This is a genomic window from Microbacterium sp. zg-Y625 (genome assembly GCF_030246925.1).
Taxonomy (GTDB): Bacteria; Actinomycetota; Actinomycetes; order Actinomycetales; family Microbacteriaceae; genus Microbacterium; species Microbacterium jiangjiandongii.
This window is the reverse complement of sequence record NZ_CP126740.1, coordinates 1,493,165-1,948,204: the sequence shown is the minus strand read 5'-3', so window position 1 is coordinate 1,948,204 and position 455,040 is coordinate 1,493,165. Positions and strand designations below refer to the sequence as shown.

Genomic DNA, 455,040 nt, shown 5'->3' with positions numbered 1-455,040 from the left:
GCGACTGGCCATCACCATGAAGAGGAGGGCGCCGTTGGCGATCGCCACCAACGCGATGAGTCCGAACAGCCACGCGGGGATGCCGACACCGCTGGCGGCGACGACGTCGAGGAGGGGGCCGGTGGACGTGGCCAGCTCCTCGGGCGGCAGCACGATCACCGCGCCGATCGCGATGAGCAGGTAGACCACGGCGGCGGTGATGATGGCGCCGAACAGTGCCCGCGGGTAGGCCCTCGACGGATTCTTGACCTCTTCGGCCATGTTCGCCGCAGCCTCGAAGCCGAGGAACGAGAAGAAAGCGATGATGGATGCCGCGAACGCACCCTGCACCGGGGGGACGTCGGGGGCGAACTCGAAGATGCGTGCCGGGTCCCCGTCGCCGTTACCGAAGACGATGGCGCAGACGACGATCACGATGACCAGGCCGCTCACCTCGATCACCGAGGCGACCAGGTTCGCACCGAGGGACTCCCGCACCCCCCTGAGGTTGATGAGGGTGAGCACCGCGATGAACACGATCGCCGCGGGGACCTGCGGCACGTCGATGAGAGCACTGAGGTAGTCGCCGGCGAAGGCGTTCGCCAGGGCGGCCGCGGTCGTGATTCCCGATGCCATCATCAGGAACCCGACGAGGAACGACACATAGGGTTTGCCGAACGCGCGGTCGATGTACCGGGCTGCGCCGCCCGCATGCGGGTACTTCGTGATCAGCTCCGCATACGTGCCCGCGGTGAGCAGGGCGACGACGAGCGCGAGCAGCAGCGGCAGCCAGATGACGCCACCCACGTCCGCGGCCATCGAGCCGACGAGCGTGTAGATGCCGGCACCGAGCGTGTCGCCGACGATGAACGCGAAGAGCAGGGGCGTGCCCACCGCTCGTTTCAACCCGATCGGCGCCGTGGGCGTGATCGCTGCGATTTCTCTGCTCATCGCACCACTTCACTGCCGGAACGCAAACTGCGCAAATCCCTATTGCAGACGCCGCATGTGTCTTATCCTGTCGGCCGCCTGGGTCGAGTTGCGCTGCCCGGCGGCGAGGGCGGGCTTCATGGGAGGCTGGGACGATGAGCGGACCCCGCGACCCCCGCACCTACGACCTCGATGCGCTGCGCGAAGACCTGCTGCAGCACGACGACGGCCAGGTGAACGACAGCATCCCCGAGCTCGCCGAGGCGGATCCGGACCTCTGCGCCATCGCGCTCGCGCTCGCCGACGGCACGGTCCGTGCGAGCACGCAGGCCGACGTGCCCTTCAGTGTGCAGTCCGCCGTCAAACCGTTCCTCTTCGCGCTCGCCCTCTGCGACACCGGCGGCGACGCGCTCGACCGCATCGGCATCGAGCCGACGGGAGAGGCCTTCGACGCGATCAAGCTCGAAAGCGGAACCGGCCGCCCGCCGAACCCGATGGTCAACGCGGGCGCCCTGCTGACGGCGTCGCTGGTCGACGGCGACACCGCTGCCGACCGCGACGAGCGCATTCTCCGCGGGCTGTCGGCGTTCGCGGGCAAGCCGCTCGAGGTCGACGAGGACGTCGCCCACAACGAGCACCTGCTCGGTGATCGCAACCACGCGCTGGCGCACCTCATGCGCGCCGAGGGCACGCTGCAGGCCAGCGCCGACGACGCCGTGGCGGTGTACGCCCGCGCCTGCGCCGTGCTGGTGGATGCCCGCACCCTCGCGGTGATGGGCGCAACCCTCGCCTGCGGGGGAGTGAACCCCCTCACCGGCGAACGTGTGGTCCCGCGCGAGGTCGCGCGCGACGTCGTGTCGGTGATGGCGACATGCGGCGTCTACGACGGCTCGGGGCGCTGGATGCGTCGGGTCGGCGTTCCGGCCAAGTCCAGCGTGTCCGGGGCCATCGTGCTGTCGGCACCGGGGGTGCTCGGCGCCGCAGTGATCAGCCCACCCCTGGACGAGCAGGGCACCAGCGTGCGCGGCGCCCTGGCTGCCGAACGCATGAGTGCCGACCTCGACCTGCACGTGTTCGGGCGTGCCTCGCATCACTGAGCGCCGAGCTGCTTCGCCGCCTCAGCCGGCAAGGCCTCCGAGCAGCAGCGAGACGACCATTGCCACGATGACGGAGTTGAACGTGAAGGCGAACAGCACGTTCGTGCGCACCACCGCCCAGGCTTCCCGCGTGCGGATCGCCGCGGACACCGTCGCCGCCATGGTCGACAGCAGGATGGTCAGGTTGAGATAGTCGCCGAACCGTGGTGGGCCGGGCACCTCGAATCCGATGTGCTCGCCGTCGTCGGCGCCGGCCTGCAGGCGAAGGTACTGCAGCGCGAACGAGTACACCATCAGGGCCCAGGAGCATGCCACGCACAGCAGGCCCAGGGTGACGTAGAGCACCTCGCCGCGGTAGGCCGGCGTCTGGGCGACGAGCACCGTCACCACCACGGCGCCCAGCGCGGCGGTGAGCGTCCAGCTGGACGCGCCCCCGTAGCCGATCAGCGACCACCACCAGCGTCGCTGCAGCTCGCGCTCGCGGCGTGCGCGCGCGGCGACGCCGTCACCGCTGTAGGCGGCGTGCGTCCAGACGAGGTAGATCGCCCCGAAGGACGGCCATGCGAACAGGTAGATCTCGACCCCGACGGTCAGCGGATCGATGCGGCCCAGGTCGCCCTTGACCGCTGCCACCCCGAGGGCGAGGGCGACGCCCACGATCGCGGAGAGCAGTGAGCTCCAGTTCGCTCTGGCGGTGTCACTGACGTATCGGGCTGCCTGCACGCGACGAGTCTAGAAGCCGTCCGGTCACTCCCGTGTCACCTCACCGTCGGCCTCTTCCACCGGTGCGTCGGGCGCATCGCGCGCGGGTCCCACGCCGACCGGCACGCCGGCCTCGGGGTGGTTGACGTCGAACGCCGGGCGCTCGCTGCGGATGCGCGGGATCGAGGTGAAGTTGTGCCGCGGCGGCGGGCAGCTGGTGGCCCACTCCAGCGAACCCCCGTAACCCCACGGGTCGTTGACCGTCACCTTCGGCGCCTTGCGCGCGGTGATCCACACGTTGAACAGGAACGGGATCATCGAAGCGCCGAGGAGCATGGCACCCACCGTGGAGATCTGGTTCTCCCAGGTCCATTCATCGGAGGCGGAGTACTCCGCGTACCGTCGCGGCATGCCGTCGACGCCGAGCCAGTGCTGCACGAGGAAGGTGAGGTGGAAGCCGATGAAGAGCATCCAGAAGTGCACGTAGCCGAGGCGCTCGTTGAGCATGCGGCCGGTCCACTTCGGCCACCAGAAGTAGAACCCGGCGAACATCGCGAACACGACCGTGCCGAACACCACGTAGTGGAAGTGCGCGACCACGAAGTACGAGTCAGAGAGGTGGAAGTCCAGCGGCGGCGACGCCAGGATCACACCGGTCAGACCACCGAAGACGAACGACACCAGGAACCCCAGAGCGAACACCATCGGCGTCTCGAACGTCAATGACCCTCGCCACATGGTGCCGATCCAGTTGAAGATCTTCACCCCTGTCGGCACCGCGATCAGCATCGTCATCAACGCGAAGAACGGCAGCAGCACCGCACCGGTGACGTACATGTGGTGCGCCCACACCGCCACCGACAGCGCGGCGATCGCGATCGTGGCGTACACCAGGGTCTTGTACCCGAAGATCGGCTTGCGGCTGAACACCGGGAAGATCTCCGACACGATGCCGAAGAACGGCAACGCGATGATGTACACCTCGGGGTGACCGAAGAACCAGAACAAGTGCTGCCACAGCAGCACCCCACCGTTCTGCGGATCGAAGATGTGCGACCCGAGCACACGGTCCGACGCCGCCGCGAACAGGGCTGCCGCCAGCACCGGGAACGCGAGAAGGATCAGGATGCTCGTGATGAGCGTGTTCCAGGTGAAGATCGGCATGCGCCACATCGTCATACCCGGGGCGCGCATCGTGATCACGGTCGTCACGAAGTTCACCGCTCCCAGGATGGTGCCGAAGCCGCTCATGCCCAGGCCCAGCATCCACAGGTTGCCGCCCACGCCGGGCGTGAAGGTGTCGCTCGCCAGGGGCTGATACGCCGTCCAGCCGAACGATGCCGCACCCTGCGGGGTGAGAAAGCCCGACAGTGCGATCAGCGAGCCGAAGAGGAAGAGCCAGAACGAGAAGGCGTTCAGCCGGGGAAAGGCGACGTCGGGAGCGCCGATCTGCAACGGCATGATCGCGTTGGCGAAGCCGGCGAACAGGGGCGTCGCGAACATCAGCAGCATGATGGTGCCGTGCATCGTGAACAGCTGGTTGTACTGTTCCCGGGTCGGCACGATCTGCATGCCGGGCTCGAACAGCTCCGCGCGGATGATCAGTGCCATCACCCCGCCCAGCAGGAAGAACAGCACCGACGCGATCAGGTACATGTACCCGATGGTCTTGTGGTCGGTGGAGGTGATCCACCGCACCAGCAGGTTTCCCTTCTGCTCGACGCGGGTGCGCACGAGCAGGGCGGCCTGCCGGGGTGGGAGCGTGTCCTGGCGGCGGACGGTCTGGGACACGACGTCTCCTTCCCGCGCTGGCAGGCGGGCCAGTGCTGCGGGAACCGTAAGACCGAGCCCAGCGACGCCGTAACGGGATTGCGCGCATCCGGACCGTGACGTATAACCCATCCACATCCGGACAGCGAAAGGGCGGGGCCCGCAACGCGACCCCCGCCCTCTCACCTGTCGGCTCAGCTGCCGGAGACGTTCTCCCGGCTGTGCTGCGCCTGGTCCTTGACGTCCGATGCCGCTGACTGCGTCTCGGCCTTGACGGTCTCGACCGACTCGCTCGCGGCATCCTTCACCGCGGTGGCCGCCTCCTGAGCGGGCTCCTTGAGGTGCTCGCCCATCTCCTTCGCGACGTTGCCCGCCTCGTCCATGAGCGGCTGGGCGGCATCCTTCACATCGGAGGCCATCTGCTTCTCGCGAGATGACGCCGGGACGAGCGACGCAGCGAGCAGGCCGGCCCCGAACGCGATGAGGCCGACGGCGAGGGGGTTGCCCTCCGCCTTGGCCACGAAGCGGTCCTTGGCGTCGCCGACCTGGCCGAGTGCCGACGAGCCGGCGCCCGACACCGCGGAGCCCGCATCGTCGGCTGCTCCCATGATGCGCTCGCGCACCGATCCGACGGCGCTGCGCACCTTGTCCTTCTGGCGGTCGACGATCTTCGACGGCGTCACCTTGTCGGCCAGCGCGTCGACGTCGCCGCCGAGCTCCTCACGGGTCCGCTCGATGTCGGCGCGGATCTGATCCGGGGAATCACTCATCGGTTCTCCTCATTCCTCTTCAGCGTTTCGGGGATCTCCTTGAGGGTCTCCACGGTCTGGGGAGCGCCCTCGACTTCCTTCATCTTGTTGCGGCCGACCACGAAGAGGATCGCCGCGATGACGCCCCACAGCACGGCCACGACGACGCCGGACCAGCCGCCGCCCACCAGCGTTCCCAACGCCCACCAGAGAGCGAACGAGAGGAAGAACACCGCCATCAGTGCCGCGTAGCCGGCGCCGCCCAGCAGGCCCGCTCCCTTGGCGGAGCGGGTGGCGGACTCCTTGAGCTCCGCCTTGGCCAGGGCGACCTCCTGACGCATCAGCGTCGAGATGTCGCGGGTGACCTCCCCGAGCAGGTCGCCGAGGGACGTGGTCGCCGCTTTCTGCTCAGATGGTGTCGCGTCGGACATCCTGCCCACCTTCCCCGGCCAGCCCGGGCGCGTGCGTCGCCGTGGACTGCTCGTACAGCGGCGTGTCCACCGGTGCGGCGACGGGGGCCGGAGGCACGGGCGTGGTTGTGTTCACGACCACGGGCGCGGGCGTTGCGGGGACCGCGGGCATCGAAGCCTGCGCGGCCTTGTCGTCCGAGGCGTTCGCGGCGAGGGCGCGCGTGAGGCGGCCGACCACCACTCCGGCGATCGCTGCGCCGGCGATGAACATGCCGGGCTTGCGTCGCGCGTAGCTCTTCACCTCGTTGAGGACCGAGCCCGGGTCGCGGTCACCGAGCCACGATGCGGCGCCCGAGATGCGGGTGGCTGCCTGGCGCACCAGGTCGGCTGCGACGCCCTGCTGGTCTCCGTTGGCCGACATCGACTCAAGTTCAGAGCCGACGGACCGCAGCCCCGACGCGAGGCGCTGCTGCTGAGCGCTCGCCTGCTCCTTCAGTTCGCGCTGGGTCTGCGCGTACAGCTGCTTGGCCTGCGTTCCGGCCTCACCCAGGACGCTGGATGCTTCACCCTTGACCGTGCTCGCGACGTCCGTCGCCTTCGAGACAGTCGTGTCCTTCAGGTCGCTCGCCTCCGCCTTCGCGGTGTCGACCTTGCCTGATGCGCCGCTGTCGGCGGCACTCGTCGTGGCCGGGATACCCGACCCATAACTCTGTGACATGGTTGCCCCTTTCAGGCCGGGAGTTCTCCGGCACCCCCCTTTCCTACGCGGCCTCGCCGACCCGGCTAAGGGCCTTGCGGGATCCGGCGATTAGTGCAATCGCACGGGCGGGCGCGCCTGTCAACCTCGGGGTCCACGGACGAGACGCTCAGCGGCGATGGGCAAAAATGGAGTCATGTCGTCCAACCCCTTCGAATCCCGCCCCTGGCTCGCCGCCTACGCTCCGGGCGTCCCCGCTGACATCGATGAACCGACGCAGACGCTCACGCGCATGATCGAGGCCAGCGTGAAGACCCACGCGCGGCGCCCGGCCCTGGAGTTCTTCGGTGCGGTGACGACGTACGGGCAGTTGGGGGAGCAGATCCAGCGGGCCGCCGAGGGGCTGCGGCGGCTGGGTGTGAAGAAGGGCGACAGGGTGGCGCTGGTGCTGCCCAACTGCCCGCAGCACGTCGTGGCGTTCTACGCCGCGCTGCGCCTGGGGGCGATCGTGGTCGAGCACAATCCGCTCTACACCGCTCGCGAGCTGCGGCATCAGTTCGAGGACCACGGCGCCTCCGTCGCCATCGTCTGGGACAAGGTCGTCGACACCGTCGCGGAGTTCCCGAGCGATGTGCGCCCGGGACGCATCGTGAGCGTCGACATGACCACCGCGCTGCCCCTGGCCAAGCGGCTGGCGCTGGCGCTGCCGATCCCCAAGGCGCGCGCGTCGCGCGCCCAGATGACGACCACGCCGAAGCTGCGCAACCCCTACCGCTGGGATCAGCTGCTGGACCACCGACGCGTCTCGTCGCGCGTCCCGGGCCCGGAGATCGATGACATCGCGGTGCTGCAATACACCAGCGGCACCACGGGCACCCCGAAGGGCGCGATTCTCACCCACGCCAACCTGCGCGCGAACGCCATGCAGGGGCGCGCCTGGGTACCGGGCCTCGTGGACGGCGAGGAGACGTTCTACGGGGTGCTGCCGCTGTTCCACGCATACGGCATGACCCTGTGCCTCACCTTCGCCATGAGCATCGGGGCGAAGGTGGTGCTCTTCCCGAAGGTCGACGTCGGGCTCATGACGGATGCCGCGCGCAAGAGCCCGCCGACCTTCCTTCCGGCTGTGCCGCCGATCTACGACCAGCTGTCGCGCGCCGCAGAGCGCGGCAAGATCGACCTGTCCACGGTGCGCTTCTCGATCTCGGGGGCGATGAGCCTGCCGGTGACGACGGTCAGCCGCTGGGAAGAGGTCACCGGCGGCCTTCTCGTCGAGGGGTACGGAATGACGGAATCGTCTCCCGTCGCCCTGGGCAACCCCATGGGCCACAGCAGGCGACCGGGCACCGTGGGGGTGCCGTTCCCCAGCACCGAGATGCGGGTCGTCGACCCGGACGACCCATCAACGGACCGGCCGCTGGGGGAGTCCGGTGAGCTGCTCGTGCGCGGTCCTCAGGTGTTCCAGGGGTACTGGGCACGTCCGGACGAGACTGCCGCTGCCTTGATCGATGGCGGCTGGCTGCGCACCGGCGACATCGCGTCGGTATCGGCCGACGGCTTCGTGACGATCGTGGACCGGCTCAAAGAGCTCATCATCACCGGCGGCTTCAACGTGTCGCCCACCGAAGTCGAGGACACACTGCAGTCGCATCCGGACGTCGAGAGTGCTGCCGTGGTCGCCATGCCGCGCCCCCGCGGCGGCGAAGACGTCGCCGCGGCCGTGGTGCTGCGCGCCGATGCGAGCCTCGATGTGGAGGGCCTGCGCGACTACTGCCGCACCCGGTTGGCCGCGTACAAGGTGCCCAAGCGCATCGTGCAGATGGACGACCTGCCGCGGTCGCTCATCGGCAAGGTGCTGCGTCGCGAAGTCCGGGAGCAGATGCTCGCCGGGTGAGGCGCCTGGTCGCGGCCGTCTGTGCAGCGGGGAAGGTTTATGGCCCCGGCGGGATGCCCTCCCGCCGGGGCCTGCAGTTGAGGCCGGGAGGCGCTGATGACCCGAACATCAACGCCTCAACCGGGGTCTCTCAAACTGACAAGATCGACGCTACGCGGGCATGTCGTGCTCCGCCCTGCCTTGACGCGTGCTCCGGTGTCTGGTAGCCCACGGGCAGGGTCTGCGCCGGCATCCGGCGGTATACTGAAGATACCCCGCGGGGGTATAACGCGATGCGACGAGGAGCGATCATGACGACGAGCGAGTACCAGGTGGCCGGGATGACGTGCGGCCACTGCGAGGCAGCGGTGCGCGGCGAGGTCGCGAAGATCGCCGGCGTCGACGACGTGCAGGTCAGCGCACAGACGGGCCGGCTCGTGATCTCCGCAGCAGTACCCGTCGCCGACGCCGACGTGCTCGCCGCCGTCGACGAGGCCGGGTACGCCGCTTCCCGCGCGTGAGGGGGAGGGCGACACGCGATGACAACCCTGGGCGCTGACCAGACCCGCTTCGAGCTCGAGATCGGGGGCATGACCTGCGCGTCGTGCGCGGCCCGCATCGAGAAGAAGCTCAACCGTCTGGAAGGCGTCTCGGCCACCGTCAACTACGCCACCGAGAAGGCGCAGGTCACGGGGCCTGCAGGCCTTGCGGCGGCCACGGTGATCGCCGAAGTGGAGCGCACCGGCTACACCGCGGCGCTGCCGGCACCGCCACGGGAGGCCGAGCGCGAAGCGCGAGACGTCGATCCGGAGCTCGAGAGCGTGCGGCACCGTCTGCTGGTGTCGACAGCCCTCGCGCTGCCGGTGATCCTCATGTCGATGATCCCGGCGCTGCAGTTCCCCAACTGGCAGTGGCTGTCGCTGGTGCTCGCCGCCCCCGTGGTGGTGTGGGGGGCATGGCCCTTCCACCGCGCCGCATGGATCAACCTGCGTCACGGCGCAGCGACCATGGACACGCTGATCAGCCTGGGCACCTCTGCCGCGCTGGCGTGGTCGCTGTACGCGCTGTTCTTCGGAACAGCGGGCATGCCCGGCATGACGCATCCGTTCTCGTTCACGATCGGCTCCGCGGACGCCTCGGGCGACATCTACCTCGAGGTGGCAGCGGGGGTGACCATGTTCGTGCTCGCCGGTCGCTACGTCGAGAAGCGGGCCAAGCGCCAGGCCGGGGCGGCGCTGCGCGCCCTGCTGGAGCTCGGGGCGAAGGACGTCACCGTGCTGCGCGACGGCGTCGAGGGGCGCATCCCCATCGGCGAGCTGCGGGCCGGTGACGAGTTCGTCGTGCGCCCGGGGGAGAAGATCGCCACCGACGGCGTCGTCACGGCCGGATCGTCGGCCGTGGACGAGTCGATGCTCACGGGCGAGTCGCTGCCGGTGGAAGTCGGCGCGGGCGATGCCGTCACCGGGGCGACCGTCAACGCCGGCGGCCGCCTGATCGTCCGCGCCACGCGCGTGGGCGCGGACACCCGGTTGGCGCAGATGGGGCGTCTGGTCGAGCAGGCCCAGTCCGGCAAGGCCGACGTGCAGCGTCTGGCCGACCGCATCTCGGGCGTCTTCGTTCCCATCGTCATCGTCATCGCGCTCGCCGCGCTGGCGGGGTGGCTCATCGCCGGGTTCCCCGCGAGCTCCGCCTTCACCGCCGCCGTGGCGGTGCTGATCATCGCCTGCCCCTGCGCCCTGGGACTTGCGACCCCCACGGCGCTGCTGGTGGGCACCGGCCGGGGTGCGCAGCTCGGCATCCTCATCAAGGGTCCCGAGGTGCTCGAGTCCACGCGCCGCGTCGACACGATCGTGCTGGACAAGACCGGCACCGTCACGACCGGGCGGATGAGCGTCGTCGACGTCGTGGCGGCCGAGGGTGAGGATGCCGACGAGGTACTGCGTCTGGCCGGCGCCGTGGAGCACGCCAGCGAGCACCCGATCGCCCAGGCGATCGCAGCCGCCGCGGCGCGGGTGGGCGGTCTCGGTGCCGTCGAGGACTTCCGCAGCTCCGCCGGGGCGGGCGTGGCGGGCGTCGTCGACGGGCATGCCGTGGTCGTGGGCCGCAGCGGGCTGCTCGACGAGTGGGCGCTGCGCCCGGGCGATGACCTCCAGGCCGCTGCGGCAGCGGCCTTCTCGCGGGGCCAGACCGCGGTGTTCGTCGCGTGGGATGGGCGCGTGCGGGGGGTCGTGGTGATCGCCGACCGTCCCAAGCCCACGAGCGCCGCCGCCGTCGCACAGCTGCGCCGGCTGGGGCTGACCCCCGTGCTGCTCACCGGAGACAACACCGCCGTCGCGCGGCATATCGCCACCGACGTCGGGATCGACGAGGTCATCGGCGACGTGCTGCCGGCGGACAAGGTGGCCACGGTCGCGCGGCTGCAGGCCGAGGGCAAGGTCGTCGCGATGGTGGGCGACGGGGTCAACGACGCCGCCGCGCTGGCGCAGGCCGACCTCGGCATGGCCATGGGGACGGGCACGGATGCCGCGATGGAGGCGGCCGACATCACGCTCGTCCGTGGTGACCTCGTCGCGGCGGCCGACGCCGTGCGCCTGTCGCGCCGCACGCTGGCCGTCATCAAGTCGAACCTGTTCTGGGCCTTCGCCTACAACGTCGCCGCCATCCCGCTGGCCGCGTTCGGACTGCTCAATCCCATGCTCGCGGGCGCCGCGATGGCGCTGTCGAGCGTTTTCGTGGTGGGGAACAGCCTGCGCCTGCGCCGCTTCCGCCCGCTCTCGCCCGTACCCGCCGATCCGAAGTGAGGAACCCGTCATGACCGCCATCGGACACGACACCCACGTGCACGGATACATCACCGACAAGGAGAGGTACCTCAAGCGGCTGAAGCGCATCGAGGGACAGGCCCGCGGGGTGCACAAGATGATCGATGACGAGAAGTACTGCATCGACATCCTGACGCAGATCAGCGCGCTGACCAGTGCCCTCAACTCCGTCGCCGTCGGACTGCTCGATGACCACCTGAAGCACTGCGTCGTCGACGCGGCGCGACTGGGTGGAGACGAAGCCGATGCCAAGGTCGCGGAGGCGACGGCCGCCATCGCCCGTCTCGTGCGCTCCTGACCCGGCTGCCTCAGCGCTGCGGCAGCACGCCCACCCCGTCGCGCCGGTCGAACACCAGGTGCGTCTCGGTGGAGCGGACGCTCGGGTGCACCGTGATGTGCTCGAGGACGAGGTCCCGCAGCGCGTGAGCGTCGGCGGCGGCCACGTGCAGCACGAAGTCGTCCTCGCCCGCGACGTGGAACACCTCGATGACGCCCGGGATGTCCGTGAGGGCCTGAAAGAGCTCGGTGACGCCGGTCTTGGTGTGGCTGCCCAAGCGCACGTTGACGATGGCCCGCAGCGGAAAGCCCAGCGCGGCGGTGTCGACCCTGGCGCGGGTGTCCACGATGAGCCCGCGCTGCCGCAGCGTGCGCACGCGGTGGGCGCACGTCGACTCCGCCAGGTGCAGCCGGTGGGCGAGTGCCTTGTTCGTGACATCCGCCCGCGTGCTCAGTTCGGCGAGGATCGCCCGGTCGAGCTCGTCGATCTCGTCGTCGGGTTGTGATCTGACCAACGGTGCCTCCTGTCTGCCCTGTGATGCTGCACGGAACGCGGTAATCCCGTCACTGTGCCGCGCAATCTGCGGCGCAGCCACGCGTGGGCGGTGATTCCCGCATCATATGGGCATGGACTTCTCGCACCGGCATCCCGACACCGCCGCCGTCCACGCCGGACGCGCCGACCTGGGCGCGCTGGGGGTGCACGCCCTGCCGCTGGACCTGTCGACAACGAATCCGCTGCCCGACGTCGAGCGGGGCGGCGACTCCTACGAGACCCTCGCCACCGGGGGCCGGCCCACCGCGGAGGACAGCTTCGTCTACGCCCGGCTGTGGAATCCCACCGTCGCGCGCTTCGAGGACGCGCTCGCCGAGCTCGAGGGCGCCGAGGCGGCGGTCGCCTTCTCGACCGGCATGGCCGCCGTGACGGCCGCGATCCTCGCGCACACCCAGGCGGCGGGTCGCCCGCATGTGGTCGCGGTGCGGCCGCTTTACGGGGGCACCGATCACCTGCTGGCGAGCGGTCTGCTGGGCGCCGAGGTCACCTTCTGCGACGAGGCGGACGTGGCCGGGGCCCTGCGCCCCGACACCGGGCTCGTCATCGTGGAGACCCCCGCCAACCCCACGCTCGACCTCGTCGACATCGCCGCCGTGGTCGCGGCCGCCGCGGGCGTGCCGGTGCTGGTCGACAACACCTTCGCCACTCCGGTGCTGCAGCAGCCGCTCGCGCTGGGCGCCGCGATGAGCCTGCACAGCGGCACGAAGTACCTGGGTGGGCACGGCGACACCATGGCGGGGGTCATCGCCTGCTCCGAGCAATCCGCGCAGGCGCTGCGCCGGGTGCGGGCGATCACTGGCGCGCTCCTGCACCCCTTGGGCGCGTACCTGCTGCACCGAGGGCTCGCGACGCTGCCGCTGCGCGTGCGCGCCCAGCAGGAGAGCGCCGCGCGCATCGCGGCGTGGCTCGAGGCGCACCCCGCCGTCGCGCGGGTGCACTACCCCGGGCTGGACGGCGACCCGCGCGGCCTGATGGCACGTCAGCTGCGGGGCGGCGGCGCGATGGTGGCCTTCGAGATGCGCGGCGGGTACCCCGCTGCCGCCGCGGCCGCCGGCGCCGTGGAGCTGTTCACCCACGCCGTGTCGCTCGGCGGCGTGGACTCCCTCATCCAGCATCCGGCGGCCCTCACGCACCGACCCGTGGCAGCCGAGGCCCGCCCCTCCGCTGCGGTGCTGCGGCTGTCGATCGGGCTCGAGCACGTCGACGACCTCGTGGCCGACCTCGACCGTGCGCTGCGCGTCGCCGACGGTGCCGGTACGCCGACGGAGGCTACGGTCGCGCTGCAGGTCTGAGACGCACCCGGACGCAGAATGCCCCGGACCGGGTCCGGGGCATTCTGCTGCGGGTGGGTCTGGCGACTCAGTCCTGCGAGTACCGCATCACGATGCGGCCTTCGATCTTGCCCTCTTCCATGCGGTGGAAGATGTCGTTGATGTCGTCGAGCTTCTCGACGGTCACGGTGGGGTGGATCTCTCCGCGGGCGAAGAAGTCCAGCGCCTCGACCATGTCCTGGCGGGTGCCGACGATCGAGCCGCGGATCGTGATGGCCCGCAGCACGGTGTCGAAGATGTCGGCCGGGAACTGCCCCGGGGGGAGGCCGACGAACACCACGGTGCCGCCGCGGCGCGCCATGCCGGTGCCCTGGGCGAAGGCCTGCGGGTGCACGGCGGTGACGAGCACGCCGTGCGCGCCGCCGGTGCGCTCCTGGATCTCGGCGATCGGGTCCGTCTTGGCGGCGTTGACCGTGACCTCCGCTCCGTGGCGGCGGGCCAGGAACAGCTTGTCGTCGTCGATGTCGACGGCGGCGACGCGCATGCCCATCGCGCGGGCGTACTGCACGGCGATGTGGCCGAGGCCGCCGATGCCGGAGATGACGACCCACTCGCCTGGCTTGACCTCGGTCATCTTCAGGCCCTTGTAGACCGTGACGCCGGCGCACAGGATCGGGGCGACCTCATCGGTGTCGACGCCTTCCGGGATGCGGGCGGCGAAGCGCTCGTCCACCAGCATGTACTCGCCGAAGCTGCCGTCGACGGAGTAGCCACCGTTCTGCTGCGCGGGGCAGAGGGTCTCCCAGCCGGTGCGGCAGAACTCGCACACGCCGCAGGCGCTCCACAGCCACGCGTTGCCCACCTTGTCGCCGACGGCGAGCGTGGTGACGCCCTCGCCGAGCGCGACGACCTCGCCGTAGCCCTCGTGACCGGGGATGAGGTCGGACTTCGGCGGAACCGGCCAGTCACCGCGCGCGGCGTGCAGATCGGTGTGGCAGACGCCGCTGGTGATGACGCGCACCAGGGCCTGACCCGGACCGGGGGTGGGGATCGGCACTTCGGTGACGCTCAGCGGCTGGTCGGGTGCGGTGACGACGGCGGCGCGCATGAGGCCGTCCGGAACAATGCCGCGGTCGACGTTCTCGGCCGCGTTCGTCATCGTGGTCATGACAATCACTTCCTTCGGACGGACGGGCGCCGTCCCTTCGGTGCTCGATTGTAGCGCTGTGGTCAGACCACAGCAAGATGCGGAGACACGAGAAGGCGGTGACCCCCGCAGAGGTCACCGCCTTCTCGTGCGGGCGCGGCTCAGACCGTCTGGCCGGAGTGCGCTCCCTCGGCGATCTCCTCGACCACCTTGGCGTTGAAGGCGGGCAGGTCGTCGGGGGTGCGGCTGGAGACCAGACCGGCATCCACCACGACCTCCTCGTCGACCCACGACGCGCCGGCGTTGCGCAGGTCTGTCTTCAGGCTGGGATAGCTGGTGATCGTGCGTCCGCCGAGCACATCCGCGTCGGCGAGGATCCACGCGCCGTGGCAGATCACGCCGACCGGCTTGTGCTGGGCGAAGAAGTCGCGCGCGAAGGCGACCGCCGCCTCGTCCATGCGGAGGTTGTCCGCGTTGACGACCCCGCCGGGAAGGACGAGGGCGTCGAAGTCCGCGGCCTGCGCCTCTGACACCGACAGGTCGACTGCCTGCTCGTGCCCGTTCTTGCCCGACACGGCGCCGTCTGCGGGCGAGACGAGCACCGGCGAGGCGCCGGCATCGGTGACCGCCTGCCAGGGCGAGGTGAGCTCGCTGTCTTCGAAACCGTCGGTCAGCAGGAACGCCACGCGCTTGCCGGTGATGTCCTCGGTCATGTCGTCGTCCTTTCGTCTGAGCGCCGGGACCGTCCCGGCATGCGCTCCACGCTAGGGACCGCACGCGGCGGACGACGCGGGCTTGCGCATGCGGCGCAGGTGACCTACGGCGGGGCTAGTGTGGAGCACATGGCCACCCCCACGAACGCACCCCTGACCCAGCCCCTCGCGCCCGTCGCCGAGGAGAAGAACCTGCTGCCCCTCGCCGAGGAGGGCTCCTCGTGCTGCGGCGGCAGCTCCTGCTGCGGCAGCTGACTGCCGCCCTTCAGCGGGTCTCGCCCCAGTCCTCGGTTCCGGGGGCATCGGTCGGCTTCGGTTCCAGCTCGCCCTCGTGACCCTTCGTGGGTGATGGGCTGATCAGCTCCTCTTCCGGGATCTTCTTCAGGGCATCGATCTCTTCGCGCAGCTCATCCAGTTGCGCCCGGTCGGCGTCGTCGGGAGTGGGATTCATGCCGACACCCTACCCGCGGCCGGTCGTAGGCTGAACGGGTGAGTATGGGCATGGGCGGCGGCGGACCCCGCGGCGGATTCCGCGGCGTCGACGAGTCCGCGCAGCGCCGTATCAACGCTCAGGCGCCTCGCATCCCCGGCCTCGGCCGACGGGTCATGGCGTTGTTCCGTCCCTACCGTGCCCGGATCGCGGTCACCGGGCTGCTCGTGATCGTCGGCTCGGGACTCGCGGTCGTGCCGCCGCTGCTCGTGCAGCGGGTCTTCGACGACGCCCTTTTCCCCACCGACGGCACGGGACCCGACCTCTCGCTGCTGCTGCGGCTGGTCGCCATCATGATCGGGCTGTTCCTGGCGTCCGCCGGGGTGAACGTGCTGCAGACGTGGCTCACCGCGACGGTCGGCAACCGGGTGACCGGCGACCTGCGGGTACGGCTGTTCGACCATCTGCAGGCGATGGAGCTCGCCTTCTTCACCCGCACCAAGACGGGTGTCATCCAGTCGCGCCTGCAGAACGACGTCGGCGGTGTCTCGGGGGTGCTCACCAACACCGTCACCAGCATTCTCGGCAACGCGGTGACGGTCGTGGCCTCCCTCGTGGCGATGATCATCATCGACTGGCGCCTGACGATCATCGCCGTCGTGCTCATGCCCGCGCTCGTGCTCGTGCAGCGCAAGGTCGGTCAGGTGCGGGCGCGCATCGCGGGGGAGACGCAGGAGTCGCTGTCGGAGCTGACGGCGATCACGCAGGAGACCCTGAGCGTCTCCGGCATCCTGTTGTCGAAGTCGTTCAACCGGCAGCGCACCGAGTCCGCCCGGTACCGCGCCGAGAACCGCAACCAGGTCGTGCTGCAGGTGCGCCGGGCCATGAGCGGCCAGGGGTTCTTCGCCGTCGTGCAGGTGCTCATGGCGAGCGTTCCCGCCGTGATCTACCTCGTCGCGGGCTACCTCATCGTCGGCGGAAGCGCCGACATCACCGCCGGCACCGTCGTCGCCTTCACCACGGTGCAGGCGCGGCTGCTGCAGCCGCTCACGGGGCTCATGCGGGTGGCCCTGGATCTGCAGACCTCCGCTGCGCTGTTCGCCCGCATCTTCGAGTACCTCGACCTCACGCCCGCGATCAGCGACGCCCCCGACGCCATCGACGTCGCCGACGGGCCGGGCCCGCTCGGGCGGGTGGAGTTCCGCGACGTGGTCTTCCGCTATCCGGATGCCACGGGCGAAAGCCGTCCGACGCTCGACGGCGTCTCGTTCGTCGCGGAACCCGGGCAGCACGTCGCGTTCGTCGGCCCCTCGGGGGCGGGCAAGACCACGGTGCTGTATCTGGCGCCGCGGCTGTACGAGGCCTCGGGCGGCGGCGTGCTGTTCGCCGGGACGGACGTGCGAAGGCTCCGCCACGAGTCGCTGATCGACCAGGTCGGCATCGTGTCGCAGGAGACCTACCTCTTCCACGCGACCATCCGCGAGAACCTGCGCTACGCCAAGCCCGACGCCACCGACGAGGAACTGGCCGCCGCCTGCGCCGCAGCGAACATCGACCACATCATCGCGGGCTTCCCCGGCGGCTACGACACGGTCGTGGGCGAGCGCGGCTACCGGCTCTCGGGCGGTGAGAAGCAGCGCATCGCCATCGCCCGCGTGCTGCTCAAGGATCCGCCCGTGCTGCTGCTGGATGAGGCGACCTCGGCGCTGGACACGGTGTCGGAGCGGGTGGTGCAGGACGCCCTGGATGCCGCCGCCCGCGGCCGCACGACGCTGTCGGTCGCCCACCGGCTCTCGACGGTGATCGGTGCGGACGTCATCCACGTCGTCGAGGCCGGGCGCATCGTCGAATCGGGGACGCACGCCGAGCTGCTGGCAGCCGGCGGGCTGTACGCCCAGCTCGCCGCCGAGCAGGTGGCCGCCTCGCGGGTGCTCGAGACCGAAGAGGCCATCGCCCGCCGCGCGGAGTAGAGGCGCGTCGCGCCCCCGGGCGTCGGATCAGAACAGCAGCGCCGCGGCCACCAGTCGCGCCGTGCGCTCGTCCAAGGGCGCGTGCGCGCCGCCGCGCGCCCGGACGTCGCGGACGAACGCGCCCAGCGCGCGCCGGTAGGCGTCGTCGGGGTGGATGCGGGCGATCTCCACGAGCGGGGGCAGATCCATCGACAGGATGAGCTGCACGCGGGAGCGCACCGCGGCGTCGTGTCCGCTCGCCGCCAGCACCTCGAGCCCCTCGGTCATGGCGGACAGGTAGTCCCGCAGCACCGGCAGCGCGCTCTTGCCCTGGGTGATGGACGATCCGTCCGCGCGCTCGCGCCAGTGCACGACCACGTCGGGCACGGTGTCGAACCGGCGCGCGCGGCTGTACATCTGCTGCGCGACGATCTGGTCCTCGTAGAGGCGCCCGTCGGGGAAGCGCAGTCCCGCGCGTCGCCAGAAGTCGGTGCGGCTGACTTTGGACCAGGCCACGATGTTGCCCGATGCGTCGGGATGCGCCTCGATCGTCGTGCCGCGCCGGCCCGGGTCGGTGGCGGCCGCGACCCAGGGCTGCACGACCCCGGCGGCGTACTCGCCGGTGGCATCCGGACGCAGGCGCACGTACGCGCCGACGGCGAAATCGCTCCCGGTCTCATCGAGCACTCCGACCAGGCGCTCGAGCGCCGTCGGAGTGAGCACGTCGTCGGCGTCGAGGAACCCGAGGTAGGGGGTCTCGACCAGCGCGACGCCGGTGTTGCGGGCCGCGCTGAGGCCCTGGCGCTGGTCGTGGCGCACGAGCCGGAAGCGGGGATCCTCGGCCGCGGCGGCGGCGAAGATGTCGCGGGTGGCGTCGGTGGAGGCGTCGTCGACGAGGATCGCCACCCAGTTCGTCAGGGTCTGTCCGCGCAGGGACTGCAGCGCCTCGGCGGCGTAATCGGCGACGTCGAACCCGGGCACGATGACGGTGATCGCGGCTGTCACGTGCCCGATCGTACCGCCGCGACCGATGAGGCGACGGTCGCAGCGAGCGCCGCAGAGTCGGGGGCGGGGCCGTGCCCGAACGTGAAGCGCACCGCGGTCTGCGCGACGTCGGGGGCGATGCCGAGGGCGAGGAGGACATGCGACGGCTCGTCGCTGCCGGCGGCGCAGGCCGACCCGCTGGAGGTCACGATGCCGCGGCGCTCCAGCTGCAGCAGCACCGCCTCACCGCTCGCGCCGGCGAAGGTGAAGCTCGCGCTGCCCGGCAGGCGGTGGCGCGGGTGGCCGGTGAGCCGGGCGTCGGGCACCGTCGCGAGCACCGCGGCGATGAAGCCGTCCCGCACTGCGGCGACGCGCGCGGCGGCATCCACTCGTTCGGCCTCGGCGATCTCCAGCGCGACGGCGAGACCCACGGCGCCGGCGACGTTCTCGGTGCCGCTGCGGCGGCCCCGCTCCTGCCCGCCGCCGTGAACGAGCGGCTCGAGGGGGATGCGGCCGCGCACGGCGAGCACACCCGTGCCCTGGGGCGCGCCGACCTTGTGCCCTGCGATCGACAGGGCGTCGGCGCCGGTGCCGGCGAGGGGCAGCCAGCCGGCGGGCTGCACGGCGTCCAGGTGCAGCGGCACGCGGTGCGCGGCGCAGACGGCCGCGAGCGCGGCGGCATCCTGCACGGTGCCGACCTCGTTGTTCGCGTAGCCGATCGACACCACGGCGGTGCCGGGACCGATGGCCCGGGCGAGCCGATCGGGGTCGACACGGCCGGTGCCGTCGACGGGGAGCAGGGTGACCTCGGCGCCGTGCAGGCGTCGCAGGTAGTCGCAGGATTCCAGGATCGACTCGTGCTCGATGACGGTGGTGATCACCTGGCGCCGGCGGGGATCGACGCCGCGGGCGCCCAGGGCGATGCCCTTGACGGCAAGGTTGTTGGCTTCGGTGCCGCCGGCGGTGAAGACGATGTCTCCGGAGCGCATGCCGAGCACACGGGCGACGCGGGTGCGCGCGTCGGCGAGAGCGCCGGCGGCCGCCTCGCCGACGGTGTGGTGGCTCGACGGGTTGCCGTACCGACGGGTGAGAAAGGGTTCCATCGCCTCGAGCACCGCGGGGCGAACCGGCGTCGTCGCGGCGTGGTCGAGGTAGAGGAGCGACATGTCAGGCCTCGAGGGCGATGTCGAGTCCGAGGTCCAGGGCCCGAGCGGAGTGGGTGAGGGCTCCCACCGAGATGACGTCCACGCCGGTCTCGGCGATGGCGCGCACCGAGTCGAGGCTGACCCCGCCGGAGGCTTCGACCGTCGCCCGGCCGGCGTTGATCTCGACTCCGGCGCGCAGCATGTCGAGGGTGAAGTTGTCGAGCATGATCGTGTCGACGTCGGCGGCGAGCACCGCCTCGATCTGGTCGATGCTGTCGACCTCGACCTCGACGTGCGTCGTGTGCGGCAGCTGCGCGATCGCGCCCTGCAGGGCGGCGGTGACGGACACGCCCTTCTGCCGCAGCACGGCGAGGTGGTTGTCCTTGACCATGACGGCATCAGACAGCGAGAAGCGGTGGTTGTGGCCGCCGCCGTTGCGCACGGCGTGGCGCTCGAAGGCGCGCAGGCCCGGAGTCGTCTTGCGGGTGTCGGCGATGCGGGCGCCGGTGTGGGCCACTTCGGCGACGTAGAGCGCCGTGAGGGTGGCGATGCCGCTCATGCGCTGGACGAAGTTCAGCCCCACGCGCTCGGCGGTGAGGACGGCTCGGGCGGGACCGGTGACGACGGCCAGCGTGTCGCCGGGGGCGAACAGCTCGCCGTCCTCGACCAGCAAGGTCACGTCGCAGCGCGGGTCGGTGAGGCGGAAGGCCGCCTCGAAGACGTCGCCACCCGAGAAGAGGCCGTTCTCGCGGGCGACGAGCGCGGCGCGGGCGGTCGCGCTGTCGACGATGAGGCTCTCGCTCGTGAGGTCGCCCCAGGGCGCGTCTTCGTCGAGGGCGGCGCGGACGGTGCGGTCGATGACGGTGCGCGTGAGCATCACACGACTCCTTCGGTTGCGAGGGCGGGCAGGGCGGGCACGGCGTCCCGCCGGTGGTGGGCTCCGACCGATGCGGTGCGGGCTCGGGCGGCGGCGACGAGGTGGCTGGCGACGAGCAGCAGGTTCGCGTCCTCGTGGGAGGCGACGCTGTCGGGCGCGGCGGCGCCGGCGCGCCAGCCGGCGAGGACGCATGCCGCATGGGCGAGCCCGCGTTCGTCGCGCTCGAGGCCCGCCGCTTCCCACATCAGACGCTGCAGCGCCGCGCGCGTGAACGGTTCGCGCGCGGTGGGGGAAGGTGCGTCCACGACGGCGGGCGCCGGTGCGGAGGCGGGTGCCGACGCGGGCCAGGGGAGGCGGGCGTCGCCGGCGATCACGTCGCCCGCGCGGGCGCCGAAGACGGCCCCCTCCAGCAGCGAGTTCGATGCCAGCCGGTTGGCGCCGTGCACGCCGGTGCGGGCCACCTCACCCACCGCGTAGAGTCCGGGCACGCTGGTGCGGCCGTACAGGTCGGTGTCGACGCCGCCCATGAGGTAGTGCGCCGCCGGGGTCACCGGGATCGGCTCGCGCGCCCAGTCCCAGCCGCGGGCGCGGACGGCGGCGTCGATCGTGGGGAAGCGCCGGGCGAGGAACGTGGCCGTCTCCTCGGCGGTGGGGCGGATGCCGGTGGCATCCAGGTGCACCGGGCGCCCGTCCTGGTGGGTCACCTGACGCGCGATGACCCGGGCCACGACGTCCCGCGGGGCGAGCTCGCCGTCGGGGTGCGCGTCGAAGGCGAACCGGCGGCCGTCGTCGTCGATCAGCACCGCCCCTTCGCCTCGCACGGCCTCCGAGACGAGGAAGGGCTCACTGCCGGGGAGCACGGTGGGGTGGAACTGGACGAATTCGAGATCGCTGACCGCCGCGCCGATGCGCAGCGCCGCGGCGATGCCGTCGCCGGTGGCCACGGGCGGGTTCGTCGTGTGCGCGTACAGCCGGCCCGCCCCGCCCGTGGCGAGCACGACGGCGTCGGCGTGGATGCGCACGGGCTCGTGGACGGTGCGGTCCGCCCCGGGCACGGATCCCGGCTCCGGCCGCCGCGACCCCCGCAGGATGTCGATTCCGGTGACCCGCCGGGCGGTCCCCACGAGATCGACGAGGAATGCGTGCTCGACCACCCGCACGTCGGCGGCGCGGACCGCCCGGACGAGCGCGTGCTCGATCGCGCGTCCGGTCGCGTCGCCGCCGGCGTGCACGATGCGCGGGTACGAGTGTGCGGCTTCGCGACCCTTGCGGAAGGCGCCGTCGGCGTCGCGGTCGAAGGCGACCCCGAGCTGCACGAGCTCGCCGATGCGCTCGCCGCCCTCCGCCGCCAGCACCCGCACCGCGGCGGGGTCGCACAGGCCCGCCCCGGCCGCGATCGTGTCGCGCACGTGCGAGTCGACGCTGTCGTCGGGGAACAGCACGCCCGCGATGCCGCCCTGCGCGAACCGGGTGTTGGTGTGCCCCAGCTCGTCCTTCGTCACGAGCGTCACCGTGCAGCCTGCGGCCCGGGCGTGCAGCGCCGCGGCGAGCCCGGCGATGCCGGAGCCGACCACGACGACGGCGGTCATGGCCGTGCCTGTGCGGCCGCAGGTGGTTTGGCGGCGAGCATGCGCTCCAGCGCCACCCGGGCGGGGTCCGCGACATCCTGCGGCACGGCGATGCGGTTGACGACGGTGCCGGCGACGAGGGACTCCAGCACCCAGGCGAGGTAGCCCGGGTGGATGCGGTACATGGTCGAGCAGGGGCACACCACGGGGTCGAGGCAGAAGATCTCGTGCTGCGGGTGCTCGGCAGCCAGGCGCCGCACGAGGTTGATCTCGGTGCCGATGGCGAAGGTGGTGGGGCCGGATGCCGCCTGGATGGCCTTGCGGATGTAGTCGGTGGAGCCCGACTCGTCGGCGGCATCCACGACCGGCATGGGGCACTCGGGGTGCACGATCACGCGCACCCCGGGGTGCTCGGCGCGGGCCTTGTCGATCTGCTCGACGGTGAACCGCCGGTGCACCGAGCAGAAGCCGTGCCAGAGGATCACCCGGCTGTCCTGCAGCGTCGCGGCATCCGTCCCGCCCCAGGGCTTCGTCGGATTCCACATCGGCATGCGCTCGAGCGGCACGCCCATGGCCTTGGCGGTGTTGCGGCCGAGATGCTGATCGGGGAAGAACAGCACGCGCCGCCCCCGCTCGAACGCCCACTCCAGCACGGTACGGGCGTTGGACGACGTGCACACGATGCCGCCGTGGCGGCCCACGAACCCCTTGATCGCGGCGGAGGAGTTCATGTAGGTCACCGGGATCACCGGGACGCGTCCGTCGGCGTCGGGTGCCGTCATGTCGCCGAAGACGTCCTCGAGCTGCTCCCAGCACTCCTCGACCTGGTCGATGTCGGCCATGTCGGCCATCGAGCACCCGGCTGCGAGGTTCGGCAGGATGACGGCCTGGTCGGGCTGCGAGAGCAGGTCGGCGGTCTCGGCCATGAAGTGCACGCCGCAGAAGACGATCGCCTCGGCCTCGGGGTGCGCCTTGGCGGCGCCCGCGAGCTGGAACGAGTCGCCCACGTAGTCGGCGTGGCGCACGACCTCGTCGCGCTGGTAGAAGTGCCCGAGCACCACGACGCGCTCGCCGAGGGCGAGCTTGGCGGCGCGGATGCGCAGGTCCAGCTGCTCGTCGGTGGCGTCCCGGTACTCGGCGGGGAGCTCGCCCTGCCGCGGTGCGCCGGTGGGGATGACATCGCCCATCGACGCGCCGGGTCCGTAGCCGGGCCGGGTGTCGAACTCCCAGGGGCCGGCGGCGAGGTCGGTGTTGCACGTGGCGCCGGTGCCGACGCCCGAGACGATGGCCTGGATCTCGAGGTCGACGCTCGGGGAGGCGATGGGTCGGCCGGCCGCGGGACGCGGCTGCAGCGTCAGTGGGGTGGGGGTCATGACGGTGTCCTTCAGCGGGGGAGGGGGCCGCGATCGGCCAGTTCGACATCGTGGTTGTAGCGGTACAGCCGCGCCGGGCGGTGGCTGCCGGTGCGGAAGTCGTCGGTGGGGATGAGCGTGCCCGACGTGTCGACCTGACGTCGGAAGTTGGCCGGGTCGAGCCGGCGGCCGAGGATCGCCTCGTACACCTCGCGCAGCTCGGCGAGGGTGAACTCCGCCGGCAGCAGGCCGTGCGCGATGCGGCTGTAACCGACCTTGTTGCGCAGGCGCCACAGGGCGTAGTCGACGATCTCGGCGTGGTCGAAGGCGAGGGGAGGAAGGGATGCCGCGTCGAACCACGCCACGTTGTGCTGCGCCTCGGCGGACTCCGCCTCGTCGGGCCGCACCAGCGCCCAGTAGACGATGGAGACGACGCGGCTGGGTGAGCGTTCCACCGCGCCGAACGCGTAGAGCTGCTCGAGGTAGCTCGGGGCGAGCCCCGTCGTCTCGGCGAGGGTGCGCGCCGCTGCGGCGTCGAGGTTCTCGGCCACGTCGAGCCAGCCTCCGGGCAGCGCCCAGCGGCCCTCGTAGGGGTCACGCGTGCGCTTGACCAGCGGCAGCACGACGGCGGCCCGCTCGTCGCCGGGAGTGCGGCGCAGGCTGAAGATCACCGTCGAGACGGCGACGCGGATGCCGGGTGTTCGTGTCATTATGACCCTAACTGATCGGGTCGATCTTAGTGTCACGATGACCTGAACCGCAATGCCCGGCGGACGGGCGTCATCACAGCGGGCTCCCCTACGCTGGCGGTTTGAGGAAGGGGCAGGCATGATCGTCGACATCGTGGTGATCGCGGTGCTCGTGGTCGCGCTCGTCATGGGGCTGCGCAGTGGTCTGCTCGCCGGTATCGGCGCCTTCGTCGGCCTGGTCGTCGGGGCGCTCGTGGCCTACTGGGTGGTGCCGATGGCGCTTCCCGCGCTCAGCGACGTCCTCCCCTCGCCCGGATGGCGCAGCGTCGTCGTCGTGGTCGGGACACTCTTCATCGTGGGGCTCGCTGCGGGACTGGGCTCGGCGGTCGGCTCCGTCGCACGCCGGGGAGTCGACCGAATACGGCTCGGATGGCTCGAGCGCCTGCTCGGCGGCGCCCTGAGCGTGGTGGTCGGGGCGCTCGCGGTCTCGCTCGTCGCCCAGACCGTGGTGGTTGCGGGCAATCCACTGCTCTCGACGGCGGTGTCGTCGTCGCGACTCGTGCGCACGATCGACACGCTGACCCCGCCGACGGTGGATGCCGCACTCGCCCAGGTGCGCGGCGCGTTCCTGGAGGAGGGGCTGCCTCGCCTCGGCGACCTGTTCGGCCCGGGGGTCGTGCTCGATCCCGGCGCGCCCGCGCCCGAGGTCGCGCTGGACGATCCGCAGCTGCAGGCCGCGGCGCAGGCGGTCGCCCGCATTTCGGGGGTGGCGTACGCGTGCGGCACCAGCTCGACGGGCACGGGCTTCGTCGCCGCGGACGACCGCATCGTGACGAACGCGCACGTCGTCGCAGGCGTCACCGACCCCGTGGTGGAGCTGCCGGACGGCACCGCCCGGCAGGGGCGCGTGGTGTACTTCGACGCGGTGGACGACCTCGCCGTCATCGCCGTCCCCGACATCGAGGTGGCGCCGCTCGCGATCGCCCCCGCACTCGCCACCGGCGCCGAGGCGATCGTGCAGGGGTATCCCTTCGGCGGACCGTTCTCGATGGGCGGTGCGCGGGTGCTGTCGGTCGGTGCGGTGGAGGTCCCCGACATCTACGAGACCTCGTCGTCGCCGCGGGAGATCTACGCCCTGTCCGCCTCGGTGCGCCCCGGCAATTCCGGTGGTCCGCTGCTGACGGCCGGGGGAGAGGTGGTGGGCGTGGTGTTCGCCCGCGCCGAATCGGGGGAGGACATCGGCTACGCCATGACGCCGACGGAGTTCGCCCCGGTCGTCGCCCAGGCGCCGTCACTCACGCAGCCGGTGTCGACGGGTTCCTGCGCGCAGTGACGCCCGACACCGCCACGGAGGCGAGCCTCAGCCCTTGACGGCACCGGCCATGACACCGGCTACGAGCTGCCTGCCGAGGAAGACGAACGCGACGAGCAGCGGCAGCGCGATGAGGAAGACGCCCGACATGATGAGGGCGTGATCGGCCGTGAACGCCCCGCTCAGCTGCGGGATCACGAGCGGGAGCGTCTTCTGGCTGCGCAGGACCACCGACGGCCAGAAGAAGTCGTTCCATGAGCCGACGAAGGTGAACAGCGCCAGTGTGGCTGCCGCCGGCCGTGCTGCCGGGAGGGCGATCGACCAGAACGTGCGGAAGACGGTCGCGCCGTCGACGCGCGCCGCCTCGATGAGCTCGTAGGGCAGCGCCTCCTTGAGGTACTGCGTCATCCAGAACACCCCGAACGCCGTCACGAGACTCGGCACGATCAGGGCGGTGAGCGAGTCGATCCACCCGAACTCGTTCATCATGATGAACATCGGGACGGTGCCCAGCTGCATCGGGATCGCCAGCGTGGCGATCACGAAGACATAGAGGGCGTTGCGGGCGCGGAACCCCAGCTTGGCGAAGGCGAACCCGGCGAGGGTCGAGAAGAAGACGGTCGCGGCCGACACGAGCACGGCGACGATGAGCGAGTTGGCGAACGACGTCCAGAAGTCGATCTGGTGATTCGAGATGATCGCGCCGATGTTGGCCAGGAGGTTCGGGCCGGGCACGAGACGCGGCAGCGCCGACTGCGCGATCTCCAGCCGCGTCGACGAGCCCAGGATCGCCGCGTAGTAGAGCGGGAAGATCGACGCGACGACGACCACCGACAGGAGCCCGTACGTGACCCAACCGGGCCGGCGGCCGCCGGAGTCGTCGCTCGGCCCGCTGAGCTTGACGGGCTTTCCCTTCGCCGCGCGCCGCTCTGCATACTTCTTGGCCCCCGGGCCGGAGATGTTCTCGATCAGCGCGGTGCTCATCGCTGGGATCCTTCCGTGAGGGTGGAGCGTTCGGCGCGGGCGGCGCGGGCGGCGGGGGCGTCGGCCCCGGCACGCACCTGCGCGGCGAGCTGCTTCGCAGCGGCGCGGGAGGCCCGCGTGGGCTTGGATCCGCTGTCGGCGATCGCGCGGGTGAGGAAGAAGTTCAGCAGGGTGAAGACGATGATCACGAGCGCGAAGAGCCACGCGACGGCGGCGGCTTGGCCCATGCGGTCCTGCCAGTCGCCGAAGCCGAGGTTGAACAGGTACAGCACGGTGGTCAGCCACTGGTCGTCGGAGCCGCCCTGGCCCGTGCCGCCGCTCCCGCTGCCGTCGAAGACGCGCGCCTCGTCGAAGACCTGCAGGCCGCCGATGGTCATCGTCAGGATGACGAAGATCATCGTGGGGCGGATGCTCGGGATCGTCACCGAGAAGAACTGTCGCGCCCGGCCCGCGCCGTCGATCGTGGCCGCCTCGTACAGATCGCGCGGCACGGCCTGCATCGCGGCGAGGAAGATCAGCGCGTTGTACCCGGTCCAGCGGAAGACGATCATCGTCGCGATCGCGACGTGGGAGAGGAAGCGGTTGTGGAAGAAGGGGGAATCCACGTCGGTGAACCACCCGAGGTCGTGCAGCAGCGGCGTGACGAGCCCGAACTGCCCGAAGACCTGCGAGAAGATCATCGCGGAGGCCACGGGCATCACCACGAACGGGATGAGGATGCTCATGCGCCAGAAGGTCTTGGTGCGCAGGTTCTGATCGAGGATCGCCGCGATCAGCAGCGACAGGATCAGCTGCGGCACGAGCGCCAGCACGAAGATCGAGAACGTGTTCTGCAGCGAGGTCCAGAACGCCGGCTGGTTGAGGACCCAGGCGAAGTTGTCGAGCCCGACGAACTCGCCCTGGCCGAGGCGCCGGTCCCACTCGTGCAGGGCGACCCAGATGTTGAAGATGATGGGGAAGAAGCCGAAGACCGCGAAGCTGAGGAAGAACGGCGAGATGTAGAGGTAGGGCGAGACCTTGATGTCCCACCTCGACAGCTTGCGGGAGAATCCGACGCGGCGCGGCGCCGGGGTGAGGGGTGTCATGTCTCGGCCTCTTTCATTCATCGTCGAATTCCGAAGTGCCGCCCTGGCCCGGTGTGAGGATGCCGGGCCAGGGCAGCGGTGAGGGGTGGTCAGTCGGTCAGGCCGAGGGCGTCGAACTCCGACACCGTCGACTTCCACGCCGCCGAGGTGTCCTCGTTGCCGGTCTCGATGCGACGGATGCCGTCCATCACCAGCGTCTGGATGCCGGCGAAGTTCACGCCGCGGTATCCGCCGGCCGCCTTGTCTCCTGCCGACTCGGCCAGGGCAGCGTAGATGCCGCCGGTGGCCTGGCCTCCGAAGAACTCGTTCGGCGTCTCGGAGACGGTCGGGTCCGCCATGGCGTCCAGCTGCGAGGGGAACTGGCCGTTCAGCAGGAACATCTCCACGGCCGCCTCGGGCGAGGTCAGGAAGTCGGCGAGCTCCGTGGCCGCCTCGGTGTTGTCACCGGCGGCCGGCACCGCGAAGAACGAGCCGCCCCAGTTGCCGCCGCCGTCGGGGAAGATCTCCGCGATCTGCCAGCCCTCCAGGCCCGCTGCGTTCTCCGCGATGATGCCCGTCGCCCACGCAGGGGTGATGACCGTGGCCCACCGGCGTGCCTGGAACCCGGCGTCCCAGTCGGCATGCCCGATGCCGACCCCGGCCGAGACGCCGTCTTCGGCGGCCTGGCCGAACAGGGTGAACAGGTCCTCGATGTCGGTGTTGTCGGCCAGCGGCATCGCGTCGCCGCTGTCGGGGTCCTCGAAGGCGCTCGGCAGCTGGTTGACCGCGGCCTGGAAGGCGGTGCTGGTCGAGTCGATCCAGGCCGCGTCAGAGGCCTCGGTGAACTGCCGGCCGGCGTCGAGGAACGATTCCCACGTGGCATCCTCGCCGCCGATGAACTCCGTGAACCCGGCAGGGTCTGCGGGCAGGCCCGCAGCCTGCATCAGGGTGGAGTCGTAGGCGATCGCCAGCGGACCGATGTCCATGCCGTAGCCCTTGATCTCGTCGCCCACCGAGCCCTGGGAGACCTTCCAGTCGACCCACCGGTCCTCGACGGCCGGCAGCGTCACCCAGTCCTCGGGAACGGCCATCATCTCGGTCCACCAGTCGAGCTCCACCAGGTGCACGTCGGACAGTCCCGCACCGCTGGATCCGAGTCCATTGCGCAGCACGGTCTGGGCGGAGGCGCCGTCGGCGAAGGAGTTGATCTCGACGGCGATGCCGGTCTCCTCGGTGAACTGCTCGAGAAGGGTCTCCGGGATGTCGACCCAGGTCGCGATCGTCAGGGCGTCGGGCGAGTCGCCGCCGTCCTCGCCACCGCCCGCGCTGCATCCGGAGGTCACGAGCGCAGTGGTGGCGATGAGCGCGACGAACGCTCCGGTCTTGCGGGTGAATCTCATCATCGAGTCCTTTCGTGTGGATGGTCAGGGCAGGTCGGGGGCAGGGGCGAGGGAGGCCACGGCCCACGGGGGCAGCTCGAGGTCGATCCGGAGAGTGCCGTCTTCGGAGGCGGTGAGGATGCTGCGCCGCAGCCGGTCGGCGACGTCGCGGAGCTCCTCGGTCTGGGCGGGGCTGAGGTTCAGCGGCGCCCCCATGGCGTACCAGGCCTCGGCGACGTTGCCCGACTCCCAGTCGACGATCTCGAGCGTGAACCGCGCCCCCGCAGGCAGGCCCTCGAGCGTGTGCCGGATGCGGCGGGCCGGGCCCATGCGGGCGAGCTCGCGCGTGTCGGCGTACGTGCGACGCGCCTCCAGGCCGGTCGTCCCCATGTCGTCGGGGTAGTTGTAGAAGACCGCCGACACCGCGCCGGTCAGCGAGGACCGGGTGATGATGCCGTGGGGCGTCTCGGCGACCACGCGGTCGCCCAGGCGGTTGAGCATCGCCATCGCGTGGAACGTCGGCTTGTGCAGCCCCTGCTCGTTGATCAGTCCGAACCCGCCGTGGAAGGGGCCGATGCCGCCGCCGCCCTCCTCGAAGACGTCCGTGAACGTCCAGTACGAGATCGACTCCGCCATCGAGGCGCCCTTGAGGAATGCCCGCACGATGTAGGCGGCCGCGAAGAGCGTGTCGTGCATCGCGTCGCGACTGGAGGGGGACGTCGACCACTCCGTGATGTGCAGCTCGGCATCGGGGTAAGGACTGTCTGCCATGAGCCGGCGCATCAGCTGCAGGTCCACGTGGGTGGCGTCCCTCTGGCGCGTGATCGCCTTGCCGCGACCGGTGGAATCCGCGGCATAGTCGGTGGGATACAGGTGAGTGGAGAGGAAGTCGAGGGGGACGTCGCGCTCGGCGCAGTACGCCAGGAACTCGTGGATCCACACCGGCTGCCAATCGAGGGAGTCGGGGCTGTCCGCCTCGGCTGTTGCGACCTCGAGCGAGGGGTCGTGGTACTCGCCGGCGTAGCGGGCATCGGGCACGAAGACGCTCGTCGAGGGGCCGCCCACCCGCAGCTGGGGGTCGATCTCCTTGATGGCCTTCGCCGTGGCCTCGTACAGCTCGAAGTACTCCGTGCGGGTGCCGGTCCAGAAGTGGGGGACGAGGTTGGGCTCGTTCCACACCTCGAACGGCCAGCGGCGCACCTCGTGGATGCCGTAACGGTCGATCCAATGGCGCACGGTCGTCGTGACCAGCTCCACCCAGCGCCCCATGTCGTTCGGCGGGCTGCAGTGCGCCTTCCACCAGAACAGCGTCTCGGTCTGCGTGGCGAGCGCCCGCGGCATGAACCCCAGCTCGACGAAGGGGCGTGCACCGGTGGCGAGGATCGCGTCGAAGACCTTGTCGACGTAGGAGAACGTGTAGACGGGTTCCGGCAGCGGCTGGGGCGGGCCGAAGCCCCCGCCGTCCTCGGTGCGATACACGAACATGTCGTCGTGGAACAGTCCATGGAAGCGCACGTGCCGAACCCCGAGGAGGTCGACGGCTTCACGGAAGTGCGCCTGCCAGTCGGCTCGCAGCGCTTCGCTCGCCCGGCCGGCGCCGACGCATTCGTTCCAGACGTGACGCAGCGTCAGGTCGGTCGCCGCCCGGCCATCGGCCAGTACGGTGGACACCGGCGCGTCGAGAACCATGCAGAACTCCTTTGGTCTTCTGGGTATCGAAAGTCTTTCGTCACCTTTCGGTGCGCGAGATCACGGTACCGCCCGGGCAATGACGTGTCGACGGCGTGTTTATCACGGTTTGGTAACGGCGAACGCGGGCCGTGTAGATTGAAAATGTTTCGACCGGGGAGATGGGTGATGACGGATTCCGCACGGCCGCGCAGGGCGACCCTTTCGGACGTCGCGGCGGCGGCCGGGGTGTCCCAGGCCACGGTCTCCAAGGCTCTCAACGGGCGCGACGACGTCGCCGCGGAGACGCGGGAGATCGTGCTGGCGGCCGTGGCCGAACTGGGCTATCGGCCGACGACCGCCCCCGCGGCCTCGTCGCGGCGGACGATCGCGGTGACCTTCGACATCCCCGCCTCCCCGTACATCCTCAACGTGCTGCAGGGCGTGCTGGTCGCGGCGACCGAGAACCGCCTCGACCTGCTCACCCGCCTGCCTCCCGATCGTGCCGCGCGCGGTCAGCGCGCCGTCGGTCGCGACTGGATCGCCGAGCAGCGCGCCAGCGGCGCGATCGGCGTGGTCGGGCTGACGCTGTCCCACCCGGACGCGCTGCTGGATGCCGCAAGCGAGGCGAGCCTCCCGTTCGTCATGGTCGACCCCGTCGATGCCACCCACAAGCGGCTCGTGAGTGTCGCCTCGAGCAACTGGGCCGGCGCCCGCACCGCGGCGGACTACCTCATCGGCCTCGGTCACCGCCGGATCGCGTGGATCGGCGGCCCGGAGGCGTCGGACGCAGCGCGCGACCGCCTGTACGGCTATCGGGCCGCGCTGGACGCGGCGGGGCTGGAGATCGACCCGGCGCACGTCGTCGCGGACCAGTTCGATGCGGCAGCAGGAGCGCGGCATGCCCGCGCGATGCTCGGGATGGACCTCCCGCCCACGGCGATCATGGCGGCAGACGACGAGATCGCGGTCGGTGTGCTGGCGGCGGCGCGAGAACTCGGCGTGAGCGTCCCCCGCGATCTGAGCGTCATCGGCTTCGACGACACCCCGCAGGCACCCTGGACGACGCCCCCGCTCACGACGGTGCATCAGCATCTGGACGAGATGGGGCGGATGGCCGTCCACACGGTCGTCGCGATCGCCGACGGCCGGCGCCCCGTCTCGCGGCACGTCGAGCTGGCCACATCGTTGACGATCCGCGAGACGACGGCACCGCCGCCCGCCTGAGCGGAGTGGGGGATGTTCTTCTCGACGTCGGCCGCGCGCTATGCTGGCCGCGCGTCGCGCCTGCGGGCCGTCGCCGGCTGCGGCCGACAATCGAACATCGGCCATCACCCTCGCGGGAGAGCCCCGGTCACCGGGCACCGAAGGAGCAAGCCTCCCCGCCAATCTCTCAGGTACGCGTACCGCGCGGGTTCGGCCACTCTGAAAAGCGATGCGCGCCGCGCGCGTATCCGCCGACGGTGAAAGCGCCCCTCCCGCCCGCGGGCCGGCGTGAAGCTCTCAGGCCCATGACAGAGGGGGAGTTCACAGCCGTCGGTCCCCGGCGTCTGCCCGTACGAGATCGGGAGAACTCATGACCGGACCCCGCTATACCCCGCTTCGCGACCGCCACGAGGCACTCGGCGCCGCCTTCACCGACTTCGGCGGGTGGATGATGCCGGTGCGGTACTCGTCGGACCTCGCGGAGCACCATGCGGTGCGCCGGGCCGCGGGCCTGTTCGACATCTCGCACATGGCGGAGTTCGCCGTCGAAGGCGCCGATGCCGACGTCTTTCTCGATTACGCCCTCGCCGGCCGTGTCTCCGCCATGGCGGTGGGCAAGGCGAAGTACTCGCTCGTGCTCGCCGAATCCGGCGGCATCGTCGACGACGTGATCGTCTACCGACTGGGCGAGCACCGCTACCTCGTCATCGCCAACGCGGGCAATCGCGAGGCGGTGGCCGGGGCGCTCACCGAGCGCGTGGCGGATTTCCGCGGCGCGGATGCCGTCCGCGATGTGAGCGTCGCGGACGTCTCGGATGCCTTCGCCCTCATCGCCGTGCAGGGCCCGGCGGCCCGCGGCATCCTCGAAGCACTCGACGACATCGCCGACCTCGACCGGCCGCTGACGGATCTGCCTTACTACGCCGCGGCGCAGGGGCGGTTCGGGCAGTGGCCGCTGCTGGTCGCGCGCACCGGGTACACCGGCGAGGACGGCTTCGAGCTGCTCGTGCCGGCAGAGGCCGCCGGCGACCTGTGGGACGGCCTGCTCGCGGCGGGGTCGCCGCACGGTCTGGTGCCGGCGGGCCTCGCCGCGCGCGACACGCTGCGGCTCGAGGCGGGCATGCCGCTGTACGGCCACGAGCTCTCCCTCGACGTCGTGCCCGCCCAGGCCGGCCTCGGCCGCGTCGTCGCCGCCGACAAGCAGGACTTCGTCGGCCGATCCGGGCTCGGCGCGGTCGTCGCGGGCGACGCCCCGGTGCTGGTGGGCCTCATCGGCGAGGGTCGACGCGCGGGACGCGCCGGATACGAGGTCTTCGACGGTGACCGGCGCGTCGGCGAGATCACCAGCGGCGCGCTCAGCCCGACCCTCGGCCATCCGATAGCGATGGCCTACGTCGCCCCGCCCGCAGCCGAGCCGGGCACCACCCTGACCATCGACGTGCGCGGCACCCGCCTGCCCGTGACCGTCACCGCGCTGCCGTTCTACCGGCGCGCACACTGACCACCGAAACCCGGGAGCACATCATGGCCGACCTCACCACCCTCCACTACACCGCCGAGCACGAGTGGATCGCCGTCGACGGCGACGTCGCGACGATCGGCATCACCGACTACGCCGCGCAGCAGCTGGGCGACGTCGTCTTCGTCGAGCTGCCGAGCCCCGGCTCCACGGTCACCGCCGGGCAGGTGTGCGGCGAGATCGAATCCACGAAATCCGTCGGCGAGCTGTACGCCCCGGCTTCGGGCGAGGTGCTGGAGGTCAACGACGACGTCGTGGCCGACCCCTCGGTCGTCAACGCGGACGCGTTCGGCGCCGGGTGGCTGATCAAGCTGCGCATCGACGGGGCGTCGCTGGGCGACACGCTCGACCGCGCCGGCTATGTCGCTCTCACCGGCGGCGACGTATGACCGGCGCCTTCGCCGCCCGCCACATCGGGACCGATGCCGCCGCCGCGCGCCGGATGCTCGACGTGCTCGGCTACGACAGCGTCGACGCCCTGCTCGAGCGCGCCGTACCGGCGTCGATCCAGGTGCAGCCGCGTGCGACGAGCGACATCCCGCCGGCGGCCACCGAGCACGACGCGCTCTCGGAGCTGCGCGAGCTCGCGGCATCCAACCGCCCGGCGAAGGCCATGATCGGCCTGGGCTACTACGACACGCACACCCCCGCGGTCATCCAGCGGAACGTCTTCGAGAACCCCTCGTGGTACACCGCGTACACGCCGTACCAGCCGGAGATCTCGCAGGGCCGGCTGGAAGCGCTCATCAACTTCCAGACGATGGTGACCGACCTCACCGGGCTCGCGACGGCCAACGCGTCGATGCTCGACGAGGCCACCGCGGTCGTCGAGGGCATGCTGGTGGCGCGGCGGGCGTCGAAGGGTGCGTCGAACGTGTTCCTCGTCGACGCCGACGCGTTCCCGCAGACCAAGGCGCTGCTGCGCCACCGGGCCGAGGCCCTGGGCATCGAGGTCGTCGAGACCGACTACGCCGGGGGCGTGCCGGGTGCGGCTTTCGGCGCGTTCATCCAGTACCCCGGCGCGACGGGGCGGGTGTGGGATCCCAGCGAGGCGATCGCCGCCGTGCAGGCCGAGGGCGGGCTCGTCGTCATGGCAGCCGACCTGCTGGCACTGACGCTGCTGCGCTCGCCGGGCTCGCTCGGGGCCGACATCGCCGTGGGCACGACGCAGCGCTTCGGCGTGCCGATGGGCTTCGGTGGGCCGCACGCCGGCTACATGGCGGTGCGCTCGGGTCTCGAGCGTCAGCTGCCGGGGCGTCTGGTCGGCGTCTCGCAGGATGCCGCGGGGCACCCGGCCTATCGGCTCGCCCTGCAGACGCGCGAACAGCACATCCGCCGCGAGAAGGCGACCTCGAACATCTGCACCGCGCAGGTGCTGCTGGCGGTCATGGCATCCATGTACGCCGTGTATCACGGCCCCGAGGGCCTTCGCCGCATCGCGACCACCGTGGCGCAGAAGGCCGAGGCGCTCGCGCAGGAGCTGCGCGGCTACGGGCTGACGCTGGCATCCGACGCGGTGTTCGACACGCTGCGGGTGTTCGTGCCGGGAGATGCCGCACGGGTGATCGAGCGTGCGCGCAGCCGCGGCTACCAGCTCTTCTGGGCCGATGACGCATCGGTCGGGGTATCGGTGGACGAGACGACCACGGCGGCCGACCTCGCCGCGGTCGCGTGGGCGTTCGGCGCCGTCGGGGAGCCCGGGGCGGAGCTGTCGTTCGCCGACGCCCAGCCGCTGGCGGCCGTCGCGGACGTGCTGCGGCGTGAGGACGAGTACCTCACCCACCCCGTCTTCACGAGTCACCACTCGGAGACGGCGATGATGCGCTACCTCAAGCAGCTCGCCGACCGGGATTACGCGCTCGACCGCGGCATGATTCCGCTCGGCTCCTGCACGATGAAGCTCAATGCCGCGACCGAGATGGCGGCGGTGTCGTGGCCGGAGTTCGCGAAGGTGCACCCGTTCGCGCCCGCCGACGATGTCGCCGGATACCTCGCCATGATCGAGCAGCTGGAGTCGTGGCTGGCAGAGGTCACCGGGTACGACGCGGTGTCCCTGCAGCCCAACGCCGGCTCGCAGGGAGAGCTCGCGGGCCTTCTCGCGATCCGCGGGTACCACCGTGCGAACGGCGAGACCGATCGCACCGTGTGCCTCATCCCGTCGTCGGCGCACGGCACCAACGCGGCGTCGGCGGTGCTCGCGGGCATGTCCGTCGTCGTGGTCGCGTGCGACGAGGCCGGCAACGTCGACCTCGACGACCTGCGCGCGAAGATCGCCGCGCACGCCGACCGGCTCGCGGCGCTCATGATCACCTACCCTTCGACGCACGGGGTCTACGAGCACGACGTGCGGGAGATCACCCAGGCCGTGCATGACGCGGGCGGCCAGGTGTACGTCGACGGTGCGAACCTCAACGCGCTGCTCGGCTTCGCCCGCTTCGGCGACCTCGGCGGCGACGTGTCGCACCTGAACCTGCACAAGACCTTCGCCATCCCGCACGGCGGCGGCGGGCCGGGGGTGGGCCCCGTGGCCGCCAAGGCGCACCTCGCGCCGTACCTGCCGTCGCACCCGCTGTCGCAGCGCGCCGACCACGCCGGCGGCTTCGTCTTCGACGGCGGGCCGGTCTCTGCGGCGCCGTACGGGTCGGCCTCGATCCTGCCGATCTCGTGGGCGTATGTGCGGATGATGGGCGCCGAAGGTCTGCGGGAGGCCACCGGCGCCGCGGTGCTGGCGGCGAACTACATCGCGGCGCGGCTGCGCGAGCACTACCCGGTGCTCTACGCGGGCGAGGGCGGGCTCGTCGCCCACGAGTGCATCCTCGACCTGCGTCCGCTGCGGGAGGCCACCGGCATCACCGTCGACGATGTCGCCAAGCGGCTGATCGACTACGGCTTCCACGCTCCGACGATGTCGTTCCCGGTCGCGGGGACGCTGATGGTGGAGCCGACCGAGTCCGAGGACCTCGCCGAGATCGAGCGGTTCATCGAGGCGATGGTCGCGATCCACGCGGAGGCGCACGCGGTCGCGGCGGGGGAGTGGCCGGCATCCGACAATCCGCTCGTGAACGCGCCGCACACCGCGCAGTCGGTCGTCGCGGGGGACTGGGTGCACCCGTACTCGCGTGAGACCGCGGTGTATCCCGTGCCGTCGCAGGTGCGCACGAAGTACTGGCCGCCGGTGCGGCGCATCGACAACGCGTACGGCGACCGCAACCTCGTGTGCGCCTGCCCACCCCCCGAGGCCTTCGCGTAGGGTGTCGCCGGCCGGGGCTGGGTGGTGCCCCTGCCCCGGTCGCGGTCGCCGTCGCGGTCGTGCGTCGCTGACGCGCCCGTCGCTGAGACGAATACTGACGGCCGAGACAGTGGGTATCACCCGCGGTCTCGGCCGCCGGCATTCGTCTCACCGGTGGGTGGGGGCGTCGGTAGTCGTCTCACCGGTCGGCGGGGGCACCGGGGCGAGGGCCCGGCGTAGTGAGAACAGCGCGGAGGCGTCCTCGCGCGCGACGGGGTGAAGGCCAGCGCCGGTGAGGATGCCGCGCAGCGACGTTGCGAGCACCGCGTCCCGCCAGCCCCAGTGGACGACCGCCCGCACATGGCGACGCAGCCGCGCATCCCGCTCGCGCTGCCGGGCCTGGACGACCTCGGCCTGGCCGAAGCGTCCGTCATATTTCAGCCCGCCGTCGCATTCGCCGGCAACCGAGGCCTGCTCCCAGACCAGATCGCTGCGATCGTGACCGCCGTCGGTCGTGGGGAAGCGCACCTGCAGCACGGGCTCGGGAAACCCGAGCCATTCCGTAACGGCGCGGCTGACGCTTTCGAGTGCCGACTCCGCCAGCCGGTTCGCGCGCGCCAGTGGCCAGCGCGCAATGGCGCGACCGCGCTTGCTGAGGCGCCGCTCATTGCACGCCTGCAGCGCGGCAGCGTCGAGCGACGGGTCGGCGCGCAATGCGGCATCCGCTATCGAGAGACCGACCGCCCGATGCCGCGACCGCGCCATATCCACAGCCGTGTCCCGGATGCCGGTGGCGAGCAGCCCGCCGATCTCGAGGATCTCGCGGTCGCCGCTGTGGGTGTGGACCCGGATGCCGCCGACCAGTCGCGAGCGACCGAGCGGGTCCTCCAGAACGTGGACGACCACCGGGTCGCCGAACACGGGCAGCCCCAGCAGCGCTGCGGCGGAGTCGTGACTGAAAACCGCGTTCGGATACATGAGCGCGACGGCGTGGACGCGGGCGAGGTACCTGTCCCACGGAGCAAGCGACCGCCACAGTTCGGTCGGCGCATACACACCCTGTCGGACGCGCACGAGCTCGCCGCGGGCGAGCGCACGTTCGGGATGGGGGACGTCGGCGGTCCGCGATAGTGGCACCGGAGTCGGCGGAAGGCCGGCGAGAGCGAGCGGCATCCGCCCACCCTGCCCGCATCCCGCTCCCCGGCGGGTCCCGAACCCCTCGATCGGTGCACGGTCGCCGCGGTTCGCCGCCTGTGCAGTCGTCGCCGGAACCCGCTCCCGGCTCCGTCGCACGACCCTCCCGAGCGGTGAGACGAATGTGGATGGCCGAGACCCTGGGTGGCACCCGCCGTCTCGTCCGTCGGTATTCGTCTCAGCGGGGCGCAGCGCAGCGGGGCGGGGCGGGGCGGGGAACGGCGGCGGCGACCTCAGGATGCCGGCGGGGCGAAGACCGCGGGCCAGAGCGCGGCGGCCAGGGGGTATCCGACGAACGACACCACATCGAGGATCGTGTGGGCCACGACCAGCGGCATCACCCGGCCCCACCGGCGGTAGCACCAGCCGAAGACGATGCCCATCACGAAGTTGCCGACCATCCCGCCGACGCCCTGGTAGGCGTGGTAGGCCCCGCGCAGAACGGCCGACGACACGATGATCGGCCACCAACCCCAGCCGAGGCGGCGCAGCCGGTCGTACAGCCACCCCAGCATGATGACTTCCTCGAGCAGCGCCGCGCGCACAGCCGCGAACAGCAGGATCGGCACCGTCCACCACGCGGCATCCAGGGGCGATGCCACGACGGCCACCGAGAACCCGAGCACGCGGCCGACGGCGTAGAGCGCGAGCCCCGGGATGCCGATCACCGCCGTGACCAGCACCCCGCGTGCCAGGTCGCCGCCGAACCGGGTGACGTCGAGTCCGATGCGGCGGAGGGCGTTCGTCCCCGGTTCCCAGAGCAGGTAGACCACCAGTGCCACGAGGGCCAGGTCGAAGAAGATGTCGAGCAGCTGGTAGAGCGCATCCCACGCCGCCGCCGCATCGCGCGACGGATTCAGCTGCGTCTGCTGCTGCCCCAGGGGTGTGGGCGAGAGCAGGCGCCGCACCAGGGTCAGCACGGAGTAGAGGGCCGATTGCCCGAGCGTGATCGACAGCACGATCGCGACCTCCCACCACAGTCGCGCGTGCGATGTGGGGGACGCGCCGGGTGCCGACGGGCTGGGAGCGGTCACCTTGTCAGATTGCCACACCGACCGGCGGTTGAGTAAAGAGCATGTAACGCTTTCCGTCGACGTTTTGATCAGGGATGCAGGGGTGCCTATCGTTACCTCATCCGTGTGCCAGCCCACGCACCGCGTGCCGGTGGCAGACAAAAATCCCGCACAGGAGGAAACGTGAAGCGCAACAAGACTGCCTTCGCCGGCCTGGCACTGCTGACGGTGGGCTCCCTTGCCCTCGCCGGTTGCGCCAGTGGCGGCGGGGACGCGCCCGAGGAGACCGGCGACGGCACCGCCACGGCCGCGATCATCACCACGAACGGCACCGAGCCCGAGAACCCGCTCATCCCCACGATGACCAACGAGGTGGGCGGCGGCAAGATCCTCGACGCCATCTTCGCCGGTCTCGTGTCGTACGAGGCCGACGGCACCGCCGTCAACGACATGGCCGAAGAGATCACGGTCGACGACCCGCAGAACCTGACGGTCAAGATCAAGGAAGGCCAGTTCTTCACCGACGGCGAAGAAGTCACGGCCGACAACTTCATCGACGCGTGGAACTACGGCGCCCTGGCCTCCAACGGCCACTACAACAGCTACTTCTTCGAGGACATCGAGGGCTTCAGCTACGACGAGGACTCCGAGCTGACCGGTCTCGAGATGGTGGACGACTACACGTTCACCATCGCGCTCAACAAGCCGGCATCCGACTTCGCGCTTCGCCTGGGCTACTCCGCCTACTACCCGCTTCCCGAGGTCGCCTTCGACGACATGGAAGCGTTCGGTGAGAACCCGATCGGCAACGGCCCGTACATGCTCGACGGCGAGGACGCGTGGCAGCACGACGTCAAGATCGACCTCGTCAAGAACGAGGAGTACGAGGGCGTGCGTCAGGCCCAGAACGGCGGCCTCTCGATCACGTTCTACTCCTCGCAGGATGCCGCGTACGCCGACCTGCTCGGTGGCGAGGTCGACGTGATCGACGCGATCCCGCCGACGTCGCTGGCCAGCTTCGAGTCGGACCTCGGCGAGGGCGCGGTCAACCAGCCCGCCGCCGTCTTCCAGTCCTTCACGATCCCCGAGCGTCTCGCGCACTTCAGCGGCGAGGAGGGCCAGCTGCGTCGCCAGGCGCTGTCGATGGCCATCAACCGCGAGGAGATCACCGAGACGATCTTCCAGGGCACCCGCACCCCCGCCAGCGACTACACCTCGCCCGTCATCGACGGCTGGTCGGACTCGCTCGAGGGCGCTGAGGTGCTGGAGTACAACCCCGAGCGCGCAGCCGAGCTGTGGGCCGAGGCCGACGCCATCTCGCCGTGGGAGGGCACCTTCCAGATCGCGTACAACGCCGACGGCGGACACGACCAGTGGGTCGACGCGGTGTCGAACTCGATCAAGAACACGCTCGGCATCGACGCGTCGGGCGCTCCGTACCCCACGTTCGCGGAGCTGCGCGAGCTGGTGAACAACGACACGATCACCACCGCCTTCCGCACCGGCTGGCAGGCCGACTACCCGGGTCTGTACAACTTCCTGGGACCGCTGTACGCCACGAACGCCGGCTCGAACGACGGTGACTACTCCAGCGCCGAGTTCGACTCGCTGCTGGCCGAGGGCATCTCGGCGACGGACACGGAGGAGGCCAACGCGCTCTTCTCCGAGGCTCAGAGCGTCCTGCTGCAGGACCTTCCGGCCGTCCCGCTGTGGTACGCCAACGTGACCGGCGGCTTCGCCCCCACGGTGGAGAACGTCGAGTTCGGCTGGAACTCGGTTCCGCTGCACCACCTGATCACCAAGGCCGAGTAGCCTTAAGTGATCTCACCCGCGAGGCGGTGACGAACTCGTCACCGCCTCGTGGGCTGTTTCCCCGGCCGTCGCCGCGCTACCCGAGATGACGGCGGCCTCGCCGCGTGGGAGCCCCCGCCGAGTCGTTCGGCGCCGAGGTTCCCCGACCCAAGAGGGAGAGCGTACGTGCTCGGTTACATCCTCAGACGTGTGCTGCAGGTGATCCCCGTCTTCTTCGGGGCCACCCTGCTCATCTATTTCATGGTGTTCGCCATGCCGGGCGACCCGATCCTGGCCCTGTTCGGCGACCGCACGCCGAACCCGGCGCTGCTGGCGCAGATCCGCGAGGATTACCACCTCGACGACCCGTTCATCGTGCAGTACTTCTACTACATCGTCGGCGTCTTCCAGGGCGACTTCGGCGTCAGCTTCTCGGGCCAGCCGGTGAGCGAAGTGCTTGCGCGCACCTTCCCGGTGACGATCCGCCTCGCGCTGATGGCCATCGGAATCGAGCTCGTCCTCGCCATCGTGATCGGCACCATCTCGGGCCTGCGCAAGGGCAAGTTCTTCGACAACGCCTCGCTCGTCGTCGCACTCGTCTTCGTGGCCGTGCCGGTGTTCGTCCTCGCGTTCCTCGCGCAGTACTTCCTGGCCATCCAGCTCGGCTGGTTCCGACCGACCGTCGGGGTGCAGAACGACTGGATGGATCTCTGGCTGCCCGCCCTCGTGCTGGGGCTCAGCCTCTACGCCACCAGCATGCGCCTGACCCGCGCCTCGGTCATCGACACGCTCAACCAGGACTGGGTGCGGACGGCCTACAGCAAGGGGCTGCCGCGTCGTCGCGTCATCCCCGTGCATGTGCTGCGCAACTCGCTCATCCCCGTCATCACCAACACCGCCACCAACTTCGGCGTGCTGCTCGTCGGCGCGACCGTCACCGAGGGCATCTTCAACGTGCCGGGCGTCGGCAACGTGCTCTTCGAGGCGGTCCGCCGTCAGGAGGGTCCGACCGTGGTGTCGTTCGTGACCGTGTTCGTCATCGTCTACGTGCTGGTCAACCTGGTCATCGACCTGTTGTACGGCCTGCTCGACCCGAGGATCCGCTATGCCAAGTGACCGGTTTCCCACGGCGCACTACGTCGCCCCCGTCAAGACCACCACGATCAGCGTCGACGCCGTGCGCGTCGACGCGAAGCCGAGCAATCTCTGGCGCGACGCCTGGCGTGACATCCGCCACCGTCCCACCTTCTGGGTGACGGCGCTGCTGGTGGTCGTCGTCGCCGTGATGGCCGTCTGGCCGACGGTGTTCACCCCGGTGCCGCCGAACGCGCAGTGCTTCCTGGCGAACAGCAACGCCGGGCCGACCTCGGGTCACCCGCTCGGCTTCACGTTCCAGGGCTGCGACATCTGGGCGCGCATCGTGTGGGGCGCGCGGACCTCGCTCCTCGTTGGCCTGCTCGCCACGCTCATCAGCACCCTGCTCGGTGTCATCATGGGCGCGCTGGCCGGCTTCTACGGCGGCTGGCTCGACTCGGTGCTCTCGCGCGTGGGCGACATCTTCTTCGCGATCCCGTACATCCTGGCGGCCATCGTCGTCATGAGCGTCTTCTCGCAGAACCGCACACCGCTCGTGCTGGCCTTCGCCATCGGCGGGTTCGCGTGGGCGTCCACGGCCCGCGTGATCCGCTCCGAGGTGCTGCGGGTGCGACAGGCCGACTTCGTCACCGCGTCCCGTGCGATCGGCCTCTCCCGGTTCCGCACGCTGCTGGTGCACGTGCTGCCCAACGCCTTCGCCCCCGTCATCGTCGTGGCGACCATCACCCTGGGAGCTGCCATCTCGGCCGAGGCGACGCTGTCCTTCCTGGGCGTGGGCCTCGGCAGCGACACGATGTCGTGGGGTCTGGACATCAGCCAGGCGCAGTCATCGCTGCGCGTCGCGCCGATGGCGCTCATCTACCCGTCGATCGCGCTGACCATCACGGTCCTCGCGTTCATCATCCTCGGCGAACTCCTGCGAGACGCTCTGGACCCGAAAGCGAGGGCACGTCGATGACCCCCGAGAACCGCACGCCGCTGCTGTCGATCCGTGGTCTCACGGTCGCCTTCAGCGCCGGAAAGACCTCACGTCAGGTACTGCACGGCATCGACCTCGACATCCACCCCGGCGAGACCGTGGCGATCGTGGGGGAGTCGGGCTCGGGCAAATCCACCACGGCATCCGCCATCGTGAACCTGCTTCCCGGCACCGGCCAGGTCACCGGCGGCTCCATCCTGCTGGAAGGCACGGACCTCACGAATCTCACCTCTTCGCAGATGGAGCGCATCCGCGGGCGGGAGATCGGATACGTGCCGCAGGACCCGATGTCGAACCTCAACCCGGTGTGGAGCATCGGCTTCCAGGTGAAGGAGGCGATCCGCGCCAACGGCATCGCCACCGGCCGCAAGGAGGTCGAGCGACGCGCCATCGAGGTGCTGCGCCAGGCGGGACTGGCGGATGCCGAACGCCGACTTCACCAGTTCCCCCACCAGTTCTCGGGGGGCATGCGCCAGCGCGCCCTGATCGGCATCGGCCTCGCGGCCGACCCCAAGCTGCTCATCGCGGATGAGCCGACCTCGGCGCTGGACGTCACCGTGCAGCGGGTCATCCTCGACCACATGGCGTTGCTCGCGGCGGAGAAGGGCACCTCGGTGCTGCTCATCACCCACGACCTCGGGCTCGCCGCAGAGCGCGCCGACACGATCGTCGTGATGAACCAGGGGGAGATCGTCGAGTCCGGTCCGAGCCGGGTGATCCTCGAGAACCCGCAGCACCCGTACACCCAGCGCCTGGTGGCCGCCGCCCCTAGCCTCGCCTCGCAGCGCATTCAGGCGCGCGCCGAGGATCGCGGCATCCAGCATGAGGCGGACCTCGCGACCGCGGCGCCCGCCGTCGTCGTGCAGGACCTCGTGAAGGAGTACAAGATCCGGCGGGGCTCGTTCCGCAGCGAGCGGTTCCGCGCCGTCGACGGGGTCTCGTTCGAGATCCCGCGCGGGCGCACCCTCGCTCTCGTGGGGGAGTCGGGCTCAGGCAAGTCGACGATCGCGAAGATGGTGCTGGACCTCGAGAAGCCGACGTCGGGCTCCATCCTCATCGACGGCGAGAGCATCGAGCGTCTGTCCGGGCGCCAGTCGTTCGCACTGCGGCGGCGCATGCAGCCGGTCTTCCAGGACCCCTACGGGTCGCTCGATCCGCTGCGCAGCATCGGCGGCACGATCGCCGAGCCGCTCGACGTTCACCGCGTCGGCGACGCGAAGTCGCGCCGAGCGCGGGTGGCCGAGCTGCTGGACCAGGTCGCGCTGCCGCAGGAGCTGGCTTCCCGCTACCCCAACGAGCTCTCCGGCGGTCAGCGTCAGCGCGTGGCCATCGCCCGCGCCCTTGCGCTCAAGCCCGACATCGTCGTGCTCGACGAGGCCGTCTCGGCGCTGGACGTGCTGGTGCAGGACCAGATCCTGCAGCTGCTGGCCGACCTGCAGGCGGAGCTCGGGCTGACCTACCTGTTCATCACGCACGACCTCGCCGTCGTGCGGGTCGTGGCGGACTTCGTCTGCGTCATGGAGCGCGGCAAGATCGTCGAGCAGGGAACCGTCGACGAGATCTTCGCGAACCCCGCAGAGGAGTACACCCGGCGCCTCCTCGACGCCATCCCCGGCGCCTCGATGACGCTCGGCTCCGGTGGTGACACGGGGGCATGACCCAGCCGGGAGGCGTGGATCGCCGGGTCTACCGGTCGGGCTCGGGGACGGTCGCCCTGATCGTCGCCGCGGCGATGACGGTGTTCCTGCTGGGGGATGCCGTCGTGCGCGCCGGGTTCGCGCAGATGCTGGTGCTGGCGCCCTCGGTTCTGCTGGTCGACTGGATCATCTTCGCCGCGCTCTTCTCACCGGTGGTCAAGACCGATGCCCAGGGCATCACGGTGGTCAACCCGATCCGCCGCGCCGAGGTGCCCTGGGGGAGGGTGCGCGACATCACGACCCGCTGGCAGCTGACCTTGCATCTCGACGACGGGTCGACGGTCGCGGCCTTCGGCGGGCCGAACGTCCGCCCGCCCCGGCCGCGGCGCGGAGGGGCTCTGGATGCCGAGTCAGACGTGCCCGCGTACTCGGACATCGAACTCATCCGCCGCGAGTGGGAGGACGCTGCCGGCCGGGGGTCGGCCGCCGGGCCGGTGCAGCGAGGGTGGAACCTGCCCGTCGTCCTGTCGCTGGCGGGCCTGATCCTCTGGGGGCTGCTCGCCCTCATGGTCGGCGGGATCAGCGCCTGAGTCGCCGCTGGGTTAACGGTTTGTAACTATTTGCGGGATGCTCCGATTGGCCCGCTCGCGTTCACCTATAGTTTCGGTATTCGCAGCCCGAGCGATGTAGGTCAGTCGAAGCAGGCCGCGAGTGCCAATGCCCGCACCAATGTAGGAGACCAAATGCGTTCACGTCGAACCCTTATCGCCGGGGCCGCCATCGGCGTCACCGCCCTGGCGCTCACCGCCTGTGCACCGCCTGCCGAAGATGGGAGCGGTGACACCAACGAGGCCACGGGCTCCGCGTCGATCGCCGTCTCCGTGGGGCCGAACGACTTCATCAGCTACAACGGCTTCACCCCCGAGACGTACAGCACGTACAACTCGGCCATCGCCGACCAGCTGAAGACGGGCTTCACGTACTTCGCTCCGGACGGCTCGATCCAGGACAACACCGACCTGGGCTCCTACGAGCTGGTGTCGGAGGACCCGCTGACGGTCGAGTACACCATCTCGGAGGACGCCACCTGGTCTGACGGCACCCCGATCACCGTCGCCGACGCCGTGCTGGCGTGGGGCGTGCAGAACGCGAACCTCACCGCTGCCGAGACCCCGCTGTTCAACTCGGTCTCGCAGGACCTGGGCGACGAGGTCCCCGCGGGTCCGCAGGGCGAGCTCGACGGCAAGGAGTTCACGGTCGAATTCGCCGTGAAGAACCCGGACTGGAAGATCCAGACCTGGATGCTCGACCCCGCGCACATCGTCGCGGAGCAGGCCGGCATGGAGACGGAAGAGCTCGCCCAGGCGATCCTCGACGGCGACGCCGCCGCGCTCGAGCCCGCAGCAGAGTTCTGGAACACCGGCTGGTTCACCAACCCCGGCGAGCTGCCCGACGAGGCGCTCGTGCCTTCCTCGGGTCCGTACAAGCTCGGCTCGTGGGATGCCGGTCAGTCCGTCACCCTCGTGGCGAACGAGGAGTACTACGGTGACAAGCTCGCGCCGCAGAACGCCGAGCTCATCTTCCGCTTCGTCGGCCAGGACGCGATGGTCCAGGCCCTCGACAACGGTGACCTCGACGTCATCGCACCGCAGCCGACCGTCGACACGCTTGCGCAGCTCGAGGAGCTGGGCGACGCGGTCAACATCCTCGCCGGCCCGTCCCTGACGTGGGAGCACCTCGACTTCAACTTCATCGAGGGCTCGCTGTTCGCCGACAACCTGGAGCTTCGCCAGGCCTTCGCCATGTGCGTGCCGCGCCAGCAGATCGTCGACAACCTGATCAAGCCGATCGACGCCGACGCCGTCGTGCTGAACGCCCGCGAGGTGTTCCCCTTCCAGGACAGCTACGAAGAGGTCGTCGACGCGTCCTACAACGGCGAGTACGACGAGCCGAACATCGAAGAGGCAGCGCGCATCGTCGCGGAGCAGGGTGCCGAGGGTGCTGAGGTCCGCATCGGATACTCCGCCCCCAACCCGCGCCGCGCGGACCAGGTCGCCCTCATCAAGTCGTCGTGCGACCAGGCCGGCTTCAACATCGTCGACGCGGGCAGCGAGGACTTCTTCGCCCCGGGCGGCACGCAGGAGCGCGGTGACTACGAGGTGGCACTGTTCGCTTGGGCCGGCTCCGGCCAGATCGCCTCGGGCGAGAACATCTACGCCACCGGCAAGCCGCAGAACTACGGTGGCTACTCCAACCCCGAGGTCGACGCCGCTTGGGCGACGCTGAAGGACAGCCTCGACCCCGAGGTGCACCTGGCGCAGACCAAGGTGATCGAGGAGCTGCTGTGGGCCGACCTGTTCGGCCTCCCGATCTTCGCCCACCCGGGTGTGGACGCGGCGAGCTCGAGCATCGACGGTGTCGAGCGGACCACCACCCAGAGTGGTATCTCCTGGAACGCGTACGCGTGGAGCAGCGCTGAGTAATCGGCGATGAGCAGATGTGCGGGTCGGCCTGCGGCCGGCCCGCACATCTGTGATCGCGACCGTTCCCGATAAACCCGAAGGGAAGCACGCTCGTGCTGAAGTTCATCCTGCGACGCCTCGTCCAGGCGTTCGGCGTCATGCTGGGCGCCTCGGTGCTGGTGTACGTGCTGGTCATCAACTCCGGGGATCCGCTCGCAGATCTGCGCGAGAGCAACGCGCGCAACCGTGACTACCTGATCCAGCAGCGCATCGAGTTCATGGAGCTCGACCTGCCGTGGTGGCAGCGCTACCTGGACTGGCTGGGGGGCGTGAGTCGCTGCGTCATCGGCCAGTGCGACTTCGGCACCAACCGCCAGGGTGTCGACGTCGGCACGTTGCTCGGCCAGGCCGCGGCCTCGACATTGCGTCTGGTCCTCCTCGCCACCGTGCTCGCCCTCATCATCGGCGTCGCGGTCGGCATCCTGACAGCCGTCCGTCAGTACTCGGGCCTCGACTACGCGGTGACCTTCGGCACCTTCCTCTTCTTCTCGCTCCCCGTGTTCTGGGCCGCGGTGCTCCTGAAGGAGTACCTGGCCATCGGCTTCAACAACTGGCTCCAGGATCCCGGTTTCACCCCATTGCAGATCATCCTCATCGCGGTGGTCATCGGATTCGTGATGCAGGTGCTCCTCGCCGGATCCGTCAAGCGACGGGTCGCGACCTTCGCTGTGACGGCAGTGTTCTTCGCCGTCGTCCTCCCCACGTTCACCGCGCTCGACCTGTTCCGCAACCCGCAGCTCGGCATGATCGGCGTCGCAGTGCTCACGTTCGCCGTTGCGCTGAGCGTCACGGCCATGACCGTGGGGCTGCGCAACCGCGAGGTGCTGGTTCCGGCGCTCATCACGGCGGCGGGCGTCAGCATCATGCAGCTGGTGCTCTACAACGTCTTCGTCTACTACATGAACTGGGGCGTGCTCATCCTCGGCGTCGTCCTCGCGGTCGCCCTGCCGTGGGTGCTCGCACGGTTCATGAGCCACCGCTACCGCAGCCAGGCCATCATCGCCGCCACGGTGACGGGCGTCATCGGCGCGGGCCTCACCATGCTCGACCATCTCTTCCGGGTCTGGCCGAACTTCCTCGGCCTCAAGCCCCGGCCGATCTCCACCATCGGCTCACAGACGCCGAACTTCCGCGGTGGCTTCTGGGAGACGTTCCTCGACTACGGCACGCAGATGCTGCTGCCGACGCTGCTGCTGACGCTCATCTCGCTCGCCAGCTACAGCAGATACACCCGCACCTCGATGCTCGAGGTCAACCGTCAGGACTACATCCGCACCGCTCGCGCGAAGGGCGCACCCGAGCGCACGGTCATCTTCCGCCACGCGCTGCGCAACGCCCTCATCCCCATCGCGACGATCGCCGCCTTCGACTTCGCCGCCCTCATCGGTGGCGCGGTCATCACGGAGCGCGTCTTCGGGTGGAAGGGCATGGGTGATCTCTTCGCCAGCGGCCTCGACCAGGTCGACCCGGCACCGGTCATGGCGTTCTTCCTGATCACCGGCGGCGTCGCGGTTCTGTTCAACCTGCTCGCCGATATTTCCTACGCCTACCTCGACCCCAGGATCCGAGTATGAGCAACGACACCACACCCCCCACCGACGCGATCTACGATCTCGCCGAAGCCGAGGACGCAGCCCTCGCCTCCAAGCACACGAAGCCCATCTCGCAGGGGCGGCTCGTGCTGCGGCGGTTCCTCCGCCACCGCGGCGCGCTCGTCTCGGTGGTCGTGCTCTTCACGATCGTCGTCGTCGCCTTCACCTCGATCGGGTTCGCAGGAATCCCCGGCTGGTGGGACAAGAGCTACCTCGCCGCCGGCAATGTGATCGACGGCGGCCGTCCCACGCTGAGTCTCATTCCGACCTGGCTCGGGGGCGACGGCATCCGCTGGGGGGAGCACCCCTTCGGCCAGGACAACACCGGCAAGGACTACTTCTCCCTGGTGATGGTCGGCACCCAGCGGTCACTGATCATCGCGTTCGTCGTCGGCCTCGTCGCCACGACGATCGGCGCTGTCATGGGCGCCGTCGCGGGCTACTACCGCGGCTGGGTCGACAACGTGCTGATGCGCATCACCGACATCTTCATCGTCATTCCGCTCCTCGTCCTCGCCGCGGTGCTCGGCAAGATCGCCGGCAGCGCGGGCGGAGGGATCTTCGCGCTCGCCCTCATGATCGGCCTGGTGTCGTGGACCGGCCTGGCCCGACTGGTGCGAGGAGAAGTCCTTTCCCTCAGGGAGCGCGATTACGTCGCCGCCGCCCGCTCGACGGGAGCCAGCTCCTTCCGCATCATCTTCAAGCACCTGCTGCCCAACACGATCGGCATCATCGTCGTGAACGCCACGTTCGCGATCGGCGGGGCGATCCTGCTCGAGAGCTCGCTGAGCTTCCTCGGGTGGGGTGTGCAGCCGCCCGACACGTCGCTCGGCCTGCTGATCAGCACGTACCAGGGTGCCTTCACCAACCGACCGTGGCTGTTCTGGTGGCCGGGCATGATCATCCTGGTCATCGTGCTCGCAGTGAACTTCCTCGGCGACGGCCTGCGCGACGCCTTCGACCCGCGGCAGACCCGCAAGTGGAGTCCACGCAGACTGGAACGCCTGCGCGCTGAGAAAGGACTGTCGTGACGTACACGGACACGCACCCCGCGGGTGCGGATGCCGCCCTGCGGCTCACCGACCTGCGGGTCGACTTCGTCGTCGAGTCGGGACTGGTCCGCGCCGTCAAGGGCGTGAGCCTTGAGCTGCGCCCTGGCGAGGTCGTCGCCATCGTGGGTGAGTCGGGATCAGGCAAGTCGGTGAGCTCGGCAGCGGCAATGGGACTGCTTCCCGAGAACGCCCTCGTCTCAGGCTCCGCGGAGGTCGGCGGTACCGATGTCGTCGGACTCGCGCCGGAGAAGATCCGCCGGCTGCGTGCCACCCAGGTGGCGATGATCTTCCAGGAGCCGATGTCGGCGCTCAACCCCGTGCTGACGGTGGAGCGGCAGATGACGGAGGTCTTCGAGCTGCACGACGTCGCCTACGGTGCGGACGCGCGCGCACGTTCGATCGAGCTCCTGAAGCGGGTCGGCATCCCCGATCCGGAGGTGCGCATCGGGCAGTACCCGCATCAGTTCTCCGGTGGTCAGCGCCAGCGCATCGTCATCGCGATGGCGATCGCGCTGAACCCGCGCGTGATCATCGCCGACGAGCCCACTACCGCCCTCGACGTCACCGTGCAGGCCGAGATCCTCGATCTGCTCCGGTCGCTGAAGGACGACCTCGACGCCGGCATCCTGCTGATCACGCACAACATGGGCGTCGTCGCGGATCTCGCCGACCGCGTCGTCGTCATGTACAAGGGTGAGCTCGTCGAGCAGGGTCTCGTCGAGGACGTGCTCAAGAACCCCCAGCATCCCTACACCCGCAAGCTCCTCAATGCCGTGCCCCGCCTGTCGGGTTCGGCGCTGAGCGTGGGGGGCGCGCTCGCGCAGACCCGTGAGCGCACCGCTCCGACTCCGACCGAGCGGGATCTGGTGCTCGTCGCTGAGGATCTGGCTCTCGACTACGTGTCGCGCGGCAAGGCGTTCCGCGCGGTCGAGGGGGTTTACTTCGACCTCGCCAAACGCGAGGTGCTGGGAGTCGTCGGTGAGTCCGGTTCGGGCAAATCGACGATCGCGAAGGCCGTGCTGGGTCTGCTGCCGGTGGCATCCGGTTCGCTCAAGGTGCGCGGCGCGGACTTCGCGAAGCTGCGCGGGCGCAAGGCGAAGGACGCGCGCCGCTACATCGGCGCGGTCTTCCAGGACCCGGCGGCTTCGCTGAACCCGCGTTTCCCGATCGGTGACACGATCATCGAGCCGATGGTCGTGCACAAGGTGGGGGACAAGCGCTCACGCCTGGCGCGCGCCCGTGAGCTGCTGGATGCCGTGCACCTGCCGACCGACGTCGTCAACCGCTACCCGCATGAACTCTCCGGCGGCCAGCGGCAGCGCGTGTCGATCGCGCGGGCGCTGGCGCTCAAGCCCGAGCTGCTGATCGCGGACGAGCCGACGTCGGCCCTCGACGTCTCGGTTCAGGCCGCGGTGCTCGAGATGCTGCGCGAGCTGCAGCGCGAGTTCGACTTCGCCTGCATGCTCGTCAGCCACGACCTGGCGGTCGTGGACATGCTCGCCGACCACGTGCTGGTGATGAAGGACGGCCACGCGGTCGAGCAGGGCGAGACGAGCACGGTGCTGCACGACCCGCAGGACGACTACACCAAGCGTCTTCTCGCCGCATCGCCGGTGCCGGACCCGGTCGAGCAGCGCCAGCGCCGGCTGGCGCGCCGGGCCCTGCTGGACTCGCTCGGAGACACCCCGGACGCGCAGGTTTAGTCCCGGCCACAGCCGGTGAACGCACCCGAAGCGGGGCGGGGTCGCCGCGACCCCCCCCCGCTTCCGGTATCCTGGAGTGTCGGCCCTTCGGTTTTCGCCTGGGGACGGCGCTGATTCATTCCCCTCTCCCCGCAAGGAAACTCGATGGCGCACGCCCTCCGTCCGGACCTCCGTAACGTCGCGATCGTCGCGCACGTCGACCATGGCAAGACCACGCTCGTCGACGCGATGCTCCGCCAGACCGGGTCCTTCGGCTCTCACGAGCACATGGAGGAGCGCGCGATGGACTCGAACGACCTCGAGCGCGAGAAGGGCATCACGATCCTCGCCAAGAACACGGCGATCACGTACAACGGCATCCACACCGACGTGCCGGTGACGATCAACGTCATCGACACCCCCGGTCACGCCGACTTCGGCGGCGAGGTCGAGCGCGGGCTGTCGATGGTCGACGGCGTGGTGCTGCTGGTGGATGCCAGTGAGGGCCCGCTGCCGCAGACCCGCTTCGTGCTGCGCAAGGCGCTGGAGGCGAAGCTGCCGGTCATCCTGCTGGTGAACAAGACCGACCGCCCCGACGCGCGCATCGCCGAGGTCGAGGAAGAAGCCCACGACCTGCTGCTGGGTCTCGCGTCCGACCTGCAGGACGACGTTCCCGACCTCGACGTCGACGCGCTGCTGGACGTCCCCGTCGTCTACGCCTCCGGCCGCGCGGGAGCCGCCTCGACCAACCGTCCCGAGAACGGCAGCCTTCCGGACAACGACGACCTCGAGCCGCTCTTCGAGGCGATCCTGCAGCACGTGCCGGCGCCGTCGTACGACGACGAGGCACCGCTGCAGGCGTGGGTGACGAACCTCGACTCCTCGCCCTTCCTCGGGCGCCTCGCGCTCCTGCGCGTCTTCAACGGCACGCTGAAGAAGGGCCAGACGGTCGCCTGGGTGCGCGCCGACGGAACCACCAGCAACGCCCGCATCACCGAGCTGCTCAAGACCCGTGCCCTCGACCGCTACCCGGCCGAGTCCGCCGGCCCCGGCGACATCGTCGCCATCGCGGGCTTCCCCGACATCACCATCGGCGAGACGATCGCCGATCCCGAGGACGTGCGCCCGCTGCCGCAGATCCACGTCGACGAGCCCGCCATCTCGATGACGATCGGCACCAACACGTCGCCGCTCGTCGGCAAGGTGAAGGGCCACAAGCTCACCGCTCGCATGGTCAAGGACCGCCTCGACCGCGAGCTCATCGGAAACGTCTCGCTCAAGGTCGTCGACATCGGGCGCCCCGACGCGTGGGAGGTGCAGGGCCGCGGTGAGCTGGCGCTGGCCATCCTCGTCGAGAACATGCGCCGCGAGGGCTTCGAGCTGACCGTCGGCAAGCCCCAGGTGGTCACCAAGAAGATCGACGGCAAGACCTACGAGCCGTTCGAGCACCTCACGATCGACGCACCCGAGGAGTACCTCGGCGCGATCACGCAGCTGCTGGCCGCCCGCAAGGGCCGCATGGACAACATGACCAACCACGGCACCGGCTGGGTGCGGATGGAGTTCATCGTCCCCTCGCGCGGACTCATCGGGTTCCGCACCGAGTTCCTGACCACGACCCGAGGCACCGGCATCGCCAACGCGATCTCGCACGGCTACGAGCCGTGGGCAGGGCACATCCAGACGCGTCAGAACGGCTCGGTCGTGGCTGACCGCTCCGGTGTGGTCACCCCCTTCGCGATGATCGCGCTGCAGGAGCGCATGTCGTTCTTCGTGCAGCCCACGCAGGAGGTCTACGAGGGCATGGTCATCGGCGAGAACTCCCGCGCCGACGACATGGACGTGAACATCACCAAGGAGAAGAAGCTCACCAACATGCGGGCGGCGAGCTCCGACACCTTCGAGTCGATGACGCCGCCGCGGCTGCTGACGCTCGAGGAGAGCCTCGAGTTCGCCCGCGACGACGAATGCGTCGAGGTCACTCCCGAGATCGTGCGCATCCGCAAGGTGAACCTCGACGCCAACGAGCGCGCCCGCGCGACGGCACGTCTGAAGCGCCAGGACGCCAACGCCTGACCTCGCCGTTAGCATCTTCGGGTGACCGAGGAAACGCCTCCTGACGGAGCGGACGCCGCCCGTCAGGTGCGCCGGGCGACGCGTGAGGGGCTGGGGGTGGCTCTGGCCACCAGCGCCTACGGCGTGTCGTTCGGCGCGCTCGCGGTCGCATCCGGCCTCGACGTCTGGCAGGCGTGCGCGCTGAGTCTCGTGATGTTCACCGGCGGCTCGCAGTTCGCGTTCGTCGGCGTCATCGGCGCCGGCGGCCTCGCCGCGGTGCCGGCGGCGATCGCCTCGGCGTCGCTGCTGGGGGTGCGCAACGTCGCCTACGCCATGCGCATGGCGCCCGTCATCGGCGGACCCTTCTGGCGGCGCGCGGCGGCGGCGCAGTTCACGATCGACGAGTCGACGGCCGTCGCCCTCGCCCAGACGGAGCCCCGGGCACGGCGGGTGGGCTTCTGGGTCACCGGCGTCGGCATCTACGTCGGGTGGAACCTCTCGACGCTGCTCGGCGCGCTCCTCGGCGATCTGCTGGGGGACCCCCGCGCGTACGGGCTGGATGCCGCGGCGGCGGCGGCCTTCCTCGCTCTGCTCTGGCCGCGCGTGCGGCAGCGCCAGGCGATCGTGGTGGGTGTCGCGGCCGCCGTGGTCGCGACGGCGCTCACGCCCGTGCTCATGCCGGGTCTGCCCGTGCTCATCGCCGCCGTGGTGGCGGTCGTCGTGGGTCTGTTCAACTGGTTCGCCGCACCGGGCGCCGCGCCCGGCTTCGCCGAGCCCGACGACGTGCCCGAGCGGGAAGGGCTGCCGTGACCCTCTGGAACGCCGTGCTGGTGGCGGCCATCGTCTGCGTCGCGCTGAAGGCGGTCGGATACCTCATCCCGCCGAAGGTGCTCGAGGCGCCCCGCCCTGCGCGCGTGGCGGACCTGCTCACCGTGGCGCTGCTGGCGGCCCTGGTGGCGGTGCAGACACTCGGCATCGGCCAGGGTGTCGTCGTCGACGCGCGGGTGCCCGCCCTCGTCGTGGCGGCGGGGCTGCTGCTCGTGCGCGCCCCGTTCCTCGTGGTCGTGGTGGCTGCCGCCGGCACGGCTGCGCTGCTGCGACTGTGGGGCTGGGCGGCGTGACCGGCCGCCTAGACTGCTGAGGTGGGATCGATCAGGGCGCGCGTGCTGACGTGGATCATCGCCGTCGTCGTGGGCTTCGTCTACGGGGTCGCCGGAACCGTGGCCCATTCCTATGCCCTCGGGTGGTTCCCGCTCGGCCTCGTGCTGTCGATCGTCGGTGTGTCGGCGCTGCTGCTGGCCGTGCGGCTGCTGACCGCGGACCGGTGGGTGGCCCTGGCCGCCGGGATCGGCGCGATGGTGGCGACCCTGCTGTTCTCGGGCGCGGGCCCCGGCGGCTCGGTCATAGTGCCCGCACCCACGGACGGAATGCTCTCGGCCGGTGTCGTCTGGACGATCGCGGTGCCCCTCGTCGTCGCTGTCGTCGTCGCCTGGCCCGACCTGTCACGCCTGCCGGATCGGGAGAGGTCGCCTAGACTGGGGGAGTGACGTATGTGATCGCTCTCCCGTGCGTCGATGTCAAGGATCGCGCCTGCATCGACGAGTGCCCTGTCGACTGCATCTACGAGGGTGAGAGGTCGCTGTACATCCACCCCGATGAGTGCGTGGACTGCGGCGCCTGCGAGCCGGTCTGCCCCGTCGAGGCGATCTACTACGAAGACGACCTCCCCGCCGAGTGGGCGGACTACTACACCGCGAACGTCGAGTTCTTCCAGGACATCGGCTCGCCCGGCGGAGCCGCGAAGACGGGGGTCATCAAGCACGACCACCCCGTCATCGCCGCCCTTCCGCCGCAGGCCTGACGTGGGGGTCAGCGACCTCGCCGATTACCCCTGGGATGCCGTTGCGCCCTATGCCGCGACGGCTCGATCCCATCCGGGCGGCATCGTCGATCTCTCGATCGGCTCTCCGGTGGACCCCACGCCCGAGGTCGTCGCGGCGGCCCTGACCGCCGCCACCGACGCCCATGCTTACCCGCAGACAGCCGGCGCGCCGTTCCTCCGCGAAGCCATCGCGGACTGGTTCCGGCGCCGGCGCGGCGTGCCCGGGCTGACGCCCGATCACGTGCTGCCCACCGTCGGCTCGAAGGAGCTGGTGGCGCTGCTGCCGCTGCTGCTCGACATCGGACCCGGCGACGTCGTCGTGCATCCGCGCGCGGCCTACCCGACCTACGAGGTGGGAGCCCGGCTGGTGGGCGCGACCCCGCTCGCGGCCGACGACCCCGCCGAATGGCCGGTGGGCACGCGCCTGGTGTGGCTGAACTCTCCCGGCAACCCCGACGGTCGCGTGCTCGACCACGAAGAGCTCGGCCGCGCCGTCGCGCGGGCACGCGAGCTCAGCGCCGTCATCGCCGGTGACGAGTGCTACGCCGAGCTCGGCTGGGAAGGGCGGTGGGCCGAAGAGCCGGTCCCCAGCCTCCTCGATCCGCGCGTCACCGGGGGAGATCCGACGGGCGTGCTGTCGGTGTACTCCCTCAGCAAGCAGTCGAACCTCGCGGGGTACCGGGCGGCCTTCCTCGCCGGCGACCCCGCCCTTGTGGCGCGCCTGCTGACCGCCCGCAAGCACCTCGGCCTCATGCTCCCCGCCCCCGTGCAGGCCGCCGCCGCGGCGGCCCTCGCCGATGACGCGCACGTCGCTGCACAGAAGGCGCGCTACCGCCGCCGGCGAGAGATGCTCAAGCCCGCGGTCGAGGCCGCCGGGTTCCGCATCGACCGCAGCGAGGGGGGACTGTACCTCTGGGCCACGGAGGGTCGCGATGCATGGGAGAGTCTCGGCCGGCTCGCCGAGCGTGGCATCCTGGCAGGCCCGGGCCACTTCTACGGCCCGCACTTCCCGCAGCATGTGCGCTTCTCCCTCACCGCGACCGACGAGCGCATCGCCGAGGCCGCGCGGCGGCTGACGCCCCCGTAGCATTCCTCCACCCGTTCCCGCCATCCTTTGGCGGGGAGCGGAGTAGGCCCCACGGCCCGTTAGGCTGTATTCACCGACGACCCCGACCGCAAGGAGGCTTCGTGAGCGACGCGAGCACCCAGCAGCCAGAAGCCCCCCAGCCCGTAGCCACGGTCACGATCGGGGAGCGCACCGCCGAACTGCCCATCCTGCGCGGCACGGACGGGACCTCGAGCGTCGACCTGTCGACCTTCACCAAGCAGACCGGGCACACGACCCTCGACTACGGGTTCGTGAACACCGCCGCCACCAAGTCGGCGATCACCTACATCGACGGTGACGAGGGGATCCTCCGCTATCGCGGATACCCGATCGAGCAGCTGGCGCAGAACAGCACCTACCTCGAGGTCGCCTGGCTGCTGCTGTACGGCGAGCTGCCCACCGCCGACGAGCTCGGCGCCTTCGATGAGCGCATCCGCCGCCACACCCTGCTGCACGAGGACCTGAAGCGCTTCTTCTCGTCGCTGCCGCACACCGCGCACCCGATGTCGGTGCTCTCGTCGGCGACGGCCGCGCTGTCGACCTACTACGAGAACCAGTCCGACCCGAACAACCCAGAGCACGTGGAGCTGAACACCATCCGCCTGCTCGCGAAGCTGCCCGTCATCGCGGCGTACGCGCACAAGAAGAGCGTGGGTCAGGCGTTCCTCTACCCCGACAACTCGCTCAGCTTCGTGGATAACTTCCTGCGCCTGAACTTCGGCGTCATGAGCGAGCAGTACGAGATCAACCCGGTCATGTCGCGCGCGCTCGAGCGGCTGCTGATCCTGCACGAGGACCACGAGCAGAACGCCTCGACCTCGACGGTGCGGCTGGTCGGCTCCACCGGCGCGAACCAGTTCTCATCGATCTCCGCCGGCATCAACGCCCTCTACGGGCCGCTGCACGGCGGCGCGAACGAGGCCGTCCTCGACATGCTGGCCCGCATCCGCGACTCCGGCGAGAGCGTGCAGCGTTTCGTCGAGCGGGTCAAGAACAAGGAAGACGGCGTGAAGCTCATGGGCTTCGGGCACCGGGTGTACAAGAACTACGACCCGCGGGCGAAGCTCGTGAAGGAGTCCGCCGACGAGGTGCTCACGGAGCTCGGGGTGCACGACCCGCTGCTCGACCTCGCCAAGGAGCTCGAGGAGATCGCGCTCAACGACGAGTACTTCCAGCAGCGCCGGCTCTACCCGAACGTCGACTTCTACACCGGCGTCATCTACAAGGCCATGGGCTTTCCGACCCGCATGTTCACGGTGCTGTTCGCGATCGGCCGCCTTCCGGGGTGGCTCGCCCACTGGCGCGAGATGCAGAACGACCCGCAGACGAAGATCGGCCGCCCGCAGCAGCTGTACACCGGCGCTCCGCGCCGCGACTACCCCGGCGTGTGAGCCGGCCGACGCCGTCGTAGCGGCAGGGGGGTGACCACGAGGGCGCCCGGCGGGTAGCGTGACCCCCGCACGACCTGCCGTACGAGCGGAGGCGCCATGTGGGAACAGACGACGGACCCTTTCGGGAGCATCGGGCTCTCCGCCCTCGTGGCGGCCATTCCCATCGTGGTGTTCCTGGTGTGCCTGGTCGCGATCAAACTGAGCGGCATCCTCTCGGCCGTCATCGCACTGGCCGTGCAGATCGTCGTCGCCATGTGGCCGTTCGGAATGCCGCTGGACGCGGTGGCAGGCTCCGCGCTGAACGGGGTGCTCACCGCGATCTGGCCGATCGCGTACATCATCGTGATGGCCGTGTGGCTGTACCGGCTCGCGGTGGCCAGCGGCAGGTTCGACGTCATCCGCGCCTCGATCGGGGGGATCTCGGGCGACCAGCGCATCCAGGTGCTGCTGATCAGCTTCGCCTTCGGGGCCTTCCTCGAGGGCGCCGCCGGATTCGGTGTTCCCATCGCCATCTGCGCGGCACTGCTCGTGCAACTCGGGTTCCGCCCGGTGCGCGCCGCCATGATCTCCCTCGTCGCGAACGCCGGCGCCGGAGCCTACGGCGCCATCGGCATTCCGGTGATCGTCGGCGCACAGGTCACCGGTATCGACGTGATGGTGCTGTCGCGGTCGATGGTCGTCATCCTGCAGCCGCTGACGCTGCTGATCCCTTTCCTGCTGGTGATGATCCTCGACGGGTGGCGCGGCCTGCGCGAGACACTGCCGGCGACCCTGCTCGTCACCGTGGTGTTCAGCGGCATCCAGGGCGGTGTGCTGTGGTTCCTCGGTCCCGAGCTCGCCGACCTCGGCGCGGGACTCGGCGCCATGGTGGCCCTCTTCGTGCTCGGGAGGGTCTGGCAGCCGCGGCGGCAGTTCCGTGAAGACGGATCGCAGGCCCCGGAGGCCGAGCGCCACAGCCTCGGCCAGATCGCGTCCGCCTGGAGCCCGTTCTACATCCTGACCGGCTTCATCCTGCTGTGGAGCCTGCCGCTGTTCAAGAACCTCTTCGCGGAGGGTGGCGCGCTGGCCGGCACCGTCTTCGCCGTTCCCATCCCGGGGCTGACGGGCGAAGTGACCACGGCAGCCGGCTCCGTCGTCACCGCGACCTGGGGCTTCACGCCGCTGAACGCAACCGGCACGGCCATCCTCCTTGCGGTGATCGTGTCGTACCTGACCACCCCGAAATCGCGCCGCCCGTCGCTGGGCGGAGAGTTCGTCGGCACCGTGCGGTCGCTCTGGCAGGCGCTGGTGCTCATCGCGCTGATCCTCGCACTGGCGAACATCGCCAACTATGCGGGCGCCTCGACGTCGATGGGCAACGCCCTCGCCGCGATCGGCCCGCTGGTTCCCCTCCTCGCCCCCATCATCGGCTGGATCGGCGTGTTCCTCACCGGGTCGGTGGTCAACAACAACACCCTCTTCGCGCCGCTGCAGGTCGCCACCGCGCAGGGCATCGGTGCCGATCCGGCCCTGCTGGTGGCGGGCAACACCGCCGGCGGCAACACCGGCAAGGTGATCTCGCCGCAGTCGATCGCGATCGCAGCGGGGGCCGTGGGGCTCTCGGGGCGCGAAAGCGAGATCCTGCGGGCGTCGATCCTCTACAGCCTCGGGATGCTGGCGTTCATCTGCCTCTGGTGCTTCACGCTGTACATCGCGTTCTGACGTTCAGGCGTGCAGTGCCTCGTTCAGGGTGACGCCGACGCCGGCGCGCTCGACCGCCTCGACCGCGCCGGTGAGGGAGTTGCGGCGGAAGAGCAGCCCCGATCGCCCGGAGAGTTCGGCGGCCTTCACGACCTGGGGCGTGCCGTCGTGGCGGGGAGCCGCCGCGGGCAGGGTGACCTTCGTGCCTGCGGTCACATACAGGCCGGCCTCGACGACGCAATCGTCTCCGAGCGAGATGCCGATGCCGGCGTTCGCGCCGAGGAGCGTGCGCGCCCCGATCGATACGCGGTGGCTGCCGCCACCCGAGAGCGTGCCCATGATCGAGGCGCCGCCGCCGATGTCGCTGCCGTCGCCGACCACGACCCCCTGGGAGATGCGGCCCTCCACCATCGAGGCGCCCAGGGTCCCGGCGTTGAAGTTGACGAACCCCTCGTGCATGACGGTGGTGCCGGGGGAGAGGTAGGCGCCTAGACGCACCCGGGCGGTGTCGGCGATGCGCACACCCGCGGGCGTGACGTAGTCGGTCAGGCGCGGGAACTTGTCGAGACTGTGCACTTGGATCCCGTGGCGCTGCAGCGACGGGCGCATGGAGGCGGCATCCTCAGGCAGCATCGGGCCGGCGTTCGTCCACGCGACGATCGGCAGGTGCCCGAAGATGCCGTCGAGGTTGAGGTCGTTGGGCTCGACGAGACGGTGGGACAGGGCGTGCAGCCGCAGGTAGGCGTCGGGCGTCGAGGCCGGCGCGGCATCCAGGTCGATCTGGAGCGACACCGGCGCCACCGTCACCTTGCGTCGCTCGTCGCGTCCGTCGAGGCCCTCCACCTCCGCGGCGGCGTCGATGTCGACCGGGCGGCGCCCCGCCTGCGGGTGGGGGAACCAGGCGTCGAGCACCGTGCCGTCAGCGGCGGTGGTCGTCAGTCCGGTGGCCCAGATCCATCGTGCGTCGCTCATCCCTCCAGAATATCGGGCGTCGCGCGCTGGCTAGACTCGGGGGATGCCACGGCTCGACCTCAGCGCGTCCTCTCTCGACCTCACGCGGGCGATCTGCGACATCCCCAGCGTCTCGGATGAAGAGACGACCCTCGCCGACGCCATCCACGAAGCCGTCGCCGCGTTGCCGCACCTGCAGGTGCATCGCGACGGCGACACGATCGTGGCGCGCACCGACCTCGGCCGCGCGCAGCGCGTCGCCATCGCCGGGCACATCGACACCGTCCCGGTGAACGCGAACCTGCCCACGCGCGACATCGAGATCGACGGCGAGCCCTACCTGTGGGGACGCGGCACCGTGGACATGAAGGCAGGCGTCGCGGTGCAGCTGAAGCTCGCCGCCGAACTCGTCGCCCCCCGCGTGGACATCACCTGGCTCTGGTACGACCACGAAGAGGTCGAGGCCTCGCGCAGCGGCCTGACGCGGCTCGCCCGCACCCGACCCGACCTCTTCGCGGCGGACTTCGCGATCCTGGGCGAGCCCTCGGACGGCGAGGTCGAGGGGGGATGCAACGGCACGCTGCGTGCGGTGATCCGCACGCACGGCTCGCGCGCCCACAGCGCCCGGGCGTGGATGGGCGAGAACGCCATCCACGCCGCGGCCCCCGTGCTCGCGCGACTGACGGACTACGAGCCGCAGCAGATCGAGGTCGAGGGCCTGGTGTATCGCGAGGGTCTCAACGCGGTGCGCATCACCGGCGGGGTCGCAGGCAACGTCATCCCCGACCTCTGCGAGATCGAGGTGAACTACCGGTTCGCGCCCAGTCGCGACGCCGCCGAAGCAGAAGCCCACGTGCGTGAGATCTTCGCGGGGTACGAGGTGGAGATCACGGACGTCGCCGAGGGTGCCCGCCCCGGCTTGGACGCTGCGCTCGCCCAGGAGTTCGTCGCCGCGGTCGGCGCGGTGCCCCGCCCCAAGTACGGCTGGACCGACGTCGCCCGGTTCTCGGCGCTCGGCGTGCCGGCGGTGAACTACGGTCCCGGAAACCCGCACCTGGCCCACCACGACGAGGAGCGGGTGGCGGTCTCGCAGATCGAGGCCGTGGAGCGCGGTCTTCGCGCATGGCTGCGCGGCGCCTGACAGACCGCATCGCGCGACGCTGGGCGTCGCTGCCGGCGGCGCTGCGCATCGCGGTGCTCTACGTCGGCGCCCGTCTCGTCACGACCTGCTTCCTGCTGCTGGCTGCCCGCGCTTCGGCGCCGGGATCTCGGTTCGGCCCGGACGCCACCCTGGCGGATCTCCTGGCCGGGTGGGACGGCCAGTGGTACTGGCTGGTGGCGGTCTCGGGCTACCCCAGCGACCCGCCCGTCACCGACGGCGGGCTGGTCGGGGAGAACGCGTGGGCCTTCCTCCCGGTGTACCCGATCGTCGCGGCCGTCGTCGGCGCACCGTTCGGAACGTGGGTGGCAGGGGCGGCCATCGTGTCGCTGGTCGCCGGATACGGCGCCACCTATGTGCTGTATCGCCTCCTCAGCGAACGGATCGGCGCCCGCGCGGGGCTCTGGGCCGCTCTGTTGTTCGCCTCATCGCCGCTGGCGGCCCTCTTCCACGTCGCGTATGCCGAGTCGTTGTTCCTCCTGCTGCTCTTCCTCGCGCTCTGGCAGGTACAGCGCCGGCGATACGCATGGCTGTATCTCCTCGTCCCGCTCATGGGGTTCACCCGGCCCGGGGTGCTGGCGTTCTCGCTGTTCCTCGCACTTCACGGCATCCACCGCTGGCTGATCCGCCGACAGGACCCGCTCGCGAGCCGTGACGTCGTGCACATCGTCGCGACGGGCCTGCTGGCCGCCGCGGTCGGGTTCTCGTGGCTGGGGATCGCTGCGCTCGTGACGGGGCGGCCCGATGCCTATCTGGCCACCGAGCTGGCGTGGCGGCGCGTGTGGGTTCCGGATGCCGAAGCCGGATTCGCGCCCTTCGAGGGCTTCGTGCAGGCCAGCGTCTTCTGGGCGGGGCAGCTGGGTCTGCCGCCGGCCGCGGGAGTGGTGACGCTGGTGGCCGCCGTGGCGGGAGTGGCGCTGTGGCTGTGGCGCGGCCGCACGGCACGCCGCCTCGGGGTCGACCTGCGCCTGTGGTCGGCGAGCTATCTGCTCCACCTGCTGGCGGTGTTCTTCCCGCAGTCGAGCACGTTCCGCCTGCTCGTGCCGCTGTCGCCGCTGTGGGGAGCGGTCGCGCTGCCCCGATCGAGGGTCTGGCGCACGGCGGCGCTGGGGGTGTGCCTCGCCGCGCAGTGGTGGTGGATCCACGAGATGTACGCGCTCGGCGACACCTTCTGGCGGGTGCCCTGATCGAGCCGTCAGCGCGCCTGGGTCATCGCACGCCGATTTCACACGATAAACTCAGGCACCATACCTACGAGGAAAAGGAGCCCGTAAATGGCAGCCATGAAGCCGCGAACCGGGGATGGACCGATGGAGGCCGTGAAGGAGGGACGCCTGATCATCGTGCGCGTCCCCCTCGAAGGTGGGGGTCGCCTGGTCGTTTCCGTCAACGACGACGAGGCGAAAGAGCTGTACAGCGTCCTCGGCGGCGTTGTGAACCCTGCGTGACACGCTCCCTGTGCGAAGCGGCCGGTCAGTTCTGACCGGCCGCTTCGTCGTTCCCGTCAGGGGGCGGTGGTGGTCAGCTGCAGCAGTCCCTCGCCGACGATCGACAGGGCGCCGATGACGGCGGGCGAGGACTGCGTCTCCTGGATCAGGGACCGGTAGGCGCTCGTCACCGCATCGCGGCGCACCGGGTCGGCGACCGCACCGCCGTGCAGCACGCGCGGCACGAGCACAGTGCCGCCGGCGCGGACCAGTCGCAGACCGTGCTCGACGTACTCGATGACGCCCTCCGGATCGGCGTCGATGAGGACGATGTCGTAGGACGCCTCGTTCATGCGCGGCAGCACGCTGGATCCGCGTCCGGTGATGAAACGTGCGCGGGCGGGCGCGACGCCGGCCGCCGCGAACGACTGACGCGCGGCGCCCAGGTGCTCGGGCTCGATGTCGATGGTCGTCAGCGTGGCGCGCGGCGAACCGTGCAGCAGCCAGAGGCCCGAGACGCCGGCCCCGGTGCCCACCTCTACGATGTTCAGCGCCTTGGAAGCCGCGGCGATGACCGCGCACTGGGCGCCGATCGGCGCGCTGATGGGGTCGGCGCCGAGCTCGAGCGCGTGCGCGCGCGCCCGACCGATCGCGTCGGGTTCGATCGTGACTTCGGCTGCGAATCTGCGGTTCGCGTCGTGCTCGCCCATGGGACCTCCAGCTGTCAGCGTACGCGGCAGGAGCGCCGCGACCCGTGAGGCGCACGGGTAACCTGGAGGCATGGTTTTCGGTCTCACGTGGGAGAAGCTGCTGCTGATCGCCGTGATCGCCGGCATGCTCATCGGGCCCGAGCGGCTGCCCGGCTACGCCGAGGCGCTGGCTCGGTTCACCGTGCGCGTGCGCGAGTGGGTTTCGGGCGCGAAGACCCGCGTCAAGGAGGAGATGGGCGAGGACCTCGACGACGTCGACTGGCGCAAGCTCGACCCTCGCCAGTACGACCCCCGCCGCATCATCCGTGAGGCGCTGCTCGACGACGCGCCGACACCCACGGTGCGTGCGGCCGCCGCGGGCGCCGCAGTGACCGCCGCCGCGGCATCACCGCCCCCGCCCGTGATGAAGCGGCCGGAGGGCCCGCCGCCCTTCGACACCGAGGCGACCTGAGGCGACCTCAGCGGCCGCCGTCTAGGCGGGGGAGAAGGGCAGGGAGCGGCCGGCAAGACCGCGACCCTGCGAGAGGATGCCGTCGGCGAGTGCGGTGATCGCCGCCGCTGCCGGATCGCCGGGCGCACCGAGCACCACGGGGACGCCCGCATCGCCGCCGACGCGGAGCGCGGGGCTGAGGGGAACGGTGCCCAGCAGCGGGACGGTGTGTCCGTCGGCCGACAGCGCCTGCGCGACCGCGCGGCCGCCGCCGGAGCCGAAGAGATCGAGCACGGTGCCGTCGGGGAGGGTCATGGCGGCCATGTTCTCCACGACGCCGATCACGCGCTGACCGGTCTGGCGCGCCACGAGACCGCTGCGCACGGCCACGTCGGATGCCGCCGTCTGCGGCGTGGTGACCACGAGCACCTCAGCGTGGGGGAGGAACTGTCCCACCGAGATGGCGACGTCTCCCGTGCCGGGGGGCATGTCCAGCAGCAGCACGTCGAGGTCGCCGAAGTACACGTCGGTGAGGAACTGCTGCACGGTGCGGTGGAGCATCGGTCCGCGCCAGGCGACGGCACCGGGCGCCGCGGCATCGCGCGGGAGGAACATGCCGATCGAGATCGTCTTCACCCCGTAGGCCACCGGTGGCAGCATGAGCTCGTCGATGCGCGTGGGCTGCGGCGGCAGTCCGTCGGGGCCCACGAGTCCCAGCAGCGCCGGGATCGAGAACCCGTGCACGTCGGCGTCGATGAGTCCGACGGCGGCTCCCCGCGCGGCGAGGGCGACCGCGAGGTTCGCGGTGAGCGTCGACTTGCCGACGCCGCCCTTGCCGCTGGTGACGGCGATGACGCGCGTGAGGGAGTCGGGCCCGAAGGGCATCTGGCGCGCCGGGCGGCCGCCGCGCAGGCGCTCCGTCAGCGCGGCGCGCTGGGCCGGCGTCATCACGCCCACGAGCACATCGACGGCGGTGATGCCGGGGACGGATGCCGCCGCGGTGCGGACATCGGATTCGATGCGGTCGGCGGCGGGGCAGCCGACGATGGTGAGGTCGATTGCAACCCGGGCGACGCCGTCGTGCACGGCGACGTCGCGCACCATGTCGAGCTCTGCCAGGGGGCGCCGCAGCTCGGGGTCGACCACCGCCCCGACCGCGGCGCGCACCGCGTCGTCGAACGGGGTCACGGCCGGTCCGTTCCGTCCTGATGCTCCTCGCGCGGCCGGTGGTCGTCTTCGCGGTCGGTGCGCGCGGCGGCGGTGTCGTGCGCGCTGCGCTCGCGCGCGGCATCCCGGTCGTCGAGCTGCTCGAGGACACGGGCCAGCTCCTGGCGGAGCACGTCCTTCGTGACCACCTCGCTCGTCACGTCGGTGAGCGCCATGCGCAGCGCCACGATCTCGCGGGCGAGGTACTCGGTGTCGGCGAGGTTGCGTTCGGCGCGCTGGCGGTCCTGCTCGATCTGCACGCGTTCGCGGTCGTCCTGGCGGTTCTGGGCCAGCAGGATGAGGGGCGCGGCGTACGACGCCTGCAGCGAGAGCATGAGCGTCAGCGCGGTGAAGCCGTTGGCGGCGGAGTCGAACCGCAGGCTCATCGGCGCCAACGTGTTCCAGCTGATCCACGCGATGCAGGCCAGGCTCAGCATCAGCAGGAACAGCGGCGTGCCCATCGCGCGGGCGATCCACTCGGTGAAGCGGCCGAACCGGTCGCTCGACGGCTGCGGCTGGCGGGGGAGCACGCCGGGCCGGCCGCGGGGCGCCTCGAGCGAGGCCTTCTTCGCGCGGACCATCAGCGCTTCCCCGTCGGCGTCTCGGGGCGCAGCGCAGCCGCGGGGTGCGCGGCGGAGACGGGCGAGCGCCAATCCTCGGGCAGCAGGTAGTCCAGCACGTCGTCGACGCTGACCGCTCCGACGAGGCGGTGCGCCTGATCGACCACGGGAAGCGACACGAGGTTGTAGGTGGCGAGCAGCCGTGCGACCTCGGAGGCGGGAGCCGTCGCCGGGACCGCTTCGATCGAGTCGTCGATGATGGCGCCCAGGCGCTCGTGCGGCGGATAGCGCAGCATGCGCTGGAAGTGCACGACCCCCAGCAGGCGCCCGGTGGGCGTCTCGAACGGCGGGAGGGTGATGAACACCGAGGCGGCGAGGGCGGGGTGCAGCTCGTGGCGGCGGATGAGCGCGAGCGCCTCAGCGACCGTGTTCTCGGCCGACAGCACGATCGGCTCGTTGGTCATGAGACCGCCGGCGGTGTCCGGCCCGTACTCCAAGAGCGCGCGGACGTCTTCGGCCTCGTCGGGCTCCATCAGCTCGAGCAGCTGGGCGATGCGGCCCTCGGGGAACTGACCCAGCAGGTCTGCGGCGTCGTCTGGCTCCATGTGATCGAGGATGTCGGCGGCGCGCTCGTCGCCGAGGCGCTCGAGGATGTGCATCTGATCCTCTTCGGGCATCTCCTCGAGGGCGTCGGCGAGCCGGTCGTCGGGGAGTTCCTCGGCCACTTCGAGCAGTCGCTCGGCCGGGAGGTCCAGCAGGGTGTTCGCAAGGTCCGCCGCGTGCAGCTCGGAGTATGTCGCCACCAGCTGCTCGGCCGACTGGGCCTCTCCGGGGGCCTGGTCCTCGCGCACCTCATTCCACGCGGCGAAGGTCGTCGGCCCCTTCGCGAAGGGCGAGGCGCTGGTCTTGGGGCGTCGCAGGAAGAGCTGCGACACGTCCCAGTCGCCGATGCGGTTGCGGTCGATGGCGACGTCCTCGATGACGGCGGTCCCGCTGCCGTCCCGCAGGTAGACCCGGCGTCCCAGCAGCTCGGCCATGACGCGCACCTCGCCGCCGCGCTGCTGGAACCGCCGCACGTTGATGAGGCCGGTCGAGATGACCTGGCCGGTCGCTATCGACGTGACGCGGCCGATGGAGAGGAAGACGTGGCGGCGGCCGGGGATCTCGACCACCAGGCCGATCACCCGCGGCGGATCGTCCTTGCGGAAGATGACGACGACGTCGCGGACCTTGCCGAGACGGTCGCCGGCAGGATCGAAGACCGTGCAGCCGACCAGCCGCGCGACGAAGACCCTCTGCGTGCTCACCCGACCAGCGTAGTCGGCGGGGCGGTCCGGCCGCCCCGGACCCGCGGCGGTACCGCGTGCGAAGATGGGGGAATGAGCATGATGGGGCCGTTCGGTTCGGGGCGCAATGCGGTCGGCGACACGGTCGCGAGCTTCACCACCTACGAGGCGGCTCAGAAGGCGGTCTCGGCGATGATCTCGGCCGAGGTGCCGGCGCGCGACATCGCGATCGTCGGGCAGGAGCTGCGGTCCATCGAGAAGGTGACGGGGCGGCTCGGCTACGCCACCGCCGCGCGGCAGGGCGCGATCAACGGCCTGCTGCTGGGACTGCTCTTCGCGGCGATCTTCGTCCTGGGTACCCCCGAGGTGCCGATCCAGCTGTTCGTCGGGGTGCTGTTCGTCGGCATCGCCGTGGGCATGCTGATGAGCATCATCACGTACTCGCTGATCCGCCGACGCCGCGACTACGCGTCGATCACCCAGGTCGTCGCCGAGCGCTACGACGTCACGGTGCTGCCCGCGAGCGTGCACAAAGCACGTCAGGCGCTCGGGCGCAGCGACGCCCCGGCGCCGGCGCCGCACGTCGCGCCGGGCCCGCAGTCGCAGGCGCAGCCGCAGCCGCGTCCGGCCGCAGCCCCAACCGACCCCACCGAGCCGCCCCGCTACGGTGAGCGCATCCTTCCGCCGCGCCCCGAAGGCGACTCGGAGGCCCAGCCGACGACCGGCGACGACGCGGCGCCCGGCGAGGGCGGGTCCGCGCGCGCGTGACCGAGCAGCTGATGGTCGACCTTCCCTCCGGGGAGGTGGCGGTCACCGCGGTGCTCGAGGGTCCCGCAGAGCCGTGGGCCGCGATCGCGGTCGCCCACGGCGCGGGCGCCGGGTGCGGGCACCCATTCCTCGTCGGCTTCACCCGCGGGCTCAATGCCGCGGGCGTGGCGACTCTGCGTTTCAACTTCCCCTACGTCGAGGCCGGACGGCGCATGCCCGGGCCCGCGTCGCAGGCTCTCGCCACCTGGCAGGCCGCCGAGGCGGCGCTGCGGCGTCGCGTCCCCGGCGCGCCGGTGTGGGCGGCGGGCAAGTCGTACGGCGGCCGCATGGCATCCATGGCTGCGGCGGAGGGCCTCATCTCGCCCGCGGGACTGGTGTACCTCGGCTACCCCCTGCATCCGCCGGGCCGCCCCGACAAGCCGCGTGTCGCGCACCTGCCCGATGTCGGGCCGCCGCAGCTCTTCGTCGAGGGGACGAACGACCCGTTCGTCGACCCGCACGAGCAGCTCGCCGATGCCGTCGCGTCGTGCCGGGATGCCGCGGTGCACTGGATCGACGGTGGCAACCACTCGTTCGAGGTGAAGGGGCGCAAGCGCCCCGCGGACGACGTGGGCGAGAGCCTGGCGCCGATCGTCGTTGCGTGGATGCGCGCGCACTCCTGACGGTGCCGGCGGCGACGGAGCGGTTCGCGGATCAGGTGGGCTACGCACCAGCTTGATCAACACGGCCTAAAACGGTGGCGGAGCCCCGCTGGCGGCCGACGCGGTGAACTCGAGGGTCCGGGGCGGCACGTCGGGGTAGACCCGGCCGGTGGGACTGGTCCACATGAGCACTCCACCGTCGTGCTGCACCACGGTCCACGCGGTGTTGTGCTTGAGGGTGTGGTGCCGCTTGCAGAGGTGTGCCAGGTTGCAGACGCGGGTGGGGCCGCCGTGGGCGTGGTCGATGGTGTGGTCGATGTCGCAGTGCCAGACGCTGGTGCGGCAGCCGGGGAACCGGCAGTGCTCGTCGCGGGCGCGGAGGAGGCGGCGTTGGGCCTGGGTGGGCCGGTAGTTGTCGGTGTGTTCCACGGCCCCGGTGGCGGGGTTCAGGTGCAGCCGGTCCCAGGTGAGGGCGAGGGAAGCGAGGTGGCGGGCGGTGTCGGGGTCGACCGGCCCGTGTCCGCGGAACGCGGCGGGGATGTTCTGGCCGGTGAGGGTGGCGGCGGGGATGGTGACCTCGATGCGGGCGATGAGCGCGTCGCTCTCGCAGAGGGTCGCGTCGGAGGCGTCGGCGGTGGCGTGTCCGGTGAGCAGCAGGTCGGAGAACACGTCCGCGCGCCGCTGATCCATCGTCCGGCAGTCCGCGGCAGTGGGTGGTTCTGACGTGTCGTCCACGGCGCCCGATTCGCCCGGAGCGGGGTCGCGGAGGATGCGGGCGTATTGGGTGAGACGGTCGCGGACGCCGTACGCGAGGGGTGCCGGCAGCAGGGCGACCAGTTCGGCCATCCCGTCATCCAGGTCCCGCACCCACACCCGCCGAGTCTCCGCCGCGGTGGCGTGTCGTTCCGTGAGCGGGATGGGATCGATGCGGTGGGCGAAGGTGGTGATGATCGGCTTCGCCCGCCCCGCCGTCTCCCGCTCCGCCACGGCCAGCGCGGCCTGCTCGAACACCGCCCGCACATCAGGGTCGGCGATCCGCGCCCCGGCGTCGTCGATGACCCGGACGTGGGCGATGTCGATCCGCCCCTCCGCCAACGCCGTCACGGTGGCGGGGAACCGTTCGCGCAGCAGGGTGGCGTGGTGGATGCGGTTCTGCATGCCCCGGTCGGACCGGCGCAGCGCCGCGCCCAGTTCTGCCGCGATCGACCGCAACGGCATCTCCCGCTCCCGTTGCGCGGCGATCGGGATCTGCGCGGTCTGCGCCGCCGCGATCGCCCCCGCCCGCGCCAGCAGTCCCAACTGCCAGGCTTGGATCGCGGCGAGCTGACGGTCGGCATCCACCATCTCCGCCACCACATCCGTCAACGACATCACGTCATCCGTCAACGACGACACGTCGTCGCGAGTGGTGGTCGGGGAGCTGTCCATGCCCCTTATTCTGCCGAGGGCCACCGACATTGACGGAGCGCAAATCCCAGGTCATCCGCTGATTGTGGATAACCCGCACGACGCGCGTCCTGGGGAGGGAACGACGGCTGGCGCCGCCCTCCGCGACTCACCGCCCCGCCGCGTACCCCTGCATCCCACGCGGATTCGCCGCTGCCCAGAGCACGCCGCGACTGCGGTCGATGCCGACGGCGCTCAGGCGGCCGAGGGTCCAGGGGCCACTCACGGTGACATCGTGTCCGCGCGCGGTCAGCTCGTCGATGACGTCGGCTCCGAGGCGGTCCTCGGCGACCACACCGGCCGGCGTCCATGTGCGCGGCCAGAACGAATCCACCACCGCGGTCGTGTGCAGGGTCGCCGCATCGATCGCCTGTTGCGGCGTGTATCCGCCCACCATGATCCGCAGCAGCATCGGCAGCTGCCACTGCTCCTGCTGGTCTCCGCCCGGCGTGCCGAGCGCCATCACCGGTGCGCCGTCGCGTGACACGAGCGTGGGGCTGAGCGTGGTGCGCGGCCGCATGCCCGGCCGCAGCGCGGCGGGGGATGCCTCGTCGAGCCAGGTCATCTGCAAGCGGGTGCCGAGGCAGAATCCGAGTTCGGGGACCGTCGGCGACGACTGCAGCCATCCGCCCGAGGGCGTGACCGCGACGATGTTGCCCCAGCGGTCGACGACGTCGATGTGGCAGGTGTCGCCTCGGGTCGCGCCGGATTTCGCGACGGTCGGCTCGCCGACACCGGCCGGTGCGCCGCCACCGGACGGCTCCTGACGCATCGGCGGATGGAACGGCGCGATGCCCGGCAGCGCGCCCGGTCGCCATTCCCGCGACGCCCGCTCGCCGATCTCCGCACGACGCGACGCCACGTACTCCTCCGACAGCAGGCTGGTGACGAGGGCCGGGTCCGCTGCGTCGCCGAAGTACGCGTCGCGGTCGGCCAGCGCCAGCTTCAGCGCCTCGATGATCGTGTGGGCGCCCCGAGCGGTCGCGGGGTCCAGCGCCTCGTCCTCGAAGCCGTCGAGGATCCGCAGCGCCTCCAGCAGCGCGGGTCCCTGCGTCCACGCCCCCGCCTTGGCCACCACGTAGCCTCGGAAATCGGCGGTGACGGCGGGCTCGTATCCGGCGTCGAAGGCCGCGAAGTCCGCCGGGGTGATGACGCCGGCGTGGTCCGTGCCCGAGGAGTGTCGGTGGGGCTGCGCGAGAAAGGCGGATGCCGCCTGCGCGACGAGCCCCGTCTTCCACTCCCGCCGCGCGGCGTCGATGCGCTCCCGCCGGTCGACAGCGCCGTCGCCGGCGGCGGTGAGCCGCTCGAGCACGGCCGCGTACGCCGGGTTGCGCACGAGCGACCCGGCGGCCGGAATCTCGCCACCCGGCATCCACTGCGCCGCCGACGTCGGCCAGGACTCGCGGAAGAGATCCGCCACCCGCCCGATGGTCGTCGCCGCGGCGGGCAGGAGCGGATGCCCGTCGCGGGCGTAGCCGATCGCGAAGGACAGCACGTCACCGAGCTCCCACGTGCCGTGGTCGCGCAGCAGCACGAGCCAGGCGTCCACGGCCCCGGGAACCGCGGCGGCGAGCCCGCCCGCACCGGGCACGAGATCGAGCCCTTCAGCGGTGAAGTGGGCGATGGTCGCTCCGGCCGGGGCCGGTCCCTGCCCCATGAGGACGGTCGGCTCGGTGGCATCCGCCGACTGGAAGATGCCGACGAGGTCGCCGCCCGGGCCATTGAGGTGGGGCTCGACGATGTGCAGCACGAACCCGCCCGCCACCGCGGCGTCGAACGCATTCCCGCCGCGCTCGAGCACCGCCTGGGCCACAGCGGTCGCCGTGGCGTGCGTCGAGGCGGCCATGCCGAACGTCCCCTCGAGCGTGGGGCGCGTCGTGAAGCCGGACGGCGGGGTGAATGTCACGCGCGGTCCGCGGCGCGCGCGATCCAGGCCTCGACCTCGTCGGCGGTACGCGGGATGCCGGCGGAGAGGTTCACCGGGCCGTCCTCGGTCATGAGGATGTCGTCCTCGATGCGCACGCCGATGCCGCGGTACTCCTCGGGTACGGTGACGTCGTCGATCTGGAAGTAGAGACCCGGCTCGATCGTGAAGACCATGCCCGGCTGCAGGATGCCGTCGTAGTACATCTCCCGGCGCGCCTGCGCGCAGTCGTGCACGTCGATGCCGAGGTGGTGGCTGGTGCCGTGCACCATGTAGCGGCGGTGGTGGCCGCCGCGGTCGGCATCCAGCGCCTCTTCGGCGGTGACCGGGAGCAGCCCCCACTCCGACGTGCGCCGGGCCAGCACGGCAAGTGCGGTCTCGTGCAGGGTGCGGAAGGTGACCCCGGGCCGTGCCGCGGCGAAGGCGGCGTCGGCGGCTTCGCGGACGGTCTCGTAGATGCGGCGCTGGATGTCGGTGAAGCGCCCGGAGACCGGCAGCGTGCGGGTGATGTCCGCGGTGTACAGGCTGTCCACCTCCGCTCCGGCATCCACGAGGATCAGGTCGCCGGGGAGCACCGCCCCGTCGTTGCGGGTCCAGTGCAGGTAGCAGGCGTGCGGGCCGGATGCCGCGATCGTGTCGTAACCCACGGCGTTGCCATCGCTGCGCGCCCGCTGGTGGAAGACGCCTTCGACCACGCGCTCACCGCGCGGGTGCTCGATGATGCGGGGGAGGTTCGCGACGATGTCGTCGAAGCCTGCGGCGGTCACGTCGACGGCCAGGCGCATCTGCGCGATCTCGTAGTCGTCCTTGACGAGCCGCAGCTCGGAGACGAACCGGGTGAGGTCCGGGTCCTCGCCGACCACGAGGTCCTCGTCGGATGCCGCGAACGCATCGAGGTGGTCGGTCGCGAGGGCGAGGTCGGCCGCGACGCCCTCGAGGGCGGGGCGGGGGCCGATCCAGAACTCGCCGATCGAGGCGTCGGAGTAGAACTCCGCCGTCGTGCGGTCCGCGCGTTCGCGGAAGTACAGGGTGGCGGTGTGGCCTTCAGCGGTCGGCTCGAAGACGAGCACCGAGTCGGGCTCGCTGTCGGAGCCCCAGCCGGTGAGGTGCGAGAACGCCGAATGCGCGCGGAAGGGGTAGTCGGTGTCGTTGGAGCGCTGCTTGAGCGACCCTGCGGGGATGACGAGGCGCTTGCCCGGGAAGGCCGCCGATACGGCCTGGCGGCGCGCGGCGGCGTAGGCGGCCTGCTCGCGCGGCTCCGGAAGAGTGGCGGGACGCTCCGCCCACCCCGTGGAGATCGTGTCGAGGAACCCCTGGCCGTAGTTCTGACGGCGGTTGGTGGTGGTGTCGCTCTGCTGCGGCTCGGTCGCGGTCGCCTCGTTGTCGCCTGACGTGTTCATACCACCAGTGTGGCACCGCTCAGCTGAGCGGTCCCAGTCAGCCCGCGGGTTCGAGCTGGACCACCAGGGGGCGGTGGTCGCTGCCGGCGCCGTCCATCGACGTCAGCACCACCGATCCGGAGACGTCCCAGTTGTCCGTGGCCATGACGTGGTCGATGGGGGAGCCCACGAGGGTCGGCACCTGCGCCGGCCACGTGCCGGCCGCTCCGCTGCCGCTGGCCGCCGCGGCGTCGTGGCAGCGACCCAGGTGCCCGCCGTCGACCCCCAGGCGCCGCATGTGGTCGAGGGTGGCGTTGAAGTCGCCCGCCATGATGACGTCTTCGGCGGCGCACTGGTCGGCGAGCCACTGCAGGTCGTCGCGCCATTCCTGCATCGCGGATTGGCGCGGGGCGACGGCGTGCGCGGCCACGATGATGGGCCCGGTTCCATCGACCGGCATGGCGACGGCGCTGGGCACCACCGACGTGTTGCTCGTGCCGTCTCGGGAGGACTCGATGACGGCATAGTCGCCGAGCGCCGGCGAGATGAGCAGCGTCGTGGAGTCGGCATCCCACAGCCCTTGCCGGGTGTGGTGCGCCCACATCGGGTGGCCCATGTCGCGCATGGCCAGCGCGACGGCTTCGCCCGTCTCGATCGTCGTCTCGGGGAGGGCCACCACGTCGGCGGCCATCGCGACGGCCGTCTTGGCGATGGTGTCGGGGGAGGTGGCGTCGCCTCCCGCGGTGTTCCAGGTCATGACCCGCACGCTCGCCTCGCCCTTGGTGGGGAGGGCCTCGGAGCCGGCCCCGCGCTGCACGACGGTCACACCGGTCGCGACGGCGGCGATCGCGCACACCGCGGCGACCGACAGCGCCATCGCCCGCAGCGGCCGGGCGACGGCCAGCAGCAGGGCCACGATGACGCCGGCGGCGAAGGCGAGCGCGACCAGCGGACGGAACGAGACGATCTGGGCGATGGGGTACGTGCGCTCGAGCCGGAAGAACGCCGGCCAGGTGAGGATCGCGGCAGCGATGGCGAACAGAACCGTCGCGAGGATCCCGGTCAGTCGCAGCACGTCGCGACTCTATGACAGGTGTCTGGGAGATCGGCGGATGCCGCACCCGGTCTGTCCCGGCCCGCGCCGCTACGCTCGTGGGGTGAGTTCAGCACGGCAGAGGTTCGAGGGGCCCAGCGACCTCCACCTGCACTCGGTCTTCTCCGACGGCACGGAGTCGCCCGCCGAGGCGATGCTGGCGGTGCACCGCGCGGGGGTGCGCACCGCCGCCCTCACCGACCACGACACGACGGCCGGCTGGGCCGAGGGCGCCGAGGCGGCGACGTCGCTCGGCATGACCTTCCTTCCGGGTATGGAGCTCAGCGCCACCGACCGCTGGCGGAGCGTGCACGTGCTGGCCTACCTGTTCGACCCCGACGACCGTGCCCTCCGCGCCGAGACCGAACGCATCCGCAGCGCCCGACTCGGCCGTGCAGAGCGCATCGTGGCGGCGATCGGTCGCGACTACGACCTCTCCTGGGACGACGTCGTGGCAGAGACCGGCGACGGGGCGACGGTGGGCCGCCCTCACATCGCCGACGCCCTCGTCACACGGGGCCTCGCACGCGACCGGGGCGAGGCGTTCTCCGGCATCCTCGCGCCGACGAGCGGATACTACGTGCCCCACTACGCGCCCGACGTGCGCGACGCGGTGCGGCTGATCGTCGCCGCCGGCGGGGTGCCCGTCATCGCCCATCCGACCCCTGCCGGTCGCGACCGCATGATGCCGATGCCGCTCCTGAGGGAGCTCATCGCACTGGGCCTCGGCGGGTTCGAGCTCGGCCACCGCGAGAACACTCCGGAGGGCATCGCCACCCTGCGGGCGGTGGCCGCCGAGCACGACCTCATCGTGACCGGGTCCAGCGACTACCACGGCAGGGGAAAGCCCAACATGCCGGGGGAGCACACCACGAGCGACGAGATGGTGGCCCGCATCATCGCGCGCGGCACCGGCAGCGCGCCGGTGTACCCCTGACGCGGCAAGAGGAGCACGCATGCACACCGGATCCGGGCCCGCCGTCGTGGTGGTGGGCGAGGCGCTCGTCGACATCGTCCACACGCCAACGGGCACGAGGTCCAGCCCCGGCGGCAGCCCTGCCAACGTCGCCCTCGCCCTGGCGCGGCGCGGCCTTCCCGCGCGCCTGGTCACACAGCTCGCCGACGACGAGCACGGCCGCGCGGTGACAGCGTGGCTCGACGCATCGGGGGTGAGCGTGCAGGTGCCGGGGTCGCCGGCGCGCACGTCCACTGCCGTCGCGCACCTCGACGGCGAGGGCGCGGCCACCTACGACTTCGACATCACCTGGGCGCCGGCGCCGTGGCATCCCGCGGCATCGCCCGTCGTGCACACCGGGTCGATCGCCGCGGTGCTGAAGCCGGGCGCCGACACCGTCGAGCACGCGCTGCGCGTCGCCCGTCCGGGCTCGGCGATCACGTTCGACCCGAACATCCGCCCCTCCCTCATCACCGACCCCGACGACGTGCGGGCGCGTGTGGCGCGGCTGGTGGCCCTGTCGGACGTGGTGAAGGTCAGCGGCGAAGACCTCGACTGGCTGCACCCGGGCCGGGACCACCGCGTCGTCGCGGGGGAGTGGCTCGGCCGGGGGCCTTCCGTCGTGGTCGTCACCGAGGGCGCGGCGGGCTCGTTCGCCGTCCATGCAGCCGGCATCGCCGAGGCGCCGGCGGCAGCCGTGGACGTGGTCGACACCGTCGGCGCCGGCGACACCGTCATGGCGGCCCTCATCGCCGAGATCCACGCACCGACGGCCGAGGCCGTGCGGGCGCGGATCGCGGGGTGGGATGCCACCGAGCTCGCGGCCGTGCTCCGTCGCGGCGCGGAAGCCGCGGCCGTCACCGTGTCGCGTCCGGGAGCCGACCCGCCGTGGCAGCACGAGCTGCCGGCCCGCTGAGCGGCGGCCCGGTCGGCTCACGACAGTGAGAGGCCCTTGGCCTTCAGCGCCTCGTTCTCCTGGCGGCGGTGCGCCTCTGCGCGGTGGGACTCAGCTCGCGGCGGGAGCGCCCGTGCCCGAACCGCGACGACGCCGGCGCCGACGCGGGGCCGTCTTGCCGTCGTGGTGCTCCTTGCCGCCGCCGTCGTGCGTGCCGGCACCCTCGGCCGTCCGGGTCGGAGCGCCCTCGCCGTCGGAGGCCTGAGGGGCGGCGCCCTCGTCGCTGCGGCGACGGCGGCGCCGACGCTCGGAGTCGCCCTCGGGGGCGGCGGCGGCCTGCGTCTTCACAGCCTGGGTGCGCGGTGCGGTGACGATGCGGCCCTTGGTGCCGGCGGGGATGTCCAGGTCGCTGAACAGGTGCGGGCTGGACGAGTACGTCTCGACCGGCTCCGGCTGGCCGAACTCGAGTGCCCGGTTGATGAGGGCCCACTTGTGCAGGTCGTCCCAGTCCACGAAGGTCACGGCGATGCCGGTCTTGCCTGCGCGGCCGGTGCGGCCGGCGCGATGCAGGTAGGTCTTCTCATCGTCGGGGATCGTGTGGTTGATCACGTGCGTGACGTCGTCGACGTCGATGCCGCGGGCGGCGACGTCGGTGGCGATGAGGACGTCCTTCTTGCCCGCTTTGAAGGCGGCCATCGAGCGCTCGCGCGCCTCCTGGCTCATGTCGCCGTGCACCGAGGCCGTGTTGAAGCCGCGGTCGCTCAGCTCATCGGCGAGCTTCTGCGCGGCACGCTTGGTGCGGGTGAAGACCACCGTCTTGCCCCGGCCCTCGGACTGCAGGATGCGGGCGATGATCTCGTCCTTGTCCAGCGAGTGGGCCCGGTAGACGAGGTGCTTGATGTTGGCCTGCGTCAGACCCTCGTCCGGGTCGGTGGCGCGGATGTGGATGGGGTTCGACATGAACCGGCGCGCCATCGCGACGATCGGGCCGGGCATGGTGGCCGAGAACAGCTGCGTGTGACGCACCGGCGGCACCTTGGAGAAGATCTTCTCGATGTCGGGGAGGAAGCCGAGGTCGAGCATCTTGTCGGCCTCGTCCAGCACCACCTCGGTGGCGTGCGAGAGGTCGAGCAGACGCTGGCCCGCCAGGTCGATGAGGCGCCCGGGGGTGCCCACGACGATCTGTGCGCCGGCCTTGAGCTGGTCGATCTGCCCCTCGTACGCCTTGCCGCCGTAGATCGCCACGACGCTCGTGGAGCGGCCCGAGGTGAGCATGTCCATGTCCTCGTAGACCTGCACGCACAGCTCGCGGGTGGGAACGACGATGAGCGCCTTGACGCCGGGCTCCGGGTTGAGGCCCAGGCGCTGCACGACCGGGATGCCGAAGCCGAAGGTCTTGCCGGTGCCGGTCTTGGCCTGGCCGATGATGTCCTGGCCGGGAAGGCCGAGGGGGATCGTCTGCTCCTGGATCGGGAAGGCGTCCACGATGCCGCGGGCGGCGAGGGTGTCGACGATGTCCTGATCGACGCCGAGCTCGGCGAAAGTCGTCACGATATTGAGCCTGTCTGGCGGTGAGAGTCCGCCGGGGTGAGAGCTTCCACGCCCTTCACTCAGCCGCAGGCGCGGGGCCCCGATCCGTCGCCGGGGCGCTTCCAGCCTACCGGAGATGCGGGAATGCCCCGTCAGGTGCGTATCGTGGTGTCTCGTGGCCCGGTGGTTCTTCAAGCGCGCGCGGCCGGCCGCGCGCACGCTTTCTCTTCGTTCGCGCGGCGACGCCGGCAACGCCCAGCGCGTGGCGTTCGAGGCTCTCGCGCCCGACATCGACACGTTCCTGGGGCAGGCCGCGTACCTGCAGCTGGGCTACTTCGAGACGCTGAGCGAGCTCATCGCCCCCACCCCGGAGCTGTCGCAGAAGGAGTCGCTGTCGCTTGCCGCCGGCGCTGCGCTGCTCAAGCATCGGGGCCTGGTCGGGCTCATCCGCGGACGCGGCGACGACGCGCTGGACATCATGCTGCCCTTCCGGGAGCCGCTGGACGCCTTCCGCCGCGCGACGCACGGCGCACGGCCGCTCGAGACCATGCTGTCGGTGCACATCACCGCGGGCATGCTCGACGACTTCTACGTCGCGCTGTCCTCGAGCTACGGCGAGACGGGACGTGAAGCCGCCGCCATCCTCGGCGCCGACCACGATCGGCAGGCGCTCGTGGACATGATCGTCGCGGCGATCGACTCCGATGACGAGTGGCGCGCGCTGCTGGCGATGTGGGGCAGGCGCCTCGTCGGCGACACCCTGCTCATCGCACGCGCCGCGCTGCGCCCGACGACGCTGGATGCCGCGGATGAGCAGAAGGTCGAGCCGGTGTTCAGCGACCTGCTCGCGGCTCACTCCCGCCGCATGGGCGCGATGGGCCTGGACGCCTGAGGCGAGCCGCGTCAGGCGAGCTTCAGCCGTGCCCGCTCGCGGGCGTCGTGGCGCAGCCGCACCCGGGTGAGCGCGACCAGAGCGGGGAAGACGACGAGGGGGGCGGCGAAGGATGCCACCCAGATCCAGGGGCTCTCGATGCCGACTCCCGCCCACGTCAGCGCCATCCAGACGAGTCCGCCCACGACGGCACCCAGCAGGGGCCCGACCGCGGCTCCGCGCGTGTCGCGGCCGCCGACGGTGAAGTGCGCGGTCAGTCCCAGCGCGACCCCCGCGATCAGGGCCAGGAGGATCTGCACGGTGTCAGCCGACGAAGCCGATGCGACGGGACTCTTCGGTGCCGACCTCGATGTACGCCAGTGCGGCCGTCGGGACGATGTAGGAGCTGCCCCTCGAGTCGACGAACGAAAGGTGGGTGGCGCCGGAATCGAGCGCCTGCGCGACGGAGGTCTTGACGACCTCGGCGGACTCGTTCGTCTCGAAGCCGAGCTCGCGGCCGGTGTTGACGATGCCGATGCGGATCTCCACGGGTGACTGCCTTTCCGGCCCCGGCCATCGCCGCGGGCGCAGTCCGACTCTACGACACGGGCGGGCGCAGTCGGCGGCCGTACGGGGTGCGCTCGCTGTCGGCGAACGTCGGCGGGGGCGGCTACCGTGGCTTCGATGCGACAGAGTGAGCCCAGGGCACCCGAGCCCGGATCCGATGCCGCCTTCGCTCCCGACGCCGCTCAGCGGCAGGTGCTCGCCCTCGCGCCGGAGACGTCGGCGGTGGTGGTCGGCGCGCCCGGGACCGGAAAGACCGCCACCCTCGTGGCGCGCGTGCGGGCGCTCGTCGACGCCGGGGTCGACCCCGACACGATCGTGGTGCTCACCTCGAGCCGCACGGCGGCGACGGCGCTGCGTGACCGGCTGGCGCTGGCCGTGGGCCGCGCGACGGCGGGCCCGCTGGCGCGCTCGGTCGCCTCGCTGGCCTTCCAGCTCGTCCGCGCCGCGGCGGTGCACGGCGGCGGGGAGCCCCCGCAGCTGCTGACCGGCGCCGACGAGGACCAGCTGCTGCAGGATCTTCTGGCCGGCGACGCCGAGGACGAAGCCGGGGGAGCATCCCGCTGGCCGGAGTGGCTGCCGGCGCCCATCCGCGGCACGGCGGGGTTCCGCGCCGAGGTGCGCACGTTCCTCGCGGAGTGCACCACCCTCGGGGTGACGCCGGCCCGCCTCGGCGCCCTGGCTCGGCGACTGGAGCTGCCGGCCTGGGAGTCGCTGGCATCGTTCGCGACCGAGTACGAGCGCGTGCGCGCCGACATGCGCGGCGCGCACCGCGATGCCGCGGGGCTCGTGCGCGAAGCCGTCGGCATCCTGCGCACCAGCACCCCGGGAGCGGCGGTGCTCGGGCCCTTCGCCGCGGTGCGCGTGCTGCTGGTCGACGACGCGCAGGAGCTCACCCTCGGCGGTGTCGAGCTGCTCGAGGCCTGCCGCGCACACGGCATCGCCGTCATGGCGTTCGGTGACCCCGACGTCGGCTCGGGGACGTTCCGCGGCGCGTCGCCGCGGAACTTCGCCCGGCTGGCGGCGGCGGCCCCGCCCATCGTCCTCACCGGGGTGCACCGGGGAACGCCGGCGCAGCGGTCTCTGCTGGCGTCGGTCACCGAGCGCATCGGCGCCGTGGGCATCGTCAGCCACCGCGTGCGTCCGGCCGAGCCTGACGACCGGGTGGCGCAGCACGCGTCCGTGCGCGCCTTCACCCTGCGCTCGCCCTCGGAGGAGTTCGACGCCATCGCCCGCCTGCTGCGGGAGCGGCACCTGCGCGATGGGGTGCCATGGGACCGGTGCGCCGTCATCGCCCACGACACCCGCCAGGTCTCGGCCCTCGAGGCGGAGCTGGCGGCGCGCGAGGTGCCCGCCCGCGCGAGCGGCCCCGGCCAGGCGCTGGGCGTGCTGCGCCCGGTGCGCGACCTGCTGCGGGTGGTGGAGCTGTCGGCCCGCCCGACCCAGGAGTGGACCGTCGACGACGTCACCGATGTGCTGCTGGGCGTGACCGCCGGCATGGACCCGGTGGAACTGCGGCGGCTGCGCACGACCCTGCGAGAGACCGAGCTCGCGGCCGGGGGCGAGCGCAGCGGGCACGACCTGCTCGTGTCCGGCATGGCGCGCCCGCTGGAGCTGGAGCTCATCGACACCCGTGAGGCCCGCCGGGCAGCGCGGGTCGCGGGCACCCTCGCGCAGCTGGCCGCGCAGCACGCCGGCGGTGCGACCGTGCACGAGATGCTCTGGACCGCCTGGGAACGTGCGGGGCTGCAGACGCCGTGGGCCGAGGCCGCGCATGGCCACGGGCCGCTGGCCGAGCAGGCGAACCGGGACCTCGACGCGGTGGTCGCGCTCTTCCAGGCCGCGAAGCGGGCGGTGGAGCGCGAGGACGGCGCCCCGCCGCTGGCGTTCGTGCGCGGCATCCTCGACAGCGATGTGGCCGAAGACCGCCTCACGGCGCCTCCGCCCGAGGCCAGCGTGCGGGTGCTGACGCCGGCCGGCTCGCTCGGGCTCGAATTCGACACGGTCGTGGTGGCCGGCGTGCAGGACGGGGTGTGGCCGAACACGCGCCTGCGCGGCAGCCTGCTGGAGACGTGGCGCCTGGCGGGAGCAGTCGAGGGCGACGATGCCGTCGACGTGCTGGACCGGCGACGCCAGGCGATGCACGATGAGCTGCGCCTGTTCGCCCGCGCCGTCTCGCGCGCGACGTCGCAGCTCATCGTCACCGCCGTCGACGACGACGACACCGGACCCAGCGTGCTGTTCGAGCTGCTGCCCGATCCGCAACCCGCGCCGCGGGAGGCAGAGCACCCCCTGACCCTCCGCGGACTCGTCGCCCTGCACCGCCGCGCGTTGACCGACCCCCGTGCCCCCGCAGCGGCGCGCGCCGCCGCCGCCGGCCAGCTGGCCCTGCTCGCCGACGCCGGTGTCGCAGGGGCCGACCCCGCCCAGTGGTACGGGGTCGCCGGCCCGACCACCACCGCGCCGCTGCGGGATCTGGACCGCGAGGACGTGCGGGTGTCGCCCTCGCGCCTGCAGGCGCTGGAGCAGTGCCAGCTGGATTGGGTCATCGCCGAGCTCGGCGGCGACGCGGGCGGCGCGGTGGCGGGCCTCGGCACCCTGATCCACGCGGCCCTCGAGCACGGCGCGGGGCTCGATGAGGAAGGGCTCTGGGACATCGTGCAGCAGCGCTGGAAGGAACTGGACTTCGACGCGGCGTGGCGCGACCGGGCCGAGCGCACCCGAGCGCGGGACCTCGTGCGGCGCCTGCACCGGTACCTGCGCGACGCGGAGCGCGAGGGTGTGACCCTCGTGAGCGCCGAGCCGCACTTCGAGGTGCCGATCCCGCTTCCCGACGCCGGAGAGCACACGGCGGTGCTCAGCGGCTACATCGATCGCGTGGAGATCGGACCCGACGGCTCGGTCGTGATCGTCGACCTCAAGACGGGCAAGACCGAACCCCAGACCGACAAGGCCGTCGCCGACAATCCGCAGCTGGCGGCCTATCAGCTCGCCTTCGAGTCCGGCGCCGTGGCCGCACCCGACGGCGCGCGCCCGGGCGGGGCGAAGCTGCTGGTGCTGCGGCCGACCGCGGCATCCAAGGACTATGTCACCCCGCGCCAGCTGCCCTTCGACGACGACAGTCGTGCCGCCTTCGTGGCGCGCGTCGTCGCCGCCGTCGATGTCATGCGGGGCACCTCCTTCGTCGCGCCCTACGAGGAGCACTGCCGCGATGAGCATTCGTACGGCCTCTGCCGGATCCATACGATCGGTGCGGTGAGCTCATGAACGGCGTCATCTCGGCCCAGGCCATCGCCGCGGCGCTCGGGCAGTTCCCGCCCACGCCCGAGCAGGCCGCCGTCATCGAGTCGCCCCTGCAGCCGGGCCTCGTCGTCGCCGGCGCCGGCAGCGGCAAGACCGAGACGATGGCGGGCCGGGTGGTGTGGCTCGTCGCCAACGGCCTGGTGCGACGCGATCAGGTGCTGGGGCTGACCTTCACCCGCAAGGCTGCCGGCGAGCTGGCCGAGCGCATCCACAAGCGGCTGCAGCGCCTGGCGGAGTTCGAGCGGCGCGGGCTGCTGGCGCACCTCCCCGCGCTGCACGCCCAGGGGCGTCTCGACGCCTTCGCCGACGCGCAGAACGACGCCGCGCGGCGGGCGCTCCTCGCGGACCTCGTCTCCGCCACCGGCGCCGTGCCAGACGACGCCGACGACGAGTCGCTGCTGCACCGGCCCACGGTGTCGACGTACAACAGCTTCGCCGATGCGATCGTGCGCGAACACGCCGTGCGCATCGGCCGCGACGGCCAGGCGGCGGTGCTCAGCGACTCCGCGGCCTGGCTCCTCATGCGCCGCGTCGTGCTCGCCTCGGAGGATCCGCGGCTGGAGGAGCGCGGCGAGTCGGTGCGCAGCATCATCGACGCGGCGCTGCGCATCGCCCGCGACAGCGTCGACAACCTCGTTCCCCTGGCGGAGCTCGCCGCCTTCCCGGAGCGGTTCGCGGATGTCGTCGAGCGTCCCTCCGAGAACAAGCGCACCGTCGTGTACGCCGAGATCGCGCGCGCCGCCGAGAAGGTCGGCGCCCTCTCCCTGCTGGCGGAGCTGGCCGCCGAGTACGACCGGCAGAAGGCACGGCTCGGGGTCATCGACTTCTCGGACCAGGTCGCGGGCGCCCTCGAAGTCGTGCGCAGCCACGAGTCGGTGGCCGCAGAGCTGCGCGATCGCTACCGCGTCGTGCTGCTGGACGAATACCAGGACACGTCGGTCGTGCAGACGGACCTGCTGGCCACCCTCTTCCGGGGCACCGGGGTCATGGCGGTCGGTGACCCGCACCAGTCGATCTACGGGTGGCGGGGGGCGAGCGCCGGCAACCTCGGCGACTTCGCGCGGGCGTTCGCCGGTGACGGCGAGAGTGGCCGTTTCGCCCTGCGCACGAGCTGGCGCAACAGCCGGCGGGTGCTGACGGCCGCGAACGCCGTGCTGGCCCCCCTCGCGGCGACCGCGCCGGTGCCGGTGGACGAGCTGCTGGCGCGCCCCGGCGCCCCCGCGGGCGACGTGCAGATCGCGTTCGACGACGACCTGGATGCCGAGACGGAGCGCGTCGCCCAGTGGTTCGCCGACGTGCGTGACCGCCGCGCCGCCGCCGGGCAGGCCACCACGGGCGCGATCCTCTTCCGCAGCAAGAAGCACATGGTGCGTTTCGGCGATGCGCTCGCGCGTCGCGGCATCCCGCACCGCATCCTGGGGCTCGGCGGCCTGCTGTCCACCCCCGAGGTCGTCGACGTGGTCTCCGCGCTGCGGGTGATCGCCGACCCGACGGCGGGCTCCGCCCTCATCCGGCTGCTGTCCGGGCCCCGCTGGGCGATCGGGCTGGCGGACCTGCGTGCGCTGGCGGAGCTCGCTCGCCGCATCGTGCGCCACGACCACGCCCTCCGGCCCCTCGCGCCCGAGGTGGCCGAGCGGCTGCGCGGTTCGGCCGGGCAGGATCAGGGGTCGCTCATCGATGCGCTCGACTTCGTGCTGCGGCATCCCGCGGACCACGGGTGGCTCGCCGGGTTCACGCCGGCGGCGCGCGAGCGACTGCGCGAGGCCGGGGCGGTCTTCGCGGGCCTGCGGCGTGCGGCGCGGCTTCCCATCCCCGAGCTGGTGCGGCTCATCGAGCTCGAGCTGCGGCTCGACGTCGAACTCGCCGCGAACGAGGCGCGCGGTCCCGCCCGCATCGCCTCGGAGCAGCTGCGCGCCTTCGTCGACGAGCTGCACGGCTTTCTCGCCGCGGACGAGACAGGGTCGCTCTCGAGTCTGCTGGCCTGGCTCGACCACGCCGAGAAGCTCGACGAATTCGCCCCCCGCACCGAGCCGCCCGAGGACGACGTCGTGCAGCTGCTGACGATCCACGGCTCCAAGGGGCTCGAGTGGGACGCCGTGGCGGTGGTGCGCCTGGTGAAGGACGAGCTGCCCACCGCGGCGAAGGACACCAAGGGCTGGTTGTCGTTCGGCGTGCTGCCGTACGAGTTCCGCGGCGACGCCCCGTGGCTGCCGCGGTTCCGCTGGCACCGCGACGACGCGCCGACGCAGCAGGCCTTGAAGACGGCCCTCGAGGACTTCGTCGCCGCCCAGCGCGCGCGTCAGCTCGAGGAGGACCGCAGGCTGGCCTATGTGGCGGTCACCCGCGCGCGCGATCACCTGCTCATGAGCGGCTCGAGCTGGTCGGGCACGCGCAGCGCCCGGGATCCGGGCGTCTTCCTGGTCGAGATGGCGCAGGCGCTCGGCATCGAGCCGCCCGATCCGCAGCCCGATGAGAACCCGTACCTGGGGGAGCGTCGCCTGCTCACCTGGCCGATCGACCCGCTGGGCGGGCGCGCGCACGCCGTGCACGCCGCGGCCGAGGCGGTGCGCGCGGCGCAGGCGACGCCGCGGCCGCAGCCGCATCCCGAGCTCGAGCTGCTGCTGGCGGAGCGCGCGGCCCGCGCCGCCGACAGGGTGCGCTCGGCACCCACCCGCATTCCGGCCTCGCGCTACAAGGACTACGTCAGCGACTTCGCCGGCACCGTCGCCGCCGTCGCGCGGCCGCTGCCGGAGCGGCCGTACCGTCAGACGCGTCTGGGGACGCTCTTCCACGCGTGGGTGGAGCACCGCTCGGGCCTGGTCGGCGCCGGGTCATCGACCGACGACGCGCTGTGGGAGCTCGACGACGACACCGGTGACGGCGCGGCTCCGCTGTCGGCCGATGACGTCGAGGCGATGGCCCAGCTGAAGGAGGCGTTCGCCGCCACCGAGTGGGCGCCGCTGCGCCCGATCGAGGTCGAGACCGAGATCGACTTCACGATGACCGGGCCCGACGGCCGGGAGCACGTCATCATCTGCAAGCTCGACGCCGTCTACCGCCGGGGAGAGCGCTACGAGATCGTCGACTGGAAGACCGGTCGCCCGCCGGCGACGGCGGCCGAGCGCGAGCAGCGCATGGTGCAGCTGGAGCTGTACCGCACGGCGTACCACGCCAAGCACGGCGTGCCGGTGGAGCTCATCGACGTCGCCCTCGTCTACGTCGGCGCGGGAGTCGTGCTGCGGGGCTGAGCCCAGCGACGTGGCACCGCCGCGTTCCCCGGCGTGCCGGCGCCGTTGCTACTCCGCGGTGCGCCAGCGACGCAGGGCGTTGCGGGCTGCGTCGTCGCGCTCCTGCTCGTGGGCGGGACCGGCGGCGCTGTCGCCGCGGTCGGCTTCGTCTGCGGCCTCGGCCGAGGTGCGGGCGGGGGCAGTGCCGGACGCCCCGTCGTCCGAGGAGAACAGCGAGAGCTCGAGGGGCTGGGTCGGCTGGGCGGTGGGGTCGGTGTCGCTGTCGGCGGTGTCCTGGGCGAACATCGAGAGCATCGAGGGGTCGTATGTGTCGGTCTGCATCGACGTGTCGACGATCTCGCCGGTGGCATCCGACATGCGGCCCACGCGGGCCAGGGCGTCGTCGACGTCGACCGCGTCGGCCGAGACCAGCGGCGTCTCGCCGACTCCTTCGGCGAGCGATTCCAGCAGGGCGACGGCGTCGCTCACGACGCTCTCGCTGCCGGCGGCCTGCCCGTGCACGAGCCACTTCGCGAACTCCAGTTCGGCGTAGAGGCGCGCGCGGTCGCGCAGCCGAGCGTCGGGTGCACGGTGGGCCCGGCCCAGGTACCCGGCGTACACGTCTTCGGCGGCCCCGGGCGCGGATGCCAGCCATCGCAGGTCCGCCGCGGGGTCGCCGACGCTCAGGCCATGCCAGTCCAGCAGCCCGGTGACGGTGGGAACGTCGTTCACATCTTCGAGCAGGAAGGCGGTGGGCTCGACCCCGCCGAGCGTCACAGCGGCATCGAAACGCCAGAGCTCGTCCGCGGCGAGAGCCGTGCTCCAACGCCGCAGCAGGGCGAAGGGGAGGAGCCCGGTGGCTTCGGCCCGATCCAGCATCCGCTCCGCCTCGTCACGCACCTGCGCGGGCGTGCGGGCGGGCAGACCCGCGTCGCGCACGACCGAGACGGGGAGGCCATGGACGTCGGCGATCGCGGCGCCCAGCGAGGTCGCGACACCGCGCCCGGGCGGCACGTGCGCCGCCTCGACACGGTAGCCCGGCAGCAGGTCGGACACGACCACCCGTGAGCCGCCGAGCCCTGCTTCGCCCAGCACCTCGGGAGCACGGAAGGGCAGCACGCCCCGCACGCCGGCCGACAGGGCCCGCAGCACGCGCACCTGCGCCACCAGCTCGTCGTCGGCCTCGGGGGAGTTCGCCACCCGCACGACCACGCGGCGGCCGTCGTCGAGGTCGGCCACCGCCGCATCGAAGCGGCCGGCGGCGCTTTCGGTCAGCTCTCCGACCCCGACGACGGCGACCCGGGGAAGGGCCGACGTGACCGACGCGGCTAGAGTGAAGGGAGAGCGTGCCATGCCCACAAGGGTAGGTCGCGCGCGCTCCGTTCACCCCCGCGCCACGCCCGCAAGAGAGGTCCCGGATGACGGTGCCCGAGAGCCCGCAGCCCGCGTCGCCCGTGCAGATCGGGCTGGACCGGGCTGCCCACGAGCGCGCCGCGGAGGGCCTGCTCGACGAGGCACGCGCACGTCCCGACGCCCGCGTGCTCGTGGTGCACGGCGATCGCGCGCCGCTGACGGCCGACGGCGCCCTGCGCTGGCTGCGCCCGCGCGAGGTCGCGGGCGACGTGACGTGGGCCTTTCTCGGACGCGATGCCGACGGCGTGCCGCTGCTGCTTGCGGCCGCCACGGCCGACGCCGAGGTTCCCGCGGTCGCCGAGACCTGGGGAGCGCTCCGCGCGGTCGGCGGCGAGCTCGCCCCCGCCGACGCCGACGCGTTCGTCGCCGCGCTGAGCCTCGGACGGTGGCTGCTGGAGGCCCCCTTCTGCCCCGCGTGCGGCTCGGCGACCCGCGTGCACGCGGCCGGCTGGGCCCGCACGTGCCAGGGCTGCGGCAGAGAGCATTTCCCCCGCACCGATCCCGCCGTCATCGTGGCCGTCACCAGTCCCGATCGGCAGCGTCTGCTTCTCGGGTCCAATGCGATGTGGGCCCAGCACAATCGGTACTCCACCTTCGCCGGGTTCGTCGAAGCGGGGGAGTCGCTCGAGACCGCCGTCGAGCGTGAGGTGCACGAAGAGGCGGGAGTGCGGCTGAGCGCATTGCGATACGGCGGCTCGCAGGCATGGCCCTATCCGCGCTCGCTCATGCTCGGCTTTCACGCCGTGGCCGACGATGAGCAGGCGGCGCGCGCCGACGGCGAAGAGATCGTCGCCGTGCGCTGGTTCACCCGGCACGAGATCGCCGAGGCCCTCGCCGGCGGTGGCGACGTGCTGCTGCCGGGCACCGCCTCGATCGCCCACCGCCTCATCACCGACTGGCTCGAGGGACGCGCGTGAGCACCGTTCCCCTCGCTGGGCTCGACGACGCGCAGCTGCAGGCGGCCACCGCGCTGCGGGGACCGGTGTGCGTGCTCGCCGGTGCCGGCACCGGCAAGACCCGGGTCATCACGCACCGCATCGCACACGGCGTCGACACGGGCGCGTACTCGCCCTCGCGCGTCATGGCGGTGACCTTCACGACGAAGGCCGCCGGCGAGCTGCGCGGCAGGCTGCGCGCGCTGGGCGTGCCGGGGGTCGCCGCCCGCACCTTCCACGCGGCGGCGCTCGCCCAGCTGAACTTCTTCTGGCCGCAGCTGGCCGGCGGCAGCGCGCCGTCGATCGTCAACGGCAAGGTGCGCATGCTGGCCCACGCCGCCGACACCCTCGGGTTCGATCCCGGCCCCATGGCGCTGCGCGACGTCGCCGCCGAGATCGAATGGCGCAAGGTCACGATGCGCAGCATCGAGGAGTACGCCGTCGCGCGCCCGCGCGGGGTCGCCGGCCTCGACCTGTCGCAGGTGGTCGACCTGCAGCGTGCCTACGAGAAGCTCAAGGACGAGCGACACCAGCTGGATTTCGAGGATGTTCTGCTGGCGTGCGCCGGCATGATCGAAACCGAGCCGCACGTGGCCGCCGCGGTCAGGGAGCAGTACCGCCACTTCACGGTCGATGAGTTCCAGGACGTGTCGCCGGTGCAGTACCGGCTGCTCGAACTGTGGCTGGGGGAGCGGCGGGACCTCTGCGTCGTGGGTGACGCCAGCCAGACGGTGTACTCGTTCGCCGGTGCCGACCCGCAGTTCCTGGTGGGGTTCGCCGAGCGGCATCCCGACGCCCGCGTGGTGCGGCTGGAACGCAACTACCGGTCGGATGCCGCCATCCTGGCGGTGGCCAACGAGCTCATGCGCGACCGACCGGGCGCCCTCGCGCTGGTGTCGGCCGCCGGCGATGAGCCCGGTCCCACCCCTACGGTCGCCACGTACTCCGACGACGCCGCCGAGGCGGCGGGCGTCGCCCGGGCGATCGCCGCTCAGCTCGCGGCGGGCGTCGACCCGGAGAGCATCGCGGTGCTCTACCGCGCCAACTCGCAGTCCGCGCCGATTCTCGCCGCCCTCGCGGATCGGCAGATCCCGGCCACGGTGCTCGGCGGCAAGCGATTCTTCGACCTGCCCGAGGTGCGCCAGGCGATCCTCGAGCTGCGCGCGGCGACGGTGGCGCCTCTGGACACGGCGTTCCTGCCGACGGTGCGCGACATCCTTCGACGCGCCGGGCTGACCGACGAGGCGCCGCCGGCGGGCGGCGCGGTGCGGGATGCCTGGGAGGCGCGGGCGGCGATCCTGCGTCTCGCCGAAGAATCGCCGGAGGGAACGACCCTGCGCGCCTTCACCGACGACCTCATCGCCCGCGCGAAGGACCAGCACGAACCCGCGCTGCGCACCGTCACGCTGGCGACCCTCCACGCCGCCAAGGGCCTGGAGTGGGACCACGTGCACCTCATCGGCATGGCCGAGGGGCTGCTGCCCATCTCGTACGCGAACACCCTCGAGACCATCGACGAGGAGCGCAGACTCGCGTACGTGGGCATCACGCGCGCCGCGCGGACGCTGTCGCTGTCGTGGGCACGGGGAACGGGACAACGGGAGCGAGCGGTGTCGCGCTTCGTGCGGGAGATCGGCACAGGCAGTCTTCGTGCGGCGGATTCGCGTGCCACGTCACCCGCCCGCGGCGGCCGAGGATCGTCGCCGACCGGCCCGCGCGGTCCGGGCGGGCGCTGAGCAGCCGCACGCTGAGGGCGGCGGCGTCGTACAGGATGCCGCGGGGCGTGTCCGGTGCCGGGAGGGTCAGCAGCTGGGCGGCGATCACCGGCCAGGCCGCGTCGGCGTCGCGGCGGTGGGCATGCGTGCACGCGGTGCACGCGGTCCTCCCCGGCACCACCGAGGGCCCGACGCAGACGCGGTCGTGCGCGAGCACGAACGGCAGGTGGGTGATGTCCTCGCGCATGAAGCGCGCGGCGCGCCGCGGATCGAGCACGTGCGCCGCGACCGCCACCACCGGCGCCCCGGCGCCCACGGGAAGCGCGGGAACGTCCCACCACGGTGCGACCTCCGGCGCGGCGCCGGCCTCGGTGAAGGCGTCGGTGAGCACCTCGGCCATGCGCGTCGGCAGATCGTGCGGCAGCTCCAGGCGCAGCGGCAGCGCGGGCGCGTCCTCGCCCTCGCGCAGCACCGGCGCCAGGAGCTGCCGCAGGTCCGCGGCCGCCGCAGCATCGGCCCCGAACGCCCGCGCACAGGCGTCGTAGGCGCTCGCGGGGATGCCGTCGACCAGCGCCGCGACCATCCGCTCCTGCCACGGCGACAGGTGGTCGATCACGGCGAGGGCCTCGGCCCCGAACTGCAGACTCGTGGCGCTGCGCCACAGCGGCGGCTGGCGGGGGTCGACACGGAGCATGACCCGATTGTGCGCCGGGGCGGCGCCCACCGTCCGCGCTGTCCACAGGACGTCGCCCTCCGCCGTGCCCGTGCGGGCTGGGGAGGAGACGAGGGGCTCCGCTCAGACGGGGCGGGGTCCTTCCGGCTCGTCGCCGGCCCCGCCATCCGTCGCAGGCTCGTCGCCGGCCGCGGCATCCGTCGCCTCGTCGCCGGGGGCGCCAGGGGTCTCGTCCCGGTCCGCGGCGGCCTCCTCCGAGGCCGCCTGGTTCAGCAGGGCCTCGAGGGCGTCGTCCATCGCATCGCGCTGGGGCTCGTCGCCGCGTGCCCGCGCCTGCAGGCGGGCCACGAGGGCGGCCGGGTCGTCGATGTCCTCGGCGGTGGGCATGAGGTCGGGGTAGTCCCAGAGGCCGTCGCGGTCGGCTGCACCCACCGCGTCGGTGACGGCGCGCCACATCGCTGCGGCCTCGCGCAGACGCCGGGGGCGCAGCTCGAGCCCGACGAGCGACCCGAGGGCCTGCTCTGCGGGGCCCCCCACCGCGCGGCGGCGGCGCACCACCTCGGCGATGCGGTCGGCTTCGGGAAGACGGGCGGTGGCGGCGTCCGTGACGACGTCGACCCAGCCCTCGATGAGGGCGAGCAGGTTCTCGAGCCGCGCGAGCGCCGCCGTCTGCGCCTCGGAGCGCTGGGGGAGCAGGGCGCCGCTCTCGAGCGCCTGGCGCAGCTCCTCGGGCTGTGACGGGTCGAACCGCGAGGCGAGATCCTCCAGCGCACTGGTGTCGACGTGGATGCCGCGGGCGAACTCGGTCACCTGGGAGATGACGTGCAGCCGCAGCCACCGGGCGTGGCGGAACAAGCGCGCGTGGGCGAGTTCGCGCGTGGCCAGGTACAGCGCGAGCTGGTCGTCGGCGATGCCGAGGTCGCGGCCGAAGTCGGCGAAGTTCTGGGGCAGGATCGCCGCCTCGCCGGCGGGCATGACCGGAAGGCCCACGTCGCCGCCGCTGACGACCTCGGTCGACAGCCGTCCGACGACGGCGCCCAGCTGGGCGGCGAACAGCGACCCGCCGACGGTGCGCATGAGCCGGCCGGCGCCCTGCACGACGGCCCGCATCTCCTCGGGCACCTGTTCGTTAAGGGCCGCGGTGAGTGCGTCGGCGATGCTGAGGGCGACCGGCTCGGCGAGCTCCTGCCAGACGGGCAGGGTGGCTTCGACCCATCCGCCCCGGGTGAGGGTGCGCGGCGCCTGGGTCAGCTCCGAGATGGTCGTGGCCTCGCTCAGCCACAGGTTCGCCAGCGCGAACGCCTCACCGAGGTCGGTGCGCTCCCCGCTGCTGATGCCGAGGCCCTCCTGGTTGGCGATGTGCAGCGCCTGACGCTTGGCGATGTCCCACGAGATGCCCTCCGCCGGGGCCTGCGAGAACGCGCTCTGCATCTGCTGCATCATCGCGGACATCATCGCCGGGTCGATGCCCATGCCCGACAGGCGGGAGAGCTGCTCCGGGTCGATCGCGCCGGGCTGACCCCCCAAGAGCCGGCGCAGCAGTTCCTGGAACTCATCCTCGGGGGAGCGGTCTTCGCCGTCGGCCATGTCAGGCGCCTTTCAGCAGGTGGGGGGTGTCCCGTTCTACGCTAGTGGCACCCTTCCCTCGCACCACCCGGCTGGTTTTCGCCGGTCGCGAACGACCTGGCACAGAAAGGCCCGCCGTTGGCCCTCTTCGATGAGAACGTCACCCTCGTCCCGGCACCGCGCCGCCGGCTGCCCCGGGGTGCGGTGGCGGGCATCTGGTCCCTCGTCGTTGCGCTCGTGGTGCTGCTCGCGCTGACCTTCCTCCCCACCGCCTACGTCATCCAGCAGCCGGGGCCGGTGTACGACACCCTCGGCACGGCGCGCACGGGCGACGGCGAGGAGGTGCCGCTCATCTCTATCGAAGGTGCCGAGACGTACCCCACCGCCGGCACCCTGGACCTGCTGACTGTGCAGGTGGTCGGCAACCGCGACCGCACTCCGTCGTGGTTCGAGCTGGCGCTGGCGTGGTTCGACCGCACGCGCGCCGTCGTCCCCATCGACGAGGTGTTCCCCGCGGGTCAGACGACCGAGCAGCGCAACGAGGAGAGCTCGGCCATGATGGTCGACTCCCAGCAGGAGGCCACCGCGGCTGCCCTGAGTGAACTCGGCTACGACGTCGGCGCGCAGCTGACGGTGTACTCGCTGACCGACGATTCCGCAGCGAGCGGCGCCGTCGAGACGGGCGATGTCATCGTCGCCGTCGATGGCCGGCCCGTCGCCGACGCCGCCGAGGTGCGGGCGATCGTCGCCGAGCGCGCCGGCGAGCCGGTGACCCTGACCGTGGAGCGCGACGGGACCGCACGCGACGTGACGGTGACGCCGCGAGAGGAAGAGGCCGACGGGGGGACGGTGTGGCTCCTGGGGGTCACCCTCATGCAGGATTACGACTTCCCGCTGGACGTCACCATCCAGCTCGACAACGTCGGGGGCCCGAGCGCCGGCATGATGTTCGCCCTCGGGATCATGGACGTGCTGACCCCGGGCGAACTCAACGGCGGTGCCGATGTGGCCGGCACCGGCACGATCACGGGCGCCGGCGACATCGGCCCGATCGGCGGCATCCGTCAGAAGATGTGGGGCGCCGAGGATGCCGGGGCGGAGATCTTCCTCGCACCAGCCGCCAACTGCGGCGAGGTGGTCGGTTACGTCCCCGACGGGCTGCAGGTCTTCGCCGTGCAGACCCTCGACGACGCGCTCGAGGTGCTCGAGACGGTGCGCGACGACGGCGACCTGACGGCGCTGGCATCCTGCGAATCGTGACCTGAGCGCATGCTCGGCATCTCCTCGGCATCCCCTCGGAGTGGGGACGCCTAGGATTAGGGGGTGACCACGACCTCACCGCCGAATCAGGCCACGCCCAGCACCTCGCGCCGCGCCATCACGATCACGCTCGCGATCATCGCCGCGCTCGTCGTGGCGTTCTTCGCGTTCTCCAACCTCTACGCCGATTGGCTCTGGTACGAGCAGCTCGGCTTCGACAGCGTGCTGGTCACGCAGTGGACCGCGCGGGTGACGATGTTCCTCGTCGGCTTCTTCGCGATGGCGGTGCCGGTGTGGATCGCGATCCAGCTCGCCTACCGCCTCCGACCTGTCTACGCGCGGCTCAGCTCGCAGCTGGACCGCTATCAGGAGGTCGTCGAGCCGCTGCGTCGCCTGGCGATGTGGGGCATTCCGGTCTTCTTCGGCTTCTTCGCCGGCTTCGCCGCCTCGTCGCAGTGGGAGACCACGTGGCTGTGGCTCAACGGCGTAGCCACCGACGTGGCGGATCCCGAGTTCGGTCTCGACACCGGGTTCTACCTCTTCGCCATGCCGTTCTACTCGGCTGTGGTCGGGTTCGTCTCGGCGGTGCTGCTGATCTGCCTGCTCGTCACGGCCGTCGTGTCGTACCTCTACGGATCCGTGCGCGTGGGGCAGCGGGAGCTGCGCATCTCCAAGTCCGCCCGCATCCAGCTCGCGGTCCTCGCGGGCCTGTACCTCCTGGTGCAGGCGGCGAGCCTGTGGCTCGACCGCTACCGCAACCTCGTGGAGGACAGCGACCGCATCACCGGCGCCAGCTACATCGACGTCAACGCGATCATCCCCGGTCAGGCGATCCTCGCGGTCATCGCCGCACTCGTCGCGGTGCTCTTCTTCGTCACCGCGATCATCGGCCGCTGGCGCTACCCGCTCATCGCGACCGCGCTGCTGATCGTGTCGTCGCTCGTGGTCGGCGTCGCCTACCCGTGGTTCGTCTTCAACGTGCAGGTGCGCCCGAACCAGCAGACGCTGGAGATGCCGTACTTCGAGCGCAACCTCGAGGCGACCAAGGCCGCCTACGGCATCGACGACCTGGAACGCACCGACTTCGAGGCCGTGACCGACGTCGAGCCCGGGCAGCTGCGCGAGGACGCCGACACGACGGCATCCATCCGCATCATGGACCCGGCCATCATCAACCCGACCGTTCGCCAGATCGAGCAGTACCGGTCTTACTACCAGTTCACCGATCCGCTGGACGTCGACCGCTACGAGATCGACGGACAGTCCCAGGACGCCGTGGTGTCGGTGCGCGAGCTCAACCTCGACCAGCTCGGAAACGCGGCGTCGTGGTACAACACGACCCTCGTCTACACGCACGGCTACGGACTCGTGGCCGCCAAGGGCAACGAGCGCACCGCCGACGGCAACCCGGTGTTCATCGAACGCGGCATCCCCGTCACCGGTGAGCTCTCCGAGATCGGCGACGGCTTCGAGCCGCGGGTCTACTTCGGCGAGTACTCGCCGACGTACTCCATCGTGGGTGCCCCCGCGGACCGCGCCCCGATCGAGCTGGACTACCCCAGCGGCGAAGACGGCGCCAACGAGACCAAGACGACCTTCGAGGGCGACGGCGGCCCGAGCGTGGGCAACATGTTCAACCGCCTCATCTACGCCCTGAAGTTCCAGGCGACGGACCTGCTCTTCTCCGACGCCATCAACGACGACTCGCAGATCCTCTACGACCGCGACCCGCTGACCCGCGTGCAGAAGGCCGCTCCGTACCTCGAGCTCGACAACGACCCGTACCCGAGCGTCGTGGACGGCCGCATCGTCTGGATCGTCGACGGCTACACGCTGAGCTCCAACTACCCGTACTCCAGCACGGTGAGCCTGAGCGACGCGATCTCCGACTCGACCAACCCCACCCCCACCGTGGCGCTGGACAACATCAACTACATCCGCAACTCGGTGAAGGCCACCGTCGACGCCTATGACGGCTCCGTCACGCTGTACGCGTGGGACACCGAGGACCCGCTGCTGCAGGCGTGGCAGAAGGTCTACCCCTCGACGCTCGAGCCCATCTCCGAGATGTCCGGCGAGCTGATGAGCCACGTGCGCTACCCGACCGATCTGTTCAAGGTGCAGCGGGCCATGCTCGGCAACTACCACGTCGAAGACGCGCAGTCGCTGTACCAGCGCGACAACGCGTGGAAGACGCCGAACGACCCGCAGGAAGACTCGCAGCTGCAGCCGCCGTACTACCTGACGATGCAGATGCCTGGTCAGGAGAACCCCGCCTACTCGATGTTCACCACGTTCATCCCCGGTGGTGAGGACACGCGCAACGTGCTCATGGGCTACCTCGCGGTGGACTCCGACGCCGGTGCGGAGGACGGCACGAAGGCCGAGGACTACGGCAGCCTCCGCATGCTGATCGTGGATGCCGAGACGCCCGTGCCCGGCCCCGGACAGGTGCAGAACACGTTCAACGCCGACCCCGGTGTGTCGTCGTTCGTGAACATCCTGCAGCAGGGTCAGTCGCAGGTGCTCAACGGCAACCTGTTGACGCTGCCTGTCGGCGGCGGCCTGCTCTACGTGCAGCCGGTGTTCGTGCAGTCCTCGGGTGCCACGAAGCTCCCGACCCTGCAGAAGGTGCTGGTCGGCTTCGGCGACGAGGTCGCGTTCGAGGACACGCTGCAGGACGCCCTCGACGTCCTCTTCGGCGGCGACTCCGGTGCCGTCACCGGTGACGAGGGCGTGACGCCCGCCGACCCGATCGATCCGGACGCCCCGGTGGATCCGGACGCCCCTGTGACCCCGGTCGTGCCGGTCGACGAGTACCAGTCGGCGCTCGACGCCGCGCGGGACGCGATGACCGCTCGCCAGGCAGCCCTTCAGGCGGGGGACCTCACGGCCTTCGCCGAGGCCGACAAGGATCTGACGGCAGCGGTGGAGACCCTGCTGCGGCTGAGCGAGCAGGGCGCGGGCACCGACGGCGGTTCGACCGACGGCGAGTGAGCCGGCGCGTCACGGACGCGTGATCTGACGAGAGGGCCTCCGGGCGGAGCGGCTGCACACAGCACCGGTTCTCCCGGGGGCCTTCGTCGTCCCCGTGACCGCCCGGTCTAGGGGTGCCGCAGCACCCACCAGATGAGCAGCATCGTCACGCCGAATCCGGCGAACTGGTTGAGCCAGAGAAAGCGGCGCCAGCCCCGCGTGGCATCCTCTGCGGTCTCGTCGGTGATCGACCGATGCGGCCACAGGGTGACCAGGTACGGGATCACCAGTGCCGCCGCGAGCGGACCGGGCCAGGCGGTGAAGAGCATGACGATTCCGGCCGCGACGTAGCAGGCCAGCGCGAACCGCACCGTCCACCGGGCGCCCCGCGCCGTCGCGATGGACGAGATGCCCGCCTCGCGGTCGGCGACGACGTCCTGCACGGCGCCGAACGCGTGCGAGGCCACCCCCCACAGGGCGAACGCCACGATGATGAGCACGAGCTGCCACGTCCACACGGCCCCGGCCAGCACGAGGGCGTAGACGGCGGGGGAGAAGAAGTGGATCGAGCTCGTGACGGAGTCGGCGAACGGGCGCTCCTTCAGCCGCAGCGGCGGCGCGCTGTAGAAGACGACGAAGAAGAGGCTCGCCGCGAGCACCGCCCACGACGCGGGCGAACCCACGACGACGAGGTAGACGACGAAGGGGAGGCACGACAGGCCCGCAGCCCACAGGGTCGGGGCGTGCAGGCTCCGGTCGAGCACGGCCCCGTGCACGCCGCCCTTGCGCGGGTTGCGCAGGTCCGATTCGTAGTCGAACACGTCGTTGATGCCGTACATCGCGAGGTTGTACGGCACGAGGAAGAAGAGGGTGCCCACGATCAGCACGGTGTCGATCTCGCGCGTGGTGAGCAGATACGCCGCCGCGAACGGGTACGCCGTGTTGATCCAGCTCACCGGCCGCGAGGACACCAGCAGCTGTGTCGCGGGCTTCACGTGCGGCTCCGCGGCGTGAGCAGGGTCCACACCGCCGGCACCAGGAAGGCGGCGCACAGCGGGTAGGAGAAGTCTTCGATGGGCGCGAGGCCGATGCGGATGCCGCTGATGTTGTGCTCCGGGTAGGTGAAGAGGTCCGCCGCGATCATGACGTTGTCGAAGATCGCGGTGAGGACGACGAGGACGACGGCGGCCACCGCGGACGCACCCATGCGGCGGGCGAACCGCGGCCGGACGGCGCTGGCGAGGGTCGTGACGAGGGTGATCAGGGCGAACGGGACGATGATCCAGGCGTAGGTCACGCGGTGTCCTCCCGGCGTGCGCGCAGCCGCTCGGCGCCGCGGAAGGCGACGAGGGCGAGGTAGCACAGGAACGCCAGGAACACCGGCTCTTCCAGGGGGAGGTGCGGGGCCAGGTCGACCCCGAGCAGCAGGGGGCTCTCGCCCTTCACGAACACCCCGGTGGCGATTCCGGCGGCATCCCACGCCAGAAAGAAGGCCGTGCCGATCAGCACGACCACAGCGGTGCGCCCGCGGGCGTGCCACCAGGCCAGGCGGAAGCGCGCGTCGAGGGCGGCGATCCCGGCGCCTGACAGCAGGATCGCCAGCAGGTACAGCCCCGGCATCACGCCTCCGCGGCGGCGGGGACGGGAAGGGGGCCGGCGGAGTGGTCGCCGCGCAGCCGCTTGAGCACCAGTTCCGCCGAGATCAGGCACATCGGAAGGCCGATGCCCGGCAGCGCGGATGTGCCGGCGTAGTAGAGGCCGCGCACCTTCTTCGAGGCGTTCCGTGGGCGGAAGACGGCACTCTGGCCGAGCGTGTGCGCGAGCCCCAGAGAGTTTCCGCGCCACGAGTTGAGGTCGGCGGCGAAGTCGCCGGGGGCGACGGTGCGACGCACTGTGACCCGCTCGGCGAGGTCGGGGATGCCGCACCACTGGGAGATCTGCGCGATCGTGGCATCCGCCGCACGCTCGATGAGGGCGTCGCCGTCGCCGCCGATGCCGCCCCGGCCGAGCGAGGGGTCGGCGGGGATCGGGACGAGCACGAAGAGGTTCTCGCTGCCGGCAGGCGCGACGGAGTCATCGGTGGCGCTCGGGCGGCAGACGTACAGCGACGCGGGCTCCGGGATGCGGGTGTCGCGACCGAAGATGTCGGAGAAGTTCTCGCGCCAGTCGCGCGCGAACAGCAGGGTGTGATGCGCGAGCTGGGGGAGTGCACCCTCGACGCCGAGCATGAGCAGCAGCGCCCCGGGACTGGGCGTGCGTGACCGCCACCACTTCTCGGGCCGCTCGCGCTGATGCTCGGGCAGCAGCACCGTCTCGGTGTGGTGCAGGTCGGCGGTCGAGACGACGACGTCGGCGTCGATGCGCGTGCCGTCGGCGAGGTCCACGCCGGTTGCGTCGCGTCCGGAGGTGCGGATGCCGGTGACCGGCGTTCCGGTGCGGATCTGCACGCCGCGGGCACGTGCGAGGCGTTCGATCGCGGCGATCACGGTTGTGAATCCGCCCCGCGGGTAGAGCACGCCCTCGTCGAGGTCGAGGTGGCTCATGAGGTGATAGAGGCTCGGCACGCCGAAGGGCGACCCGCCCAGGAAGACGGCCGGGTAGCCCAGCACCTGGCGCAGCAGCGGGTCGGCGAACCTGCTCTCGACGAGGGTCGACAGTCGCCGGGTGAGCAGCGGCGCCAGCTGCGGCAGCCGTCGCAGCAGCGCGGGGTCCCGCAGACCCGCCGTCGACTCGTACGTGTCGTAGAGGAAGCGCGTGACGGCGAGGTCGTAGGCATCGCCGGCCGAGTCGAGGTACTCCGTCAAGCGGGCTCCCGCTCCCGGCTCACGCGCCTCGAAGAGCGCGACGGCCTCGGCGCGGCCGGAGACGATGTCGAGGGGCTCGGCCGTCGTACCGGGATCCGGCTCGCCGTATACGCGGTACGCGGGGCGCAGCGGAACCAGGTCCAGTTCGGCGGCGGCGCTCGTGCCGAGCAGGGCGAAGAAGTGGTCGAACACCTCGGGCATGAGATACCAGCTGGGACCGGTGTCGAACCGGAAGCCGTCGCTCTGCCACGACCCGGCGCGTCCCCCGAGCTCATCGCGGCCCTCGACCAGGGTGACCTCGTGCCCCTCGTCACCGAGAAGGGCGGCCGTCGCGAGTCCCGCGATGCCGCCGCCGATGACGACCGTGCGTGTCATGTGCGTGCCCCCTTCGGGGCGAAGCCCAGCATCGCCCGTGCTGCGAGCGTAGCCTTCACCGGGTCGGGCACCCGCACCCGCACGCCCGTGCGGGGATCCTCGGCGCGCAGCCGGCGGGCGAGGCTCCCGAACAGGTCGTGGGCAGCCGTGACGGCGCGCCGGCAGTCCGCCGGCAGCTGCGGCACCACCGCTGCCGCGGCGGCGAGGTCGGCGTCGATGCGGTTCAGGACCGCGATGCGGGAATCCCCGCCCTCCCGCAGCCCGAGGTAGTCCCGACCGAGGGCATCGGCGTCGTGGGAGAGGTCCCGCAGGAAGTTGACGTCCTGGAAGGCGGCGCCGAGCCTGCGGGCGCCGTCGACGAGTTCCGGGGCGGGAGTGGCGGCCGTGGTCGCGCCGGCGTTGACGAACACCTGCAGGCACATGAGCCCGACGACCTCGGCCGAGCCGTAGACGTATGCGTCGTGGCTGCCGGCGTCGTGCGCCGTCACCTCGAGATCGGTGCGCATCGACGCGAAGAACGGACGCACGAGATCGGCGCCGATGCCGGTCTCGCGCGCGGTGCGGCAGAAGGCGTGGACGACGAGGTTCGACGAGAACCCCCGCGTGACGGCGGTCAGCGTCTCGGCTTCGAGCTCGTCGAGCACGCGCCGCAGCGTCTCGGGCGCGAGCCCCGCCTCGGCGGCCGGACCGTCGACGATCTCGTCGGCGATGCGCACGAGGGCGTAGACGTTGCGCACGTGCGGCCGCACGCGCGGTCCCAGCAGGCGGCAGGCCAGCGCGAACGACGTCGAGTAGGCCGAGATGACCGTCGCCGCCGCTTCTTGCGCGGCCCGGTTGTAAAGGTCCAGTCCCGTGCTCACGGAATGCGTGCTCCGATCGCGTCGCACACCTGCGCGAGCAGCACCGTGGCCCGCGCGGGCAGAGCGTCGTCGGCGGCTGCCGCGCGGGCGTCGGCCAGCGTGCTCTGCACCAGCACCACCAGGCGCTCCCGCGCGCCGCTGGCATCGAGCGCCCGCTGCGCCTCGCGGACGGCCAGGGGGCCCTTCCACGCCAGGGCGATCGCGTCGTCGACCTGCGACCATACCGGGCTCTCGCGGGCCAGCGCCACCAGCGGCGTGCGCTTGGCCTCGCGCAGGTCCGCGCCTTCGGTGCGGCCGGCGCGGGCGGCCGGCGCGAACGCACCGATGAGGTCGTCCACCAGCTGGAACGCGAGTCCGGCCAGGCCCCCCGCGCGGCCCAGAGCCGCCTCGGTGGCGGCGGGCGCCGCCGCCAGGAGAGCGCCGGCGCGCAGCGGAGCGGCGAAGGAGTAGACCGCCGTCTTGTCATGGGTGGCCACGAGCAGTTCCGACGTGTCGGGGCAATCGCGGCGGACGGCATTGGCCACGTCGGAGAGCTCGCCCGCGGCGGAGATGAGGACGGCGTCGTTGAGCAGGTCCAGCAGACCCGCGCGGGTGGCCGGGGCGACGTCGGCCAGCGCGATCATGCGCGTCGCCTCGTGCAGCAGCACGTCGCCGGCGAGGATGGCCGCAGCTTCCCCCAGCCGTGCGGCCTCGGCGTCGGGCACACCCTCCGCCCGCGCGCGGCCGGCGAACTCACCCGCGACGTTCGGCTCGCCGCGCCGCTCGGTGTCGCGGTCGATGACGTCGTCGTGGATCACGAATGCGGTGTGAAGCAGCTCGAACGCCGCGGCGACCTCGTAGACCGCCTCGCGGACGGCGTCGTCGCCGCAGGCGCGATGGGATGCCACGACCAGCGCGGGTCGGAACCGTTTGCCTCCCGCGGCCGCCCGGCGCATCGCGCCGCCGAGGGGACGCATGTCACCGGACAGGGTCGCCAGACGCGCGTCGAGCCGATCGAAGGCCGCCTCGATCGCGCCGTCGATGGCGGCTCGATCCTGGCCGGAGATGGCGATCACGTCGCACCGCGTGCGGTGGAGGAGAGGGCGTCGAACACCCGCATCTGCTCGGCCTGCAGCACCAGCCAGGGGCTGAAGGCCCAAGGCGTGGCATCCAGTGCGCGGGCGAGGTCCTCGGGCGCGACCCACCGCGCCTCGGCGACCTCGAGCGCGTTGAGTACCGGCTCACCCGACGCGCGGGCGGTGTAGACCGGGCAGATCTCGTGCTCGACGATGCCGCTGGCATCCACCGCCCGGTAGCGGAACAGGGGGAGGGACAGCTCGATGTCGGTGAGCGTCAGGCCGATCTCGTACTCGGCGCGACGCCGCACGGCGGCCAGCAGTGGCTCGGCGGGACGGGGGTGGCCGCAGAACGAGTTGCTCCAGACGCCCGGCCATGTCCTCTTGTCGAGCGCTCGGCGGGTCACCAGCACCTGGCCGGCGTCGTCGAGCACGTGGCAGGAGAATGCCAGGTGGAGGGCAGTGTCGGTGCCGTGCACGCTGGATTTCGGGGCGGTGCCGATCTCGCGTCCGTCGTCGTCGAGGAGGACGACCAGCTCTTCTTCGCTCATTAGGTCTCCTGGTTGCTAGTTTATCTAGCGATCTGGCACGATGATACCGATGGGGAGCGGGGGTGTCCACACGATGGCGGAGCGCCGGGAACCCACGGAACACGACCGGGCGGTGCGCTCGGCGCTGGAGGCCGTGCGCACCTTCAGCGACGCCGTCGACCGCATGCACGGCGGTATGAAGGACGAGATGGACATGAACGCCACGGACGTGGCGGCGCTGCGCATGCTGGTCATGCGCGAGCAGCGCGGACAGGCCGTGAGCCCGCATGACGTCTCTCGGCACCTGCGCATCTCGACGGCCTCCACGACGAAGCTGCTCGACCGGCTCAGCGAGTCCGGGCACATCGAGCGCCGCCGGCACCCGTCCGACCGGCGTGCACTCATCGTGGTGCTCACCCAGCGGACCCGTGACGACTTCCACCGTCATTTCGGGCGGCGCCTGCGCGACATGAGGGCGGTGGCCGACGGGTTCGACGACGATCAGCTCGGCGCCGTCACGCGCTTCCTCGACGAGATATCCGAGGTGCTCGATCCGGAGTGATCCTCCGGCCGGGGGTGCGAGGGGCCGAGTGGCCACGCGTCACGCGGGCGGGCCGACGAAGAAGGCCCCCGCTTTCGCGAGGGCCTTCTCATCTTGGTTGCGGGGGCAGGATTTGAACCTACGACCTCTGGGTTATGAGCCCAGCGAGCTACCGAACTGCTCCACCCCGCGGCACGTTTAATAGCCTAACACGCTCTCGGAGTGGTCCACGCCATCGCTGGCCTGCCGCGCCCTCCGGTTGCCCGGATCCGCCCGCCTCGTCAGGATGAACGCATGTCCGGCCCGCCCGATCCGCACCCTCCCGCCACGCCGCGAGCCGCCGCGGATGGACGCGACGAATCACCCGCCGAGCGGGCGGACCGCAACTGGAACGAGGTGCTGCAGGAGCTGCGGGTGCTGCAGACGGGCTCTCAGATCCTCACCGGCTTCCTCCTCGCGCTGGCGTTCCAGCCCGCCTTCGCGGACCTCAGCCGCGGCCAGCGCGCGTTCTATCTCGTGCTCATCGCCGTCTCGGCCCTGAGTGCGATCGTGGCACTGGCCCCCGTCGCCCTGCACCGCTTCCTCTTTCAGCACCGCGCCAAGCGCACCGTGGTCGCATACGGGCACCTCGCCCTGCTCACCTCCCTCCTGACGGTGTCGCTGCTGCTCGTGGGGGTCGTGGCCTTTGTGTTCGACGTGGTGGTCGGCGGCACGGCATCATGGATCGCAGGCGCCGTCCTGGGCGGCGTGATCATCGCACTGTGGGTCGCCGTTCCGCTCGTGGTGCGGGTGCGCCGGGAAGGAGACAGCAGGTGAGCGCAGAGACCGTCGGCGTCGCCGTCGCACAGTTCGGCCCGACGGCCGACACCCGGGCGAACCTCGCGCAGATCGAGGTGCTCGTCCGACGTGCGCAGGGGCGGGGCGCTCAGGTCGTGCTCTTCCCCGAGTACGCGAGCTACTTCGTCGACCCGTTCGACGAGTCGCTCTTCCGAAACGCCCAGGACGTCGACGGCGCCTTCGTGCAGGAGCTCACGGGCATCGCAGCCCGTTACGGCGTGCACCTCGTGGCGGGGCTGCTGGAGCGCGGCACCGATGGACGGCGCGTGCACAACACCGTCGTCGCCGTCGACGCGAGCGGTCTGCGGGCCCGGTATCGCAAGCTGCACCTGTACGACGCGTTCGGGCAACGGGAGTCGGACTGGGTCGAACCGGGGGAGCCGGCCGAGCCGGAGACCTTCGACGTCGGCGGCCTGAGGTTCGCGCTCATGACCTGCTACGACCTGCGGTTCCCGGAGGTCGGGCGTGTGCTGGCGGATGCCGGCGCCGATGTGATCCTGGTCGCCGCGGAATGGGTGCGCGGCGCGCTCAAGGAGCACCACTGGCGCACCCTGCTGACGGCACGGGCGATCGAGAACACGCTCTTCGTCGCCGCGGCCGACCACCCGCCGCCGCTCGGCGTTGGTCATTCGCTCATCGTCGACCCGCAGGGCGTGCAGATCGCCGCCGTGGGCACCGCGACCGACGTCGCGGTCGCGCACCTCGATATCGACGCCGTCGCCAGGGTGCGCCGGGTGAATCCGGCGCTGGCACTGCGCCGCTACACGGTGCAGCCGCGCCGCTGACCGGCCGGGCGGCGCGCCCGGCTTAGCTTTTCAGCGCCGCGAGGCGGGTGACGGCGTCCTCGAGCACGTCCGTGCGCTTGCAGGCGGCGAACCGCAGGAGGGTCGCGTAGTCACCGCGGTGCTCACCGGTGACGAACGCGGTGAGGGGGATGGCGACGACGCCGGCCCGTCCCGGCAGCTCGCGGCAGAACTGCGCGGCATCCGTCGCGCCGAGAGGAGCGGCGTCGGCGACGGTGAAGTAGGAGCCGCGCGGTGTGGACACATCGAATCCCGCTGCCCGCAGCCCCCGCCCGAGCAGGTCGCGCTTGTCCCGGAGCGTGGCGGCCAGTCCGGTGAAGAAGGAGTCCGGGAGGCGGAGGCCGGCGGCGATCGCGGGCTGGAAGGGCGCACCGTTGACGTAGGTGAGGAACTGCTTGACCGCCAGCACCGCCTGGATCAGGTCGGCGGGGCCGGAGACCCAGCCGATCTTCCACCCGGTCGTGGCGAAGGTCTTGCCGGCGGACGAGATCGTGAGGGTGCGCTCCCAGGCGCCCGGGAGCGTCGCGATGGGCACGTGCTGCGCGTCGAAGACGAGGTGCTCGTAGACCTCGTCGGTGACGATGACGGCATCGTGCTGCTCGGCGAGGCGCACGATCTCTTCGAGGGCGTCGCGCTCGAAGACCGCACCGGTCGGGTTGTGGGGGTCGTTGACGAGGATCAGCCGGGTACGGTCGGTGACCGCCCGCCGCAGATCTTCGATGTCCGGCTGGAAATCCGGCCACCGCAACGGCACCGGCACGAGCCGTGCACCGGCCAGCGCGATGCAGGCCGCGTAGCTGTCGTAGTACGGCTCGAACACGACCACTTCGTCATCGGGACCGTCCACGAGCGCGAGGAGCGTGGCTGCGAGCGCCTCCGTCGCGCCGGCGGTGACCAGGACGTTCCGGTGGGGGTCCAGCTGCAGTCCGTAGAAGCGGTGCTGGTGCTCGGCGATGGCTTCGAGGAGATCGGGCATGCCACGGCCGGGCGGATACTGGTTGACGCCGTGAGCGATCGCCGCCCGCGCGACCTCGAGCACCTCCGCCGGGCCGTCCTCGTCGGGGAAGCCCTGCCCGAGGTTCACCGCTCCGGTGTGGGTTGCCAGGGCGCTCATCTCGGCGAAAATGGTGGGAACGGACGTGCCGTCCGCTGCCAGAAGCCCCGCGCCGCGGGCGGCGCGGCGCCAGGCGCCGGGAATCTCTCGCACCTCGCCCACGCTACACGCATAGGGTGATCCCACTCAGGGCATAAGCAAAGCACAGCAACGGGCGGCACTCTGGAAGAGCCCGTCAGAAGGAGTTTTCCATGAGCGACACCGAGGGCATCCGCCCCACTGAGACCCCCGCCGGCGCCGAGCCGGCCGCTGTTCCCCCCGTTCCCCCGCAGGCCGCCGCCCAGGCTGCCCAGCAGCACCCGGCCCCCGGCCAGCGCCCCGCACCGCCGCACCCCGGCGCGCCCGCCTACGGCGCAGCGCCCCGCTACGGCGCTGCGGCGTCCGGCTACGGCGCGCCCCAGCACCCCTACGGCGCCGCGCCCCAGCAGCCGACCGCCGCCACCGCCGCGCCGTCCTCGACGTCGGACGCCGCCGAGTCGACCTCCGCATCGAAGTCCGGCATCGGCGCGGGCAAGGTCGCCGCGCTGATGCTCGCGGCCGCCCTCGTCGGCGGCACCGCCGGGATCGGCGGCGCGTACGCCGGCGTCAACATCTGGAGCGCCTCCCAGCCGGTGACGGCGACCGGCCCGGCTTCGGTGACGGTCAACGACACCGACAGCGTGAACCAGACCACCGCCATCGCCGCCAAGGTGGTGCCGAGCGTCGTGACGATCGCCGCTGACGGCGGCTCCGCCGGCGGCACCGGGTCGGGCGTCATCCTCAGCGAGGACGGCTACGTCGTCACCAACACCCACGTGGTGACCCTCGACGGCGCGACCTCCGACGCCGCCCTCACGGTGACCACCGCCGACGGGCGCGTGTACGACGCCGAGATCGTGGGGCTCGACCCGATGTACGACCTTGCCGTGATCAAGCTCCAGGACGCGTCAGGCCTGACCCCCATCGAGTTCGCGGACTCCGCCGACCTCAACGTGGGCGACGAGGCCGTCGCGGTGGGCGCACCGCTGGGCCTGGCGAACACCGTGACCACCGGCATCGTCAGCGCCCTGAACCGCTCCATCTCGATCGCCTCCTCCGCCGCCCCCGAGACGCCGGGCGACGGCACCGAGCCGGCACCGGAGGAGCAGGACCAGGGACCGTTCTACTTCGACTTCGGCCAGGGCGAGCCGCAGCAGGCGACGTCGACGATCTCGATCTCGGTGCTGCAGACCGACGCTGCGATCAACCCCGGCAACTCCGGCGGCGCACTCGTGGACGCGGAAGGCAAGCTGATCGGCATCAACGTGGCCATCGCGACCGCGGGCTCGTCCAGCGAGTCAGGGTCGATCGGCGTGGGCTTCGCGATCCCCTCCGACATCGTCGAGCGCATCACCGACGAGATCATCGAGGACGGCGCGGCCACCCACGGCCTGCTGGGCGCGATGGTCGCCCCGGCCGCGAGCATCGAGGGCGCGACCACGACCGGTGCCTACATCGACGAGGTGACCCCCGGCGGTGCCGCAGCGGAAGCGGGCCTGCAGCAGGGTGACATCGTCACCGGGTTCGACGGTCTGCCCATCACCAGCGCGACCGACCTCACCGCCCAGGTTCGGGCGGTCGCCGGCGGCAGCACGGTGAGCCTGACGTACCTGCGTGACGGCGAGACCCGCACGACCGACGTGACGCTCGGCGAGCTCGTCGACTGACGCGCCTGCGCTGACCGGTCAGGACGCCACCCCGCGATAGGCTCGCGGGGTGGCGTCCTTTTCGTTCGGCGCGGGCAACGCCGGCAAGCTGGCCCGCATCCCGCTCTACGCGGCCGGTCGCCTCTTCACGCAGTTCGTCCCCCGCACGCGCGACACCTGGGTGTTCGGCTCCGCCGCGGGCCTCGCCGACGGCGGGTGGGCGCTGTGGCACGAGGCCGTCGAGCGGCACGGCGTGGATGCCACATGGCTCACCGCAACCGCTGCGCAGGCGCGGGAAGCGCGGGAGCGCGGCATCCCCTCGGTGCCCCGCAGCTCGATTCGAGGTCTGTGGCGCACGGCCCGGGCCCGTGTCATCGTCGTGACCCACGGGTTGGGTGACGCCAACCGCTACGCCGTCTCCGGCGCGTTCGTGGTGCAGCTGTGGCACGGCATCCCCCTCAAGCGCATCGGACTGGACTCGCCCGAGACCCTCCGCAGCGGCTTTCTTCCCCGTTCACGCGCGGTGCGGGCGTTCCTGCGCCTCATGTACCGCCGCACCGCGGCCGCCATCGCCGTGCTGCCGGCAGCCTCGCCGCTCGTGCGGGCACGCCTCGAGTCCGCGTTCGGGCTCTACGACGGCCAGGTCGTCGTCACCGGCGAACCCCGCGTCGACGTGCTGTCGACCGGCACCCCCGCCTCCCGGCGCGAGGCGGGGCGAGCGATCATCGCCGCGGCCACGGGAGTGCCGGCATCCGCATCGTCCGACACCCGCTGGGTGCTCTACGCGCCGACGTGGCGCGACGGCGACGAGGATCCGTCGATCCCCGACGCCGCGCAGTGGCGCCGCATCCAGCAGGTGCTCGCGCAGCACGATGCCGTGCTGCTCGTGCGCCCCCACCACCTCGGAGCGGGCCGATATGCGCCCCCGGCGGACGTCGACCGCGTGCGGCTCATGGGAAGCGACGTCCTCGCCGACGTCACACCGGCGCTGCCGGGTCTCGACGTGCTCATCACCGACTACTCATCGCTCGCCTACGACGCCGGACTCGTTCCGCTGCCGGTGCTGTTCCTCGCGCCCGATCTCGACGCGTACGCCGCGCGACGCGGCTTCTACGGCACCTATGCCGACGTGGCAGGCGGCGATCACGCAACGGACTGGGATGCCGTCTGCAGTCAGCTCGACGCCGTGCTCGGCGACCCCGCCGCCCGCGAGGCGCGCGTGGACCGATCGCGCCGGCTGAGCGAGCGGGTGCACGCGTACCGAGACGGCGGCAACACCGCGCGGGTGTACCGTGCGATCCGCGCAGGCCTTGCCACACGATCGAAGGGACCGGCATGATCCGAGCACGCCTCATCGCCGAGGACGCTGCCACGCTCGAGCTGAGCGGAACCGGGCCGCGTCCCGAGCGCGCCGAGCTCATCGGCCCGCGCGCACGGGTCACCGCGCGCCTGACGGGCCGTGGCGCCACCTGGCGGGCGGTGTTCCGGCTGCAGGCCTCGCGGTGGGGCGGGCCCGAGCTGCCGCTGCCGACCGGCCGGTACGAGGTGACGGTCATCGGTGCCGACGGTGAGCCGGTGGATGCCACCGCCGCGGTGCCGCTCACCATGCTCGGCACCCTCCGCGCCGAGCTGGACGGCGCGGTGCTGCGCATCGGGCCGCCGGTGGATCCGGCATACGACTCCGGCGACGGGCAGGCGGCACTGGAGCGCCGCTACGTCACCGGACGCGACGAGCTCGAGAACGCCGTGTTCTTCGAGAGCTTCTATGGGCGCAACGCCAGCTGCAACCCGCTGGCGATCGACCGGGAGCTGGCGCGGGTGGCTCCCGGCGTCGTGCGGTACTGGAGCGTCGTGGACCTGTCGGTGGCCGTCCCCGACGGCGCCGTGCCGGTGGTCGAAGGCTCGCCGCGGTGGTGGCGCGCCCGAGGGGCGTCGCGTCTGCTGGTGGTCAACGACTGGCTGCGTCGTCGCTTCGAGCGCCGTCGCGGGCAGGTGGTGCTGCAGACCTGGCACGGAACGCCCCTGAAGCGACTCGCCCTGCACCGCCCGGGCTTCGATCCCCGCCGCATGCTCGCCGTCGTGCGGGAGTCCCGACGGTGGAACGTGCTGCTCGCACAGAACCCCTATGCGGCGCGCATCATGAAGAAGGCGTATGCCTTCCTTTCGCGCCCGGTGTGGGTGGAGGGATACCCCCGAAACGACGTCCTCGTCTCGGGGGACGGCGCTGCGACCCGGCGGCTGCTCGGGATCAGCGACGACGAGCGCGTGCTCCTGTACGCGCCGACCTGGCGCGACGACCGCGACCAGATGGTGGACTTCGTCGATCCGGTTCGACTCGCTGCGGCATGCGACGCCGTCGTGCTGGTGCGCGGACACTCGCGCACGCTGCTGCCGGGGCGGGATGCGACGGGGCCGCGGGTCATCGACGTGACGGCGTTCCCCGATACGGCACAGCTGCTGCTGGCCGCCGACGCGCTCATCACGGACTACTCGTCGGTGATGTTCGATTTCAGCGTCACGGGAAAGCCCATGTACTTTCTGGTGCCGGACCTCGAGCACTACCGGGGCCAGCTGCGGGGGTTCTACTTCGACCTCGCATCGCACGCCCCGGGCCCCGTGGTGCGCTCGGCCGACGACCTCATCGCCGCGCTCGCCGACGACGGTGTGCCCGAGCAGTACGCCGCGGCCTACTCGGCGTGGCGGGGCCGGTTCAACGCGCGCGACGACGGCCATGCCGCCGAGCGGGTCGTCGCCCGCATCCTCGACCAGGGCTTGATCGAGCGCTGAGCGCCTCGCTCAGGGGAGCGGCGTGTTGCGGGTGCCCAGCCGCGAGGTGTCGACGGTGTCGTGCGCGCCGCGCATCACGCCCCCGATGAACCCCGTGCCCCAGGAGAGGTGCATCGTCGGGAGCACGGCGAGCGTCCACAGCTTGTCGCGCCACCCCGACCCGCCACCGGGGCCGGCGGCCATGCCCACGACGAGCACCGCGTACGCGACGACCGGCAGGTAGATGAGGGATGCCACGGCCGACGCCCAGCCGGCGACGACACCCGTCAGCTGCAGCACCGCCAGCACCAGCGCCAGAAGCGCCAGCACGACCAGCCCGGGCGGGGCGAAGTAGCGGAGCGAGTTGCGTCGGCCGTACCGGCGCACCAGCTCGCCGCGCCACTTCCCGGTCGCGAAGAACTGGCGCACGAGCCGCGTCCAGCTCTCGCGTGGCCAGTAGGTGACGGCGAGCTCCGGGTCGAACCAGACGCGATACCCCGCCTGCCGGATGCGCAGGTTCAGCTCCCAGTCCTCGCCGCGCCGCACGGACTCGTCGAACATCCCGACTTCTTCCAGGACCGACCGCCGCATGACCCCCAGGTAGGCCGATTCCGCCGGGCCCTCGGCTCCGCCGCTGTGGTACGCGCCGCCGCCCAGGCCGATGGGGGAGTTGTACGCGCGCGCGACCGCTCGCTGGAAGGGGGTGCGGCCGTCGGCGCGCATGATGCCGCCGACGTTCGCGGCGCGCACCCGCTCGAGGGTCTCGAGGGCGCGGCGGGTGTAGTCCCCGGTGAGTTCGGAGTGCGCGTCGACGCGCACGACGGTGGGGTAGCGCCCCGCGCGGATGGCGAGGTTCAGCCCCACCGGGATGTCGGCGGCGGGGTTGTCGATGAGGACGATCCTGGGGTCCGCCGCGGCCAGTCGGCGGGCGAGTTCCGTCGTGCCGTCGCTCGACGGTCCCAGCGCGAGCACCAGCTCGACCGGGCGGCCGGCGACGTCCTGTTCGAGCACCGTGCGCACCGCGCGTTCCAGGTACGCCCGCTCGTTGAGCACGGGCATGACGAAGGTGACTCCGGCATCGGCTGCCACGACCGGCGCGTCCTTGGTGGTGCGGGAGGCGGCGTCGTGCATCCGTCGATCATGTCATGCGCGGCCTCGGTAGGCTGAAGGGGTGGGTGTTGTATCGGATGGACGTAAGGCTGCCAGGCTGCTGCGAAAGGCGCTCGACAACCGATCGGCGGTGCGCGAGGTGCGTCGCGAGCTCGCGACCCGCGGACCGGTGCCGCCGATGCGCTTCAAGGTCGCGGTGTACTTCGCCGACGGCGCCGTGAACATGTACCAGATGCGGCAGTGGTACAAGCCGCTCGCGCAGCTGGCGGAGCGCTGGCCGGTCGTCGTGCTCGCCCGCTCTGCCACGGGCGCCCGGCAGCTGGCGGCCGACGACGCGCTGCCGTTGGCGTTCGTGCCCACCGTCCGCGACGTGGAGCGCTTCATCGCCGCGCAGGACATCCGGGTCGTGCTGTACGTCAACCAGAACACCCGCAACTTCCAGATGTTCCGGTACGGCCGCCGGTGGCACGTGTTCATCAACCACGGCGAGTCCGACAAGATGTACATGACCACCAACCAGTTCAAGGCGTACGACTACGCCCTGGTGGCCGGTGACGCGGCCCGCGAGCGCCTCGCGCGGGTGCTGTGGGACTACGACCTCGAGCGGCGCACGATCGAGATCGGCAGGCCGCAGGCCGACCACTACTCCGGCACCCTTCCCTACACGCCCGACGGGCGCACCGTGGTGCTGTACGCACCCACCTGGGAAGGCGACCGGCCATCTGCGCATTACGGCTCGATCGCCACGCACGGCGAGGCGCTGACGCAGGCCGTGCTCGCGAGCCCTGACCACCGTCTGATCTACCGGCCGCACCCGCGATCGGGCGTCGTCGACGAGGCGTACGGCCAGGCCAACGCGCGCATCATCGCCGCCATCGCGGCGGCGAACGCCGCCGATCCCACCGCACAGCACGTTTTCGACGACGGCCCGGAACTCGGGTGGCAGCTGTCGGCCGCCGATGTCGCGGTCGTCGACATCTCGGCGATGGTCTACGACCGGCTGGCCGCCGACCGTCCGCTGCTCGTGACCCGCCCGGCCGACCCGCGAGCCAGCATCGACACGCACGGGTACCTGTCCGCCTGCGAGTGGCTGGATGCCGCGCACGCCGGGCAGATCCTGTCGGAGGCGGACCGCGTGCTCTCGGACGTCGAGGCGGCGGCCCGCCTCAAGGAGTGGGTGCGGCACTATTTCGGCGACACGTCTCCGGGAGCTGCGACCGCCCGGTTCCACGCCGCCATCGAGCACCTGATGCAGGAGTGGGATCGCTGGCAGAGCCTGACCGCCGGAGACCCGGTCGACGACGATCAGGACGATGCGGAACTCGACGACGCGGACTGAGCACCGGCCGATGGCGCGCCGGAGCCCGGCCGCGCGATCAGGCGCTCGATCGCGCGCAACGGGATGACGATCCAGGTGGGTCGCGAGCGGGACTCGTAGATGGCTTCGTACACCGCCTTGTCGAGCTCCAGGGCGTCCAGCAGAGGACCGTCGAGCGTCGCGCGGGCGCCGGCACGGTCTGCGTAACCGGAGAGGAAGCTGCGGCGAGCGGTCGCGGCCCACTCCCGAACGGTGTTCGACCGGTCGGGGTGATCGAGGCGCACCGATCCGGCGACGTAATCGAAGGATCGGAGCATGCCCGCCACGTCCCGCAGGGCGAGATCCGGCCGCACCCGCTCGGCCATCGGCCGCAGCGGCTCGCCCTCGAAATCCAGAAGGATCCAGCCCCGCCCCGGAACAAGGATCACCTGCCCCAGGTGATAGTCGCCGTGGATGCGCTGCAGGGCCGGCCAGTCGACGTCGAGAGCGCGATCATAGACGGCTTCGATGGCGCGTCGGGTCTGGCTGAGCTGCCCCACCTCGGCGATCGCGGTGGACAGCCGTCGCTGCCATGCCTCGCGCAGAGCGGCTCGGTCGACAGGCGCCGCCACCCGGGTGGGGAGCACATGGGCGAGCGAGTGGTGCACGTCCGCGGTGGCGGCGCCGAGGTCGAAGGCCCGTCCGGCGAAGTCGTCGCCGGTCGCCGCTGCACCCAGCGCGACGCGCCAGGCATCCTCGACACCGGGGAAGTACTGCTGGGCGAACGCCAGCGAGCCCGTGTCGGCGGGCTGTGTGGGAGTCGGGTCGGGCCACTCTCCGTCGAGCCAGCCGACGGCGCGCGGGACGTGGGGCGACCGCGCCTCGCTGAGGGCGACGTTCAGCTCGATGTCGGGGTTGGGGCCGTGATGCACCTGGCGGTACAGCTTGCAGATCACGGGCGGGATGTCGCCGGCGAACCGATAGGTGATGGAGGTGTTGGACTGTTCACCCGTGAGGACGCTCGACGTGTGCGCGGTGGCGGCCGCGGTGGCGTGCGCGGGCGACACGGTGTGCGCGGTCGCGGCGGTGCGTCGGCCGCGCGCCGCACCGCCGGCAGTGACCAGCGCCAACAGCGCCGTGGCGTAGGCAGGGTCATGCGGGCCGTCTATGAGCGTCGTACCGGGATCGGGGTGACCGATGATGTGCGGGCCGAGCCCCGACGGCACCGACGCGGTGGCTCGGGCGACGAACGGCACCTGATAGGTCACGGCGGGGAGCGTGCCGTCGTCGGCGACCAGCACCGTGCACACGCGCACTCCCGCCTCCGACGTCGGCACGTCCCAGGACGCGACGAACCGCAGGTGGGGCCTGCGGCCCTTGGCGGCATACCAGCGTTGACGAGGCATCCAGCCGGTCAGACACGCCAGCGTACTGTCCATGCCCGTGAGCGTATTGCCGCCGCCGCATGCTGTCGAGGCGGCGCCCGGACGGGGTCGACGGGCCGGCTGAGGCTCAGACGCCCTGCAGGGCGGCGATGATCGCCACCACCGCTGAGACGACCGCCAACGCGAGGGCGAGGCCGATCAGCACCGCGTGCACGGTGAAGAACCTCGTCCGCTTCCCGGACGCGTCCTTCGCACGCGGGTCCTTCGCCACGCGCCGGAAGAACGCCGGCCACACCACGACGTTGAAGAGGGCGTTGGCCAGGAGCAGGACGATGAGGAGGGATGCCACCGAACGAGCCTAACCGCGGGCTCCCTGTGACGATGCCGGGTGGCGCACCGCGCAGAGTTCGGCCGGCGCAGCCACGGCGGTCACCCGGGGGAGTGGGTCACTGCGCGTCGGGTGCGCCGTCGCCTTCTGCATCGGACGGTGTGATGCTCTTCTGCCTTCTCGGCGTCACGGCGCCGCCCACGCGCTTGGCGGCACGCTGCACCCCGTGCGCGGCGCCCATCCCGGCGGAGGCGATGGCGGTGCCTGCGCGGCGGACCCCGCGCACGGCGGTGCGCTCGAACCGGTCGGCGCCTTCTTTCGGCTCGAGTTCGCGTGGGTACTCCAGCGGCGGCGCGCCGAACCCGCGTCGGGCGTTCACCAGCACCCGCCGGCCGAGGATGTTGTTGCCCGCTCCGCCGACGGCGGCCCCGACACCGAAGGGCAGCGCCTTGCCGATGACCGACGCGCCGCCCTTGGCGGCGAACTGGCGCACGAACGAGGTCTTCAGTCTGTCCACGAGCGGCCCGACGGCGGCGCGGGGGAGTGTCTTGGTGACGAGCTCGCCCCAGTACTTGTCGCGAGTCACGCCCTTGCCTGCGACCTGGCCGGCCAGCTGGGAGACGAGGTCGACGCCCTCTTTGCCCATCATGAGGGTCAGCACCAGGGCGCGTGCGCGATCGGGGTTGTCGACAGGGATGCCGTGCAGCTCGGCCATCGACTGCGCGAACAGCGCGGTGGCCTCGAGGAACCCCGCGGTCTCGACCCCGCTGAGTGCGAGGGTGACGCCCGTGCCGATACCGGGGACGACGGCCGATGCGCCGACGGCCGCCCCGCTGCTGGTCACCGCGGTGAGGTAGCGGCGCTCGAGCATGCGCGCGATCTCGCTCGTGGTGGCATCCGGATGACGCAGGCGGATGCTGCGCAGGTGCGCGACCACCACGGGCCGCTGGATCGCCAGGGCGCGGTCGAGCATGCGCACCACGAGCGGATGCTCGACGGAACCGGCCGGCGGCAGGCCACCCGTCCACGGAGCATCGTCGGGGAGCGTGTGGATGCGGTGCACCTTGTCGGCCATGGCGCCGATACTATTCACGCCTCGCTGGGCGTGCGCTGGGGCGCCGATCAGACGTAGAGGTTGGCCCGCTCGAGGTCTTCGGCGAAGTCGACCTCCACGGCGTACAGGTCGGAGATGTCCAGCGGCTGCAGTCGCACGCCGTCCTCTGCAATCGCGAGCTCGAGACCGCGCTCGAAGTAGTCCTGGTCATCCACCCGCGACAGCTGGCGCATGAAGGCGCGCTTGTCGGCGGCGGAGACGTAGTTGATGCCGACGGCTTCGCCGATGCCCCCGGACACGGTCTTGGACAGCTCGGCGATGTAGCCGGCGGCATCCACCGTGTACTTCACCTCTTCGTCGCTGACCTTGGCGGTGTTGACGGTCACGAACGAGCGCTCGGCGTCGATGAGGGCGATCGCGCGGCCTAGCACCCGGGGGTCGAAGACGACATCGCCGTTCATCCACAGCACCCCGCTCTTGCCGGTGGCGGCCAGGGCACGCAGCAGCGACTTGGAGGTGTTGGTCTGGTCGTATCGGTCGTTGTAGACGTAGTCGGCCTCGGGGAAGGCTTCGACGATGGTCTCGGCGCGGTAGCCGACGACGGTCGTGATGCGGGCGGCCTTGCCGAACGCGGCACGGATGTTGTCGTGCTGCTGCTGCATGATGCTGCGGCCGTCGCTGAGCTCGGTGAGCGGCTTGGGCAGGCTGCGGCCGAGGCGCGAGCCCATCCCTGCTGCGAGGATGACGGTCTGAAGAGTCACGGGGTTTGCTCCTGAAGTCTGTGTTCACTATCGGTTCACCGAGAGGACACCCCTTTGTGCCTTCCCAATGGTAGCGAAGGCACCTGTGAAGGCACAGAAAGCGGCCGGTCCGTTGTCGTTTCGTGACAAAAGGTCCACAACATGACGCTGCGCGCGGTAGGCACTGGTCCTCGCGGATGTGCTTGATACCGTGGACGGGTGACAGCGTCGCTGCCCTTCCCCCATGACTCTGCTCCGGACGATGTGCCGGAGCAGTCCGGTGTGCAGCGCGCCCGGCCCAAGCCGGAGGCGAAGCCCCGGAAACCGCGCCCGGGCAAGGGCCCCCGCCCCGTGGACGCCGTGCCCTCGGCGACGCCCGTCGCGCTGCCCCCGCTCCCGCCGCTGCCCGCCGCGCAGGCTGCCGTGACACCCCCGCGTCCGCCGCTGCCCGCACGGGCCGTCACGCCGCCCCCGCTTCCGCCGCTGTCCGCCGCACAGGTCATCGCGCGGCCGACACTGCCACCGAAACCAGCCGAGCCGGCCGACGCCGTCGCCGCGCGCCTTGCGCAACGGCGCGAGGCCGTCGCCGCAGTGGTCACGCTGCCAGCGCCCGTCCCCGAGCCGATCCCGGCGCCGGAGCCGGAGCCCCTGCCGGAGCCCGAGCCACTGCCGGAGCCCGAGCCACTGCCGGAGCCGGAGCCCCTGCCGGAGCCCGAGCCACTGCCGGAGCCGGAGCCCCTGCCGGAGCCGGAGCCCGAGCCGCTTCCGGAGCCTGTTCCGGATACCCTGCCACCCGGCGCGCTCGAGACGGACGCTGCCGAACCCGGCTCGCAGGACCCGGTGGCGGTCGTCGTTTCGACGCTCGACGAGCAGGTGCTCACGCACGACGAGGCTGCGCGGCCCGCGCTGCAGCTGCGCGGGGTGACGAAGTTCTTCGGCGGCACGGCGGCCGTCGACGGGATCGACCTGACCGTCCCCGCCGGATCGTTCTACGGACTGGTCGGACCCAACGGTGCGGGCAAGACCACGACGCTGTCGATGATCGCCGGGCTGTTGCGGCCCGACCGGGGCAGCATCCGCGTCAACGACATCGACGCTGCGGCGCGTCCCGCTGAAGCCAAGCGGCTGATGGGCGTGCTGCCCGACCGGCTGCGCACGTTCGACCGGCTCACCGGTCGGCAGCTCCTGCACTACTACGGGCTGCTGCGCGGGCTTGCCGCGCCCGTCGCCGACAGCCGCGCCGCCGACCTCGCGAGGGCGTTCGACCTCACCGACGCGCTCTCGCGTCCGGTCTCGGACTACTCCGGCGGCATGACGAAGAAGATCATGCTCGCGGGCGCCATGATCCACTCGCCTCGCGTGCTGGTACTCGATGAGCCGTTCGAGGCGGTCGACCCCGTGTCGAGTGCGGTCATCCTCGACATCCTCGGGGCGTACGTCGAGCACGGCGGCACCGTGATCCTCTCGAGTCACGGCATGGAGCTCGTCGAGCGCGTCTGCTCGCGGGTGGCCGTCATCGTGTCCGGCCAGGTGCTGGCGGAGGGCACGGTCGAAGAGGTGCGGGGCGAGCTGACCCTCGAGCAGCGCTTCGTCGAACTCGCCGGCGGCCTGGGTGACGTGGAGGGCCTGGAGTGGCTGCACACGTTCTCCGGCTGAGGCTCGCACTGCTCACAGCCGCGCTGCGCGGTGAGGCCGCGCACGTCACGCGGACCGTGGCGGGGCTGGCCGTCGTCGCGGGCGCCGTGGCGCTGGCATGCTGGGCGCTGCTGACCCTCGACGACGCCCCGGATCGGGTCGTGCAGACGATCACCGTGCTCGGCGGGTCCGCCGTGACGCTCGCCTTCGTCGTGGCGCCGCTGGTCACCGGCATCGAGGATCCGCTCGATCCGCGGCGGTTCGCCGTTCTGGGGGTGGCGCCCGCGCCGCTGGCCGGCATGGTCTCCGTCGCCGGCTTCCTGAGCCTGCCCGTGCTCGCACTGGTCCCGCTGGGGGCGTGCCTGGTCGTCGTCTGGACTTCGCACGGCGTGCCGTGGCCGCTGGCGGTGCTCTCGGTCGTGCTGGCCGTCGCGACCTGCGTGCTGCTGGCTCGCGTCGGCTTCGCCGTGGCCGCCCTGGTGCTGAACGAGCGACGGTCCCGTGAGCTGGCCGGCATCTTCCTGCTCGCGGTGCTGGTTGTCGTCGTTCCGGTGGGCGTCTTCCTCGCGTCTCTCGAGTGGCGCGGCCGCGTGCCCGCCCAGCTCGCCGATGTCGCCGACATCCTGGCGCTCACGCCGCTCGGCGCCGCCCTGGGCACCGCCGGCGTCGCTGCCGTCGACCCCGGCGCGGTCTGGGGGCCGCTGGTCGTGGCGGTCCTGACGCTCCTCGTGCTCGCCGGCCTCTGGGTGCTGCTGGTGCACCACATGCTGACCACCACCCCTCGCCCCGTCGCGGTGCGCGAGCGCGGCGGCCTCGGCTGGTTCACGGTCACCCGGGGCACGCCGGCCGGCGCGATCGCCGCCCGCAGCCTCGTGTACTGGATGCGCGACCGGCGGTACCTCGTCAACATCGCCGTCATCCCGGTCGCCGCCGCGCTGACGATCCTGCCGCTGATGGTCGTCGGGGTGCCGGCATCGGTCATCGCCCTCGTCCCGGTGCCGCTCATGGCCCTCTTCCTCGGCTGGTTGCCGCACAACGACCTCGCATACGACTCCACGGCCATCTGGATGCACATCGCGGGCGCCGTCGACGGCGTCGCCGACCGCGTCGGCCGCCTGGTCCCCGTGCTGCTCTTCGGCGTTCCCCTGCTGGCGGTGACGGTGCCCCTGGCGATCTGGGTGCACGGCGACTGGAACACGCTGCCCGCCCTCATCGGCGTGTGCACGGCCCTGTTCCTGTCGGGACTGGGGCTCTCGAGCATCGCCTCGGCCCTGTCGCCCTACCCGGTGACGCGGCCGGGGGACAGCCCGTTCCAGCAGCCGCAGCGCACGGGAGGCGCGGCAGCGCAGGCGCTCGTGCTCATCGGTGCGTTGGTGGCCGCCGTGCCGGCGCTGTGGTGGGGATGGCTCGCGCTGACCTCCGACCCTGGCGACACGTGGATCTCGCTCTGGGCGGGAGTCGTCGCCGGTGTCGCGGTGCTCCTGGCCGGGGTGTTCGTCGGCGGCCGGGTGTTCGAGAGGGCGAGTGGTCGGCTCATGGAGTTCGCCGAAGCGACATGACCGGCCATCACCGTGGATGCCCCGGTTAGAATGACTCACCATGAGCACGCCGATCGACAGCCCCGACCAGGGGGGTCTTACGACCCTCGACCGCGAGCTCGAGGAGCTCATCCGCGAGGAGAACATCGAGCCGGGTGACCATGAGCGGTTCTCGCACTACGTCAAGAAGGACAAGATCCTCGAATCCGCCATCACCGGAAAGCCGGTGCGGGCGCTCTGCGGCAAGAAGTGGACGCCGGGCCGTGACCCGGAGAAGTTCCCGGTCTGCCCCCAGTGCAAAGAGATCTACGAGTCGCTGAACACCTGATCCGCTCGCGCGGGCGGTTCAGGCCACGTCGATGAAGCGCGTGGGCAGCGCGGGCTCCGACCGGCTGAGGGCCAGCGCCCGCACCGGCAACTCCTCGCGCACCCGCAGATGGTGTGCGCGCGCGGCGGCAACGCCCTCGCTGCCGAGGTGCGCGGCATCCGCCACGCCCTCGTCGACGAGCGTCACGTGCAGCGCCCGCGCCTCGGGGTGGTCGGCGGCGGTCGGCACGGACTCGAACCCGTCGGCCACCGCGATCAGCTCGCTCGTCGCGACGCCCTGCTCGAGCGTGCGGAACGCGGCCTTCCGCCCGCCCTTGGAGGCCTTATCGGTGGACGTCTTCTGCACGGCCACCCACGATCCCGCGTCGTCCTGACGGGCGACGAGCTTGTAGACCATGCCCGCGGTCGGTGCACCCGAGCCGGTCACGACAGACGTGCCGACCCCGTAGGAATCCACCGGGGATGCCGCGAGAGCGGCGATCGCGAACTCGTCGAGGTCGCTGGTCACCGTGATCTTGGTTCCGGTCGCGCCGAGCGCATCGAGCTGGCGGCGCACCTCGGCGGCCACCGTCGGCAGGTCGCCGGAGTCGATGCGCACGCCGCCGAGCCCGGTGCCGGCGACCCTGATCGCCGTCTCGACGCCCTGGCGGATGTCGTAGGTGTCCACGAGCAGGGTCGTGTCGACCCCCAGTGCCGCGATCTGCGAGCGGAACGCCTCTTCCTCGGTGTCGTGGAGCAGGGTCCACGCGTGCGCGGCGGTGCCCATGGTGGGGATGCCCCACGAGCGCCCCGCCTCGAGGTTGCTGGTCGCGCCGAAGCCCGCGATGTAGGCCGCGCGGGCGGCGGCGACGGCGGAGTGCTCGTCGGCGCGGCGCGATCCCATCTCGGCGAGGGGCCGGTCGCCGGCGGCGATGCTCATGCGGGCGGCGGCGTTCGCGACGGCGGAATCATGATTGAGCACGCTCAGGGCGATGGTCTCCAGCACCACGGCCTCGGCGAAGGTGCCCTCGACCGTCAGCACCGGGGAGCCCGGGAAGTACAGCTCGCCCTCGCGGTACCCGGTGATGGTTCCGGTGAACCGGTAGCCCTCCAGGAACGCGACGGTCTTGGCATCCACCACCTTGTTGTCGCGCAGGTAGCGCAGTTCGCCCTCGCCGAAGTGGAAGTTCTCCAGATGCTGCAGCAGCCGGCCGGTGCCTGCGACGACCCCGAAGCGGCGGGCGCCCGGCAGTCGCCTGCCGAACAGCTCGAACACGCAGCGGCGCTGCGCGGACCCGTCATGCAGCGCCGCGTCGAGCATGGTCAGCTCGTACCGGTCGGTGAACAGAGCGGTGCTCGACCCGGGGGCGGGCCGGTCGGACGCGGCGGTCATGCGGGCCAGCCTATCGAGCCGCTCGCGTAGGCTGGGACCGTGAACGACGCCCCCATCGGAATCTTCGACTCCGGCGTCGGCGGGCTCACGGTGGCCCGCGCCGTCTCGGCGCTGCTGCCCCGCGAGTCGATCCTGTACCTCGGCGACACCGCACACTCGCCGTATGGTCCGAAGCCCATCGCCGACGTCCGCCGCTACTCGCTCGAGGTGCTGGACACCCTGGTCGACGAGGGGGTGAAGATGCTCGTGATCGCGTGCAACACCGCCTCGTCCGCGATGCTGCGCGACGCGCGGGAGCGTTATGACGTTCCGGTGGTCGAGGTGATCGGCCCGGCGGTGCGCACCGCCATGTCGACGACCCGCAACGGCCGCGTGGGCGTCATCGGCACGGAGGGGACCATCGGGTCCCGCGCCTACCAGGACATGCTCGAGGTCAACGAGAGGCTCACCGTGTCGGCGCAGGCCTGCCCGCGCTTCGTCGAGTTCGTGGAGGCCGGGGTCACCGACTCGCCGGAGGTGCTCGCCGTGGCCGAGGAGTACCTCGCGCCGCTTCGCCATGCCGACGTCGACACCCTCGTGCTCGGCTGCACGCACTATCCGTTCCTCGAGGGTGCGATCAGCTACGTGATGGGACCGGACGTGTCGCTCGTGTCCAGCGACACCGAGACCGCCAAGGACGTCTACCGCCAGCTCGTCTCGCGGGACCTGCTCGCAGGTCCCGGCGCGACGGCCCGCCACGACTACCAGGCCACCGGCACCTCCGCCGATGACTTCCTCGACCTCGCCCACCGACTGATGGGGCGCGGGATCAGCACCGTGCGCCTCGTGCAGACCGGCGCGATCACCCTGCCCCGCTGAACACCCGGAGAGACATGACCGACATCACCCGTGCCGACGGACGCACCGTCGACCAGCTGCGCCCCGTCACCATCGAACGGGGCTGGAGCGCCCACGCCGAGGGCTCGGCCCTGGTCTCCTTCGGCGGCACCAAGGTGCTGTGCACCGCGTCGTTCACCAACGGCGTGCCGCGCTGGCTGACCGGCAAGGGCAAGGGGTGGGTCACCGCGGAGTACGCGATGCTGCCGCGGGCGACGAACTCCCGCAACGACCGCGAGTCCATCAAGGGGCGCGTCGGCGGCCGCACGCACGAGATCTCGCGGCTCATCGGCCGTGCGCTGCGCTCGGTGGTCGACACGAAGGCCCTCGGTGAGAACACGATCGTCATCGACTGCGACGTGCTTCAGGCCGACGGCGGCACCCGCACGGCGGCGATCACCGGCGCCTACGTCGCGCTGGCGGATGCCATCGAGTGGGGCCGCGCGAAGAAGTTCATCGCGCAGCGTTCGCAGGTGCTGATCGACTCGGTCGCGGCGGTGTCGGTGGGCATCATCGACGGTGAGCCCATGCTCGATCTCGCCTACGTCGAGGACGTGCGCGCCGAGACCGACATGAACGTCGTCGTCACCGGGCGGGGCCTGTTCGTCGAGGTGCAGGGCACCGCCGAGGGCGCGCCGTTCGACAAGCGGGAACTCGACGCGCTGCTGGACCTCGGCGTCGCCGGCTGCGCACAGCTGCGCGACATTCAGGCTGCGGTCCTCGCGGAGGGCGCGCAGTGACCGGCCGCGTGGTGCTGGCCACCCACAACGCGCACAAGGTCGAGGAATTCCAGTCGATCGTGCTCGCCACCCGGCCCGACCTCGAGGTCGTCGGCTACGACGGTCCCGAGCCGGTTGAAGACGGGGTGACCTTCGCCGAGAACGCGCTGATCAAGGCGCGGGCCGCCGCAGCGCACACGGGGCTTCCCGCCCTCGCCGACGACTCCGGCCTGTGCGTCGACGTGATGGGCGGCTCGCCCGGCGTCTTCTCCGCCTACTGGGCGGGACACGCGAAGGATGCCACGGCGAACCTCGAGCTGCTGCTCGACCAGCTGAGCGACATCGCCGATCCCCGCCGCACGGCACGGTTCGTCTCCACGATCGCGCTCGTCGTGCCCGGCGGCGCCGAGCACGTCGTGGAGGGCACCTGGCCGGGGCGCCTGGCGACCGCGCCGGCGGGGGAGGGCGGCTTCGGCTACGACCCGGTCTTCATCCCGGACGGGCAGCCTGCGGGCGCCGAGCGCACGGTCGGCGAGTGGGAGGCGGGCGAGAAGAACGCGGCATCCCACCGTGCCCGCGCGTTCGCCGCCCTCGCGCCGCTACTGGCCGATCTCTGACGGTGAGAATCACGATCATTCCCGACTAGGCCCGAGGCCGCGCGCCGTCCGGCGGGGCGACGTAGCGTGGGAACATGCATGACCATGCGCCCGCTCGCGGCATCCGCGGCGCCGACAACCGGCGCCTGCTGGCGCTGTCGCTGACGATCACCTCGGTGGTGCTCGTCGTGCAGGTCGTGGGTGCGCTGCTGTCGGGGTCGCTGGCCCTGCTCGCCGACGCCGGACACATGTTCACCGACGCGGCGGCTCTCGTCATCGCGCTCGTCGCGAGCACCGTCGCCGCCCGCCCGGCCGACGACCGGGCGACGTTCGGGTATCAGCGTGCGGAGGTGTTCGGCGCGCTCGCCAACGCCGTGATCCTGCTGGTGCTCGCGGGATGGATCGTCGTCGAAGCCGTGGGACGTCTGGCGCGGCCCGGGCCGGCAGAAGTGGCGGGCGGGCTCATGCTGGCGGTCGCGGTGCTCGGGCTCGTCGCCAATAGTGTGGCGCTGTGGCTGCTCGGGGCGGCGCAGAAGCGCAGCATCAACATGCGGGGGGCCTACCTGGAGGTGCTCGGAGACCTGCTCGGCTCCGCGGCCGTGATCGTGGCCGCCGTGGTGATCCTGCTGACCGGGTGGACCCAGGCGGATGCCGTGGTGTCGCTGCTCATCGCGGCGATGATCGTGCCACGCGCGGTGTCACTGCTGCGCGAGGTCGCCTCGGTGCTTGGCGAGACCGCCCCGCAGGGCACCCAGGTGGCGCAGATCCGCCGCCACATCGTCGCGACGCCCGGCGTCGTCGATGTTCACGACGTGCACGTGTGGCAGTTGACGCGGGGGGCGCCGGTGTTCACCGCGCACGTCGTCGTCGACGCGGCATGCCTCGCGGACGGGCGCGCCACCGGCATCCTCACGGATTTGCAGACCTGCCTCGCGGATCACTTCGATGTCGCCCACTCGACCTTCCAGCTGGAGCCGGCGGGACACATCGAGCGCGACGCGCACGCGTGACGGGGCGGTCACCCCTCGCGCGTGACCTCGGACGGTGACTTGTCGGGCCGCAGGCCCCGCCAGCGGGCGTGCCGCAGCGTGCCGCCGGGGGTGAACTCGGCGAACTCGACCTCTCCGACGACGTCGGGACGCACCCAGAGGGCGTCGGAGGCATCGGCGCGGGGGATGCCGATGAACGGGTTCTCGTCGGTGCGCAGCGGTGTGAGCGTCTCCGTGAGGCGCGCGAGCGTGCGGTCACTGAATCCCGACCCGACGCGGCCCACGTATCGCAGCCCCTCTCCGTCGGGGATGCCGAGGAGCAGCGACCCGATCGATCCGTGCCGCCCGCCCTTGCCGGGTCGGATGGCGCCGATGACGACCTCCTGCGTGCTCGTGAGCTTCACCTTGAGCCACTGCTCGGTGCGCTGGCCGCGGCGGTAGATGGATTGCGGGTTCTTCAGGACGACCCCCTCGAGGCGATGCCGGCGCGCCGTGGTGAGTGCTGTGTCGAGATCGTCGAACACCGGGGGGATGTCGATGCGCGGTGGCGCGGTGGGCAGCTCCTCGAGCAGCCGGCGGCGCTCGGCGAGCGGCAGGTGCGCGATGTCGGCGCCGTCGAGGGCGATCACGTCGAACAGGTACCAGGCGGTCGGCGTGCGCTGTGCTTCGCGCGCGATGTCGCGGGAGCCGGTGAGGTGCATGCGGTTCTGCAGCAGGCTGAAGCTCGGCCGCCCGGTGTCGTCGAGGGCGACGATCTCGCCGTCGACGGTGATCGGGGTGTCGCCGAAGACCGCCGCGGCCTCGGCCGTGAGCTCGGGGTAGCGGGCGGTGATGTCGGTGCCGTTGCGGCCGCGCAGCTGCAGCTCGGAGCCGTCCCAGATGCCGAGTGCCCGGATGCCGTCCCACTTCAGCTCTGCCCAGGCGCGGTCTCCCCAGGTGCGGGCGGCGTCGTGCGCGCGAGCCGGCGTCGCGGACGTGGCCAGCATGGGGCGCGCGTCCGACGGGTCGCTTCCCGGCCGCTGCGGAGTGTTCCTCGTTTCCGCATGTGAGTTCCCGCTCACACGGGCGTCCGGGGCCGGGGCCGGGGCCGGGTCCGGGGCCGAGTCCGCGGCCTGCGACGAGGCCGAGGTCGAGGCTGTATCGGAGGGGGCCCGGCGCGGGGCACCGAGGCGGCTGTGTGAACCGGAACTCACATGCGAAATCGAGGGACCGTCCGCAGAATCGCGCGGCGGAGCGGCATCCCCTTTCATGCGGTGCAGGAGCCACGTCGACTTCTCGCCGGCGCCGTCGGTGCGGATGAGAGCGAGGCGCACATCTCCCAGCCGACCTCCGGGGCGGCCGTGCGCGGTGAAGATGACCTCGTCGTCGCGCCATTTCTCCAGGTCGTAGACACCCGCATCCCAGATGGTCATCGTGCCGGCGCCATACTCCCCGCGCGGGATCTCGCCCTCGAAGGTCGCGTATTCGAGGGGGTGGTCCTCCGTCATGACGGCGAGGTGGTTGCGCGAGGGAGTCTCGGGCACGCCCTTGGGCACGGCCCAGCTGACCAGCACGCCGTCGCGCTCCAGCCGCAGGTCCCAGTGCAGGCGCGAGGCGTGGTGCTCCTGGATGACGAACCGGGGGAGTCCGGATGCCGCGCGCCCGCCCAGCGCATTGCCCGGCACCGGCTCGGGCGTCACACCAGCCGTGCGCTTGGCGATGTAAGCGGCCAGGGGGCCGTCGGACGACGCGCGCCCGTCGGCGTGGAATCCCAGCGGCGCAAGCGGGTCGCCAATCGTCGAGGCCCGCGCCAGCACCTCGCCGAAGAGCAGATGCCGCAGGTCGGGGTCATCGAGCTCCTCCCACGTGCGCGGCGCCGCCACCATCGGCTGCTCACGCCCGCGCAACGAATACGGGGCGATCGTGGTCTTCGCGCCGTTGTTCTGGCTCCAGTCGATGAGCACCTTGCCGGGGCGTTGCGCCTTCGCCATCTGGCTGACCACGAGATCGGGCTGATCCGCCTCGACGGCTCGTGCCAGTTCCCGCGCCACCGAGGCGATCTGCTCGCTGGACTGCGTGCCCGGCAGCGCTGCGTACAGGTGGATGCCTTTGCTGCCGCTCGTGACCGGATACGGCTCCAGTCCCATACCGGTGAGGATCTCCCGCAGCGTGCGCGCCACCTCGGCGCACTCCGCCAGACCAGCGCCAGGGCCGGGGTCGAGATCCAGCACCAGACGGTCGGGATTCCCGCGCTCGCCGTCCGGCCCGAACCGCCACTGCGGTACGTGCAGCTCGAGGCTCGCCACCTGCGCGAGGTAGACCAGCGTCGGGCGATCGCCGACCAACGGGTAGTCCTTGGCGCCCGTGGAATGGTCGATCGGCATCCGCCTGACCCAGTCCGGGGCGCCGCGCTCGAGGTCCTTCGCGAAGAACGACGGGGCATCGACGCCTTCGGGCCAGCGCTTGCGGGTGACGGGGCGGCCCGCCACGTGCGGGATCATCAGGGGCGCGATGCGCGTGACGTAGTCGATGACCTCGCCCTTGGTGGTGCCCGTGGCCGGGTACAGCACCTTGTCGAGGTTCGTCACCCGCAGCCGGCGACCGTCGATGCGGATCAGCTGCCCCTCACCTGCCATGTCAGCAGGTTAGTGCGCAACCTATAGGCGTGACGGATGCGACGGGTGTTCACTGTGAGCATGAGGGCTATCTGGAAAGGCGCGCTGACTTTCGGGCTCGTGAACGTGCCGGTGAAGGTCTATTCCGCCACCGAGGACCACGACGTGCCGCTGCATCAGGTGCACAACGCCGACGGCGGGCGTATCCGGTACCAGCGCAAGTGCGAGATCTGCGGCGAGGTCGTGGCCTATGCCGACATCGACAAGGCCTACGACGACGGCGAGCAGACGGTCGTGCTCACCGCCGATGACATCGCATCGCTGCCCTCCGAGCGCAGCCGCGAGATCGACGTGGTGGAGTTCGTCCCGAGCGACCAGATCGACCTGCTCACCCTCGACAAGGCGTACTACCTCGAACCCGACTCCGCCTCGCCCAAGGCCTACGTGCTGCTGCGGAAGACCCTCGAGCAGACCGACCGCACCGCGATCGTGCGCTTCGCGCTGCGGCAGAAGACCCGCCTGGCGGCCCTGCGGGTGCGAGGCGACGTGCTCGTGCTGCAGACGCTGCTGTGGGCCGATGAAGTACGCGAAGCTAGCTTCCCCGCGCTGGATGAGTCCGTGCGCATCTCGGCGAAGGAGCTGGAGCTGTCGGCCAGCCTCGTCGAGAGCTTCGCCAGTGACTTCGAGCCGGAGGACTTCTCCGACGAGTACCAGCAGGAGCTGCGCACCCTCATCGAGGCGAAGCTCGAGAAGGGTGACGCTCTCGACACCTCGGAGACGTTCGGCGAGGTGGAGGAGTCCGACACCGGCGGCGAGGTCATCGACCTGATGGCGGCCCTGCGCGCGAGCGTGGAGCGCTCGCGGGCGGCACGGGGCGGCTCGGGGAGCGCCGACGCCGACGCCGCGGCGCCTGAGAAGTCCGACGACGCGCCGGCTGCCAAGAAGGCGCCCGCCAAGAAGGCAACCGCGAAGAAGGCGCCCGCCAAGGCGGCGGCCTCACAGAGCGCACCCGCGAAGAAAGCGCCCGCGAAGAAGGCACCGGCGAAGAAGAAGGCCAGTTAGCTGCGCGCCGCCGAGGGACCTTCGGGGTCGTCGTCGATGTCGTTCTGGAACGTGTCCTGGTCCAGGACCAGCTCCTCGGCCTCGGCGGCATCCGTCACGCCGTCGTCGCCGGCGGCCTTCTCCTGCGCGACCTTGCGGCGCTCGGCGAAGTAGTGCCAGATGATGAAGACCATGGTGCCCGCCACCGCGACGAGCAGGATCACGTCGATGTACTCCGACACGAAGTCGCCGACGAAGGGGATGAACCCGATGCCGTAGCCGATCATCGTCAGTCCGAAGCCCCACAGGATCGCGCCGATGAGGTTGTACAGCGAATAGCGGCGCCAGGGCATGTGCCCGACGCCCGCAGCGACCGGGGCGAAGGTGCGCACGATGGGAACGAAGCGGGCGAGGATGATCGTCAGTCCGCCGTAGCGCTCGAAGAACGCGTTGGTGCGCTCGACGTTGCGGCGGCTGAAGACGCCCGATTCCTTGCGCTCGAACACCGCCGGCCCGCCCTTGTGGCCGATGAAGTACCCGGCCTCACCGCCGACGAAGGCGGAGAGCCCGATGAGCAGGGCCACCCACCACGGGCTGATGCCGAAGACGCCGTCGGGCGCGATCTCCGTCGAGTGGGACAGCAGGCCCGCCATGATGAGCAGCGTGTCGCCGGGCAGCAGGAAGCCGACGAGCAACCCGGTCTCTGCGAAGACGATGAAGCACACCACCAGCAGCGCCCACGGCTGCGAGTTCGTGATGATCGTGGCGGGGTCCAGCCACGGGATCAGCGCGGTCGGTGCGTGCAGTGCGGTCTCGAGCACAGGGGTCCCGTCGGTCGGATATCGGCGGTGTCAGCGGTGGATGCCGCAGCATCCACCCGTGCGGAAGGTGGGACTTGAACCCACACGCCCGAAGGCACAGGAACCTAAATCCTGCGTGTCTGCCAATTCCACCACTCCCGCGGGTCGCCCCAGTCTAGTGGGGGGACCGGGACCCGCTCTCGGCCATGACGGACGCACCCTCGTCCTCGACGACGGAGGCATCAGCGCCACGTGGCGAGCCCCCGACGAACCAGTACCCGAGGCCGACGACCACGGCGCCGCCGATCAGGTTGCCGGCGCCCACCCAGAGCATGTTGCCGCCGAAGCCGGCCCATGTCGCGGCGTCGACGCCGGTCATGAGTCCCAGTGCGTAAGTCGTCATGTTGGCGACCACGTGCTCGTATCCCGAGGCCACGAAGGCGAGGATCGCGAACGCGATCACGGCGATCTTCGGCCCGTCGGAGGTGAGGCGCGCGCACATCCAGATCGCCAGACACACCAGCACGTTGCAGAGGATGCCGCGAAGGAACAGCTCGTGCGGCAGCTCCGCGGACTTCGCGGTCAGCATGTCGGTCAGCATTCTCTCGGCGCCCGAGCTGGAGTGCAGCAGCCCGGCACCCGCGACCGCGGCGGCGAAGAGGGCGGCGCCGCCCAGGTTGGCGACGAAGGTGACGCCCAAAGCTGCGGCGGCCCGCGCGGGCCGGACCGCGCGCATTGCGACGCCCTGGGTGAGGGTCATCATGCTGGAGGTCACGAGCTCGCCGCCGGCGAAGACCACCAGGGTCAGGGCGGCGGCGAACACGAGCCCGCCGACGAGCTTGCCGGCGCCGGAGCCGGCGGCGGTGAGGGGGCCGGCGGTGCTCACCATGAGGATGACGCCGATGCCGAGATATGCTCCGGCGAGCATGCCGGAGACCACGAACCGCGCCGGCGCACGGAGTCCGTGCGCCTTGTGCACGGCGGCGTCGCGCTGTACGGCGAGTGCCTGCTCGATGGTCAGCATGTCGTCCCTTCGTGGTCGCCGGCCGGGAGAGGACTCCTCGGGTCGACTACCGATCCTGCCGTGCCGAACGCCGTGCGCGCACCCGCGATCGCCGGAGAAAACCGCGAGGCGCGCGCATGCCCTTCTACCAGCGGACGCGCTGGCTGTGCAGACCTCCCCACGTGGGCGTGAGCTCGGTGGTCCACACGCACTGCTCGGGGGCGACCAGGCCCCAGCCGCACGTCTTCAGTGCCAGGGTGAGTTCGGAGTCCTCGATGATCGCCGCGCGGTCGTAGACGTCGCCCCGCTGCCCGGGAAGCGTCGCCCCGCGCTGGCCGGCGACGTCGCGGAGCGCGGCGGTGCGGAACATCGACGCCGTGCCGGTGACGACGCTCACCCGTCCGGTCGCCCGGATGTGGGTGCCGTAGCGCACGTGATCGTCGGCCTGGAACTGCTGCAGCATCCGCCCCGGCTGCTCGCTGACGACCAGCCCGCTGACGGCTCCGAGCGCGTCGTCCGCGGTGAGCGTCCTCAGGGCCGCGTCGATGAACTCCGGAGCGAGCCGGGTGTCGGCATCGAGGACCAGCACGAACCGGGGCGCGGCGCCCCCCAGGGATGCCAGCGCCTGGTTGAGTGCTCCGGCCTTGCGGTCTCTATTGCCCTCGGTGACCATGACGTCGGCGCCGTGGGCGGCGGCGATGGGCCCGGTCGCGTCGGTGCAGTTGTCCGCCACGACGATGAAGCGGCGCGGTACTGCAGTCTGCCAGGCGAGTGCGTCCAACGTGCCGGCGATGGCGTCCGCTTCGTTGTGGGCAGGGATGATGACGGCCAGCTCGCAGGCGCGCACCACGCGCCGCGCGGGCGCGGGCGCGGGCGCGGAACGCACGATCGCGTCCATGACGGCATCACTCCTTCCGCCGGGTATCCGGCGCTCGGTGGGCCGTCGGAAGCGGACGGTCACGCGGCGGCACCAGGTCGCGCCTGCCGGTCATCCATTTCAGGCGGCGGGGGCGGTCGCACAGGCGGCGGGTTCACGCGATCGGTACGCCGGCAGGCAGGAAGGAGCACCGGGGTGGCTCGGGCTGAGCACCGGCACGCCCGAGCGTGAGTACCGCCCGTGAGCTCGCCGAGCGGCGAGGCGGGGCAGGCTCGGTCGCCGTGTCAGACCAGCCCGGCGAGCTCCTCGCGGGTGTTCACACCGAGCTTGCGGAAGATGCGGTACAGGTGGTTGTCGATGGTGCGCTCGCTCACGACGAGCTTCTCGGCGACGTCTCGGTTGGTGCCGCCGGCGGCGATGAGGCGCGCTACCTCCCGCTCGCGCGGGGTCAGCACGGTGGCGGGGTCGAAGCGCGCCGACAGCAGCAGCGAGAGGTCGTCGCCGGCAGCCTGCACTGCGCGACGCAGGCGCTGCGATTCGCGTGCGGCATCGTCGGCGCGGCCGGCGTCGCGGAGCCGGCGGATCGCCATCGCGTGCGCGCGGGTGCCGTACAGCCCGAGGTCCTGCTCACGCAGGGTGCCCGCCGCGGCGAGGAGTTGGTCCGGCGACTGCGCGACCGCGCCTTCGAGGAATGCGCCCAGCGCGGGCAGCAGCGTGCCCTGAGCGGAGTACGCCACCTGCGTGAGCCGCGCGGTCGCCTCGAGGTCGACGTGCAGGTCGATCAGGCGCACGCCGTCGAACACCGCTGCCAGCAGGTGCCCCTCGTCGATGAGGTGTCCGGTGCGTTCCCACGCCGCGCGCGTCGCCTCCGCGGGGGGCACACCCCGTGCGACGGCCAGCGCGGCGGCGGACACGTCGGCGCCTATGAGGGGGAAGGGGCCGCCGCTGAGCTCAAGGTCTTCGACCTGCGCGACCATGGCGCGCGCACTCGGAAGGTTGGCCTCCCAGAGCGAGAGGGCCGCGCTGATGGACAGCAGGCCTGCGCGCGAGTCGGGCACCAGGACGGCCGGGGCGTTGACCGCGAACATGCTCGTCAGGTGGTCGCGCAGCGTGCCCAGTCGGCCCTGCAGGAGCAGCCCCAGGGCCACGACGTAGCCGTGCGGCTCGATGCGCGTGCGATCCAGCGTGCCGCGCGCCAGGTCGAGTTCGCGCTGCGAGCGGCGCACGGCGCCCTCGATGTCGCCGTCGCAGAGTTGCGCGAGGGAAGGGATGGAGTAAGGGTCACGCCGCAGCGGATCCGTCGGCGAGAGATCGGCGAAGTCGGCGAGGGCGTCGGAGGTTCGAGCGCCGCTGAGCAGCACCTCGCCGCGGACCAGCCGCACCACGTCGACGGCATGCGAGCGTGGCAGGCTGAGCGAGGGGCTCGGGCGGGAGAGCCTGTGCACCTCGTCGATCTCGGCCGCGGTGGGATAGGGCGGCAGCTCGGCGGGGCCGATGCCCGTGACGACCAGACGAATGTGCTGCTCTATGGCGTTGAGCACTGTCACGGCCACCGGGATCTCGCGTCGGGTCCTGTCGAGCAGCGCCATAGCGCCGTGCGGATCGTGGCGGACGAGGGCGCGATAGATGATCTCCCAGATGCGCAGCCGCACGGTGTCGCGATCGGGCGGCAGCGCCGTGTTGTCGACGGCACTGAGCACGGCGTCGACCTGCTGCGGTCCGGCGGCGTCGTCTACCAGAGCCTGGAGGTGGGCGACCGCCGTCACTGCCGTCGGCTTCTCCTGCCAGTCCTCGCGCGTGATCGCGACGCGACGGGCGGCGTCCTCGCGCAGCACGCGTCCGAGGATCGCGGCGGCCTCCGGCGACGACGACCAGCCCAGCGGCGCGTGGAGCGCAGGTCGTTCGCTTTCCGGGCGGCGCGTCGGCGTCTCCGGCGCGGCGGCGCGGCCCGTGGCGACGAGCTCGGCGGCCTGCCTGCCGCGCGCACTGCGGGCACGATGACGCAGGTGGTCTTCCAGCACCGGGGGGAACAGGGCCACGAGGGAGCCGGCATCGGCATCGACGAACCGGACCAGCCCGCGATCATCGAGGGCGGTCACGACCGACCACGGCAGCGCCTGTCGCACCGTCTCGGGGCTGCTGGGGCCGAGTTCGGCGAGGATCCAGCATCCGTCACGCTCGGCCTCGGTCAGGCCGTCGGCGAACCGCGAGAGGGTCACCGCCAGAGCAGGGCTCCACAGGTCCCGTTCTGCCGACCACTGCGCCCCGCGCCGCACCAGCCTGCCGGCCCGGCGGGCTTCGACGGCGATGGAGCGGGCGATGCCCGGCAGTCCGCCCGAAAGCGCATAGATGCGGCCGGCGGCGTCGGTGTTCACGCTGCCACCCAGGGCGTCCGAGATGAGTCGATGGATGTCCTCGAAGGGGAGGGCCGGCATCCACAGTGCGGTGGTCTCGCGCCGCGACAGCGCGGCCTCGATGCGTGTGTACCCGGGGAAGGGCGGGCGTATGGATGCGACGGCGGTGAGGTCCCCGATGCCGATCGCGGCGGCGACTGCTGACGTCGACGCCTCATCGAGCTGATCGGCCTGCTCGATCAGGAGCAGCGCGGGGCGCTCCGCGCTCAGGGAGGCCAGGGCCTGTGTCGCTGCGGCGAGGGCGGCGGTCGCGGCGGGCGCAGGCGGGGCGAAACCCGAGAGGGCCAGGGACTCGAGCGGAGGCCCGTCGGCGTGGAAGCCGGTGACCGAGGCGATCGTCCAGTCCTCATCCGCGAAGCGCACCCGCAACCGGGCCATCGCGTCGCGGCGCCCCGACCCCGGCAGGCCCACGAGCACGACGCACGTGCGCGCGTGCACCGCTTCGCTGATCGTGTCGATCAGCTGGGCGCGCGTGTCCGGGGACGGCATGGCTCCACTATGGTCGGCGCCCCTCGGCCCCGCCAGAGGCGGGTCAGCGCTCGCACGCCCAGCCGTCGCCGTCACCGTCGCGGTACCAGTCGTACTCGGGATCGACGGTGGCCTCGTATTCGCCGTAGCCGTGGGCGTTGGCCTCGCGGCAGCTGTCGAACCGCGGGTCGGTCCCGTCGCCCACGGCCTCGCCCACGGCCTCGCCTGCCGGGGGCTCGACGGGCTCCGCCGCCGGGGTGGGGGCGGTGGGCATCGCGTGCGCGGTGTCGAGCGCGATGTACTCCTCTTCGAGCGGGTGCCCGTCGTAGCCATCGCGGCTGTCGTATCGGGCCGTCGCCCATCCGGTCTGCAGCATGTGGGCGCCCGCGTCACGGCCGTCGACCCGCACGTAGCGGAGCAGCCGCCCGTACCGGTCGGTGTCGTCGTTGCCGGTGACGGCGACCAGGGTCACCGGGCCGGCGGACAGAAAGGCGCCGAGCTCGGCCCCGGCATCCGCAAAGCCCACCTCGCCCCGCTCCGGGGTATCGATGCCGATCAGGCGCACCTTGCCCGCCGTGGTGTCGATGGTGTCGCCGTCGGTGATGGCCAGCACGTCCACGGCCTGCGCGGCGGAGGCCTCCGCGCCGGGCCGATCCGCGCGCAGTCCTTCGGCCGAGAGCGACAGGCCGATGACCACGAGGGCCGCGATGAGGAGCAGGACGAGCGGCACCCATACTCGGGCGCGCGGACGGCGTCGGGCGGTGGCGCCGCGCATGGGCTCTCCTGTGACGTGTGGGGAAGGTGCGTCTCCCCGGTGGGCGACGTTCTCGGCGGACTCGTTACGGCTTGCGCACATGCACGAGCTGCCACCCTTCGGGGACCTGCGCCTTCAGAGCGGGCATGTCGTCGGCCTCGATCTCGCGCCCGCCGTCGCGGCGCACGATCGTGGCGACGGCGGTGACCGTGATCGTGCCCTTGGTCATGCGCACCGGCGCATCGCTCAGCTGCCAGCCCGTCGGCATCTGCGCCGCGAGCTTCTCGTGGATCTCGGCGAGGGACTGCGCCTCGACGGTGATCTCGCGGGACTCGACGGGGCGGATGGAACCGATCAGCATGTCTTCCAGCGTAGGCGGAGCCGCGGACACCTCCCGCGCTCAGCTCACCGCGCGCACCAACGAAGCGAGGGCCACGTGCACCGGCTCGCGCCGCCCGCACTGTGGATAACTCGGCGCACCACCGGCGGGCCGTTGCGAGGATGCATCGGGTGAGCCTGGCCTACGCGTCGACCGGAGCCGCCCACATCGCGGCGGGGGTCACCGAGCGCGTGCGCGAGCGGCTGCGCGCCGAGCCCGTCGATGCCGCCCGCATCGCTGAGGTGGCTACGGAGATCGCGCGGGCCGAGGTGCGCCGTCACAACGACTTCGCCCTTGCGCGCGGGCTGGCCCCCGTCGATGACGAGGGCGCGTGCGTGCGAGAGGTGCTCGCGGCGGTCACCGGCTATGGGCCGCTGCAGCCGTATCTCGAGGACCCGACGGTGGAAGAAGTCTGGATCAACGCGCCGGACCGCATCTTCATCGCCCGGGCGGGGCGCAGCGAACGGCTGCCCCTGACGTTGACGGATTCCGCCGTACGGGACCTCGTGGAGAGGATGCTGCATGCCAGCGGTCGCCGCGTGGACCTCAGCCAGCCGTTCGTCGACGCATCGCTTCCCGACGGGTCGCGCCTGCACGTGGTGATCCCCGACATCACGCGCAGGCACTGGTCGGTGAACATCCGCCGGTTCCTCCCGATGTTCCGCGACCTCGACCGGCTCGTCGCCGCGGGCTCGCTCACCCTGCGGGCCGCCGACATGCTGCGCGGGGCGATGGCAGCCGGCCGCAGCGTGCTCATCTCGGGAGCGACCCACAGCGGCAAGACGACGCTCCTCGGCGCGCTCATCGCCGCGTGCCCGCCGGAACACCGCATCGTGACGGTGGAGGAGACCTTCGAACTCGCCGTCGACGCCGAGGACCTCGTTGCCCTGCAAGGGCGGCAGCCGAGCCTCGAGGGAACGGGCGAGGTGACGCTGCGGCGCCTGGTCAAGGAGGCGCTGCGCATGCGCCCCGACAGGCTGATCGTCGGCGAAGTGCGTGACGCCGAGGCACTGGACCTGCTGCTGGCCCTGAACACGGGGGTGCCCTGGGCCGCCAGCATCCACGCCAACTCGGCGCAGCAGGCGCTGGCGAAGCTCGCCGCGCTGCCGCTGCTGGCAGGCCGCAACATCGACCCGGGGTTCGTGGTGCCCGCCGTCGCGGCATCCGTCCATCTCGTCGTGCACTGCGAGAAGGATGCCACCGGGCACCGCCGCGTGGCGGAGATCATCGCGCCCACCGGACGGGTGCATGACGGGGTCGTCGAGGCGCGGTCCCTGTACCGGGCAGGCGTCGGATGACGTTCGTCTGGGGTGGCGTGCTGGCGGCCGGGCTGCTGCTGGCGCTGTCCCCGTGGCTGTGGCCGGCGGGGGCGAGGGCGAACCTTCCGCGGCCGGCCGCGGAAGGCCGGCTCGACCGCCTGCTGGCGGCAGCGGGGTTCGCACATCTGGGGCCGCGCGTTCTGGGGCTGGTCACCGTGTTCCTGGCGCTTGCGGCGGCCGCCGTCGCGTGGCTCGTGACGGCCCTCCCCGCGCTTGCGCTGGTCGCGGGCGCGGCCGGTGCAGCGGCACCCGTGGTGTGGCTGCGTTCGCGGGCGGCGGGGCGTCGACGCAGCCGCCGGGCGCTCTGGCCCGATGTCTGCGACCTCTTGATCGCCTCGGTGCGCGCCGGCATGTCGCTGCCGGATGCCGTGTCGAGCCTGGCGCAGTCGGCGCCCGGCGAACTGCGCCCGGCATTCGTCGTCTTCGCCCGGGACCTGAACGCGTCGGGTCACTTCGACTCCGCCGCTCTCCGGTTGAAGCACACCCTGGCCGACCCTGCGGCGGACCGCATCATCGAGACGCTGCGCATGACCCGGCACGTGGGCGGTACCGAGCTGCCGACCGTGCTGCGCTCGCTGTCTGCGTCGGTGCGGGCAGACGCCGCGCTGCGCGCGGAGGTCGAGGCGCGGCAGTCGTGGATCCGCGGCGCCGCCGCACTGGGGGTCATCGCCCCGTGGGTGATCCTGGCGCTTCTCGCCCTGCGCCCGGAGGGTGCGCGCGCGTACGGCAGCCCGGAAGGTGTCGTGGTCGTGCTGGTGGGTGCCGCGGTGTCGGTGATCGCGTTCCGCATCATGGTGCGGATCGGCCGGCTGCCCGAGCCGCGGCGGTGGTTCGCGTGAGCGGCCTGACCGAGCTCGCCCTCGCGGTCGTGCTCGGCGGGGGCCTGGCCCTGGGCTTGTCTCTCCTCGTGATGCGGCTGCCGGCCTGGCGAGGGGCCCGCTTGGCCGATCGGCTTGCTCCGTACCTGCGCGACACCGCTGACCCGCTCGGGCTCACCCCGCTGGCGGCGCCCGCCCTCCACGTCGGGGCTGCCTGGCGCGCGTGGCGCGATGCGCTCGCCCGGGCGCTGGGCGGCTCGGCGGTGATCTCGCGGCGCCTGCGGCAGGCGGGATGGCAGATGGATGCCGCACGCTTCCGCGCCCGCCAGCTGGGCTGGACGCTGGGCGGGCTCATCGCCGGGGCCCTGGTCGTCGTCGCGCTCGCGGTGGCCGGCAGGTTCTCGGGTGGGTCGATACTGCTGCCGCCGATCGCGGCGGTCGCAGGCGCCGTCGTGTGCGACATGCGGTTGACGAGCGCGGCGCGTGCTCGCGTCACGCGGGCGCAGGAGGAGCTGCCGACGGTGCTGGAGTTCCTCTCCCTGTGTCTCGCCGCGGGGGAGGGGGTGCTCGACGCGCTCCGCCGCGTGGCGGACGTCGGGTCGGGCGAGCTGCCGGCCGAGCTTCGCCGGGTCGTGCTGGCCGTGGGCACCGGGTCGCCCCTGCCCGACGCGCTGACGACCCTGTCGCGGGACCTCGACATCCCGGCACTGACCCGCACGGTCGACCACCTCGTGGCGGCGCTCGATCGGGGAGCGCCACTCGCCCAGGTGCTGCAGGCCCAGGCCACCGACACCAGGGAAGATGCCAAGCGGGTGCTCATCGAGCAGGCCGGCCGCAAGGAGATCCTGATGCTCCTGCCGCTGGTGTTCCTCATCTTGCCGCTCTCGGTGCTCTTCGCGATCTTTCCCGGTGTGTTCATGCTTCGAGTCGGGTTCGGGTGACCGCGTGCGGTCGGAAGGGAGCGGTGATGTTCCGCGATCAGAGGGAGATGGTGGCAGTGCGGCTGCGTACCGCGTGGGGTGGCGGCCTGCGCGACGACGAGCGGGGGGACGTGCCGGGATGGGTGCTGGTGACGCTGATGACGGCGGGTCTGGTGGTGGTGATCTGGGCCGTCGCCGGGCCCGCGCTGGCGGGCCTTTTCGAGCAGGCGATCCAGAGCGTCAGCGGACTCTGACGCTCGGGGACGACACGGGGTCGGGCCCGGTCGAGTTCGTGCTGGTCGGAGCCTTGCTGACCCTGCTGACCCTCGGTGTGCTGCAGTTCGGCCTGGCGGTGTACGTGCGCAACGTCGTGCACGACGCGGCCGTTGAGGGGGCGTTCCATGCGGCGCTCGCCGATACCGCGCTGCACGAGGGTGCCGATCGCACCCGCACGATCATCGTCCGCACGGTGGGCGGGCAGTTCGCTGAGTCCGTGGCCGTTGCCGAGACGACGCACCTCGGCCACCCGGCGGTGCGGGTGACGGTGCGGGCGACGCTTCCGCTGGTGGGGCTGCTGGGTCCGCCAGAGGTCTTGGAGGTGAGCGCGCATGCCCCGGTGGAGAGCCTCGGATGACGGCGCGGCCGGAGACGACGAGGGCGCCGCCGCGCTGGAGTTCATCCTCGTCGGTGTGATCCTGCTCGTGCCGCTCGTCTACCTGATCGTCGCGCTGGGCGCCGTGCAGGGGCAGACACTGGGGGTCGAGTCCGGTGCGCGTCACATCGCGCGCGCGGTGGCGACGGCTCCGGATGCCGCGACCGCCGCCGCCCGCACCGATGCCATCCTCGCCTCGGTGGTCGACGAGTACGGTCTGGCGCCGGATGCCGTCGAGGTCGCGATCAGTTGCACGCCGGCCGGCGCTGCGTGCCCCGCCTCCGGCGCGACCCTCCGGGTGACGGTCGCGACGCGCGTGACGCTGCCGCTCGTGCCATCGGTCCTCGGGCTTGAGAGCATCGCCAGCGTGCCTGTCGAAGCAGCATCCGTGCAGAAGGTTTCCCGATTCTGGGGTGGCGGGTGAACCGGGTCCGGCCGGCGCGGCAGCAGCTCGCCGGGGATGACGACGGCAGCATTCTGCTGCTGTCACTGGGGTACGCCGCGCTCGCGCTGGTGCTGATCCTCGTGTGCGTGGATGCCACCAGCCTGCACATCGCCCACAAGCGGCTGGATGGGCTCGCGGATGCCGCCGCGCTCGCCGGAGCGGACGGGTTCACCCTCTCCGTCGTCGCGGGAGAACCGTCCGCCGAGCTCACCGACGGGGGCGTCCGCCAGCAAGCCGCCTCCATCGTCGAAGCGGTCGGCACTGCGACGCTCGTGTCGGCGGCCACTCCCGACGGCGTCTCGGCGCGGGTGACGGTCGCCACGGTGTGGCATCCGCCGATCATGACACTGTTCGTTCCCGACGGCGTGCCGCTGGAGGCGACGGCGACCAGCCGCAACGCGCTGCGCTGAACGCGGCTCGCCGGGGCGGGCCGATGCATCGATCTGTCAGTGTCTCCCGATTTCGCATGTGAGTTCCCGCTCACACACCATTGGGTGCTGGGCCCACGGCGCACGCCATGGCCCGTGTGAGCGGGAACTCACATGCACGGGAGAGCGGGCGTCCGAGCTCCCTCCGGACACGGCTGTGTGAGCGGGAACTCACACGGCCGAAAGAGGAAGTGTCTACGGAGACGAGGGCCGGGCCCCAATGACACTTCCGAGATGACCCCGCGACGGGGCGCCCGGCATCGTCAGAACGCGACCTCGATGGTCTCGTTCGATTCGATCACCTCGCGCACGGCATCGCTCGTGAAGGCCCTGGTCAGCGCGGCCGTCGCCTCCGAGGACGCATCGTCGCCCCCGACCACGAGGTTCAGCGCGAAGGTCTCGTCGAGCTCGGTGAGAAGGCCGTCATCCTGCGGGTTCAATCCGAGCGCCGCGATGTGCGACGGCCACTGGAACACGAGATCCGCTTCTTCGTACGCGGCGTTGAGTGAACTGATCGGCACCTGCAGGAACTCGACCTGCTTCGGGTTCTCGACGATGTCGTCCACGGTCGCGTCATAGGGGTCGACGGCGGGATCGAGCGTCACGATGCCCTCGGCCGCGAGCAGCTTCAGGGCGCGCCCGGTATTGGACGGATCGTCGGGGATCGCAATCGTGGCGCCGGCGGGGAGGTCGGCGATGTCGGTCAGCGACTTCGAGTAGAACGCGATCACGAAGTTGTACACCGGCTGCACCGCGACGAGCGAGCCGTTGTTGCCCTCGTTGAAGGACTGCATGTACGGCTCGTGCTGGGAGAAGTTGGCGTAGACGTCACCGTCGTTGAGGATCGTGTTGGCCGTGATGTAGTCGGCGACCTCGACGAGTTCGATCTCGTACCCGTCTTCGATGGCTTCGGCGGCCGCCTCGACGACGTCGGTCATCGGGGATGTCACGGCGGCGACCTGGAGCGTCACCGGGGCGGTGACTTCGCCCCCATCGTCGCCCGCATCGGCGCCGGCACCGGCGGCGCAGCCGGCGAGCACCGCGACCGCTCCCACTGCTATGGCGACGACGCTGAACCGAGAGGCTCTCATGGTTTCCTTCTTTCCTGGGGTGGCGTGGGTCGGTGCTCGCGGTATCAGCGGTGATCCAGTCGGACCGAGGTGCGGTTTCCGATCGCCTGGATCGTCAGGACGCACACGACGATGATGGCGATGGTGATGTACATGAGGGCGTCGTTGTACTCCTGGTAGCCGTATCGCATCGCGAAGTCGCCGATGCCGCCGCCTCCCACGACGCCGAGCACGGTCGAGTACGACAGCAGGCTGATCGCGGCGGACGTCAACGCGTACACGAGCCCGGGGCGCGCCTCCGGCAGCAGCACGAGGAACACCGCCCGCGGCACGGTGGCCCCCATCGCCTGGGCGACGCGCGAGATGCCGGGCGGGATCTCGCGCAGGATCTGCTCGACCAGGCGCGCATAGATCGCGACCGCCACGAAGCACAGGGGGAGGGTGCTCGCCTGCGTGCCGAAGCTGGTTCCGATCACGGCGCGCGTGAACGGGATGAGGAACACCACCAGCAGCAGGAACGGGAAGGAGCGGACGATGTTGATGTACATGTTCGCCACGGACCAGATCGCGCGGTTCTCCGCGATGCCGCCGCGCTGCGTGAGGAACACGACCATCCCGAGCGGTAATCCGATCAGCACCGCCGCGAGGAGGGAGACGACCAGCATGTACCCGGTCTCGCCGAGCGCCTCGAGGATGTCGTCGCCGTACTCGGAGAGGAGTTCGGTGATCTGGTTCACGGCATGAGCTCCCGCTTGACCTGCTCGTGATAGCTCGGCAGCGTGCGGTAGTCGCTCTTGGTCACCGGGAACAGTTCCCGAAGCCGTCCACGCTCCAACAGCGCCGCGCGATCGCAGATCGCCTTGACGACGTCCAGGTCGTGCGTGATCACGACCACGGTGGTGCCGAGCTTGTCCCGGGCATCGGACAGCACCCGGAGGATGTCCGACGTCGTAGAGGCGTCCAGAGACGACGTCGGCTCGTCGGCCAGCAGGAGCGCGGGCCGCGAGACGAGGGCCCGGGCGAGGCCGACGCGTTGCTGCTCCCCACCGCTCAGCTGCGCGGGGTAGTGATCGGCGCGATGCGAGAGCCCGACGAAGGCGAGGATCTCGTCGACCGCCTGACGCTCCTCGGCGCGGCTGACAGCAGTGCCGCCCTGCGCTCGCGCCAGCTGCTGCGGGAGAGCGACATTCTCCCGAACGGTGCGGTTGCTCAGCAGGTGGATGCCTTGGAACACGACACCGATGCCCTGTCGCAGTCCGCGGAGTCCGGTGCGTCGCAGGCCGCCCACGTCGATGCCCTGCACCGTGACCGAGCCCGAGGTCGGCGTGGTCAGTCCGTTGATGAGCTCAAGCAAGGTGGTCTTGCCGGCGCCGCTCTCACCGATGACCCCGAAGATCTCCTCGCGCCGGATGCTGAGGCTCACGTCGTCGAGCGCAGGAAGGTGATCCGCTTTCGCGCCATAGCGCTTGGTCGTGTTGCGGAACTCGACGATCGCGCTGTCGCCCTCCACCATCGCGTCGTTTCGCCTTCCGTGACCCGGGCTGACCGGTGATTGTTTCTAAACCGCGTCCAACTATACGGCCCGCTTGAGGGCGAGGGGCCGCAGGTCGTCCGCCGAGGGACTCCCGAAAGGAGGCGACGCCGTCTCGCCTCAGGTCACCCGGCCGTCTCCTGGGCGGGACACGCGCAGCCAGCGATAGCCGTACGCGGGGAGGGTGAACTCGATACCGCCGCGGTCGTCGAGCGGAAGGCGCTCCGAGTCGAGGATGTCGACCAGCGTCGTCCCTTCCGGCTCGTCCGGGAGAGCGAAGCCCAGCAGGACGGGCACGTCGGTGAAGTTGTGCACCGCGACGGTGCGGCCGACGTCGGCGCGCAGGGAGTGCACGAGCACGCCCGGCGCGTCGTGCGCGATGATCTCCAGCTCACCCCACCCGAGTTCGGGTGAGATGCGGTAGCGGGAGGTCAGGTCGCGGAAGAAGTGCAGCAGCGAGTCGCGGTCTTCGAGCTGGTCGGCGACGTTGACGTGCACGGGGGCGTAGCCGTCGCCGGGTGGCAGAGCAGGAAGGCGGGACGGCGGGGCGCTCGAGAATCCGCCATGACGCTCGGCCGACCACTGCATCGGGGTGCGCACCGCATGCCGCTTGTCGAGGTCGGCGTTCTCGCCCATTCCGATCTCCTCGCCGTAGAAGATCACCGGCGTGCCGGGCAGGGTGAACAGCAGACTGTAGGCCATCCGGATGCGGCGGGGGTCGCCTTCGAGCATCGGCGGCAGCCGACGGGTGATGCCCCGCCCGTACACCCGCTGGCTTTCGTCGGGCGCGAAGGCCTCGAACACCTCCTGCCGCTCTTCGTCGGTGAGCTGGTCGAGCGTGAGCTCGTCGTGGTTGCGCAGGAAGTTCGCCCACTGCGCCTCGACGGGGAGGCTGGGGCGCGACGCGAGCGCGGCCGCGAGGGGCGTCGGATCCTGACGGGCGAGCGACAGGTAGAACTCCTGCATCCCCACGAAATCGAACTGCATCGTCAGTTCTTGGCCGTTGTCGGTGCCGAAGTACGCCGTCTGCTCCTCGTAGGGGAGGTTCACCTCGCCCAGCAGCACCGCTTCGCTCGAGCGCCGCTGCAGGAAGCGGCGGATGTCGCGCAGCATGTCGTGGGGGTCGGCCATCTCGGCGCCCTCGGGCACCTCGAGCAGGAATGGCACGGCATCCACGCGGAATCCCGAGATCCCCAACTGCAGCCAGAATCCGACGGTCTTCGCGATCTCGTCGCGCACCGCGGGATTGGCGATGTTCAGGTCGGGCTGATGCGGGTAGAAGCTGTGCATGTACCACTCACCGGTCGCGTCCTCCCGCGTCCAGATGCCGTCTGCCTCACCGGGGAAGACGGGGTTCTTCTGGCCCGGGGGCGGCGGGTCCGAACGCCACACGTAGAAGTCGCGGTACGGCGACGACGGACTGCGCTTGGCGGATCGGAACCACGGATGCCGGTCGGACGTGTGGTTCACGACGAGGTCCACGATGACGCGCATGCCCCGATCGCGGGCCGTGCGGATCACCTCGACGAGATCGCCGTGGGTGCCGAGGCGCGGGTCGACGCCGTAGAAGTCCGTCACGTCGTAGCCGTCGTCGCGATCGGGCGTCGGGTAGAAGGGCATGAGCCACAGGCACGTGACGCCGAGCTGGGCGAGGTAGTCGATGCGGGATGCCAGTCCCTGCAGATCGCCCACGCCGTCGCCGTTCGAGTCCAGGAACGTCTCGACGTCGAGGCAGTAGATGACGGCGGACTTCCACCACAGGTCGCTCGTGTCGGTGATCCTCACAGCATCTCCTTCAGCCGAGGCAGCAGATGGTCGCGCGCCACGTCGAGGAACGGCGCCTGGTCCTGGCCGACATGGTGCAGGTACACGCGGTCGAAGCCGAGCCGGGCGTGATCGGCGATGCGGTCTGCGAGTTCATCGAGATCGCTCGAGACGAACAGCGCGTCGCGCATCTGCTGGTCGGTGGGTTCGCCGGCAGCGTCGTCGAATTCCTCGGGCTGCTCGAGGTCCCAGATCGCGGGCGCGGTGAGCAGGGCGTGTCGCCACTGATCCCGCGCGATCGCGAGAGCTTCGGCATCCGTCGGGGCCCAGCTGAGGTGCACCTGCAGCAACCGGGGGCCTGTTCCGCCCGCAGCCTCGTAGGCCGAGAGCACCTTCTGCAGCGCCTCCGGCGGCTGGAGTGCGGTGGCCAGGCCCTCCGCCCAGGACGCCGCCCACGCGGCGGTTTCGGGGCTGATGGCAGTGGCGAACAGCGGCGGCGGCGCATCCGGCAGCGACCACAGGCGGGCGTGGTGTGCACGCACCAGGCCGTCGTGGTCGACCTCTTCGCCCGCCAGCAGGCGGCGGATGATCGAGACGCTCTCGGCGAGCCGGGCGTTGCGCTCGGGCTTGGGTGGCCAGGGGTCGCCGGTGACGTGCTCGTTCATCGCCTCGCCGCTGCCGAGCGCGGCCCAGAAGCGCCCCGGGAACATCTCCTCGAGCGTCGCGTACGCCTGCGCGGCGATCACCGGGTGATAGCGCTGTCCTGGGGCGTTGACGAAGCCGATCGAGAAGTCCGTGCGGGCAAGGGCTGCCCCGAGCCAGCTGGGCGCGAAGCCCGATTCGCCCTGGCGCACGCCCCAGGGCGCCAGGTGGTCCGAGCACATCGCGCCGTCGAATCCGGCGGCCTCCGCCGCCACCACGTCGCGCAAGAGCTGACCGGGGGGAATCTGTTCGTGGGATGCATGGAAGCCGAGAAAGACCATGCCCGCGAGTCTTGCGGGTACGCGTGGCCATCCGGAAAGGTTTGCGTTCGCCCCGCGCCGTGCGGTAAGCCGTCACGCTGCGGGCCGAACTCCCGGGGTTTTCGGCGTGTCCGGATTCGCCATGTGAGTTCCCGTTCACACGCCCCCCTTTCGTCGCGGTGCCGCCGAGGTCCACCTCCGGCTGCTGTGTGAGCGGGTACTCACATGAGAGATCGGGGGACTGTCAGCAGAATCCCGACGGTCGGATGCGAGCGGCGCGCTGCGCTGCCCTCATCCCACCCGGCGTGGCACGGGCGTCGCGACGTCGCACCCGCTGCGCGAGGACTCAGCCGAGGGTGTTGAACCACTCACGGCGCGACGCGATCTCGGCGTCGCTCTCGTCGGACGGCGCCGCGTCGTGCGCGGTGAGGAGCCCGTCGCGCAGCGGGACGAACGTGAAGCACCGCCGGCACAGCGCCCGACCGTGGGGGTAGCCGTCGGGAAGGGTGGCGGCGGGGGAGGCGGGCTCGCCCGATCCCGCGCAGCGCGGCGGATCGGCCGCGACGTCGTTCCACATCGCCGTGCGGTGCCGATGCAGGCCTGGGTGCCCGAGCGGGCGCATGCACCGGCGGCCGTTGCTGCGGCTGCGGCAGAACCGGACGACGGAGGACCCCGTGCCCTCCGGCGGCGGCGCGGCCGTGCTCACCGGCGCGCCCGCGGCACGAACCGGGGCACCCAGCGCACGAAGGCGAGGGCGCCCACCAGTCCCAGCACGCCCATGGCCCCCGCCGCGACGGAGAGGGAGAACGTGGCCAGCGCCGAGACGATCAGGGGAGCGGTCGCGCCACCGGCATCCGTCAATGTCCGCCAGGAGCCCAGATAGGGCGCCGGGTCGTCCTTCGGTGCGGTGTCGGCGCCGAGGGTCAGCAGGATGCCGCTCGAGAGCCCGTTGCCGACGCCGAGCACGGCGGCGAACATCGCGAACCACATGGCCGCCTGATCGGCATCGTGGGTGAATGACAGCGCGAGGAACCCGGCGCCCATGAGCACCATGGCCGGCAGCGCCGCCCACAGCCGCCCGAATCGGTCCATCACCTGGCCGCTGGCGTAGAACAGGGCGAAGTCGATCGCGCCGGAGATGCCGACGACCAGCGCGATGGTCTGCGCGTCGAGACCGATCGACACGCCCCACAGTGGCAGCACCACCTGACGCGCCGAGCGCATCGCCGAAAGTGACGCCGCCGCCAGTCCGAGTCGTCCCAGCACGCCGCGGTGGCGCCACATGGTGCGGAAGACGCCCACGCGCTCCTGCACGGGGATGGAGCCGGTCACCGGCTCCCCGCTGTCCTCTAAGACGCGCGAGTCCGCTCGAGCCCCCGCGACCGCCGTTTCGGGGTCGGGCCCGAGCAGCACCAGCAGCACGGTGGCGACAAGGCAAGCGCCGAAGAACCAGACCGTGGCGTGGGCGTCACCGAACAGGCCCAGCAGGGCCGCCGCCACGAACGGACCCACGAACATGCCGAGTCGGAACGTGCCCCCCAGAAGCGACAGCGCGCGGGCGCGGAAGGCCAGCGGAATCCGCGTCGTCATGAACGAGTGGCGGGCCAGCCCGAACGCCGCGGCGCAGAATCCGATGAGGAACACCGCCGCGGCGAGCACGGGCAGGGAGGGGGCCACGATCAGGCCGGCGACACCCGCCAGTGACAGGGTGCCGGCGATGGTCATGGTGAGGCGCTCGCCGAGACGGGCGACGGCCCATCCGGCCGGGATGTTCCCGCACAGCTGACCGACGACCAGAGCGGATGCCACGAGCGCGGCCGTGGGCAGATCGGCGCCGAGGTCGGCCGCGAAGATCGGCAGCAGCGGGATCACCGCCCCCTCGCCGAGGGCGAAGAGCACCGTGGGCCCGTAGATCATCGGGGCGAACCGCCAGAGGGTCCCGGCGATGCGGGGATCGTCTTCGCCGTGAGCCATCGGCATCCACGATAGTCTGAAGAGTCATGTTTGAACTCGATCTTTCCGCCGACATCCAGGCGCTGCGCTCCACTTTCTCCGACATCCAGGCGGTGGTGGACGTCGACGCGCTCCGGGCCGAGATCGCCCGGCTCTCCGAAGAGGCCGGCGTGCCCGACCTCTGGGATGACGTCGAGAAGGCCCAGAAGGTCACGAGCGCGCTCAGCCACCGCCAGACCGAGTTGAAGCGGCTCACCGAGATCGAGAGCCGCCTGGACGACCTCGACGTGCTCGTCGAGCTCGCCATCGAGATGGGCGACGAGGACTCCGCCGAAGAGGCGCGCAAGGAGCTCGCCGAGCTCGAGGACGTCATCGGCCAGCTCGAGGTGCAGACCCTTCTCGACGGCGAGTACGACGACCGCGGGGCGGTCGTCACCATCCGCTCCGGGGCCGGCGGCGACGACGCGACCGACTTCGCCGAGATGCTCATGCGCATGTACCTGCGCTGGGCCGAGCGGCACAAGTACCCCGTGAAGGTGCTGGACACCTCATATGCCGAGGGCGCGGGCATCAAGTCGGCCACCTTCGAGGTCGACGCCCCCTACGCCTACGGCACGCTCTCGGTCGAGGCCGGCACCCACCGACTCGCCCGCATCAGCCCGTTCGGCTCCGCCGACAAGCGCCAGACCAGCTTCGCCGCCGTCGAGGTCATTCCGGTCATGGAAGAGGCCAAGGAGGTCGACGTTCCCGAGGGCGACATCCGCGTGGACGTCTTCCGCTCGTCCGGCCCCGGCGGCCAGTCGGTCAACACCACCGACTCCGCCGTGCGCATCACCCACATCCCGACCGGCATCGTCGTGTCGATGCAGAACGAGAAGAGCCAGATCCAGAACCGCGCCGTCGCGATGCGCGTGCTGCAGACGCGACTGCTGCTGCTCAAGCGCGAGGAGGAGGCGGCCAAGAAGAAGGAGCTGGCCGGCACCATCACCGCGAGCTGGGGCGACCAGATGCGTTCGTACTTCCTCTACGGGCAGCAGCTCGTGAAGGACCTGCGCACCGGCTACGAGGTAGGAAACCCCGCCGCCGTGTTCGACGGCGACCTCGACGGTCTCATCGCCGCCGGCATCCGCTGGCGCAAGCGCAAGATCGAGGACTGAGCCCGCGCGGCCGAACTTTTTTCCTTCGGCTGCATCCAAACGCACGGTCCCGCAGGAATACCTCTGTGAAGCGCGAAACGGTCGCGCAACACCTGAAGGAGTTCCTCGTGCGTAAGACAATCTCAGCGGGCGTGGTGGTCGGCGCCTTCGCCGCCTTCGCGGCGTTCTCGCCGGCATACGCCATCTCGGAGACCACGGCCGATCTGTCCGTGCTCCACGGCATCCCCGACACACCCGTCGACGTGTACGTCAACGGCGAACTGACCCTCGACGACTTCCAGCCCGGAGATCTCGCCGGTCCGCTGGACCTGCCCGCCGGTGACTACGAGGTCGCGCTGACGGCGACGGATGCCGCGGACGACTCGGCGCCGGTGCTCGGGCCCATCACCCTGACCCTCGAGGCGAACAAGAGCTACACCGCGGTGGCGCACCTCACCGAGGCGGGCGAGCCGTCGGCGACGCTCTTCACCAACGACACCGCGGCGACCGCGCCCGGCGAAGGTCGTCTGACCGTGCGCCACGTGGCAGCCGCACCGGCCGTGGACATCCTCGCGGGCGGTTCGCCGGTCGTGACGGGACTCGTCAACCCCGAGGAAGCGACCCTCAACCTGCCGGCCGGCGTGGTCTCGGCTGCCGTCGCGCTGGAAGGGACCACCGACCCGGTGATCGGGCCGGCAGACGTCGACATCCAGGAGGGCGTGCTGACGATCGCCTACGCGTGGGGCAGCGCCGAAGACGGCAACCTCGCCCTCGCGGTGCAGACCGTGACGGGGCTCCACTCCAACCCGGGTGGCGTCAACACCGGTTCTGCGGGCCTCGTGGCCGAGAACCAGTCGATGCCGCTCATCGCCCTGGGTGGCGGACTGGCTCTGGCCCTCGCGGCCGGCTCGGTCGTCGCTGCCCGCGTGGCCACGGCCAAGCGGCGCTGATATGACGATGTCGCGAGGGTGGGGCGTGGCCGCTGTGCTCGCGGTGGCGCTCACCCTCGCGGCATGCTCACCCCCCGACGCGGAGGGCGGGGTCCCGGCCCCGTCCTCCGCGGCGGCGCGCACCGAGACGGCGGCGCCGACGCCGGCGGTGCAGATTCCCGTCACGCCAGCGACGCCTCCGCCGGTGCAGGCGCCGAGTGCCGCTCCCGAGCAGCTGGCGTCCGCCGAACTCGGGATCGATATGCCCGTGGTGCCGGTCGGTGTGCAGGACGACGGGTCGATGGAGATCCCGGTCGACCCGTCGGTCGCGGGCTGGTACCGGTACGGGCCGGCGCCGGCCGACGCCGACGGCGCCACCGTGCTCGCCGCACACGTGGATTCCCGCGTCTACGGCATCGGCCCCCTCTCGGTGCTGCGGGACGCGCAGCCCGGCCAGACCCTCCAGGTCACCGACGCAGACGGCGCCGTGACCGTGTACACGGTCGAGAGCGTCACCTACATCCCGCGGGCCGAGCTTCCCGTCGACCAGCTGTTCGACCGCGACGGCCCCCGCAGCCTCGTGGTCATCACCTGCGGAGGTGAGTTCGACGAGCAGAGCCGCACGTACAGCGATAACGTGGTGCTGGTCGCGCGGGCATCGTCATGACCTTCGTCGTGGATGCTGCGGGCTGCGACGCACGGAGGGAGAAGCTCATCGAGGACGACGGCGCCCTGGCGACACGCTTCCGCGCGGGGGATCCCGAGGCGCTGAAGACGATGTACGACCGCTGGTCGCGCCTCGTGTTCACGGTTGCCGTGCGTTCGCTCGGTGACCAGACCGAGGCCGAGGACGTCACGCAGCGCACGTTCGTCTCGGCCTGGACCTCTCGCGAGGCGTTCGACGAAGACCGCGGCAACCTCGGCGGGTGGCTCGTCGGCATCGCCCGCCGCCGCATCGCCGACGCGCATGAAGCCCGTTCGCGCGCGGCACGCCTCGAGGACGCGGTGACGGCGGAAGCGCTCGCGCCCGCTCCCGACCCGGTGGACGTCGAGGACTCGCTGATGATCGCGCAGGAGATCGAGCATCTCGAGCCCGACGCGCAGCATGTCATGCGGCTGGCGTTCTACGACGATCTCACCCACGCCCAGATCGCCGACCGGCTCGCCATGCCCCTGGGTACGGTGAAGAGTCACATCCGACGAAGTCTGTCCCGGCTGCGCGCACGATTGGAGGCCGCCGATGTCGCACCTTGACCCTGAACTGGCAGCCCTGATCGCCATGGGCGAGCACGACGCGGCCACCGACGAGCAGAGCGCCCACCTGGCCGAGTGCCTCGAGTGCGCCGACGAGGTCGCCGCGTTCGCGATGGCCGCGGGCGCTGCCCGCGGTGCACTCGTGCAGCCGCCCTTGCTGACGCCCCCGCCGCGCGTGTGGGAGGCCATCGCCGCCGAAGTCGGCTTCACGCCCGGGGGAGCGCAGTCTCCGGCGGCCGACGTGACGCCCGCTTCACCGGTGGACGCGCCGACCGCGCATGACGCCCCGGCCGCCCTGGACCCCGCGCTGCCGGCATCCGCCGCCGCTCCCGCCGCGGCGCCGCCGCCCGCCCCCGCGACGGACTCCCAGGCCCACCACGCCGCGCCGCCGACCGAGCCGCGGCCGCCGGCGGACGCGTCGTCGCACGGCACGCCGCGTTCGGCTGCCTCGCACCGGGTGCCTCGACGAGGGCGCGTGCGTCGACTTCCGCTGCTGCTCGCGCTGGCCGGCACGCTCGCCGTCGTCGCGATGGTCATCGGGGTGTGGGCCACGCAGAACGCCCTCGCGCCGAACCCGCAGATCGTCGCTGAGGCGACCCTCGACGGGTTCCCCGCCCACGAGGGTGCGCGCGGCGTCGCGCTGCTCGAAGAGGTGGACGGCCGCAATCAGGTGGTGGTGACCCTCGACGCCACCGTGCCCGACGACGGCTACCGAGAGGTGTGGCTGCTGGCCGACGACGGGTCGGATCTGGTGAGCCTCGGCGTGCTCGAGGGCAGCGAGGGCGTCTTCGACGTGCCCGCCGGTGTGGACCTCGCGAAGTTCAGTGTCGTCGACGTCTCGCAGGAAGCCGAGGACGGCGACCAGACGCACTCCGGCGACTCGATCGTCCGCGGCGCGCTGCAGCCTGCATGACCGTCGTTCTGCGCTTGGGGCGGATGCCGCAACGCGCGGGTGTCGCTGGCGGCTGCGCCACGGCCGCCGCTTAGGCTCAACTGGTCATGATCCGGTTCGAGAACGTCACGAAGCGCTATCGCGGCACCAGCAAACCCGCGCTCAGCGACGTGGACTTCGAGGTGCAACGCGGCGAGTTCGTGTTCCTCGTGGGCGCGTCGGGGTCGGGCAAGTCGTCGTGCTTGCGGCTCATCCTGCGCGAAGACAGCCCCAGCGAGGGTCGAGTGGTGGTGCTGGGTCGCGATCTGCGCACCCTGTCCAACCGCAAGGTCCCGTACTTCCGTCGCCACATCGGCTCGGTCTTCCAGGACTTCCGCCTCCTGCCGAACAAGACCGTGTTTCAGAACGTGGCGTTCACGCTGCAGGTGATCGGCTCGTCGCGGGCCTTCATCCAGCAGGCCGTGCCCGAGGTGCTCGCGCTCGTCGGCCTCGAGGGCAAGCAGAAGCGTCTGCCCCACGAGCTGTCCGGTGGCGAGCAGCAGCGCGTCGCCATCGCGCGCGCGCTGGTGAACCGCCCCCAGATCCTGCTCGCCGACGAGCCCACCGGAAACCTCGACCCGGCGACGTCGGTCGACATCATGCAGCTGCTCGCCCGCATCAACGCCGGCGGCACGACGGTGCTGATGGCGACGCACGAGGCCGGCTTCGTCGACCAGATGCAGCGCCGCGTCATCGAGCTCAGCGGCGGCGTGATGGTGCGAGACGAGCGTCACGGCGGCTACGGCGACACCTCGGCGATCCCGAGCCTCATGCCCGTCGAAGAGAAGGGCGCGGCCGCCGTCGCCGCCCTCACCGCAGTGCTCGAGCTGCAGCGGGAGATCATCGGCACCTCCGCCTCCGACATCGCTGCCGCCGCGCCCAACGGCTCGACCGTGCGCGTGACCACGGTCACGCAGGCATCGGTGACGCCGCCCGCCGCGTCAGAGCAGGCGGCGCGAGCCGCGGAGCCGCCCTACCAGGTCGCAGAGTCGACACCACCGCGTGCATCGCAGGCCGCCGAACCCGCGGCATCCGTCCTGCCCGCGACCGCCGACGCACCGGCCGCAGACGCCGTCGATCCGTCCCCGCGCACGAGCCCGGTGACCATCGAGCTTCCCCCTGTGGAGCTGGATGAACTGGGTCTTGCCGACCGCTTGGGCCTGGGCGGTCGCTCGTCCGACGACGAAGTGGGGCCGACCTCGTGAGAATCGGACTGATTCTGGGCGAGGCGCTGTCGGGCCTGCGTCGCAACATCTCGATGGTGATCTCCGTCGTGCTGGTCACCTTCGTCTCGCTGACCTTCGTCGGTGCCGGCATGCTCATGCAGATGCAGATCGGCAAGATGCAGGACTACTGGGTCGAGCGGGCCCAGGTCGCCGTCTACATGTGCACCGACAATTCACTCGCCCCCACCTGCGTCGACGGCGTCGCCACTGAGGAGCAGGTGGCCATGGTGCAGGAGAAGCTCGACAGTCCGGCGCTGGCCCCCCTCATCGGCGAGGTGCGGTTCGAGACGCAGGACGAGGCGTACCAGAACGTGATCGACCTGCTCGGCGAGGACTACGCGAGTATCGTCACCGCGGATCAGCTCAACCAGACCTTCTGGATCAACCTGGTCGATCAGACCCAGTCCGAGGTCATGATCGAGGCTTTCAGTGGGATGGCGGGGGTCGAGGAGGTCGCCGACCAGCTGCAGTACCTCGATCCGCTCTTCTCCGCGCTGACGGTGGCCACCTACCTGGCCGTCGGCATCGCCGCGCTCATGCTGATCGCAGCGGTTCTGCTCATCGCCACGACCATTCGGCTGTCGGCATATGCGCGACGTCGGGAGCTCGGCATCATGCGACTGGTGGGGGCGTCGAACCGGTTCATCCAGACGCCGTTCATCCTCGAGGGCGTGTTCGCAGCCTTCCTCGGCTCTCTGCTCGCCTGCGCGGCGATCCTCGCCGGCGTGCAGTTCGGGGTGAACGACTACCTCCGCGGCCGGGTGGACTTCGTCACCACGTGGGTGGACCTGGGCGATGCGGCGATCGTGCTTCCCGTGATGATCATCATCGGCGTCGTCCTCGCGGCGGTGTCGGCCGGCTTCGCCATCCGCCGGTGGCTGCGCGCGTGAACCGCGCCCGGCGCCGGCGCGCCACGCCCACCCGGTATGCTGGTGGGCTGCCGCGCGCCCGTCGCGGCGTACCGGAGGAGTGATCATGCCCAGGGAACGCGGGGAGAAGGTCATCGCGACCAATCGTCGCGCGCGCCACGACTACGCCATCGAGAAGACGTACGAGGCGGGTCTCGTGCTCACCGGCACCGAGGTCAAGTCACTGCGGCAGGGTCGCGCCAACCTCACCGACGGCTACGCGTACATCGACGGGGGAGAGGCGTTCCTCGACTCGGTGCACATCCCCGAGTATTCGCAGGGGCACTGGACCAACCATGCGTCCAAGCGCACGCGCAAGCTGCTGCTGCACAAGGACGAGATCGTGAAGATCTCGCACGCGGTCTCGGCGGGCGGGTACACGCTGGTGCCGCTGCGGCTGTACTTCTCCGACGGGCGCGCCAAGGTCGAGATCGCGGTCGCGAAGGGCAAGCGCGAGTTCGAGAAGCGTCAGACGATCCGTGAGCGCGAAGACAAACGTGAGGCCGAGCGCGCGATGCGCTCGCGCAACCGCCTGGGCGACTAAGTCCTCAGCGCGCGGTGAAGCGGGCTTCGACGGCTGCGCTGACGACGATGTCGTCGGGCTGCAGGCGCAGCTGCGGCGACGCCTCGGTATCCGCCGTGAAGGCCGCTCGCATCATGCGCGCCCCCGGCCCGCCCTCCGGTTCGCCGGGCGTCGACAGCAGTCCGACGTCGGCGACTTCGAGCGGCGTGACCGTGCCGCGCCCCAGGGCGGCCGCGTAGGCCGTGGCGCGGTCGACCGCGACGCCGACGGCTTCGGATGCCACATCGCGCTCGACCGCCGCGCGCGTTCCCGGTGTCAGGCGCCACCCCACGGTCTGGATCTCCACGCCCTCGCGCTCGGCGACGGCTGTCACCCACGCCGCCACGGCGACGGGATCGTCGAAGGTCGCGGTCAGTTCGACGGACGCGTGGTGCACCGGCGCCAGGCGGTGCCCGTCACCCCAGGGGCGCTCGGACCACACCGACATGCGGTCGCTCGACCACTCCACGAGGCCGTCGGTGCCCTGCCGGGCGGCGAGGTCGTCGGTGAGCGGGGTCGCGAGGGCTTCGAGGCGCGCCACGACGTCGGCGCGGTCGGGGCCTTCGACGGCGACGCGCAGCGTGACGACGGCCTGCTCGGCGGCGACGCGGCGCTCATGGTCCCCGCGGACGGTGATGGTGACGTCGGTCATGGCTGCGACTCTACGCGGCGACCGGCTGGGAGACCGTCGTGGAATGGCGTGGGGGTGGCATCCGTTATAGTCTGTGGTGCCCGGAGCTTCGGCTTCGGGCTGGCAACTCCACAGCGTGACAGCGGTTCCTTCGAAAGAGGGGTTCACGGGGATGATCGGTTTCGACATCGCCTGAGTCTCTGCGAGAAGCGGGCCGAGGATGCAGGGTTATCTCGTTAACGATCTCTGCAAAACCAATAAGTGCCGAATCCAAGCGCACTGACTTCGCCCTCGCTGCGTAAGCGAGCCCGATAGTCCGTCAGACCGTGTGTGATCCCGACACGGACCCTGGCGTCATCTAGGGATCTTGCTGTGTGACGGCGTCTGGACGTCACGCGGGACTTTTTCCAGACTGGGCTCGTCGACTTAGGTGTCTGTGACAAAGGTCGGAGCCGAGCAGAACGTCTCTACAGACTGCGCCCGGAGAAAACGCAGTATCCCAGCGATGGACGGGGGTTCGATTCCCCCCATCTCCACCACGCCGCTGTCACCGCGAACAAGGGCCCGGCCCGCACCATGTGTGCGGGTCGGGCCCTTTTCTGTGCGGGCGCGGGTGTGTGGTGGCCGCCTGCACGCCGTGCGGGCGATGCGGCCGCGCTCAGGTCGCGATGTTGGTGATGAGGCTGATGGTGGTCGCCAGTACGACCACGCCCCAGAGGAACGACAGCAGCGCGTGCCGCAGCGCCTCGCGCCTCATCGCATGACTCGTCAGATTGGTGTCCGACACTTGGTAGGTCATGCCAAGGGTGAACGCGAGATAGGCGAAGTCTCGATAGCAGGGCGGATCGCTCTGGTTGAAGTCGATGCCCGTGCCGCCGCTGATGTAGTACGTCGCGGCATAGCGCAGCATGAACAGGACGTGGATGAGGAACCAGGACGCGGTCACCGTCATCAGCGCGGCGACGCCGAGGATCACTGCCTCGGCGCCGCGTACGCGTCCGCTCTGGGCCAGAAGAACCCCGATCACCCCGAAGCTCGCCACGCTGGCGAGGATCAGCAGAGTGTGGCCGGCGCGCCTCGTGGGATCCTCGCGTGTCGCGTGGGAAGCCGTCTCGTCGGCATCCATGTCCTTGACGGCGAACCACGCCCACGACGAATAGAGCCCGCTGGCGACGGTCCAGCCCGCGGCCGGCGCGATCAGCGGTGCGCCCAGCAGCGCGGTGACCGCCGTCGTCAGGGCGAGCACAGCGAACGTCGCGGCGACCCGGGTACCCGAGCGGTCCCAGAGCCCGCCGTCGTCGGTCGTCTGATCGCCCACCGTTGCTCCTCTCTCCCGTGCGGGGAGACTAGCGCGCGTACGGTCAGCCACGCAGAGGAGCGGGCGACGAGGGTCAGTTCGCGGAGCGGCCCGGCATGTTGAGGTCGGCGGGGTCGACCTCGACATCGCCCACGTCGTCCGGGCCGCCGGTCCCGGGGGCCACGTTGATCGCGTCGGCGTCGATGTCATCGTCGAGAGCGGAGGGCAGCGGGTCGTCCTGCTTCTGCTGCGTCTCGGTCTCGCTGGCGGGGCTGTAGGTCATGTCCTTGCGCACGGCGTCGGCGTTGGACAGCTCGGACTGCTCTTCTTCGCCGTCTGTCACGGGGCGCGCCTGGTCATCAGAAGTCATGCCCGCAAGCCTGCCGCCGGAGGCCGGCGCGTCGCAGGGGCTTGACAGCGCCAAGCCCGAGCGGAGAGGGAGGGTGCCCGCGCGGAGCTGTTCCTGTGTATTGCCTATGACTGACAGGATGGACCGATGAGCAGTCCCGAGACGTACCCTGCGCACCCGAATCCGTATCTTCCACCCGGTCCGCCCGCGGCACCACCCGGCAAGAAGCCGCTCAACGTGCTCGGTCTCGTGGCCGTGATCTCCGCCGGGGTCGGTCTCATCCTGGCGTGCGTCCCGGCCGTGATGGTCGTCGGCTGGGTGCTGCTCGTGGTGGGCTTCGTGCTCGGAATCGTCTCGCTCTTCCGACCGGGGCGCGGGAAGGCGCTGGGTATCTCGGCCATCATCGTGTCGGTGGTGGGGACCATCGTCGGGTTCATCGTCTTCATCGTGGTCGTCGGCTTCGCCTTCGCCGGTCTCGCATCGTCGGCGGCGGACGACAGCAGCGAGGTCGTCGTCGATGTGCCCGCGGCGACGCAATCGTCGGCGGCGGAGCCGGTCGGCGAGGGGACGATCGACAACCCGCTGCCGCTGGGCACGCCCATCGTCACCGAGGACTGGGAGGTCACCGTCCACGGTGTCGAGTTCGACCAGACCGAGGCCGTCATGGCGGTGAACCCTTACGGCTCTCCGCCGGCGGAGGGTTTCCAGTACATCCTCGCGGACGTGACGATGACGTACACCGGCGATGCCGCCGAGGGCATGATGCCGCTGTGGGTGGGCATCGCGTTCATCACGGCATCCGGGAAGCCCACCGAGACCGCCGCTGTGGACGCCCCCGGCGAGATGGACCGTCTGGCCAACCTTCTCCCCGGCGACACGGCGACAGGTGCGGTCGTGCTGCTGGCGCCCGAGGTCGGCGCGGAGGACGGCGTCATCGCCGTGCGCTCGGGAGTCACCACCGACATGGTCCACGTCGCCGTGCAGTGATCGACGGCCTCTGACGCAACGAAACCCCCGGCAGTCGCCGGGGGTTTCGTTGTGCAGCGCGGCTCTCAGGCCTGCTCGTCTTCCTCCGGCTCGAAGTTCGACGCCTCGCCGGTGTGCCCGGCGGCAACACCGTCGGGGTCAGCGGGGATCGTGCCGTCGGGGCCGAGGCCGTCGGGCTTGGGCGTGACCTCCTCGTCCTCGGGACGCTGCTGGTCGGTCGCGTTCTCATCCATGTTCGTCTCCCTCCATCGGATGCCATCACCGTACGCCGCCCGGGCTCCCCGCGCAGGTGATTGACATGATGCGCCGATGGGCACACGGCCGCGTCACGCGGTAAAGGAGCCGGCGTGCACTGGATAGCCTGGAGGCAGGCGGGGGTCTGTGAGAGGAATGGCGTGCTGGAAGCCGAAGACGTCGCTCGCCGGGCGGCGATCGCCGATTACGATCTGCTGGGAAACCCGCCCGAACCCGATCTGGAGGGCCTCGTCCAACTGGCCGCGACCCTGTGTGGTGTCTCCACGGCCGTGATCAACATCATCGACGATCACTCGCAGCATCAGATCGCCGCTGTCGGGTTCGAACCCGCCGTGTGCGCTCGCGAGGATTCGATGTGCGGGGCTGTCCTGCAGGATGCCGTCCAGGTCGCCGTGCCCGATGCCCGCAGCGATGAGCGCTTCGCTGCGAACCCGTTCGTCACGGGTGAGATCGCTCGGGTGCGCTTCTATGCCTCGAGTCCGCTGGTGACCCCGTCCGGCATCCCGATCGGCAGGCTCTGCGTCTTCGACGAGCAGCCCGGTGCCCTCAGCCCGGAGCGCAGCAGGTCTCTTGACCAGCTTGCCCGCCAGGTCGTGGATGTGCTCGAGCTGCGCCGCATCACCCGGCGTCTCGCGGAGTCCAACGAACAGCTCGCCCACTTCGCCGGGCAGGTCAGCCATGACCTCCGCAATCCGCTCACGGCGCTCCTCGGGTTCGTGGAACTTGCCGTCGACAGCCCGGGAATGCGCCATGCGCCTGACGCCGTGCTTCTGCTGGAGCGTGCGGAATCCGCCGGTGCACGCATGGCGGCCATGCTGAAGGATCTGCTCCGATTCGCTCAGGTCGGCGGCGTCACCTCGGGCTCGGTGGAGCTCGACTTCGGGGACGTCGTGCGCTCGGTGACCGAGGACCTGCACGCCGCGCTCAGCCCGTGCGAGGCGGCCGTGACCGTGGACGCGCCGGCGGATTTCGTCGGCGACGAGACACTGTTGCGGACGCTGCTTCAGAACCTCGTCGCCAACGCGGCGAAGTTCAGTGCGGCCACCGGCGTGCGCCCGCGCATCGACATCCGCGCCCACGCCATCGCCGGTGGATGGCAGGTGACCGTCGATGACAACGGTCCGGGCGTTCCCGCAGAGGAGCGAGAGCGCGTGTTCGATCTGATGCAGCGGGGAAGCACCGCCGCCGCACCGGGGATGGGGATCGGCCTCTCGACGTGTCGACGCCTCGTGCACGCGCACGGCGGACGCATCGGCATCGACGACTCGCCGCTCGGCGGCGCGCGGGTGTGGGTGCTGCTGCCGGATGCGCGCAGCAGCCGTCGCCTCAGCCCTGCGGGCGCTCGATGAGCAGCAGACTCTGCTTGGTGTCCGAGAGGGTCACCCAGCCCTCGCCGAAGAGATAGGTCATGCCGTAGCCGTCCGCCCCGACCGTGAGAGCGAGGTCGGGGTCCTCGGTGATGTAGAGGCCGTCCTCGCCGCTCTCACGCAGCCATCCGGCGGAGAGCAGGTCGTCCTGGGCTCGCTCTGCGGCGGCGCCCTCCAGGGGTGCCCACCCGAAGATCTGCGGGGGAGCGCCCGGCGCGCTGAAATCGGCCCAGACGCACTGGATGCCGGCGGGCAGCTCGGTCTCGCCGATGCGGAAGGGCTCTTCGCGTGAGGTCAGCCCCGCATCCTCGAAGCTCGCGACCGTGCTCTCCGAGATGATCGACGTGCAGGTGGGGTCCGCCGTGGCGACCGGGGTGGTCGACGGCTCGGGCTGCGGCGACGGCGTCGCCGTGTCTCCCGCACCGACGGTCGGCGCCGGCGTGCCGGTCTGCGTCGGGACCTCGGGCCGGGCGCAGGCGGTGAGGGCCAGCACGGCGGTCAGCAGGACAAGGGTCGCAGCGGTGCGGCCGCGGGGGGAGGGGGAGGGCATCGATCGGTTCCGTCGGGGGGTCGGGGTCAGGAGGAGAGGTGGAGCAGGCGCAGGAAGTCGTCGTGGAGAACGCCGTTGGTCGCCAGCGACGAGCGTTCGGCGAGGGAGTCGTTGCCGACGAACGAGGTGAACCGGCCGCCCGCCTCGGAGACGATCGGCACAAGGGCGGCGATGTCGTACTCCTTGACGTCGAACTCGGCCACGAACTCGAGCCGGCCCTCGGCCAGCAGCATGTAGGGCCACGCGTCGCCGTATCCGCGGTCGCGCCACACCGAACGCGTCAGCCGCACGGCCGCGTCGAGGTGACCCGCGTCGTCCCACTGCGAGAGGCTCTGAAAGCTGACGCTCGCCTCGGCAAGCGAATCGACCTCCGACACGCGCAGGCGACGTGCGTCACCGCCGGGCACATCGGTCCAGGCGCCCAGGTTCGTCGCCCCCCACCACCGGCGGCCCAGAGCCGGCTGGCTGGCCACCCCGACGCGCGGCACGCCATCGATCACGAGGGCGATGAGCGTCGTCCACATGGGAATGCCCTTGAGGTAGTTGGCGGTGCCGTCGATGGGATCGATGACCCACTGACGCACGGCATCCCCGCTCGATCCGTACTCCTCACCGAAGATCCCGTCGTCGGGCCGCTCGGCCTCGAGAAGCGCGCGGATCGCCCGCTCGGTCGCGAGGTCGGCCTCGGTGACGTGCGACGCGTCCGCCTTCGTCTGCACGTCGAGGTCGGGGGCGTCGAAGCGGACCATCGACACGGCATCCGCGGCGTCGGCGAGCCGGAGCGCGAACGCGAGGTCTGCGGAGAGCTCGCCCGTGAACGGCGCCGACCAGGGTGAGGGTGGGGGAGCGGCGGGCACGACCACAACGATACCGGGCACGGCCGCCCTCGATTGGCGACCTCGGCCTCGGGATGGTAACGTTGCTCCTCGGTTCGGAAAGTTCGAATCGCCTGCACCTCTAGCTCAATCGGCAGAGCAACTGACTCTTAATCAGTGGGTTCTGGGTTCGAGTCCCAGGGGGTGCACGGAAGGCCCCGCACACTCTCGCCAGTGTGCGGGGCTTCTCCTTTTCTGCGCGACGTCGCCGATGGTGATCATCCATCCGCGTCTCGGTTTGTGCCGGTGAGGATGCCGCGGCCGGCGGCATCCGCCTGCGCCTGCACCTGACGCTCACGCATCTTGCCGAGGACTCGGAGGGATACGATCCCGGCGACCACGACGCCGATCGACCCGAACCGAACCACCAGGGCCGCCGACGTGCCGGCATCCGGCCACAGCCCCAGCGCGCTGCGCGCGAAGGCGGGGAGCGCGGCCAGGTCGACGAAGCTGGTGATCAGGCCGCCAGCGGCGATCACCCAGCCGAGCGCGATGACGATGACGATGACGATTCGGGTGGTTCTCATGACGGAGGTCCTTTCACGTGGGGGGCGTGCGTCGGTTGACGGGGTGTGCCCAAGACAGCAGACACCCTGTTGTCGGAACACACGCAAGGCCCGAGGAGGGTCGCCGTGAGCCGGGTGCGGCGGCGGCCCTGCGGTGGCGTGCGCGACGACAGGAGATCTCATCAGCGCAGGACGCCGGCGGCATCCGTCCTGCCTTCGGGAGATCTCCTGCGTCCGCGACGGCGAGCGCATCGCCCGTGGGCTTAGGCCCGCGCCGCGGCGATGCGAGACGACAGCTGGTGCGCGTGGGCCAGCAGCGTCCGGCCCAGCGCGGGCAGCCGGTCCGGGGAGAAGCGGAATTCGACCCCGGTGAGGCTGAGCGCCCACTCCGGCCGCCCCGCCCGGTCGAACACGGCCGCGCCCAGCCCCCACGACCCCTCGACGATGAGTCCGGGGTTGACCGCGTATCCGCGGTCGCGGGTGTCGGCCAGACGCGTGCGCAGCGCCGCGGGCGCGTGGCGCGTGCCGAAGCGGTCGACGAGCTCCGGATGCCGCGCCAGGTACGCGTCCACGTCGTCGTCGGGCAGGAAGGCGAGGATCGCCAGCCCCGCGGATGCCACGCCGAGCGGAAACCGCACCCCTTCGCTCAGCACGAACGAGCGGATGGGGAAGGCGCCGTCCTCGCGGACGAGGCACACCGTCTCGTCGCCGCGTCGCGCTGAGAGGAACGCGCTCTCCTCGGTCTTGACCGCCAGCGACCGGACGATGTCGCGCGCGACGTCGGTGATGTCGTAGCGCGCGGCGGCCACCGAACCCATGAGGAAGAGCTCGGGACCCGGCATCCAGCGCGACGAGGCTTCGTCCCGATCCACAAGGCCCTCGGCGCGCAGGGCCGACAGCAGGCGATGGGTGGTCGACCGCGAGAGTTCCGCATCGTGGGCGAGGCGCTGCAGCGGGGCTCCGTCACCGCCTGCGGCCGTCACGAGCCGCAGCAGGCGGGCGGCGCGCGCCACGGTCTGGGCTCCGGGGACGCCGGAGCGAAGAGGGGTGTCCACATAGTGGAACATAGGCGCCCTGCGGCCCACATCACAAGAACGCCGTTGCGTCGGCCCTGCGCCGGCGCGCAGTCTGGCGGCACACCCGGCTCACGAAGGAGTGCCCGTGATCGACAAGACCTTCCCCTCGGCGGCCGATGCCGTCGCCGACATCCCCGACGGGGCCTCGCTCGCCGTCGGGGGCTTCGGCCTCTCGGGCAACCCGATCGCCCTCATCGACGCACTGCTCGCGCAGGGCACCACCGGCCTCTCGGTCGTATCCAACAACTGCGGGGTCGACGACTGGGGGCTGGGCGTCCTCTTGGGAGCCGGGCGCATCCGCAAGATGACCTCCTCGTACGTGGGCGAGAACAAGGAGTTCGAGCGGCAGTTCCTCAGCGGCGAGCTGGAGCTCGAGCTGACCCCGCAGGGCACCCTCGCCGAGAAGCTGCGGGCCGGCGGCGCTGGCATCGCGGCCTTCTACACGCAGACCGGCGTCGGCACCCAGGTGGCCGAGGGTGGACTGCCTCGCCGCTACGACGGCCACGGCGGCATCGCGGTGCCTTCGCCGGCGAAGGACGTGCGCACGTTCGACACGACGGGCCGGCCGCTGCCCTACGTGCTGGAAGAGGCGATCGTCACCGATTTCGCCCTCGTCCACGCTCTGCGCGGCGACACGTACGGCAATCTCGTCTTCAACAAGGCGGCCCGCAATTTCAACCCGCTCGCCGCGATGGCGGGCAGGGTGTGCATCGCCCAGGTCGAGGAGCTCCTGCAGCCGGGCGAGATCGACCCCGACGACGTGCACCTCCCCGGTGTCTACGTGCATCGCCTCGTCGAGGTCGGCACCGACATCCCCAAGCGCATCGAGCGGCGCACCGTGCGCCCGGAAGGGAAGTGACCCCATGGCTTTGACCCGCGATGAGATGGCGGCCCGCGCGGCCCGCGAGCTGACCGACGGCTCGTACGTCAACCTCGGCATCGGTCTTCCCACCCTGGTCCCGAACCACGTGCCCGACGGAGTGACGGTCGTGCTGCAGTCCGAGAACGGCATCCTCGGCGTCGGTCCGTATCCGACAGAAGACACGGTCGATCCCGACCTCATCAACGCGGGCAAGGAGACCGTCACGGTGCTGCCGGGAGCGGCGTACTTCGACTCCGCGACGAGCTTCGGCATGATCCGCGGCGGCAAGATCGACGCCGCGATCCTCGGCGCCATGCAGGTGTCGGCGACGGGGGATCTCGCCAACTGGATGATCCCCGGGAAGATGGTCAAGGGCCCGGGTGGCGCAATGGACCTCGTGCACGGCGCGGCGCGCGTCATCGTGCTGATGGAGCACGTCGCCCGCGACGGCTCGCCCAAGATCGTCGACGCTTGCTCGCTGCCGCTCACGGGCCGCGGGGTCGTCGACCGCATCATCACCGACCTCGCCGTCATCGACGTGACCCCCGACGGGCTGCTGCTCGTCGAGACGGCCCCCGGCGTCACCGTCGCGGAGGTGCAGGCCGCCACCGAGCCGCCGCTGGCGGTCTCCGACACTCTTAGGGTGGAAGCATGAACCACGAAGACGTCGTCATCGTCGCCGCCGCACGGACGCCGCAGGGCCGCCTCAAGGGCCAGCTGGCCTCGTTCACCGCCCCCGAGCTGGGGGCGTCCGCCATCCGCGGGGCACTCGAGCGCGGTGGCATCCCGGCCGACGCCGTCGACGCCGTCATCGTCGGGCAGGTGCTTCCGGCCGGCTCCGGACAGAACCCCGCCCGCCAGGCGGCCGTCGCGGCGGGCATCGGCTGGGACGTGCCCGCCTCATCCGTGAACAAGGTCTGCCTCTCCGGTCTGTCGGCGGTCATCGACGCCAAGCGCATGATCCAGACCGGCGACGCGCGCGTCGTCGTGGCTGCCGGCATGGAGTCGATGACACGCGCCCCGCACCTGCTCACGGGATCCCGCGACGGCTGGTCCTACGGCAGCGTCGAGGTGCTCGACCACATGGCCCACGACGGTCTCACCGACGCGTACGACCGCGAGAGCATGGGCGCATCGACCGAGCGCCACAACGGCGGACTCGGCATGACCCGCGACATGCAGGATCACGTGGCGGCGCTGTCGCACCAGCGCGCCGCCGCGGCACAGGATGCCGGCGTCTTCGACGACGAGATCGTGCCCGTCGAGGTGCCGCAGCGCCGGGGCGACCCGCTAGTCGTCACCCGCGACGAGGGCGTGCGCCCCGAGACCACCGTCGAGACGCTCGCGAAGCTGCGTCCTGCGTTCGCCGCCGAGGGCACGATCACTGCCGGCAACGCCTCACAGATCTCCGACGGGGCCTCGGCCGTCGTGCTCACCACCCGCAGCCACGCCGATGACCAGGGCTGGGAGGTGCTGGCGGTGGTCGGTGCGGCGGGCCAGGTGGCCGGACCCGACAACTCCCTGCACGCGCAGCCCGCGCGGGCGATGGAGCAGGCACTGCGCAAGCAGGGCATCGAGGCCGGGGATCTCGATTTCGTCGAGATCAACGAGGCCTTCGGTGCCGTCGTCGCGCAGTCTCAGGCCGAACTCGGCCTCGACGAGGACGTCGTCAACATCCACGGCGGGGGCATCGCCATCGGCCACCCGATCGGCGCGAGCGGCAACCGGCTCGTCGTGCATGCCGTGCACGAACTGGTGCGCCGGGGGACCGGCACGGCCGGGGTCGCGCTCTGCGGCGGCGGCGGCCAGGGCGACGCCCTGATCCTGACGCGCTGAGAGCTGCGCGGACGCGTCGGCGTCTGTGCTCGAGGTCAGCGGGTCTTCTGCAGACGCTTCTTCATGAGCTTCTGCTCCTTGCCCTTCACCGGGGAGTCGCCCGGCACGAGGTGACCGCGCTTGGCGCGGCGCGTGTCGACGACGGTTCCGATGGCGAGCGCGAGCGAGATGCCCCAGCTGAGCCAGGCGAGCGCCGTGCGCCAGGTGAAGGGCTCGTCATTGCGCAGTCCGCGCAGCAGCGTGATGCCGCTGGTGATGCTGGTGAGGAGACCGGAGCCGAAGAGATAGCCACGCATCCCGCCACGCTACCGCGCGCAGGCGCCGGAGATTCGGTATTGACAGAATCGCGCCCCCCACGCAACCCCGGTCGGCGCGCGGGGGCGAAAGGTAGCCTGGAGATCCCGCCCGCCGCACGGAGGATCTCATGAGCACTGCCGATTTCGTCGTTGTCGCCAACCGTCTTCCGGTGGACAGATCGGGAAGCGGTGAGGGCGACGAGCAGTGGCGCACGTCGCCGGGGGGACTGGTCACCGCCCTCGCACCGGTGATGCGCACGACCGAAGGCGCATGGGTCGGCTGGCCCGGGCAGGCCGACGTGGAGGTGGAGCCGTTCGACTTCGAGGGCATGCACCTGGTGCCCGTCACCCTGAGCGAGGAGGACGTCGAGCTCTACTACGAGGGCTTCGCCAACGACACCATCTGGCCGCTCTACCACGATGTGATCGCCGCTCCTCGCTATCGCCGCGAGTGGTGGCAGGCCTATGTGCGGGTGAACCGCCGTTTCGCCGAGGCCGCCGCGGCGGTTGCTGCCGACGGTGCGACCGTGTGGGTGCAGGACTACCAGCTGCAGCTCGTTCCCCGCATGCTGCGCGAGCTCCGGCCCGACCTGGTCATCGGGTACTTCCACCACATCCCGTTCCCGGCGTACGGCCTCTACTCCCAGCTGCCGTGGCGGCGGCAGGTGCTGGAGGGCCTTCTGGGGGCGGATGTCATCGGGTTCCAGCGGGTCGCCGACGCCTCGAACTTCGCCCGCGCGGTGCGGCGGCAGCTGCGATACGAGACCAAGGCCAGCGGCATCCGGGTGCCCACCGACGACGGGCGGGAGCGCCTGGCGCTCGCGAAGGCGTTCCCGATCTCGATCGACGCAGACGACTACATCGCGCTCGCCCAGCGCCCTGACATCCAGGCGCGTGCCGCCGAGATCCGCGAGAGTCTGGGCAACCCCAAGAAGGTGCTGCTCGGAGTCGACCGGCTGGACTACACCAAGGGCATCCGCCATCGGCTGAAGGCCTTCGGCGAGCTGCTCGAGGACGGCCGGCTCGCCGTGGAGGACGTCACGCTGGTCCAGGTCGCGAGCCCCAGCCGCGAGAGGGTCGCCGCCTATGTGCAGCTGCGCGACGAGATCGAGCTGACCGTCGGTCGCATCAACGGCGATTACGACACCATGGACCACACCGCCATCCGCTACCTGCACCAGGCGTTCCCCCGCGAGGAGATGGTCGCGCTGTACCTCGCCGCCGACGTCATGCTCGTCACGGCGCTGCGCGACGGCATGAACCTCGTCGCCAAGGAGTACGTCGCCTCGCGCATCGACAACCGCGGGGTGCTCGTGCTCAGCGAGTTCGCCGGTGCGGCCGATGAGCTGGGCACCGCCCTGCGGATCAACCCCCACGACATCGAGGGCGTGAAGGACGCGATCGTGCGCGCGGTCGAGATGCCCGCCGCCGAGCAGGGCCGCCGCATGCGGAGCCTGCGACGCAAGGTGCGCGAGCACGACGTCAACGACTGGTCGCGCGAGTTCCTCGAAGCGCTCGACGCGGTGCGGCGGGCGCGCTCGTGAGCGTCGACGCGGCCGAGGCCCTGACGACGCTGGCATCCACGCCCCGCCTGCTCGTGGCGCTGGACTTCGACGGCACCCTGTCGCCCCTGGAAGACGACCCGATGGCTTCGCGCATGCTGCCTGCGGCGCGGGATGCCGTCGCGGCCCTCTCGGCCCTGCCCGACACCGTGGTGGCCCTCGTCTCCGGCCGCAGTATGAGGGATCTGCGGCTCATCGCCGAGCACCTCGACGACTCGCCGCTCTGGCTGGCGGGGTCGCATGGGGCCGAGTACTGGGAGCCGGGTTCGGGACTGCGCCCCGCCGACGACGACCCCGACGCCGCCGCGCTGCGCGATCGCCTGCAGCAGCGGGCCGAGGAGGCGACGGCGCACCTCGAGGGCGTCTGGATCGAGCCGAAGGCCTTCGGTCTCGGCGTGCACACGCGTCGGGCCGACGCGGCAGCCGCCGCCGAAGCCAACCGCCTGGTCGACGAGATCGTCGCCGAGCAGGCGCCGGCCTGGCGCCGCCGGTCGGGGCGGGACATCGTGGAGTACGCCTCCCGTCACGAGGGCAAGGATTCCGCGGTCGCGGCGCTGCGCGAGCGCACCGGCGCCACCGCGGTGCTGTTCGCGGGCGACGACGTCACGGACGAGGACGCACTGGGCAGCCTGAAGCCGGGCGACCTGGGCGTGCGCGTGGGGGAGGGCGACACCGTCGCGACCATGACGGTCGCCGGCATCCCGGAGCTGGCCGCGCTGCTCATGCGCCTCGCCGAGGCTCGCGCGCACCCAGGACCGTGAGACCGTATCTGGCGGCCGAGACAGTGGTTGTTTCCCATGGTCTCGGCCGCCAGATGCGGTTTCAGCGCGGTCGGGCGCGTGCGGGCGGGCGAGGGGTGCGGGGCGTCAGCGCGCGCGGGGTGTGGTCAGCCGCGCCCGTAGGACGGATCGAACCCCCACGGCAGCTCCAGGCCGTGGGCCGCCATGAGCGCGGCATCCGACAGCAACGCACGGGTCGATCCGTCGGCGACGATTCTGCCGCCGTCGAGGATCAGGGCGCGCGGGCAGAGCTCCAGCGCGTACGGCAGATCGTGGGTGACCACGATCTGGGTCGTGGGGAGCGCGGCGAGAGTCGCCGACAGCTCCCGTCGCGAGCCGGGGTCGAGGTTGGAGGTGGGCTCATCCAGCACCATGACGTCGACGTCCATCGACAAGATGGTGGCGATCGCCGCCCGTCGGCGCTGGCCCAGCGACAGATGCTGCGGCTGACGCTCGGCGACGTCGTGCAGGCCGACCGTCGCGAGCGCGTCCTGCACCCGCGTCTGCAGCTCCGCCGCCGGCACCCCGTAGTTCGAGGGGCCGAACGCGACGTCCTCGCCGACGGTCGGCATGAACAGCTGGTCGTCGGGATCCTGGAAGACCAGCCCCACGTGTCGTCGCACCTCGCGCACCGAATCACGCTCGATGCGCGTGCCCCCCACCGCGACCCACCCCCGGTCAGGGGTCAGGATGCCGTTCAGGTGCAGCATGAGGGTGGTCTTGCCCGCGCCGTTGGGCCCGAGGATCGCGACCCGCTCCCCGGCCGCGACATCGAAGTCGACCCCGGCCAGCACCGGGTCCGAACGGCTTCCGGGGTAGCGGTAGTGCAGCGCCCGCACCGAGACGTCGGCGGAGGTCATGCGCGCGTGGCGTCGAGGTATCCCCGCGAGAGCATCGCCAGATACACACGCTCGCCGCGGCCGTGCGAGCGTGCGAACAGGGCGCCCACCCCGCGAGCGAGCACGGGCCACGCGCGGTGACCGCGGGCGCCGAAGCCCCGGGAATCCTGGGCCACGCGCATGCGCCGCCACTCCCCGGCGATGACGTCGAGGTAGCGCAGCATGAATCCCGCGATCGCGGTGAGCTGTCGGGGCAGACGCAGCTGCTCGAGCGCCAGGATGATCGCGCGGGGCTCGGTGGTGCTCACGAGCACGATGGATGCCATCAGCGCGAGCGTCGCCTTGGCCAGCAGCCCCCACGCCCCCCACAGCCCCTCCACGGCCATCGGCACCCCCCAGACCTCGATGCGGGGTCCGCTGGCGACGAAGGGCATGAGCGCGGCGAACAGCACGAACGGGATCTCGATGCCCATGCGTGCCAGCAGAGTGCGCGGCCGCACCTGCGCGGCGATGAGGAACGCTGCGACGACCGCCGCGTACAGGGCGAACGCGGCGAACCACTCCCGCGGGGTGGCCACGACGAGGATGGCGAAAGCCAGTACGCCAAGCAGCTTCAGCCGCGGCGACGCGTCGCGCAGCCACCCGGCTCCGCGCGCGGCGGGTAGAGCGGCGAAGCCCTTCATCGGCGCGTCGGCTCGGCGTCGGCGCGGCGCCGTGAGGCGGCGCCGATGATCCAGGCGAGGACGAACGTCGCGAGGCAGCCGATGGCCCCCGCCAGTGCCAGCGAGAGCCAGGGGCTGTCGACGAACACCGCGCCGTAGTCCGCGAACGGACTCGTCGCGGTGGCGCTGTCCTCGGCGGCGCCGATGAACCCGTTGGTCTCGGCGACGAACTCCAGCCCGTCGGGGTGGCTCGAGGCCCAGAAGCTCACGACGCAGGCGATCAGCAGGATGATCGCGAACGAGGCGATCGTGAAGGCGCGGGTCGAGATGCGCCGCGGCGGGTCGGTCCGTGGCGTCGTGTTCATGCTTGCGCTCCCTGCATGGTGCGGCCGGCCGGCACGCGGGCGAACCGCATGCCGTAGACGAGGTCGGGTCTGGTCGCCACCACAGCCGAGACGACGAGGGCGGTGATGACCGCTTCGCCGACCCCGATGACGGCGTGCCAGCCGACCATCGCGGCGAACACCGTGCCGGTGGGGACGGCCACCGTTCCGCCGATCGCGAAGAGCGCGGCGAACACCGCGGCGGCGGCCGGGACCGATGCGAAGGCCCCCAGTGCAGCCCCGAGGGGCACTGCCGAGGTGCGTCCGGGTGCCACGGCCACGACCCCGCGGAATACCCACCAGCCCACGAGGACGGTCACCACGCCCATGAGGGTGATGTTCGTCCCCAGGGCGGTGAGCCCGCCGTCGGCGAAGAGGAACGCCTGCACGATGAGCACGACCGTCAGACACAAGACGCCGGTCGCCGGACCGACCAGCACGGCCGCCAACGCCCCTCCCATCAGATGGCCGCTCGTGCCGGCACCGACGGGGAAGTTGATCATCTGCACGGCGAAGATGAGGGTCGCCACGATTCCCACCATCGGCGCTTTGCGGTCGTCCACGGCCTCTCGCCGGGCCCGCGGCAGCGCGACAGCCACCGCGGCGACGGCGACCACCCCCGCCGCAGCAGAGGTGGGGATATCCAGGAATCCGTCCGGAACGTGCATTCGCTCTCCAACCGTGTGGGGCGATGTGCCAGTTGCGACACCGTCGTAGATGGGGATGCTAAGCCCGCCTTCTTGCCCGCACCAGGGGGTCGTCGGACACACGGCCGGCTCTGCCCGACGTCGGCAATAGAATGCAGCGGTGAGCCATCCCGACGAAACCATCGACATCAAGCCCCGCAGTCGCGTCGTGACCGACGGCATCGAAGCCACCACCTCTCGAGGGATGCTCCGAGCCGTCGGCATGGGGGACGCCGACTGGGACAAGCCGCAGATCGGCATCGCCTCGAGCTGGAACGAGATCACCCCCTGCAACCTGAGCCTTGACCGGCTCGCGCAGGGCGCGAAGGAGGGCGTGCACGCCGGTGGCGGCTACCCGCTGCAGTTCGGCACGATCTCGGTCTCCGACGGCATCTCGATGGGCCACGAGGGCATGCACTTCTCGCTGGTGAGCCGCGAGGTCATCGCCGACTCGGTCGAGACGGTCATGATGGCCGAGCGCCTCGACGGCAGCGTGCTGCTGGCCGGCTGCGACAAGTCGATCCCCGGCATGCTCATGGCATCCGCCCGGCTCGACCTGTCGAGCGTCTTCCTCTACGCCGGCTCCATCGCGCCGGGCTGGGTGAAGCTCTCGGACGGCACCGAGAAGGACGTCACGATCATCGACTCGTTCGAGGCCGTGGGGGCGTGCCTCGCGGGCAAGATGAGCGAGGCCGACCTCAAGCGCATCGAGTGCGCGATCGCTCCGGGCGAGGGCGCCTGCGGCGGCATGTACACCGCCAACACGATGGCATCCGTCGCCGAGGCCCTCGGGCTGAGCCTGCCCGGCTCCGCCGCGCCGCCGTCGGCCGACCGCCGCCGTGACTACTTCGCCCACCGCTCCGGCGAGGCGGTGGTCAATCTGCTGCGCCAGGGCATCACGACCCGCGACATCCTCACGAAGGAAGCCTTCGAGAACGCCATCGCGCTGGCGATGGCGCTGGGTGGATCGACCAACGTCGTGCTGCACCTGCTGGCCATCGCCAACGAGGCCGAGGTCGACCTCACGCTGCATGACTTCAACCGCATCGGCGACAAGGTCCCGCACGTGGCCGACATGAAGCCGTTCGGCAAGTACGTCATGAACGACGTCGACCGGCACGGCGGCATCCCCGTCATCATGAAGGCGATGCTCGACGAGGGGCTGCTGCACGGCGACGCGCTCACGGTCACCGGCAAGACCCTGGCCGAGAACCTGCGGGAGCTGGACCCCGACCCGATCGACGGCGAGGTCATCCACAGCTTCGCGGACCCGATCCACGCCACCGGCGGCATCACGATCCTGCACGGCTCGCTCGCGCCCGAAGGCGCGGTCGTGAAGACCGCGGGCTTCGACGCCACGCTGTTCGAGGGGCCCGCGCGGGTCTTCGAGCGGGAGCGGGGCGCCATGGACGCGCTCGAAGCGGGGGAGATCAACCCGGGAGACGTCATCGTCATCCGCTACGAAGGACCCAAGGGCGGCCCCGGCATGCGCGAGATGCTCGCGATCACCGCCGCCATCAAGGGGGCCGGCCTCGGAAAAGATGTACTACTGTTGACGGACGGACGATTCTCAGGCGGCACAACCGGCCTGTGCATCGGCCACATAGCACCCGAAGCGGTGGACGCTGGTCCCATCGCCTTCGTGCGCGATGGTGATCTGATACGGGTCGATATCGCGGCTCGCACTCTCGACCTACTCGTCGGTGACGAAGAGCTGAGTTCCCGCCGAGAAGGCTGGGAACCCCTCCCTCCGCGCTATACCCGTGGCGTTCTGGCCAAGTACTCCAAACTCGTGCGCTCTGCTGCAGAGGGCGCGGTGACGGGGTAGTCCCGTCAGCAACCCTTGATCTCGAGGTAGTCACCCATGTCCTCAGACACCGTTTCCGCCGTTCCCCGGCCCCCCGCCCGCGCGGCGTCCGCCCCCGTCCTCACCGGCGCCCAGGCCGTCGTCCGCTCGCTCGAGCTGCTGGGGGTGACCGACGTGTTCGGTCTGCCCGGCGGCGCGATCCTGCCCGTCTACGACCCGCTCATGGACACGTCCGAGATCCGGCACATCCTGGTACGCCATGAGCAGGGCGCCGGCCACGCCGCCGAGGGATACGCCTCGGCATCCAACAAGATCGGCGTCGCGATCGCCACCAGCGGCCCCGGCGCGACCAACCTCGTCACCGCGATCGCCGACGCCTACATGGACTCGGTCCCGATCGTGTGCATCACCGGTCAGGTCTTCTCGACCCTCATGGGCACCGACGCGTTCCAAGAGGCCGACATCGTCGGCATCACCATGCCGATCACCAAGCACTCGATCCTGGTCAAGCGTGCCGAGGAGATCCCGGGAGCCATCGCCGCGGCCTTCGAGATCGCCGGCACGGGGCGCCCGGGTCCGGTGCTGGTGGACATCACGAAGGATGCCCAGCAGCAGGAGGCGCCGTTCGTCTGGCCGCCCCGCGTCGACCTGCCCGGCTATCGGCCTGTCACCAAGGCCCACGGCAAGCAGATCCAGGCCGCAGCCCAGCTGCTGGCGACCGCCCAGAAGCCCGTGCTCTACGTCGGCGGCGGTGTCATCCGCTCGCAGGCGTCGGCGCAGCTGCTGCGCCTGGCCGAGGCCACCGGGGCACCGGTCGTGACGACGCTCATGGCACGGGGTGCCTTCCCCGACTCGCACCCCCAGCAGCTCGGCATGCCCGGCATGCACGGCACCGTGCCCGCCGTGCTCGCCCTGCAGGAGGCCGACCTCATCGTCTCGCTCGGCGCCCGCTTCGACGACCGTGTGACGGGCAAGGCGTCGCTGTTCGCCCCCCACGCGAAGGTCGTGCACGTCGACATCGACCCGGCCGAGATCTCCAAGATCCGCACGGCCGACGTGCCGATCGTCGGCGATCTCAAGGAAGTGCTGGGCGACCTCGAGACGGCCTTCGCCTCGGCGACGGCGGTGCAGCGCGCCGACATCGCCGAGTGGTGGTCCTACCTCGACGGCCTGCGCGACGAGTTCCCGCTCGGCTACGCACAGCCCACCGACGGCCTCATGGCTCCGCAGTACGTCATCTCGCGGATCGGGGAGCTGACCGGACCCGAGGGCGTCTTCGCGGCCGGCGTCGGCCAGCACCAGATGTGGTCGGCGCAGTTCATCAAGTACGAGCGCCCCAACTCGTGGTTGAACTCCGGCGGCGCCGGCACCATGGGCTACGCCGTGCCCGCCGCCATGGGCGCCAAGGTCGCCGAGCCCGACCGTGTCGTGTGGGCGATCGACGGCGACGGCTGCTTCCAGATGACCAATCAGGAGCTCGCGACCTGCGCCATCAACAAGATCCCGATCAAGGTCGCGATCATCAACAACTCCTCCCTCGGCATGGTGCGGCAGTGGCAGACCCTGGTCTACAACGGTCGCTACTCGAACACCGACCTGAACACCGGCCACAACAGCATCCGCATCCCCGACTTCGTCAAGCTCGCCGAGGCATACGGCTGCCTCGCGATCCGTGTCGAGAAGGAAGAAGACGTGGATGCCGCGATCAAGCTCGCGCTGGAGACGAACGACCGGCCCGTGGTGATCGACTTCGTGGTCAGCGCCGACGCCATGGTGTGGCCCATGGTCCAGCAGGGCCGAAGCAACAGCAGCATCCAGTACGCGCGCGAGCACGCGCCGACCTTCGACCAGGAGGCCTGACATGAGCAAGCACGTCCTCAGCCTCCTCGTGGAGGACAAACCGGGCCTGCTGACCCGCGTGGCGGGTCTGTTCGCCCGGCGCGGGTTCAACATCGACTCCCTCGCCGTCGGCGTCACCGAGGTGCCGGGCCTGTCCCGCATCACGGTCGTGGTCGACGTCGACGAGCTGCCGCTGGAGCAGGTGACCAAGCAGCTGAACAAGCTCATCAACGTCATCAAGATCGTCGAACTCGACCCCGCGGCATCCGTGCAGCGGGAGCACATGCTCGTGAAGGTGCGCGCCGACAACCAGACGCGCTCGAACGTCATCGAGGTCGTCAACCTCTTCCGTGCATCCGTCGTGGACTACGCCACGGACGCCGTGGTCGTCGAGGTCACGGGCGACCGTGGCAAGGTCGACGCGTTCCTGCGCGCTGTCGAGCCGTTCGGCATCAAGGAACTGGCCCAGTCGGGCATGGTCGCGATGGGTCGCGGCGGCAAGAGCATCACCGAGCGCGTCCTGCGCGGCTGACCACACAGAACCCCCACTCAAGGAGAAACACACAACATGGCCGAGATCTTCTACGACTCCGACGCCGACCTGTCGCTCATCCAGGGCAAGAAGGTCGCGATCGTCGGCTACGGCTCGCAGGGCCACGCCCACGCCCAGAACCTGCGTGACTCGGGTGTCGACGTCGTCATCGCCCTCAAGGAGGGCAGCAAGTCCATCGCGAAGGCGCAGGAGGACGGCTTCGAGGTCAAGTCCGTGGCGGATGCCGCCGAGTGGGCCGACCTCATCATGATCCTGGCCCCCGACCAGCACCAGCGATCGATCTACAACGACGAGATCAAGCCGCACCTGAAGGCGGGCAAGACCCTCGCCTTCGCGCACGGCTTCAACATCCGTTTCGGCTACATCCAGGCCCCCGAGGACGTCGACGTCATCCTCGTCGCACCGAAGGCCCCGGGCCACACGGTGCGCCGCGAGTTCGTCGCCGGCCGCGGCATCCCCGACATCATCGCCGTCGAGAACGACGCGTCGGGCCAGGCGTGGGACGTTGCGCTGTCCTACGCGAAGGCCATCGGCGGCACGCGCGCCGGTGTCATCAAGACCACTTTCACCGAGGAGACCGAGACCGACCTGTTCGGTGAGCAGGCCGTGCTGTGCGGCGGCGTCTCGCAGCTCGTCCAGTACGGCTTCGAGACGCTGACCGAGGCGGGCTACCAGCCGCAGATCGCGTACTTCGAGGTGCTGCACGAGCTGAAGCTCATCGTCGACCTCATGTGGGAGGGCGGTATCGCCAAGCAGCGCTGGTCGGTGTCGGACACCGCCGAGTACGGCGACTACGTCTCGGGTCCCCGCGTGATCGACCCGCACGTGAAGGAGAACATGCAGGCTGTCCTCGCGGACATCCGCTCCGGAGCGTTCGCCGAGCGCTTCATCAACGACCAGGATGCCGGCGCGGTCGAGTTCGGCGAGCTGCGCGAGAAGGCCGCCGCCCACGCGATCGAAGCGGTCGGCAAGGACCTGCGCGCCCTGTTCTCGTGGAAGCAGACCGACAGCGACTACGTCGAGGGCAGCGCCGCGCGCTGACACACCGCCGTCCCACCCGGCACGGCTCGAGCCCGGTCGCCGCTCCCCGAAACGGGGGAGCGGCGACCGGGCTTCTCGTTGTGGCAGCGGGGCGTGAGGGGCGGCATCCCTCGGCGGTCGCGGTGGCGGGCTACCCTGGGAGCATGGCCAGACCCGACGACGATGCGCTCGCGTGGGAGGGGGACGACGATCCCACCCTCGCCGTGAACCCCGCCGCAGCGACCCCGTTGCCCGAGGGGTACCGCGCCGTCGGTCGCGGCAGCGACAGCCTGGCGCAGCCAGGCGCGGCGGATTCCTCGGCCGACGTTTCCCTCATCGACGACGCGGAACGGGCCCCCGGAATGAGCAACGCCGCCCTCGTGGGCGTCGGAGTGTTCGCCGGCGTCTACCTGCTGCTGTCGCTCGGCTGGCTGCTGGGCGCGGGGCGTCTGCAGCTGCTCGCCCAGCTCTTCCTCGACCCCGTCGCCTTCCAGGTGACGATGTGGATGGCGGTGCTTGCCCCGCCCATCTGGTTCGCCACGGTGTTCCTGCTCACGCGGTCGTCGCGCACGTGGGTGCGACTGTCGCTGCTCGCAGCGGGTGCGGTGCTGCTGGTGCCGTGGCCCTTCGTCCTCGCCGGGGTGACGCTGTGACCGCCGCCCAGGCCGGGACCCGCCGCAACGCGCTGCCGACGTGGCTGATCGCGGTGGTCGCCGGTGGCTTCCTGCTGCTGTACGCGTTCGTGTTCTGGACCGCGCTGGGGTTCCTGCTGCAGCAGGCCGGGGGAGTGACCGGCCTCACCGGCTACGGCTGGTTCGTGCTGCTCCTGCCGGTGATCTTCCCGCCGGCCGTCTTCGCGGCGGCCTTCGCGATCGGCTGGCGCCGACGCGCGCTGCCGTTCGTCGCCGTCATGCTCACCGGGCTGGCGTTCGTGGCGGCGTTCTGGCTCGACGTGCTCGCGTACGCCGCGGCATCCCCCTCGCTCTACGGGGCCTGAGTCGCAGGGCGTCACACGGTCACGAGCGCCGATCCGCCCGCGATAGGCTGAACGCGCCCCGTCCACAGGCTGTGACGGGCTCCCCCTCCGTCGCGGTGCACGCGATCGCGTGCGCCGCCGCCCCGAAGGATCCAGCGTGCCTCAGCCCGTCGTGCTCATCGCCGAAGAACTCTCTCCCGCCACGATCGACGCCCTCGGGCCCGACTTCGATGTGCGTCACGTCGACGGCGCCGACCGCTCTGCTCTGCTCCCCGCCCTCGCCGACGCACACGCGGTGCTCATCCGCTCGGCGACCAAGATGGATGCCGAGGCCATCGCCGCCGCTCCGTCGCTCAAGGTGATCGCGCGCGCCGGAGTGGGCCTCGACAACGTCGACATCAAGACGGCCACGACCGCCGGGGTCATGGTCGTCAACGCCCCGACCTCGAACATCATCTCGGCCGCCGAGCTCACCATCGGTCACATCCTGAGCCTCGCGCGGCGCATTCCCGCCGCCCACGCCTCGCTCGCAGCCGGCCAGTGGAAGCGCAGCGCCTACACGGGCGTCGAGCTGTTCGAGAAGACCGTCGGCATCATCGGACTCGGCCGCATCGGCGCGCTCATCGCCGCACGCCTGCAGGCGTTCGGCGTGAACGTCGTCGCGTACGACCCGTACGTCACGAGCGCCCGCGCCCAGCAGCTCGGCGTGCAGCTGCTGTCGCTCGACGACCTCCTGCAGCAGTCCGACTTCATCACCATCCACATGCCGAAGACCGCCGAGACGACCGGCATGATCTCCACCGAGCAGTTCCGGCTCATGAAGCCCACTGCCTACATCGTGAACGTCGCACGCGGCGGCCTCATCGACGAAGAGGCGCTCTACGTCGCCCTGACGACCGGCGAGATCGCCGGCGCGGGTCTCGACGTCTTCACTTCGGAGCCGCCCGCCGATGGCGGCACCGCGCGCCCGCTGCTGGACCTGCCGAACGTCGTCGTCACGCCCCACCTCGGCGCGTCGACCGACGAGGCCCAGGAGAAGGCCGGTGTCTCGGTGGCGCGCTCCGTGCGCCTCGCCCTCGGCGGCGAGCTGGTGCCCGATGCCGTCAACGTCGCCGGCGGCGTGATCGACCCCTACGTCCGCCCCGGCATCCCGCTGGTGGAGAAGCTGGGCCAGATCTTCAGCGCCCTGGCGCACTCTCCGCTGACGAGCCTCGACGTCGAGGTGCACGGCGAGCTGAACCAGTACGACGTCAGCGTGCTGAAGCTCGCCGCTCTCAAGGGCGTGTTCACGAACATCGTCAGCGAGAGCGTGTCGTACGTGAACGCGCCGCTGCTTGCCGAGCAGCGCGGGATCGAGGCTCGCCTGATCGTCGACGACCAGTCCGAGGAGTACCGCAACGTGATCACGCTGCGCGGTGCCCTCTCCGACGGCTCGCAGCTGTCGGTGTCGGGCACGCTCACCGGCACGAAGCAGATCGAGAAGCTCGTCGGCATCAACGACTACGCGGTGGAGCTGCCGATCGAGCAGCACCACATCGTCATGCTCTACACCGACCGTCCCGGCATCGTCGCGGTGTACGGGCAGAAGTTCGGCGAGGCCGGCATCAACATCGCCGGCATGCAGATCGCCCGCCGGGCAGCCGGGGGACAGGCGCTGTCGGTGCTGACGGTCGATTCGCCGGTGGCCGACGACGTGCTCGATGCCGTCGGGTCGGCGATCCAGGCGGACCTGTTCCGTCAGATCGAGATCACCGAGTCCTGAGCGTCGCCTCTTCGACGAGCGAGATCAGCGCGTCCATCGCCGCGCCGCGCGGCACCGGCCCCGGCACGGAGCCGCCGGCGAGGGCGTTGTTGAAGTAGAGCCCGTCGCTGACGAGCATGACGAGGTCCAGCGCCGTCTCGTCGCGCACGTGCGGGCGCAGCACGGCCGCCCAGTCCTCCCGGACCGTGCGCAGTGCGTCGCGCGCCGTCGCGTTGCCGCCCTGCGCCAGTCGCGAGGTCGCCAGCAGCGCGCGGTCGAGCGGGTCGTTGTGCATGACCGACGAGCGCAGGAAGTACGACACCGGTCCGTCGGGTGCGGCGGCGGTCGCGGAGACGTCCGCGTCGACGAGCGCGCGCAGTCGCTCGAGCAGCCCCGTCTCCAGCGCCTCCTTGGTGCCGAAGTGGTAGAGCAGGCCGCCCTTGGAGACCCCTGCCGCGCGCGCGGTCGCCTCCAGCGTCGCGGGGCGTTCTCCCTCTTCGATGAGGATCGCCTCGAAGGCGTCGAGCACCTTCTCGCGGGCAAGCGGTGGGCGGCTCATGCGCGTGATCGCATCGACGGGAGACCGGGCATGCTGTTACTATACCGGCTGGACGGTAAACAATCATGATGACACTGACAGAAGAGATCCGCCTCGCCGACAGCCAGGGCGAGCGCGTGGGCTGGCGCGGCTGGACGGCGCTGGTCGTGCTGATGCTTCCGGTGCTGCTCGTCTCCGTCGACAACACGGTGCTGAGCTTCGCGCTGCCCGACATCGCGCGCGACCTCGCGCCGACGAGCGCCGAGCAGCTGTGGATCATCGACGCCTATCCGCTGGTCCTCGCCGGCCTCTTGGTGACGATGGGAACCCTCGGCGACCGCTTCGGGCGCCGACGGATGCTGCTGATCGGCGCCACCGGATTCGCCGCGGTGTCGGTCGCCGCGGCCTTCGCGCCGACCGCGGTCCTTCTCATCGCGGCGCGCGCGGCCATGGGTGTCTTCGGCGCCATGCTCATGCCGTCGACGCTCTCGCTGCTGCGCAGCATCTTCACCGATCGCAACCAGCGACGGTTCGCGATCGCCGTCTGGGCGTCGATGTTCTCCGCCGGCGCGGCGCTCGGCCCCATCGTGGGCGGCCTGCTGCTGGAGCACTTCCCGTGGGGATCGGTCTTCCTCATGTCGGTGCCGGTGCTCGTCCCGTTGCTCGTCCTGGCCCCGCTGCTGGTGCCCGAGAGCCGCGACCCCCACCCCGGACGCATCGACCCGCTCAGCATCCTGCTGTCGCTGACGACGATGGTGCCGATCGTCTACGCGATCAAGGAGTTCGCGGTGCACGGCCCCGGACCCCTGCCGCTCGTGCTGCTGCTCGCCGGTGTCGGATCCGGCGCGCTGTTCGTGCGCCGGCAGCTGCGTTCGGCCTCGCCGATGCTCGATATGCGCCTGTTCTCCCGCGGCACATTCAGCGGGGCACTGGTGGTCAACCTGCTGAGCGTGGTCGCCCTCGTCGGCTTCCTCTTCTTCATCTCGCAGCATCTGCAGCTCATCGTGGGGCTGTCGCCGATGGATGCCGGTCTCGCCCTGGTGCCCGGCATGGCCGCCATGATCGCCGCCGGGCTGCTGGTCGTACCCGTCGCCCGCCGCGTCGACCCGCGCATCGTGGTGAGCGTCGCGCTGCTGTTCTCGGTGGCGGGCTACGTCACCGTCGCCCTCACCGCCGACCCCGACGCCCTGCTGCCGCTGATCCTCGCGTTCGTGATGCTCGGAATCGGAATCGGAGCGGCCGAGACGGTCTCGAACGACCTCATCCTCGCGAGCGTCCCGCCGGCGAAGGCGGGGGCCGCGAGCGCGGTCTCCGAGACCGCGTACGAGCTCGGTGCGGTGCTGGGCACCGCCGTTCTTGGCGGCATCCTGACCGCGATGTACCGCAGCGGAATCGTGGTTCCCGAGGGGCTGCCCGCTGCGGCGGCCGACGCGGCCCGCGAGACCCTGGCGGGGGCCGTGACCGCCGGAACCGGGCTGGATCCCGCGGTCGCCGAGGCCCTCCACTCCAGCGCCGCCCACGCATTCGACGCGGGCGTGGGCGTCACGGCCCTCATCGGCGCCGGCCTCGTCGTCGTCGCCGCAGTGATCGCGGCCACTACCCTGGGAGCATCCCGCGCCGCCCCCGAGCACGTCGCCGACTGACCTGCGGCGCGGCCCACGTGAAGGAGTGTCATGTCGCGCGTCGTGAAGCTGGCCGTCATCCCCGGTGACGGCATCGGGCCGGAGGTCATCGCCGAGGCCGAGAAGGTGCTCGCCGCGGCGACCACCGGCTCCGAGGTGACGTTCGAGTCGACCCGCTTCTCGCTGGGGGCTGCCCGGTACCTCGAGACCGGCGACACCCTCACCGACGAGGACCTCGCCGCCATCGCGGAGCACGACGCGATCCTTCTCGGGGCCGTCGGGGGAGTGCCGGGCGACCCGCGGCTGAAGGACGCCAACATCGAGCGCGGTCTGTTGCTGAAGCTGCGCTTCGCGCTGGACCACTACGTGAACCTGCGTCCCTCGAAGCTCTATCCCGGCGCCGCCGGCCCGCTGGCCCAGCCCGGAGACATCGACTTCGTCGTCGTGCGCGAGGGCACCGAAGGACCCTACGTGGGCAACGGCGGGTCGATCCGCACCGGCACCCCGCACGAGGTCGCCAACGAGACGAGCGTCAACACCGCGTACGGCGTGGAGCGGGTGGTGCGCTACGCGTTCGACCTCGCCGAGCGCCGGCGGAAGAAGCTCACCCTCGTGCACAAGACCAACGTGCTGGTGCACGCCGGCGGCATGTGGCAGCGCATCGTGGATGCCGTCGCCGCGGACCACCCGGATGTCGCCGTAGACTATCTGCACGTCGACGCGGCGACGATCTTCCTGGTCACGAACCCGGATCGCTTCGACGTGATCGTCACCGACAACCTCTTCGGCGACATCCTCACCGACTTGGCCGGCGCCGTCACCGGTGGCATCGGCCTGGCGGCTTCGGGGAACATCAACCCCGACGGCGCCTTCCCCTCGATGTTCGAGCCCGTGCACGGCTCGGCGCCGGACATCGCCGGACAGCAGAAGGCCGATCCCACGGCCGCCATCCTCTCCGTCGCACTGCTGCTCGATCACCTCGGGCTCACGGACGAAGCGCAGCGCGTCACCCGCGCGGCCGAGGAGGACATCGCGGCTCGGGACGGCGGAGCCCGCACGACGGCGCAGATCGGCGATGCGATCGCCGCCCGCCTCGCCTGACCGGCGGGCGTACGCTGACATCGGCGCTGCAGGCGCCCCACGCGACAGGACTGACATGACTCTTCTCGACCCCGACGCCGGCCTCGCGCCGCTCGAGTTCTCCCTCACCCGCAACCTCGCGGCCAAGACCCCCGCCCAGCGCGAGGAGATCCTGCGGGATCCGGCGTTCGGCACGATGTTCACCGACCACATGGTCGACATCTGCTGGTCGGTCCGGGGCGGATGGCACCGTCCGCGCGTGCAGCCCTACGGACCCATCTCGCTGGACCCTGCCGCGGCCGTGCTGCACTACGGCCAGGAGGTCTTCGAGGGCATCAAGGCCTACCGTCACGCCGACGGCTCGATCCACACGTTCCGCCCCGAGCAGAACGCCCTGCGGCTGCAGCGCAGCGCCCGGCGTCTGGCCCTGCCGGAACTGCCCGTCGAGTACTTCCTGCAGTCGCTGCGCGAACTGATCGCCGTCGACGGCGACTGGGTGCCCTCCGGCGAGGACCAGAGTCTGTACCTGCGGCCGTTTATGTTCGCCAAGGAGGCGTTCCTGGGCGTCCGCCCCGCCAACAAGGTGGCCTACTACCTCATCGCCAGCCCCGTGGCCGCCTACTTCAAGGGCGGCGCGAAGCCGGTGTCGATCTGGCTGAGCGAGGACTACGCCCGCGCCGGCAAGGGCGGCACCGGAGCGGCCAAGACCGGCGGCAACTACGCCGCCAGCCTGCTGCCGCAGGCACAGGCGCACGAGCAGGGCTGCGACCAGGTGGTCTTCCTCGACGCGGACCGCAACGTCGAGGAGCTCGGCGGCATGAACATCGTGTTCGTGTACAAGGACGGCACGATCGTGACCCCGCAGTCGCCGTCGATCCTCGAGGGCATCACCCGCGACTCTCTGCTGCAGCTGGCCGCCGACCGCGGTCACAAGGTCGTGGGTCGGCACGTCTCGATCGACGAATGGCGCCAGGGAGTGGCATCCGGAGACATCGTCGAGGTCTTCGCGTGCGGCACCGCCGCCGTGGTGGCGCCCATCGGCTGGCTCAAGGGCGCGGACTTCGTCGACGAGCAGCCCGTGGGCGACCTCGCACTGTCGCTGCGCCAGGAGCTGACGGACATCCAGTACGGCCGGGCCGAGGATCGCCACGGCTGGCTCGTGCGGCTGGATGCCTGACGGGCGCCCGCTCGATAGGGTGATGCGGTGAGAATCGCGCGCTTCAGTCACCAGGACGTCATCTCCTTCGGCATCGTCGACGACACCGATCTCGTCGTGTTGGCCGGCGATCCGCTGTTCGCCGGCTTCGAGACGACCGGTCAGCGCGTGCCGCTGAGCGAGGTGACGCTGCTCGCCCCCGTCATTCCGCGGTCGAAGATCGTCTGCGTCGGCAAGAACTACCGGGACCACGCCGCCGAGATGGGCGGAGAGGCGCCCGCGGCGCCGCTGCTGTTCTTCAAGCCGAACACGTCGGTCATCGGCCCCGGGGACACCATCGTGCGCCCGACGCAGTCCCAGCAGACCGACTACGAGGGTGAGCTGGCGGTGGTGATCGGGCGGGTGGCGAAGAACGTGCCCGCAGAGAAGGCGCTGGACTATGTGTTCGGCTACACCATCGCGAACGACGTCACGGCACGCGACCTGCAGCGCTCCGACGGCCAGTGGGCGCGGGCGAAGGGGTTCGACACCTTCTGCCCGCTGGGTCCGGCCATCGAGACCGACTTCGACCCGGCGGGCGATGCACGGGTGGTCACCCGCGTGAACGGGGAGGTGCGCCAGGACGGGGCCATCGCCGACATGGTGCATTCGGTGGCGGATGTCATCGCCTACGCCTCGGCGGCCTTCACGCTCCTTCCCGGCGATGTGATCCTCACCGGCACGCCCGCCGGTGTGGGGCCCTTCGTCGCGGGTGACACCGTCGAGGTCGAGATCACGGGACTCGGAACCCTGCGCAACACCGCACGCGACGCGTGACCATGTCCGGCGCGGTTGCCCTCAGCACCGCGGAGGTCCTCGGCATCCAACGCCGCACGGTCGCCGTCCTCGGCGCCGGTCAGGTGCTCGGCGGGGTGGCGTTCGGCTCGACGGTCTCGCTCGGCGCGCTCCTGGCCGCGGACCTCTCGGGCCAGGATTCGCTGTCGGGGCTCGCGACGGCCTCGGTGACGCTGGGCGCGTCGCTGTGCGCCATCCCGCTGGCGCGGCTCGCCGCCCGCCGTGGTCGGCGCACGGCGCTGACGATCGGCAACGTCCTCGCCCTCATCGGCATCGGCGTCGTCATCACGGCCGCGGCCCTGAGGCTCTTCCCCCTGCTGCTGGTCGGCGTCATCCTCATCGGGGCCGGCAACGCCGGCAACCTGCAGTCACGCTTCGCGGCGACCGACCTGTCGACCGCCGACCGTCGCGGCCGCGACCTCGGGACCGTGGTGTGGGCGACGACGGTCGGAGGCGTGCTGGGCCCGCTCTTGCTGACCCCGGGGGAGGCGGTCGGAGCATTCCTCGGGATGCCGCAGCTGACCGGCTCCTACGCCTTCTCCCTCGTCGCGCAGAGCCTCGCGCTCGTGCTGTATCTGGTCGGGCTCCGGCCGGACCCGCTGCGGACCGCGCAGCGACTGGCCCGCGGGTCCTCCGCCGGCCCGAAGATCGCGGTGGAGACCGATGCGCCGCGGACCGCGCGCTACGCGATGTTCGCCGTCGCCGGCTCGCACGTCGTCATGGCCTCGGTCATGGCGATGACCCCGGTGCACCTGTCGCACCTTGCGCCGGACCAGGTGACGACGGTGGTCGGCGTCACGATCGCGCTGCACGTGTTCGGGATGTACGGGCTGTCGCCGGTCTTCGGGATGCTGGCCGACCGGTGGGGGCGCATGCCGACGATCCTGCTCGGTCAGGGCATCCTGGCCGCCTCGCTCATCACGGCGGCCGTGCTGCCGCAGTCGCAGTGGGCCGTGCTCGTGGCGCTGCTGCTGCTCGGCCTCGGCTGGAGCGCGGCGACCGTCGCGGGCGCGGCGCTGCTGACCGAGAGCACGGTCGCCGAGCTGCGCCCGAAGCGCCAGGGCGTGAGCGACACGATCATGACGGCATCCGCCGCCGTGGGGGCGGTCCTCGCCGGCCTGATCCTCGGCTGGATCGGCTACGGCGGCCTCGCGCTCGTCGCGCTGCTCGTGGTTGCGTCCGTCACCGCCCTCGCCCCGTACGCCCGTCGCTGAGCCGCCCCGGGCGCGGCTCGTCCGGGCCCTGCGAGGACATGCCGCCCGCTCTTTCGACCGCGTGCGTGCACAACGTCGGAGATCGTGCCCCACCCGCGGGTGACGGATGCCGTCGGCGCGGCGCGTCGCCCGTGGCATCCGACGTTGTGCACACGCGACGAGCCAGGGGAGCGGCTGGACCGACCGGACGCGGACCCACGCCACAAGAACCGCGGGGCGCGCGGCGCGGCGGAACTAGACTGGGAGGGATGTCCTCTGCACCGCACCCCCTGACCACGACCGCTTCCGGCGCCGACGTCCGCGTCCGCTTCTGCCCCTCGCCGACCGGTCTTCCGCACGTCGGCATGGTGCGCACCGCCCTCTACAACTGGGGTTACGCGCGTCACACCGGCGGAAAGATGATCTTCCGCGTGGAGGACACCGACGCCGCCCGCGACAGCGAGGAGAGCTACCGGCAGCTCGTCGACGCGCTCACCTGGCTCGAGATCGACTGGGACGAGGGCGTCGAGAAGGGCGGACCGCACGCTCCCTACCGGCAGTCCCAGCGCGGCGACATCTACGCCGGCGTGCTGCAGCAGCTGATCGACGCCGGCGCGGTGTACGAGTCGTACTCGACCGCCGAGGAGATCGACGCCCGCAACGAGGCCAACGGCCGCGCGAAGCAGCTCGGCTACGACAACTACGACCGGACGCTCACCGATGAGCAGAAGGCGGCGTTCCGCGCCGAGGGCCGCGAGCCCGCCTGGCGCCTGCGGGTGCCCGACGAGGACGTCACCTACGTGGACCTCATCCGCGGCGAGGTGACCTTCCCCGCCGGGTCGTTCCCCGACTTCGTCGTCGTGCGGGCAGGTGGGCAGCCGCTGTACACGTTCACCAACCCCGTCGACGACGCACTCATGGGCATCACGCACGTCATTCGCGGCGAGGACCTCATGCCGTCGACGGCCCGTCAGCTCGCGCTCTACGCCGCGCTCATCGAGGCCGGTGTGACGACCTTCGTCCCCCGGTTCGGCCACATGCCGCTCGTGCTGGGTGAAGTGGGCAACAAGAAGCTCTCCAAGCGGGACCCGAAGGCAGACCTCTTCCTGCAGCGCGAGAAGGGCTTCATCCACGAAGGCCTGCTCAATTACCTCGCCCTGCTCGGCTGGTCGCTGTCGCATGACCGCGACGTGTTCTCCCTCGAGGAGTTCATCGCCGCCTTCGACATCGCCGACGTCAACCCGAACCCGGCCCGCTTCGACCAGAAGAAGGCCGAGTCGATCAACGGCGACCACATCCGCATGCTGGATGCCGAGGACTTCGCGGCCCGGATCGTCCCCTACCTCGTCGCGGCCGGCGTCGTCTCGAACCCGCCGACCCCCGAGCAGCAGCAGATGATCACGGCATCCGCCCCGCTCGTGCAGGAGCGCGTGCAGCTGCTGGGCGAGGTCCCGGGCCTCCTGGGCTTCCTCTTCACGAATGAGATCGACTACCAGGAGGATGCGCTGAAGAGCCTGCCCGCGAACGCGAACGAGGTACTCGTCGCCTCGGTGGGCGCGCTCGAGCTGGTGCCCGAGCAGGGATTCGCAGCCGCCGCCGTGCAGGAAGCGCTGTCCGAGGCGCTCATCGAGGGGCTTGGCCTCAAGCCCCGGGTCGCCTACGGTCCGCTGCGCGTGGCGCTGAGCGGCCGGCGCATCTCGCCGCCGCTGTTCGAATCGATGGAGCTGCTCGGCAAGACCGAGACGCTGCGCCGGTTGAGCGCGCTGGTCGAGCGCACGGGCTGACCGCCGCGGCACGCCCGGGGCGACGCCGGTTCGTGTCACGGCTGGAGATCGGCTATGCTTGATCTTCGGTGCGAGGGCGACTTCGAACCGATGGGGTATGGTGTAATTGGCAACACGGCGGTTTCTGGTTCCGTTGTTCTTGGTTCGAGTCCAGGTACCCCAGCAAGACGAAAAACCCCCGGGAAACCGGGGGTTTCGTCGTTTCTGCGCCCCGCCGCGTTCGGTAATGTCGTGGTCGAGTGCCGGATCGAGGGGGCTTCGATGACGTGGAGGCGCAGAGTGTTCCGTCTGGCCATGGGCGCATGGCTGCCGAGGTATCCCGTGCTCATGATCGCCGCCGTCATCGGCACCGTCGCCGTGGGCCAGACGACCCGCGCTGCGCGCGGACTGGAAAGCGGCGGCGTGTCCATCCCTGTCATAGGGCGGAACCTCGTCGGGCCGCCGACGTGGCTCGAGGAGATCCCGGCGCTCCCCGTCTTCGTCTCGGGCCTCGTGCTGCTGGCTGTCCTCCTCATCTGGGTCGTACGCATGCTCATCCGCCCCGCGGGGCCGCTGTGGTGGGTTGTCGGCGTTCCCGTCGGCGCCGTCGCGCTCGACCGCGCACTCGTCGTCGTGCTGCTGGCATCCGATCCCGAGGTGTCCTTGTGGAGCGTCGCCGGCGGGTTCTTCAACGCCGGGTGTGCGCTGGCGCTCGTGGGCGTGTTCAGCCTCATCACGTTCGCCGGCCAGTCGCGCCCTGCGCAGTCCCAGGCGGCACCCTGCCCGCCAGCCTGCAGTAGTCCGATCGCGGGCTGAGCGGGGACCGGCCAGCGGAGGTTCGACTCAGACGCGGCCGCCCGCGTCGTCGGCGATCATGTGTTCGCCGTTCGCGGGAACACTGTCGGACAGCTCCGCCTCGTCGCTGCTGCGGATGCCGGCGAAGGCGAGGGACATGCCGTGTGCTGTCCACAGTGACGCGCGGTCCATCAGCTGCGCGTGACGAAGGAAGCGGAGAAGGGCCGACGGAGCGACTCTGTGTTTGCGCGCGAGCGTTGTGGCCAGCCACGCGGTCTTACTCAAACCGCGGTCGAAAGATCGAGATCGCGACTCGTGTGCAACAGAACCGCTCGCACGTGTGCGGGGAGTTCTCGCTTTCGATCAGCTGCGCTTTCACGTCGCGGTCTGGTCGTGGCGGCCCTCGCGGGTGTATACACGTGCCGATGGCACCGGCCGTCTGTTCGCGGGGGGCCGAATGTCACCTTCATCCAGGCTTGCACACACGAGGCGGTTCCTCCGCGTCATCATCACGCTGGCGGTGATCGCCCTCCTGGGTCCGCACGCACTGACGAACCCGGCGACGGCGGCCATCGATGTCGAATCGATCGCGATCGCGGCCGATTCGGTGTACCGGGCCGTGAACCTGAACGGCGCGGCCCTGTCTGTCGACGGGGTGCCCTTCGAGAGCGGCCTCACTGCGCCGAATGTCGAGTCGGGCCCGAGCCGTTTCTGCAACCAGAACGTCGCGCTCGACCCGGTCGCCGCGGCGAGCACCGCGGCGATGATCCGATGCTCGGTCTGGGGGAAGGGCTCGCCCGGTGCACGAGTGACGATGACGGCCATCCCCAACGGCTCCTACAAGGTCAGCCTGTACACGTGGGAGGACAACGCAAGCCAGACGTTCTCCCTCGGCATCAACGGTGCGACCGTGGCGACCAACGTCGTCAGCGGCGCCGCCGGCACCTGGAAGGTGCTCGGCCCGTACGCCGTCGACATCGCGAACGGCACTCTCGCGATCTCGAGCTCGGGCGGTGCCGCCAACCTCTCGGGCCTCGTCCTCGAGCGGGCCGCCGTCGGAGGCAACCGCGCCCCTGCCGTGACCGCACCCGGCAACCAGACCAGCGCCCGAGGCGCAGCCATCGCACCGCTCACCATCGCCGCGACCGATCCCGACACCGGCCAGACCCTGCAGTTCTCGGCCACGGGGCTTCCGGCCGGACTCGGCATCGCGCCCTCAACCGGCATCATCAGCGGGACCCCCACAGCCGTCGGCACGTCGAACGTCACCGTCCGAGCAACGGATAACGGCTCACCCGCTCTCACCGGCTCCGCAGCCTTCAGCTGGACCATCAACGACACCGGCACCGGCACCGGCACGCTTTACCGTGCGGTCAATCTCAACGGCCCCGCCCTCACCGTCGGCGACGTGCCCTTCGAGGCCGGCACGTCTGCAACGAACTTGGCCACCGGTCCGAGCCGGTTCTGCAATCAGAATGTCACCCTGATTCCGGCGACCGACGCCAGCACGGCAGCGATGATCCGTTGCTCGGTGTGGGGCACCGGCTCCCCGGGCGCTCGGGTGACGATGTCGGCCGTGCCGAACGGCACGTACCGCGTGAGTCTCTACACGTGGGAAGACAATGCCAGCGCCACGTTCTCACTTGCCGTGAACGGTGCCACCGCGGCATCCAACATCGCAAGCGGACCGGCCGGAAGCTGGAAGAGGCTCGGCCCTTACGAGACCACCGTCACCAACGGCACACTCGCCGTGACGTCGTCCGGAGGGGCTGCCAACATCTCCGGCGTCGTCGTCGAACGCGTGTCGACCGCTGCAAACGCAGCACCGACGGTGACAGGTCCCGGCACCCAGACCAGCACCCGGGGTGTCGCGATCGCACCGCTTCCCATCAGGGCGGTCGACCCCGATCCGGGCCAGTCACTCACCTACGCCGCAGACGGACTCCCGGCAGGACTCACGATCGCGGCATCCACCGGCGTTATCACGGGCACGCCCACAGCCCTCGGCACGTCGAACGTCACCGTGCGCGCTACGGACAGTGGCTCGCCGCGCATGTCGGGCGCGGCGTCCTTCACGTGGTCGATCGGCGATGCCGCAACGGCCGGCATCCTCTACCGCGCTGTGAACCTGAACGGTCCTGTGCTCACGGCCGACGGCATCGACTTCGAGGCGGGCACCACCGCTGCGAACCTGACGTCCGGCCCCTCGAGGTTCTGCAACCAGGACGTGAACCTCATCCCGGCGACCGATGAGTCGAAGGCAGCGATGCTCCGCTGCTCGATCTACGGCTCCGGCTCACCCGGCGCTCGGCTGACGATGTCAGGAGTGCCCGCCGGCACGTACGACGTCAGCGCATACACCTGGGAGGACAACGCCAGCGCGACTTACTCCCTCGTACTCAACGGAAGGACCGTGGCCGACGTCGTGAGCGGTCCCGCCGGTACCTGGAAGCTGCTCGGCCCCTATCCCGTCACCGTGACGAGCGCCGGAACGATCGCGCTGAACAGCGTCGGCGGCACCGCCAACATCTCGGGAATCACCGTGCGCGCCACCGGAACCACGAAGGTCTCTACGGTGAGCGTCACCTCGCCCGCCCCCGGCGCTACCCTCGTGGAGCCCGCGACCCTCACGGGCTCCGCCTCGGCAACCGCGGGGGTGGACCGCGTCCTGGTCGCCGTGCGCGACTCGTCACGCGGGCTGTGGTGGAACGGCGCTGCGTGGCAGGCAGCGAAGGTCGATAACGCCGTGACGCTCGCGAGGCGAGGATCGGTCACCACCGACTGGTCCTATGCGTTCAACTCCGCAGGTGCGATGGGGCCCTACGAGCTGACTGCAACAGCGGTGAGCACGGATGCCGTGGCCAGCGCTCCATCCTCTCGTACGTTCTCCGCCGTGCCGTCGGGATCGCCGACCTTCGATCCGGCCAAGGTGGCCGACACGTTCGTCGCGGGAGGCAACTGGACTCGCGCACTCGCGGCCGACTGGCTCGGCAACGGCCACATGGTGGTCCTCAGTCAACTGGGCTACGTGTACGACGTCGACCCGGCGACCGGTGCGCAGAGGCAGATCCTCGATCTGACCGGCCAGACCAACAGCCAGGGCGAGGCGGGCGCGCTCGACATCCTTACCGACCCGGCGGGCACAGGCTTCTACGTGTATTACACGGTCGCGAACTCCGATCGCCTCCGCATCTCGCATTTCACGGCCGGCTCGCGCACCGAGCAGGTCATCTGGACGAACCCCGGGCTCGGATACAACACCGATAACCCGTACCACGTGGGGGCCTCGCTCAACATCGGGCCGGACAGCAAGCTGTACGTGTCGATCGGCGACCGCGTCGAGGGCCGCTCGCAAGACCGAACGAACGTGTTCGGAAAGGTTCTGCGACTCAATCTCGACGGCACGATCCCGGCCGACAACCCGTTGCGGGACGGCGCGGGTCCTAACCTTGACGAGATCTGGGCCTACGGATTCCGCAACCCGTACCGCACGTCGTTCGACCGCACCACCGGCCGCTACTGGATCGCTGACGTCGGGGGCAACGTCAGCGCGCAGGCCTACGAAGAGGTCAACATCGGCCAGGCGGGAGCCAACTATGGATGGCCCGGCTGCGAGGGACCTGGCTCGCAGCCGAAGAACGGGCCGATCTGCCCGGGCGGGGTGACGGTACCCGTCTACTCCTACGCCCACACCACGGGACTCGGCTGCTGCCAGAACAAGGCCATCATCGGTGGCGAGATCTATCGCGGGTCGATGTTCCCGCTGGCCGGCTACTACGTCTACGCCGACTACCCGACCGACCAGTTCTACTGGCTTCAGCTCGGCGCAGACGGCCGCACTGGCGTGGCGTCCGGCCTGCTTCATCAGAGCTCGACACCGACACCCGTGTGGCTCAGCACAGGCCCGGATGGTGCGATCTACTGGCTGAGTCTGGGGTTCGACGGTACGGGGGAGCTGCGAAAGCTCAGCTACGCGGGCTCGAACGATCGCCCACCGGTGATCTCTTCGGCATCGGCAACGCCCACCAGCGGGGCGGAACCGCTGACCGTCCGGTTCAGTGGAGCGGCCGGCGACCCTGACGGCACAGCGGTGACTTATCGCTGGGACTTCGGCGACGGCACCTCGGCGACGACCGCGGCGGCAACGCACACCTATGCCGCTGCAGGAAGCTTCCAAGCCAGGCTGCAGGTGACTTCTAACGGGGCAACGACCTCCAGTGACCCCATCTTCATCACCGTCGGTGCACCGCCCAAGGCCGCGATCACCTCACCCCCCGACGGAACACAGTTCTCGGCAGGTCAGACCATGACCTTCACCGGAAGCGGCACCGATCCGGGTGTCGGAGCGCTTCCCGGGTCGGCGTTGAGCTGGAACATCGAGTTCCTCCACGACGACCACGCTCACCCGGCCGCGAGCGGCACCGGCGCAAGCATCACGTATAAGGTGCCGACATCCGGCCACGACTTCTCGGGCAACACCCGCTACCGGGTCACGCTCACGGTTCGGGACGCCGATGGCCTGATCGGGACCAGCACCATCACCGTCTGGCCCCGCAAGACCAAGGTTCAGGTGACCAGCAACGCCGCATCCACCATCACCGTGGACGAGGTGACACAGAATCTCCCATTCGACATCGACAGCGTGCTGAACTTCCAGCACACGATTTCGGTGCCTGCCACCGTCTGCCAAACCGGAACAACACGACAGTTCTCGTCGTGGAGCGACGGAGGGGCGCGAACACATACGATCACGGTGACCGCCAACCTCAGCCTCGTGGCGACGTACACCGACACCAAAGTGGCGTGCACGACACCGCCGGCGGTGGGGCCACTGTCGTCCCCGTCGCCGTCGCCGTCGCCGTCCCCGGCACCGACCGCAACGCCATCTCCACCTCCATCTCCATCTCCATGAGTCTCCCGTGGTGGTGACGGCAGCGCATACCGGCGTCGGCGGCCAAACCTCCTCGGCCCGCGTTCACGACCTCACGCGGACGTGCAGCCGGTCTCTGAGAATGATCCGGCGTCAGTCGCGCGAGGCCCCTTGCTCGGTCGCGGGGAGGTCGCTCGTCAGTAGATGCTCCCCGTTGCCTGGCATTGCGTCCAGCGGCGCCGACTGGGGGGTTGTGCGGATGCCGGCGAACGCCAGAGGCACACCCTGCGCCGTCCACAGCGACGCGCGGTCCATCAGCTGGGCGTGCACGTGCGGCTCGCTGCTGTTGCCGGAGTTGCCGCACCGGCCGATCTGCTGCCCCGCGACCACGCGCTGACCCCGGCGGACCGTCACCGAGCCCCGCTGCAGGTGGGCGACGAGCGCGTAGGAGCCGTCGTCGCCGCGGATCGTGACGTGGTTGCCCACGATGAACCCGGGGCCGCCGATCTCGCGCAGCATGCCTTCCGATGTCATGTAGACGACGCCCATCGTGTTCGCCCGGGCGCGGTGATCGCGGCGCCCGCCCGACGCCCGAACGACGACCCCATCGATCATCGCGAGTACGGGCTGACCGAGGTCGGGATAGTCCGACGCCGGTGGCATCGCCCGCGGACCCCCGAATGCGGGGCGCGGGTTGTCGGTGGGGTCGAAGACCAGATCGATCGCATATGCCTGGCCGTACGTCCGCACACCGTGGCTGGGAACGGCCGATGCGGGGCTGTTGACGGCGACCCATCGGCCCCGCACGGGCGACTGCACGGTGCGGGCGGACTGCGTCGGCAGCAGACGCGGACCCAGCACGACGAGGATGCCGCACGCGATCGCCACGACGAGGGCGGCGCCCATGAGCGCGCTGCGGACGCGATCGGCGGTGCCGCCGTCGAGCACGAGGCCCAGCAGCACGCCGACGATGAGCACCAGCGCGGCAGCGTAGTAGAGCGGGCCGCGGACGCGGTACAGGGCGCGGGCGAACGCGCTCATCGCCCGGTTCCCAGCAGGCTCGACAGCAGGGGCACAACCCGCGCCGCCGGCACCTCATAGGTGCCGCGTGCGCTCTGGCGCACCCAGCCGGCGGCGATCAGCTGGCGCAGGTGGTGGTGGAGCTGGCCCGTGGTGCCGAGGGAGTCGATGCCGGCGAGCTCCGCGGTCGTGGTCGTGCCGGTGAGGATGCGGCGCAGCAGCTCCAGGCGCACCGGATGAGCGAGCGCCTGAAACGCGGCGGCGTGCTCCGACCAGTCCGCCTCGAGCAGTCCTTGAGTGGGGGCGCCCTCCTGCCAGGCGACGGGGGCGCCCGTGGGCAGGGTGAGCGACCCGACGATCATGACGACGCCCTCGGCGAGGGGGGGATGGTCGGCGCGCTCCGCCTCCACCCGTCGCAGCGCGCAGAAGGCATCGGCGTCATCGGCGCGCGGCGGGGGAGTGTGGTCGTCGCGTCGGGCCAGCTGCTCCTCCAGCGCCGTGACCCGTGCGGCCAGGTTGCGGAGGGCAGGGACGTCGGTGATCTCGTCATCGCTCATTCCGCCAAACTACGGTAGCTCGTAGAAACGTACAAACGCATCCGTCGAAACCCGTGCGGCCGCCGCACTGCGGCCATAATGGAGCCGTGCCCGACCGGACGACGATGCCCGACTTCTCCGACGAGCTGCTCCGATTGCAGCGCCGCGCCTACGGGCCGGCCGCGCAAGGCGCCCTGGATGCCGCGGACCTCGCGCGGCTGCGGGAACTCGAAGCGCTCGTCCGCGCATCGTCCGACCCGGCGCACGACCACACACCGCCGGCCGGCGATCCTGACGCGGAAGCGGACGCCGACGGCTCCGTCTCCCGGCACGCCGACGTCGACGGCTCGGTCTCCGCACCCGTGGGCACCGCCGCCGGTGGCGACACCACGGCCGTCCCGACCCCGCCCCCTAATCCCGGCGTCGCCGGCGTCGGCCCGCGCATCGGGGGGTGGCGCGCCGCCGCGATCGCGGCGGCCGCCGTGGCGGGTTGCGCAGTGGGCGGTGCGGGGGTCGCCGTCGCCGTCGCGCCGCCGGCCCCGGACGCGGTGCTGCGACCGATCGCCGACTCCGAGATCCCGAGTGACTTCGAACAGAACGGCATGCTGGACTTCCTTCGCATCGACCGTGAGACGGGCATCACCGCCTACGATCCTCATCGAGGCGTGCGCGCCTTCACCTTCACCGGCACCGACGGCACCCCGTGCCTGATCGTGAGCGTCGATGCCGACTTCTTCGACTATGCGTGCGGGCATGGACGGCTCGACCCCACGCTCGACCTCGTGCCTGGCCGGACCGCGCCGTCGACGATCGCGAGCGGCCTGTCGAAGGCCGTGTTCGTCCGGCTGGTCGCCCGCGTCGGGACGGTGCAGATGTGGGTGGAGGACCGCCCGGGCTGACCCGAGCGGCCCCGGCGTTCCACGGGGTAGGTTCATGCGCAACGGCACGCCCCCAGAGTCGGGGGTGTGCCGTCGCTGTCGTACCCGGGATGCCGGTCGGCGCGAGCCGGCATCCCGGACGGCTCAGGCCTCCGCGGTCATCCGGCCGCGGGAGGTCAGGCGGTGGCCCACCCAGAAGCCGAGGGCGACGACGCCCGCCAGGGCGATGCCGAGGACCCACGGCACGAGCCCGGGGACGGCTCCGGATGCGCCGGAGTGCAGTTCGCCCGAGCCGGCGGCGAGCTCGCTGTTGCCGTCGGCGAGTGCGCCGGCGCCCGAGGAGAGCTCGACGCTTCCCGAAGCCAGCGACTGGGCGCCCTCCGCCACGGCGGTCGAGCCGTCGGCGAGGGTCGAGACGCCCTCGGCGAGTTCGCCCGCCCCGGTGGAGAGTGTGCCGGTGCCCGTCGCCAGGTTGCCCGCGCCGGCGAGCAGTCGGTCGGCGCCGGCCCAGAGGTTCTGGGTGCCGGCGTCGAGCGTGTACGCACCCGAGGACAGCGTGCTCGTCCCGGAAGCCAGCGTGGAGGCGCCGTCGGCGAGCGACCGCACACCGGCCGAGAGCGAACCGGCTCCCGCGCTCACCCGCGCAGTACCGGCCGCGACCTGCTCGGCGCCGGCGGCGAGCGCCGGGGCGCCCTTCTCAGGGTCGGCGAGAGCCACGGTGCCGGGCCACTTCAGCTTCGCATCGCCGGTGACCAGGATGTCGAGTCCCGTGGTCACCTTCCGGGCGCCATCGGCTGCATCGATCACGCCTTGGGCCAGCACCGGCGCGGCGGCAGCCGCCGGCGCGATACCCGCGGCCTGCCGCGCCACGCCCTCGGACCCGGTGGCCAGCAGCGCGAGCTTCTCGCCGAGCGACGCGCGCACGCTTGCCGCGGTGGCCGGATCGGCGAAGTGCGCGTCCGGCAGGGCAGCGACGGCAGCGGCGAAGTCGGTGACGCCCGTGGCGAGCGCCCTGGCGTTGCCGGGCGCACTCGCTGCGTTGGCCTGCAGCACCTCGGTGCTGGCGGCGAGCCCCTGGATCTGCGGATCTGCCGCTGATGTTGCGAGCTCGGTGCTGAGGAGGGTTGCTCCCTCGCGCGCCTGGCCCGCGATGCCGTGCGCCGCGACGACGCCCGTGGCGAGCGTACTGGTCTTCTCCGCGAGTTCGGCCGCCCCGGCTGCTGCCGCATCGGCCCCCGTCGCAAGCGTGTTCGCACCCACGGCTGCCTCCGAGGCGCCCGCGTCCAGCCGCCCGGCCCCGGCCGCCGCGCTGGCGGCGCCGTCGGCGAGGCGCGAGGCGCCGGAAGCCGCCGAGGCCGCACCGTCGGACAGGCTGGTCGCCCCGTCGGCGAGGGTGGTGGCACCCTCGGCTGCCGACCGCGCGCCTTCGGCGAGGGCGGTCGCCCCGTCGTGGGCTCGGGTGGCGCCGGCATCCAGTTCCGATGCTCCGTCTGCCAGCGTCCGTGCGCCCTGCGACAAGGTCGACGCGCCTTCGCTCACCTGACGCGAGCCGTCGTCGGCCTGCGACGCGCCGGACGCCAGCTGCATCGCGCCGTCGCTGAGCTTGTTGACCGTGACGAGGTACAGCACCGTCATGGCGGCCAGGAGAACGGCCAGTACGGCGACGGTGATGCGCATACCCATGCCATGGGTGTGCTGCGAGGTTCTCGACATTGAGACTCCGGGGTTATCGGCCTGCGGACAGGCGAGGAAGCAAGGCGACCGACACTGGACGCCTGCACGGGTGGGCTGAACGTAGCAGTCCGGATGCCGCGCGCAGGAGAGCGGATTCCCTATCTGCACGCTGGCACTAAGTACCACGGATGCCGAAATCGAGTTTCTTGTGGGATGGATACAAAAGGAAGACCGACCGCCCGTCGCCAGCCGCATCTCCGGCATGACCGCTCACAGCGAACTCCCACATAACCGCAGGTCTTGTCCCTTGTGACTGCCTTTGGTTCTGTTGTATCGTGTGGGAAAATCCTGCCGAAAGGAATCCGCGTGTACGCGATGGAACGTCACCAGATGATCGAGCGCCTCGTCGTGCAGGATGGCCGCGTCGCGGTCGTCGATCTCGCCGAGCGTTTCGGTGTGACGACCGAGACCGTGCGCCGCGACCTCGACCAGCTCGAACGGGTGGGAGCCCTGCGGCGGGTGCACGGCGGCGCGGTGGCCCGCGAGCGGATGAGTCTGGCAGAACCGTCCCTGGCCGAACGCGCCTCGCAGCGGGGAGCCGCCAAGCAGGCCATCGCCGGCCGCGCCCTCGACGTGCTGGGGGACGGGTTCCGCGGGTCGGTCTACATCGACGCCGGCACCACCACCGCGGCTGTCGCCGCACTCCTTCCCGCCCGGCTCGCCGAAACCGACGGCAGCGCCGAGGTCGTCACCCACGCGATGTCCGTGGCGGGGGTCCTCGCCGGTTCGCCTCGCCTGTCGCTCACCGTGATCGGCGGCCGTGTGCGCGGACTGACAGGGGCCGCTGTCGGCTCCCACACCGTGCGCGCCATCGAAGGGCTGCGCCCGGATGTCGCCTTCATCGGCACCAACGGGATCTCCCCGGGGTTCGGACTCAGCACCCCCGACCCCGACGAGGCCGCCGTCAAGCGCGCAATCGTGCAGAGCTCGCGTCGCGTGGTCGTCGTGAGCGACGCGCGGAAGTTCGACGCCGAGCTGCTGGTCGCCTTCGCGGGCCTCGACGACATCGACGTCGTGGTCGCCGACCGTGCCCCCGACGCCGCTCTCGGTGCGGCGCTCGAAGAAGCAGGGACGGAGGTGTGGACCGCATGATCGTCACCCTCACCGCCAACCCATCGCTGGATCGCACCGTCGAGCTCGCCGCCCCGCTGCAGGTCGGGGGCGTGCAGGTCGCCCGCGGCGCTCGGGAGGATGCCGGCGGCAAGGGCATCAACGTCTCGCGGGTGTGCGCGGCATCCGATGTGCCGACGCTCGCCCTGCTGCCGCTGGCCGCCGACGACCCGTTCGCGGTCGCGCTGCAGGCCACCGGCATCGCCGCCGTCACCGTCCCCGTCGCCGGTCACGCCCGGGCGAACATCACGATCACCGACCCGGTCGGGGAGACGACCAAGGTGAACCTCCGCGGGGCCGCGCTCAGCGACACCGAGCGGGCCGCGGTCGTCGATGCGGTCGTGGGTTCGTGCGAGGGCGCGCAGTGGCTCGTGCTCGCGGGATCCCTTCCCCCGGGTGTGCCCGAGGATTTCTACGTCGAGGTCATCGACGCCGTGCGCCGTCGGTGGGCGGATGCCGCCCCCCGCATCGCCGTCGACACCTCAGGGCCGGCGCTGACGGCGGTCGTGGAGCGCGGCCGCCCCGACCTCATCAAACCGAATGAGCACGAGCTCGCCGACCTCGCCGGCATCGCGCTGGACCCCGAGGCCGACCTCGTCACGGCCGTCCTCCCGGTCGCCCGTCGCCTGGTGCCGCAGCACGTCGGTGCGGCCCTGGTGACGCTCGGGGGCGACGGTGCCGTGCTGGTCACCGCAGACGGCGCGTGGGCCGGGCGTCCGCCCCGCATCCGCGTGCACTCCACCGTCGGTGCCGGCGACAGTTCGCTGGCCGGCTATCTCATCGCCGACGCGCGCGGCGCCGAGCCCGCCGAGCGGCTGCGCAGTTCCATCCGTTACGGCGCCGCCGCCGCGTCACTGCCGGGCACGCAGGCGCCCCGGCCCTCCGACCTTCCCGCCGGCGACGTGCCGGTGCGGAGCATCCACGACTGACCCACCATCCGAACCCCTGGAGGTCATCATGACCGAGACCATCATCACCGAACTCGTCAGCCTCGACGAACCACTCGGCGACGACAAGCGGGCCGTCATCCACGCTCTCGCAGCGCGGGTGGCGGCTCAGGGACGCGCGACCGACGCCGACGCCCTGGCGGCCGACGCGTGGGCGCGTGAGCAGAAGGACGAGACGGGGCTGCCCGGCGGCATCGCGATCCCGCATGCCAAGAGCGCCGCGGTGACCGAGGCGTCGCTGGCCTTCGCCCGGCTCAAGCCGGGCGTGGCGTTCGGCGCCCCCGACGGCCCCGCCGATCTGGTGTTCCTCATCGCCGCGCCCGAGGGCGCCGCAGAGGCGCACCTGGCCGTGCTGTCCAAGCTCGCCCGCTCGCTCATGCAGGAGGACTTCACCTCGGCGTTGCGCGCCGCCACCACCGCGGACGACGTGGTGCACATCGTGCGTCGTGCGATCGGGGAGGAGGCCGCGGCAGAGTCGACACCGGTCGCCGCATCGGCCGCTTCGGCGTCGACGGCGGCGCCGGCGACGGCCCCGCAGGCTGAGGGCGCGGTACCACCCGCCCCGCAGGCTTCGGGCGTCGCGCCCGAGCTCACCGTCGACGGTCGCCCCGCGCGCATCGTCGCGGTCACGGCGTGCGCCACGGGCATCGCGCACACCTTCATGGCGGCCGACGCGCTCAGCGCCGCGGGTAAGAAGGCGGGTATCGACCTGGTGGTCGAGCCCCAGGGCTCCAGCGGCTACAAGGCGCTGCCGAAGGACGTGATCGACAGGGCGGATGCCGTGATCTTCGCGACCGACGTCGACGTGCGAGAGCCGCAGCGGTTCGCGGGCAAGCCCGTCGTGCGCTCCGGCGTCAAGCGCGGCATCGAGCAGCCGACGCAGATGATCGCGGAGGCCGTCGCCGCAGCGAAGGATCCGCAGGCGCAGCGGGTGACGGGTGACGCGACGGCTGCCACCCAGACAAGTGCCGAGCGCCCCGGCGCCGGTGCGAGCATCCAGCGGTGGCTGCTGACGGGCGTCAGCTACATGATCCCGTTCGTCGCCGGCGGCGGGCTGCTGATGGCGCTCGGCTTCCTGCTCGGCGGATACGAGGTCAGCAACGACGCGGCATCCGTCATCATCCAGAATTCGCTCTGGGAGCTTCCTGCCGGCGGTCTGGGCCAGTACCTCGGCTCCGTCGCGTTCATGATCGGCAACACGTCGATGGGCTTCCTGGTCGCTGCGCTGGCCGGATACATCGCATTCGCGATCGCCGACAGGCCGGGCATCGCGCCGGGATTCGTCGCGGGCGCCGTCGCGGTGCTCATGAACGCCGGCTTCATCGGCGGCATCGTCGGCGGTCTCCTCGCCGGTGGTGTGGCGTGGTGGCTCGGCAGGCTCAACGCGCCGCGCTGGCTGCGCGGGCTCATGCCGGTCGTGATCATCCCGCTGCTGGCATCCATCGTGGCCTCGGGCCTCATGGTGCTCTTCCTCGGTCGTCCCATCGCCTGGCTCATGGAGCAGATGACCAACGGCCTCAACGACCTCGCCGCCACCGGGCTCATCGTCGTCGTCGGCGTGATCGTGGGACTGATGATGTGCTTCGACCTGGGCGGACCGGTCAACAAGGTCGCGTACGCCTTCGCCGTCGCGGGGCTGGGCACGGCCTCGGCCACGAACACGACGCCGTACCTGATCATGGCCGCCGTGATGTGTGCGGGCATGGTGCCGCCGCTGGCGATGGCGCTCGCCTCGACGGTGCTCGCGCGCAACCTCTTCACCCCGGTCGAGCGCGAGAACGGCAAGGCCGCCTGGCTGCTGGGCGCCTCGTTCATCTCCGAAGGCGCCATCCCGTTCGCCGCAGCCGACCCGCTGCGCGTCATCCCCGCGACCATGGTCGGCGGCGCGGTCACCGGCGCGCTCAGCATGCTGTTCGCGGTGGAGTCGCGTGCGCCGCACGGTGGCCTCTTCGTCTGGTTCGCGATCGAGCCCTTCTGGGGGTTCCTGGTGGCCCTGGCGGCAGGTACCGTCGTGAGTGCGCTCGTCGTCGTGGCCCTGAAGAAGTGGGTCGCGCCGAAGGAGTTCGCCGAGGCCGAGGCGGCACCCGCCGCCCAGGTCCCGGCGACCGTTTGAAAACCCCACAAGGAGGACCCCATGGCAGAACGCCAGGCCACGATCGCCAGCAGCTCCGGACTGCACGCCCGCCCCGCGAAGCTCTTCGTGCAGGCGGTGCAGGAGAAGAACGTGCCGGTCACCATCGCGGTCGAGGGTGGGCCCGACCTCAACGCCGGCAGCATCCTGTCGCTGATGGGCCTCGGCGCCTCGAACGGCACCGTCGTGACGCTCAAGGCCGAAGGTGACGGCGCCGAGCAGGCACTGGACGAGCTCGTCGAGCTGCTGGAGACCGATCTCGACGCGCAGTGACACACCACTGAGGCCGGCTCAGGCCTGACAGACGGATGCCGCGGGGAACAGTCCCCGCGGCATCCGTCGTCTGCGGCCGTTGTCGGCGCGGCCCTGACCCTTACAGGTCGACCGACGCGCCCGGATCGAGCTCGAGGAACTCTCCGCCGTGCTGCTCGGTCGCCCACTTCAGGCGGGCGCGCCCCATCTGCAGTCCGGCGCGCGAGAGTGTCATGTCGTGGGTGCCGAAGGCCCGGCGGGGCTTCACTGCGAGGACGAAGTCCATTGCCTCGCCGATCTTCAGCCACGGCGCACCCACCGGCGCCGCCAGCAGTCGCACCTCCGCGCCCTTGGGCACGGCGTACGAGTCCCCGGGGTAATAGAAGTCGTCGTTGACGAGCACGCCGACGTTGTCGATGACCGGGATGGATTCGTGGATCACCGCGTGCCGTCCGCCGTAGAACACCAGTGTGAACGGGTCGACCGTGACGGTGTCACCGGGGGCGACGACCGTGATGTCGTATCCGGGGGCGGCGGCCGCGACGCCGGCCGGTGCGAAGATCGGCACTTTCGGCGCCAGCGCGGTCAGCCGGTCGAGGTGTTCCGGCGTCCAGTGGTCGGGGTGCTCGTGGGTGAGGACGATGGCGACGAGGTTCTTCACCTCCGTCAGGGGGAGGGTGAACGAACCCGGGTCGATGATGATCGTCTTGCCGTCGCGCTCGAGGCGCAGGCAGGCATGTTCGTGCTTTGTGACTCGCATGAGGGAAAGTCAACCGTGCGACACGCCCGGCGGCAACTGCGGCCCGCCTCGATTTGGTCGCGTCATGCGAGCCGTGGCATACTTTAACGGTTGTCGAAACGGCCCCATCGTATAGCGGCCTAGTACGCCGCCCTCTCACGGCGGTAACGCGGGTTCGAATCCCGCTGGGGTCACAACACAAGAAAAACCCCCCGGTTTACGCCGGGGGGTTTTTCGTTGCCCGCGGCCCTGGCGTCGTGAGGCGGGCGCGGGCAGGCTGGCGGCATGTCGGCACTGCGCGCTGCGGCACGATACGGGGGAATCCTCCTCTCGCTCGTCGCGCTGGGGATCGTCCTGGTGCTGGCGGCCGGCGGTGCGGAGCTGCCTGCTCGGGGTGTCGCGACGGGGTACGTCGCCGTCTTCGTGGCGGTCACGCTCGTGCGGATGGTGCGCGACGTCCTGCACGGGCACGTGGGACTCGACATCCTCGCGGTCGTCGCGATGGTGGCCACCCTCGCCGTGGGGGAGTACATCGCCTCGCTCATCATCGTGCTCATGCTCTCGGGCGGCGAGGCGCTCGAGGAGTTCGCCGCGCGCCGCGCGCAACGCGACCTCACGGCGCTGCTGGACCGCTCGCCGCGGACCGCGCACGTCGTCGGCGCGCCGGGCGCCCTGCGGGCCGCGGCCGGCGACGAGCGACTGCGTGACGTGCCGGTGGACGAGGTGCAGGTCGGCGACCTGCTGGTCGTACGCCCGTCGGAGGTGGTTCCGGTGGACGGCGTGGTGGTGGGCGATGCCGGCGCGTTCGACGAGTCCTCGCTGACGGGTGAGAGCCTGCCGGTGACCCGCGGGGACGGGGAGGAGGTCTTCTCCGGGGCCGTGAACGGCACGCGTGCGGTGCGGCTGCGCGCCGTGCGGCGCAGTGCCGACAGCCAGTACCAGCAGATCGTCGCCCTCGTGCAGGCGGCGCAGACTTCCCGCGCGCCCGTCGTACGGCTCGCGGATCGGTTCGCCGTGCCCTTCACGGCCGTGTCGCTCGTGCTGGCGGGAACGGCGTGGGGGCTGTCGGGGGACCCCACCCGCTTCGCCGAAGTGCTCGTGCTCGCCACGCCGTGTCCGCTGCTGCTGGCGGCGCCCATCGCATTCCTGGGCGGGCTGTCGCGGGCAGCGAAGTCCGGCATCATCGTCAAGGGCGGCGCCCAGATCGAGCGCCTCGCCCGCGTGCGGTCGGTGTGCTTCGACAAGACCGGCACCCTCACCTCGGGGCGACCGGAGCTCGTCGACGTGATCCCCGCGCAGGGCTTCACCGCCGACGAAGTGCTGCAGCTGGCCGCCTCGGCGGAGCAGTACTCCTCGCACGTGCTCGCCGACGGCATCCGCGCCGCAGCCGATGCCCGCGGACTGCAGCTGCTGCCGGCCCAAGAGGCCAGCGAGGTCGCGACCAATGGCGTTTCCGCGGTGATGGCGGGACGGCAGGTGGCGGTGGGTAAGGCCGCGTTCGTGGCCACCGTCGCCGACGGGGTGCAGCGCCCGCCGCTCGAGCCGGGCCAGGTGGCGTCGTATGTCGCGATCGACGGGCGGTTCGCCGGCGCGCTGCTGCTCGCCGACGCGGCGCGGCAGGAGTCCCGGGAGGTCGTCGCGTGGCTGCGCAGCCACGGGGTCGAACGCGTCGCGATGCTCACCGGCGACGCCGCCCCCACCGCCGAGGCGATCGCGCACGCCATCGGCATCGACGAGGTGCACGCCGACCTGCTGCCGCCCGAGAAGGTGCACCTCGTCGGGCAGTTCACCCCGCGCCCCACGATGATGGTCGGCGACGGCATCAACGACGCTCCGGCGCTTGCGGCATCCGGCATCGGGGTGGCGATGGGTGCGCGTGGCGCGACGGCCGCGGGGGATGCCGCCGACGTCGTCATCACGGTCGACTCGCTCACGCGCGTGGCGGAGGCGATCGCGATCGGCCGTCACACGGTGCGTGTGGCCCTGACGGCGATCTGGCTCGGCATCGGCTTGAGCGTCGGGCTGATGCTGGTGGCGATGACGGGCGTCATCCCGGCTGTCGTGGGTGCCCTCGTGCAGGAGCTGGTCGACCTCGCGACGATCCTCTACGCCCTCCGCGCTCTCCGCGCCCCGGCGTCCGCGCCGACGCCGGCGCCGCGCGACCGGTGAGACGAATACCCGCGGCCGAGACCGTGGGTGGCACCCGCCGTCTCGGCCGTCCGCATTCGTCTCAGCGCCAGGGCGAGGCGGCCGGGTCAGTCCTCGGCTGCCGCGGTGGGGGAGCGGCGGCGGCGGACCGCGCGGCGGATCAGCCAGACGGCGGCGGCGATCACACCGACCACCACCAGCCACGGCAGCAGGAACCCCAGCGCGACCACGATGCCGTTCACCGCGGCCACCAGGCCGTTCCATCCCGCCAGCAATCCGTCGGCGAACCCGGCGGGGTCGGCGTCGACGCGCGCCGCGGGGGTCACCACGCTCACCGTCAGCGACGACAGCGACACCTGCGCGTCGAGGTATTCCAGCTGCCCCTGCAACGACTCCAGCTCCGCCTGGCGCTCGGCGAGCGCATCCTCGGCAGCGATGAGGTCGGCCAGCGAACCGGCCTCGTTCAGCAGGGCCGTGAGTCGCGCTACGGACGCCTCGGCGGATGCCACGCGTGCGCGCAGGTCGACCGCCTCGGTCGTGACGTCCTGACGCGAGATGCGGGATGCCGTCACCTCGCCGACCTCGGCGAGGCGCTCGATCGTGGCGGTGAGCTCCGTCGACGGCACGCGCACCGTGATCCAGGTGTCCGACACCGCGGACGGGGAGGGATACAGCGCGACATCGTCGTACTGGCCGACGAAGCCTCCCTCGACCGAGCCGTCGTCGATCGAGCCACTCTCACCGAGACCGCCGGCCCGCCCCAGGCTGAGCGACTCCACGAAGCCGCCCGCCGCTTCGGCCTCGGCCGTGATCGCCGCGAGGGCGTCGGCAGCCGCCCGGGCACCTGAGCCCACTTCGAGCGTCGCCGAGGCGGTCGCGATCACCTCGCGCTCCTGCGCGACGTCGCCGACGTCGCCGCCCTCGCCGGCGGCACCCCCGACGATGCCCGGCGCGATCTCGGCGTTGCCGTCGGCCATGCCCGGCTCCGGCACGACGGCCCAGTCCTCGGTCGTGGTGGTCCACGCGCCGCTGGTCGCCTGGTTGTCGGCCGCAGAGCCGCCCCTGATGAGACTGCCCACACCCGGCGCGATCACGGCCGCCACGACCACGACGGCTGCCGCAGCGCCCCCGGCGACGAGCCAGCTGCGCCGGCGCTGTCGGGCGGTGCGTGCCGGCGTCGCGCCGCGAACGACCGGCGCCGCCTCGCGCCCCGCCGCCGCGCCGTGAGGCTCTCGGCGGATCCGCGCGAACAGCTCGCCCTCGATGCGGGCGACCGTCTGGTCGTCCAGGTCGGGCAGATCCGCTGAGGCATCCGCCCCGGAAGAAGTCGTCGGGGTCATGCGGTCTCCGTTCCCAGTTCGGTCCGCAGTTTCGTGCGGATTCGGGAGAGACGATTGCGAACGACGCCGTGGCCCACGCCCAGCTGCTCGGCGGCAGCCTGGTAGGCGTGGCCCTCGGCGGCGCACAGGCGGAAGATCTCCCGATCCAGCGCCGACAGCCCCGCCACCGCGGCGACGATGCGCTCGGCGACGTCGCGGCCGACCACGAGCTCCGCGACGTCGACCGTGTCCGGCGCGGTCTCGTCGACAGTGCCGGCGGAGTGCTCCCGCTCGCGGCGCAGCCGCCGCACCCGGTTGGCGCACTGGAACCGGCAGATCGTCACGAGCCAGGGCAGCAGCGAGTCGCCGGCCAGCTGAAGGCCGGGAAGCTTGCGCCACGCCGTGAGAAAGGTCTCCTGCGTCACGTCTTCGGCATCCGCGGCGCTCCCCACCAGACCGTGCGCAAGCCAGTACACCGGCCGCACGTAGGCGCGGTAGAGCGCGCGGAAGGCCTCCTCCGACCCGGTTGCGGCGGCGGCCACCAGGTCCGCGTCGTCGCGATCGTCGCCCATGCGCTCCCTTTCGTCTCTCACCGAGAGAGTGTCGACCCGCCGCCGATCGTCTCAGAAACACGATCGGGCGCGCACACGCCTGTATCCTTGTGCGAACGAGAGGGAGTATCCCGTCCTCGCGCCTCCGTCATCACGGGCCCCGATCGCGTGGCCCCGGGCGCGCGCCGCACACAGCGGGGGAGAGACTTTCGGCATCCACCGCACCCTCCGAAAGGCTCCCATGGGCTTCGAGATCCCCCTCTGGTTCGAGATCGGCGCATTCGTCGTGCTGCTCACGATCCTCATCGCCGATCTGCTTCTGATCATCAAGCGACCCCACATCCCCTCCACCAAAGAGTCGACGCTGTGGGTGGTCTTCTACGTCGCCCTGGCGATCGCGTTCGCCGGCATCCTGTTCGGCGTGACCGGAAACGCCGATGTCACCGGACAGTTCGTCGCCGGCTGGCTGACCGAGTACAGCCTGTCGATCGACAACCTCTTCGTCTTCGTGCTGATCATGGGCCAGTTCGCGGTGCCGCGTCAGTACCAGCAGAAGGTGCTGATGGTCGGCATCATCATCGCGCTGATCCTGCGAGGCATCTTCATCCTGCTCGGCGCCGTGATCATCGAGCAGTTCCTGCCGATCTTCTACCTCTTCGGAGCCTTCCTCATCTACACCGCGTGGAAGCAGGCCTTCCCCGGCAAGGACCACGAGGACGAGGAGAAGAAGGAGAGCTTCGTCGTGCGACTGGTCCGCCGCCGCGTGGACATCAGCGACGAGTACGACGGCGCCAAGGTGCGCACGGTCGTGGGCGGCAAGCGCATGTTCACGCCGATGATCATCGTCTTCGTCGCGATCGGCATGACCGACCTGCTCTTCGCGCTGGACTCGATCCCCGCGATCTTCGGCATCACGCAGGACCCGTTCATCGTCTTCACCGCGAACATCTTCGCGCTCATGGGCCTGCGCCAGCTGTACTTCCTGCTGGGCGGACTGCTCGATCGCCTCAAGTACCTGCACTACGGCATCGCGTTCATCCTCGCCTTCATCGGCGTGAAGCTCATCTTCCACGCGATGCACGAGAACGAGCTGCCCTTCATCAACGGCGGGGAGCACATCGAGTGGGTGCCCGACATCTCCACCTGGATGTCGCTGGGCGTCATCGTCGCCTCGATGGTCGTCGCGACGGTTGCGAGCCTCATCGCCTCGTCGCGCGAGCGCAAGGCTCCCACCCCGCAGGCCGCGGCCGCCGCCGTCGCCGAGGAGCACGCGACGCCGTCGACCGTCGAAGAGCCCGGGTCGACCGACCGCCGCACGGAGCGCTGACACACGAGGAGCGAGCGGTCCGCACGGTGCTAATGTGGGGCGCGTGCGGATCGCTCGACTTCTCCTTAGCGGCCGCGGCGAGGCCTCGTTCTGAGCCCCTCCTCGTCGCGGAGTCCGTGGTGGGCTTGATCCCGTTCGCAAGGAGACTTCAGAGCATGAGCACCCCCGCAACGACGATCCCCGATCGCCCCCGCACCCTGGCCGAGAAGGTCTGGGACGACCACGTCGTGGTCAAGGGCGAAGACGGTCGGCCCGACCTCATCTACATCGACCTGCACCTGGTGCACGAGGTGACGAGCCCTCAGGCCTTCGACGGCCTGCGCGCCGAGGGGCGCCCGGTGCGACGCCTCGATCTCACGATCGCCACCGAGGACCACAACACCCCGACGCTCGACATCGACAAGCCGATCGCCGACCTCACCAGCCGCACCCAGATCGAGACCCTGCGACGCAACGCCGCGGAGTTCGGCGTGCGCCTGCACTCGCTCGGTGACAAGGAGCAGGGGATCGTCCACGTCGTCGGACCGCAGCTGGGCCTGACGATGCCGGGCATCACCGTCGTCTGCGGCGACTCGCACACCTCGACGCACGGGGCGTTCGGCGCGATGGCGTTCGGCATCGGCACGAGCGAGGTCGAGCACGTCTTGGCGACGCAGACGCTGCCGCTGAAGCCCTTCAAGACGATGGCGATCACGGTCGAGGGTCAGCTCAAGCCCGGCGTCACCGCGAAGGACATCATCCTCGCCGTCATCGCGAAGATCGGCACCAACGGGGGACAGGGCTACGTGCTCGAGTTCCGCGGCAGCGCCATCCGCGCCCTCTCGATGGAGGGGCGCATGACGATCTGCAACATGTCCATCGAGGCCGGCGCCCGCGCCGGCATGGTCGCGCCGGACGAGACCACCTTCGAGTACCTGAAGGGCCGGGCGCACGCGCCGACGGGCGAGGACTGGGACGATGCGGTCGCTTACTGGCAGACGCTCCCCAGCGACGAGGGCGCCGTCTACGACGCCGAGGTGTTCCTCGACGCCGATGCACTCGAGCCCTTCGTCACGTGGGGCACCAACCCCGGCCAGGGCGTGTCGCTGAGCGACGTCGTGCCGGCCCCCGAGGACTTCGCCGACCCCAACGAGCAGGCCGCTGCCCGCCGCGCGCTGGAGTACATGGACCTCGTCCCCGGCACCCCGCTGAAAGACGTGCCGGTGGATGCCGTCTTCATGGGGTCCTGCACCAACAGCCGCATCGAGGATCTCCGGGCCTTCGCGTCGATCGTGCGGGGCCGCACCAAGGCCGACGGCGTTCGCGTAATGGTCGTGCCAGGGTCCGCGCGGGTGCGGCTGGAGGCCGAGGCGGAAGGCCTGGACCAGGTCTTCCTCGACTTCGGTGCGGAGTGGCGCTTCGCCGGCTGCTCGATGTGCCTCGGTATGAACCCCGACCAGCTGGCGCCGGGCGAGCGCTGCGCGTCGACCAGCAACCGCAACTTCGAGGGACGGCAGGGCAAGGGCGGCCGCACGCACCTGGTGTCGCCGCTGGTGGCCGCGGCCACCGCGGTGCTGGGGCGCCTTGCGAGCCCCAGCGATCTGCCGGCGTTCGAATCAGTGGAGGTCTGACATGGAGAAGTTCACCACTCACACCGGCATCGTCGCCCCGCTGACGCGCTCGGCCGTCGACACCGACCAGATCATCCCCGCGGTCTACCTCAAGCGGGTCACCAAGACAGGCTTCGAGGACGCGCTTTTCTCGAGCTGGCGCCAAGACCCCGAATTCGTGCTGAACCAGCCCGCGTACCGCAACGCCTCGATCCTCGTGGCCGGCCCGGACTTCGGCACCGGCTCGAGCCGCGAGCACGCCGTCTGGGCCCTGCGCGACTACGGGTTCCGGGTCGTGCTGAGCCCGCGCTTCGCCGACATCTTCCGCGGCAACGCCGGCAAGCAGGGACTGGTGACCGGCGTCATCGACGAAGCCGGCATCGAGGCGATCTGGGCGATCGCGCAGGCCCAGCCGGGCGTGACGATGACGGTCGATCTGCGGGCGTGCACTATCACGATCGGCGACCTAGAGCTCGCCTTCGACATCGATGATTACACTAGATGGCGCCTGCTCGAAGGTCTGGATGACATCGGGCTGACACTGCGCGACGAAGATGCCATCGCACAGTTCGAAGCCCGCCGCGAGGCGTGGCGCCCACGGACCCTTCCGGTCCGGTAGCTACCAAGTGAGGTCCACCGCATGAAGTCACTTCCCCGCGAGAACACGTCGGCGGCGAGCGGGCCGGAGGGGCTGTCGCAGGGGATGACGGGGGACACGATCCTCATCCGCGGCGGTCGCCCCCTGGTCGGCAGAGTCGATGTGAAGGGCGCGAAGAACCTCGCCACCAAGGCGATGGTGGCATCCCTCCTCGGCGAGAGCGTCAGCGTGCTGCGGGACGTCCCCGCCATCAGTGACGTGCAGGTGGTCCGCTCGCTCCTCGAGGTGCACGGCGTGCGCGTGGACGACGGCGAGGAACCCGGCAGCCTCGTGTTCGACCCGAGCGACGCGAAGTCGGCGCACTTCGAGGAGATCGACGCGCACGCCGGTTCGTCGCGCATTCCGATCCTCTTCTGCGGACCGCTGCTCCACCTGCTGGGGCAGGCCTTCATCCCCGACCTCGGTGGATGCCGCATCGGCGACCGCCCCATCAACTTCCACCTCGATGCGCTGCGTCGCTTCGGGGCGATCGTCGAGAAGCTGCCCAGCGGCATCCGTCTCTCCGCCCCCGACGGCCTGCACGGCGCCGACATCGAGCTGCCGTACCCGAGCGTCGGCGCGACCGAGCAGGTGCTGCTGACGGCGGTGCGGGCCAAGGGCACCACCGAACTGCGCAACGCCGCGATCGAGCCCGAGATCATGGACCTCATCGGCGTGCTGCAGAAGATGGGCGCCATCATCTCGTACGAGCCGAACCGCGTCATCTTCATCGAGGGCGTCGACACCCTCACGGGCTTCGACCACCGCAGCATCTTCGACCGCAACGAGGCCGCGTCGTGGGCCTCGGCGGCTCTGGCGACCGACGGCGACATCTTCGTCGGCGGGGCTCGCCAGCAGGACATGCTGACGTTCCTGAACATCTTCCGCAAGGTCGGGGGCGCCTTCGACATCCAGGAGGACGGCATCCGCTTCTACCGCGGCGGACCGCTCAAGCCCGTGATGGTCGAGACCGACGTGCACCCCGGCTTCATGACCGACTGGCAGCAGCCCCTCATCGTCGCGCTGACGCAGGCGGAGGGGACGTCCGTGGTGCACGAGACGGTGTACGAGAACCGGTTCGGGTTCACCGACGCGCTCGTGAAGATGGGCGCCGACATCGTCGTGCACAAGGACGGCCTCGAGGGCGAGTACCGGCGCGTACCCCGCCGCGCGCTCGAGCAGGCCGCGGTGATCACCGGTCCCACGCCGCTGCACGGCGCGGAGATCGTGGTGCCCGACCTTCGCGGCGGCTACAGCCACGTGATCGCCGCCCTCACGGCGCAGGGCGTGTCGATCGTGCACAACGTCGGGATCATCCGGCGCGGTTACGAGAACTTCTTCGACAAGCTGCACGCCCTCGGCGCCGACTTCGACGTCATCGGATGACCGTGGCCCGCACACGTCGTCGCGCGTCGCCGGAGAAGACCCGCCCCAGCATCTTCTGGCCCCTCGCGGGCATCGTCGTACCGCTGGCCGGGGTGATGGCGCGCATCGAGATCGAGGGCGGGGAGAACCTCCCGATGGAGGGGGCGTATGTGCTCGCGCCCAACCATTACAGCGAGTTCGATCCGGTCATCGTGGCGGTCGCGACGTGGCGGCTCGGTCGTGCGCCCCGCTTCCTGGTGAAGGAGGGACTCTTCCGTGTCCCGGTGTTCGGCTGGGCGCTGCGCGTCACCGGCATGATCCCCGTGGCGCGGGCAGGTTCGGCGGCCACCGCCAAGCAGACGATCGAGACGGCGGAACGTCTCATCGCCGCGGGCTCGGGTGTGATCATCTACCCGGAGGGTTCGCTCACGCGCGACCCGGACCTGTGGCCCATGCGCGGCAAGACGGGAGCGGTGCGCGTGGCGCTGTCCGGCGACCTGCCGGTGATCCCCATGGCCACCTGGGGGGTGCAGAAGATCCTTCCGCGCTACGGCAAGCTCAGCCTCTGGCCGCCGCGCAAGCGGGTGAAGATCCTCGTCGGACCCCCGGTGGACCTGTCGGCGTACGCCGGTCGCGGGTCCCATCACGCGTCGTTGGTCGAGGCGACCGACGTCGTGATGGACCGCATCGCCGCACTCGAGGGCGAGCTGCGCGGCGAGACGCCGCCGGCCGAGCGTTGGGATCCGACGCAGCACGGACAGAAGGAGACGGGTCGCCTTGAGCCGTAGAACGGATGCCGCAGCCCCCCGCGTGGCGGTGATCGGCGCCGGAAGCTGGGGCACGACCTTCGGCAAGATCCTCGCTGACGGCGGCGCGCACGTGGTGATGTGGGCGCGCCGGCCGGAACAGGCGCATGAGATCGACGAGGCCAAACGCAACAGCCAGTACCTGCCGGGAATCAACCTGCCCCGCAGCATGTCGGCCACGCACCACCTCTCCGAGGCGCTCGAGGGCGCCACCCAGATCTACCTCTCCATCCCGAGTCAGTCGGCCCGCCAGAATCTCAAGGCGCTCAGGCCCCTCGTCGCCGACAGCGACGTGCCGATCGTCTCGCTCATGAAGGGCGTCGAGAAGCGGTCGGGCCTGCGGATGAGCCAGGTCATCGAGCAGGAGCTGCACTGCGACCCGGCTCGCATCGCCGTGGCATCCGGACCGAACCTCGCCCTCGAGATCGCCCGCGAGCAGCCGACCGCCGCGGTGATCTCGTCCACGAGCCGCGAGACCGCCGAGGCGGTGGCCCGGCGCGCGCGCAACCGCTACTTCCGCACGTTCGTGAACACCGATGTGATCGGCACCGAGTTCGGGGGCGTGCTGAAGAACCTCATCGCCGTCGCCATCGGCATCGTCGACGGTGTCGGCTACGGCGAGAACACCAAAGCCTCCATCATCACGCGCGGGCTGGTGGAGATGACCGACTTCGCGGTGGCCCAGGGCGCCCAGCCCGAGACTCTGCAGGGACTGGCGGGCCTGGGCGACCTCATCGCCACCTGCCAGTCGCCGCTGAGCCGCAACAACACGGCGGGCCGGCTGCTCGGCCAGGGATACAGCTATCAGGACGTCGTCAAGCAGATGGACCAGACCGCCGAGGGTCTGGGGTCGGTCGCGCCGATCCTGAACCTCGCGCGCGAGGCGGGCATCGCCATGCCGATCGTCGAGCAGGTCAAGATGGTGCTCGACGGCACCATGAAGCCGCGCGACATCGCCCCGCACCTGACCACCGACGACGATCAGCCCCAGGGCGAAAGGACGCAGAATGAACAAGCCGGCAGTGGCGGTGCTCTTTGGAGGTCGCTCCAGCGAGCACTCGATCAGCTGCGCAACGGCGGGAGGCGTACTGCGGGCGATTGACCGCGAGCGCTATCGGGTGATCCCCATCGGCATCACCCGCGACGGCGCCTTCGTGCTCGAGAGCGAGGATCCCGACCGCTTCGCGCTGACGGAGGGGGCGCTGCCGGAGGTCGCCGACAACGGCACGCGCGTGCGGTGGCCGGAGTCGACTCTGTCCCGCGAGCTGCGGGTGGTTCGTTCCGACGGCACCGAGGAGAGCCTCGGCGATGTCGACGTGGTCTTCCCGATCCTGCACGGCCGCTTCGGCGAGGACGGCACGATCCAGGGGATGCTGGAGCTGCTCGGCCTTCCCTACGTCGGCGGCGGCGTGCTGATGTCCGCGATCGGCATGGACAAGCACGTCACCAAGAGCGTGCTGCAGGCCGCCGGGGTGCCCGTGGTGCCGTGGCGCCGCGTGACCCGCGCCGAGTTCGACCGCGACCGCAAGCGGTGGACGCCGCAGGTGCGTTCGCTCGGCCTTCCCGTGTTCGTGAAGCCGAACCGGGCCGGCTCGAGCGTCGGCGTGTCGAAGGTCGAGAGCTGGGATGAGCTCGATGCCGCGCTCGAGGTCGCCTTCGCCGAGGATTCCAGCGCCCTCATCGAGCAGGCCGTCATCGGGCGCGAGATCGAGTGCGGTGTGCTGCAGGGCCGTGATGGTGACGCCGCGCGCGTGAGCGTTCCCGGCGAGATCGTGGTCACCGGGCGTGCGTTCTACGACTTCGAGGCCAAGTACCTCGATGCCGCGGGCGTCGAGCTCATCTGCCCGGCTCCGATGCACGACGGCGAGCTCGCCGAGATGCAGCGGGTGGCGGCGCGCGCCTTCGAGGCGCTCGGCGGCGAGGGCCTGGCGCGCGTCGACTTCTTCTACACGGGCACGGAGTTCTACGTGAACGAGGTGAACACCATGCCGGGCTTCACCCCCATCTCGATGTTCCCCACGTGCTGGATCGCCTCCGGTATGACCTACCCCGAACTCATCTCCGAGCTGATCGAGCTGGGCCGCGAACGCGTCAGGTGAGAAGCTCGGACGTCTCGGTGCACTGCCGCTCGCGCGGCAGCGTGTCGACGATGTAGGGAGCGAACCGCGACAGCACTTCGTTGGGGGAGACCTCTTCGTTGTCGACGAAGACCTCGACCGCGGGTGTGCGTCCGTACGTCGTGATGCGGTAGCGCGGCGCGTCGGACTCGTCGACGACCCAGTCCACGCCCCCGATGGTGATGCAGCGGGCCTCGGTGGGCCCGGGCGTGGGGACACCGCAGCTGAGGATCACCGCAGTCGGATCGCCCCATGCGGCGGTGGACTGCGCGTCGGTCCAGCGTCGGTCTTCGCCGTCGACCGTGGACGGCAGCCGCACCATGACGTCCGCGCAGAGCGGGTTGTTGGCGTCGGCGGGCGCCGTCAGTGCGAGTGACGCGCCGCTGCAGCCGCTGAGGACGAGCATGCCGGCGGCAGCGATGAGCGCGGCGAACAAGCGGGATCGGGGCACCCCTCCAGGGTAATCGAGACCGCTGAGCGCCCGTCCCGGCCACCGTGCCGTCACTGCCGGTACGGTGGAGCGGTGACGAGCGAACCCGAGCAGACGGTGGGGGCGGCCGGGGAGAGCGCCGTCTTGCGGGAGGTCTTCGCCGCGCTCGACGGGTCGTCCGCGGCCCTCGTCGGGCCGGGCGACGATGCCGCCGTGCTGGCCGCGCCGGGAGAGCGGGTCGTCGTCACCACCGACACCCTCGTGCACGGTCCCGACTTCCGCCTGGCGTGGTCGTCGGGCACGGACCTGGGCTGGAAGGCCGCCGCGGTGAACCTCGCCGACGTCGCCGCTATGGGGGCGCGGCCGGTCGCGCTCTTCGTCGCGCTGGCGGTGCCTGCCGACACCGAGGTGCGCTTCGTCGGCGACCTGGCGCTGGGCCTTCGCGCCGCGTGCGACGCGCTCGCCCCCGGGTGCGCGGTGGAGGGGGGAGACCTCACGATCTCGGACACCCTCACCGTCGCGGTCACCGCGGTGGGTGTGCTCGACGCGGGGGACCCGGTACGCCGCTCCGGAGCCCGCCCCGGTGAGGTCGTGGCCATCGCCGGCGATGTCGGCCGGGCGGCCGCCGGGCTCGCGGTGCTCTTCGACCGCTTCCGTGACGAGCAGGGCGAGGCGACCCCGATCGTGACGTCGCACCTCACCCGGCGGGAGGCGGCGGCGGTGCAGGCGCAGCTGCGGCCCCGGCCGCCGATCGCCTCGGGCCCCGAGGCGGCCGCAGCGGGGGCGACGGCGATGATGGACGTCTCGGACGGGCTCGCCCTCGATGCGCGGCGGCTCGCCACGGCATCCGGAGTGACGATCTCGCTGACCTCGGCGGCGCTCGGTCCCGACCCGGTCACGGCGCTGGAGGGCGGCGAGGACCACGCGCTGCTGGCCACATTCCGCGACGAGGCCGACCTTCCCGACGGATTCCGGGTGATCGGAGAGGTGCGCCCCGCAGGCGCGGATGCCGTGCTGGTCGACGATCTGCCCTATGGCGGTCCGGGCGGCTGGGACCCCTACCGCGATTGGGACCGCCACAGCGGCTGAGTCACGCCGTGGTGACCCACCACAGCGTGGTGTCGCCGTAGCGCTTGTCGCGGTCGAGCACGAGTCCTTCCGGAAGGCCGGGCTGGGGCGATCGCCGTGCGCGCTCGATGACGACGGTGGCATCCGGCGCCAGCCGGGGGACCAGCAGCGACAGCGTCTGGGTCAGCTCCGCCTCGCCGATGTCGTAGGGCGGGTCGAGGAACACCAGGTCGAACTGATCGTTCCCGGCGCGCAGGAACGCGTCGGCGCTCGAGCGGTGCACCCGCCACGCGACCGAGGGCGCACGGACGGCCCGTGCCACCGCGGCTGCGTTGCGCTGCGCGGTGGATGCCGCCTTCGGCGCCTTCTCGACGAGGTCCACGGCAGACGCTCCGCGGCTGAGGGCCTCGAGGCCGAGGGCGCCCGACCCGGCGTACAGGTCCACCACCCGGGCCCCGGCGAGCACGTCGGCGGCCTCCAGCGAACTGAAGAGGGCCTCGCGCACGCGGTCGCTGGTCGGCCTGGTGCCGGCGTCGGGGACGACGAGGGTGAGCGAGCCGGCGGCGCCGGAGATGATCCGAGTCACGTCATCACGCTACCGGCCGCGACGACTCGTCGCGCAGCCGCGGTTCGGCACGGTTCTGCGGCCGCAGCCCCGCCTTGTCTGCGTAGAACGCGCGGATACGGTCCATGTCGGCGCCGACATCGCCGGTGAGCTCGATCGTGTCGCCCAGTCCGGCGGTCATGGTGGTGCGGTCGACGTAGCCGAGGGTGACGGGCATGCCGGTTTCGCGCGCGATGCGATAGAAGCCCGACTTCCATGAGGCGCCAGGCCCTCGCGTGCCTTCGGGGGTCACGACCAGACCGAACACCTCGCCGGCCCGGATGCGTGCCACGACGTCGTCGACGACTCCGCGGGGGTCGTCACGATCGACGGGGATGCCGCCGAGACCCCTCATCAGGGGTCCGCGCCAGCCGCGGAAGAGGCTCTTCTTTCCGAGCCAGCGCACCGGGATGCCCAGGCGCCACGCCATCGCGAGCATGATCACGAAATCCCAGTTCGAGGTGTGCGGAGCGCCGATGAGCACGCTGGGGCGCTGTGGTGCAGGGGCCGTGACGAGCCGCCAGCGGCTGAGCGCCCAATAGCTGCGGGCGAGGGTACGTCGTATCACTCCTCCACCGTACGACGGCCCCCTGTGGGGAGGAGCAGACCGGGGTGTCCGCGGGTCGACCTAGAATCTCCCTCATGGTGTCGCTCGAGTCGCGTCTGCGCGCCGCGGTCGGCGACAAGACCGCCGGAGCGCTGGAGCGCGCCTTCGGCATGCAGACCGTCGGCGACCTGCTGGCGCACTACCCGCGGCGCTATGCCAAGCGCGGCGAGCTGACCCCGATCGACTCGCTGCCGCTGGGCGAGCAGGTCACGATCGTCGCCGAGGTGCGCTCGGCCACCGAGCGACGCATGCGCAACCGGCGCGGCTCGATCCTCGAGGTCGTCATCAGCGACGGGCAGGGCGCCCTCGTGCTGACGTTCTTCAACCAGGCATGGCGCGCGGCGGAACTCACCCCCGGACGGCGCGGGATCTTCTCGGGGAAGGTCGGGATCTATCGCGGCGCGCAGCAGTTCGCCCACCCCGACTATCAGCTGTTCGAGGACGACGCCGTCGCCCTGTCGGCGGCCCGCGCGCGGTCGAGCGAGCCGGTCCCCATCTACCCCGCCACGAGCACGGTGGCCAGCTGGCAGATCAAGAAGACGGTCGACACCGTCCTCGACGTGCTCGATGAGGTGCCCGACCCCCTTCCGGAGTCGTTCCGCGTCGCCCGCGACCTGCTCGATGCCCGCACCGCGCTCGAGCGCATCCACCGCCCCGAGACGTTCGAGCAGATCGGCCAGGCGCAAGAGACTCTGCGCACGCACGAGGCGTTCGTGCTGCAGTCCGCCCTCCTGCAGCAGCGCGAGCAGGTGCGCGCCCTGTCGGCGACTTCACGACGTGCCGCGCCGGGCGGCCTGCTCGCACAGTTCGACGCGACACTGCCTTTCGCCCTCACCGCCGACCAGGAGAGCGTCGGTCGGCGCATCGCCGCCGACCTCGAGGGCGCGTGGCCGATGAACCGGCTCGTGCAGGGCGAGGTCGGCTCGGGCAAGACACTCGTGGCCCTCCGCGCCATGCTGCAGGTGGCCGAGACCGGGGGACAGGCGGCGCTCATCGCCCCCACCGAGGTGCTCGCCGCACAGCACGTGCGTTCCATCGCCCGCATGCTCGGCCCCCGGCTCGCACCCGAGCTCATGCCCACTCTCCTGACGGGCCAGCTCACGGCGGCCGAGCGTCGCAAGGCGGCGCTGCGCGCGGCCTCGGGTCAGGCGCGCATCGTGGTGGGCACTCACGCGCTGCTGAGCGCCTCGACGACCTTCGCCGATCTGGGGCTCGTGGTGGTCGACGAGCAGCATCGCTTCGGCGTCGAGCAGCGCGAGGCCCTCCGTGCGAAGGGAACCGCTCCCCACGTGCTGGTGCTGACGGCCACGCCGATCCCGCGCACCGTCGCAATGACCGTGTTCGGCGATCTGGACGTGTCGACGATCCGCACCATGCCCGCCGGGCGCGCCGGCATCTCGACCTTCGTCGCACCCCTGGCAGAAAAGCCCGGTTGGTTCGCGCGCGTCTGGGAGCGCATCGCCGAAGAGGTAGCCCAGGGCCGCCAGGCGTTCGTCGTGTGCGCCGCGATCGATGCCGAGGCGCTCGTCAAGGACGACACGGCGGATGAGCCGGCCGGCCCCTCTGAGGGGGTGCCCGAACGCACGCGCTGGGGCGTCGTGCAGGTGCAGGTGCTGCTGTCGCAGCATCCTGCCTTCGAGGAGCTGCGGGTGGCGATCCTGCACGGGCGTATGCCGGGTGAGGAGAAGGATGCCGTCATGCAGGCCTTCGCCCGCGGAGACATCGATGTGCTGGTGGCGACGACGGTCGTCGAGGTCGGCGTCGATGTCCCGAACGCCTCGACGATGGTGATCCTCGAGGCCGACCGCTTCGGCGTCTCGCAGCTGCATCAGCTGCGCGGGCGCGTCGGTCGTGGTGCGGTGCCCGGCCTCTGCCTGCTCGTGACCGAGGCGCCCGCGGGGACCACGTCGCGCGAGCGCGTGGAGGCGGTGGCGGCCACGACGGACGGCTTCGAGCTGGCCGAGGTCGACCTCGAGCTGCGTGGCGAGGGCGACGTGCTCGGCGACGCCCAGTCCGGTGCCCGCTCGTCGCTGCGCCTGCTGCGGGTCGTGAAGGATGCCGACCTCATCGCCATCGCCCGCGAAGAGGCGGAACGCGTGCTCGCCGAGGACCCGGCGCTCACGGCGCACCCCGGCCTGGCCGCATCGATCGATCGGCGCCTGGACGTGACGGAGCGCGCGGCGCTCGCCAAGAGCTGACCCGCGTCGGGGACGTGCCGCCGGCGGGGATACGCTGGGGGCATGAACCCTCGGATCGCCGTTGTTCCCGGTTCCTTCGACCCGCCGACGCTCGGGCACCTCGACGTCATCCGTCGCGCCGCAGCGCTGTACGACCGGCTGCACGTGCTCGTGGTGCACAACCCCGCCAAAGAGGCGATGCTTCCCATCGCCCAGCGACTGACGCTGCTCGAGCAGTCCATCGCGGAGGGCGAGATCCAGGGCGACGTCGTGGTCGCCTCCTGGAGCATGGGCCTGCTCGTCGACTACGCCACCGACGTCGATGCCGGGGTGCTGGTGAAGGGCATCCGCTCGCAGGTGGATGTCGCGTACGAGACGCCGATGGCGATCGTCAACCGGCACCTCGCCCAGATCGAGACGGTCTTCCTTCTCCCGGATCCGTCGCACGCGCTCGTGTCGAGTTCCCTCGTGCGTCAGGTCGCGGCTCTCGGCGGCGACGTCGCCCCCTTCGTGCCCGCACCCGTCGCGCGCTTCCTCGACACCGGCGCCCGCGACATCTGACCGCGCGGCGCCGAGCTGCCTCGGCGCCGGTAACATGGGGGACCGTGGTGAGAAAGCATGTCAGCGGCCCCTTCGTGTTCCCCGTGCGGGACATCGTGCGCCGTCCCGGCGAGATGCGGGAGTTCGAGGTCGAGGCGCCCGCCCCCCACCGCTGGGGCGAGTCGCTGGTCGCCGTGGAGCAGGGTGAGCCGGTGCACCTGGACGTTCGTCTTGAGTCCGTGCACGAGGGCATCCTCGTCACCGGCGAAGCCGACACGCTCTACCGGGGCGTGTGCGGTCGGTGCCTCACCGACATCGTCCAGCCCGTCGAAGTCGAGTTTCAGGAGCTCTTCGGGTATCCTGGGGAGGAGGCGACTGACTTCGAACTCCAGAACGACTTTGTCGACACGGAGACTCTGGTCAGGGACGCAATCGTCCTGTCGCTTCCGTTCCAGCCGGTTTGTCAGCCGGATTGTCCCGGGCTCGACCCGATCACGGGCGAGCGGTTGACTGCGGAAGCGGTGCATGAGCCCCGCGAACCCGTTGATCCGCGCTGGGCGGCCCTCAAGACCTTTACCAACGACGACGTGGCTGACCGCCGCGGCGCCGAGACCACAGAAGAGAGCTAGCCATGGCAGGCAACCCCCCGAAGCGCAAGGTTTCGCGTTCCAACACCCGCTCGCGTCGCGCGCAGTGGAAGGCCGAAGCCCCCGCGCTGGTCAAGACCATCGAGAACGGCAAGGTCGTCTACAGCCGTCCCCACCAGGCCAAGGTCGTCACCGACTCGCAGGGCACCGAGCTGTTCCTGGAGTACAAGGGACGCAAGGTCGCCGACGTCTGATCCGCGATCGGCGGACGGCGTGACTGACGTCACCCACGAGCGTTCCACGCTCGTCGACAAGCTCGGGGTCGATATCGACCCCGAGCTTCTGTCGCTTGCACTGACGCACCGCTCGTACGCGTACGAAGCCGGTGGCATCCCGCACAATGAGCGCCTCGAGTTCCTCGGGGACTCGGTGCTCGGACAGGCGGTGACGGTGCGCCTGTTCACCGCGCACCCCGACCTCGACGAGGGCGAGCTGGCCAAGCGGCGCGCGAGCGTGGTGTCCACGGTCGCCCTCGCAGAGGTGGCCCGCGGCATCGGGCTCGGCTCCTATCTGCTGCTGGGCCGTGGCGAGCAGCAGACCGGCGGACGCGACAAGGACTCGATCCTCGCCGACACGATGGAAGCCGTCATCGGCGCGACCTACCTGTCGGCGGGCCCCGATGCGGCGACGGCGCTGGTGCTGCGCCTGGTCGAACCACTGCTGCAGGACCCCGAGCGCTATGGCGCGGCCATGGATCCGAAGACGAGCCTGCAGGAGCTCGCGGCGCGGAACGCCCTGAGTCCGCCCGTGTACGCCATCGAAGCCTCCGGCCCCGACCACGACCGCGTCTTCACGGCGTCGGTCACCGTGGGAGATCTCACCGCGGCCGGTTCCGGCACGAGCAAGAAGCAGGCGGAGATGGCGGCGGCGCTCACAGCGTGGCGCGAACTCAGCGCCCGTGCCTGAGCTGCCCGAAGTAGAGGTCGTGCGGGCGGGGCTCGCGCCCGCCGTGACCGGGGCCCGCATCGTGGCGGTCACCGTCGGCGATGACCGCGCCCTCACAAGGCATCGCGGCGATGCGTCCTCGTTCGAGGCTGCCCTCACCGGGCGGGGGGTCGTTGCCGCGGCTCGCCGCGGAAAGTTCCTGTGGCTGCCGTTGGACGGCGGGGCTGACGCGGTCATCGCTCACCTCGGCATGAGCGGACAGATGCTGCTGCGCGAGCCCGGTGCCGCGCCCGAGCGCCACGAGCGCATCCGCCTCGACATCGCCCATCCGGTGCACGGCGATCTGGCGGTCGTCTTCGCGGACCAGCGCACCTTCGGCTCACTCGCCGTCGATGCACTCATCCCGACGCCCGACGGAGCCCCCGGAGGCTGGGGGACGGATGCCGCCACCGTTCCGACCCAGGTGGCGCACATCGCCCGCGACCCGCTCGACCCGGCGTTCCGCGACGCCGGGTTCCGCGCGGCGCTGTCTCGCAAGTGGTCTGCGGTGAAGCGCGTGCTGCTGGACCAGACGGTGCTCAGCGGCGTCGGCAACATCTACGCCGACGAGGCGCTGTGGGCTGCGCGCGTACACCCCGAGACGCCTGCCGCAGCGCTGTCGACCCGCACGGTGAATCGGCTGCTGCACGAGATCCGCGTCGTGCTCGAGAAGGCGCTGGCCGAGGGTGGCACGAGCTTCGACGCCCAGTACGTCAACGTCAACGGCCAGGCCGGCTACTTCGCGCACTCCCTCAACGCCTACGGCCGCACCGGACAGGCCTGTCCGCGGTGTGGGGCCGCCATCGTGCGGGTGTCCTTCACCAATCGTTCGAGCCACTTCTGCCCGCGCTGCCAGAAGCCGCCGCGGCCGCGGACCTGAGTCCACGGCCGCGGACAGGCGTCAGTCCTGGAGCGTCTTCTTCCAGGCGCCCTCGTAGGCGACCGGCACGAACCCGATGGCCTCGTTGATGTCGAGCATCGGGCGGTTCTCCTCGGCGTTGTAGGTCATGACCCGCGGCGACTGCGGCGCCAGCTCGCGCCACGACAGCAGCCCCGCGCACTTCACGAGCATGCCGAGCCGGTGACCGCGGTGCTCCTTCAGCACCAGGGTGTCCTCCTGGTGCGACGCGGCGGTGCGGTCCTGGCCGATGACGAGCTCGTTGAAGGCGCAGAGCTCGCCGGTGACGATGTGCTGCGCGGCGGTCACCTGCAGCGTGCGTCCGCCCTCGAGGTAGCGGTTGTCGTGGCGCTCGACGCGTGCGGCATCCCAGGCCTCCTCATCGAACTCGAGGGCGCCCGCCGGCACGTCGGTCGACATGCGCGACTTCATCCATGCGTAGCCCTCGCGCAACTCCGGGGGAGTGGGCGCGTGCCACTGCACGACGCGATAGCCCTTCGCCGCGGCCAGTGCCTCGGCGTGGAGCTTCTCGATGCGGTCCATGGGGGCCGTCAGGTCGAGTGCACTCGCGCGCTCCACCTGCTCGAGGGTGTGGCCGTGCCGCAGGAAGAACCGCGTGATGTGATCGCGCGGTACGCGGCCGAACCCGGTGCGGGGGGCGAGCGTGTCGTCCCCGGGCGCGGGCGACTGCTCGGCCCACGCCTGCAGCACGGTGCGGCCGTGCTCACGGGCGGTGCGCTCGACGAACTCGTAGGCGTACGAGCCGATGCCGCGCCCCCACGCCTCGCGCAGCAGCTCGATGAGCCAGTACGCGGTGCGTGAGCCCTTCTCACGGGGCAGGTCGACACCGACCCGGCCGACGAGAGTGCCGTCGACCTCGATGAGCCACATGAAGCGCTCCTCGTCCTCGGTGTCCTGGAAGTGCGGCAGCAGCTCCGCCGCGGTGAACGTGTGGTCGGTGTGGCCCGAGATCTGCTCGAAGACGCGGTTGCGCACATCGACCATGGCGGTGAAGTCGGCGGCGTCCGGCGCGTCGAGCGACACCGGCACGGTGAGCGGGCGCAGCCGGACGTCGGAGAGGAGGGTGGTCATGATGTTCCGTTCCGGCCTACGGGCGCAGGCCTGACTGAAAGGGTCAGCGAAGGGTGAGGTTCTGCAGCAGCAGCCACGCGCGTTCGCGTTCGACCTCGGCCATTCGGCGTTCCCGCCGTGCGAGATCGGCGAACGAGGACTTCGGGAGTCGGGGCCGGGTGCTCCACAGCAGCAGGGCCAGCGCCACGCGCATGGCGACCCGGTCGAGCAGAGGCGTCTGCGATTGTCGGTCGGCTGTTCGGACGGTGTCCAGCGCGCGGGCGGCGCGCGAGACGGTCAGCGTGTTCATGATGTCTCCGAGAGAAGGGGCCGCCATGACGGCGGCGAGAGGCCGTGCCGGGCACGGCGGGAGGGAGCCCGCAGAAGACGGGCGGCGCGAAGCGCGGGGGAGATCCCCTGCGCGGCGGATGGAGCGGGTGAAGGCTCAGATCACGCAGCGGCGGGCACGCGGCCGGTGATCCCGGCCCCGAAGGAGGCGGCGGTCCCCAGAGGCCAGCGCAGCGACGTGGACGCGATGAACGCGGTGGTCAAAGCTGGGTTGCTGATGTAAAACACGTGGGAACCTCCTCTCAACTTCTGACGTGATCAAGGAACATAGCGCGTGGCGGTGCGCACGTCAAGCCCGCGTCACAGTAGCGTGGTCGGGTAACCCGTGACGGAGGGCGCCCATGCACCTGAAGAGCCTGACGCTCAAAGGTTTCAAGTCGTTCGCCCAGCCGACGACCTTCGCCCTCGAACCGGGCGTGACCTGCATCGTCGGGCCCAACGGCTCGGGCAAGTCCAACGTCGTCGACGCCCTCGCCTGGGTGATGGGGGAGCAGGGGGCCAAGACCCTGCGCGGCGGAAAGATGGAAGACGTCATCTTCGCCGGCACGGCGACCCGCGGCCCGCTGGGCCGAGCCGAGGTGCAGCTGACGATCGACAACTCCGACGGTGCGCTGCCGATCGAGTACAGCGAGGTCACGATCAGTCGCACGCTGTTCCGCAACGGCGCGAGCGAGTACGCCATCAACGGCCAGAGCTGCCGGCTGCTGGACGTGCAGGAGCTGCTCAGCGACTCCGGGCTCGGGCGCGAGATGCACGTCATCGTGGGTCAGGGGCGGCTGGACAGCGTGCTGCAGGCCTCGCCCGAGGACCGCCGCGGCTTCATCGAAGAGGCAGCCGGCATTCTGAAGCATCGGCGTCGCAAGGAGAAGACGCTCCGCAAGCTCACCGCGATGGAGGCGAACCTCACCCGGTTGTCCGATCTCGCCGGCGAGCTGCGACGCCAGCTGAAGCCCCTGGGCAAGCAGGCCGAGGTCGCCCGCGAGGCGGCGACCATCGCCGCCGTCGTGCGCGACGCCAAGGCCCGGCTGTACGCCGACGACCTCGTCGCCCTCAAGGCGCAGCTCGCCGACCACGCGCGCAACGAACAGGAGCGCCACTCCGAGCGCCTCGTGCTGCAGGACCAGGCCGAGCAGGTGCGCGTGCGGGTGGAACGACTCGAGGCGGAGCAGCGCTCCGAGGCCGTGGACCGTGCCCGACGCACGACGTTCGCCCTCGAGCAGGTGCAGGAGCGGCTGCGAGGCCTGTACTCGCTGAGCAACCAGCGCCTCGCCCTGCTCTCCGGCGACGATGCGCCGCTGTTCGAGCAGGCCACCGTGTCGCAGGCGGCCATCGACGAGGCGCGCGCTGAGATCGACCGGATCAGCGCGGGTCTGGGCACGGCGCAGGATGCCGCGGAGGCGGCGTCGCGCGGCGTCATCCGCGCCCGCGCGGAGCTCGATGCGCTCGACGCCGACATCGCCGCGCAGAGCGCGCTGGTGTCGGAGCACGACATGCGATTGGCGAAGCTGCGGGGCGCCGCCGACGCCGCGCGTTCGGAGCTTGCCGCGGTACGCGCGGGCGTCGAGCGGCAGCAGAGGGCGCTGGACGCCGCGCTGGCGCGCCGTGCCGACGCCGAGGACGCCCTCGCCGGCATCGACCCCGATCTCGTTCCCGAAGGCTCGTCCGCGGAGTATGCCGCGCTGTACGAGCGGGCGCAGCGCGAGGCGAACGACGCCGAGACGACCGTCGGCGGCATCCGTGAGCGCCTGCATGCGGCCGAGCGCGAAGTCGAGGCGCTGACGGCGCAGACCGCGGCGCTCGGGCGGGCGTTGGATGTGCGCAACGCCGCGGCGGAGATCATCGCCCGTGGCCGAGGCGGTGTGCGCGGGCTCGTCGGCGACGCGGTCAAGGTGAAGGCCGGGTACGAGGCGGCCATCGCCGCGGTGCTCGGTCAGCTGGCCGAAGGCGTGCTGGTCGACACGGCCGACGAGGCCTATGCCGTCGCCCGCCTCGCTCGCGACGCCGACCTCGGCACGGTGGACATCGCCATCGGCGAAGCCGCGGCGAGCGGTTCCCTCGTGGCCGTGCCGAACACCGTGGCGGCCACCGACGTGGTGACGGCGCCTCCCGGCATCCTCGGGCTGCTGTCCTCGGTGGCGATCGCAGACGACTTCGACGCGCTCGGCGATCTTCCCGCCGGCGTCACGGTGGTCACCCGAGCAGGGGAGATCGTCACGGCCCACACGGTGCGTGCCGGCAGCGGGGGAGGGCGCTCCCGACTGGAGCTCGCCGCCGAGCGGGATGCCGCCGTGGACCGCCTGTCCGAGATCGTCGTCGTGGCGGATTCGCTGCGAGACGGACTGCGCGACGCTCAGCGGCACCTCGACGACGCCCGCCATCGCACGCGGACGGCCCTCGAGACCCTGCGCGCGCACGACGCCGCACTGGCCGCGCACACCGAACAGGTCAACCGTGCCACCGTGCGCCATGAAGCGGCGATCGCCGAGTGCGAGCGGCTGGCGTCGGGCCTGCAGCCGGCCGAAGCGGCGGTCGCCGAAGCCGAAGCGCGGGTGCGGGCGGCCGACGACGCACTGCAGCAGGCGCTCGAGACGCCGCGCCCCATCCTCGACGCGTCGGCACGAGAAGGCATGCTGGCGGCGCTGGAGAACGCACGGGATGCCGAGATGCGCGCGCGCCTGGACGTCGAGACGCTCCGGGAGCGCATCCGCGCCGGCGAGCAGCAGGTCGTGCAGCTGGAGCGCCAGCGCGAGCGGGAGCGTGCCGCCGCCGAAGAAGCCGCACGGCGCGCGGTGATCCGCCGCGCGCAGCGCGCGGTCGCGGCCGACGTCGCCGCACAGCTGCCGCCGCTGCTCGACTCCGTGGACCGGTCCGTGTCGCAGGCGAGGGTCGAGCTGGCATCCGCCGAGTCCGCTCGGACGGCCGTCACGGCCGAGCTCGCTGAGCTGCGCGTGCAGGAGAACGCGGTGCGCGATCGGCTCGCGGCACTGACCGAGAGCGTGCACGGCCTCGAGATGCAGATGCACGAGAAGCGACTGCACGTGACGAGCCTGCGGGAGCGCGTCGCCTCCGAGCTGGGCCTCGACGAAAACATTCTGATTTCGGAATACGGTCCGGATCAGCCCGTTCCCGCCCCGACGAGCGACGACGAGGCGCGGACGGAACCGTACGACCGTGCGGCCCAGCGCCGACGTCTGCAGGATGCCGAGCGCAAGCTCGGCCAGCTGGGAAGAGTGAATCCCCTCGCGCTGGAGGAGTTCGCCGCGCTGGAGCAGCGCCATGCGTTCCTCACCGAGCAGCTCCACGACCTCGCGCAGACCCGCGCGGATCTCATGACGATCATCGAAGAGCTCGACGAGCGGATGCAGACGATCTTCCTCGCCGCCTTCGAAGACACGAAGCAGGCATTCGCCGAGGTCTTCCCGATCCTCTTCCCCGGCGGCACGGGGAGCATCTCGCTGACCGATCCCGAGAGCCCGCTCACCACCGGCATCGAGGTCAGCGTGCGGCCGGTCGGAAAGAAGATCGAGCGCCTCTCCCTGCTCTCCGGCGGGGAGCGGTCGCTGGCGGCGGTCGCTCTGCTCACGGCCATCTTCATGGCACGCCCGAGCCCGTTCTACATCCTCGACGAGGTGGAGGCGGCGCTGGACGACGCCAACCTGGGGCGTCTCCTCGGAGTCTTCGAGCGGCTGCGCGAGTCCAGCCAGCTGATCGTCATCACCCATCAGAAGCGCACGATGGAGATCGCCGACGCGCTCTACGGCGTGTCGATGCGTCAGGACGGCGTCTCCGCAGTGGTCGGTCAGCGCGTGCGCGACAAACAGAGTGCGTAGCGCACCTAGGCTGGAAGCATGGCGGAGAACTCCTGGTCGCTCGGCCGCGCACTGCGCGGCATGTTCGTCAAACCCACGATCGACGAGAACACCTGGGAGGACCTGGAGACGGCGCTGCTGACCGCGGACTTCGGTCCCGACATCACCGAGCGCATCGTCGAGGAGCTGCAGGAGAAGGTCGAGCGCTACCGCACGACCGATCCGCGCGACCTGCAGCGGATGCTGCGGGAGACGCTCGAGGAGCACTTCGCGAAGTTCGACACCACCCTGCGCCTCACCGAGCGCCCCGCGGTGGTGCTCGTGGTCGGCGTCAACGGGGTCGGCAAGACGACGACGATCGGCAAGTTCGCGAAGTTCCTGCAGCGGTATGGGCGATCGGTGGTCGTCGGTGCAGCCGACACGTTCCGCGCCGCAGCGGTGGATCAGCTGGCCACCTGGGCCGAGCGTGGCGGTGCGGCGATCGTGCGCCCCCAGCAGGAGGGCCAGGATCCGGCATCCGTCGCCTTCCAGACGATCGAGTACGCCAAGCGCACCGGCACCGAGATCGTGCTGGTCGACACCGCCGGGCGGCTCCACACCAAGGGCGGGCTCATGGACGAGCTCACCAAGATCCGCCGGGTCATCGAGAAGCAGGCGCCCATCAGCGAAGTGCTGCTCGTGCTGGATGCCACGACCGGCCAGAACGGCGTCATGCAGGCGGAAGCGTTCCTGCAGCACGCGGGGGTCACCGGGCTCGTGCTCACCAAGCTCGACGGCTCCGCCAAGGGCGGATTCGTTCTCGCGGTGCAGGAGCGCACCGGCATCCCGGTCAAGCTGCTCGGGCAGGGTGAGGGCATCAACGACCTCACCGGTTTCACGCCGCACGTCTTCGCCGCATCGCTGGTCGAGTGACCGGTCCGGCGCGCCGGACTACCGCCGTGGGTGCGGGACTGGTTTCATAGAGGCATGGCGATCGAGCACGACTACTTCGGACTCTTGGAGACCGGCCCCGACGGGTCGATCTTCTGGTCGGAGAACGTCGAGTTCGCCGACCAGATCGTCACCGTGGACCTCACGGCGCCGGATCAGGACGACGTCTCGCCGGCGGCGCTCGACATCGCCGCAGCGATGATCACCGCCCTCGAGAGCATCGACCTCACCGCCCGCAACGCGATGGTCACCGAGCTCGACGACCGCACCAGCGAGGTGACCGAGTACATCCTGCAGCAGCAGGACCGCATGGGGGACCGCATCGAGGAGTACCTCGTCGACATCTCCGGCGACGTGCACGTGGACGTGATCCGCTCGCTGCAGTTGATGAGCATGACGATCCTCGCCGACGAGCACGGCGGCAAGGACCCGTTCGCGGTGCTGGAATACGCCCTCGACCCGGACGCCACCGACGACGTGCTGCTGGTGAACCTCGCCTCCGACGGCGAAGTGCAGTCCGTCACCAGCGCCGAGTGAGTATTCGCGCTCCCGAGTGAGTATTCGCGTTCCCGAGTGAGTATTCGTCGGGGCGAGAGAGCACGGGCGCGCCGGGGCATCCGTACGCTGAACACATGAATCGGGTGGGTAGACCCAAGGCCTCGTCGCGGGACACGCTGGCCGAGGCGGCGTGCGAGCTCTTCCTCGAGCAGGGGTACGACGCGACGTCGGTGGCCGACATCACCACGCGCGCCGGAGTGAGCAGGTCCAGCTTCTTCAACTACTTCTCGTCCAAGGCCGATGTGCTGTGGTCGGGACTCGACGCGCGGTTGGATGCCGCGACGACCGCACTGCGCGCATCCGTGCCGGTGCGCGAGGCGCTGACGGCCATCGGCGACGACTTCAGGCCCGACCACCTCGCGTTGGCAATCGCCCACGAAGCGGCGATGGGGCTGGCGGCGGAGCTGAACCGAGAACGCGCGGCGCGTCAGCTGCGCCTGGCGCGCGCGGTCGCCGAGCGCCTGCACCGCGACGGCTGCGAAGGGCTGGTGGGGGAGGTGGCCGGCAGTGCGTACGCCGGCGCCGTCTTCGCCGCCGTCTGGGCGTGGGCGCAGGGCGGCCCCGGCGGGTCGGCCCTCGCGCCGCTGCTGCACGCCGCACTCGCGCTCGTTCCCTCGCCCGGCCCGGTGCGGCAGCTGCGCCTCGTGGTGCGCGCCGAACAGTTCGCCGAGGCTCTGGAGTTCTACCGCGACGTCGTCGGGATGCCGCAGGCGGAGGCCTATGAAGCCGAGGGTGGCGCGCGGGTCGCGATCCTCGACGCGGGTCGGGCGACGCTGGAGCTGGCCAACCCCGCTCAGGTCGAGCACATCGACGCCGTCGAGACCGACGGTGACGCTCCGAGCGACCGGCTGCGGATCGGCTTCGAGGTCGCGGATGCGGATGCCGCGGCATCCGCCCTCACCGCCGCAGGGGCGGAGCTGCAGGCATCCGCTCGCGTCACACCCTGGGGTTCCCGCAACGCCCGGCTGCGCGCGCCCGCGGGGCTGCAGGTCACCCTGTTCCAGGAGCCGACCGCCTAGCAGAGTCGGCGGATGGGTCGCGCGTCCGCGTAGAATCGGGGAATCATGGCTACCTTCGGCACGCTCTCAGATCGTCTCACAGAGACCTTCCGCAACCTCCGCACCAAGGGCAAGCTCACTGCCGCCGACGTCGACGGGACGGTACGAGAGATCCGTCGCGCGCTTCTCGACGCCGACGTGGCGCTGCCGGTCGTCAAGGAGTTCACCGCCAAGGTGCGGGAGCGGGCGCTCGGCGACGAAGTCAACCGTGCGCTGAACCCCGCGCAGCAGGTGGTGCAGATCGTCAACGAGGAGCTCATCGCGATTCTCGGTGGACAGCAGCGTCGGCTGCAGTTCGCCAAGAACCCGCCGACGGTCATCATGCTCGCGGGCCTGCAGGGGTCGGGCAAGACCACGTTCGCCGGCAAGCTCGCCAAGCAGCTCGAGAAGGAGGGTCACACGCCCCTCCTCGTCGCAGCCGACCTCCAGCGCCCGAACGCCGTGAACCAGCTGCAGGTCGTCGCCCAGCAGGCCGGTGCGGCGATCTATGCCCCCGAGCCCGGCAACGGCGTGGGCAACCCGGTGCAGGTCGCCCGCGACGGCGTCGAGACCGCCCGGCGCCAGCTGCACGACGTCGTCATCATCGACACCGCCGGACGCCTGGGCGTCGACGCCGACCTGATGAAGCAGGCATCCGACATCCGCAAGGCGACGGACCCCGACGAGGTGCTCTTCGTCATCGACGCCATGATCGGTCAGGACGCCGTCAACACGGCCAAGGCCTTCCAGGAGGGCGTCGACTTCACCGGCGTCGTGCTGTCCAAGCTCGACGGCGACGCCCGCGGTGGCGCCGCACTGTCGGTGGCATCCGTCACCGGACGCCCCATCATCTACGCGTCCACGGGTGAGGGCCTCGACGACCTCGAAGCCTTCCACCCCGACCGCATGGCCAGCCGCATCCTGGACCTCGGTGACATCCTCACCCTGATCGAGCAGGCCCAGCAGGCGTTCGACGAGGAAGAGGCGCAGAAGGTCGCGGAGAAGTTCGCGACCGACAGCTTCACCCTCGAGGACTTCCTCGAGCAGATGCAGCAGCTCAAGAAGATGGGCTCGATGAAGAAGATGCTCGGCATGCTGCCGGGCATGGGCCAGATGAAGCAGCAGCTCGAGGACTTCGACGAGAAGGAGATCGACCGCACCGAGGCGATCATCCGGTCGATGACGCCCGCCGAGCGGCGCAACCCCAAGGTTCTCAACGGCTCGCGCCGGCTGCGCATCGCGCGCGGTTCCGGAATGACGGTCACCGACGTCAACCAGCTCGTGCAGCGCTTCGATCAGGCCGCGAAGATGATGAAGACCGTCGCGCGCGGCGGCGTGCCCAACATCCCGGGCATGGGGCCGGTCGGCGGCAAGCCGGGCGCATCCAGCAAGCGCGGCAAGCAGCAGAAGAAGAAGGCCGTGTCGCGGTCGGGCAACCCGGCCAAGCGCGCCGCGGAGGCCGCCGGTCTGGCAGCGGCCACCGCGCCCACCGGGTCGGGCTTCGGCCTGGGCGCGGCGCAGGCTCCGCCGACCGAGGCGGATCTCGCCGAGATCCAGAAGCTCTTCGGCAAGAGCTGAGCCGGGGGCCGCGACGTTTGCGGCATCCGCCCGCCGCACCGTCGCGAGAACAGGTGATCTCGCGAGCGCAGGACGGATGCCGCGGGGTTTCGCCTGCGCCGGGGAGATCTCCTGCGCTCGGCGCGGAATCGGGGCCCGGGTGGCCGCGCGTCAGCGCGCGAGAGTCAGCAGGTGCTCGCGCAGCGTCGGGCCGTTGCGGAACTCGCGGATGAGGTGCTGCACGACTTCGCGCAGGTCGCCGCCGGCGGCCTCGGCCACCGTCAACTGGCGTGCGTAGCTCGCACCGCCGCTGAGAATGGCGTCCACTCCGGCCAACTCGCGGGCGCACTTGAGTTCGACGGCGACGTCCGCCAGCCGGTCGAGCGTCTCGCGCAGGTGCTCGGCGACGGGGACCTGCGTTCCCGCACGGTCGACGATCAGGCGGGCGTCCATGCCGTAGCGCGCCGCGCGCCACTTGTTCTCGCGCACGAACCAGGGCTGCAGGATGGGAAGCTCGCGTCCCGCGTCGAGTTCGCGCGAGAAATGCTCGACGAGCACCTGCACCAGGGCGGTCACCGCCGCCAACTCGGGCAGCGTCGACATGCCGTCGCAGGCGCGCACTTCGACCGTGCCCCAGCGGGGAGCCGGCCGCACGTCCCAGCGCACCTCGGTGGCATCCGCCATCACGCCCGTGGCGGCCATGTCGTCGAGGTAGGACTCGTACTCCGCCCAGTTCTGCAGCGGCCAGGGGAGACCCGCAGTGGGCAGCTGCTGGAACACCAGCGCCCGGTTGGAGGCGTACCCGGTGCTCTCGCCGGCCCAGAACGGGCTCGACGCCGACAGGGCCTGCAGGTGCGGCAAGTACGTCGCCAGTGCGTTGACGATCGGCAGCACCTTGTCGACGTCATCCACGCCGACGTGCACGTGCACGCCCCAGATCATCATGTTGCGCCCCCACCACTGGGTGCGCTCGATCAGCTTGTGGTACCGGGTCTTGTCGGTGACGCCCTGCTCGAACCACTGTGCGAACGGGTGGCTGCCGGCGCACAGCAGCTCCAGCCCCATCGGGTCGGTGACCGTGCGGACGGCGGCGATCGCGTCGGCGATGTCGTCGACGGCGGCCGCCACTGTGCTGCCGACGCCACTTGTCACCTCGAGGGTGTTGGTGAGCAGTTCGCCGGTCACGGTGAAGCGCTCATGCGCCGTGGAATCCGCGAGGGCCTCGATGACCTCGGGCGCCCTGGGTGCCAGATCGCCCGTCTTTCCGTCGGCGAGCATCAGCTCCCATTCCAGTCCGACAGAGGAACGGGCGGATGTCGCGAAGGGCACCGTCATGGGCACATTCTGACACGCGCTCAAGGTTGGTTCGCCGCATGGCTCCGCATCTGGCAAAATAGAAGGCTGGACCGCCTACTCGACCCTCTATCCAGTGCGCGATCCTCCCTCAGAGCTTTTGCCGGGTGTGCACCCCACGCTCCAGGCGACGTTCATCCTTCCAACACATTCAGGAGAATTGTGGCTGTCAAGATCCGTCTCAAGCGGCTCGGCAAGATCCGTGCCCCGTACTACCGCATCGTCGTCGCCGACTCGCGCACCAAGCGCGACGGCCGCGTGATCGAGGAGATCGGCAAGTACCACCCGACCGAGGAGCCCTCGTTCATCGAGGTCGACTCCGAGCGCGCGCAGTACTGGCTCTCCGTGGGCGCCCAGCCCACCGAGCAGGTCGCGGCGCTGCTCAAGCTGACCGGCGACTGGGGTCAGTTCAAGGGCGACAAGAACGCCGTCTCGACCGTGAAGGTCGCCGCGCCGAAGGAGCCGTTCCAGCTCGACGCCGCGAAGAAGTCCGTTGTGAAGGCGAAGGCGGAGAAGAAGGCCGACGCGCCTGCTGCCGCTGAGGCGACGTCCGACGAGGCACCCGCCTCGACCGACGCAGAGTAATCCGTTGCTGGCCGCCGCGCTCGAGCACGTCGTCAAGGGGATCGTCGATCACCCGGACGATGTGAAAGTCCACACCTCCACGTCGCCTCGCGGTGACGTGATCGAGGTGCGCGTGCACCCCGACGACCGGGGTCGCGTCATCGGGCGCGGCGGACGCACGGCGAAGGCGCTGCGCACCGTCGTGTCGGCACTGGCCGACGGGCGCCGCGTACGCGTCGACGTCGCGGATGACTGACATGTCCGAACCGAAGACCCCGCGTGCCCAGCTGCGCGTCGGGCGCCTGGTCAAGGCGCACGGCCTCAAGGGCGCGCTGAAGCTCGAGCTGTACACCGACGACCCGGACGGACGCTTCGTCCCCGGGGCGGCGTTCACACTGCAGGTGCCCGAGGCCTCGCCCTGGCACGGCAAGACCATCACCGTTCGCGAATTCCGGTGGATGAACTCGCACCCCGTCGTCTTCTTCGACGGCGTGGACGACCGCGAGGGCGCCGAGACGCTGGTGCGCGCGATCCTGTGGATCGACCAGGACGACACCGATGAGGCATCCGAGCCGGATGCCTGGTACGACCACCAGCTGGTCGGACTCGACGTCGTCCGCGACGAGCAGGTCGTCGGCCGCGTCGTGCGCGTGGATCACCTCCCCGCGCAGGACCTGCTGATCATCCGCCCGGTCGGCGACGACGACGAGCGCGAGATCCTCGTTCCGTTCGTCAAGGCGATCGTCCCCGAGGTCGATGTCGCGGCGGGTCGCGTCATCGTGACCCCGCCGGCGGGACTGTTCGAGGAGCTGCCGAAGGAGCCCGAACAGGAGTCCTCCGAGCAGGAGTCCTCCGAGCAGGAGTCCTCCGAGGAGGATGCCGCGGACCACCGCTCATCGGCCGACGATGCCGCGCCCCACGCGGACGCCCCCGAGGCCCCGCGCGCCGAGGACTGACGTGCGCATCGACGTCGTCACGATCTTCCCGGCGTTCTTCGACGTGCTCGAGGTGTCGCTGCTGGGCAGAGCCCGCGGCAGCGGCCTGCTCGACGTGCGCGTGCACGACCTTCGTGATCACACGCACGACCGGCATCGCACCGTCGACGACACCCCCTACGGCGGCGGCGCCGGCATGGTGATGAAGCCGGAGCCCTGGGGCGAGGCACTGGATGCCATCGCCGCCGAAGCGACGGAAGCCGGCATCCGTCCCGTCTTCATCTTCCCGTCGCCGGCGGGGGAGCGGTTCACTCAGGCCACCGCCCGTGAGCTCTCGACCGCTCCGCACCTCGTCTTCGGGTGCGGTCGGTACGAAGGCATCGACGAGCGCGTGTTCGACTACGCCGCCACCCTCGGCGAGGTGCGACTGGTGAGCCTCGGCGACTACGTGCTCAACGGCGGTGAGGTCGCAGCGATGGCCATGATCGAGGCGATCGGCCGGCTCGTGCCCGGTGTCGTGGGCAACCCCGAGAGCCTCGTCGAGGAGTCGCACGAGGACGGGTTGCTCGAATACCCGTCGTACACGAAACCGTCGTCGTGGCGCGGCCGCGACGTGCCGCCGATCCTGTTGAGCGGCAACCACGGTGCCGTTGCGACCTGGCGGCACGAGCAGCAGGTCGAGCGCACACGGGAGCGTCGCCCCGACCTGCTCGCCTGACGGAGCTGACCGCGGCACCCCGCAGCTCGATTCCCGGCCGCTCGGCCGACCCGAGAATGCCGGCGACGTTCTGGTCAGTCGACGCCGAGGAACGACCGATCGGTCAGCACGATCGGGCCGTCGGCGGTGATGGCGATGGTGTGCTCGGAGTGGGCGCCCCGCGAGCCGTCGGCGCTGCGCAGCGTCCAGCCGTCGGGGTCGGTGACGAGTTTGTCTGTGGTCTGGAGGAACCAGGGCTCGAGCGCCAGCACGAGCCCCGCCCGCAGCGGGTAGCCGCGGCCGGGCTTGCCGTCGTTGGGGACGTGCGGATCACCGTGCATGGTGCGCCCCACGCCGTGACCGCCGAAGTCGGTGTTGATCGAGTAACCGTCGCCGTGGGCGACTTCGGCGACGGCGTGCGAGATGTCGCCGACCCGGTTGCCGACCGTGGCGGCGGCGATCGCGGCATCCAGGGCGCGTTCCGTGGTGTCGATGAGGGCGAGGTCCTCGTCGCGGGGGGTGCCCACGACGAAAGAGACCGCCGAGTCGGCGACCCAGCCGTCGACGGCGACCGCGAAGTCCAGCGTGACCAGGTCGCCGTCGCGGAGGGCGTAGTCGTGGGGGAGGCCGTGCAGCACGGCGTCGTTGACCGAGGTGCAGATGACCTTGCCGAAGGGGCTTGCCCCGAAGGACGGGTGGTAGTCGATGTAGCAGGACTCGGCTCCCGCGCGGCGGATCATGTCGTGGGCGCGGCGGTCGATCGCGAGCAGGTTGGTGCCCACCTTCGTCTCGTCGCGCAGGGTCGCCAGGGCCTCGGCGACGAACCGGCCTGCCGGTCGCATCGCGTCGATCTCGGCAGGCGTGCGCAGCTCGATCATGGGGTTCCTTCCGTCGCCTTCTATTGTCACCGATGACGCGCATGGTGCGGTCCGTGCCGACTCTCGGCGCCCGCTCGGGTGGGCAGGCGTAGCATCGACAGCATGTGGCTGCGACGGGCGTTCTTTCTCTGGCTGCTGCCGGCCGCCTTCGTGCTGCCGCTGTGGCTGCTGGTCGGATGGGTCGCCTTCGACGGCGGCGGCTGGGCGCTGCTGTGGATGCTGTTCATCGCGCTGCCCAGCGTGCTGATCGTGCAACTGGTGCTGACGCTGCTGGTGCGCGCCCGCGGCACCGTCCGCGCCCAGCGCGCCGTGTCGTGGTGGGACGTGCTGGGATTCAGTCTCTGGCACCTCTCGGTCATCTCGCTGGGGTTCTACGCCTCGACCTGGGTGGCGCAGGCCTTCGCCTCGGCCGCCATCGCCGTGGGGCTGTTCTGGCTGCTGCTGTGGCAGCTGTGGTCGGAGGCGCGACCGCGGGTGACCCTGGTGCGCGCCGGCGACGGCACGGCCTTCATCCCGCCGCCGGAGCGCCGGGACGAGCCCGTGGCAGAGCCCGCTGTGGTCGTCATCGAGGAGAAGCGCACGCCTCCGGGCGTCTGACGTTTTGGCCGGGGGGCATGGGCATGGCAGAATGGACCTTCGTGCCCTGAACGTCTCTGCCTCAGGGGAGCGGACCGCGCAGTCGGTCCCGGGGCACCGACTCTCTTTATTCCTCTATCTCGCGGTCGACCTGTGGCGGCTGCAGGAAGTGACGATCATGCAGATCCTCGACGCCGTCGACGCAGCATCCCTGCGCTCCGACATCCCCAACTTCGGCCCCGGTGACACCGTCAAGGTGCACGTCAACATCACCGAGGGCAACCGCTCGCGTATCCAGGTCTTCCAGGGCGTCGTGCTCGGTCGCTCCGGAGACGGTGTGCGCGAGACCTTCACCGTCCGCAAGATCAGCTTCCAGGTGGGCGTGGAGCGTACCTTCCCCGTGCACAGCCCGGTGATCGACCACATCGAGGTCGTCACCCGCGGTGACGTGCGTCGCGCGAAGCTCTACTACCTGCGCAACCTGCGTGGCAAGAAGGCCAAGATCAAGGAGAAGCGCGACCGCTGATCGCGCCGCTGTGACGGATGCCCCGGGGTCGCCCTCGGGGCATCCGTGTCTCCACGCTCGGGCGCACGGCGTCGCATACGCCCGACCGCATGACGAATGTGCGACGCTTGAGACTGCCGCCTCCGTCTCACGTGGGGCGCCGGAAGAGGATTGTCGATGACGGCTGAGCAGACGGCCCCGCAGCACGACCCGCGGGTGCCTCGTCGCCGCCGGGGCTTGTGGCCGTTCGTGCGCGACGTGCTGATCATCGTGCTGATCGCGATCGTCGTCTCCTTCCTCGTGAAGACCTTCGTGGTGCGGTCCTTCTACATCCCGTCGGGCTCCATGCAGCAGACCCTGCAGATCGAGGACCGCATCCTGGTCGACGAGCTGACGCCTCGCTTCGGCGGCTATGAGCGCGGCGACATCGTCGTGTTCCGGGATCCGGGCGGCTGGCTGCCGACGACGCCGGAGCCGGAGCGGTCCGCCGTCGCGGCAGCGCTCGAGTGGGCGGCGTCGATCGTCGGACTGTCTGCGCCCGACAGCAAGGATCACCTCATCAAGCGCATCGTCGGGTTGCCGGGCGACCACGTCGTCTGCTGCAACGCGCTCGGCCAGCTGACCGTCAACGGGGTGCCGGTGGATGAAGCGCCCTACCTCAACCTGATCGGGGGCGAGTCCGCCCCGCAGCGGGTCGAGTTCGACGTCGTGGTTCCCGAGGGCTCGCTCTGGGTGCTGGGCGACAACCGCGATCACTCGCGTGATTCCCGCTACAACCAGGAGCAGCCGGGCAAGGGGTTCGTTCCCCTCGACAACGTCGTGGGCCGCGCGTTCCTCATCACGTGGCCCTTCGAGCGGGTCGGTTTCATCGACGGCAACCACGACGTCTTCGTCGGCGTGCCCGACCCCGAGCACGAGCCTGCGGCGCCATGACGGTCGTCGAGCCCCGGCTGACGCTCGAGCGTCGTCTGCTGCGCGAGCACGCGGTCGTCATCGCCTGCGATGAGGTGGGGCGTGGCGCGCTTGCGGGACCGGTTGCGGTGGGCGCCGTCGCGATCGATGCCGCGCGGGCACGCCGCCGCGTGCCGGAGGGCCTGCGGGACTCGAAGCTCGTCGCCGAGGCGCGGCGCCCCGTCGTGGCCGAGCGCGCCGCCGGGTGGGTGCAGGCGTCGGCTGTGGGCTGGGCGACGGCGGCGGAGGTGGATGCCGTGGGCATCATCCGCTCGCTGGGGCTTGCGGCGCTGCGGGCGATCACCCAGCTGCGCGATCAGGGCGTGGTGCCCGAGGACGCGATCGTGCTGCTGGACGGCAATCATGACTACATCACCCCGGCCGGGGGCGCAGGTCTGCACGTGCGGCCCGTGGTGAAGGCCGACCGCGACTGCGCCAGTGCCGCTGCGGCATCCGTCATCGCCAAGGTCGCCCGCGACGGGCACATGACCGCTCTTCACGACGACTGGCCCGACTATCAGTGGGCGCGCAACAAGGGCTACGCGAGCCTCGAGCATCGCGCCGCGATCCGTTCGCTGGGGCTCAGCGCGCATCACCGGGCTTCATGGTCGATCGCCGAGGCACCGACGCTGTTCTGACCCGGGCCTAGGATGGAATCACCATGGACGATGAGGGCTTCGAGGACTACGACCGCGAACTAGAGCTGGCGCTGTATCGCGAGTACCGCGATGTCGTGTCGCAGTTCGCCTATGTGATCGAGACTGAGCGTCGCTTCTACCTCGCCAACGAGGTGAACGTCGTGCGGCGCGACACCGAACACGACTTCTACTTCGAGATCTCGATGACCGACGTCTGGGTGTGGGACATCTACCGCGCGGACCGGTTCGTGAAGTCGGTGCGGGTGCTGACCTTCAAGGACGTCAACGTCGAGGAGCTGACCCGGCGGGACTTCCACCTGCCCGAGGAGCTTTCGCTGGACTCCTAGGCCCGCGCGCTCTCCACAACCGCAGATCCGGGCGAGTCGTCCCCGAAACGGCCGTGACGCTGCACCGCTCATCGGCGGACGCGCCACGATCGCTGCATGGCAGCCAAGGACGAGCGCGGGAGAGCGGGGGAGCGGCGTGCCGCCCGGCATCTGGAGCAGGCCGGGTGGCGGGTGCTCGACCGCAACTGGCGCTGCCCGCAGGGCGAGGTGGACATCGTCGCCACGAGCGCTGACGCGCTCGTCGTCGTCGAGGTGAAGACGCGGCGCTCGGACGCTTTCGGCCACCCCCTGGAAGCCGTCGATGAGCGCAAGCGCCGCCGACTGTGGCAGCTGGCCTTCGCGTGGATGGCCGCCCACCCCGACCTCGTGCAGGGACGCCGCCTGCGCCTGGACGTCATCGCCATCACGGGCGACGACCCCGAGACGGCAATGCTCGAGCACGTGCAGGACCTGCGATGAGTGTCGCGAGGACGTGGGCGGTCGCGTTGACGGGCCTCGACGGCGCGCTGGTCGAGGTGGAGGCGGACCTGTCGCGGCAGACACCGGACTTCAAGATCATCGGGCTGCCGGACAAGGCGCTGGGCGAGGCCCACCAGCGGGTGCACAACGCGTGCGAGAACTCCGGCGTGCTTCTGCCGCGCAGACGCATCACCGTCAACCTGTCGCCCGCGAGTCTGCCGAAGCACGGGGCGGGCTTCGACGTCGCGATCGCGGTGGCCGCGCTGGCGACCGAGCAAACCCTCGACCACGCTTCACTCCGCCGCACGGTGCACGTGGGGGAGCTGGGTCTGGACGGGCGGCTGCGCCCGGTGCCGGGCGTGCTCCCGGCTGTGCTCGCCGCCGCGCGGGCGGGCATCACCCGTGTGGCCGTTCCCCACGCGAACCGCGCTGAGGCGGAGCTCGTCGAGGGTGTGGAGGTGCTGGGCGCCGCGAGCCTGCTCGACGTGCTGCGCTGGCACGGCCTGGCCGTCGAAGATCGCCCGCTCCCGCCGGTCAGGGTCGACGCGCCGCCCGAGCCGGCGGCGCCCCGACTCGAGCTCGCAGAGGTGATCGGGCAGCGCGACGCCGTGGATGCCGTCGTGGTCGCCGCCTCCGGGGGGCACCACATGCTGATGAGCGGCCCGCCCGGCGCCGGCAAGACGATGCTCGCCAGGCGGCTCCCCGGCATCCTTCCCGACCTCGACGATGCGGCCGCGCTGCAGGCCGCCTCGGTGCGCTCCCTCGGCGGTGCGCGCGTGACCCGGCTGGAACGCACGCCGCCGTTCGAAGCGCCCCACCACACCTCCAGCATCGCGGCTCTCGTCGGGGGCGGCAGCCGCACCATCCGTCCCGGCGCGATCGCCCGCGCGAGTGGAGGCGTGCTCTTCCTCGACGAGGCGGGCGAGTTCGCTTCCGGCGCGCTGGACGCCCTGCGGGAGCCGCTGGAGCACGGATCGATCCTGATCGAACGCGCCGGCGCGAGCGCGATGTTTCCTGCGCGATTCCAGCTGGTGCTCGCAACCAATCCGTGCCCGTGCGGGGCGTACGGCGTGCCGGGCGGCGACTGCGTCTGCCCGCCCGCGGGAATCCGCCGCTACCTGGGGCGGCTCTCCGGTCCGATCCGCGACCGTATCGACATCGAGCTGGCCGTCACCCGGGTGTCGGTCGCGCACGCGCAGGTCGCGGCCGAACGGACCATCACCACCGCGCAGGCGCGTGACCGCGTAGCAGAGGCGCGCGATCGCGCGGCCCGTCGGTTGCGGGCGACCCCGTGGCGCACGAACGCGGAGGTCTCCGGCACCTGGCTCAGGCAGGGCCCCGTCGCCCCGCCGCCGGCGGTCCGCCGACCGCTGGATGCCGCGCTCCATCGCGGTGCGCTCACCTTGCGCGGCTATGACCGGGTGCTGCGCGTCGCCTGGAGCCACGCCGACCTCGCGGGGCGCGAGCGCCTCGAGCTCGACGACATCGGCCGCGCGCTCTACCTGAAGAAAGGCGCGACCCCCTTGTGAACCCGCTGCAGCAAGACTCCGGATCCGCGCGCGAAGCGCTCGTCGGCCTGATTCCGGCTGACCTCGACGACGACGCCGTGCTCGATCGACGCGCGCGGGGCGTGTGGTCGGCGCTGTGTGAACCGGGCGACGGCGATGCGGGAACACTCGTGGCGGCCGTCGGCGCCGCCGAGGCCCTGCGGCTCGTCATCGCCGACGACGCGCGCGCGGTCGCCGCCGTCGTGGATGGCGACCCCGGGCGGACGCGTGAGGCTCTGGACCGGTGGCGACCACGCTTGCAGCCGGGTGCGGTGGCAGCGGCGTTCGACACCGCCCGCCGCGCCGGCGTGCGTCTCGTGGTGCCGGGTGACGACGTCTGGCCGACGCGCGTGGACGACCTGGGTGCTCACGCGCCGCTGTGTCTCTGGGTGCGCGGGGCGATGCCTGGGCGGGTGGGTGCGGCCGTCGCCATCGTGGGTGCGCGGGCGGCGACATCGTACGGCGAGCACGTGGCGATGGAACTTGCCGCCGACCTCGCGGGCGACGGCATCCGCATCATCTCGGGAGCCGCCTATGGCATCGACGGGGCTGCCCATCGGGCGGCGTTGGCGGCGGGAGGAGCCACCGACGCGCTGCTGGCCGGCGGCGTGGACCGCGCCTATCCGTCGGGCCACGAGGATCTGCTCCGCCGCGTCGCCCGCACCGGCGCGGTCATGAGTGAGGTCGCGTGTGGCGCCGCCCCCACCAAGTGGCGGTTCCTCGCCCGCAACCGCCTCATCGCCGCAATGGCGGATGCGACGGTGGTCGTCGAGGCGGGCTGGCGCAGCGGTTCTCTCAACACGGCGGGGCACGCCGCAGCCCTCGGGCGTGCGCTCGGGGCGGTGCCGGGCCCCGTGACGAGTCCCTCGTCGGCCGGATGCCACCGGCTGCTGCGCGATTACGACGCGCGGTGCATCACGAGCGCGGCCGACGTCCGCGAGCTGCTGGGTGCCACAGAGGAGGTCCTCCCCGGGGCGGAGGACTGGGTCGACGAGATGACGGCGCTGCGTGACGCGCTCAGTACGCGCGTCTGGCGCGCGGTCGACGACGTCGCGCGCCGGTGCGGACAGAGCATCGGCGACGTCGAGCGGGGCCTCGGGCTGCTGCTGTTGGAAGGGCGGGCGCAGCACGGGCCGGGCGGGTGGCGGCTGATCGCGGCGCGACGCTGACCGGTGCGTCGATGCGTCCGTTGTCGGTTGTCGACTCGGCCCGGTGTCCGAAACGAGGACCACCAGGGTTGGCGGAGGATCCTTGCAAGCGGGCGATGATCACAGGAAGAGACATCGGTACCGCACGCTGCCGCGGAGGCGCCCCACACGGGAGCCGGCGTGGCGGGCGGCCACCGCGAGATCGATCCGGTTCCGTGCCGACAGCAGCAGCTGGGCGCTGCGCGCCCAGCGTGCGGCGGCGCGGAGCTGGCTGGGCGCTCGCAATCCACGATCGCGGTAGCGGCGGTACAGGCCGGCCTGGCCTTCGCCCCACGCAAGGCTCTGCCGGAACGCTGCTGCGGGCTCGGCGCGCAGGCGGTAGTTGACGGTGGCCTCGGGGACGTAGGCGAAGGCCACCCCGTGATCGAGCTGAGCCCTCCAGCAGAAGTCCACGTCCTCGGTCGTCAGTAGATCCGGATCGAATCCTCCTGTTCGTTCGAAGACCTCGCGCCGGCATCCGAGCGCGCCGCCGAACGTCCAGGGGAGGAAGTCGAAGTAGTCCATCGGACCGGATTCGTGCAGACCCTCCCACCCACGGGTGAGCCGGGGCGGATTGAGCATATCGAGGCGGATTCGGGCGGAGACGAGATCGGCGCGGTCCAACGCGAGGCCCATCTCCGCGACATAGTTCGTCGAGATGACGTCGTCGTCGTCGACGAACAGGATCCCCGGAGCTGCGGCCGCACCGGCTCCGACGTTGCGGGCATAGGCCGCGCCGCGGCGCGTGTTGTCCTCGCGGACTGTCAGTTGGGGCAGGAGTCCGCGGAACGCCGCGGCGGTCTCATCGATCGCACCCGGTGCGCCGTTGTTCACGACGATGACCTCCGTCGGCGGCAGCTGCTGCGCGGCGAGCGCAGTCAGCTGATCCGCCAGCCACGGACCCCCCACTGTTGCAACGACGACCGTGCACTCCACTGTTCTCTCCCCGTTGCCGCGCAGGCGCTCTCGCCTGACGTTGTGCACTCTTCCCCCGGAGCGTCGCCGCCGCGGAGCGACCGCGCACCGCACGGGAATCATAGGGCTCCCCGTGAGGGTGGGGGAGTGCGGTGTCCCCCGGGCAGAGTCGGGAGCCGCTCACCTCAGGGTGGATCGGTCCCGTGATCGTCGGCGCGCATCGCGGAGAGGAGCGCGAACGTCTGGACCGTTATCGCTGCGACCTCGGCGAGGATCTCTCCGACGAATCCGCCCGCAGCACCTCCGGCCGCGGCGAGCAGGCTGATCGCGGGAACGCCGACGACGGCGCCTGCCGCAGTTGAGACCGTGAGCGCCGGCACCCGCCGGTACGCGACCAACGCGAGTCCGCCGGTGGCGCGTGAGATGCAGACGAGCGCAACGACGATACCGCCGAGGGCGGCGAGCGACCACTGCACCTCGACGGTTCCCGTGAAGAGGAACGGCGTGACGATCGGAGTGGCGACCGTGAAGACCATGCCTGCGAGCACCCCGACCGCACCGCAGATCAGGATCGATCTGGTCGCTCGATGGCGGCGTTCGCCGGGGCTGCGCGCAGAGCCCATCCAGGTCTGCAGCACATTGGGCACCGCCTGCAGGACGGTCAATCCCATCCGCATCAGACGCTCCACCGCAGCGAACGTGCTCAGCGCGGATGGGGCGAAGATTCCGACGAGGGTGATGGGCAGCGCCATGTAGAGGGCGCCGATCGAGCGCACGCCCATGGCCGGCAGTTGCTCGCGTATCGCGGCCACATCGTGAGCGAAGGAGAAATCAGACGAGGATTCACGGTCGCGGCGTGCGAGCAGCAGGCTGACGATCGGACTGATGATGGCGGACAGCAGGTAGCTGGCGGGCACGGTCTCCAGTGGCGCGCCCGCGAGGAGGGCGACGGACGAGCCGGTGATGAGCACGGCGCGAGGCAGCGCCTCAGAGGTCAAGATCCGCAGGGGGTGCCCGGTGCCCGTGAAGAACCAGTTCCCGGAAAGTCCCGCTGTGACGGAAGCCAGGGCCATGAGAGCGGCGGTCCCCGTGTGATCCGAGTCGGTGTTGACCGTGACCAGGGCGCTGACCGCGATCGCGATCGGCGACACCACCACGAGGGCGAGGAGGCGCGTGCGCACGGAGGTGACCAGTGTCGTCCACCGCGCTCCCGGCGATTCCGCAGCGACGCGCTGCGGCCCGGTCACCGGCCAGCCGAGTTCGACGATGACGCCCCCGGCGGAGCCGATGGACAGTCCCAGCGCGTAGGCCTCCCATCCGGCCGCGCCCGAAGTCGCCGTGATCGCCGGGATCGCGATGAGCGGCGTCACTGCGCTGAGCGCAGGAATGAGCAGGAATGCGCACAGCTGCAGAAGCCGGCGCCTCATCGCAGCGCTCGCGCCGGCGGGCACCGCTGACACGCGCCGGCTCGTGCGGTCGCGCTGTGCCGAAGGCTGCTCATCGCGAGCATCGTATTGCAGGAGACGTCCAGCCGTGAGCTCCCGGCGACGATGAGGGAATTCGCGCCACACCTGCCGCCGGGCGCCGGGTACGCCTCCCATGACGGCATGCTGGAAGGATGCTGCTCTCCGAAGCGACTGACCGGTATACGGTCCACCTCGCCGACGTGCGGCGGCTCTCGGGTGCAACGGTGCGGGCCTACCGTGCTGACCTCGCGGACCTCGCCGCCGTCGTCGGCGACCGTGAGATCGCCGACATCCACCTCGACGCCCTGCGCGACTGGCTGTGGACCGCGACCCGTCGAGGCGACGCCCGATCCACGATCGCCCGCCGCGCGGCGGCCGCGCGCGGGCTGTTCGAGTGGGCGCTCGAGGGCGGCATGGTGGAGATCGACCCGACCCTGCGGCTCGTCACGCCCAAGCGGGGACGCACTCTCCCGAACGTCGCGAGCGCGGACGGGCTCGCTGAGCTGCTGGACACGCTCGTCGCCGCGGCGGCGGACGGCGACCCGCTGGCGCTCCGCGACGCCGCCATCCTCGAGCTCCTCTACGGGGCGGCGTTGCGCGTGTCGGAGCTGTGCGGCACGGACACCGTCGACCTCGACCGCTCCAACGCGACCGTGCGGGTGCTCGGCAAAGGCGCGAAGGAGAGGGTCGTCCCCTACGGCGCCCCTGCCGCGCGGGCGCTGGACGCTTACCTCGTGCGGGCGCGGCCTGTGCTGGCCGCACGGTCCGCCACCGCGGGCTCCGCGCTCTTCCTCGGCGCGCGCGGAAGCCGCATCGGCACCCGCGCCGTCTACGACCTCGTCGCCCGCACCGTCGGTCCCGTCGTGGGCGCTACCACGGTCGGGCCGCACGTGCTGCGGCACTCCGCCGCGACACACCTTCTCGACGGGGGCGCCGACCTGCGCGCCGTGCAGGAGATGCTCGGCCACGCGAGCCTCGGCACCACGCAGATCTACACGCACGTCTCCGGAGAGCGACTGGCGGCGGCGTACCGCCTGGCCCACCCGCGAGCGTGAGGGTAGTGCCGCCTGCGGCACCCGCCTACCGTGGAGAGATGTCCCGTCGCGCTTTCTCCCTGACCGTCGTCGCCGCGGCATTCGCGCTCTCCCTCGTCGCCTGCAGTCCGATCGACACGGACGGCGCTCAGCGGGTCACCGTGGAGCCATCCCGCGCCGCACCGGCCCCCAGCGCGTCGGCGGACGTTGCCACCCCCGCGCCCGACGGGGACTGCGGCGGGCTCGCGGTCACGGTGTCGGCGGGGCGGGACCTGCGGCTGCGGGGCGACTGCCCGCAGGTGACCGTCAGTGGCACGGAGGTCGAGATCGACCTCCGCGGTGCGGTGGTGGGCGAGCTGCTCATCGACGGTGACCGGCATGACGTCGAAGCGGGCGATGTCACCGACCTTCGCGTGTCCGGTCAGGACAACGACATCGAAGCGTCGGCGGTGGGCTCGCTCGACATCGCCGGCGACCGCAACGAGATCGACGTGCGCGGCGACGTGGGACCCGTCATGGTCAACGGCAACGACAATGAAGTGGATGCCGCGGCGCTCGGCGCGGTCACCGATTCCGGCGACCGCAACGTCATCGCCGTCGACCGCTGACAGCACGGCAGCAGCACTGCCCGCGGCACCGACCCGAAGAGCAGCATCGGATTGATGTACTCGCCGTCGCGGCGGACGCCCACATGCAGCGCCCCGGGGCGAACGTGCCCGCCGGTGGCGAGCGTTCCCACCTGCTCCCCGCGGGCGACCGATCGGCCCGCCACCACACCGGGGATCACGGGCTCCAAGGTGGTGACGAGCCCCATGCCGTGGTCGATCGTGAGCAGGGGCCGCCCGGCGACGGAGCCCGCGAACGCGACGACCCCGTCCGCCGGCGCGACGACTGCCGAGGTGCCGTCGCCGGACAGATCCATGCCGCGGTGTCCCGGACCGTAGCGGTGCGCCGGCGCCTCGAACGGCGCGTCCACACGCGCACCGGGAAGCGGCCAGGTCCAGGGAAGGCCCGAGATCGCGTCGGGAGCCTTCGCGTCAGACATCGGCAGGACCGACGCGCCGGGCGTGGCCGCCGCCTCGCTCAGCGACAGGGTCGCCGCGACGACCAGGAGCGCCGCCCCTGCGACGACGTGACGGCGGATCATTCCTCCATGTTGCGCGGGTCGGCTCGTGTCCGCAGCCGGAGAACGCGCGGCTGCGGACAACTTCCCGCAGCGGTGAGAGGGGGAGGAGTCGGCGGCTGATAAGATGACACCGCACCTCGCTCCGGCGGGGTGACTCCGCGTGCCCACAGCACAGCGTCCGCCCAGGCGGACGCGACGCGGCATCCACACCCCAGGTCCTCCCGCAGCAGCGGGTTGCGGGTGTGCGCCGGGCACCAGGCTCGCCGGTCAATCGACCAGGCGTGGACAACCGAAACAACGGCGCATCGCGCCGAGAACAGGAGAACGGCCATGGCCGTCGTCACCATTCGCCAGCTGCTCGACAGCGGCGTGCACTTCGGACACCAGACCCGCCGGTGGAACCCGAAAGTCAAGCGCTTCATCCTCACCGAGCGCAGCGGCATCCACATCATCGACCTGCAGCAGTCGCTCGGGTACATCGACAAGGCGTACGAGTTCGTCAAGGAGACCGTCGCCCACGGCGGCACCATCCTCTTCGTCGGCACCAAGAAGCAGGCTCAGGAGATCATCGCCGAGCAGGCGACCCGCGTGGGCCAGCCCTACGTCAACCAGCGCTGGCTCGGTGGTCTGCTGACCAACTTCACCACCATCTCCAAGCGCCTCGCTCGCATGAAGGAGCTCGAGGAGCTCGACTACGAGACCCCGGCGAACAGCGGCTTCACCAAGAAGGAGCTGCTGCTCAAGAAGCGCGAGCTCGACAAGCTGCACAAGTCGCTCGGTGGTATCCGCAACCTGCAGAAGACCCCTTCGGCCATCTGGGTGGTCGACGCCAAGCGTGAGCACCTCGCCATCGACGAGGCCAAGAAGCTCGGCATCCCCGTCATCGGCATCCTCGACACGAACGCCGACCCGGACGAGTTCCAGTACCCGATCCCCGGCAACGACGACGCGATCCGCGCCGTGGGTCTGCTGACCCGCGTGATCGCCGACGCCGCGGCCGAGGGCCTCATCCAGCGTCACCAGCCCGCCGCCGGCGAGGCCGAGGCCGCCGCCGAGCCCCTGGCCGAGTGGGAGCGCGAGCTGCTCGAGCAGAGCGCCCCCGAGCAGTCCTCCGCCGCGACCGAGAAGGTCGCGGACGAGGCCGAGGCGCAGGCCGAGGTCAGCGAGATCGTCGCTGACGAGCAGGCCATCGAGGGCGAAGCCGCCACGGAGTCCGCTGCGGACGCCGAGGGTGCCGCCGCCGCCGAGGCCGCCAAGGCTGAGTAAGCCGTACGGATCAAGCCGGGGTGGGCCCAGTGTGCCCACCCCGGCATCCCCGCAGTCATTCCACCGAACCTAGGAGCCAGTACCCATGGCAAACTTCACCATCGCCGACATCAAGGCGCTGCGCGAGCAGCTCGGCACAGGCATGGTCGACACGAAGAAGGCGCTCGAGGAAGCTGACGGCGACCTCGAGAAGGCCGTCGAGATCCTTCGCCTCAAGGGCGCGAAGGGCAACGCGAAGCGTGCGGACCGCTCCACCAGCGAGGGACTCGTCGTCGCGCGTGAGCAGGACGGCAAGGTCACCCTGATCGAGCTGAACACCGAGACCGACTTCGTCGCGAAGAACGAGCGCTTCATCGCGCTGGCCGACAAGGTCGCCGACGCGGCGGCCGCTGTCGCCGCAGACTCGGTCGAGGCCGCTCTTGCGGCTGACGCGAACGGCCAGACCGTCGCGCAGCTCATCGACGACGAGGCCGCGATCATCGGCGAGAAGGTCGAACTGCGCCGCGTGCGCACGCTCACGGGCGACAACTTCGAGATCTACCTGCACAAGACCAGCAAGGACCTGCCCCCGCAGATCGGCGTCGTGGTCGCGTACTCGGGTGACGACGCCGAGACCGCTCGCAGCATCGCGCAGCACATCTCGTTCGCCAACCCGACGTACCTCTCGCGTGAGGACGTCCCCACCGCCGAGGTGGAGAAGGAGCGCGAGATCGTCACCGAGATCTCCCGCAACGAGGGCAAGCCCGAGGCTGCCCTGCCGAAGATCGTCGAGGGGCGCGTCAACGCGTTCTTCAAGCAGGTCGCCCTGCTCGACCAGGACTACGCGAAGGACAACAAGCTGTCCGTCGCCCAGGTCGCGAAGGACGCCGGCATCACGGTCACGGACTTCGCCCGCTTCAAGGTCGGCGCGTAAGCACCGGGAAAGGCCCGCATCGCTGCCGGTGCGGGCCTTTCCCATGCCCGACGCTAGGTTGTACCCAGACGAGAGGATGACACGTGATCGATGAGGCCACCGGACGCCGGCGCGTCCTGCTGAAGCTGTCCGGCGAAGCGTTCGGGGGTGGCCAGCTCGGCGTCAATCCCGACATCGTCAGCCAGATCGCGCGCGAGATCGCCGCAGCCGTCGACCGTGTCGAAGTGGCGATCGTGGTGGGCGGGGGCAACTTCTTCCGCGGCGCCGAGCTCAGCCTGCGCGGCATGGACCGGGGGCGGGCCGACTACATGGGCATGCTCGGAACGGTCATGAACGCGCTGGCCCTGCAGGACTTCCTCGAGCAGGCGGGCGCGGCAACCCGGGTGCAGTCGGCCATCTCGATGACGCAGGTCGCCGAGCCGTACATCCCGCGCCGCGCGGAGCGGCACATGGAGAAGGGCCGTGTCGTCATCTTCGGCGCCGGCGCAGGCCTGCCGTACTTCTCCACCGACACCGTCGCCGCGCAGCGTGCGCTGGAGATCGGCGCGAACGAGGTGCTCATGGCCAAGAACGGCGTGGACGGGGTCTACACCGCCGACCCCCGCGTCGATGCCTCCGCCACCCGACTCGAGCGCGTGACCTACGGCGAGGCGCTGCAGCAGGGCCTGAAGGTCGTCGACTCGACCGCGTTCAGCCTCTGCATGGACAACCGCATCGACATGCGGGTGTTCGGGATGGAACCGGCCGGCAACGTCACGCGCGCCCTCCTGGGCGAGCAGATCGGGACCCTCGTCACGGCGTAGCGCCCGTGCCGGCGCACCGGCCTCAACTAGACTTGAACGACTTGTCCCGACGAATGGAGTGACCGTGATCGCCGATGTGCTGGCCGATGCCGGAACACGCATGGACCGCGCCGTGGAGGCCGCGAAGGATGACTTCGCCACCGTCCGCACGGGGCGCGCCAACCCGCAGCTTTTCCAGAAGATCCTGGTGGATTACTACGGCACCCCCACGCCGCTCGCGCAGCTGGCCTCGCTCAACAACGCCGAGGCCCGCACTCTCGTGGTGACCCCGTACGACAAGTCGGCGCTGAAGGCCATCGAACAGGCCATCCGCGACACGCCGAACCTCGGCGCGAACCCGTCGAACGACGGCACCATCGTGCGCGTCACCATGCCCGAGCTGACGCAGGAGCGGCGCAAGGAGTACGTCAAACTCGTGCGCAACAAGGCCGAGGACCACAAGGTGCACGTCCGCGGCCTGCGCCGCAAGGCGAAGGACGACCTCGACGCCCTCAAGAGCGATGTGGGCGAAGACGACCTCGCTCGCGCGGAGAAGGAGCTCGACGCCCTCACCCGCGCCCACGTGGACGCGATCGACGACGCGCTGAAGCGCAAAGAGACCGAGCTGCTCGAGGTCTGAGGCCACGATGACCGACGCGTCCGACGATCCGGAGCGCCCGCCCGAAGCACCCCTGCGGCGCTCGGAGGCACGGCGGTCCTCCGGCGACCCCAGCGTGGAGTTCACGACGCATCTGCGCGCGGCGCGCTCCGAGTTCGAACAGCAGGTCGAGCGCGCCCGCGCGGACTTCGACATCGCCAACGAGAAGATCAAGCAGCGCACCGGTCGCGACCTCATCGTCGCGACCCTGACCGGCCTCGGCCTCGGCGTGGTCGTGGTCGGGTCGCTGATGTTCTTCAAGGAGCTCTTCCTGATCTTCGCCGTGCCGGTGGCGATCCTCGGTGTGTTCGAGTTCGGGCGCGCGCTGCAGTTGGCCGGCCGCCGCGTCGACCTCGTGCCGCAGGTTGTGGCGGCGCTGGCGCTCGTGCTGTCGGGGTTCTTCCTGGACTACTGGACGCACTGGGCCGTCGCCTTCGCCGCGGTCGCCTTCGTGATCGTGTGGCGCCTGGTCGCCCAGATGGCCTCGAGTGACGGCCGCAGCTACGGCGACGTGCTCTCGGATGCGCTGATCGCCGGCTTCATCCAGCTCTACGTCGGCTTCCTCGGCAGCCTGCTGCTGATCCTGCTGCGGCAGGAGCAGGGCGAGTGGTGGGTGCTGGCGATGATCGGCACCGCCGTCGCCGCCGACACCGGCGCGTACGCGTTCGGACTCATGTTCGGCAAGCACCCCATGGCGCCGCGCATCAGCCCGAAGAAGACCTGGGAGGGGTTCGGCGGCGCGGTGCTGGCCGCCGTGGCCGCCGGCGTGCTGTTCGGGATCTTCCTGCTGGAGGTGCCGTGGTGGGCCGGCGTGACCTTCGGGCTGGTGATCCTCGCGACCGCCACCCTGGGCGACCTCGGCGAATCGATGATCAAACGCGACCTGGGCATCAAGGACATGAGTTCCTGGCTTCCCGGCCACGGCGGCGTGCTCGACCGGCTGGACTCGATCCTGCCGTCCACGGTGCCGGCGCTGGCGCTGTACTTCGCGTTCTTCCCCCTGGTGGCGGCATGACGCTGTCCGAGGCCGGCCCCGACACGGAGGTCGCGGAGGCCCAGACGCCCGCACCCTTCCCCGAGACGCAGGGGCGCGAGAAGGGCTACGACAAGGCGGCCGTGGATTCCTTCCTCGCCGAGGCGCGCGAGGCGTTCGAGGCGGATGCCGCCGATGCGTCGCTCACCAGCGGCGACGTGCGCCGGGCCGGGTTCCCCCTGGTGCGTCACGGCTACGTCATCGCCGCCGTCGACGCGGCGCTCGGACGCATTGAGGACGCCTTCGCCGCGCGGGAGCGCGAGCGGGCGCTGTCGCGCGCCGGCGCCCGCGCCTGGGTGGGGCGCTCGCGCGACCTGGGTCAGGAGGTCCTCGACCGCCTGTCCCGCCCGCCCGCCCACCGGTTCGACCGGGTGGGAGCGCTCCGCTATGGCTACCGCATCGACGAGGTCGACATCGTCGCCGACAAGCTGGCGGCGTATCTTGAGTCCGGCGAGCCGCTCACCGTGGAGCAGGTGCGCACCGTGGCGTTCCGCATGCAGCGCGGCGGGTACCGCGAGGTGCAGGTCGACGCCGTGCTGGACGCCGTCGTCGAAGTCATGCTGGCGATCGGCTGAGGCCCCGGATGCCCAGCTCGGACCGACCCGATAGACTCACGACACTGTGACTTCCGGCGACGCGATGACCCCTGCGGATCCCGGGCGGAGCGCCGCCCTGGCCGCCTCCGGGACCCGCCGGTCCGTGCGGGCGGCTGCGACGCCGCGCTGGTCTCGTCGCCGCGGCGTGCTGAGCGTGTTCGCCTGTGTCGCGGTCGCCTGCTTCGCCGGGGCGTACATCGGCCCCATGGGTGGAGCGCTGTCGCAGGCGGTCGCCGAGCAGGGCGCTCCGGTGTCGCTCTACGCCGACTCGATCGACGACGCACAGGCCTTCGCCGGGGGTCGGGGCGAAGCCACGGCCGAGCCGGTGACCTTCGAACGCAACGGGTACAGCGTCTACGTCACGCCCAAGCCCACCCCGACGCCGGAGCCCCCGGCGGCGAGCGGTTCGTCGGCCTCGTCGGCGGGTGCGGCACCGCTGTTCTACACCGGCGGCGGAAGCGCCGCCGAGTGGATGGCCGCCGCCGGCATCCCGCAGAGCGACTGGGGCTACGTCGACCACATCGTCGGCCGTGAGAGCGGCTGGAACCCCAACGCGACGAACCGCTCCTCGGGCGCGTGCGGACTGGTGCAGGCGTACCCCTGCAGCAAGGTGCCGGGCAACGGGTACGACCCCGTCGACAACCTGCAGTGGGGCAACGGGTACGCCGTCGGCCGCTACGGCAGCTGGGCCGCCGCGTACGACTTCTGGACCCGCAACCACTGGTGGTGACCGCCTCGCTCATGGCCCGTTCTCGTCGCCGTCGCCCCGCTCCCGCGCGCGACGAATCGCTCGACCGGCTCATCGCCGGCCTCGCGCGCACCGAGATGCGCCGCGGGGGCGAGTGGACGGTGCAGCCGGTCGCCGCGTCGAAGGCGCAGAAGACGTACATCTGCCCGGGGTGCGGGCGCGCGGTCGAACCCGGAGTGGCGCACCTTGTGACATGGCGCGCCGACGACGTGCGCGGGGATGCCGCGGCGCTCGCGGACCGGCGCCACTGGCACACCGCATGCTGGAGGATCGGCTGACATGGAAATCCGAGGCCCGGTGCTGCTTCCCGCGCGCCGTGAAGACATCGAGCTGCACACCGCCGACGATCTGACGCTGGTCGGTGAACTCGCGACCCCCCTCGACCGGGACCCGGTCGCCACGCTGGTGACGTTGCATCCGCTGCCCACCGCCGGCGGATTCATGGACTCGCACATCCTGCGCAAGGCCGCCGGACGGCTGCCGGCCCTCGCCGACCTCGCTGTGTTGCGCTTCAACACCCGCGGCACAACGTCGCCGCGGGGGACCAGCGAAGGCGATTTCGACGGTGGCAAGGCCGAAGCCCTCGATGTCGCGGCTGCCATGGCTTTCGTCCGGGAGCGGGGGCTTCCCCGCCCGTGGCTGGTCGGGTGGTCGTTCGGCACGGAACTGGCCCTCAAGTACGGGCGCGACCAGGACGTCGAGGGCATCATCCTGCTCTCGCCTCCGCTGCATCGCACGAGCCCCGACGAAGTCGCGGCCTGGGCGAAGGACGGCCGCCCGGTGGTCGTCGTCGTCCCCGAACTCGACGACTATCTGCGCCCTGCAGAGGCCGGGGAGCGTTTCGCCTCGATCCCGCAGGCGGTCCTCGTTCCGGTCGAGGGTGGCCGACACCTGTGGGTGGGTGAGAACCAGACGCGACGGGTGCTGACGGAGATCGTGGGCGTCGTCAACCCCGCCGCCCTGCCGCTGCCCACGCAGTGGCAGGGCGACGCCGTCGGCTGAGCGCGGCTGGGCCCCTCCGGCGCGGTGTCAGCGCTCGTTCTGCCGGGGAATGATCACCTGGCGGTAGATGATCAGGATGCTCGCGGCGACGGGGATGGCGATCAGCGCGCCCAGCAGACCGAGGAGCGAGCCGCCGGCCAGCGCTGCGATGACGACCACGGCGCCAGGGATCGACACGGCGCGGTTCATGATGCGCGGCGACAGCAGGTACGCCTCGAGCTGCATGTAGATGACGTAGTAGATCAACGCGATGAGCGCTGTCGTGGGGGAGCCCAGTCCGGGGATCAGGCACGTCAGCACGATGATGGCGGATCCGGTCAGGGTGCCCACCAGCGGGATCAGCGAGAAGAAGAACGCGACGACAGCCAGCACGGCGGGGAAGGGAGCGCCGATGATGGAGAGGAAGATCGCGCTGAGCACGCCGTTGATGACACCGAGGCTGCCCTGGCCGATGACGTAGTAGCCCACCGATTTGGTGATCTGCTCGGCCAGGTCGATGAAGCGCTCGCGCTTGGATGCCGGAACGAGCTGGTACACGGCGGCCTTGAGCGAGGGCGTCGACGCGGTGAAGTAGATGGTCAGGATCAGCACGATGAACGCGCCGGTGAAGCCCGCGATCAGCGCCCCGCCGAGGGCGAGCAGACTCTCGCCGACGGTCGTTCCGATCTCGCCGATGTCGAGCGTTTCGTACCAGTCCTCGAGGTAGCCGAACAGGACGTCGACGTCGAGCGCGGGGAAGGTCCCGTGCATCCAGTCCTTGATCCCGGTCACCGGGTCGTCCAGCGCGCCGGAGCGGAAGAGCTTCTGGATCTGCGCCACAAGCTGCGAGATCTGACCGACGATGATCGGAACGACCATGAGCACGATGCCGGCGAACGCGGCGAGCACCGCGAGGATCGTCGTGAGCACCGCCGACCACCGGGGGAACCGGCGTCGTTCCAGCCACGAGATGATGGGGTCCAGGCCCAGCGACAGGAACAGGGCCGTCCCCACGTACAGCAGTACCGTCTGCAGTGTAGAGACGCCGGAGATGATCAGGAGCCCGACTCCGACACCGAGCGTCGCGATCAACGCGGTGCGGAACGGGTACTGGATTTTCACGTGCAGCCTCCTGCTTTATCGGTCACGTCAGGATACGCATGCGCGGCACCTTGCTGCGTCGGCGCGCCCTCCCGGGCGACATTCAGGTCGTTATCGCTAGGCTGAAACGTCGATTGTGTGCCCGCACTCGTGGTGCGGCGGGCTCAGAGAGGTGTTCTTCGTGCGATTCGTATGGGCTGTGGCGGCATTCGTGCTCGCCGCCCTGATGATCGGCGGCGGCCTCGCGCAGCGGACCGTGTTTCAGGGACCGACGTCGCAGAGCGAGACGATCGAGGTGGCAGAGGACGTTCCCTATGTGCTCGTGGACGGCGCGGTGCTGCGCAGCCAGCCTGGCTCGCAGACGCTGCGCGCTCAGGGCGAGGGCGCGATCTTCGCCGCTTACGGGCGCACGGCCGACATCGAGGCGTGGCTGACGCCCTGGGAGTACGCGCACGTGTCGATGGACGACGGTGTCGTGGCATCCGAACTCGTCTCGCCCGCGCCGGACCCGGCCGCGGATGAAGCGGTCCCCCCGGGCGACGCGGCCGACGCGCAAGGGGGCGACGACGCCGCTGCCGCCGTTCCGACGATGTCGCCCGCGGGGTCGGACCTCTGGCTCGACGAGTTCGCCGACGAGGACCTGCTCATCCAGACATTCCAGCTGCCGGAGGACATGAGCGTGCTGATCGCCGCGGACGGCGTCGCTCCCGCCCCGGCGCGGTTGACGATCACGTGGCCGATCGCGAACGCGACCCCCTGGGCCGGCCCCCTCATCGCGGGCGGCGCCATCGTCATGGCCGTAGGCGTGGTGCTCTACATCCTCGGCATCCGCCACGTCCGCCGCTCGCGCGGCCCACGGCGCAAAGGCATCCCGATGCCGCACACCGAGCCGATCGACCTGTCCGTCGAGAACGCGGACAAGGGCGTCATCAGCTCCACAACCAGCAGGCGGTCGCTCGCCGGCAAGCGGCGCAGGTTCTTCGCGCTCCCGGCCGTGGCGATGAGCGCCGTGCTCTTCACCGGCTGCTCATCCGAAGCCTGGCCCCAGTTCGCCGCGTCGCCGACCCCCACGCCCAGCGCGACGGTGATCGCGCCCGAGAGCCAGCAGCCCCCGGTGGTCACCGAGCCGCAGGCGGAGCGCATCCTCCAGCGCATCGCGGAGCGGGTCGCCGCGGCAGACGAGTCGCTCGACGCCGAGGCGGCAGCGGCCCGCCTGACCGGTCCGGTACTGGCAGAGCGACGCACCAACTACACCCTCCGCGCGGCGATCGCGGAGCAGAAGGCGCTGCCGGCGGTCCCCGCCGGCCCGCTCTCGATCCTGCTGCCCCAGGCGTACGAGGGGTGGCCTCGCACGTTCATGGCTGTGGTCGGCGATGAAGAGGCCGGCAACACGATCATGTTCGTGACGCAGGAGGACCCGTGGTCGGAGTACAAGCTCGCGTACATGGGCGGCCTGGATGCCACCACCGAGCTTCCCCTCGCGCCGGCGTACGTGGGCGCCACGCAGGTTTCGCCCGACAATGCCTTCCTCGCCATCGCGCCGCAGGATCTCGCCGCCGCGTACGCCGATGTGCTCAACAACGGTGACGAAAGCCGGTTCGCGGACCTCTTCGACGACGCCGCGGATCAGTTCCGGGTGGGCGTCACGACCGACCGCGAGGCCCGCCTCGCGGCGTTCAACGAGACCGGTGCGGAGACCGGCAGCCTCACCTTCGAATCGGTCGCCGGGTCGGAGTCGCCGGTCGCGCTCGCCACGCTCCAGAACGGCGCCATCGTCGCCGTGACGGTCAACGAGAACGAGACGGTGAAGCCGACCACCGAGGATGCCGTCATCAAGCTCGACGGCAACCCGACGGTGTCGACGCTCACGGGAGAGACGCAGTCCGCCACGGGGTTCACCACGACCTTCGGCGACCAGCTCTTCTTCTACGTCCCCGCGAAGTCCTCCACCGAGCGCATTCAGCTGCTCGGGTACGCCTCCCACATCCTCGACGCGAAGGTGATTCCGTGACCGACCCGACTTCCAGCGCCGTCCTGCGCGGTGCCGTAGACCTCTCCTCGCTGCGCAACCGTCCGCAGCCGCCGGCCGCGGGCTCCGCGGGCGGTGCCGCGGGCGGCGCTCCGGCGGCATCCGTTCCGACCCTCATCGTCGATGTCACCGACGCGACCTTCGGCGAGATCCTCGAACTGTCGCGCACGGTCCCCGTCGTCGTCGACCTCTGGGCCGAGTGGTGCGGGCCCTGCAAGCAGCTGAGCCCTGTGCTCGAGAAGGTCGTCACGGAACTTGCCGGACGCCTCGTGCTCGCCAAGGTCGACGTCGACGCGAACCCGCAGCTGGCGCAGGGCTTCCGGGCCCAGTCCATCCCCATGGTCGTCGCGCTGGTCGCAGGTCAGCCGGTTCCGCTGTTCACCGGTGCCGTGCCCGAGGCGCAGGTGCGCGAGGTGTTCGGCCAGCTGCTGCAGCTCGCCGCGCAGAACGGTGTGACGGGTACGGTCGACGCCGGGGAGCCGGTAGCGGCCGCGGAGGAGTCGGAGCCGGCGCTGCCCCCGCTGCACGCCGAGGCCTTCGACGCGATCGAAGCCGGCGACTACGCGCGCGCCGCCGCGGCGTACGAGCAGGCCCTCGCTGAGAACCCCGGGGACGAAGAGGCCCGCTCCGGCCTCGGACAGGTTCGGCTGCTCGAACGCGTGCAAGGGCTGGATCTGCAGGCGGCCCGCGCCGCGGCGGCCGCCGCGCCGCGTGACGTGCCGGCCCAGTTCGCCGTCGCAGACCTGGATCTGGCCGGCGGCCACGTCGAGGATGCGTTCGCACGCCTTCTGCAGCTCTTCGCGGAGCTGCCGACGGACGAGCGCGTCGCCGTGCGGGAGCGTCTGCTGGAGCTGTTCGGCCTCGTCGGTGACGCCGACCCGCGCGTGCTGCAGGCACGTCGCGCGCTGGCCAACCTGATGTTCTGACCCGCTAGGGGTCGCGGGTCCCGGGTCGGAGCCCGAAGCCTTCGGCCGTCGCCTCCGTGCGGTTGCGCGCCGTTGACGGGCCGCTCGCGGCGACCGAAGGGTGGCGCACCCAACCCGGGGCCGCATGGCGAGCGAGCCACGCGGCCCCGAGAGCAGACCGGGCGTCAGCCGTCGTGTCGGAGCCAGAGCACACCGAGCGGGGGGAGCACCATCGTCGCGCGCCCGCCCTCTCCGGCGTGGACCGCGCCCATGTTGCCGACCCCCGACCCGCCGTACTCCGCGGCGTCGGTGTTGAGCACCTCGCGCCATGTGCCCTCGGCGGGAAGGTCGAGCTCGAACCCGTGCACCGGCACGCCGGAGAAGTTGCAGACGACCGTCACCATGCCGCCGTCGTGGTCGCGGCGCGCGAAGGCGAGGACGTTCGGGTTCCACACCGGGCCTCCGACCCGTGAGAACGCCGCACCGTCGTGGTCGCGCTGCCAGAGGGCCGGGTGCTCGCGGTAGACCCGGTTCAGGGTCGCCACGTAGGAGTGCAGCTGCTGGTGTGCCGGCTGGTCCAGCAGCCACCAGTCGAGGCTGCGTCCCTCGGACCACTCGGCGATCTGTCCGAACTCCTGGCCCATGAACAGCAGCTGCTTGCCCGGGTGGCCCCACATGTAGGCCAGGAAGGCGCGCATGTTCGCGAGCTTCTGCCAGTGATCGCCGGGCATGCGGCTGAAAAGCGTTCCCTTGCCGTGCACGACCTCGTCGTGGCTGATGGGCAGGACGTAGTTCTCGCTGAAGGCGTAGACGAACGAGAACGACAGCTCACCCTCGTGGTGGGCGCGGTACATCGGGTCGCGCTTGATGTACTGGAGCGAGTCGTTCATCCAGCCCATGTTCCACTTGAACCCGAATCCGAGCCCGCCCTCGCTGGTCGGCGCGGTGACGCCGGGGAAGCTGGTGGACTCCTCGGCGATCATCGCGATGCCGGGGAAGCGCTTGTACGCGGTGGCGTTGACCTCCTGCAGGAACCCGATCGCCTCGAGGTTCTCCCGCCCGCCGTGGATGTTCGGGACCCACTCGCCCGGTTCGCGGGAGTAGTCGAGGTAGAGCATGGATGCCACGGCATCCACCCGCAGGCCGTCGACGTGGAACTCCTCGAACCAGTACAGGGCGTTCGCGACGAGGAAGTTGCGCACCTCCCGGCGGCCGTAATCGAAGATGAGCGTGCCCCAGTCGCGGTGCTCACCCCGGCGCGGGTCGCCGTGCTCGTACAGGGTGTCGCCGTCGAATCGGGCGAGCGCGAAGGCGTCCTTGGGGAAGTGCCCAGGCACCCAGTCCATGATCACGCCGATGCCGGCCTGGTGCAGGCGGTCGATCAGGAACCGCAGGTCGTCCGGATCGCCGAAGCGGCTCGTCGGCGCGTAGTAGCCGCTCACCTGGTAGCCCCACGAGCCGCCGAACGGGTGCTCGGCGAGCGGCATGAATTCCACATGCGTGAAGCCCTGGGCGGTGACGTAGTCGATCAGTTCGTCTGCGGCGTCCCGGTACGACAGCCCCGGCCGCCACGAGCCGAGGTGCACCTCGTACGTCGACATGGGCTGCGCGTGGGGCGAGGTGCGCTCCCGCGTCGCCACCCAGTCGTCGTCGGCCCAGCGGTACGCGCTGTCGGTGACGACGGATGCCGTGCCGGGCGGCACCTCGGCCAGGCGTGCCATCGGGTCGGCTTTGAGGATCCACTGTCCGCCGCGGGTGAGGATCTCGAACTTGTACACGGTGCCCACGGCGAGACCGGGGACGAACAGCTCCCACACTCCGGTGCCGCCGAGCGAGCGCATCGAGTGGCCCTGCCCGTCCCAGCCGTTGAAGTCGCCCACCACGCGGACCGCCTGCGCATTGGGCGCCCAGACCGTGAACCCCACGCCGTCGACGCCGGCCGGCCGGCGCAGGTGGGCGCCCAGCGCGTGCCACAGCTGCTCGTGGCGCCCTTCGCCGATCAGGTGCAGATCGAGCTCGCCGATCGTCGGCAGGAAGCGGTAGGGGTCCTCTGCCGTGTAGTCGCTGCCGTCGCCGTAGGTCGTGGCGAGGAGGTACGCCGGAGCGTCGGATGCCGCGAACTCGCCCTCCCAGATGCCGGCCCGCAGGTGGTGAAGCGGCACTTCTGCGCCGTCGGCGAGCTCTGCCGTCACCGTCGCCGCGAGGGGCCGGCGTGCCCGGATCACCCAGCGTCCGTCACCGGCCGGGTGGATGCCGAGCACGTCGTGCGGGGCGTGGTACGAACCGGTCGCGACCGTGTCGAGTACGCGGTCATCGGGCGGGGTCATCGGCGTTCCTTCACGTGCAGGATGTGGGCTGGCTCGTGGAAGGCATCCAGCCGCACGAAGTTGTTGTCGGTCCAGGTCCATTCGGCTCCGGTGACGAGGTCGACGACCTCGAACGCGTCGCCGGGCTTGACGCCCCACTGGGTGGTGTCCAGGTGAACCATCGTCTGGCGCGCCGAATGCGGGTCGACGTTCGCGACGACGATGATCGTGTCGGACACGCCCTCGGGCGACAGCGCGGCCGGGAGGTGCTTGGCGTACACGACGATCGCCTCGTCGTCGCTCCAGTGCAGCCGCAGATTGCGCAGCTGCCGCAGAGCCGGGTGGGCGCGACGGATCTCGTTCAGCCGGGTGAGGAACGGCGCCAGAGAGTCGCCGCTCGCTTCGGCCGCAGCCCAGTCACGCAGCTTGTACTCGTACTTCTCGTTGTCGATGTTCTCTTCGGATCCCGGACGCGCCACGTTCTCGTAGAGCTCGTATCCCGCATAGACGCCGTATGAGGCGCCGGCGGTGGCGGCGATCGCCGCCCGCACGCGGTAGGCGGGCCGCCCCCCGTACTGCAGGTACTCGGTGAGGATGTCGGGAGTGTTCACGAAGAGGTTCGGTCGCATGAAGTCGGCGGTCTCGTCGCTGACCGCGCCGAGGAACTCCTCCAGCTCGGCCTTCGTGTTGCGCCACGTGAAGTACGAGTAGCTCTGTTGGAACCCGGCGATCGCCAGACGCTGCATCGGCGCGGGCCGGGTGAACGCCTCCGCGAGGAACACCACGTCCGGATCCTCGTCGACCACCGTCGCGATCAGCCACTCCCAGAACTGCAGGGGCTTCGTGTGCGGGTTGTCGACGCGGAAGATCTTCACGCCCTGGGCGATCCAGTGGCGGACGATCCTCAGCACTTCGGCGCGGATGCCGGCGGGGTCGTTGTCGAAGTTGACCGGATAGATGTCCTGGTACTTCTTCGGGGGGTTCTCGGCATACGCGATCGACCCGTCGGGAAGAGTCGTGAACCACTCCGGGTGCTCGGTGACCCACGGGTGGTCGGGCGACGCCTGCAGCGCGAGGTCGAGCGCGACCTCCAGCCCGTGCCCGGCGGCGGCCTTCACGAAGGCGCGGAAGTCCTCGAGGGTGCCGAGGTCGGGATGCACGGCGTCATGACCACCCGCGGCGGAGCCGATGGCCCAGGGGGACCCCGGATCGCCGGGCTCGGTCTGCAGCGTGTTGTTGCGTCCCTTGCGGTTGGTCTCGCCGATCGGGTGGATGGGCGGCAGGTACAGCACGTCGAAGCCCATGGCCGCCACCGCCGGCAGACGCTCGCTCGCGGTGCGGAACGTTCCGCTCTGCACGGTGCCGTCGGCACGGCGCTCGGCGCCTTCGGAACGGGGGAAGAACTCGTACCAGGCGCCCACGCCGGCGCGCTCACGCTCCACGAGCAGCTCATGCAGGGGGCCGATGGTCGTGAGCGACTGCAGCGGCCGGTGCGCGAAGGCTGCGGCGATCTCGGCGTCGCGCACGATCTCGAGGGCCGTGTCATCGCCGACCGCGGCGTCCCGCAGTCGCGCGGCAGCGGCCTTGAGGGTGCGGCGCTCCGCGGCGGGCCGGGACTTCTCTGCGGCGGCACGCGTGAACAGCAGCGCGCCGGACTCGCGCATGAGCGCGGCATCCACACCCGCCTCGATCTTGACGTCGGCGGCGTGCTGCCAGGTGGCGAAGTCGTCGCCGAAAGCCTCGAAGCGGAACTGCCAGACTCCCTGCTGCAGCGGGGAGACGAGCACACTCCACCGGTCGAACCCGTCGTTCAGCGGCGACAGGCGGTGCAGCGACTCTTCGCCCGTGGGTGAGAACAGACGCAGGTGCACGCCGATCAGGTCGTGACCCTCCCGGAAGGCGGTGACCCGGAACGGTACGGCCTCGCCGACGAAGGCCGTCGGGCGGAACCCCGGGTCCGGAACGCTGGGCCGGGGCAGCGCCAGGGGGATGCGCCCTGCGGCGGTGTCCGGCTCAGGCTGCCAGGCGGAAGTGGGGCGGAGGGGAAGGTCTGCGGTGCTCCGCCAGAGGCGCGACGGTGCTTTCGTTGTCGGGATGGCCACCCCTCGAACCTACCGGTCCTCGCAATCGGCACGCAGGACTTGCGCATCGCTGCGCGGGGCACAACACTTGCGCCTCACTCCACGCGGAACAGCCGCATCGACGTGCCTCGAATCGCGATGATCTCGCCGGGCGCATGCACCGTCTCGTGCATGTCGGGAGCCTCGTCGACGCTGGACCAGAGCGAGACGAACCGCTCCGCGCCCTCGAGGTCGGGGAGGGTGACGTCAACGTCCCGCTCGGAACCGTGCACGATCAGAAGGATGCGGTTGGGCTCCTCGTGCTCCGGCGTCGAGGCGGCGACGTACTGCAGGGTGCGGTGGGCGGGATCGGTCCACCGGTCACCCGACATCGTGCGGCCGTGCTCGTCGAACCACTGCATCCGCGACGCGCCGGGTACCTCCCGCTCTTCGGATGCGAAGCGAGTGGGACGCAGCGCCGGGTTCTCCTGACGCAGCCGGATGAGGCGCTGCACGTGGGCGAACTGATCCTGCTGCCAGGGCTCGTGATCCCACGAGAGCCAGGTCAGGGGGGAGTCGTGGCAGTAAGCGTTGTTGTTGCCGCGCTGGGTGCGGGCGAACTCATCGCCCGCCGTCAGCATGGGAACGCCGGCGGACAGCAGCAGCGTCCCCAGAAGATTGCGCATCGCCTTGCGGCGGGTGGCGAGGATGCCGGGGTCGTCGGTCGCCCCCTCGGCGCCGTGGTTGAACGAGCGGTTGGTGTCGGCTCCGTCGCGGTTCTGCTCCCCGTTTCCGAGGTTGTGCTTGACGTCGTACGACACCAGGTCGCGCAGGGTGAAGCCGTCATGCGCCGTGACGAAGTTGACGCTCGCCAGCGGTCCGCGCTCCCCGCTGAAGGTGTTCGACGAGCCGGCCAGGCGCGTGGCGAATCCGCCCACGCCCACCGGCGCCGCGGAGGCGCGGCGTGCGTAGTCGACGTCGCTCAACCAGAAGTTGCGCACACGGTCGCGGTAACGGTCGTTCCACTCGTGCCAGCCGGCGCCGAAGTTGCCGGTCTGCCACCCGCCCATCCCGACGTCCCACGGCTCGGCGATCTTCTTCACACCCGCCAGCGCGGGATCCTCGACGATCGCGCGCAGGAGGGCGTGGTCGGGGGTGAACTCATGGCTGCCGTCCCTGCCGAGCGTCACGGCCAGGTCGAAGCGGAACCCGTCGACCTGCACGTCGTTCGCCCAGTAGCGGAGGGAATCCAGCACGAGGCGCGCCGCGGCATCCGTCGCGGTGTTGACAGAGTTTCCGCATCCCGTGACGTCGATGTACGAGCCGTCTTCGTGCTGCCGGTAGTAGTCGCGGTTGTCGAGGCCCCGCAGGCTCGTGCGTGGCCCCCCGATGCCGGCTTCGGCCGTGTGGTTGTAGACCACGTCGAGGATCACCTCGAGGCCGACAGCGTGCAGGTCCTTCACCATCGTCTTGAACTCCCGCAGCACCGCTTCTGGTCCCGCTCGCCGCGCCGCTTCCGTCGCGTACGCATCGTGCGGCGCGAAGTAGCCCACGCTGTTGTAGCCCCAGTAGTTGGTCAGCCCGAGGTTCAGCAGGCGCGGCTCCGATGCGAAGGCGTGCACCGGCAGCAGCTCGATGCTGGTCACCCCCAGGCTCAGCAGGTGCTCGATCATGGCGGGGTGCGCGAGCCCCGCGTACGTGCCGTGCAGCGCGGGAGGAACGTGCGGATGACGTTTGCTGACGCCCTTCACGTGGGCTTCGTAGATCACGGTGCGGTCCAGCGGCACCGCGGGCTTGACCACGCCCTCCCAGTCGAAGCCGCCGTCAACGGCGACGCAGCGCCAGTCACTCGCGCCCCGCGAGACGAGGCCGCGCGCGTACGGTTCCACCAGCAGCGTCTGCGAATTGAACATGTCGCCGGTGGTGTTCGGGCCATCGGCGCGCACCGCGTAGTGGGTGCCTGCGCGCAGCGCCGGTGACGTGCCCTGCCAGACGTTGCCGGGGCCGCGCTCGAGAGCGACCGTGCCGGTGGCCCAGTCCGGGTCCTCGACGTCGAACAGCACCATTTCCATCGCGGTCGCGCGGGCGGACCAGACCCGCAGCGTGCCGCCGGCGTCGCCGAAGGTCACGCCCAGGGCGTCGAACTCGGGGCTGCGCAGCGCCTCGGCGAGGGGGTCGATCAGGGGGGTCGGACTCGGGGTGTCCATGGGGCCACACTAACCGTCGCCGACTGGCGCCGTGTGCGCCCCTGAGCGAGAGTGGAGGGGTGAGCGTCTATCTCGACCACGCCGCCACCACGCCGCTGCGGCCCGAGGCACGCGACGCGTGGGTGGCCGCGAGCGCGACCGTCGGCAACCCCTCGTCGATCCACGGCGGGGGCCAGGCCGCGCGACGCGTGCTGGAGGACGCCCGCGAGCGCATCGCCGCCGCGCTTCACGCCGACCCCATCGAGGTCGTCTTCACATCGGGCGGCACGGAATCGGTCAACCTCGCGATCAAGGGACTGTGGTGGGCGCGGGCGGCCGAGGCGCGGGCCGTCGTGCTTCCAGACGGCGAGCACCATGCGACGCTCGACACGGTCGCCTGGCTGAACGCTCAGCAGGGCGCGGCGGTGCGCGCTGTTCCGCTCCACCCGACGGGCGCCATCGACACGGCGGCGTTCACCGCGGCGCTCCCCGGCGCTGCGGTGGCCACGGCCCTCGTCGCGAACAACGAAGTGGGCACCGTCAACGACGTCGTCGCGCTCGCCGCCGCCGCAGCGGCAGAAGGTGTGCCGCTGCACCTGGATGCCGTCGGCGCGTTCGGGTACCTGGACGTCGACTTCGCCGCCTGGCGGGGCGACGCCGCGGGGGCGACGGGCCTGGCGGCTCTGAGCGTCTCCGCCCACAAGATCGGCGGACCGGTCGGGATCGGCGCCCTCGTGGTCTCGCGGCATGCGACCCCTGCCGCACTGCTGCACGGCGGCGGCCAGCAGCGCGGGCTGCGGTCGGGCACGCAGGACGTCGCGGGCGCTGCGGCGTTCGCCGCGGCCGCCGAGCTCGCCGTCGCCGAGCGCGAGAGCGAAGCCGCACGGCTCGGCGCGCTGCGGGATCGCCTGGTGGACGGGGTCCGCCACGTCGTCCCCGAGGCTCAGCTGCTGGGCGACGCGCACCGCCGGCTGCCGGGCAATGCCCACCTGCTCTTTCCGGGAGTCGCGGGGGAGACCCTGCTGTTCCTGCTCGACCAGCACGGCATCGCCGTGTCGACCGGCTCCGCATGCCAGGCCGGCGTGCCCGAGCCCTCCCACGTGGTGCGGGCGCTCGGGCGTTCCGACGACGAGGCGCGGAGCGTGCTGCGCGTGAGTCTCGGCCGCACGACGACGGCGGCCGACGTCGACGCCCTGCTGGCCGCCCTGCCCGAGGCCCATGCCCGAGCGGCGGCGGCAGGAGCCCGGGCGCGCGCCCGCTCGTAGACTGGAGCGATGCGGATCCTTGCAGCGATGAGCGGTGGCGTCGATTCCGCCGTGGCCGCGGCGCGCGCGGTCGACGCCGGCCACGACGTCGTCGGCGTGCACCTGGCGCTCTCGCGCGCCGGCGGAACGCTGCGCGCCGGCAGCCGCGGATGTTGCACCGTGGAGGACGCCCTCGACGCTCGGCGTGCGGCCGATCGCCTCGGCATCCCGTTCTACGTCTGGGACTTCTCCGAACGTTTCCGCGACGACGTCGTGGCGGACTTCATCGCCGAGTATCAGGCCGGTCGCACCCCCAACCCCTGCATGCGCTGCAACGAGAAGATCAAGTTCGCAGCGCTTCTCGAGCGGGCGCTCGAACTCGGGTTCGACGCCGTCTGCACGGGCCACTATGCAACGCTCGTCGACGGGCCGGACGGGCTCGAGCTTCACCGGGCCTCGGACGCGGCGAAGGATCAGTCGTACGTCCTCGGAGTCCTCACCGGCGAGCAGCTGGCGCACACGTACTTCCCGCTCGGCACCACGCCCTCCAAGGCCGTCGTCCGAGCAGAGGCCGAGGCGCGCGGACTGTCCGTCGCCCAGAAGCCGGACAGTCACGACATCTGCTTCATCCCCGACGGCGACACCCGCGGCTGGCTCGCCGAGCGCGTGGGCGCCGAGAAGGGGGACATCCTCGACCGCAGCGGTGCGGTCGTGGGCACCCACGAGGGTGCGCACGCGTTCACCGTGGGGCAGCGCCGCGGTCTGCAACTGGGCATGCCCGCGCCAGACGGCAAGCCGCGGTTCGTCCTGGAGGTGCGCCCCGTCACGAACACCGTCGTGGTGGGCCCGAAGGAGGCCCTCGCGACCGCCCAGATCGCGGGGGAGCGCTTCACCTGGGCGGGCCGCCCGCCCGCCGAGACCGCGTTCCACTGCGATGTGCAGATCCGCGCGCACTCCGACCCGGTGCCGGCGCGCGCGGAGATTTCGGACGGCGTGCTGACGGTGACCCCGCAGTCCCCGTTCGACGGCGTGGCCCCCGGGCAGACCGCAGTGCTGTACAGCGGCACCCGCGTGCTCGGGCAGTTCACCATCGACCGGACGGTGTCGGCGGCCCCCATATCGGTGTGACGTCCGAGGGTCGTCCTAAACTTGCCGGGTGACGGATGCCGCTGACTTCACGCCCGCTCCACTCGACGAAGCCCGCGCCGAGGCGACCGCGCTCACCGAGCGCATCCTCGACGCGCGAGACGCCTACTACGGACGCAACGCCGAGGTCGTCGACGACGCCACGTACGACGCGTGGATGCAGCGCCTGGAAGAGCTCGAGCGCGAGCACCCCGAGATCCAAGGCCAGGATTCGCCCACGCAGACGGTCGGGGCCGCGCAGTCGTCGATGTTCGCTCCGGTGGAGCATGCGGAGCGCATGCTCAGCCTCGACAACGTCTTCAGCATCGACGAGCTGCGCGAGTGGTGCGTCAAGACGCAGGCATCCGCCGGCCGCGCTGTGCGGTGGCTCAGCGAGCTGAAGATCGACGGCCTGGCGATCAGCCTGCGGTACGAGAACGGGCTGCTCACCTCGGCTGCCACCCGCGGCGACGGGCGGGTCGGCGAGGACGTCACCGTCAACGCGGTGCAGGTGTCCGGCATCCCGCAGCGACTGTCGGGCGAGGGCCACCCGCCGCTGGTCGAGGTGAGGGGAGAGGTGTTCATCCCCGTGGCCGCGTTCGACGAGCTCAACGCCCTGCAGGCCCGCATGCGCGATCGCGTCCTCGCCGACGCTCTCGCGCGGGGAATGGACGAGGAGAAGGCGACGCGCAGTGCCGCCCGACGCTTCCCGGCGTTCGCGAATCCGCGCAACGCGGCCAGCGGCGGGCTGCGCCAGCAGCTCGAGAAGAAGAGCGGGCTGGAGCTCGAGGCGGGGCGCGCACGCCTGGAGTCGCTGCGCCTCTTCGTCCACGGGATCGGTGCGTGGCCCGATCCGCCGGTGGCATCCCAGAGCGAGGTGTACGAGCTGCTCGCAGGCTGGGGCCTGCCGACGAGCCCCTACTTCCGGACCTACGACGACGTCGACGGCGTGGTGTCGTTCGTCGAGAACTACGGGGAGCACCGTCATGCCGTCGAGCATGAGATCGACGGCGTCGTGGTCAAGGTCGACGAACTCGACCTGCACGGCGAGCTGGGTGCCACCAGCCGCGCCCCGCGATGGGCGATCGCCTACAAGTACCCGCCCGAGCAGGTCAACACGAAACTGCTCGACATCGTGGTGTCGGTCGGTCGCACGGGGCGCGCGACGCCCTTCGCCGTCATGGCGCCCGCACAGGTGGCCGGCAGCGTGGTGCGTCAGGCCACGCTGCACAACCAGGACGTGGTCAAGGCCAAGGGCGTGCTGATCGGCGACACCGTCGTGCTGCGCAAGGCGGGCGACGTCATTCCCGAGGTGCTGGGGCCTGTCGTCGAGCTGCGCGACGGCTCGGAGCGGGCGTTCGTCATGCCTGCGGACTGCCCGGAGTGCGGCACGCCGCTGGCGCCGGCGAAAGAGGGCGACATCGACCTGCGCTGCCCGAACACCCGCGCCTGCCCGGCGCAGGTGCGGGGCCGGGTGGAGCACATCGGCTCTCGTGGCGCGCTCGACATCGAGGCCCTGGGCGAGGTCACCGCCGCCGCGCTGACCCAGCCGACCGTCCCCGCGACGCCGCCCCTGGAAACCGAGGCGGGGCTGTTCGACCTCACCCTCGAGCAGCTGGTGCCGATCGAGGTCATCGTTCGGGATGCCGAGACCGGCGAGGCCCGCGTGGATGACCGGACCGGTCAGCCGGTGCGCCGGGCGCCCTTCCGCCGCAACCCCAGTCCCGCAGAGAAGAAGCAGGGACTCACCGGCCCCCAGCCGTCGGCCCAGGCGCTCACCCTGCTGGAGGAGCTCGAGAAGGCCAAGACCAAGGAGCTGTGGCGCTTCCTCGTGGCGCTGAACATCCGCCACGTCGGTCCCGTGGCCGCCCGGGCCCTGGCCCAGTGGTTCGGGTCGGTCGCCGCGATCCGCGCGGCGTCGCGCGACGAGCTCGCTGCCGTCGACGGCGTCGGCGGCATCATCGCCGACGCGCTCACCGGCTGGTTCGATGTGGACTGGCACCGCGAGATCGTCGAGCGGTGGGAGGCGGCCGGCGCGCAGCTGGCCACACCGGGACACCCGGGTCCAGGCGCAGCCTCGGCAGCGGGCGGCGTGCTCGAGGGGATCACCGTGGTGGCCACCGGCTCCCTCGAGGGCTACAGCCGTGAGGGAGCCCAGGAGGCGATCATGGCGGCCGGCGGCAAGGCTGCATCCAGCGTGTCCAAGAAGACCGACTTCGTCGCTGCGGGTCCGGGGGCGGGTTCCAAGCTCGCGAAGGCGGAGCAGCTCGGTGTGCGCATCATCGACGCGGCGCAGTTCAAGGTGCTGGTCGAGCAGGGACCCGATGCGCTCGGTGCGGCGCCGGCGACCGCTGAAGCCATAGCGGACTGAGTGCCAGTGTCGTAGGTATGTTCTACTCTCGAGCCATCCGAGAGAGAGGACATCCCATGACCCTGAATCCCGAGCCGCACCTCCAGGCGTGGCTCGATCAAGAGGACCGGTACACCGCGCAGGTGATCCGCGCGCACGGCACTTTCATCCAGTACGTCGGGGGCGACGGTGAGCGACACCAGACCTCATTCGCCTACACCGTCGGGCTCTTCGGCATGGGGCATCCCGAGCTCCTGGTCTTCGGGCTCTGCCCCCACGACACGGCGGCGGTGCTCAACGAGCTGGCGGCACGGAACCGCGCGGGCGCCGATCTCACGCCGGGCGAACGGGTCACCGTCGACCACCGGCTGCGCCGGCTTCGGGTGGAAGCCGTTCCCAACCCCGGATCGATCGTCTTCGCCGCCAACCGCTTCTACCAGCGTCCCGATGAGGCGTCGGTGCCGGTGCTGCAGCTCAGCCATCCCGACCGCGGCGGGCGTTTTCCCGGTCAGGCCGGGTACGCGGACCCGCCATGGATCCAGCCGCGCCCGGGCGAGTTCACGGCGTTGTGAGCACGCTCACCCGGCGTCGACGCGCGCCTCCAGCAACTCCCGCACCTGCTTGCGCAGCACCTTGCCGATGAGCGACTTCGGCAGTTCGTCGACGACGAAGATGCGACGAGGCACCTTGTAGGGGGTGAGGATGCCGCGGACGAACTCCCGGATGAACTCCGGGTCCACCTCCGCGCCCTCGTCGACGATCACGGCGGCGACGACCTCCTCGCCGGCGTGCTGGCTGGGAAGCCCCACGACGGCGGCATCCTTCACCAGCGGATGCTGTCGCAGCGCGATCTCGACCTCCGTCGGGGCGACGTTGAAGCCACCGGTGATGATGAGTTCCTTGATCCGGTCGACGATGCGGACGAATCCGTCCTCGTCGATGGTGACGATGTCTCCGGTGCGGAACCAGCCGTCGACGAAGACGTGCTCCGTCTCCTCAGGGCGGCCGTAGTAGCCGCTGAAGACCTGCGGACCGCGGACGAGCAGCTCGCCGCGCTCGCCGGGCGCCACGTCCGCCGTGGGGTGGTCGGGGTCGACGACGCGGCATTCAGTGCCGGGAAGCGGGAGGCCGACCGTGCCGGGCACCCGGTTGTCGGCCACCGGGTTGGCCATGAGCACGGGCGAGCACTCCGACAGTCCGTACCCTTCGACGAGGTGGCCGCCCGTTGCCTCTTCGAACGGCACCACCAGTTCGTGCGGCAGCGCCATGGCGCCGGAGATCGCGATCTCGATGCCCGTGAGGGAGACCCCCTTCGCCCGGGCTGCGGACAGCAGCCGATCGGCGATGGGCGGGACGAGCGGGAGGAAGGTGGCGGGATGCTTCTTGACCACCGGCAGCACGAGGTCGGGGTCGAACTTCGGGAAGAGCACGAGGCGCGCCCCCATCGACATCGCGAAGGTGAGGCACAGGGTCAATCCGTACGCGTGGAACATCGGCAGCACGGCGTAGACGACGCAGCCCTTGCCTCGCTGGATCGAGGGCACCCACGCCTGCGCCTGCGCCGCGTTGGCGAGCAGGTTGCGGTGCGTCAGCGCGGCACCCTTGGGGGTTCCCGTGGTGCCGCTGGTGTACTGGATGATCGCCAGGTCGTCGACGGTGGGCCGCGGGTGCGACGCAGGCAGCGGCTCATGTCCGACGATCCGCCGCCACGGGGTGACGCCGGTGACACTCTCGGTCAGCGCTGCGCGCGATTCCCGCGCCTTCGCGATGGGCAGCCTCATGGCCAGGCGCAGGCGCAGCGGCATGGCCTCGGTGACATCCACAGAGATGAGGTCGGGCACCACGAGATCGGCGGGGAACTCCTGCACGGTGGCGACGACCTTGCTCCACACGATCGCGTGCTTCGCGCCGTGGTCCTCGAACTGCTTGCGCAGCTCGCGGGGCGTGTAGATCGGGTTGTGCTCCACCACCACCGCCCCCAGGCGCAGGACGGCATAGAACGCGACGATGTGCTGAGGACAGTTCGGCAGCACGATCGCAACGGGGTCACCGGCGCGCACGCCGCGGGCGTGCAGCGCGGCTGCGGCGCGATCGATCTGCTCCTCGAGCCGACGATAGGTCGTCTCGAGGCCGAAGAACTGCAGCGCCGGGGCATCGGGGTAGTCACGGGCGGACGCCGCGACGATGTCGACGAGCGAGCCCGAGACGGGCGGCAGATCGGCGGGCACGCCCTCGGCGTAGCTGCGGATCCACGGGCGGGGCGGGTCGTACGTGATCACCTGCACACCCTATTGGGCCAGCGGGCGGGGGCACTGACCGGTGCGGGGCGGGCCGGGGCGCCCGCGTAGACTTGCGGGGTGTCAGAAATCACCCCCGATCTCGTTCGCCACCTCGGTGTGCTCGCCCGGATCCAGCTCAGCGACGAGGAGGTCGAGCAGCTCACCGGGCAGCTCGACGTGATCGTCGACAACATCGCGAAGGTGTCTCAGGTCGCCACCGCGGATGTGCCCGCGACGAGTCACCCGGTTCCGCTGCAGAACGTCTTCCGCCCCGATGTCCCCGGCGACATGCTCACGGTCGACCAGGTGCTGCAGAACGCACCCGACGCCGCTGACGGCCGCTTCCGCGTGACCGCGATCCTGGGAGAAGAGCAGTGACCGATCTGACCCGCCTTTCCGCCGCGGACCTCGCGACCGCCCTGTCGACGGGCGAGGTGTCGAGCGTCGAAGCGACGCAGGCGCACCTCGACCGCATCGCCGCCGTCGACGGCGACGTGCATGCGTTCCTCCACGTGAGCGGCCACGCGCTCGACGTCGCCGCCGACATCGACCGCCGCCGCGCCGCCGGCGAGCAGCTCGGTCCGGTCGCCGGCGTTCCGCTGGCGATCAAGGACGTGCTGGTCACGACCGACATGCCGTCCACGAGCGGGTCGAAGATCCTCGAGGGCTTCATGTCCCCGTACGACGCGACCGTCGTCGCTCGGTCACGTGCCGCCGGCCTCGTCCCGCTCGGCAAGACCAACATGGACGAGTTCGCGATGGGCTCCTCCACCGAGCACTCGGCATACGGCCCCACCCGCAACCCGTGGGATCTCGACCGGATCCCCGGCGGCTCGGGCGGCGGTTCTGCCGCCGCCGTCGCCGCCTTCGAGGCGCCCCTCGCCCTCGGCTCGGACACCGGCGGCTCGATCCGCCAGCCTGCGCACGTGACCGGCACGGTCGGCATGAAGCCGACCTACGGCGGCGTGAGCCGCTACGGCGCGATCGCGCTGGCATCCAGCCTCGACCAGGTCGGGCCGGTCTCGCGCACGGTGCTGGATTCCGCGCTGCTGCACGACGTCATCGCCGGGCACGACCCCCACGACGCCACGTCGCTCACCGACCGGTGGCCGTCGTTCACCGAGGCCGCCCGCGAGGGCGCCCGCGGCGACGTGCTCAAGGGCCTTCGGGTCGGCGTCATCAAGGAGCTCCCCGACAGCGGGTTCCAGGCCGGCGTGTCGGCGTCGTTCCACGAGGCTCTCGAGGCGATGCAGGCCCAGGGCGCCGAGATCGTGGAGATCAGCGCGCCGCACTTCGAGTACGGCGTCGCCGCGTACTACCTGATCCTTCCCGCCGAAGCATCCAGCAACCTGGCGAAGTTCGACTCGGTGCGTTTCGGCATGCGCGTGAACGTCCCCGGCGGCACCGTCGAGGACGTCATGGCCGCCACCCGCGACGCCGGCTTCGGTCCCGAGGTCAAGCGCCGCGTGATCCTCGGCACCTACGCGCTGTCCGCCGGCTACTACGACGCCTACTACGGCTCGGCGCAGAAGGTGCGAACCCTCATCCAGCAGGACTTCGATGAGGCCTTCGCGCAGGTGGACGTCATCGCGACGCCGTCCGCTCCGACCACGGCCTTCCGCCTCGGCGAGAAGATCGACGACCCGCTGCAGATGTACCTCAACGACGTCACCACGATCCCGGCGAACCTCGCCGGCGTCCCCGGCATCTCGGTGCCCTCAGGGCTCGCCGCCGAGGACGGACTGCCCGTCGGCATCCAGTTCCTCGCACCCGTCCGTGAGGACGCGCGGCTGTACCGGGTCGGCGCTGCGGTGGAGGCCGTGCTCGTCGACCGCTGGGGCGGCCCGCTGCTGGACCGTGCACCGATTCTGGGAGGGACCCGCTGATGGCGAAGGCAAAGCTCATGGACTTCGACAAGGCCCTCGAACTGTTCGAGCCCGTGCTCGGGTTCGAAGTGCACGTCGAGCTCAACACCGAGACGAAGATGTTCTCCGCGGCGGGGAACCCCGCCAACGAGAAGAACCACGGGGCTGGCCCCAACACGCTGGTCGCTCCCGTCGACATGGGCCTTCCCGGGTCGATGCCGGTCGTCAACGCCGAGGCCGTGCGCTCGTCGATCAGCCTGGGTCTGGCGCTGGGCTGCTCGATCGCGCCGTCCAGCCGGTTCGCGCGGAAGAACTACTTCTACCCCGACCTCGGCAAGAACTACCAGATCTCGCAGTACGACGAGCCGATCGCCTTCGAAGGCTCCGTGGAGATCGAACTCTCCGACGGCGAGATCGTCACGATCCCGATCGAGCGCGCGCACATGGAGGAGGATGCCGGCAAGCTCACCCACATGGGTGGCTCGACCGGCCGCATCCAGGGCGCCGAGTACTCGCTCGTGGACTACAACCGCGCCGGCGTGCCGCTGGTGGAGATCGTGACCAAGCCGATCATCGGCGCCGAGCACCGTGCGCCCGAGATCGCGAAGGCGTACATCGCGACCATTCGCGACATCGTGCGGGGCCTGGGGATCTCGGAAGCGAAGATGGAACGCGGCAACCTGCGGTGCGATGCGAACGTGTCGCTGCGTCCGCGCGTTGCGCCGGGTGAGCCCACGCCGCCGCTCGGGACGCGCACCGAGACGAAGAACGTCAACTCGATGCGTTCCGTCGAGCGGGCCGTGCGGTACGAGATCCAGCGGCAGGCGGCGATCCTCGCCGACGGCGGCACGATCATCCAGGAGACGCGCCACTGGCACGAGGACACCGGGACGACGTCGCCGGGTCGCCCGAAGTCGGATGCCGACGACTACCGGTACTTCCCGGAGCCCGACCTGCTGCCCGTCGCGCCGTCCGCCGAGCTGATCGAGGAGCTGCGTGCTGCGCTCCCCGAGGCGCCGGCGACCCGCCGTCGCCGCCTGAAGGCGGACTGGGGCTTCACCGACCAGGAGTTCCAGCACCTCGTCAACGGCGGCCTGGTCGCCGAGGTCGAGGCGACGATTGCTGCCGGCGCGGCGCCGTCCGCAGCCCACAAGTGGTGGACCGGCGAGATCACCCGCACCGCGAACGCCGCCGGTCGCGAGCCCAGCGAGCTGGTGTCGCCGGAGCACGTGGCGCAGCTGCAGCAGCTCGTGGACGCGGGCACTCTCAACGACAAGCTCGCGCGCCAGGTGCTCGAGGGCGTCATCGCCGGCGAGGGCTCGCCGCAGGAGGTCGTGGATGCTCGGGGTCTGGCAGTGGTCTCGGATGACGGCGCGCTGATCGCCGCGATCGACGAGGCGCTGGCATCCCAGCCGGATGTCCTCGCGAAGATCCGCGACGGCAAGGTACAAGCCGCCGGCGCCGTGATCGGAGCCGTGATGAAAGCGATGAAGGGCCAGGCCGACGCCGCGCGCGTGCGCGAGCTGATCCTCACCCGCGCCGCCGAGTGAGTATTCGCGGCGCCGAGTGAGTACTCACGGTGCCGAGTGAGTACTCACGGTGCCGAGTGAGTATTCGCTGACGCGAGTGCGTATTCGCGGCCGGGGAGACGTCCCGGCGCGAATACTCGCTCGGCACGTCGAATACTCACTCGGGAGCCCGAATACTCACTCGGGAGCCCGAATACTCACTCGGGTGTCGGGGGATGCGGGGAAGATGGGGTTATGGGACGCGGGGACGGAACGGGGCGCATCGTCTCACCGGACGGCGCCGACGACACCGGCACGCGCATCCTCCACGTCGATATGGACGCGTTCTACGCCGCGGTGGAGGTGCTCGACAACCCCTCGCTGAAGGGCAAGCCCATCATCATCGGGTCGCCCGAGGGGCGCAGCGTCGTCTCGAGCGCCTCGTACGAGGCACGTCGCTTCGGGGTGCGGTCGGCCATGCCGGTGAGCCAGGCGCTGCGCCTGTGCCCGCAGGCGACGGTCGTCGCCCCGCACTTCGATCGCTATCTCGCGCTGTCCCAGCAGGTCATGGAGATCTTCCACTCGATCACTCCGCTGGTCGAACCGCTGTCGATCGACGAGGCCTTCCTCGACGTCCACGGGGCGCGACGCCTCTGGGGATCGCCGGGGGAGATCGGGCGGATGCTGCGGGTACGGGTCCTCGAAGAGACCGGCCTGACGTGCAGCGTGGGGGTGGCGGCCACCAAGCACGTCGCCAAGATGGCATCCACCATCTCCAAGCCCGACGGCATGCTCATCGTGCGCGCATCCGACACGCAGGCGTTCCTCTCGGCGCGGCCGGTGAGCGCGCTGTGGGGCGTCGGTCCCAAGGCGACCGTTGCGCTCGAGACGCGCGGCATCCGCACCGTGGCAGACGTGCTCGCCACCCCCCGCGGCGTGCTGGACCGGGCGCTCGGTCCCGCCATGGGCGAGCGGATCTGGCACCTCGCGCGCGGCATCGACGCCCGGGAAGTGCACACCGAGCGCATCGAGAAGAGCGTCGGACACGAGGAGACCTTCCACGACGACATCGCCGACCCGGCCGTGCTGCGCACCGAGTTGCGCCGGCTCGCGGATCGCGTCGGCGCGCGCCTGCGGTCGAACGGCTGGGAGGCGGCGACCATCGCGCTGAAGCTTCGCTTCGCCGACTTCTCCACCCTCAGCCGCTCGCAGACGCTCCCTGAGCCGACGGCTGTCGGCCAGCGGATCGGGGATGCCGCGTGGGACCTCTTCCACCAGATCGACCTGCGCATGCCGGTGCGGCTCATCGGCGTACGCGCCGAGAATCTGCGACCGGCCGGCGTCGCGCCCCTGGCGCTCTGGGACGACGACGAGGACTGGCGGCGGGTGGAAGAGGCCCTCGACGGCGCGCGCGAGCGATTCGGGCGCGCGGCCGTCACACGCGCGACCCTCCTGGGCGGCACCCGCGACCTCGGTGCGCTGCCGACCAACCCGCGGCCCCCGCGCCCGCCCGAGCACTGACCCCTGGCCCGCCCCGCCCGTGAATCGACCCCCGCCATACGCTGGGACGCAGGCGCGCGGCCCGGTACGGTGGGGGGATGGCCAACATCGCACTGGATCTCGGCAAGCAGTCCGCTTCTTACGGCGTCACCAGCGTCTACGGGGAGAAGCAGGAGCTCGATGGCATCACCCTCGTCCCTGTCGCCCTCGCCTGGTCGGGGTTCGGCGGAGGGGCGGATGCCGACGGCAACGGCGGTGGCGGCGGCGGTGGCTATGCCATTCCGCTCGGCGCCTACGTGCGCAAGGGTGACGATCTGCGGTTCGAGCCGAACATCGTCTCGTTCCTCGCCGTAGCGATTCCCTTCGTGTGGGTCGCCGGCCGCGCACTGAGCCGTGTCATCCGCGCCCTCAAGAAGTAGCGAACGCGCGCTGCCCCCGGCCCTGCGGACGGCGACGGATCGGCTCATTGCAGCGGTGCTCGCCGTGGGCGCGTCCAATCCGGTGGTCCTCATCGACGGGCGCAGCGGCGCGGGCAAATCCACGCTCGCGCGCGAACTCGTCGCCCGGTGGCCGCAGCGCGGTCGCGTGCAGCTCGTGGCGCTCGACTCCCTCTATCCCGGCTGGGACGGCCTCTCGGAGGGCGCGGTCTACGCGCGCGACCAGATCCTGCGGCCCCACGCGCGTGGACTGGTCGGTGTCTGGCAACGCTGGGACTGGGAGGTCGGCGCGCGCGCCGAGGCGCATGCGGTGGACCCCTCCTTGCCGCTGATCGTCGAGGGCGCCGGCCTGCTCACGCCGGAGAATTCGCGGCTCGGCGACGTGCGGGTGTGGCTGGAGTCGCCGGCAGCGTCGCGCCAGGCGCGGGCCCTGGCGCGCGACGGCGAGAGTTTCCGGCCGCATTGGACCCGTTGGGCCGAGCAGGAAGAACGCCACCTCGCACGCAACAGTCCCCGCGAGCGGGCGACGCACGTGTTCCAGATCCCCTGACGACGCGGCGCGCACGAGCGGCCCGGCGTCATCGCCCGAGCGCCGCGACCAGCCCGTCGAGGCGATAGCCGAGCCAGTCGTAGATGGCGAAGCGTCGATCGCCCGCGTCGTGGTCGTCCTCGCCGTCGATGCCCAAGCGGGTGGCCAGAACGAGACGCAGCGCGTTCAGGGTGCGGAGCCAGGCGCGGCCGCGTTCGCTCGAGAGCGTCACGGGCAGGGTCTCCGCCAGCGAATCCGGATGCAGCTCGACCAGATGAAGCGCCTGACCGTCGGGGGAGAGGTCGTCGAGGACGGCGCGGGCATCGTCGCGGCGGCGGCTCAGCAGATCGGATGCCGTCAGCGCGCGGAACTCCCGCGCGGCATCCGCGTCGTCGCGATATGCGTCGGGGACGAGTCGAGCGAGGGCCGGGTCTTCCGGCGGGCGGATGCCGGAAGGGCTGCCGTCCTCGAGGAGCTCCAGAAACTGCGAGACGAGGTCGGCGAGGTGGGCGCCCTCGATGAGGGTGATCTCCATGACGACGGGGTCGTGAGCGCTCATGCCGGCGCCCGCTGCACGGTCGCCCACAGCCCGTAGTCGTGCATCGCCTGCGTGTGCAGCTCCATCTGTTCGCGCGCGCCCTCGGCGACCACCGCGCGTCCCTCGTGGTGCACGGCGAGCATGAGGCGGGTGGCGACCTCGGGGGAGTGCCCGAAGTATTCGCGGAACACGCGCACGACGTAGCTCATGAGGTTGACCGGGTCGTTCCACACCACGGTCTGCCACGGACGGTCGGCCGCCGCGCTCTCGTCCAGGCGTGTGGTCTCGTCGAGATCGGGTGTCGCGATGCCCATCATGCCCATCCCAGTTCGTGCAGGCGGTCGTCGTCGATGCCGTAGAAGTGCGCGATCTCGTGGACCAGCGTGGTGTGCACCTCGTCGCGAAGCTCCTCGACCGAGGTGCAGGCGTGCAGATGCGGTTCGCGGTACACGATGATGCGGTCGGGCAGTTCGCCCATGCCGTAGCGGTCGCGCTCGGTGAGCGCCCAGCCGTCGTACAGGCCGAACAGGTCGAGACCGCCGTCTTCGGGGAGGTCCTCGACGACGAACACGACGTTGTCGAGCCCACCCACCATGTCATCGGGCAGCCGATCGAGCTCGTCGACGACGAGCTGCTCGAACGCCGCGGCATCCATCTCGATCATCGTGCCTTCCGGCACTTCTTGGGGTGAGTAACGGGACTTGAACCCGCGGCCCCCTGGACCACAACCAGGTGCTCTACCAACTGAGCTATACCCACCATGTCTCCCGCCTGAGCGGGCAACCTCTCAATTCTCTCACACCTCTGGAGCGAATGACGACACGGCCGACGCCGCAGCTGCGCGCGCCTCGTCGCTCGTCGGGCCGGGCTCGGGCACGAAGACGGCGGCCCGGTAGTACGCGAGCTCGCGGATCGATTCCTGGATGTCCGCGAGGGCCCGGTGGCCGCCCTCTTTCGCCGGGGCGTTGAAGTACGCCCGGGGGTACCAGCGCCGCGAGAGCTCCTTGATGCTGGACACGTCGACGTTGCGGTAGTGCAGCCAGCGGTCCACGCGCGGCATGTACTTCGCCAGGAACATGCGGTCGGTGCCGATGGTGTTTCCCGCGAGCGGGGCCTTGCCCTCGATCGGGACGAAGCGCTGGATGTACTCCAAGGCCTCGTGCTCGGCCTGCGCGAGGCTGACGCCCTGGGGGAGCTCGGCGAGCAGTCCCGACGACTCATGCATCTTGGTGACGAAGTCGTTCATGTTCGCCAGCGCCGAGGCGTCGGGCTTGATGACGATCTGGAAGCCGGGGTCCACCGCGCGGAGCTCGAAATCGGTGATCACGATCGCGATCTCGACGAGCTCGTCGACCGCGAGGTCCAACCCCGTCATCTCGCAGTCGATCCACACGAGCCTGTCGTTCTCAGAAGCCGCCACCATGGGCTCCATCCTACGTGGGGCCTCAGACGCGGCATCCGCTTGGTCCCCCCGAGGCGACTCGAACGCCTGACCAAGAGATTAGAAGGCTCCTGCTCTATCCACTGAGCTACGGGGGGTCACCTCCAGGCTACCGGGATCACCCTCGGAGTTCGGCGGAGTCCGTGGCGGGCTGTCCCGCTGCGGCGTAGCGTGCACGTGTCGAAAGGGTTCGAGGATGACTGCAGGCGAGAAGCGGACGCAACTCTGGGTGGCCTATGGGAGCGGTGGGGTCGCCGGGACGATCCGCAAGATCGAAGAGGAGTACGTCGTCACCATGGCCGGGGCGGACGACGTGCACGGGACGTACCCGTCGATGGAGGCCGCGAAGGGCGCGCTGCACGCCCAGATGACCCCGGGGTCGGAGTGGCCGCAGTTCCGCGAGCACTGAGGGATCAGACCGCCCGCTGCGGCATGATGTCGGCGTCCGCGACCGTCCGACGCCGCGTGTCGAACCACGGCAGCGTCGTGTGCACGAGCGGCCCGATGAGGAGGGCGAAGAGCACGGTGCCGATCCCGACCGTACCGCCGAGCAGCCATCCCGCGGCGAGGACCGTCGCTTCGACCGCAAGACGGCAGGCCCAGATCGGCCAGCCGAGGCGCTCGTTCAGGCCGGTCATGAGGCCGTCACGCGGGCCGGGTCCGAAACGCGCGCCGATGTAGAGCCCGGATGCCACGCCGACCGCCACCAGGCCCGCAGCGAACATCGCGGCCTGATACACCCAGCCGCTCGGGTGCGGCAGGACGCCGAGGGTGAGCTGCATGCCGGTGCCGACCAGCGCGATGTTCGCGACCGTGCCGACACCCGGTCGCTGGCGCAGGGGGATCCACAGCAGCAGCACCAGGAAGCCCAGCAGATTGGTCACCCAGCCGATGCCGATGCCCGTCTGTCGGGAGATCCCCTCCGCGAGCACGGTCCAGGGGTCCAGGCCTATGCCCGCCTGGACCATCAGCGCGCATCCGGCGCCGAACAGCAGCAGCCCCACCAACAGCTGAAGCACACGTCGTGTCACGAGTTCAGTCAACCGCACGCTTGGAGGGCAGCGCGCGCCCGTCACAGCCCTCGGGATGACACGACGGGGCACGGCGCGGTCAGCGACTGTACGTGAGGCAGTTCACGGCCTCGGCTGCAGACCAGAAGTCCCCCACCGGGAGGAGGCTTCGGCGGGCGGGGTGGTAGCGCAGCGCCCGGAATCTCACGTCCGCCCCGTCAGCCACGCGGCGGACGTGCCCGATCACCCTTCCTCCGGTGTCGAGAACGCGCCACAGTTCCGGTCCGGCAGGAATCAGGGTCGCCCGCGCCTCACGGCCCACAACGGGGGGCGTCATCGTTGCGATCATCGCAGCCTCCTTTCGTGTCGAACATATGTGCGACCTCCGACATCGGGGCGGTACTGCCGAGCGGCGTCTCCTCCACATGCGCGGAGTATGCGGATCCGTCCCCGGAAGAGGCCTGCGCGCCGACACGGCCCGGTGTCCGGGCGGCATCGTGGAAGGGCTTCGGCACCCGACGGGCACGCGGGTGCCGAAGCGGCGGGAAGCACCCCGCGCCCACACGAGAGGACAGGCACACCATGAGCGAACTGATCACCGTCACCGGCAACCTCGCCGCCGATCCGGAGCGGAGGTCCACGGCCGGCGGCGACGTCGTCGTCGCCTTCCGCGTCGGCAGCACGCAGCGGCGATTCGACAAGGAGTCGAACACATGGGTCGACGCCTATACGAACTGGTATCACGTCTCGGCCTTCCGCAGCCTCGCAGATCACGCGTTGCGATCGCTGCGCAAAGGGGACCGCGTCATCGTGGTGGGCACGCTGCGTCTGCGCACCTGGGAGAACGACACGCGAAGCGGCGTCACCGCCGATCTCGACGCGCACGCGCTCGGACCCGACCTGCGCTGGGGCACGACCGCCTTCACGCGCGCGGCGCGCCCGGCCGAGGCAGGCGGCGGCGCATCGGCGGAACCTGCCCCGACTGCGCGCGTCGACGCCGAGGGATGGACACTGCCTGCAGTGGATCGCCCTGACGAGCTCGATGAGCACACCCGCGGCACGGGTGCGCCGGCGCACGGAGTTGCCCGGTCGGCAGCGGAGCCCGCGCTCGTGACCGCGGGCGGGCGGGCGCTCGCAGACGGGGAGGAGACACCGTTCTGACGGCCGGGGGAGACGGGGCGCTCTAGACTTCCGGCGTGCTCCGTCATCCCGCGGCCTTCGCGCCCGACCCAGGAACGGTCGCCGCCGCTGTGCGCCGCGGCCCGTCGGGACGGCGGGCCGCGCGCGCCGCGCTGGCCCTGGCGGCCGCCCTTCTTCTCGCGACCGCGTGCGCGCCGTCTCCTCAGCCGGAGCCCGCACCCGCCTCGCCGACAGCGGGCGCTCCGACGGCCACCGAACCCGAGCCGGCCGGTCCTGCGCTGTCTCCCGACGGTTCCGCCGCAGACAACCTGCCGCTTTTCACCGCCGTGGCGCAGACGGTGTGGGCGTCGCCGCAGAGCGCCGAAGGGCGCGCCTACATCGATGCCCTTGTCGCTGCGGGTTTCGACAAAGCCGCGATGCAGGTGACCGAGGACACTTCGACGATCGGCAACGCGGCCGAATCACTCCAATTCGCGGTGCAGTGGGGCGAGGAGTGCCTGCTGGGTCAGGCCGGACCCGTCACCGGCACTGTCGTGACGTCCGTCGCACCGGCCCTCGCGGGCGGAGGATGCCTGCTGGGCGAGACCCGTCCGATCGACTGGTGATCCCGGCGGGCACGCGGCCCGCCGGGGGTGGTTGGTAGGCTGGACGAGACTTCTCCCTCGCATCACCGGCGCCCTCGACGCGCCGCTGTGCCGCGAGCGGATCTGACTGCGATGCTGAGGTGGTACCGAAGTGGCCGAATATATCTACCAGATGGTGCGCGCCCGTAAGTCCGTGGGCGACAAGCTGATTCTCGATGACGTGACGATGTCGTTCCTTCCTGGCGCGAAGATCGGCATGGTCGGCCCGAACGGCGCCGGAAAGTCGACGATCCTCAAGATCATGGCCGGGATGGACACCCCTTCCAACGGCGAAGCGAAGCTCAGCCCCGGCTTCAGTGTCGGCATCCTCATGCAGGAGCCGGAACTCGACGAGTCCAAGACGGTGCTGGAGAACATCCAGGAGGGCATCGCCATCAAGGCGAAGGTCGACCGCTTCAACGAGATCTCGGCCCTCATGTCCGACCCCGACGCCGACTTCGACGCCCTGCTGGCGGAGATGGGCACGCTGCAGGAGGAGATCGACGCGGCGGATGCCTGGGATCTCGACTCGCAGCTCGAGCAGGCGATGGACGCGCTGCGCACCCCGCCGGGCGACGCCTCGGTTTCCAACCTCTCCGGTGGCGAGAAGCGCCGCGTGGCGCTGACGAAGCTCCTGCTGCAGAAGCCGGACCTGCTGCTGCTCGACGAGCCCACGAACCACCTCGACGCCGAGAGCGTGCTGTGGCTCGAGCAGCACCTGCAGAAGTACACAGGCGCCGTCATCGCCATCACCCACGACCGGTACTTCCTTGACAACGTCGCGGAGTGGATCGCCGAGGTCGACCGCGGACGGCTCATCGGCTACGAGGGCAACTACTCCACGTACCTGGAGAAGAAGGGCGAGCGTCTCGCCATCCAGGGCAAGAAGGACGCCAAGCTGGCCAAGCGCCTCGCGGACGAGCTCGAGTGGGTGCGCTCCAACACCAAGGGGCGCCAGGCCAAGTCGAAGGCGCGTCTGGCCCGATACGAGGAGATGGCGGCAGAAGCCGACCGCACGCGCAAGCTCGACTTCGAGGAGATCCAGATTCCGCCGGGGCCGCGCCTGGGCAGCATCGTCATCGAGGCCAAGAAGCTCAAGAAGGGCTTCGACGGCCGCACGCTCATCGACAACCTGAGCTTCAGCCTGCCGCCCAACGGCATCGTCGGCGTCATCGGCCCGAACGGAGTCGGCAAGACCACGCTGTTCAAGACGATCGTCGGTCTCGAGCCGCTGGACGGTGGCGAGCTGAAGATCGGCGAGACCGTGAAGCTCAGCTACGTCGACCAGACGCGCTCGAACATCGACCCGAACAAGACGCTGTGGGAAGTCGTCTCGGACGGACTCGACATCATCACTGTCGGCAAGATCGAGATCCCCTCGCGCGCCTACGTCTCGAAGTTCGGCTTCAAGGGTCCGGACCAGCAGAAGAAGGCCGGCGTGCTCTCCGGTGGTGAGCGCAACCGTCTGAACCTCGCGCTCACGCTGAAGGAGGGCGGCAACCTGCTGCTTCTCGACGAGCCGACCAACGACCTCGACGTCGAAACGCTGCAGTCGCTTGAGAACGCGCTGCTGGAGTTCCCCGGCTGCGCCGTGGTCATCACGCACGACCGGTGGTTCCTCGACCGCATCGCCACGCACATCCTGGCGTACGAGGGCACCGAGGAGCACCCGGACAAGTGGTACTGGTTCGAGGGCAACTTCGAGGCGTACGAGGCGAACAAGATCGAACGCCTCGGGCCGGACGCGGCCAACCCGCACCGGTCGACGTACCGCAAGCTCACGCGTGACTGAGCCCGGCCCGCGCCGCATCCACGTGCCCATCCCGCTGCGGTGGGGCGACCTGGACGCGCTGAACCACGTCAACAACACGTCGATGCTGAAGCTCCTCGAGGAGGCGCGTCTTCGCGCGTTCTGGCGGCCGGACGCCGGCATGGAAGGTCCTCCGACCGCCGTGCTGGATTCCGGCCTGAGCGCCAGTGCCGAGACGATGACGCTCATCGCGCGCCAGGAGATCGAGTACCTCGCCCCGGTGCCGTACCAGCAGCGGCCCCTCGACGTTCAGCTGTGGATCGGGCGCCTCGGCGGGTCGAGCATCGACGTCTGCTATGACGTGTACAGCCCTGTGGGGGAGTCTCCGCACACCCTCTACGCCCGCTCGACAGCGATCGTGGTGATGGTGAGCAGCGCGACCGGCCGTCCGGTGCGCCTCACCCCAGAGATGCGCGAGGCGTGGGCGCCGTACGTCGGCGATCCCATCGTCTACGCACACCGCCGCTGACGCGACCCGGCGCCCGCCGGTCGGGCTCGGGATCAGCTGTCGCCCGGGACCCGGATCATGATCTCCTGGGCGACGGTGGCCAGCAGCCGACCGTCACGGCTGTGGATGCGCCCCGTGGCGAGTCCGCGGCCGCCGCGCGCGCTCGGCGACTCCTGCGTGTAGAGCACCCACTCGTCGACCCGCCCGAACCGGTGCCACCACATCGCGTGATCGAGGCTCGCGACCTTGAGCCCCGGCGTCGACCACGGCAGCCCGTGGGCGCGCAGCACGGGCTCCTGGATGGTCAGGTCACTCATATACGCCAGCACCGCGCGGTGGATCGCCGGGTCGTCGGGCAGGGGAGAGCGCGTGCGCATCCACACGCCCTGGTGCGGCGTGCGATCGCCGTCGACGGTGTCGTAGATGGGGGAGGCGACGTAGCGCCGCTCGATCGGACCGCCTTCGAGCACCCGTAGGGACAGGGGATGCCGGGACGGGTCGAGTGCCTCCGTGCCGGCCAGGTCCTCGGGCGCGGGAACGTCCGACGGCATCGGCGCGCCGTGCTCGATCCCGGGATCCTCGTCCTCGAACGACGCGATCATCGAGAAGATCGGCACGCCCTCCTGGTAGGCCTGCGTGCGGCGTGTCGAGAAGGAACGGCCGTCGTGGATGCGGTCGACCGACAGCGTGATCCCCTTGGTGACATCACCCGGGCGCAGGAAGTAGCCGTGCATCGAGTGCGGCACGCGCTCGGGCGGGAGCGTCCGCGCGGCGGCGGTGATCGCCTGCGCCAGCACCTGCCCTCCGAACACGCGACCGTTGGGCATCGCATGCGAGGCACCCGTGAAGATGTCCTCGGTGGTGCGGGCGGCAGACGCCGCCAGGTCGATGACCGAGAGCATGGTGGCGACGGGATCGGTGGGCGTATCGGGCACGGGACTCCTGTCTGCGCGGCGCGCACGGCGCCACTTGATAGTTTAAGGCGGATGCCCCACCGCCTCCGTTTCCCCGACCACCGTGCCGCAGCAGACGCGGCGACTTTCGCGTCCCGCGCGTCGCGGATGGGCGACGGCGCGGTGCGGCTGCAGGCGGCATCCGGAACGCTCGTGATGACCTGCGCGCCACTGGCCCCGCGCGGACTGCTCGATTCCACACCCACGGTGCTGGGGCTGCGGGCGTCGACGGTCGATCCGGAGCTGCTCACCGATGTCGTCGTGGATGCCACGGCGCTCGTCGTCTCGGAGGATCCCCTCGCGCTCACGCTCCCCGACGCCGCGGTGTCGGCGCCCTGGGCGGGTGTCGCCCCACCCCGCGGCGGCTGGGAACCCGCAGGGACGCTGGATGCCGCGACGATCGCCACCCGCGCCCAGTGGGGCATCGCCGCCGTTGCCGAATCCGTGCCTCGCGACGCCGGTGACGACGCCGTACGCGCGGTGCGCGCGTCGGTGTGGGGGGCGCAGGATGCCGCGTTGGCGGGGCTGCCGCTCGGTGTCGCCTTCGCCGCCTTCGGACTGGGGTTCATCGGAGGGGCCGAGACGGTCGAGCTGCGCACCGCGGGGCCGTGGACGCGCCTGAGTCTGCGCCGCGGTCACGTGCTCGTGCGTGGACCGGTGAAGACGGGACTCACGCCCGTGCGGGCGACCGGTACGGCGGCCTGACCCGCGTCAGACGGCCGCCGCTGCCGCACGTCCCGCGACCCGACCGGAGAACAGGCACCCGCCGAGAAAGGTGCCCTCGAGCGCCCGGTAGCCGTGCATGCCGCCGCCGCCGAAGCCGCTCGCCTCGCCCGCCGCATACAGCCCGGGCACGACCTGCCCGTCGGCGCCGAGCGCCCGGGATTGCAGATCGGTCTGGATGCCGCCCAGCGACTTGCGGGTGAGCACATGGAGCTTCACCGCGATGAGCGGACCGGCGGAGCGGTCGAGGATGCGGTGCGGTGTGGCGGTGCGCACGAGCCGGTCACCGCGGAAGGCGCGCGCGGAGCGCATCATCGCGATCTGCGCATCCTTGGTGAAGGCGTTCTCGATCTCGCGATCGCGCGCCTCCACCTCGGTGCGCACCCGCGCGGCATCCAGGGCGTCGCCGCCGGGCAGGTCCCGCATCCCCGCGATGAGCTCATCGAGGGTGTCGCGCACGACGAAGTCCGCCCCACGGTCGAGAAAGGCCTGCACGGGTTCGGCGGCACCCTTCGCCAGTCGGGACGAGATGAGCAGCCGCACGTCCTTGCCGGTCAGATCGGGGTTCTGCTCGCTTCCCGAGAGCGTGAACTCCTTCTCGATGATCTTGTACGACAGCACGAACCAGGAGTGGTCGTGACCGGTGCGTCGGAGGTGGGCGAGGGTGCCCAGGGTGTCGAAGCCGGGGAACAGCGGGACCGGCAGGCGGTGGCCCGTCGCGTCGAGCCAGATCGACGACGGGCCGGGGAGGATGCGGATGCCGTGCTGCGGCCAGACCGGCTGGAAGTTCTGGATGCCTTCGACGTAGTGCCACATGCGGTCGCCGTTGACCTCGCGCGCTCCTGCCTGTTCCGCCACCGACAGCATGTGACCGTCGACGTAGGCGGGCACCCCCGACACCATCGACACGGGCGGGGTGCCGAGCCGTTCCGGCCAGCGCCGGCGGACCATATCGTGGTTTCCGCCGATGCCGCCGGAGGTGACGACGGTCGCCCCCGCTGTCACCTCGAACGCCCCCACGACCTCTCGTGAGGTGGCCGTGCCCCGCGCGGCGCCGGACGGTGCGAGCAGGTCGCCGGTGGCACCGGTGACCGCCCCGTCGACGACGGTGAGCGCGGTGACCCGATGGCGCGGCATGATGGTCAGCCGGCCCTGCCGCTCCGCCTCTTCGACCGCTGCCTGGAAGGGCGCGACGACGCCCGGGCCGGTGCCCCACGTGATGTGGAACCGTGGCACGGAGTTTCCGGGTCCCGTCGCGGTGTAGCCGCCGCGTTCCGCCCATCCCACGATGGGAAAGAACCCCAGCCCCTTCTGCTGCAGCCAGGCGCGCTTCTCGTGGTGCGCGAAGTGCAGGTAGGCCTCAGCCCAACGGCGCGCCCACACATCGTCGTCCTCGCGGTCGAAACCGGCGGTGCCGAGCCAGTCCTGCCTGGCGAGGTCGAAGGAATCCCGGATGCCGAGGCGGCGCTGCTCGGGCGAGTCGATGAAGAACAGCCCGCCGAAGGACCACCACGCCTGTCCGCCGAGGTTGGTGCGCGGCTCCTGGTCGACGATCACCACATGCTTGCCGGCGGCGACGGCCTCACCGGCCGCGACGAGGCCCGACAGGCCCCACCCGATGATGAGCACGTCGGCCCTGATGGTGGCGGTGGTCATGGCGACTCCTTCGTCGTCGACCGGGCCGTCAGCCCGGTGCGTCTCCCGCGGCGCTCAGCCCGGTGTCTCTCCCTCAGGCCTGCGTGCGACGACGGGGAACCCCGTCGCGTCACGGCCGGCCGGTGCCGGACCGATGCCCGTCGGCTCGAAGGTGTTCACCATCGCGTGCGCCGCCCTGTCGAGATACTCCCACAGGGTCGCCTCGTGGAGGGGCGACAGGCCGAGCTCATCGACGGCGACGCGCATGTGCGCCAGCCAGCGGTCCCGAGCGTCGGGGTTCACGTGGAAGGGGGCGTGGCGCATGCGCAGGCGCGGGTGGCCGCGTTCCTGGCTGTAGGTGCTGGGGCCGCCCCAGTACTGCGCCAGGAACATCTCCAGCCGGCGCGCGGCGGGCTCGAGGTCGACCTCGGGGTACATCGGGCGCAGCACGTCGTCCTCGGCGACCTCGCGGTAGAACGCCGCGGCGAGCCGGACGAACGTCTCGTGCCCGCCGACCTCGTCGTAGAACGAGCGGGGTGCGGCATCCGTCATGGCTTCGTCTCCTCGTCGGAGGGCGGGGGCGCAGAGCCGTCGCCGCCGTCCGGTTGGGCGCTGCTCTTGTCCGTGCGCTTGGGTTTCCACGTCGGTCGGGAGTCCTTCGGCACCGGGTTGGGCCGCGTCATCGGCGGGTTGGCGCCGCGCACCCGCTGAGCGCCCTCGGGACCGGTCAGCGTGATGGAGGTGAGCTGGGGGAGGGTCAGCCCCATTTCGTCCACGGCGTGCTTGAGCCGCATGCGCAGCTCCCGGGCGACATCATCCTTGGCGTTGGGCCGGGTCTTCATCACCAGTCGGATCACGAGCGCTTCCCCGCTGACGGACTCCAGACCCCAGACCTCCGGGTCCTCGAGCACGCGGGTGCGCCACTTCGGGTCCTTCTGCAGACTCTTGGCGGCCGCGAGCATCTGCTTCTCGACCTCGTCGACATCGGCGTCGACCGGGACAGCGAGGTCGATGATGACGCGCGACCAGCCCTGCGACATGTTGCCGATGCGGGTGATTTCGCCGTTGCGCACGTACCAGAGCGTGCCGTTGACGTCACGGACGTGCGTGACGCGCACCGAGACGTACTCCACGACGCCGGTGGCGAGCCCCAGATCCACGACGTCGCCGATGCCGATCTGATCCTCGGCGACCACGAAAATGCCGTTGAGCACGTCCTTGACGATGTTCTGGGCGCCGAAACCGAGTCCGGCGCCGATGGCGGCGGACAGCAGGGCGAACGAGCCGAGGGCTGTGGGCGCCAGCACCTGCACGATGAGCAGCACCGTGATGATGACGATGGCGACGTTGACGATGTTCTGCAGGATCGTGCCGAGAGTCCGGGTGCGTTGCACCAGACGCACCTGCGCCAGCGGGGACCGTTCGAGCGCCTGCGTGTCGTCGACCCGAGCCTTGGATTTCGCACCCGAGACGATGCGGTTGACGGTGCGGCGGATGACGATGCGCAGCACCCACGCCGCGACCACCCCGCCGACGAGGATGAGTGCGACCGCGAGCAGGTTCCAGCCCGCCTCGATGAGGAACTTGAGCACCTTCCCCCAGAAGTCGGGGCTCGTCACGTCGGGGCTCGTCACGTCGTCCATCGGAGCCAGCCTAGCCACTCCGTATGCACCCCGCCTGTGTGCGGCGGCTGCGAGAGAGCCGCGCAGCGCACGACGCCCCGGTGCCGCATTGCGGGCACCGGGGCGTCAGAGCATTTGCCGGATTGCTACTCCGCGTCGCGCTCCTGCACCGCGATCGCCCGCTCGACGCCTGCGAGGTTCTCGGCGACCAGGCGGCGCAGCGCAGGCGGCGCGTCCTGGTGGGCGGCGAGCCACGACCGCGTCGCGTCGCGCAGCGCCACATCGGCGAGCGGCGCGGGGTAGAGCCCGACGATCAGGTACTGGGCGATCTGGTACGTTCGCGACTCCCAGATCGGCAGCAGCATGTCGAAGTACGGCGCGACGAACTCCGACAGCAGCTCACGACCGGCGGGGTGCACGAAGCCGGCTGCGGCGGCACGAACGATCGTGTTCGGCGCGTCGGCCTGTTCGATCAGCGACGCCCATGCGGCGCGCTTGGCCTCGGGGGTGGGGAGCGCCGCGCGGGCCTGTGCGGCGAACTCGCCGCCCTTGGCGGTGTTGTCGGCGGCCAGGGCCGCGTCGATGTCCTCGGCGGTGACCGCACCGGCGGCGGCGAGCGACACGAGCAGCTGCCACGACAGATCCGTGTCGATCGTCAGCCCCTCGAGCACCGTCTCGCCGTCGCGCAGCGCCTTGACGGTCTGCGTGTGCGCGGCCGTGCTGGCCGCGGCGGCGAACGCGGTGACGAACTGCAGCTGGCTGTCGCTGCCGGGCTGGGCCCCCTGCGCGAGCTTCCAGAGACCATCGGCCACGCGCGCACGCGTCGCCTCGCGGGTGGCCGGGGTGACGTAGGAGTTGGCGGCCAACTGCAGCTGACCGAGGGTCGTGCGCACGGTGGTCGACTCCGTCTCGCTGCCGATGTTGCGCAGCACGAGGTCGACGTAGTCGCTCGCGGCCGTCTCGCCGTCGCGGGTCTGGTCCCAGGCGGCGCCCCAGACCAGCGAACGCGCCAGCGGGTCGCTGATGTCCTTGAGATGGGCGATGGCGGTCCGCAGCGACTGCTCGTCGAGGCGGATCTTCGCGTAGGCGAGGTCCTCGTCGTTCAGCAGCACCAGGTCGGGACGCGCGAGGCCCTTCAGCTGCGGCACCTCCGTGAGGTCGCCGTCGACGTCGAGCTCTTCGTGATGCACCCGCACGAGCGCGCCGCCCTGCAGACGGTAGAAGCCGATGCCGAGGCGATGGGGACGGATCGTGGGGTAGTCGGCGGGCGCCGTCTGCACCACGGCGAACCGGGTGATGATCCCATCGTCGGACGTGGCGATCTCGGGAGACAGCGTGTTCACCCCCGCCGTCTCGAGCCACTTCTTCGACCACGTCGACAGCTCGCGGCCGCTCGTGCGCTCGAGCTCGACGAGCAGGTCCGACAGCTCGGTGTTGGACCACTCGTTCTTCTTGAAGTACGCCGCGACTCCAGCGAAGAACTCCTCGATGCCCACCCACGCGGCGAGCTGCTTGAGCACCGACCCGCCCTTGGCGTATGTGATGCCGTCGAAGTTGACCTGCACGTCTTCGAGGTCGTTGATCTGCGCGACGACGGGGTGGGTCGAGGGGAGCTGGTCCTGGCGGTACGCCCAGGTCTTCTCCATCGCGTTGAACGTGGTCCACGCCTCGGTCCACTCCGTGGCCTCGGCGGTGGCCATGGTGGACGCCCACTCGGCGAACGACTCGTTCAGCCACAGGTCGTTCCACCAGCGCATCGTCACGAGGTCGCCGAACCACATGTGGGCCAGCTCGTGCAGGATCGTGACGACGCGGCGCTCCTTGACCGCGTCGGTCACCTTGCTGCGGAAGACGTACGTCTCGGTGAAGGTCACCGCACCGGCGTTCTCCATCGCCCCGGCGTTGAACTCCGGCACGAACAGCTGGTCGTACTTCGCGAACGGGTACGGGTAGTCGAACTTCTCCTCGAAGTACGCGAATCCCTCACGCGTCTTGTCGAAGACGTAGTCCGCGTCGAGGTGCTGCCAGAGGCTCTTGCGGGCGTAGACGCCGAGCGGGATGACCCGGCCCGACGCGCTGGTGAGCTCGGAGAAGGTCGCCTCGTAGGGGCCGGCGACGAGCGCGGTGATGTACGACGAGATCGTCGGTGTGGGCTCGAACGTCCACGTCGCGGTGCCGTCGCCGTGGCGCTGGGGCTCGGGCGTGGGGGAGTTGGACACGACCTTCCACGGCTCCGGTGCCGTGACGGTGAACTGGAAAGTGGCCTTCAGATCGGGCTGCTCGAACACCGCGAAGACGCGGCGGGAATCCGGCACCTCGAACTGCGAGTAGAGATAGACCTCGCCGTCGACCGGGTCGACGAAGCGGTGCAGGCCCTCGCCGGTGTTGGTGTACAGGCAGTCGGCGTCGACGATCAGCTCGTTCTGGGCCTCGAGCCCGGACAGTGCGATGCGCGAATCGGCGAACGCCGTCGCGGGGTCGATCGAGCGGCCGTTCAGGGTGATCTCGCGCACGTCGCGCGCAATGAGGTCGATGAACGTGTCGGCGCCAGGGGTGGCGGCGAAGCGAAGGGTGGTGCGGGAGCCGAACACCTCCGCACCGCGGTTGAGGTCGAGCGCGATCTCGTACGACATGCCGGCCGTCGGGTCGACGACGGCGCGGCGCTCCTGCGCCTCGATGCGGGTGAGGTTCTCTCCGGGCACGTTGGTTCTCCCAAGGTCTTCGGGTGGGTCAGTGCCCGGTCCCGCCGGGCGATCCCTCAGCCTACGCTCTGCAGCGGCGACGGCCGCGGAAGAACCCCACCACGGCCCCGAGCATCGCCGGCGTGGTGGGACAATGGGAGGGTGAGTGCAACCGACGCCACCCCACCGGTCATCGAGCGCGAAGAGCCCCGGGTTCCCTTCGCTTCTCCCGCATCCGCATCGGGTTCGCCCCATGTCGAGGTACCCGTCGCCTACGACGGCATCCTCCTCGCCGGCTTCGGCGGCCCCGAGGGGCAGGACGATGTGATCCCGTTCCTGCGCAACGTCACCCGGGGGCGCGGCATCCCCGACGAGCGGCTCGAAGAGGTGGCGCACCACTACCGCCACTTCGGCGGCGTCAGCCCCATCAACGACCAGAACCGGGCCTTGAAGGCGGCGATCAAGGACGAGCTCGCCCGGCGCGGCATCGATCTTCCCGTGTACTGGGGAAACCGCAACTGGGCGCCCTACCTCGAGCAGGCGGTGCAGGATGCCGCAGCCGCCGGCGACACCACACTCATCGCCGTCGCCACGAGCGCCTACAGCTCGTTCTCGAGCTGCAGGCAGTACCGCGAGGACTTCGCGCGGGTGCTGACCGAGACCGGCCTCGGCGACGTCGTGACGATCGACAAGGTGCGCCAGTTCTTCGACCACCCCGGTTTCGTCGCGCCGTTCAGCGCCGGTGTGCTCGCTGCCGTCGCCGGGTTCCTCGACGAGGGCCTTGCCCCCGAGCAGATCCGCGTGCTCTTCTCCACCCACAGCGTGCCGATCGACGACGCGAAGCGCTCCGGCCCGCGCGACGTCGACTGGGGCGAGGGCGGCGCGTACGCCGCGCAGCACCGGGCGGTGGCCGAGGTGATCATGGCCGACGTCGTCGCGGAGCGCCCCGAGGCGGCCTCGGTGCCGTGGGACCTGGTGTACCAGTCGCGCTCCGGCCCGCCCTCGCAGCCGTGGCTCGAGCCCGACGTCTGCGACGTCATCGAGACGCTTCCCGACGCCGGGGTGAAGGCCGTCGCGATCGTGCCGCTCGGATTCGTCAGCGACCACATGGAAGTGCTCTGGGACCTCGACACCGAGGCGATCGAGGCCGCGCAGGAAGCGGGTCTGCGGGCCGTCCGCACGCCGACCCCGGGCGTCGACCCGGCCTATGTGTCGGGACTGGTCGACCTCGTGGTCGAGCGCATCGAGGGCACGCCGGCCGCCGAGCGACCGCACCGCACCGAGCTCGGTCCCTGGTTCGACGTCTGCCGCCCCGCGTGCTGCGAGAACGTCCGCGCCGGGTTCAAGCCGGCAGCCGCCGGCATCGCACCCTGACCTTCCGCCCCCGCCGGGTGCCGACCCTAGGATCTTGACCATGCGCATCCACATCGCGACCGACCACGCCGGCCTCGAGTTCTCGACCCAGCTGCAGCATCACCTGGCCGGCGAAGGTCACGAGCTCGTCGACCACGGCCCGCTCGAGTACGACGCGCAGGACGACTACCCCGCCTTCTGCATCCGGGCGGCCCAAGCCGTCGTGCGCGACCAGGAGGCCGGGATCGAGACACTGGGCGTGGTCTTCGGCGGCTCGGGCAACGGCGAGCAGATCGCGGCGAACAAGGTGCGCGGTGTGCGTGCGGCTCTGGTGTGGAGCATCGCGACCGCAGAGCTCGCCCGTGAGCACAATGACGCCAACGTGATCGCCATCGGCGCCCGTCAGCACACGTTCGACGAGGCGGCCGCGTTCATCGACCGCTTCATCGCCACCCCGTTCTCCGGTGAGGAGCGCCACGCGCGGCGCATCGCCCAGCTGGCGGCCTACGAGATCGACGGGTCCCTCCAGCCCGACCCGCGGGCCGCGGGCGTGCAGGCCGACGTTCTCGCCGCCGACGACAGCTCGTTCGACCCGGAAGCGGGCTGATGCCCGAGGGCCATTCCGTCCACCGCATCGCCCGCCAGTTCGAGCGCAACTTCGTCGGGCGGACGGTTGCGGCATCCAGCCCGCAGGGGCGGTTCGCCGAGGGCGCCGCCGTGCTCGACGGCCGCACCCCGACCGAGGCCCGAGCTGTCGGCAAGCAGATGTTCCTCGCCTTCGACGACCTGTGGCTGCGCGTGCATCTCGGCCTCTACGGCGCGTGGGATTTCGCCGGCGAGATCCTCGTGGATCCCACGATCGCCTCCGCCAACGGACGCATGGGACAGACGAACCAGCGCGGCACGGTGCTCGGCGATGAGCCGATCATGGATGCCGCGGGGGAGAACTCCCTGTCGTCGATCGGCGCGCCGCGGCGCACGCGGGTGCACGTGCGCATGTCGGAGCAGACGACCGGACTCGGCGACGATCTGGAGTGGCCCCCGCCGGTGGTCGGCCAGGTGCGCCTGCGGCTCATGACCGACATCACGTGCGCCGATCTGCGTGGCCCCACCGCGTGCGAGCTGCAGAGCACAGATGAGATGCTCGCGACCGTCGCGAAGCTCGGTCCCGACCCGCTCGTCGGCGACGTGGCCGAGGGGGAGGAGCGCTTCACCCGCACGGTGCGGCGCAAGCCCACACCGATCGGGCAGCTGCTCATGGATCAGAACGTCGTCAGCGGCATCGGCAACGTGTACCGAGCCGAGATGCTCTTCCGCGCGCGGCAGAACCCGCACACCCCCGGACGCGACGTTCCCGAAGAGACCGTGCGCGCGCTCTGGCGCGACTGGGTGCGGTTGCTGGCGATCGGCGTCGAGACCGGTCAGATGATGACGATGGACGACCTGGCGCCGGAGGACTACCGCAAGGCGATGGCCTCCCGCGACGACCGGCACTGGGTCTACCACCGCGCAGGGCTCCCGTGCCGGGTCTGCGGCACCGCGATCGTGGTCGAGGAGATGGCCGCCCGCAAGCTGTACTGGTGCCCGCGCTGCCAGGCGTGACACGGGGCCGGCGGCGTCCAGCGCGGCCCGCGTCGCCCCCTAGCCTGGGGTGATGTCTCTGGATCTGCGATGGCTGAGCGCGCCCGAAGCCGAGGTGGCGGCGGCCATGGCCGGCATCCGCCGTGACTCACGGCCGGGCTGGGTGCCGACCAAGCGCCAGGTGCTCGTGCACGTCAACCACTGTCTGCTGCTGTGGTACCTGTGCATCGCGTTCATGACGATCGGAATCCGTGTCGACGGCATGCAGGACGGCACGGCGAGCCCGTCCGACTTCCGGGACCTCGGCATCGCGGTGGCAATCCTCGCGGTGTGGCTGTGCGGCACCTTCTGGCTGTACCGCTGGGCGGCGAAGCCGCCATCGCCGCGCGCCCGCATCGCCCAGTGGCGACAGACGCTCACCGCCCTCGCCAACGGCCTGCATCCGCAGCCCAGCAGTGTCGCAACCTTTCCGTCGCTCATCAGTCATGCCCGGCGCGGTGTGCGGGAGTACCCGCGTTTCGTCGCGCCGAACCTGGAGTTCGGAAACCTCACCCAGCAGGCCTCGCGCGCCACGCACTGGCACTACCTGGCCCTCCGTCTCCCGGCTCCGCTTCCGCACCTCATCCTGGACTCGACGGCCAACAACGGCGCGGTCAGCGACCTGCCGGGAACCGTGGCGCGCAACCAGCGACTGTCGCTCGAGGGGGACTTCGACCGGTGGTTCCACCTGTACACGCCGGCGGAGTACGAGCGCGACGCGCTGTATCTGTTCACCCCCGATGTGATGGCCGCGTTCATCGACGACGCAGCGGGCTACAACGTGGAGATCATCGACGACACCCTCGTCTTCTTCACGTCGCCCGCGGCGGATTTCACCACTGCCCAGCCGTGGGAGTCGGTCTACGCGATCGTCACCGGCGTCGCTCCCCGCGTCGCACGCCGGGCGCTGTACTACCGCGATGAGCGCGCCCCGCACTCTGCCGGACATCACGCGTCGGCATCGGCGCGCACCGGTGGCCAGACGGTGATGGAGGCATCCGACGAATCCTGGATGCATCAGCAGCCCGCGATCGGTCCCGATGGTCGGCGGCTGCAGATCCGCAATCGCCACACCAGCCCGGTCTGGTCGGCACTCGGCGCGGTCGGCTGGTTCCTCACCCTCACCTTGCTCTACGCGGTCCCGGGGCTCTTCGCCTTCGCGGGTCTCATGTCGATCATCGACGGATGGTGAGCGGCGCCCGGCGGCATGACCGCGAACGACGTGCGCCGATTTCGTGCTCGGCGCAGGCCGGGGCCATCATGGGCTCCATCCACGGCTGAGCGGGAACGCTGCTGCCACGAAGCCGCCCCACCGGAGGAGTGCACGCATGGCGACGAAGGGGCGCAAGAAATCGCGCAACCGGGCGCGGGTCGCAGGGGGACACCCGGCCGGGCGTCAGGGCCGGCAGACGACCGGACCGGCCGTCTGGGTGCGGCGGATCGTCGCCGTCGGCGGGAACCTCGTCGGAGTGGGAGCGCTCCTCGTCGGTGCCGCAGCGGTGGTCTGGCTGCTCACCTACACGGCCGGCGGGGGCAGGATCAGCGCGGTCTTCCCGGATGACATCGGCGGCACCGAGACCATCATGTTCCCCACGCTCATGGCTGGTTTGTCGATGATCGGTTTCTTTCTGGGCCAGTACGCCGTCCGCGGCCGGTGGGAGGTAGCAGGCGGTAGAGCCTCGTCCGGCGGGTCGTTCGCCGTCCTGTTGCGTCCCATCAGCGTTCGCCTGCATGCGCTCTTCCTCGGCTTCGCCTTGACGGCGTGGGTGCTCGTGATGGTCGTGCCGGTCGTGCTGGATGCGTCGGGCACCCTCGACATCGCCGAGGGCTCGTCCGCAGCGATACAGTTCTGGTTCACCGTCACGGTGTACGGCGTGATCACCGGCCTTCTCGCGGGCATGATCGCGCTCTCGCTCCTCAAGAAACTGACGTACAACGACCGGCTGGCGCAGAACGAGTCCCTGATCACCCCGGGTTCGCATTCCCAGCTGTGGTGGCGCAAGTTCTCCCACATCTGGCGCGCGGAAGTGGGGATCGCCGGTGCCGCCGGCGCGGCACTGGGCCTGAGCCCGCTGGGCGTGCACCTGCAGAGCCCGGCATACGGAATCGGCGCCCTCGGGATCGGCAGCGCGCTCATGGCCATCGCCGTGGCGCTGGCACTCAACTCCTGGCGGTCGGGCCTGCCCGTGGAGAGGGTCGAGTCGTACACCTGAGCGCGCCCGCGCGCAAATAGGCTGAGCGCATGCGCCAGAACCCCAGCTTCGTCCTGGGCGACACCGCGGAGCTTCGGCGGCTCATCGAAGAGAACCCGTGGGTCACCCTCGTGAGCAGCACCCCCGAAGGTCTCGTCGCGTCGCACTACGCCGTGCTGCTCGACGACACGCGCGAGGACCTGACGATCGTCGGGCACGTCGGCAAGCCGGACGATCTCATCCACCGGCTGGGGGAGCGTGAACTGCTGGTCGTCGTGCAGGGTCCGCACGGATACATCTCGCCCGGCTGGTACGGCGACGTCGCGTCGGTGCCCACCTGGAACTTCATCTCCGCGCACCTGAGTGGCGTGCCCGAGCTGCTCACGGCGGACGAGAACCTCGCGGTGCTCGACCGGCTCGTGGCCCACTTCGAGAGCGGGATGGCGCAGCCGCGGATGATGTGGGAGCGTCCCAACGACGCCGGCTACATCCATCGACTGGAAAAGGGCACGGTGGGTTTCCGGCTGACCCCTACGCGGGTGGTCGCCAAGCGCAAACTGAGCCAGAACCGCCCCGACGAGGTGGTCGAGACGATCATCGGCGAACTGGATGCCGGCTCGGGCGCATACGCGGACCCCCGCCTGGCCGGCGAGATGCGTCGGGACCTCGACGCACGAAGGAGCAGCAGATGACCTGGGCCGCAGGCGACCACGTCGCCGTCGTCGCAAATGCACGACTGACGGGGGAGGACCGCACCGACCCCTTCGGCGATGACCTCGTCGACGTGCATCTGCAGGGTGGCGCCATCGCCGACATCGCCCCTGCGGGCGCCCTTCCTCGGGCGGGCGTCGTCCTCGACGCCCAGGGCGGCTGGCTGATCCCGGGGCTGTGGGACCACCACGTGCACACAGTGCAGTGGGCCCTCCTCACACAGCGGGCGCCTCTCGGACACGCCGACAGTGCGGCCCACGCGGCGTGGCTCATGGCCGACGCCCCCGTGCTGGATGACGGGCGGCGCATCGGAACCGGGTTCCGCCACGCGTTCTGGCCCGACGCCCCGACGCTCGAGGTGCTGGATGCCGCAACCGGCGACGTCCCCACCTACCTCATCAACGCCGACGTCCACAGCGTGTGGCTCAACTCCGCCGCCCTGCGGCGCGAGGGTCACCCGGTGGCCGGCTCGGGCCTGCTCTGGGAGGAGCCGGCGTTCGAGATCTCCCGACGCCTCAACCTCGTTCCCACCGATGTCGCCGACGCGTATGTGGCGCGCATGGCGCACGATGCGGCATCCCGCGGCGTCGTCGGGATCGTGGATCTCGACATGGCGTGGAACGCCGAGGCCTGGGCGCGCCGCGCCGCCGACGGGTTCGACACCCTCCGCGCGCGGTTCGGTGTCTACCCGCGCGATCTGCAGCGGGCCCTCGACCTGGGAATCGAGACGGGTGACGCCGTCGACCCGGCTGGGCTCTTCCGGGTCGGCTCCCTCAAGGTGATCAGCGACGGCTCGCTGGGCACCCGCACGGCCGCGTGCTCGCACGCCTATCCCGGCGACCCGCTGAACCACGGCATGCTGACGATCCCGCCCGATGAGCTGGGCGATCTGATGATCCGCGCCACCGGGGGAGGCCTCTCCTGCGCCATCCACGCGATCGGCGACATCGCCAACACCCATGCGCTCGACGCGTTCGCGCTGACGGGCGCGACAGGCACGATCGAGCACGCGCAGCTCGTGGCCCATGCGGACGTGCCACGGTTCGCCGCGCTCGAGGTGGGGGCCAGCGTGCAGCCCGAGCACGCGCTGGACGACCGAGACCTCACCGACACGGTGTGGGCCACCCAGACCTCGCAGCCCTACCCGCTGCGTGCGCTGGCCGACGCGGGCGCCAACCTGCTGTTCGGGTCCGACGCCCCGGTCTCGCCGCTGGATCCGTGGGCGGCGATGTCGGCCGCGGTGCACCGGACCCGCGACGGCCGTGAGCCGTGGCAGCCAGGGCAGGCGGTGGATGCCGCCACCGCTCTTGCGGCATCCACCGCCGAAGGCTCCGCCGGGGGCTCGGCGCTGCGGATCGGCGGCGTCGCGGATCTGGCCGTCGTGGCACACGACCCGTTGACGGCGGACGAGAAGACGCTGCGCGGCATGCAGGTCGCGGCCACCATGATCGCCGGGCGCCTCACGCACGTCTCCGCCTGACAGCGCCTGACACGACGAAGCCCCGACCCTCGCGGGCCGGGGCTTCGTGGAGACGTGATTACTCGGCGAGGTGGGCGAAGAGGAACCAGCGGTCCTTCTCGAGACCCGCCTTGATGCCGATGGCGACGTCCTGGCTCGTGAGATCGACCTCGTCGAGACCATCGATCGCGGCCTGCACATCGACGAGGATGCCGTCGATGTCGGCCAGCACGCTGCGCACCATGGCGTCCCACGGGGTGAACCCGGCGGGCACGGTGGTGGGCTTGGCCTTCTGGGCGACCGTGGTCAGGCGGGCGTCGATGGGAAGACCCAGGGCGACGATGCGCTCGGCGGCTTCGTCGGACCATGCCTGCGCGTGCTCGACGACCGTGTCGAGGAGTTCGTGGATCGACTGGAAGTTCGCACCGCGGACGTTCCAGTGCGCCTGCTTGCCGTTGACCACCAGCGCCTGCAGGCCCATGACGACGGGCGTGAGGAACTGCGCGGTGCCGGCGGCGACGGTCGGGTCGGCGGCGGTGGCCGGAATGGTCTGATTCTTCGTCATGCTGTCGTCTCCTATCGGCGGGGAGTCGCCCCACCTTTTGCAACGGTACTCAGGCGGGGCTATTCCGCAAGCAAGCTGAGGCTGGGCTTATGCGGCTTGACGACCGCCCTAGAGTCATGGCATGACGATCGCCGATGATGCCTCCGTCCTGTCCGTCTCCGGCCGCGAGCCGCTCGTTCCCGCCTCGGCGTTCGTCGCGGCGGGGGCGCGGATCATCGGGGCGGTGACTCTGGGTGAGGAATCGAGCGTCTGGTACAACGCCGTGCTGCGCGGCGACAGCGACAGCATCACACTCGGGGCGGGCAGCAACGTGCAGGACAACGTCTCGGTGCACGTGGACCCGGGGCACCCCGTGGTCATCGGAGCCGACGTCTCGATCGGGCACAACGCGGTCGTGCACGGCTGCACCGTCGAAGACGGGTCCCTCATCGGCATGGGGGCGGTCGTGCTCTCGGGCGCCGTCATCGGTGCGGGCTCGCTCGTGGCCGGGGGAGCGGTGGTGCTCGAGGGGACGATCGTGCCGCCGGGCTCGCTCGTGGCCGGTGTGCCGGCGAAGGTGCGGCGAGAGCTGACAGCGGACGAACGCGGCAAGCTGCTGCGAAACGCCGAGGTGTACCGCGCGCATCTGCAGACCCACCAAGACGCCACGTCCGCGGGCTGACTGTCCGACCACGGCGCCTGTCTCAGGCCGCGCCGGCTCACGATCCGGTTCGCCGAGATGCGGACATCTGCCCGGATGCGGCGTTGTAGGCGGGATCCGGCCCTTGCCCGGGCAGATCTCCGCATCCGGGTGAACCGGAGTCGGCGACGTATGGGCGGATGCCACGGCCGTTCACCGTCCGCGCGACATCGCAGGACAAGAACCAGCAAGTGGAGGGGATGACGGGAATCGAACCCGCACCATCAGTTTGGAAGACTGAGGCTCTACCATTGAGCTACATCCCCGCGGCGGAATGCTCCGCGGCCTCCGTCAGTGTAGTCGAACCTCCGGCTCAGCGCGGACACGGCGCGGTCGGCTAGACTTCCCGGGGTCGTTTCAGCGCACGCGTGCGTGCACACAGCCCGGGGCGTAGCTCAGCTTGGTAGAGCGCCCGCTTTGGGAGCGGGAGGCCGCAGGTTCAAATCCTGTCGCCCCGACGTAACGACCTCCCAGACATCCAGACTTTCCGCCTCCGCGCGTCTGCGCGGATCACCCAAGGAGAAGCAACAGGCATGGTCAACGCCACGGTCGAGAAGCTCAACCCCACGCGGGTCAAGCTCCACATCACGGTCACCCCGGACGAACTGAAGCCCGCCATCGCGCACGCGTACGAGCACATCGCCCAGGACATCCAGATCCCCGGCTTCCGCAAGGGCAAGGTGCCGGCCCCCATCATCGACCAGCGTGTCGGCAAGGGTGCGGTCATCGAGCACGCGGTGAGCGAGGGCCTGGACGGGTTCTACCGCGACGCCGTGCGCGAGACCGAGGTGCGCGTCGTCGGTCGGCCGTCGGCCGAGGTCATCGAGTGGCCGAGCGACAAGGACTTCTCCGGCGACCTCGTCGTCGAGGTCGAGGTCGACGTGCGGCCCGAGTTCGAGCTTCCCGCCTACGACGGCATCACCATCGAGGTCGACGCCGTCGAGACCGACCAGGCCGCCGTCGACGCCGAGCTCGACCGCCTGCGTGGTCGCTTCGGCACGCTGGTGACGGTCGACCGTCCCGCTGCCAAGGGAGACTTCGTCGAGCTGAACCTCGTCGCCGCGATCGACGGCAACGAGATCGACCGCGCCGAGGGCGTGTCGTACGAGGTGGGCTCTGGTGAGCTGCTCGAGGGCACCGACGAGGCCATCGAGTCCCTCACCGCCGGTGAGGAGACCACGTTCCGCTCCAAGCTCGTCGGCGGCGACAACGCCGGCCAGGAGGCGGAGGTCGCCGTGACCGTCGTCGCCGTCAAGGAGCGGGAGCTGCCCGAGGCCGACGACGACTTCGCCCAGATGGCCAGCGAGTTCGACACGATCGACGAGCTGCGTGCCAGCCTCGCCGAGCGCGTCTCCGAGCAGTCCGGCTTCGCCCAGGCATCCTCCGCCCGCGACAAGCTCGTCGAGAAGCTCATCGAGCTCGCCGACATCCCCGTGCCGGCGCAGCTGGTCGAGGACGAGGTGCACCAGCACCTCGAGGGCGAGGGTCGCCTCGAGGACGACGTGCACCGCGCCGAGGTCACCGAGGCCAGCGAGAAGCAGTTCCGCACGCAGATGGTGCTCGACAAGATCGCCGAAGAGTTCAAGGTGCAGGTCTCGCAGGACGAACTGACCCAGTACCTCATCCAGTCGGCCTCGCAGTACGGCATGGCCCCGCAGGAGTTCGTCAACGCGCTGCAGCAGGGCAACCAGCTGCCCGCCATGATCGGTGAGGTCGCCCGCAACAAGGCGCTCGCGCTGGCGCTGGCGAAGGTCACCGTCGTCGACACCGAGGGCAAGCCCGTCGACCTGAGCGGCTTCATCGCCCTTGAGGACGAGCCCGCCGCCGAGGACGAGGTCGTCGAAGAGGCCCAGGAGATCGCCGACGCCGCGGCCGAGGCTGACGAGATCATCGAGGCCGAGGAGGCCGCCGAGAAGCCGGCCAAGAAGGCCCCCGCCAAGAAGGCCCCGGCGAAGAAGGCTGCCGCCAAGGACGCCGACGACGCTCCGGCCGAGAAGGCCCCGGCGAAGAAGGCCCCGGCGAAGAAGGCTCCGGCCAAGAAGGCCGCCGCGAAAAAGGACGACGCGAAGGACGCCGCCGAGGCTGCTCCCGCGAAGAAGCCCGCCGCGCGCAAGACCACCAAGAAGGCCGACGCCGAGTAATCGGACCGGTTCAGATAGCGGGGCGGATGCTGCGGCATCCGCCCCGCTGTCGTACGCGGGCGTGCCGACGGCACGACGCGCACGATCTGCCCAGGGCGAACACGGGCGGGTCACCCGCGCCGCGCCGGTAGATTCGATGCGACGGACCACGGAAACAGGAGTGAACATGGCCGAACCACTTGTCGCCACGAGCGTCTTCGACAGACTGCTGAAGGACCGCATCATCTGGCTGGGGTCGGAGGTGCGCGACGACAACGCCAACGAGATCTGCGCGAAGATCCTGTGGCTGGCGGCGGAGGACTCCGAGAAGGACATCTACCTCTACATCAACTCGCCCGGCGGCTCGATCACGGCGGGCATGGCCATCTACGACACCATGCAGTTCGTGCCGAACGACATCGTGACGGTCGGCATCGGCATGGCCGCCTCGATGGGTCAGCTGCTGCTCACCAGCGGCACCAAGGGCAAGCGGTACATCACGCCCAACGCGCGCGTGCTGCTGCACCAGCCGCACGGCGGCTTCGGCGGCACCGCGAGCGACATCCAGACGCAGGCTCAGCTGATCCTCTCGATGAAGCGTCGCCTGGCCGAGATCACCGCGGCGCAGACGGGCAAGTCGGTCGAGCAGATCAACCTCGACGGCGACCGTGACCGCTGGTTCACAGCGGACGAGGCGCTCGAGTACGGCTTCGTCGACCACATCCGCGAGCACGCCGCAGACGTCACCGGCGGCGGCGGAACCGCCGTCGACGACACCGCCAACTGAGCCCCCCGAAGGAGACACAGAACATGCACACACCCACCTTCGGCGGCGCCCCTCAGGGCCTGCAGATGCCCAACAGCCGCTACATCCTGCCGCAGTTCGAAGAGCGCACGGCCTACGGCTACAAGCGCCAGGACCCGTACAACAAGCTCTTCGAGGACCGCGTCATCTTCCTGGGCGTCCAGGTCGACGACGCCTCGGCAGACGACGTCATGGCCCAGCTGCTCGTGCTCGAGTCGCAGGATCCCGACCGCGACATCGTCATGTACATCAACTCGCCCGGCGGCTCCTTCACCGCGATGACGGCGATCTACGACACCATGCAGTACGTGTCGCCGCAGATCTCCACCGTCGTGCTCGGCCAGGCGGCATCCGCTGCAGCCGTGCTGCTGGCGGCCGGCGCCCCCGGCAAGCGGCTGGCTCTCCCCAACGCCCGCATCCTGATCCACCAGCCCGCCGTGGGCGAGGCCGGGCACGGACAGGCGTCGGACATCGAGATCCAGGCCGCCGAGATCCTGCGCATGCGCACCTGGCTGGAGGAGACGCTCGCCAAGCACTCCCACCGCACGCAGGAGCAGGTCAACAAGGACATCGACCGCGACAAGATCCTCTCGGCCCACGATGCCCTCGAGTACGGCCTGGTCGACCAGGTGCTGACGACGCGCAAGCGTCAGCCGGCCGCCATCACCAGCTGACAGCCGCACCAGCCGAAGCCCCGCCGTCGCCTGCCGACGTGCGGGGCTTCGTCGCTCCCGGCCGAGAGTGTGACATCGTGATCCGCAAATGCGGCCCGATGTCGCACCCAGAGGTTAGGCTCAAAAGTGCTCCCGACTGGGGGAAGTGAGGAGGGCCTGATGGCTCGCATCGGTGAAAGTGCCGACCTGTTCAAGTGCTCCTTCTGTGGCAAGAGCCAGAAGCAGGTCCAGCAGTTGATCGCGGGTCCGGGCGTCTACATCTGCGACGAATGCGTCGAGCTGTGCAACGAGATCATCGAAGAGCGCATGGCCGAGTCCGGCACCGGCGAGGTCGCCGACTTCGATCTGCCGAAGCCCCGCGAGATCTTCTCGTTCCTCGAGGAGTACGTCGTCGGTCAGGACCCCGCCAAGCGCGCCCTCTCCGTCGCCGTGTACAACCACTACAAGCGCATCCGCGCGCACGGCACGCTCAAGCCGGCCGAGCAGCGCGCGGACGACATCGACATCGCCAAGAGCAACATCCTGCTCCTCGGCCCGACCGGTTGCGGCAAGACGTATCTCGCGCAGACACTCGCCAAGCGGCTGAATGTGCCGTTCGCCGTGGCGGATGCCACTGCGCTCACCGAGGCGGGCTACGTCGGCGAAGACGTCGAGAACATCCTGCTGAAGCTGCTGCAGGCGGCGGATTTCGACACCAAGCGCGCCGAGACCGGCATCATCTACATCGACGAGGTCGACAAGATCGCCCGCAAGGCCGAGAACCCCTCGATCACCCGTGACGTCTCCGGAGAGGGCGTGCAGCAGGCGCTCCTGAAGATCCTCGAGGGCACGGTCGCCTCGGTCCCGCCGCAGGGCGGGCGCAAGCATCCTCACCAGGAGTTCATCCAGATCGACACGACCAACGTGCTGTTCATCGTCGCGGGCGCGTTCGCCGGTCTCGAAGAGATCATCTCCTCGCGGGTGGGCAAGCACGGCGTCGGTTTCGGCGCACCGCTGCACGACAAGGGCGAGAACCTGAACCTCTTCAGCGAGGTGCTCCCCGAGGACCTGCACAAGTTCGGGCTCATCCCCGAGTTCATCGGCCGTCTTCCCGTCGTGGCATCGGTTTCGCCGCTGGATCAAGAGGCTCTCATGGAGATCCTCACCGAGCCGCGCAACGCCCTCGTGAAGCAGTACCAGCGCATGTTCGAGCTCGACGGCGTGCAGCTGGAGTTCGAGGAAGAGGCTCTGCGCGCCATTGCCGACCTGGCCGTGGCGCGCAAGACGGGCGCGCGCGGACTGCGCGCCATTCTCGAGGATGTTCTGGGTCCGATCATGTTCGAGATCCCGTCGGCCGAGGACGTGGAGAAGGTCGTCATCACGCCCGCCGTCGTCCAGGGCGCTGCCCCGACACTGCTGCTGCGTCAGAAGCGCAAGAGCGCCTGACTCGCCGGCGAGCCTTTCCGCCGCGATAGGGCGGCCGCATGCGGCGAATGCGCAAAAAGACAGAAGACCCACGTTGCTGCATTCAGCCGCAGAAAGTCAATTGCCGAAACGTGCTCGGCCCCGGGTCGATAAGGTCGCCCCACGACACATATCGATGGGGATGTAGCCATGTCTGATCAACCCGAGTACGTGCCCGTCCGCCACCACGAGGTCAGCGTTGCGGGCTCGGGCGAGCAGATGCGGATCGCTCCGGTCGGCTGGTACAGCTTCACCTCCGGCGGCGGGAGGTTCGTGGTGCGCACTGATCCGCAGGCCGCCATGCAGATCGCAGTCGCGCAGCTTCAGGCGGTCGGGTTCGCGCTCGGGGACGGCACGTTCCAGCGGCTGCTGCACGAATCCGGGTCCGAGTGGCTCGCGCAGGACCTGCGCCTGGGTGAGATCAAGCGCTCGTGGAAGCGCGGGGTTGTCGCCTGGCTCGTCGAGGACACCGGCCTGGAGTTCTTCCGCCCCTTCTGGCGCGGCGCGACGCCCACCCTTGTCGTGGCATCTGCGCGGGCGACGCCCGCCGGCACGGAACTGGTCATCTACCCCCATGGCTCGATCCTGGGCGGCTCGGACGCGAACGACGCGGGACCGCTGATCCGCACCACTCTCGCGGCGCTGAACGACCATTTCTCGAAGACCGGAACCCTGGTCTCGGCCGAACGCATGCGAGGCATCAAGAACGACGGCTCTCCGGCCTCGCAGGCCGTCGTGCGGGACCTGCTCGGCTGGCGCTGAGCAGGTCCCGCCCGCAGCGTGGGCTCAGTCGGCGAGGCCGCGACGCTCCAGGAGCGGCGCGATCTCGGCATCCCGACCACGGAAGTCCCGGTACGCCTCCAGCGGGTCCTTCGAACCGCCGACACCCAGCAGGCGCTGACGGAAGCGGTCGCCGTTCTCGCGGGTCAGGCCCCCGTTCTCTTCGAACCACTTCACGGTGTCGGCGTCGAGCACCTCGCTCCAGATGTAGGAGTAGTAGCCGGCGCTGTAACCGCCCGAGAAGACATGCGCGAAATACGTCGACGAATAGCGCGGCGGCACGGCGGGGGAGTCGAGCCCGATCTCGGCGAGGGCAGCGGCCTCGAATGCGGCGACGTCGATGTGCTCAACCGCGTCGGCAGCGCTCAGGCGGTGCCAGGCCTGGTCGATCCACGACGCGGCGAGGTACTCGCTGGTGGCGAAGCCCTGGTTGAACGTCTCGGACGCGGCGAGCTTCTCGACCACCTCGGTCGGCAGCGGCTCGCCGGTGTCGATGTGGCGGGCGTAGTTGGCCAGCACCTCGGGCCAGTAGATCCACATCTCGTTGACCTGGCTGGGGAACTCGACGAAGTCGCGGTACACGTTCGTGCCGGCGAAGCTCGGATACGTGACGGTGGCGAAGAGGCCGTGAAGCGCGTGCCCGAACTCGTGGAACAGCGTGTTGACCTCGTCGAGGCTCAGCAGCGTCGGCTGACCGGGCGCGGGACGCGACACGTTGAGGTTGTTCACCACCACCGGGTCGGTGCCGCGCAGGCGCGACTGCAGCACGATCGAATTCATCCACGCGCCGCCGCGCTTCGTGTCGCGGGTGTAGAGGTCCAGCACGTAGAGGCCCAGCGGCGAGCCGTCGGCGTTGTGGATCTCGAAGACGCGAGCGTCGGGGTGGTAGGCCGGCAGGTCGGGGCGCTCGGTGAACGAGATGCCGTAGAGGGCGGATGCCGCGTAGAAAACGCCGTCCCGCAGCACCCGCTCGGCTTCGAACCACGGCCGCAGCGCGGAGCGGTCCAGGGCGTACCGCGCCTCACGGACGCGCTCGGTGTAGAACGCCCAGTCGTGCGCTTCGAGCGGGAAGGGCTCGCCCTGGCCGTCGATGATCTCCTGCAGCGCCGCGCGCTCGCGCTCGGCGTTGCGTGCCGCCGGCACCGCGAGCCGGAAGAGCAGGTCGCGCACCGCCTCCGGCGTGCCGGCAGTCTCGTCTGCGGTGATGTACGCGGCGTGGCTGTCGTACCCGAGCAGCTCGGCGCGCTCGGCGCGCAGGCGCACGATCTCGCGGAGCACCTCGCGGTTGTCGTGCTCGTTGCCGCGGGAGCCGCGTGCGCGGGAGGCCGCCATGATGCGCCGGCGCGACTCGCGGTCGGTCAGCGACGACAGGTACGGGTGTCCGGTGAACAGCGTCAAGGTGACGACGTAGGAGCCGTCCAGGCCTCGGTCGGCGGCGGCTTGGGCGGCGGCCGACAGCTCGCCCTCGGTGAGGCCGTCCAGCTGAGCGGCATCGTCGAACACGACGGCGAGGTCGTTGGTGTCGGCGAGGAGGTTCTTCTCGAAGGTGTTCGTCAGCACGGACAGACGCTGGTTGAGGGCGGTCAGGCGCTCTTTCTCGGCATCCGACAACCCCGCGCCGGCGTGCGTCATCTGCGTGTAGCGGCGCTGCACCAGGTAGCGCTGCTCGGGGGTCAACTCCAGCTCGTCGATCCGTTCGAAGAGCGACCGCACCCGCTCGTAGAGCCGAGTGTCCAGCTGGATGGCGTCCTGGTGGGCGGACATCAATGGGGCGAGGGATTCCTCGACCTGCTGGATGTCGGGCGTGGCATCCGCCGACGACACGGTATAGAAGGTGCGGGCGACGCGGCCCAGCAGGTCACCGGAGGACTCGAGCGCCGTCATGGTGTTCTCGAAGGTCGCGGCATCCGGGTTCGCGGTGAGGGCATCGACCTCCGCACGCTGCTGAGCGAAGCCTGCCTCGAACGCCGGCAGGTAGTGCTCGACGCGGATCGCCGGGTAGTCCGGCAGCCCGTAGGGGAGGGGGCTCGGCTGCAGCAGGGGGTTGGTCTCGTCCGTCATCGTCTCAGCCTAGGGCGCGGTCGCGGCCCCCACGGCGCAACGCACGCGACGCGCAGTGGGGCAGCCGGGAATGCCCGGCGTGGGGCGGTGGTTGCCCCTCCGCAGGGGCCGCGTGGGCGACTCTGCGGCGCACATCACGCCGGCGCGCACCGAAGGGAAGCACAATGCCGACGCTGGGAATCATCGGAAGCGGACACATCGGATCGGCGGTCGCCCGCCTGGCGGTTGCGGCGGACATGAACGTGGTCATCGCCAACTCCCGCGGGCCTGAGACGCTGCAGGGGCTGCTCGCCGAGCTGGGCCCGCTCGCCCAGGCCGGCACGGTGACCGACGTCGCAGAGAGCGCCGACACCGTCGTGCTCTCCATCCCGCTCAAGGCGGTTGCGGACCTCCCCGAGGGGCTGCTGGCCGGTCACCTCGTGATCGACACGAGCAACTACTACCCGTCCCGCGACGGCAGCATTCCCGAACTCGCGGACAACAGGGTGACCACGAGCGAACTGGTCCAGGGGATGCTGGGCGGCGCCCGCTACGTGAAGGCCTTCAACAACATCCTGGCCGCGCACATCCCGGCCTTGGCCAGGCCGGACGGCGCGGCCGACCGCACCGCGCTGCCCATCGCAGGAGACGACCACCAGGCCAAGACCGAGGCTGCCGAGATCATCAGCCGGCTCGGCTTCGACACGGTCGATGCCGGCACGCTCGCCGAGAGCTGGCGTTTCGAGCCCGAGACGCCCGCTTACGGCGCGATCTACTTCAGCGACCCGTCGCTGCCCGAGGATCAGCTGATCGATGCCGAGCCCGGCCCCACCCCGGCGTCAGACATTGAGCACGCGCTCGACGCCGCCACGCGGGTCGACGTCGCAGCTCGCCGATTCTAGAGATAGAGAAAGAGAGCGAGAGAACCCATCATGAGCACCTACGTCGTTGCGTCCGGACGACGCGTCGGCAATGTCGAGCCCACTGCGGCCGAACGAGCCGCGCTGCGCCTCGCGGTTGGGGCAGAGCACGCCGTCGCGCGGCGTATGCAACGTCGCGCGGCCCGCGCCACCACCGTCGGCGACCCTGAGCGGGAGCGCACCGTCATCGCCGGCGCTCGGGAGCGAGAGCAGGCCCTGTCGACGCACCTGTCGACCATGCCCCCGCGCTGACGGCCGCGCGGCGTCCGGTCAGCCGAACTCGTCGTCCGGGTCGTGCCCGACCACCGCGTTGCCGTCGGCGTCGAGCGAGACCACGACTCCCGTCTCGAGCTCCGCGACGGGCCGCCCCTCGAGGAACGTCAGCGTCCACCGCGGCCGCGGCTGGCCCAGCTCATCGCCGGGCATCGCCCGATCGACGGCGTGGATCTGACCGCGAATGCTGTCGGGCACCGATTTGGGCGGTTCGTCGCCGGAGGTCCAGCGGGTTCCGAGCTGCATGTCAGGCCTCCTGGGGGACGAGAACGATGTCGAGCACCGAGGTGGACTCGGCCTCCTGGTAGGTGATCTCCGCTATGCGACCCACGGCCTTCAGGTCGCCCTCGGCTTCACGCAGAAGCGCTGCGATAGCGGGGGTGGCGCCGATCGTCACGCGCTCCACGGCGGTCTTCTGCGAGGCCTTGGCCTCGGTCTTGGCGCGACGGATGCCGATGAGCGCCTCGCCGACGGCGGTCAGCACCGCGGGGTCGCCCTCGAATCCGAGCGGTTCAGGCCACGCAGCGGTGTGCACCGAGCCCTCCTCGAACCAGGACCATGCCTCCTCCGCGGCGAACGCGAGCACGGGGGCAAGCAGACGCAGCAGCGTCGACAGCGCCAGACGCAGGGCGAGCGCGGCCGAAGCCTGGCCCACGTCGGCCTGGTTGTAGGCGCGCTCCTTGACGAGCTCGAGGTAGTCGTCGCAGAACGTCCAGAAGAACGCCTCGGTCACTTCCAGCGCGCGGGCGTGGTCGTAGGCGTCGTAGGCCTTCGTCGCCTCGCGCACGACGCCGTCGAGGGCGGCGAGCATCGAGGCGTCCAGTGCGTGGGTCACCTCGGCGCCCTCGGGCACGGGGAAAGAGAGCACGAACTTCGCGGCGTTGAGCACCTTGATCGCCAGGCGTCGGCCGATCTTGACCTGTGTCGGGTTCTGCGGGTCGAACGCCGCGTCGGCGCCCAGGCGGCTGGAGGCGGACCAGTACCGCACGGCATCCGTTCCGTGCTGCGCGAGGATGTCCGCCGGAGTCACGACGTTGCCCTTGGACTTCGACATCTTCTTGCGGTCGGGGTCGACGATGAACCCGGAGATCGCGGCATCCGACCAGGGGGCGCGATCGTCCTCGAGGGCGCTGCGCAGCATGGTGGAGAAGAGCCACGTGCGGATGATGTCCTGGCCCTGCGGGCGCATGTCGAACGGGGCCACGAGCTCCCAGAGCTCGGGGTCGCGCTCCCAGCCGCCGGCCAGCTGCGGCGTGAGCGACGACGTCGCCCAGGTGTCGAAGATGTCCCGCTCGGCGTCGAAGCCACCCGGCACGCCGCGCTGCTCCTCGGTGTAGCCCGGGGGCACATCCACGGTGGGGTCGACCGGCAGGGTGGCGAGGTCGGGGGTCAGCACCCGGCTGTAGTCCCGCTCGCCGTTCTCGTCGAGGCCGTACCAGACCGGGATCGGCACGCCGAAGAACCGCTGGCGCGAGACGAGCCAGTCGCCGGTGAGCCCGTTGGTCCAGTTCTCGTAGCGAACGCGCATGAAATCCGGATGCCACGACATGCCGGCGCCCAGTGCGATGAGCTTCTCGCGCAGCTCGGCGTCCCGCGCGCCGTTGCGGATGTACCACTGGCGCGTGGAGACGATCTCGAGCGGGCGGTCGCCCTTCTCGTAGAACTTCACCGGGTGCGTGAAGGGCTTCGGGTCGCCGATGAGCTCACCCGATTCGCGCAGCAGCTCGACGATGCGCTTCTTGGCGCTGAACACCGTCTTGCCGGCGAGTTCGGCGTACGCCGCGCGCGCGGCATCCGTCACGATGACATCGGGTGCCTCGGCAACGATGCGGCCGTCCTTGCCGAGGATCGTGCGGTTGGGCAGGTCGAGCTCGCGCCACCAGATGATGTCGGTCACGTCGCCGAACGTGCAGATCATGGCGATGCCCGACCCCTTGTCCTTCTGTGCGAGCGGGTGCGCCAGCACCGGCACCTCGACATCGAAGAGGGGCGTGCGCACTGTGGAGCCGAAGTGCGGCTGGTAGCGCTCGTCATCGGGGTGGGCGACCAGCGCGACGCAGGCGGCGAGCAGCTCGGGACGGGTCGTCTCGATCTCGATGTCGCCGGAGCCGTCCGTGAGGTGGAAGGCGACCCGGTGGTACGCGGCCGGCTGGTCGCGGTCTTCGAGCTCGGCCTGGGCGATCGCGGAGCGGAAGTCGATGTCCCACAGCGTGGGGGCGAGCGACTGGTAGGCCTCGCCGCGTTCGACATTGCGCAGGAACGCCAGCTGGCTGGTGCGCACCGTCTCGTCCGAGATGGTGCGGTAGGTCTGGGTCCAGTCGACGCTGAGCCCCAGCTGGCGGAACAGCGCCTCGAAGTGCTTCTCGTCCTCGACGGTGAGCCGCTCGCACAGTTCGATGAAGTTGCGGCGGCTGATGGGCACCTGGTCGGCGGCCTTGCTGCTCTTGTTGTCGCCGCCCTCGAAGGGAGGCGTGAAGTCCGGGGTGTAGGGGAGTGACGGGTCGCAGCGCACGCCGTAGTAGTTCTGCACACGGCGCTCGGTGGGCAGGCCGTTGTCGTCCCAGCCCATCGGGTAGAACACGGTCTTGCCGCGCATGCGCTCGTAGCGCACCTTCACGTCGGTGTGGGTGAAGGAGAAGACGTGCCCGATGTGCAGGCTTCCGGATGCCGTGGGCGGGGGAGTGTCCACGGAGTAGACGCCCGCGCGGCCCTTCGCCTTCGCCGCGTCACGGTCGAACAGGTAGGTGCCCTGCTCGCTCCACGCGGCATCCCACTTCTGCTCGAGGCCTTCCAGTGCGGGCTTGTCAGGGATCTGCGACATGGGGGCTCCTCGAGCGATATATGCGGCACTGTGTGAGCGTGCCTGAGTGTGGACCGTCCGCACAGTTTACCGGGGGTGGCGGGGGATTCCGGTCGGGGCGGGGGCTCGCGTGCGCGGGGCCGCCCTCTGGTTGCCCTGCGCGGCGGGGTTCGGCGTGCCGCGTTCGGCGTGCCGCGTTCAAGATGAGGGGATCCGGCGAAGAGAGGGGTGGATGCCGCGATTCCCCCCTCATTCGGTCGGATCCCCTCATTCCACGGGGCGCGTTGGGTCCGGGCCGCGCCGGGCGCGGGCGCGACGGGCGGGCCGTGCCTTCTCCCCAGTGGCGCGACAACGCGATGCATCCCGAAACCGGCATCGCAGTCCGCGGGGCGCGCGTCGGCGCGACGACACTGACGCCATGGACGTGCATGCAGCAGTCATCACCCGTGGTGGCGTGGCCCGCCGTGCCACCCTTCGGGCGGCGGGATTCAGCGCGCATCACATCGCGCAGGCGGTGCGACGCGGCGAACTCGTCGCGGTGCAGCGGCTGTGGGTCGCTGTGCCGGACGCCGATCCGTATCTCGTGGCTGCGGCACGTGACCGCGTCGCGCTGACCTGCGTCACCCAGGCGCGTCGACTCGGGCTCTGGGTGCTGGGTGAAACCGAGGCGCACGTGGCAGCTAAGCCGCATGCCGGCGAGATCCGTGCAGTCGGGGCGCGGGTTCACTGGGCGCAGCCGATTCTTCCGCGGCACCCCGACGCTCTCATTGATCCGGTGGAGAACGTGCTCGCTACGGTGGCGGCCTGTCAGCCCTTCGAGCCCGCGCTCGCCGTGTGGGAATCGGCGCTGCGTCGCGGTCTGGTCGAACGTGGCGTCCTGGAGCGGCTCCCGCTGACCATGACGGCACGCCGGTTGCTTGAGGCGGCGAACCCGTTCGCGGACTCGGGACTCGAGAGCTTCGTGCCGCCACGGTTGCGGTGGCTGCGGGTGCCCATCGTTCCGCAGGCCTGGATCGCGGGGCACCGCGTGGACTTTCTCATCGGCGACCGGCTCGTGCTGCAAATCGACGGCGCCCATCATGTGGGCGCACAGAGGCGATCCGACATCGCGCATGACGCGGAGCTCATGCTGCTGGGGTACCACGTCATTCGCGTGGATTACCTCCAGGTCGTCGAGAACTGGCCATGGGTTCAGGACCTCGTCCAGCGCGCGGTCGCGCAGGGACTGCACCGCGTCCGGTGACGCGCATCCCACCGCTCTACCACCCCGCCGTGCCGCGCCGCCGAACCCACCGCCGCCCTGCCGCATCGCCCCCGTGCCGCGTCGCCGTGCCCACCGCCGCCGACCCCACCGCCGTGCCAAATGAGGGCATCCGGCGATCTGAGGGAGCGGATGCCGCAACGCGCCCTCATCCGGAAGGATCCCCTCACCTGGAACGATCCCTCATTCCGTTGAGGCCGGGCGTCAGGTAATCGGCCGCGTATCGCGCCCCGGCGAATAGATCCACCGCGTCCAAAAACGGAGTAGCGTGGAACGGCTCACCCCTGACACCCCGAGGTCCCGCATGCCTTCGCTTCGCCGCACCCTGTCCGCATCCGCCGTCGCGATGGCCACCGCGCTCGTCCTGAGCTCCTGCGCCGGCGCGGGCGGTGGCGACGACACCGCGGACGGCGGCGGCGAGGTGGTGTGGGCGATCGAGGGGGCGAACCTCTCTGCCGGCCACATGGACCCGCAGACCAGCCAGCTCGACGTCTCGTCGCTCGTGCAGCGGGCTGTGCTCGACTCGCTGGTGTTCCAGCAGGCCGACGGCACCTTCTCGCCGTGGCTCGCCGAGTCGTGGGAGGTCTCCGACGACGGCACCAGTTACACCTTCGAGCTGCGCGACGACGTCACGTTCCACGACGGCGAGCCCTTCGACGCGGCGGCCGTCAAGGCGAACTTCGACCGCATCGTCGACCCCGAGACGGCATCCGCGCAGGCGGCCAGCATGATGGGCGCCGAGTTCTACGCCGGCACCGAGGTGCTCGACGACCACACCGTGCGGGTGGACTTCACGCAGGCCTACGCGCCGTTCCTGCAGGCGGCCAGCACCGCCCACCTCGGCTTCTACTCGCCGGCCGTCCTCGAAGAATCCGCCGACCGCCTCAAGGCCGGCGGGCCCGGCGCCACCGTCGGCACCGGTCCGTTCGAACTCACCGACTACACGCCCGACCAGGAGATCGTCTACACCCGCAACGACGACTACGCCTGGGGGCCTGACGGCCAGGGCGCCCCGTCGTTCGAGACGCTGCGGGTGAGCATCCTTCCCGAGGCCGCCGTTCGCGTCGGCGTCGTCGAGAGCGGCGAGGCCGACCTTGCCAGCCAGCTGCCGCCGAACCTCGCCGCCGACCTCGGCGAGCCCCTCACCGTCGACTCGCTGGAGTACCCCGGCCTGCCGTACTCGCTGTACCTCAACGAGGCGTACGGCGTGCTGGCCGACCAGCGCGTGCGTCAGGCCCTCAGCCGCGCGATCGACATCGACACCGCCGTCGAGGAGATCTACTCCGGTCAGTTCCCGCGGGCATGGAGCATCCTCGGTTCCACCACGCCCGGCTACGACGCTTCGCTCGAGGGCACCTGGCCGTTCGATCCGGCCGCTGCGAACGCGCTGCTCGACGAAGCAGGCTGGACCGAACGCGACGCTGACGGCTACCGCACGAAGGAGGGCCAGCGGCTTTCGGCCCGCTGGATCGCCTGGACCCCGGTGCCCGACGACCGCGCGGCGCTGGCCAATGCGATCCAGTCCGACCTCAAGTCCGTCGGCTTCGAGATCGTGCGCGAGGTCCTGGAGCCCGGCGCCTACAACGAGCAGTACGGTCCCAAGACCTTCGACCTCACCGATTGGGGCTTCTCGGGCGTCGACCCCGATCTGCTGCGCAGCCACCTGCACAGCGAGGGATTCCAGAACGCCTCGCAGGTGAACGACCCGGCGATGGACCTGCTGCTGCAGGATGCCGTGGCGAGGACGGATGCCGACGAGCGCGCGGTGCTCTACCGCGAGGTGCAGCAGTGGAACGCCGAGCACGTCGCCATCGTGCCGCTGTACAGCCCCGCGTTCATCACGGCCGTGGGAGAGCGGGTTGACGGGCTGTCCTACGATCTGTACGGACGCCCCCTCTTCTACGACGTGACCGTCGGGTGAACGAGCGCCCTCGGGGCGCGGAGGTCACCATGACGCCAGCGGCGCAGCGCGCCCGGGCCATCGCCGCGCGGGTCGGCGGCATCGCGGCATCCGTCGTCATCGTGCTCTGGGGTGCGGCGACCGTGGCCTTCCTGGCGTTCCGGGTGATCCCCGGCGACCCGGTGGAGGTCATGCTCGGCCCCCAGGCACAGGTGAGTGACGCCGTGAAGGACGGCATCCGCGCCGAGCTCGGACTCGACCGGCCGCCGCTGGAGCAGTACGTCGCCTACCTCGGGCAGCTGCTGCGGGGGGATCTCGGGGAGTCGTACCAGCTGCGGATGCCGGTGGCGGAGGTCATCGGCCGCCAGCTCGGCGCCACGCTGCAGCTGACCGCGCTGGCGCTGCTCATCGCCGTCGCGCTCGCCTTCGCCGTCGCCCTGCTCGCCCGGGGCCGCGTCGCCCGCACCGTCGTCGCCGGCGCGGAGCTCGTCGTGCTGTCGTCGCCGGTGTTCTGGATCGGGCTCGTGCTGCTGAGCGTGTTCGCGTTCGGGCTCGGCTGGTTCCCGGTGTCGGGGTCACGCAACCCCGCGACGCTGGTGCTGCCCGCCGTCACGCTCGCACTCCCGGTGACGGCGCTCCTGGGCCAGGTGCTGCGCGACGGCATCGAAGCGGCCGAACGCCAGCCCTTCGCCACGACGGTGCGCGCACGGGGTGCGACCGCGACGCGGCTGACGCTGCACCACACCCTCCGTCACGGCGCCACGGGGGCCCTCACCTTGGCCGCCTACCTCGTCGGGTCGCTGCTGGGGGGAGCGGTGCTGGTCGAGACCGTCTTCGCCCGCCCCGGCCTTGGACGCGTGACCCTCGCCGCGATCGCCGACCGCGATCTGCCCGTGATCACCGGAATCATCCTGCTGAGCGCGCTGGTGTTCGTCGTCGTCAACACGATCGTGGAACTCGTCTACCCGCTGATCGACCCGCGCCTGCGCCGCCTCCCGTCGCCGGTAGCCCCGCGCACGGGGGTGGCGGCATGAGGCCCGCTCAGCGCGTGCTGCTCACCGGAGCCGTCGCCGTGCTCGCTGTCGTGGCCGCGGCGGCGTTCGCGCCGCAGCTGTTCACCTCGCTCGACCCGCTGCAGACCGACGTGCGGCAGGCACTCCTGCCGCCCTCGACGGAGCATCCCTTCGGCACCGATCAGAGCGGGCGCGACGTCTACTCCCGGGTCGTGCACGGCACCGCACGGTCCGTCGGCATCGGTCTGCTCGCCACCGCGCTCGCCTTCGCGGTCGGACTACTCGTCGGCTCGCTCTCGGGAGTCGCCCCCCGGGTGGTGGATGCCGTCGCGATGCGCGCCACCGACATCCTCCTGGCGTTCCCCGAGTTCCTCATCGCGCTCGTGGTGGTCGCCGTGCTCGGCCCCGGGCCGACCAACGTGGCGCTCGCCGTCACCATCGCCGCCGTACCCGTCTACGTGCGGCTCGCCCGGGCGCAGACGCGCACACTGGGGACGGCCGAACATGTCGAGGCCGCGCGCATTCTGGGCGTCCCCGCCCCGCTCGCCTTCGTGCGCCACGTCGCCCCCGGTGTGGTCGGGTCGCTCAGCGTGCTCGCCACCATAGGAATCGGCTCCAGCATCCTCGCCGCCGCCGGGCTCAGCTTCCTGGGACTCGGACCCACCGAGCCCACACCGGAGTGGGGGCTGATGCTCTCGGGCGGTCGCAACGTCATCGGGCAGGCCTGGTGGGTGTCGGTGTTCCCGGGCGCGGCCATCACGATCACGGCGATCGCCGCCACCGTCGTCGGCCGCACACTGCGCTCCCGCGCGGACGGGAGGCTGTCGTGAGCGCGCTGCAGGTGTCGGGGCTGCAGATCTCGATCGGGCGCGCCACTCCCGTCGCCGGAGTATCGCTCACCGTCGCCCCCGGTGAGTGCCTGGCGATCGTGGGGGAATCGGGTGCCGGCAAGTCCCTCACCGCGCGCGCCCTGCTGGGTCTCGTGCCCGAAGGCGCACGGATGACGGCCGACGAGCTCATCGTCGACGGCGTCGATGCGCGGCGGCTCGACGAGCGAGGCTGGCGCCGACTGCGCGGGTCGCGCATCGCGCTGGTCTCCCAAGACGCCCTCGTCTCTCTGGATCCGCTCCGTCGCATCGGCGCCGAGGTGGCCGAACCCCTGCGCATCCACGAGCCGCGGACATCACGCTCCGCCCGCGCCCTGCGGGTCGAGACGCTCCTCACCGACGTCGCCATGCCCGATGCGGCTCGCCGCGTGCGGCAGTACCCGCACGAACTCTCGGGCGGGCTGCGTCAGCGCGCGCTGATCGCCTCAGCGCTGGCGGGGGAGCCGGCCGTACTCGTCGCCGACGAACCCACGACCGCTCTCGACGCGACGGTGCAGGCACGCGTGCTCGACCTGCTGCGCTCGATCGCCGACCGCGGCACGGCCGTCGTCTTCGTCAGCCACGACTTCGCCGCGGTGCGCCGGGTCGCGGACCGCGTGGTGGTGATGCAGGGCGGCCGATTCGTCGAGCAGGGCACCGTCGCCCAGGTGTTCGATGCCCCTCAGCATCCCCACACCCGCGAGCTCGTCGCCGCGTCGCACCACGAGCCACCCGCGGCGCAGGCGGAGACCCGCGACGAGGAGCCGCTCGTGTCGGCTCGGGGACTGTCGAAGGCGTTCGACCGCCCCGCGGTGCGGGAGGTGTCCTTCGACATCTCCCGCGGACGCACGCTGGGGGTGGTGGGGGAGTCCGGCTCGGGCAAGACCACGCTCGCGCGCATGATCGTGGGCATCGAGCAGCCCGACGCCGGCACCGTACGCATCGGCGGCACGCCATGGTCCCGAGGCGACGAGCGGGCGCTGCGACGGCGCGTGCAGCTCGTGCACCAGAACCCGCTGGGCGCCTTCGACCCCCGGTGGACCATCGGCAGGTCGGTGCGCGAGGCGCTCGCCGCCGGCGGGGTGCTGCGCGCAGAGCACGCCGCCCGGGCCGCCGAGTTGCTGACGGAAGTGGGATTGGATGCCGCCATCGCGCGGCGCCGCCCGGCGCAGCTCTCGGGCGGTCAGCGTCAGCGCGCCGCCATCGCGCGGGCCCTCGCGGTGAACCCCGACGTGCTCGTGCTCGACGAGCCGGTGTCGGCGCTGGATCCCACGGTGCGCGAGCGCGTGCTGGCGCTCCTGCGCCGACTGCGCGCCGACCGAGACCTCACCATGGTCTTCGTCTCGCACGACCTCGATGTGGTCGCCGCCGTCGCCGACGACGTGCTGGTGATGCAGGACGGCGCGGTCGTGGAGCAGGGACCCGTCGCGGACGTCTTCGCATCGCCCCGGCATCCGTTCACACGAGAGCTGCTCGCCGCCGGGCGGTGACCCGGCCTCCTCAGTCGCGCACCTGCACGCCAAGGGCAGCGGCGAACGACTCCGCCAGTGCGATTGCCTGGTGCGGCGCCATGGTGGCGCCGCGAAGCGCTGCCGGTTCGGTGTATGCCAGAGCCTGCAGCCCGCGCAGGTCGAGATCTGCTGCCCGCATCTCCCGGGTGTCCACGTCATCGGCGCGGCTGTCCTCGAACCTCACCCGCTCCAGCGACGCGGCCGGCATGTCGAGGGAACCGATCACGCAGTCCGCGATCAGCAGGTCGGCGACGACCGCCTGGCCGAGCGCCAGGTAGTCGATGCGCGCCCCGCGCAGTTCGACGGCATCCATCTGCGCACGGGAGAGGTCGAGGGTGCCGATGCGCCCGCCGGTGATCGTCACCGAGCGCCACCTGCCCCTGACGGCGGCGACGGTCGTGGCGCGCAGCTCCTCGATCGCGACGTCGATCAACGTCGCCCCGGTGAGGTCCAGCCGGTCGACCGCGCTGGCGGCGAGCACGCATTCCACGAGACGCGCGTGCGCGGCATCCACGTCGCCGGCGAGCCCTTCGATCCGCGTCTGCGACACGTCGCTGCGCCGGCCGAGCGCCGTGCCGACCGCCAGCCGTGGCGGCAGATCCGGACGTGCCTGGCGGGGCGGGCGGGGGCGGGTCTCGCGCGGCGGCATGCACTCCAGCCTACGGACGCGTAGAATCGGACGACCAGCATCGATCCGGCCATCACCGGGGAGCTCTCGGAAGAACGCGGGAAACCGTCAGTAGAACCGAGCGGGGCAGGCCCGTGACAGCCGCAGTGAGAGAGGGTCCGCGGCGTCAGCCGGGGATCACGCGGGGTGGTACCGCGGCCTACGGGTCGTCCTCGCAGGACGCAATGCAACCTGCTGGAGTGACATGACCTACCCCCGCCCCTCGACGAGCGCATCGAGTGCCGCACCGTCGGCGCCCGGCGCCTCGTTCGGCCCCGCCGCCGGCGTCGTGCCCAACCCGCGCTTCCCCGACATCGAGAAGGACGTGCTGGAGTTCTGGCGCGAGGACGACACCTTCCGCGCCTCGATCGCCCAGCGCGAGGGTGCGCCGGAATGGGTGTTCTACGACGGCCCGCCGTTCGCCAACGGTCTGCCGCATTACGGACACCTCCTCACCGGGTACGCCAAGGACCTCTTCCCGCGCTTCCAGACGATGCGCGGCAAGAAGGTGGACCGTGTCTTCGGCTGGGACACCCATGGTCTTCCCGCCGAGCTCGAGGCGATGAAGCAGCTGGGCATCACCGAGAAGAGCCAGATCGAGCAGATGGGGCTCGCCGCGTTCAACGACAAGGCGCGCTCGTCGGTGCTGGAGTACACGCACGAGTGGGAGGACTACGTCACCCGCCAGGCCCGCTGGGTCGACTTCGACCGCGGATACAAGACGCTCGACACCAGCTACATGGAGTCGGTGCTGTGGGCGTTCAAGCAGCTCTACGACAAGGACCTCGCTTACGAGGGTCACCGCGTGCTGCCGTACTGCTGGCGGGACGAGACCCCGCTGTCCAACCACGAGCTGCGCATGGACGACGACGTCTACAAGATGCGCCAGGACCCGTCGGTCACCGTCACCTTCCCGCTCGTCGGCGTGAAGGCGGAGTCGATGGGCCTGACCGCCGTGCGGGCGCTCGCGTGGACCACGACTCCCTGGACGCTGCCGACCAACGTCGCCCTCGCCGTCGGTCCCGACATCACATACGTCGTCGTGCCCGGCGGCCCCAACGGCGCGTCGGACGTGCACGAGGACCGCGCTGAAGGCGAATCGCACCGCTACCTGCTCGCCGAGGATCTGCTGGCCGGCTACGCCAAGGACCTCGGCTACGACAGCGCCGAGGACGCCCGCGCCGCCGTGCAGCAGACCGTGCGGGGCAGAGACCTCGCCGACGTGCAGTACGACCGCCTGTTCGACTACTACGCCGACGCCGAGGCCTGGGGCACGCAGAACGCATGGCGCATCCTCGTCGACGACTACGTCACCACGAGCGACGGCACCGGCATCGTGCACCAGGCCCCCGCTTACGGTGAAGACGACCAGCGGATCACCGAGGCCGCCGGTATCCCGCTGATCATGAGCCTCGATGACGGCGGACGCTTCCTGCCGCAGGTCTCGGATGTCGCCGGTGAGCTGTGGATGGATGCCAACCGGCCGCTCATCCGCCTGCTCAAGGCCGAGGGCCGCCTGCTGCGCGAAGCCAGCTACGAGCACTCGTACCCGCACTGCTGGCGCTGCCGCAACCCCCTCATCTACAAGGCCGTCTCGAGCTGGTTCGTGCGCGTGACGGCGATCAAGGACCGCCTGATCGAGCTCAACGAGCAGATCACGTGGGCGCCCGAGAACGTCAAGCACGGCCAGTTCGGCAAGTGGCTCGAAGGCGCGCGCGACTGGTCGATCAGCCGCAACCGGTACTGGGGCTCGCCCATCCCGGTGTGGCGCAGCGACGACCCCGCCCACCCGCGCGTGGACGTCTACGGCTCGCTCGAGGAGATCGAGCGCGACTTCGGCCGACTGCCGCGCAACGCCGAGGGGGAGGTCGACCTGCACCGCCCCTTCATCGACGAGCTCACCCGCCCGAACCCCGACGACCCCACCGGGCAGTCCACGATGCGCCGCATCGAGGACGTGTTCGACGTCTGGTTCGACTCGGGCTCGATGCCTTACGCCCAGGTGCACTACCCGTTCGAGAACCGCGAGTGGTTCGACGAGCACGCACCGGCGGACTTCATCGTCGAGTACATCGGCCAGACCCGTGGCTGGTTCTACGTCATGCACGTGCTGTCGGGCGCGCTGTTCGACCGCCCCGCATTCACCGGGGTCGCCTGCCACGGCATCGTGCTGGGCAGCGACGGACTGAAGATGTCGAAGTCGCTGCGCAACTACCCGGACGTGTCCGAGGTGTTCGACCGCGACGGCTCCGACGCGATGCGCTGGTTCCTGATGGCGAGCTCCGTGCTGCGCGGCGGCAACCTCATCGTCACCGAGGAGGGCATCCGCGCCGGCGTGCGCGAGTTCCTGCTGCCGCTGTGGAACACGTGGTACTTCTTCGCGACGTATGCCAACGCCGCAGGCGGCGCGGGTGGCCAGGGCTATGAGGCGACCTGGCGCACGGATTCGACGAACGTGCTGGACCGCTACATCCTCGCCCTCACCGGCGACCTCGTGCGCGACGTCGCGACCGAGCTGGACGCCCTGGACTCCACGACCGCCGCGGCCAAGCTGCGCGACTTCGCCGAAGCGCTGACCAACTGGTACATCCGCCGCTCGCGGGACCGGTTCTGGACGGGCGTCACCGACGATCCGGCCAGCCGCGAGGCCTTCGACACGCTCTACACGGTGCTCGAGACGGTCACCCGCGTCGCGGCGCCGCTCATCCCGCTGGTGTCCGAGCAGATCTGGCAGGGCCTCACCGGCGGGCGCAGTGTGCACCTGCAGGACTGGCCCGACGCCGACGCGTTCCCCGCGGCATCCGACATCCGCGCCGCGATGGACACGGTCCGCGAGGTCACGAGTGTCGCCAACGCGCTGCGCAAGCGCGAAGGCAAGCGGGTGCGCCTGCCGCTGCCGCGGCTGACGGTCGTGACGGCGGACCCCGCCGGCCTGTCGCAGTTCGACGACATCCTCCGCGACGAGCTCAACGTCAAGGCGGTGCAGCTCGTCGAGCTGCGCGATGAGACAGCGGCGGAGTACGGCATCACCCACCGGCTGTCGGTCAACGCCCGCGCCGCGGGGCCACGCCTCGGCAAGCAGGTGCAGCAGGTGATCCGCGCCGCGAAGGACGGCGACTGGTCGCAGCACGACGGTGTCGTCACCGCCGGCGGCGTCGCGCTGGAGCCGGGGGAGTACGAGCTGGTGCTCGAGACGAGCGGTCGCCCCGAGGGCGAGGCGCTCGCGCTGCTGCCCGGCGCGGGCTTCGTGCTGCTCGACACCACCACGACCCCCGAGCTCGAAGCCGAAGGGTTCGCCCGTGACGTCGTGCGCGCCGTGCAGGACACGCGCAAGGCGGCCGGTTTCGAGGTGAGCGACCGGATCCGCCTGCAGATCCTCTTCGCGTCCGTCGCGGACGCCGATGCCCTGGAGATGGGTGTCGACGCCGCGGATGTGGCGGGCGAGACGCTGGCTGTGGACTTCGCCGCCCGCGTCGCGGGTCGGGACATCGAGGTGCCGGGCGACCTGACCGGGGACGAGTGGCACGCGGAGGTGTTCGGCTCGACGCCGGACCACGTCGGGTACGTGCCCCCGGGGACCTACGCCAACGAGGGCGGCTTCCACGTCGCCGTGAGCAGGGTGAGCGCATGAGCGACCGCAGCAGAGCCGACGCCGTATACGAGACGCTGCTGGCGCGTGCGGGGGAGCGCTGGGTGGAGCCCCGCAAGGAGCGCACCGCGCGGCTTCTCGAGTTCCTCGACGACCCGCAGCGCACGTACCGGGTGGTGCACGTCACCGGCACGAACGGCAAGACGTCCACCAGCCGCATCATCGAGTCGATCGTGCGCGCTCACGGCCTGCGCACCGGCCTATTCACGAGCCCTCACCTGGAGCGGTTCACGGAGCGCGTCGTTGTGGACGGTGAGCCGATCGCGGATGCCGCCGTCGCCGACGCCTGGGACGAGATCGCGCCGTTCGTCGAGATCGTCGATGCCGAGCTGGCCGAGGCGGGGGAGGAGCCGCTGACGTTCTTCGAGCTGCTCACGGCGCTCGCGTTCGTCGCGTTCTCCGACGCACCCGTGGACGTCGCGATCATCGAGGTCGGCATGGGCGGCTCGTGGGATGCCACCAACACCGCCGACGGCGACGTGGCGGTCTTCGCGCCCATCGACCTGGATCACGCGGATCGCCTGGGCGGCACGATCGCGGAGATCGCCGAGGTCAAATCCGGCATCATCAAGGACGGCGCAGCCGTCGTCTCGGCCCGGCAGGATGCCGCCGCCGAGCGGGTGCTGCGCGCGGCGGCCACTGCGCGCGGAGCCTCCATCGCGTTCGAGGGACAGGACTTCGCCCTCGCCGAGGACCACCTGGCCGTGGGCGGGCAGTTCATGGCGGTGCGGGGCCTTGCCGGCACCTACAGCGACCTGTACCTGCCGATGTACGGCGAGCACCAGGCGCACAACGCCGCCCTCGCGATCGCCGCGGTCGAGTCGCTGCTGGGAGCAGCCACCAAGCCGCTCGCGGCCGACGTGCTCACCGAGGGCCTCGCCGAGGCGACGTCCCCCGGTCGGCTGCAGCTGCTCGGTGTCGCCCCGACGGTGATCGTCGACGGTGCGCACAACCCGCACGGGGCCCGCGCGCTGGCTGCGGCCCTGCGCGACGCGTTCGACTTCGACGAGTGGGGTCTGGTGCTCGGCGCCCTCGCCGACAAGGACGTCGCCGGCGTCGTGGCCGAGCTGGCCCCGCTGGCCGCGCACGTCTTCGCGACCGCCCCGCAGTCCGACCGCGCGACCGACCCCGACGCGATCGCCGACCTCGCCGAAGGCCTCGGCAGGCAGGTGAGCGTGCACCCCGACGTCGCCGATGCGGCGAACGCCGCGCGTGAGTGGGCGGCGGCATCCGATCGGCGTGCAGTGATCATCGCCGGCAGTGTCGTTCTCGCCGGTGAGGCGATGACGGTGGCATCCGAAGAGGACTGGAAGAGCGGGTGGCAGGCGTGAGCGCCACGCGCACGCCCCGTCCCCGCCGGCCGCGCGGTGCCGCGGAGTCGCTCGGCTCGATCGTGCTGGGCTTCGAGGCGATCATCGCGTTCCTCGCCGGCCTCGTGATCTACGGGCTCGACGCGCTGCCCGGCGGCATCGAGCCGTGGTGGGGCGTCGTCGCCGGCACCGTCCTTGCCGTGCTCATGGTGATCACCGCGGGCCTGCTGCGGCACCGCTGGGCGATCGCACTCGGCTGGGCGCTGCAGGTCGTGGTGGCGCTCGGCGCGCTGCTGGTACCGGCGCTGCTTCTCGTGGCGCTCATTTTCGGCGGCATGTGGGCGTATGCCACCATCAAGGGGGCCTCGCTCGACCGGCGCAACGCGCGTCTGGCCGCCGAGGTCGAACAGCGAAACGGAGACTGAGCATGACCACCGAGGAAACCCTCGTCCTGATCAAACCCGACGGCGTCGCTCGCGGCCTGACCGGCGCGATCCTCGCGCGCATCGAGGCGAAGGGGTACTCCCTCGTCGACCTGCGGCTCGTCGAGCCCGACCGCGAACGCCTCGAGCAGCACTACGCCGAGCACGCGGGCAAGCCGTTCTACGAGCCGCTGCTGGAGTTCATGATGTCCGGCCCGTCGGTCGCGATCCGCCTCGCGGGCAATCGTGTGATCGAGGGATTCCGCTCCCTCGCGGGCACCACCGACCCGACGACGGCCGCACCCGGCACGATCCGTGGCGACTTCGGCCGCGACTGGGGCGTCGCCGTGCAGCAGAACCTGGTGCACGGTTCCGACAGCCCGGAGTCCGCCGCCCGCGAGCTCTCGATCTGGTTCTGACCGCTCCCGAGTGAGTATTCGCGCGCTCGAGTGAGTATTCGCGACGAGTACTCACTCGGCGCGACGAGTACTCACTCGGCACGGCGAATACTCACTCGGCGTCAGAGCTGGGCGAGCCAGTTCAGCTGCACCTGCGCGATCACGGCGACCACCGCGTACGTCAGGATCGCCATCAGCGGGACCCATGCCCCCAGGCGACGGGCCCAGCCCACGCCGGAGACGCGCAGGGCATGCAGCGTCACCGCGTAGAACGTCGGGATCGTCACCGCCCACGTCACCATGCACCACGGGCACAGCGTCCCCAGCGCGAAGACGCTCTGGCCGATGAGCCACAGCACGAACCCGAAGGCGAACGCCGTCCCCGCCCAGAAGCACCACCAGAACCACCGCGCGAACCGCGCGCCCGCCAGCAGTGCGAAGCCCACCACGATCGGCGCCACCCATCCCGCCAGTCCCAGGATCGGGTTCGGAAAGCCGAAGACACTGCCCTGCGCGGACTCCAGATTCGCCGTGCACTGCACCAGCAGACTGAAGTCGCACGATGCGATGGCCTCGGGGTCGGCCAGCAGCGCGAACCGCTCCATGGTGAGGGAGAACGCCGCCCACCAGCCGATCGCGCCGGCGCCGATGAGCCACGCGGCGAGGACGGTCGGGCGCTCGGATCGGGTATCGGGCATGCCCGGATTATCCCATCGTCGCGCCGTGCCACACGCCGCAGAGAGACGCGCGAACACAAGACACGCCGGAAGTGCGATAATGGTCCCTGATGCACCCGCGGCCGCGCCGCGACCGCATCACCGAAGACTTCGGGCGATGAACGCCCAGCGCAGCCCGCCCATGAGCCGGCTGCAGACCGAGTGAGAGTTCGCGAGCCGCATCGTGAGAGACAGGCGACTGCGGCACCGCACGAGATTTCGCCGGGCGACGCGCGGTGTCGCCCGCAAGGAGTACACCGGTGATGACCGATGACACGCATGCAGGCCCCGATTCCGATCCCCAGGGCACGCTGACCCCGCCGCTGTTCGACGTCGACGCGCCCAGCGATACGGCAGACGCCCCTCAGCCGGATGCCGCCGCGCAGCCGGATGACGCGACGCCCTCCGCAGACGCGAGCAACGACGCGGATGCCGCGGACGCAGCAGCCACCGAGGCCGACGCGCCCGCCGACACCGCTGCAGCGGACGGGTCGACCGCGCCGGGCAACGACGACGCGGCGGTACCCGCCGGCGATGACGCGCCCTCCGCCGCCGACGAGGCAGCGAGCGACGACTCCGCTGGGAGCGACGAGACCGCAGGGAGCGACGAGACCGCAGCCCCCGCTGACACCGCGCCGACCGGCGCCGCCGACGGCGGGAACGCCCACGAAGCCTCGGCCGATGAAGCTCCCGAGCCTTCCGAGGCTTCCGAAGCGGCAGAGTCCGACGAGCCCAAGGGGCCGCTGACCGCGGTGAGCCTCGGCCTGCTGCCCGAGAACTTCGTCTCGGCCGTCACGACCGAGCTGCACTTCTACGCACCCGAGGTCGTGCCGCTGCCCGCCGCACCGTCCCGTCCCGGCCGCCCAGCCGTCGAGGACGACGACGAGCAGCCGAGCGGCTCCTCGTCGCGGCGTCGCGGCCGTCGCCGTGGCGGCGACGACAGCGACGACACCCCTCCGGCGCCCCGCCAGCGGGCGGTGGAGCTCATCACCGAGCCGCAGCGCATCAAGGGCTCCACGCGGCTCGAAGCGAAGAAGCAGCGCCGCCGTGACGGCCGCGAGGCAGGACGCCGCCGCACCGTCGTGACCGAAGCGGAGTTCCTCGCACGCCGCGAGTCCGTCGACCGCGAGATGATCGTGCGCTCGAAGAACGGCCGCGTGCAGATCGCCGTACTCGAAGACAACGTGCTGGTCGAGCATTACGTCGCGCGCAGCCAGGACGCCTCGCTCATCGGCAACGTCTACCTCGGGCGCGTCCAGAACGTGCTGCCGAGCATGGAGGCCGCCTTCGTCGACATCGGGCGCGGCCGCAACGCCGTGCTGTACTCGGGCGAGGTCGACTGGGATGCCGTGGAAACCGGCAACCAGCCCCGCCGCATCGAGCTGGCGCTGAAGTCGGGCGACCGCGTGCTCGTGCAGGTCACGAAGGATCCGGTGGGCCACAAGGGCGCCCGCCTGACCAGCCAGATCTCGCTTCCTGGCCGGTACCTGGTCTACGTGCCCGGTGGCGCGATGAACGGCATCTCGCGCAAGCTCCCCGACACCGAGCGGGCGCGCCTGAAGCGCATCCTCAAGGAGGTGCTGCCGGAGTCCAGCGGCGTCATCGTGCGCACGGCGGCCGAGGGCGCGACCGAGGACCAGCTGACCAACGACGTGCAGCGCCTCACCAAGCAGTGGGAGCACATCAGCAAGCAGGTCGAGAGCGCGGGCGCCCCGGCGCTGCTGCACTCGGAGCCCGACCTGCTGGTGAAGATCGTCCGCGACGTCTTCAACGAGGACTTCTCCAAGATGCTCATCCAGGGAGAAGACGCCTACCAGACCATCACGAGCTACCTCGCGGGCGTCGCTCCCGACCTGCTGGAGCGCGTGCAGCGCTTCGAGGGCGACCACGACCCGTTCGATGAGTTCCGCGTCACGGAGCAGATCGAGAAGGCCCTCGACCGCAAGGTGTGGCTGCCCTCGGGCGGATCGCTCGTCATCGACCGCACCGAGGCGATGACGGTCATCGACGTCAACACCGGCAAGTTCGTCGGCTCCGGGGGCAACCTCGAGGAGACCGTCACGAAAAACAACCTCGAGGCGGCCGAGGAGATCGTGCGCCAGCTGCGGCTGCGCGACATCGGCGGCATCATCGTGGTCGACTTCATCGACATGGTGCTGGAGACCAACCGCGACCTCGTGCTGCGGCGTCTGGTCGAGTGCCTGAGCCGTGACCGCACGAAGCACCAGGTGGCCGAGGTCACCTCGCTCGGCCTCGTGCAGATGACCCGCAAGAAGCTGGGTCTGGGGCTGCTCGAGACCTTCAGCGAGGCGTGCGAGGTGTGCGCGGGCCGTGGCGTGATCGTGCATCACGACCCCGTCGTGAAGCACCGCAGCAATGGCAGCAACGGTGGCAACGGGTCATCCGCGCGTCGCCCCCGTCAGGCCGCGCCGGCCCCTGCTCCCACGGGTGGGACGCATGTCATCACCGAGGGCGTCAAATCGGCCCTCGCGCAGATCGCGGCATCCACCATCCAGCCCTCTGCGGACGATGTCGCAACCGAGCAGGCCCCGGTCGCCCCGGTGGCCGTCGAGCAGCGCGACGACCGCGAGCAGCGGGAGGACCGCCCCGAGCGCAGCGACCGCGAGCGCCCTGAGCGCAGCGGCGATCGCCCCAAGAAGGCACGCAAGAAGCGCGGCGAGAGCGCGGCGCCGAAGACGGAGAAGGACCTGCTGCTGGACTCGGTGCTGCAGGCGCTGCCCGAGCCGAAGGCACCCGGTCAGGGTCGCGGTCGCCGCCGCGTGTCGACGGCGGCGCTCACCGGCACCCCGGTGCCGCACGTCGCCGACGGCAGCGAGTAGGACTCACTGCTGCGTGCGGGCCCGGTCGCGGGCCCGCACGCGCAGCCCCGAAGCGATGAGCCGGCGCACGAGCTCATGCCCGGTCACGGACTGTGCGCCAGCGGCGACCAGGCGCGCGTGCGCCGAGTCTGGGACGTCGTAGTGGTCCAGGTCGAAGCTGCGCGGGGGGATGCCGTTGGCGGCGGCGAACGCGTGGAGCTCGTCCAGCGACGCGTCGCTGACCAAGTGGGCCCACAACCGGCCGTGTGCGGGCCATCGGGGGTCGTCGATCAGGATCGCCATCCGCCGATCCTAGGCCGCACGCGCGACACGCTGCCCCGCCCTTTTGCGCATGTCGCCCAGCATCGGCTAAACTCGTCCCTTGGTGCGTGGCGTTTCTACGTCGCAGGGCGGAACGCGCACGTCGGAGACTCACCGTCGCCGGCCGGGCACCCAGACTTATCTTTCCCAGAGCGAGTCTCGCAAAGACAACCGGAGCCTCGCGCTCCCGAACGAAAACAGGTGTGAAGTGGTTTACGCAGTTGTGCGCGCCGGTGGCCGCCAGGAGAAGGTCGAGGTCGGCACGATCGTCGTCCTGGATCGTCAGCAGGCGAAGGTCGGCGAGACCCTCGAGCTGCCCGCGGTGCTGCTCGTCGACGGCGACGCCGTCACGACCGATGCCGACAAGCTTGCGAAGGTCACGGTGACCGCCGAGGTTCTCGGTGAGTCGCGCGGCCCCAAGATCGTGATCCAGAAGTTCAAGAACAAGACCGGTTACAAGAAGCGCCAGGGGCACCGTCAGGACCTCACGCGCGTCAAGGTCACCGGCATCAAGTAAGCCCAGGGAGACGCAGAGATGGCACACAAAAAGGGCGCAAGCTCCACCCGCAACGGTCGTGACTCCAACGCTCAGCGCCTTGGCGTGAAGCGTTTCGGCGGCCAGGAGGTCAACGCCGGCGAGATCATCGTGCGCCAGCGCGGCACCCACTTCCACCCGGGCGCGAACGTCGGCCGCGGCAAGGACGACACGCTGTTCGCCCTCGCCGCCGGTGCGGTCGAGTTCGGCGCGAAGGGCCGCCGCAAGGTGGTCAACATCGTCGCGACCGCGGAGTGACCGCGAGATCGCACTGAATCTCGGCGAGGGGCGGGCTACGGCTCGCCCCTCGCCTGTTTGTACCGACAGCTGAGGAGCATCCCATGGTCACCTTCGTCGATAGAGTGACGCTCCATCTGCGCGCCGGAAAGGGCGGCAACGGCTGCGTGTCGGTCAAGCGCGAGAAGTTCAAGCCCCTCGCCGGCCCCGACGGCGGCAACGGCGGCAACGGTGGCGACATCGTGCTGGTCGCCGACCCCCAGGTGACGACGCTGCTGTCGTACCACCACTCGCCGCACCGCACCGCGGGCAACGGCGGCTTCGGCATGGGTGATCACCGCTCGGGCGCGAACGGCGAGTCGCTGGAGCTGACCGTGCCGGTCGGCACGGTCGTGAAGGATGCCGAGGGTCACACCCTCGTCGACATGGTCGAGCCCGGCGCGCGCGTCGTCGTGGCTCCCGGCGGCCAGGGCGGCCTGGGCAACGCGTCGCTGGCCAACCCCAAGCGCAAAGCCCCCGGCTTCGCCCTGCTGGGCACCCCCGGGTGGGAAGGCGACATCCAGCTCGAGCTGAAGACGGTGGCGGACGTGGCCCTCGTGGGCTTCCCGTCCGCGGGCAAGTCGAGCCTGATCGCGGCCGTCTCGGCCGCGCGCCCCAAGATCGCCGACTATCCGTTCACCACGCTGCACCCGAACCTCGGCGTCGTGCAGGCCGGCGAGGTGCGCTTCACCGTCGCCGACGTGCCCGGGCTCGTCGAGGGCGCAAGCGAAGGCAAGGGTCTGGGGCTGGAGTTCCTCCGCCACGTCGAGCGCTGCACCGCGCTCGTGCACGTGTTGGACTGCGCGACGCTCGACCCCGGCCGCGACCCGCTGAGCGATCTCGATGTGATCCTCGCCGAGCTGGGCGCCTACCCCGTGCCCGAGGGTCAGACGCCTCTCCTTGAGCGCCCGCAGCTGATCGCGCTGAACAAGGTCGACGTGCCCGAGGCGAAGGATCTCGCCGACCTGGTGCGCCCCGAGCTCGAGGCGCGCGGCTACCGCGTCTTCGAGATCTCCGCGGTCAGCCACGAGGGACTGCGCCAGCTCACGTTCGCGCTGGCCGACATCGTCGCCCAGCACCGTGCGACCCTTGCGGCGACCCCCGCGCCCGAGCGGGTCGTCATCCGCCCCAAGGGATCGGAGAAGGAGTTCGAGATCCGCGTCGAAGGCGGCACGTACGGCAACATCTACCGCGTGCTGGGCGCGAAGCCCGTGCGCTGGGTGCAGCAGACCGACTTCCAGAACGAAGAGGCCGTCGGCTTCCTCGCGGACCGGCTCGAGAAGCTCGGCGTCGAGAACGGACTGTACAAGGCGGGTGCCCAGGCCGGTTCCACGGTCGTCATCGGCGAGGGCGACGGCATCGTGTTCGACTGGCATCCCACGATGAGCTCCGCCGCCGAACTCATGACGGCGCCGCGAGGCACCGACCCGCGGCTGGACCTCAACCCGCGTCGCACGACGTCGCAGCGTCGCGAGCGTTACCACGAGCGCATGGATGCCAAGGCCGAGGCGCGCGCCGACCTCGAGGCCGAGCGCATCGCGCACCGAAACGAGGAGAGCGCTCGGTGACCGTGCGCGATCGCGCGGCGGTCCGGACGGCCCGCCGCCTGGTGGTCAAGGTCGGGTCGTCGTCGATCAGCGGCGAGAACGCCGGCAAGATCCAGGCGATCGTCAATGCACTCGCTGCCGCGCACGCGCGTGGCGTCGAAGTGGTGCTGGTGTCTTCGGGAGCCATCGCGACCGGCATGCCGTACCTCGACCTCGCTGAGCGACCCGACGACCTCGCCACTCAGCAGGCCGCCGCCGCCGTGGGTCAGAACATCCTGATCTACCGGTATCAGGAGGCGCTGCGGGCGTTCCGTGTGGTCGCGGGCCAGGTGCTGCTGACCGCGGGAGACCTCGAGAACCCGACCCACCGCTCCAACGCCCGCCGGGCCATGGAGCGGCTGCTGGGACTGCGCATCCTGCCCATCGTCAACGAGAACGACACCGTGGCGACCCATGAGATCCGCTTCGGCGACAACGACCGGCTCGCCGCTCTCGTCGCGCGGCTCATCGGCGCCGACGCGCTCGTGCTGCTCAGCGACATCGAGTGCCTCTACACACGCCCGCCGTCCGAGCCGGGGGCGGAGCCCATCCGGCACGTGGCGTTCGGCGACGACCTCACCGGCTTCGAGTTCGGCTCGGTCGTCGTGAACAGCGTCGGCACCGGGGGAGCGGCGACCAAGGTGTCCGCGGCGCGGCTGGCCGCGGCATCCGGCGTCGGGGTGCTCGTCACCAGTGCCGACCTCGTGGGGGAGGCGCTGGACGGGGCGGACATCGGCACCTGGTTCGCGCCCGCCACGGACCCCACCGGTGCGAGCCCTGACGCGGTCGACACCGACGCGATCGCCCGCGGCTAAACTGGGCGGATGACCACCCTCACGGCCCCGACGACGGCGCGCGAGCGGATGATGCTCGCCCGTGAGGCGGCCCGCAGCGTCGCCCTCTTGGACGATGGAACGAAGGCCGCCGCGCTGCACGCGATCGCCGACGCCATCGACGCCGCGGTGGACGAGATCGTCGCCGCCAACGCGCGGGACCTCGAACGCGGTCGCGCAGGCGGCCTGTCCGAAGGGCTGCAGGATCGCCTGCGGTTGGATGCCGCGCGCATCGGCGCCCTCGCCTCGGCCGTCCGCGACGTCGCGGCGCTGCCCGATCCGGTCGGCCGCGTGCTCGATGACCGTCACCTGCCCACCGGCGTGCACCTGCAGAAGGTCTCGGTGCCCTTCGGCGTCGTCGGCGCCATCTACGAGGCCCGCCCGAACGTCACCATCGACATCGCCTCACTCGCTCTGCGCTCGGGCAACGCCGTGGTGCTGCGCGGCGGCACGGCCGCCGAGCACTCGAATGCCGCGCTCGTTCGGGTCATGCGCGCTGCGCTCGCTTCGCAGGGAATCGACCCCGAGGCCGTACAGACGCTGGACGACTTCGGCCGCGACGGGGCACGTGAGCTCATGCAGGCCCGGGGCCTCGTCGATGTGCTCGTGCCCCGTGGCAGCGCGCAGCTCATCGAGACGGTCGTCACCGAGTCCTCGGTGCCTGTCATCGAGACCGGTGCCGGGGTGGTGCACATCGTGCTCGACACGAGCGCACCGCTCGAGTGGGCACGAGACATCGTCGTCAACGCCAAGGTGCAGCGTCCCAGCGTCTGCAACGCCGTCGAGACGGTGCTGGTGCTCGCCGACGCCGCCCCGCGCCTTGTGCCGCCGGTCGTCGCCGCACTGCAGGCCGAGGGCGTCACGGTGCACGGCGACGAAGCGACCCGCGGTCTCGCCCAGGACGTCGTGCCCGTCACCGACTCGGAATACGCCGTCGAGCACATGAGCCTCGACCTGTCGATGCGTGTCGTGGCAGACCTCGATGAGGCGCTCGCGCACATCCGCACCTATTCGACCGGCCACACGGAGTCGATCATCACGACCGACGACGCGCGAGCGGAGAGGTTCCTCGCGGAGGTCGACTCCGCGGTCGTGATGGCCAACGCCTCGACGCGCTTCACCGACGGCGGTGAATTCGGCTTCGGCGCCGAGGTCGGGATCTCGACGCAGAAACTGCACGCCCGCGGCCCGATGGGGCTGCCCGAACTCACCAGCACCAAGTGGCTCGCCCGTGGCGGCGGGCAGATCCGCGCCTGACGCAATAAGCTGGACACCGCGCCACCAACGCAACCCGAACGGAGCCCGCATGACCCTCGCTACGATCACCGCCTTCGCTGCGGCGGAGACCGAACACCACGTCGGCCTCTTCGACAACGTCGGCTACGGCATCGTCGCGCTGGTGGTGTTCCTGCTGCTCGGGCTCGTCACGGTGTCGTTCCGCAACGTCGCCAACCGTCACGCGCCGAAGGCCGAGGCCTACGCCCGCACGCACGCAGACCAGCTCACTCAAGCGGGACACGGCCACCACTAGGCCGCCTGCATGACTTCTTCGCGGGCACCGCGCATCGGCGTGATGGGTGGGACATTCGATCCCATCCATCACGGTCACCTGGTGGCTGCCAGCGAGGTCGTGCGGTCGCTGGATCTGGATGAGGTCGTGTTCGTGCCCACGGGTCAGCCGTGGCAGAAGCACGACGTATCGGCCGCCGAGCACCGCTACCTGATGACCGTGATCGCGACGGCATCCAACCCGCGTTTCACGGTCAGCCGCGTCGACATCGACCGCGGAGGCCCCACGTACACCACCGACACGTTGCGCGATCTTCGCGCGCAGCGCCCGGATGCCGAGTTCTTCTTCATCACCGGCGCCGACGCGATCGCGCAGATCTTCACGTGGCGCGACCATGATGAGCTGTGGCGGCTGGCCCACTTCGTCGCGGTCTCGCGCCCAGGCCACGTGCTGAACATCGACCACCTTCCGCCCGAAGGCGTGAGCCAGCTGGAAGTGCCGGCGCTTGCCATCTCGTCCACGGACTGCCGGGACCGCGTACATCGGGGTTACCCGGTGTGGTACCTCGTCCCTGACGGGGTCGTCCAATACATTGCGAAGCACCACCTCTATCGGAGCAAGGCATGAGCACACCCGAGCAGCCCACTCCGCCGCTGACGCGCAAGCAGATGCGCGAACTGCGCAACACGGCGGCCACACCCATCATCACGTCGAACGAGCCCCCGGCCGAGCCTCCCGTCGTGGCCACGCCCCTGCCACGCCCGGCGACCCCGGCGGAGGTGCCGCCCGCGCCGGAACCCGACGCCAGCGTCGACCTCGACGCGCACCCCCTGACCCGCCGGCAGGCGCGACAGCAGGAGCGCATCCGCACCGCGTCGGTGCCGGTCATCACCGCGGACCTGCTCGCCGCGCAGGCGGCGGAACAGGCGGAGCGGGACGCCGAGGCGCCCGTGGAGCCCACGGACGAACAGACGTCCACAGATGCGGCAGACGAGCATACCGACGCCACGCCCACCGACTCTGACGGCGCCGCGCCCGCCGAGTCCGAGTCCGCAGCGAGCGACACCGACACCGACATCGAGTCCACCGAGGCCGAAGCCGCGCCGCGGGAGCAGGACGAGGACGACGTCGCCGACGAGCGCGGTTTCGACGCCGCGGGCGACGAGCGCGCTGACGAGCCCGAAGTCGAGGCCGCGCAGGTCATCGACCCCTCCGCCGAACGTCCCGTCGTCAACAGCGCCCTCGGTGCCGACCTGCTCGCCGGAGACGCCGACGCCATCGAGCTGCCGGCATCGTTCGACAACATCCTCGCTCGGGGAGCCGGCGGCACTGGCAGCCTCTCGACGTCGAACGCGCTGATCCTGTCGCAGACGCCTGCTTCCGGGCCGCTTGTCGGTCCCGTCACCGCCACCGGCGAGGTGCTCATCACGGGCACGTTCGCGCTGCCGGAGGGCCTCGGCTCGAAGGGCCACGCGCCCGGTGTCGCAGACGGCAAGGACGTCGATGCCGTTCTCGTCGACGGCGAGCTGCCTGCGGCATCCTCACCCACACCCATCGCGGCAAGTGCCGCTGTGAGCACATCCAAGAGCGCTGGCGAAATCATCCAGCCCCCCGCGCCGGAGAAGGGCGGGCGACTCATGATGGCTCTCGCCATCACCGCCGGAGCCCTCGCGCTGGCGCTCGTGGGCGTGCTCGTCTTCGCAATCACCACAGGAGTCTTCTCATGACCGCCAGCGCCCAATCGCGTGAAATGATCCAGATCGCCGCGCAGGCTGCAGATGCGACCGGCGGCGAGGACATCGTCGCACTCGACGTGTCGGAGCCGCTTCCGCTCGTCGATGCCTTCCTCATCGTGTCGGGCAGCAGCGAGCGAAACGTCGCAGCGATCGCGGACCGCATCGAAGAGAAGCTTCTCGAAGCCGGCCACAAGCGCCTCCGTCGCGAAGGGCGCGAGCAGGCCCGCTGGATTCTCCTCGACTTCGGCGACCTCGTCGCGCACGTCTTCCACCAGGAGGAGCGCGTCTTCTACGGCCTCGAGCGGCTCTGGAAGGACTGCCCGGTCATCCCGGTCGAACTGCCCGCCACCACGTCGGCCGACTGAGGCTCACTGCAGGCAGAACTCGTTGCCTTCGGGGTCGCGCAGCTGGTAGTACAGCTCCGGCCACGGTCCCCACGACTGGTCGACCAGTCTGACGACCTCGGCACCCAGCGCGACCAGTCGATCTTTCTCTGCTTCGAGCTGAGTGCGGGTCGGGCGCCCGTCCGGCACCGCCTGCACGTCGAGGTGGATGCGGTTGCGTCGCCGTTTCGGCCCATCGGCGTGATGGAAGAAGAGTCGGGGGCCGACGCCCTCGGGGTCTTCGGCCAGCGCGCGCGTGCTGAGGTCGGCCTCTGCGAGGCCCGCGTCGAGCAGCTGCCGACGCAGCGGATCCTCCCACTCGAGCGGGGGATAGCCGAACACCCCGGCCCAGAAGTGGGACAGTGTACGCGGGTCATCCGCATAGAAGGTGACGTTGCCCAGGGTTGCCATGACGGGCTCCTTTCGGTCGGTGCGTGCGGCCCAGGGTACGGACACGCCCGGACATCGCGGTCGATTCGATCCAGGCCGCCGACGTGTTGTAGGCTTAATGAGTTGCCCCGCGGGGCGGCGTAAGGGCCTGTGGCGCAGCTGGTAGCGCACCTGCATGGCATGCAGGGGGTCAGGGGTTCGAGTCCCCTCAGGTCCACCAAAACTCCCGGTAACGCCCCAAATCTTCACTCCCTGATCAGGGGGTTTGAATGTTTGGTAGTCGTTTACTGGACACTTCGCCGGTTCGTGCCGGCACGATCTCGGGGCTTCTCGGAGTATCTGGACGCCTCGCGGTAGCTCACGCGCACCTTTGCGATATGGACGGCGTTGGCGCTTCGGATGCGGGACACGGAAAGTATGTCTCCCTGGCCGAGCTTGCCGCCCAGCTGCATGTTTCGGTCGTAGCTGTACGGGGGTGCGGGTCACTTGCGCCGTTCCCGGGGTGTGTCTTCTGGCTGGCGTCGGTGGCGACTCGCCGCGAACAGTTGCTCACACCGAGGACGAGTCGCGATCGCCCTCCAACCCAACACCACGTCTTCCAACGGGACGGAGGAGCGACGAGTGGGGGTCTTTCCCAACCAGGGGGCGTCTCCTATCGTGCACGCATGGGCAACGTACAGCTGTCTCCAAGGTCGATCGCCTCGCCTGCTGAGTGGAGGGCCCCCCATGCCGCGGGGCCCTTCGATGACGTGGTCGCTGTGCCGGGCTCACAGGCGCTGACCTATCTCGAAATCGCTCTTGCTGCCAGCGCAGAGGGCCCGAGCCGGCTGATGTGGCCGTTGCATTCGGACTATTTGGCGGGCGTGATCGAGACCCTGCGCGGGGTGGGCGTGAATATTCGGGAGGTCGCCGGTACTGGGCCTTTCGGCCCGGATCTGGTCGTCGAGTCCCCCGCTACGCTCGCCATCGATGCGGTGTTGAGCATCAGCCAGCCCGACCTCGTTGCCCCCATCGCTGTCGGCCTGGCCGGCCTCGCCTCGGGCAGTGTGACCGTGACAGTTCCCGAGAGCCGGTCGCGCCGTCCGATGGGCGAGGTGATCACGGTTCTCCGCAGCATCGGTTGCGACATCAACGACGCGGGCAAGTGGACTGTGCCGCTGACCGTGCGCGGGCGCGGACACATACGGGGTGGCCACGTGGAAATCGACGTCAACCGTTCATCCCAGCTTGTCCAAACGCTGCTGCTGGCAGCTCCGCGGTTCGACGTCGGTCTGACGCTCCGCCACGTCGGCCAACCGCTGGGAAGCCTCCCCGACATCGACATGACGATCGAAGCACTCCGCCGCCGCGGCGTATACGTCGACCAGCCGACACCTACCGAGTGGATCGTTCCTGCGGGGCCGGTACGGGCCAGAGCCGCGACCATTGAGCCCGATCTGGCACTTGCGGCACCGTTCGTCGCCGCCGCGATGATAGCCGGCGGTCGCGTATCCGTCCCAGGGTGGCCCGCTCATTCCGCGCAGCCAGCCGCCCGGCTCGCCGAGATTCTGGTGCTGATGGGAGCACGCGCACGCCGACGCGGCGGAGCTTTGACTGTCACCGCTGGCACCGAGCGCATCATCCGGCGCGCGTGCGTGGATGTGTCGGAGATCAGTGAACTCACCCCCATCCTGGCCGCCCTCGCCGCCTTCGCGGACGGGCCGTCGACTTTCACCGGACTGAAGCCCCGCACCGGGAACGAGAGCACGCACATCGACGCACTAGTGGACAATCTTCGTGCCATCGGCGGTGAGGTGGAGGAACTACCTGACGGTATCCGCGTGGTTCCCCGCCCACTGACCGGCGGGGTGTGGCGAGCCGACCATGATTACCACGTCGCCACCGCCGGAGCCCTGATCGGACTTGCTGTACCCGGCGTCACCGTCCAGGACATCGGTTCGGCGACTGCAGACCTGCCGGAATACACGAAGATGTGGGAGCACTTGGTGCGCGGTTCCCGCGCCCGATAACGGTCCATGGGCGGAGAAGAACGGCTGACCGGCATCAGGGTCAAGACATGCTTGCCGACCGTCAGCCCTCCTGGCCCAACGCCTCGCTCGATCAACTCCCACTGCTCGTCGTGAACGCCCGATACCGCGAACGTGTAGACCTCACCTTGTAAGCGTCCCGAGAGCCTCGCCGAACACGTGGGAGACACGCCCTAGCGCCAAACATCCTCATCGAGGTCGGCACAGGCGGGCCGCGTTCGCGTCGGCTGGGCCGGGCATAGATAGCCTGGTGGCTGCTGTTGGGATGAAGAACGCTCAACGAACCCAAGGAGCCTGTCATGTCGTGGAGTACGCGGGAGCTCGGCTATCTCGCCGGCACGACGGTGAACACGATTCGCCACTACCACCGCATAGGACTGCTCGACGAGCCTGAGCGTCAGTACAACGGGTACAAGCAGTACGACGTGCGCCACCTGGTCAGCCTGCTGCGCATCCGACGCCTGGTGACTCTGGGGGTTCCGCTTTCGCAGATCCCTGCCGTCAGCGCTGGCGCGGCCAGCACCCCGCAGTCGCTGCGCGAGATCGACGCCGAACTGAGCGCGGACATCGCGCGCCTGGAGGAGGCGCGAGCGAGCATCGCCGCGATCCTCCGTGATAACGCGCCCGCGGATGTTCCCGCGGGCTTCGAGTCCGTGGCATCCAGGATGTCGGAACTGGACACCTCGATCACGCACGTCTACTCGCAGCTGCTGGATGAGAAGGCCATGGCCGATGTGCGGAAGATGGTGGAGTCAGACCCGGGCGATCTCAGCGCGGAACTCGCGCAACTGCCGGCCGACGCCGACGAGGACACACGACACCACCTGGCGGAGAGGTACGCCACGACCATTGCGCAGAACATCATCGACTATCCATGGCTGGCGCAGCCGGGCCCGCACCTCGCCCGGAGAGGCCCCGCGTCGGCAGAGGCGTTCGTCGACATGGTTCCCGCGCTGTTCAACGCCGCGCAGCAGGACGTACTCGTGCGAGCCGCCATGCGGGGATTCGAGCTCGCTGACGCCATCCGAAAGCGGGGCGCGGATGCCGCCGGGGATGAGTCGCGAGCCGAAAGGGCCGACCTCGTCGAGGAGTGAGCCGGCGCTTCCCAGGGGGCTCAAGGACGGACCGCGTCCTCCGTTGTCAGGCCTTGACCATATGCCGGGAACGGTCGTTTCGCCTGCGCCGGCGGGCTGAGGCGATTTCGCCCGTAGCGTCGCGGCAACGGGTCTTGCTCGGCACGACTGTCCTTCCGGCCAGGCGGCACTGTGCCCGCGGCCGGGGCGCGCACCGGCGCCCGCGACGACGCTGGATCCATGGACACCTCACAATCACCCCCGATCGAGGCGCGTGCCCTGCGGAAGAGCTTCCGCGGCCGCGTGCGCGTCGACGACGTCAGCTTCACCGTCGGCTCCGGCCGCATCACCGGACTGCTCGGCCCCAACGGCGCCGGCAAGACCACCACCATCCGCATGCTGCTCGGTCTCGCGGCTCCCGCATCGGGCGACGCGCTCGTGTTCGGGCGTCCGTACCGAGAGCTCGAGACGCCCGGCCGTACGGTCGGGGCCGTGCTGGACTCCGGCGGATTGCACCCCTCACGCAGCGGCCGCACCCACCTGCGCATCGTCGCGGCGCGTTCCGGCATCCCTGCCGCCAGAGTCGACGAGGTGCTCGCCGAAGTCGGCATGACGGCAGACGCCGACCGTCGCGCGGGCGGCTACTCGCTGGGCATGCGGCAGCGCATCGCCCTGGCATCCGCCCTGCTCGGGCAGCCCAGGGTCCTCGTACTGGACGAGCCCGCCAACGGGCTGGACCCCACGGGCATGCACTGGCTCCGCCAGCGTCTGCGTGCTTTCGCGGATGCCGGCGGCACCGTGCTCCTCTCCTCGCACCTGCTGTCGGACGTGCAGGACATCGCGGACGACGTGGTGGTCATCGTGGACGGCGCCGTGGCGGCGGCATCCTCGCTGCAGGACGCGCTTGCGGCGTCGAACGGTGACCTGGAGGGCTTCTACCTCTCGGTTGCCGGCGACCGGACGGGGGTGCGCTGATGCTCCGTGCAGAACTGCTGAACATCTTCAGCACCACCGCGGCCAAAGTGACCGCAGTCCTCGCGCTGATCGGGCTCATCGCCACCCAGCTGGCATTCGTCTCGCTGCTGCCGGCGATCATGCGCGGCGACATCGGCGGCGAGGAGGGGGCAGCCGAAGGTCTCATGTTCGACCTGAGCGCGTCCGCCACACAGCTGGACGCCCTCAGTCCGCTCGGCGCCTCGATGAGCGGCGGCTCTGTGGGCATTGCGATCCTCGCCGTGACCATCCTCGGCGTTCTCGCCGGAACCAGCGATTACACCTCTGGTGGCATCGTCGGAGCGGCATTGGCAGCGCCGCGCCGGTGGCAGATCGTCGCGGCAAAGGCCGGCGCCTCTGGGATCACGGGCCTCATCCTGGGTGCCGCCCTGGGCCTGGTGAGCACCGCAATCCTTCTCGTCACGCTCGCCGTCTCCGGCACGCCCTTCGCACCCGACGTGGCCGAGTCCGCGGCGGTCGTCGCTCGCGGGGTCGTCGCGGTCACCTCCCTCGTGCTGATCGGACTCGCCGTGGGAATGCTCACGCGCAGCCAGCTGGCGGGCGTGCTCGTGGTGCTGACGGTCATGCTCGCCGAACCGATCATCGCGGCGGTCACCCAACTGTCGACGGGCACCGTGCCGCTGTGGACGCAGCTGCTGCCGGTCGCACTGGCACACGCCACCATCGGCGCCGGCCCCACAGTGCTTCCGCCGCTCACCGCGGGCGCCATCCTGCTCGCCGTGACCGTCGTCGCACTCGGAGCCGCGACCGTCGTGGTCCGGCGCCGCGACATCTGATGTCCACGCCACACGAAAGGACAGACATCGTGAACGACACCACCACAACGACCGAGAACGCACAACGGCGCCCATGGCGCATCTGGATCGCGATTGCAGCGACCCTCGCGCTCGTCGGCGGCGCCCTCGCTTTCGGAGCGTGGTTCCGCACAACGGGCGACGCCTCGACGGACTCCGCGCTGCAGGCACGACTGCAGGGACTCATCGATGCGGGCTACCCGGGCGCACTCGCCTCGGTGACGCGGGCAGACGGTGAGCGTCTCGACGTGGGCGTCGGCGAGGTCGGCGACACGGATGCCGCTGCCGATGCCCAGGTGCGCATCGGCAGCAACACGAAGATGTTCGTGGCGACCGTGGTGCTGCAACTGGTCGACGAGGGACGGGTGTCGCTCGATGCGCCGATCGACACCTACCTTCCCGGCCTGGTGCGCGGCGACGGCATCGACGGCACCGCCATCACGGTCCGTCAGCTGCTGCAGCACCAGACCGGTCTTCCCGAGTACGCGGACGAGCTCGCCGCCGATGCGTTCGGCATGAAGGACGTCTACATCTCGCCGCGGGACATGCTCGACCTGGCGCTCAGCAGCCCCGCGAGCTTCGCGCCGGGAGAAAGCTGGGAGTACAGCAACACGAACTACATCGTGCTCGGGCTGCTCATCGAGCGCGTGACCGAGCGGGCACTGTGGGAGCAGATCGATGAGCGCATCGTGGAGCCCCTGGACCTTGAACGGACGTACCTCCCGGGTCCGGGCGAGCGGGAGCTGCGGGACGAGCATCCCCCGCACTTCCACGCGGACACACCGGGTGAGCTGCGTGAGATCACCGAGATGGACCCGGCATCCGGCTGGTCGGCGGGGGCGATGGTCTCGACACCGGGGGAGCTGAACACCTTCATGCGGGCGCTCTTCGCCGGTGAGCTCGTCTCGGACGAGACCCTGGCCGAGATGCAGGACGGCACGGCAGCAGGCGACGACCTCTGGCCGGAGGCCACCTACGGGCTCGGCCTGCAGAGCTTCCCACTGAGCTGCGGCGGCATCGCGTGGGGACACGGGGGCGACATTCCCGGCGCGCAGACTCGCAACGCCATCGCTCCCGACGGCACGACGGCGACCATCGCCGTCACGGCCCTGCCGTGGGCGATCGTGGATGGCGGCGACGAGGAGCTTCTGCTGGAGCACTACCGCATCGTCGTGGACGTGCTGGACCAGACGCTCTGTGACCGGTGACCGCCCGTCCGTGCCGGGTGCCGGCAGCCGCTCCGCGGCCCGGCACCCGGCATGGTTGACTCGTCACATGCCCAGACCAGCCCGGTCGCATCTCGGGGCGACCGTCCGTGCGGCGGTCGCCCCCGTGCTGACCCTCGCCGTGGCCGTCGGGTACGTCGGCGCCGACCTGGCCGGGGCTCTCACCGAGCCGCCACCGGCAGCGGTCCCGCCCCTCGTGCACGGCGGTCTTGTGGTGATGCAGGCGATCGCGCTGCTGTTCCGTCGACGCGCGCCGCTCACCGTGCTGCCGGTCGTCGTCGGGCTGGACCTCGCCATCCTCGCCACGAGCGGGGGAGAGCTGGGTATCGGCGCGCTGGCCGTCATCGTCGCCACGTACACCGCGATCCGTCGCGGCCGTCCGCGCCGCCGTGCGTACGTCGTCGCCGCAGCGGCCGCGCTCGCCACCGCGCTCGTCGGCGGCGTGGCCATGATCGCAGCGGGTGTGCCGGCGCTCATCACCGTTCTCGCCGGCGGCGCGCGCATCGCGCTGCTCACGGCATTGCCCGCGGCGGCGGCGGAGTACATGCTCGGGCGCGAACGGCTGGCGCACGCGACGCGCGAGCAGGCGGCGGCGGCCGAACGGGAGCGACGAGCGGCCGCCGAGGCCGAGGTCCGGGCAGAGCGCACCGCCCTGGCGCGCGAACTGCACGACATCGCCGGCCATCACCTGAGCGGCATCATCGTCAGCGCGCAGGCCGCCTCGGCGCTCACGCGCACGGATCCCGAACAGGCCCGCGAGACCCTCCAGGCGCTCCAGCAGAACGCTCGTACGGCCCTGGCTGACCTTCGGCGCACGGTGGGACTGCTGCGCACGGAGGACGAGGGTCCGTCGGCCGCGCCCGGTACGCCACCGTCCGTCGCGGAGATCTCCACACTCATCGAGGCCGCCCGCGCGCGCGGCCAGGATGTGACGCTGCAGGTCGACGGTGAGCGGGCCGTCCTGAGCCCCCTTGCTGAGACCGCCGCGTACCGCATGGTGCAGGAATCCCTCGCCAACGCCGCCCGGCACGCGCCGGGGACCGTGTGCCGCGTGCACGTCGAGTACCGGCCGGATGCCGCCGAGCTCACGGTGCGCAACGGCGCGCCGCTCGGAATGGCCGCTTCGCCAGCCACGGCAGGCGGGTACGGCATAGCCGGGATGCGGGAACGGGCCGACCTCGTCGGCGCCACCCTCTCGAGCGGACCCCAGCCCGACGGCGGGTGGCGCAATCGCCTCACGATTCCCCTCCAGCAGGACCGGGGAGCGCCGTGATCAGACTGCTCATCGCGGACGACCAGGCGGTCGTCCGCACCGGACTCGCGGTGATCCTCGGGGCCGAGCCCGACATCGAGGTCGTCGGTCAGGCGGCGGACGGCGAGGAGGCGGTGCAGCTGGCGCGCCGACTGCGCCCCGATGTCGTGTGCATGGACATCCGGATGCCGGTGAAGGACGGCATCGAGGCAACCCGCGAAATCACCGCCGACCCGGACCTCCAGGTCGACGTGCTCGTGCTCACGACCTTCGACGTCGACGCCGACGTGTTCGCGGCGCTGGATGCCGGGGCGGCGGGCTTTCTCCTGAAGGGCGCCGATGAACGCACGCTTGCGGCGGCCGTGCGCTCGGTGGCGGCGGGGGAGGGGACTCTCGATCAACGCCTCACGCGCAGGATCCTGCACGAGTTCGTGGCGAATCGACGGTCTGCGCCGTCCTCCCGCCCGTCAGCGCCCTCGACCACGCCGCTCACCGATCGCGAGGTCGACGTGCTGCGCCTTCTCGCGGAGGGCCTGTCGAACGCCGAGATCGCCGCGCGCCTGTTCGTCGAACCGACCACGGTGAAGTACCACCTGGCGGGTCTCCTGCAGAAGACGGCATCGCGTGACAGGTTGCAGGCGGCGCTCTGGGGCATCCGCGCCGGCGTGGTTGATCCGTGACGAAGAGACGCCGCCGCGCGGGGATGAGCCCGCGTGGCATCAGCGCGAGCTGAGGTCTTTCACCGCCGTGCCGAGCTGCGGGTACCGGAACGCGAAGCCCGCGTCTGTCAGTCTGCGGGGCACGACCCACCGGCTCTTGAGGACGAGCTCCGGCTCGGTGCGCAGCACCCACATCGCCGGTTCCAGCATCCAGCGCCACGCGGGGAGCCCGACGGGCATGCGCACCGAGCGGCGCAGCGTGCGCATGAGCGTGCGGTTGTCAGCGGGGTTCGGGCTCGCGAGGTTCACCGGTCCCGAGATGTCGCGACGATCGCGGAGGAACCGGATGGCATCGACGGCGTCGTCGAGGTGCACCCAGCTGAACTTCTGCCGGCCCTTCGTGCGATGCCAGGTCGAGCGGTCGTCTCCGGTCGGGCGCGCTCCGATGCCGCGGTAGCGGCGGTGCGGCGGCCACCATCCGTCGTACTGCGGTCCGCCGAGGCCGACCCTCGCCAGGGTGAACAGCATGTTCGTGGCGGGGCCATCGCCGAGGACGATCGCCATCCGAAGCGCGACGCGGCGAGTCGACGGAAGGTCGCCGGCGAAGAACTCCCGTTCCCATTCCCGCGCGACGTCGACCGAGAACCCCGCGCCGAGTTCGCCCGTGACCTCGTCCTGCGGGCGGTCCATCGCATGCCGATAGATGGTCGCCGTCGATGCGTTGAGCCAGACCGCCGGAGGGCGGGCCGCAGCCGCGACGGCCTCGCGCAGTGCACGGGTGGTGTCGATTCGGGAGCGGAGGATCTCGTCACGGTTCACGTCGGTGTAGCGGCAGTTCACCGATTTGCCCGCGAGGTTCACCACGACATCCGCACCGTCGACGGCGCGCGCCACACTGGCCTGGTCTGTCCATCGGTGCTTCTCGGATCGACCGATCCGGCGGACTTCGTAGCCGTCTTCGCCGAAGGCTCGCACCAGTGCCGCCCCGACGAACCCGCTCGCACCCGCGATCACGGCGACCGGCCTGTCTGTCACGCCCGCTCCGATCCCCGTCGACTGTTCCGCCTCGACCCTATCGAGTGCGCCGACGGCCGCGTGACGGTGGTCAGGGGGCGATGGACTCGACGAGCGCTGCGGCAAGGGCCCGGGCGGTGGCGGTGCTGTGGGCGGGATCGCGCAGGCGCATGGCCAAGTCCCCGGTGACGATCAGCAGCATCGCGTCGGCGAGGGCATCGGCGCGCGCGGGGTCGACTTCCGCCGCGATTTCGGCGAGCCGCTCGCGCATCGTGTCGGTGTCGCGCCGCACGGCTTCGGCTACGGCGGCAGGCGGATCGGCGAACTCCGCGGCCGAGCCGAGGAACGCGCACCACCTCGACCCGGTGGGCTGCTGCCGAAAGAGGTCGAGTGCATCGAAAACGGCGAGAAGGCGCCCACCCGCGGACGGCTGCGCGGCGATCGCCGCGTCCCACGCCCGCATCCACGCGAGATGTCGGCGTTCGAGAGCGGCGGCGAGCACGCCCTCCTTGCCGTCGAATCCCCGGTACAGCGTGGCCGAGGAGACGCCGGCGCGCTGGATCACGGCATCGATCGGTGTCGCCGCGACCCCGACCGAGAAGAAGAGTTCGTCCGCGGCGTCGAGGATCTTCTCCCGGGTTCGCTCGCGCATCGCCATGCAAGGACTATAGGCTACGAAAGTGAAACGTGCGTTGTCGTTACGATCGAAGGCCGCGTGGCCGCTCGTAGCGGCGGGCACGGCGCTGATCGCCGCGACCTATGGGCTCATCCGCCTCGCGTACGGGCTCTTCCTCGTCGATGTGCAACGCGAACTCGGCATCGAGGTAGCCGCGGCCGGCGCGATATCCGGCGGCGCATCGCTGATGTACTGCGCGGCCGCTCTCATCGGCTTCCTGACTGCCGAGCGTCACGCGCATGCCCTGGTCATCGCCGCCGCAGCGGCGGCGGGGATCGGCGGTGCGGGTATGGCGCTGGCATCCGATGGCGCCGTGTTCGTCACGTTCGCCATCCTCAGCTCCGCGGGAGCCGGCTTCGCGTCACCCGCGCTGGTCGCGGTGCTGCAGGCTAACGGCGCCACCAGGGAACGTCCCGACGCACAGAGCCAGGTGAACGCCGGCACCGGACCGGGTCTCATCCTGGCCGGGGTGCTGGCGCTGGCGCTGCTGCCGGACTGGCGGACGGCATGGCTCATCTCCGCCGGCGTGACCGTCGCTGCGGCCGTCGCCGTCGTGGCGCTCGACCGGGATCGGCGGGCAGGGGAGTCGCCAACGCGCGCCCTCCCCCCGGTGTCGTGGTTCATGGCCCACGCCCGGCTCATCGCCGCAGCGGTGCTGATGGGGGCCGGCTCCGCCGCCGTCTGGAACTACGGCAGGACCCTGCTCATCGACGGCGGGGCGGATGCCACGGTGTCGGTGGGAGCGTGGATCGCGATCGGCGCCGGGGGAGCGGCGGCGCTCGTCACTGCCAGAGGGCTGGTACGCATGGGTCCGCGCGCCGCGTGGGCGCTCACGGTCGGAGCGGTCGCTGTCGCCACCGCCGCGCTGGTCGTCACGCAGAGCATCGTGCCGCTGTGGCTGGTCGCATGCATCGCGTTCGGTTGGGGCTACACGGCCGGCTCCGGCGTGCTCATCACCTGGACGGCGCGCATCGACGCGCCACGGGCCCCCGCAGGCACGGCCATGCTCTTCATCACGCTCATCTTCGGCCAGGCGGTGGGAGCGGCCGTGCTGGGGTGGGTGATCGCCGTCGCCGGATACGGTCCGGCCTTCGCCACAGCCGCCGGCCTGTCGGCGGTGGCGATCGCGACTGCCTGCTGGGCGCGCACGCGCCGACACCAGCCTCAGGCTCGAGGGGCGAGTCGAGGGGCGCACGGGCAGCCGTGAAGAAGCCGCCTGCCCCGCTAGGTTCGACGGGTGAGCGCTCTGCAGCAGGTCCTGCGCCGTGAGGCGTTCATCTACCGCGCGCAGTACTTCCTCATCGTCGGCGTGGCACTCTTCGGTCTGCTTCCCCTGCTCGCGATGGTGGCGATCTCCGTGATCTCCGGGACCGTGTCGAGCGACGGCGACCCGACGCCCGAGGGCTATCCGCCATTCACCCCGCCGCGGCTGCCCATGTATGCCCTCGTCGCCCTGCAGATCGTGCTGACCATCGCCGCCTACCCTGTGCCCATGCGCGACCGGATCGGCGCCAACCACCTTGTCCTCCTCCAGTGGAGCGGCCTCCTGATGGCGTTCACCTTCGCCAACGGCTTCATGACGCGCGAGCGGGAAGGCTCCTTCTGGGGACTCGACTGGCTGGGGTTCATCTCGCTGGGATGCGTTGCGGCACTGCTGCTTCGAGCAGTCGCCGGCGGTCTCGGCTGGCTTCCGCGGTCATGGCGGTACTACCTGGACGAAGACGGCCGGGTGATCGATCCGCAGGATGTGATCCGGGAGTTCCCGACCCAATCCTGGGAGTGGCGCTTCATCGCTTCGCTCGACTCCCGGGCAGCCGCAGCACGTGCACGGCGGGCGGCAAAGCGGTAGCTGCCGCATGTCCGCGGGCGCCGAAGCCTGAACGCACTCCCACGAGACCGTCGGGAGGCCCACGTACACTGGCGCGATGCGTCGTGCCGTGCGGGTCCTCGGTCTCGCGGTCTGCGCCGCCGCGCTGGGCATCGCGATGCCGGTGTCGGCTGCAGGCACCCCCGCTGACGTGCAATCGGCGTCGACGGTGACGGTCGTCCCGGCCACCGATGCGACGGTCAACGCCCACGCCGAGCGACTCGTCGCTGCCATGTCGACGCGCGAGCGCGCGGCATCCATCGTCATGGGACACGTCCCCACGCCGGACCCGGCGGCGCTGCGCGACTACATCTCCGACGCGGGCCTCGGTGGGTTCATCCTGATGGGCGCGAACATCCCCGCGGACGAGGCGGCGCTGCGGGCGGTGACGGCCGCGTTGACGCTCGACCCGGCGCTGCCGCCGCTGATCGGCATCGACGAGGAGGGCGACGATGTGACCCGTCTGCCCTGGGACGACCTTCCCGGCGCCGTGACCCTGAAGAACGCCGAGCCGCAGGCGTCGGCGGCTGCCTTCGCCGCCCGCGGCGGCCTGCTGCAGCGCGCCGGAGTGAACGTCAACTTCGGCGTCGTCGCCGATGTGCCCGCCGACTCCGGCAGCTTCATCTTCCGCAGGGCGCTCGGCACCACGCCGGCATCCGCCGCCGATCGGGTCACGGCGGCGGTGCAGGGCCATTCGGGTCTCGTGGCGAGCACGCTGAAGCACTTTCCGGGGCACGGCGCAGCGCCGGGGGACTCCCACCACATGCTGCCCACGACCGATCGCTCCCTCGAAGCGTGGGAGCAGGAGGATGGGACGCCGTTCCGAGCCGGCATCGACGCGGGGGCAGATCTGCTGATGTTCGGTCACCTCGTCTATACCGCGGTGGATGCCGCACCTGCCTCGCTGTCACCCGAGTGGTACCGCATCGCCCGCGAAGACCTCGGATTCGACGGCGTGACCATCACCGATGATCTCGGGATGCTGCAGAACACCGGCGAGCCGCAGTACGCCGATCCGGTGGCGAACGCCGTCAGTGCCGTCGCGGCCGGTGCCGACATGGTCATGGCTGTCATGCTGTCCGATGCCGGGACGGCGGGGCGGATCGTGGATGGGCTCGCGGCGGCCGCGGAATCCGGGACGCTCTCCGCCGAACGCCTCGACGAGGCCGCGGCACGCGTGATCGAGCTGCGGCTGCAGCATTCGCCGGGCGGAATGCTGCCCTGCGCGGACTGTCAGCCCGCGGAGTGACCCGGCAGCGAGGCGTCGAGGACCGCCGCGCGCAGTGCGTTCCCCCGCTCGGTGAATCCGCGCTGCTGACGGACGTACTCGGCTTTGCCCTCTGCCGTCTCGATGGCGACCGGTGCCACACCCCAGTCCGCGAGGTCATAGGGCGAGGCGGCCATGTCCAGCGCGCGGATGTCGCGGGCGAGCTCGAACGCGTCCAGCATGAGCTCGCCGGGTACCAGCGGACCGAGCTTCATCACCCACTTGTAAACGTCCATGCCGGCGTGGAGGCACCCGGGCTGCTCGTGCAGCGGCTGCTCGGCACGCGTGGGAATGAAACGGTTGCGAGGCACGGCGTCGTCGGTGAAGAAGCGGAACGCGTCGATGTGGGTGCAGCGCAGTTCGTGCGCGTCGACCACGTCATCGGTGCCCGCCTGCCCGAGCCGCAGTGGGACGGCGTGGCGGGCTTCCGGCGCGCGGTAGACCATCGCCCACTCGTGCAGTCCGAAGCACCCGAACCGCGGCGTGCGGGCGGCCGTGAGCCGCAGCATCCGCTCGCACAGCGCCACCAGATCCGACTTCACGGTGGTGAACCCGGCAGCGTCGACGCGCAGGCTGCCGGCGGTGGCACCGGGCATGTACCAGCTCCACGTCGCGCGAGCGCTGTCTGCGGCGTCCGCGAGCTCGATGCCCGCGCCAGGATGCCAACGGCGCAGCAGCCCGGGCTTGTAGGAGTAGTAGGTGTAGAGGAAGTCGTCGACCGGGTGCGTCTCCCCGCGCGCTGCACGGTCGCGCCGCCCGGCGGTCAGTTCGTCCGCGCGGGTGCGATGCGCCTGCTCGCGGTCGTGCCACTGCTCGCGCGTCAGCACCGTCTCGGTGCGCGTGGCGAGGGTCATCCCTCGAGCCTACGGGGGGCTCCCGCTACCCGCGTCCGTCCGCTGTCCGTCGCCCTTGCCGCCACCGAGATGCGGTGACCTGCCGGAATGCGGAACTGAAGCGGCATCCCCACCCGCATCCGGGCAGATCCCCTCATTCCGGCAATCCGGGCAGATCCCCTCATTCCGGCATCCGGGCAGATCCCCTCATTCCGGCATCCGGGCAGATCCCCTCATTCCGGCAATGGATGCCACGCAGCTTGCGGCCGGCCGGCACACTCGTGCCCGCCCTGATGCGCGGGCGCGCCGGCCTGATGCGCAGGCGCGCCGGCACAGCGCGCCAGCCGGCAGGGATCAGTCGACCGGTTCGATGAGCTCGGGGGAGTCGTTGCGCACGTTGCCGACCGCAGACGACACGACGTGGTCATCCAGCGTGTCGGCCAGCGCGGGCGCCGCGTCGATCGCGGCATCCAGCAGGTCGCGCACGTTGTGGTCGTCGGTGTCGGTGTCGAGCCACGCGTCGGCGAAGTCACCGTCGATGAACAGCGGCATGCGGTCGTGGATCGATCCGAGCCGCCCGATCGAGTCCCGGGTCAGGATCGTGAAGCTCAGCAGCCATCGCTCCGGGTCGTCGTCCGCCTTCTGCGGGTCCTTCCACCACTCGTACAGCCCGGCGAAGAACATCGGCTGGTCATCGGCGGGGTGGATGTAGTGCGGCACCTTGCCGCCCTCTGTCTGCTTCCACTCGTAGTAGCCCGACGCGGGCACGACGGCACGGCGCTTGATCAACGCGTTGCGGAACATCGGCTTGTCCTCGAGCTCCTCGGCCCGCGCGTTGAACGCGCGCGACCCGATGCTCGGGTCTTTCGCCCACCCGGGAACCAGGCCCCACCGAGCGGACTCCAGGCGGCGGGTCGCCGGCTCCGTCTTGGCGGAATCGAGCACGATCGCCGCCCGCGCCGTGGGCGCGATGTTGTACGACGGCTGGGGGAGCACGTCACCCTCGACATCGACACGGAGAACGCCGACCAGTTCGGATGCCACGTTGGCGACGACGAAACGACCACACATGTCAGCCAGCGTACGCGGGGCCTGCGACATCGGCCCGGACCGGCCCCGGAACCGCCTCAGGCAGGCGGGTCCGGCTTCACGACCCCGATGTCGGCGAGCCTGTCCAGCAGGCCTGCGCCGTCGGAATCCGTCACGAACGGCACGGTCGACGCCGAGTGGTCATCGACGACGGTGCGACCACCGGCGAGAACCGCCTCGGCCGCCGACAGGCGCCGGATCGCCACTGCGCTCACGTGGTCGGGGTGTTCCACTGCGAAGGCGGTGTAGATGGGATCGTCGTGCTGGCCGTCATCGCCGATGAGCAGCCACTTGATGTGCGGGAACTCCTTCGCGAGCCGCCTGAGGTTGCCCGCTTTGTGCTGCTGGCCACTGCGGAACCAGCGGTCGTGCGTCGGCCCCCAGTCGGTGAGCAGCATGGCCCCGGGAGGAAAGACATGACGCCGGAAGAAGCGCATCAGCGTAGGCGCGACGTTCCAGGCGCCCGTCGACAGGTAGACGACCGGCGCTCCCGGGTTCTCGCGCGCGATGCGCTCGAGAAGCACGGCCATGCCGGGAACGGGCTGTCGCGCGTGCTCGTCGAGGACGAATGAGTTCCAGGCCGCCACCAGGGGGCGGGGGAGCGCGGTGACCATGACGGTGTCGTCGACGTCGGAGACGATGCCGAATCGGACGTCCGGCCCGACGATGAACACGCGGGTCTCAACCGGCTTGCCGCCTTCGACCGACATCGTGATCGGCTGCCACCCCGCCGGCAGCGTGCCCGGCAGCGTGGCGTCGATGACCCCGCCTCGGTCGGCGACGACCTCATGCCGCACGCCGTCGATCTCGACCGTCACCTGCGCGAAGCCGACGGGCACCGAGGCGAAGCTGCGCCACCCGCGCACGCTCGCATACTCGCCACGGGAGTCTGCGGGCACCGACGGCACCATCAGCACGCGGCCCAGCACGCGCACCCAGTCCGGTCCGCCGTATCCGGGGAACGCCGCCACGGTCGGCAGCTGCCCACGTCGGCGCGCGCGGCGTTCTCGCCAGGAGTGGAAACGGTACTCCAGGCGGGCGATCCAGAGGATCTTGGGATGTGGGGGTGCGGGGTCGGTGCCGGGCATCGCCCTCAGTCTCCCATGCCCTCCGCGGCACTCGGAGCCACCGTGCTGTCATCGGCTTCCAGATGACGCCTCTCGCGGCGCGCGATGAGCCGCTTGGCCAGGTAGGCCAGCAGCAGGAAGGCCAGGATGATGCCGACGAAGATGTAGCCGGCGAAGTGGATGGTGTCGGACAGCTCGCGGTAGGTCCCCGCCGCCGCGACCGCCACACCGACGTACATCGCCGACCACAGCACGCATGCCGGGAGGGTCCAGGCCAGGAAACGGCGGTAGGAGAAGCCGCTCATACCGACCGTCAACGGCACGAGGGAATGGAAGACCGGCAGAAACCGCGAAAGGAAGATGGCGGGACCGCCACGGCGACGCAGGTAGGTCTCGGCTCGCTGCCAGTTCTTCTCGCCGAGCTTGGCGCCGAGCTTCGAGTAGCGGATGCGGGGCCCGAGCACACGACCGAGCCAGAACCCGATGCTCTCACCGACCAGCGCGCCGAGGATCACCACGACCGCCAGCACGACCGCCTCGATCGGGGAGGCCACGGCGGTTCCCGCGACGATGACGACGGTGTCACCGGGAACCACGAGACCGACCAGCACGCTCGTCTCGAGCATGATCGCCACGCCGGCCAGCACTGTGCGCAGTACGGGGTCGACACTCTGGACCGCGTCGAGCAGCCAGGTGAGGAACTCGTTCACGCTCAGAGCCTAGAGCGATCACCCGACCCCTAGCCTGGAAAAATGCCCGGTACCCTCGCTGCCCGTCCTCTCGCATGGGCAGACCCGGCCGCGCTGTTCGCGGCCGGCCCGGCACGGGCGCGTCACGCCTTCTGGCTGGATGCCGGTCCCGGCGCCGCCGCAGGATGGAGCTGGCTGGGAACGGGGGAGGCCGAGGAGGATCCTGGTGCCGTCGCCGACGTCCGCCTCGGTTCTACCCGCCAGGGCGGCCCCGAGCCCGTGCCGTGGGGACCGTTCCACGGCGGCTGGGTGGGCTGGCTCGGCTACGACGGCGCCGCAGGCCGCGCGGGCGCGCCGCACCTTGTCGACGACGTCGCGCCCGACCGGCTCTGGCTGCGGGTGTCTCGCTTCGTCGCCGTGGACCACGGCCGACGTCGACTTTGGGCCGTCGCGCCGGCGGAGGAGCTGGATGCCTTCACCGCGCAGGCAGCCGGGTGGGCTGCGGCATCCTTTCCTCCCGCCTCCGTCCCCGGGGTCGCAGGACGTGCGGTGCGGGCGCGTGTCAGTGCGCGGGCATACGCGGGTCAGATCGAGCGCTGCCGCGACGCCATCCGTGAGGGAGACGCCTATCAGCTCTGCCTGACGACACGGTTCGACGTCGCGGCGCCGGGGTGCATCGACCCGGTCGACGTGCATCGGCGTCTGCGCGCGTCGTCGCCGGCGCATCACGGCGGGCTCATCCGCAGCGACGACGTCGCGCTGATCTCCGCGAGTCCCGAGCGCTTCCTCGATGCCGCAGATGGGGTCGTGCGCACGCGCCCCATCAAGGGCACCCGCCCGCGTGGGCACGATGCCGACGACGACGCCCGCCTCGCCGCGGAGCTGCGGGCGAGCCCCAAGGAACGCGCCGAGAACGTCATGATCGTGGACCTCATGCGCAACGACCTGTCGCGGGTGTGCGTGCCGGGCTCGGTGGTCGTCGACGCCCTGCTCGAGGTGGAGTCGTACCCCGCCGTGCATCAGCTGGTGAGCGCCGTGCGCGGGCGGCTTCGGCACGAGGCGACGGTGGGCGATCTGCTCGATGCCGCCTTTCCCGCCGGCAGCATGACGGGGGCCCCGAAGCTGTCGGCGATGTCGATCCTGCACGGGCTGGAGGCCGCCCCGCGGGGCGTCTTCGCCGGCTGCTTCGGATGGGTCGGCGCGGACGGCGCGCTGGATCTCGCCATGGTGATCCGCTCGATCGTCGTGCACCCGGGCGGCGCGTACGTGGGGGCCGGAGGGGGCATCACGTGGGGCTCGGATGCCGCCGCCGAGGTGGCGGAAGTGGCACTGAAGGCCTCGGCGCCGCTTGCCGCTCTGGGCGCCCGGCTGCCGACCGGATGGGGATGAGCGCGGTCCGGTAATCTGGATAGACGCGCACCGCGCCGACCCGACCCCCACGATTGGCTCTTTCCTCGTGTCTCAGACCCTTCCTCCCGACACCGCCGGCGACGCCGGCGCGTTCGACGTGCACGCCATCCAGGAGAAGTGGCAGCGCCGCTGGGAGCAGGACGACCCCTTCCGCGCCGGCGGCGACGACGACACCCGCCCCCGCAAGTACGTGCTGGCGATGTTCCCGTACCCCTCAGGCGACCTGCACATGGGGCACGCCGAGAACTACCTCTACTCCGACATCGTCGCGCGCTTCTGGCGTCACCGCGGGTACAACGTGCTCAACCCCATCGGGTGGGACTCGTTCGGCCTGCCCGCCGAGAACGCCGCCATCCAGCGCGGTGCCGACCCGCGCGAGTGGACCTACGCGAACATCGCCCAGCAGCGCGAGAGCCTCAAGCGCTACGGCGTCTCGTTCGACTGGAGCCGGGTGCTGCACACCAGCGACCCGGAGTACTACCGCTGGAACCAGTGGCTCTTCCAGCAGCTGTACGAGCGGGGCCTGGCTTACCGCAAGGACAGCCCCGTCAACTGGTGCCCGAAGGACCAGACGGTGCTGGCCAACGAGCAGGTCGTCGACGGCCGGTGCGAACGCTGCGGCACCGAGGTCGTCAAGAAGAAGCTCACCCAGTGGTACTTCCGCATCACCGACTACGCCGACCGGCTGCTCGACGACCTGAACCAGCTGGAAGGGTTCTGGCCGCACAAGGTGCTGCAGATGCAGCGCAACTGGATCGGTCGCTCCGTCGGCGCCGACATCGACTTCGAGATCGAAGGCCGCGCCGAGAAGGTCACCGTCTTCTCCACCCGACCCGACACGCTGCACGGCGCGACCTTCTTCGTCGTGGCGCCCGACTCCGACCTCGCCGCCGAGCTTGCGGCCGGCGCGTCGGCCGAGGTGCGCATGCGATTCCAGGACTACCTCGAGCGCGTGCAGAAGGCGACCGACATCGATCGGCAGGCCACCGACCGCCCGAAGACCGGCGTCTTCCTCGACCGCTACGCGATCAACCCGATCAACGGCGAGCGGCTGCCCATCTGGGCCGCCGACTACGTGCTGGCCGACTACGGCCACGGCGCCGTCATGGCGGTGCCGGCGCACGACCAGCGCGACCTGGACTTCGCCCGCGCGTTCGACCTGCCCGTGCGGGTGGTCGTCGACACCAGCGCACCGGTCACCGGCGCGATTCCGGTGATCGAGCTGGACGATGAGGGTGTGCCGATCGATCCGGGCACGGATGCCGACGACACCGACCCCGCCAAGACCGGCGTCGCGCTCACCGGCGAGGGGCGCATGATCAACTCCGGGCCGCTCGACGGTCTGAGCAAGCGCAACGCGATCACGCGCGCGATCGAGCTGCTCGAGGCATCCGGCACCGGCCGCGCATCGAAGACGTATCGCCTGCGCGATTGGCTGATCTCGCGCCAGCGGTTCTGGGGCACGCCGATCCCGATGATCCACACCGCGGACGGTCGCATCGTGCCGGTTCCCGACGACCAGCTGCCCGTCGAGCTGCCGTCGCGCGAGGGTCTGGACCTCACGCCCAAGGGCACCTCGCCGCTGGGTGCGGCGACCGACTGGGTGACCACCGTCGACCCCGAGACGGGCGAGCCCGCCCGGCGCGACGCCGACACGATGGACACCTTCGTGGACAGCTCGTGGTACTTCCTGCGCTTCCTCTCGCCCGGCGACAGCACGCAGGCGTTCTCGCAGCGCGAGGCGGACCGCTGGGGCCCCGTCGACTTCTACATCGGCGGCGTCGAGCACGCCATCCTGCACCTGCTGTACGCGCGCTTCATCACCAAGGCGCTGTACGACATGGGTCACGTCGAGTTCACCGAGCCGTTCTCGAGCCTGATCAACCAGGGCATGGTGATCCTCGACGGCGCGAAGATGTCCAAGAGCAAGGGCAACCTGGTGCTCTTCCAGGAGGAACTCGAGGCGCACGGCGCCGATGCCCTCCGCGTCGGTCTCGCCTTCGCCGGCCCCGTTGAGGACGACAAGGACTGGGCCGACGTGTCGACCGTCGGCGCGGCGAAGTTCCTGGCGCGCGCGCTGCGCGTCGCGGGCGACGTCACCAGCCGTCCCGACGTGAAGTGGGCCGATGGCGATACCGCGCTGCGCCGCATCACGCACCGACTGCTGGCCGATGCGCCGGGGCTGGTCGAGCAGACGAAGTTCAACGTCGTCGTCGCTCGACTCATGGAGCTCGTCAACGCCACCCGCAAGGTCATCGACAGCGGAGCGGGCGCGGCGGACCCCGCCGTGCGCGAGGCGGCCGAGGTCACTGCGCTGGTGCTCGACTTGTTCGCCCCGCACACCGCGGAGGAGATGTGGGAGATCCTCGGCTACCAGCCGTCGATCGGACTCGCACCGTGGCGGCAGGCCGACCCGACCCTTCTCGTCGAGGACACCGTCAAGGTGGCCGTTCAGATCGACGGCAAGGTGCGCGCGACGCTCGAGGTGCCGGCCCGCATCGACGCCGCCGAGCTCGAGGCGATGGCGCGCGCCGACGAGCGCGTCGTGCGCTCTCTCGCCGGCCGGGAGATCACGCGCGCCGTGGTTCGGGCGCCGAAGGTGGTCAGCTTCAGCACCCGCTGAGGTCGCCGGGTGGGGGCGCGGCGTGCGTCCCACCCCCGAAGCGCGTGATCCCGCGGCGCCCGCGGTCCGCCGCGCGCGCCGCTTCCTCGGAGAAAGCCACATCTTCGGACCCGCGAGCCGAACGGCATCCGAGAAAGCGGCGTTCTCCGAAACTGCGGTGGGGCGCGATCCGGCGCGAACGGCCCGCGCACGCCGTTTCCTCGGAGAACGCCACATCTTCGGACCCGCGAGCCGAATGGCATCCGAGAAAGCGGCGTCCTCCGAAATTGCGGTGCGGCGCGGGATCGCGGTGCCGGGCGGCTGGCCGCGTGACCGCGACGCCGGCCTCGGGGCGTCCGAACGGGATACCCGCGCGCCGTTTCCTCGGAGAAAGCCAGATCTTCGGACCCGCGAGCCGAATGGCATCCGAGAAAGCGGCGTTCTCCGAAATTGTGGCCCGGTACGACGGCAGACCGGTCAGTCGACGGGCGCGTCCGCGAGCACGGCGAGGTGCTGCAGGAGAGCGCCAACCTGTTCCACGGCCGTGCGGGGGTGCTCCGGATGCCACTGCACCCCCACGACCGGCGCCGCCTCGTGCGCCACGGCCTCGATCACGCCGTCGGCGGCGCGCACCAGCACCTCGAGGCCGGGAGCGAGGTCGCGGATCGCCTGGTGGTGCGTGCACAGCACCGGGCCCGCCAGCGCCACGGCGCCTACGGCGCTGTTGCCGAAGGCACGCACCTGCGTCTGGACGAACGGGTCGCCGACGGCGGAGTGGTGACCATCCAGGTGCTGCACGAGCGTGCCGCCCAGCGCGACGTTGAGCAGCTGATGCCCTCGGCAGATCGCCAGCAGCGGTGAACCGCGCCGCACCGCGTCGCGGATGACTTCCATCGTGGCCCGGTCGGCCGCCGGCTCGTGCGTCCCCGCACCGGGATAGTCCCGCGATCCGCCGTAGAGGACCGGGTCGACGTCCTCGCCGCCGAGCACCACGACGGCATCGGCCGAGCGCGCACGCTGGCGCAGCTCGTCGCTTCCGACGTCCGCTGCGGCGACGATCTCGTGGCGCCACCCCAGAGCGTCGACCGCCTGCACGGTCGCTTCGGTCAGGGTGTCCAGCTGGCGCTGGAACGCGGGGGCGTGGGGCCTGCTGTCGCGCACATGGACGAGCAGCGCGGTGGGGGATGGCGTCATCGGTTTCTCCGGAGGCGGGTGTGCGGCCACCCTCGCAGATCGGCGCGGCGCGGGCGTGTCGACCGTGTTTCAGAAGTATGTCCAAGCCCGCTGCCACCCGCCAGCGCCCTCTCCACCGCAGGCGATCGACGCCCACGGTCCACCGAAGCCGCCTGCCGCCCCCGCCGGCCGGTGCGTCCACGCCTAGCGTGACGGGGTGACTGGCGACCACCCTGCACCGCGCGCCCGTCGACGTCTCGGCGTCGGCGCGGTCACCGTGGTGGTCATCCTGGCGCTGGCCGTCACCGTCGCGGTGGGCATCTTGCGCTCGAGCGCCGCACCGGTGCAGTCGGTGACGGTCACCGAGACGGATGCCGCGGTCGACGCGACCCCGGCGGCATCCGAGGTGTACGTGCACGTCTTGGGCGCCGTCGCACACCCCGGCCTCTACCGCCTCGGTGACGGTGCGCGTGTGGTCGACGTGATCGCCGCAGCCGGCGGGCTGCTGACGGAGGCGGATCAGGGCGCGATCAACCTCGCCCGCGTCGTCAGCGATGGCGAGCAGGTGCACGTCCCCCTCATCGGCGAGGCGCCGGCATCCGGTGCCGCCGGCGGCGGCGGAGGGGGCCCACCCGCCCCGGGCGACGGCAAGGTGAACCTCAACAGCGCCGACCTCGCCGCCCTCGACACCCTCCCGCGCATCGGGCCGGCCCTGGCGCAGCGGATCCTCGACTGGCGGGAGGAGAACGGGCGCTTCACGAGCGTGGAGGACCTGCTGGCCGTGCCCGGCATCGGAGAGAAGATGCTGGCTGCGCTGCGCGACCTGGTGACGGTGTGAGCCTGCGGCGCGCCCGGCGGCGTGACGTCCGCCTCGTTCCCGCCGTGGTCGGCGCCTGGGCGGCGGCGCTGTGGGGCGCAGCACACGCCGATTCCCTCGTCGGTCTGGCCGTCGGCGCCTGGATGCTCGCCCTCGGCAGCCTTGCTCTGGCGTGGCTGTCGCGGCGCTCCTCACTGCGCACCGCCGCCGCAGTCATCGTGATCGCCTGCGTCGGAGCAGCGGCGGCGCTCTCCCATCTCGCCCTCGCGCAACCGGGGCGAGCGGTGGCGCACCTGAATGTCGACGGCGGCAGGGCACTGCGGGTGGTGGCGACCGTGACAGGCAAGGTCGAGCCCTCGGCGACCGCGCTGCGCTTCGATGCCGTCGCCGATCGCGTGATGATCGGCGTCGACACGCATGCGCTCTCGCTGCCCGTGACGGTGCAGGTCTCGGCGGATGCCGTGGCGGAACTGCCCGATCTCGCCCCGGGGGCGCGCGTGGAGGCGGTCGGCACCGCGTTCCGCGCCGATGCGGGGGAGCGGTCGGTGCTCGTGGTGCGCGCCACCGCCGGGCTCACCGTGCTGGCCCCGCCGGCGGGTGTCCTCGCCGCGACGGCGCACCTGCGCGAGCGGCTCGCCGCCTCGACGTTCGGCCTGCCTCCGCCGGGAGCGGGCCTCGTCCCGGGGCTCGCCGTCGGCGACACGTCCGCGGTCTCCGAGGACCTGGATGCCGCCATGAAGGCGTCCTCCCTTTCACACCTCACCGCGGTGTCGGGGGCGAACTGCGCGCTCGTCGTCGGCATCGCGTTCGCCGCCGCAGCCGTCTGCGGTGCCCGGCGCGCCGTACGCGTGGGCTGCGGGCTCGGCGCTCTCGCCGGCTTCGTCGTGCTGGTCACCCCCGAGCCCAGTGTCGTACGTGCGGGGATGATGGCGGCGATCGCGATGCTCGGCGTGCTGCTGGGGCGCGTGGGCGCCGGCCTGTCGGTGCTGTGCCTGGCGGTCATCGTGCTCCTCGTCGCGGACCCGTGGATCGCCGGCGAAATCGGCTTCGCCCTGTCGGTCGCCGCGACGGCCTCCCTGCTGATGCTGTCGGGCCCGCTGAGCGACGGCATCGCGCGCTGGATGCCGCGACCGCTGGCCCTCGCCCTGTCGGTGCCGCTCGCGGCACAGCTAGCATGCGGCCCACTGCTGATCATCGTGGAGCCCTCCCTGCCGCTCTACGGCGTGGCGGCCAACCTGCTGGCGGCACCCGCGGCGCCGGTGGCGACCGTCGTGGGCCTGGCCGCGTGCCTTGCAGCCCCGCTGCCGATCCTGCAGGCGGGTCTGTCGGCGATCGCATGGCTGCCGGCGGCCTGGATCGCGGGCACAGCCCAGGCGATGGCGACCCTGCCCGGCGCCACCGTGCCGTGGCCGGAGGGCGGGTGGGGCGTCGCGGCTCTCGTTGCGGTCGGAACGGCGATCGCGGTCGTGTGCGTGCCGCCCGGATCGGGCCGCCTCATGCGACCGGCGCGTGCCCTCGCTGCGCTACTGCTCGCGGGAGCCGTCGGGGTCGGCGCCGGCGCCGGCGCGCTCTCTACGGTGCTCGCCCCCGCGACCGTGCCGCCGGACTGGTCGATCGCCGCGTGCGACGTCGGCCAGGGCGATGCTGTGCTCGTGCGCTCCGCGGGTGCGGTCGCGCTCATCGACACCGGCCCTGACCCGGAGGCCCTCGCGTCGTGCCTGGGAAGATTCGGCATCGCGCGTATCGATCTGCTGGTGCTGACCCACTTCGACGCCGATCACGTGGACGGTGCGGCAGCGGTCCTCGGGCGTGTGGGGTTGGTCGTCCATGGGCCGGCTGCCGCTCCCGGCGCCGACGCGGTGCTGGCGCGTCTTCACGATGGCGGTGCCCAGCTGATCGAGGGCGTGACGGGGATCGGCGGGTCCCTGGGCGACGCACGGTGGCGCGTGCTGTGGCCGAGGTCCGGGGCGGGCATCCCTGCCGGCAACGACGCATCGGTGGTCCTCGACGTCGCCGGGGGCGGCGTGCCGCCGACGCTGCTGCTGGGCGACCTGTCTGCCGAGCCCCAACAGGCTCTCGCCGCCTCGGGGGCGCTGCGCGCCGCATATGCCGTGGTCAAGGTGGCCCATCACGGCAGCGCCGACCAGTCCGCGCACCTCTACCGGCTTGTCCGGCCCGCGATCGCGCTCATCACCGTCGGCGCCGACAACGACTACGGCCATCCGCGGGCGCAGATCCTGGATCTGCTCCACGCTCTCGGTGCTGCCGTCGCCCGAACCGATCAGGACGGCACCGTCGCGCTCTCTGTCATGGACGACGACGGGGTCGACGGGGTCGACGGGGTCGCCGTCTGGCGCGAGCGGGCTCCGCCGGGCGTCGACGTCGGCACCCCGGGATAGGCTGGAGGCATGGCACCTCCCGCGCGCAGACCCGCTGCGCGCAAGCCCGCAGGCAAGGCCGCAGCGAGCAAGATCCCGCAGCTGTCGTGGCGCAAGCCGCAGCCTGCTCCCATCGTGCTCGTCTCCGGGCCCGAAGAAGTGTGCGCCGAGCGTGCCATCGCGGGCGTGCGCGACTACCTGCGCGCCGAGGATCCCAGCCTCGAGGTCACCGACATCCGTGCCGATGACTACGCCGCCGGCACGCTGCTGGCCGTCACATCGCCGTCGCTCTTCGGTGAGCCGCGGCTCGTGCGCGTGACGGGCGTGGAGAAGTGCACCGACACGTTCCTCGCCGAGGCGATCGCGTACCTCGACCACCCGCAGGACGGCGCCACGGTGGTGCTGCGGCACACGTCGTCGAGTGTGCGCGGCAAGAAGCTGCTCGACGCGATCCGGGCCGGCACGGGAGGGGGCGTCGAGATCGCCTGCCCCGCTGTCAAGCGCGACAGCGACCGGTACGACTTCGCGGCGGGGGAGTTCTCCGCCGCCGGAAAGCGCATCGCCCCGGCCGCCCTGCGCGCCCTGGTCTCGGCGTTCGCGGACGACCTGACAGAGCTCGCGGCAGCCTGCCAGCAGCTCATCGTCGATGTGCCCGACGACGTCACCGAGGCGATCGTCACCCGCTACTACGGCGGCCGCGTCGAGACGTCCGCCTTCACCGTCGCCGACACCGCCATCGCCGGCCGTTACGGCGAGGCGCTGCTGGCGCTGCGCCAGGCACTGGCATCCGGCTCGGACCCGGTGCCGATGGTCGCCGCCATTGCGATGAAGCTGCGCACGATGGCGAAGGTCGCCGGACACCGCGAGCCCTCCGGTGCTCTCGCGGGACGACTGGGATTGAAGGACTGGCAGGTCGATCGAGCCCGTCGCGACCTGATGGGCTGGAACGAGTCGTCGCTCGGCATGGCGATCCAGGCCGCCGCGCGCGCGGATGCCGAGGTCAAGGGCGGATCCCGCGACCCCGTGTTCGCGCTGGAGCGCCTGGTCACCGTCATCGCCACCCGGCAGCCGTTCGGCGGCTGATCGGCGGAACCGTCGTGTGGCGGTTCCGGGGCCCACGTGGCATCCGGCCGTTGATGTGGCAGCTCTTGCGGCTCCCAGCCGGCGCGCGTCGCTCAGGTGGCAGTTGATCCCGCTCGCGCGCGCCCTCAGCCGCAACAACAGCCACCCGAAGCGAGCGCTCCCGCCGTACCCACGGCACCCGGCCCGTTCAAATGGCAGCTCGCGCTGCTCCCGGCCGGCGCCGTTTCGTGTGGCAGTTATGGTCGGTGACGGGCAATGGATGCCGCAACATCTGCCACCGGAGCGTCGCGCTTACGCGACCGCGACCCGGCGCGGCCGCCACACCTCACCGCACCTCGCGGTCGCGCGGTTACTCCGCAAAAACGGGCACGGACAGGCCCGAAACGACCCGATCGCCTCAGGCCCCGCGCGGTCTCGAGGAGTTGCGACCAACGACGAAGGCCCGCCCCACGAGGGGACGGGCCTTGACGTTCAGCTGCGTGTCAGAGCGCGGCAACCTTCTTGGCGATGGCCGACTTGCGGTTCGCTGCCTGGTTCTCGTGGATGACGCCCTTGCTGACGGCCTTGTCGAGCTTCTTGGCCGCCTTGATGAGAGCCTTCTCGGCCGCGGCCTTGTCGCCGGCGGCGATGGCCTCGCGGGTGCGACGCACCTCGGTGCGAAGCTCGCTCTTCACGGCCTTGTTGCGCTCGCGGGCCTTCTCGTTGGTCTTGTTGCGCTTGATCTGCGACTTGATGTTCGCCACGTCGACGTATCTTTCGTTCGGAGTGATAGGAAATGCCGAGCGGCAGTAGAGGGGTGCCCCCGGCGGTCGTGTGAGGAGGAAACCCACACGCAAGCCGACTACAGAGTCTAGCAGGCTCAGACGACTCGACCCGACGGCGCCGCCTCATGCCCGAGCGTCGCGACGGCGAGATCGAGTACCGCGTTGAAAACCGCAGGACGCATGGCAGTGACCAGGTGGGTGGTGCGCGGCACGACGATGAGCTCCGCCTGGGGCACGAGCCGGCAGAACAGACGTTCGTTGACCCGCAGCTGGTCGTACTGGCCATTGACGAACCACGTGGGCACGTCGATGCGCCCCAGCGCTTCCAGCAGGTCGAGCACCGAGAGGCTGCGCAGTGCGACGTCCTGGGCGGTGAACGCGTAACCGCCGGCGCCGAAATCGTCCCGCGTCTCGGGCGGGAGGGTGCGGGCGAGCATCCGCTTTGTGAACCAGATGCCGTGGCTCGGCAGCGCGTCGAACCCGCGCGCGATCAGCCGGTACGCGGCCAGGCCCACCCCGCGCGGCACCGACGTGCACGAGGCACCGATGAACCCGGCCACGGGCGGCCGATCGTCGCGCCCGACGTACTCGGTGCAGATCAGCCCGCCCATCGAGTGGCCCACCAGCAGCACGGGACCGCGGGTTGCGGCATCCCGCACCGCCTCATCGATCGTGGCGAACGCGCCGTCGAGCGTGAACGTCTCGGCCATGCGCGTGCCGTGCCCGGGCAGATCCAGAGCACGGGCGGGGATGCCACGGGCACTCAGGTGCTCCACCTGGGCTCGCCACATCGTCGCCGACGTGCGGATCCCGTGGACCAGCACCACCTGCACCGTCATGAGTTCAGCCTACGAGCCGGGCGCCCGGGGGAGCGTCGCTCCCGCCGGGCGCCCGGCACCTCGTCAGCCGATGACGCGCACCTTCACCGGCGTACTCTGCGACCCCGCCACCGTCTCGGCATCCCGGGGGACGAAGACGGCCGTGTACGAGTGGATGCCGCGGGTCAGCGTGCCCAGCCGCAGCGACGCCAGTCCGCTGCGGACGGGTGCCGTGCCGATGAGGGCGCCATCGGCCCCGCCCTCGCGGAACTCGACCGTCCCGTCGGGGCGCGCCCCACTCTGCTGCACGTAGGCGACGAGCGTCGTGGGGAGCAGCCGGTTGATGTGCACCGGCAGCAGCGGCACCATCCGGGTCGTGGTCTGCGCCTTCTCGACGGCGGTCGCCGCCACCTCGATCGGCACCGTGACGACCGTGCCCGAGGGCTGCGCGGTCAGCGTGAGCGCCGCGGCACCCGCCGCGACCCCGGCGGGCAGCGTGACCGACACCGTCGCCGTGACCGGCACCTCGCCCAGCACCGTGTCGCCGAGCGCAACCGACAGCGTGGTGTTCTCGGGGGCACCGCGGCTGGTGAGGTTCAGCCCCGCCACCGAGAACTGCACCTCGGCGCCGGCCTCGACCGTCTCGGGCACCCCGCTGACCTGCACGGCGCGCTCCGCGTACGACGGGGCAAGAGGCGAGTTGTCGGCGATGTAGTCGACCCACGCCTCGTAGTCGAGCAGGCCGGTGTCGACGTATCCGGTGCCCTCGGTGAAGACCCGGAAGTTGTCACCGCCGCTGGCCAGGAACGAGAACGTGCCGATGCGGTACTCCGCCGCGGGATCGATCGGCTGGCCGTCGACCGTCACGGACGTGATGCGCTCGCCCTCGGGGAGGGCGGGGTCGAAGGTGTAGGCGACGTTGTCCGACAGACCGAGCTGCAGGTACTGCCGCTGCGGCACGTTGCCGTCGGCGTCGCGCTGCCACTGCTGCTCGAGCATGGTCGTGAACTGCTCGCCGGTCAGCGTCACGAGGCCCAGCGTGTTGTTGAACGGCAGCACCGCGTTGGCCTGCGAGAACGACACCGTGCCGTCGGGCAGTCCCGGCACGGCGGTCGCGCCGAACTCCGCCTGCGTGTCCCACAGGTCCGCCCGCAGCCCGCCGGGGTTGGTGACGCCGATGACGGCGCCGTCCGGCAGGTCGGCGAGCGAGTCCCGCAGCATGTTCGCGACGGTGTTGCCGAGGGTCGATTCCGACGTGCGGTCGTCGCGGTCGCCGCCGGTCCAGACGCCGTCGACGAAGGAACCGCCGGCGTGAGCGGTGGTGATGTCGGCCGCCACCTCTCCGACCGATGTGTTGCCGACCTCGGCGGCCGCAGCCAGCGCCGCCTGAGCGATCTGCGACACCTCGGCCACCCGGGGGTACTGCGCGATGAGGGCGGCATCGTCGGTCGTGGTGCGCTCGACGTTGCGCTCGGTGTGCGCGGTGACCTCACCGGAGTCGGCGTCCAGGGTGAGGGTGATCTCGCCGACGCGGGCGCCGTAGGAGCCGGTCTGGACGACGGGGCGCGTGCGGTCGGTGCCGGGGATGGCGGCCGACCACGCGTACTCCTTGTGGGTGTGTCCGGTGAAGATCGCGTCGACCTCTGCGGCCGTGTCGTTCACCAGTGCGGCGAAGGCGCCGCCGGCGGCGAGTTCCTCTTCGAGGGTCGCCCCGTCGGGAGTGCCGGCACCGGCCCCCTCGTGATAGAGCGCCACGAGCACGTCGGCCTCGCCGTTGGCGGCGTCGCCGTCAGACAGCTCGCCGGCGACGCGGTTGACGGCCTCGACGGGATCGCCGAACTCGAGTGCCGTGATGCCCGCGGGGGAGACCAGCGTCGCGGTCTCCTCTGTCACGGCGCCGATGACGCCGACGGTGAGGCCCTCGACCTCGTGCAGCGAGTACTCCGGCAGCGCGGGGGTCTCGGTGCCGGCGAGGTACACGTTCGCGCCCAGCTGCGGTGCGTCGAACGCGTCGGTCACCCGGCCCGACAGGTCCTCCCACCCACGGTCGAACTCGTGGTTGCCGACGGCGCTGGATGCCAGGCCGAGCGCGTTCAGCACGTCGATGGTCGGCTGATCCTGCGCGACGGACGACGCGAACAGCGAGGCGCCGATGTTGTCGCCCGCGGAGAGGAACAGCACGTCGCCGGCCGCGCTCTCACGCAGCTGCTCGATCGTGCCGGCGAACTTCACGGTATTGGCGTCGATGCGGCCGTGGAAGTCGTTGATGCCGAGCAGCGTCAGCGACACGGGGGCGGCATCCGCGGTGAGGCCGACCTTGATGGGGTCGTGGTCGCTCGAGCGGTAGACGTCCGGTGCGTAGAACTCGGTGCCGTGCGAGCGGAACCGGCTGTACTCCAGCGCGAGCGCCTCGCCGGAGTTGATGTTCCAGATGTCCGCTCCGGTCGCGCGACCCAGGGCCGCCTCGTTGAGCAGCACGTGGTCGAGCGACCCCGACAGGCCCGAGAAGCTGTAGGACCGCGTGGTCACGTTGAACGCGGCCTCCGCGCCGGTGAAGCCGGCCTCGTACAGCACCTGCAGCGGGTCCTCCTGGCCGTAGGAGTTGAAGTCGCCCACCAGCGCCACCGCGTCGACGTCGGCCTCGCCCTGCACGTCGGCGACCCAGTCCCGCAGCGCCGTGGCCTGGCGCACCCGCGACTCGTTCGCCGCGCCCTGGCCGTCGCCGGTGTCGGCGTCGCCCGGCCATGGACCGGGGGAGCCCTTCGACTTGAAGTGGTTCACGACGAACAGGAACGGCTCGCCGCCGTCGGTGGGCTCGAACACCTGCGCGATCGGCTCGCGGGCGTTGCCGAAGGCCTGGTCCGGGCCGCTCTGGTCGCCCAGCGCCATCGCGGCCCCGACGGGCGAGACGGCCGCCGGCTGGTAGATGATCGCGTTGGTGATGACGTCCTGCTGCGACAGATCGGGCAGATCGTCGGACGAGGCGACGTACGCCCACTTCTCCTGCTCCGACGCGGCGTTGAGCGCGTCGACGAGCGTCGCGGTGGCCTCGTCGGCCTCTTCGCCGAGGGCGGCGGAGTTCTCGATCTCCATGAGCCCCACGACGTCGGCATCCAGCTGCTCGATCGCCGCGACGATCTTGTCCTGCTGACGCTGCAGGTCCTCGGCGTCCCACGCCCCACGCTGGTCGCAGCCCTCGCGCACGGTCACGCCGTCGCCGAAGCGGTCGGTGTAGGCGACGCACGAGGCGCTGTCGGTGCCGACGGTCGTGAAGTAGTTCAGCACGTTGAACGAGGCGATCGACAGGTCGCCACCTACCTCGTCGGGCGCGGCGGTGCGAGGGCTCGTGAAGGACACCCCGTCGACGCCGGAGCCGTCGCCGGTCAGCGGTGCGGTCGGGTTCAGCTTCCAGGCACCGTTGCGGTAATCGACGATGACCGGCTCGGCGAACGCCACCGCGCCCCCGACGACGATGGGCTCCGCAAGCGACACGTACGCGGGGGTCAGCGCGCTGTTGGCGGCGCTCTGGAAGTTGACGCTCGTGCCGTCGTCGAGCGTCACGGCGCGCGCGGCGTTGTCCGCGGCGACGGCGGCGGCCTCGGCACTGCCGGGGCGGGCGACGTCGGTCGGCTGGCGCAGCGGGGTGTCGCCCGCGGCGAGCCCGACCTCGCCGTACTGGTTGGTCGAGTAGGTGTTGGTCACCGTGAATGGGCCTTGCGGGGCGACCAGCATCGACTCGAGCGCCTCGCGCTGCGCGTCGTCGGCGGGCCAGCCCACGGTGGCCGGGACGGGAGCGGCAGCCGGCTCGATCACGGCGGCGCCGCCGGTCGACACTGTCAGCTGGGTGAGGCCCTGGTACTCGCCGACGACGCCGGTGACCTGCACGGTGTCGCCCAGGGCGACCTCGGACACGGCCTCCGATGCGCGGACGAAGACGGCGTCGGATGCCACGTGCGCGGCGGGGTCCAGCGCACCACCGGTGCCCGGGGTCTGGATGACGTAGCCAGCGAAGCCGCCGGTGGGGTAGTGCGCGGTGACGACGCCCGTCGTCGTCACGGTACGGCCGACCAGCGGCGACTCCGCCTGCGCGCCCTGGATGTCGGCGATCGCGACGACGGTGGGCTCCGGCTCCGGCTCGGGCTCCGGTCCGGTGCCGCCGGTGCCGAGGCCCTGCGGCGTCGGCGTGCCGACGGAGAAGTCCGCGGCGTTGTCGGCGGTGTTGGCGGCCGCGTCGTCGCGGCTCACGCTCTGGGCGTTGGTGGTGCCGGGGGCTGCGGCGCTGCCGGCGAAGTGCGTCGCGCCGCCCCATCCGACGAAATCGACCACCTGGGGCAGGTCCACCAGGGCTGTCGCGCCCGACAGCGGGGTGAGCGAGGAGACGAGGGCCACCTTGCCCTGGCTGCCGCTGAGGGCGATGGCGCCGTCGACGTCGGCTTCGAACCCCGGCTGGGTGATGTCGGCGCCGGTGGCCTGCCCGACCAGCAGTCGGCCCCCCGCAGGCACGACCTGCCCCGTGAGCGGCGTGACCTGCCAGTTGCCCCCGGTGGCCGACGCATACTGCACGCTGTACGCGGAGAGGTCCACGTCGGCATCCGAGACGTTGGCGAGCTCGATGAAGTCGCGCTGGTACGCGCCGCCGGAGTTGCCGCCGCCGCCGTACACCTCCGCGATCACGACGGGCGCGTCGGCGCTCACGGCGGCATGTGCGGCCGGAGTGAGGGCCACCCCGGCCGCGACCGTGGCCGCGACCGTGAGAATCGCCCACGGACGCCGTCGTGCGGGCCGTGCGGGCAGGGGGAGGGGGCGTTGCGTCACGATCGTCTCCTGTGATGGTCGGGCGCTGGGGGAATCGCGCAGACATCGGACACGCTACTGAGCAGACGGCTCAGTTCAGGGGTCTGACGGATGTCAGTTCGGTTAACTTGTTCTCACCGACCCGGTGCTGGCGTGTCGCGCGTCGCATCCCCTAGCATCCTGCGCTTCGACGCATGCGCCGCCGAGCCCGCGATCCCAGCGCCGCCCCGGTAGACTCGTCGCGACATGTCACCCCGTGCCCTCACGCCGCTCGCGCCCGCTGCCACGCCGCCCGCGCAGATCCGCAACTTCTGCATCATCGCCCACATCGACCACGGCAAGTCCACGCTGGCCGACCGCATGCTGCAGATCACCGGCGTGGTCTCCGATCGCGACATGCGCGCCCAGTACCTCGACCGCATGGACATCGAGCGGGAGCGCGGCATCACGATCAAGTCGCAGGCCGTGCGCATGCCGTGGGCCGCTGGTGGCGACACGTTCGCGCTGAACATGATCGACACCCCGGGCCACGTCGACTTCACGTACGAGGTCAGCCGGTCCCTCGCCGCCTGCGAAGGGGCGATCCTTCTCGTGGATGCCGCGCAAGGCATCGAGGCGCAGACCCTCGCGAACCTCTACCTCGCGCTCGAGAACGACCTGCACATCATCCCGGTGCTCAACAAGATCGACCTTCCCGCCGCCGACCCCGACAAGTTCGCCGCCGAACTCGCCGGCCTCATCGGCGGAAGCCCCGAGGACGTGCTGCGCGTCAGCGGCAAGACGGGGGTGGGCGTCGAAGAGCTCCTGGACCGCATCGTCCGCGACATCCCCGCCCCGAAGGGCGACGCCGATGCGCCGGCCCGCGCCATGATCTTCGACTCGGTCTACGACTCCTATCGCGGCGTGGTGACCTACGTGCGCATGATCGACGGCAAGCTGGAGCCGCGCGAGCGCATCCAGATGATGTCGACGCGGGCGACGCACGAGCTGCTGGAGATCGGGGTGTCCAATCCCGAGCCGATGCCCACGAAGGGACTCGGCGTCGGCGAGGTGGGATACCTCATCACCGGCGTGAAGGACGTGCGTCAATCGAAGGTCGGCGACACGATCACCACCCACCGCAAGCCCGCGACCCAGGCGCTCCCCGGCTACACCGACCCGAAGCCGATGGTCTTCTCGGGCATCTACCCGATCGACGGCAGCGACTACGCGGAGCTGCGCGAGGCCCTCGACAAGCTCAAGCTCTCCGACGCCTCGCTTCAGTACGAGCCCGAGACGTCGGTCGCGCTGGGCTTCGGCTTCCGCTGTGGCTTCCTGGGCCTGCTGCATTTGGAGATCATCACCGAGCGGCTGTCGCGCGAGTTCGGCCTGGACCTCATCACGACGGCCCCGTCGGTGACGTACGAGGTGCACACCGACACCGGCGAGACGATCACGGTCACGAACCCCAGCGAGTACCCGGACGGGCGGGTCGCCGAGGTCTCCGAGCCCGTGGTCAAGGTCGGCATCCTGCTTCCCAAGGACTACGTGGGCACGGTGATGGAGCTGTGCCAGGGCCGCCGGGGCACCCTGCTCGGCATGGACTACCTCAGCGAGGACCGCGTCGAGCTGCGCTACAACATGCCGCTCGGCGAGATCGTCTTCGACTTCTTCGACCACCTCAAGAGCCGCACGCAGGGCTACGCGAGCCTGGATTACGAGCCGGCCGGGTCGCAGACCGCCGACCTCGTCAAGGTCGACATCCTGCTGCAGGGCGAGAAGGTGGATGCCTTCAGCTCCATCGTCCATCGCGAGAAGGCCTACGCCTACGGGACGCTGATGACCGAGCGCCTGCGCAAGCTCATCCCGCGCCAGCAGTTCGAAGTGCCCATCCAGGCGGCCATCGGGGCACGCATCATCGCGCGCGAGAACATCCGCGCCATCCGCAAGGACGTGCTGGCCAAGTGCTACGGCGGTGACATCACGCGTAAGCGCAAGCTGCTGGAGAAGCAGAAGGAAGGCAAGAAGCGCATGAAGATGGTCGGCCGGGTCGAGGTGCCGCAGGAGGCGTTCATCGCCGCCCTGTCCGGCGACGTCGACGGCAAGAAGTAGTCGGCCACCGTTCACGCACCCTCACGAAGTAGGCTGGATTCCATGCGCCGCGGGACCTTCAGGGACGAGACGGTCGACTACGCCGCCGTCGGGGCGACGCAGGCGTCCGACCTGCTGCAGTACCCGCCGGAGCGCAGCATCCCCGCCGCGGAGGCGTGGCGCCTCGGCAGCGGCGAGGAGCGCTTCCGCACGGCCGGCGAGGCGCTGCTGTCGTGGAACGCGCAGCGCGGGGCCGGGCTGGAGCTCGCAGACGTGCGCCCCGCTTCGGGACCGTCGTACTCCGGTGTCGCGTTCGACGCGGAGGGCAACGCGATCGCCCCCAGCCGACGCGAGGCGGAGCAGCGTTACGACGCCGATGGCACACCGTACGTCGGCGCCGGCACCACGGTGCACGTGCGAGGCCGCGTCAAGGGCCACCGCGCGGACGCGGAGCTGCGCGTCATCTTCTGCGTCGAGGAGGCCCGCCGCATCGGCTTCGCCCTCGGCACCGTGGGCGGCTCGGTCGTCAGCGGCGAGGAGTCCTTCATGATCGAGTGGCGCGACAACGACGAGGTGTGGTTCACCGTGCGCGCGTTCGATGCGCCGACCTCGCCGCTGTACCGCCTGCTGCCGCCGCTCGTGCGACGTCGGCGCCGCGAACTGTTCCGCGGCTACCTGCGAGCCATCTCGCCGCTGTACACGACATCCGCCTGATGCCCTCCACCCTTCCCGTCGGCGACCCGGCGCCCGCAGACGGAGCGCTGCCCCAGGACCTCCCCGTCGACTCCGCCGCCGACTTCGGTGTGTACCTGCACGTGCCGTTCTGTCGCGTCCGGTGCGGTTACTGCGACTTCAACACCTACACCGCGGGGGAACTCCGCGGCGCACGCCAGGACCAGTACGCCGACACGCTCCTGCGCGAGGTCGCCCTCTCGCGTGAGGTGCTGGCGGATGCCGGTGCCCTCCGGCCCGCGAGCACCGTCTTCTTCGGCGGCGGCACGCCCACCCTGCTCCCCGCAGGAGACCTCGGCCGCATGCTGGCCGGAGTGCGCAGCTGCTTCGGGATCGCGCCGGGCGCCGAGGTCACCGTCGAGGCCAACCCCGACACGGTCACCGACACCGTCGCCGCCGACCTCGCCGCCTCGGGCGTCACCCGGCTCTCGATCGGCATGCAGTCCGCCGTGCCGCGCGTGCTGGCGGCTCTGGATCGCACCCACGACCCCGAGAACGTCGCGACCGCGGTCGCTGCCGCCCGAGGCGCCGGCCTCGACGTGAGCGTCGACCTCATCTACGGCGCCCCGGGGGAGACCCTCGCCGACTGGCAGCGCTCGCTCGAGACCGCCGTCGCGCTCGCGCCGGATCACATCTCGGCGTACGCCCTCATCATCGAGGAGGGCACGAAGCTGCACCGCCAGATCCGCCGCGGCGAGGTCCCCGCCCCCGACGACGACCTGCAGGCCGACATGTACGAGCTGGCCGACGAGATGCTCGCCGACGCAGGCTTCGACTGGTACGAGGTGTCGAACTGGTCGCGCGGCGAAGCGCACCGCTCCCGGCACAACCTCGCGTACTGGCGCGGCTCCGATTGGTGGGGGTACGGCCCGGGCGCGCACAGCCACGTCGCGGGGCTCCGCTGGTGGAATGTGAAGCACCCCGCCGCCTACGCGCAGCGTCTGGCCGCCGGCGAATCTCCCGCGGCCGGCCGGGAGCGCCCCGACGCGGCATCCCGCAACCTCGAAGACGTGCTGCTGCGCTCGCGCATCCGCGAGGGCCTCGCCGTCTCCGAGGTGACGGATGCCGGACGCCACGCGGTGCCCGCACTGATCGCCGACGGCCTCATCGACGGGGCCTCGGCCCTGCGCGGCCGCATCGTGCTCACCCGCCGCGGGCGCCTGCTCGCCGACGCGGTCGTGCGCGCCCTCACCGCCTGACGCCGGTTCCGGGGGCGACACGGTAGAATTGGCACTCACGGACAACGAGTGCCAGCGGAGGGAGTGGGATGGTCAGCGAACGCGGCCTGCAGGTGCTGCGCGCCATCGTGCAGGACTACGTCGACACCCACGAGCCGGTGGGCAGCAAGGCGATCGTCGAGCGCCACGCCTTCGGCGTCTCGGCCGCCACGATCCGCAACGACATGGCGCAGCTCGAAGACGAAGAGCTCATCGTCGCCCCGCACACGTCGTCCGGTCGTGTTCCCACAGACAAGGGCTACCGGGTCTTCGTCGACCACCTCGCGCAGCTTCGCCCGCTGACTCCGGCGCAGCGCTCGGCGATCGCGTCGTTCCTCGACGGCTCCGGCGACCTGGACGACCTGCTCACCCGCACCGTGCGGGCGCTCACGCAGCTGACCGGTCAGGTCGCGATCGTGCAGTACCCGTCGTTCGCGCGGGCGCACGTGTCGCACCTGGAGCTGGTCGACCTCGGCGGCGGTCGCGTGATCGTCATCGTCGTGACCGACATCGGCCGGGTGTCGCAGCGCATCGCGACGGTTCCGACCGACCTCGGCGACGAGGGCATGACGCGCGTCCGCGCACGGCTGGCGAGCATGCTCACCGGCACCAGTGTGCAATCTGGCGCGCAGGCCATCGCCGACCTGCTCGCGACGCCGCCCCAGCCCGCCCCCTTCGACCACGCCGTCCGCTCGATCGCGGTGGTCGTGGCCGAGGAGCTCGAGGAGTTCCGTCAGGATCGCCTCATGCTCGCCGGCAGCGCCACCCTCGCCCGACGCGAGCAGGACTTCCGCGGCAGCATCTATCCGCTCCTCGAGGCGATCGAGGAGCAGGTGACGCTCATCCGCCTCATGACCGAGATGGTCCCGGACGACCAGGGTCTGGCCGCGAGCATCGGCCGCGAGAACGAGCCGTTCGGGCTCGGCGAGGCATCCGTCATCACCGGCGACTACGACGCGACAGGATCGCGTGCGCGCATCGGCCTGCTCGGCCCCACCCGCATGGACTACCCCACGAACATGGCGGCCGTCCGCGCCGTCGCTCACTATCTGAGCCGGCTGCTCGAAGAAGACGAGAGCTCCCGCTGACGAACCCGACGCCGCCTCACCGCGGCACGAAAGGCGACTGTGGCTGACCACTACGACGTACTCGGCGTCTCGCGCGATGCAACCCCCGAGGAGATCAAGAAGGCGTACCGCCGTCTCGCGCGCGAGCTGCACCCCGACGTCAACCCCGGCGAGGAGGCATCGGAGCGCTTCAAGCTGGTGACCCACGCCTACGACGTGCTCAGCGACCCCGACCAGCGCGCCCGCTACGACATGGGCGGCGACAGCGGCCTGGGCGGAGCCGGCGGCTTCACCAACTTCGGCGACATCTTCGAGACGTTCTTCGGTGCCGGCGGCGGGGGCGGCGGTCGAGCCGGGCGCCCGCGGTCGCGCCGCGAACGCGGCCAGGACGCGCTCGTGCGCGTGACGCTCCAGCTGGGCGACGTGGTGTTCGGCGTGCATCGTGACATCGAAGTCGACACGGCGGTGCTCTGCGACACCTGCCAGGGCTCGTGCTGCCAGCCCGGCACGCAGCCGGCGACCTGCGACATCTGCCACGGCACCGGTCACGTGCAGCGCACCGTGCGCAGCCTCCTCGGCAACGTCGTCACCTCGCAGCCCTGCAACGTGTGCCAGGGCTACGGCACGACCATCCCGTTCCCCTGCACCACGTGCCAGGGCCAGGGACGCGTGCGCGCCCGTCGCACGGTCTCCCTCGACATCCCCGCCGGGGTCGAGACCGGGCTGCGCCTGCAGCTGCCGGGATCCGGCGAGGTCGGCCCCGCAGGCGGCCCGAACGGCGACCTGTACATCGAGGTCACGGTCGCGTCGCACGAGACCTTCAGCCGCGAGGGCGATGACCTGCTGGCCACCCTCGAGGTGTCGATGCCCGACGCCATCCTCGGCACCGAGACCACCATCGAATCCCTCGATGGTCCGGTGGACCTCGACGTGCGCCCCGGCGTGCAGTCCGGCGATGTGCTCACGATCAAGGGTCGCGGCATCACCCCGCTGCGCGGCGCGCAGCGTGGCGACCTCAGGGTGGCCGTTCACGTCGTGACCCCGACGCGCCTCGACGCCAAGGAGCGGGCCCTCATCGAGGACTTCGCCCGGCGCACGAAGTCGCCGAGCCCCCGGCTGGCGGAGTTCCACCAGGGTCTGTTCTCCAAGCTCCGCGACCGGTTCCGCGGCTGACGATGGCGCTGCACTTCGTCGACGAAGCGGCAGCCGGCGCCACGCCCGGCGACCGGGTGACCCTCACGGGGGCCGAGGCGCACCATGCCGCCGCCGTCCGCCGGGTGCGCGTCGGCGAGGGAGTCACCCTCGGCGACGGGCGCGGAACCTGGCTCAGCGGCGTCTGCGCGTCGGTCGCGCCCCGCGAGGTCGTCGTCGAGGTCACCGAGCGCGAGGTCGTGCCCCCGCCGGCCCGCCGCGTCGTGCTCGTGCAGGCCCTCGCGAAAGGCGACCGTGACGAGCTCGCCGTGCAGGCCGCGACCGAACTCGGCGTCGACGAGGTGATCCCCTGGCAGGCGGCCCGCAGCGTGTCGCGCTGGGACGCCGCGAAGGCCGAGAAGGGACGCGCGCGCTGGGCGACCATCGCCCGCGAGGCCGGCAAGCAGGCCCACCGGGCCTGGCTGCCGGACGTCGCCCCCGTCGTGACCACCCGTCAGCTGACGCAGATGGCCGAGACGGCGCAGATGCTGGTGCTCGAGCCCACGGCATCCGTCGCCCTGACGGCCCTTGCCGCCACCGACGACGCTCGCGACCTCGTGCTGGTCGTGGGGCCCGAGGGCGGCATCGCCCCCGAAGAGCTGCAGGCGCTGGATGCCGCCGGCGCGGTGCAGGTGCGCCTGGGGGCGACGGTGCTGCGCACCTCGACCGCAGGACCGGCAGCCCTCGCGCTCGTCAACGCGTCGCTCGGCCGCTGGTGACGGCGAGGCCGCGCGAGCCCCGGCAAGGCGCAGTGACCGGGGCGCTCGGTAGACTGGACCGCATGACTGAACCGAGCGTGTTCACCCGCATCCTCAACGGCGAGATCCCCTCCGACATCGTCGCCGAGACCGAGAACGCGTTCGCCATCCGCGACATCGCACCACAGGCGCCGGTGCACCTGCTCGTCATCCCCAAGACGCAGGAGTATCGCAACGTGGCCGAGCTCGCCGCCGGCGACCCCGCGCTGCTCGCCGAGCTGGTGGGGCTTGCCTCGAGCCTCGCGGCCGAGCACGGTGAGGGTGATTTCCGTCTGGTGTTCAACACCGGCCCGAGTGCCGGTCAGACCGTTTTCCACGTGCACGCGCACGTGCTCGCCGGTGGCTTGGAGGAGTCGAGTGTCGGAAGCTGACGCAGGGGAGCCCTCGGGCGCCGGCACGGTCGACCGCATCTGGGTCGACGGCGTGGCGATGGTGCAGCTGCTGGGGCCGCAGGATCGCCTGCTGCGGGTGGTCGAGCGCGAGCATCCCGACGTGGACGTGCACGTGCGCGGGAACGAGATCACACTGTCGGGGGATGCCACGGCGGTCGCCGCCGCGCGCGAGCTCGTCGACGAGCTCATCGTGATGGCGCGCGCCGGTCAGGGTCTCGACGCGACCGACGTGGCGAGTTCGAGTCGCATGCTGCGCAGCGACGGACCCCGCCCGTCGGAAGTGATGGGCGAGGCCATCCTGACGTCGCGGGGCAAGGTCATCCGCCCGAAGACCGCCGGGCAGAAGGCGTACGTCGACGCGATCGACGAGAACACGATCGTCTTCGGCATCGGTCCGGCCGGCACCGGCAAGACCTACCTCGCGATGGCCAAGGCCGTGCAGGCGCTGCAGCGCAAAGAGGTGAACCGCATCATCCTCACCCGTCCGGCCGTCGAGGCGGGGGAGCGGCTGGGCTTTCTCCCCGGTTCGCTGACCGACAAGATCGACCCCTACCTGCGCCCGCTGTACGACGCGCTCAACGAGATGCTCGACCCCGAGCTCGTGCCGAAGCTGATGGCCAGCGGCACCATCGAGGTCGCACCGCTGGCGTACATGCGCGGGCGCACGCTGAACGACTCCTTCGTCGTGCTCGACGAGGCGCAGAACACCACGCCCGAGCAGATGAAGATGTTCCTCACGCGCCTGGGCTTCGGCACCCGCATGGTGGTCACCGGCGACATCACCCAGGTCGACCTGCCGCAGGGCACCTCCGGGCTGCGCCTGGTCACCCGCGTGCTGAAGGACATCGACGACATCCACTTCGCCCAGCTCACCAGCGACGACGTGGTGCGGCACACCCTCGTCGGGCGCATCGTCGACGCCTACAGCGTCTACGACGAGCAGCGCCTCGCCCACCGGCGCGAGCGGGACGAGGCATCCGAATTCGCCAACCGCGCCGAACGGCGCGGTGCGTCGCGCGCTGCCGGGCCGCGCGACCACATCCCCAAACGAGGACGCTCATGACCATCGAGATCAACAACGAGTCGGGAGTGCCGGTCGATGAGACCGTGCTGCTGCGCCTCATGGAGCACAACCTCGCGGGCCTCAACGTCAGCCCCGACGCCGACGTGGCGATTCTGCTCGTCGATGAGGGCGCCATGGAGGCGCTGCACGTGCAGTGGATGGACGAGCCCGGGCCGACCGATGTGCTGAGCTTCCCGATGGACGAGCTGCGCCCCGGAACAGAAGACATGCCCACACCAGCAGGTCTGCTGGGCGACATCGTGCTCTGCCCGCAGGTGGCCGAGGCCCAGGCGCTGGCGGCGCGCCACTCCACGCTCGACGAACTCGTGATGCTCACCACGCACGGTCTGCTTCACCTCCTCGGCTTCGACCACGCCGAGCCCGAGGAGGAACGGGAGATGTTCGGGCTGCAGAAGCAGCTCATCCTCGACTTCGCCGCGGCTGAGCGGCGACGTCCGCGCGCATGACCGAGCTGCTCCTGCTGCTCGCCGCCGTCCTGCTGGTGGCGCTCGGTGGTCTGATGGCGGCGCTCGACGCAGCCTTGGCGGTGACCGGACGCGCAGGTCTCACCGAACTCGCCGCAACCGCCCGCTCGCGCGCGGCGCTGACGAAGATCGCAGATGACCCCGAAGCACACGGCAACGCGGTGGTGTTCATCCGCATCCTCGCCGAGACCACCGCCGCGGTGCTGGTCACCGTCGCCTTCATGCTGGCATTCGACAACATCTGGTGGGCGATGCTGGCTGCAGCGCTGCTCATGACGGTGGTGTCCTTCGTGCTGGTGGGCGCCAGCCCGCGCTCCGCCGGACGTCAGCACGCGGCCGGACTGCTGCGCACCGCCGCACCGATCGTGCGTGGCGCCCGCATCGTGCTGGGACCGCTGGCCCACCTGCTCGTCATCCTCGGCAACCGGTTCACCCCGGGGGTGTCGCGCAACGCGACCTTCGCCTCGGAGGAGCAGCTGCTCAGCATGGTCGATGAGGCCGCCTCGCAGGACCTCATCGAAGAGGATGACCGCGAGCTCATCCACTCGGTGTTCGACTTCACCGACACGTTCGTGCGCGCCGTGATGGTGCCCCGCACCGACATGGTCTCGGTCGATGCCGCAGCCACCACCCACGAGGCGATGAAGCTCTTCCTCGACCGGGGTGTCTCACGCCTCCCGGTGGTCGACGACGACGCCGACGACGTCGTCGGGGTGCTGTATCTGAAGGACCTGGTGCAGTTCGCCTTCCGCGACGAGAGCGCCTGGCGCAACGCCCCCGTCAGCCGCATCGCCCGCAAGGCGGTCTTCGTGCCGGAGTCGATGAAGGCCGAGACGCTGCTGCAGCAGATGAAACGCGACGCGGTGCACGTGTGCCTCGTCGTGGACGAGTATGGCGGGGTGTCCGGCTTGGTGACCCTCGAGGACCTCATCGAGGAGCTCGTCGGCGAGATCGCCGACGAGTACGACGCGCGCGTCGCCGAGGTGGTGGACCTGGGCGACGGCCACTTCCGCGTCAGCGCGCGCCTGGGCCTGGACGAGGTGGGCGAGCTGTTCGGCATCGAGCTCGAAGACGACGAGGTGGACTCGATCGGCGGTCTGCTGGGCAAGGCCCTCGGCCGCGTGCCGATGCCCGGCGCGACCGCCGAGGCGCAGGGGCTCGTGCTCACCGGCGGCGCCTCGCGCGGGCGGGGACGAGGGCTCGCGACCGTGTTCGTGGAGCGGGCCGAACCGCTCGAGAACGGCGACGACAACGCCGCGCGCGGTCCGCGCACCGGGCAGATCGCCCGCCCGCGCACCGGTGAGGTGCGGATCAACCGCCGCGGCGAGGCCGAAGCCGCGCAGTCCTCCTAGCGCGCGACGCGACCCGTAGCGGAGCGGCCTGGAGCCCGCCTAATGTTGCGCTACCGGACCAGCCGGACACCGCGACATCGGAGGTCGTCACATGTGCACAGGCGCGAACTACACGACGAAAGACCACTACTTCGGGCGTAATCTCGACCTCGAATTCTCGTACCACGAGACGGTCACGATCACCCCGCGGAACTTCCCGTTCGAGTTCCGCAAGGTGCCGACGCTCGCGACGCACCACGCCATCATCGGCATGGCGAACATCGCCGACGGCTACCCGCTGTACTACGACGCGACGAACGAGAAGGGCCTCAGCATGGCGGGGCTCAACTTCCCGGGGAACGCCGACTACAAGCAGGAGGACCCGGCGAAGACGAACGTCGGGTCGTTCGAGTTCATCCCGTGGGTGCTCGCGCAGTTCGAGACCGTCGCCGAGGTGCGGGCCGCGCTCGCGGACGTGGTCGTGACGGATGCCGCGTTCAGCGCCGAGTTCCCGCCGTCGCCCCTGCACTGGATCATCTCCGACAGGGACGGCTCGATCACGGTGGAGAGCGTGAAGGAGGGGCTGAGGGTGTACGACAACCCCTTCGGAGTGATGACCAACAACCCGACCTTCGACATCCAGTCGTTCAACCTCAACAACTTCATGCACCTGTCGAAGAACCCGCCGGAGAACAACTTCGCCCCTGAGGTGGACTTCGACGTCTACAGCCGCGGGATGGGGGCGATCGGCCTGCCCGGTGACCTGTCGTCGGCATCCCGTTTCGTGAAGGCCGTCTTCACGAAGATGAACTCGGTGTCGGGGGATTCCGAATCGGAATCGATCAGCCAGTTCTTCCAGATCCTCGGATCCGTCGCGCAGCAGCGCGGCCTGGTGGAGGTGGAGCCGGGCAAGTTCGAGATCACGATCTACTCGTCGTGCTGCAACACCGACAAGGGCATCTACTACTACACGACCTATGAGAACAGCCAGGTGACCGGCGTCGACATGCACAAGGAGGATCTCGACGCAACTACACTGGTGGATTACCCCCTGGTCAAGGGGCAGCAGATCCATATGCAGAATTGAGAGTTTCGCATCGACGAGAACGTCCACCGCTCCGGCTTCGTCACCTTCGTGGGACGCCCCAACGTGGGGAAGTCGACCCTCACCAACGCCCTTGTCGGCGAGAAGGTCGCGATCACCAGCGATAAGCCGCAGACGACGCGGCGCGCGATCCGCGGCATCCTGAACCGCCCCGGCGGTCAGCTCGTGATCGTCGACACCCCCGGCATCCATCGTCCTCGGACGCTGCTGGGCGAGCGTCTCAACGATCTCGTCGAGCAGGTGCTCGGCGACGTGGACGTCATCGCCTTCTGCGTGCCCGCCAACGAGAAGGTCGGCCCGGGCGACCGGCGGATCGCCGAGTCGCTCTCCAACTACCCGCGCGCCAAGAAGGTCGCGCTCGTGACCAAGACCGACGCCGGCGGCCGCGAGCAGATCGCCGAACGGCTCATCGAGGTCGACGCGCTGCGCGAGGACTGGCACGCCGTCATCCCGATCTCCGCCCTCACCCACGACCAGCTGGACGTGCTCTCCGACGAGCTGCTCTCGCTCATGCCGGTGGGGCCTGCGCTCTACGAAGACGGTGTGGTCACCGACGAGTCCGTCGAGGACCGCATCGCCGAGATCATCCGCGAAGCGGCCCTCGAGGGCGTCAGGGACGAACTGCCGCACTCCATCGCCGTGACCGTCGACGACATCGCCCAGCGCGAAGACAGCGATCTCACCGACATCTTCGCCAGCATCGTGGTGGAGCGGGACAGCCAGAAGGCGATCATCATCGGTCACCGCGGGTCGCGACTGAGCGATGTGGGCGCGCGTGCCCGGGCGCAGATCGAACCGCTGATCGGCACCCGGGTGTTCCTCAAGCTGCACGTTCGTGTCGCCAAGGAGTGGCAGCGGGACCCGAAGCAGCTGGGCCGCCTCGGGTTCTGACCCGAGCCGGCTACGCCTCGACCTCCTGCAGCGCGGATCGCACGACCACGACGCCGTCACCGAACTCGTCGTCGGCGGCATCCTGCAGCGTGCCGTCATCCCAGACGACGTGCACCTCCACGTGGTCGGGGTCGATGTGCGTCGAGATGGTGCGCGTTCCGATCCGGTCGACGATCTGCTGCCACACGTCGGTCAGTCGCTTCCGCTCGGCGTCGTCGGTGACGGTGGCCTCGGGCGCAGGCTCCTGGTGAGCCGCGGGCATCGGGGACTGCGTGACCCTGATGCGCTCTCCGTCGTACCTGCCCTGCACCGTGTACGTGCCCCAGATGGCATCCGCCGTCCCCGCACTGATCAGGCCGTCCCAGTTCCACCCCTCCAGTGGCGTTCCGCTGCACTGCGGGGGAGCGGCGTCGGCGACAGCGCCCAGGCAGAGCACCACCACACCGTTGGCATCGAGCACCGTTCCCTCGGCGATGATCTCGCCCTGCGGCGGCTCGGGCCACACCGCGCCCAGCGGCGCCGCCATCGCGTCGGGCGCCGAGGGATCCGGCGACGGTGACGATGACGCAGGGCCAGGGGTGGCGGTACCGGAGGTCTCGGGCGCGCACGCCGTGCACAGTGCGACGGATGCCACGACGATCCCGAGAGCGCTGAGCATTCTGCTGGCTGTCGTTGTCTTCATCACCCGAGCCTGGTGGCAAACTGGCGCCCAGCGCGCCAGTGACACGGCATCCTGCTACCATCGACCCATGCGCGCGGGCACGCTTCTCCTCCTTAGCAGCCGCGGCGAGTCCTCGTTCTAGGGCCTTCTCGTCGCGGAGCTTTCGGTCGGCCCTTTCAGCCTTGAGCCCGCCTCCCCGGCGAGAGAAGAAGCGATCACCATGGACAACACCCAGAAGCCGTCCGGCATGCCGATCCACAAATACCGCGCGTACCAGGACCAGTTCCGCGTCGACCTGCCCGACCGCACGTGGCCGGGCAACCGCATCACGACCGCACCGCGCTGGTGCGCCGTCGACCTGCGTGACGGCAACCAGGCCCTCATCGACCCGATGAGCCCCGAGCGCAAGCGCATCATGTTCGAGCTGCTCGTCGGCATGGGCTACAAGGAGATCGAGGTCGGGTTTCCGTCGGCGAGCCAGACCGACTTCGACTTCGTGCGCCAGCTGATCGACGACGGTCTCATTCCCGACGACGTCACCATCCAGGTGCTGACGCAGGCGCGCGAGCACCTCATCGAGCGCACGTACGAGGCGATCGCCGGCGCGAAGCGCGCGATCGTGCACCTGTACAACTCCACGAGCGTGCTGCAGCGCGAGGTCGTCTTCCGCACCGACAAGCAGGGCATCATCGACATCGCCCTCGAGGGTGCGCGTCTGTGCCGCGAGTTCGAGAAGCGCATCCCCGAGACGCAGGTGTTCTACGAGTACTCGCCCGAGAGCTACACCGGCACCGAGCTCGAGTTCGCCGTCGACATCTGCAACCAGGTGATCGAGATCTTCGAGCCCACCCCCGAGCGCAAGGTCATCATCAACCTGCCGGCGACGGTCGAGATGGCGACCCCCAACGTCTACGCCGATTCGATCGAGTGGATGAGCCGGCGTCTGGCGCACCGCGAGAACGTGATCCTGTCGCTGCACCCGCACAACGATCGCGGCACCGCGATCGCGGCAGCGGAGCTCGGCTACATGGCCGGCGCCGACCGCATCGAGGGATGCCTGTTCGGCAATGGTGAGCGCACCGGCAACGTCGACCTCGTCGCCCTGGGCATCAACCTGCTCACGCAGGGCATCGACCCGCAGATCGACTTCGGCGACATCGACCAGGTCAAGCGCACCGCGGAGTACTGCAACCAGCTGCCCGTTCCCGAGCGCAGCCCGTGGGCGGGCGACCTCGTCTTCACCGCCTTCAGCGGGTCGCACCAGGACGCGATCAAGAAGGGCTTCGAGGCGATGGAAGCCCGCGCCGCGGCATCCGGGGTCTCGGTGGACGAGATCGAATGGGCCGTCCCCTACCTGCCGATCGACCCGAAGGACCTGGGGCGCTCGTACGAGGCGGTCATCCGGGTCAACTCGCAGTCGGGCAAGGGCGGCGTCGCCTATCTGCTGCGCACCGACCACGCGCTCGACCTGCCCCGCAAGCTGCAGATCGAGTTCTCGGGCGTCGTCCAGGCGAAGACCGATGCCGAGGGCGGCGAGGTGACGAGTGAGCAGATCTGGGACATCTTCACCGACGAGTACCTGCCGGCACCGTCCGACGACGCCAAGTGGGGCCGCTTCGAGCTGCTCGCCACCCGGACCCAGAGCGACATGTCCGGCGATGTCACCCTCGATGTGACGCTGCGCGACGGCGACGCCCGAGAGGACCTCACCGGCACCGGCAACGGCCCCATCGCGGCGTTCCTGTCGGTGCTGGGCGCGCGGGGCTTCGACATCTCGCTGTACGACTACGTCGAGCACACGCTCAGCGCGGGCGGCGATGCGCAGGCGGCAGCCTACGTCGAGCTGCAGGTCGACGGTGAGCGGCTGTGGGGCGTCGGCATCGACGGCGACATCTCGACCGCGAGCCTCAAGGCGATCGTCTCGTGCGTCAACCGCGCGATCCGCACCCGCACCCGCGATGCCGAGCTGACCGCCGTGTGACCCGCCGCGGTCCCTTCGGGCCGTGAGACGAATGCTGGCGGCCGAGACCGTGGGTATCACCCGCCGTCTCGGCCGTCGGTTTTCGTCTCAGCGCTGAGGGCGGGGGCGGGGGCGGGGGCGCCGCAGCCAGGCGCGGCGGGGCGGATCCGCCGTGACGATCGGGATCGCGCTCGTCTCGACCGCCACCTTGCGGCGATGCAGGCGCCGCTGCTCGGGCAGCGAGATGTCGAAGATCACCGCGAGCAGACGGATCACCGCGGTCACGATGACGCTCGTCACCGCCGCGGCGCCGAGGGGCACGCCCGCTGCATCCAGTCCGGCGAGGACGAAGCATCCGGCCCCGGCGGCGACGGCGTAGAGCGACCCGACGTGCATGATGGCGACCGGCAGCCCCATGATGACATCGCGCAGGATGCCGCCGCCCACCGCCGAGCACACGCCGATGAACACCGCCGGCACAACCGGCAGGCCCAGCGCCAGCGCCTTGCTGGTGCCGAACGCGCCGAAAAGCCCGATGACCACTGCGTCGAGCGCGATGATGAGCCGATTCAGCCGCTGGAACACGCCGGCCAGCAGCATGCCGACGAGCGAGGCTGCGACCGCGGTGATCAGGTACCAGTTGGTCTGCAGCGTGACGGGGGTCGAGTTCAGCAGCAGATCGCGGATGAGGCCGCCGCCCATACCCATGACGATGCCGATGATGGCGACGCCGAGCAGGTCCAGCCGGCGCCCCGTGAATCCCGACGCGAACAGCGCGCCCTGCACGCCGCCCAATCCGACTGCGAGGAGGTCCGCCCACAGCGGAATGGCGAAGGTGGTTTCGGGCACGCGTTCATTGTGTCCGTCGCCGCGCCGCAACGCGAGAGCGCCCCGCCGGTCGATAATGGAGGGGTGCCCACCTATCGCGACGAAGTCGTGGTTCTGCGCACCCACAAACTGGGTGAAGCCGACCGAATCGTGACGATGCTCAGTCGCCGCCACGGCAAGCTGCGCGCCGTCGCGAAAGGCGTGCGCCGCACCTCGTCGCGGTTCGGGTCGCGGCTCGAGCCGTTCATGGTCGCCGATGTGCAGCTGTACCAGGGCCGGTCCCTCGACATCGTGCAGCAGGCCGAGTCCCTCGGCTCCTACGGTGCGCAGATCGCCGCCGATTACGACCGCTACACCGCCGCCAGCGCCATGGTCGAGACCGCCGACCGACTGAACGAGGCCGAGACCACCTCGCAGCAGTACCTGCTGCTCGTCGGCGGCTTGCGGGCGCTGTCGCGCGCCGAGCACGCGTCGCGTGCGGTGCTGGACTCGTACCTGCTGCGCGCCATGGCGCTCTCGGGCTGGGCACCCAACCTGCACGACTGCGCCCGGTGCGGTGCGAAGGGCCCGCACGAGTGGTTCGTCGCGCAGCTGGGCGGCATGGTGTGCGCGGCCTGCGCACCGGCCGGGTCGGCCCGCGTGCACCCCGACACGGGCGCGCACCTGCGCGCGCTGCTGGCGGGGGAGTGGGATGTCGTCGACGGCTCCAGCGACGGCGCCTCGGGTGCGGCGTCGGGACTCGTGGCCGCCTACGCGCAATGGCATCTGGAGCGCGGCATCCGCTCGCTTTCGCACGTGGCCACGGCCCAGACCCCGAGAGCGGGAGCAGCACGGTGACGCCCAAGCCCTACACGCACCGCGATGCGGTGCCGTACCGCCCCCTGGACTGGACGGGACAGTACCCGCCCGATTTCCCGAAGAAGGGCGTGCCGCAGCACATCGCGGTGGTCATGGACGGCAACGGCCGCTGGGCGAACCGGCGCGGCCTCACACGCATCGAGGGCCACAAGGCCGGCGAAGAGGTGCTGCTCGACGTCGTCGCCGGCGCCATCCAGGCAGGCGTCAAGAACCTCTCGGTGTACGCGTTCTCCACCGAGAACTGGGCGCGCTCACCCGAGGAAGTGCGTTTTCTCATGGGCTACAACCGAGACGTGCTGCACCGCCGGCGCGACCAGCTCAATGAGTGGGGCGTGCGCGTGCGATGGGCGGGCCGCAAGCCGCGACTGTGGGGATCGGTCATCAAGGAGCTGCAGTACGCCGAGCAGCTGACGGCGGGCAATGACGTGCTCACTCTCACGATGTGCGTGAACTACGGCGGCAGGGTCGAGATCGTCGATGCCGTCCGCGCCATCGCGGATGATGTCGCAGCGGGACGGGTGAAGCCCGCTGCGGTGAGCGAGAAGCTCATCCGTCGCCACCTGTATGTCCCCGACATGCCCGACGTCGACCTCTTCCTGCGCTCCAGTGGCGAGCAGCGCACGTCGAACTTCCTGCTGTGGCAGGCCGCGTACGCCGAGATGGTGTTCCTCGACACCCTGTGGCCTGATTTCTCACGCACCGAGCTCTGGCGGGCGATCGGCATCTATCTCGATCGCGACCGCCGGTTCGGCGGCGCCGTCGACGCGCCGAACGTATGAACGCGCGGGAATAGACCGCCGCTCGGCCCCGTTGGCTTCGGGTATGACGGATGCCATCAAGATCGACGTATGGAGTGACATCGCCTGCCCGTGGTGCTACATCGGCAAGCGCAACCTCGAGAGCGGGCTCGCCGCGGCATCCGCCGACGCCGACGCGCCCGTCGTCGAGGTGACGTACCACTCGTACGAGCTCTCGCCCGACACCCCCGTCGACTTCGACGGCGACGAGATCGAGTTCCTCTCCGGCCACAAAGGCATGCCGCGCGAGCAGGTGCAGCAGATGCTCGAGCGCGTCACCGGCGTCGCCGCCGAGGCGGGGCTGCAGTACCGGTTCGATCTGCTGAAGCACACCAACACCGTCAAGGCGCACGAGCTGCTGCACTTCGCCAAGGCCCAGGGTCGCCAGCACGAGATGGCCGAGCGTCTCATGGCTGCCTACTTCACCGAGGGTCGTCACGTCGGCCGCATCGATGACCTCGTGCAACTGGCTGCCGACGCCGGTCTCGACGTCGAGGCCGCGCGCGCCGCGCTCGAGAGTGCCCATTACCTCCCCGACGTCCGTGCCGACCAGGCGCAGGCGCAGGCCTACGGCATCACCGGTGTGCCGTTCTTCGTCATCGACGGCAAGTACGGGGTGAGCGGCGCACAGCCGGCCGAGGCGTTCACCCAGATCGCGCGTCAGGTGTGGGCCGAGCGCAGCGCCGAGCCCGAGCCCGACGCTGTGCCCGCCGCCTGAGACCGACGACGAAGGGCCTCGCCGCTGCTGCGGCGAGGCCCTTCGTATGTCCTGACGCGAGAGGCCACGAGCCGCCGGCCGCGCCTGCGTGCTCAGCGCGCCAGCGCGCCTTCGATCGCGGCGATGACCTCGGGGGCGTCGGGCTTGGTCTGCGGGCGGAACCGGTGCACGGTGCCGTCGGGGGCGACCAGGAACTTCTCGAAGTTCCACATGACCGGTCCCTTCGCCCCTTCGACGTTGCGGGCCTTCTTCAGCGCTTTGTACAACGGCGCCGCGTGACGCCCGTTGACATGGATCTTCTCCTCGACGGGGAACGTCACACCCCACGTGGTGGAGCAGTACTCGAGGATCTCCTCCATCGAGCCCGGCTCCTGGCCCATGAACTGGTTGCTCGGGAACCCGACCACCGTCAGCCCCCGGTCGCCGTAGGTGCGCTGCAGTTCCTCGAGCTGCTCGTACTGCGGCGCCAGGCCGCACTTCGAAGCGACGTTCACCACGAGGAAGGGTCCGTCGCCCAGATCGGAGAGGGTCTTCTCGTCGCCGTCAGCGGTCCGGAAGGGGATCTGACGGATGTCCACAGTCTGCTCGTCGGCCATGCTGTCCACGATAGGCCCGGGTACGCCGCCGAGGGCATGCGCATCTGGGAGAATGGTAGGGATGTCTTCCACCGTCGCACCCGCACCCCCGCTGCGCATCGGGCCGATCACGCTCGACGCGCCCGTCGTGCTGGCACCCATGGCGGGAATCACCAACACCGCGTTCCGAAGGCTCTGCCGTGAGTACGGCGCCGGGCTCTACGTCAGCGAGATGATCACCAGCCGAGCGCTGGTCGAGCGCAACGCCACCACCATGCGCCTGATCCGCCACCACGAGTCCGAGACGCCGCGCTCGATCCAGCTGTACGGCGTGGATCCGGCCACGGTCGAATCAGCCGTGCGCATCATCGTCGATGAGGGCCACGCCGACCACATCGACCTCAACTTCGGCTGCCCGGTGCCCAAGGTCACCCGAAGGGGCGGGGGAGCGGCGCTTCCATGGAAGCTGGGGCTCTTCCGCGACATCGTCACCCGCGCCGCCCGTGCCGCCGGCGACATCCCGCTGACGGTGAAGATGCGCAAGGGCATCGACCGCGATCACCTCACCTACCTCGAGGCGGGACGCATCGCCGAGGATGCGGGCGTGGCCGCCGTCGCCCTGCACGCCCGCACGGCCGCGGAGTTCTACTCGGGGCACGCGGACTGGGACGCCATCGCGCGTCTCAAGGAGACCGTGACGAGCGTTCCCGTGCTCGGCAACGGCGACATCTGGTCGGCCGAAGATGCCGTGCGCATGATGAGCGAGACCGGCTGCGACGGCGTCGTGGTGGGTCGCGGCTGCCTGGGGCGTCCGTGGCTCTTCGGGGATCTGACGCGCGCGTTCGCCCCGGAGTCCGCGCCTGCACCCGCGGTGGACGCCACCCTCGGCTTCGTGGCGGCGGCCTTCCGCCGGCACGCCGAACTGCTCGTGGAGTTCTTCGAGAGCGAAGACCGCGGATGCCGCGACATCCGCAAGCACGCGGCGTGGTACTTCAAGGGCTACCCCGTCGGCGGCGACACCCGCGCGCGGCTTGCGACGGTGTCGAGCCTGGCCGAGATCGACGAGGTGCTCGCGACTCTCGACCTCGGCGCGCCGTACCCGGGCACCGCCGCCGAAGGGCAGCGCGGCCGCGCCGGCCACCCCAAGCGCCCTGCCCTGCCCGACGGCTGGCTCGCCTCGCGCGACCTCGCCGCCGACGCCGGTGCCCTCCTCGCAGAAGCGGAGATCGACAACAGTGGCGGGTGAACGGGCCAGCGGCGTCGGCGTCTCGACCGGGCGCCCCGACGGATACGACGACGACGACGCGGCGCGGCTCCACCCCGAGCGACACCGCTCGCAGCGCGACAGCTTCGCACGCGACCGCGCGCGGGTGCTGCACTCCGCCGCGCTGCGACGACTGGCATCCAAGACCCAGGTGCTGAGCCCGGCGAGCCCGTACGACTTCGCCCGCAACCGGCTGACGCACTCGCTCGAGGTCGCGCAGGTGGGCAGGGAGCTGGCGAACGCGCTGCAGCTCTCGCCCGACGTCGTCGACACCGCCTGCCTCAGCCACGACATCGGGCATCCGCCGTTCGGCCACAACGGCGAGCGAGCGCTGAACGACTGGGCCGCCGACATCGGCGGCTTCGAGGGGAACGCGCAGACCCTGCGCATCCTGTCGCGGCTGGAGCCCAAGGTCGTCGACGACGACGGGGCAAGCTTCGGTCTCAACCTCACCCGGGCGAGCCTCGACGCGACCTGCAAGTACCCCTGGACGGCCGAGCACCCCGTGCCCGACCCCGGCGGCCGGCTGAAGTTCGGCGTGTACCCGGAAGACGAGGCGGTGTTCCGCTGGATGCGCGCGGGCGCGCCCGGCCGCGTGCGGTGCATCGAGGCCGAGGTCATGGACCTCTCCGACGACATCGCGTACTCGGTGCACGACTTCGAGGACGCGATCGTGAACGGCTACCTCGACCCGCAGCGCCTGTCGGACCCCCGCGAGCACGAGGCGATCCTCAGCGCCATCCAGACGTGGGTCGGCTACGACTTCGCCCGCGACGAGCTCGACGACGCGCTGTTCCGTCTCATGCGGATGCCGGAGTGGATCACCACCTTCGACGGCTCGCGCGCCGCGCACGCGCGACTGAAGAACCTCACCTCCGACCTCATCGGCCGCTTCGCCCGAGCTGCCACGTCGGCCACCCGCGAACACTTCGAGACCCCGGTGCTCACGCGCTACCGCGGCCGGGTCATCGTGCCGCGGGTGATCGAGGCCGAGATGGCCGTGCTCAAGGGCATCATCGGCGCGTTCGTCGTGTCGATCGAGGGCCGCAAGGGCCTCTACAAGGAGCAGCGCCGCCTGCTCAAGCGCCTGGCGACGGCCCTGTGGGAGCGGCCCGAGCACCTGGATCAGCTGCACGCCGAGGACTTCGCGCGCGCCGAGACGGATGCCGAGCGTCGCCGCGCCGTGGTCGACCAGGTCGCCACGCTCACCGACCGCTTCGCGATCACCTGGCACTCGCGCCTGGTGGAGCCGGTCGATCTGGCGAGCCTCGGCATCTGGGCGCCGGGAAGCCGGGTCATCGCCTCGGACGCCTACGCGCTGCCCGAGCCCCTCGAGGGGCTCTGATGGCCGGGCGCATCCGTCAGGCGGACGTCGACGAGGTGAAGGCCCGCACCAACATCGCCGACATCATCGGTGAGCGCGTCGCCCTGAAACCCGCCGGCGTCGGGTCGCTCAAAGGGCTCTGCCCCTTCCACGACGAACGCAGCCCCAGTTTCAACGTGCGCTCGCAGGCCGGCTTCTACCACTGCTTCGGCTGCGGGGAATCGGGCGACGTCTACACCTTCCTGCGACAGATGGACCACGTCTCGTTCACCGAGGCGGTGGAGCGGCTGGCCGGCCGGCTGGGCTACGCGCTGCACTACGAGGACGGCGCGGCGGCCCCCGAGACCTCGGGCAGGTCGCGGCTGTACGCCGCCAACGCGGCCGCAGCGGAGTGGTTCCGCTCGCAGCTGTCGATCCCCGAGGCCGAGGCCGCGCGCAGCTTTCTGGGCGGGCGGGGGTTCGACGCCAACGCGGCCGCGCACTTCGGGGTCGGCTACGCGCCCAAGGGCTGGTCGCACCTGCGCGACGCGCTGAAGTCGAAAGGCTTCAGCGACGACGAGCAGGTCGCAGCGGGCCTGCTCTCGCAGGGGCAGCGCGGGGTGTACGACCGATTCCGGGGCCGGCTGGTCTGGCCGATCCGCGACGTCACGGGGCAGGTCATCGGCTTCGGTGCCCGCAAGCTCTTCGACGACGACCAGGGCCCGAAGTACCTCAACACCCCCGAGACGACGATCTACAAGAAGTCGCAGGTGCTCTACGGCCTCGATCTCGCGAAGCGGGACATCTCCCGTCAGCACCGTGTCGTGGTCGTCGAGGGGTACACCGACGTCATGGCCTGCCACCTCGCCGGCGTCACCACGGCGATCGCCACCTGCGGCACCGCGTTCGGCTCCGAGCACATCACGGTGCTCCGCCGGGTGATGGGCGACAGTGACGTCTCGGGCGAGGTCGTCTTCACCTTCGACCCCGACGCCGCCGGTCAGAAGGCGGCTCTGCGCGCGTTCTCGGAGGAGAAGCGCTTCGCCGCGCAGACCTACGTCGCCGTGGCGCCCGGGGGACTGGACCCGTGCGACCTGCGCGTGCAGCGCGGCGACGGTGCCGTGCGCGCCCTGCTCGAGGCCAAGTCGCCGATGTTCGAGTTCGTCATCGAGCAGCGCCTCGCCGGGTTCGACCTCGCCACGGTCGAGGGCCGCGTCGGGGCGCTCCGCGCGGCCGCACCCATCGTCGCCGACATCCGCGACCCTTCGCTGCGCCCGGGCTACACCCGCGTGCTCGCCCGCAAGCTGGGGCTCGACCTCGGCGAGGTGACGCCCGCGGTCGAACGTGCCGCACGGAACGGCGGTGAGCGGCATCCGTCGAAGAACGCCGCGCCTGCCACGTCGACGAACCCGGCGGCAGCCGACGCCGGCGAGACGCCGGTGCAGCGGGTGACGCTGGCATCCCTCCCTCGCACGGCCGACGTGGCGCTGGAGCGCGACGCGATCATGGGCGTGCTGCAGTACGGTCACGCGGTGGATGCCGCCATCCTCGACCCCGCCCTGGCGCTGCCGTTCCAGCATCCCGCGCTCGAGGCCGTGCGGCGCGCGGTCGTGGAGCAGCCCGATCGCACCCGCATCGGCTGGGCCGCGGCGGCTGTCGAGGCGGTGCGCGAGCCCTACCGCTCCCTGGCCGCGGAGCTGCTCACAGCCGACTTCCCGGCGCGCACCGAGGCCGGTGCCCTGGCCTCGACCGCCGACCTCGCGCGTCGCCTGCGGCTGAGGGTCATCGAGCGTGAGAAGAGCGAGCTTCTGCGGCACATCCAGCGCGTCGACGTGGACTCCGACGGGGGGCGCGCGGTGCGCATCCGGCTGCGGGAGCTCGACGTCGAGCGCGCCCGGCTGAGCGCCGAGTAGCCCGTGCGCGCCTGACGGGGCAGGATGGGAGCATGACCCCGAGCAGCGGCGACGAGTTCTCTGTGCGGTGCGACGACCTCTCCATCGCCCACACCGGGTCGGTGCAGCGGGTGGTGGACGGCGTCACGTTCACCCTCCCTCGCGGCGGGACGCTCGCCATCATGGGACCCACCGGGTCCGGAAAATCGAGCCTCGCGGCGGTCCTCGCCGGGCAAGGTGGGCCGGCGTTGTCGCTCGCGGGCGGCAAGGCCGTCGTCGAAGGCGTGCGGGTCGGGCGCCGAGGCCGCGCCCATCGCCTGCACACCTATCTCACCGGCTACCTCCCGCAGCGTGCCGGCGCCGACCTGCCGGCACGCTCGACCGTCGCAGAGGTGGTGGGGGAGCCCGTCACCAGCCGCGACCGGCGTGTGAACCAGCGAGCGCTGGCCGTGCGCGTCGCGGCTCTGCTCGATGAGCTTCACCTGCCCCTCGGCGCCGCGCTGAAGTACCCCTACGAACTGAGCGCCGGCATGCGTCAGCGCGTCGCGCTGGCCCGTGCGCTGATGCTGCGGCCACGCCTGCTCGTCGCCGACGAGCCGTACGCGAACCTCGACATCGAAGTGCGGCGGGCAGCGCGCGACGCGATCCTGCGTCGCCGCGAGGAGTACGGCATGGCCGCCATCATCGTCACCAACGAGGCCGCCGCGGTCGACGAGCTGGATGCCGACGTGCTCGTCCTTCGCGCGGGCCACACCGTCGCCACCGGTCACGGAACGGCGGATCTGCTGTGGACGCCCGGAGAGGACGCGAACCCGAGACTCGTCGCGTCGTGAGTCACGAGCACCCTCAGACGTTTGCTAGGATTGACGAGTTGCCCGCCGCAAGGCGAGCATGATCCTCGGTAGCTCAATTGGCAGAGCAATCGGCTGTTAACCGATAGGTTCTTGGTTCGAGTCCAAGCCGGGGAGCGAGAGACCCGCGTTATCTAGCGCGGCTCTCACCTAAGGCCCGGGCTTCCACCCCGGGCCTTTCTTCATGCCCGCGCCGCGCACCGCCCGTCGCCGCGCCCCCTCTTCCCCGTGAGACCGCATCTGGCGGCCGAAACAGTGGGAAACGACCAACGTCTCGGCCGCCAGATGCGGTCTCAGCGTTCGGAGGGGCGGGCTCAGAGGGTGCGGAGCTTCTCGAGCAGGGGCCGGGCGACCTCGGTCACGAAGCGGTCCTGCTGCTCGTCGCCCACCTGCACGATCGCGACGTCGGTGAAGCCGGCATCGAGGAAGGGCTGCACGCTCTCGGCCAGCTCGTCCAGGTCGGGACCGCTCGCGATGGACTCCGCCACATCTTCGGGCCGGACGAACTGGGATGCCGCGGCGAAGCCGGCCGGCGTCGGCAGGTACGCGTTGACGGACCATCCGCCCGCGAACCACCGGAACTGCTCGTGCGCGCGGGCGACGCCCGCCTCGCGGTCCGGGTCCCAGCTGATCGGGATCTGGCCGATCTTGCGCGACGGCGTCGGGTGCGCGGCATCCCATCCTTCGATCAACTCTGCCAGCGGGTCGACCGCGATGAGATGGTCGGCAAGTCCCGCGAACCGCCCGATCGAGGACTCGCCCGACACCGCGACGCCGAGCGGCACGCCGCCCTCAGGGCAATCCCAGATGCGTGCGGAGTCCACACGGAAGTACTGGCCGTCGTAGGTCACGAGCTCACCCGTGTGCAGGGCACGGATGATCTCGATCGCCTCGACGAGCATGTCCTGCCGCATCTGCACGGCAGGCCACCCCTCGCCGACGACGTGCTCGTTCAGATTCTCGCCCGACCCGAGCCCCAGCGTGAAGCGGCCCTCCGAGAGCAGCTGCATGGTCGCCGCCTTCTGCGCGACGACTGCGGGGTGATAGCGCATGGTCGGGCAGGTGACATACGTCATCATCTCCACGTCGTGTGTGGCGTAGGCGACGGCCCCGAGCATGCTCCAGGCGTAAGACGAGTGTCCCTGGGTGGTGAGCCAGGGGGAGTAGTGGTCGCTGGAGACGAGGAAGTCGAAACCGGCCGCCTCGGCTTTCACCGCGTAGTCCACGAGCTCACGTGGGCCGCTCTGCTCCGTCATGAGCGTGTATCCGAACCGAACCATGCCGTCCTCCTCGCGTGGGTGTGCGGGGAACGCTACCGATCGGCGACGGCGCGCGAACGGGGGTTGCGACGGTGCAGCGGATGAGGCAGGTCACGTCCTCGCGTCGGCGGTCGCTTCCCCTTCTGCGTGCGGCGGAGGGTCGACCGCGCCCTGCGGCTCCCACCGCAGCAGGTCGCCCGGCTGACAGTCGAGGGCTTGGCAGAGCGCCTCGAGCGTGGTGAAGCGCACCGCCTTCGCACGTCCGTTCTTCAGCACGGCGAGGTTCGCCGGCGTGATGCCCACGCGTTCGGCGAGCACCGCGACCGGCATCTTGCGTCGGGCGAGCATGACGTCGATGTCGACGAAGATCGGCATCAGATCACCTCGCTCAGCTCGGACCGCAGCCGCCGCGCCTCGGCCTCGCGCTCGACGGCCTGCGCCAGCAGCATCCGCAGCACGTAGACCACCAACGCGACACCGCCGATCACCAGTGCGGCCCCACAGATCAGCCCGACGATGCCGGGCGCCACCTCTCCCGGAGCCAAGAGCACCGCCAGCGCGAAGACGAGCACCGCTGCGGTGAGAATCGCACCGACCATCACATCCACGTAGCGGAACGCCCGTGACGAGAAGACGGACCCGCGGCGCACCATCGAGAGCAGCTGCCAGATGCACACGGCGCACACCTGCAGGGTCATGATCCCGAGCACGACGATCACGACCGCCGTCACACGCGCGGCGTCGGGCGCCCCCTCGAGGTCGACCCACAGCAGAGGAACCATCACGGCCTGCACGAACAGTGCTCCGGCGAAGGAGACAGCCAGCACCACACGGAGCGCACCGATCACGAGAGTACCCATCGCACACCTCCGAGCCTCGATACATATCTATCGAAATACGATAGCTCTACGCATCCAGGAGCGAAAGGGTCAGGCGTCGAGGTCGTCGACTCCCGGCATCCAGCTGACCCCGGGGCGCCCCCAGCCGCGCTTGCGGGCGATCTTCTGAACGGTCTTCCAGTCGCCGTCGTCGAGGCGATCGACGTAGAGGATGCCGTCGAGGTGATCGAACTCGTGCTGCATGATGCGCGCGCGCCACCCGTCGACCTGGATGCGCACGGGCGCCCCGTCGAGGTCCATCCCGGTGACGAGGACCTCGTCGGACCGACGCAGCGGGAACCGCTCACCGGGGAAGGACAGGCACCCTTCGGACTCGGCGTCGGGGTCGGGCGAGCCGGGCTCCAGGGGCCGCATCCACAGCTCGGGGTTGAGGATCACACCGCGCCACGGCTGCCCGTCGTCGTCTTCGTACGTGTACGTGTAGATGCGCAGGGACACCCCCACCTGCGGTGCCGCGAGGCCGACGCCGGGCGCGGCATCCATCGTCTCGAACATATCGGCCACCAGCTGACGCACCTCGTCGGTGATCTCCTCGACGGGGGCAGCGGGGGAGTGCAGGACGGGATCGCCCATGATGCGAATCGGTAGAACAGCCACGTCCTTGAGCCTACCGAGAAGGCGTTGGCGCTACTGTCGAGGGGTGATGTGGGCGGTGGGTATCGAAGACGTCGGCGACCAGCTGGTCGGCGTCTTCCGCAACCCCGGATTGCTGCTCGGAATCCCGCTGGCGCTCGCCGGCGCCGTCTTCATGTCGTTCGGTGCCCAGTACCAGCATCGGGGTGTCGAGAAGGTCGAGCGTCTCAGCGGCAAGGACGGCTCGACGGGGTTGACCGGGGGTCAGCTGCGACAGCTGCTCGCGCGGCCCTCGTGGGTGGTGGGGACGCTCATGCTCGGCCTCGCCATCGTCTGCCAGCTCGGCGCGTTGACCGTCGCGCCGCTGATCGTCGTGCAGCCGCTGGGCGCCGTGGCGCTCGTCATCACCACACTGCTCAATGCGCGTGTGACCGGGCATGCTCCCACCCGCAGGTCGCTGATGGCGATCATCGCCTGCGTGGGCGGCATCTTCTGGTTCGTGATCGTCGCGGCACTGTTCGCCGTCGAGCAGACCGTCACGAACCGCCAGCTGATCACGGTACTCATCATCCTCGTGATCGTCGCGGCGGTCCTCGTCGTCTCGTGGCTGATGGTGAGGCGCCGTCGCGGCATCCGGGCGCTGTTCTACATCCTGGCCGCGGGGATCGTGTACGGATTCGTCGCGACCCTCGCCAAGATCGTGATCAAGCGCATTCAGGCGGGCGACTTCGAGTGGCTGACAGTGCTCTGCGTCGTGGCGCTGCTGGCAGGCACGGCGCTGGGCGCCTACTTCGTGCAGACCGCATACTCATCGGGCCCGCCCGACCTGGTGATCGCAGGCCTCACGGTCGTCGACCCGATGGTCGCTGTGCTCATCGGCCTTCTCGTGCTCGGCGAAGGTGCCGCCGTGCCGGTCTGGGGCTTCGTGATGTTCGCCGTCGCCGGCGCTGTTGCGGTGTGGGGCGTGGCAACGCTGGCCCGCTACCACCCGCAGGTCGTCTCCGAGAGCCAGGAGCTTCCCATCAAGAGGGGAAGCTCCGCGAGCCCGGACCCCGGCGAGGGCAAGGGTCCGCTCGCCTGACCCCGCGCCACCCACGGTAGGGCCCGGACGACAGAAGCGGTGGCCACGCCGGTGAAGACGGCGGGTCGTGACCCGACGATCGTGCGGTCACGTCCCGTCCGGCCTGCGGGGGTCGTCATCGACACGGACGGCCGGCCTCGATCCGAGGCCGGCCGTCGCCGAGTGGTGATCAGTCCTGAAGTGCCGGTGTGCTCTCCGGTGCCTTGCGGATGCTGGTCGCCTGCTCGAAGGCGTACGCGTAGCTCAACAGCATCTGCTCACTGAAGTCGGGACCGAGAAGCTCCACGCCGATCGGCACTCCCAGCGGTGCGTCCGCCGTCGCTGACGAGAAGCCGCCGGGGAACGTGATGGCCGGCATGCCGGTTCCGTTGGACAGCACGCCGTTGCGCTCTGCCTGCGGCTCGCCGATCTTCGACACCAGACGCTTCTGCAGCGGATACAGAATGACGTCGATGTCGTGCTCCGCCATCGCCTGCAGCACCGCCAGCTTCAGCGACTCACGGTTAGCGGTCTTCTCGAAGTACTCCGGCGAGGCCATCCCCTCGCCGACGGCGAGTTCCTCCTGCAGCGACTTCTGGACATCCGGAACGGCCGACTCCGTCGCAGCGATCTCTGCCAGCGTCGAGTAGGGCGCGCCACTGCCGACCTCGGCCAGGTACGCGGCCATCGCAGGCTCCGCTTCGTACACGGCGGTGGCCACGTTGGACGACAGCTCTGCCCAGTTCGGGATGCTGAACCGCACGACCTCGGCGCCGAGCTCTTCCATCTCCTCAACGGCCCGATCGACCACGTCGTTCACTTCGCCGTGAAGTGCTTCGTCCGTGCCGAGCAGGTCGGTCAGCAAGCCGATGCGCGCGCCCTCGAGGGCGTGCGCGTCCAGGCCGTCCACGTAACTGGCCGGCACGTGGTCGACGCCGAGGACCGTGATCGGGTCGTTGGGGTCGTACCCCGCCATCACCTCGAGCACGCGCGCGGCATCCTCCACTGTGCGGGTGATGGGGCCGATCTCGTCCTGCGTGTAGCTGTTGGGCGCGACTCCGTTGCGGCTGACGAGGCCACGCGTGGGCCGGACCCCGACCAGGCTGTTGGCCGAGGCAGGGGAGCGGATCGACTGGCCGGTGTCGCTGCCGGTGCCGACCGCGCCCAGGTTGGCAGCGATGGCCGCGCCTGTTCCCCCACTGGAACCCCCCGCGGTGCGCGTCAGGTCGTAGGGGTTGAGCACCTGTCCACCGAGGCTGCTGATGCTGTCGCCGCCCCGAGCGAACTCCTGCAGATTCGTCTTGGCGAGGAAGATCGCCCCTTCTTCGCGCATGCGCGCGACGGCGAAGGCGTCGCGCGCCGAGACCATGTCCGCCAGAGCCGTATTGCCGGAGGACGTCGGGAGATCGAAGGTGTTGTAGTTGTCTTTGAGCAGCACGGGCACGCAATGCAGCGAGCCCGCCGCCTCCGCATCGTCGGCATACGCCTCGTCGAGTTCAGCGGCTCTCTGCAGCGCCGCATCGTTGACCGTGATGATCGAGTGCAGGCGCGGCCCGTTGTGCTCGTACGCGTCGATGCGGTCGAGATAGCCCTGCACGAGGTCCACGCAGGTCAAATCGCCCTCAGCGAGGTGGGCGTGGATCTCCGCGATCGTCGTCTCCTCGATCTCGAAGGGTGCCGCCGCCGGCGCGGGAGCCGACTCGTCTGGGGCTGTGCACCCGGTCAGGGTCACCCCTACGACGGCGAGACCCGCGACGGACGCGAAAGTCGCTCGCCTCATCCCGGGCCGAGGCGAGAGTCGTCTGCGGTACATATGGTTACTCCTCGGTAGGTGATTGTGGGCAACGTCAGTGTTGCAACCGCGACCACCCCGAAAGTTACGTAGTGATTCGGGCAGGTAAACCGCGCGCGCGCCACCCCGAGGGGCGCGTTTCGCGGCTCTACAGCACGCTGTGCCGCTGTGCGTCCCACGGCCGGGACAGGTCGTGATGCCCCGGCGCCAGCTCCAGATCGTCGGTCCCAGGGAGGCGCAGGATGCCGACCGTCGGCAGATCCACCGTGAGCGACAGGGCTCCGTCCGCAACGCGCCAGGCGACTGCGATGGGACCCGCCGTGCTGTCGAGCGACGTCTCGGCATGGTCGATCCCGGGCCCCGGGCGCGGCGCGACGAGCACCCGGGCGTACCCGGGCTCGGCGGGCGCGATGCCGCCGACCGTGCGGTGCAGCCACTCGGCGACGGCGCCCAGGGCGTAGTGATTGAAGCTCGTCATCTCGCCCGGGTTGATGCTGCCGTCGGGCAGCATCGAGTCCCAGCGCTCCCACACCGTGGTGGCTCCCATCGTCACCGGGTAGAGCCACGACGGACACTCCGTCTGCAGCAGCAGCGCGTAGGCGTCGTCGAGGTGGCCCGTGATGGTGAGAGCCTCCGTGACATAGGGCGTGCCGGCGAAACCGGTGCCGATGCGGTGACCATTCGCACGGACGATGTCGGCCAGCTGATCGCCGATCTGCGTGCGCGCGGTGCCGTCGACGAGGCCAAAGGCGATCGCGAGGGCGCAGCCGGTCGCGGTCGACGGCTGCAGCACCCCGTCGACGACGAAGGCTTGCGTGAATCCTCTCCGCACGTCGGCGGCCCTCGTGCGGAAGTGCTCGGCCGCCTCAGCGTCGCCGAGCGCATCGGCCGCCGCCGCCACCAGCGTGAAGGTGCGGAACGCGCTGGCAGTGGCGACGAGGGCCTTCGGCGTGCGTGAGGCGCCCGGGTGCTCCGGGGGAGCGGCGGGATCGAGCCAGTCGCCGAACTGGAAACCGGCATCCCAGAGGCCCCCGGGGGAGAGCGTGCGGTCGATCGCGTCGGCGTGCATGCGCATGAGCGGCATGTGCGAGCGCAGCCGCCCGCGGTCACCGTCGTGCTGATACAGAGCCCAGGGCACCCACACGGCCGCGTCGCCCCACACCGCTGTGGGCAGCGTCGAGCCGAAGCGCGGACGGGTCACGTCGCCGGCTTCCCGTTTGAGCGAATCCGGCACGACGAACGGCACGATGCCGCCGGCGGCAGCCGTCTCGGCCTGCGCATCGAGCAGCCAGTCGGAGAGGAAGTCCTGCACGTCGAAGAGAAAGGCCGCAGTCGGGGCGAACACGGCGATGTCACCGGTCCAGCCCAGCCGCTCGTCGCGCTGCGGGCAATCGGTGGGCACGTCCAGGAAGTTGCCGCGCGTGCCCCACACGACGTTCTCATGCAGCTTGTTGAGCAGGTCGTGCGACGTGCGGAAGCTGCCGGTGCGACGGATCTCGGATCCGACGACGACCGCACGGATCGCTTCTCGCAGATCGGCATCCGAGCCCGTCCACCCCTCGACCTCCGCGTAGCGGAAGCCGTGGAAGGTGAAGGTGGGCTCGAACTCGTCGTCCGCACCGGAGAGGATGTAGCGGTCGGTGGCCTGCGCACTGCGCAACGGCCGGATGCCGAGTTCTTCCCCCTCCAGCACCTCGGCATGGCGGATCACGACCTCGTCGCCTGACTCGCCGCGCACTCGCAGGCGCGTCCAGCCGACGAGGTTCTGACCGAAGTCGACGAGCAGGCGCCCTGCGGGCGACCGCCACACCGCGACGGGCGTGATCGTCTCGTGCCGCACCACCGGCGGTCCCACGTAGGGCACGATGTCGGCGTCCGGAGACGGGATCTGCTCGACCGGCCCCCATTGCCGTGGTTCACCGACCCGGGCATCGATGACCTGACCGTCATACAGGTCCGCGGACTGGGTGCGATCAGGGCTCCACTGCCAGCCGGTGTCCGTCTGCACGCACTGGCGGTGCCCGTCGGCGAAGAGCATCTCGAGGCGGGCGGCCGCAGCCGTGCGGTCGCCGTAGGCGGCTTCGAGTCCAGACCAGCCGAGGCGCCCCGCGTACCACCCCGGAGCCAGCCGCAGCAGCAGCGTGTTTCCGATCGGGCGGAGGCCCCGGACGGATGCCTCGGCGTAGCGCAGCCGCCACTCGTACGCCGACCAGCCGGGAGTGAGCACGGCAGCCGAGACGGCGGTGCCGTTCACGTACGGCTCTACGACGCCGAGCGCGGTGAACACGAGCGTCGCCTGCGTCACCGGCCCGTGGTCCGCGTCGAGGTCGAACGACGTCCGCAGCTGCACGACGCGGCGGAGGGGGCCGCGCTCGGCGGGCGCGATGAAGGTGAAGGGAACGTCAGACAAGGGACTCTCCTCGTGCTCGAGCTGCGGCGGACTCCGGATCGAAGTCGTCGACGCGGCGCATCCTCGGAATCCAGAACATACCGATCGCCAGCGCCAGCGCCACCGCCACCGCAGATCCGATCGTGATCGCGATGAACAGCACCTGCGGTCCCGCCGCGGCGAGCGGCGGGGTGATGAGCGCCACCGCCCCGGCCCCACCGGGCGACGAGGGCGCCGGAGCAGCGGGAGAGTCCGCCGAGGCTAGTAAGGTCTACGTCAGGGGGCGGTGGCCAAGCTGGTCAAGGCAGCGGGCTCATAACCCGACGATCGTGGGTTCAAGTCCCACCCGCCCTACAGAAGGACTCGATCATCCGCGAGCAGACGCGGATGAGACGGCTGGCCGCTTCAGCATCCGGATCAGCCGTCTGACTCCGCGGCTCGCGCGAGTCACGCCCGCCGACGCCAGCGGTGAGAAGCGACCCCGAACAGGGTGATGGCCACGCCGACGAGCAACGCGGGTGCCTCGATCACGAGCACCGCCGCGACCCCGGCCACCGCTGCGGCCAGCACGGCATCCAGCGCCCAGATGAGCCGGATCGCGGCGCCGGCGTCACCGACGGGCGTCGCGACCGGTGCGAGGAGCCCGGGCGGGAGCGGGCCTTTCAGGGCGTTTCCGACCCGCGCGAGCAGGGTCGCAGCACCAGCGCGAGGGAACCCAGAACGGGCGGGATGAGCCCGATCGCGGCGGCCGTGGCGCAGATCCATGCAGCGACCGTGACCACCACGACGGCCATGACCAGCGGGAAGAGGAGATGGTTCAGCAGCAGGTGTTCGTCACTGATCCCGTACAGCGAATAGTCCGATGCAACGTACACGGCGTGGCGCAGTCCGTCCGTCACCGGCCCCAGACCTGCGAACAGGACCACGCCCGCTGTCGCGCCGAGAACGAGCCCGGGAGCGCCGGGGGCGAACGCGAGAGTGAGGAACACTGCGGCGCAGACGAGAGAAAGGATGCCGACGATCAACCGGCCTGGCGTGCGCGCCGCTCCGATCGCATCGCGCATGACGAACGTCGCCGGCTGCCAGCCCGCCGGCCGTACGGCGCGGACGCGTCGACCCAGGTGCGGCCGCGGCCGGTAGACGGCGGCGGCTGTGCTGAAGTCCATGCCGGCGGCGTGAATGGTCGCAGAATCCCAGCGCGCGGCCTGCGCGGCGAGCTGCGCATGGCTGAGTCGATTCATCATCATCGGCACCGCGGCGACGAGCGCCACGACCGTCGCGCACAGCGCGGCAAGAGCGGTCGGCGCGTGACCGCCGGGGTAGGCCAGCGCCACCCACCCCCACGGCGTGAACGTCCGCATCTCGGGCACCGCGACGCCTGCTGCCCCCAGCGCCATGATGCCCAGCGCTACCGGGATTGCGACACGAGGGAACACCTGCCCCGTGAGCCAGGCGACGGTCGAGATGACCCCGACCATGACCCCTGCAGCGGTGAATCCCAGCACGGCGAGGGGATCAGCCAGGTCGTGCGCCAGGAGGCTGCTGCCGACGACGCCGGCAATGACCGTGGTCGACGACGTCGCCACTGCGCCGGCGCGTAGCAGGGGGCCGCGAAAAGCGTCAGACCGCCGTAGGTCGCTCGTGGCGAGAGCGTACGTGAGAAAGGGCGCACGCAGGACCGGACCGCGCCGACCGCCCAGCAGCAGGGCGCCTGCCCACAGCGCCGCAACGCCGACCCCGGTCACGTCGGGCGCATCGCGGGAAGCCAGCAGCGCGACTCCGTCCGCGGTGGCCACGCTCAACCAGACCGCGCGTGCGAGAGGTGCCGCCACCACCAGGGTGACCATGACCACCAGGTACGCCAGGTACCCGCGGTCACCGACCATGCGAGCGTTGCGGGTACGCCAGACGCGCACCGCCGCCCGTGACCGCAGGCTCATGCGGCGGCATCCAACAGGACGGTGGCTCCAGCCAGCGCTTCCGCGATCACGGAGCTGTGTGTGGCGATCACGAGCGTCGCGCCCCGGTCCCGATGGCTGCGCAACACGCGGATCACCGACTCGACGTGCTCGGGGTCCAGCCGTTGCTCCGGCTCATCGAGGATGAGAACGTCGAACGGGCGGACGAGTACCAGCGCAAGACCGAACAGCTGCGTCTGCCCGGAAGACAGCTCATGCGGGAACCGCTCACCCAGTCGGGCGAGTCCCAGCTCCTCGAGCACGTCACGGGCCATCTCGGATGCCGCGTTCGCGTCAGGCTCCCACGTGCTCGCCACCAGCAGGACATGGTCGGAGACCGTGAGATCGGGAGCCATCGGCGGCAGCCCGATCATCGCGGCGACCCTCCGGCGGAAACCCGGGTCTCGCTCGGCCACGCTCTCGCCGTCGATCCGCACCGTTCCGCTCGACGGCCTGCACGCCCCGGCCAGCACCCGCAGCAACGTCGACTTGCCGGACCCGTTCCGACCACGCACGATCAGCGCCTCACCCCGCTGCACCGTCGCTGAGACGGCCGCGAGAAGTGTGAGGTCACCGGCCGTCACGCGCACGTCATCAACGTCGATCACGCCCATACTCTTGCAGACTCGGATCCTCATCCCGTGCACCGGTGTCGAGACTCTGCCTTGGCGGTCACGGCGGCGGCGCGCCCGGCGCGCGCGGGCTCGGATTAGTTACACACTTGTGATTCGGCGTGCGGTTCGGGAATAATGGCGACACAACCGAAAAAGCCGTGCTCCGCATCAGGTCGTAGGGGAAGACGTACCTGACGAAGGAGAGATCATGGCGACACCACAGGCGCGCGGAGTGATCTACATTCACTCAGCGCCGCGGGCGTTGTGCCCGCACCTCGAGTGGGCAGTGGGCCGCGCGCTCGGTCGCGCGGTCAGCTTCGAATGGGCCGACCAGCCGGTGCTGGCCGGCAGCCGCCGCGCGGAGTTCTACTGGGAAGGGCCGGCCGGAACCGGGGCTGCCCTCGCCACCGCGATCCGCGGCTGGGAGCACCTGCGCTTCGAGGTCAGCGAGGACCCGACGCCCCGCAGCGACGGCGGCCGCTGGCTGCACACGCCGGGGCTCGGCATCCACTATGCCCAGACCGACACGGCAGGCAACATCGTCATCGGCGAGGATCGCGTGCGCTACGCGATGGAAGTGGCCGCCGGTGACCCGATCGAGCTGCAGCACGAGCTGCAGGTCGCGCTCGGCTCCGCCTGGGACGAAGAGCTGGAACCCTTCCGCCACGCCGGCGATGACGTATCGGTGGTGTGGCTGCACAAGGTGGGATGAGACCCCCGCCGCGGATCCCAGGGCACGCGGCGCCAGTACCGGACCTCGGTGATCATTCCCGGGGGCTGGGAGAGCGTCCCCTCCCTGAGACGCGGAACGCCCCCGGATGCCGTCAGTGACAGCATCCGGGGGCGTGGCGTTTGTGACGTCAGACCGAGCGGAACGCGACGACCGCGTTGTGCCCGCCGAAGCCGAAGGAGTTGCTGATCGCGAGCTGGTCGCCGTCGCCGAGCGGCATCGGCTCTCCCGACAGCCGGAAGGGCACGGCGGGGTCCTGCTCAGTGAGGTTGATGGTGGGCGGCGCGACCCGGTCCCGCAGCGCCAGCACGGTGAAGATCGCCTCGAGCGCTCCGGTGCCGCCGAGCAGGTGGCCGGTCGATGCCTTCGTCGCCGACACCGGGATCTCGTCGACGCGATCGCCGAAGACCGCTCGCAGCGCCTGGTACTCGTTCGGGTCGCCCACGGGAGTGGACGTCGCGTGCGCGTTGATGTGCGTCACGTCGTCGGGGGAGGCGCCCGCCTGGGCGAGCGCGGTGGACACGGCGCGCGCGGCGCCCTTGCCCTCGGGGTCGTTGGCGGTGATGTGGTACGAGTCGGCGGTCACGCCGCCGCCCGCGACGACGGCGTAGATCTTCGCGCCGCGCGCTTTGGCGTGCTCCTCGGTCTCGAGGATGAGCACCCCCGCGCCCTCGCCCATGACGAAGCCGTCACGGTCGACGCTCGCGGGCCGCGAAGCCGTAGCGGGATCGTCGTTGCGGCGCGACAGCGCCTGCATCGAAGCGAACGAGGCGACCGTGATCGGGTGGATCGCCGACTCGGTGCCGCCCGCGATGACGACGTCCGCATACCCGGCCCGGATGTGCTCCACAGCGTTCACGAGGGATTCCGTGCTCGACGCGCATGCGCTGGCCACGGTGCGCGCGTAGGCGCGGGCGCCGAAGTGCAGCGACAGGTTGCCTGCAGCGGCGTTCGGCATGAGCATCGGGACGGTCATCGGCATGACCCGCCGCGGCCCCTTCTCGCGCAGCGTGTCCCAGGCGTCGAGCAGGGTCCACACACCGCCGATGCCGGTCGCGAAGTCCACGCCCAGGCGCTCGGGCTCGACCTCCGGGGCCCCGGCGTCCTCCCAGGCCTCCATGGCGGCCACCATCGCAAACTGCGACGCCGGATCGAGCCGCTTCGACACCGGCCGCGCCAGCACGGTGTCGGGGCGCACCGCGGCCTGTGCCGCGAAGGTCACGGGCAGCTGGTACTCCTCCACCCAGTCGTATTCCAGGGTGCGCGCGCCGGAGGCACCGGCCAGCAATGCGGACCAGCTCTCGGGCGCGGTGCCGCCGATCGGCGACGACGCGCCGATCCCGGTGACGACGATGCGGGGGCTGCTCATGTGTGGTTCCTCCACGCCAGCGGGTGGGGGCCGCAGCCCCCACCGGTGCCGGCTCAGGCCTGGTTGGACGTGATGTAGGTGACGGCGTCGCCGACGGTCTTGAGGTTCTTGACCTCTTCGTCGGGAATCGTGACGCCGAACTTCTCCTCGGCGTTGACGACGATCGTCATCATCGAGATGGAGTCGATGTCGAGGTCGTCGGTGAAGGACTTCTCGAGCGCGACCTCGTCGGCAGAGATGCCGGTCTCGTCGGTGATGAGCTCGGCGAGTCCTGCGAGGACCTCGTCGTTCGTGTAAGCCATGGGTGCTCCTGTTCTTAGGTGTGACGGGGATCGTCGGCCCGGCGGGCCGCTGTTCAGTTTAGGGTCGCGGTCGGCGCGCTCACGGGAGCACGACCACCTGCGCGCCGAAGACGAGACCGGCGCCGAAGCCGATCTGCAGCGCGAGACCGCCCGACAGCTCGGGGTGCTCTTCGAGCAGCCGATGCGTGGCGAGCGGAATGGATGCCGCGGAGGTGTTGCCCGTCGTCTCGATGTCGCGCGCGATGACGACGGACTCGGGCAGCTTCAGCTGCTTGGCGAACTCGTCGATGATGCGCATGTTGGCCTGGTGGGGCACGAAGGCGGCGAGATCCGACGCCGTCACACCGGCGGCCTCGAGCGCCTGACGCGCGACCTTGACCATCTCCCAGACCGCCCACCGGAAGACGGTGGGACCTTCCTGACGCAGCGTGGGCCACGGGGCGGCTCCGTCGCGGAACTCCACGAGGGTGTGGTTCATCCCGACGGCGTCGGCCTTGGACCCGTCGGATCCCCAGACGGTCGGGCCGATCCCGGGGAAGTCGCTCGGTCCGACGACGACCGCGCCGGCCCCGTCTCCGAGCAGGAACGAGATCGAGCGGTCGGTGGGGTCGACGATGTCGCTGAGCTTCTCGGCGCCGACGACAACGGCGTAGTGCGCCGCGCCGGCGCGGATCAGCGCGTCGGCCTGGGCCACGGCGTAGGCGAAGCCTGCGCAGGCGGCGTTCACGTCGTACGCGGCTGCGGGGTTCGCTCCGATCCGATCCGCGACGATGGCCGACACCGACGGCGTCTGCTTCGGGTTGGACACCGTCGCCACGATCACCGCATCGATCTGCGACGGGTCGACGCCCGAGCGGGCGACGGCTTCGGCGGCGGCGTCGGATGCGAGGTCGACCGCGGTGGTCCCGGGCACGGCACGGGTGCGGGTGACGATGCCGGTGCGCTGGCGGATCCACTCGTCGCTCGAGTCGATGGGCCCCACGAGGTCGTCGTTGGGCACCGACACCTCGCCCCGCGCCGCGCCGTAGGCGTAGATGCGGGTGTGGGCGGGGCCGGTGGCCTGGTTCAGGGTCGCGCTCATCATCATGCTCCCAAGAGGGCCGCCGCAGGGCCCAGATCGTCGGGGGTCTTCACTGCCACGGTCGGAACGCCCCGCAGCGCCCGTTTCGCCAGACCCGTCAGCGTGCCGGCCGGGGCCAGCTCGATGATGCCCGTCACCCCATGGTGGGCGAACGACGCCATGCAGAGGTCCCAGCGCACCGGCGAGGCGACCTGGGCCACCAGCAGGTCGAGCGCTTCACGGCCACCGGTCACCGTGGTGCCGTCGTGGTTGGTCCAGAGGGTGAGCGCGGGGTCCGCGGGCTTCAGGTCAGCGGCGGCGGTGCGCAGCGTCTCAACGGCCGGCACCATGTAGCGGGTGTGGAAGGCCCCCGCGACCTGCAGCGGGATCACGCGGGTTCCCTTCGGGGGTTCCGCGGCCAGTTCGGCCAGTGCCGCCGGCGCGCCGGCGGCCACGATCTGTCCGCCGCCGTTGTGGTTCGCGGCGGTGAGATCGAGCTCCGACAGCCGCGCGAGGACGGCATCCTGGTCTCCACCGAGCACCGCGCTCATACCGGTCTGCTCGAGCGCCGCGGCATCCGCCATCGCACGCCCGCGAATGCCGACGAGGCGCATACCGTCGTCGAAGGAAAGCACACCGGATGCCACGAGGGCGGCGACTTCACCCACGGAGTGGCCGGCGACGCCCGCGGGAGGGGACGGCGCCGCGGCGAGCAGCGCCTCCCACGACAGCAGGCCGGCGGCGACGATGAGGGGCTGGGCGACGCTGGTGTCGCGGATGCGGTCGGCATCCCACTCGGTTCCGGCGGCGACGAGATCGACGCCCGCCGCGTCGGACGCGGCGGCGAGGCGCTCGCGTGCGCCGTCGATCTCAAGCCAGGGGGAGAGGAACCCGGGGGTCTGCGAGCCCTGACCGGGGAAGACGGCGATGATCACTTGATCCATCCTGCCAACAAGAATGACCGGCGATCTGGCGAACACGTCAAAAGAATCGCCGAATGCCTTGTATTGGCCCTACAGCTCACGCGTGCGGTCGACGGTGAGGGGCTGGGCGACGACGCGCGGCATCCGTCCCGATCGAACCGAGGATGAGCGCGGTCTGCAGGATGAGCGCCTCGCGCGGCCCGGTCGCGTCCCAGCCGATGACGTCCGACACGCGCTTCAGCCGGTACCGGACGGTGTTCGGGTGCACGAACAGCTCACGGGCCGTGGCCTCGAGTGAGCGCCCGTTGTCGAGGTAGCTCCACAGCGTCGCGACCAGATCCGGGCTGTGCGCCTGCAGCGGCCGGTAGATGCGCTCCACGAGCGTCTGCTTGGCGACGGAATCGCCCGCCAACGCACGCTCGGGCAACAGGTCGTCGGCCTCGACGGGGCGCGGCGCGTTGCGCCAGGCGCGGGCGACGGCGAAGCCGGCCAACGCGGCACGAGCGCTCTGGCTCGCCTCGACCAGCGCCGGAACGGCGGGGCCGAGCACCAAGTAGCCCGGGCCGAAGCACGGCTCCAGGCGCTGGGCGATCTCGGGGAACGGAAGCTCGTTCTCGGGTGCTTCCTCGCGCCCGGCGGGGTGCGAGCGTCCGATGACGAGCACGAGGCGCGACCCCTGCACCCCGATCAGCACGTCGACGTCGAGCTTGCGCGCGGTGCGCCGCACCTGGTCGACGTCGAACTGCGGCGGCGTCGTGCCCACGAGCACCGCGACCTCGCCGTGACCGTGCCAGCCGAGGGCGGCGATGCGGCTGGGGAGTTCCTCGTCGGTCTCACCGGTGAGGATGGAATCGACGACCAGCGCCTCGAGCCGCGCGTCCCAGAGGCCGCGGGCCTCTGCCGCACGGGCGTAGACGTCGGCGGCGGCGAACGCGACCTCACGCGAGTAGAGCAGGATCGCCTCCCGCAGGTCCTCGTCGCGTCCCGCCACCCGCTCCTCGGTGACCGCGACGGTCACTCGGATGAGCTGCAGGGTCTGCGTCAGGCTCACGCTCCGCAACAGCTCACGGGGAGCCGCGGCGAAGATGTCGGCGGCGATCCAGGGAGTGGACGTGGGGTCTTCGTACCACTGGATGAACGACGTGATGCCGGCCTGGGCGACGAGCCCCACCGCCGACCGTCGCGCCGGCGGCATCTCGGCGTACCAGGGGAGCGTGTCCTCCAGTCGCTTGATGGTCGCCGAGGCCAGGTCGCCCGAGACCCGCCTGAGCCAGGCGAGCGTCTCCGCTTTCTCGGACGCGGTCGGTGGTGAGGCCATGCGGTTTATCAGCTCTCGCCGCCCGCGTTGCCGCTGGTGCCGGCGGTGACGTCGTACAGACGGTACTTGTCGATCGCCTGAGCCGAGAGGCCGCGGTCCACGACGCCTTCCTGCGCCAGCGCCTGGAGCGTCCGCACCACGATCGACGGGCCGTCGATCTTGAAGAAGCGGCGCGCCGCGGGGCGGGTGTCCGAGAAGCCGAAGCCGTCGGCGCCGAGCGTCGCGAAACGCTGCGGCACCCAGGGCCGGATCTGGTCCTGCACGGCGTGCATGAAGTCGCTGACCGCCACGACCGGACCCTGCGCGTCGCGCAGCTTCTCGGTGATGTAGGCGGTGCGCGGCTCTTCCGTGGGGTGCAGGAAGTTGTGCTCGTCGGCCGCCAGGCCGTCACGACGCAGCTCGGACCACGAGGTGACCGACCACACGTCGGCGATCACGCCCCAGTCGTCCTTGAGCAGCTTCTGCGCCTCGAGCGCCCACGGCACACCGACGCCCGAGGCGAGCAGCTGGGTGCGGGGGCCCTCGCCCTCACCCACCGAGATGCGGTGGATGCCGCGGATGATGCCCTCGACATCGACACCCTCGGGCTCGGCCGGCTGCACATACGGCTCGTTGTACACCGTGAGGTAGTACATGACGTTGGGATCCGGGTGGTTCCCGCCGTACATGCGCTCGAGTCCCGTGCGCACGATGTGCGCGATCTCGTACCCGAATGCCGGGTCGTAGGAGATCGTGGCCGGGTTCGTGGATGCCAGCAGCGGCGAGTGACCATCGGCGTGCTGCAGGCCTTCGCCGGTGAGCGTGGTGCGGCCGGCGGTCGCGCCGATGATGAACCCACGGGCCATCTGGTCGCCCGCAGCCCACTGGGCGTCGCCGGTGCGCTGGAAGCCGAACATCGAGTAGAAGACGTAGACCGGGATGAGCGGCTCGCCGTGCGTCGAGTACGACGTGCCGACGTTCGTGAACGCCGCCACGGCACCGGCCTCGTTGATGCCGACGTGCAGGATCTGGCCCTGCGGGCTCTCCTTGTACGCCAGCAGCAGCTCGCGGTCCACCGAGGTGTAGTTCTGCCCGTGCGGGTTGTAGATCTTCGCCGTCGGGAAGTACGCGTCGATGCCGAACGTGCGGGCCTCGTCGGGGATGATCGGCACGATGCGGTGGCCGAAGTCCTTGGCCCGCAGCAGATCCTTGAGCAGTCGCACGAACGCCATGGTCGTGGCGATCTCCTGCGTACCGGAGCCCTTCTTCGGAAGCGCGTAGGCCTTGTCGTCGGGGAGGGTGATCGGCACGTGGGTGGTGCGGCGCTCGGGCAGGAATCCGCCGAGGTTGCGACGACGCTCCACCATGTAGCGGATCGTGTCGTCCTCCATGCCGGGGTGGTAGTACGGCGGGAGGTACGGGTTCTCCTCGAGCTGCGCGTCCGAAATCGGGATGCGCATCGAGTCGCGGAAGTGCTTGAGGTCCTCGAGGGTCATCTTCTTCATCTGGTGGGTCGCGTTGCGGCCCTCGAAGTGGTGACCCAGACCGTAGCCCTTGATGGTCTTCGCCAGGATGACCGTCGGCTGGCCCTTGTGCGCCAGTGCGGTCTTGTACGCGGCGTAGACCTTCTGGTAGTCGAGTCCGCCGCGGCGGAGCTTGCCCCAGATGTCGTCATCGGACCAGTCCTGGACCATCTTGGCGGTGCGCTCGTCGCGACCGAAGAAGTGGTCGCGGATGAACTTGCCGTCCTCGGCGCGGTAGGTCTGGAAGTCGCCGTCGGGGGTGGTGTTCATCAGGCGCACGAGTGCGCCCTCGTCGTCCTGCTGCAGCAGCTCGTCCCAGCCACGACCCCAGACGACCTTGATGACGTTCCAGCCGGCACCGCGGAAGAAGCTCTCGAGCTCCTGGATGATCTTGCCGTTGCCGCGCACCGGACCATCGAGGCGCTGCAGGTTGCAGTTGATGACGAACGTCAGGTTGTCCAGGCCCTCGTTGGCTGCGACCTGCAGCTGTCCGCGGCTCTCGACCTCGTCCATCTCGCCGTCGCCGAGGAACGCCCACACGTGCGAGCCGGAGGCGTCCTTGATTCCGCGGTTGGTCAGGTACTTGTTCGTCATCGCCTGATAGATCGCGTTGATCGGCCCGAGGCCCATCGACACGGTCGGGAACTGCCAGTAGTCCGGCATGAGGCGAGGGTGAGGGTACGACGGGATGCCGTGGGGCGCCTTGGACGCCTCCTGGCGGAACCCGTCCAGCTGCTCTGCGCTCAGGCGGCCTTCGAGGAAGGACCGCGCGTAGATGCCGGGGGAGGCGTGACCCTGGATGAAGACCTGGTCGCCGCCGGTCGGGTCGTCGAGACCGCGGAAGAAGTGGTTGAACCCGACTTCGTACAGCGACGCCGACGAGGCGTAGGTCGAGATGTGGCCACCGACGCCGATGCCGGGGCGCTGCGCGCGGTGCACCGTGATGGCGGCGTTCCAGCGGATCCAGCGGCGGTACCGGCGCTCGAGTTCCTCGTCACCGGGGAACTCGGGCTCGTTCTCGGGCGCGATGGTGTTGATGTAGTCCGTGGTCGGCACCTGCGGCACGTTCAGCTGCAGCTCGTGCGACTTCTGCAGCAGGCTGAGCATGATCTCGCGGCCGCGGCCGGAGCCCTTGGCGTCGACGAGCTGCGAGAGCGACTCCTGCCACTCGGAGGTCTCCTCCGGGTCGCTGTCGAGGGCCTCCTGCGAGTACGGATCCTGATCGTTGACAGTCACGGAAGACCTTTCTCGTATGGCAGATCGTGCCAGGTATTCGCGGCGCGGATCGCGCGGACGTTGTCCGCACGACACAAAGCGCCAGCGTTCAGCCTACCCACTCGGTGCGCCCTGGGCGCGTGCATCAGTGGTGCAGTCCGCGACGGTGTGACTGCCACAGCCGCTTCGTGGCCGGTACCAGGATCGAACTGGTGACCTTCTCCGTGTAAAGGAGCTGCGCTACCGCTGCGCCAACCGGCCATCAGCCATCCTAGGCCTCGGTGGGGGCGCCGCTCGGGCGGTAGGTTGAAGGGGTGAACGCCAGCCCCGCCGACCAGCGCCGACTCCTCGACCTCGCCGAACTCGATGCCCGCATCGCGCAGGCGGAGCGTCTGCGCCGCAACCCGCCGCAGGCGGCCCGGGTGAAGGAGCTGCTCGCGCAGCGCCAGGCGCACTCGCAGGAGCTGTCGCGACTGCTGGGCGCCCGCGACGACGCCCGCACCGAACTGGCGCGCATCGAGTCCGACGTCGCCGTCGTGCAGGCGCGCAGCGACCGGGATGCCGGACGGCTGGCATCCAGCGCCAACGCCAAGGAGGCGCAGGGACTTGAAAGCGAGATCGCGTCGCTCGCCAGGCGCAAGATCGCCCTCGAAGACGCGGAGCTCGAGGTGATGGAGCGCCTCGAGCAGTGCGAGGCGGCTGTCGCCCAGCAGGAAGCGTTGATGGCGGAGATCAACGCGGAGGGCGGACGCCTCTCTGACGAGGCGAAGGCAGTCGTCGCGGACGCGACGGCGCGTCACGACCAGGCGACACGGGACCGCGCGGCCATCGTCGCGGCGCTGCCGGCAGATCTGGTCGCCCTGTACGAGCGCACCGCGACGCGCTCGACCGGTGCCGCCCTGCTGCGCCGCGGCACCTGCGAGGGATGCCGCATGGTGCTCTCTGGCACCGACCTGCAGACCCTCCGCGAGACCCCGGAGAACGCCGTCGTCACCTGCCCGGAGTGCGGCTGCATTCTCGTGCGCACGGAGGAGTCCGGCCTGTGACCGGCGCTGTCGGTGCCCGGCGCTGAGTCGTCGCCGACGTGGATCGCCGTCGGCCGTGATGCCCACGGCATCACCGCCGCACTGCTGAACGACGAAGGCGGCGAGACCGCCCGCATCGCCGTCATCGACCTGGCGTCGTGGGTGGCCGACGCCGAGGCGGCGCACGCACCGCGCTGGGTGTGGAGCGACACCCCGACGTGGTACGACGGCCTGCTCGCCGCAGGTGTGCGGGTTGCGCGCTGCCACGATCTGCGCCTGTCTCACGCGATCCTGCGCGACAGCCTCTATGTGACGGATCCGGCCCCGCTGCGGGCAGCGGGGGAGTGGGATGCCGCGGCCCCCGACGCGGGCGACCCCGCACCGACGCTGTTCGAGCTCGAGACGGCATCCGCGCCCAGCCTGCCGCAGACCCTCGACGCCACCCTCGCCGAGTTCGCCCGCCAACGGGAGGCGCTCGCGGGCGCGGCCGAACCGGGCCGCCTGCGCCTGCTGCTGGCGGCGGAGTCCGCCGGCGCGCTGGTCGCCGCGGAGCTGCGCGCGGCGGGGCTGCCATGGGACGAGGCGGCCCACGACGGCATCCTCACCGACCTGCTGGGGCCACGCCCGGCGGCGGGCGGCCAGCCGCGTGAGCTCGAACGCGCCGCAGCCCGGGTGCGGGAGGCGCTCGGAGACCCGACGGCGGCCCTGGACTCGCAGCCGAAGCTGCTGCGGGCGCTGCACCGGGTCGGGGTGCTCGCCTCATCGACGAGCAAGTGGGAGCTGGCCCAGTACGACCACCCGGCCATCGCGCCGCTGCTGGAGTACAAGCGCCTGGCACGACTGCTGAGCGCCAACGGGTGGGCGTGGCTGGACGAGTGGGTGCACGACGGCCGGTTCCGCCCCGTCTACGTTCCCGGCGGAGTCGTCACCGGCCGGTGGGCCTCGTCGGGCGGCGGCGCGCTGCAGCTGCCACGCCAGCTGCGTGACGCCGTTCGGGCCGATCCCGGCTGGGTGCTCGTGGTCGCCGACGTCGCCCAGCTCGAGCCGCGCGTGCTGGCGGCCATGGCCGGCGACACCGCGCTGGCGGACGCTGCCCGCGGGCGGGATCTGTACGCCGGCATCGTCGACCGTGGCGCCGTGGCCACGCGGTCCGAGGCCAAGTTCGCCATGCTCGGCGCCATGTACGGGGCGACCACCGGCGACAGCGGCCGGCTCGTCCCGGCGCTGCGCCGCACGTTCCCGCGCGCAATGGCCCTCGTCGACGACGCCGCCCGCACCGGGGAGGAGGGCGGCATCGTCGCCACCCGGCTGGGTCGCACCTCGCCGCCGCCGTCCGCGGTGTGGCGCGCGGCGCAGGGGCAGGCCGGCGACCCCGAAGCCACCGGCGTGGACGAGACCCGCGCCCGCCGCTGGGCACGGGACCGCGGCCGTTTCACCCGCAACTTCGTCGTGCAGGGCACCGCGGCCGAGTGGGCGCTGGCGTGGCTGGCCGACCTGCGCGGCAGACTCGCGGCTCTGCCGGCGGTGCCGCCGCACGATGCGGCGCCGCGGTCGGGCCCTGCCTTCGGCCGCCGGGCGCACCTGGCCTTCTTCCTGCACGACGAGGTGATCGTGCACGCTCCCGCCGCGCAGGCGGATGCCGCCGCTCACGCGGTCACCGAGGCGGCGGCATCCGCCGGGCGTCTGCTGTTCGGCACCTTCCCGATCGACTTCCCGCTCGACGTGCGCATCGCACAGTCCGCGCAGAAGGCCTGAGTCACCCGCAGGTCGCCGGTGCGATCGCGATCGTCGGCGCGTGGACCGTCGGCGTGTGGAGCACGCGGGGCTGCACCTCGCTCTGGACGGGCCCGACGAAACGGAAGACGAGCGTGCCGGTCTGTCCCGGATCCAGTCGCAGCTCTGCGGCCGATGTCGCGAAGCCGGCCTCATCCGCTTCGACCGAGGGTTGCGGCGCGCCGTCGCGCTGGACCCCCGCGGCTGACCAGCCGTCGGGCGCCGAGACGGAGACGATCGTTCCGATCTGACCCGGGGGCAGCCCCCAGAGCCCGCCGCCCGTGACGCTCGGGGGGAAGCGCTGTCCGGCATCCACGGGCGCTTCGCTGTCGAGCACGAGGGCGACCGTCACCTCCGCACGGCCGTCGGCTCGGCATGACGCCTGCACCTCGATCGCCGTCTGCAGGAAGACGTCCATCTTGCCGCCGGTGGTGTCGTTGAAGTACACCGCGAACGCGTCGGGCCCGGCAGCGCTGTGGCGTGCCGCGGCGCCCCCGAGGACCGTGCCGCTGAGCGCGGCCTGGGCCCCGGCGTCGGGGCTCCACAGCGAGAGTCGCCCCGCCGAAACGGGCTCCGCCAGCGCGCGCGCCCAGACGAGTGGGTCGATGCTGCGTGCGGTCAAGGCGGCGAAGAGCGCATCGGTGACGCCCTGCAGGAAAACCGTCTGCTCGTCGGCCTTCAGGTGGACGTACGGCTGAACCAGCAGCCGATCGACGAGGTTCTCCGCGGTCAGTTCGCTGCCGTCGGCGAGGGGGATCGGTCCGGTCGCCTCGAGCAGGGCGCGCACGACGAGCGGGTCCAGCGACAGCACGGCATCCGGTGCCGTGCCGGTGCGTCCGCTCCACCACGCCGACGCGAGCGCCCCGGTGACGGCGAAGTCGGCGGTCATCGACGCGTTCTGCACGAAGCGCGCGACGTCGTCGCCGTAGAGGGAAGTCGTCCCTTCCGGCACCGCCATGATCGGTTCGCTCTGCCGACGGAACTGGCTCGAGTCCGCCTGCTCGTGCAGCGTGAGGGCACCGCGGTCGGCGGTCAGCAGCGCGAAGGACCCCGTGATCCCGCCGCCCGTGCGCAGCTCGGCGTTGTTCTGAAGCATGACCAGCAGCGTCCGCGGCCCGTCGGCGCCGAGGACCCCAGGGAGAACGCCCGTGACGGCCGCCGCCGTCTGAAGGCTGGGCTCCGCCTGGTCGAGGACGTCCCGCAGCGACCGTACGCCCGACGCGATCGGCGGGATCAGGCCCGCCGATTCCACGGCGTCGATCTCAGCGCGGGCAGCCGTGGCGGCATCTGCAGCGATCGCCAGCGCGTCGTGCGCATCCGCGAGGGCGACGACGTCGACCACAGCGCCGTTGCCCGGCGGGCGCACGAGCTCTGCGGCGACAGCGCGCAGCTCGGCGATTGCGGTGGTGAGGGCGTGCCCGTGCTCCGTGATCACCCCGACGGCGCTGACGTCGTCACCGAGCCAGGGCATCGTCTCGGCGACGCCCCAGACCGGGTCGCTCACAGCCTGCGCGGCTCGGTCGACAGTGGCCGACACCTCGTCGATCAGCCCCTGCGTCGCGTCGAGGTCGCCTGCGGCGACCGCGCGGGGAAGCTGGCGCGCCGTCTCCGCAGCGTCCGACAGAGCAAGTCCGGCGCCGGCGACGCGCACGGCAGCCCAGCCCAGTCCGACGACGAGAAGGCAGAGCATCACGACGCTCGCCCACACCACCCCGCGCACCGGAACGGTCCGGCGCGCGGGAGGTGTCCGTGTCACGATCGCGCGGACCGGTGGCGACGAAGCAGCAGAAGACCCGCGCCACCCGCGACGAGGGCACCGGCCCCGAGCCCCAGGGGCAGGAGCACGGCGGTCGTGCCCCCGGTCGCCGCCAGACCGGCCGAGCCGCCGGACGCACCCGTGCTCGCGGTCGTGGCCGTCAGGCACTCGGGAGTCGCCTGCGGGTAGGAGATCGGAACGGAGATCGACGGATTCACATGGAGCACCGCGGTGACATTGCCGCGCGTCCACGCGAAGTTGGCGTCGGTGCGCACCCAGTCGCCGTCGACCAGCTCGTAGCCGGGCCATCCGACGCCGGCGCCGTCGGGGCCGACGACCGCACCGGGCCAGAGCACCCGCCCCGACAGACGACCATCGACGAGATCGCCCAGCGGGATCGGGTCCGTCGACTGCACGCCGTTGGTCAGCGTCATCGTGACGGCGGTCTCAGAGACCTGAGAGTCAGGGTCGGCCAGCACGACGGAGTAATCGATGTACGGTGCGTCCCGCAGACATTCGCCGACGGCGGACGACCCCGTCAAAGACGGCTCGACCACCAGATCCGGGGTGTACGGGTCGGGCGGCGGCGTGGCAGCCGATGCTGCGGCCGGAGCCCCGATGATCACGAGCGCGGCAAGCGCGATCGCCGAAACGGTTGAACGAAACATCATGCCTCCCCAAAGGCCGATGGCGGGCACCCATTGCCCGTTCCCCAATGCGCGAGAGGCTACTCCAGGCGAGGCAGGGAGACAACGGCTCCGGGCGGCATGTCGGTTGCGTCAGAGCGGGCACCGGTAGACTTCGGGGGCGAATGGGTCGGCCGGACGGTCGCGTAGCGGGAAACCGCGCCGAGGAACGTCCGGGCTCCACAGGGCAGGATGGTGGGTAACACCCACCCGGAGTGATCCGCGAGACAGTGCCACAGAGAGCAGACCGCCGGGACTTCGGTCCCGGTAAGGGTGAAAGGGTGGTGTAAGAGACCACCGGGGTCGTGGTGACACGACCCGCAAGGTAAACCTCGTCCGGAGCAAGGCCAGACAGGGGATGACGACGCGGCCCGCCGAGTCCCCGGGTAGGCCGCTGGAGCGGCACGGCAACGTGTCGCCGAGAGAGATGACCGTCAACGGGGCTTCGGCCCCCGAACAGAACCCGGCGTACAGGCCGGCCCATTCGCCCTCTCCCGCCCGGCGGGCGCAGACCTCTCCGCCGCAAGCTGTCCGGGGGCACGGTGAGTCCGTCAGATCAGCTCATCCCGCTGCGCACCCAGTGCTGCACACGCCAGATGACGTTGTAGAGATTCCACGGCGCCACGTCCCAGGTGTCCCAGCGCTGGCCGACGCGCGCGGTCCAGCTCGGAATCCGGCCACAGCAGACATGGTGGCCGAACAGGCGGAAAAGAGTGTCGCAGAGCATGCCACGCATAGAGGTTCCCCTCGTCGGTCGCCGCCCCCGGACGGGGCTAGCGTTGGCAGCTCATGGCTCGAGGATAGCGGGGCGGGGCCGGCCATTCGCCTCGGTTCAGCCGGTCGTGGCCTCCGCGAGGGAATCGGCGGCGCCACCGACGGCATCCGTCCCGGCCGTCGCCAGCGCGAGCGCCGCGGCGCCGATGATGCCGGCGTTGTTGCGGTGCACAGCCGGAACGATCGGGGTCTTGAGGTCCAGGAGCGGCAGGAACTGGTCGGCGTGCTTCGAGACGCCGCCGCCGACGATGAAGAGGTCGGGGCTGAAGAGGAACTCGACGTGGCTGTAGTACCACTGCAGCCGCGCGGCCCACTGCGGCCAGTCGAGGTTCTCGCGCTCCATCGCCGAGTACGCGGCGTAGGCCTCCGCGTCCGTGGTCTCCCCGGCCCGCTGCAGGTGGCCGAGTTCGGAGTTCGGGATCAGCACGCCGTCGTGGATCATCGCCGACCCGATGCCGGTGCCGAGGGTCGTGAGGATCGTGAGCCCGGCCGCATCACGCGCCGCGCCGAAGCGCAGCTCCGCGACGCCGGCCACATCGGCGTCGTTGGCGAAATGGATCTCACGGCCGAGGCCATCCTCGAAGAACTTCTCCGCTTCGAAGCCGATCCACGTGTCGGCGACGTTCGCCGCGGACAGCGTGCGGCCGTGCTTCACGATGGCCGGGAACGCGACGCCCAGCGGCACCTCCGCGTCGCTGACGCCCAGGGTGTCCAGCACCTGGCGCACCGCGGCCAGCACGTCATCCGGCTCGGCACCGGCAGGGGTGCGCACCTTGACGCGGTCGCTCAGAAGGACTCCGGTCTTCAGGTCGACCAGGGCGCCCTTGATGCCGGTGCCGCCGATGTCCACCCCGACTGCCGTGATCGCATTGCTCATGACTCCAGCCTATCCAGGCCGTCGGAGGCCCTCGGTAAGATCGGGCTGCACACCGACGAAGGGGCGGATCATGACCAGCGGCGCCGAGAAGTACTGGTACAACCTGACCACCGGCAAGGTCGAGCGGGGATACGAGTCCCCGGCCGTCGATCGCGCAGGCCCCTTCGACACCGAAGAAGAGGCTGCGCGCGCCCCGAAGCTGCTCGCCGACCGGTCACGGGCGTGGGCCGAAGAGGAGGCCCGCGAGGACTCGTGGGGGTCAGGCTCGGCGCGGGGCGGCGCGGGCTCCGACGACCAGTAGGCTGGCCGGGGCGACACCCGCCGGAGGGGAAGCGATGGACAAGCAGCGTGACTTCGTACTGCGCACGATCGAGGAGCGCGGCGTCAAGTTCGTCCGCCTGTGGTTCACCGATGTCATCGGAACCCTGAAGTCGGTCGCGATCGCCCCCGCCGAGGTCGAGGGCGCGTTCGCCGAGGGGCTCGGGTTCGACGGCTCGGCGATCGAAGGCCTCACCCGCTCCTACGAGTCCGACCTGCTCGCGCACCCGGACCCGTCGACCTTCCAGATCCTGCCGTGGCGGGGCGAGATCGACCCGACCGCGCGCATGTTCTGCGACATCACGACGCCCGATGGCCAGCCCGCTGTCGCCGACCCGCGCAACGTGCTCAAGCGCGCGCTCGCGAAGGCCGCCGACGCCGGGTTCACGTTTTACACGCACCCCGAGATCGAGTTCTACCTGCTGAAGTCGTCGTCGTACGGCGCGGAGGGCCCCGAGCCGGTCGACTCGGCGGGCTACTTCGACAACGTCCCCGGCGGCACCGCGCACGACTTCCGCCGGCGCTCGGTGCGCATGCTCGAAGACCTCGGCATCTCGGTCGAGTACAGCCACCACGAGGGCGGCCCCGGCCAGAACGAGATCGATCTGCGCTACGCCGACGCACTCGCCACGGCGGACAACATCATGACGTTCCGCACCGTGATCAAAGAGGTCGCGATCGAGCAGGGCGTCTACGCGACGTTCATGCCCAAGCCGCTCAGCGGCAAGCCGGGCAGCGGCATGCACACGCACATGTCGCTCTTCGAAGGCGACACGAACGCGTTCTACGAAGCCGGCGCCCAGTACCAGTTGTCCAAGACCGGCCGCCATTTCATCGCCGGGCTCCTGCACCACGCGCCCGAGATCGCGGCGGTGACCAACCAGTTCGTCAACTCGTACAAGCGCCTGTGGGGCGGCGACGAGGCGCCCAGCTTCATCTGCTGGGGTCACAACAACCGCTCCGCGCTCGTGCGCGTTCCGATGTACAAGCCCAACAAGGGCCAGTCTTCGCGCGTGGAGTACCGCGGCATCGACTCTGCCGCCAACCCCTACCTCGCCTACGCGCTGCTGCTCGCGGCGGGCCTCAAGGGCATCGAGGAAGGTTACGAGCTTCCCCCCGAGGCAGAAGACAACGTCTGGTCGCTGAGCGACGCGGAGCGCCGCGCGCTCGGCTACCCGCCGCTGCCGGCCAGCCTCGACCGGGCGCTCGAGCGCATGGAGGATTCCGAGCTGGTCGCCGAGACGCTGGGCGAGACGGTCTTCAACTACGTGCTGCTCAACAAGCGCCGCGAATGGCAGGAGTACCGCTCCCAGGTCACGCCGTTCGAGCTGAAGAGCAACCTGGAGATGCTCTAAAACCCCCGCGCATGTCCACGAGCGAACGGTCCTCGGCTCTCACCGCTCTGGCGCGACAGGGGTTCACCCGTCTCGCCGAAGCGGATCAGCTCTTCGGTGAGCTGGAGGAGAGCCTCGGGCTGAGCCGGGCGCTGATCGGGGCGGACGCAGACATCGCCGCGGATCCGAACGGCGCCCTCGAGGCCCTGGCCCGCATCGCCCGACGTGACCCCGAGCCCGTGCGCGCGTTGTTCGCCCCGCGCGGTGCCGCGCGCTCCGCATGGACGCTGCTGGGAGCCTCGATAGGTTTCGGCCAGTTCTACCTGCGGCATCCCGGCGAACTCGCGCACCTGCCGGTGGCCCCCGAGCCGCTTCCCACCGCGGCCGAGCTGCGACAGAGCCTGCTGCAGTCGGTGGATGCCGTCGACGGCTTCGCCGCGTCGGGCGACGATGCCGCCTGGGTCGCCCTTCGGGTGCGTTACCGACGCATGCTCGCGCGCATCGCGGTGCACGACCTGTGCAGCCCCGCGCCCGAAGAGGTGCTCGCCCCGGTCGCCGCTGCGCTGGCGGATGCCGCGGGTGCGGCGCTGGAGGCATCGCTGTGCGTCGCGCGGACGCGGGTGACGGGGCCGACAGGGCCCGGACTGTTCTCGCGTGAGCACGTGGCGGGCACGCAGCTGGCGATCATCGGGATGGGCAAGGCCGGTGCCCGCGAGCTCAACTACGTCAGCGACGTCGACGTGATCTTCGTGGGAGGTGCCGATGACGCCGTCGTCTCGGAGCTCGGCGAGAGCCGGGTGATCGACATCGCCACACGGCTGGCGGTGCTGACGATGCGCGGCGTCTCCAGCGTCGAAACGGAACCGCCGCTGTGGGAGGTGGACGCGAACCTGCGCCCCGAGGGCACGCAGGGCGCGCTCGTGCGCACCCTCGACTCGCACCTGGCGTACTACGACCGGTGGGCGAAGAGCTGGGAGTTCCAGGCGCTGCTCAAGGCGCGGCCGCTCGCCGGCGACGCCGACCTCGGCGAACGCTACGTCGCCGCAGTGCAGCCGAAGATCTGGACGAGCGCCGCGCGCGAGAACTTCGTCGACAGCGTGCAGCGCATGCGGGAACGGGTGACCGAGCACATTCCGTCCGACGACGTCCCGTACCAGCTGAAGCTGGGCCCTGGCGGCATCCGAGACATCGAGTTCACCGTGCAGCTGCTGCAGCTGGTTCACGGACTCGCCGACGAGGCGGTTCGGCAGCGGGGTACCCTCGACGCCCTCGACGCCCTCGTATCCGAGGGGTACATCGGCCGCACCGACGCCGGCGTGTTCGGCCGCGACTACCGCATCCTGCGGGTGCTGGAGCACCGGCTCCAGCTGCGGGGGCTCAGTCGAACCCATCTCATGCCGCGCACGCCGGAGGGCCTGCGCGAGCTCGCCCGCTCCTCGCGCCTGGCCGACACCGGCGACGCGGTGTGGACCCTCTGGGAGTCGGTCAAGCGCGAGGTGCGCGAGATCCATGTGCGGCTGTTCTACAAGCCGCTGCTGTCGGCCGTGGCCGCCCTCCCCGCCGAAGAGCAGAGGCTCTCGCCGGCACAGGCGCACGACCGTCTCGCGGCGATCGGATTCCGCGACCCGGCGGGAGCGCTCCGTCACATCGCGGCTCTCACCAGCGGCATCAGCCGCAAAGCCGCCATCCAGCGGCACCTCATGCCCATCATGCTGCGCTGGTTCGCCGACGGCGTCGATCCCGACTACGGCCTCCTCGCCTTCCGTCGCATCAGCGAGCGGCTGGGGGACACCCCGTGGTTCCTGCGCATGCTGCGCGACTCGTCGGGTGCGGCCGAACGCCTCACCCATGTGCTGTCGGGCTCCCGCTACGTCGGCGAGCTGATGGAGTGGATCCCGGAGTCGGTGGCCTGGCTCGATTCGGGGGAGCAGCTGCGCCCGCGCGCGGGCGTCGTGCTCGAAGAAGAGGCGCGGGCCATACAGGCTCGGCACCGCACCATCGACGACGCCATGCGCGCCGTGCGGGCGCTCCGCCGCCGGGAGCTGCTGCGCCTGGCGATGGCATCCATGCTCGAGGACCTGACCATCGAGCAGATCGCCCATGCGCTCACGACCGTCACCGAGGTCACGATCCAGGCGACGCTGCGAGCGGTGCGGCGCGAGGTCGTGCCGCCGGATGCCGACGACCTCGACTTCTCGGTCATCGCGATGGGCAGATTCGGCGGCGCGGAACTGGGCTTCGGGTCCGATGCCGACGTGCTCTACGTCTATCGGGCGAACGGCGTCGACCCGCAGCGGGCGCACGAGCTGGCGCTGAAGCTGGTGGCGGGGCTGCGCACCCACTCCGAGGACAACCGCGTGCCGCTGGACCTCGACGCCGACCTTCGCCCGGAGGGCCGCAACGGCCCCCTCGTGCGCTCGCTCGAGGCGTATGAGGAGTACTACCGCCGCTGGTCGGTGTCGTGGGAGGCGCAGGCGCTGCTGCGGGCGCGTGGCGTCGCGGGGAGCGTCAAGCTCATCGCCGCCTTCACCGAGATGGCCGACGCGGTGCGCTATCCGGCATCCGTCGATCCGCAGGCGGTTCGGGAGATCAAGCGCATCAAGGCCCGCGTCGAGAACGAGCGCCTGCCGCAGGGCGCCGACCGCTCCCGGCACCTCAAGCTCGGCCCGGGGTCACTCAGCGACGTGGAGTGGCTGGTGCAGCTGCTGCAGCTGGAGCACGGGCACGAGGTCGCGGGGCTTCGCACCACCTCGACGATGACGGCGCTGAACGCGGCCGTGCGGGCCGACCTCGTGCCGCAGGCCGCGGCCGAGCGTCTCGCGCATGCGTGGCGATTGGCCAGCCGGCTGCGGTCGGCCAACACCCTGCTATCGGGTCAGACGAGCGACATCCTTCCCACCGACCGCCGAAAGCTGGACGGCATCGGCCGCCTGCTGGAATACCCGCCCCGCTCGGCCACGCAGGTCGAGGAGGACTACGTCGGCGCCGCCCGCCGGGCCCGGCGCGTGTTCGAGACACTCTTCTACGGCTGAGCGAGAAGGGGAGCGCGATGGCGGAAGCCGGCAGGATCCGGGCGATGACGCCCGCGGACTGGCCTGAAGTGGCGGAGATCTACCGCCAGGGCATCGAGGACGGCGAGGCGACGTTCGAGACGCGCGTGCCGTCGTGGCAGGACTTCGACGCCGCGCGACTGTCCGACCCCCGCGTGGTCGCGGTTGACGATGGCGGACGGGTGCTCGGGTGGGCCGCAGCGGCGCCGGTGTCGGCGCGGGAGGCCTACCGCGGCGTCGTGGAGCACTCCGTCTACGTCCTGCGCGCCGCCCGCGGGCGCGGCGTCGGCCGCTTGCTGCTCAGCGCGTTCGTCGACGCTGCCGAGGCAGCGGGCGTCTGGACGATCCAGGCCAGTGTGTTCCCCGAGAACGCCGCCAGCCTGCGCCTGCACGAAGCGGCCGGGTTCCGCATCGTGGGTCGCCGTGAGCGCATCGCGCGCTCGGCCGCCGGACCGCACGCGGGCACCTGGCGCGACACCGTGCTCATCGAGCGGCGCAGCGCCCGCAACGGCATCCGCTGAGTCCCGGCGGCGGTGTCGGTCGAGACCCCGCAGCTCGCGCAGGCACGCGCAGGCGCGTCCGCGCTCGGGTCGACACCGTCCGACGTGCACAACGTCGCCAATCGGGCCGGCGGCCGGCCGGAACCAGGCCCGTAGGCCCAACCGGGCGCGGATTGCCGACGTTGTGCACAGCGACGGTCGAGCACCCGGCCCACGGGGCGCTCACATGGCCCCGTCCGGCACGGCAGAAGCCCCCCGGGTGGTGACCCGAGGGGCTTCTGCCTGCGCCGGAGCGTCAGACCCCGAAGTACAGCTCGGCTTCAGGATCTGAGATCGGAGGGTGTTCCACAGGATCGTACTCCCTGCGAACTAAGGGAAGTGCGATGCTGAGCATGGGGTGGGTCGCTGCTGCGGCTGTCCGAGAACCTGTCCGTTTTGCCGATTCTTGGCCGCCCTACGGGTCTTCCTGGGGGTCTACGGGAGGTGCCGCCTACCTGTTTGATATGAGCGCCGACCGCCCTCGCCTCTGGACTCCGCAGGAGCTTGCCGACTATACGGGCATCCCCATCAGGACGCTCGCTGACTGGCGGACGGAGCGCGCGCGCAGCCGAGGTCTCGGATTGCCGTTCGTCGCACTCTCGGCGCACAACGTCCGCTACCGCGATGAGGATATCGAGGCGTTCATCGCAGTGCGGATCGTGGCTCCCATGGACAGGGCGGCCGACTGATGGCGCGGCCGAAACGCGCGCTTGGCGAACTCGGCAAGGTGACCTACACCGTTGAGCCGAGCGGTCTCGTCATCGCGCGAGGACGCGTCTACGACGGTAACGGGCGCGAGCGTCGTCCGAGCGGCAGCGGAGCGACCGAACCCGAGGCGCTGGCCGCATTGCAGGAAGCGGCCGATGTTGCCGTCGGTCGAGTCCTGGCACCACGCACGCAGGTCATGACCGTAGCGGAGTTGGCGACGGCGTGGCTCAAGACGGCGTATCACGACGACGACCCCCGAGTGTTGCGCCAACGCCGCGAGCAGACCGTCGATGGCTACGCATCGGTGGTCCGAGCGCATGTCACCCCGCGCGCCGGAGCCATCCCTATCGCCGACATCACCGCCGATCGCGCCGACGGACTACTCATGGACATCGCACGGGAGAAATCGGTGACGACCGCAAACAAGGTTCGGAACGTGATGTCGCTCATGTTCGATTGGGCGATCCAGCAGGGACACTTCGCGACTACCGGGTCGATCCAGCAGACACGGCATGGGGCGGTCGTCGTGGCGAACCCCATCCGCGCGACCCGGCGAGCGGATGAGCCGGACACGGTGTACTTCGAACTCGACGCGGTACAGGTCAAGTACATCCTCCACCTCATCCGTGACGAGTGGCCTGAGCGACACCGGGCGCGGTATCCGGTGGGCCGACGGCCCAACTACAAGCTGCTCGCCGACTACATCCTGATCACGCTCGGCACCTCCGAGAGGACCGCGGAGCCCATTGCGATCCGGTTCCAGGACGTTCGGTTCGAGGCGGTGGAGCAGCCGGATGGAAGCCTCACGATGGAGGCGCTCGTCTGGGTCGGGGGGACGATGGTTCGCACGAAGTCCCGCGGCCTGTTCCGCCAGGACTCGCCCAAGGCGGAGCGGCAGAAGCGTTGGGTTCGCGTTCCGAAGTTCGCCGCCAAGGTGCTGAGCGAACTCGTGGCCAGCCATGTTCCCGATCCCGAACGGAATCCCGAGGACGTGCTGTTCACCACCGAGCGCGGCCGTCCGCGCGACCCCAGCGCAGTCGGCGGGCTGCTACGGATGTTCCGCCGCGAGTTCGAGCCGGAGCTCTTGTCTATCGGGGTCAACGCCGAGCACCTCACCTTCCGCAGCCTCCGCAAGGCCGTCGCCGCGGCGGTATCGGACACGGCCGGCGTCGAAGTCGCACGCGATCTGCTCGGGCACAGTGACGCGGCGATCACCGAAGGCCACTACGCGAAGCGCCCCGCCCTGATTGTCGAAATCGCGGCCGACGCGCTCGACGAGGTGTTCGCGGGCATCGACGCATGAAAGGCCGCGAAGAGGGAGAGCTGACAACGCATGATTGTGAGCAACTACGAGCCGCTGCTGCGCACGTTCGTCGACGACAACGCCGGTGACGGCCGAGCTGCTGGAGCGGGCATTCGCGAAAGAGGCGTGACCGCGACGGCGTTGACGGATTCCCCGGCACCGAGCATGTGCCGGCGACGCAGCCGCAGAGAGCCCGGAGGGAGCGATCCGCGCACCTTGATGTCATGACCGATCGAGACCACGCCGACGCCGTCCTTCAACACGTAGCGGTGCTCGCGTTCCTCTACTACCCCGGTATCCAGCTAGATGACCCGACATACCGTCTCGCCGAGGACATCGAGTGGTGTATCGCCCGACTCGGCGATGTGTCCGACACCGAGTCGGAGAGGATGCGGGCTCTCATCGCGCGAGCGATCATCGACCCGACGGCGACGCGCGAAGAGCTGTTCACCGCGCTCGCCCAACTCAATGGCGTGCTCGCTATGGGTCGCGATGAGTGACAACGCGCTCAACGACGACGAGCGTGCCGCGCGGCAGGAAGCACAGCGGCAGGCCTGGAACGACGCTCACCCGACGTACTACGCCGACTATCGCGAGCGGAACCGTGAGCACATCCGAAACACGAACCGCGAGCGTCAGCGGCGGCACGCGCAACGCGAGCGAGTGGAGAAGGAACGTCGACAGAAGGCGATTGAGCGGGCGAAGGCATGGGCCAGGGAGCATCCGGAAGAGCGTCAGCAGGCACGGGAGCGATACAAGCAGAAGCACGCGGAGGCGTATAAGCAGGCTCAGCGCGATTACTACTACCGGAACCGTGACGCGATCGCCGAGCGCCGGCGCGCGCGAGAGGCCGCGGACCCGCAGAAGGCGAACGAGGCTCGTCGTCGCGCGGTCGCCCGGGCACGCGCGGCCGGCCGTGTGTCCGAGTGGTCACCCAGCCCTTCTCAACTGGAGTCCTATCGGCAGCGGGAGAACGAAGCGCGGCGCCTGTCCCGTCGTCGCGCACGCGCCGGGCTGCCAGACCGCCGGCTTCACCGGGTGCTGGCTGCGGAGCGGAGACACAACGCCGCCGCGGCGGACGCGTTCTTCGCTCGGAAGCGTAGCCGGGAGGAGATTGCTCGGATCCGTGAACAGGACGCGGCGACGCCACCCGAGCTGGTGCACGCGATGCAGCGGCAATCAGAAGACCGGCGCGCGGTCCGCGAGGTTCTGGCCTTGGCGGACGCCTACTTCCCCGATCACGAACTCGAACTGCGGGCGCGTGTCGCCGAAATCTCGCGGACGCGCTTCCGTGCAGGGCTGCTCCCGCTCGACGTGTACACCGAGCCGCGCCGCCGCGCTCTCGAAGTAGCGAGCACCGGATATCTACGTCCCGGCGCCGTGTCTCCCACCTCATCTCTTGCCGTCTTCCAATGGCTGACGTCGGATCGTGCAGAGCGAGCGCCCGACATCCCGCTCTGATCTCGTGGCCGTCCTCGTCGTCACGCGCACGCGATGGCGCCACATCGGATATCCGTAGCCCGATGCTCGCGCGGACGTCGCGGTTTCTAGAGATCCTTGACCGTCAGCAGGGTGTATCCGTGGGCGGACTCGGGTTTGGCACGTCCGACTTCTCGGAACCCGAGCTTGTCTAGGACCCGCCGTGACGCCATGTTCCAGTCCCAGACCCCTGCCCACAAGCGCCGGTAGCCCGCCTTGCTCGCCCACGCGACAATCGCCTGACCTGCCTCTGTCGCGTAGCCGAGTTTGTGCGCGGCCCGAAGCAACTCGTAGGCCAACTCCGGCTCGTCGGGTGATCCGATCCCGTGAACGGTCAGTCCGCAATAGCCGATGACGTCAGCCGTACCCCTCAGCTCTACCGTCAGAAGCCTCGGACCGGATTCGTCATGCACGACGCTCATTTTCGCGGCGATGTCCTCGACGGTCGGTCGCCCCTCCGGACTGATCCGCCGATGAGCCGGCACCCGAGGATCGCGCTCGGTCCACAACTCGCGATAGACGGCGGCATCGCCGACATGCGGGCGCCGAAGGATGAGACGATCCGTCTCCAAAGGCTCCCCACCCAACGCAATCGGCATGCTCGCATTCTCTCAGCACAACAGTGCCCGCTGAGCGATCCGCATGCGGGCGTTGCGCGATGGTGGGACCACGCGAGCGGCGCTGCGGCCGCGGCCGGTATTTATTCTTCCCCGAGCGTGCAATATCTGATTTGCTGAGGCCATGACCACGAGTGGTTCGCGCGTTGCGCCCGTGCTGTGGCTCGGCATTGCGGGAATCCTCGCCGTCGCGGTGTTCTTCGCCCCGGTGATCACCGGCGGATGGTGCGCCGATGCTCCCGTCAGCGGAGCGTCGGCATGCGGAGCATTCGAGCGCTCGATCGTCGGGATTGACACGTCACTCTGGCTATGGCTCGCGCTGTCTGTCATCGTCGGCGTGATCACCACACTCAAGGTCCGGAGTCGTCGGTCGAGCCGGCCCTAGTTGATCCCTATGCGGGCGACGAACGCTGAGGGTGTTGCCGTGCAATCCGGATCCTCGGCGGTGGCCGCGGTCAATCAGTGAGCGTGACGACGTACGAATGCTCGGTCGGGTTCGTCCCCGCGAGCCTGGCGAGGGCGGTCCGGCGGACCTGGAGGCCGGCTCCGACTGGCTCCGGCTCGATCTCAAGGAGAAGTTCCCAAACTCGGCCGCGTGCATTGTCAGAAGCCCACTTCAGGGCCTCCTCAACGCCGGAAGCACCAACGAGGACGAACGCGTCGAGGTTATGCGCGTAGCCCGGTGCGGGCTGCTCCCAGAACTGCACTCGGTATATCGGGACCTCAATGCCGTACGCAGGTTCCGCGTGGCCCGTCGCGTGAATCTCCATCCCCGAAGTGTGGCAGGTACCCGCTTCGCTCCCATCCCCGACCGGGCAATGCACGAGGGCGGAGGGTCGCGCACGCGCGGGAGCGTGCGACCGGGGCTCGCTGCGCTTGTGCTCCAGGTCGTGATGTCACCCGCTGGTGCAACTTGCGATACTCACCGAGATCGGCTTCAGGACACTGACCGTGTCTGTGCGAACCAAGAGCCAATATCGACCACGGCGGGGCGCTCCACGATTCCGCTTGGTGGCCAGCGATGGTGCTCCGCAGTCGCGAGCTAGTCTCAGTGAGTGCCCAACGACGACGCGCTGGCTGCGGATCAGACGATTCTCAGCGATGACGGCTTGAAGGCGCTCGGGATGGTCGCCTATTGGGCGGCGCTCCTCGAGCAAACCCTGGCCGATGGTGTGCGTGATTGTTCAGGGCTCACGTACGCGAAGACCGATGTGCTCGTAGAAGGCAAGACGGGTGGTGCACTCATCGTCATCTTGCGGAAGTTCGTCAACGCCGACGCGCCGGTCCGCGACCCCGAGGTTCCAGACTCCATCCCTGACCCGGATGAGAGCGCGTTGACGGAAGAGCGCCTCCGCGCACTCAACCTCGCAAATCTCGCCATCACGAGGCGCAATCAAGTGCTTCATCGCGCGATGGGCGGGGCCCTAGCGGACGGCCACGTGGCGCTCTACACGAAGAATTGGCAGGGCGTCGTCGTCCCCGAGAGCGATATTCGAAACGTCGCGGATCAGCTCTGCGAGGCGTACTACGCGGTCCTGGACGTGGATATGCGAGCGCTTCGCCGCTAGGCATCAACCGTGCGCTCGATCCTCATGCGGGCGGTGCACGATAGCGGGACTTCGCGTGCGCCGCCAAAGGACTTGTGACAGCATCCTCGTGCAGGGAATGGGTACACCCACGCTCTAGTCGAGAGTCTTGAGCCGAGGATTCGAAGTCGGCGGCAATTGCCACCCGTGGCGCTCATGGATGTCCTTGACGAGCTCTTCGGCGTGCGCGCGCAGCTTGAGTAGCGCAGGTCCGTCATAACCCTTGGCTCGGAACAGGCGGAGATTCTGGCTGAGGGCTAGTGCCCATGTCATCAGCGGGTCGAGACGCTCAAGCCGCTGCTCAACCGTGTCACCCGGCTCAGCAGCATCCATGACCTGCCGTCCGAGGGTCGCCCCGAGGACGCGCTCAGCCTCGAGCCAAACGTCCAGGCCGTCCCAGTCCGTGTACTCGTCGGCGAGATCAATAGTCGCGATGCGCAGGTTCGCGAGGCGTTCGCCAACCGGCTCCATCGTCGGGTCGAACCCGATGAGGCGCTGTACAGCTTCCTGGGCAGCAGACCAAAGCGAAGTCGTCACCGCCTTGCGGGACTGTTGCAACGCTTCCTTGGAGCGCTTGTTGGACAGGAGCGTTCCGAGGCCGGCAATCACCGCCGCCAGGCCAGAGATGATGAGAGCCGCGATATCCACGGGTCGATCATGGCAGCTCAAGGGAGAAGGCGCACAGCGCGGCCTCCGACCGCGAATGACCTGACGATCCCCATACGTGCCATGCCCGGAGGGGGGACGTCGCGTACGCCTCAGGGAGCACACGATCCGATTGCGATCGCTCGACTTGACCCCAACTGCTGCCCTTCAAGGGGGAGGGTGGTTGCTGGGTCGCCGATTAGTGCGGCATGCATGCATACCTCGCCGGTGCACCGTAGCCAGACTCATCGGTGAATGCAACGACACCGCTACCGTTCTGCGTGCTCTAGGGTACGGTCAACTCCGTAGACACCAAGTTGCAGTAGCCGGTCGATGATGTCGAGCAGAGCTGAGACACGTTCGCTGTCGTCTGCCTGGGCTAGGCCCCGAATCACCAGCTCTGAGATGTAATGCGCGTCGCCTGCAGCCCCCGTGCGAAGATCCGCGATCTCGCTTCCGAATATGTCGAGAAAGCGATGCGCGGCCAAGTCCGTGAGGTCATCGACCTTATGCGAGGCCTCTTGCAGGACGATCAGCAGTTGCGGGGTCGCGTGGACGTAGCTCGGTGATGCAATCAGGTCTCCAAGCAAGCTGGCGAAGGGTCGGAGGTTCTCGCCCTTGAGATGGATGGCCAGTTCGCCGACGGCCTTTCGTACTTTGTCGTCGGGGTCGTGCATGAGTCGGCGCAGGGCAGCAAAGTTGAGCTCTGAGTTCGCGGCTCGATCGATTCGCGAACTGCATACGACTGCCGCGCCCGTCCTGATGTCGACGTCCCCGTCGAGTGCTCGCTCAAGTAAGTGCGGCCGTTCCCACTGAAGTGCTGCGAAAGCAGCCATGCTTCCGCCTACGTTCCTCACGTCTGCGTCGCTGGAGACGAGCATCCGGTCAATCACAGGGTCGATTAACTCTGGGTTCGCGTTGCCGATGTAGATCATCAGGTTGCGAACTGACTCTGACGCGAGAAGGGCGTCCTCGCTCTCGATGAGTCGATTGAATGCGGCGTAGGCCGTCGACCGTGCGTGGCGGAGGCAGGCAGCGATGGTGTGCGCGACGCAGGATCGGACGCTCAGGACCGGGTCGCTAGCGAGCGTGATGAGGTGGCGGGCGACGACTGCGGTGCGGTCGCCACGCGCATCGCGGACCAGGAGATCACCCAGTTCTTCCGCGAGAGATCCTCTTGCGGTATTGATGCCATCCTGACGGAGGTCGCGTCCGTGCCGCTTGCCGTCTTGACGGGTCACGATCGGCGAGTTGTCTTGTGGGTGAGGCGCATGCAGTGCGCGATCCCTCACCAACTCAACAAGATCGAGGGGGGTCTCATCGAGGACGCGCCGCAAAGACCAGCCGAGCCAGCGATCACAGTCAGTCAGTCCGAGGCTCATGATGTGCCGGATGGCGTCGAACACCGCAGGGAGGGCGGCGCTCGGGACAGTCGCCTCACCAAACCCCCAGAGCACAGCACTGGGGTAGGCCGGATTTGTTTCGGCCGTCATGCTCAGGGCGAGTCCGGCGAACCTGAGCGGATCGTGAGCTGTGCGCTCCTTGAGCACGTGCGACAGTTCGCGGGCGCCGCCCAGCGACGGGTCACGCTCTCGGCGATAGTCGTGGTCGTCCTGGTCGTGCTTCGTCATGGCGCGGAGCCATTGCTTGTCGGTCATCTTGCTGGCCGCCGTCGCGGCGATCGGCGGGCCGACCGTGTAACTGATGATGCCGGCCGGCGGATGCGGCGAGGCTACTCCGAACTTTCGCTGATACTCAGCCAGGCGTCTTCTTCCGGTATCGGTCAGACGCTCCTGGTCCAGTGCAGTGAGGAACTTGAACGCGGTGTAGCCGAACGAGACCCCGTGCTCGTAGGGATTGCGGAAGTCGCGCACCAGATCTTCGAGGCGGGCGTGGAGTTCGTCCGAGAGTAGAGGTGCGACGGCTTCGACGACTTCCCGAGAGAGCCAGTGGCTATCTGACGAGTAGCCGCTCTCTAACCGAGTTCCGCCCTGAAGGATCAGTTCCGCCGCCCACTCGGTGAAGTTGGCAGCGCCGGCGACAAGTGCGCGGAAGAGGAGCGCTTGCGCCGCGTCGTAAGGTGACGCGGCCAGAGTCTGCAGCCAGGGCTCGACCGTGATGGGATCACTCTTCGCCCAACCCGCGAGGGCTTGACCGGCGCAGTCGTAGAGCACGTCATCGACATCATCCAGGCCCGCCCGCGACGCGAACCGGAAACTGAAATGGCGGTCATGAACCAGTCCTCCGGGGATGGGTTCCATTGCGGTCTCTCGCATGACGTCCAGGAGATACGGAACGATCGCATCAACAAAGGCACGCGGCTCCGAGTTACTGGACTCCTTTATGAGTTCGATGACGCCATACTCGCGGCTGCCAAGGAGGATAGTCTTTCCGTCTTCGCCAGCGAGTAGTGCTGACGGGCTCTCGGCGAAACTCGCACGCAGCAGCTCTATCGCCCAGAGCGGCTTCCGCTTCGCGAGATCATGCGTCGACAGCCACAAGTTGTCGCCGACTGGACTGATTTCGCCGCGCCTCACCGCATCGAGAAGAAGCTCGAACAGAGGTCGATCCTGATACAGATCAGTTTGCTGTACGACCTGCTGGAGCCACCGCGCGTGGTCGGGAGCCTCGATGCGCGCATTGAGGAGTCCTATGACGATTGCTGAATGATCTGCACCACCGTTGGACAAGAACGCAACGCCTCGCTCGCGTTCGGCCGGACCGGTGCTATCTAGCCACGCCTCGACGAGGCCGCGGCCGTACACCGAGCGGAACCAGCTCGGTCGAGCGATCTGCTGCCATATGCGTGATGCCAGAGGGGGTTGAGTGGCCGCAAGGTGCAGAACGAGGTCGAGATCCGCGCCGGTCGGTGCGCCAATGTTGGCGAGGACACTGACGACCGTCTCTTTGATGTGATATCGGATCGCGGGATGACTAAGCACCGCCTGAACCTCGGAGCGCCAGCGGGATTCATCCCGTTCGCGCAGCAGTTCGAGAATCTGCCGGACTTGAGCTCGGCGGAAAAGCTCCTGCTCCTGGGCGCGTAGGAACTCCACCATCGACTGCTGCCTCGATAGCCACTGACGGGCGAAGGTGTAGTCGAAGAACGCCTCATGGAAGAAGGAAACGCGGCCGCCGTCGATGGCCAGAACCTGCTCGGATGCCAGCACGTGCGCATCGTTGATGTAATCGTCGCCGTCAAGAATCTCAACGTCGATCGACAGGCTCTGCTGGTCACTCGCTGCGTTCGCGACACGCGCTAAGACATCGCTGAAGCGGACCTCCGGATGCGAGCTTCGAACAGTTTGGCGTTTGCGGTTCCAGAACGCTTCAAATAGCGAGCCCCTTGATGTGAAGCTGAGGGCAGCGGCTTGGGTCGCAACGGTTTCAAGCAAGACGAGGTTGAGCGGCGTTCGAAGCAGTTCCCGCTGCGGCAGCGTGAGAGCCTCTGGGTTCAGACCCATCGCGCGTACAGCATCCGCAACGACTTCGTCGGTCAGCGGTTTGACGTTGAGCCGCTGAACATCCTTGCGAGCGTCAAGCTTGCGGATCCGATGGTCATTCTCCACGTCGAAGAGACGGCAGACGAGGATGACACTGACTCCATCGCTGGCCATGGCTTCGTCAATCAGGTCGGCGATCACGTCGTAACGCTCAGATAACCTGCCCGACGCGAGCGAAACAGCATCAAGCTGATCCACGACGAGAAATGCCTCGCGGCCGTCCGCGGCCATGCGCAACGCTGCGATCGGCGAGTCGCTTAGCCCTAGCTGCCGACCCAACTCTGCGGTGGACCTAAATGATCCGCGGCGGTCGAGGCGGAACGCCAGCACCTCGGCGCCGTTTGCCTGGAGATCGCCCGTCGCCTGATAGGCAACCGAAGTCTTACCCCCGCCCGCTGCCCCCACCACAAGCGCCAGACGGGTGGTGCGCAGCAGCTCAACAAGCTCAGCAGACTCTGTGCGCGAGATTGGTGGCGATAGCAACTCCCGCTGCACTGTCCTCCGCCAGCTTTCTGTCGCGGCGCCCACCTCCTCATGGGCAGTTTGCTTTGCCGATACATCGCGAGCGAAGATCCCGTGCTCGGCGAGTTCCTTGAGCAACTCCCGCCTCGTCAGACGCTGACGTAGATGCTGAAGAAGGACTGCCCCGACCGCAACCGGAATGAGCGTCTCCGCTGCGCCCTCGAGGAGGGTGCTGCCGAGCATGGCGTTGGTTTTGACGAGTTGCTGTTCATCTCCAGTCTCGAACCACATGCCCCGCAGGACGTGCCAGGCCCGCTCTGCGCTACCGAACACGTCCGGAGCGGAAAGCTCGTCGAAGACTGGACTCAAAGTCTTCGTGAGCTGCAGGGTCAAGAATTGGTCGACGTCGGCGGATTGTCGCGTCCACTCACTTAGAACCCGGAGCGGCCCGCAAGGACTCATCGAACTGAAGTGATAATCGCGGCCATCCGTGACGTGCCGAGCCGCGGCCGCGAAGACACCCCGACTCCGCAAAGCAGAGACCGTCCAATGATCATTGCTACTGTGTTGCCGCTTCACCTGGGTAACCGACACAGCGCCGTGTTCATCAACGAACGTGAATTCAGAGCCATCCGCCAACTCGGGATCAAGATCCTCAAGGGTGAGACTGCATCGCTCATCTTGGACGCAGCGCAGCGCATAGTGCACCGCCCATGCGAGTTCGTATCGGTTGCCGAGCTTGTCGGCGACTCCACCACCGGCGTTTGCCCTTCGCATGATCCTCCCTCGCCGATGCACCTATCTCGTCAGGACCTGACAGCTTCCGTCACCCTACTTCGGTAGCCCGCATCGCAGGCTAAGCGTGTTCGATGTTCATAGATGGGCGACGCGCCCGATTGAAGTGCATGAGGAGGAACACGGCCACGACGATACGATCCGATGCGATCGACGGTCGCTGCGCCGAACGAGATCGCATCGAGTTCGAGTCTCGCATCGCCCTCGCTTCACGCTACGCGGGGTACTGAGGGGCAGAATGCATTCATGACAGATGCGCCGAGCGAATGGGATCCGAATTCGATCGTCGTGGTCCCGGGGTTGCCCAACTCGCTTTCACGGCCGGACGGTGATGACGCGGTCTACCCCGGCTCCACTCTTGCCTTCGTTAAGGTTCTTCGAGGCGACGGATACCCGGTTCGTGTCGCCACGCCTGACAAGATCCGGGAGGTCAGCCACCACTCGGCAGAGCTGTGGCTGCCTCTCGCAGAGTTTGGACTAGCGGTTCTCGCCGGCGGTGCCGGTAACGTCCTCGCGGATATCCTCATGCGGCTGATGCCTCCTCCGCGCCGTAGCACCACCGCCCATATTCGTTGGAAGGTTCAGGGCAAAGATGGGGTGGCTCACGACTTCAGCTTCGATGGAGACGGGGATGCGGCAATCGAGGCCGCGCGCGCTTTCGAGCGCAGCCTTGGGTACGGCGAAGGTGATGACTGACGATGGCCGCACCCGCCTGGTCGAAGTGAGGCGGATGTTGGAGGTCTACCAAAGCGAGCCGAACGACGTATCGGATGAGGACCTTCGCAGCCTCCGTCGGAGCGCTCGGGCCGCAATAGATCGACTTGACGATGAGCCAGAGTTCCACGATGCGCACGAGACGCTAGACGCAGTTGGGAGCTTTGTTAGGCGGGTCAGACCGCATCTGTGCATCCTTGCTGCTGATGGCGAGGGCTACCTCCAAGAGTGTCCGGTGGACCTCGGTCATCTTCGCGTCGGCTTCAGCGTTGGAGTCGAAATCCTTGAGAGCCACTGCTCGATCTGCGAGCAGGATCCTTGGGAGTGCCCTCACATCCCAGGTGGGTCATACGGCGGCCAGCAAGCGACGAGAGTTGTCACCAGGGCAAACTTCTTCGAGGTGAGCTTGGTCGAGCGGCCGGACTTTCCGGACGCCCGGATCATGGGTCGCCCGATCTCTCGCGCGGAGGTGCAGGAGACTCTCGGCGCTCCGATGCCGGCAGGTGCGCAACCCGTATGCGATCGGTGCTTGGCGCCATGCGCGGGCATCTGAGGACGCCAAGAAGCACTCGAAGTTATCGAAGTCTTCCGTGAACTCGTGTGGCTGTTCACGCGTTGTGGGGCGCCGCAGAGAAGGGTGAAGCCTACGAATCACAAGTGAGCCTCATGTAGCAGCGATGCGCGCAGTGCGTCGGCACCTCTCGTGCGAACCTTGGCACTTCTGACGATGTCGGCGCTATCGCCTAGTTTCAGCGCATGGAATTGGGGAGTATCGAGCGGGTAGGCGCCGTAGGCGCTGTTGGCGCACTCTTCCTCGCAATCGTGCTGTTTGCGCGCGAACGAGCTATCGGCCGGCGCAAGAGCGTGGATGGCCTCATCAGCTGGCTGACCTGACGTGAGGTTCCCGGCCGCGACCGAGGCGTTCGAATCGAGACGACCGTCCACCTCTGTAATTCCGGCACTCGCCCCGTGCATGCGCCGCTGCTGTTCTATCCGGACGCGCGCGGTGGTTACGGGTCAGAGATCGTCAGCGACGATGCCCGTCCGACGATGCTGCCGCCGGGAGCTGAGATCCACCGTGTGATCCAGGGGTGCCCCTCGAAACACCGTCGCTTGCTACCTCTGGATGACCAGCGAAGACGGTCGCGTCTGGATCCGCAGGGTCGATGCACATCGGTACGTGAACAGCTTCGGTCACCTCCTGCTCACGATCCTCCTTCTCGCGTTTGAGCGGAAAGGCGGATCCAGTTCGAGGCGCCGACACCAGCGAGCGAGCGAGTTTGAACGTGCGTCGCGCAACGCGCGTCAGCTCCCTCCGCCTCGTTGAAGCGACTCTCCCTCAGTGCGTCATCAGTGCGTCCTTTGGCGCAGCGACGCGAATGAGTCCCTCGGCGTACGCATGCCGGTCCATCAGCGCGCGAGCCTGACGATGAACTGGACCAGGCATGCGGGGTTCGCACAGGCAGCGGCCAACGACAACTTCGATCGCATGACCCGCCCGCTGGCTTGCACGGTCCACCCCGGCCATGCGGGCATCCGTATGCCTCACCCGAGTCGATTCAAGGGTGATGATTCGAGGCGGCGGCTTCGGCCATGAACGCGTCCTCGACAGCGCGACGGTGGGCGACGTCTTCGACGACGAACTTGCGGAAGTCGGCTCCGCGGTCCTCGATCGTGACATCTTCAACCGACGGCGCCGGGTCCTCCCCGGGCCACGCGGTCTGACGTGTCGCCCTGTCGCGGTCGAGGCGCGAGCCGCAGGCAGCGACCCATTCGTGCAGACGTTCGCGGGCCTCGGCGAAGTCGCGGTGCCAGCCGAAGGGAGCGGAGCCGTGCTGCTCCTCGTCGTAGGCGCACAGCCAATGCAGGTGCAGCGCGGACAGCTCCCAGACGAGTTCGGAGTGGCGATGCCACAGCGGCGGGATGACCGACGGTCCGAGCCCGTATGTGCGGCGTAACCAGTTGACCCACCTGTCGAGTTCAACCCACTCGAACGCCGCTTGATCGGACGTGAGCAGGTTCCAGTTCACCGGACGAGGGATGGTGGGCAGGCCCCCTGGCTCCACATCTGGTCCGTCCGGCGCCGGCATATCGAACTCGTAGCCGGGAAACTGCAGGGCCTCGTCGGCAGACATGGGGGCTACCTCAGAGGGAGACCGGGCGCACGGCGGGCTTTGCCGGCGCTGGTGTCGGTGCAGCCAGGGGCGGTGCTGTGTGGCGGCGACGCTGGAGCGTGTAGTTCGTCCGGGCGGAGTCGTGGCCGAGGCGCTTCGCGACGAACTCCTCGGTCTCGACTGTCTCGCCGTCGCGTTCCCGTGGGGAGGTGTGGGTGTAGCCCTCGGCGATGAAGGCGTCCCCCTTGTTGAACATCGCGTACGCCCGTTCCGCGTTTCGCCGGAACATGACGAGATCGTGGTACGTGTTCTCCGTTTGGGTGAAGGTGCCGTCCTCGTTGCGTTCGAAGTGCTCCTGCCCGATCCGCACCCAGAATCGGGCCTCGCCCTTCGCGTTGAACGCGAGCTGAGGCTCCGATGCGAGGAAACCGGAGAGGGACTGCTGCGTGTGGATCGTCATCGGATGCTCCTACCGAGGGGCCGCGGGTCGGCCTTCACCTAGTAGGTGCGTCACTTATCCCCGCCGTAGTTGCTCCTCGACTCGCGCACGGTCCTCGCGTAGCAGCGCACCGTTCGGGCGAGAGCCCCACTCCCGCATGCGAGCAACGATTGGCGGTGCGGCTCTCAGCATCAGGAGCGCGGTGCCGTACGGCAGCGTCCGGATGACGTCGGGCGGCATGATCGGAACTCGCCGCGTTGATCGCTGACTCGAGCGCAGCCCTCGTTCGCCGACGGTGATCGAATCGGTGACCTCGTCACGGTCGCCGATCAGCGTGGAGATGTCTTGGAGGTCACGGGAACCTGAGGCGCCGCCGAGCACGATCTTGGCGATGCTCGCGTCCCAGATTGCGGTAGCGGCGTTGTCACCCCACCGCTGCCGCGCCTGCGCGAGCGACTGAAGCACGGGCATCGTGGTGATCCCCGTGCCGCCGCCTTCCGCCATCAGGACGGGCAAAGACGGCAGCGGTGCGAGGTTGCCGATCTCATCGAGCGCCAGAAGGAGTGGCGGATCGAGCCGCGCGCCGGGAGATCGCGCGGCAACGCGCCTGGCCGTCTCGACGAGGTCCTCTACGAGGGCAGCGACCAGAGCCGAAGATGCGCCGGCGCCCGCGCCGGTCGCGAGGAGGTACAGAGTGCCGTTGCGCCGGAGGAAGGTCTCTGGATCGAACTGCTCGTCATCGCTCGGGCTGACCGCATCGAGAACACGAGGGTCGGCCAACGCTGCCAGAGCCAACGAAACACCTTGCCAGATCGAATCGCGCGTGCGGGGGTCGGCGTCGATCATCGCCTCGAGCGACTCCGCCCATCCGGTTGCAGCGGCAGGGTTGCTCGTCAGGATGGCGACCGCGTCCTTCGCCGCGGCGGGGTCGAGTGTCCACCGAAACAGCTCGCCGGGCGAGCGGCCGTCCAGCGCTGCCGCGTGGAGGAGCGCCTGCAGTGCGGTGCGGGTCTTGCCTTCCCAGAAGCCGCCGTTCTCGACCCCGGCGCTCGATAGCCCTGTGCCGGCTGCGAGACCCGCCGCTCGGATCATCGCGGTGAGTGGGACCTCGCACCCTCGCACGGGTGACCACCGCAACCCCGCCGGCACCCCTGGGGCAAGCTGCTGTGGGTCGAACACGGCGACGGGCCCCCGGCTCATCCGCGAGCGAATGGTGGTCGTGAGGTTATCCGGCCGGGTCGAGGTCGTGACGACCGCGCCAGGAGCGTCGAGGATCGCGTTGATGACGATGTGTGCGCCCTTACCTGATCGGGGAGGACCGATCACGAGAATCGAATCCTCGACCGAGGCCCAGACCTTCGTTCCTCGCGCTACCCCGACGAGGTAGCCCACGTCGTCGGGCCGGGGCTTCGCGACGGACGCTCGGAGGTGCGCGGCCCGCGACAGCAGCGCGCGCTCGGAGGCAGCGCGCCGCACATCGGTCGACGTCGCAATCCCGACGATGCGGTTGGGGTCGGATTTCATGTGTCGAGTGTGATCCCGGAGCACTCGCCACGCCCACCACGCTACGACGGCAATGAGTGCCACGAGAGCCGTCACGACCGACCAATACACGAGAGGGTTGAGCCCGGCCGCGCCCAATGCGATCCCCGGGTCTGCGGGCGAGTTGAAGACACCGAACCCCGCGCCCAGGCCGCCGGTCGGCTGCTCCGCTCCTGATACGAAGGCGGCGACATTCCCCGCCACGCGAAGGATGCCGGCAACCGCGATGACCGCGCCGAGGGCGAGCAAGGCGAGATTGGTCAGTCCGTCCTGGCCGGAAACATCCACACCGTGGTTGCCAGTCACGTGAGATATCCGATGACGCACGTGCCGGAGGTCCGTCCAACGAGCACGACCTCACCGTCGACGCTGCACTGGCAGACCCCTGGCTCCAGCAGAGCGCGGGCAGACCCGTCCGCGGATGCCTTCGTGTGTCGCACGATGATTGCGACGGCGACATCCTCTCCGGGGAGGAAGCCTTCCTCGCCGAACGCGGCGTGCGGCGACGCGATCAAGGGGAGGGCTTCGATGAGTGCGTCGGCCACGCTCGCGCGGTTCGCGGGCGCGTCCTCCCGAACATGCGGCTGGGCGTTCGGGGCAAAGGATCCCTGCAAGGGGCGGGTGACGAGGTCGGTGAAAACGGTGCCGTCCGTTTCGTAGACGAGTACCCGCACGGGCGACCCCCGCTCTTCCAGCACCGTGTCGATGACTGCCGCAAACGACGACCGGACCCAGGCCGGCCCGAATTGAGGTGGCTCGAACGGCACGCCGTCGACCGCTACCGCCATCGTGCCGTCTGTGGCGATCGTCATCGAGATCACCGGAAGGACCGGCGGCACCCGGATCGCATCGGTCGTTCCTCGTACTGCGTGAGTTGTGCTCATTTCACGCCCTCCGTCATCCGGCTCGTTGTGTCGAAAGCTGCGAGCTCCGCGGGGTGCAGTTGGTGCTGAACCACGAAGCTGCGGTCCTTGATCCGCCACAGCCCTTGGCCTGTGCCGAGGCCCGGCAGCAGGCCCTGCTCCGTGCCTGTGAGGCCCAGCGCACTCGCAGTCGCTCCGAGCTGGTCCGCTTCCTGCCGGTAGATGATCCGGGTCTCGGCGTTCGCGAGCAGAGACGACGCGATTGCCCGCATTGCCGAGCCCTGGTCGCCGACGTTGTCCAGGTCGGAGAGCTTGTGGAACACGAGGAGGTTCGCAATTCCGTAATGGCGGGCGAGGCGCCATTGAGCATCCATTCGTCGCAGCAAGGCCGGGTGGGACATGAGGCGCCAGGCTTCGTCGTAGATGACCCAGCGCTGCCCGCCGTGTGGGTCGAGGAGGGCGGACTCCATCCACGCTGACGAGCACGTCATGAGAACGGAGACGAGCGTCGCGTTCTCGGCCACTCGCGACAGGTCGAGGGAGATCATCGGAAGGCTCGGGTCGAACGTGACTGTGCTGGGCCCGTCGAACAGCCCGGCGAGGTCGCCGGCGACGAGCCGACGTAGCGCGTGCCCGACGACTCTGCCGTCCTCGACGAGCCGATGATCAGCCCGTTGAGACACGTCTGGCGAGAGAATTCGGTCAACGACCATAGGCAGGATGGGGATCTCGCAGGACCTGACGGCGTCAGCGAGGGCGAGGTCGATCGCGGTGTGCTCTAACGGACTCAGCGGGCGCTCGAGCACCGTTTCGGTGAGGGCTCCAATGAGGTCACGGCGACGAGACGCGACCTGGCCTGCCCAACTCTCATCGGTCACGCCGGACGGGCGGTGCCCTTCGTCGAGCGGGTTGAGCCGGTTTGCCATGCCGTGTCCGAGCACGATTGCCTGCCCTCCGACGGCTTCGGCGACGGCGGTGTGCTCACCTTTCGGATCTCCGGGTACGTAGACGCGGCGGCCGAAGGGAATCGACCGCGTGTAGAGACTCTTCACGAGCGACGACTTACCCGAGCCCACGATCCCCGCCAGGACGATGTTCGGTGCCGTGATCATTCCGCGCGAGTAAAGCACCCAGGGGTCGTAAACGAACGACGCACCTGAGTAGAGGTCTTGCCCGACGAAGACTCCTTGTGAGCCGAGTCCGCCCTCGGCGAGGAACGGATACGCTCCGGCAAGGGTCGCGCTGGTGTCCTGGTGGCGCGGGAGTCGGAGCCGACCAGGGGTGCGTAGCGCAGCTGGCCGTGATTCGCCCGCTGCGGGCAGGTACGTGGTCGCGCGGCGTTCAGCGCTTTGAGCGTCTGATTCGGCGCGGTCGGCTGCGGAGACGGCGGCTCGCGACTCAGCGGTGAGCCGTTGGGTTGCTTTCCGCCGGACGCGGCGCTCCTTCCTGCGTTCTCCGGCCGGGTCGACGAGCACCGCGGTGTGCACTCGTTCTTCCTTCTGCGCGCTCACAGCGACAACCCCGTGCGTCTGCGAACACTCGCTCCCGACCCTGGGGAGGCGAAGGAGTTCGTGTGTTGGAAGGAATCATGCGGATTGATCCGCGGTGCGATCCACTCTGCAACGGGCACGGCGGCTGCGGCGGAGTCCCATACGACTCGGCCGGAGTGCTGAGACGCCCGATCGACCGCCATACCTGCTCGGGCAACGAGGGTCGACGCTCTCTCTAGCGCATTCGCGGCTGCGTAGGCCTCCTCCACGCCGGCCCAGTGATCGCCGTCGTCCGTGCGGGCGCTGGCCGCTGCGCTCGTGTGGGCGGACGAGAGCTGGTCGAGCACCTGCTTGAGGGATTTAAGGCCGCCCACCAAATTCTCAACCACGTCGTACGTCTGTGCCGGGTCGTCGACGGAGCGGGTAGCGGCCGCGAGGGCGCGCAGTGCTTGCCGCGCTTCCTCGCCATCGTCGATCGGGGTCTGGGATATGGGCATTTCGCTTCCCTTGCAGCGGAGTCTTTAAGGAGGTGCGTCCGACGTCCCCGCGTGTTGACGTCGCCAGCGTCGGGCACGCGAGAGTCAAATGGGTCTACACAGGGGCAGCGCGGCGGCCGCGAACGCCTGCGCTTGCTGCCCGACGAGCCGCCGCGTCTCGCAGGCGGCTTGCACGGCGGCTTGCTCGATAGCAGCGATCGCCGCATCCAGCTCATCGATCTTGGGTGCCGACACTGCGACGAGACCGGTGTATCGCAGCACCCCGTGGCCAGCTGTGAGATCCGACTCCTGCTGGACGACGTCGTTGTACTCGGCCGTGCGCGCGGCATCCTCGATCTGACCGATCTTCGCGCGTTGCGCGGCATCCGAAAGGAGTCCGACCTTCTTTCTCCGGATATCCCGCGCGGCGACGTCGGCGCGGACCGGCGTGCAGATGAGTGTGAAGGTGCGCTGGATGCCGGAGGTCAGCAGTAGTGGCGACAGGAAGCCTGGGAAGACCTGCGATCGCGGCCATTCCGCGATCCAGAGGACCGCGTGATGGGCGGAGTCGGTGTGGAGCCGATCCCAGGATTCGGCGACCGCGACGGGTCCGGCCGTTGCGAGTGAGTGGCCTATGTCGCCGTGTCGCTCGAGAGCGGGAGCGGCGGCGGGATCATATGCAGATCGCAGCGCGACGGCGACCTCGCCTGGTGTGAGCCATCCGGTGGGCATCAGGTCGGCCGCACGCAGGGCCGCGGTGAAGGTCGTCATCTCTTGGCGGAGTACGTCAGCCGCTCCCTTCATGCCACCGCCGGCGGCACGGATCTGCCGCGCTGCCGCACGCACGTCCAGTGCGAGAGAGATCGTCGTCGCGTGTCGCTCGCCCGCCGGTCCGGCCCGCTCGATGAGCTCCTGATAGGTCACAGCAGGCCACGAGTTGTCGTTCACACCGTGCCGTGCCCACCATTCGGCCAGCCCGCTTCCCGAGCTGGGAACCGTCCGTTCAGAGATCTGCACGCGGGCGATGCGACCCGACCGGCACACCGTCGCCAACACTCGCCCCCAGCCGGCTACTCGACGCTCCTGCTCCCCGCTGTCGAGCAGCACGAAAGCCGGGTGCGTGATGCCGACAACTGCCGTCAAGGTCTGGGCGTGAGGGTCCTGGATCATCGCCGCGCCTGTCTCGGGATCGATCCACTCACGTAGCGCTGCGGCATCTCCCGGCAGCGCAAGCGTTCCGGCGGGGCGCGGCGTTACGAGGTCAGCGCGGAACCGGAGTTGGCCTCCCACGCTCCGCCACACCCACCGGACAGCGATCGGGACCCATTCGATGAGCTTGCGTCCACCAACGGGGAGGAAGGCGAGCACGACGCTGGTGAGCCAGATAGGCGAGGTCAGGCCGAACAAGATGCCGCCGCCCATATAGACGGCGGTTGTGAAAGCGATGAGCCCGATGGCGAGCGTCACGAATTGCGCGAGCGAAAGCCCGAGCATCACTCCTCGTTTCGGAAGTCGCGAGAACTGAACTGGGTGGAGTTGGTTCGCGCGGCGCGTGTTGTCACCGGTCATGCCGTTGTCCTTTCGCGCGGGGTGGGAAACGGGTGCGGGGGAGTGGCCGTCGGGCGCGGCGGCGGGATCGGGGCTACGCCTGGCTGCGAGCCGTTCGAACCCGGAGGCATATCTGCCGGGGCGGCGCCCTCGGCGTGTCCTTCCGCGGCTGTGCCTGCCGCGCTCCCGAGCTTCGGACCAGCGCCAGCCGCCTTGGTGGCCACCTGCCCGCCAATGACGGCTGCGGTGGCCGGGCCAGCAGCCGCCGCGCCGCCCGACGCTGCCGTGCTGCCGCCGGATCCCGCGGCGCCGCTGGTCGCCTTGGCCGCAGCGGGGGGTGCCGAGCCACTGGATGCCGCGCCGCCTCCATCGAGAATCGACTTCGCCGACTTCGCCGTCGCGGGGGTGACCGGCACAGGTATGGGGCGATTCATCGCGCCTTTCGCCTCCTGTTCGGTGGACATCGCGTGGTACATGTCGACCCCAACGAAGGAAATGAACTTGTAGGTCATGTAAGGCGCGAAGGCCGCGACAAGCATGAGCACGACTCCGGCGACCGGGTCGCTGATGGAGGCAAGGTCGAGATCGATCGGCGCGGCAGTCTGATTGATCGCGACAAGGAAAAGTACGACGAGCACCAGCTTCGAAAACACGAGTGCAACCACGAATGCCGCCCACTTGCCGAACCAACCGCGCGCTGCGTCCCATGAGAACCCCGCCAAGGCGATCGGAGCGAACACGATCGCCACCAGGAGCAGCGCCTTCCGGATGAGGAGCGAGAACCACACAATCGCCGATGCCGCGATCGCAAGTCCGGCGAGGAAGATGGTCATGATCGCGCCGACGCCGGGGCTCGTGATGTTGATCGCCACAAGGCCGGTGGCCATGAGAGCGATCCTGTCTCCCATCCCCTCCATCGTGTTCCCAGTTGCCTGGACGATGCCGATGGCCAGACGATCCGTGATTTCCAGCAGGGTTGCTGTGAGCGTGATTACGACGAAGGAACCGAGCACGGACTTGCCCAGCCCCACCGCAGCACGCGAGAGGGCGGCCGGATCGCGATGCGCCAACCCGGTGATCAGCTGCAGGCAGAAGAAGATGAGCATGACGAACAGCGCGACGCCGAAGAGCAGGTTGTACACCCGGATGTACTGCTCACCGGTGACGTCAACGAGGGTCGTGGTGTCGAAAACGGCCCACACGGCTTGAAAGAACCAGGCGGCGGAAGCGGCGAGCGTGTGGGCGAGCCAGTCGAAGGGGGCCGCGACGAGCGAGGCGACACCCGATCCGACTGTCTGGCACACCTCGGCGATCACAGGGATGTCGCACACGCCATCCACTCGGGTCGCTCCTCTCGGTCATCCTCGCCCGCTCAGACGGACTGACCGACGCCCCAGAAGAAGTTCACCAGCGTGACGGCCGCACCGCAGAGGACTGCTGCACCGCACGCCACGAGCACACCGAGCTTTCCGCGAGAGGCGAGATGGGGATTGGACGAGTTCGCTCCATATCCCCACGCAACGGCAGCGATGATGAGCGCGAGTACGGCGAGGATGAGCCCGACAACCATCACCGCGCCGACGATGACGCGGAGTTGCTCGATGCCGGGCAGTCCCGACGCGTTGGGTGCGATATCGATCACGGTCGTGCTCCTTGTCTGGGCAGAAACGAACCTGCGTACAAGGTGCGTGCGTCGTCCCCGCGATCCGACGACGAATGCAGACGGCGCGACCGGACTAGAGCTGCTGGCCGATCCCGATGAGGAAGTTCATCCAGGCGACTCCCGCGCCGGCCAAGGCCGCGGCCCCGGCGGCGACCAAGACCCCGGCTCGGGCACGCAGCGCCGACTGATAGTTGCCACTCGACGACGTGATCGCCCACGTAACGGCGCAGATGAGGGTCATGAGCACGGCAAAGACCAGGACGTACATGAGCAGAGCGCCAACGATGCCGCGGAGGTCGGCGCCTCCTCCGACTGCACCGAAGTCCGGGAAGATCCCCATGCCAGTCATCCTGAGAGCCCGATCGCACACAACGCCGTGGCCGACGTGCTCGCATCCTGCCCTTCGGCCCCGTGCTGGACGAACCACGGGTCAGCGTCGATGGACGGCTCGAACGAACCGCCCGGTCGGATCTCGAAGTGCAAGTGCGATCCCGTCGACTTGCCGGACGCCCCGACGTCCGCAATGTGCTGGCCAGCGGTGACCCGCTCGCCCTCGGACACGTATATGCCGGAGGCCCACATGTGTGCGTAGGCCGACGCAACTCGCTTTCCGCCGATCGTGTGTTCAATGACGACCAGGTGCCCGTACCCCGGCGACGGGCCTGCCCAGCCAACGATTCCGTCCGCTGCCGCAAAGATGGGTGTGCCGTCGGCTGCGGAAAAGTCGGTGCCCGAGTGAAATGCACGGTCTCCGGTCAAGGGGTCCGTGCGCCAGCCGTACCCGCTGGAGCGCACCCATGTGCCGCTCGGCAGCGGAAAGACGAATCGGGTCGTTTCCGGGACGGAGCGAAGAGGTGGGCCGCCGTCGGCTGCACCTGCGGCGGGCTTGGTCAGCGCCGCGAGGATCGCTTCTGCAACGGGCTGATAGTCCTGATAGCGGTCGGGGAAGGCGGAGCGTTCGACGGACTGGGCAGCTGTACCAGGATCAGCGGCCTGCCAGCCCGGAATGTCCAGGAGCCCGGCAGGTGAGGGGAAGTTAGGTCCCGATGATCCACCGAAGAAGGCGCGCACTTGGTAGTCCGGATCCATGAGCTCATCCACGGTGCCCCACCCCGCCGTCGGACGCATCTGGAAGAGGCCGAGCGAGTCGTGGTCCCTACCGACGCCGTCGTTCGGCATGTTGAGGGATGTGGGGTGAGTGGGGTTTGCGAGCATCCTCAGCGTCGACTCGGTAAGCGCTGCCATCAGTCCAATAACCACGCCCGCCCGTCCGACACCCTCGACGCCGCTGCCGACGGTGATGATCGTGGCGGCGTGCGTCAGCTGCCTGCGTCCAAGGGTCACTGATGCGCCGTCGCGCCGTACCGCGGTGAGTTTGTCCGGCACTTCGGTCACGACGAGCTGGCCTGCTGACTGGCAGGCGGCGAGCGCGGCGGGGGAGAGGAGGAGCGGTACGGCGAGCAGCCCGGCGAACGGCAGGGCGAACAACGTGACGATCAGAGCGATCATGAGCTTCTTCATGGCCAGCGCCCGTCATCGAAGCGGGTTGTCTACCTCGGACAGCCTGAGCAGCCGACACTCTTCGAAGCTGGGCTCGCACGCGATGAACAGAGTGAACGAGACCGGTCGCGACGTCTCCTGTGCCTGGGTCCCCACGATGCCGGCACGATGACGCGTCCCAGTGACGGTGTAGGCGATGGTTCCTGGGAGCAGTTGGCCATCCGCCGCCTGATCGAGCGCTTCGTTCCAGGATGCCGGGATGACCGCGTCGTCGATCGTCAACCATTGGCGGGTGCCGTAGCCGCGCAATTTTGACCAGGCGTCCGCGGTGGGGAGGTAGCTGCGGACATCGGACGCCAGCGCGGCGGTTTCCATCCCGGACGGATCGCCCGCATCGATGATGACTTGGGCGTAGTCGGACGGCTCGAAGTGTGTGGCTGTGTCCCAGTCGATCAGCGCGTGAGAGGCGGCGCGCGCGAATGCCTCGGCATCCGCTGTCGAGAGAATCGGTGGGAGGGACGGGCTCGACGCGGTCGAGTCGGGCTCAGGAGAGGGCCCGACCGGGGCTCTGGGCTCGGCCGCGGGCGCCGGCGCGGTTGGGTCGGGAGCGAGGAGGAGGCCATAGACCCCGACTCCGACGAGTGCAGCCAGCACCGCAAAGCCGACGGCGAGCAGAAGGATGAAGCGCCGGTGACCGGGGCGCACGGGGTTTGCCATCACGCGATCTCCCGCCTCGTCTGCGCTCGTGCGTTGCGGAGGGCAGTGAAGAACTCAACGGTCGAGGCGAGCGTCGCCTCGAACTGCTCCAACTGTTCGTCGGTCAGTTCCGCGGCAACCGCTGCGACGTCGAAGTGGGTCCACCACGAGTCGAGGTCCTCCCACACGCGCACGAAAGCGCGGACGGGAAAGACATGCGCGGCAGAAGCTCGCGCCTTTGGTGTTCGTCGATTGCGTTTCGCCTCCTTGACTCTCGCGAGAGCCGCATTCGCAAGCTGCTCGAGTTCGTCAGGCGGATCCAAGTCTTCGGGCGCTTCGAAGTCCTCGAACTCCCGCGGCGCCTCCTTATCCAGGACGTGCCGGATTCGAGCGTGCGACGCGGTCACGCTGCCGCCGTCATCGATGAGTCGCAGCTCATCGCTCGCTCTCTCCTTCAATGCGGGGTCAGAACCCGGGTCGGCGACAAGGCGCTGCAGTTCGGCGATGCGCTCGAGTGTCGTGTACGACGCCTTCCCCGTGACCATCTGGGCCGCCTGCGCCCGGCTCTTGCCCGGCTTGAACTGCGGTGGTGCGACCGTGGCACCACCGTCTCCTCCGGCGTGAGCATCCTGACGACCGAAACGCGACGCGGCCTGGCGTCGCGTCGCATCCTCAGCCAGGTAGTCCTTCAGCTCGGTGTAGAGCGCGGCCGCCTCCGTGGGCGTGAGGGGCTTGTGGAGGACGTTCTCGGCCTGCTCGGCCAACAGCTCGGCGAGCCGATCGGAGATCCCGGACTTGACCCAGACCTTGATCGTTTTCTCGCCGAGCCGCTTCAGAGCCTCAAGCCGTCGTGCTCCGCACACCAGGACGCCTTCGGGCGTGACGGTGACCGGTTGCAGCAGCCCGTCGCGGATGATCGACGCGGCAAGTTCATCGATATCCCCGAACTCGTTGCGGTGCCGCTGCCCGACGATGATCGATTCGATCGATCGCTCGAGCTCGATGTGGCCGATGTTTGTACCCACGGTCACCGCCTCCCTCTATCGGCGGGGGCGGAGACACTCACGGCAAGGACGAGGTCGTCATCAGTCAGGAGCGACCGCAGTGGTTCACCGATCAACAGCCGCAGCAGGATGCCGCGTCCGGCTGTCGTTCGCGCGACCTCTGGCTCGGGGTTGCCGAGGACAGCACGCAGCAGTCCATTCCACGACGCGGACGAGAGGTCGAGCAGCGTCCTTCCGTGGACGTCGCGACGGAGCGATTCCCAGGCCGTTGCACGAGAGGGCACCTCACTGAGGCGCGCGCAGATGTACTCCATCGCGGTGCGTGCCGGCGTGTGGGGCCATCCAAGGAGCGTGAGGAAAGCGATCGCATTCTCCACTGCCTCGCCTATCCCAGTCCCATCGGCCGAGGCGCGGTCGTCCTGCGAGCCCCCGAGCGGTTCCACCCGGAATGCCGGGTGATAGTCGCTCAAGGGGTTCTCCCGATCGCTGAACCGCTCCGGGTCATGGAACGACGAGAACTCGGGTCGACGCGCCTGGTAAACCGAGCACAGCAGGCCGTTCGCGCGTTCCTCCGCGATCAGGGTCACCTGCACGGCGCGGGTCACGACAGCCCAAGGGTCGTCCGCGTTGCGCACGGCGGACGAGCGCATCGCGTCGAACGCGGCTGCGGCTGCGTCCCATGGGTCGAGCCCATGCTTGCGCGCGAGCTTCGCGTAGCGCCGAACCACGTATCCCATGAGCGCTGCGGCTTCGACATCGTGGCGCCAGGCGCCATGGTCCTGCGCGGCGAGGCGTTCCAGCAGTTCGCGCAGCCCCTCCGAGCTTTCGAAGGACGCGCGAGCACTTACAGACTCAGGTACCTCCGGCCCCCGGGTTGGGGGCGCCGATGCGCCTGCCGCCGACCGCGAACTCTGCCCGGACATCGCAACCTCGCTACCGACTGATTCCCGAGCGTCGCACTGCCCCATTCACCGCGCGTCCGTTTCCGAACGCGGTCACCGGCGGAAGGCGAAGCGCCCGTTCCCGAATGGCGCGGCGGGTAGTCGCGACGTGTTGCGTTGGCAGCGCACGCGCGCGCCGGGCAAGCGAGGACTCGAGGTCGATTCCCTGACCTGCGACGCGACCGGTAACGGCCGGAACGAGTTCGGTGGGTCGCATCCAGACAATTTCGCTGCGAACCTGCTCGGCACCTGAGGAAGTCATCGGTTGACGCACAAGGGAGGGATCGGCGTGCCGCGCGAACTCGGACGCCTCGTCGTTCGCCGACCTGTCAACGAGGGCGCGGTGGCCTTCGGACGCATCCGGGCGAAGCCGCGTCTCCGGTTGCTGGTCTCGGCCGTATTCGGTCATGGCACAACTCCCTTCTGAACCTCAGGTGTGCGGAGCTTCCCCGCGATCCATCGACCGACTGTCGATGGATGAACTCCTGTGGCGCTCGCGATTTGCTTGTTCGACATGCCGCGCTGGTGCATTAGCTCCGCAAGTTCCTTGAGTGCACCCTTCTCCGGAACGTCTGCTTGCGCTCGAAGTTGCATCGGTTCTGTGGATGGAACGAGCGACGCGGTATCTGTGGAGGAGGAGCCGAAGCGGAACCGTTGAGTGAGGACCACGGTCAGGTGCGTGATCGCGAGCAGGACCAACGGAGGCACGGCCGCAACGGATGCCGCGAGCACCGGTGGAAGGCTGGCATCGGCGGCCACAACCGCGTGGATCGCGTTCGCGGCGACTGATGCGGCGGCACCGGCCAGAAGTAGCATCCACGGGTACCAGGCGTCGCGTTGCCCAGCCAGCGCCACAACCGCGACGGTGCCGACGACGATGATCCCGTCAACGATGAGGGGCCATGCCCACGCTTGCGTCGGCGCAATACCGGATCGGCGCGCGAGATCCGCGAGTGCAGTGAACGACAACCAGAAGGCGCCGCCGGCTATGAAGACGGTCCCAGCGACCGCGGTCCAGACGGCAATCCGCCCCGACTGCGGCCCTGTCATTCCGGGCATCACGAGATCACCTGCCCGTTGATCGGGTGCGCAACTGCTTGAGCACCGCGGCTATGGAAAGGCGACGTCGGGGCCGCCACCGTCCGGTACGCAGACCGGATGGTGGTCAGGACCTCGGATTGACCCAGCCCCGCGTGCTCGGCCGCCGGTCCGAGCACGGTGCGCGCGCTCTCGTCCGTGACGCCGTTCTCGGCGAGCCGGCATGCCGCCCAATACAGTGCGCGGTTTCGTTCACCTTCGGGCCGGGTAGCCAGCCAGGCTGCGATCCGCTCCACGTCCACGTCGCGGAGCGCGTTCGTGGTCATCGTCGAGACTGGAGCCGGCTTCGGGTCAAGGAACGCTCGCAGCGCTGCTCCGTCAATGGGCACGGCCTCACTGCGCCCGGTGCCGATCAGCTCATAGGCTGACCGATTGCCTTCGAACAGCACCAGCGACGGTGGGACGATGACGTAGCCGCCCTCGCCACGGAAGTCGATGCCGGACCGCGCGGCCTGCCAGGACGGCTGCGCGCGGTCAGGGTCAGCGGGGTAATAGGCGTGCATGCCGCCGGACGCCGTCTTCACGAGTGCCTGCCAGCGGTCCGCGAGACCCTCTCGGCGGGCGAGTTCGAAGGCAGCGAACCCGCGCACTCTACCGTGCACGTCGACATCGACGACCTCGAGACCGGAAGCGTGCCCGGTCGGCATACCGATGTTCGCCTGCGGCCATTGCGTCCACCAGCGGCCGACCTGCTCGGCGTCGGTGGTCGCGTCGTGGAACCCGTGCTCCGTGAGCGGCCGCTTCTGAGCAGGCTTGCACGGGAAGATCGGGATTCCGGCTGCGGCGAACCGCGTCGCTCCCTCGCGCGGCGTAAGTCCGATCATCGAGGCGAGCACGGCGACCGTGTCCATTACAGCACCCGAGGCGAGGTCTCCGACCGGCCGGAGGATCGCCTCCCTGTCGTCTGACCGGTGCCAGCTGGGTTCCCCACCCCATGCGAGGTGTGCAACGAGGCCGAACTCTCGGGCGCTGCCCTCATCAAGCCGGGCGGGTCGCCCGATCCCATTTGAATCGTCGGCAGGCTCTCGAGAATCGCGAGCGCTGCCGTCCGCACTCGCGCGCCGGTTTCTTGAACGACCTCGACCGGTGTCTTGGCATCGATGGACGTTGCCCAGGTTGACACGTAGGGGATGGTGTACCCAGATGTGTCGAGACCGTGCGCCGCTCCGATCATCAGTGCGACGGACTCCGCCTCGACTTCGGTGATCCCATGGTGCAGCGTCGCAGCTCCGTTGCCGGGGCCATGCAGCTTGAGGTGGGCGAGCTCGTGCGCCAGGGTTTTCGCTCGCGCTGCGGGATCCATGTCGCCACGTACAACGACGCTCCGCGTGACGTAATCAGTCATGCCGTTCGCTCCGCCGAGATCGCGATCGCTGCCAACGATGCGCAAGGAGTAGCCGTGCCCGCGTACCAACGTCGCTAGGCCGTCCCACAGACCTTCCGGTGCCTCTCCTTCGAGCATCTGCGGCCGGGGCAGTTCCGGGATCGGCGCGCCGCTCGTCTGAGATGCGTCCCACACGTATGCCGGCCGCACACCCACCATGCCCGTGCGCACCACGTCACCGTGCTGCGGGGCCTCGCGAGGTGCGAGCCGACGCCATGACTTGGTGACTTCGGGAGTGGGCGAGGCGAACCGGCCGAGGACCGGGGCGAAGATCATGTAGCCGCTCTGGCCACGTTCGACGGACCGGCCCAAGGTCAGCCACTGCTTGAAACCCGCGATGTACGTCGGCGTCGGCTCGGGGACCCGGCCTTGCCTGAACGCAACGGCGTGCTGCGTCCAGATGAGCACGGTGTTGTTGAACGATCGAGAGCGAAACCGAGCCGCGAACTCAAGCGCTCGCGCCCAGTCATCGCCAGTCACGAGCCCGGCGACAGCGTCTGCCAGCTGTGCGTGCAGACGTTCGAGCTTCGCCTCAGCGGCCCCGACGCTAGATCTTTGGTGGGACATGGCGTGAAAACCTCCTCCTGCGCAGCCGACCTGGGCGGCTTCTCGTGGGAGGTACGCGTCATTTCACCGATGACGGCGTCTGCGGGCCGGTGGTGGGCGCGCGAGGGCACGGGGGCAGTGTGCGTACATAGGAGCAAGATACGCCCCATGTGCTGGAATAGGTATAAGCCCCTTGGAAACCCGTAGCGATACCCTGTCCTCGTGGGCAGACGATCCCAGGGCGGGGCTGGCGCGTGGTCGATGGACCTGGTGCGCGCAGTGTCTACGCTGCGCGAAGCAGCCGGGATGACGAACCAGGAACTGATCGACCGGTCGGGCATGTCAGCGAGCTACTTCTATGGGCGGTTGCGCGGCTCCGCGCCCTTCGACGCGAACGACATCGAAAAGCTCGCGCAGGCCTTAGGGACCCACCCGCATGAGATCTCACGCGTGGCGGCATCCATCGGCGAGGCGCGCGAGATCGAGCCCATGGTGGACACAGAGCCGGAGGAGCTGGGCCGTCGGCTGACCGCGGTCTCCCGTGCGCCCCGCCTTGACGGTTCGACTTTCAACGTCGATGAGCTTGTCAGTGAGCTCGCTGCTCGCGGAGTCGCATTCGATCGGGATGAGTGGTCCAGCCTGATCGCTGGAGCGTCCCCGTCACCTGTGCGGGTGCGAGTTCTTGAAGGCGTCGGAGTGTATGCGGGCGTTTCTTCTGCGTACCTGCTGGACCTGGGCGACGCTGCGGCGGTGGAAGCAGCTGAAGCGAACTTCGAGTTCCGTGAGGCGCTTAAGGCGTCCGGTGCGGATTCGGTGTCAGCTCGTGCCGTCGGTGAGATTTCGCCTACCGCGTTACGCGCGATTGCGCAGACGCTGAGGTCGATCTCTGCGCAATGAGGTACTGACCTGACCTCTACTGCGCATCGGCGTACAGTGTAGGCGTTCGAGCGATCGCAGTGCCGAGGTCGTGATCGGAGGTCGGGCACCATGAGCTACCGCGCATCTCGAGATCATCAAGAGTTGCGCGCCCGCGCCCAACAACAGCTGGAACGCCTTGAGCTGCCCGCCGACGTAGACCTCAGGGACATCGTTCGGCACGTTGCCTTTGCAACCGGCAGGCGGATCGACATCGAGCCGGTCGGTGATCGGGATTGGGAGAACATCACCGGTCTGGTGCTGCTCACGGCCGACGCAGCCACGATCCTGGTGCGGAAGTCCGATCCCCGCTGGTACCAGTTCCACACCGTCCTCCACGAGCTGTCCCACGTTCTGTTCGAGCATGAGGGCTGTGCGACACTGCCCGTCAAGCATGCCGGTTCCCGTCATATGCGCGCCGGTCAGACTGTGCTCGCCCGCGGAATCGTCACGCCGGACTTCGAGCTGGACCTCGACTTTGCCGACACCGAATTGGTGGTTGAAGCGGAGGCCGAGAAGCTGTCGCAACTCTTGTCGCGCCTGCTGCTGCGTCCCCGTCACGGTCACGACGAGGCGGTGTTCGGCTGATGCTGCTCCGTATCGAGACGATCGCGTTCGTTGCCCTGCTGATCCTGACGCTGATCCGACTGCCCTCGGCGATCCGGGAGCCGTCGAGTCGGCTGACCTGGATCGCCACAATCACCGGACTGGCAGCGATCTTCATGGTCGGAGTCGCGGTTCCGTTGCACACCGTCGACGGGTGGCTCGGCGGAACGAACGTCGCGAACCTGGTCCAGAACATCCTCGCGACTGCGGCGTTCTGGTTCGTCATGCAGGCAGCGCTCACGCTGGACGGCAGCCGATTCAATACGCGCAGCCTGTGGGAGCTACCGCTCATGTGCCTCGCCTTCATTATCCCATTCCTCATGATCGTCGATCGAGGGTCGACGACGGACGCCTTCATCGACGAGACCGCGGATCACTTCGGGTTGTGGGCGTATGCGTCGATCTACATGGGATGCGTCGTGCTGATCATGACTCGGATGCTCCGCGGCATCCACGGTCGCAAACCGCGATCGTACATCGCCATCCGCGTCGGCGCGTGGGCGATCCTCTGCGCCAGCCTGGTCGAGATCGTTTACCTGACCCTCCGCGTCGCGGGCATGGGGCGAACACCGCCCGTCGAAGCAGTCGGGAGTCTGTTCACATTTCCGTTCTACGGCGGCGTCGTGTTGGTTTGCGCCGGGATCATCGCGTTCGCAATCGCCCGCGCGGGCCGCAGGTCCATGAACACCGCGCTCGGCCGACTGCTCGCCAGAGCGAGCCTCGACCGAGGGATGATCGTCAGCCCTGTTCCTGACGAAGATCCCGTGCATGAGGCCTACCGGCTCGCAGTCCGCCTCACCGACATCGCCAACAGCCAGGAGCTGACGAAACGTGAGCGAATCCTGCTTCGTGCCGCGACACAGATGCTCGACCGACAGATGAGGGCGCCCGCTGTTGTCCGAATGTCCAGTGCTACGGGGACGGTGACAGCACCTTGAAAGTGATCGCCATCGTGACCGCGGCCACGGCCGCGCTCGCCGCAATTGCCGCGAGTCTGCTCCGATTGCTGGTTCGACGCGTCGTCGGTGTCGAACCGAGAAGGAAGACGCTCACCGTGCGTCGCATCGGTGACGATATCGAGATGCCGAAGAGCGCGCTGACCCTCGCTGACGGGAGCTATGGGCTTTGGTTCGGAGAGCGATTCGAGCACCACGCGCTAATCGGACCTGTAACTGCGTCGGATGAGCACAGCGTCATTCGCCCTGTGCTCAGGACGACGGCCCCGATCAGTACGGAGCCATTCGAGGCACAGTGGACCGGCCACGTCATGAGCGGGCCCGCGGAGATCGATCCCGAATGGGAAGACGTCACGGTGCCACTGCGTGACGGACTCTTGGCGCCGGCCTGGCTCTTCCGGGGTGATTCGCCCGATGCGCCGTGGGTGATCCACGTGCAGGGGATTCGAACGTCGCGACTCGTGACACTGCGCTCCGTTGAGGTTGCGCAGAGCGCCGGGCTGACCTCACTTGTGATCACGTATCGCGGTTCGGGCGACGGTCCACCAGCACCAGCCTCGACCCTCGGGCAGCGTGAGTGGACGGACTTGTCTGACTCGATCGCGTACGCCCGGGCGTGCGGTGCTACGTCGATCTACGTTGTGGCGTGGTCGATGGGTGCAGGGCTCGCGCTTGAACTCCTTCGTCACGAGCCGGATGCGTTCGACAGGCTCGTGTTGATTGCCCCGGCAACGAACTGGCGACGAATTATCAGGCACCGCGTGCGTGATGCGGGTCTGCCTGCGTTCGCAGGGGCCGTCGTTACGTGGGCGCTCGGCTCTCGCGTGGCCAGCCAGCTGATGGGGCTACCGGAGCTGCTGGACTTGGATCGGCTCGATTGGGGCCAGAGCCTCAAGATGAACGTGCCGGCGATCGCGGTCCACTCCAGGGGCGACGCAGAAATCCCCTTCGAGATCACGAACGATTTCATCGCGGCGCACCGGAATGTCACGCTCGTGGAAACGGGCGCTGCGCCGCACGGGTGGGAGGCGAACGTTGACCCCGAATTGTTTCGGTCTGCGTTGACGGCGTGGTTCGCGGGCCCCGCGGCAGCGGACGTCTGCCGCTGAGATCCGAGATTCGCATATTGGGTCCCTCGCGGATCAATGAACTGATTCGCCGCGATGGACACGGAGGCCGCCGCGAGGAATGCTCGACCTCCGTTTCCTTGCGGGAGCCCCTCAGCGGGAGCCATCCTGAATACGCTCAGCCCTCGTGCGCTCGTGGGCCTTGATCTTGGCGAACATGTCCTCGAGCAGCCAGCGCGTATCGTACGTCTCAGCCACCCTCACGGTCCGTCCCGGGACGACGATTCGCGTCATACGTGCGTTGTCGTCGAATGTCCTCACGGAGTGGGTCCGCCATGACGCACTGTGAGGGTTGATCACCACCCCGATTGCAGGGGAGTCGCCAAGTGTGCGGTATTCCATCTCAGGTAAACCAGCGCGGTCGGACACCCAGGCGTTAAAAGCCTTCAACTGTCCGACAAGGTATGCCCCGAGATCACCGTGAGGCGCGACCTTATCGTCGAGCTCGGCGTAGCCCACCCCCAGCAGAGAGTAAACAGACGAGGGAATCTGCCAGACGGTCAGGCCGGACTGGAAGACGACGTTCGCGGCTGCCACGTCGTTGAGTAGATTGAACTCGCCGAAGTGGCCACCCGGGTGGTCACCGTCGTACGGGTCTCCTCCGATCCAGACAACGGTGAGGTTCTCCTGCTCTGTGAGTGTCGGGTCCATCAGGATCGCGCTCGCCATGTCACTCAGGGGACCGAGGACGACAACAGAGAGTTCGCCGGGCTTGTGTGCGGCCTCGATGATCAGCCTCGCTCCGTCGGAAGGCACCGCAGTGCGCGGGTCGGGTAGCCGGTGCGGCGCACCGTTCTGAACGGGAATGTCGTTTTCACCGCCAAGCAACCGCAAGAGCAGCTCGATTTCCTCGCGGCTCTCTTCCATGCTTCGCGGTGAACGCCGGTCGCCGAAGTGCGCGGCAATCAGCCCTTCGACCGACAGAGACGGGGACAAAAGAGCGTGAACGATGGCGAACTGGTCGTCGGCCTCATTCTTCGCGTCAGTGTTGATGATGATCCGTCGCTTCATGCGTCCCCTCGGGCGTGCAGTATCCGTCTGAGTAATCGTCCGCCTTTTAGTGCTCCGATCGGAGGTCAAGGACCCACGACCACTGGTATTCGCTCCCGTTTAGCCGAAACTCAGGCCGCGTGTCGGGGCCGAGCAACGCTGTTCCAACGCCACGGTGGGCGATGTCGAGGTGCACGATGGTGCGGCCGCTCGGGGGAAGTTCCCACCAATGCGCGGCCGTCTCCAACTCATCGACGGTGTAGCGTCCGACGTTCACGTGCAAGGGGGAGCCGTGCTCCGTCGTCACTCTCGCTCGTGGGGCCGTCAGCTCGAGGCGGGTGACCTCGCCGCGGGTGCCGTTCTCTTGCGGGTGCAGATATGGCACTGCAAGGCCGTCGATCGGCGAGGACCACTTCCCGGTTGTCGCCGCGCGCTGTCGATCTGGATAATTCTCCCAGGGTCCCAGGCCTAACCACGTGGCGTCTGTAAAGTCCTTGCTGAGCTCAAAGCGCACTCCAACGCGCAGGCCGTCCTTGGTGTCCTGGGGGAGCGAAACGTGCTCATCGAATCGGTATCTGCCGGCGCCGAGCTGAGAGATGGTCCGCGTATGAACAACTTGATCCCCAAAGGCCGTCGCGTAGACAATCGTGACGACATCTACGGCATCTGATTCGTGCCGCTCTACGTTCGTGGAGATCGCGTTCAGACGGAAGAACCCACTGCGAATGAACCGCTGATCGAGGGTGAATGCCTGATCGTTGTCCGTCAG

427 protein-coding genes, 13 tRNA genes, 2 other RNA genes, 1 pseudogene and 2 riboswitches (2 of these 445 only partly in view) are annotated in these 455,040 nt (G+C 70.3%); of the genes and pseudogenes, 261 read left to right on the top strand and 182 right to left on the bottom strand.

What is annotated here, in order from left to right:
* Positions 1–930, bottom strand: partial view of an APC family permease gene (locus tag QNO14_RS08940; protein ID WP_257496102.1) — the 5' portion only. It extends 417 nt beyond the left edge of the window; the window shows 930 of its 1,347 coding nt (coding positions 1–930); its start codon is at positions 928–930; its stop codon lies off the left edge, out of view.
* A 134-nt stretch (positions 931–1,064) separates the two neighbouring features.
* On the opposite strand from QNO14_RS08940, the gene glsA reads away from it, so the two are divergent.
* Complete coding sequence (gene glsA / locus QNO14_RS08935; protein ID WP_257504984.1) at positions 1,065–2,006, top strand: glutaminase A; 942 nt, start codon at positions 1,065–1,067, stop codon at positions 2,004–2,006.
* Positions 2,007–2,027: 21 nt separating this feature from the next.
* On the opposite strand, the gene QNO14_RS08930 is transcribed toward glsA, so the two are convergent.
* The 5 genes from QNO14_RS08930 to QNO14_RS08910 form a co-directional block, all read right to left on the bottom strand.
* The gene (locus QNO14_RS08930; RefSeq protein WP_257504983.1) at positions 2,028–2,729 is read right to left on the bottom strand and encodes a DUF1345 domain-containing protein; all 702 of its coding nucleotides are present in this window, start codon (positions 2,727–2,729) and stop codon (positions 2,028–2,030) included.
* A 24-nt stretch (positions 2,730–2,753) separates the two neighbouring features.
* Entirely contained in the window at positions 2,754–4,442 is a 1,689-nt protein-coding gene (gene ctaD / locus QNO14_RS08925; RefSeq protein WP_434543531.1) for an aa3-type cytochrome oxidase subunit I, read from the bottom strand.
* 230 nt (positions 4,443–4,672) lie between these two features.
* Entirely contained in the window at positions 4,673–5,248 is a 576-nt protein-coding gene (locus QNO14_RS08920; protein ID WP_257496189.1) for a DUF3618 domain-containing protein, read from the bottom strand.
* Positions 5,245–5,658 (bottom strand): phage holin family protein, encoded by a 414-nt coding sequence (locus tag QNO14_RS08915; protein ID WP_257506357.1) that lies wholly within the window; start codon positions 5,656–5,658, stop codon positions 5,245–5,247. The genes QNO14_RS08920 and QNO14_RS08915 overlap by 4 nt, the downstream gene beginning before the upstream one ends.
* Positions 5,636–6,355: a hypothetical protein gene (locus tag QNO14_RS08910; protein ID WP_257506356.1), complete on the bottom strand. Its 720-nt coding sequence runs from the start codon at positions 6,353–6,355 to the stop codon at positions 5,636–5,638. Before QNO14_RS08910 ends, QNO14_RS08915 begins: the two co-directional genes overlap by 23 nt.
* 175 nt (positions 6,356–6,530) lie before the next feature.
* Between QNO14_RS08910 and QNO14_RS08905 the strand changes: the two genes are divergently transcribed.
* The 4 genes from QNO14_RS08905 (at position 6,531) to QNO14_RS08890 (ending at position 11,327) form a co-directional block, all read left to right on the top strand.
* A complete protein-coding gene (locus QNO14_RS08905) occupies positions 6,531–8,228 on the top strand; it encodes a long-chain-fatty-acid--CoA ligase (RefSeq protein ID WP_257496192.1) in 1,698 nt (565 codons plus the stop codon).
* A 290-nt stretch (positions 8,229–8,518) separates the two neighbouring features.
* Positions 8,519–8,728 carry a heavy-metal-associated domain-containing protein gene (locus QNO14_RS08900; protein WP_257506355.1) on the top strand — a complete coding sequence of 70 codons (210 nt, stop codon included), beginning with the start codon at positions 8,519–8,521 and terminating at the stop codon, positions 8,726–8,728.
* 18 nt (positions 8,729–8,746) lie between these two features.
* Complete coding sequence (locus tag QNO14_RS08895; RefSeq protein ID WP_257506354.1) at positions 8,747–11,008, top strand: heavy metal translocating P-type ATPase; 2,262 nt, start codon at positions 8,747–8,749, stop codon at positions 11,006–11,008.
* Between the two features lie 10 nt (positions 11,009–11,018).
* Complete coding sequence (locus QNO14_RS08890) at positions 11,019–11,327, top strand: metal-sensitive transcriptional regulator (RefSeq protein WP_257496195.1); 309 nt, start codon at positions 11,019–11,021, stop codon at positions 11,325–11,327.
* 10 nt (positions 11,328–11,337) lie between these two features.
* Here QNO14_RS08890 and QNO14_RS08885 read toward each other — a convergent pair whose 3' ends face one another.
* Entirely contained in the window at positions 11,338–11,820 is a 483-nt protein-coding gene (locus tag QNO14_RS08885) for an Lrp/AsnC family transcriptional regulator (RefSeq protein ID WP_257506353.1), read from the bottom strand.
* Positions 11,821–11,932: 112 nt separating this feature from the next.
* On the opposite strand from QNO14_RS08885, the gene QNO14_RS08880 reads away from it, so the two are divergent.
* Positions 11,933–13,153: a trans-sulfuration enzyme family protein gene (locus tag QNO14_RS08880; protein WP_257506352.1), complete on the top strand. Its 1,221-nt coding sequence runs from the start codon at positions 11,933–11,935 to the stop codon at positions 13,151–13,153.
* 67 nt (positions 13,154–13,220) lie between these two features.
* On the opposite strand, the gene adhP is transcribed toward QNO14_RS08880, so the two are convergent.
* Both adhP and QNO14_RS08870 read right to left on the bottom strand, forming a co-directional pair.
* Positions 13,221–14,240, bottom strand: coding sequence for an alcohol dehydrogenase AdhP (adhP, locus tag QNO14_RS08875; protein ID WP_257506360.1), 1,020 nt, complete (start codon positions 14,238–14,240; stop codon positions 13,221–13,223).
* A gap of 200 nt (positions 14,241–14,440) precedes the next feature.
* Complete coding sequence (locus QNO14_RS08870) at positions 14,441–14,992, bottom strand: type 1 glutamine amidotransferase domain-containing protein (protein ID WP_257496198.1); 552 nt, start codon at positions 14,990–14,992, stop codon at positions 14,441–14,443.
* A 129-nt stretch (positions 14,993–15,121) separates the two neighbouring features.
* On the opposite strand from QNO14_RS08870, the gene QNO14_RS08865 reads away from it, so the two are divergent.
* A complete protein-coding gene (locus QNO14_RS08865; RefSeq protein WP_257496199.1) occupies positions 15,122–15,247 on the top strand; it encodes a hypothetical protein in 126 nt (41 codons plus the stop codon).
* Between the two features lie 10 nt (positions 15,248–15,257).
* Here QNO14_RS08865 and QNO14_RS08860 read toward each other — a convergent pair whose 3' ends face one another.
* Positions 15,258–15,443 (bottom strand): hypothetical protein, encoded by a 186-nt coding sequence (locus QNO14_RS08860; protein WP_257496200.1) that lies wholly within the window; start codon positions 15,441–15,443, stop codon positions 15,258–15,260.
* Positions 15,444–15,487: 44 nt separating this feature from the next.
* Between QNO14_RS08860 and QNO14_RS08855 the strand changes: the two genes are divergently transcribed.
* Positions 15,488–17,392, top strand: coding sequence for an ABC transporter ATP-binding protein (locus QNO14_RS08855; RefSeq protein WP_257506359.1), 1,905 nt, complete (start codon positions 15,488–15,490; stop codon positions 17,390–17,392).
* Positions 17,393–17,419: 27 nt separating this feature from the next.
* Here QNO14_RS08855 and QNO14_RS08850 read toward each other — a convergent pair whose 3' ends face one another.
* The 6 genes from QNO14_RS08850 to QNO14_RS08825 are packed head-to-tail and all read right to left on the bottom strand — an operon-like array spanning position 17,420 to position 24,007.
* Complete coding sequence (locus QNO14_RS08850; protein WP_257506351.1) at positions 17,420–18,376, bottom strand: glycosyltransferase family 2 protein; 957 nt, start codon at positions 18,374–18,376, stop codon at positions 17,420–17,422.
* Positions 18,373–19,521, bottom strand: a complete 1,149-nt coding sequence (locus QNO14_RS08845) for a cysteine desulfurase family protein (RefSeq protein WP_257506350.1) — start codon at positions 19,519–19,521, stop codon at positions 18,373–18,375. The genes QNO14_RS08850 and QNO14_RS08845 overlap by 4 nt, the downstream gene beginning before the upstream one ends.
* A gap of 1 nt (position 19,522) precedes the next feature.
* Entirely contained in the window at positions 19,523–20,377 is an 855-nt protein-coding gene (nadC, locus tag QNO14_RS08840; RefSeq protein ID WP_257506349.1) for a carboxylating nicotinate-nucleotide diphosphorylase, read from the bottom strand.
* Positions 20,377–21,966 (bottom strand): L-aspartate oxidase, encoded by a 1,590-nt coding sequence (nadB, locus tag QNO14_RS08835; RefSeq protein WP_257506348.1) that lies wholly within the window; start codon positions 21,964–21,966, stop codon positions 20,377–20,379. Before nadB ends, nadC begins: the two co-directional genes overlap by 1 nt.
* Entirely contained in the window at positions 21,963–23,318 is a 1,356-nt protein-coding gene (nadA, locus tag QNO14_RS08830) for a quinolinate synthase NadA (RefSeq protein WP_257506347.1), read from the bottom strand. The genes nadB and nadA overlap by 4 nt, the downstream gene beginning before the upstream one ends.
* An 11-nt stretch (positions 23,319–23,329) precedes the next feature.
* Positions 23,330–24,007: an NUDIX hydrolase gene (locus QNO14_RS08825; protein ID WP_257496207.1), complete on the bottom strand. Its 678-nt coding sequence runs from the start codon at positions 24,005–24,007 to the stop codon at positions 23,330–23,332.
* Between the two features lie 118 nt (positions 24,008–24,125).
* Here QNO14_RS08825 and QNO14_RS08820 point away from each other — a divergent pair, with 118 nt between their 5' ends.
* Entirely contained in the window at positions 24,126–25,319 is a 1,194-nt protein-coding gene (locus tag QNO14_RS08820; RefSeq protein WP_257506346.1) for a MarP family serine protease, read from the top strand.
* 27 nt (positions 25,320–25,346) lie between these two features.
* On the opposite strand, the gene QNO14_RS08815 is transcribed toward QNO14_RS08820, so the two are convergent.
* From QNO14_RS08815 to QNO14_RS08800, 4 genes are all read right to left on the bottom strand, one after another.
* Positions 25,347–26,282 (bottom strand): carbohydrate ABC transporter permease, encoded by a 936-nt coding sequence (locus QNO14_RS08815; RefSeq protein WP_257496209.1) that lies wholly within the window; start codon positions 26,280–26,282, stop codon positions 25,347–25,349.
* Positions 26,279–27,367 (bottom strand): carbohydrate ABC transporter permease, encoded by a 1,089-nt coding sequence (locus tag QNO14_RS08810; protein ID WP_257506345.1) that lies wholly within the window; start codon positions 27,365–27,367, stop codon positions 26,279–26,281. Before QNO14_RS08810 ends, QNO14_RS08815 begins: the two co-directional genes overlap by 4 nt.
* Before the next feature lie 89 nt (positions 27,368–27,456).
* A complete protein-coding gene (locus QNO14_RS08805; protein WP_257496211.1) occupies positions 27,457–28,746 on the bottom strand; it encodes an ABC transporter substrate-binding protein in 1,290 nt (429 codons plus the stop codon).
* 24 nt (positions 28,747–28,770) lie between these two features.
* Positions 28,771–30,414, bottom strand: coding sequence for a GH39 family glycosyl hydrolase (locus QNO14_RS08800; protein WP_257506344.1), 1,644 nt, complete (start codon positions 30,412–30,414; stop codon positions 28,771–28,773).
* 168 nt (positions 30,415–30,582) lie between these two features.
* Between QNO14_RS08800 and QNO14_RS08795 the strand changes: the two genes are divergently transcribed.
* The 4 genes from QNO14_RS08795 to gcvP all read left to right on the top strand — a co-directional run bounded on the left by QNO14_RS08795 (position 30,583) and on the right by gcvP (position 36,368).
* Positions 30,583–31,620: a LacI family DNA-binding transcriptional regulator gene (locus QNO14_RS08795; protein ID WP_257496213.1), complete on the top strand. Its 1,038-nt coding sequence runs from the start codon at positions 30,583–30,585 to the stop codon at positions 31,618–31,620.
* Between the two features lie 103 nt (positions 31,621–31,723).
* A riboswitch (glycine riboswitch) is annotated at positions 31,724–31,812 on the top strand.
* Positions 31,813–31,921, top strand: a riboswitch (glycine riboswitch).
* 48 nt (positions 31,922–31,969) lie between these two features.
* Entirely contained in the window at positions 31,970–33,100 is a 1,131-nt protein-coding gene (gene gcvT / locus QNO14_RS08790; RefSeq protein WP_257506343.1) for a glycine cleavage system aminomethyltransferase GcvT, read from the top strand.
* Between the two features lie 23 nt (positions 33,101–33,123).
* Complete coding sequence (gene gcvH, locus QNO14_RS08785; protein ID WP_257496215.1) at positions 33,124–33,507, top strand: glycine cleavage system protein GcvH; 384 nt, start codon at positions 33,124–33,126, stop codon at positions 33,505–33,507.
* Positions 33,504–36,368, top strand: a complete 2,865-nt coding sequence (gcvP, locus tag QNO14_RS08780; RefSeq protein WP_257506342.1) for an aminomethyl-transferring glycine dehydrogenase — start codon at positions 33,504–33,506, stop codon at positions 36,366–36,368. Before gcvH ends, gcvP begins: the two co-directional genes overlap by 4 nt.
* A 147-nt stretch (positions 36,369–36,515) precedes the next feature.
* Here the strand turns inward: gcvP and QNO14_RS08775 are convergent, their stop codons facing one another.
* The gene (locus QNO14_RS08775) at positions 36,516–37,520 is read right to left on the bottom strand and encodes a type IV toxin-antitoxin system AbiEi family antitoxin domain-containing protein (RefSeq protein WP_257506341.1); all 1,005 of its coding nucleotides are present in this window, start codon (positions 37,518–37,520) and stop codon (positions 36,516–36,518) included.
* A gap of 254 nt (positions 37,521–37,774) precedes the next feature.
* The gene (locus tag QNO14_RS08770) at positions 37,775–38,575 is read right to left on the bottom strand and encodes a CPBP family intramembrane glutamic endopeptidase (RefSeq protein ID WP_257496218.1); all 801 of its coding nucleotides are present in this window, start codon (positions 38,573–38,575) and stop codon (positions 37,775–37,777) included.
* A 162-nt stretch (positions 38,576–38,737) separates the two neighbouring features.
* Between QNO14_RS08770 and QNO14_RS08765 the strand changes: the two genes are divergently transcribed.
* The 17 genes from QNO14_RS08765 to QNO14_RS08685 all read left to right on the top strand — a co-directional run bounded on the left by QNO14_RS08765 (position 38,738) and on the right by QNO14_RS08685 (position 59,041).
* Positions 38,738–40,366: a peptide ABC transporter substrate-binding protein gene (locus QNO14_RS08765; RefSeq protein WP_257496219.1), complete on the top strand. Its 1,629-nt coding sequence runs from the start codon at positions 38,738–38,740 to the stop codon at positions 40,364–40,366.
* Between the two features lie 165 nt (positions 40,367–40,531).
* Positions 40,532–41,461 (top strand): ABC transporter permease, encoded by a 930-nt coding sequence (locus QNO14_RS08760; RefSeq protein ID WP_257496220.1) that lies wholly within the window; start codon positions 40,532–40,534, stop codon positions 41,459–41,461.
* Positions 41,451–42,398 (top strand): ABC transporter permease, encoded by a 948-nt coding sequence (locus QNO14_RS08755; RefSeq protein ID WP_257496221.1) that lies wholly within the window; start codon positions 41,451–41,453, stop codon positions 42,396–42,398. The genes QNO14_RS08760 and QNO14_RS08755 overlap by 11 nt, the downstream gene beginning before the upstream one ends.
* On the top strand, positions 42,395–44,077 hold the full coding sequence (locus tag QNO14_RS08750; RefSeq protein ID WP_257496222.1) for a dipeptide ABC transporter ATP-binding protein: 1,683 nt from the start codon (positions 42,395–42,397) through the stop codon (positions 44,075–44,077). The genes QNO14_RS08755 and QNO14_RS08750 overlap by 4 nt, the downstream gene beginning before the upstream one ends.
* On the top strand, positions 44,074–44,646 hold the full coding sequence (locus tag QNO14_RS08745; RefSeq protein ID WP_257506340.1) for a PH domain-containing protein: 573 nt from the start codon (positions 44,074–44,076) through the stop codon (positions 44,644–44,646). The genes QNO14_RS08750 and QNO14_RS08745 overlap by 4 nt, the downstream gene beginning before the upstream one ends.
* Positions 44,647–44,799: 153 nt before the next feature.
* On the top strand, positions 44,800–46,539 hold the full coding sequence (locus QNO14_RS08740) for an ABC transporter substrate-binding protein (RefSeq protein WP_257506339.1): 1,740 nt from the start codon (positions 44,800–44,802) through the stop codon (positions 46,537–46,539).
* A 92-nt stretch (positions 46,540–46,631) separates the two neighbouring features.
* A complete protein-coding gene (locus tag QNO14_RS08735) occupies positions 46,632–48,152 on the top strand; it encodes an ABC transporter permease (RefSeq protein WP_257496225.1) in 1,521 nt (506 codons plus the stop codon).
* On the top strand, positions 48,149–49,201 hold the full coding sequence (locus QNO14_RS08730) for an ABC transporter permease (protein WP_257496226.1): 1,053 nt from the start codon (positions 48,149–48,151) through the stop codon (positions 49,199–49,201). Before QNO14_RS08735 ends, QNO14_RS08730 begins: the two co-directional genes overlap by 4 nt.
* Positions 49,198–50,925, top strand: coding sequence for an ABC transporter ATP-binding protein (locus tag QNO14_RS08725; RefSeq protein ID WP_257506338.1), 1,728 nt, complete (start codon positions 49,198–49,200; stop codon positions 50,923–50,925). The genes QNO14_RS08730 and QNO14_RS08725 overlap by 4 nt, the downstream gene beginning before the upstream one ends.
* A gap of 144 nt (positions 50,926–51,069) precedes the next feature.
* Positions 51,070–52,980, top strand: a complete 1,911-nt coding sequence (gene typA / locus QNO14_RS08720) for a translational GTPase TypA (RefSeq protein WP_257493121.1) — start codon at positions 51,070–51,072, stop codon at positions 52,978–52,980.
* 21 nt (positions 52,981–53,001) lie between these two features.
* A complete protein-coding gene (locus QNO14_RS08715) occupies positions 53,002–53,769 on the top strand; it encodes an AzlC family ABC transporter permease (protein WP_257506327.1) in 768 nt (255 codons plus the stop codon).
* Positions 53,766–54,080 (top strand): AzlD domain-containing protein, encoded by a 315-nt coding sequence (locus tag QNO14_RS08710; RefSeq protein WP_257506326.1) that lies wholly within the window; start codon positions 53,766–53,768, stop codon positions 54,078–54,080. The genes QNO14_RS08715 and QNO14_RS08710 overlap by 4 nt, the downstream gene beginning before the upstream one ends.
* 21 nt (positions 54,081–54,101) lie before the next feature.
* Entirely contained in the window at positions 54,102–54,506 is a 405-nt protein-coding gene (locus tag QNO14_RS08705; protein ID WP_308211030.1) for a DUF6113 family protein, read from the top strand.
* Positions 54,503–54,820, top strand: a complete 318-nt coding sequence (gene fdxA / locus QNO14_RS08700) for a ferredoxin (RefSeq protein ID WP_257493124.1) — start codon at positions 54,503–54,505, stop codon at positions 54,818–54,820. The genes QNO14_RS08705 and fdxA overlap by 4 nt, the downstream gene beginning before the upstream one ends.
* A gap of 1 nt (position 54,821) precedes the next feature.
* Positions 54,822–55,928 carry a succinyldiaminopimelate transaminase gene (gene dapC, locus QNO14_RS08695; protein ID WP_257506325.1) on the top strand — a complete coding sequence of 369 codons (1,107 nt, stop codon included), beginning with the start codon at positions 54,822–54,824 and terminating at the stop codon, positions 55,926–55,928.
* A 101-nt stretch (positions 55,929–56,029) separates the two neighbouring features.
* Positions 56,030–57,340 (top strand): citrate synthase, encoded by a 1,311-nt coding sequence (locus QNO14_RS08690; RefSeq protein ID WP_257493126.1) that lies wholly within the window; start codon positions 56,030–56,032, stop codon positions 57,338–57,340.
* A gap of 96 nt (positions 57,341–57,436) precedes the next feature.
* Positions 57,437–59,041: an L-lactate permease gene (locus QNO14_RS08685; protein ID WP_257493127.1), complete on the top strand. Its 1,605-nt coding sequence runs from the start codon at positions 57,437–57,439 to the stop codon at positions 59,039–59,041.
* Positions 59,042–59,044: 3 nt separating this feature from the next.
* Here QNO14_RS08685 and dapD read toward each other — a convergent pair whose 3' ends face one another.
* Positions 59,045–59,992, bottom strand: coding sequence for a 2,3,4,5-tetrahydropyridine-2,6-dicarboxylate N-succinyltransferase (gene dapD / locus QNO14_RS08680; RefSeq protein WP_257506324.1), 948 nt, complete (start codon positions 59,990–59,992; stop codon positions 59,045–59,047).
* A gap of 43 nt (positions 59,993–60,035) precedes the next feature.
* Between dapD and dapE the strand changes: the two genes are divergently transcribed.
* The 3 genes from dapE to QNO14_RS08665 all read left to right on the top strand — a co-directional run bounded on the left by dapE (position 60,036) and on the right by QNO14_RS08665 (position 62,578).
* Positions 60,036–61,112: a succinyl-diaminopimelate desuccinylase gene (gene dapE / locus QNO14_RS08675; RefSeq protein WP_257493129.1), complete on the top strand. Its 1,077-nt coding sequence runs from the start codon at positions 60,036–60,038 to the stop codon at positions 61,110–61,112.
* Positions 61,094–62,317, top strand: coding sequence for a hypothetical protein (locus QNO14_RS08670; RefSeq protein ID WP_257506323.1), 1,224 nt, complete (start codon positions 61,094–61,096; stop codon positions 62,315–62,317). The genes dapE and QNO14_RS08670 overlap by 19 nt, the downstream gene beginning before the upstream one ends.
* An 87-nt stretch (positions 62,318–62,404) precedes the next feature.
* Entirely contained in the window at positions 62,405–62,578 is a 174-nt protein-coding gene (locus QNO14_RS08665; RefSeq protein ID WP_257493131.1) for a DUF3117 domain-containing protein, read from the top strand.
* 56 nt (positions 62,579–62,634) lie between these two features.
* On the opposite strand, the gene QNO14_RS08660 is transcribed toward QNO14_RS08665, so the two are convergent.
* Positions 62,635–63,267, bottom strand: a complete 633-nt coding sequence (locus QNO14_RS08660; protein ID WP_257493132.1) for an O-methyltransferase — start codon at positions 63,265–63,267, stop codon at positions 62,635–62,637.
* A 70-nt stretch (positions 63,268–63,337) separates the two neighbouring features.
* Between QNO14_RS08660 and QNO14_RS08655 the strand changes: the two genes are divergently transcribed.
* On the top strand, positions 63,338–63,718 hold the full coding sequence (locus QNO14_RS08655) for a twin-arginine translocase TatA/TatE family subunit (protein WP_257506322.1): 381 nt from the start codon (positions 63,338–63,340) through the stop codon (positions 63,716–63,718).
* A 21-nt stretch (positions 63,719–63,739) separates the two neighbouring features.
* Here QNO14_RS08655 and QNO14_RS08650 read toward each other — a convergent pair whose 3' ends face one another.
* From QNO14_RS08650 to QNO14_RS08640, 3 genes are read right to left on the bottom strand one after another with little or no spacing between them, the layout of a single operon-like run.
* Positions 63,740–64,885 (bottom strand): Mrp/NBP35 family ATP-binding protein, encoded by a 1,146-nt coding sequence (locus tag QNO14_RS08650; RefSeq protein ID WP_257506321.1) that lies wholly within the window; start codon positions 64,883–64,885, stop codon positions 63,740–63,742.
* Positions 64,882–65,484: a DUF1003 domain-containing protein gene (locus QNO14_RS08645; RefSeq protein ID WP_257506320.1), complete on the bottom strand. Its 603-nt coding sequence runs from the start codon at positions 65,482–65,484 to the stop codon at positions 64,882–64,884. Before QNO14_RS08645 ends, QNO14_RS08650 begins: the two co-directional genes overlap by 4 nt.
* On the bottom strand, positions 65,484–66,770 hold the full coding sequence (locus tag QNO14_RS08640; RefSeq protein ID WP_257493136.1) for a magnesium transporter MgtE N-terminal domain-containing protein: 1,287 nt from the start codon (positions 66,768–66,770) through the stop codon (positions 65,484–65,486). The genes QNO14_RS08645 and QNO14_RS08640 overlap by 1 nt, the downstream gene beginning before the upstream one ends.
* 72 nt (positions 66,771–66,842) lie before the next feature.
* On the opposite strand from QNO14_RS08640, the gene QNO14_RS08635 reads away from it, so the two are divergent.
* Both QNO14_RS08635 and QNO14_RS08630 read left to right on the top strand, forming a co-directional pair.
* Positions 66,843–67,517 carry a YflT domain-containing protein gene (locus QNO14_RS08635; RefSeq protein ID WP_257506319.1) on the top strand — a complete coding sequence of 225 codons (675 nt, stop codon included), beginning with the start codon at positions 66,843–66,845 and terminating at the stop codon, positions 67,515–67,517.
* A gap of 11 nt (positions 67,518–67,528) precedes the next feature.
* On the top strand, positions 67,529–68,179 hold the full coding sequence (locus QNO14_RS08630; protein ID WP_257506337.1) for an alpha/beta hydrolase family protein: 651 nt from the start codon (positions 67,529–67,531) through the stop codon (positions 68,177–68,179).
* 66 nt (positions 68,180–68,245) lie between these two features.
* Here QNO14_RS08630 and QNO14_RS08625 read toward each other — a convergent pair whose 3' ends face one another.
* From QNO14_RS08625 to QNO14_RS08610, 4 genes are all read right to left on the bottom strand, one after another.
* Complete coding sequence (locus QNO14_RS08625; RefSeq protein ID WP_257506318.1) at positions 68,246–69,586, bottom strand: HNH endonuclease signature motif containing protein; 1,341 nt, start codon at positions 69,584–69,586, stop codon at positions 68,246–68,248.
* A gap of 127 nt (positions 69,587–69,713) precedes the next feature.
* A complete protein-coding gene (locus QNO14_RS08620) occupies positions 69,714–71,510 on the bottom strand; it encodes a gamma-glutamyltransferase family protein (RefSeq protein ID WP_257506317.1) in 1,797 nt (598 codons plus the stop codon).
* Positions 71,507–72,928, bottom strand: a complete 1,422-nt coding sequence (locus QNO14_RS08615; RefSeq protein ID WP_257506316.1) for an aminopeptidase P family protein — start codon at positions 72,926–72,928, stop codon at positions 71,507–71,509. Before QNO14_RS08615 ends, QNO14_RS08620 begins: the two co-directional genes overlap by 4 nt.
* A 37-nt stretch (positions 72,929–72,965) precedes the next feature.
* Positions 72,966–73,982: an endonuclease/exonuclease/phosphatase family protein gene (locus tag QNO14_RS08610; RefSeq protein WP_257493142.1), complete on the bottom strand. Its 1,017-nt coding sequence runs from the start codon at positions 73,980–73,982 to the stop codon at positions 72,966–72,968.
* An 82-nt stretch (positions 73,983–74,064) separates the two neighbouring features.
* Between QNO14_RS08610 and QNO14_RS08605 the strand changes: the two genes are divergently transcribed.
* Positions 74,065–74,937, top strand: coding sequence for a PHP domain-containing protein (locus tag QNO14_RS08605; protein WP_257506315.1), 873 nt, complete (start codon positions 74,065–74,067; stop codon positions 74,935–74,937).
* A gap of 19 nt (positions 74,938–74,956) precedes the next feature.
* Positions 74,957–75,871, top strand: a complete 915-nt coding sequence (locus tag QNO14_RS08600; RefSeq protein ID WP_257493144.1) for a carbohydrate kinase family protein — start codon at positions 74,957–74,959, stop codon at positions 75,869–75,871.
* 90 nt (positions 75,872–75,961) lie between these two features.
* Here QNO14_RS08600 and QNO14_RS08595 read toward each other — a convergent pair whose 3' ends face one another.
* Positions 75,962–77,401, bottom strand: a complete 1,440-nt coding sequence (locus QNO14_RS08595) for a DEAD/DEAH box helicase (RefSeq protein WP_257493145.1) — start codon at positions 77,399–77,401, stop codon at positions 75,962–75,964.
* 154 nt (positions 77,402–77,555) lie between these two features.
* Here QNO14_RS08595 and QNO14_RS08590 point away from each other — a divergent pair, with 154 nt between their 5' ends.
* The gene (locus QNO14_RS08590) at positions 77,556–78,272 is read left to right on the top strand and encodes a ferritin-like domain-containing protein (RefSeq protein ID WP_257506314.1); all 717 of its coding nucleotides are present in this window, start codon (positions 77,556–77,558) and stop codon (positions 78,270–78,272) included.
* Positions 78,273–78,283: 11 nt separating this feature from the next.
* On the opposite strand, the gene QNO14_RS08585 is transcribed toward QNO14_RS08590, so the two are convergent.
* Both QNO14_RS08585 and QNO14_RS08580 read right to left on the bottom strand, forming a co-directional pair.
* The gene (locus QNO14_RS08585) at positions 78,284–78,571 is read right to left on the bottom strand and encodes a hypothetical protein (protein ID WP_257506313.1); all 288 of its coding nucleotides are present in this window, start codon (positions 78,569–78,571) and stop codon (positions 78,284–78,286) included.
* A gap of 4 nt (positions 78,572–78,575) precedes the next feature.
* Entirely contained in the window at positions 78,576–78,800 is a 225-nt protein-coding gene (locus QNO14_RS08580; RefSeq protein ID WP_257493148.1) for a DUF3107 domain-containing protein, read from the bottom strand.
* Between the two features lie 135 nt (positions 78,801–78,935).
* On the opposite strand from QNO14_RS08580, the gene QNO14_RS08575 reads away from it, so the two are divergent.
* Both QNO14_RS08575 and QNO14_RS08570 read left to right on the top strand, forming a co-directional pair.
* Positions 78,936–82,082: an ATP-dependent helicase gene (locus QNO14_RS08575; RefSeq protein ID WP_257506312.1), complete on the top strand. Its 3,147-nt coding sequence runs from the start codon at positions 78,936–78,938 to the stop codon at positions 82,080–82,082.
* Positions 82,079–85,366: an ATP-dependent helicase gene (locus QNO14_RS08570; RefSeq protein WP_257506311.1), complete on the top strand. Its 3,288-nt coding sequence runs from the start codon at positions 82,079–82,081 to the stop codon at positions 85,364–85,366. Before QNO14_RS08575 ends, QNO14_RS08570 begins: the two co-directional genes overlap by 4 nt.
* Before the next feature lie 48 nt (positions 85,367–85,414).
* On the opposite strand, the gene QNO14_RS08565 is transcribed toward QNO14_RS08570, so the two are convergent.
* On the bottom strand, positions 85,415–86,698 hold the full coding sequence (locus QNO14_RS08565) for a phosphotransferase (RefSeq protein ID WP_257493151.1): 1,284 nt from the start codon (positions 86,696–86,698) through the stop codon (positions 85,415–85,417).
* Between the two features lie 65 nt (positions 86,699–86,763).
* Between QNO14_RS08565 and nudC the strand changes: the two genes are divergently transcribed.
* Together nudC and QNO14_RS08555 are read left to right on the top strand one after the other, a co-directional pair.
* Positions 86,764–87,675: an NAD(+) diphosphatase gene (gene nudC / locus QNO14_RS08560; RefSeq protein WP_257506310.1), complete on the top strand. Its 912-nt coding sequence runs from the start codon at positions 86,764–86,766 to the stop codon at positions 87,673–87,675.
* Positions 87,672–89,429 carry an ATP-dependent helicase gene (locus tag QNO14_RS08555; protein WP_257506309.1) on the top strand — a complete coding sequence of 586 codons (1,758 nt, stop codon included), beginning with the start codon at positions 87,672–87,674 and terminating at the stop codon, positions 89,427–89,429. The genes nudC and QNO14_RS08555 overlap by 4 nt, the downstream gene beginning before the upstream one ends.
* 775 nt (positions 89,430–90,204) lie before the next feature.
* Here the strand turns inward: QNO14_RS08555 and QNO14_RS08550 are convergent.
* A complete protein-coding gene (locus QNO14_RS08550; protein WP_257506308.1) occupies positions 90,205–91,668 on the bottom strand; it encodes a zinc-dependent metalloprotease in 1,464 nt (487 codons plus the stop codon).
* A gap of 117 nt (positions 91,669–91,785) precedes the next feature.
* Here QNO14_RS08550 and QNO14_RS08545 point away from each other — a divergent pair, with 117 nt between their 5' ends.
* Together QNO14_RS08545 and QNO14_RS08540 are read left to right on the top strand one after the other, a co-directional pair.
* On the top strand, positions 91,786–92,907 hold the full coding sequence (locus QNO14_RS08545) for a YlbL family protein (protein ID WP_257506307.1): 1,122 nt from the start codon (positions 91,786–91,788) through the stop codon (positions 92,905–92,907).
* Between the two features lie 63 nt (positions 92,908–92,970).
* Positions 92,971–95,904, top strand: a complete 2,934-nt coding sequence (locus QNO14_RS08540) for a UPF0182 family membrane protein (RefSeq protein WP_257506306.1) — start codon at positions 92,971–92,973, stop codon at positions 95,902–95,904.
* 107 nt (positions 95,905–96,011) lie between these two features.
* Here QNO14_RS08540 and QNO14_RS08535 read toward each other — a convergent pair whose 3' ends face one another.
* From QNO14_RS08535 to idi, 7 genes are read right to left on the bottom strand one after another with little or no spacing between them, the layout of a single operon-like run.
* Positions 96,012–96,878 carry a prenyltransferase gene (locus QNO14_RS08535; protein WP_257493159.1) on the bottom strand — a complete coding sequence of 289 codons (867 nt, stop codon included), beginning with the start codon at positions 96,876–96,878 and terminating at the stop codon, positions 96,012–96,014.
* Positions 96,875–97,180, bottom strand: a complete 306-nt coding sequence (locus QNO14_RS08530) for a lycopene cyclase domain-containing protein (RefSeq protein WP_257493160.1) — start codon at positions 97,178–97,180, stop codon at positions 96,875–96,877. Before QNO14_RS08530 ends, QNO14_RS08535 begins: the two co-directional genes overlap by 4 nt.
* Positions 97,177–97,503, bottom strand: coding sequence for a lycopene cyclase domain-containing protein (locus QNO14_RS08525; RefSeq protein WP_257493161.1), 327 nt, complete (start codon positions 97,501–97,503; stop codon positions 97,177–97,179). The genes QNO14_RS08530 and QNO14_RS08525 overlap by 4 nt, the downstream gene beginning before the upstream one ends.
* Positions 97,503–99,062, bottom strand: a complete 1,560-nt coding sequence (gene crtI, locus QNO14_RS08520) for a phytoene desaturase family protein (RefSeq protein WP_257493162.1) — start codon at positions 99,060–99,062, stop codon at positions 97,503–97,505. Before crtI ends, QNO14_RS08525 begins: the two co-directional genes overlap by 1 nt.
* On the bottom strand, positions 99,059–99,922 hold the full coding sequence (locus tag QNO14_RS08515) for a phytoene/squalene synthase family protein (protein WP_257506305.1): 864 nt from the start codon (positions 99,920–99,922) through the stop codon (positions 99,059–99,061). Before QNO14_RS08515 ends, crtI begins: the two co-directional genes overlap by 4 nt.
* Positions 99,919–100,977, bottom strand: a complete 1,059-nt coding sequence (locus QNO14_RS08510) for a polyprenyl synthetase family protein (protein WP_257506304.1) — start codon at positions 100,975–100,977, stop codon at positions 99,919–99,921. The genes QNO14_RS08515 and QNO14_RS08510 overlap by 4 nt, the downstream gene beginning before the upstream one ends.
* Positions 100,974–101,528, bottom strand: a complete 555-nt coding sequence (gene idi / locus QNO14_RS08505; RefSeq protein ID WP_257506303.1) for an isopentenyl-diphosphate Delta-isomerase — start codon at positions 101,526–101,528, stop codon at positions 100,974–100,976. The genes QNO14_RS08510 and idi overlap by 4 nt, the downstream gene beginning before the upstream one ends.
* Before the next feature lie 49 nt (positions 101,529–101,577).
* Between idi and QNO14_RS08500 the strand changes: the two genes are divergently transcribed.
* Positions 101,578–102,069 carry a MarR family winged helix-turn-helix transcriptional regulator gene (locus QNO14_RS08500; protein ID WP_257493166.1) on the top strand — a complete coding sequence of 164 codons (492 nt, stop codon included), beginning with the start codon at positions 101,578–101,580 and terminating at the stop codon, positions 102,067–102,069.
* Between the two features lie 94 nt (positions 102,070–102,163).
* Here the strand turns inward: QNO14_RS08500 and QNO14_RS08495 are convergent.
* Positions 102,164–102,240, bottom strand: a tRNA-Met gene (locus QNO14_RS08495).
* A 102-nt stretch (positions 102,241–102,342) separates the two neighbouring features.
* On the opposite strand from QNO14_RS08495, the gene QNO14_RS08490 reads away from it, so the two are divergent.
* Positions 102,343–102,864: a DUF6328 family protein gene (locus QNO14_RS08490; protein WP_257493167.1), complete on the top strand. Its 522-nt coding sequence runs from the start codon at positions 102,343–102,345 to the stop codon at positions 102,862–102,864.
* Positions 102,861–103,670: a carbon-nitrogen hydrolase family protein gene (locus QNO14_RS08485; RefSeq protein WP_257493168.1), complete on the top strand. Its 810-nt coding sequence runs from the start codon at positions 102,861–102,863 to the stop codon at positions 103,668–103,670. The genes QNO14_RS08490 and QNO14_RS08485 overlap by 4 nt, the downstream gene beginning before the upstream one ends.
* Positions 103,671–103,692: 22 nt before the next feature.
* Here QNO14_RS08485 and QNO14_RS08480 read toward each other — a convergent pair whose 3' ends face one another.
* A complete protein-coding gene (locus QNO14_RS08480; RefSeq protein ID WP_257506302.1) occupies positions 103,693–104,895 on the bottom strand; it encodes a pyridoxal phosphate-dependent aminotransferase in 1,203 nt (400 codons plus the stop codon).
* Between the two features lie 98 nt (positions 104,896–104,993).
* Between QNO14_RS08480 and QNO14_RS08475 the strand changes: the two genes are divergently transcribed.
* Genes QNO14_RS08475 through QNO14_RS08465 form a run of 3 tightly spaced genes read left to right on the top strand, consistent with a single transcriptional unit; the run spans position 104,994 to position 109,253 of the window.
* Entirely contained in the window at positions 104,994–106,487 is a 1,494-nt protein-coding gene (locus QNO14_RS08475; protein ID WP_257506301.1) for a S1C family serine protease, read from the top strand.
* A 49-nt stretch (positions 106,488–106,536) separates the two neighbouring features.
* Positions 106,537–107,805, top strand: a complete 1,269-nt coding sequence (locus QNO14_RS08470) for a CDP-glycerol glycerophosphotransferase family protein (RefSeq protein ID WP_257506300.1) — start codon at positions 106,537–106,539, stop codon at positions 107,803–107,805.
* The gene (locus QNO14_RS08465) at positions 107,802–109,253 is read left to right on the top strand and encodes a CDP-glycerol glycerophosphotransferase family protein (protein ID WP_257506299.1); all 1,452 of its coding nucleotides are present in this window, start codon (positions 107,802–107,804) and stop codon (positions 109,251–109,253) included. The genes QNO14_RS08470 and QNO14_RS08465 overlap by 4 nt, the downstream gene beginning before the upstream one ends.
* A gap of 9 nt (positions 109,254–109,262) precedes the next feature.
* Here the strand turns inward: QNO14_RS08465 and QNO14_RS08460 are convergent, their stop codons facing one another.
* Positions 109,263–110,363 (bottom strand): glycosyltransferase family 2 protein, encoded by a 1,101-nt coding sequence (locus tag QNO14_RS08460; RefSeq protein ID WP_257506298.1) that lies wholly within the window; start codon positions 110,361–110,363, stop codon positions 109,263–109,265.
* A gap of 40 nt (positions 110,364–110,403) precedes the next feature.
* On the opposite strand from QNO14_RS08460, the gene QNO14_RS08455 reads away from it, so the two are divergent.
* Positions 110,404–111,681 (top strand): CDP-glycerol glycerophosphotransferase family protein, encoded by a 1,278-nt coding sequence (locus QNO14_RS08455; protein WP_257493174.1) that lies wholly within the window; start codon positions 110,404–110,406, stop codon positions 111,679–111,681.
* Here the strand turns inward: QNO14_RS08455 and QNO14_RS08450 are convergent.
* The 4 genes from QNO14_RS08450 to QNO14_RS08435 all read right to left on the bottom strand — a co-directional run bounded on the left by QNO14_RS08450 (position 111,648) and on the right by QNO14_RS08435 (position 115,167).
* Positions 111,648–113,078, bottom strand: coding sequence for a maltokinase N-terminal cap-like domain-containing protein (locus QNO14_RS08450; RefSeq protein WP_257506297.1), 1,431 nt, complete (start codon positions 113,076–113,078; stop codon positions 111,648–111,650). The genes QNO14_RS08455 and QNO14_RS08450 overlap by 34 nt on opposite strands.
* A 73-nt stretch (positions 113,079–113,151) precedes the next feature.
* Positions 113,152–113,373, bottom strand: coding sequence for an SCO4848 family membrane protein (locus tag QNO14_RS08445; RefSeq protein WP_257493176.1), 222 nt, complete (start codon positions 113,371–113,373; stop codon positions 113,152–113,154).
* A gap of 97 nt (positions 113,374–113,470) precedes the next feature.
* Positions 113,471–114,427, bottom strand: a complete 957-nt coding sequence (locus QNO14_RS08440; RefSeq protein WP_257506296.1) for a hypothetical protein — start codon at positions 114,425–114,427, stop codon at positions 113,471–113,473.
* A 47-nt stretch (positions 114,428–114,474) separates the two neighbouring features.
* A complete protein-coding gene (locus QNO14_RS08435) occupies positions 114,475–115,167 on the bottom strand; it encodes a phosphocholine cytidylyltransferase family protein (protein ID WP_257493178.1) in 693 nt (230 codons plus the stop codon).
* Between the two features lie 198 nt (positions 115,168–115,365).
* Here QNO14_RS08435 and QNO14_RS15330 point away from each other — a divergent pair, with 198 nt between their 5' ends.
* Genes QNO14_RS15330 through QNO14_RS08420 form a run of 3 tightly spaced genes read left to right on the top strand, consistent with a single transcriptional unit; the run spans position 115,366 to position 118,647 of the window.
* Positions 115,366–116,802 carry an ABC transporter ATP-binding protein gene (locus QNO14_RS15330; RefSeq protein WP_308211023.1) on the top strand — a complete coding sequence of 479 codons (1,437 nt, stop codon included), beginning with the start codon at positions 115,366–115,368 and terminating at the stop codon, positions 116,800–116,802.
* Entirely contained in the window at positions 116,778–118,340 is a 1,563-nt protein-coding gene (locus tag QNO14_RS08425) for a hypothetical protein (RefSeq protein ID WP_257506295.1), read from the top strand. The genes QNO14_RS15330 and QNO14_RS08425 overlap by 25 nt, the downstream gene beginning before the upstream one ends.
* 40 nt (positions 118,341–118,380) lie before the next feature.
* Positions 118,381–118,647: a DUF3039 domain-containing protein gene (locus tag QNO14_RS08420; RefSeq protein ID WP_257493181.1), complete on the top strand. Its 267-nt coding sequence runs from the start codon at positions 118,381–118,383 to the stop codon at positions 118,645–118,647.
* A gap of 18 nt (positions 118,648–118,665) precedes the next feature.
* Here QNO14_RS08420 and QNO14_RS08415 read toward each other — a convergent pair whose 3' ends face one another.
* Positions 118,666–120,018 (bottom strand): nicotinate phosphoribosyltransferase, encoded by a 1,353-nt coding sequence (locus QNO14_RS08415; protein WP_257506294.1) that lies wholly within the window; start codon positions 120,016–120,018, stop codon positions 118,666–118,668.
* A gap of 39 nt (positions 120,019–120,057) precedes the next feature.
* Between QNO14_RS08415 and murI the strand changes: the two genes are divergently transcribed.
* The 4 genes from murI to QNO14_RS08395 all read left to right on the top strand — a co-directional run bounded on the left by murI (position 120,058) and on the right by QNO14_RS08395 (position 123,219).
* Positions 120,058–120,876 carry a glutamate racemase gene (murI, locus tag QNO14_RS08410; protein WP_257493184.1) on the top strand — a complete coding sequence of 273 codons (819 nt, stop codon included), beginning with the start codon at positions 120,058–120,060 and terminating at the stop codon, positions 120,874–120,876.
* Between the two features lie 14 nt (positions 120,877–120,890).
* Positions 120,891–121,634 (top strand): ribonuclease PH, encoded by a 744-nt coding sequence (gene rph, locus QNO14_RS08405; RefSeq protein WP_257506293.1) that lies wholly within the window; start codon positions 120,891–120,893, stop codon positions 121,632–121,634.
* On the top strand, positions 121,631–122,230 hold the full coding sequence (gene rdgB / locus QNO14_RS08400; protein WP_257493186.1) for an RdgB/HAM1 family non-canonical purine NTP pyrophosphatase: 600 nt from the start codon (positions 121,631–121,633) through the stop codon (positions 122,228–122,230). Before rph ends, rdgB begins: the two co-directional genes overlap by 4 nt.
* Positions 122,231–122,304: 74 nt before the next feature.
* Positions 122,305–123,219: a cation diffusion facilitator family transporter gene (locus QNO14_RS08395; protein WP_257506292.1), complete on the top strand. Its 915-nt coding sequence runs from the start codon at positions 122,305–122,307 to the stop codon at positions 123,217–123,219.
* 8 nt (positions 123,220–123,227) lie between these two features.
* Here the strand turns inward: QNO14_RS08395 and QNO14_RS08390 are convergent, their stop codons facing one another.
* Entirely contained in the window at positions 123,228–125,813 is a 2,586-nt protein-coding gene (locus QNO14_RS08390) for an ATP-dependent DNA ligase (protein ID WP_257506291.1), read from the bottom strand.
* A gap of 60 nt (positions 125,814–125,873) precedes the next feature.
* Between QNO14_RS08390 and ku the strand changes: the two genes are divergently transcribed.
* Positions 125,874–126,854, top strand: a complete 981-nt coding sequence (gene ku / locus QNO14_RS08385; RefSeq protein WP_257506290.1) for a non-homologous end joining protein Ku — start codon at positions 125,874–125,876, stop codon at positions 126,852–126,854.
* On the opposite strand, the gene QNO14_RS08380 is transcribed toward ku, so the two are convergent.
* The 7 genes from QNO14_RS08380 to QNO14_RS08350 all read right to left on the bottom strand — a co-directional run bounded on the left by QNO14_RS08380 (position 126,851) and on the right by QNO14_RS08350 (position 133,510).
* Entirely contained in the window at positions 126,851–127,654 is an 804-nt protein-coding gene (locus QNO14_RS08380) for a DedA family protein (RefSeq protein WP_374113970.1), read from the bottom strand. The genes ku and QNO14_RS08380 overlap by 4 nt on opposite strands.
* Positions 127,655–127,713: 59 nt before the next feature.
* Positions 127,714–127,795: transfer RNA gene (locus tag QNO14_RS08375), tRNA-Leu, on the bottom strand.
* 13 nt (positions 127,796–127,808) lie between these two features.
* Entirely contained in the window at positions 127,809–128,657 is an 849-nt protein-coding gene (locus tag QNO14_RS08370; RefSeq protein WP_257506289.1) for a formate/nitrite transporter family protein, read from the bottom strand.
* Positions 128,658–128,781: 124 nt separating this feature from the next.
* Positions 128,782–129,534 carry a glycosyltransferase family 2 protein gene (locus tag QNO14_RS08365; RefSeq protein ID WP_257506288.1) on the bottom strand — a complete coding sequence of 251 codons (753 nt, stop codon included), beginning with the start codon at positions 129,532–129,534 and terminating at the stop codon, positions 128,782–128,784.
* 263 nt (positions 129,535–129,797) lie between these two features.
* Positions 129,798–132,416 carry a helix-turn-helix transcriptional regulator gene (locus QNO14_RS08360; RefSeq protein ID WP_257506287.1) on the bottom strand — a complete coding sequence of 873 codons (2,619 nt, stop codon included), beginning with the start codon at positions 132,414–132,416 and terminating at the stop codon, positions 129,798–129,800.
* Positions 132,417–132,459: 43 nt separating this feature from the next.
* Positions 132,460–133,170, bottom strand: a complete 711-nt coding sequence (locus QNO14_RS08355; RefSeq protein ID WP_257506286.1) for a thermonuclease family protein — start codon at positions 133,168–133,170, stop codon at positions 132,460–132,462.
* 64 nt (positions 133,171–133,234) lie between these two features.
* The gene (locus tag QNO14_RS08350; protein ID WP_257493195.1) at positions 133,235–133,510 is read right to left on the bottom strand and encodes a hypothetical protein; all 276 of its coding nucleotides are present in this window, start codon (positions 133,508–133,510) and stop codon (positions 133,235–133,237) included.
* Positions 133,511–133,659: 149 nt separating this feature from the next.
* On the opposite strand from QNO14_RS08350, the gene QNO14_RS08345 reads away from it, so the two are divergent.
* From QNO14_RS08345 to QNO14_RS08315, 7 genes are read left to right on the top strand one after another with little or no spacing between them, the layout of a single operon-like run.
* A complete protein-coding gene (locus tag QNO14_RS08345; protein ID WP_257506285.1) occupies positions 133,660–134,826 on the top strand; it encodes a TadA family conjugal transfer-associated ATPase in 1,167 nt (388 codons plus the stop codon).
* Complete coding sequence (locus QNO14_RS08340) at positions 134,823–135,686, top strand: type II secretion system F family protein (protein ID WP_257506284.1); 864 nt, start codon at positions 134,823–134,825, stop codon at positions 135,684–135,686. Before QNO14_RS08345 ends, QNO14_RS08340 begins: the two co-directional genes overlap by 4 nt.
* Entirely contained in the window at positions 135,683–136,606 is a 924-nt protein-coding gene (locus tag QNO14_RS08335) for a type II secretion system F family protein (RefSeq protein ID WP_257493198.1), read from the top strand. The genes QNO14_RS08340 and QNO14_RS08335 overlap by 4 nt, the downstream gene beginning before the upstream one ends.
* A gap of 47 nt (positions 136,607–136,653) precedes the next feature.
* A complete protein-coding gene (locus tag QNO14_RS08330; RefSeq protein ID WP_257493427.1) occupies positions 136,654–136,839 on the top strand; it encodes a hypothetical protein in 186 nt (61 codons plus the stop codon).
* On the top strand, positions 136,836–137,219 hold the full coding sequence (locus QNO14_RS08325) for a TadE/TadG family type IV pilus assembly protein (RefSeq protein ID WP_257506334.1): 384 nt from the start codon (positions 136,836–136,838) through the stop codon (positions 137,217–137,219). Before QNO14_RS08330 ends, QNO14_RS08325 begins: the two co-directional genes overlap by 4 nt.
* On the top strand, positions 137,194–137,661 hold the full coding sequence (locus QNO14_RS08320) for a TadE family protein (protein WP_257506283.1): 468 nt from the start codon (positions 137,194–137,196) through the stop codon (positions 137,659–137,661). The genes QNO14_RS08325 and QNO14_RS08320 overlap by 26 nt, the downstream gene beginning before the upstream one ends.
* Positions 137,658–138,092 carry a pilus assembly protein TadG-related protein gene (locus tag QNO14_RS08315; RefSeq protein ID WP_257506282.1) on the top strand — a complete coding sequence of 145 codons (435 nt, stop codon included), beginning with the start codon at positions 137,658–137,660 and terminating at the stop codon, positions 138,090–138,092. Before QNO14_RS08320 ends, QNO14_RS08315 begins: the two co-directional genes overlap by 4 nt.
* Positions 138,093–138,373: 281 nt before the next feature.
* On the opposite strand, the gene QNO14_RS08310 is transcribed toward QNO14_RS08315, so the two are convergent.
* The 7 genes from QNO14_RS08310 to QNO14_RS08280 all read right to left on the bottom strand — a co-directional run bounded on the left by QNO14_RS08310 (position 138,374) and on the right by QNO14_RS08280 (position 145,411).
* Positions 138,374–139,201, bottom strand: a complete 828-nt coding sequence (locus tag QNO14_RS08310; RefSeq protein ID WP_257506281.1) for a MetQ/NlpA family ABC transporter substrate-binding protein — start codon at positions 139,199–139,201, stop codon at positions 138,374–138,376.
* A 44-nt stretch (positions 139,202–139,245) separates the two neighbouring features.
* Positions 139,246–139,917 (bottom strand): methionine ABC transporter permease, encoded by a 672-nt coding sequence (locus QNO14_RS08305; RefSeq protein ID WP_257493202.1) that lies wholly within the window; start codon positions 139,915–139,917, stop codon positions 139,246–139,248.
* Positions 139,914–140,693, bottom strand: coding sequence for a methionine ABC transporter ATP-binding protein (locus tag QNO14_RS08300; RefSeq protein WP_257506280.1), 780 nt, complete (start codon positions 140,691–140,693; stop codon positions 139,914–139,916). Before QNO14_RS08300 ends, QNO14_RS08305 begins: the two co-directional genes overlap by 4 nt.
* Positions 140,694–140,831: 138 nt before the next feature.
* Complete coding sequence (locus tag QNO14_RS08295; protein ID WP_257493204.1) at positions 140,832–142,496, bottom strand: alpha-amylase family protein; 1,665 nt, start codon at positions 142,494–142,496, stop codon at positions 140,832–140,834.
* Positions 142,493–143,458: a TIGR03885 family FMN-dependent LLM class oxidoreductase gene (locus QNO14_RS08290; protein ID WP_257506279.1), complete on the bottom strand. Its 966-nt coding sequence runs from the start codon at positions 143,456–143,458 to the stop codon at positions 142,493–142,495. The genes QNO14_RS08295 and QNO14_RS08290 overlap by 4 nt, the downstream gene beginning before the upstream one ends.
* A gap of 325 nt (positions 143,459–143,783) precedes the next feature.
* The gene (locus QNO14_RS08285) at positions 143,784–144,143 is read right to left on the bottom strand and encodes a hypothetical protein (protein WP_257506278.1); all 360 of its coding nucleotides are present in this window, start codon (positions 144,141–144,143) and stop codon (positions 143,784–143,786) included.
* Complete coding sequence (locus QNO14_RS08280; protein WP_257506333.1) at positions 144,140–145,411, bottom strand: MFS transporter; 1,272 nt, start codon at positions 145,409–145,411, stop codon at positions 144,140–144,142. The genes QNO14_RS08285 and QNO14_RS08280 overlap by 4 nt, the downstream gene beginning before the upstream one ends.
* A 26-nt stretch (positions 145,412–145,437) precedes the next feature.
* Here QNO14_RS08280 and prfB point away from each other — a divergent pair, with 26 nt between their 5' ends.
* The 8 genes from prfB to smpB all read left to right on the top strand — a co-directional run bounded on the left by prfB (position 145,438) and on the right by smpB (position 152,318).
* Complete coding sequence (prfB, locus tag QNO14_RS08275) at positions 145,438–146,547, top strand: peptide chain release factor 2 (RefSeq protein WP_257493207.1); 1,110 nt, start codon at positions 145,438–145,440, stop codon at positions 146,545–146,547.
* A 107-nt stretch (positions 146,548–146,654) separates the two neighbouring features.
* The gene (locus QNO14_RS08270) at positions 146,655–147,476 is read left to right on the top strand and encodes a DUF4397 domain-containing protein (RefSeq protein WP_257506277.1); all 822 of its coding nucleotides are present in this window, start codon (positions 146,655–146,657) and stop codon (positions 147,474–147,476) included.
* A 25-nt stretch (positions 147,477–147,501) separates the two neighbouring features.
* The gene (locus QNO14_RS08265; RefSeq protein ID WP_257506276.1) at positions 147,502–148,122 is read left to right on the top strand and encodes a class F sortase; all 621 of its coding nucleotides are present in this window, start codon (positions 147,502–147,504) and stop codon (positions 148,120–148,122) included.
* Complete coding sequence (locus QNO14_RS08260) at positions 148,119–148,709, top strand: RNA polymerase sigma factor (RefSeq protein ID WP_257493210.1); 591 nt, start codon at positions 148,119–148,121, stop codon at positions 148,707–148,709. The genes QNO14_RS08265 and QNO14_RS08260 overlap by 4 nt, the downstream gene beginning before the upstream one ends.
* Entirely contained in the window at positions 148,696–149,622 is a 927-nt protein-coding gene (locus QNO14_RS08255; RefSeq protein WP_257493211.1) for an anti-sigma factor, read from the top strand. Before QNO14_RS08260 ends, QNO14_RS08255 begins: the two co-directional genes overlap by 14 nt.
* A gap of 86 nt (positions 149,623–149,708) precedes the next feature.
* A complete protein-coding gene (gene ftsE / locus QNO14_RS08250; RefSeq protein ID WP_257493212.1) occupies positions 149,709–150,845 on the top strand; it encodes a cell division ATP-binding protein FtsE in 1,137 nt (378 codons plus the stop codon).
* On the top strand, positions 150,842–151,756 hold the full coding sequence (ftsX, locus tag QNO14_RS08245) for a permease-like cell division protein FtsX (protein ID WP_257506275.1): 915 nt from the start codon (positions 150,842–150,844) through the stop codon (positions 151,754–151,756). Before ftsE ends, ftsX begins: the two co-directional genes overlap by 4 nt.
* Before the next feature lie 85 nt (positions 151,757–151,841).
* Positions 151,842–152,318, top strand: coding sequence for an SsrA-binding protein SmpB (gene smpB, locus QNO14_RS08240; protein ID WP_191717717.1), 477 nt, complete (start codon positions 151,842–151,844; stop codon positions 152,316–152,318).
* A 4-nt stretch (positions 152,319–152,322) separates the two neighbouring features.
* On the opposite strand, the gene QNO14_RS08235 is transcribed toward smpB, so the two are convergent.
* Positions 152,323–152,988, bottom strand: coding sequence for an SIMPL domain-containing protein (locus tag QNO14_RS08235; RefSeq protein ID WP_257506274.1), 666 nt, complete (start codon positions 152,986–152,988; stop codon positions 152,323–152,325).
* 147 nt (positions 152,989–153,135) lie between these two features.
* Here QNO14_RS08235 and ssrA point away from each other — a divergent pair.
* Positions 153,136–153,506: a transfer-messenger RNA gene (gene ssrA / locus QNO14_RS08230) on the top strand.
* Positions 153,507–153,625: 119 nt separating this feature from the next.
* Here ssrA and QNO14_RS08225 read toward each other — a convergent pair.
* Both QNO14_RS08225 and QNO14_RS08220 read right to left on the bottom strand, forming a co-directional pair.
* Positions 153,626–154,285 carry a DUF1345 domain-containing protein gene (locus QNO14_RS08225; protein WP_257506273.1) on the bottom strand — a complete coding sequence of 220 codons (660 nt, stop codon included), beginning with the start codon at positions 154,283–154,285 and terminating at the stop codon, positions 153,626–153,628.
* Positions 154,286–154,358: 73 nt separating this feature from the next.
* Positions 154,359–154,634: a hypothetical protein gene (locus QNO14_RS08220; RefSeq protein ID WP_257506272.1), complete on the bottom strand. Its 276-nt coding sequence runs from the start codon at positions 154,632–154,634 to the stop codon at positions 154,359–154,361.
* 126 nt (positions 154,635–154,760) lie between these two features.
* Between QNO14_RS08220 and QNO14_RS08215 the strand changes: the two genes are divergently transcribed.
* Entirely contained in the window at positions 154,761–155,600 is an 840-nt protein-coding gene (locus QNO14_RS08215; protein WP_257506271.1) for a DUF4352 domain-containing protein, read from the top strand.
* A gap of 65 nt (positions 155,601–155,665) precedes the next feature.
* Here the strand turns inward: QNO14_RS08215 and QNO14_RS08210 are convergent, their stop codons facing one another.
* On the bottom strand, positions 155,666–155,833 hold the full coding sequence (locus QNO14_RS08210) for a hypothetical protein (RefSeq protein WP_257493219.1): 168 nt from the start codon (positions 155,831–155,833) through the stop codon (positions 155,666–155,668).
* Positions 155,834–155,995: 162 nt separating this feature from the next.
* Here QNO14_RS08210 and QNO14_RS08205 point away from each other — a divergent pair, with 162 nt between their 5' ends.
* Positions 155,996–157,204, top strand: coding sequence for a sensor histidine kinase (locus QNO14_RS08205; RefSeq protein ID WP_257506270.1), 1,209 nt, complete (start codon positions 155,996–155,998; stop codon positions 157,202–157,204).
* Here the strand turns inward: QNO14_RS08205 and QNO14_RS08200 are convergent.
* Together QNO14_RS08200 and QNO14_RS08195 are read right to left on the bottom strand one after the other, a co-directional pair.
* Positions 157,182–157,772, bottom strand: coding sequence for a hypothetical protein (locus QNO14_RS08200; protein ID WP_257493221.1), 591 nt, complete (start codon positions 157,770–157,772; stop codon positions 157,182–157,184). The genes QNO14_RS08205 and QNO14_RS08200 overlap by 23 nt on opposite strands.
* A 26-nt stretch (positions 157,773–157,798) precedes the next feature.
* Positions 157,799–158,629, bottom strand: a complete 831-nt coding sequence (locus tag QNO14_RS08195; RefSeq protein WP_257506332.1) for an inositol monophosphatase family protein — start codon at positions 158,627–158,629, stop codon at positions 157,799–157,801.
* 94 nt (positions 158,630–158,723) lie between these two features.
* Here QNO14_RS08195 and QNO14_RS08190 point away from each other — a divergent pair.
* Positions 158,724–158,796 (top strand) — tRNA-Lys (locus QNO14_RS08190).
* A gap of 69 nt (positions 158,797–158,865) precedes the next feature.
* Here QNO14_RS08190 and QNO14_RS08185 read toward each other — a convergent pair.
* Entirely contained in the window at positions 158,866–159,174 is a 309-nt protein-coding gene (locus QNO14_RS08185; protein ID WP_257493222.1) for a hypothetical protein, read from the bottom strand.
* A 242-nt stretch (positions 159,175–159,416) separates the two neighbouring features.
* Positions 159,417–160,220, bottom strand: a complete 804-nt coding sequence (locus QNO14_RS08180) for an IclR family transcriptional regulator (protein ID WP_306814863.1) — start codon at positions 160,218–160,220, stop codon at positions 159,417–159,419.
* Between the two features lie 94 nt (positions 160,221–160,314).
* Here QNO14_RS08180 and QNO14_RS08175 point away from each other — a divergent pair, with 94 nt between their 5' ends.
* Genes QNO14_RS08175 through QNO14_RS08165 form a run of 3 tightly spaced genes read left to right on the top strand, consistent with a single transcriptional unit; the run spans position 160,315 to position 162,927 of the window.
* Entirely contained in the window at positions 160,315–161,088 is a 774-nt protein-coding gene (locus tag QNO14_RS08175; RefSeq protein WP_257506268.1) for a CoA transferase subunit A, read from the top strand.
* 4 nt (positions 161,089–161,092) lie between these two features.
* On the top strand, positions 161,093–161,746 hold the full coding sequence (locus QNO14_RS08170; RefSeq protein WP_257506267.1) for a CoA transferase subunit B: 654 nt from the start codon (positions 161,093–161,095) through the stop codon (positions 161,744–161,746).
* Entirely contained in the window at positions 161,743–162,927 is a 1,185-nt protein-coding gene (locus QNO14_RS08165; RefSeq protein WP_257493226.1) for an acetyl-CoA C-acetyltransferase, read from the top strand. Before QNO14_RS08170 ends, QNO14_RS08165 begins: the two co-directional genes overlap by 4 nt.
* A 35-nt stretch (positions 162,928–162,962) precedes the next feature.
* Here QNO14_RS08165 and QNO14_RS08160 read toward each other — a convergent pair whose 3' ends face one another.
* Positions 162,963–163,223 carry a hypothetical protein gene (locus tag QNO14_RS08160; protein WP_257493227.1) on the bottom strand — a complete coding sequence of 87 codons (261 nt, stop codon included), beginning with the start codon at positions 163,221–163,223 and terminating at the stop codon, positions 162,963–162,965.
* Positions 163,224–163,351: 128 nt separating this feature from the next.
* Between QNO14_RS08160 and otsA the strand changes: the two genes are divergently transcribed.
* Positions 163,352–164,767, top strand: coding sequence for an alpha,alpha-trehalose-phosphate synthase (UDP-forming) (gene otsA, locus QNO14_RS08155; protein ID WP_257493229.1), 1,416 nt, complete (start codon positions 163,352–163,354; stop codon positions 164,765–164,767).
* Positions 164,764–165,546 carry a trehalose-phosphatase gene (gene otsB / locus QNO14_RS08150; protein ID WP_257506266.1) on the top strand — a complete coding sequence of 261 codons (783 nt, stop codon included), beginning with the start codon at positions 164,764–164,766 and terminating at the stop codon, positions 165,544–165,546. Before otsA ends, otsB begins: the two co-directional genes overlap by 4 nt.
* Positions 165,547–165,671: 125 nt before the next feature.
* Here otsB and QNO14_RS08145 read toward each other — a convergent pair whose 3' ends face one another.
* The 4 genes from QNO14_RS08145 to QNO14_RS08130 are packed head-to-tail and all read right to left on the bottom strand — an operon-like array spanning position 165,672 to position 168,116.
* Positions 165,672–166,424, bottom strand: coding sequence for an energy-coupling factor ABC transporter ATP-binding protein (locus QNO14_RS08145; protein WP_257506265.1), 753 nt, complete (start codon positions 166,422–166,424; stop codon positions 165,672–165,674).
* Positions 166,421–167,086 carry a cobalt ECF transporter T component CbiQ gene (gene cbiQ, locus QNO14_RS08140; protein WP_257506264.1) on the bottom strand — a complete coding sequence of 222 codons (666 nt, stop codon included), beginning with the start codon at positions 167,084–167,086 and terminating at the stop codon, positions 166,421–166,423. The genes QNO14_RS08145 and cbiQ overlap by 4 nt, the downstream gene beginning before the upstream one ends.
* A complete protein-coding gene (locus QNO14_RS08135) occupies positions 167,083–167,430 on the bottom strand; it encodes a PDGLE domain-containing protein (protein ID WP_257506263.1) in 348 nt (115 codons plus the stop codon). The genes cbiQ and QNO14_RS08135 overlap by 4 nt, the downstream gene beginning before the upstream one ends.
* The gene (locus tag QNO14_RS08130) at positions 167,427–168,116 is read right to left on the bottom strand and encodes an energy-coupling factor ABC transporter permease (RefSeq protein WP_257506262.1); all 690 of its coding nucleotides are present in this window, start codon (positions 168,114–168,116) and stop codon (positions 167,427–167,429) included. Before QNO14_RS08130 ends, QNO14_RS08135 begins: the two co-directional genes overlap by 4 nt.
* A 139-nt stretch (positions 168,117–168,255) precedes the next feature.
* On the opposite strand from QNO14_RS08130, the gene ilvD reads away from it, so the two are divergent.
* The 7 genes from ilvD to serA all read left to right on the top strand — a co-directional run bounded on the left by ilvD (position 168,256) and on the right by serA (position 176,091).
* On the top strand, positions 168,256–169,962 hold the full coding sequence (gene ilvD / locus QNO14_RS08125; RefSeq protein WP_257493236.1) for a dihydroxy-acid dehydratase: 1,707 nt from the start codon (positions 168,256–168,258) through the stop codon (positions 169,960–169,962).
* A 36-nt stretch (positions 169,963–169,998) separates the two neighbouring features.
* Positions 169,999–171,801: an acetolactate synthase large subunit gene (locus tag QNO14_RS08120; RefSeq protein WP_257493237.1), complete on the top strand. Its 1,803-nt coding sequence runs from the start codon at positions 169,999–170,001 to the stop codon at positions 171,799–171,801.
* A 1-nt stretch (position 171,802) separates the two neighbouring features.
* Positions 171,803–172,312 (top strand): acetolactate synthase small subunit, encoded by a 510-nt coding sequence (ilvN, locus tag QNO14_RS08115; protein ID WP_257493238.1) that lies wholly within the window; start codon positions 171,803–171,805, stop codon positions 172,310–172,312.
* Between the two features lie 36 nt (positions 172,313–172,348).
* On the top strand, positions 172,349–173,374 hold the full coding sequence (ilvC, locus tag QNO14_RS08110) for a ketol-acid reductoisomerase (protein WP_257493239.1): 1,026 nt from the start codon (positions 172,349–172,351) through the stop codon (positions 173,372–173,374).
* Between the two features lie 143 nt (positions 173,375–173,517).
* A complete protein-coding gene (locus QNO14_RS08105) occupies positions 173,518–174,006 on the top strand; it encodes a DNA polymerase III subunit gamma/tau (protein WP_257506261.1) in 489 nt (162 codons plus the stop codon).
* Positions 174,003–174,350: a bacitracin resistance protein gene (locus tag QNO14_RS08100; RefSeq protein WP_257506260.1), complete on the top strand. Its 348-nt coding sequence runs from the start codon at positions 174,003–174,005 to the stop codon at positions 174,348–174,350. The genes QNO14_RS08105 and QNO14_RS08100 overlap by 4 nt, the downstream gene beginning before the upstream one ends.
* A 136-nt stretch (positions 174,351–174,486) precedes the next feature.
* The gene (gene serA / locus QNO14_RS08095) at positions 174,487–176,091 is read left to right on the top strand and encodes a phosphoglycerate dehydrogenase (protein ID WP_257506259.1); all 1,605 of its coding nucleotides are present in this window, start codon (positions 174,487–174,489) and stop codon (positions 176,089–176,091) included.
* On the opposite strand, the gene QNO14_RS08090 is transcribed toward serA, so the two are convergent.
* Complete coding sequence (locus tag QNO14_RS08090) at positions 176,078–176,629, bottom strand: TetR/AcrR family transcriptional regulator (protein ID WP_257493243.1); 552 nt, start codon at positions 176,627–176,629, stop codon at positions 176,078–176,080. The two genes, serA and QNO14_RS08090, sit on opposite strands and share 14 nt — an antisense overlap.
* 68 nt (positions 176,630–176,697) lie before the next feature.
* Here QNO14_RS08090 and QNO14_RS08085 point away from each other — a divergent pair, with 68 nt between their 5' ends.
* The 8 genes from QNO14_RS08085 (at position 176,698) to QNO14_RS08050 (ending at position 185,072) form a co-directional block, all read left to right on the top strand.
* Positions 176,698–178,251, top strand: coding sequence for an MFS transporter (locus QNO14_RS08085; RefSeq protein WP_374113967.1), 1,554 nt, complete (start codon positions 176,698–176,700; stop codon positions 178,249–178,251).
* Between the two features lie 30 nt (positions 178,252–178,281).
* Positions 178,282–179,331, top strand: coding sequence for a 3-isopropylmalate dehydrogenase (locus QNO14_RS08080; RefSeq protein ID WP_257506258.1), 1,050 nt, complete (start codon positions 178,282–178,284; stop codon positions 179,329–179,331).
* A 55-nt stretch (positions 179,332–179,386) separates the two neighbouring features.
* The gene (locus tag QNO14_RS08075) at positions 179,387–180,487 is read left to right on the top strand and encodes a branched-chain amino acid aminotransferase (protein ID WP_257506257.1); all 1,101 of its coding nucleotides are present in this window, start codon (positions 179,387–179,389) and stop codon (positions 180,485–180,487) included.
* A gap of 27 nt (positions 180,488–180,514) precedes the next feature.
* Positions 180,515–181,282, top strand: coding sequence for a fumarylacetoacetate hydrolase family protein (locus QNO14_RS08070; protein ID WP_257506256.1), 768 nt, complete (start codon positions 180,515–180,517; stop codon positions 181,280–181,282).
* 2 nt (positions 181,283–181,284) lie between these two features.
* Positions 181,285–182,514: an MFS transporter gene (locus QNO14_RS08065; RefSeq protein WP_257506255.1), complete on the top strand. Its 1,230-nt coding sequence runs from the start codon at positions 181,285–181,287 to the stop codon at positions 182,512–182,514.
* Positions 182,515–182,762: 248 nt separating this feature from the next.
* The gene (gene gltX / locus QNO14_RS08060) at positions 182,763–184,277 is read left to right on the top strand and encodes a glutamate--tRNA ligase (RefSeq protein WP_257506254.1); all 1,515 of its coding nucleotides are present in this window, start codon (positions 182,763–182,765) and stop codon (positions 184,275–184,277) included.
* Positions 184,278–184,368: 91 nt separating this feature from the next.
* Positions 184,369–184,440: transfer RNA gene (locus tag QNO14_RS08055), tRNA-Gln, on the top strand.
* Positions 184,441–184,538: 98 nt separating this feature from the next.
* Positions 184,539–185,072 (top strand): hypothetical protein, encoded by a 534-nt coding sequence (locus QNO14_RS08050; protein WP_257506253.1) that lies wholly within the window; start codon positions 184,539–184,541, stop codon positions 185,070–185,072.
* A gap of 27 nt (positions 185,073–185,099) precedes the next feature.
* Here the strand turns inward: QNO14_RS08050 and QNO14_RS08045 are convergent, their stop codons facing one another.
* On the bottom strand, positions 185,100–185,243 hold the full coding sequence (locus tag QNO14_RS08045) for a hypothetical protein (RefSeq protein WP_257506252.1): 144 nt from the start codon (positions 185,241–185,243) through the stop codon (positions 185,100–185,102).
* A gap of 265 nt (positions 185,244–185,508) precedes the next feature.
* On the opposite strand from QNO14_RS08045, the gene QNO14_RS08040 reads away from it, so the two are divergent.
* The gene (locus QNO14_RS08040; protein WP_257506251.1) at positions 185,509–189,963 is read left to right on the top strand and encodes a PQQ-dependent sugar dehydrogenase; all 4,455 of its coding nucleotides are present in this window, start codon (positions 185,509–185,511) and stop codon (positions 189,961–189,963) included.
* A 111-nt stretch (positions 189,964–190,074) separates the two neighbouring features.
* Here the strand turns inward: QNO14_RS08040 and QNO14_RS08035 are convergent, their stop codons facing one another.
* On the bottom strand, positions 190,075–190,962 hold the full coding sequence (locus QNO14_RS08035; RefSeq protein ID WP_257506250.1) for a M23 family metallopeptidase: 888 nt from the start codon (positions 190,960–190,962) through the stop codon (positions 190,075–190,077).
* Complete coding sequence (locus QNO14_RS08030) at positions 190,959–191,498, bottom strand: ArsR/SmtB family transcription factor (RefSeq protein WP_257506249.1); 540 nt, start codon at positions 191,496–191,498, stop codon at positions 190,959–190,961. Before QNO14_RS08030 ends, QNO14_RS08035 begins: the two co-directional genes overlap by 4 nt.
* A gap of 86 nt (positions 191,499–191,584) precedes the next feature.
* Between QNO14_RS08030 and QNO14_RS08025 the strand changes: the two genes are divergently transcribed.
* A complete protein-coding gene (locus QNO14_RS08025) occupies positions 191,585–192,376 on the top strand; it encodes a hypothetical protein (RefSeq protein ID WP_257506248.1) in 792 nt (263 codons plus the stop codon).
* A gap of 123 nt (positions 192,377–192,499) precedes the next feature.
* Here the strand turns inward: QNO14_RS08025 and QNO14_RS08020 are convergent, their stop codons facing one another.
* A complete protein-coding gene (locus tag QNO14_RS08020) occupies positions 192,500–194,068 on the bottom strand; it encodes a YhgE/Pip domain-containing protein (RefSeq protein WP_285184251.1) in 1,569 nt (522 codons plus the stop codon).
* A 327-nt stretch (positions 194,069–194,395) separates the two neighbouring features.
* On the opposite strand from QNO14_RS08020, the gene QNO14_RS08015 reads away from it, so the two are divergent.
* From QNO14_RS08015 to QNO14_RS08000, 4 genes are read left to right on the top strand one after another with little or no spacing between them, the layout of a single operon-like run.
* Positions 194,396–195,181 (top strand): DeoR/GlpR family DNA-binding transcription regulator, encoded by a 786-nt coding sequence (locus QNO14_RS08015; RefSeq protein ID WP_257493256.1) that lies wholly within the window; start codon positions 194,396–194,398, stop codon positions 195,179–195,181.
* The gene (locus tag QNO14_RS08010; RefSeq protein ID WP_257506246.1) at positions 195,178–196,128 is read left to right on the top strand and encodes a 1-phosphofructokinase family hexose kinase; all 951 of its coding nucleotides are present in this window, start codon (positions 195,178–195,180) and stop codon (positions 196,126–196,128) included. The genes QNO14_RS08015 and QNO14_RS08010 overlap by 4 nt, the downstream gene beginning before the upstream one ends.
* Before the next feature lie 28 nt (positions 196,129–196,156).
* Complete coding sequence (locus QNO14_RS08005) at positions 196,157–198,259, top strand: PTS fructose transporter subunit IIABC (protein ID WP_257493258.1); 2,103 nt, start codon at positions 196,157–196,159, stop codon at positions 198,257–198,259.
* A 21-nt stretch (positions 198,260–198,280) separates the two neighbouring features.
* The gene (locus QNO14_RS08000) at positions 198,281–198,550 is read left to right on the top strand and encodes an HPr family phosphocarrier protein (RefSeq protein WP_257493259.1); all 270 of its coding nucleotides are present in this window, start codon (positions 198,281–198,283) and stop codon (positions 198,548–198,550) included.
* Positions 198,551–198,650: 100 nt separating this feature from the next.
* On the opposite strand, the gene QNO14_RS07995 is transcribed toward QNO14_RS08000, so the two are convergent.
* Positions 198,651–199,289, bottom strand: a complete 639-nt coding sequence (locus tag QNO14_RS07995; protein ID WP_257493260.1) for an MBL fold metallo-hydrolase — start codon at positions 199,287–199,289, stop codon at positions 198,651–198,653.
* 100 nt (positions 199,290–199,389) lie between these two features.
* On the opposite strand from QNO14_RS07995, the gene QNO14_RS07990 reads away from it, so the two are divergent.
* Both QNO14_RS07990 and QNO14_RS07985 read left to right on the top strand, forming a co-directional pair.
* Positions 199,390–199,462: transfer RNA gene (locus QNO14_RS07990), tRNA-Glu, on the top strand.
* A 91-nt stretch (positions 199,463–199,553) separates the two neighbouring features.
* Positions 199,554–201,437, top strand: coding sequence for a heavy metal translocating P-type ATPase (locus tag QNO14_RS07985; RefSeq protein ID WP_257506245.1), 1,884 nt, complete (start codon positions 199,554–199,556; stop codon positions 201,435–201,437).
* 86 nt (positions 201,438–201,523) lie between these two features.
* Here QNO14_RS07985 and QNO14_RS07980 read toward each other — a convergent pair whose 3' ends face one another.
* Both QNO14_RS07980 and QNO14_RS07975 read right to left on the bottom strand, forming a co-directional pair.
* Entirely contained in the window at positions 201,524–202,756 is a 1,233-nt protein-coding gene (locus QNO14_RS07980) for a DUF4349 domain-containing protein (protein ID WP_257506244.1), read from the bottom strand.
* Positions 202,753–203,307, bottom strand: a complete 555-nt coding sequence (locus QNO14_RS07975; protein ID WP_257506331.1) for an RNA polymerase sigma factor — start codon at positions 203,305–203,307, stop codon at positions 202,753–202,755. The genes QNO14_RS07980 and QNO14_RS07975 overlap by 4 nt, the downstream gene beginning before the upstream one ends.
* A gap of 220 nt (positions 203,308–203,527) precedes the next feature.
* On the opposite strand from QNO14_RS07975, the gene QNO14_RS07970 reads away from it, so the two are divergent.
* The 7 genes from QNO14_RS07970 to QNO14_RS07940 all read left to right on the top strand — a co-directional run bounded on the left by QNO14_RS07970 (position 203,528) and on the right by QNO14_RS07940 (position 211,109).
* The gene (locus QNO14_RS07970) at positions 203,528–204,613 is read left to right on the top strand and encodes a TerC family protein (protein WP_257493263.1); all 1,086 of its coding nucleotides are present in this window, start codon (positions 203,528–203,530) and stop codon (positions 204,611–204,613) included.
* Between the two features lie 155 nt (positions 204,614–204,768).
* Positions 204,769–206,223 carry a 3-isopropylmalate dehydratase large subunit gene (gene leuC, locus QNO14_RS07965; protein ID WP_257493264.1) on the top strand — a complete coding sequence of 485 codons (1,455 nt, stop codon included), beginning with the start codon at positions 204,769–204,771 and terminating at the stop codon, positions 206,221–206,223.
* Between the two features lies 1 nt (position 206,224).
* Positions 206,225–206,821, top strand: coding sequence for a 3-isopropylmalate dehydratase small subunit (gene leuD / locus QNO14_RS07960; RefSeq protein ID WP_257493265.1), 597 nt, complete (start codon positions 206,225–206,227; stop codon positions 206,819–206,821).
* 21 nt (positions 206,822–206,842) lie between these two features.
* A complete protein-coding gene (murA, locus tag QNO14_RS07955) occupies positions 206,843–208,225 on the top strand; it encodes a UDP-N-acetylglucosamine 1-carboxyvinyltransferase (protein ID WP_257506243.1) in 1,383 nt (460 codons plus the stop codon).
* Complete coding sequence (locus QNO14_RS07950; protein WP_257506242.1) at positions 208,222–208,992, top strand: lysophospholipid acyltransferase family protein; 771 nt, start codon at positions 208,222–208,224, stop codon at positions 208,990–208,992. The genes murA and QNO14_RS07950 overlap by 4 nt, the downstream gene beginning before the upstream one ends.
* Entirely contained in the window at positions 208,982–210,112 is a 1,131-nt protein-coding gene (locus QNO14_RS07945; RefSeq protein ID WP_257493268.1) for an NAD(P)H-dependent glycerol-3-phosphate dehydrogenase, read from the top strand. The genes QNO14_RS07950 and QNO14_RS07945 overlap by 11 nt, the downstream gene beginning before the upstream one ends.
* Positions 210,018–211,109, top strand: coding sequence for a D-alanine--D-alanine ligase family protein (locus tag QNO14_RS07940; RefSeq protein ID WP_257506241.1), 1,092 nt, complete (start codon positions 210,018–210,020; stop codon positions 211,107–211,109). The genes QNO14_RS07945 and QNO14_RS07940 overlap by 95 nt, the downstream gene beginning before the upstream one ends.
* Here the strand turns inward: QNO14_RS07940 and QNO14_RS07935 are convergent.
* Positions 211,102–211,578, bottom strand: coding sequence for a DUF3515 domain-containing protein (locus QNO14_RS07935; protein WP_257493270.1), 477 nt, complete (start codon positions 211,576–211,578; stop codon positions 211,102–211,104). The genes QNO14_RS07940 and QNO14_RS07935 overlap by 8 nt on opposite strands.
* 72 nt (positions 211,579–211,650) lie before the next feature.
* On the opposite strand from QNO14_RS07935, the gene thiL reads away from it, so the two are divergent.
* Positions 211,651–212,646 (top strand): thiamine-phosphate kinase, encoded by a 996-nt coding sequence (thiL, locus tag QNO14_RS07930; protein WP_257493272.1) that lies wholly within the window; start codon positions 211,651–211,653, stop codon positions 212,644–212,646.
* Position 212,647: 1 nt separating this feature from the next.
* Here the strand turns inward: thiL and rsmD are convergent, their stop codons facing one another.
* Together rsmD and QNO14_RS07920 are read right to left on the bottom strand one after the other, a co-directional pair.
* Positions 212,648–213,211, bottom strand: a complete 564-nt coding sequence (gene rsmD / locus QNO14_RS07925; RefSeq protein ID WP_257506240.1) for a 16S rRNA (guanine(966)-N(2))-methyltransferase RsmD — start codon at positions 213,209–213,211, stop codon at positions 212,648–212,650.
* A 4-nt stretch (positions 213,212–213,215) separates the two neighbouring features.
* On the bottom strand, positions 213,216–213,797 hold the full coding sequence (locus QNO14_RS07920) for a 1-acyl-sn-glycerol-3-phosphate acyltransferase (protein ID WP_257493275.1): 582 nt from the start codon (positions 213,795–213,797) through the stop codon (positions 213,216–213,218).
* A gap of 74 nt (positions 213,798–213,871) precedes the next feature.
* Here QNO14_RS07920 and QNO14_RS07915 point away from each other — a divergent pair, with 74 nt between their 5' ends.
* The 6 genes from QNO14_RS07915 to mutM all read left to right on the top strand — a co-directional run bounded on the left by QNO14_RS07915 (position 213,872) and on the right by mutM (position 219,004).
* Positions 213,872–216,034 carry an ATP-dependent DNA helicase RecG gene (locus QNO14_RS07915; RefSeq protein ID WP_257506239.1) on the top strand — a complete coding sequence of 721 codons (2,163 nt, stop codon included), beginning with the start codon at positions 213,872–213,874 and terminating at the stop codon, positions 216,032–216,034.
* A 42-nt stretch (positions 216,035–216,076) separates the two neighbouring features.
* Positions 216,077–216,574, top strand: coding sequence for a pantetheine-phosphate adenylyltransferase (gene coaD, locus QNO14_RS07910; RefSeq protein ID WP_257506238.1), 498 nt, complete (start codon positions 216,077–216,079; stop codon positions 216,572–216,574).
* Positions 216,575–216,687: 113 nt separating this feature from the next.
* Positions 216,688–217,182 (top strand): YceD family protein, encoded by a 495-nt coding sequence (locus QNO14_RS07905; protein ID WP_257493440.1) that lies wholly within the window; start codon positions 216,688–216,690, stop codon positions 217,180–217,182.
* A gap of 2 nt (positions 217,183–217,184) precedes the next feature.
* Positions 217,185–217,394, top strand: coding sequence for a 50S ribosomal protein L32 (gene rpmF / locus QNO14_RS07900; RefSeq protein WP_013586329.1), 210 nt, complete (start codon positions 217,185–217,187; stop codon positions 217,392–217,394).
* A 19-nt stretch (positions 217,395–217,413) separates the two neighbouring features.
* Entirely contained in the window at positions 217,414–218,106 is a 693-nt protein-coding gene (gene rnc / locus QNO14_RS07895) for a ribonuclease III (protein WP_257506237.1), read from the top strand.
* A complete protein-coding gene (gene mutM, locus QNO14_RS07890; RefSeq protein WP_257506236.1) occupies positions 218,099–219,004 on the top strand; it encodes a bifunctional DNA-formamidopyrimidine glycosylase/DNA-(apurinic or apyrimidinic site) lyase in 906 nt (301 codons plus the stop codon). The genes rnc and mutM overlap by 8 nt, the downstream gene beginning before the upstream one ends.
* A gap of 21 nt (positions 219,005–219,025) precedes the next feature.
* On the opposite strand, the gene QNO14_RS07885 is transcribed toward mutM, so the two are convergent.
* The 3 genes from QNO14_RS07885 to QNO14_RS07875 form a co-directional block, all read right to left on the bottom strand.
* Entirely contained in the window at positions 219,026–220,114 is a 1,089-nt protein-coding gene (locus tag QNO14_RS07885; RefSeq protein WP_257506235.1) for a GNAT family N-acetyltransferase, read from the bottom strand.
* A gap of 43 nt (positions 220,115–220,157) precedes the next feature.
* The gene (locus QNO14_RS07880) at positions 220,158–220,403 is read right to left on the bottom strand and encodes a hypothetical protein (protein ID WP_257493283.1); all 246 of its coding nucleotides are present in this window, start codon (positions 220,401–220,403) and stop codon (positions 220,158–220,160) included.
* A 140-nt stretch (positions 220,404–220,543) separates the two neighbouring features.
* Positions 220,544–220,669: a hypothetical protein gene (locus QNO14_RS07875; protein ID WP_257506234.1), complete on the bottom strand. Its 126-nt coding sequence runs from the start codon at positions 220,667–220,669 to the stop codon at positions 220,544–220,546.
* 113 nt (positions 220,670–220,782) lie between these two features.
* Here QNO14_RS07875 and smc point away from each other — a divergent pair, with 113 nt between their 5' ends.
* The 5 genes from smc (at position 220,783) to ffh (ending at position 228,353) form a co-directional block, all read left to right on the top strand.
* Positions 220,783–224,271, top strand: coding sequence for a chromosome segregation protein SMC (smc, locus tag QNO14_RS07870; RefSeq protein ID WP_257506233.1), 3,489 nt, complete (start codon positions 220,783–220,785; stop codon positions 224,269–224,271).
* Between the two features lie 18 nt (positions 224,272–224,289).
* Positions 224,290–225,162: a signal recognition particle-docking protein FtsY gene (ftsY, locus tag QNO14_RS07865; RefSeq protein WP_257493285.1), complete on the top strand. Its 873-nt coding sequence runs from the start codon at positions 224,290–224,292 to the stop codon at positions 225,160–225,162.
* A 54-nt stretch (positions 225,163–225,216) separates the two neighbouring features.
* A complete protein-coding gene (locus QNO14_RS07860; RefSeq protein ID WP_257493286.1) occupies positions 225,217–225,717 on the top strand; it encodes a DUF2004 domain-containing protein in 501 nt (166 codons plus the stop codon).
* 95 nt (positions 225,718–225,812) lie between these two features.
* Positions 225,813–226,757 carry a TetR family transcriptional regulator gene (locus QNO14_RS07855; protein WP_257506232.1) on the top strand — a complete coding sequence of 315 codons (945 nt, stop codon included), beginning with the start codon at positions 225,813–225,815 and terminating at the stop codon, positions 226,755–226,757.
* Between the two features lie 45 nt (positions 226,758–226,802).
* Complete coding sequence (ffh, locus tag QNO14_RS07850) at positions 226,803–228,353, top strand: signal recognition particle protein (protein WP_257506231.1); 1,551 nt, start codon at positions 226,803–226,805, stop codon at positions 228,351–228,353.
* Positions 228,354–228,503: 150 nt separating this feature from the next.
* Here the strand turns inward: ffh and QNO14_RS07845 are convergent, their stop codons facing one another.
* Positions 228,504–229,667 (bottom strand): glutamate--cysteine ligase, encoded by a 1,164-nt coding sequence (locus QNO14_RS07845; RefSeq protein ID WP_257493290.1) that lies wholly within the window; start codon positions 229,665–229,667, stop codon positions 228,504–228,506.
* A gap of 180 nt (positions 229,668–229,847) precedes the next feature.
* On the opposite strand from QNO14_RS07845, the gene rpsP reads away from it, so the two are divergent.
* The 4 genes from rpsP to trmD are packed head-to-tail and all read left to right on the top strand — an operon-like array spanning position 229,848 to position 231,902.
* On the top strand, positions 229,848–230,270 hold the full coding sequence (gene rpsP / locus QNO14_RS07840; protein ID WP_257506230.1) for a 30S ribosomal protein S16: 423 nt from the start codon (positions 229,848–229,850) through the stop codon (positions 230,268–230,270).
* A 4-nt stretch (positions 230,271–230,274) separates the two neighbouring features.
* Entirely contained in the window at positions 230,275–230,505 is a 231-nt protein-coding gene (locus tag QNO14_RS07835) for an RNA-binding protein (RefSeq protein ID WP_257493292.1), read from the top strand.
* 1 nt (position 230,506) lies between these two features.
* Positions 230,507–231,205: a ribosome maturation factor RimM gene (gene rimM / locus QNO14_RS07830; RefSeq protein ID WP_257506229.1), complete on the top strand. Its 699-nt coding sequence runs from the start codon at positions 230,507–230,509 to the stop codon at positions 231,203–231,205.
* Position 231,206: 1 nt separating this feature from the next.
* Positions 231,207–231,902 carry a tRNA (guanosine(37)-N1)-methyltransferase TrmD gene (gene trmD / locus QNO14_RS07825; RefSeq protein ID WP_257493294.1) on the top strand — a complete coding sequence of 232 codons (696 nt, stop codon included), beginning with the start codon at positions 231,207–231,209 and terminating at the stop codon, positions 231,900–231,902.
* Positions 231,903–231,976: 74 nt separating this feature from the next.
* On the opposite strand, the gene map is transcribed toward trmD, so the two are convergent.
* The gene (map, locus tag QNO14_RS07820; protein ID WP_257506228.1) at positions 231,977–232,759 is read right to left on the bottom strand and encodes a type I methionyl aminopeptidase; all 783 of its coding nucleotides are present in this window, start codon (positions 232,757–232,759) and stop codon (positions 231,977–231,979) included.
* A 102-nt stretch (positions 232,760–232,861) separates the two neighbouring features.
* Here map and QNO14_RS07815 point away from each other — a divergent pair, with 102 nt between their 5' ends.
* The 8 genes from QNO14_RS07815 (at position 232,862) to dprA (ending at position 238,951) form a co-directional block, all read left to right on the top strand.
* The gene (locus tag QNO14_RS07815; protein WP_257506227.1) at positions 232,862–233,356 is read left to right on the top strand and encodes an MFS transporter permease; all 495 of its coding nucleotides are present in this window, start codon (positions 232,862–232,864) and stop codon (positions 233,354–233,356) included.
* 157 nt (positions 233,357–233,513) lie between these two features.
* The gene (gene rplS / locus QNO14_RS07810; protein WP_257493441.1) at positions 233,514–233,861 is read left to right on the top strand and encodes a 50S ribosomal protein L19; all 348 of its coding nucleotides are present in this window, start codon (positions 233,514–233,516) and stop codon (positions 233,859–233,861) included.
* Positions 233,862–234,017: 156 nt separating this feature from the next.
* Positions 234,018–234,773 carry a signal peptidase I gene (gene lepB, locus QNO14_RS07805; RefSeq protein WP_257493297.1) on the top strand — a complete coding sequence of 252 codons (756 nt, stop codon included), beginning with the start codon at positions 234,018–234,020 and terminating at the stop codon, positions 234,771–234,773.
* A complete protein-coding gene (gene rnhB, locus QNO14_RS07800; protein ID WP_257493298.1) occupies positions 234,770–235,429 on the top strand; it encodes a ribonuclease HII in 660 nt (219 codons plus the stop codon). The genes lepB and rnhB overlap by 4 nt, the downstream gene beginning before the upstream one ends.
* Before the next feature lie 23 nt (positions 235,430–235,452).
* Positions 235,453–235,776: a DUF2469 family protein gene (locus tag QNO14_RS07795; protein ID WP_257493299.1), complete on the top strand. Its 324-nt coding sequence runs from the start codon at positions 235,453–235,455 to the stop codon at positions 235,774–235,776.
* Positions 235,777–235,872: 96 nt separating this feature from the next.
* Positions 235,873–236,235 (top strand): YraN family protein, encoded by a 363-nt coding sequence (locus QNO14_RS07790; RefSeq protein ID WP_257506226.1) that lies wholly within the window; start codon positions 235,873–235,875, stop codon positions 236,233–236,235.
* On the top strand, positions 236,232–237,764 hold the full coding sequence (locus tag QNO14_RS07785; RefSeq protein WP_257506225.1) for a YifB family Mg chelatase-like AAA ATPase: 1,533 nt from the start codon (positions 236,232–236,234) through the stop codon (positions 237,762–237,764). Before QNO14_RS07790 ends, QNO14_RS07785 begins: the two co-directional genes overlap by 4 nt.
* On the top strand, positions 237,761–238,951 hold the full coding sequence (gene dprA / locus QNO14_RS07780) for a DNA-processing protein DprA (protein ID WP_374113965.1): 1,191 nt from the start codon (positions 237,761–237,763) through the stop codon (positions 238,949–238,951). Before QNO14_RS07785 ends, dprA begins: the two co-directional genes overlap by 4 nt.
* A 99-nt stretch (positions 238,952–239,050) precedes the next feature.
* On the opposite strand, the gene QNO14_RS07775 is transcribed toward dprA, so the two are convergent.
* Together QNO14_RS07775 and QNO14_RS07770 are read right to left on the bottom strand one after the other, a co-directional pair.
* A complete protein-coding gene (locus QNO14_RS07775) occupies positions 239,051–239,905 on the bottom strand; it encodes a glycosyltransferase family 2 protein (RefSeq protein WP_257506224.1) in 855 nt (284 codons plus the stop codon).
* Between the two features lie 164 nt (positions 239,906–240,069).
* The gene (locus QNO14_RS07770; RefSeq protein WP_257506223.1) at positions 240,070–241,311 is read right to left on the bottom strand and encodes an MATE family efflux transporter; all 1,242 of its coding nucleotides are present in this window, start codon (positions 241,309–241,311) and stop codon (positions 240,070–240,072) included.
* Positions 241,312–241,502: 191 nt separating this feature from the next.
* Here QNO14_RS07770 and QNO14_RS07765 point away from each other — a divergent pair, with 191 nt between their 5' ends.
* Together QNO14_RS07765 and QNO14_RS07760 are read left to right on the top strand one after the other, a co-directional pair.
* Positions 241,503–242,405 carry a tyrosine-type recombinase/integrase gene (locus tag QNO14_RS07765; protein ID WP_257506222.1) on the top strand — a complete coding sequence of 301 codons (903 nt, stop codon included), beginning with the start codon at positions 241,503–241,505 and terminating at the stop codon, positions 242,403–242,405.
* A gap of 38 nt (positions 242,406–242,443) precedes the next feature.
* On the top strand, positions 242,444–242,992 hold the full coding sequence (locus QNO14_RS07760; protein WP_257506221.1) for a DUF3060 domain-containing protein: 549 nt from the start codon (positions 242,444–242,446) through the stop codon (positions 242,990–242,992).
* Positions 242,993–243,051: 59 nt separating this feature from the next.
* Here the strand turns inward: QNO14_RS07760 and QNO14_RS07755 are convergent.
* Positions 243,052–243,306 (bottom strand): annotated as a pseudogene (locus tag QNO14_RS07755) (peptidoglycan DD-metalloendopeptidase family protein); the annotation flags it as partial.
* Positions 243,307–243,840: 534 nt separating this feature from the next.
* Here QNO14_RS07755 and rpsB point away from each other — a divergent pair.
* From rpsB to QNO14_RS07710, 9 genes are all read left to right on the top strand, one after another.
* Positions 243,841–244,776, top strand: a complete 936-nt coding sequence (gene rpsB, locus QNO14_RS07750) for a 30S ribosomal protein S2 (protein WP_257493308.1) — start codon at positions 243,841–243,843, stop codon at positions 244,774–244,776.
* Positions 244,777–244,861: 85 nt separating this feature from the next.
* Positions 244,862–245,689 carry a translation elongation factor Ts gene (gene tsf, locus QNO14_RS07745; RefSeq protein ID WP_257493309.1) on the top strand — a complete coding sequence of 276 codons (828 nt, stop codon included), beginning with the start codon at positions 244,862–244,864 and terminating at the stop codon, positions 245,687–245,689.
* An 83-nt stretch (positions 245,690–245,772) separates the two neighbouring features.
* Positions 245,773–246,492 carry a UMP kinase gene (gene pyrH / locus QNO14_RS07740; RefSeq protein WP_257493310.1) on the top strand — a complete coding sequence of 240 codons (720 nt, stop codon included), beginning with the start codon at positions 245,773–245,775 and terminating at the stop codon, positions 246,490–246,492.
* A 64-nt stretch (positions 246,493–246,556) separates the two neighbouring features.
* Positions 246,557–247,111, top strand: coding sequence for a ribosome recycling factor (gene frr, locus QNO14_RS07735; protein WP_257493445.1), 555 nt, complete (start codon positions 246,557–246,559; stop codon positions 247,109–247,111).
* 7 nt (positions 247,112–247,118) lie between these two features.
* A complete protein-coding gene (locus QNO14_RS07730; RefSeq protein WP_257506220.1) occupies positions 247,119–248,144 on the top strand; it encodes a phosphatidate cytidylyltransferase in 1,026 nt (341 codons plus the stop codon).
* On the top strand, positions 248,141–248,737 hold the full coding sequence (locus QNO14_RS07725; protein WP_257506219.1) for a DivIVA domain-containing protein: 597 nt from the start codon (positions 248,141–248,143) through the stop codon (positions 248,735–248,737). The genes QNO14_RS07730 and QNO14_RS07725 overlap by 4 nt, the downstream gene beginning before the upstream one ends.
* A 46-nt stretch (positions 248,738–248,783) precedes the next feature.
* Positions 248,784–249,488, top strand: a complete 705-nt coding sequence (locus tag QNO14_RS07720) for a lytic transglycosylase domain-containing protein (RefSeq protein WP_257506218.1) — start codon at positions 248,784–248,786, stop codon at positions 249,486–249,488.
* An 11-nt stretch (positions 249,489–249,499) separates the two neighbouring features.
* Positions 249,500–249,784 carry an Rv1322 family protein gene (locus QNO14_RS07715; protein WP_257493447.1) on the top strand — a complete coding sequence of 95 codons (285 nt, stop codon included), beginning with the start codon at positions 249,500–249,502 and terminating at the stop codon, positions 249,782–249,784.
* A 1-nt stretch (position 249,785) separates the two neighbouring features.
* Positions 249,786–250,508 carry an alpha/beta hydrolase gene (locus QNO14_RS07710; RefSeq protein WP_257506217.1) on the top strand — a complete coding sequence of 241 codons (723 nt, stop codon included), beginning with the start codon at positions 249,786–249,788 and terminating at the stop codon, positions 250,506–250,508.
* Positions 250,509–250,535: 27 nt separating this feature from the next.
* Here QNO14_RS07710 and QNO14_RS07705 read toward each other — a convergent pair whose 3' ends face one another.
* Positions 250,536–251,609, bottom strand: a complete 1,074-nt coding sequence (locus tag QNO14_RS07705) for an AI-2E family transporter (protein ID WP_257493316.1) — start codon at positions 251,607–251,609, stop codon at positions 250,536–250,538.
* 160 nt (positions 251,610–251,769) lie between these two features.
* Between QNO14_RS07705 and QNO14_RS07700 the strand changes: the two genes are divergently transcribed.
* Together QNO14_RS07700 and QNO14_RS07695 are read left to right on the top strand one after the other, a co-directional pair.
* Positions 251,770–253,599, top strand: a complete 1,830-nt coding sequence (locus QNO14_RS07700; RefSeq protein ID WP_257506216.1) for a DUF8094 domain-containing protein — start codon at positions 251,770–251,772, stop codon at positions 253,597–253,599.
* Positions 253,596–254,543, top strand: coding sequence for a tetratricopeptide repeat protein (locus QNO14_RS07695; protein WP_257506215.1), 948 nt, complete (start codon positions 253,596–253,598; stop codon positions 254,541–254,543). Before QNO14_RS07700 ends, QNO14_RS07695 begins: the two co-directional genes overlap by 4 nt.
* A 164-nt stretch (positions 254,544–254,707) precedes the next feature.
* Here QNO14_RS07695 and glgB read toward each other — a convergent pair whose 3' ends face one another.
* From glgB to glgX, 3 genes are all read right to left on the bottom strand, one after another.
* The gene (glgB, locus tag QNO14_RS07690) at positions 254,708–256,849 is read right to left on the bottom strand and encodes a 1,4-alpha-glucan branching protein GlgB (RefSeq protein WP_257506214.1); all 2,142 of its coding nucleotides are present in this window, start codon (positions 256,847–256,849) and stop codon (positions 254,708–254,710) included.
* The gene (locus QNO14_RS07685; RefSeq protein ID WP_374113963.1) at positions 256,846–258,930 is read right to left on the bottom strand and encodes an alpha-1,4-glucan--maltose-1-phosphate maltosyltransferase; all 2,085 of its coding nucleotides are present in this window, start codon (positions 258,928–258,930) and stop codon (positions 256,846–256,848) included. The genes glgB and QNO14_RS07685 overlap by 4 nt, the downstream gene beginning before the upstream one ends.
* Positions 258,931–259,004: 74 nt before the next feature.
* Positions 259,005–261,095 carry a glycogen debranching protein GlgX gene (gene glgX / locus QNO14_RS07680; RefSeq protein ID WP_257506213.1) on the bottom strand — a complete coding sequence of 697 codons (2,091 nt, stop codon included), beginning with the start codon at positions 261,093–261,095 and terminating at the stop codon, positions 259,005–259,007.
* A gap of 59 nt (positions 261,096–261,154) precedes the next feature.
* On the opposite strand from glgX, the gene QNO14_RS07675 reads away from it, so the two are divergent.
* Genes QNO14_RS07675 through QNO14_RS07660 form a run of 4 tightly spaced genes read left to right on the top strand, consistent with a single transcriptional unit; the run spans position 261,155 to position 266,365 of the window.
* Positions 261,155–262,339, top strand: a complete 1,185-nt coding sequence (locus QNO14_RS07675) for a cysteine desulfurase family protein (RefSeq protein ID WP_257493321.1) — start codon at positions 261,155–261,157, stop codon at positions 262,337–262,339.
* 9 nt (positions 262,340–262,348) lie between these two features.
* Positions 262,349–263,446 carry a tRNA 2-thiouridine(34) synthase MnmA gene (gene mnmA / locus QNO14_RS07670; RefSeq protein WP_257506212.1) on the top strand — a complete coding sequence of 366 codons (1,098 nt, stop codon included), beginning with the start codon at positions 262,349–262,351 and terminating at the stop codon, positions 263,444–263,446.
* A 28-nt stretch (positions 263,447–263,474) separates the two neighbouring features.
* Positions 263,475–265,814, top strand: a complete 2,340-nt coding sequence (ligA, locus tag QNO14_RS07665; protein WP_257506211.1) for an NAD-dependent DNA ligase LigA — start codon at positions 263,475–263,477, stop codon at positions 265,812–265,814.
* A gap of 56 nt (positions 265,815–265,870) precedes the next feature.
* The gene (locus tag QNO14_RS07660; RefSeq protein WP_257506210.1) at positions 265,871–266,365 is read left to right on the top strand and encodes a DUF4262 domain-containing protein; all 495 of its coding nucleotides are present in this window, start codon (positions 265,871–265,873) and stop codon (positions 266,363–266,365) included.
* Positions 266,366–266,371: 6 nt separating this feature from the next.
* Here QNO14_RS07660 and QNO14_RS07655 read toward each other — a convergent pair whose 3' ends face one another.
* Positions 266,372–268,072 (bottom strand): long-chain-fatty-acid--CoA ligase, encoded by a 1,701-nt coding sequence (locus QNO14_RS07655; RefSeq protein ID WP_257506209.1) that lies wholly within the window; start codon positions 268,070–268,072, stop codon positions 266,372–266,374.
* 78 nt (positions 268,073–268,150) lie between these two features.
* Between QNO14_RS07655 and gatC the strand changes: the two genes are divergently transcribed.
* The 6 genes from gatC to QNO14_RS07625 all read left to right on the top strand — a co-directional run bounded on the left by gatC (position 268,151) and on the right by QNO14_RS07625 (position 273,932).
* The gene (gene gatC / locus QNO14_RS07650; RefSeq protein ID WP_257493326.1) at positions 268,151–268,450 is read left to right on the top strand and encodes an Asp-tRNA(Asn)/Glu-tRNA(Gln) amidotransferase subunit GatC; all 300 of its coding nucleotides are present in this window, start codon (positions 268,151–268,153) and stop codon (positions 268,448–268,450) included.
* A complete protein-coding gene (gatA, locus tag QNO14_RS07645) occupies positions 268,447–269,958 on the top strand; it encodes an Asp-tRNA(Asn)/Glu-tRNA(Gln) amidotransferase subunit GatA (RefSeq protein ID WP_257506208.1) in 1,512 nt (503 codons plus the stop codon). The genes gatC and gatA overlap by 4 nt, the downstream gene beginning before the upstream one ends.
* A complete protein-coding gene (gene gatB / locus QNO14_RS07640) occupies positions 269,958–271,487 on the top strand; it encodes an Asp-tRNA(Asn)/Glu-tRNA(Gln) amidotransferase subunit GatB (RefSeq protein ID WP_257493329.1) in 1,530 nt (509 codons plus the stop codon). Before gatA ends, gatB begins: the two co-directional genes overlap by 1 nt.
* A 213-nt stretch (positions 271,488–271,700) precedes the next feature.
* Complete coding sequence (dinB, locus tag QNO14_RS07635; RefSeq protein ID WP_257506207.1) at positions 271,701–272,966, top strand: DNA polymerase IV; 1,266 nt, start codon at positions 271,701–271,703, stop codon at positions 272,964–272,966.
* A gap of 77 nt (positions 272,967–273,043) precedes the next feature.
* On the top strand, positions 273,044–273,364 hold the full coding sequence (locus QNO14_RS07630; protein WP_257506206.1) for a hypothetical protein: 321 nt from the start codon (positions 273,044–273,046) through the stop codon (positions 273,362–273,364).
* A 55-nt stretch (positions 273,365–273,419) separates the two neighbouring features.
* Positions 273,420–273,932: a nucleoside/nucleotide kinase family protein gene (locus tag QNO14_RS07625; RefSeq protein ID WP_257493332.1), complete on the top strand. Its 513-nt coding sequence runs from the start codon at positions 273,420–273,422 to the stop codon at positions 273,930–273,932.
* A gap of 28 nt (positions 273,933–273,960) precedes the next feature.
* On the opposite strand, the gene QNO14_RS07620 is transcribed toward QNO14_RS07625, so the two are convergent.
* The 6 genes from QNO14_RS07620 to QNO14_RS07595 all read right to left on the bottom strand — a co-directional run bounded on the left by QNO14_RS07620 (position 273,961) and on the right by QNO14_RS07595 (position 275,988).
* The gene (locus QNO14_RS07620; RefSeq protein ID WP_257506205.1) at positions 273,961–274,470 is read right to left on the bottom strand and encodes a DUF2017 family protein; all 510 of its coding nucleotides are present in this window, start codon (positions 274,468–274,470) and stop codon (positions 273,961–273,963) included.
* The gene (gene clpS / locus QNO14_RS07615; RefSeq protein ID WP_257506204.1) at positions 274,467–274,772 is read right to left on the bottom strand and encodes an ATP-dependent Clp protease adapter ClpS; all 306 of its coding nucleotides are present in this window, start codon (positions 274,770–274,772) and stop codon (positions 274,467–274,469) included. The genes QNO14_RS07620 and clpS overlap by 4 nt, the downstream gene beginning before the upstream one ends.
* A complete protein-coding gene (locus QNO14_RS07610) occupies positions 274,763–275,128 on the bottom strand; it encodes a metallopeptidase family protein (RefSeq protein WP_257493336.1) in 366 nt (121 codons plus the stop codon). Before QNO14_RS07610 ends, clpS begins: the two co-directional genes overlap by 10 nt.
* Positions 275,129–275,132: 4 nt before the next feature.
* Positions 275,133–275,208: transfer RNA gene (locus tag QNO14_RS07605), tRNA-His, on the bottom strand.
* Positions 275,209–275,245: 37 nt separating this feature from the next.
* On the bottom strand, positions 275,246–275,872 hold the full coding sequence (orn, locus tag QNO14_RS07600) for an oligoribonuclease (RefSeq protein ID WP_257506203.1): 627 nt from the start codon (positions 275,870–275,872) through the stop codon (positions 275,246–275,248).
* A gap of 40 nt (positions 275,873–275,912) precedes the next feature.
* Positions 275,913–275,988: transfer RNA gene (locus QNO14_RS07595), tRNA-Arg, on the bottom strand.
* Between the two features lie 98 nt (positions 275,989–276,086).
* On the opposite strand from QNO14_RS07595, the gene QNO14_RS07590 reads away from it, so the two are divergent.
* Entirely contained in the window at positions 276,087–276,299 is a 213-nt protein-coding gene (locus QNO14_RS07590; RefSeq protein ID WP_257493339.1) for a methyltransferase, read from the top strand.
* 4 nt (positions 276,300–276,303) lie between these two features.
* Here QNO14_RS07590 and yczE read toward each other — a convergent pair whose 3' ends face one another.
* Positions 276,304–276,921: a membrane protein YczE gene (yczE, locus tag QNO14_RS07585; protein WP_257506202.1), complete on the bottom strand. Its 618-nt coding sequence runs from the start codon at positions 276,919–276,921 to the stop codon at positions 276,304–276,306.
* 561 nt (positions 276,922–277,482) lie between these two features.
* On the opposite strand from yczE, the gene ssb reads away from it, so the two are divergent.
* The 4 genes from ssb to QNO14_RS07565 all read left to right on the top strand — a co-directional run bounded on the left by ssb (position 277,483) and on the right by QNO14_RS07565 (position 280,942).
* Entirely contained in the window at positions 277,483–278,061 is a 579-nt protein-coding gene (ssb, locus tag QNO14_RS07580; protein ID WP_257506201.1) for a single-stranded DNA-binding protein, read from the top strand.
* A gap of 35 nt (positions 278,062–278,096) precedes the next feature.
* Positions 278,097–278,645: a DUF6993 domain-containing protein gene (locus tag QNO14_RS07575; RefSeq protein ID WP_257506200.1), complete on the top strand. Its 549-nt coding sequence runs from the start codon at positions 278,097–278,099 to the stop codon at positions 278,643–278,645.
* A 130-nt stretch (positions 278,646–278,775) separates the two neighbouring features.
* Positions 278,776–280,455, top strand: coding sequence for an energy-dependent translational throttle protein EttA (gene ettA / locus QNO14_RS07570; RefSeq protein ID WP_257493343.1), 1,680 nt, complete (start codon positions 278,776–278,778; stop codon positions 280,453–280,455).
* On the top strand, positions 280,448–280,942 hold the full coding sequence (locus QNO14_RS07565) for an acyl-CoA thioesterase (RefSeq protein ID WP_257506199.1): 495 nt from the start codon (positions 280,448–280,450) through the stop codon (positions 280,940–280,942). The genes ettA and QNO14_RS07565 overlap by 8 nt, the downstream gene beginning before the upstream one ends.
* 32 nt (positions 280,943–280,974) lie before the next feature.
* Here the strand turns inward: QNO14_RS07565 and QNO14_RS07560 are convergent, their stop codons facing one another.
* A complete protein-coding gene (locus QNO14_RS07560) occupies positions 280,975–281,823 on the bottom strand; it encodes an acyl-CoA thioesterase (RefSeq protein ID WP_257506328.1) in 849 nt (282 codons plus the stop codon).
* An 84-nt stretch (positions 281,824–281,907) separates the two neighbouring features.
* Here QNO14_RS07560 and QNO14_RS07555 point away from each other — a divergent pair, with 84 nt between their 5' ends.
* Entirely contained in the window at positions 281,908–282,579 is a 672-nt protein-coding gene (locus tag QNO14_RS07555) for a DUF8185 domain-containing protein (protein WP_257493345.1), read from the top strand.
* A 6-nt stretch (positions 282,580–282,585) separates the two neighbouring features.
* On the opposite strand, the gene QNO14_RS07550 is transcribed toward QNO14_RS07555, so the two are convergent.
* The 4 genes from QNO14_RS07550 to pepN form a co-directional block, all read right to left on the bottom strand.
* Positions 282,586–284,253, bottom strand: a complete 1,668-nt coding sequence (locus tag QNO14_RS07550; RefSeq protein ID WP_257506198.1) for an FAD-binding dehydrogenase — start codon at positions 284,251–284,253, stop codon at positions 282,586–282,588.
* Between the two features lie 54 nt (positions 284,254–284,307).
* On the bottom strand, positions 284,308–284,784 hold the full coding sequence (locus QNO14_RS07545; RefSeq protein ID WP_257493347.1) for a globin: 477 nt from the start codon (positions 284,782–284,784) through the stop codon (positions 284,308–284,310).
* Complete coding sequence (locus QNO14_RS07540; RefSeq protein ID WP_257506197.1) at positions 284,781–285,875, bottom strand: mechanosensitive ion channel family protein; 1,095 nt, start codon at positions 285,873–285,875, stop codon at positions 284,781–284,783. Before QNO14_RS07540 ends, QNO14_RS07545 begins: the two co-directional genes overlap by 4 nt.
* A 125-nt stretch (positions 285,876–286,000) precedes the next feature.
* Positions 286,001–288,556: an aminopeptidase N gene (gene pepN, locus QNO14_RS07535; protein ID WP_257506196.1), complete on the bottom strand. Its 2,556-nt coding sequence runs from the start codon at positions 288,554–288,556 to the stop codon at positions 286,001–286,003.
* Positions 288,557–288,697: 141 nt separating this feature from the next.
* Here pepN and QNO14_RS07530 point away from each other — a divergent pair, with 141 nt between their 5' ends.
* The 7 genes from QNO14_RS07530 to QNO14_RS07500 all read left to right on the top strand — a co-directional run bounded on the left by QNO14_RS07530 (position 288,698) and on the right by QNO14_RS07500 (position 295,891).
* Entirely contained in the window at positions 288,698–289,909 is a 1,212-nt protein-coding gene (locus QNO14_RS07530) for a ferrochelatase (RefSeq protein WP_257506195.1), read from the top strand.
* A 40-nt stretch (positions 289,910–289,949) separates the two neighbouring features.
* Positions 289,950–290,495, top strand: coding sequence for a ribose-5-phosphate isomerase (locus QNO14_RS07525; RefSeq protein ID WP_257506194.1), 546 nt, complete (start codon positions 289,950–289,952; stop codon positions 290,493–290,495).
* Positions 290,495–291,490 (top strand): Fpg/Nei family DNA glycosylase, encoded by a 996-nt coding sequence (locus tag QNO14_RS07520; protein ID WP_257506193.1) that lies wholly within the window; start codon positions 290,495–290,497, stop codon positions 291,488–291,490. Before QNO14_RS07525 ends, QNO14_RS07520 begins: the two co-directional genes overlap by 1 nt.
* A gap of 52 nt (positions 291,491–291,542) precedes the next feature.
* The gene (locus QNO14_RS07515) at positions 291,543–292,700 is read left to right on the top strand and encodes a hypothetical protein (RefSeq protein WP_257506192.1); all 1,158 of its coding nucleotides are present in this window, start codon (positions 291,543–291,545) and stop codon (positions 292,698–292,700) included.
* Positions 292,701–292,836: 136 nt separating this feature from the next.
* Positions 292,837–293,721, top strand: coding sequence for a hypothetical protein (locus QNO14_RS07510; protein WP_257506191.1), 885 nt, complete (start codon positions 292,837–292,839; stop codon positions 293,719–293,721).
* Between the two features lie 29 nt (positions 293,722–293,750).
* A complete protein-coding gene (locus QNO14_RS07505) occupies positions 293,751–294,392 on the top strand; it encodes an FMN-binding negative transcriptional regulator (RefSeq protein ID WP_257506190.1) in 642 nt (213 codons plus the stop codon).
* The gene (locus tag QNO14_RS07500; RefSeq protein ID WP_257506189.1) at positions 294,389–295,891 is read left to right on the top strand and encodes an amidohydrolase; all 1,503 of its coding nucleotides are present in this window, start codon (positions 294,389–294,391) and stop codon (positions 295,889–295,891) included. The genes QNO14_RS07505 and QNO14_RS07500 overlap by 4 nt, the downstream gene beginning before the upstream one ends.
* A 58-nt stretch (positions 295,892–295,949) precedes the next feature.
* Here the strand turns inward: QNO14_RS07500 and QNO14_RS07495 are convergent, their stop codons facing one another.
* The gene (locus QNO14_RS07495; protein WP_257493357.1) at positions 295,950–296,435 is read right to left on the bottom strand and encodes a Dps family protein; all 486 of its coding nucleotides are present in this window, start codon (positions 296,433–296,435) and stop codon (positions 295,950–295,952) included.
* Positions 296,436–296,556: 121 nt separating this feature from the next.
* On the opposite strand from QNO14_RS07495, the gene QNO14_RS07490 reads away from it, so the two are divergent.
* A complete protein-coding gene (locus QNO14_RS07490; RefSeq protein ID WP_257493358.1) occupies positions 296,557–297,096 on the top strand; it encodes a gamma carbonic anhydrase family protein in 540 nt (179 codons plus the stop codon).
* Between the two features lie 210 nt (positions 297,097–297,306).
* Here QNO14_RS07490 and QNO14_RS07485 read toward each other — a convergent pair.
* Positions 297,307–297,380: transfer RNA gene (locus QNO14_RS07485), tRNA-Gly, on the bottom strand.
* A gap of 118 nt (positions 297,381–297,498) precedes the next feature.
* Here QNO14_RS07485 and QNO14_RS07480 point away from each other — a divergent pair.
* From QNO14_RS07480 to QNO14_RS07455, 6 genes are all read left to right on the top strand, one after another.
* A tRNA-Pro gene (locus QNO14_RS07480) sits at positions 297,499–297,572 on the top strand.
* A 75-nt stretch (positions 297,573–297,647) separates the two neighbouring features.
* Positions 297,648–299,255, top strand: a complete 1,608-nt coding sequence (tig, locus tag QNO14_RS07475) for a trigger factor (protein WP_257506188.1) — start codon at positions 297,648–297,650, stop codon at positions 299,253–299,255.
* 136 nt (positions 299,256–299,391) lie between these two features.
* Positions 299,392–300,021, top strand: a complete 630-nt coding sequence (locus tag QNO14_RS07470; protein WP_257493368.1) for an ATP-dependent Clp protease proteolytic subunit — start codon at positions 299,392–299,394, stop codon at positions 300,019–300,021.
* Positions 300,022–300,044: 23 nt separating this feature from the next.
* A complete protein-coding gene (locus tag QNO14_RS07465) occupies positions 300,045–300,713 on the top strand; it encodes an ATP-dependent Clp protease proteolytic subunit (RefSeq protein WP_257493369.1) in 669 nt (222 codons plus the stop codon).
* 159 nt (positions 300,714–300,872) lie between these two features.
* Positions 300,873–302,138 carry an ATP-dependent Clp protease ATP-binding subunit ClpX gene (gene clpX / locus QNO14_RS07460; RefSeq protein ID WP_257493370.1) on the top strand — a complete coding sequence of 422 codons (1,266 nt, stop codon included), beginning with the start codon at positions 300,873–300,875 and terminating at the stop codon, positions 302,136–302,138.
* 168 nt (positions 302,139–302,306) lie between these two features.
* The gene (locus QNO14_RS07455; RefSeq protein ID WP_257506187.1) at positions 302,307–302,918 is read left to right on the top strand and encodes a hypothetical protein; all 612 of its coding nucleotides are present in this window, start codon (positions 302,307–302,309) and stop codon (positions 302,916–302,918) included.
* Positions 302,919–302,942: 24 nt separating this feature from the next.
* Here QNO14_RS07455 and QNO14_RS07450 read toward each other — a convergent pair whose 3' ends face one another.
* Positions 302,943–304,997, bottom strand: a complete 2,055-nt coding sequence (locus QNO14_RS07450) for a M3 family metallopeptidase (protein ID WP_257506186.1) — start codon at positions 304,995–304,997, stop codon at positions 302,943–302,945.
* A gap of 164 nt (positions 304,998–305,161) precedes the next feature.
* Here QNO14_RS07450 and QNO14_RS07445 point away from each other — a divergent pair, with 164 nt between their 5' ends.
* On the top strand, positions 305,162–305,878 hold the full coding sequence (locus QNO14_RS07445) for an NADPH-dependent F420 reductase (RefSeq protein WP_257506185.1): 717 nt from the start codon (positions 305,162–305,164) through the stop codon (positions 305,876–305,878).
* A 30-nt stretch (positions 305,879–305,908) separates the two neighbouring features.
* Complete coding sequence (locus QNO14_RS07440) at positions 305,909–306,148, top strand: hypothetical protein (RefSeq protein WP_257506184.1); 240 nt, start codon at positions 305,909–305,911, stop codon at positions 306,146–306,148.
* An 18-nt stretch (positions 306,149–306,166) separates the two neighbouring features.
* Here the strand turns inward: QNO14_RS07440 and QNO14_RS07435 are convergent, their stop codons facing one another.
* Both QNO14_RS07435 and valS read right to left on the bottom strand, forming a co-directional pair.
* Positions 306,167–306,415, bottom strand: coding sequence for a hypothetical protein (locus QNO14_RS07435; protein ID WP_257493375.1), 249 nt, complete (start codon positions 306,413–306,415; stop codon positions 306,167–306,169).
* Position 306,416: 1 nt separating this feature from the next.
* Complete coding sequence (gene valS, locus QNO14_RS07430) at positions 306,417–308,990, bottom strand: valine--tRNA ligase (protein ID WP_257506183.1); 2,574 nt, start codon at positions 308,988–308,990, stop codon at positions 306,417–306,419.
* A gap of 397 nt (positions 308,991–309,387) precedes the next feature.
* Between valS and QNO14_RS07425 the strand changes: the two genes are divergently transcribed.
* The 5 genes from QNO14_RS07425 (at position 309,388) to QNO14_RS07405 (ending at position 315,499) form a co-directional block, all read left to right on the top strand.
* The gene (locus QNO14_RS07425) at positions 309,388–310,212 is read left to right on the top strand and encodes an endonuclease domain-containing protein (RefSeq protein WP_257506182.1); all 825 of its coding nucleotides are present in this window, start codon (positions 309,388–309,390) and stop codon (positions 310,210–310,212) included.
* A 322-nt stretch (positions 310,213–310,534) separates the two neighbouring features.
* Positions 310,535–312,151 carry an ABC transporter substrate-binding protein gene (locus QNO14_RS07420; protein WP_257506181.1) on the top strand — a complete coding sequence of 539 codons (1,617 nt, stop codon included), beginning with the start codon at positions 310,535–310,537 and terminating at the stop codon, positions 312,149–312,151.
* A gap of 29 nt (positions 312,152–312,180) precedes the next feature.
* On the top strand, positions 312,181–313,164 hold the full coding sequence (locus QNO14_RS07415; RefSeq protein WP_257506180.1) for an ABC transporter permease: 984 nt from the start codon (positions 312,181–312,183) through the stop codon (positions 313,162–313,164).
* A gap of 311 nt (positions 313,165–313,475) precedes the next feature.
* Positions 313,476–313,973 carry an ABC transporter permease gene (locus QNO14_RS15345; RefSeq protein ID WP_434543530.1) on the top strand — a complete coding sequence of 166 codons (498 nt, stop codon included), beginning with the start codon at positions 313,476–313,478 and terminating at the stop codon, positions 313,971–313,973.
* Positions 313,970–315,499, top strand: coding sequence for a dipeptide ABC transporter ATP-binding protein (locus QNO14_RS07405; protein WP_257506178.1), 1,530 nt, complete (start codon positions 313,970–313,972; stop codon positions 315,497–315,499). The genes QNO14_RS15345 and QNO14_RS07405 overlap by 4 nt, the downstream gene beginning before the upstream one ends.
* Before the next feature lie 10 nt (positions 315,500–315,509).
* Here the strand turns inward: QNO14_RS07405 and QNO14_RS07400 are convergent, their stop codons facing one another.
* Positions 315,510–316,169, bottom strand: a complete 660-nt coding sequence (locus QNO14_RS07400) for a pentapeptide repeat-containing protein (protein WP_257506177.1) — start codon at positions 316,167–316,169, stop codon at positions 315,510–315,512.
* A 223-nt stretch (positions 316,170–316,392) separates the two neighbouring features.
* Here QNO14_RS07400 and ileS point away from each other — a divergent pair, with 223 nt between their 5' ends.
* The 4 genes from ileS to ndk are packed head-to-tail and all read left to right on the top strand — an operon-like array spanning position 316,393 to position 321,987.
* Complete coding sequence (gene ileS, locus QNO14_RS07395; RefSeq protein WP_257506176.1) at positions 316,393–319,818, top strand: isoleucine--tRNA ligase; 3,426 nt, start codon at positions 316,393–316,395, stop codon at positions 319,816–319,818.
* Positions 319,815–321,167: a bifunctional folylpolyglutamate synthase/dihydrofolate synthase gene (locus tag QNO14_RS07390; RefSeq protein WP_257506175.1), complete on the top strand. Its 1,353-nt coding sequence runs from the start codon at positions 319,815–319,817 to the stop codon at positions 321,165–321,167. The genes ileS and QNO14_RS07390 overlap by 4 nt, the downstream gene beginning before the upstream one ends.
* Positions 321,164–321,571, top strand: coding sequence for a DUF4233 domain-containing protein (locus QNO14_RS07385; protein WP_308211020.1), 408 nt, complete (start codon positions 321,164–321,166; stop codon positions 321,569–321,571). Before QNO14_RS07390 ends, QNO14_RS07385 begins: the two co-directional genes overlap by 4 nt.
* Before the next feature lie 2 nt (positions 321,572–321,573).
* On the top strand, positions 321,574–321,987 hold the full coding sequence (gene ndk / locus QNO14_RS07380) for a nucleoside-diphosphate kinase (RefSeq protein ID WP_257493386.1): 414 nt from the start codon (positions 321,574–321,576) through the stop codon (positions 321,985–321,987).
* A 101-nt stretch (positions 321,988–322,088) separates the two neighbouring features.
* On the opposite strand, the gene QNO14_RS07375 is transcribed toward ndk, so the two are convergent.
* Positions 322,089–322,664, bottom strand: a complete 576-nt coding sequence (locus QNO14_RS07375) for a vitamin K epoxide reductase family protein (RefSeq protein WP_257506173.1) — start codon at positions 322,662–322,664, stop codon at positions 322,089–322,091.
* 281 nt (positions 322,665–322,945) lie between these two features.
* On the opposite strand from QNO14_RS07375, the gene QNO14_RS07370 reads away from it, so the two are divergent.
* Positions 322,946–325,522, top strand: coding sequence for an Rne/Rng family ribonuclease (locus QNO14_RS07370; RefSeq protein WP_257506172.1), 2,577 nt, complete (start codon positions 322,946–322,948; stop codon positions 325,520–325,522).
* 3 nt (positions 325,523–325,525) lie between these two features.
* On the opposite strand, the gene QNO14_RS07365 is transcribed toward QNO14_RS07370, so the two are convergent.
* A complete protein-coding gene (locus QNO14_RS07365; protein WP_257493389.1) occupies positions 325,526–325,804 on the bottom strand; it encodes a DUF4031 domain-containing protein in 279 nt (92 codons plus the stop codon).
* Positions 325,805–326,030: 226 nt separating this feature from the next.
* On the opposite strand from QNO14_RS07365, the gene rplU reads away from it, so the two are divergent.
* The 9 genes from rplU (at position 326,031) to rsfS (ending at position 332,663) form a co-directional block, all read left to right on the top strand.
* Positions 326,031–326,339 carry a 50S ribosomal protein L21 gene (gene rplU / locus QNO14_RS07360; protein ID WP_257493390.1) on the top strand — a complete coding sequence of 103 codons (309 nt, stop codon included), beginning with the start codon at positions 326,031–326,033 and terminating at the stop codon, positions 326,337–326,339.
* 18 nt (positions 326,340–326,357) lie between these two features.
* Complete coding sequence (gene rpmA, locus QNO14_RS07355; protein ID WP_257493391.1) at positions 326,358–326,615, top strand: 50S ribosomal protein L27; 258 nt, start codon at positions 326,358–326,360, stop codon at positions 326,613–326,615.
* Positions 326,616–326,698: 83 nt separating this feature from the next.
* Positions 326,699–328,201, top strand: coding sequence for a GTPase ObgE (gene obgE / locus QNO14_RS07350; protein ID WP_257493392.1), 1,503 nt, complete (start codon positions 326,699–326,701; stop codon positions 328,199–328,201).
* On the top strand, positions 328,198–329,034 hold the full coding sequence (proB, locus tag QNO14_RS07345; protein ID WP_257493393.1) for a glutamate 5-kinase: 837 nt from the start codon (positions 328,198–328,200) through the stop codon (positions 329,032–329,034). The genes obgE and proB overlap by 4 nt, the downstream gene beginning before the upstream one ends.
* Before the next feature lie 9 nt (positions 329,035–329,043).
* Positions 329,044–330,309, top strand: a complete 1,266-nt coding sequence (locus tag QNO14_RS07340) for a glutamate-5-semialdehyde dehydrogenase (RefSeq protein WP_257493394.1) — start codon at positions 329,044–329,046, stop codon at positions 330,307–330,309.
* Between the two features lie 49 nt (positions 330,310–330,358).
* Positions 330,359–330,583 (top strand): hypothetical protein, encoded by a 225-nt coding sequence (locus tag QNO14_RS07335; protein WP_257493395.1) that lies wholly within the window; start codon positions 330,359–330,361, stop codon positions 330,581–330,583.
* Positions 330,584–330,592: 9 nt separating this feature from the next.
* The gene (gene nadD / locus QNO14_RS07330; RefSeq protein WP_257493396.1) at positions 330,593–331,189 is read left to right on the top strand and encodes a nicotinate-nucleotide adenylyltransferase; all 597 of its coding nucleotides are present in this window, start codon (positions 330,593–330,595) and stop codon (positions 331,187–331,189) included.
* Positions 331,186–332,289, top strand: coding sequence for a hypothetical protein (locus tag QNO14_RS07325; protein WP_257493397.1), 1,104 nt, complete (start codon positions 331,186–331,188; stop codon positions 332,287–332,289). The genes nadD and QNO14_RS07325 overlap by 4 nt, the downstream gene beginning before the upstream one ends.
* Complete coding sequence (gene rsfS, locus QNO14_RS07320) at positions 332,286–332,663, top strand: ribosome silencing factor (protein ID WP_257493398.1); 378 nt, start codon at positions 332,286–332,288, stop codon at positions 332,661–332,663. Before QNO14_RS07325 ends, rsfS begins: the two co-directional genes overlap by 4 nt.
* A gap of 3 nt (positions 332,664–332,666) precedes the next feature.
* Here rsfS and QNO14_RS07315 read toward each other — a convergent pair whose 3' ends face one another.
* Positions 332,667–333,092, bottom strand: coding sequence for a VOC family protein (locus tag QNO14_RS07315; protein WP_257493399.1), 426 nt, complete (start codon positions 333,090–333,092; stop codon positions 332,667–332,669).
* A gap of 123 nt (positions 333,093–333,215) precedes the next feature.
* Between QNO14_RS07315 and QNO14_RS07310 the strand changes: the two genes are divergently transcribed.
* The 8 genes from QNO14_RS07310 to QNO14_RS07275 all read left to right on the top strand — a co-directional run bounded on the left by QNO14_RS07310 (position 333,216) and on the right by QNO14_RS07275 (position 341,137).
* A tRNA-Ala gene (locus QNO14_RS07310) sits at positions 333,216–333,291 on the top strand.
* A 445-nt stretch (positions 333,292–333,736) separates the two neighbouring features.
* On the top strand, positions 333,737–335,080 hold the full coding sequence (locus tag QNO14_RS07305) for a 3-phosphoshikimate 1-carboxyvinyltransferase (RefSeq protein WP_257506171.1): 1,344 nt from the start codon (positions 333,737–333,739) through the stop codon (positions 335,078–335,080).
* A 317-nt stretch (positions 335,081–335,397) separates the two neighbouring features.
* Complete coding sequence (locus QNO14_RS07300) at positions 335,398–336,192, top strand: helix-turn-helix domain-containing protein (protein ID WP_257493401.1); 795 nt, start codon at positions 335,398–335,400, stop codon at positions 336,190–336,192.
* 219 nt (positions 336,193–336,411) lie between these two features.
* The gene (locus tag QNO14_RS07295) at positions 336,412–337,146 is read left to right on the top strand and encodes an ABC transporter ATP-binding protein (protein WP_257493402.1); all 735 of its coding nucleotides are present in this window, start codon (positions 336,412–336,414) and stop codon (positions 337,144–337,146) included.
* A complete protein-coding gene (locus tag QNO14_RS07290) occupies positions 337,146–337,961 on the top strand; it encodes a hypothetical protein (protein WP_257493403.1) in 816 nt (271 codons plus the stop codon). Before QNO14_RS07295 ends, QNO14_RS07290 begins: the two co-directional genes overlap by 1 nt.
* Positions 337,962–337,990: 29 nt before the next feature.
* Positions 337,991–339,187, top strand: coding sequence for a serine hydrolase domain-containing protein (locus QNO14_RS07285; protein WP_257493404.1), 1,197 nt, complete (start codon positions 337,991–337,993; stop codon positions 339,185–339,187).
* Between the two features lie 67 nt (positions 339,188–339,254).
* On the top strand, positions 339,255–340,478 hold the full coding sequence (locus tag QNO14_RS07280) for a sensor histidine kinase (protein ID WP_257493405.1): 1,224 nt from the start codon (positions 339,255–339,257) through the stop codon (positions 340,476–340,478).
* The gene (locus QNO14_RS07275; RefSeq protein WP_257506170.1) at positions 340,475–341,137 is read left to right on the top strand and encodes a response regulator transcription factor; all 663 of its coding nucleotides are present in this window, start codon (positions 340,475–340,477) and stop codon (positions 341,135–341,137) included. The genes QNO14_RS07280 and QNO14_RS07275 overlap by 4 nt, the downstream gene beginning before the upstream one ends.
* Before the next feature lie 39 nt (positions 341,138–341,176).
* Here QNO14_RS07275 and QNO14_RS07270 read toward each other — a convergent pair whose 3' ends face one another.
* Positions 341,177–342,151 (bottom strand): epimerase, encoded by a 975-nt coding sequence (locus QNO14_RS07270; RefSeq protein ID WP_257493407.1) that lies wholly within the window; start codon positions 342,149–342,151, stop codon positions 341,177–341,179.
* A 70-nt stretch (positions 342,152–342,221) separates the two neighbouring features.
* The gene (locus QNO14_RS07265) at positions 342,222–342,788 is read right to left on the bottom strand and encodes a TetR/AcrR family transcriptional regulator (protein ID WP_257493408.1); all 567 of its coding nucleotides are present in this window, start codon (positions 342,786–342,788) and stop codon (positions 342,222–342,224) included.
* Between the two features lie 22 nt (positions 342,789–342,810).
* Here QNO14_RS07265 and QNO14_RS07260 point away from each other — a divergent pair, with 22 nt between their 5' ends.
* The 3 genes from QNO14_RS07260 to QNO14_RS07250 all read left to right on the top strand — a co-directional run bounded on the left by QNO14_RS07260 (position 342,811) and on the right by QNO14_RS07250 (position 345,922).
* Entirely contained in the window at positions 342,811–344,013 is a 1,203-nt protein-coding gene (locus tag QNO14_RS07260; RefSeq protein WP_257506169.1) for an MFS transporter, read from the top strand.
* Positions 344,014–344,043: 30 nt separating this feature from the next.
* Positions 344,044–344,655, top strand: coding sequence for a hypothetical protein (locus QNO14_RS07255; RefSeq protein WP_257506168.1), 612 nt, complete (start codon positions 344,044–344,046; stop codon positions 344,653–344,655).
* A 76-nt stretch (positions 344,656–344,731) separates the two neighbouring features.
* Positions 344,732–345,922: a glycoside hydrolase family 3 N-terminal domain-containing protein gene (locus tag QNO14_RS07250; protein ID WP_257506167.1), complete on the top strand. Its 1,191-nt coding sequence runs from the start codon at positions 344,732–344,734 to the stop codon at positions 345,920–345,922.
* Here the strand turns inward: QNO14_RS07250 and QNO14_RS07245 are convergent.
* The 4 genes from QNO14_RS07245 to QNO14_RS07230 all read right to left on the bottom strand — a co-directional run bounded on the left by QNO14_RS07245 (position 345,907) and on the right by QNO14_RS07230 (position 349,639).
* Complete coding sequence (locus QNO14_RS07245) at positions 345,907–346,794, bottom strand: 3-methyladenine DNA glycosylase (RefSeq protein ID WP_257506166.1); 888 nt, start codon at positions 346,792–346,794, stop codon at positions 345,907–345,909. The genes QNO14_RS07250 and QNO14_RS07245 overlap by 16 nt on opposite strands.
* Positions 346,795–347,127: 333 nt before the next feature.
* Positions 347,128–347,844: an SOS response-associated peptidase gene (locus QNO14_RS07240; protein ID WP_257506165.1), complete on the bottom strand. Its 717-nt coding sequence runs from the start codon at positions 347,842–347,844 to the stop codon at positions 347,128–347,130.
* Between the two features lie 56 nt (positions 347,845–347,900).
* The gene (locus QNO14_RS07235; RefSeq protein ID WP_257506164.1) at positions 347,901–348,950 is read right to left on the bottom strand and encodes an App1 family protein phosphatidate phosphatase; all 1,050 of its coding nucleotides are present in this window, start codon (positions 348,948–348,950) and stop codon (positions 347,901–347,903) included.
* A gap of 5 nt (positions 348,951–348,955) precedes the next feature.
* Entirely contained in the window at positions 348,956–349,639 is a 684-nt protein-coding gene (locus tag QNO14_RS07230; protein ID WP_257506163.1) for a DedA family protein, read from the bottom strand.
* 42 nt (positions 349,640–349,681) lie between these two features.
* Here QNO14_RS07230 and QNO14_RS07225 point away from each other — a divergent pair, with 42 nt between their 5' ends.
* Positions 349,682–351,007: an anthranilate synthase component I family protein gene (locus QNO14_RS07225; protein WP_257506162.1), complete on the top strand. Its 1,326-nt coding sequence runs from the start codon at positions 349,682–349,684 to the stop codon at positions 351,005–351,007.
* A gap of 67 nt (positions 351,008–351,074) precedes the next feature.
* Complete coding sequence (leuS, locus tag QNO14_RS07220) at positions 351,075–353,651, top strand: leucine--tRNA ligase (RefSeq protein WP_257506161.1); 2,577 nt, start codon at positions 351,075–351,077, stop codon at positions 353,649–353,651.
* Positions 353,652–354,107: 456 nt separating this feature from the next.
* On the opposite strand, the gene QNO14_RS07215 is transcribed toward leuS, so the two are convergent.
* Positions 354,108–354,824, bottom strand: coding sequence for a gamma-glutamyl-gamma-aminobutyrate hydrolase family protein (locus QNO14_RS07215; protein ID WP_257493418.1), 717 nt, complete (start codon positions 354,822–354,824; stop codon positions 354,108–354,110).
* Positions 354,825–355,020: 196 nt separating this feature from the next.
* On the opposite strand from QNO14_RS07215, the gene QNO14_RS07210 reads away from it, so the two are divergent.
* Genes QNO14_RS07210 through holA form a run of 3 tightly spaced genes read left to right on the top strand, consistent with a single transcriptional unit; the run spans position 355,021 to position 359,081 of the window.
* Positions 355,021–355,641, top strand: coding sequence for a ComEA family DNA-binding protein (locus tag QNO14_RS07210; protein ID WP_257506160.1), 621 nt, complete (start codon positions 355,021–355,023; stop codon positions 355,639–355,641).
* Entirely contained in the window at positions 355,638–358,019 is a 2,382-nt protein-coding gene (locus QNO14_RS07205) for a ComEC/Rec2 family competence protein (RefSeq protein ID WP_257506159.1), read from the top strand. The genes QNO14_RS07210 and QNO14_RS07205 overlap by 4 nt, the downstream gene beginning before the upstream one ends.
* A gap of 9 nt (positions 358,020–358,028) precedes the next feature.
* On the top strand, positions 358,029–359,081 hold the full coding sequence (gene holA, locus QNO14_RS07200; protein WP_257506158.1) for a DNA polymerase III subunit delta: 1,053 nt from the start codon (positions 358,029–358,031) through the stop codon (positions 359,079–359,081).
* Positions 359,082–359,563: 482 nt separating this feature from the next.
* Here the strand turns inward: holA and rpsT are convergent, their stop codons facing one another.
* The 3 genes from rpsT to QNO14_RS07185 all read right to left on the bottom strand — a co-directional run bounded on the left by rpsT (position 359,564) and on the right by QNO14_RS07185 (position 365,478).
* Positions 359,564–359,824 (bottom strand): 30S ribosomal protein S20, encoded by a 261-nt coding sequence (rpsT, locus tag QNO14_RS07195; RefSeq protein WP_257493423.1) that lies wholly within the window; start codon positions 359,822–359,824, stop codon positions 359,564–359,566.
* Between the two features lie 116 nt (positions 359,825–359,940).
* Positions 359,941–360,684 (bottom strand): alpha/beta fold hydrolase, encoded by a 744-nt coding sequence (locus tag QNO14_RS07190; RefSeq protein ID WP_257506157.1) that lies wholly within the window; start codon positions 360,682–360,684, stop codon positions 359,941–359,943.
* Between the two features lie 63 nt (positions 360,685–360,747).
* Positions 360,748–365,478 (bottom strand): ExeM/NucH family extracellular endonuclease, encoded by a 4,731-nt coding sequence (locus QNO14_RS07185; protein WP_257506150.1) that lies wholly within the window; start codon positions 365,476–365,478, stop codon positions 360,748–360,750.
* Positions 365,479–365,703: 225 nt separating this feature from the next.
* Between QNO14_RS07185 and lepA the strand changes: the two genes are divergently transcribed.
* From lepA to era, 12 genes are all read left to right on the top strand, one after another.
* Positions 365,704–367,548 carry a translation elongation factor 4 gene (gene lepA, locus QNO14_RS07180; protein WP_257493451.1) on the top strand — a complete coding sequence of 615 codons (1,845 nt, stop codon included), beginning with the start codon at positions 365,704–365,706 and terminating at the stop codon, positions 367,546–367,548.
* 42 nt (positions 367,549–367,590) lie between these two features.
* Complete coding sequence (locus tag QNO14_RS07175) at positions 367,591–368,241, top strand: DUF1990 domain-containing protein (protein ID WP_257493452.1); 651 nt, start codon at positions 367,591–367,593, stop codon at positions 368,239–368,241.
* Positions 368,241–369,458, top strand: coding sequence for a radical SAM family heme chaperone HemW (hemW, locus tag QNO14_RS07170; RefSeq protein ID WP_257506149.1), 1,218 nt, complete (start codon positions 368,241–368,243; stop codon positions 369,456–369,458). The genes QNO14_RS07175 and hemW overlap by 1 nt, the downstream gene beginning before the upstream one ends.
* A gap of 68 nt (positions 369,459–369,526) precedes the next feature.
* A complete protein-coding gene (hrcA, locus tag QNO14_RS07165; protein WP_257493454.1) occupies positions 369,527–370,564 on the top strand; it encodes a heat-inducible transcriptional repressor HrcA in 1,038 nt (345 codons plus the stop codon).
* Positions 370,565–370,603: 39 nt separating this feature from the next.
* The gene (gene dnaJ / locus QNO14_RS07160; RefSeq protein WP_257493455.1) at positions 370,604–371,716 is read left to right on the top strand and encodes a molecular chaperone DnaJ; all 1,113 of its coding nucleotides are present in this window, start codon (positions 370,604–370,606) and stop codon (positions 371,714–371,716) included.
* A 2-nt stretch (positions 371,717–371,718) separates the two neighbouring features.
* On the top strand, positions 371,719–372,453 hold the full coding sequence (locus tag QNO14_RS07155) for a 16S rRNA (uracil(1498)-N(3))-methyltransferase (protein ID WP_257493456.1): 735 nt from the start codon (positions 371,719–371,721) through the stop codon (positions 372,451–372,453).
* Between the two features lie 62 nt (positions 372,454–372,515).
* A complete protein-coding gene (locus QNO14_RS07150) occupies positions 372,516–372,863 on the top strand; it encodes a histidine triad nucleotide-binding protein (protein ID WP_257493457.1) in 348 nt (115 codons plus the stop codon).
* Positions 372,864–372,921: 58 nt separating this feature from the next.
* Positions 372,922–373,947 carry a PhoH family protein gene (locus QNO14_RS07145; RefSeq protein ID WP_257506156.1) on the top strand — a complete coding sequence of 342 codons (1,026 nt, stop codon included), beginning with the start codon at positions 372,922–372,924 and terminating at the stop codon, positions 373,945–373,947.
* Entirely contained in the window at positions 373,944–374,414 is a 471-nt protein-coding gene (gene ybeY / locus QNO14_RS07140) for an rRNA maturation RNase YbeY (RefSeq protein ID WP_257493458.1), read from the top strand. The genes QNO14_RS07145 and ybeY overlap by 4 nt, the downstream gene beginning before the upstream one ends.
* The gene (locus QNO14_RS07135; protein ID WP_257493459.1) at positions 374,411–375,784 is read left to right on the top strand and encodes a hemolysin family protein; all 1,374 of its coding nucleotides are present in this window, start codon (positions 374,411–374,413) and stop codon (positions 375,782–375,784) included. The genes ybeY and QNO14_RS07135 overlap by 4 nt, the downstream gene beginning before the upstream one ends.
* 91 nt (positions 375,785–375,875) lie before the next feature.
* Positions 375,876–376,850 carry a choloylglycine hydrolase gene (gene bsh, locus QNO14_RS07130; RefSeq protein WP_257506148.1) on the top strand — a complete coding sequence of 325 codons (975 nt, stop codon included), beginning with the start codon at positions 375,876–375,878 and terminating at the stop codon, positions 376,848–376,850.
* A gap of 9 nt (positions 376,851–376,859) precedes the next feature.
* Positions 376,860–377,759 (top strand): GTPase Era, encoded by a 900-nt coding sequence (gene era, locus QNO14_RS07125; protein ID WP_257506155.1) that lies wholly within the window; start codon positions 376,860–376,862, stop codon positions 377,757–377,759.
* A gap of 10 nt (positions 377,760–377,769) precedes the next feature.
* Here era and QNO14_RS07120 read toward each other — a convergent pair whose 3' ends face one another.
* On the bottom strand, positions 377,770–378,441 hold the full coding sequence (locus tag QNO14_RS07120; RefSeq protein ID WP_257506147.1) for a hypothetical protein: 672 nt from the start codon (positions 378,439–378,441) through the stop codon (positions 377,770–377,772).
* Between the two features lie 199 nt (positions 378,442–378,640).
* Here QNO14_RS07120 and leuA point away from each other — a divergent pair, with 199 nt between their 5' ends.
* The gene (leuA, locus tag QNO14_RS07115) at positions 378,641–380,401 is read left to right on the top strand and encodes a 2-isopropylmalate synthase (RefSeq protein WP_257506146.1); all 1,761 of its coding nucleotides are present in this window, start codon (positions 378,641–378,643) and stop codon (positions 380,399–380,401) included.
* Between the two features lie 87 nt (positions 380,402–380,488).
* On the opposite strand, the gene QNO14_RS07110 is transcribed toward leuA, so the two are convergent.
* On the bottom strand, positions 380,489–381,229 hold the full coding sequence (locus QNO14_RS07110; RefSeq protein WP_257506145.1) for a trimeric intracellular cation channel family protein: 741 nt from the start codon (positions 381,227–381,229) through the stop codon (positions 380,489–380,491).
* A gap of 63 nt (positions 381,230–381,292) precedes the next feature.
* Here QNO14_RS07110 and recO point away from each other — a divergent pair, with 63 nt between their 5' ends.
* Genes recO through QNO14_RS07095 form a run of 3 tightly spaced genes read left to right on the top strand, consistent with a single transcriptional unit; the run spans position 381,293 to position 383,581 of the window.
* Entirely contained in the window at positions 381,293–382,045 is a 753-nt protein-coding gene (recO, locus tag QNO14_RS07105) for a DNA repair protein RecO (RefSeq protein WP_257493465.1), read from the top strand.
* Positions 382,042–382,845, top strand: coding sequence for an isoprenyl transferase (locus QNO14_RS07100; RefSeq protein ID WP_257506144.1), 804 nt, complete (start codon positions 382,042–382,044; stop codon positions 382,843–382,845). The genes recO and QNO14_RS07100 overlap by 4 nt, the downstream gene beginning before the upstream one ends.
* Positions 382,846–382,888: 43 nt before the next feature.
* On the top strand, positions 382,889–383,581 hold the full coding sequence (locus QNO14_RS07095; RefSeq protein ID WP_257506143.1) for a DsbA family oxidoreductase: 693 nt from the start codon (positions 382,889–382,891) through the stop codon (positions 383,579–383,581).
* 92 nt (positions 383,582–383,673) lie between these two features.
* On the opposite strand, the gene QNO14_RS07090 is transcribed toward QNO14_RS07095, so the two are convergent.
* Positions 383,674–384,177 (bottom strand): glutathione peroxidase, encoded by a 504-nt coding sequence (locus tag QNO14_RS07090; RefSeq protein WP_257493468.1) that lies wholly within the window; start codon positions 384,175–384,177, stop codon positions 383,674–383,676.
* Positions 384,178–384,238: 61 nt separating this feature from the next.
* Between QNO14_RS07090 and dusB the strand changes: the two genes are divergently transcribed.
* The 5 genes from dusB (at position 384,239) to QNO14_RS07065 (ending at position 389,583) form a co-directional block, all read left to right on the top strand.
* Positions 384,239–385,402 carry a tRNA dihydrouridine synthase DusB gene (dusB, locus tag QNO14_RS07085; RefSeq protein WP_257506142.1) on the top strand — a complete coding sequence of 388 codons (1,164 nt, stop codon included), beginning with the start codon at positions 384,239–384,241 and terminating at the stop codon, positions 385,400–385,402.
* Complete coding sequence (locus QNO14_RS07080) at positions 385,392–386,765, top strand: deoxyguanosinetriphosphate triphosphohydrolase (protein ID WP_257493470.1); 1,374 nt, start codon at positions 385,392–385,394, stop codon at positions 386,763–386,765. Before dusB ends, QNO14_RS07080 begins: the two co-directional genes overlap by 11 nt.
* Positions 386,765–388,636: a DNA primase gene (dnaG, locus tag QNO14_RS07075; RefSeq protein WP_257493471.1), complete on the top strand. Its 1,872-nt coding sequence runs from the start codon at positions 386,765–386,767 to the stop codon at positions 388,634–388,636. The genes QNO14_RS07080 and dnaG overlap by 1 nt, the downstream gene beginning before the upstream one ends.
* A gap of 32 nt (positions 388,637–388,668) precedes the next feature.
* Positions 388,669–389,448: an ATP-binding cassette domain-containing protein gene (locus QNO14_RS07070; RefSeq protein ID WP_257493472.1), complete on the top strand. Its 780-nt coding sequence runs from the start codon at positions 388,669–388,671 to the stop codon at positions 389,446–389,448.
* A gap of 62 nt (positions 389,449–389,510) precedes the next feature.
* Positions 389,511–389,583, top strand: a tRNA-Asn gene (locus QNO14_RS07065).
* A 197-nt stretch (positions 389,584–389,780) separates the two neighbouring features.
* Here QNO14_RS07065 and QNO14_RS07060 read toward each other — a convergent pair.
* The 4 genes from QNO14_RS07060 to def form a co-directional block, all read right to left on the bottom strand.
* Positions 389,781–390,746 carry a TIGR03557 family F420-dependent LLM class oxidoreductase gene (locus tag QNO14_RS07060; RefSeq protein WP_257506141.1) on the bottom strand — a complete coding sequence of 322 codons (966 nt, stop codon included), beginning with the start codon at positions 390,744–390,746 and terminating at the stop codon, positions 389,781–389,783.
* A gap of 90 nt (positions 390,747–390,836) precedes the next feature.
* A complete protein-coding gene (locus QNO14_RS07055; RefSeq protein ID WP_257506140.1) occupies positions 390,837–391,100 on the bottom strand; it encodes a helix-turn-helix domain-containing protein in 264 nt (87 codons plus the stop codon).
* On the bottom strand, positions 391,100–391,585 hold the full coding sequence (locus QNO14_RS07050) for a DUF2975 domain-containing protein (protein ID WP_257506139.1): 486 nt from the start codon (positions 391,583–391,585) through the stop codon (positions 391,100–391,102). Before QNO14_RS07050 ends, QNO14_RS07055 begins: the two co-directional genes overlap by 1 nt.
* 69 nt (positions 391,586–391,654) lie before the next feature.
* Entirely contained in the window at positions 391,655–392,221 is a 567-nt protein-coding gene (def, locus tag QNO14_RS07045; RefSeq protein ID WP_257493478.1) for a peptide deformylase, read from the bottom strand.
* Between the two features lie 46 nt (positions 392,222–392,267).
* On the opposite strand from def, the gene QNO14_RS07040 reads away from it, so the two are divergent.
* On the top strand, positions 392,268–393,278 hold the full coding sequence (locus QNO14_RS07040) for a DMT family transporter (protein WP_257506154.1): 1,011 nt from the start codon (positions 392,268–392,270) through the stop codon (positions 393,276–393,278).
* 169 nt (positions 393,279–393,447) lie between these two features.
* On the opposite strand, the gene QNO14_RS07035 is transcribed toward QNO14_RS07040, so the two are convergent.
* The 3 genes from QNO14_RS07035 to QNO14_RS07025 all read right to left on the bottom strand — a co-directional run bounded on the left by QNO14_RS07035 (position 393,448) and on the right by QNO14_RS07025 (position 397,643).
* Complete coding sequence (locus QNO14_RS07035; RefSeq protein WP_257506138.1) at positions 393,448–395,037, bottom strand: amidase; 1,590 nt, start codon at positions 395,035–395,037, stop codon at positions 393,448–393,450.
* A 160-nt stretch (positions 395,038–395,197) separates the two neighbouring features.
* Complete coding sequence (locus QNO14_RS07030; RefSeq protein WP_257506137.1) at positions 395,198–397,459, bottom strand: alpha-L-rhamnosidase; 2,262 nt, start codon at positions 397,457–397,459, stop codon at positions 395,198–395,200.
* On the bottom strand, positions 397,452–397,643 hold the full coding sequence (locus tag QNO14_RS07025; protein WP_257506136.1) for a hypothetical protein: 192 nt from the start codon (positions 397,641–397,643) through the stop codon (positions 397,452–397,454). Before QNO14_RS07025 ends, QNO14_RS07030 begins: the two co-directional genes overlap by 8 nt.
* Positions 397,644–397,718: 75 nt before the next feature.
* On the opposite strand from QNO14_RS07025, the gene QNO14_RS07020 reads away from it, so the two are divergent.
* A tRNA-Ile gene (locus tag QNO14_RS07020) sits at positions 397,719–397,792 on the top strand.
* 93 nt (positions 397,793–397,885) lie between these two features.
* On the opposite strand, the gene QNO14_RS07015 is transcribed toward QNO14_RS07020, so the two are convergent.
* The 3 genes from QNO14_RS07015 to QNO14_RS07005 form a co-directional block, all read right to left on the bottom strand.
* Positions 397,886–398,008 carry a hypothetical protein gene (locus QNO14_RS07015; protein WP_257506135.1) on the bottom strand — a complete coding sequence of 41 codons (123 nt, stop codon included), beginning with the start codon at positions 398,006–398,008 and terminating at the stop codon, positions 397,886–397,888.
* A gap of 92 nt (positions 398,009–398,100) precedes the next feature.
* Positions 398,101–399,378, bottom strand: a complete 1,278-nt coding sequence (locus QNO14_RS07010) for a hypothetical protein (RefSeq protein ID WP_257506134.1) — start codon at positions 399,376–399,378, stop codon at positions 398,101–398,103.
* The gene (locus tag QNO14_RS07005; RefSeq protein ID WP_257506133.1) at positions 399,375–400,010 is read right to left on the bottom strand and encodes an ABC transporter ATP-binding protein; all 636 of its coding nucleotides are present in this window, start codon (positions 400,008–400,010) and stop codon (positions 399,375–399,377) included. The genes QNO14_RS07010 and QNO14_RS07005 overlap by 4 nt, the downstream gene beginning before the upstream one ends.
* 208 nt (positions 400,011–400,218) lie before the next feature.
* Between QNO14_RS07005 and QNO14_RS07000 the strand changes: the two genes are divergently transcribed.
* Complete coding sequence (locus tag QNO14_RS07000) at positions 400,219–400,722, top strand: DUF3145 domain-containing protein (protein ID WP_257493484.1); 504 nt, start codon at positions 400,219–400,221, stop codon at positions 400,720–400,722.
* A 148-nt stretch (positions 400,723–400,870) separates the two neighbouring features.
* Here QNO14_RS07000 and QNO14_RS06995 read toward each other — a convergent pair whose 3' ends face one another.
* From QNO14_RS06995 to QNO14_RS06965, 7 genes are all read right to left on the bottom strand, one after another.
* Positions 400,871–402,109: a beta-ketoacyl-[acyl-carrier-protein] synthase family protein gene (locus QNO14_RS06995; protein ID WP_257506132.1), complete on the bottom strand. Its 1,239-nt coding sequence runs from the start codon at positions 402,107–402,109 to the stop codon at positions 400,871–400,873.
* A gap of 53 nt (positions 402,110–402,162) precedes the next feature.
* The gene (locus tag QNO14_RS06990; RefSeq protein WP_257493486.1) at positions 402,163–402,411 is read right to left on the bottom strand and encodes an acyl carrier protein; all 249 of its coding nucleotides are present in this window, start codon (positions 402,409–402,411) and stop codon (positions 402,163–402,165) included.
* A 79-nt stretch (positions 402,412–402,490) separates the two neighbouring features.
* On the bottom strand, positions 402,491–403,495 hold the full coding sequence (locus QNO14_RS06985; RefSeq protein WP_374113960.1) for a beta-ketoacyl-ACP synthase III: 1,005 nt from the start codon (positions 403,493–403,495) through the stop codon (positions 402,491–402,493).
* Positions 403,495–404,406, bottom strand: a complete 912-nt coding sequence (locus QNO14_RS06980) for an ACP S-malonyltransferase (RefSeq protein WP_257506153.1) — start codon at positions 404,404–404,406, stop codon at positions 403,495–403,497. Before QNO14_RS06980 ends, QNO14_RS06985 begins: the two co-directional genes overlap by 1 nt.
* Positions 404,407–404,491: 85 nt before the next feature.
* Complete coding sequence (locus tag QNO14_RS06975; RefSeq protein WP_257493488.1) at positions 404,492–405,712, bottom strand: PucR family transcriptional regulator; 1,221 nt, start codon at positions 405,710–405,712, stop codon at positions 404,492–404,494.
* Positions 405,713–405,720: 8 nt separating this feature from the next.
* A complete protein-coding gene (gene aceE / locus QNO14_RS06970; protein WP_257506130.1) occupies positions 405,721–408,450 on the bottom strand; it encodes a pyruvate dehydrogenase (acetyl-transferring), homodimeric type in 2,730 nt (909 codons plus the stop codon).
* A gap of 168 nt (positions 408,451–408,618) precedes the next feature.
* A tRNA-Val gene (locus tag QNO14_RS06965) sits at positions 408,619–408,690 on the bottom strand.
* 53 nt (positions 408,691–408,743) lie between these two features.
* Between QNO14_RS06965 and QNO14_RS06960 the strand changes: the two genes are divergently transcribed.
* The gene (locus QNO14_RS06960) at positions 408,744–409,475 is read left to right on the top strand and encodes a zinc ribbon domain-containing protein (RefSeq protein ID WP_257506129.1); all 732 of its coding nucleotides are present in this window, start codon (positions 408,744–408,746) and stop codon (positions 409,473–409,475) included.
* A gap of 12 nt (positions 409,476–409,487) precedes the next feature.
* The gene (locus QNO14_RS06955; protein WP_257506128.1) at positions 409,488–411,209 is read left to right on the top strand and encodes a bifunctional 3'-5' exonuclease/DNA polymerase; all 1,722 of its coding nucleotides are present in this window, start codon (positions 409,488–409,490) and stop codon (positions 411,207–411,209) included.
* Position 411,210: 1 nt separating this feature from the next.
* Here the strand turns inward: QNO14_RS06955 and QNO14_RS06950 are convergent, their stop codons facing one another.
* Positions 411,211–412,938 (bottom strand): DUF4012 domain-containing protein, encoded by a 1,728-nt coding sequence (locus QNO14_RS06950; protein ID WP_257506127.1) that lies wholly within the window; start codon positions 412,936–412,938, stop codon positions 411,211–411,213.
* A 41-nt stretch (positions 412,939–412,979) separates the two neighbouring features.
* A complete protein-coding gene (locus QNO14_RS06945) occupies positions 412,980–413,654 on the bottom strand; it encodes a cell wall protein (RefSeq protein ID WP_257506126.1) in 675 nt (224 codons plus the stop codon).
* A gap of 141 nt (positions 413,655–413,795) precedes the next feature.
* Here QNO14_RS06945 and rnpB point away from each other — a divergent pair.
* Positions 413,796–414,156: RNase P RNA component class A (gene rnpB / locus QNO14_RS06940), an RNA gene on the top strand.
* A 69-nt stretch (positions 414,157–414,225) separates the two neighbouring features.
* On the opposite strand, the gene QNO14_RS06935 is transcribed toward rnpB, so the two are convergent.
* Both QNO14_RS06935 and ppgK read right to left on the bottom strand, forming a co-directional pair.
* Positions 414,226–414,405: a hypothetical protein gene (locus QNO14_RS06935; protein ID WP_257493494.1), complete on the bottom strand. Its 180-nt coding sequence runs from the start codon at positions 414,403–414,405 to the stop codon at positions 414,226–414,228.
* 96 nt (positions 414,406–414,501) lie between these two features.
* Positions 414,502–415,320 (bottom strand): polyphosphate--glucose phosphotransferase, encoded by an 819-nt coding sequence (gene ppgK, locus QNO14_RS06930; RefSeq protein WP_257506125.1) that lies wholly within the window; start codon positions 415,318–415,320, stop codon positions 414,502–414,504.
* Between the two features lie 70 nt (positions 415,321–415,390).
* On the opposite strand from ppgK, the gene QNO14_RS06925 reads away from it, so the two are divergent.
* The 8 genes from QNO14_RS06925 to QNO14_RS06890 all read left to right on the top strand — a co-directional run bounded on the left by QNO14_RS06925 (position 415,391) and on the right by QNO14_RS06890 (position 424,033).
* On the top strand, positions 415,391–415,621 hold the full coding sequence (locus QNO14_RS06925) for an SPOR domain-containing protein (protein WP_257493496.1): 231 nt from the start codon (positions 415,391–415,393) through the stop codon (positions 415,619–415,621).
* A 34-nt stretch (positions 415,622–415,655) separates the two neighbouring features.
* The gene (glnA, locus tag QNO14_RS06920; RefSeq protein ID WP_257493497.1) at positions 415,656–416,993 is read left to right on the top strand and encodes a type I glutamate--ammonia ligase; all 1,338 of its coding nucleotides are present in this window, start codon (positions 415,656–415,658) and stop codon (positions 416,991–416,993) included.
* A gap of 11 nt (positions 416,994–417,004) precedes the next feature.
* Entirely contained in the window at positions 417,005–420,004 is a 3,000-nt protein-coding gene (locus QNO14_RS06915) for a bifunctional [glutamine synthetase] adenylyltransferase/[glutamine synthetase]-adenylyl-L-tyrosine phosphorylase (protein WP_257506124.1), read from the top strand.
* A gap of 44 nt (positions 420,005–420,048) precedes the next feature.
* On the top strand, positions 420,049–420,543 hold the full coding sequence (locus tag QNO14_RS06910; RefSeq protein ID WP_257506123.1) for a GNAT family N-acetyltransferase: 495 nt from the start codon (positions 420,049–420,051) through the stop codon (positions 420,541–420,543).
* Between the two features lie 482 nt (positions 420,544–421,025).
* On the top strand, positions 421,026–421,250 hold the full coding sequence (locus tag QNO14_RS06905) for a helix-turn-helix transcriptional regulator (protein WP_257506122.1): 225 nt from the start codon (positions 421,026–421,028) through the stop codon (positions 421,248–421,250).
* Entirely contained in the window at positions 421,250–422,572 is a 1,323-nt protein-coding gene (locus tag QNO14_RS06900) for a site-specific integrase (protein ID WP_257506121.1), read from the top strand. Before QNO14_RS06905 ends, QNO14_RS06900 begins: the two co-directional genes overlap by 1 nt.
* 224 nt (positions 422,573–422,796) lie before the next feature.
* Positions 422,797–423,072, top strand: a complete 276-nt coding sequence (locus tag QNO14_RS06895) for a hypothetical protein (RefSeq protein ID WP_257506120.1) — start codon at positions 422,797–422,799, stop codon at positions 423,070–423,072.
* Positions 423,065–424,033, top strand: coding sequence for a hypothetical protein (locus tag QNO14_RS06890; RefSeq protein ID WP_257506119.1), 969 nt, complete (start codon positions 423,065–423,067; stop codon positions 424,031–424,033). The genes QNO14_RS06895 and QNO14_RS06890 overlap by 8 nt, the downstream gene beginning before the upstream one ends.
* A gap of 86 nt (positions 424,034–424,119) precedes the next feature.
* Here the strand turns inward: QNO14_RS06890 and QNO14_RS06885 are convergent, their stop codons facing one another.
* Positions 424,120–424,650, bottom strand: coding sequence for a GNAT family N-acetyltransferase (locus QNO14_RS06885; protein ID WP_257506118.1), 531 nt, complete (start codon positions 424,648–424,650; stop codon positions 424,120–424,122).
* A 142-nt stretch (positions 424,651–424,792) separates the two neighbouring features.
* On the opposite strand from QNO14_RS06885, the gene QNO14_RS06880 reads away from it, so the two are divergent.
* Positions 424,793–425,053: a hypothetical protein gene (locus QNO14_RS06880; RefSeq protein WP_257506117.1), complete on the top strand. Its 261-nt coding sequence runs from the start codon at positions 424,793–424,795 to the stop codon at positions 425,051–425,053.
* A 70-nt stretch (positions 425,054–425,123) separates the two neighbouring features.
* Here QNO14_RS06880 and QNO14_RS06875 read toward each other — a convergent pair whose 3' ends face one another.
* Entirely contained in the window at positions 425,124–425,438 is a 315-nt protein-coding gene (locus QNO14_RS06875) for a hypothetical protein (protein WP_257506116.1), read from the bottom strand.
* Between the two features lie 285 nt (positions 425,439–425,723).
* Here QNO14_RS06875 and QNO14_RS06870 point away from each other — a divergent pair, with 285 nt between their 5' ends.
* The gene (locus tag QNO14_RS06870; RefSeq protein ID WP_257506115.1) at positions 425,724–426,236 is read left to right on the top strand and encodes a hypothetical protein; all 513 of its coding nucleotides are present in this window, start codon (positions 425,724–425,726) and stop codon (positions 426,234–426,236) included.
* 114 nt (positions 426,237–426,350) lie between these two features.
* Here QNO14_RS06870 and QNO14_RS06865 read toward each other — a convergent pair whose 3' ends face one another.
* Together QNO14_RS06865 and QNO14_RS06860 are read right to left on the bottom strand one after the other, a co-directional pair.
* A complete protein-coding gene (locus tag QNO14_RS06865; protein WP_257506114.1) occupies positions 426,351–426,902 on the bottom strand; it encodes a hypothetical protein in 552 nt (183 codons plus the stop codon).
* A 266-nt stretch (positions 426,903–427,168) separates the two neighbouring features.
* Positions 427,169–431,641 (bottom strand): sister chromatid cohesion protein PDS5, encoded by a 4,473-nt coding sequence (locus tag QNO14_RS06860; protein ID WP_257506113.1) that lies wholly within the window; start codon positions 431,639–431,641, stop codon positions 427,169–427,171.
* 264 nt (positions 431,642–431,905) lie between these two features.
* Between QNO14_RS06860 and QNO14_RS06855 the strand changes: the two genes are divergently transcribed.
* Entirely contained in the window at positions 431,906–432,355 is a 450-nt protein-coding gene (locus tag QNO14_RS06855) for a hypothetical protein (RefSeq protein WP_257506112.1), read from the top strand.
* Entirely contained in the window at positions 432,348–432,926 is a 579-nt protein-coding gene (locus QNO14_RS06850) for a hypothetical protein (protein WP_257506111.1), read from the top strand. The genes QNO14_RS06855 and QNO14_RS06850 overlap by 8 nt, the downstream gene beginning before the upstream one ends.
* Positions 432,927–433,024: 98 nt before the next feature.
* Here the strand turns inward: QNO14_RS06850 and QNO14_RS06845 are convergent, their stop codons facing one another.
* The 18 genes from QNO14_RS06845 to QNO14_RS06760 all read right to left on the bottom strand — a co-directional run bounded on the left by QNO14_RS06845 (position 433,025) and on the right by QNO14_RS06760 (position 449,698).
* A complete protein-coding gene (locus QNO14_RS06845) occupies positions 433,025–433,318 on the bottom strand; it encodes a hypothetical protein (RefSeq protein WP_257506110.1) in 294 nt (97 codons plus the stop codon).
* A gap of 614 nt (positions 433,319–433,932) precedes the next feature.
* Complete coding sequence (locus QNO14_RS06840) at positions 433,933–434,508, bottom strand: hypothetical protein (RefSeq protein WP_374113958.1); 576 nt, start codon at positions 434,506–434,508, stop codon at positions 433,933–433,935.
* Between the two features lie 10 nt (positions 434,509–434,518).
* Positions 434,519–434,947: a single-stranded DNA-binding protein gene (locus QNO14_RS06835; RefSeq protein ID WP_257506109.1), complete on the bottom strand. Its 429-nt coding sequence runs from the start codon at positions 434,945–434,947 to the stop codon at positions 434,519–434,521.
* A gap of 54 nt (positions 434,948–435,001) precedes the next feature.
* Positions 435,002–436,774, bottom strand: coding sequence for a TraM recognition domain-containing protein (locus tag QNO14_RS06830; protein WP_257506108.1), 1,773 nt, complete (start codon positions 436,772–436,774; stop codon positions 435,002–435,004).
* Entirely contained in the window at positions 436,771–437,280 is a 510-nt protein-coding gene (locus QNO14_RS06825; RefSeq protein ID WP_257506107.1) for a hypothetical protein, read from the bottom strand. Before QNO14_RS06825 ends, QNO14_RS06830 begins: the two co-directional genes overlap by 4 nt.
* 68 nt (positions 437,281–437,348) lie before the next feature.
* The gene (locus QNO14_RS06820; RefSeq protein ID WP_257506106.1) at positions 437,349–438,842 is read right to left on the bottom strand and encodes a putative type IV secretion/conjugal transfer ATPase; all 1,494 of its coding nucleotides are present in this window, start codon (positions 438,840–438,842) and stop codon (positions 437,349–437,351) included.
* The gene (locus QNO14_RS06815) at positions 438,839–439,318 is read right to left on the bottom strand and encodes a hypothetical protein (protein ID WP_257506105.1); all 480 of its coding nucleotides are present in this window, start codon (positions 439,316–439,318) and stop codon (positions 438,839–438,841) included. Before QNO14_RS06815 ends, QNO14_RS06820 begins: the two co-directional genes overlap by 4 nt.
* An 84-nt stretch (positions 439,319–439,402) precedes the next feature.
* Complete coding sequence (locus tag QNO14_RS06810) at positions 439,403–440,866, bottom strand: SCO6880 family protein (RefSeq protein ID WP_257506104.1); 1,464 nt, start codon at positions 440,864–440,866, stop codon at positions 439,403–439,405.
* Positions 440,863–442,185, bottom strand: coding sequence for a conjugal transfer protein TrbL (locus QNO14_RS06805; protein WP_257506103.1), 1,323 nt, complete (start codon positions 442,183–442,185; stop codon positions 440,863–440,865). The genes QNO14_RS06810 and QNO14_RS06805 overlap by 4 nt, the downstream gene beginning before the upstream one ends.
* 32 nt (positions 442,186–442,217) lie before the next feature.
* The gene (locus QNO14_RS06800; RefSeq protein WP_257506102.1) at positions 442,218–442,487 is read right to left on the bottom strand and encodes a DUF6112 family protein; all 270 of its coding nucleotides are present in this window, start codon (positions 442,485–442,487) and stop codon (positions 442,218–442,220) included.
* A gap of 94 nt (positions 442,488–442,581) precedes the next feature.
* Complete coding sequence (locus QNO14_RS06795) at positions 442,582–442,848, bottom strand: DUF6112 family protein (protein ID WP_257506101.1); 267 nt, start codon at positions 442,846–442,848, stop codon at positions 442,582–442,584.
* A 5-nt stretch (positions 442,849–442,853) separates the two neighbouring features.
* Positions 442,854–444,029, bottom strand: coding sequence for a M23 family metallopeptidase (locus QNO14_RS06790; protein WP_257506100.1), 1,176 nt, complete (start codon positions 444,027–444,029; stop codon positions 442,854–442,856).
* Between the two features lie 12 nt (positions 444,030–444,041).
* On the bottom strand, positions 444,042–444,725 hold the full coding sequence (locus QNO14_RS06785) for a hypothetical protein (protein ID WP_257506099.1): 684 nt from the start codon (positions 444,723–444,725) through the stop codon (positions 444,042–444,044).
* Positions 444,725–445,735, bottom strand: a complete 1,011-nt coding sequence (locus QNO14_RS06780) for a ParB N-terminal domain-containing protein (RefSeq protein ID WP_257506098.1) — start codon at positions 445,733–445,735, stop codon at positions 444,725–444,727. Before QNO14_RS06780 ends, QNO14_RS06785 begins: the two co-directional genes overlap by 1 nt.
* Positions 445,732–446,631 carry a hypothetical protein gene (locus QNO14_RS06775; RefSeq protein ID WP_257506097.1) on the bottom strand — a complete coding sequence of 300 codons (900 nt, stop codon included), beginning with the start codon at positions 446,629–446,631 and terminating at the stop codon, positions 445,732–445,734. The genes QNO14_RS06780 and QNO14_RS06775 overlap by 4 nt, the downstream gene beginning before the upstream one ends.
* A 423-nt stretch (positions 446,632–447,054) precedes the next feature.
* A complete protein-coding gene (locus tag QNO14_RS06770; RefSeq protein ID WP_257506151.1) occupies positions 447,055–447,699 on the bottom strand; it encodes a DUF2637 domain-containing protein in 645 nt (214 codons plus the stop codon).
* Between the two features lie 8 nt (positions 447,700–447,707).
* The gene (locus QNO14_RS06765; protein ID WP_257506096.1) at positions 447,708–448,598 is read right to left on the bottom strand and encodes a bifunctional DNA primase/polymerase; all 891 of its coding nucleotides are present in this window, start codon (positions 448,596–448,598) and stop codon (positions 447,708–447,710) included.
* Positions 448,598–449,698, bottom strand: coding sequence for an ImmA/IrrE family metallo-endopeptidase (locus QNO14_RS06760; RefSeq protein WP_257506095.1), 1,101 nt, complete (start codon positions 449,696–449,698; stop codon positions 448,598–448,600). Before QNO14_RS06760 ends, QNO14_RS06765 begins: the two co-directional genes overlap by 1 nt.
* A gap of 201 nt (positions 449,699–449,899) precedes the next feature.
* Between QNO14_RS06760 and QNO14_RS06755 the strand changes: the two genes are divergently transcribed.
* The 4 genes from QNO14_RS06755 to QNO14_RS06740 all read left to right on the top strand — a co-directional run bounded on the left by QNO14_RS06755 (position 449,900) and on the right by QNO14_RS06740 (position 453,263).
* On the top strand, positions 449,900–450,574 hold the full coding sequence (locus QNO14_RS06755) for a helix-turn-helix domain-containing protein (protein ID WP_257506094.1): 675 nt from the start codon (positions 449,900–449,902) through the stop codon (positions 450,572–450,574).
* A 90-nt stretch (positions 450,575–450,664) separates the two neighbouring features.
* Complete coding sequence (locus QNO14_RS06750) at positions 450,665–451,180, top strand: hypothetical protein (RefSeq protein WP_257506093.1); 516 nt, start codon at positions 450,665–450,667, stop codon at positions 451,178–451,180.
* Positions 451,180–452,136, top strand: a complete 957-nt coding sequence (locus tag QNO14_RS06745; protein ID WP_257506092.1) for a hypothetical protein — start codon at positions 451,180–451,182, stop codon at positions 452,134–452,136. Before QNO14_RS06750 ends, QNO14_RS06745 begins: the two co-directional genes overlap by 1 nt.
* Before the next feature lie 2 nt (positions 452,137–452,138).
* Positions 452,139–453,263, top strand: coding sequence for an alpha/beta hydrolase family protein (locus tag QNO14_RS06740; protein WP_257506091.1), 1,125 nt, complete (start codon positions 452,139–452,141; stop codon positions 453,261–453,263).
* Positions 453,264–453,374: 111 nt separating this feature from the next.
* On the opposite strand, the gene QNO14_RS06735 is transcribed toward QNO14_RS06740, so the two are convergent.
* Together QNO14_RS06735 and QNO14_RS06730 are read right to left on the bottom strand one after the other, a co-directional pair.
* Complete coding sequence (locus QNO14_RS06735) at positions 453,375–454,292, bottom strand: nucleoside hydrolase (RefSeq protein ID WP_257506090.1); 918 nt, start codon at positions 454,290–454,292, stop codon at positions 453,375–453,377.
* Positions 454,293–454,338: 46 nt separating this feature from the next.
* Positions 454,339–455,040, bottom strand: the final stretch of a protein-coding gene (locus QNO14_RS06730) for a glycoside hydrolase family 2 TIM barrel-domain containing protein (protein WP_257506089.1). It continues 2,337 nt past the right edge of the window; 702 of the gene's 3,039 nt are visible here — the last part of the coding sequence; the start codon falls outside the window, past its right edge; it ends in the stop codon at positions 454,339–454,341.

Coding starts and splice junctions, on each gene's coding strand:
- QNO14_RS07250 (WP_257506167.1), top strand. CDS start 344,732: ATGCGTCGTGCCGTGCGGGTCCTCGGTCTCGCGGTCTGCGCCGCCGCG.
- QNO14_RS07235 (WP_257506164.1), bottom strand. CDS start 348,950: ATGCCCGGCACCGACCCCGCACCCCCACATCCCAAGATCCTCTGGATC.
- QNO14_RS07215 (WP_257493418.1), bottom strand. CDS start 354,824: ATGACGCCATCCCCCACCGCGCTGCTCGTCCATGTGCGCGACAGCAGG.
- QNO14_RS07425 (WP_257506182.1), top strand. CDS start 309,388: ATGGACGTGCATGCAGCAGTCATCACCCGTGGTGGCGTGGCCCGCCGT.
- QNO14_RS08860 (WP_257496200.1), bottom strand. CDS start 15,443: ATGAATCCCACTCCCGACGACGCCGACCGGGCGCAACTGGATGAGCTG.
- QNO14_RS07725 (WP_257506219.1), top strand. CDS start 248,141: ATGACGCTGTCCGAGGCCGGCCCCGACACGGAGGTCGCGGAGGCCCAG.
- QNO14_RS07290 (WP_257493403.1), top strand. CDS start 337,146: ATGCTCCGTGCAGAACTGCTGAACATCTTCAGCACCACCGCGGCCAAA.
- QNO14_RS07120 (WP_257506147.1), bottom strand. CDS start 378,441: ATGAAGACAACGACAGCCAGCAGAATGCTCAGCGCTCTCGGGATCGTC.
- QNO14_RS08815 (WP_257496209.1), bottom strand. CDS start 26,282: ATGAGCACCGCGCTGATCGAGAACATCTCCGGCCCGGGGGCCAAGAAG.
- QNO14_RS06985 (WP_374113960.1), bottom strand. CDS start 403,495: ATGATGAGCGCGACCCTGAACCAGGCCACCGGCCCCGCCCACACCCGC.
- QNO14_RS08340 (WP_257506284.1), top strand. CDS start 134,823: ATGACGTTCGTCTGGGGTGGCGTGCTGGCGGCCGGGCTGCTGCTGGCG.
- leuD (WP_257493265.1), top strand. CDS start 206,225: ATGGAGAAGTTCACCACTCACACCGGCATCGTCGCCCCGCTGACGCGC.
- QNO14_RS06750 (WP_257506093.1), top strand. CDS start 450,665: ATGAGCTACCGCGCATCTCGAGATCATCAAGAGTTGCGCGCCCGCGCC.
- QNO14_RS06815 (WP_257506105.1), bottom strand. CDS start 439,318: ATGCCCATATCCCAGACCCCGATCGACGATGGCGAGGAAGCGCGGCAA.
- QNO14_RS08755 (WP_257496221.1), top strand. CDS start 41,451: ATGCCAAGTGACCGGTTTCCCACGGCGCACTACGTCGCCCCCGTCAAG.
- ileS (WP_257506176.1), top strand. CDS start 316,393: ATGACCTACCCCCGCCCCTCGACGAGCGCATCGAGTGCCGCACCGTCG.
- QNO14_RS07315 (WP_257493399.1), bottom strand. CDS start 333,092: ATGGCAACCCTGGGCAACGTCACCTTCTATGCGGATGACCCGCGTACA.
- QNO14_RS08880 (WP_257506352.1), top strand. CDS start 11,933: ATGGACTTCTCGCACCGGCATCCCGACACCGCCGCCGTCCACGCCGGA.
- QNO14_RS07440 (WP_257506184.1), top strand. CDS start 305,909: ATGAGCACCTACGTCGTTGCGTCCGGACGACGCGTCGGCAATGTCGAG.
- QNO14_RS08685 (WP_257493127.1), top strand. CDS start 57,437: ATGTGGGAACAGACGACGGACCCTTTCGGGAGCATCGGGCTCTCCGCC.
- rnhB (WP_257493298.1), top strand. CDS start 234,770: ATGACGGTCGTCGAGCCCCGGCTGACGCTCGAGCGTCGTCTGCTGCGC.
- QNO14_RS08655 (WP_257506322.1), top strand. CDS start 63,338: ATGGTTTTCGGTCTCACGTGGGAGAAGCTGCTGCTGATCGCCGTGATC.
- QNO14_RS07855 (WP_257506232.1), top strand. CDS start 225,813: ATGAATCGGGTGGGTAGACCCAAGGCCTCGTCGCGGGACACGCTGGCC.
- QNO14_RS06795 (WP_257506101.1), bottom strand. CDS start 442,848: ATGGGGATCTTCCCGGACTTCGGTGCAGTCGGAGGAGGCGCCGACCTC.
- QNO14_RS07245 (WP_257506166.1), bottom strand. CDS start 346,794: ATGACCCTCGCCACGCGCACCGAGACGGTGCTGACGCGCGAGCAGTGG.
- QNO14_RS08075 (WP_257506257.1), top strand. CDS start 179,387: ATGACTCTTCTCGACCCCGACGCCGGCCTCGCGCCGCTCGAGTTCTCC.
- QNO14_RS06840 (WP_374113958.1), bottom strand. CDS start 434,508: ATGTCTGCCGACGAGGCCCTGCAGTTTCCCGGCTACGAGTTCGATATG.
- QNO14_RS08005 (WP_257493258.1), top strand. CDS start 196,157: ATGACCGAGACCATCATCACCGAACTCGTCAGCCTCGACGAACCACTC.
- QNO14_RS07710 (WP_257506217.1), top strand. CDS start 249,786: ATGGAAATCCGAGGCCCGGTGCTGCTTCCCGCGCGCCGTGAAGACATC.
- QNO14_RS06915 (WP_257506124.1), top strand. CDS start 417,005: ATGTCCACGAGCGAACGGTCCTCGGCTCTCACCGCTCTGGCGCGACAG.
- QNO14_RS07950 (WP_257506242.1), top strand. CDS start 208,222: ATGACCGTGGCCCGCACACGTCGTCGCGCGTCGCCGGAGAAGACCCGC.
- lepA (WP_257493451.1), top strand. CDS start 365,704: ATGTCACCCCGTGCCCTCACGCCGCTCGCGCCCGCTGCCACGCCGCCC.
- QNO14_RS07540 (WP_257506197.1), bottom strand. CDS start 285,875: ATGGACGACGTGACGAGCCCCGACGTGACGAGCCCCGACTTCTGGGGG.
- QNO14_RS08355 (WP_257506286.1), bottom strand. CDS start 133,170: ATGCGCGGCGCCACCGCCCGACGCCGTCCGCGCGCCCGAGTATGGGTG.
- ftsE (WP_257493212.1), top strand. CDS start 149,709: ATGATCCGGTTCGAGAACGTCACGAAGCGCTATCGCGGCACCAGCAAA.
- QNO14_RS08370 (WP_257506289.1), bottom strand. CDS start 128,657: ATGCTGACCATCGAGCAGGCACTCGCCGTACAGCGCGACGCCGCCGTG.
- QNO14_RS07995 (WP_257493260.1), bottom strand. CDS start 199,289: ATGCGAGTCACAAAGCACGAACATGCCTGCCTGCGCCTCGAGCGCGAC.
- QNO14_RS06770 (WP_257506151.1), bottom strand. CDS start 447,699: ATGACAGGGCCGCAGTCGGGGCGGATTGCCGTCTGGACCGCGGTCGCT.
- QNO14_RS07325 (WP_257493397.1), top strand. CDS start 331,186: ATGAGCACACCCGAGCAGCCCACTCCGCCGCTGACGCGCAAGCAGATG.
- nadB (WP_257506348.1), bottom strand. CDS start 21,966: ATGACCGCCGTCGTCGTGGTCGGCTCCGGCATCGCCGGGCTCGCCGCG.
- QNO14_RS06945 (WP_257506126.1), bottom strand. CDS start 413,654: ATGATGTTTCGTTCAACCGTTTCGGCGATCGCGCTTGCCGCGCTCGTG.
- QNO14_RS07550 (WP_257506198.1), bottom strand. CDS start 284,253: ATGACCACCGCCACCATCAGGGCCGACGTGCTCATCATCGGGTGGGGC.
- gatB (WP_257493329.1), top strand. CDS start 269,958: ATGGCGAAGGCAAAGCTCATGGACTTCGACAAGGCCCTCGAACTGTTC.
- QNO14_RS07880 (WP_257493283.1), bottom strand. CDS start 220,403: ATGAACACGCTGACCGTCTCGCGCGCCGCCCGCGCGCTGGACACCGTC.
- QNO14_RS07450 (WP_257506186.1), bottom strand. CDS start 304,997: ATGACGGACGAGACCAACCCCCTGCTGCAGCCGAGCCCCCTCCCCTAC.
- dinB (WP_257506207.1), top strand. CDS start 271,701: ATGGGACGCGGGGACGGAACGGGGCGCATCGTCTCACCGGACGGCGCC.
- gcvH (WP_257496215.1), top strand. CDS start 33,124: ATGGCCGACCTCACCACCCTCCACTACACCGCCGAGCACGAGTGGATC.
- QNO14_RS06975 (WP_257493488.1), bottom strand. CDS start 405,712: ATGGCCTCACCACCGACCGCGTCCGAGAAAGCGGAGACGCTCGCCTGG.
- QNO14_RS06910 (WP_257506123.1), top strand. CDS start 420,049: ATGACGCCCGCGGACTGGCCTGAAGTGGCGGAGATCTACCGCCAGGGC.
- QNO14_RS07815 (WP_257506227.1), top strand. CDS start 232,862: ATGTGGCTGCGACGGGCGTTCTTTCTCTGGCTGCTGCCGGCCGCCTTC.
- QNO14_RS06875 (WP_257506116.1), bottom strand. CDS start 425,438: ATGGAGATTCACGCGACGGGCCACGCGGAACCTGCGTACGGCATTGAG.
- idi (WP_257506303.1), bottom strand. CDS start 101,528: ATGAGCGAAGAAGAGCTGGTCGTCCTCCTCGACGACGACGGACGCGAG.
- QNO14_RS06765 (WP_257506096.1), bottom strand. CDS start 448,598: ATGGACACGGTCGCCGTGCTCGCCTCGATGATCGGACTTACGCCGCGC.
- QNO14_RS07040 (WP_257506154.1), top strand. CDS start 392,268: ATGTGGGCGGTGGGTATCGAAGACGTCGGCGACCAGCTGGTCGGCGTC.
- QNO14_RS07370 (WP_257506172.1), top strand. CDS start 322,946: ATGACCGATGACACGCATGCAGGCCCCGATTCCGATCCCCAGGGCACG.
- QNO14_RS07985 (WP_257506245.1), top strand. CDS start 199,554: ATGTCGGCACTGCGCGCTGCGGCACGATACGGGGGAATCCTCCTCTCG.
- coaD (WP_257506238.1), top strand. CDS start 216,077: ATGAACCCTCGGATCGCCGTTGTTCCCGGTTCCTTCGACCCGCCGACG.
- QNO14_RS07415 (WP_257506180.1), top strand. CDS start 312,181: ATGACGCCAGCGGCGCAGCGCGCCCGGGCCATCGCCGCGCGGGTCGGC.
- gcvP (WP_257506342.1), top strand. CDS start 33,504: ATGACCGGCGCCTTCGCCGCCCGCCACATCGGGACCGATGCCGCCGCC.
- dnaG (WP_257493471.1), top strand. CDS start 386,765: ATGGCCGGGCGCATCCGTCAGGCGGACGTCGACGAGGTGAAGGCCCGC.
- QNO14_RS08045 (WP_257506252.1), bottom strand. CDS start 185,243: ATGGACCGCGCGTCACTGTGGACAGCACACGGCATGTCCCTCGCCTTC.
- QNO14_RS08135 (WP_257506263.1), bottom strand. CDS start 167,430: ATGAACACGACGCCACGGACCGACCCGCCGCGGCGCATCTCGACCCGC.
- QNO14_RS08810 (WP_257506345.1), bottom strand. CDS start 27,367: ATGACACCCCTCACCCCGGCGCCGCGCCGCGTCGGATTCTCCCGCAAG.
- QNO14_RS08870 (WP_257496198.1), bottom strand. CDS start 14,992: ATGACCGAGGACATCACCGGCAAGCGCGTGGCGTTCCTGCTGACCGAC.
- QNO14_RS07265 (WP_257493408.1), bottom strand. CDS start 342,788: ATGGCGATGCGCGAGCGAACCCGGGAGAAGATCCTCGACGCCGCGGAC.
- QNO14_RS08210 (WP_257493219.1), bottom strand. CDS start 155,833: ATGGATGAGAACGCGACCGACCAGCAGCGTCCCGAGGACGAGGAGGTC.
- QNO14_RS08915 (WP_257506357.1), bottom strand. CDS start 5,658: ATGTCCGACGCGACACCATCTGAGCAGAAAGCGGCGACCACGTCCCTC.
- QNO14_RS07940 (WP_257506241.1), top strand. CDS start 210,018: ATGAACAAGCCGGCAGTGGCGGTGCTCTTTGGAGGTCGCTCCAGCGAG.
- QNO14_RS07240 (WP_257506165.1), bottom strand. CDS start 347,844: ATGTGTGGTCGTTTCGTCGTCGCCAACGTGGCATCCGAACTGGTCGGC.
- QNO14_RS07435 (WP_257493375.1), bottom strand. CDS start 306,415: ATGCAGCTCGGAACCCGCTGGACCTCCGGCGACGAACCGCCCAAATCG.
- QNO14_RS08200 (WP_257493221.1), bottom strand. CDS start 157,772: ATGCCCTCCCCCTCCCCCCGCGGCCGCACCGCTGCGACCCTTGTCCTG.
- tsf (WP_257493309.1), top strand. CDS start 244,862: ATGGCAAACTTCACCATCGCCGACATCAAGGCGCTGCGCGAGCAGCTC.
- QNO14_RS07300 (WP_257493401.1), top strand. CDS start 335,398: ATGTCGTGGAGTACGCGGGAGCTCGGCTATCTCGCCGGCACGACGGTG.
- ilvN (WP_257493238.1), top strand. CDS start 171,803: ATGAGCAAGCACGTCCTCAGCCTCCTCGTGGAGGACAAACCGGGCCTG.
- QNO14_RS07150 (WP_257493457.1), top strand. CDS start 372,516: ATGACTGAACCGAGCGTGTTCACCCGCATCCTCAACGGCGAGATCCCC.
- rimM (WP_257506229.1), top strand. CDS start 230,507: ATGTCCGAACCGAAGACCCCGCGTGCCCAGCTGCGCGTCGGGCGCCTG.
- QNO14_RS08795 (WP_257496213.1), top strand. CDS start 30,583: ATGACGGATTCCGCACGGCCGCGCAGGGCGACCCTTTCGGACGTCGCG.
- QNO14_RS08500 (WP_257493166.1), top strand. CDS start 101,578: ATGGGGAGCGGGGGTGTCCACACGATGGCGGAGCGCCGGGAACCCACG.
- QNO14_RS08475 (WP_257506301.1), top strand. CDS start 104,994: ATGAGCGACACCGAGGGCATCCGCCCCACTGAGACCCCCGCCGGCGCC.
- QNO14_RS08105 (WP_257506261.1), top strand. CDS start 173,518: ATGGCCAGACCCGACGACGATGCGCTCGCGTGGGAGGGGGACGACGAT.
- bsh (WP_257506148.1), top strand. CDS start 375,876: ATGTGCACAGGCGCGAACTACACGACGAAAGACCACTACTTCGGGCGT.
- QNO14_RS08215 (WP_257506271.1), top strand. CDS start 154,761: ATGAGCAGTCCCGAGACGTACCCTGCGCACCCGAATCCGTATCTTCCA.
- QNO14_RS08300 (WP_257506280.1), bottom strand. CDS start 140,693: ATGGTGGAGGGCGACAGCGCGATCGTCGAGTTCCGCAACACGACCAAG.
- orn (WP_257506203.1), bottom strand. CDS start 275,872: ATGGTGGCGGCTTCTGAGAACGACAGGCTCGTGTGGATCGACTGCGAG.
- ybeY (WP_257493458.1), top strand. CDS start 373,944: ATGACCATCGAGATCAACAACGAGTCGGGAGTGCCGGTCGATGAGACC.
- QNO14_RS06835 (WP_257506109.1), bottom strand. CDS start 434,947: ATGACGATCCACACGCAGCAGTCCCTCTCCGGTTTCCTCGCATCGGAG.
- QNO14_RS08490 (WP_257493167.1), top strand. CDS start 102,343: ATGTCCGGCCCGCCCGATCCGCACCCTCCCGCCACGCCGCGAGCCGCC.
- QNO14_RS07060 (WP_257506141.1), bottom strand. CDS start 390,746: ATGGTTCGGTTCGGATACACGCTCATGACGGAGCAGAGCGGCCCACGT.
- rpmF (WP_013586329.1), top strand. CDS start 217,185: ATGGCAGGCAACCCCCCGAAGCGCAAGGTTTCGCGTTCCAACACCCGC.
- QNO14_RS08170 (WP_257506267.1), top strand. CDS start 161,093: ATGGCTTTGACCCGCGATGAGATGGCGGCCCGCGCGGCCCGCGAGCTG.
- QNO14_RS08185 (WP_257493222.1), bottom strand. CDS start 159,174: ATGAGAACCACCCGAATCGTCATCGTCATCGTCATCGCGCTCGGCTGG.
- QNO14_RS06760 (WP_257506095.1), bottom strand. CDS start 449,698: ATGTCCCACCAAAGATCTAGCGTCGGGGCCGCTGAGGCGAAGCTCGAA.
- QNO14_RS08010 (WP_257506246.1), top strand. CDS start 195,178: ATGATCGTCACCCTCACCGCCAACCCATCGCTGGATCGCACCGTCGAG.
- typA (WP_257493121.1), top strand. CDS start 51,070: ATGGCGCACGCCCTCCGTCCGGACCTCCGTAACGTCGCGATCGTCGCG.
- rpmA (WP_257493391.1), top strand. CDS start 326,358: ATGGCACACAAAAAGGGCGCAAGCTCCACCCGCAACGGTCGTGACTCC.
- QNO14_RS08575 (WP_257506312.1), top strand. CDS start 78,936: ATGCGACAGAGTGAGCCCAGGGCACCCGAGCCCGGATCCGATGCCGCC.
- QNO14_RS08750 (WP_257496222.1), top strand. CDS start 42,395: ATGACCCCCGAGAACCGCACGCCGCTGCTGTCGATCCGTGGTCTCACG.
- QNO14_RS08395 (WP_257506292.1), top strand. CDS start 122,305: ATGCATGACCATGCGCCCGCTCGCGGCATCCGCGGCGCCGACAACCGG.
- QNO14_RS07335 (WP_257493395.1), top strand. CDS start 330,359: ATGACCCTCGCTACGATCACCGCCTTCGCTGCGGCGGAGACCGAACAC.
- QNO14_RS07305 (WP_257506171.1), top strand. CDS start 333,737: ATGGGCAACGTACAGCTGTCTCCAAGGTCGATCGCCTCGCCTGCTGAG.
- QNO14_RS07095 (WP_257506143.1), top strand. CDS start 382,889: ATGACGGATGCCATCAAGATCGACGTATGGAGTGACATCGCCTGCCCG.
- QNO14_RS08820 (WP_257506346.1), top strand. CDS start 24,126: ATGATCGTCGACATCGTGGTGATCGCGGTGCTCGTGGTCGCGCTCGTC.
- QNO14_RS08670 (WP_257506323.1), top strand. CDS start 61,094: ATGGCTGCGCGGCGCCTGACAGACCGCATCGCGCGACGCTGGGCGTCG.
- QNO14_RS08845 (WP_257506350.1), bottom strand. CDS start 19,521: ATGTCGCTCCTCTACCTCGACCACGCCGCGACGACGCCGGTTCGCCCC.
- QNO14_RS08310 (WP_257506281.1), bottom strand. CDS start 139,201: ATGAGAGCCTCTCGGTTCAGCGTCGTCGCCATAGCAGTGGGAGCGGTC.
- QNO14_RS07010 (WP_257506134.1), bottom strand. CDS start 399,378: ATGAGCCTGCGGTCACGGGCGGCGGTGCGCGTCTGGCGTACCCGCAAC.
- QNO14_RS08235 (WP_257506274.1), bottom strand. CDS start 152,988: ATGACCGACGTCACCATCACCGTCCGCGGGGACCATGAGCGCCGCGTC.
- QNO14_RS07525 (WP_257506194.1), top strand. CDS start 289,950: ATGCGCATCCACATCGCGACCGACCACGCCGGCCTCGAGTTCTCGACC.
- QNO14_RS08805 (WP_257496211.1), bottom strand. CDS start 28,746: ATGAGATTCACCCGCAAGACCGGAGCGTTCGTCGCGCTCATCGCCACC.
- QNO14_RS07790 (WP_257506226.1), top strand. CDS start 235,873: ATGGCAGCCAAGGACGAGCGCGGGAGAGCGGGGGAGCGGCGTGCCGCC.
- QNO14_RS15345 (WP_434543530.1), top strand. CDS start 313,476: ATGCGCGCCACCGACATCCTCCTGGCGTTCCCCGAGTTCCTCATCGCG.
- otsA (WP_257493229.1), top strand. CDS start 163,352: ATGAGCACTGCCGATTTCGTCGTTGTCGCCAACCGTCTTCCGGTGGAC.
- QNO14_RS08615 (WP_257506316.1), bottom strand. CDS start 72,928: ATGAACACGTCAGGCGACAACGAGGCGACCGCGACCGAGCCGCAGCAG.
- QNO14_RS07295 (WP_257493402.1), top strand. CDS start 336,412: ATGGACACCTCACAATCACCCCCGATCGAGGCGCGTGCCCTGCGGAAG.
- QNO14_RS08255 (WP_257493211.1), top strand. CDS start 148,696: ATGTCGCACCTTGACCCTGAACTGGCAGCCCTGATCGCCATGGGCGAG.
- gcvT (WP_257506343.1), top strand. CDS start 31,970: ATGACCGGACCCCGCTATACCCCGCTTCGCGACCGCCACGAGGCACTC.
- QNO14_RS06895 (WP_257506120.1), top strand. CDS start 422,797: ATGACCGATCGAGACCACGCCGACGCCGTCCTTCAACACGTAGCGGTG.
- QNO14_RS07225 (WP_257506162.1), top strand. CDS start 349,682: ATGCCCGGTACCCTCGCTGCCCGTCCTCTCGCATGGGCAGACCCGGCC.
- QNO14_RS07760 (WP_257506221.1), top strand. CDS start 242,444: ATGTCCCGTCGCGCTTTCTCCCTGACCGTCGTCGCCGCGGCATTCGCG.
- QNO14_RS08390 (WP_257506291.1), bottom strand. CDS start 125,813: ATGGCAGGTGAGGGGCAGCTGATCCGCATCGACGGTCGCCGGCTGCGG.
- QNO14_RS08330 (WP_257493427.1), top strand. CDS start 136,654: ATGGTGGCAGTGCGGCTGCGTACCGCGTGGGGTGGCGGCCTGCGCGAC.
- QNO14_RS08525 (WP_257493161.1), bottom strand. CDS start 97,503: ATGCCGGGGCTGTACCTGCTGGCGATCCTGCTGTCAGGCGCCGGGATC.
- QNO14_RS08260 (WP_257493210.1), top strand. CDS start 148,119: ATGACCTTCGTCGTGGATGCTGCGGGCTGCGACGCACGGAGGGAGAAG.
- QNO14_RS06775 (WP_257506097.1), bottom strand. CDS start 446,631: ATGTCCGGGCAGAGTTCGCGGTCGGCGGCAGGCGCATCGGCGCCCCCA.
- QNO14_RS08360 (WP_257506287.1), bottom strand. CDS start 132,416: ATGCCGTCCCCGGACACGCGCGCCCAGCTGATCGACACGATCAGCGAA.
- rph (WP_257506293.1), top strand. CDS start 120,891: ATGACCGACATCACCCGTGCCGACGGACGCACCGTCGACCAGCTGCGC.
- QNO14_RS08080 (WP_257506258.1), top strand. CDS start 178,282: ATGTCGCGCGTCGTGAAGCTGGCCGTCATCCCCGGTGACGGCATCGGG.
- QNO14_RS08570 (WP_257506311.1), top strand. CDS start 82,079: ATGAACGGCGTCATCTCGGCCCAGGCCATCGCCGCGGCGCTCGGGCAG.
- QNO14_RS08465 (WP_257506299.1), top strand. CDS start 107,802: ATGATCCGAGCACGCCTCATCGCCGAGGACGCTGCCACGCTCGAGCTG.
- QNO14_RS08290 (WP_257506279.1), bottom strand. CDS start 143,458: ATGGTCTTTCTCGGCTTCCATGCATCCCACGAACAGATTCCCCCCGGT.
- QNO14_RS07175 (WP_257493452.1), top strand. CDS start 367,591: ATGCGCCGCGGGACCTTCAGGGACGAGACGGTCGACTACGCCGCCGTC.
- QNO14_RS08635 (WP_257506319.1), top strand. CDS start 66,843: ATGAGCATGATGGGGCCGTTCGGTTCGGGGCGCAATGCGGTCGGCGAC.
- nadA (WP_257506347.1), bottom strand. CDS start 23,318: ATGACCCCCACCCCACTGACGCTGCAGCCGCGTCCCGCGGCCGGCCGA.
- QNO14_RS06935 (WP_257493494.1), bottom strand. CDS start 414,405: ATGCGTGGCATGCTCTGCGACACTCTTTTCCGCCTGTTCGGCCACCAT.
- QNO14_RS06810 (WP_257506104.1), bottom strand. CDS start 440,866: ATGACCGGTGACAACACGCGCCGCGCGAACCAACTCCACCCAGTTCAG.
- QNO14_RS07455 (WP_257506187.1), top strand. CDS start 302,307: ATGTCTGATCAACCCGAGTACGTGCCCGTCCGCCACCACGAGGTCAGC.
- QNO14_RS07555 (WP_257493345.1), top strand. CDS start 281,908: ATGCCCCACCGCCTCCGTTTCCCCGACCACCGTGCCGCAGCAGACGCG.
- QNO14_RS07795 (WP_257493299.1), top strand. CDS start 235,453: ATGGACGATGAGGGCTTCGAGGACTACGACCGCGAACTAGAGCTGGCG.
- QNO14_RS07860 (WP_257493286.1), top strand. CDS start 225,217: ATGGCGATCGAGCACGACTACTTCGGACTCTTGGAGACCGGCCCCGAC.
- QNO14_RS08160 (WP_257493227.1), bottom strand. CDS start 163,223: ATGCGTGGCTATCTCTTCGGCTCCGGTCTCCTCACCAGCATCACCAGC.
- QNO14_RS08460 (WP_257506298.1), bottom strand. CDS start 110,363: ATGCACGACGCCGCCTCCCGCACCACCAAGGACGCGCCGGTCGTGGCA.
- QNO14_RS07420 (WP_257506181.1), top strand. CDS start 310,535: ATGCCTTCGCTTCGCCGCACCCTGTCCGCATCCGCCGTCGCGATGGCC.
- ffh (WP_257506231.1), top strand. CDS start 226,803: ATGGCTACCTTCGGCACGCTCTCAGATCGTCTCACAGAGACCTTCCGC.
- QNO14_RS08625 (WP_257506318.1), bottom strand. CDS start 69,586: ATGGACAGCTCCCCGACCACCACTCGCGACGACGTGTCGTCGTTGACG.
- QNO14_RS07545 (WP_257493347.1), bottom strand. CDS start 284,784: ATGACGGATGCCGCACCCCGCTCGTTCTACGACGAGGTCGGCGGGCAC.
- QNO14_RS07915 (WP_257506239.1), top strand. CDS start 213,872: ATGGTGTCGCTCGAGTCGCGTCTGCGCGCCGCGGTCGGCGACAAGACC.
- obgE (WP_257493392.1), top strand. CDS start 326,699: ATGGTCACCTTCGTCGATAGAGTGACGCTCCATCTGCGCGCCGGAAAG.
- glgB (WP_257506214.1), bottom strand. CDS start 256,849: ATGACCCCGCCCGATGACCGCGTACTCGACACGGTCGCGACCGGTTCG.
- lepB (WP_257493297.1), top strand. CDS start 234,018: ATGACGGCTGAGCAGACGGCCCCGCAGCACGACCCGCGGGTGCCTCGT.
- QNO14_RS07885 (WP_257506235.1), bottom strand. CDS start 220,114: ATGACCACCCTCCTCTCCGACGTCCGGCTGCGCCCGCTCACCGTGCCG.
- QNO14_RS07505 (WP_257506190.1), top strand. CDS start 293,751: ATGCGCCAGAACCCCAGCTTCGTCCTGGGCGACACCGCGGAGCTTCGG.
- QNO14_RS08900 (WP_257506355.1), top strand. CDS start 8,519: ATGACGACGAGCGAGTACCAGGTGGCCGGGATGACGTGCGGCCACTGC.
- QNO14_RS08220 (WP_257506272.1), bottom strand. CDS start 154,634: ATGACTTCTGATGACCAGGCGCGCCCCGTGACAGACGGCGAAGAAGAG.
- QNO14_RS07520 (WP_257506193.1), top strand. CDS start 290,495: ATGCCCGAGGGCCATTCCGTCCACCGCATCGCCCGCCAGTTCGAGCGC.
- gltX (WP_257506254.1), top strand. CDS start 182,763: ATGTCCTCTGCACCGCACCCCCTGACCACGACCGCTTCCGGCGCCGAC.
- QNO14_RS07495 (WP_257493357.1), bottom strand. CDS start 296,435: ATGACGAAGAATCAGACCATTCCGGCCACCGCCGCCGACCCGACCGTC.
- ku (WP_257506290.1), top strand. CDS start 125,874: ATGAGGGCTATCTGGAAAGGCGCGCTGACTTTCGGGCTCGTGAACGTG.
- QNO14_RS08855 (WP_257506359.1), top strand. CDS start 15,488: ATGGGCATGGGCGGCGGCGGACCCCGCGGCGGATTCCGCGGCGTCGAC.
- QNO14_RS07510 (WP_257506191.1), top strand. CDS start 292,837: ATGGCGACGAAGGGGCGCAAGAAATCGCGCAACCGGGCGCGGGTCGCA.
- QNO14_RS08910 (WP_257506356.1), bottom strand. CDS start 6,355: ATGTCACAGAGTTATGGGTCGGGTATCCCGGCCACGACGAGTGCCGCC.
- QNO14_RS06855 (WP_257506112.1), top strand. CDS start 431,906: ATGACAGATGCGCCGAGCGAATGGGATCCGAATTCGATCGTCGTGGTC.
- QNO14_RS07135 (WP_257493459.1), top strand. CDS start 374,411: ATGACCGAGCTGCTCCTGCTGCTCGCCGCCGTCCTGCTGGTGGCGCTC.
- clpX (WP_257493370.1), top strand. CDS start 300,873: ATGGCTCGCATCGGTGAAAGTGCCGACCTGTTCAAGTGCTCCTTCTGT.
- dapE (WP_257493129.1), top strand. CDS start 60,036: ATGCCACGGCTCGACCTCAGCGCGTCCTCTCTCGACCTCACGCGGGCG.
- smc (WP_257506233.1), top strand. CDS start 220,783: ATGCACCTGAAGAGCCTGACGCTCAAAGGTTTCAAGTCGTTCGCCCAG.
- QNO14_RS07470 (WP_257493368.1), top strand. CDS start 299,392: ATGCGACGGACCACGGAAACAGGAGTGAACATGGCCGAACCACTTGTC.
- dusB (WP_257506142.1), top strand. CDS start 384,239: ATGTCTTCCACCGTCGCACCCGCACCCCCGCTGCGCATCGGGCCGATC.
- QNO14_RS07365 (WP_257493389.1), bottom strand. CDS start 325,804: ATGGCGATCCTGATCGACGACCCCCGATGGCCCGCACACGGCCGGTTG.
- QNO14_RS06735 (WP_257506090.1), bottom strand. CDS start 454,292: ATGAAGCGACGGATCATCATCAACACTGACGCGAAGAATGAGGCCGAC.
- QNO14_RS07660 (WP_257506210.1), top strand. CDS start 265,871: ATGACCCTGAATCCCGAGCCGCACCTCCAGGCGTGGCTCGATCAAGAG.
- QNO14_RS07005 (WP_257506133.1), bottom strand. CDS start 400,010: ATGGGCGTGATCGACGTTGATGACGTGCGCGTGACGGCCGGTGACCTC.
- hemW (WP_257506149.1), top strand. CDS start 368,241: ATGCCCTCCACCCTTCCCGTCGGCGACCCGGCGCCCGCAGACGGAGCG.
- QNO14_RS08085 (WP_374113967.1), top strand. CDS start 176,698: ATGACACTGACAGAAGAGATCCGCCTCGCCGACAGCCAGGGCGAGCGC.
- QNO14_RS08365 (WP_257506288.1), bottom strand. CDS start 129,534: ATGGACGCGATCGTGCGTTCCGCGCCCGCGCCCGCGCCCGCGCGGCGC.
- tig (WP_257506188.1), top strand. CDS start 297,648: ATGGTCAACGCCACGGTCGAGAAGCTCAACCCCACGCGGGTCAAGCTC.
- QNO14_RS08665 (WP_257493131.1), top strand. CDS start 62,405: ATGGCAGCCATGAAGCCGCGAACCGGGGATGGACCGATGGAGGCCGTG.
- QNO14_RS08775 (WP_257506341.1), bottom strand. CDS start 37,520: ATGCCGCTCGCTCTCGCCGGCCTTCCGCCGACTCCGGTGCCACTATCG.
- QNO14_RS08920 (WP_257496189.1), bottom strand. CDS start 5,248: ATGAGTGATTCCCCGGATCAGATCCGCGCCGACATCGAGCGGACCCGT.
- QNO14_RS08120 (WP_257493237.1), top strand. CDS start 169,999: ATGTCCTCAGACACCGTTTCCGCCGTTCCCCGGCCCCCCGCCCGCGCG.
- QNO14_RS07905 (WP_257493440.1), top strand. CDS start 216,688: ATGCGGGAGTTCGAGGTCGAGGCGCCCGCCCCCCACCGCTGGGGCGAG.
- QNO14_RS07980 (WP_257506244.1), bottom strand. CDS start 202,756: ATGACCCCGACGACTTCTTCCGGGGCGGATGCCTCAGCGGATCTGCCC.
- QNO14_RS07375 (WP_257506173.1), bottom strand. CDS start 322,664: ATGCCCGATACCCGATCCGAGCGCCCGACCGTCCTCGCCGCGTGGCTC.
- QNO14_RS06790 (WP_257506100.1), bottom strand. CDS start 444,029: ATGAAGAAGCTCATGATCGCTCTGATCGTCACGTTGTTCGCCCTGCCG.
- QNO14_RS08890 (WP_257496195.1), top strand. CDS start 11,019: ATGACCGCCATCGGACACGACACCCACGTGCACGGATACATCACCGAC.
- QNO14_RS08645 (WP_257506320.1), bottom strand. CDS start 65,484: ATGGTCCGCGCGAAGAAGGCCTCGCTCGAGGCGCCCCGCGGCCGGCCC.
- leuA (WP_257506146.1), top strand. CDS start 378,641: ATGGACAACACCCAGAAGCCGTCCGGCATGCCGATCCACAAATACCGC.
- dapD (WP_257506324.1), bottom strand. CDS start 59,992: ATGAGCGACGCACGATGGATCTGGGCCACCGGACTGACGACCACCGCC.
- QNO14_RS06745 (WP_257506092.1), top strand. CDS start 451,180: ATGCTGCTCCGTATCGAGACGATCGCGTTCGTTGCCCTGCTGATCCTG.
- QNO14_RS08165 (WP_257493226.1), top strand. CDS start 161,743: ATGAACCACGAAGACGTCGTCATCGTCGCCGCCGCACGGACGCCGCAG.
- ppgK (WP_257506125.1), bottom strand. CDS start 415,320: ATGAGCAATGCGATCACGGCAGTCGGGGTGGACATCGGCGGCACCGGC.
- QNO14_RS08130 (WP_257506262.1), bottom strand. CDS start 168,116: ATGCACGTTCCGGACGGATTCCTGGATATCCCCACCTCTGCTGCGGCG.
- QNO14_RS07490 (WP_257493358.1), top strand. CDS start 296,557: ATGACGATCGCCGATGATGCCTCCGTCCTGTCCGTCTCCGGCCGCGAG.
- nadD (WP_257493396.1), top strand. CDS start 330,593: ATGACTTCTTCGCGGGCACCGCGCATCGGCGTGATGGGTGGGACATTC.
- QNO14_RS08280 (WP_257506333.1), bottom strand. CDS start 145,411: ATGGCTCACGGCGAAGACGATCCCCGCATCGCCGGGACCCTCTGGCGG.
- QNO14_RS08350 (WP_257493195.1), bottom strand. CDS start 133,510: ATGCTGATCGGTTCCATCCGCCCCGTCGAGTCCCGCGAGATCACCGTC.
- QNO14_RS07090 (WP_257493468.1), bottom strand. CDS start 384,177: ATGGCCGACGAGCAGACTGTGGACATCCGTCAGATCCCCTTCCGGACC.
- QNO14_RS07155 (WP_257493456.1), top strand. CDS start 371,719: ATGGCGCTGCACTTCGTCGACGAAGCGGCAGCCGGCGCCACGCCCGGC.
- QNO14_RS08660 (WP_257493132.1), bottom strand. CDS start 63,267: ATGGGCGAGCACGACGCGAACCGCAGATTCGCAGCCGAAGTCACGATC.
- adhP (WP_257506360.1), bottom strand. CDS start 14,240: ATGCGCGCCGCCGTCGTCACCGCACCCGACCAGCCGCTGAGCGTCACC.
- mnmA (WP_257506212.1), top strand. CDS start 262,349: ATGCGGATCCTTGCAGCGATGAGCGGTGGCGTCGATTCCGCCGTGGCC.
- QNO14_RS08145 (WP_257506265.1), bottom strand. CDS start 166,424: ATGACCTCCGCCGACGTCTCGGTGCGGGCGCTGCACTACCGCTACCCC.
- QNO14_RS07765 (WP_257506222.1), top strand. CDS start 241,503: ATGCTGCTCTCCGAAGCGACTGACCGGTATACGGTCCACCTCGCCGAC.
- smpB (WP_191717717.1), top strand. CDS start 151,842: ATGCCCAGGGAACGCGGGGAGAAGGTCATCGCGACCAATCGTCGCGCG.
- QNO14_RS06925 (WP_257493496.1), top strand. CDS start 415,391: ATGACCAGCGGCGCCGAGAAGTACTGGTACAACCTGACCACCGGCAAG.
- nudC (WP_257506310.1), top strand. CDS start 86,764: ATGACGGTGCCCGAGAGCCCGCAGCCCGCGTCGCCCGTGCAGATCGGG.
- QNO14_RS07785 (WP_257506225.1), top strand. CDS start 236,232: ATGAGTGTCGCGAGGACGTGGGCGGTCGCGTTGACGGGCCTCGACGGC.
- QNO14_RS08740 (WP_257506339.1), top strand. CDS start 44,800: ATGCGTTCACGTCGAACCCTTATCGCCGGGGCCGCCATCGGCGTCACC.
- QNO14_RS07500 (WP_257506189.1), top strand. CDS start 294,389: ATGACCTGGGCCGCAGGCGACCACGTCGCCGTCGTCGCAAATGCACGA.
- QNO14_RS06785 (WP_257506099.1), bottom strand. CDS start 444,725: ATGGCAAACCCCGTGCGCCCCGGTCACCGGCGCTTCATCCTTCTGCTC.
- ssb (WP_257506201.1), top strand. CDS start 277,483: ATGAGCGAACTGATCACCGTCACCGGCAACCTCGCCGCCGATCCGGAG.
- QNO14_RS07560 (WP_257506328.1), bottom strand. CDS start 281,823: ATGCTCTCGGTCATCGACCTGGCGGCGTCTGCCGCCCGCACCACCGAG.
- QNO14_RS08040 (WP_257506251.1), top strand. CDS start 185,509: ATGTCACCTTCATCCAGGCTTGCACACACGAGGCGGTTCCTCCGCGTC.
- QNO14_RS07000 (WP_257493484.1), top strand. CDS start 400,219: ATGGCGACACCACAGGCGCGCGGAGTGATCTACATTCACTCAGCGCCG.
- nadC (WP_257506349.1), bottom strand. CDS start 20,377: ATGCTCACGCGCACCGTCATCGACCGCACCGTCCGCGCCGCCCTCGAC.
- glsA (WP_257504984.1), top strand. CDS start 1,065: ATGAGCGGACCCCGCGACCCCCGCACCTACGACCTCGATGCGCTGCGC.
- rpsB (WP_257493308.1), top strand. CDS start 243,841: ATGGCCGTCGTCACCATTCGCCAGCTGCTCGACAGCGGCGTGCACTTC.
- QNO14_RS07590 (WP_257493339.1), top strand. CDS start 276,087: ATGACTGCAGGCGAGAAGCGGACGCAACTCTGGGTGGCCTATGGGAGC.
- QNO14_RS08415 (WP_257506294.1), bottom strand. CDS start 120,018: ATGACCGCCGCGTCCGACCGGCCCGCCCCCGGGTCGAGCACCGCTCTG.
- cbiQ (WP_257506264.1), bottom strand. CDS start 167,086: ATGAAGGGCTTCGCCGCTCTACCCGCCGCGCGCGGAGCCGGGTGGCTG.
- QNO14_RS07445 (WP_257506185.1), top strand. CDS start 305,162: ATGCCGACGCTGGGAATCATCGGAAGCGGACACATCGGATCGGCGGTC.
- QNO14_RS08020 (WP_285184251.1), bottom strand. CDS start 194,068: ATGTCGAGAACCTCGCAGCACACCCATGGCATGGGTATGCGCATCACC.
- QNO14_RS08090 (WP_257493243.1), bottom strand. CDS start 176,629: ATGAGCCGCCCACCGCTTGCCCGCGAGAAGGTGCTCGACGCCTTCGAG.
- QNO14_RS07190 (WP_257506157.1), bottom strand. CDS start 360,684: ATGACGGTGCAGGTGGTGCTGGTCCACGGGATCCGCACGTCGGCGACG.
- QNO14_RS07400 (WP_257506177.1), bottom strand. CDS start 316,169: ATGCCGCCGCGCGAGACCCGCCCCCGCCCGCCCCGCCAGGCACGTCCG.
- QNO14_RS08730 (WP_257496226.1), top strand. CDS start 48,149: ATGAGCAACGACACCACACCCCCCACCGACGCGATCTACGATCTCGCC.
- QNO14_RS07280 (WP_257493405.1), top strand. CDS start 339,255: ATGCCCAGACCAGCCCGGTCGCATCTCGGGGCGACCGTCCGTGCGGCG.
- QNO14_RS08180 (WP_306814863.1), bottom strand. CDS start 160,220: ATGTTCCACTATGTGGACACCCCTCTTCGCTCCGGCGTCCCCGGAGCC.
- QNO14_RS07035 (WP_257506138.1), bottom strand. CDS start 395,037: ATGAGGCGAGCGACTTTCGCGTCCGTCGCGGGTCTCGCCGTCGTAGGG.
- QNO14_RS07465 (WP_257493369.1), top strand. CDS start 300,045: ATGCACACACCCACCTTCGGCGGCGCCCCTCAGGGCCTGCAGATGCCC.
- QNO14_RS08565 (WP_257493151.1), bottom strand. CDS start 86,698: ATGGCACGCTCTCCCTTCACTCTAGCCGCGTCGGTCACGTCGGCCCTT.
- QNO14_RS07730 (WP_257506220.1), top strand. CDS start 247,119: ATGACCGACGCGTCCGACGATCCGGAGCGCCCGCCCGAAGCACCCCTG.
- QNO14_RS06900 (WP_257506121.1), top strand. CDS start 421,250: ATGGCGCGGCCGAAACGCGCGCTTGGCGAACTCGGCAAGGTGACCTAC.
- QNO14_RS06860 (WP_257506113.1), bottom strand. CDS start 431,641: ATGCGAAGGGCAAACGCCGGTGGTGGAGTCGCCGACAAGCTCGGCAAC.
- QNO14_RS08600 (WP_257493144.1), top strand. CDS start 74,957: ATGCACACCGGATCCGGGCCCGCCGTCGTGGTGGTGGGCGAGGCGCTC.
- leuC (WP_257493264.1), top strand. CDS start 204,769: ATGAGCACCCCCGCAACGACGATCCCCGATCGCCCCCGCACCCTGGCC.
- QNO14_RS07975 (WP_257506331.1), bottom strand. CDS start 203,307: ATGGGCGACGATCGCGACGACGCGGACCTGGTGGCCGCCGCCGCAACC.
- glgX (WP_257506213.1), bottom strand. CDS start 261,095: ATGGACACCCCGAGTCCGACCCCCCTGATCGACCCCCTCGCCGAGGCG.
- QNO14_RS08035 (WP_257506250.1), bottom strand. CDS start 190,962: ATGAGCGCGTTCGCCCGCGCCCTGTACCGCGTCCGCGGCCCGCTCTAC.
- ndk (WP_257493386.1), top strand. CDS start 321,574: ATGACCACCGAGGAAACCCTCGTCCTGATCAAACCCGACGGCGTCGCT.
- prfB (WP_257493207.1), top strand. CDS start 145,438: ATGTTTGAACTCGATCTTTCCGCCGACATCCAGGCGCTGCGCTCCACT.
- QNO14_RS07970 (WP_257493263.1), top strand. CDS start 203,528: ATGGGCTTCGAGATCCCCCTCTGGTTCGAGATCGGCGCATTCGTCGTG.
- ftsY (WP_257493285.1), top strand. CDS start 224,290: ATGGCGGAGAACTCCTGGTCGCTCGGCCGCGCACTGCGCGGCATGTTC.
- QNO14_RS07055 (WP_257506140.1), bottom strand. CDS start 391,100: ATGCCGATCTTCGTCGACATCGACGTCATGCTCGCCCGACGCAAGATG.
- QNO14_RS08450 (WP_257506297.1), bottom strand. CDS start 113,078: ATGGACAGTACGCTGGCGTGTCTGACCGGCTGGATGCCTCGTCAACGC.
- QNO14_RS08050 (WP_257506253.1), top strand. CDS start 184,539: ATGACGTGGAGGCGCAGAGTGTTCCGTCTGGCCATGGGCGCATGGCTG.
- QNO14_RS07620 (WP_257506205.1), bottom strand. CDS start 274,470: ATGAGCGCTCACGACCCCGTCGTCATGGAGATCACCCTCATCGAGGGC.
- QNO14_RS08895 (WP_257506354.1), top strand. CDS start 8,747: ATGACAACCCTGGGCGCTGACCAGACCCGCTTCGAGCTCGAGATCGGG.
- QNO14_RS07770 (WP_257506223.1), bottom strand. CDS start 241,311: ATGAGGCGCCGGCTTCTGCAGCTGTGCGCATTCCTGCTCATTCCTGCG.
- rplS (WP_257493441.1), top strand. CDS start 233,514: ATGCAGATCCTCGACGCCGTCGACGCAGCATCCCTGCGCTCCGACATC.
- hrcA (WP_257493454.1), top strand. CDS start 369,527: ATGGTCAGCGAACGCGGCCTGCAGGTGCTGCGCGCCATCGTGCAGGAC.
- QNO14_RS07050 (WP_257506139.1), bottom strand. CDS start 391,585: ATGGGTACTCTCGTGATCGGTGCGCTCCGTGTGGTGCTGGCTGTCTCC.
- QNO14_RS07630 (WP_257506206.1), top strand. CDS start 273,044: ATGGCCAACATCGCACTGGATCTCGGCAAGCAGTCCGCTTCTTACGGC.
- QNO14_RS08630 (WP_257506337.1), top strand. CDS start 67,529: ATGGTCGACCTTCCCTCCGGGGAGGTGGCGGTCACCGCGGTGCTCGAG.
- ilvC (WP_257493239.1), top strand. CDS start 172,349: ATGGCCGAGATCTTCTACGACTCCGACGCCGACCTGTCGCTCATCCAG.
- holA (WP_257506158.1), top strand. CDS start 358,029: ATGGCACCTCCCGCGCGCAGACCCGCTGCGCGCAAGCCCGCAGGCAAG.
- QNO14_RS07390 (WP_257506175.1), top strand. CDS start 319,815: ATGAGCGACCGCAGCAGAGCCGACGCCGTATACGAGACGCTGCTGGCG.
- QNO14_RS06825 (WP_257506107.1), bottom strand. CDS start 437,280: ATGACGATCGCCACAGACGGCACGATGGCGGTAGCGGTCGACGGCGTG.
- QNO14_RS06890 (WP_257506119.1), top strand. CDS start 423,065: ATGAGTGACAACGCGCTCAACGACGACGAGCGTGCCGCGCGGCAGGAA.
- valS (WP_257506183.1), bottom strand. CDS start 308,990: ATGTCGCAGATCCCTGACAAGCCCGCACTGGAAGGCCTCGAGCAGAAG.
- rsfS (WP_257493398.1), top strand. CDS start 332,286: ATGACCGCCAGCGCCCAATCGCGTGAAATGATCCAGATCGCCGCGCAG.
- map (WP_257506228.1), bottom strand. CDS start 232,759: ATGATCGAGCTGCGCACGCCTGCCGAGATCGACGCGATGCGACCGGCA.
- QNO14_RS08065 (WP_257506255.1), top strand. CDS start 181,285: ATGTCCGGCGCGGTTGCCCTCAGCACCGCGGAGGTCCTCGGCATCCAA.
- QNO14_RS08865 (WP_257496199.1), top strand. CDS start 15,122: ATGGCCACCCCCACGAACGCACCCCTGACCCAGCCCCTCGCGCCCGTC.
- QNO14_RS08550 (WP_257506308.1), bottom strand. CDS start 91,668: ATGGCCGACGGCGAAGACCGCTCCCCCGAGGATGAGTTCCAGGAACTG.
- clpS (WP_257506204.1), bottom strand. CDS start 274,772: ATGGGCATGATGGGCATCGCGACACCCGATCTCGACGAGACCACACGC.
- QNO14_RS08825 (WP_257496207.1), bottom strand. CDS start 24,007: ATGACACGAACACCCGGCATCCGCGTCGCCGTCTCGACGGTGATCTTC.
- QNO14_RS08420 (WP_257493181.1), top strand. CDS start 118,381: ATGAGCACGCCGATCGACAGCCCCGACCAGGGGGGTCTTACGACCCTC.
- QNO14_RS07145 (WP_257506156.1), top strand. CDS start 372,922: ATGGTGCAGCTGCTGGGGCCGCAGGATCGCCTGCTGCGGGTGGTCGAG.
- QNO14_RS06885 (WP_257506118.1), bottom strand. CDS start 424,650: ATGCCGATTGCGTTGGGTGGGGAGCCTTTGGAGACGGATCGTCTCATC.
- QNO14_RS07515 (WP_257506192.1), top strand. CDS start 291,543: ATGTCTCTGGATCTGCGATGGCTGAGCGCGCCCGAAGCCGAGGTGGCG.
- QNO14_RS07070 (WP_257493472.1), top strand. CDS start 388,669: ATGACCCCGAGCAGCGGCGACGAGTTCTCTGTGCGGTGCGACGACCTC.
- QNO14_RS06880 (WP_257506117.1), top strand. CDS start 424,793: ATGACCACGAGTGGTTCGCGCGTTGCGCCCGTGCTGTGGCTCGGCATT.
- QNO14_RS08030 (WP_257506249.1), bottom strand. CDS start 191,498: ATGAGCGATGACGAGATCACCGACGTCCCTGCCCTCCGCAACCTGGCC.
- QNO14_RS07845 (WP_257493290.1), bottom strand. CDS start 229,667: ATGACGGTGCCCTTCGCGACATCCGCCCGTTCCTCTGTCGGACTGGAA.
- QNO14_RS07715 (WP_257493447.1), top strand. CDS start 249,500: ATGGCCCGTTCTCGTCGCCGTCGCCCCGCTCCCGCGCGCGACGAATCG.
- QNO14_RS06995 (WP_257506132.1), bottom strand. CDS start 402,109: ATGAGCAGCCCCCGCATCGTCGTCACCGGGATCGGCGCGTCGTCGCCG.
- QNO14_RS08320 (WP_257506283.1), top strand. CDS start 137,194: ATGCCCCGGTGGAGAGCCTCGGATGACGGCGCGGCCGGAGACGACGAG.
- murA (WP_257506243.1), top strand. CDS start 206,843: ATGAAGTCACTTCCCCGCGAGAACACGTCGGCGGCGAGCGGGCCGGAG.
- QNO14_RS08000 (WP_257493259.1), top strand. CDS start 198,281: ATGGCAGAACGCCAGGCCACGATCGCCAGCAGCTCCGGACTGCACGCC.
- QNO14_RS08905 (WP_257496192.1), top strand. CDS start 6,531: ATGTCGTCCAACCCCTTCGAATCCCGCCCCTGGCTCGCCGCCTACGCT.
- QNO14_RS08745 (WP_257506340.1), top strand. CDS start 44,074: ATGACCCAGCCGGGAGGCGTGGATCGCCGGGTCTACCGGTCGGGCTCG.
- crtI (WP_257493162.1), bottom strand. CDS start 99,062: ATGACACGCACGGTCGTCATCGGCGGCGGCATCGCGGGACTCGCGACG.
- glnA (WP_257493497.1), top strand. CDS start 415,656: ATGGACAAGCAGCGTGACTTCGTACTGCGCACGATCGAGGAGCGCGGC.
- QNO14_RS06990 (WP_257493486.1), bottom strand. CDS start 402,411: ATGGCTTACACGAACGACGAGGTCCTCGCAGGACTCGCCGAGCTCATC.
- QNO14_RS08440 (WP_257506296.1), bottom strand. CDS start 114,427: ATGGCCGACAAGGTGCACCGCATCCACACGCTCCCCGACGATGCTCCG.
- QNO14_RS07340 (WP_257493394.1), top strand. CDS start 329,044: ATGACCACCCTCACGGCCCCGACGACGGCGCGCGAGCGGATGATGCTC.
- QNO14_RS08800 (WP_257506344.1), bottom strand. CDS start 30,414: ATGGTTCTCGACGCGCCGGTGTCCACCGTACTGGCCGATGGCCGGGCG.
- QNO14_RS06905 (WP_257506122.1), top strand. CDS start 421,026: ATGAGCGCCGACCGCCCTCGCCTCTGGACTCCGCAGGAGCTTGCCGAC.
- QNO14_RS06850 (WP_257506111.1), top strand. CDS start 432,348: ATGACTGACGATGGCCGCACCCGCCTGGTCGAAGTGAGGCGGATGTTG.